The sequence below is a fragment of the Pseudomonas sp. GW821-FHT12A04 genome (genome assembly GCF_058807755.1).
The window spans coordinates 1-459519 of the sequence record NZ_JBXAQZ010000003.1 but is presented as its reverse complement, the minus strand read 5'-3'; the positions used below and the strand labels follow the sequence as shown (position 1 = coordinate 459519).

385 protein-coding genes, 1 tRNA gene and 12 pseudogenes (1 of these 398 only partly in view) are annotated in these 459519 nt (G+C 59.7%); 202 read left to right on the top strand and 196 right to left on the bottom strand.

Features of this window, described 5'->3' with window-relative positions; translation table 11 throughout:
* A protein-coding gene (locus AC1RS8_RS07400) for a FecR domain-containing protein (protein WP_489340508.1) crosses the window boundary here: on the bottom strand, window positions 1-792 show its 5' portion. 192 nt of this gene lie to the left of the window's left edge; only the first 792 of its 984 coding nucleotides appear in the window; it begins with the start codon at window positions 790-792; its stop codon lies beyond the left edge, outside the window.
* On the bottom strand, window positions 789-1313 hold the full coding sequence (locus AC1RS8_RS07395) for a sigma-70 family RNA polymerase sigma factor (protein WP_057715048.1): 525 nt from the start codon (window positions 1311-1313) through the stop codon (window positions 789-791). Before AC1RS8_RS07395 ends, AC1RS8_RS07400 begins: the two co-directional genes overlap by 4 nt.
* Before the next feature lie 291 nt (window positions 1314-1604).
* Between AC1RS8_RS07395 and AC1RS8_RS07390 the strand changes: the two genes are divergently transcribed.
* The 6 genes from AC1RS8_RS07390 to AC1RS8_RS07365 all read left to right on the top strand — a co-directional run bounded on the left by AC1RS8_RS07390 (window position 1605) and on the right by AC1RS8_RS07365 (window position 7126).
* The gene (locus AC1RS8_RS07390; RefSeq protein ID WP_150814631.1) at window positions 1605-1853 is read left to right on the top strand and encodes a transmembrane sensor/regulator PpyR; all 249 of its coding nucleotides are present in this window, start codon (window positions 1605-1607) and stop codon (window positions 1851-1853) included.
* A complete protein-coding gene (locus AC1RS8_RS07385) occupies window positions 1853-3007 on the top strand; it encodes an NnrS family protein (protein WP_489340509.1) in 1155 nt (384 codons plus the stop codon). Before AC1RS8_RS07390 ends, AC1RS8_RS07385 begins: the two co-directional genes overlap by 1 nt.
* 230 nt (window positions 3008-3237) lie before the next feature.
* Complete coding sequence (locus AC1RS8_RS07380) at window positions 3238-3693, top strand: (2Fe-2S)-binding protein (protein WP_057715045.1); 456 nt, start codon at window positions 3238-3240, stop codon at window positions 3691-3693.
* Between the two features lie 25 nt (window positions 3694-3718).
* Entirely contained in the window at window positions 3719-5887 is a 2169-nt protein-coding gene (locus tag AC1RS8_RS07375) for a xanthine dehydrogenase family protein molybdopterin-binding subunit (RefSeq protein ID WP_489340510.1), read from the top strand.
* 1 nt (window position 5888) lies between these two features.
* On the top strand, window positions 5889-6470 hold the full coding sequence (locus tag AC1RS8_RS07370; RefSeq protein WP_489340511.1) for a hypothetical protein: 582 nt from the start codon (window positions 5889-5891) through the stop codon (window positions 6468-6470).
* A gap of 74 nt (window positions 6471-6544) precedes the next feature.
* The gene (locus AC1RS8_RS07365) at window positions 6545-7126 is read left to right on the top strand and encodes a GGDEF domain-containing protein (RefSeq protein WP_489340512.1); all 582 of its coding nucleotides are present in this window, start codon (window positions 6545-6547) and stop codon (window positions 7124-7126) included.
* A 117-nt stretch (window positions 7127-7243) separates the two neighbouring features.
* On the opposite strand, the gene AC1RS8_RS07360 is transcribed toward AC1RS8_RS07365, so the two are convergent.
* Window positions 7244-7669, bottom strand: coding sequence for a VOC family protein (locus AC1RS8_RS07360; RefSeq protein ID WP_057715041.1), 426 nt, complete (start codon window positions 7667-7669; stop codon window positions 7244-7246).
* A 112-nt stretch (window positions 7670-7781) separates the two neighbouring features.
* Between AC1RS8_RS07360 and AC1RS8_RS07355 the strand changes: the two genes are divergently transcribed.
* The gene (locus AC1RS8_RS07355; RefSeq protein ID WP_218498220.1) at window positions 7782-8648 is read left to right on the top strand and encodes a LysR family transcriptional regulator; all 867 of its coding nucleotides are present in this window, start codon (window positions 7782-7784) and stop codon (window positions 8646-8648) included.
* Window positions 8649-8826: 178 nt separating this feature from the next.
* Here AC1RS8_RS07355 and fabI read toward each other — a convergent pair whose 3' ends face one another.
* From fabI to gloB, 8 genes are all read right to left on the bottom strand, one after another.
* Window positions 8827-9621, bottom strand: a complete 795-nt coding sequence (gene fabI, locus AC1RS8_RS07350) for an enoyl-ACP reductase FabI (RefSeq protein ID WP_057715039.1) — start codon at window positions 9619-9621, stop codon at window positions 8827-8829.
* A gap of 19 nt (window positions 9622-9640) precedes the next feature.
* Complete coding sequence (locus AC1RS8_RS07345; RefSeq protein WP_090455008.1) at window positions 9641-11251, bottom strand: ABC transporter ATP-binding protein; 1611 nt, start codon at window positions 11249-11251, stop codon at window positions 9641-9643.
* A gap of 1 nt (window position 11252) precedes the next feature.
* On the bottom strand, window positions 11253-12272 hold the full coding sequence (locus tag AC1RS8_RS07340) for an ABC transporter permease (RefSeq protein ID WP_007999322.1): 1020 nt from the start codon (window positions 12270-12272) through the stop codon (window positions 11253-11255).
* 1 nt (window position 12273) lies between these two features.
* The gene (locus tag AC1RS8_RS07335) at window positions 12274-13347 is read right to left on the bottom strand and encodes a microcin C ABC transporter permease YejB (protein WP_057715036.1); all 1074 of its coding nucleotides are present in this window, start codon (window positions 13345-13347) and stop codon (window positions 12274-12276) included.
* A 4-nt stretch (window positions 13348-13351) separates the two neighbouring features.
* A complete protein-coding gene (locus AC1RS8_RS07330) occupies window positions 13352-15193 on the bottom strand; it encodes an extracellular solute-binding protein (protein WP_489340513.1) in 1842 nt (613 codons plus the stop codon).
* A complete protein-coding gene (locus AC1RS8_RS07325; protein WP_408003804.1) occupies window positions 15190-17010 on the bottom strand; it encodes an extracellular solute-binding protein in 1821 nt (606 codons plus the stop codon). The genes AC1RS8_RS07330 and AC1RS8_RS07325 overlap by 4 nt, the downstream gene beginning before the upstream one ends.
* 210 nt (window positions 17011-17220) lie before the next feature.
* Entirely contained in the window at window positions 17221-18651 is a 1431-nt protein-coding gene (locus AC1RS8_RS07320) for a transglycosylase SLT domain-containing protein (protein ID WP_057715033.1), read from the bottom strand.
* 99 nt (window positions 18652-18750) lie between these two features.
* Entirely contained in the window at window positions 18751-19518 is a 768-nt protein-coding gene (gene gloB / locus AC1RS8_RS07315; protein WP_057715032.1) for a hydroxyacylglutathione hydrolase, read from the bottom strand.
* A gap of 65 nt (window positions 19519-19583) precedes the next feature.
* On the opposite strand from gloB, the gene AC1RS8_RS07310 reads away from it, so the two are divergent.
* From AC1RS8_RS07310 to AC1RS8_RS07290, 5 genes are all read left to right on the top strand, one after another.
* Entirely contained in the window at window positions 19584-20342 is a 759-nt protein-coding gene (locus tag AC1RS8_RS07310) for a class I SAM-dependent methyltransferase (RefSeq protein WP_007988453.1), read from the top strand.
* 92 nt (window positions 20343-20434) lie between these two features.
* The gene (rnhA, locus tag AC1RS8_RS07305; protein WP_007979123.1) at window positions 20435-20887 is read left to right on the top strand and encodes a ribonuclease HI; all 453 of its coding nucleotides are present in this window, start codon (window positions 20435-20437) and stop codon (window positions 20885-20887) included.
* Between the two features lie 213 nt (window positions 20888-21100).
* Window positions 21101-21859, top strand: coding sequence for a DNA polymerase III subunit epsilon (dnaQ, locus tag AC1RS8_RS07300; protein WP_046037200.1), 759 nt, complete (start codon window positions 21101-21103; stop codon window positions 21857-21859).
* A 141-nt stretch (window positions 21860-22000) separates the two neighbouring features.
* Window positions 22001-24256, top strand: a complete 2256-nt coding sequence (locus tag AC1RS8_RS07295; protein ID WP_489340514.1) for an Orn/Lys/Arg family decarboxylase — start codon at window positions 22001-22003, stop codon at window positions 24254-24256.
* A gap of 14 nt (window positions 24257-24270) precedes the next feature.
* Window positions 24271-24885, top strand: a complete 615-nt coding sequence (locus tag AC1RS8_RS07290; RefSeq protein WP_057715030.1) for a GNAT family N-acetyltransferase — start codon at window positions 24271-24273, stop codon at window positions 24883-24885.
* Here AC1RS8_RS07290 and AC1RS8_RS07285 read toward each other — a convergent pair.
* Both AC1RS8_RS07285 and AC1RS8_RS07280 read right to left on the bottom strand, forming a co-directional pair.
* Window positions 24851-25744 (bottom strand): LysR family transcriptional regulator, encoded by an 894-nt coding sequence (locus AC1RS8_RS07285; RefSeq protein WP_057715029.1) that lies wholly within the window; start codon window positions 25742-25744, stop codon window positions 24851-24853. The two genes, AC1RS8_RS07290 and AC1RS8_RS07285, sit on opposite strands and share 35 nt — an antisense overlap.
* Before the next feature lie 88 nt (window positions 25745-25832).
* Complete coding sequence (locus tag AC1RS8_RS07280) at window positions 25833-26060, bottom strand: hypothetical protein (RefSeq protein WP_057715028.1); 228 nt, start codon at window positions 26058-26060, stop codon at window positions 25833-25835.
* A 174-nt stretch (window positions 26061-26234) separates the two neighbouring features.
* Between AC1RS8_RS07280 and AC1RS8_RS07275 the strand changes: the two genes are divergently transcribed.
* Window positions 26235-26795, top strand: a complete 561-nt coding sequence (locus AC1RS8_RS07275) for an NADPH-dependent FMN reductase (RefSeq protein ID WP_057715027.1) — start codon at window positions 26235-26237, stop codon at window positions 26793-26795.
* 196 nt (window positions 26796-26991) lie between these two features.
* Here AC1RS8_RS07275 and AC1RS8_RS07270 read toward each other — a convergent pair whose 3' ends face one another.
* Window positions 26992-27942: a DUF1853 family protein gene (locus AC1RS8_RS07270; protein WP_489340515.1), complete on the bottom strand. Its 951-nt coding sequence runs from the start codon at window positions 27940-27942 to the stop codon at window positions 26992-26994.
* Between the two features lie 117 nt (window positions 27943-28059).
* On the opposite strand from AC1RS8_RS07270, the gene AC1RS8_RS07265 reads away from it, so the two are divergent.
* The 9 genes from AC1RS8_RS07265 (at window position 28060) to AC1RS8_RS07225 (ending at window position 39252) form a co-directional block, all read left to right on the top strand.
* Window positions 28060-28950: an NAD(+) kinase gene (locus AC1RS8_RS07265; protein WP_008016128.1), complete on the top strand. Its 891-nt coding sequence runs from the start codon at window positions 28060-28062 to the stop codon at window positions 28948-28950.
* Entirely contained in the window at window positions 28947-29921 is a 975-nt protein-coding gene (locus AC1RS8_RS07260; RefSeq protein WP_371319467.1) for a metallophosphoesterase, read from the top strand. Before AC1RS8_RS07265 ends, AC1RS8_RS07260 begins: the two co-directional genes overlap by 4 nt.
* Complete coding sequence (locus AC1RS8_RS07255) at window positions 29918-30787, top strand: rhomboid family intramembrane serine protease (RefSeq protein WP_090455016.1); 870 nt, start codon at window positions 29918-29920, stop codon at window positions 30785-30787. The genes AC1RS8_RS07260 and AC1RS8_RS07255 overlap by 4 nt, the downstream gene beginning before the upstream one ends.
* Before the next feature lie 32 nt (window positions 30788-30819).
* Window positions 30820-31080 (top strand): YeaC family protein, encoded by a 261-nt coding sequence (locus AC1RS8_RS07250; RefSeq protein WP_053158810.1) that lies wholly within the window; start codon window positions 30820-30822, stop codon window positions 31078-31080.
* Complete coding sequence (locus AC1RS8_RS07245; RefSeq protein WP_489340516.1) at window positions 31077-31907, top strand: DUF2797 domain-containing protein; 831 nt, start codon at window positions 31077-31079, stop codon at window positions 31905-31907. Before AC1RS8_RS07250 ends, AC1RS8_RS07245 begins: the two co-directional genes overlap by 4 nt.
* 10 nt (window positions 31908-31917) lie before the next feature.
* On the top strand, window positions 31918-34575 hold the full coding sequence (gene pepN / locus AC1RS8_RS07240; RefSeq protein ID WP_489340517.1) for an aminopeptidase N: 2658 nt from the start codon (window positions 31918-31920) through the stop codon (window positions 34573-34575).
* 463 nt (window positions 34576-35038) lie between these two features.
* Window positions 35039-35164 (top strand): hypothetical protein, encoded by a 126-nt coding sequence (locus AC1RS8_RS07235; RefSeq protein ID WP_493162481.1) that lies wholly within the window; start codon window positions 35039-35041, stop codon window positions 35162-35164.
* A gap of 622 nt (window positions 35165-35786) precedes the next feature.
* On the top strand, window positions 35787-36839 hold the full coding sequence (locus tag AC1RS8_RS07230) for a WD40/YVTN/BNR-like repeat-containing protein (protein WP_057715021.1): 1053 nt from the start codon (window positions 35787-35789) through the stop codon (window positions 36837-36839).
* Between the two features lie 28 nt (window positions 36840-36867).
* Complete coding sequence (locus tag AC1RS8_RS07225) at window positions 36868-39252, top strand: efflux RND transporter permease subunit (protein ID WP_057715020.1); 2385 nt, start codon at window positions 36868-36870, stop codon at window positions 39250-39252.
* A 177-nt stretch (window positions 39253-39429) separates the two neighbouring features.
* Here the strand turns inward: AC1RS8_RS07225 and AC1RS8_RS07220 are convergent, their stop codons facing one another.
* Both AC1RS8_RS07220 and AC1RS8_RS07215 read right to left on the bottom strand, forming a co-directional pair.
* Window positions 39430-40149, bottom strand: coding sequence for a FadR/GntR family transcriptional regulator (locus AC1RS8_RS07220; protein ID WP_032829613.1), 720 nt, complete (start codon window positions 40147-40149; stop codon window positions 39430-39432).
* A gap of 172 nt (window positions 40150-40321) precedes the next feature.
* On the bottom strand, window positions 40322-42058 hold the full coding sequence (locus tag AC1RS8_RS07215; protein WP_057715018.1) for an IlvD/Edd family dehydratase: 1737 nt from the start codon (window positions 42056-42058) through the stop codon (window positions 40322-40324).
* A 194-nt stretch (window positions 42059-42252) separates the two neighbouring features.
* Here AC1RS8_RS07215 and AC1RS8_RS07210 point away from each other — a divergent pair, with 194 nt between their 5' ends.
* The 9 genes from AC1RS8_RS07210 to AC1RS8_RS07170 all read left to right on the top strand — a co-directional run bounded on the left by AC1RS8_RS07210 (window position 42253) and on the right by AC1RS8_RS07170 (window position 49127).
* Window positions 42253-43575 (top strand): MFS transporter, encoded by a 1323-nt coding sequence (locus AC1RS8_RS07210; protein ID WP_489340519.1) that lies wholly within the window; start codon window positions 42253-42255, stop codon window positions 43573-43575.
* 160 nt (window positions 43576-43735) lie between these two features.
* Window positions 43736-44728 carry an AraD1 family protein gene (gene araD1, locus AC1RS8_RS07205; protein WP_489340520.1) on the top strand — a complete coding sequence of 331 codons (993 nt, stop codon included), beginning with the start codon at window positions 43736-43738 and terminating at the stop codon, window positions 44726-44728.
* 10 nt (window positions 44729-44738) lie between these two features.
* Complete coding sequence (locus AC1RS8_RS07200) at window positions 44739-46319, top strand: aldehyde dehydrogenase (NADP(+)) (protein WP_489340521.1); 1581 nt, start codon at window positions 44739-44741, stop codon at window positions 46317-46319.
* A 47-nt stretch (window positions 46320-46366) separates the two neighbouring features.
* A complete protein-coding gene (locus AC1RS8_RS07195; protein ID WP_407515376.1) occupies window positions 46367-46705 on the top strand; it encodes a DUF5629 family protein in 339 nt (112 codons plus the stop codon).
* A complete protein-coding gene (locus tag AC1RS8_RS07190) occupies window positions 46698-47867 on the top strand; it encodes a lactonase family protein (RefSeq protein WP_489340618.1) in 1170 nt (389 codons plus the stop codon). The genes AC1RS8_RS07195 and AC1RS8_RS07190 overlap by 8 nt, the downstream gene beginning before the upstream one ends.
* Window positions 47868-48023: 156 nt before the next feature.
* Window positions 48024-48203: a hypothetical protein gene (locus AC1RS8_RS07185; RefSeq protein WP_057715012.1), complete on the top strand. Its 180-nt coding sequence runs from the start codon at window positions 48024-48026 to the stop codon at window positions 48201-48203.
* A gap of 216 nt (window positions 48204-48419) precedes the next feature.
* Window positions 48420-48545 (top strand): hypothetical protein, encoded by a 126-nt coding sequence (locus AC1RS8_RS07180; protein WP_489340522.1) that lies wholly within the window; start codon window positions 48420-48422, stop codon window positions 48543-48545.
* A 115-nt stretch (window positions 48546-48660) separates the two neighbouring features.
* Window positions 48661-48873: a hypothetical protein gene (locus AC1RS8_RS07175; RefSeq protein WP_489340523.1), complete on the top strand. Its 213-nt coding sequence runs from the start codon at window positions 48661-48663 to the stop codon at window positions 48871-48873.
* The gene (locus AC1RS8_RS07170; protein ID WP_090455027.1) at window positions 48870-49127 is read left to right on the top strand and encodes a hypothetical protein; all 258 of its coding nucleotides are present in this window, start codon (window positions 48870-48872) and stop codon (window positions 49125-49127) included. Before AC1RS8_RS07175 ends, AC1RS8_RS07170 begins: the two co-directional genes overlap by 4 nt.
* Before the next feature lie 114 nt (window positions 49128-49241).
* Here AC1RS8_RS07170 and AC1RS8_RS07165 read toward each other — a convergent pair whose 3' ends face one another.
* The 3 genes from AC1RS8_RS07165 to AC1RS8_RS07155 are packed head-to-tail and all read right to left on the bottom strand — an operon-like array spanning window position 49242 to window position 54717.
* Window positions 49242-49838 carry a glutathione S-transferase gene (locus AC1RS8_RS07165; RefSeq protein WP_489340524.1) on the bottom strand — a complete coding sequence of 199 codons (597 nt, stop codon included), beginning with the start codon at window positions 49836-49838 and terminating at the stop codon, window positions 49242-49244.
* Window positions 49835-53476, bottom strand: a complete 3642-nt coding sequence (locus AC1RS8_RS07160; protein WP_493162480.1) for an AAA family ATPase — start codon at window positions 53474-53476, stop codon at window positions 49835-49837. The genes AC1RS8_RS07165 and AC1RS8_RS07160 overlap by 4 nt, the downstream gene beginning before the upstream one ends.
* The gene (locus AC1RS8_RS07155; protein WP_489340526.1) at window positions 53473-54717 is read right to left on the bottom strand and encodes an exonuclease SbcCD subunit D C-terminal domain-containing protein; all 1245 of its coding nucleotides are present in this window, start codon (window positions 54715-54717) and stop codon (window positions 53473-53475) included. Before AC1RS8_RS07155 ends, AC1RS8_RS07160 begins: the two co-directional genes overlap by 4 nt.
* Window positions 54718-55125: 408 nt before the next feature.
* On the opposite strand from AC1RS8_RS07155, the gene AC1RS8_RS07150 reads away from it, so the two are divergent.
* The gene (locus AC1RS8_RS07150; protein WP_489340527.1) at window positions 55126-56709 is read left to right on the top strand and encodes an ATP-binding cassette domain-containing protein; all 1584 of its coding nucleotides are present in this window, start codon (window positions 55126-55128) and stop codon (window positions 56707-56709) included.
* A 6-nt stretch (window positions 56710-56715) separates the two neighbouring features.
* On the opposite strand, the gene AC1RS8_RS07145 is transcribed toward AC1RS8_RS07150, so the two are convergent.
* From AC1RS8_RS07145 to AC1RS8_RS07115, 7 genes are all read right to left on the bottom strand, one after another.
* Window positions 56716-58365: a BatD family protein gene (locus AC1RS8_RS07145; RefSeq protein WP_489340528.1), complete on the bottom strand. Its 1650-nt coding sequence runs from the start codon at window positions 58363-58365 to the stop codon at window positions 56716-56718.
* Window positions 58362-60095: a VWA domain-containing protein gene (locus AC1RS8_RS07140; protein ID WP_489340529.1), complete on the bottom strand. Its 1734-nt coding sequence runs from the start codon at window positions 60093-60095 to the stop codon at window positions 58362-58364. Before AC1RS8_RS07140 ends, AC1RS8_RS07145 begins: the two co-directional genes overlap by 4 nt.
* On the bottom strand, window positions 60092-61174 hold the full coding sequence (locus tag AC1RS8_RS07135; protein WP_489340530.1) for a vWA domain-containing protein: 1083 nt from the start codon (window positions 61172-61174) through the stop codon (window positions 60092-60094). The genes AC1RS8_RS07140 and AC1RS8_RS07135 overlap by 4 nt, the downstream gene beginning before the upstream one ends.
* On the bottom strand, window positions 61167-61661 hold the full coding sequence (locus AC1RS8_RS07130) for a DUF4381 domain-containing protein (RefSeq protein WP_057715004.1): 495 nt from the start codon (window positions 61659-61661) through the stop codon (window positions 61167-61169). The genes AC1RS8_RS07135 and AC1RS8_RS07130 overlap by 8 nt, the downstream gene beginning before the upstream one ends.
* Window positions 61658-62602: a DUF58 domain-containing protein gene (locus AC1RS8_RS07125; protein WP_218496037.1), complete on the bottom strand. Its 945-nt coding sequence runs from the start codon at window positions 62600-62602 to the stop codon at window positions 61658-61660. Before AC1RS8_RS07125 ends, AC1RS8_RS07130 begins: the two co-directional genes overlap by 4 nt.
* 5 nt (window positions 62603-62607) lie before the next feature.
* Window positions 62608-63567, bottom strand: coding sequence for an AAA family ATPase (locus AC1RS8_RS07120; protein WP_057715002.1), 960 nt, complete (start codon window positions 63565-63567; stop codon window positions 62608-62610).
* Window positions 63568-63853: 286 nt separating this feature from the next.
* A complete protein-coding gene (locus AC1RS8_RS07115) occupies window positions 63854-64207 on the bottom strand; it encodes a hypothetical protein (RefSeq protein WP_057715001.1) in 354 nt (117 codons plus the stop codon).
* A 503-nt stretch (window positions 64208-64710) separates the two neighbouring features.
* On the opposite strand from AC1RS8_RS07115, the gene AC1RS8_RS07110 reads away from it, so the two are divergent.
* Complete coding sequence (locus AC1RS8_RS07110) at window positions 64711-69609, top strand: NAD-glutamate dehydrogenase (protein ID WP_349733943.1); 4899 nt, start codon at window positions 64711-64713, stop codon at window positions 69607-69609.
* A 90-nt stretch (window positions 69610-69699) separates the two neighbouring features.
* On the opposite strand, the gene AC1RS8_RS07105 is transcribed toward AC1RS8_RS07110, so the two are convergent.
* The 5 genes from AC1RS8_RS07105 to pdxR (AC1RS8_RS07085) form a co-directional block, all read right to left on the bottom strand.
* Window positions 69700-70275 (bottom strand): hypothetical protein, encoded by a 576-nt coding sequence (locus AC1RS8_RS07105; RefSeq protein WP_489340531.1) that lies wholly within the window; start codon window positions 70273-70275, stop codon window positions 69700-69702.
* Between the two features lie 145 nt (window positions 70276-70420).
* Window positions 70421-71134, bottom strand: a complete 714-nt coding sequence (locus AC1RS8_RS07100; RefSeq protein WP_349733946.1) for an ATPase — start codon at window positions 71132-71134, stop codon at window positions 70421-70423.
* Window positions 71135-71362: 228 nt separating this feature from the next.
* Window positions 71363-71782: a cupin domain-containing protein gene (locus tag AC1RS8_RS07095; protein ID WP_489340532.1), complete on the bottom strand. Its 420-nt coding sequence runs from the start codon at window positions 71780-71782 to the stop codon at window positions 71363-71365.
* Window positions 71783-72018: 236 nt separating this feature from the next.
* On the bottom strand, window positions 72019-72312 hold the full coding sequence (locus AC1RS8_RS07090) for a putative quinol monooxygenase (RefSeq protein ID WP_057714996.1): 294 nt from the start codon (window positions 72310-72312) through the stop codon (window positions 72019-72021).
* Between the two features lie 123 nt (window positions 72313-72435).
* Window positions 72436-73869: a MocR-like pyridoxine biosynthesis transcription factor PdxR gene (pdxR, locus tag AC1RS8_RS07085; protein ID WP_057714995.1), complete on the bottom strand. Its 1434-nt coding sequence runs from the start codon at window positions 73867-73869 to the stop codon at window positions 72436-72438.
* A 204-nt stretch (window positions 73870-74073) separates the two neighbouring features.
* Between pdxR (AC1RS8_RS07085) and AC1RS8_RS07080 the strand changes: the two genes are divergently transcribed.
* From AC1RS8_RS07080 to AC1RS8_RS07065, 4 genes are all read left to right on the top strand, one after another.
* Window positions 74074-74514, top strand: a complete 441-nt coding sequence (locus AC1RS8_RS07080; RefSeq protein WP_489340533.1) for a carboxymuconolactone decarboxylase family protein — start codon at window positions 74074-74076, stop codon at window positions 74512-74514.
* Window positions 74515-74587: 73 nt separating this feature from the next.
* Window positions 74588-75565 (top strand): LysR substrate-binding domain-containing protein, encoded by a 978-nt coding sequence (locus AC1RS8_RS07075; RefSeq protein ID WP_489340534.1) that lies wholly within the window; start codon window positions 74588-74590, stop codon window positions 75563-75565.
* Between the two features lie 232 nt (window positions 75566-75797).
* Window positions 75798-76319 carry a GNAT family N-acetyltransferase gene (locus AC1RS8_RS07070; protein ID WP_159389847.1) on the top strand — a complete coding sequence of 174 codons (522 nt, stop codon included), beginning with the start codon at window positions 75798-75800 and terminating at the stop codon, window positions 76317-76319.
* Window positions 76320-76464: 145 nt separating this feature from the next.
* Window positions 76465-76959 (top strand): hypothetical protein, encoded by a 495-nt coding sequence (locus AC1RS8_RS07065; RefSeq protein ID WP_489340535.1) that lies wholly within the window; start codon window positions 76465-76467, stop codon window positions 76957-76959.
* A gap of 57 nt (window positions 76960-77016) precedes the next feature.
* Here the strand turns inward: AC1RS8_RS07065 and AC1RS8_RS07060 are convergent, their stop codons facing one another.
* Both AC1RS8_RS07060 and ccoN read right to left on the bottom strand, forming a co-directional pair.
* Complete coding sequence (locus tag AC1RS8_RS07060) at window positions 77017-77238, bottom strand: cbb3-type cytochrome c oxidase subunit 3 (RefSeq protein ID WP_150813829.1); 222 nt, start codon at window positions 77236-77238, stop codon at window positions 77017-77019.
* On the bottom strand, window positions 77238-78665 hold the full coding sequence (gene ccoN, locus AC1RS8_RS07055; protein WP_340316323.1) for a cytochrome-c oxidase, cbb3-type subunit I: 1428 nt from the start codon (window positions 78663-78665) through the stop codon (window positions 77238-77240). Before ccoN ends, AC1RS8_RS07060 begins: the two co-directional genes overlap by 1 nt.
* A 359-nt stretch (window positions 78666-79024) precedes the next feature.
* Here ccoN and AC1RS8_RS07050 point away from each other — a divergent pair, with 359 nt between their 5' ends.
* Window positions 79025-80698: a nitrite/sulfite reductase gene (locus tag AC1RS8_RS07050; protein ID WP_090455043.1), complete on the top strand. Its 1674-nt coding sequence runs from the start codon at window positions 79025-79027 to the stop codon at window positions 80696-80698.
* A complete protein-coding gene (locus tag AC1RS8_RS07045; RefSeq protein WP_489340536.1) occupies window positions 80695-81174 on the top strand; it encodes a DUF934 domain-containing protein in 480 nt (159 codons plus the stop codon). Before AC1RS8_RS07050 ends, AC1RS8_RS07045 begins: the two co-directional genes overlap by 4 nt.
* Window positions 81175-81295: 121 nt before the next feature.
* Here the strand turns inward: AC1RS8_RS07045 and AC1RS8_RS07040 are convergent, their stop codons facing one another.
* The 15 genes from AC1RS8_RS07040 to AC1RS8_RS06970 all read right to left on the bottom strand — a co-directional run bounded on the left by AC1RS8_RS07040 (window position 81296) and on the right by AC1RS8_RS06970 (window position 101166).
* Window positions 81296-83656, bottom strand: a complete 2361-nt coding sequence (locus tag AC1RS8_RS07040) for a tetratricopeptide repeat protein (RefSeq protein WP_489340537.1) — start codon at window positions 83654-83656, stop codon at window positions 81296-81298.
* Window positions 83657-83880: 224 nt separating this feature from the next.
* On the bottom strand, window positions 83881-86394 hold the full coding sequence (locus AC1RS8_RS07035; RefSeq protein WP_489340538.1) for a spermidine synthase: 2514 nt from the start codon (window positions 86392-86394) through the stop codon (window positions 83881-83883).
* Between the two features lie 191 nt (window positions 86395-86585).
* Window positions 86586-88166, bottom strand: coding sequence for an arylsulfatase (locus AC1RS8_RS07030; protein ID WP_057714984.1), 1581 nt, complete (start codon window positions 88164-88166; stop codon window positions 86586-86588).
* A gap of 73 nt (window positions 88167-88239) precedes the next feature.
* The gene (locus tag AC1RS8_RS07025; protein WP_057714983.1) at window positions 88240-89265 is read right to left on the bottom strand and encodes an HAD family hydrolase; all 1026 of its coding nucleotides are present in this window, start codon (window positions 89263-89265) and stop codon (window positions 88240-88242) included.
* Window positions 89262-90689 (bottom strand): BatD family protein, encoded by a 1428-nt coding sequence (locus AC1RS8_RS07020; RefSeq protein ID WP_489340539.1) that lies wholly within the window; start codon window positions 90687-90689, stop codon window positions 89262-89264. The genes AC1RS8_RS07025 and AC1RS8_RS07020 overlap by 4 nt, the downstream gene beginning before the upstream one ends.
* On the bottom strand, window positions 90686-92266 hold the full coding sequence (locus tag AC1RS8_RS07015; RefSeq protein WP_489340540.1) for a VWA domain-containing protein: 1581 nt from the start codon (window positions 92264-92266) through the stop codon (window positions 90686-90688). Before AC1RS8_RS07015 ends, AC1RS8_RS07020 begins: the two co-directional genes overlap by 4 nt.
* 1 nt (window position 92267) lies before the next feature.
* Entirely contained in the window at window positions 92268-93260 is a 993-nt protein-coding gene (locus AC1RS8_RS07010; RefSeq protein ID WP_154860080.1) for a vWA domain-containing protein, read from the bottom strand.
* Window positions 93247-93813: a DUF4381 domain-containing protein gene (locus tag AC1RS8_RS07005; protein WP_090455050.1), complete on the bottom strand. Its 567-nt coding sequence runs from the start codon at window positions 93811-93813 to the stop codon at window positions 93247-93249. The genes AC1RS8_RS07010 and AC1RS8_RS07005 overlap by 14 nt, the downstream gene beginning before the upstream one ends.
* Entirely contained in the window at window positions 93810-94745 is a 936-nt protein-coding gene (locus AC1RS8_RS07000; RefSeq protein WP_057714978.1) for a DUF58 domain-containing protein, read from the bottom strand. The genes AC1RS8_RS07005 and AC1RS8_RS07000 overlap by 4 nt, the downstream gene beginning before the upstream one ends.
* Window positions 94742-95722: an AAA family ATPase gene (locus AC1RS8_RS06995; RefSeq protein WP_489340541.1), complete on the bottom strand. Its 981-nt coding sequence runs from the start codon at window positions 95720-95722 to the stop codon at window positions 94742-94744. The genes AC1RS8_RS07000 and AC1RS8_RS06995 overlap by 4 nt, the downstream gene beginning before the upstream one ends.
* An 8-nt stretch (window positions 95723-95730) precedes the next feature.
* Window positions 95731-96678 (bottom strand): SphA family protein, encoded by a 948-nt coding sequence (locus AC1RS8_RS06990; protein ID WP_090455053.1) that lies wholly within the window; start codon window positions 96676-96678, stop codon window positions 95731-95733.
* 12 nt (window positions 96679-96690) lie between these two features.
* Window positions 96691-98094 carry a DUF1254 domain-containing protein gene (locus AC1RS8_RS06985; RefSeq protein ID WP_090455054.1) on the bottom strand — a complete coding sequence of 468 codons (1404 nt, stop codon included), beginning with the start codon at window positions 98092-98094 and terminating at the stop codon, window positions 96691-96693.
* A gap of 27 nt (window positions 98095-98121) precedes the next feature.
* Window positions 98122-99573 carry a DUF1254 domain-containing protein gene (locus AC1RS8_RS06980; RefSeq protein ID WP_090455055.1) on the bottom strand — a complete coding sequence of 484 codons (1452 nt, stop codon included), beginning with the start codon at window positions 99571-99573 and terminating at the stop codon, window positions 98122-98124.
* An 11-nt stretch (window positions 99574-99584) separates the two neighbouring features.
* Window positions 99585-100376, bottom strand: coding sequence for a hypothetical protein (locus tag AC1RS8_RS06975; RefSeq protein WP_090455056.1), 792 nt, complete (start codon window positions 100374-100376; stop codon window positions 99585-99587).
* A 364-nt stretch (window positions 100377-100740) separates the two neighbouring features.
* Window positions 100741-101166, bottom strand: coding sequence for a YciI family protein (locus AC1RS8_RS06970; protein WP_057714975.1), 426 nt, complete (start codon window positions 101164-101166; stop codon window positions 100741-100743).
* A 177-nt stretch (window positions 101167-101343) separates the two neighbouring features.
* Between AC1RS8_RS06970 and AC1RS8_RS06965 the strand changes: the two are divergent.
* The 8 genes and pseudogenes from AC1RS8_RS06965 to AC1RS8_RS06930 all read left to right on the top strand — a co-directional run bounded on the left by AC1RS8_RS06965 (window position 101344) and on the right by AC1RS8_RS06930 (window position 114845).
* A pseudogene (locus tag AC1RS8_RS06965) lies at window positions 101344-101786 on the top strand (SRPBCC family protein).
* Between the two features lie 147 nt (window positions 101787-101933).
* Complete coding sequence (gene tpx, locus AC1RS8_RS06960; protein ID WP_090455058.1) at window positions 101934-102434, top strand: thiol peroxidase; 501 nt, start codon at window positions 101934-101936, stop codon at window positions 102432-102434.
* A 177-nt stretch (window positions 102435-102611) separates the two neighbouring features.
* A complete protein-coding gene (locus AC1RS8_RS06955; RefSeq protein WP_090455059.1) occupies window positions 102612-103928 on the top strand; it encodes an MdtA/MuxA family multidrug efflux RND transporter periplasmic adaptor subunit in 1317 nt (438 codons plus the stop codon).
* Window positions 103925-107029 (top strand): MdtB/MuxB family multidrug efflux RND transporter permease subunit, encoded by a 3105-nt coding sequence (locus AC1RS8_RS06950; protein ID WP_057714971.1) that lies wholly within the window; start codon window positions 103925-103927, stop codon window positions 107027-107029. The genes AC1RS8_RS06955 and AC1RS8_RS06950 overlap by 4 nt, the downstream gene beginning before the upstream one ends.
* Window positions 107026-110133, top strand: a complete 3108-nt coding sequence (locus AC1RS8_RS06945) for an efflux RND transporter permease subunit (RefSeq protein WP_489340542.1) — start codon at window positions 107026-107028, stop codon at window positions 110131-110133. The genes AC1RS8_RS06950 and AC1RS8_RS06945 overlap by 4 nt, the downstream gene beginning before the upstream one ends.
* Window positions 110130-111611, top strand: a complete 1482-nt coding sequence (locus tag AC1RS8_RS06940; RefSeq protein WP_223502207.1) for an efflux transporter outer membrane subunit — start codon at window positions 110130-110132, stop codon at window positions 111609-111611. The genes AC1RS8_RS06945 and AC1RS8_RS06940 overlap by 4 nt, the downstream gene beginning before the upstream one ends.
* A gap of 284 nt (window positions 111612-111895) precedes the next feature.
* Window positions 111896-114013, top strand: a complete 2118-nt coding sequence (locus tag AC1RS8_RS06935; RefSeq protein ID WP_489340543.1) for a putative bifunctional diguanylate cyclase/phosphodiesterase — start codon at window positions 111896-111898, stop codon at window positions 114011-114013.
* Window positions 114014-114098: 85 nt separating this feature from the next.
* Entirely contained in the window at window positions 114099-114845 is a 747-nt protein-coding gene (locus AC1RS8_RS06930) for an SDR family oxidoreductase (protein WP_218496002.1), read from the top strand.
* Between the two features lie 150 nt (window positions 114846-114995).
* Here AC1RS8_RS06930 and mapR read toward each other — a convergent pair whose 3' ends face one another.
* The 3 genes from mapR to AC1RS8_RS06915 all read right to left on the bottom strand — a co-directional run bounded on the left by mapR (window position 114996) and on the right by AC1RS8_RS06915 (window position 118323).
* Entirely contained in the window at window positions 114996-116405 is a 1410-nt protein-coding gene (gene mapR, locus AC1RS8_RS06925; protein WP_090455062.1) for a GntR family transcriptional regulator MpaR, read from the bottom strand.
* A gap of 76 nt (window positions 116406-116481) precedes the next feature.
* Entirely contained in the window at window positions 116482-117894 is a 1413-nt protein-coding gene (gene ccoG / locus AC1RS8_RS06920) for a cytochrome c oxidase accessory protein CcoG (RefSeq protein WP_223502210.1), read from the bottom strand.
* A gap of 195 nt (window positions 117895-118089) precedes the next feature.
* Entirely contained in the window at window positions 118090-118323 is a 234-nt protein-coding gene (locus AC1RS8_RS06915; RefSeq protein WP_057714965.1) for a DUF3203 family protein, read from the bottom strand.
* 121 nt (window positions 118324-118444) lie between these two features.
* Between AC1RS8_RS06915 and AC1RS8_RS06910 the strand changes: the two genes are divergently transcribed.
* Window positions 118445-118942 carry an MgtC/SapB family protein gene (locus tag AC1RS8_RS06910; protein WP_057714964.1) on the top strand — a complete coding sequence of 166 codons (498 nt, stop codon included), beginning with the start codon at window positions 118445-118447 and terminating at the stop codon, window positions 118940-118942.
* 37 nt (window positions 118943-118979) lie between these two features.
* Here the strand turns inward: AC1RS8_RS06910 and AC1RS8_RS06905 are convergent, their stop codons facing one another.
* Window positions 118980-119147, bottom strand: coding sequence for a hypothetical protein (locus AC1RS8_RS06905; RefSeq protein WP_167362862.1), 168 nt, complete (start codon window positions 119145-119147; stop codon window positions 118980-118982).
* 215 nt (window positions 119148-119362) lie between these two features.
* Between AC1RS8_RS06905 and AC1RS8_RS06900 the strand changes: the two genes are divergently transcribed.
* From AC1RS8_RS06900 to glgB, 3 genes are all read left to right on the top strand, one after another.
* Window positions 119363-121357, top strand: a complete 1995-nt coding sequence (locus tag AC1RS8_RS06900) for an alpha-1,4-glucan--maltose-1-phosphate maltosyltransferase (protein WP_489340544.1) — start codon at window positions 119363-119365, stop codon at window positions 121355-121357.
* 167 nt (window positions 121358-121524) lie between these two features.
* The gene (gene treS, locus AC1RS8_RS06895; RefSeq protein ID WP_489340545.1) at window positions 121525-124866 is read left to right on the top strand and encodes a maltose alpha-D-glucosyltransferase; all 3342 of its coding nucleotides are present in this window, start codon (window positions 121525-121527) and stop codon (window positions 124864-124866) included.
* Between the two features lie 2 nt (window positions 124867-124868).
* Complete coding sequence (gene glgB / locus AC1RS8_RS06890) at window positions 124869-127100, top strand: 1,4-alpha-glucan branching protein GlgB (protein ID WP_489340546.1); 2232 nt, start codon at window positions 124869-124871, stop codon at window positions 127098-127100.
* A gap of 159 nt (window positions 127101-127259) precedes the next feature.
* Here glgB and AC1RS8_RS06885 read toward each other — a convergent pair whose 3' ends face one another.
* From AC1RS8_RS06885 to glgA, 8 genes are all read right to left on the bottom strand, one after another.
* Window positions 127260-128024, bottom strand: coding sequence for an endonuclease/exonuclease/phosphatase family protein (locus AC1RS8_RS06885; RefSeq protein WP_090455067.1), 765 nt, complete (start codon window positions 128022-128024; stop codon window positions 127260-127262).
* A gap of 114 nt (window positions 128025-128138) precedes the next feature.
* Entirely contained in the window at window positions 128139-128897 is a 759-nt protein-coding gene (locus tag AC1RS8_RS06880) for a PIG-L deacetylase family protein (protein WP_429521156.1), read from the bottom strand.
* Between the two features lie 213 nt (window positions 128898-129110).
* Window positions 129111-131273, bottom strand: a complete 2163-nt coding sequence (glgX, locus tag AC1RS8_RS06875) for a glycogen debranching protein GlgX (protein WP_489340547.1) — start codon at window positions 131271-131273, stop codon at window positions 129111-129113.
* Between the two features lie 229 nt (window positions 131274-131502).
* Complete coding sequence (locus AC1RS8_RS06870) at window positions 131503-131820, bottom strand: DUF2934 domain-containing protein (protein ID WP_489340548.1); 318 nt, start codon at window positions 131818-131820, stop codon at window positions 131503-131505.
* 21 nt (window positions 131821-131841) lie between these two features.
* Window positions 131842-134637 (bottom strand): malto-oligosyltrehalose synthase, encoded by a 2796-nt coding sequence (locus AC1RS8_RS06865; protein WP_493162479.1) that lies wholly within the window; start codon window positions 134635-134637, stop codon window positions 131842-131844.
* Complete coding sequence (gene malQ, locus AC1RS8_RS06860) at window positions 134634-136712, bottom strand: 4-alpha-glucanotransferase (RefSeq protein WP_489340550.1); 2079 nt, start codon at window positions 136710-136712, stop codon at window positions 134634-134636. The genes AC1RS8_RS06865 and malQ overlap by 4 nt, the downstream gene beginning before the upstream one ends.
* Complete coding sequence (gene treZ, locus AC1RS8_RS06855; protein ID WP_218495978.1) at window positions 136709-138505, bottom strand: malto-oligosyltrehalose trehalohydrolase; 1797 nt, start codon at window positions 138503-138505, stop codon at window positions 136709-136711. The genes malQ and treZ overlap by 4 nt, the downstream gene beginning before the upstream one ends.
* 12 nt (window positions 138506-138517) lie before the next feature.
* Entirely contained in the window at window positions 138518-140101 is a 1584-nt protein-coding gene (gene glgA / locus AC1RS8_RS06850; protein WP_407515413.1) for a glycogen synthase GlgA, read from the bottom strand.
* 559 nt (window positions 140102-140660) lie between these two features.
* Here glgA and AC1RS8_RS06845 point away from each other — a divergent pair.
* Both AC1RS8_RS06845 and nudC read left to right on the top strand, forming a co-directional pair.
* Window positions 140661-141473 (top strand): crotonase/enoyl-CoA hydratase family protein, encoded by an 813-nt coding sequence (locus AC1RS8_RS06845; RefSeq protein WP_057714952.1) that lies wholly within the window; start codon window positions 140661-140663, stop codon window positions 141471-141473.
* 6 nt (window positions 141474-141479) lie between these two features.
* Window positions 141480-142310 carry an NAD(+) diphosphatase gene (nudC, locus tag AC1RS8_RS06840; protein WP_057714951.1) on the top strand — a complete coding sequence of 277 codons (831 nt, stop codon included), beginning with the start codon at window positions 141480-141482 and terminating at the stop codon, window positions 142308-142310.
* Here the strand turns inward: nudC and AC1RS8_RS06835 are convergent.
* The 3 genes from AC1RS8_RS06835 to AC1RS8_RS06825 form a co-directional block, all read right to left on the bottom strand.
* On the bottom strand, window positions 142278-143057 hold the full coding sequence (locus AC1RS8_RS06835; RefSeq protein ID WP_057714950.1) for a TSUP family transporter: 780 nt from the start codon (window positions 143055-143057) through the stop codon (window positions 142278-142280). The two genes, nudC and AC1RS8_RS06835, sit on opposite strands and share 33 nt — an antisense overlap.
* A 190-nt stretch (window positions 143058-143247) precedes the next feature.
* Window positions 143248-143724, bottom strand: coding sequence for a nuclear transport factor 2 family protein (locus AC1RS8_RS06830; protein ID WP_020799197.1), 477 nt, complete (start codon window positions 143722-143724; stop codon window positions 143248-143250).
* A gap of 55 nt (window positions 143725-143779) precedes the next feature.
* The gene (locus AC1RS8_RS06825; protein ID WP_090455074.1) at window positions 143780-144343 is read right to left on the bottom strand and encodes a TetR/AcrR family transcriptional regulator; all 564 of its coding nucleotides are present in this window, start codon (window positions 144341-144343) and stop codon (window positions 143780-143782) included.
* A 217-nt stretch (window positions 144344-144560) separates the two neighbouring features.
* Here AC1RS8_RS06825 and pssA point away from each other — a divergent pair, with 217 nt between their 5' ends.
* Together pssA and AC1RS8_RS06815 are read left to right on the top strand one after the other, a co-directional pair.
* Window positions 144561-145904, top strand: a complete 1344-nt coding sequence (pssA, locus tag AC1RS8_RS06820; protein WP_407515414.1) for a CDP-diacylglycerol--serine O-phosphatidyltransferase — start codon at window positions 144561-144563, stop codon at window positions 145902-145904.
* 183 nt (window positions 145905-146087) lie between these two features.
* Window positions 146088-147104, top strand: coding sequence for an AraC family transcriptional regulator (locus AC1RS8_RS06815; protein ID WP_489340619.1), 1017 nt, complete (start codon window positions 146088-146090; stop codon window positions 147102-147104).
* Window positions 147105-147139: 35 nt separating this feature from the next.
* On the opposite strand, the gene AC1RS8_RS06810 is transcribed toward AC1RS8_RS06815, so the two are convergent.
* The 6 genes from AC1RS8_RS06810 to AC1RS8_RS06785 all read right to left on the bottom strand — a co-directional run bounded on the left by AC1RS8_RS06810 (window position 147140) and on the right by AC1RS8_RS06785 (window position 153011).
* On the bottom strand, window positions 147140-147610 hold the full coding sequence (locus AC1RS8_RS06810) for an LEA/WHy family protein (RefSeq protein ID WP_057714946.1): 471 nt from the start codon (window positions 147608-147610) through the stop codon (window positions 147140-147142).
* A gap of 57 nt (window positions 147611-147667) precedes the next feature.
* The gene (locus AC1RS8_RS06805; protein ID WP_489340551.1) at window positions 147668-149140 is read right to left on the bottom strand and encodes a nucleobase:cation symporter-2 family protein; all 1473 of its coding nucleotides are present in this window, start codon (window positions 149138-149140) and stop codon (window positions 147668-147670) included.
* Between the two features lie 97 nt (window positions 149141-149237).
* On the bottom strand, window positions 149238-149945 hold the full coding sequence (locus AC1RS8_RS06800; RefSeq protein WP_057714944.1) for an HPP family protein: 708 nt from the start codon (window positions 149943-149945) through the stop codon (window positions 149238-149240).
* A gap of 159 nt (window positions 149946-150104) precedes the next feature.
* Window positions 150105-151316, bottom strand: coding sequence for an MFS transporter (locus AC1RS8_RS06795; protein WP_493162478.1), 1212 nt, complete (start codon window positions 151314-151316; stop codon window positions 150105-150107).
* Between the two features lie 182 nt (window positions 151317-151498).
* Window positions 151499-152878, bottom strand: coding sequence for a UDP-glucose dehydrogenase family protein (locus AC1RS8_RS06790; protein WP_057714943.1), 1380 nt, complete (start codon window positions 152876-152878; stop codon window positions 151499-151501).
* Window positions 152856-153011: a hypothetical protein gene (locus AC1RS8_RS06785; protein ID WP_159389879.1), complete on the bottom strand. Its 156-nt coding sequence runs from the start codon at window positions 153009-153011 to the stop codon at window positions 152856-152858. The genes AC1RS8_RS06790 and AC1RS8_RS06785 overlap by 23 nt, the downstream gene beginning before the upstream one ends.
* A 253-nt stretch (window positions 153012-153264) precedes the next feature.
* On the opposite strand from AC1RS8_RS06785, the gene AC1RS8_RS06780 reads away from it, so the two are divergent.
* Window positions 153265-154203 carry a site-specific integrase gene (locus AC1RS8_RS06780; protein ID WP_057714942.1) on the top strand — a complete coding sequence of 313 codons (939 nt, stop codon included), beginning with the start codon at window positions 153265-153267 and terminating at the stop codon, window positions 154201-154203.
* 4 nt (window positions 154204-154207) lie between these two features.
* On the opposite strand, the gene AC1RS8_RS06775 is transcribed toward AC1RS8_RS06780, so the two are convergent.
* The 10 genes from AC1RS8_RS06775 to AC1RS8_RS06730 form a co-directional block, all read right to left on the bottom strand.
* The gene (locus AC1RS8_RS06775; protein WP_057714941.1) at window positions 154208-155278 is read right to left on the bottom strand and encodes an ABC transporter ATP-binding protein; all 1071 of its coding nucleotides are present in this window, start codon (window positions 155276-155278) and stop codon (window positions 154208-154210) included.
* On the bottom strand, window positions 155275-156873 hold the full coding sequence (locus AC1RS8_RS06770) for an ABC transporter permease (RefSeq protein WP_090455080.1): 1599 nt from the start codon (window positions 156871-156873) through the stop codon (window positions 155275-155277). Before AC1RS8_RS06770 ends, AC1RS8_RS06775 begins: the two co-directional genes overlap by 4 nt.
* 3 nt (window positions 156874-156876) lie before the next feature.
* Window positions 156877-157890 carry an iron ABC transporter substrate-binding protein gene (locus tag AC1RS8_RS06765; RefSeq protein ID WP_057714939.1) on the bottom strand — a complete coding sequence of 338 codons (1014 nt, stop codon included), beginning with the start codon at window positions 157888-157890 and terminating at the stop codon, window positions 156877-156879.
* 375 nt (window positions 157891-158265) lie between these two features.
* On the bottom strand, window positions 158266-158823 hold the full coding sequence (locus AC1RS8_RS06760; RefSeq protein WP_489340552.1) for a PqiC family protein: 558 nt from the start codon (window positions 158821-158823) through the stop codon (window positions 158266-158268).
* Between the two features lie 17 nt (window positions 158824-158840).
* Window positions 158841-160517, bottom strand: coding sequence for a PqiB family protein (locus AC1RS8_RS06755; RefSeq protein ID WP_223502228.1), 1677 nt, complete (start codon window positions 160515-160517; stop codon window positions 158841-158843).
* Complete coding sequence (locus tag AC1RS8_RS06750) at window positions 160498-161154, bottom strand: paraquat-inducible protein A (protein ID WP_090455084.1); 657 nt, start codon at window positions 161152-161154, stop codon at window positions 160498-160500. The genes AC1RS8_RS06755 and AC1RS8_RS06750 overlap by 20 nt, the downstream gene beginning before the upstream one ends.
* Window positions 161151-161747: a paraquat-inducible protein A gene (locus AC1RS8_RS06745; protein ID WP_057714935.1), complete on the bottom strand. Its 597-nt coding sequence runs from the start codon at window positions 161745-161747 to the stop codon at window positions 161151-161153. Before AC1RS8_RS06745 ends, AC1RS8_RS06750 begins: the two co-directional genes overlap by 4 nt.
* Window positions 161748-161985: 238 nt before the next feature.
* A complete protein-coding gene (locus AC1RS8_RS06740; protein WP_489340553.1) occupies window positions 161986-163287 on the bottom strand; it encodes an NAD(P)/FAD-dependent oxidoreductase in 1302 nt (433 codons plus the stop codon).
* Window positions 163284-164372, bottom strand: a complete 1089-nt coding sequence (locus AC1RS8_RS06735) for a polyamine ABC transporter substrate-binding protein (RefSeq protein WP_489340554.1) — start codon at window positions 164370-164372, stop codon at window positions 163284-163286. The genes AC1RS8_RS06740 and AC1RS8_RS06735 overlap by 4 nt, the downstream gene beginning before the upstream one ends.
* 151 nt (window positions 164373-164523) lie before the next feature.
* Window positions 164524-165882, bottom strand: coding sequence for a glutamine synthetase family protein (locus AC1RS8_RS06730; protein WP_150813217.1), 1359 nt, complete (start codon window positions 165880-165882; stop codon window positions 164524-164526).
* Between the two features lie 162 nt (window positions 165883-166044).
* Here AC1RS8_RS06730 and AC1RS8_RS06725 point away from each other — a divergent pair, with 162 nt between their 5' ends.
* Window positions 166045-166977 carry a helix-turn-helix domain-containing protein gene (locus tag AC1RS8_RS06725; RefSeq protein WP_489340555.1) on the top strand — a complete coding sequence of 311 codons (933 nt, stop codon included), beginning with the start codon at window positions 166045-166047 and terminating at the stop codon, window positions 166975-166977.
* On the opposite strand, the gene AC1RS8_RS06720 is transcribed toward AC1RS8_RS06725, so the two are convergent.
* Window positions 166974-167570 (bottom strand): cupin domain-containing protein, encoded by a 597-nt coding sequence (locus tag AC1RS8_RS06720; protein WP_090455087.1) that lies wholly within the window; start codon window positions 167568-167570, stop codon window positions 166974-166976. The genes AC1RS8_RS06725 and AC1RS8_RS06720 overlap by 4 nt on opposite strands.
* A gap of 179 nt (window positions 167571-167749) precedes the next feature.
* Window positions 167750-169711 carry an oxidoreductase gene (locus tag AC1RS8_RS06715; protein ID WP_489340556.1) on the bottom strand — a complete coding sequence of 654 codons (1962 nt, stop codon included), beginning with the start codon at window positions 169709-169711 and terminating at the stop codon, window positions 167750-167752.
* 315 nt (window positions 169712-170026) lie between these two features.
* Here AC1RS8_RS06715 and AC1RS8_RS06710 point away from each other — a divergent pair, with 315 nt between their 5' ends.
* From AC1RS8_RS06710 to AC1RS8_RS06610, 21 genes are all read left to right on the top strand, one after another.
* A complete protein-coding gene (locus tag AC1RS8_RS06710) occupies window positions 170027-171076 on the top strand; it encodes an ABC transporter substrate-binding protein (RefSeq protein WP_489340557.1) in 1050 nt (349 codons plus the stop codon).
* A gap of 75 nt (window positions 171077-171151) precedes the next feature.
* The gene (locus AC1RS8_RS06705) at window positions 171152-171940 is read left to right on the top strand and encodes a class II aldolase/adducin family protein (RefSeq protein ID WP_489340558.1); all 789 of its coding nucleotides are present in this window, start codon (window positions 171152-171154) and stop codon (window positions 171938-171940) included.
* Window positions 171941-172153: 213 nt separating this feature from the next.
* Complete coding sequence (locus AC1RS8_RS06700) at window positions 172154-172801, top strand: TetR family transcriptional regulator C-terminal domain-containing protein (protein ID WP_090455090.1); 648 nt, start codon at window positions 172154-172156, stop codon at window positions 172799-172801.
* A 92-nt stretch (window positions 172802-172893) separates the two neighbouring features.
* A complete protein-coding gene (locus AC1RS8_RS06695) occupies window positions 172894-173610 on the top strand; it encodes a response regulator (RefSeq protein ID WP_057714926.1) in 717 nt (238 codons plus the stop codon).
* 5 nt (window positions 173611-173615) lie between these two features.
* Window positions 173616-174389, top strand: coding sequence for a substrate-binding periplasmic protein (locus AC1RS8_RS06690; protein ID WP_090455092.1), 774 nt, complete (start codon window positions 173616-173618; stop codon window positions 174387-174389).
* The gene (locus tag AC1RS8_RS06685; RefSeq protein WP_489340559.1) at window positions 174386-176641 is read left to right on the top strand and encodes an ATP-binding protein; all 2256 of its coding nucleotides are present in this window, start codon (window positions 174386-174388) and stop codon (window positions 176639-176641) included. The genes AC1RS8_RS06690 and AC1RS8_RS06685 overlap by 4 nt, the downstream gene beginning before the upstream one ends.
* A gap of 208 nt (window positions 176642-176849) precedes the next feature.
* Window positions 176850-178274, top strand: coding sequence for an amino acid permease (locus tag AC1RS8_RS06680; RefSeq protein ID WP_489340560.1), 1425 nt, complete (start codon window positions 176850-176852; stop codon window positions 178272-178274).
* Between the two features lie 248 nt (window positions 178275-178522).
* Window positions 178523-179008 (top strand): hypothetical protein, encoded by a 486-nt coding sequence (locus tag AC1RS8_RS06675; RefSeq protein ID WP_489340561.1) that lies wholly within the window; start codon window positions 178523-178525, stop codon window positions 179006-179008.
* 384 nt (window positions 179009-179392) lie between these two features.
* Window positions 179393-180184 (top strand): enoyl-CoA hydratase/isomerase family protein, encoded by a 792-nt coding sequence (locus tag AC1RS8_RS06670; RefSeq protein WP_150813208.1) that lies wholly within the window; start codon window positions 179393-179395, stop codon window positions 180182-180184.
* A gap of 40 nt (window positions 180185-180224) precedes the next feature.
* Window positions 180225-181385, top strand: a complete 1161-nt coding sequence (locus tag AC1RS8_RS06665; RefSeq protein ID WP_057714920.1) for an acyl-CoA dehydrogenase family protein — start codon at window positions 180225-180227, stop codon at window positions 181383-181385.
* A gap of 18 nt (window positions 181386-181403) precedes the next feature.
* The gene (locus AC1RS8_RS06660; protein ID WP_489340562.1) at window positions 181404-183503 is read left to right on the top strand and encodes an acetate--CoA ligase family protein; all 2100 of its coding nucleotides are present in this window, start codon (window positions 181404-181406) and stop codon (window positions 183501-183503) included.
* Window positions 183504-183513: 10 nt separating this feature from the next.
* The gene (locus AC1RS8_RS06655) at window positions 183514-185121 is read left to right on the top strand and encodes a 5-guanidino-2-oxopentanoate decarboxylase (RefSeq protein ID WP_489340620.1); all 1608 of its coding nucleotides are present in this window, start codon (window positions 183514-183516) and stop codon (window positions 185119-185121) included.
* Window positions 185122-185145: 24 nt separating this feature from the next.
* Window positions 185146-186336 (top strand): pyridoxal phosphate-dependent aminotransferase, encoded by a 1191-nt coding sequence (locus AC1RS8_RS06650; RefSeq protein ID WP_489340563.1) that lies wholly within the window; start codon window positions 185146-185148, stop codon window positions 186334-186336.
* Window positions 186329-187744 (top strand): aldehyde dehydrogenase family protein, encoded by a 1416-nt coding sequence (locus AC1RS8_RS06645; protein ID WP_090455100.1) that lies wholly within the window; start codon window positions 186329-186331, stop codon window positions 187742-187744. Before AC1RS8_RS06650 ends, AC1RS8_RS06645 begins: the two co-directional genes overlap by 8 nt.
* Before the next feature lie 99 nt (window positions 187745-187843).
* Window positions 187844-189445, top strand: a complete 1602-nt coding sequence (locus tag AC1RS8_RS06640; protein WP_489340564.1) for an ABC transporter substrate-binding protein — start codon at window positions 187844-187846, stop codon at window positions 189443-189445.
* 135 nt (window positions 189446-189580) lie between these two features.
* Window positions 189581-190540 (top strand): ABC transporter permease, encoded by a 960-nt coding sequence (locus AC1RS8_RS06635; RefSeq protein ID WP_057714915.1) that lies wholly within the window; start codon window positions 189581-189583, stop codon window positions 190538-190540.
* 3 nt (window positions 190541-190543) lie between these two features.
* Entirely contained in the window at window positions 190544-191371 is an 828-nt protein-coding gene (locus AC1RS8_RS06630; protein WP_057714914.1) for an ABC transporter permease, read from the top strand.
* A gap of 2 nt (window positions 191372-191373) precedes the next feature.
* Window positions 191374-193020, top strand: coding sequence for an ABC transporter ATP-binding protein (locus AC1RS8_RS06625; RefSeq protein WP_489340565.1), 1647 nt, complete (start codon window positions 191374-191376; stop codon window positions 193018-193020).
* Window positions 193021-193029: 9 nt separating this feature from the next.
* Window positions 193030-193740 carry an NAD(P)H-dependent oxidoreductase gene (locus AC1RS8_RS06620; protein WP_057714912.1) on the top strand — a complete coding sequence of 237 codons (711 nt, stop codon included), beginning with the start codon at window positions 193030-193032 and terminating at the stop codon, window positions 193738-193740.
* 766 nt (window positions 193741-194506) lie between these two features.
* Window positions 194507-194962 carry a hypothetical protein gene (locus AC1RS8_RS06615; RefSeq protein ID WP_489340566.1) on the top strand — a complete coding sequence of 152 codons (456 nt, stop codon included), beginning with the start codon at window positions 194507-194509 and terminating at the stop codon, window positions 194960-194962.
* Window positions 194963-195250: 288 nt separating this feature from the next.
* Window positions 195251-196867 (top strand): mechanosensitive ion channel family protein, encoded by a 1617-nt coding sequence (locus AC1RS8_RS06610; RefSeq protein ID WP_489340567.1) that lies wholly within the window; start codon window positions 195251-195253, stop codon window positions 196865-196867.
* Between the two features lie 86 nt (window positions 196868-196953).
* Here AC1RS8_RS06610 and AC1RS8_RS06605 read toward each other — a convergent pair whose 3' ends face one another.
* The 8 genes from AC1RS8_RS06605 to AC1RS8_RS06570 form a co-directional block, all read right to left on the bottom strand.
* Window positions 196954-197454 (bottom strand): outer membrane beta-barrel protein, encoded by a 501-nt coding sequence (locus AC1RS8_RS06605; protein WP_154909005.1) that lies wholly within the window; start codon window positions 197452-197454, stop codon window positions 196954-196956.
* A gap of 70 nt (window positions 197455-197524) precedes the next feature.
* Window positions 197525-199120 carry an EAL domain-containing protein gene (locus AC1RS8_RS06600; RefSeq protein WP_489340568.1) on the bottom strand — a complete coding sequence of 532 codons (1596 nt, stop codon included), beginning with the start codon at window positions 199118-199120 and terminating at the stop codon, window positions 197525-197527.
* Window positions 199121-199383: 263 nt separating this feature from the next.
* Window positions 199384-200397: a helix-turn-helix domain-containing protein gene (locus AC1RS8_RS06595; RefSeq protein WP_489340569.1), complete on the bottom strand. Its 1014-nt coding sequence runs from the start codon at window positions 200395-200397 to the stop codon at window positions 199384-199386.
* A 127-nt stretch (window positions 200398-200524) separates the two neighbouring features.
* On the bottom strand, window positions 200525-200857 hold the full coding sequence (locus tag AC1RS8_RS06590; protein WP_090455108.1) for a hypothetical protein: 333 nt from the start codon (window positions 200855-200857) through the stop codon (window positions 200525-200527).
* Window positions 200858-201503: 646 nt separating this feature from the next.
* A complete protein-coding gene (locus AC1RS8_RS06585) occupies window positions 201504-201986 on the bottom strand; it encodes a hypothetical protein (RefSeq protein ID WP_057714905.1) in 483 nt (160 codons plus the stop codon).
* Window positions 201983-202804 (bottom strand): winged helix-turn-helix domain-containing protein, encoded by an 822-nt coding sequence (locus AC1RS8_RS06580; protein ID WP_489340570.1) that lies wholly within the window; start codon window positions 202802-202804, stop codon window positions 201983-201985. The genes AC1RS8_RS06585 and AC1RS8_RS06580 overlap by 4 nt, the downstream gene beginning before the upstream one ends.
* 622 nt (window positions 202805-203426) lie before the next feature.
* Window positions 203427-203888: a hypothetical protein gene (locus AC1RS8_RS06575; protein ID WP_150813256.1), complete on the bottom strand. Its 462-nt coding sequence runs from the start codon at window positions 203886-203888 to the stop codon at window positions 203427-203429.
* Between the two features lie 159 nt (window positions 203889-204047).
* Window positions 204048-204728: a DUF3313 domain-containing protein gene (locus AC1RS8_RS06570; RefSeq protein ID WP_057714902.1), complete on the bottom strand. Its 681-nt coding sequence runs from the start codon at window positions 204726-204728 to the stop codon at window positions 204048-204050.
* Window positions 204729-205061: 333 nt separating this feature from the next.
* Between AC1RS8_RS06570 and AC1RS8_RS06565 the strand changes: the two genes are divergently transcribed.
* Window positions 205062-205454, top strand: coding sequence for a GFA family protein (locus AC1RS8_RS06565; RefSeq protein WP_057714901.1), 393 nt, complete (start codon window positions 205062-205064; stop codon window positions 205452-205454).
* A gap of 11 nt (window positions 205455-205465) precedes the next feature.
* On the opposite strand, the gene AC1RS8_RS06560 is transcribed toward AC1RS8_RS06565, so the two are convergent.
* Window positions 205466-205888 carry an MAPEG family protein gene (locus tag AC1RS8_RS06560; protein ID WP_090457871.1) on the bottom strand — a complete coding sequence of 141 codons (423 nt, stop codon included), beginning with the start codon at window positions 205886-205888 and terminating at the stop codon, window positions 205466-205468.
* Between the two features lie 78 nt (window positions 205889-205966).
* Entirely contained in the window at window positions 205967-206920 is a 954-nt protein-coding gene (locus tag AC1RS8_RS06555) for a diiron oxygenase (RefSeq protein ID WP_489340571.1), read from the bottom strand.
* A gap of 199 nt (window positions 206921-207119) precedes the next feature.
* On the opposite strand from AC1RS8_RS06555, the gene AC1RS8_RS06550 reads away from it, so the two are divergent.
* Window positions 207120-208076 carry an AraC family transcriptional regulator gene (locus tag AC1RS8_RS06550; protein ID WP_090455113.1) on the top strand — a complete coding sequence of 319 codons (957 nt, stop codon included), beginning with the start codon at window positions 207120-207122 and terminating at the stop codon, window positions 208074-208076.
* Between the two features lie 51 nt (window positions 208077-208127).
* On the opposite strand, the gene AC1RS8_RS06545 is transcribed toward AC1RS8_RS06550, so the two are convergent.
* Window positions 208128-208751 carry an eCIS core domain-containing protein gene (locus tag AC1RS8_RS06545; protein ID WP_489340621.1) on the bottom strand — a complete coding sequence of 208 codons (624 nt, stop codon included), beginning with the start codon at window positions 208749-208751 and terminating at the stop codon, window positions 208128-208130.
* A 110-nt stretch (window positions 208752-208861) separates the two neighbouring features.
* Window positions 208862-209740: a helix-turn-helix transcriptional regulator gene (locus AC1RS8_RS06540; protein ID WP_238786608.1), complete on the bottom strand. Its 879-nt coding sequence runs from the start codon at window positions 209738-209740 to the stop codon at window positions 208862-208864.
* Between the two features lie 96 nt (window positions 209741-209836).
* Between AC1RS8_RS06540 and AC1RS8_RS06535 the strand changes: the two genes are divergently transcribed.
* The 8 genes from AC1RS8_RS06535 to AC1RS8_RS06500 all read left to right on the top strand — a co-directional run bounded on the left by AC1RS8_RS06535 (window position 209837) and on the right by AC1RS8_RS06500 (window position 216943).
* The gene (locus AC1RS8_RS06535; protein WP_489340572.1) at window positions 209837-210793 is read left to right on the top strand and encodes a threonine dehydratase; all 957 of its coding nucleotides are present in this window, start codon (window positions 209837-209839) and stop codon (window positions 210791-210793) included.
* Window positions 210794-210904: 111 nt separating this feature from the next.
* Window positions 210905-211600 (top strand): tRNA (adenine(22)-N(1))-methyltransferase, encoded by a 696-nt coding sequence (locus AC1RS8_RS06530; RefSeq protein ID WP_489340573.1) that lies wholly within the window; start codon window positions 210905-210907, stop codon window positions 211598-211600.
* A 650-nt stretch (window positions 211601-212250) separates the two neighbouring features.
* Complete coding sequence (locus tag AC1RS8_RS06525) at window positions 212251-212871, top strand: hypothetical protein (RefSeq protein ID WP_057716608.1); 621 nt, start codon at window positions 212251-212253, stop codon at window positions 212869-212871.
* Between the two features lie 118 nt (window positions 212872-212989).
* Window positions 212990-213196: a hypothetical protein gene (locus AC1RS8_RS06520; RefSeq protein ID WP_489340574.1), complete on the top strand. Its 207-nt coding sequence runs from the start codon at window positions 212990-212992 to the stop codon at window positions 213194-213196.
* A gap of 271 nt (window positions 213197-213467) precedes the next feature.
* Complete coding sequence (locus AC1RS8_RS06515) at window positions 213468-213908, top strand: Ohr family peroxiredoxin (protein WP_090455118.1); 441 nt, start codon at window positions 213468-213470, stop codon at window positions 213906-213908.
* A 78-nt stretch (window positions 213909-213986) separates the two neighbouring features.
* Window positions 213987-214439, top strand: coding sequence for an Ohr family peroxiredoxin (locus AC1RS8_RS06510; protein ID WP_057714894.1), 453 nt, complete (start codon window positions 213987-213989; stop codon window positions 214437-214439).
* Between the two features lie 127 nt (window positions 214440-214566).
* Complete coding sequence (locus AC1RS8_RS06505) at window positions 214567-215025, top strand: MarR family winged helix-turn-helix transcriptional regulator (protein ID WP_057714893.1); 459 nt, start codon at window positions 214567-214569, stop codon at window positions 215023-215025.
* 412 nt (window positions 215026-215437) lie between these two features.
* Window positions 215438-216943: a multiheme c-type cytochrome gene (locus AC1RS8_RS06500; RefSeq protein WP_489340575.1), complete on the top strand. Its 1506-nt coding sequence runs from the start codon at window positions 215438-215440 to the stop codon at window positions 216941-216943.
* Between the two features lie 65 nt (window positions 216944-217008).
* Here AC1RS8_RS06500 and AC1RS8_RS06495 read toward each other — a convergent pair whose 3' ends face one another.
* Both AC1RS8_RS06495 and AC1RS8_RS06490 read right to left on the bottom strand, forming a co-directional pair.
* Window positions 217009-217179, bottom strand: a complete 171-nt coding sequence (locus AC1RS8_RS06495; RefSeq protein WP_489340576.1) for a hypothetical protein — start codon at window positions 217177-217179, stop codon at window positions 217009-217011.
* Between the two features lie 32 nt (window positions 217180-217211).
* Window positions 217212-220043 (bottom strand): multicopper oxidase domain-containing protein, encoded by a 2832-nt coding sequence (locus AC1RS8_RS06490; RefSeq protein ID WP_493162483.1) that lies wholly within the window; start codon window positions 220041-220043, stop codon window positions 217212-217214.
* Window positions 220044-220511: 468 nt separating this feature from the next.
* Here AC1RS8_RS06490 and AC1RS8_RS06485 point away from each other — a divergent pair.
* From AC1RS8_RS06485 to AC1RS8_RS06450, 8 genes and pseudogenes are all read left to right on the top strand, one after another.
* Window positions 220512-220703 (top strand): annotated as a pseudogene (locus AC1RS8_RS06485) (LysR substrate-binding domain-containing protein); the annotation flags it as partial.
* 206 nt (window positions 220704-220909) lie between these two features.
* On the top strand, window positions 220910-221587 hold the full coding sequence (locus tag AC1RS8_RS06480; protein ID WP_150813190.1) for a thermostable hemolysin: 678 nt from the start codon (window positions 220910-220912) through the stop codon (window positions 221585-221587).
* A complete protein-coding gene (locus tag AC1RS8_RS06475; RefSeq protein ID WP_489340578.1) occupies window positions 221577-223058 on the top strand; it encodes an AMP-binding protein in 1482 nt (493 codons plus the stop codon). The genes AC1RS8_RS06480 and AC1RS8_RS06475 overlap by 11 nt, the downstream gene beginning before the upstream one ends.
* A complete protein-coding gene (locus AC1RS8_RS06470) occupies window positions 223055-223729 on the top strand; it encodes an iron-containing redox enzyme family protein (RefSeq protein ID WP_489340579.1) in 675 nt (224 codons plus the stop codon). Before AC1RS8_RS06475 ends, AC1RS8_RS06470 begins: the two co-directional genes overlap by 4 nt.
* A complete protein-coding gene (locus AC1RS8_RS06465) occupies window positions 223716-224525 on the top strand; it encodes an SDR family oxidoreductase (RefSeq protein WP_489340580.1) in 810 nt (269 codons plus the stop codon). Before AC1RS8_RS06470 ends, AC1RS8_RS06465 begins: the two co-directional genes overlap by 14 nt.
* Complete coding sequence (locus AC1RS8_RS06460) at window positions 224522-225166, top strand: tetratricopeptide repeat protein (RefSeq protein WP_090455127.1); 645 nt, start codon at window positions 224522-224524, stop codon at window positions 225164-225166. The genes AC1RS8_RS06465 and AC1RS8_RS06460 overlap by 4 nt, the downstream gene beginning before the upstream one ends.
* Window positions 225167-225177: 11 nt before the next feature.
* A complete protein-coding gene (locus AC1RS8_RS06455) occupies window positions 225178-225840 on the top strand; it encodes a response regulator (RefSeq protein ID WP_057714885.1) in 663 nt (220 codons plus the stop codon).
* Window positions 225837-227204, top strand: a complete 1368-nt coding sequence (locus AC1RS8_RS06450) for an ATP-binding protein (protein WP_489340581.1) — start codon at window positions 225837-225839, stop codon at window positions 227202-227204. The genes AC1RS8_RS06455 and AC1RS8_RS06450 overlap by 4 nt, the downstream gene beginning before the upstream one ends.
* Window positions 227205-227295: 91 nt before the next feature.
* Here AC1RS8_RS06450 and AC1RS8_RS06445 read toward each other — a convergent pair whose 3' ends face one another.
* Entirely contained in the window at window positions 227296-228213 is a 918-nt protein-coding gene (locus AC1RS8_RS06445; protein ID WP_154909017.1) for a LysR family transcriptional regulator, read from the bottom strand.
* An 82-nt stretch (window positions 228214-228295) separates the two neighbouring features.
* Here AC1RS8_RS06445 and AC1RS8_RS06440 point away from each other — a divergent pair, with 82 nt between their 5' ends.
* On the top strand, window positions 228296-230086 hold the full coding sequence (locus AC1RS8_RS06440; protein WP_489340582.1) for an acyl-CoA dehydrogenase C-terminal domain-containing protein: 1791 nt from the start codon (window positions 228296-228298) through the stop codon (window positions 230084-230086).
* A gap of 66 nt (window positions 230087-230152) precedes the next feature.
* Here AC1RS8_RS06440 and AC1RS8_RS06435 read toward each other — a convergent pair whose 3' ends face one another.
* From AC1RS8_RS06435 to pdxR (AC1RS8_RS06425), 3 genes are all read right to left on the bottom strand, one after another.
* Window positions 230153-231418, bottom strand: a complete 1266-nt coding sequence (locus AC1RS8_RS06435; RefSeq protein ID WP_489340583.1) for an MFS transporter — start codon at window positions 231416-231418, stop codon at window positions 230153-230155.
* A 51-nt stretch (window positions 231419-231469) separates the two neighbouring features.
* On the bottom strand, window positions 231470-232540 hold the full coding sequence (locus tag AC1RS8_RS06430) for a sugar phosphate isomerase/epimerase family protein (RefSeq protein WP_489340584.1): 1071 nt from the start codon (window positions 232538-232540) through the stop codon (window positions 231470-231472).
* Between the two features lie 112 nt (window positions 232541-232652).
* Window positions 232653-234161 carry a MocR-like pyridoxine biosynthesis transcription factor PdxR gene (gene pdxR / locus AC1RS8_RS06425; protein WP_407515454.1) on the bottom strand — a complete coding sequence of 503 codons (1509 nt, stop codon included), beginning with the start codon at window positions 234159-234161 and terminating at the stop codon, window positions 232653-232655.
* A 267-nt stretch (window positions 234162-234428) separates the two neighbouring features.
* On the opposite strand from pdxR (AC1RS8_RS06425), the gene AC1RS8_RS06420 reads away from it, so the two are divergent.
* On the top strand, window positions 234429-236552 hold the full coding sequence (locus AC1RS8_RS06420) for a TonB-dependent receptor (RefSeq protein ID WP_159389902.1): 2124 nt from the start codon (window positions 234429-234431) through the stop codon (window positions 236550-236552).
* A gap of 114 nt (window positions 236553-236666) precedes the next feature.
* Here AC1RS8_RS06420 and AC1RS8_RS06415 read toward each other — a convergent pair whose 3' ends face one another.
* The 9 genes and pseudogenes from AC1RS8_RS06415 to AC1RS8_RS06375 all read right to left on the bottom strand — a co-directional run bounded on the left by AC1RS8_RS06415 (window position 236667) and on the right by AC1RS8_RS06375 (window position 243307).
* Entirely contained in the window at window positions 236667-237119 is a 453-nt protein-coding gene (locus tag AC1RS8_RS06415; protein ID WP_489340585.1) for a thiol-disulfide oxidoreductase DCC family protein, read from the bottom strand.
* Window positions 237120-237230: 111 nt separating this feature from the next.
* Window positions 237231-237437, bottom strand: coding sequence for a co-regulatory protein PtrA N-terminal domain-containing protein (locus AC1RS8_RS06410; RefSeq protein WP_057714876.1), 207 nt, complete (start codon window positions 237435-237437; stop codon window positions 237231-237233).
* 73 nt (window positions 237438-237510) lie between these two features.
* Complete coding sequence (locus AC1RS8_RS06405) at window positions 237511-238164, bottom strand: hypothetical protein (RefSeq protein ID WP_154909023.1); 654 nt, start codon at window positions 238162-238164, stop codon at window positions 237511-237513.
* Between the two features lie 277 nt (window positions 238165-238441).
* Window positions 238442-238720, bottom strand: a complete 279-nt coding sequence (locus tag AC1RS8_RS06400) for a DUF2790 domain-containing protein (RefSeq protein WP_102669614.1) — start codon at window positions 238718-238720, stop codon at window positions 238442-238444.
* Window positions 238721-239032: 312 nt separating this feature from the next.
* Entirely contained in the window at window positions 239033-239368 is a 336-nt protein-coding gene (locus AC1RS8_RS06395; protein WP_489340586.1) for a hypothetical protein, read from the bottom strand.
* Between the two features lie 169 nt (window positions 239369-239537).
* Window positions 239538-240512: pseudogene (locus tag AC1RS8_RS06390) on the bottom strand (methyl-accepting chemotaxis protein); the annotation flags it as partial.
* Between the two features lie 288 nt (window positions 240513-240800).
* A pseudogene (locus AC1RS8_RS06385) lies at window positions 240801-241103 on the bottom strand (PAS domain-containing protein); the annotation flags it as partial.
* A gap of 215 nt (window positions 241104-241318) precedes the next feature.
* The gene (locus tag AC1RS8_RS06380; protein WP_090455142.1) at window positions 241319-241855 is read right to left on the bottom strand and encodes a P-loop NTPase family protein; all 537 of its coding nucleotides are present in this window, start codon (window positions 241853-241855) and stop codon (window positions 241319-241321) included.
* 114 nt (window positions 241856-241969) lie between these two features.
* Window positions 241970-243307 carry an MFS transporter gene (locus AC1RS8_RS06375; protein ID WP_489340587.1) on the bottom strand — a complete coding sequence of 446 codons (1338 nt, stop codon included), beginning with the start codon at window positions 243305-243307 and terminating at the stop codon, window positions 241970-241972.
* 264 nt (window positions 243308-243571) lie between these two features.
* Here AC1RS8_RS06375 and AC1RS8_RS06370 point away from each other — a divergent pair, with 264 nt between their 5' ends.
* From AC1RS8_RS06370 to AC1RS8_RS06305, 14 genes are all read left to right on the top strand, one after another.
* Window positions 243572-244102 carry a nucleotidyltransferase family protein gene (locus tag AC1RS8_RS06370; RefSeq protein ID WP_493162477.1) on the top strand — a complete coding sequence of 177 codons (531 nt, stop codon included), beginning with the start codon at window positions 243572-243574 and terminating at the stop codon, window positions 244100-244102.
* A 57-nt stretch (window positions 244103-244159) separates the two neighbouring features.
* Window positions 244160-244321 (top strand): DUF2986 domain-containing protein, encoded by a 162-nt coding sequence (locus AC1RS8_RS06365; protein WP_090455146.1) that lies wholly within the window; start codon window positions 244160-244162, stop codon window positions 244319-244321.
* Between the two features lie 426 nt (window positions 244322-244747).
* Complete coding sequence (locus AC1RS8_RS06360) at window positions 244748-245434, top strand: GntR family transcriptional regulator (RefSeq protein WP_057714869.1); 687 nt, start codon at window positions 244748-244750, stop codon at window positions 245432-245434.
* Between the two features lie 194 nt (window positions 245435-245628).
* Window positions 245629-246477 (top strand): glycine betaine ABC transporter substrate-binding protein, encoded by an 849-nt coding sequence (locus AC1RS8_RS06355; RefSeq protein WP_154909029.1) that lies wholly within the window; start codon window positions 245629-245631, stop codon window positions 246475-246477.
* A 78-nt stretch (window positions 246478-246555) separates the two neighbouring features.
* On the top strand, window positions 246556-247674 hold the full coding sequence (locus AC1RS8_RS06350; RefSeq protein WP_057714867.1) for a quaternary amine ABC transporter ATP-binding protein: 1119 nt from the start codon (window positions 246556-246558) through the stop codon (window positions 247672-247674).
* The gene (locus AC1RS8_RS06345; RefSeq protein ID WP_489340589.1) at window positions 247671-248519 is read left to right on the top strand and encodes an ABC transporter permease; all 849 of its coding nucleotides are present in this window, start codon (window positions 247671-247673) and stop codon (window positions 248517-248519) included. The genes AC1RS8_RS06350 and AC1RS8_RS06345 overlap by 4 nt, the downstream gene beginning before the upstream one ends.
* The gene (locus AC1RS8_RS06340) at window positions 248516-249367 is read left to right on the top strand and encodes an ABC transporter permease (protein ID WP_057714865.1); all 852 of its coding nucleotides are present in this window, start codon (window positions 248516-248518) and stop codon (window positions 249365-249367) included. Before AC1RS8_RS06345 ends, AC1RS8_RS06340 begins: the two co-directional genes overlap by 4 nt.
* Before the next feature lie 12 nt (window positions 249368-249379).
* Complete coding sequence (locus AC1RS8_RS06335) at window positions 249380-250378, top strand: 4-hydroxyproline epimerase (protein WP_489340590.1); 999 nt, start codon at window positions 249380-249382, stop codon at window positions 250376-250378.
* Between the two features lie 112 nt (window positions 250379-250490).
* Entirely contained in the window at window positions 250491-251474 is a 984-nt protein-coding gene (locus AC1RS8_RS06330) for a GlxA family transcriptional regulator (RefSeq protein WP_489340622.1), read from the top strand.
* A 276-nt stretch (window positions 251475-251750) separates the two neighbouring features.
* Complete coding sequence (locus tag AC1RS8_RS06325; RefSeq protein ID WP_090455155.1) at window positions 251751-252473, top strand: GntR family transcriptional regulator; 723 nt, start codon at window positions 251751-251753, stop codon at window positions 252471-252473.
* A gap of 99 nt (window positions 252474-252572) precedes the next feature.
* Window positions 252573-253892 (top strand): NAD(P)/FAD-dependent oxidoreductase, encoded by a 1320-nt coding sequence (locus AC1RS8_RS06320; RefSeq protein ID WP_489340591.1) that lies wholly within the window; start codon window positions 252573-252575, stop codon window positions 253890-253892.
* A 172-nt stretch (window positions 253893-254064) separates the two neighbouring features.
* On the top strand, window positions 254065-255396 hold the full coding sequence (locus AC1RS8_RS06315) for an MFS transporter (protein ID WP_218495877.1): 1332 nt from the start codon (window positions 254065-254067) through the stop codon (window positions 255394-255396).
* 95 nt (window positions 255397-255491) lie between these two features.
* Entirely contained in the window at window positions 255492-256397 is a 906-nt protein-coding gene (locus AC1RS8_RS06310; RefSeq protein ID WP_154909035.1) for a dihydrodipicolinate synthase family protein, read from the top strand.
* Entirely contained in the window at window positions 256394-257890 is a 1497-nt protein-coding gene (locus tag AC1RS8_RS06305) for an aldehyde dehydrogenase (RefSeq protein ID WP_489338430.1), read from the top strand. Before AC1RS8_RS06310 ends, AC1RS8_RS06305 begins: the two co-directional genes overlap by 4 nt.
* Before the next feature lie 309 nt (window positions 257891-258199).
* Here the strand turns inward: AC1RS8_RS06305 and AC1RS8_RS06300 are convergent, their stop codons facing one another.
* Window positions 258200-258808, bottom strand: a complete 609-nt coding sequence (locus tag AC1RS8_RS06300; protein ID WP_218495875.1) for a trimeric intracellular cation channel family protein — start codon at window positions 258806-258808, stop codon at window positions 258200-258202.
* Window positions 258809-259271: 463 nt separating this feature from the next.
* On the opposite strand from AC1RS8_RS06300, the gene gabP reads away from it, so the two are divergent.
* The 5 genes from gabP to AC1RS8_RS06275 all read left to right on the top strand — a co-directional run bounded on the left by gabP (window position 259272) and on the right by AC1RS8_RS06275 (window position 264841).
* Entirely contained in the window at window positions 259272-260681 is a 1410-nt protein-coding gene (gene gabP, locus AC1RS8_RS06295; protein ID WP_340311887.1) for a GABA permease, read from the top strand.
* Window positions 260682-260875: 194 nt separating this feature from the next.
* Complete coding sequence (locus AC1RS8_RS06290) at window positions 260876-261640, top strand: SDR family NAD(P)-dependent oxidoreductase (protein ID WP_489338431.1); 765 nt, start codon at window positions 260876-260878, stop codon at window positions 261638-261640.
* Window positions 261641-261721: 81 nt separating this feature from the next.
* Window positions 261722-262954, top strand: coding sequence for an ethanolamine utilization protein EutH (eutH, locus tag AC1RS8_RS06285; protein WP_218495873.1), 1233 nt, complete (start codon window positions 261722-261724; stop codon window positions 262952-262954).
* A gap of 114 nt (window positions 262955-263068) precedes the next feature.
* A complete protein-coding gene (locus AC1RS8_RS06280; protein ID WP_489338432.1) occupies window positions 263069-263872 on the top strand; it encodes a response regulator transcription factor in 804 nt (267 codons plus the stop codon).
* A gap of 42 nt (window positions 263873-263914) precedes the next feature.
* Window positions 263915-264841, top strand: a complete 927-nt coding sequence (locus AC1RS8_RS06275; RefSeq protein ID WP_493162476.1) for a 2-hydroxyacid dehydrogenase — start codon at window positions 263915-263917, stop codon at window positions 264839-264841.
* Window positions 264842-264998: 157 nt separating this feature from the next.
* Here the strand turns inward: AC1RS8_RS06275 and AC1RS8_RS06270 are convergent, their stop codons facing one another.
* Complete coding sequence (locus AC1RS8_RS06270) at window positions 264999-266321, bottom strand: DUF1329 domain-containing protein (RefSeq protein ID WP_489338434.1); 1323 nt, start codon at window positions 266319-266321, stop codon at window positions 264999-265001.
* 330 nt (window positions 266322-266651) lie between these two features.
* On the opposite strand from AC1RS8_RS06270, the gene AC1RS8_RS06265 reads away from it, so the two are divergent.
* Together AC1RS8_RS06265 and AC1RS8_RS06260 are read left to right on the top strand one after the other, a co-directional pair.
* On the top strand, window positions 266652-266882 hold the full coding sequence (locus AC1RS8_RS06265) for a hypothetical protein (RefSeq protein ID WP_340311891.1): 231 nt from the start codon (window positions 266652-266654) through the stop codon (window positions 266880-266882).
* Window positions 266883-267073: 191 nt separating this feature from the next.
* Window positions 267074-267505, top strand: coding sequence for a GFA family protein (locus AC1RS8_RS06260; protein ID WP_340311892.1), 432 nt, complete (start codon window positions 267074-267076; stop codon window positions 267503-267505).
* On the opposite strand, the gene AC1RS8_RS06255 is transcribed toward AC1RS8_RS06260, so the two are convergent.
* A complete protein-coding gene (locus AC1RS8_RS06255) occupies window positions 267464-268741 on the bottom strand; it encodes an MFS transporter (RefSeq protein ID WP_489338435.1) in 1278 nt (425 codons plus the stop codon). The two genes, AC1RS8_RS06260 and AC1RS8_RS06255, sit on opposite strands and share 42 nt — an antisense overlap.
* 134 nt (window positions 268742-268875) lie before the next feature.
* On the opposite strand from AC1RS8_RS06255, the gene AC1RS8_RS06250 reads away from it, so the two are divergent.
* On the top strand, window positions 268876-269334 hold the full coding sequence (locus tag AC1RS8_RS06250) for a winged helix-turn-helix transcriptional regulator (protein ID WP_489338436.1): 459 nt from the start codon (window positions 268876-268878) through the stop codon (window positions 269332-269334).
* Between the two features lie 20 nt (window positions 269335-269354).
* Here the strand turns inward: AC1RS8_RS06250 and AC1RS8_RS06245 are convergent, their stop codons facing one another.
* The 7 genes and pseudogenes from AC1RS8_RS06245 to gfa all read right to left on the bottom strand — a co-directional run bounded on the left by AC1RS8_RS06245 (window position 269355) and on the right by gfa (window position 278897).
* Entirely contained in the window at window positions 269355-269813 is a 459-nt protein-coding gene (locus AC1RS8_RS06245) for a metallophosphoesterase family protein (RefSeq protein ID WP_489340623.1), read from the bottom strand.
* Window positions 269814-270005: 192 nt separating this feature from the next.
* On the bottom strand, window positions 270006-271082 hold the full coding sequence (locus AC1RS8_RS06240; RefSeq protein WP_489338437.1) for a threonine aldolase family protein: 1077 nt from the start codon (window positions 271080-271082) through the stop codon (window positions 270006-270008).
* A 109-nt stretch (window positions 271083-271191) separates the two neighbouring features.
* Window positions 271192-272007, bottom strand: a complete 816-nt coding sequence (locus AC1RS8_RS06235) for an AraC family transcriptional regulator (protein ID WP_489338438.1) — start codon at window positions 272005-272007, stop codon at window positions 271192-271194.
* Window positions 272008-272207: 200 nt separating this feature from the next.
* Entirely contained in the window at window positions 272208-272663 is a 456-nt protein-coding gene (locus AC1RS8_RS06230; protein WP_154946429.1) for a glycine zipper 2TM domain-containing protein, read from the bottom strand.
* Between the two features lie 270 nt (window positions 272664-272933).
* Window positions 272934-277766: a M10 family metallopeptidase C-terminal domain-containing protein gene (locus tag AC1RS8_RS06225; protein ID WP_489338439.1), complete on the bottom strand. Its 4833-nt coding sequence runs from the start codon at window positions 277764-277766 to the stop codon at window positions 272934-272936.
* 334 nt (window positions 277767-278100) lie between these two features.
* Window positions 278101-278250 (bottom strand): annotated as a pseudogene (locus tag AC1RS8_RS06220) (ornithine cyclodeaminase); the annotation flags it as partial.
* A gap of 68 nt (window positions 278251-278318) precedes the next feature.
* On the bottom strand, window positions 278319-278897 hold the full coding sequence (gene gfa / locus AC1RS8_RS06215; protein WP_057714844.1) for an S-(hydroxymethyl)glutathione synthase: 579 nt from the start codon (window positions 278895-278897) through the stop codon (window positions 278319-278321).
* A 513-nt stretch (window positions 278898-279410) separates the two neighbouring features.
* Here gfa and AC1RS8_RS06210 point away from each other — a divergent pair.
* Window positions 279411-279857: an SDR family oxidoreductase gene (locus AC1RS8_RS06210; protein WP_493162482.1), complete on the top strand. Its 447-nt coding sequence runs from the start codon at window positions 279411-279413 to the stop codon at window positions 279855-279857.
* A gap of 229 nt (window positions 279858-280086) precedes the next feature.
* On the opposite strand, the gene AC1RS8_RS06205 is transcribed toward AC1RS8_RS06210, so the two are convergent.
* Complete coding sequence (locus tag AC1RS8_RS06205) at window positions 280087-280302, bottom strand: hypothetical protein (RefSeq protein WP_057714843.1); 216 nt, start codon at window positions 280300-280302, stop codon at window positions 280087-280089.
* Window positions 280303-280425: 123 nt separating this feature from the next.
* Window positions 280426-281649 (bottom strand): patatin-like phospholipase family protein, encoded by a 1224-nt coding sequence (locus AC1RS8_RS06200; RefSeq protein ID WP_224795386.1) that lies wholly within the window; start codon window positions 281647-281649, stop codon window positions 280426-280428.
* Window positions 281650-281993: 344 nt separating this feature from the next.
* Here AC1RS8_RS06200 and AC1RS8_RS06195 point away from each other — a divergent pair.
* Together AC1RS8_RS06195 and AC1RS8_RS06190 are read left to right on the top strand one after the other, a co-directional pair.
* A pseudogene (locus tag AC1RS8_RS06195) lies at window positions 281994-282638 on the top strand (transporter substrate-binding domain-containing protein); the annotation flags it as partial.
* 169 nt (window positions 282639-282807) lie between these two features.
* Window positions 282808-283560: a transglycosylase SLT domain-containing protein gene (locus tag AC1RS8_RS06190; RefSeq protein WP_493162475.1), complete on the top strand. Its 753-nt coding sequence runs from the start codon at window positions 282808-282810 to the stop codon at window positions 283558-283560.
* A 4-nt stretch (window positions 283561-283564) separates the two neighbouring features.
* On the opposite strand, the gene AC1RS8_RS06185 is transcribed toward AC1RS8_RS06190, so the two are convergent.
* A complete protein-coding gene (locus AC1RS8_RS06185) occupies window positions 283565-283852 on the bottom strand; it encodes a hypothetical protein (protein WP_131726867.1) in 288 nt (95 codons plus the stop codon).
* Window positions 283853-284069: 217 nt separating this feature from the next.
* Here AC1RS8_RS06185 and AC1RS8_RS06180 point away from each other — a divergent pair, with 217 nt between their 5' ends.
* Entirely contained in the window at window positions 284070-284666 is a 597-nt protein-coding gene (locus tag AC1RS8_RS06180) for a flavin reductase family protein (RefSeq protein ID WP_489338441.1), read from the top strand.
* Here the strand turns inward: AC1RS8_RS06180 and AC1RS8_RS06175 are convergent.
* A complete protein-coding gene (locus AC1RS8_RS06175) occupies window positions 284650-285519 on the bottom strand; it encodes a LysR substrate-binding domain-containing protein (RefSeq protein ID WP_489338442.1) in 870 nt (289 codons plus the stop codon). The two genes, AC1RS8_RS06180 and AC1RS8_RS06175, sit on opposite strands and share 17 nt — an antisense overlap.
* Before the next feature lie 130 nt (window positions 285520-285649).
* Here AC1RS8_RS06175 and AC1RS8_RS06170 point away from each other — a divergent pair, with 130 nt between their 5' ends.
* Window positions 285650-286264 (top strand): DUF1989 domain-containing protein, encoded by a 615-nt coding sequence (locus tag AC1RS8_RS06170; RefSeq protein WP_079246752.1) that lies wholly within the window; start codon window positions 285650-285652, stop codon window positions 286262-286264.
* Window positions 286265-286350: 86 nt separating this feature from the next.
* The gene (locus AC1RS8_RS06165; RefSeq protein WP_090455223.1) at window positions 286351-287292 is read left to right on the top strand and encodes a LysR family transcriptional regulator; all 942 of its coding nucleotides are present in this window, start codon (window positions 286351-286353) and stop codon (window positions 287290-287292) included.
* A gap of 28 nt (window positions 287293-287320) precedes the next feature.
* Here AC1RS8_RS06165 and AC1RS8_RS06160 read toward each other — a convergent pair whose 3' ends face one another.
* The gene (locus AC1RS8_RS06160) at window positions 287321-288661 is read right to left on the bottom strand and encodes an amidase family protein (protein WP_489338443.1); all 1341 of its coding nucleotides are present in this window, start codon (window positions 288659-288661) and stop codon (window positions 287321-287323) included.
* Between the two features lie 33 nt (window positions 288662-288694).
* Complete coding sequence (locus AC1RS8_RS06155) at window positions 288695-289363, bottom strand: FMN-dependent NADH-azoreductase (RefSeq protein ID WP_057714838.1); 669 nt, start codon at window positions 289361-289363, stop codon at window positions 288695-288697.
* A 322-nt stretch (window positions 289364-289685) separates the two neighbouring features.
* On the opposite strand from AC1RS8_RS06155, the gene AC1RS8_RS06150 reads away from it, so the two are divergent.
* The 3 genes from AC1RS8_RS06150 (at window position 289686) to AC1RS8_RS06140 (ending at window position 292594) form a co-directional block, all read left to right on the top strand.
* Window positions 289686-291116 (top strand): purine-cytosine permease family protein, encoded by a 1431-nt coding sequence (locus tag AC1RS8_RS06150; RefSeq protein WP_057714837.1) that lies wholly within the window; start codon window positions 289686-289688, stop codon window positions 291114-291116.
* Window positions 291117-291160: 44 nt separating this feature from the next.
* Window positions 291161-291712 carry a VOC family protein gene (locus AC1RS8_RS06145; protein WP_057714836.1) on the top strand — a complete coding sequence of 184 codons (552 nt, stop codon included), beginning with the start codon at window positions 291161-291163 and terminating at the stop codon, window positions 291710-291712.
* A gap of 75 nt (window positions 291713-291787) precedes the next feature.
* Window positions 291788-292594, top strand: coding sequence for a creatininase (locus AC1RS8_RS06140; protein ID WP_090455228.1), 807 nt, complete (start codon window positions 291788-291790; stop codon window positions 292592-292594).
* 250 nt (window positions 292595-292844) lie between these two features.
* Here AC1RS8_RS06140 and AC1RS8_RS06135 read toward each other — a convergent pair.
* Window positions 292845-293003, bottom strand: a pseudogene (locus tag AC1RS8_RS06135) (site-specific integrase); the annotation flags it as partial.
* 212 nt (window positions 293004-293215) lie between these two features.
* Complete coding sequence (locus AC1RS8_RS06130; protein WP_489338514.1) at window positions 293216-293725, bottom strand: cupin domain-containing protein; 510 nt, start codon at window positions 293723-293725, stop codon at window positions 293216-293218.
* A 289-nt stretch (window positions 293726-294014) separates the two neighbouring features.
* On the opposite strand from AC1RS8_RS06130, the gene AC1RS8_RS06125 reads away from it, so the two are divergent.
* Window positions 294015-295082: an alpha/beta fold hydrolase gene (locus tag AC1RS8_RS06125; protein WP_090455232.1), complete on the top strand. Its 1068-nt coding sequence runs from the start codon at window positions 294015-294017 to the stop codon at window positions 295080-295082.
* A 110-nt stretch (window positions 295083-295192) separates the two neighbouring features.
* A complete protein-coding gene (locus AC1RS8_RS06120; RefSeq protein WP_489338515.1) occupies window positions 295193-296683 on the top strand; it encodes a DUF1254 domain-containing protein in 1491 nt (496 codons plus the stop codon).
* A gap of 343 nt (window positions 296684-297026) precedes the next feature.
* Here AC1RS8_RS06120 and AC1RS8_RS06115 read toward each other — a convergent pair whose 3' ends face one another.
* Entirely contained in the window at window positions 297027-297758 is a 732-nt protein-coding gene (locus AC1RS8_RS06115; RefSeq protein ID WP_489338516.1) for a hypothetical protein, read from the bottom strand.
* 263 nt (window positions 297759-298021) lie between these two features.
* On the opposite strand from AC1RS8_RS06115, the gene AC1RS8_RS06110 reads away from it, so the two are divergent.
* The 3 genes from AC1RS8_RS06110 (at window position 298022) to AC1RS8_RS06100 (ending at window position 300040) form a co-directional block, all read left to right on the top strand.
* On the top strand, window positions 298022-299341 hold the full coding sequence (locus AC1RS8_RS06110; RefSeq protein WP_489338517.1) for an OprD family porin: 1320 nt from the start codon (window positions 298022-298024) through the stop codon (window positions 299339-299341).
* A gap of 170 nt (window positions 299342-299511) precedes the next feature.
* Complete coding sequence (locus AC1RS8_RS06105) at window positions 299512-299757, top strand: type II toxin-antitoxin system ParD family antitoxin (protein ID WP_102670266.1); 246 nt, start codon at window positions 299512-299514, stop codon at window positions 299755-299757.
* Window positions 299750-300040, top strand: coding sequence for a type II toxin-antitoxin system RelE/ParE family toxin (locus AC1RS8_RS06100; protein WP_102670267.1), 291 nt, complete (start codon window positions 299750-299752; stop codon window positions 300038-300040). Before AC1RS8_RS06105 ends, AC1RS8_RS06100 begins: the two co-directional genes overlap by 8 nt.
* Window positions 300041-300159: 119 nt before the next feature.
* Here AC1RS8_RS06100 and AC1RS8_RS06095 read toward each other — a convergent pair.
* From AC1RS8_RS06095 to fdnG, 7 genes are all read right to left on the bottom strand, one after another.
* A tRNA-Sec gene (locus AC1RS8_RS06095) sits at window positions 300160-300255 on the bottom strand.
* A 19-nt stretch (window positions 300256-300274) separates the two neighbouring features.
* Window positions 300275-302182, bottom strand: a complete 1908-nt coding sequence (gene selB, locus AC1RS8_RS06090) for a selenocysteine-specific translation elongation factor (protein WP_489338518.1) — start codon at window positions 302180-302182, stop codon at window positions 300275-300277.
* Window positions 302179-303609: an L-seryl-tRNA(Sec) selenium transferase gene (gene selA / locus AC1RS8_RS06085; RefSeq protein WP_489338519.1), complete on the bottom strand. Its 1431-nt coding sequence runs from the start codon at window positions 303607-303609 to the stop codon at window positions 302179-302181. The genes selB and selA overlap by 4 nt, the downstream gene beginning before the upstream one ends.
* 51 nt (window positions 303610-303660) lie before the next feature.
* Complete coding sequence (gene fdhE / locus AC1RS8_RS06080; protein ID WP_057714813.1) at window positions 303661-304587, bottom strand: formate dehydrogenase accessory protein FdhE; 927 nt, start codon at window positions 304585-304587, stop codon at window positions 303661-303663.
* A gap of 3 nt (window positions 304588-304590) precedes the next feature.
* Complete coding sequence (locus tag AC1RS8_RS06075; protein ID WP_057714812.1) at window positions 304591-305256, bottom strand: formate dehydrogenase subunit gamma; 666 nt, start codon at window positions 305254-305256, stop codon at window positions 304591-304593.
* Entirely contained in the window at window positions 305253-306188 is a 936-nt protein-coding gene (fdxH, locus tag AC1RS8_RS06070) for a formate dehydrogenase subunit beta (RefSeq protein ID WP_489338520.1), read from the bottom strand. Before fdxH ends, AC1RS8_RS06075 begins: the two co-directional genes overlap by 4 nt.
* Window positions 306189-309254: a formate dehydrogenase-N subunit alpha gene (fdnG, locus tag AC1RS8_RS06065; protein ID WP_489338521.1), complete on the bottom strand. Its 3066-nt coding sequence runs from the start codon at window positions 309252-309254 to the stop codon at window positions 306189-306191. It abuts the gene before it with no gap.
* Between the two features lie 289 nt (window positions 309255-309543).
* Between fdnG and AC1RS8_RS06060 the strand changes: the two genes are divergently transcribed.
* Window positions 309544-310698: a MalY/PatB family protein gene (locus tag AC1RS8_RS06060; protein ID WP_154909072.1), complete on the top strand. Its 1155-nt coding sequence runs from the start codon at window positions 309544-309546 to the stop codon at window positions 310696-310698.
* Window positions 310699-310896: 198 nt separating this feature from the next.
* Entirely contained in the window at window positions 310897-312258 is a 1362-nt protein-coding gene (locus AC1RS8_RS06055) for a cation:proton antiporter (RefSeq protein WP_489338522.1), read from the top strand.
* On the opposite strand, the gene AC1RS8_RS06050 is transcribed toward AC1RS8_RS06055, so the two are convergent.
* The 4 genes from AC1RS8_RS06050 to AC1RS8_RS06035 all read right to left on the bottom strand — a co-directional run bounded on the left by AC1RS8_RS06050 (window position 312236) and on the right by AC1RS8_RS06035 (window position 319224).
* Window positions 312236-314152 carry a hybrid sensor histidine kinase/response regulator gene (locus AC1RS8_RS06050; RefSeq protein ID WP_489338523.1) on the bottom strand — a complete coding sequence of 639 codons (1917 nt, stop codon included), beginning with the start codon at window positions 314150-314152 and terminating at the stop codon, window positions 312236-312238. The two genes, AC1RS8_RS06055 and AC1RS8_RS06050, sit on opposite strands and share 23 nt — an antisense overlap.
* A gap of 100 nt (window positions 314153-314252) precedes the next feature.
* Window positions 314253-315155, bottom strand: a complete 903-nt coding sequence (locus AC1RS8_RS06045) for a zeta toxin family protein (protein WP_057714805.1) — start codon at window positions 315153-315155, stop codon at window positions 314253-314255.
* Window positions 315156-315280: 125 nt separating this feature from the next.
* Window positions 315281-317560, bottom strand: coding sequence for an ATP-dependent DNA helicase (locus AC1RS8_RS06040; RefSeq protein WP_489338524.1), 2280 nt, complete (start codon window positions 317558-317560; stop codon window positions 315281-315283).
* Window positions 317557-319224, bottom strand: a complete 1668-nt coding sequence (locus AC1RS8_RS06035) for a VRR-NUC domain-containing protein (RefSeq protein WP_489338525.1) — start codon at window positions 319222-319224, stop codon at window positions 317557-317559. Before AC1RS8_RS06035 ends, AC1RS8_RS06040 begins: the two co-directional genes overlap by 4 nt.
* Before the next feature lie 197 nt (window positions 319225-319421).
* Here AC1RS8_RS06035 and AC1RS8_RS06030 point away from each other — a divergent pair, with 197 nt between their 5' ends.
* The gene (locus AC1RS8_RS06030; protein ID WP_057714802.1) at window positions 319422-319646 is read left to right on the top strand and encodes a YgdI/YgdR family lipoprotein; all 225 of its coding nucleotides are present in this window, start codon (window positions 319422-319424) and stop codon (window positions 319644-319646) included.
* 122 nt (window positions 319647-319768) lie between these two features.
* Here AC1RS8_RS06030 and AC1RS8_RS06025 read toward each other — a convergent pair whose 3' ends face one another.
* The 8 genes and pseudogenes from AC1RS8_RS06025 to AC1RS8_RS05990 form a co-directional block, all read right to left on the bottom strand.
* Complete coding sequence (locus AC1RS8_RS06025) at window positions 319769-321622, bottom strand: polyurethane esterase (RefSeq protein WP_489338526.1); 1854 nt, start codon at window positions 321620-321622, stop codon at window positions 319769-319771.
* Between the two features lie 102 nt (window positions 321623-321724).
* Window positions 321725-323400, bottom strand: a pseudogene (locus tag AC1RS8_RS06020) (polyurethane esterase).
* Between the two features lie 23 nt (window positions 323401-323423).
* Window positions 323424-326471 (bottom strand): autotransporter domain-containing protein, encoded by a 3048-nt coding sequence (locus AC1RS8_RS06015; protein WP_489338527.1) that lies wholly within the window; start codon window positions 326469-326471, stop codon window positions 323424-323426.
* 154 nt (window positions 326472-326625) lie between these two features.
* The gene (locus AC1RS8_RS06010) at window positions 326626-327993 is read right to left on the bottom strand and encodes a TolC family outer membrane protein (protein WP_090455261.1); all 1368 of its coding nucleotides are present in this window, start codon (window positions 327991-327993) and stop codon (window positions 326626-326628) included.
* Window positions 327994-327995: 2 nt separating this feature from the next.
* Window positions 327996-329306 carry an HlyD family type I secretion periplasmic adaptor subunit gene (locus AC1RS8_RS06005; RefSeq protein ID WP_489340626.1) on the bottom strand — a complete coding sequence of 437 codons (1311 nt, stop codon included), beginning with the start codon at window positions 329304-329306 and terminating at the stop codon, window positions 327996-327998.
* 35 nt (window positions 329307-329341) lie between these two features.
* Complete coding sequence (locus AC1RS8_RS06000) at window positions 329342-331117, bottom strand: type I secretion system permease/ATPase (RefSeq protein ID WP_489338528.1); 1776 nt, start codon at window positions 331115-331117, stop codon at window positions 329342-329344.
* 161 nt (window positions 331118-331278) lie between these two features.
* A complete protein-coding gene (locus tag AC1RS8_RS05995; RefSeq protein WP_057714795.1) occupies window positions 331279-331692 on the bottom strand; it encodes an AprI/Inh family metalloprotease inhibitor in 414 nt (137 codons plus the stop codon).
* Between the two features lie 81 nt (window positions 331693-331773).
* Complete coding sequence (locus AC1RS8_RS05990; RefSeq protein WP_057714794.1) at window positions 331774-333231, bottom strand: serralysin family metalloprotease; 1458 nt, start codon at window positions 333229-333231, stop codon at window positions 331774-331776.
* A 573-nt stretch (window positions 333232-333804) separates the two neighbouring features.
* On the opposite strand from AC1RS8_RS05990, the gene AC1RS8_RS05985 reads away from it, so the two are divergent.
* Window positions 333805-334461, top strand: a complete 657-nt coding sequence (locus AC1RS8_RS05985; RefSeq protein ID WP_489338529.1) for a hypothetical protein — start codon at window positions 333805-333807, stop codon at window positions 334459-334461.
* A gap of 43 nt (window positions 334462-334504) precedes the next feature.
* On the opposite strand, the gene AC1RS8_RS05980 is transcribed toward AC1RS8_RS05985, so the two are convergent.
* The 4 genes from AC1RS8_RS05980 to AC1RS8_RS05965 form a co-directional block, all read right to left on the bottom strand.
* On the bottom strand, window positions 334505-335590 hold the full coding sequence (locus AC1RS8_RS05980) for a polyamine ABC transporter substrate-binding protein (protein ID WP_413422775.1): 1086 nt from the start codon (window positions 335588-335590) through the stop codon (window positions 334505-334507).
* A gap of 71 nt (window positions 335591-335661) precedes the next feature.
* On the bottom strand, window positions 335662-336003 hold the full coding sequence (locus tag AC1RS8_RS05975) for a cupin domain-containing protein (protein ID WP_090455273.1): 342 nt from the start codon (window positions 336001-336003) through the stop codon (window positions 335662-335664).
* A gap of 29 nt (window positions 336004-336032) precedes the next feature.
* Window positions 336033-337439: an NAD(P)/FAD-dependent oxidoreductase gene (locus AC1RS8_RS05970; RefSeq protein ID WP_489338530.1), complete on the bottom strand. Its 1407-nt coding sequence runs from the start codon at window positions 337437-337439 to the stop codon at window positions 336033-336035.
* A 50-nt stretch (window positions 337440-337489) separates the two neighbouring features.
* Window positions 337490-338305 (bottom strand): helix-turn-helix transcriptional regulator, encoded by an 816-nt coding sequence (locus AC1RS8_RS05965; protein WP_489338531.1) that lies wholly within the window; start codon window positions 338303-338305, stop codon window positions 337490-337492.
* A 266-nt stretch (window positions 338306-338571) separates the two neighbouring features.
* Between AC1RS8_RS05965 and AC1RS8_RS05960 the strand changes: the two genes are divergently transcribed.
* The gene (locus AC1RS8_RS05960) at window positions 338572-338844 is read left to right on the top strand and encodes a DUF1652 domain-containing protein (RefSeq protein ID WP_057716601.1); all 273 of its coding nucleotides are present in this window, start codon (window positions 338572-338574) and stop codon (window positions 338842-338844) included.
* Between the two features lie 170 nt (window positions 338845-339014).
* Here the strand turns inward: AC1RS8_RS05960 and AC1RS8_RS05955 are convergent, their stop codons facing one another.
* Window positions 339015-341489 (bottom strand): UvrD-helicase domain-containing protein, encoded by a 2475-nt coding sequence (locus tag AC1RS8_RS05955; RefSeq protein ID WP_489338532.1) that lies wholly within the window; start codon window positions 341487-341489, stop codon window positions 339015-339017.
* Between the two features lie 279 nt (window positions 341490-341768).
* On the opposite strand from AC1RS8_RS05955, the gene AC1RS8_RS05950 reads away from it, so the two are divergent.
* Complete coding sequence (locus tag AC1RS8_RS05950) at window positions 341769-342464, top strand: pirin family protein (RefSeq protein ID WP_102670283.1); 696 nt, start codon at window positions 341769-341771, stop codon at window positions 342462-342464.
* 198 nt (window positions 342465-342662) lie between these two features.
* On the opposite strand, the gene pgm is transcribed toward AC1RS8_RS05950, so the two are convergent.
* From pgm to AC1RS8_RS05930, 4 genes are all read right to left on the bottom strand, one after another.
* On the bottom strand, window positions 342663-344309 hold the full coding sequence (pgm, locus tag AC1RS8_RS05945) for a phosphoglucomutase (alpha-D-glucose-1,6-bisphosphate-dependent) (RefSeq protein ID WP_489338533.1): 1647 nt from the start codon (window positions 344307-344309) through the stop codon (window positions 342663-342665).
* Between the two features lie 112 nt (window positions 344310-344421).
* Window positions 344422-345822, bottom strand: coding sequence for an aminotransferase-like domain-containing protein (locus AC1RS8_RS05940; protein ID WP_340311950.1), 1401 nt, complete (start codon window positions 345820-345822; stop codon window positions 344422-344424).
* A gap of 40 nt (window positions 345823-345862) precedes the next feature.
* Window positions 345863-347353, bottom strand: a complete 1491-nt coding sequence (locus AC1RS8_RS05935) for a hypothetical protein (RefSeq protein ID WP_489338534.1) — start codon at window positions 347351-347353, stop codon at window positions 345863-345865.
* 548 nt (window positions 347354-347901) lie between these two features.
* Window positions 347902-348924: a zinc-dependent alcohol dehydrogenase family protein gene (locus tag AC1RS8_RS05930; RefSeq protein ID WP_090455285.1), complete on the bottom strand. Its 1023-nt coding sequence runs from the start codon at window positions 348922-348924 to the stop codon at window positions 347902-347904.
* A gap of 270 nt (window positions 348925-349194) precedes the next feature.
* Here AC1RS8_RS05930 and AC1RS8_RS05925 point away from each other — a divergent pair, with 270 nt between their 5' ends.
* The 4 genes from AC1RS8_RS05925 (at window position 349195) to AC1RS8_RS05910 (ending at window position 356298) form a co-directional block, all read left to right on the top strand.
* Entirely contained in the window at window positions 349195-350112 is a 918-nt protein-coding gene (locus tag AC1RS8_RS05925; protein WP_090455287.1) for a LysR family transcriptional regulator, read from the top strand.
* A 319-nt stretch (window positions 350113-350431) separates the two neighbouring features.
* The gene (gene mexE / locus AC1RS8_RS05920; RefSeq protein ID WP_057714781.1) at window positions 350432-351685 is read left to right on the top strand and encodes a multidrug efflux RND transporter periplasmic adaptor subunit MexE; all 1254 of its coding nucleotides are present in this window, start codon (window positions 350432-350434) and stop codon (window positions 351683-351685) included.
* A 12-nt stretch (window positions 351686-351697) separates the two neighbouring features.
* Window positions 351698-354877, top strand: a complete 3180-nt coding sequence (locus AC1RS8_RS05915; RefSeq protein ID WP_057714780.1) for an efflux RND transporter permease subunit — start codon at window positions 351698-351700, stop codon at window positions 354875-354877.
* Entirely contained in the window at window positions 354877-356298 is a 1422-nt protein-coding gene (locus AC1RS8_RS05910; protein ID WP_057714779.1) for an efflux transporter outer membrane subunit, read from the top strand. Before AC1RS8_RS05915 ends, AC1RS8_RS05910 begins: the two co-directional genes overlap by 1 nt.
* A 208-nt stretch (window positions 356299-356506) precedes the next feature.
* Here the strand turns inward: AC1RS8_RS05910 and AC1RS8_RS05905 are convergent, their stop codons facing one another.
* From AC1RS8_RS05905 to AC1RS8_RS05895, 3 genes are read right to left on the bottom strand one after another with little or no spacing between them, the layout of a single operon-like run.
* Complete coding sequence (locus AC1RS8_RS05905) at window positions 356507-357472, bottom strand: HlyD family secretion protein (protein ID WP_489338535.1); 966 nt, start codon at window positions 357470-357472, stop codon at window positions 356507-356509.
* Between the two features lie 4 nt (window positions 357473-357476).
* Window positions 357477-357677: a DUF1656 domain-containing protein gene (locus tag AC1RS8_RS05900; protein WP_032829912.1), complete on the bottom strand. Its 201-nt coding sequence runs from the start codon at window positions 357675-357677 to the stop codon at window positions 357477-357479.
* The gene (locus AC1RS8_RS05895) at window positions 357667-359802 is read right to left on the bottom strand and encodes an FUSC family protein (RefSeq protein WP_489338536.1); all 2136 of its coding nucleotides are present in this window, start codon (window positions 359800-359802) and stop codon (window positions 357667-357669) included. Before AC1RS8_RS05895 ends, AC1RS8_RS05900 begins: the two co-directional genes overlap by 11 nt.
* A gap of 215 nt (window positions 359803-360017) precedes the next feature.
* On the opposite strand from AC1RS8_RS05895, the gene AC1RS8_RS05890 reads away from it, so the two are divergent.
* The 3 genes from AC1RS8_RS05890 (at window position 360018) to AC1RS8_RS05880 (ending at window position 364359) form a co-directional block, all read left to right on the top strand.
* The gene (locus AC1RS8_RS05890; RefSeq protein WP_493162474.1) at window positions 360018-361073 is read left to right on the top strand and encodes a tetratricopeptide repeat protein; all 1056 of its coding nucleotides are present in this window, start codon (window positions 360018-360020) and stop codon (window positions 361071-361073) included.
* Window positions 361074-361189: 116 nt separating this feature from the next.
* The gene (locus tag AC1RS8_RS05885) at window positions 361190-362692 is read left to right on the top strand and encodes an ATPase domain-containing protein (protein ID WP_489338538.1); all 1503 of its coding nucleotides are present in this window, start codon (window positions 361190-361192) and stop codon (window positions 362690-362692) included.
* Entirely contained in the window at window positions 362689-364359 is a 1671-nt protein-coding gene (locus AC1RS8_RS05880; protein WP_218495745.1) for a response regulator, read from the top strand. Before AC1RS8_RS05885 ends, AC1RS8_RS05880 begins: the two co-directional genes overlap by 4 nt.
* Before the next feature lie 4 nt (window positions 364360-364363).
* On the opposite strand, the gene AC1RS8_RS05875 is transcribed toward AC1RS8_RS05880, so the two are convergent.
* The 5 genes and pseudogenes from AC1RS8_RS05875 to AC1RS8_RS05855 all read right to left on the bottom strand — a co-directional run bounded on the left by AC1RS8_RS05875 (window position 364364) and on the right by AC1RS8_RS05855 (window position 370490).
* Window positions 364364-364741 (bottom strand): response regulator, encoded by a 378-nt coding sequence (locus AC1RS8_RS05875; RefSeq protein ID WP_057714773.1) that lies wholly within the window; start codon window positions 364739-364741, stop codon window positions 364364-364366.
* Between the two features lie 76 nt (window positions 364742-364817).
* Window positions 364818-365999: a hybrid sensor histidine kinase/response regulator gene (locus tag AC1RS8_RS05870; RefSeq protein ID WP_154859904.1), complete on the bottom strand. Its 1182-nt coding sequence runs from the start codon at window positions 365997-365999 to the stop codon at window positions 364818-364820.
* A 41-nt stretch (window positions 366000-366040) separates the two neighbouring features.
* Window positions 366041-366169, bottom strand: a pseudogene (locus tag AC1RS8_RS05865) (chemotaxis protein CheB); the annotation flags it as partial.
* A complete protein-coding gene (locus tag AC1RS8_RS05860) occupies window positions 366166-366999 on the bottom strand; it encodes a CheR family methyltransferase (RefSeq protein WP_057714771.1) in 834 nt (277 codons plus the stop codon). The gene AC1RS8_RS05860 and the pseudogene AC1RS8_RS05865, both read right to left, overlap by 4 nt.
* Window positions 366999-370490, bottom strand: coding sequence for a response regulator (locus AC1RS8_RS05855; protein WP_489338539.1), 3492 nt, complete (start codon window positions 370488-370490; stop codon window positions 366999-367001). Before AC1RS8_RS05855 ends, AC1RS8_RS05860 begins: the two co-directional genes overlap by 1 nt.
* A gap of 247 nt (window positions 370491-370737) precedes the next feature.
* On the opposite strand from AC1RS8_RS05855, the gene AC1RS8_RS05850 reads away from it, so the two are divergent.
* From AC1RS8_RS05850 to AC1RS8_RS05790, 13 genes are all read left to right on the top strand, one after another.
* Window positions 370738-371100, top strand: coding sequence for a response regulator (locus AC1RS8_RS05850; protein ID WP_489338540.1), 363 nt, complete (start codon window positions 370738-370740; stop codon window positions 371098-371100).
* A gap of 74 nt (window positions 371101-371174) precedes the next feature.
* Entirely contained in the window at window positions 371175-372473 is a 1299-nt protein-coding gene (locus AC1RS8_RS05845) for a glycosyltransferase (RefSeq protein WP_489338541.1), read from the top strand.
* A 105-nt stretch (window positions 372474-372578) separates the two neighbouring features.
* Entirely contained in the window at window positions 372579-373469 is an 891-nt protein-coding gene (locus AC1RS8_RS05840) for a phosphatidylinositol-specific phospholipase C domain-containing protein (RefSeq protein ID WP_057714768.1), read from the top strand.
* Window positions 373470-373530: 61 nt separating this feature from the next.
* A complete protein-coding gene (locus AC1RS8_RS05835) occupies window positions 373531-374436 on the top strand; it encodes an AraC family transcriptional regulator (RefSeq protein WP_090455307.1) in 906 nt (301 codons plus the stop codon).
* A gap of 360 nt (window positions 374437-374796) precedes the next feature.
* A complete protein-coding gene (locus AC1RS8_RS05830; protein WP_489338542.1) occupies window positions 374797-376107 on the top strand; it encodes an ABC transporter substrate-binding protein in 1311 nt (436 codons plus the stop codon).
* A gap of 153 nt (window positions 376108-376260) precedes the next feature.
* Window positions 376261-377187, top strand: a complete 927-nt coding sequence (locus AC1RS8_RS05825; RefSeq protein WP_090455310.1) for a carbohydrate ABC transporter permease — start codon at window positions 376261-376263, stop codon at window positions 377185-377187.
* Window positions 377188-377195: 8 nt separating this feature from the next.
* Complete coding sequence (locus AC1RS8_RS05820) at window positions 377196-378026, top strand: carbohydrate ABC transporter permease (RefSeq protein WP_489338543.1); 831 nt, start codon at window positions 377196-377198, stop codon at window positions 378024-378026.
* Between the two features lie 164 nt (window positions 378027-378190).
* Window positions 378191-379294 (top strand): ABC transporter ATP-binding protein, encoded by a 1104-nt coding sequence (locus AC1RS8_RS05815; protein WP_489338544.1) that lies wholly within the window; start codon window positions 378191-378193, stop codon window positions 379292-379294.
* 16 nt (window positions 379295-379310) lie between these two features.
* Complete coding sequence (locus AC1RS8_RS05810; protein WP_489338545.1) at window positions 379311-380783, top strand: mannitol dehydrogenase family protein; 1473 nt, start codon at window positions 379311-379313, stop codon at window positions 380781-380783.
* Window positions 380784-380950: 167 nt separating this feature from the next.
* Window positions 380951-382447 carry a xylulokinase gene (gene xylB / locus AC1RS8_RS05805; RefSeq protein ID WP_489338546.1) on the top strand — a complete coding sequence of 499 codons (1497 nt, stop codon included), beginning with the start codon at window positions 380951-380953 and terminating at the stop codon, window positions 382445-382447.
* 13 nt (window positions 382448-382460) lie between these two features.
* The gene (locus tag AC1RS8_RS05800; protein ID WP_493162473.1) at window positions 382461-383405 is read left to right on the top strand and encodes a carbohydrate kinase family protein; all 945 of its coding nucleotides are present in this window, start codon (window positions 382461-382463) and stop codon (window positions 383403-383405) included.
* A 311-nt stretch (window positions 383406-383716) separates the two neighbouring features.
* On the top strand, window positions 383717-383983 hold the full coding sequence (locus tag AC1RS8_RS05795) for a DUF2790 domain-containing protein (RefSeq protein ID WP_489338548.1): 267 nt from the start codon (window positions 383717-383719) through the stop codon (window positions 383981-383983).
* A 91-nt stretch (window positions 383984-384074) separates the two neighbouring features.
* Window positions 384075-384470 (top strand): hypothetical protein, encoded by a 396-nt coding sequence (locus tag AC1RS8_RS05790; protein ID WP_223502563.1) that lies wholly within the window; start codon window positions 384075-384077, stop codon window positions 384468-384470.
* Here the strand turns inward: AC1RS8_RS05790 and AC1RS8_RS05785 are convergent.
* Complete coding sequence (locus AC1RS8_RS05785; protein WP_489338549.1) at window positions 384467-384733, bottom strand: DUF1652 domain-containing protein; 267 nt, start codon at window positions 384731-384733, stop codon at window positions 384467-384469. The two genes, AC1RS8_RS05790 and AC1RS8_RS05785, sit on opposite strands and share 4 nt — an antisense overlap.
* 278 nt (window positions 384734-385011) lie before the next feature.
* On the opposite strand from AC1RS8_RS05785, the gene eco reads away from it, so the two are divergent.
* Window positions 385012-385494 carry a serine protease inhibitor ecotin gene (eco, locus tag AC1RS8_RS05780; protein ID WP_489338550.1) on the top strand — a complete coding sequence of 161 codons (483 nt, stop codon included), beginning with the start codon at window positions 385012-385014 and terminating at the stop codon, window positions 385492-385494.
* A gap of 64 nt (window positions 385495-385558) precedes the next feature.
* On the opposite strand, the gene ilvA is transcribed toward eco, so the two are convergent.
* On the bottom strand, window positions 385559-386572 hold the full coding sequence (gene ilvA, locus AC1RS8_RS05775; RefSeq protein ID WP_489338551.1) for a threonine ammonia-lyase, biosynthetic: 1014 nt from the start codon (window positions 386570-386572) through the stop codon (window positions 385559-385561).
* A 247-nt stretch (window positions 386573-386819) separates the two neighbouring features.
* On the opposite strand from ilvA, the gene AC1RS8_RS05770 reads away from it, so the two are divergent.
* Complete coding sequence (locus tag AC1RS8_RS05770; protein WP_223502566.1) at window positions 386820-387155, top strand: DUF2834 domain-containing protein; 336 nt, start codon at window positions 386820-386822, stop codon at window positions 387153-387155.
* 140 nt (window positions 387156-387295) lie between these two features.
* Here the strand turns inward: AC1RS8_RS05770 and AC1RS8_RS05765 are convergent, their stop codons facing one another.
* Both AC1RS8_RS05765 and AC1RS8_RS05760 read right to left on the bottom strand, forming a co-directional pair.
* Window positions 387296-388447 (bottom strand): PQQ-dependent sugar dehydrogenase, encoded by a 1152-nt coding sequence (locus AC1RS8_RS05765; RefSeq protein WP_489338552.1) that lies wholly within the window; start codon window positions 388445-388447, stop codon window positions 387296-387298.
* Window positions 388448-388514: 67 nt separating this feature from the next.
* On the bottom strand, window positions 388515-388862 hold the full coding sequence (locus tag AC1RS8_RS05760) for a hypothetical protein (protein WP_090455332.1): 348 nt from the start codon (window positions 388860-388862) through the stop codon (window positions 388515-388517).
* 193 nt (window positions 388863-389055) lie between these two features.
* Here AC1RS8_RS05760 and ku point away from each other — a divergent pair, with 193 nt between their 5' ends.
* The gene (ku, locus tag AC1RS8_RS05755) at window positions 389056-389907 is read left to right on the top strand and encodes a non-homologous end joining protein Ku (RefSeq protein WP_057714753.1); all 852 of its coding nucleotides are present in this window, start codon (window positions 389056-389058) and stop codon (window positions 389905-389907) included.
* Between the two features lie 54 nt (window positions 389908-389961).
* Here the strand turns inward: ku and lpxO are convergent, their stop codons facing one another.
* Together lpxO and AC1RS8_RS05745 are read right to left on the bottom strand one after the other, a co-directional pair.
* On the bottom strand, window positions 389962-390861 hold the full coding sequence (gene lpxO / locus AC1RS8_RS05750; RefSeq protein WP_489338553.1) for a lipid A hydroxylase LpxO: 900 nt from the start codon (window positions 390859-390861) through the stop codon (window positions 389962-389964).
* Window positions 390862-391651: 790 nt separating this feature from the next.
* Window positions 391652-392599, bottom strand: coding sequence for a restriction endonuclease (locus tag AC1RS8_RS05745; RefSeq protein ID WP_493162472.1), 948 nt, complete (start codon window positions 392597-392599; stop codon window positions 391652-391654).
* A 348-nt stretch (window positions 392600-392947) separates the two neighbouring features.
* Between AC1RS8_RS05745 and AC1RS8_RS05740 the strand changes: the two genes are divergently transcribed.
* The 5 genes from AC1RS8_RS05740 (at window position 392948) to AC1RS8_RS05720 (ending at window position 398105) form a co-directional block, all read left to right on the top strand.
* A complete protein-coding gene (locus AC1RS8_RS05740; RefSeq protein ID WP_493162471.1) occupies window positions 392948-393640 on the top strand; it encodes an AbiU2 domain-containing protein in 693 nt (230 codons plus the stop codon).
* 631 nt (window positions 393641-394271) lie between these two features.
* Complete coding sequence (locus AC1RS8_RS05735) at window positions 394272-395147, top strand: nucleotidyltransferase domain-containing protein (protein ID WP_493162470.1); 876 nt, start codon at window positions 394272-394274, stop codon at window positions 395145-395147.
* Window positions 395147-395809 (top strand): Cap15 family cyclic dinucleotide receptor domain-containing protein, encoded by a 663-nt coding sequence (locus AC1RS8_RS05730; RefSeq protein WP_493162469.1) that lies wholly within the window; start codon window positions 395147-395149, stop codon window positions 395807-395809. The genes AC1RS8_RS05735 and AC1RS8_RS05730 overlap by 1 nt, the downstream gene beginning before the upstream one ends.
* A gap of 29 nt (window positions 395810-395838) precedes the next feature.
* Entirely contained in the window at window positions 395839-397428 is a 1590-nt protein-coding gene (locus AC1RS8_RS05725; RefSeq protein ID WP_493162468.1) for an AAA family ATPase, read from the top strand.
* On the top strand, window positions 397425-398105 hold the full coding sequence (locus AC1RS8_RS05720) for a hypothetical protein (protein WP_493162467.1): 681 nt from the start codon (window positions 397425-397427) through the stop codon (window positions 398103-398105). Before AC1RS8_RS05725 ends, AC1RS8_RS05720 begins: the two co-directional genes overlap by 4 nt.
* A 115-nt stretch (window positions 398106-398220) precedes the next feature.
* On the opposite strand, the pseudogene AC1RS8_RS05715 reads toward AC1RS8_RS05720, so the two are convergent.
* From AC1RS8_RS05715 to AC1RS8_RS05705, 3 genes and pseudogenes are all read right to left on the bottom strand, one after another.
* Window positions 398221-398844: pseudogene (locus tag AC1RS8_RS05715) on the bottom strand (DNA adenine methylase); the annotation flags it as partial.
* 32 nt (window positions 398845-398876) lie between these two features.
* The gene (locus tag AC1RS8_RS05710; RefSeq protein WP_493162466.1) at window positions 398877-399125 is read right to left on the bottom strand and encodes a hypothetical protein; all 249 of its coding nucleotides are present in this window, start codon (window positions 399123-399125) and stop codon (window positions 398877-398879) included.
* A 34-nt stretch (window positions 399126-399159) separates the two neighbouring features.
* A complete protein-coding gene (locus AC1RS8_RS05705) occupies window positions 399160-399414 on the bottom strand; it encodes a Mu-like prophage major head subunit gpT family protein (protein ID WP_493162465.1) in 255 nt (84 codons plus the stop codon).
* Here AC1RS8_RS05705 and AC1RS8_RS05700 point away from each other — a divergent pair.
* From AC1RS8_RS05700 to AC1RS8_RS05690, 3 genes are all read left to right on the top strand, one after another.
* Window positions 399413-400462 carry a tyrosine-type recombinase/integrase gene (locus AC1RS8_RS05700; RefSeq protein WP_489338557.1) on the top strand — a complete coding sequence of 350 codons (1050 nt, stop codon included), beginning with the start codon at window positions 399413-399415 and terminating at the stop codon, window positions 400460-400462. The genes AC1RS8_RS05705 and AC1RS8_RS05700 overlap by 2 nt on opposite strands.
* Window positions 400463-400482: 20 nt before the next feature.
* Window positions 400483-402069 (top strand): ABC-F family ATPase, encoded by a 1587-nt coding sequence (locus tag AC1RS8_RS05695; protein WP_033052720.1) that lies wholly within the window; start codon window positions 400483-400485, stop codon window positions 402067-402069.
* A 274-nt stretch (window positions 402070-402343) separates the two neighbouring features.
* Window positions 402344-403531, top strand: coding sequence for an MFS transporter (locus AC1RS8_RS05690; RefSeq protein ID WP_489338558.1), 1188 nt, complete (start codon window positions 402344-402346; stop codon window positions 403529-403531).
* Window positions 403532-403651: 120 nt separating this feature from the next.
* Here AC1RS8_RS05690 and AC1RS8_RS05685 read toward each other — a convergent pair whose 3' ends face one another.
* Together AC1RS8_RS05685 and AC1RS8_RS05680 are read right to left on the bottom strand one after the other, a co-directional pair.
* Window positions 403652-404689 (bottom strand): alpha/beta hydrolase family protein, encoded by a 1038-nt coding sequence (locus AC1RS8_RS05685; protein ID WP_090455340.1) that lies wholly within the window; start codon window positions 404687-404689, stop codon window positions 403652-403654.
* 167 nt (window positions 404690-404856) lie between these two features.
* A complete protein-coding gene (locus AC1RS8_RS05680; protein ID WP_489338559.1) occupies window positions 404857-405468 on the bottom strand; it encodes an FMN-dependent NADH-azoreductase in 612 nt (203 codons plus the stop codon).
* Between the two features lie 131 nt (window positions 405469-405599).
* On the opposite strand from AC1RS8_RS05680, the gene AC1RS8_RS05675 reads away from it, so the two are divergent.
* Both AC1RS8_RS05675 and AC1RS8_RS05670 read left to right on the top strand, forming a co-directional pair.
* Window positions 405600-406508: a LysR substrate-binding domain-containing protein gene (locus tag AC1RS8_RS05675; RefSeq protein ID WP_489338560.1), complete on the top strand. Its 909-nt coding sequence runs from the start codon at window positions 405600-405602 to the stop codon at window positions 406506-406508.
* The gene (locus AC1RS8_RS05670) at window positions 406505-406864 is read left to right on the top strand and encodes an MmcQ/YjbR family DNA-binding protein (RefSeq protein WP_489338561.1); all 360 of its coding nucleotides are present in this window, start codon (window positions 406505-406507) and stop codon (window positions 406862-406864) included. Before AC1RS8_RS05675 ends, AC1RS8_RS05670 begins: the two co-directional genes overlap by 4 nt.
* Before the next feature lie 11 nt (window positions 406865-406875).
* Here AC1RS8_RS05670 and AC1RS8_RS05665 read toward each other — a convergent pair whose 3' ends face one another.
* Window positions 406876-407304 (bottom strand): DUF1294 domain-containing protein, encoded by a 429-nt coding sequence (locus tag AC1RS8_RS05665; protein WP_489338562.1) that lies wholly within the window; start codon window positions 407302-407304, stop codon window positions 406876-406878.
* Window positions 407301-408131, bottom strand: coding sequence for an undecaprenyl-diphosphate phosphatase (locus AC1RS8_RS05660; protein WP_057714745.1), 831 nt, complete (start codon window positions 408129-408131; stop codon window positions 407301-407303). Before AC1RS8_RS05660 ends, AC1RS8_RS05665 begins: the two co-directional genes overlap by 4 nt.
* 294 nt (window positions 408132-408425) lie before the next feature.
* Here AC1RS8_RS05660 and pnuC point away from each other — a divergent pair, with 294 nt between their 5' ends.
* The 8 genes from pnuC to fapF all read left to right on the top strand — a co-directional run bounded on the left by pnuC (window position 408426) and on the right by fapF (window position 414681).
* On the top strand, window positions 408426-408989 hold the full coding sequence (gene pnuC, locus AC1RS8_RS05655; protein ID WP_429521061.1) for a nicotinamide riboside transporter PnuC: 564 nt from the start codon (window positions 408426-408428) through the stop codon (window positions 408987-408989).
* Complete coding sequence (locus AC1RS8_RS05650; protein ID WP_340311999.1) at window positions 408986-409510, top strand: AAA family ATPase; 525 nt, start codon at window positions 408986-408988, stop codon at window positions 409508-409510. The genes pnuC and AC1RS8_RS05650 overlap by 4 nt, the downstream gene beginning before the upstream one ends.
* A gap of 357 nt (window positions 409511-409867) precedes the next feature.
* Window positions 409868-410305, top strand: a complete 438-nt coding sequence (fapA, locus tag AC1RS8_RS05645; protein ID WP_057714742.1) for a functional amyloid chaperone FapA — start codon at window positions 409868-409870, stop codon at window positions 410303-410305.
* A 1-nt stretch (window position 410306) separates the two neighbouring features.
* Window positions 410307-410885, top strand: a complete 579-nt coding sequence (fapB, locus tag AC1RS8_RS05640; protein ID WP_340312001.1) for a fibril amyloid subunit FapB — start codon at window positions 410307-410309, stop codon at window positions 410883-410885.
* 63 nt (window positions 410886-410948) lie between these two features.
* Window positions 410949-411815 carry an amyloid-like fimbrin subunit FapC gene (gene fapC / locus AC1RS8_RS05635; RefSeq protein WP_057714740.1) on the top strand — a complete coding sequence of 289 codons (867 nt, stop codon included), beginning with the start codon at window positions 410949-410951 and terminating at the stop codon, window positions 411813-411815.
* A 61-nt stretch (window positions 411816-411876) separates the two neighbouring features.
* A complete protein-coding gene (gene fapD / locus AC1RS8_RS05630) occupies window positions 411877-412557 on the top strand; it encodes a fibril amyloid maturation endopeptidase FapD (RefSeq protein ID WP_057714739.1) in 681 nt (226 codons plus the stop codon).
* 26 nt (window positions 412558-412583) lie between these two features.
* On the top strand, window positions 412584-413345 hold the full coding sequence (fapE, locus tag AC1RS8_RS05625; RefSeq protein WP_079246748.1) for a fibril amyloid subunit FapE: 762 nt from the start codon (window positions 412584-412586) through the stop codon (window positions 413343-413345).
* Window positions 413346-413391: 46 nt separating this feature from the next.
* Window positions 413392-414681: a fibril amyloid transporter FapF gene (gene fapF / locus AC1RS8_RS05620; protein ID WP_489338563.1), complete on the top strand. Its 1290-nt coding sequence runs from the start codon at window positions 413392-413394 to the stop codon at window positions 414679-414681.
* A gap of 60 nt (window positions 414682-414741) precedes the next feature.
* On the opposite strand, the gene AC1RS8_RS05615 is transcribed toward fapF, so the two are convergent.
* Window positions 414742-416067, bottom strand: a complete 1326-nt coding sequence (locus tag AC1RS8_RS05615; protein WP_340312007.1) for a sigma-54 dependent transcriptional regulator — start codon at window positions 416065-416067, stop codon at window positions 414742-414744.
* 342 nt (window positions 416068-416409) lie between these two features.
* On the opposite strand from AC1RS8_RS05615, the gene AC1RS8_RS05610 reads away from it, so the two are divergent.
* The 3 genes from AC1RS8_RS05610 to nhaB all read left to right on the top strand — a co-directional run bounded on the left by AC1RS8_RS05610 (window position 416410) and on the right by nhaB (window position 419833).
* Window positions 416410-416676 carry a hypothetical protein gene (locus AC1RS8_RS05610; RefSeq protein ID WP_090455359.1) on the top strand — a complete coding sequence of 89 codons (267 nt, stop codon included), beginning with the start codon at window positions 416410-416412 and terminating at the stop codon, window positions 416674-416676.
* 286 nt (window positions 416677-416962) lie between these two features.
* Complete coding sequence (locus AC1RS8_RS05605) at window positions 416963-418252, top strand: NHL repeat-containing protein (RefSeq protein ID WP_218495584.1); 1290 nt, start codon at window positions 416963-416965, stop codon at window positions 418250-418252.
* A gap of 78 nt (window positions 418253-418330) precedes the next feature.
* Entirely contained in the window at window positions 418331-419833 is a 1503-nt protein-coding gene (nhaB, locus tag AC1RS8_RS05600; protein ID WP_218495582.1) for a sodium/proton antiporter NhaB, read from the top strand.
* 171 nt (window positions 419834-420004) lie between these two features.
* Here nhaB and zwf read toward each other — a convergent pair whose 3' ends face one another.
* Both zwf and gnd read right to left on the bottom strand, forming a co-directional pair.
* Window positions 420005-421528, bottom strand: coding sequence for a glucose-6-phosphate dehydrogenase (gene zwf / locus AC1RS8_RS05595; protein ID WP_057714732.1), 1524 nt, complete (start codon window positions 421526-421528; stop codon window positions 420005-420007).
* The gene (gene gnd, locus AC1RS8_RS05590) at window positions 421525-422505 is read right to left on the bottom strand and encodes a phosphogluconate dehydrogenase (NAD(+)-dependent, decarboxylating) (RefSeq protein ID WP_057714731.1); all 981 of its coding nucleotides are present in this window, start codon (window positions 422503-422505) and stop codon (window positions 421525-421527) included. The genes zwf and gnd overlap by 4 nt, the downstream gene beginning before the upstream one ends.
* Window positions 422506-422777: 272 nt before the next feature.
* Here gnd and AC1RS8_RS05585 point away from each other — a divergent pair, with 272 nt between their 5' ends.
* From AC1RS8_RS05585 to AC1RS8_RS05575, 3 genes are all read left to right on the top strand, one after another.
* A complete protein-coding gene (locus AC1RS8_RS05585; RefSeq protein ID WP_340312014.1) occupies window positions 422778-422960 on the top strand; it encodes a DUF6026 family protein in 183 nt (60 codons plus the stop codon).
* A gap of 198 nt (window positions 422961-423158) precedes the next feature.
* Window positions 423159-424895 carry a phosphoethanolamine transferase CptA gene (locus AC1RS8_RS05580; protein ID WP_489338564.1) on the top strand — a complete coding sequence of 579 codons (1737 nt, stop codon included), beginning with the start codon at window positions 423159-423161 and terminating at the stop codon, window positions 424893-424895.
* Window positions 424896-425063: 168 nt separating this feature from the next.
* On the top strand, window positions 425064-425273 hold the full coding sequence (locus AC1RS8_RS05575) for a hypothetical protein (RefSeq protein ID WP_057714728.1): 210 nt from the start codon (window positions 425064-425066) through the stop codon (window positions 425271-425273).
* Window positions 425274-425350: 77 nt separating this feature from the next.
* Here AC1RS8_RS05575 and AC1RS8_RS05570 read toward each other — a convergent pair whose 3' ends face one another.
* From AC1RS8_RS05570 to zapE, 3 genes are all read right to left on the bottom strand, one after another.
* Window positions 425351-425842 carry a GNAT family N-acetyltransferase gene (locus AC1RS8_RS05570; RefSeq protein ID WP_008053742.1) on the bottom strand — a complete coding sequence of 164 codons (492 nt, stop codon included), beginning with the start codon at window positions 425840-425842 and terminating at the stop codon, window positions 425351-425353.
* 115 nt (window positions 425843-425957) lie between these two features.
* Window positions 425958-426539 carry a DinB family protein gene (locus AC1RS8_RS05565; RefSeq protein WP_489338565.1) on the bottom strand — a complete coding sequence of 194 codons (582 nt, stop codon included), beginning with the start codon at window positions 426537-426539 and terminating at the stop codon, window positions 425958-425960.
* Window positions 426540-426565: 26 nt separating this feature from the next.
* Window positions 426566-427684 carry a cell division protein ZapE gene (gene zapE / locus AC1RS8_RS05560; RefSeq protein WP_090457879.1) on the bottom strand — a complete coding sequence of 373 codons (1119 nt, stop codon included), beginning with the start codon at window positions 427682-427684 and terminating at the stop codon, window positions 426566-426568.
* Between the two features lie 159 nt (window positions 427685-427843).
* Here zapE and AC1RS8_RS05555 point away from each other — a divergent pair, with 159 nt between their 5' ends.
* Window positions 427844-428896, top strand: coding sequence for an aldo/keto reductase (locus tag AC1RS8_RS05555; RefSeq protein WP_493162464.1), 1053 nt, complete (start codon window positions 427844-427846; stop codon window positions 428894-428896).
* A gap of 115 nt (window positions 428897-429011) precedes the next feature.
* On the opposite strand, the gene speB is transcribed toward AC1RS8_RS05555, so the two are convergent.
* Both speB and AC1RS8_RS05545 read right to left on the bottom strand, forming a co-directional pair.
* Complete coding sequence (gene speB, locus AC1RS8_RS05550; RefSeq protein ID WP_223502583.1) at window positions 429012-429971, bottom strand: agmatinase; 960 nt, start codon at window positions 429969-429971, stop codon at window positions 429012-429014.
* Window positions 429972-429992: 21 nt separating this feature from the next.
* Entirely contained in the window at window positions 429993-431084 is a 1092-nt protein-coding gene (locus AC1RS8_RS05545) for a polyamine ABC transporter substrate-binding protein (protein WP_489338566.1), read from the bottom strand.
* Window positions 431085-431185: 101 nt separating this feature from the next.
* Here AC1RS8_RS05545 and AC1RS8_RS05540 point away from each other — a divergent pair, with 101 nt between their 5' ends.
* The 3 genes from AC1RS8_RS05540 to AC1RS8_RS05530 all read left to right on the top strand — a co-directional run bounded on the left by AC1RS8_RS05540 (window position 431186) and on the right by AC1RS8_RS05530 (window position 434505).
* Window positions 431186-432079: a LysR family transcriptional regulator gene (locus AC1RS8_RS05540; RefSeq protein ID WP_340312027.1), complete on the top strand. Its 894-nt coding sequence runs from the start codon at window positions 431186-431188 to the stop codon at window positions 432077-432079.
* A gap of 164 nt (window positions 432080-432243) precedes the next feature.
* Window positions 432244-433350, top strand: coding sequence for an enoyl-CoA hydratase/isomerase family protein (locus tag AC1RS8_RS05535; protein ID WP_489338567.1), 1107 nt, complete (start codon window positions 432244-432246; stop codon window positions 433348-433350).
* Window positions 433351-433353: 3 nt separating this feature from the next.
* The gene (locus AC1RS8_RS05530) at window positions 433354-434505 is read left to right on the top strand and encodes an acyl-CoA dehydrogenase family protein (RefSeq protein ID WP_218495564.1); all 1152 of its coding nucleotides are present in this window, start codon (window positions 433354-433356) and stop codon (window positions 434503-434505) included.
* A 178-nt stretch (window positions 434506-434683) separates the two neighbouring features.
* Here AC1RS8_RS05530 and AC1RS8_RS05525 read toward each other — a convergent pair whose 3' ends face one another.
* From AC1RS8_RS05525 to AC1RS8_RS05500, 6 genes are all read right to left on the bottom strand, one after another.
* Window positions 434684-435457: an enoyl-CoA hydratase gene (locus AC1RS8_RS05525; RefSeq protein ID WP_057714717.1), complete on the bottom strand. Its 774-nt coding sequence runs from the start codon at window positions 435455-435457 to the stop codon at window positions 434684-434686.
* Between the two features lie 13 nt (window positions 435458-435470).
* The gene (locus tag AC1RS8_RS05520) at window positions 435471-436598 is read right to left on the bottom strand and encodes an acyl-CoA dehydrogenase (RefSeq protein WP_057714716.1); all 1128 of its coding nucleotides are present in this window, start codon (window positions 436596-436598) and stop codon (window positions 435471-435473) included.
* Window positions 436599-436738: 140 nt separating this feature from the next.
* Window positions 436739-437932 carry an acetyl-CoA C-acyltransferase gene (locus tag AC1RS8_RS05515; RefSeq protein WP_057714715.1) on the bottom strand — a complete coding sequence of 398 codons (1194 nt, stop codon included), beginning with the start codon at window positions 437930-437932 and terminating at the stop codon, window positions 436739-436741.
* Window positions 437933-437944: 12 nt separating this feature from the next.
* Entirely contained in the window at window positions 437945-438706 is a 762-nt protein-coding gene (locus tag AC1RS8_RS05510) for an SDR family NAD(P)-dependent oxidoreductase (protein ID WP_489338569.1), read from the bottom strand.
* 16 nt (window positions 438707-438722) lie between these two features.
* A complete protein-coding gene (locus AC1RS8_RS05505; protein WP_489338570.1) occupies window positions 438723-440387 on the bottom strand; it encodes an AMP-binding protein in 1665 nt (554 codons plus the stop codon).
* A gap of 137 nt (window positions 440388-440524) precedes the next feature.
* The gene (locus AC1RS8_RS05500; protein WP_489338571.1) at window positions 440525-441448 is read right to left on the bottom strand and encodes a carbon-nitrogen hydrolase family protein; all 924 of its coding nucleotides are present in this window, start codon (window positions 441446-441448) and stop codon (window positions 440525-440527) included.
* An 84-nt stretch (window positions 441449-441532) separates the two neighbouring features.
* On the opposite strand from AC1RS8_RS05500, the gene AC1RS8_RS05495 reads away from it, so the two are divergent.
* Window positions 441533-442441 (top strand): LysR family transcriptional regulator, encoded by a 909-nt coding sequence (locus AC1RS8_RS05495; RefSeq protein ID WP_090455395.1) that lies wholly within the window; start codon window positions 441533-441535, stop codon window positions 442439-442441.
* A gap of 9 nt (window positions 442442-442450) precedes the next feature.
* Here the strand turns inward: AC1RS8_RS05495 and AC1RS8_RS05490 are convergent, their stop codons facing one another.
* Window positions 442451-442705 (bottom strand): hypothetical protein, encoded by a 255-nt coding sequence (locus tag AC1RS8_RS05490; protein WP_007970091.1) that lies wholly within the window; start codon window positions 442703-442705, stop codon window positions 442451-442453.
* 163 nt (window positions 442706-442868) lie between these two features.
* On the opposite strand from AC1RS8_RS05490, the gene AC1RS8_RS05485 reads away from it, so the two are divergent.
* A complete protein-coding gene (locus AC1RS8_RS05485; protein ID WP_090455397.1) occupies window positions 442869-443186 on the top strand; it encodes an ElaB/YgaM/YqjD family protein in 318 nt (105 codons plus the stop codon).
* Between the two features lie 78 nt (window positions 443187-443264).
* Here AC1RS8_RS05485 and AC1RS8_RS05480 read toward each other — a convergent pair whose 3' ends face one another.
* Window positions 443265-444305 carry an Ldh family oxidoreductase gene (locus tag AC1RS8_RS05480; RefSeq protein WP_489338572.1) on the bottom strand — a complete coding sequence of 347 codons (1041 nt, stop codon included), beginning with the start codon at window positions 444303-444305 and terminating at the stop codon, window positions 443265-443267.
* 234 nt (window positions 444306-444539) lie between these two features.
* Here AC1RS8_RS05480 and AC1RS8_RS05475 point away from each other — a divergent pair, with 234 nt between their 5' ends.
* Together AC1RS8_RS05475 and AC1RS8_RS05470 are read left to right on the top strand one after the other, a co-directional pair.
* Complete coding sequence (locus tag AC1RS8_RS05475) at window positions 444540-449372, top strand: dermonecrotic toxin domain-containing protein (RefSeq protein ID WP_489338573.1); 4833 nt, start codon at window positions 444540-444542, stop codon at window positions 449370-449372.
* A 216-nt stretch (window positions 449373-449588) separates the two neighbouring features.
* Window positions 449589-450590, top strand: a complete 1002-nt coding sequence (locus AC1RS8_RS05470) for a FecR family protein (RefSeq protein ID WP_489338574.1) — start codon at window positions 449589-449591, stop codon at window positions 450588-450590.
* 56 nt (window positions 450591-450646) lie between these two features.
* Here AC1RS8_RS05470 and pvdQ read toward each other — a convergent pair whose 3' ends face one another.
* Window positions 450647-452995 carry a bifunctional acylase PvdQ gene (pvdQ, locus tag AC1RS8_RS05465; RefSeq protein ID WP_489338575.1) on the bottom strand — a complete coding sequence of 783 codons (2349 nt, stop codon included), beginning with the start codon at window positions 452993-452995 and terminating at the stop codon, window positions 450647-450649.
* A gap of 248 nt (window positions 452996-453243) precedes the next feature.
* Here pvdQ and AC1RS8_RS05460 point away from each other — a divergent pair, with 248 nt between their 5' ends.
* Window positions 453244-453615 (top strand): hypothetical protein, encoded by a 372-nt coding sequence (locus AC1RS8_RS05460; protein WP_057714705.1) that lies wholly within the window; start codon window positions 453244-453246, stop codon window positions 453613-453615.
* An 8-nt stretch (window positions 453616-453623) separates the two neighbouring features.
* Here AC1RS8_RS05460 and AC1RS8_RS05455 read toward each other — a convergent pair whose 3' ends face one another.
* Window positions 453624-453812, bottom strand: coding sequence for a hypothetical protein (locus AC1RS8_RS05455; protein ID WP_090455405.1), 189 nt, complete (start codon window positions 453810-453812; stop codon window positions 453624-453626).
* 156 nt (window positions 453813-453968) lie between these two features.
* Here AC1RS8_RS05455 and AC1RS8_RS05450 point away from each other — a divergent pair, with 156 nt between their 5' ends.
* Window positions 453969-454106, top strand: a complete 138-nt coding sequence (locus AC1RS8_RS05450; RefSeq protein ID WP_167362865.1) for a hypothetical protein — start codon at window positions 453969-453971, stop codon at window positions 454104-454106.
* A 7-nt stretch (window positions 454107-454113) separates the two neighbouring features.
* Here AC1RS8_RS05450 and AC1RS8_RS05445 read toward each other — a convergent pair.
* Window positions 454114-454299, bottom strand: a pseudogene (locus AC1RS8_RS05445) (LysR substrate-binding domain-containing protein); the annotation flags it as partial.
* Between AC1RS8_RS05445 and AC1RS8_RS05440 the strand changes: the two are divergent.
* Window positions 454294-455223 (top strand): annotated as a pseudogene (locus AC1RS8_RS05440) (aldo/keto reductase); the annotation flags it as partial. The pseudogenes AC1RS8_RS05445 and AC1RS8_RS05440 sit on opposite strands and share 6 nt — an antisense overlap.
* 47 nt (window positions 455224-455270) lie before the next feature.
* Here AC1RS8_RS05440 and AC1RS8_RS05435 read toward each other — a convergent pair.
* A complete protein-coding gene (locus tag AC1RS8_RS05435; RefSeq protein WP_057714702.1) occupies window positions 455271-455801 on the bottom strand; it encodes a hypothetical protein in 531 nt (176 codons plus the stop codon).
* Window positions 455802-456186: 385 nt separating this feature from the next.
* Here AC1RS8_RS05435 and AC1RS8_RS05430 point away from each other — a divergent pair, with 385 nt between their 5' ends.
* The 4 genes from AC1RS8_RS05430 to AC1RS8_RS05415 all read left to right on the top strand — a co-directional run bounded on the left by AC1RS8_RS05430 (window position 456187) and on the right by AC1RS8_RS05415 (window position 459145).
* On the top strand, window positions 456187-456633 hold the full coding sequence (locus AC1RS8_RS05430; RefSeq protein ID WP_057714701.1) for a DUF411 domain-containing protein: 447 nt from the start codon (window positions 456187-456189) through the stop codon (window positions 456631-456633).
* On the top strand, window positions 456633-457067 hold the full coding sequence (locus AC1RS8_RS05425) for a YqaA family protein (protein WP_090455409.1): 435 nt from the start codon (window positions 456633-456635) through the stop codon (window positions 457065-457067). The genes AC1RS8_RS05430 and AC1RS8_RS05425 overlap by 1 nt, the downstream gene beginning before the upstream one ends.
* An 85-nt stretch (window positions 457068-457152) precedes the next feature.
* Window positions 457153-458178, top strand: coding sequence for an alpha/beta fold hydrolase (locus tag AC1RS8_RS05420; RefSeq protein WP_489338576.1), 1026 nt, complete (start codon window positions 457153-457155; stop codon window positions 458176-458178).
* Between the two features lie 13 nt (window positions 458179-458191).
* Window positions 458192-459145 carry a D-2-hydroxyacid dehydrogenase family protein gene (locus AC1RS8_RS05415; RefSeq protein WP_489338577.1) on the top strand — a complete coding sequence of 318 codons (954 nt, stop codon included), beginning with the start codon at window positions 458192-458194 and terminating at the stop codon, window positions 459143-459145.
* Window positions 459146-459519 lie beyond the last annotated feature (374 nt).

The window sequence follows — 459519 nt, the reverse complement described above, 5'->3', positions numbered from 1 at the left end:
GCCCAACGGCAGGTTGTCTGCCAGCAGCAGGCCACGGCGCCAGGCTTCACGAGTCGCCGTGGCGGCGGTCGGTGTCGGAATGTGGTTTTCGCTGAATGCCACTTGGCGTCCCGTTTCCACCACCTGAACCTGGCCTTGGGCAGTCCGGACTTCGACGGCGCCTTCGTAGACGTTGAGCAATGTCCGCCGATCCTCCTGGCGCACACTGAAGTGCGTGCCCAGCGCGCGCATCCGGCCCTGGGCGGTGTGCACCAGCAGCGGGCGGTGGCTGTCTTTGGCGGTATCGATCAACACCTCCCCAAGCCGCAACAGCAGCAGTCGTTGTGTGCTGTCGAACCGAACATTCAGCGCGCTCAACGCATTGAGCCAGATCTGGCTGCCATCGCTGAGCCGGGTTTCGCGGGTTTCGCCGGTGCCGGTGGAGAGGTCGGCGCGCCAGCGAACCAGGGTGGGCGCCAGGGCGGTTTCCTCCCAGGCACTCCACCCAAGCAAACCTCCCGACACCAGAACCAGCAGACCCTTCACGGTGTGGCGGCGACTGATGGCGGCACGTTCGGTGTTGCGCAGTACATGGCTGACCGCTTGCGGATGATCGTTCTGCAAGGCGGCAAAGCGCTGGCCAACCCGCTCGACATAATGCCAGGCAGCCTGATGCTCGCTACTTTGCGTCAGCCAGGCTTGCCAGTGCTGGCGGTCTTGTTCCCCGGCCTGTTGGTCGTTGAGTTGGACATACCATTGCGCAGCTTGTTCGAGACTGGCATGGCTGATGGCGTTCGATGCGGTCTGTGTCATTGAATCAGCAGGCCATCGAGTTCTGCTTCGAGCATGGCGCAATGCATCAATGCCTGGGCCAGGTACTTCTTCACCATGCGCTCGCACACGCCGATTTCTTCGGCGATGGCGCGGTAGGGCAACCCCTGCAACTGGGCCAACAAGAACGCATCACGTACCCGTTGGGGCAAGCGTTGCAACATGGCGTCCACTTCATACAGGGTTTCGACGATGATCGCCCGCTGCTCTGGCGAAGGGTGAACGGCTTGGGGCTGCGCCGCGAGGGTGTCCAGCCAGGCCTGTTCAAGTTGCCGACGACGCCAGTGATCGATACACAAGCCTCGGGCGATGGTCGCCAGATACGAACGTTCGTGGGTTTCGCCGTCGAACACCTGAGGGCGCTTGAGCACACGGATGAAGGTGTCATGGGCCAGGTCGGCAGCATCAAACGCGTTGTTCAGACGCCGGCGCAGCAGCGCGTGCAACCAGCGGTGATGCGTGGCGTAGAGGGTCTGGACGCAGGAGGAATCGGCAACCGTCATCGTGAGCGCATGTCCATGGGCGGTTCGCGTCCTTGTGTAAATAAGAATTGATCGCGATTAAAGCAAATGGTCCACGCCTGTGCAAATGATATTGGTTTGCTTTTAGGTTGTTTGAATCGTGTCTGGAGGACATTGTTGTCGTAATGACTCTTGATGTTGTCATAAGGACAATGTCGGGGTTGAGTCAAATTGACTTCGTTGATCTGGAGGCGCCGGTTTACAAGGGGTCATGAGCTGGCACGGAACATGAAACATCAAACGTACAACTGAGCGGCTACAGGCGTACGGAAAATGTCCCATTTCTTCAGCAACCCTCAAAACGTTCTGCATCTCTCCAATCGTGTACTCGGCGTTGGCCTGGTCATGTTGCTCGCCGGAGTCTACGGCGCCTATCTCTACGCAGGCCACCTGTCGATTGTCGCCCTGGTGTCGATGCACGCCATGACCATCCTCGGCCCGACCCTGCTGAAAATCGGCTATGTCATGCGGCTGCTGTCGCAGTACGGGCTGAGCCAAACTCCGGCCAGGGTGGTGGCGTGATGCGTGGAATCGCTGCTGCACCTGTTTTCTCCCTCGGCTTTCGCCCGTTTTTTCTGGCGGGTGCCGGGTTCGCGGCCATCGCGGTGGCGGTCTGGGCGTTGTGGTTGTACGGTCGACTCCCCGGCGCACAACCAATGGGTGGCATGCTCGCCTGGCATCGCCATGAAATGCCGTTTGGTTTTACCGCGGCCATCATTGCCGGGTTTCTGTTGACGGCGGTACCTAACTGGACCGGCCGGCCAGGGCTCAATGGGTGGCCGCTGATCGGGCTGGTGCTGGTATGGCTGATCGCTCGGCTGGCCTGGTTGATGCCGATACCCGCCATCCTGTTGCTGGCCTTGCAAGTGCCCTTTCTGCCGCTGCTGGCGTGTGTGCTTGGACGGGATTTGATCGCCGCCGGCAAGCGGGAAAATTATCCGGTTTTACTGATGGTCACGTTGTTGGCAGGCTGTCAGGCGCTGACGTTGCTGGGTATTTTCAATGAAGACGTGAATCTGCAGCGGCATGGCGTGCTGGCCGCTTTGTGGCTGGTGGGCGCGCTGATGAGCGTGATCGGCGGGCGGGTGATTCCGTTCTTCATCCAGCGCGGCTTGAACCGTCCCGCAACGCCTGCGGCTCATCCGTTGCCGGGCAAGGTGTTGCTGATCAGCGCGATGCTGGCGGCGGTGTCTTTTGCCGCCGGTTTGAATGACGCCCCACGCGTGTGGCTGGCGCTGTTGTTTGCGTTGATCAGCGGTTTGCATCTGCTGCGATTGTGGCGCTGGCATGATCGCGGTCTGTGGCGCGTGCCGCTGCTGTGGTCGCTGTACCTGGCTTACACCTGGCTCGCGGTGGCGACGCTGGCCATGGCGCTGTGGCACCTGGGCTGGATGCCGCAGCAAAGCCTGGCCACCCATTCGCTGGCCGTCGGTGGCATCGGCGGGTTGGTTCTGGCAATGATTGCCCGGGTCAGTCTGGGTCACACCGGGCGCTTGTTGCAGCCGTCAAAGGCGATCGTTGTGGGATTTGCCCTGGTGCTGGTGGCGGGTGTGTCACGGGTGTGGCTGGTGCCATTTTCCGGGTGGGGATTGGGAATGTCGGCGCTGCTTTGGTGTATGGCATTCGGGCTGTTTCTGTCGCGTTACACCGGTATTTTGTTCAGGCCGAGGGTGTAGGAGCGAAGCTTGCTCGCGACGGACGTCAACGATAACGCGCCCTGTCTGAATGACCGCGTTGTACTGACGTTTTTCGCGAGCAAGCTCGCTCCTACAGGTGACCGGTGGTCGATGCGCCTCGGCCTGCCGGCAAATTTGCGCTTAGCTGAAGGGTAACCCGAGGCGCGCGCAGGTTTTACAAGGCCGCAGCGACGCCCCTTCAGATCACCCTGAGTCTGAGGAACCGCGCCATGCTGACCCTGAACATCAATGGCCAGGATCAGGAGCTGGATGTCCCCGCCGACATGCCGCTGCTCTGGGTCTTGCGCGATGTCGCCCACCTCACCGGCACCAAATTCGGCTGCGGCATCGCCCAATGCGGTGCCTGCACCGTGCACGTCGATGGCGCACCGCTGCGCTCGTGCATCACACCGGCCACGGCCGTGGCCCATGGGCAAAAGATTCTCACCATCGAAGGCCTTTCCGCGGATGGTTCGCACCCGGTCCAACAGGCCTGGGCGGAACTTGACGTGGTCCAGTGTGGCTACTGTCAGTCCGGGCAGATCATGTCGGCGGCCGCATTGCTGGCGAAAATTCCGAAACCGACCGACAGCGACATCGATCAGGCGCTGTCCGGGAACATCTGTCGTTGCGGCACTTACCCGAGGATCCGCGCGGCGGTCAAACGCGCCGCCGAGCTGGGTTGAGGCCGGGTTGAAGGGAGCTTGCGCCATGAACAGCATCAACGCGTTATCGCGTCGTGGTTTTCTCAAGGGCAGTGCCATGCTGGGCGGCGGGCTGGTGGTCGCGTTTGCCATACCCGGTGCCCACCGTTTCGCCATGGGCGCGGAAAACCAGGGCAACGTGTTTGCGCCCAATGCCTTCCTGCGTATTGGCAACGACAACAGTGTCACCGTATTGCTGGGGCACTCGGAAATGGGCCAGGGCATCTGGACCGGCCTGACCATGCTGATCGCCGAAGAACTGGACGCCGACTGGACGAAAATCCGCGTCGAGCATGCACCGGCTTCGGCCGCCGATTACGGCCTGCCTGGTTTTGGCGGGATGCAAATCACCGGCGGCTCGACCTCGACCTGGATGGAGTTCGACCGCTATCGCCAGGCCGGCGCGGCGGCGCGCTTGATGTTGATCGACGCAGCGGCCAAGCGTTTCAACGTCGCGCCGTCCGAGATTCATACCGAGTCGGGGGTGGTCATGGCCGGTGAGCACCGTGCCACCTACGGCGAACTGGCCGATGAGGCCGGGCAATTGCCACGGCCAGACCCGGCCTCGATCAAACTCAAGGACGCAAAGGACTGGAGGCTGATCGGCAAACCCACCCAGCGTCTGGACACTCCGGAAAAAATCACCGGCCGGGCGAAGTTCGGCATGGACGTGCAGTTTGACGGGCTGATGACTGCGATGGTCGCCCGTTCGCCCACCTTCGGCGGCAGCGTCAAATCCTTTGAAGGCGCCGAAGCGCTGGCGATTCCGGGTGTGCACAAAGTGGTGCAAGTGCCGACCGGCATCGCGGTGATTGCCGATCATTTTTGGGCGGCGAAGCTGGGGCGCGATGCGCTGAAAGTCGAGTGGAATCCGGGGCCCAACGCCGGGCTCGACAGCCAGGCGTTGCTGGAGAACTTCCGCAAACTCGCCACCACCCCCGGCCTGAACGCAGGCCAGGCGGGGGATACCCAGGCTGCGCTGGCGAAAGCGGCCAAGAAAATCGACGTTGAATACAGCGTGCCTTACCTGGCACACGCGCCGATGGAGCCACTGAACTGCACGGTGAGCATCACCAAGGACAAATGCGAAATCTGGACCGGCACCCAGTTCCAGACCCTGGACCAAATGGTCGCCGGGAAAATCACCGGGCTCAAACCCGAACAGGTGGTGATCCATACCGAGTTTCTCGGTGGCGGCTTCGGGCGCCGGGCCAATCCGACGTCGGATTTCGTCAGCGAAGCGGTGTATGTCGCCAAGGCTGCCGGTGCACCGGTGAAAACCGTGTGGGCGCGGGAGGACGACATCCGCGGCGGCTATTACCGCTCGGCGTTCCTGCACCATGCGCGTATCGGGCTCGGCGCTGACGGCCTGCCACTGGCCTGGAAGCATGTGATGGTCGGCCAGTCGATCATGGCCGGGACCTCGCTTGAAGCGAGCATGGTCAAGGACGGGATCGACAAGACCTCCGTCGAAGGCGTGGCGGACAGCCCCTACCTCGAAGGGTTGGCCAATCACCAGATTGAACTGCATTCACCGCAGACCGGCATCAGCGTGTTGTGGCTGCGTTCGGTGGGGCACACCCACACCGCGTTTGTCATGGAGTCGCTGATCGATGAACTGGCCACGGCGGCCGGCAAGGATCCGGTGGAATATCGGCGCACCTTGCTCAAGGACCATCCGCGCCATCTGGGTGTGCTGAACCTCGCGGTGGAGAAGGCCAACTGGACGGCGCCACTGCCGGACGGCCATGCCCTGGGTGTGGCGGTGCATGAGTCGTTCGGCAGCTACGTGGCCCAGGTGGCCGAGGTGTCCCAGGACAACCTCGCCATCCGCGTGCACCGGGTGGTGTGCGCGGTGGATTGCGGCATTGCGGTCAACCCGCAGAGCATCGCCGCGCAGATGGAGTCGTGCATTACCTTTGGCCTCAGCTTCGCCTTGCACAGCAAGCTGACACTCAAGGACGGGCAGGTGGTGCAGTCCAACTATCACGACTATCGGGTGCTGCGGCTCAACGAAATGCCGGTGGTCGAAGTGCATATCGTGCCCAGCAGCGACAAACCCGGTGGTATCGGCGAAGCCGGTGTGCCACCCATGGCGCCAGCGGTGGCCAACGCGGTGTTTGCCCTGACCGGGCAGCGCCTGCGGGAGCTACCCTTGCAGCTGGCGGGGGTGTGAGATGAAACGACATCACTGGTTGCTTGGGGCGGTGATCCTGGTCTGTCTCATCGCCTACGCATCGCACGTGTTCGCCGATGACCGCGAGGCCTTGCAGGCGTTCGACACCGTGCAGAAGGTCTTCCAGAGCCCCCGTTGCCAGAACTGCCATATTCCTGGGGATTCGCCGCTGCAATTCGATGCCGGCGTGCCCCACGCCATGAATGTCGTGCGTGGCATGGACGGCAAGGGTTCGGCCGGGTTGCCCTGTGCAACCTGCCATGCACAAAGCAATCCGCCGGCCAGTTACGGCCCCCACGCACCACCCGGGGCGCCGCACTGGAGTTTGCCACCGGCCGCGCACCGCATGGCCTGGATCGACCTGCCAGCCGACCGGCTGTGCGCGATGATCAAGGATCGCTCCAGCAACGGCGATCGGGATTTTGCCGCGCTGATCAAGCACGTCAGCGACGACAAGCTGGTGCTGTGGGGCTGGAACCCCGGCGGCAATCGCGCGCCGGTGCCGGTGCCCCACGATATTTTCGTCGCCCGGTTCAAGCGCTGGGCCGATGCGGGAGGACCGTGCCCGGTGGCAGGTAGCTGACCAGCGGCACGCTTACAGGGAGTCAATGTGGGTACGGGCGACTCTAACGTACATACCCGCCAAGGGAGTGAACGATGTTGATCTCAGGCAAAACAGGTAAACCGGGCCAATCAGCCAACCCGTTGCTCACGCCACAGCAAGAACGTGAACGGTTGCGCGAACTGGCTCGCCAAGCCGAACAAGAACTGGCAGGGGTGCAGATGGCGAGCATGGACGAGCTGACGCTGCTGTCCAATCGCCATGGTTTCACCGCATTGGCCCAACTCGGGCTGGACGCCTGCCGACAACTGGAGACGCCGGCGACACTGCTGTACTTCAGCCTCGATGAATTCAAGCTCATCTGCTATCTGTATGGCCGGTCCAAAGGTGACGATGCGCTCAAGACGTTCGCCGATGTCCAGCGTATCGGCTTTCGTGAAAACGATGTGGTCGGCCGACTCGACGGCGACCGGTTCGTGGCGCTGCTGACCGGATCCAGTGCCGTTGAGATTGAGGCGATCAAGGTGCGACTCAATGAGATACTCGATGAGCGCAACGCCACGGCGCATCGCAGTTATGACATTCGGTTTAGCGTTACCCAGGTCGAATATAACCCCACTGTTCATGACTCAATCGAGGAACTGCTGGAGGAGGCCGAGCGTGTGATGAGCCGTTAGGGCGGTGTTGCATTAGCGGGCCTCTTCGCGAGCAGGCTCGCTCCCACAGTGGATTTGTGGCGTTCATAAATCCTGTGGGAGCGAGCTTGCTCGCGATGGCGTCCCGACAGGCAACGCCTACTTGGCAAACAACTGCCCAATATCCTTGAACGCCTTGAACTCCAGCGCATTCCCGCAAGGATCAAACAGAAACATCGTCGCCTGTTCACCCACCAGCCCCTGAAAACGAATCCCTGGTTCGATCACGAAGCGTGTCTCCAGCGACTTCAGCCGCTCGGCCAGCGCCTCCCACTCGGCCATCCCGAGCACCACGCCAAAATGCGGCACCGGCACATCGTGGCCATCCACGGCATTGGTGTGCGCGGCTTCTTGCGTGGGGTTTTTCGGTGCCAGGTGAATCACCAATTGATGGCCGAAAAAATTGAAATCCACCCATTGATCGCTTGAGCGGCCTTCTTCCAGGCCAAACACTGAACCATAGAAATGTCGGGCAGCCGGCAAGTCGTAGACCGGAATGGCCAAGTGAAAAGGGGACAGTTGCATCAGGCGAACCTCGGTGTGGGTGGGAATGTGTCGAGTTTAGCCCTGTGCTTTTTGATTGAAAGACGATAATTTTTGCATCGAGCTCAAATTATTTCGATCAATCGAGGCCGCCATGCTGCGCGAACTGAAAACCTTTATCGCGGTGGCGCGTTACGGCACGTTCGCGGCAGCGGGCATGCACATCGGCCTGACGCAGTCGGCGGTCAGCGCGCAGATTCGCAACCTGGAACAAGCCCTTGGCATCCGTCTGTTCGACCGCACCGGCCGCCAGGCGCTGCTCAACGCGGCGGGGCAGCGTGCGTTGCCGATGGCCAGGGAAATGCTCGAGACCTTCAGCCGCATGGCCGTCAGCGACGATGTCAGCGAGTACCGGGGCGAACTGAGAATCGGCGCGGTGGCGACCGCTCAGACCGGGCTGCTGCCCCAGGCGCTGGTGCGCTTGCGCCAACAGGCGCCCTTGCTGGAGCCCAAGCTGGTGCCCGGTGTGTCACTGAACCTGCTGAGTCAGGTCGACACAGGAGAAGTGGACCTGGCGATCCTGATCAAGCCGCCGTTTGAGTTGCCCAAGGAATTGTCTGCGCAGGTCATTCGCCGGGAACCGTTCGTGTTGATCGTACCGGCGGACCTGGACGGCGATGATCCGCTGCAACTGCTCGCCGAGCACCCTCATGTGCGCTACGACCGCAATTCGTTTGGCGGGCGGCTGGTGACGCGGTTTCTGCGCGAACGGCAGATCGAGGTGCACGTGGCGCTGGAGCTGGATGAACTGGAAGCCATTGTCAAAATGGTCGAGTGTGGGTTGGGGGTTTCGTTGTTGCCGGAGGCCGGGTTATGGCTTGAGCATGGGGCCGGGGTGCGGATCGTCCCGCTGGGCGAACTGACCTTCCATCGGGAGATCGTGCTGTTGCAGCGCTATAGCCAGCGGATGCAGCCGATTCAGCAGTTGTTTGCCAAATGCCTGACGCCGATAGCTGACTGAACATGATCCCCTGTGGGAGCGAGCTTGCTCGCGATATCGGACTGACATTCACCATTGATGTCGACTGACAGGCCGTAATCGCGAGCAAGCTCGCTCCCACAGGGGGGCTGTGTTTGTCCGGGAAATCGCAGGCATAAAAAACCCGCCAAAGAGGCGGGTTTTTTTGGCTGAGCGAAGATTACTCTTCGATGCTGCCCATGGCCGTGGTGTTGAAGCCACCGTCCACGTACATGATTTCACCGCTGATGCCGGACGCCAGGTCCGAGCACAGGAACGCGCCGGCGTTGCCGACTTCTTCGATGGTGACGTTGCGGCGCAGCGGGGTTTGCGCTTCGTTGGCGGCCAGCATCTTGCGGAAGTTCTTGATGCCGGAAGCGGCGAGGGTGCGGATGGGACCTGCCGATACGCAGTTGACGCGAGTACCGTCCGGGCCCAGGGAGCCGGCCAGGTAACGTACGCCAGCTTCCAGGGAAGCCTTGGCCATGCCCATGACGTTGTAGTTCGGCATGGTGCGCTCGGCGCCCAGGTACGACAGGGTCAGCAGGCTGCCGTTGCGGCCTTTCATCATTTCGCGGCCAGCCTTGGCCAGGGCCACGAAGCTGTAGGCGCTGATGTCGTGGGAGATGCGGAAACCTTCGCGGGTGGTGGCTTCGGTGAAGTCGCCGTCCAGTTGGTCGCCCGGGGCGAAGCCGACGGAGTGCACGATGCAGTCCAGGCCGTCCCACTTCTTGCTCAGCTCTTCGAAGACCTTGGCGATTTCTTCATCGCTGGCCACATCGCACGGGAAGCACAGCTCAGGGCTCGAACCCCAGCCTTGTGCGAACTCTTCGACACGACCCTTGAGTTTGTCGTTCTGATAAGTGAAGGCAAGCTCAGCGCCCTCGCGATGCATGGCGGCAGCGATGCCGGATGCGATGGACAGCTTGCTGGCGACACCGACGATCAGTACGCGCTTACCGGCGAGAAAACCCATGTGTTGCTCCTCTTTCAGGTTATTGCGCAGTGGCCGGAGCCAAAAAAGCGGCTTCCAGCAACTGCTGTGTATACGGATGTTGGGGGGCGGCAAAAATGCTTTGCGCGTCTCCCTGTTCGACCACTTGGCCATGCTTGACCACCATCAACTGGTGGCTCAGCGCTTTCACCACAGCCAGGTCATGGCTGATAAACAGATACGTCAGGTTGTACTTGGTTTGCAGTGAACGCAAAAGCTCCACTACCTGGCGTTGTACCGTGCGGTCGAGGGCCGAAGTCGGCTCGTCCAGCAAAATCAACGCCGGTTTTAACACCAATGCCCGGGCAATGGCGATTCTCTGCCGTTGCCCGCCGGAAAATTCGTGGGGGTAGCGGTGCCGGGTTTCCGGATCCAGACCTACCTCCTTGAGTGCTGCAATGATCGCTTGTTCCTGTTCCGCCTCAGTGCCCATCTTGTGGATCCGCAGGCCTTCGCCAACGATCTGGCTCACGCACATCCGCGGGCTCAGGCTGCCGAACGGGTCCTGAAACACCACTTGCATCTCCCGTCGCAGCGGCCTGACCTGTTGCTGCGTCAGGCAGTCTAGCTGCTGGCCTTCAAAGCGGATGGCGCCCTTGCTGGCGATCAACCGCAAAATTGCCAGGCCCAGGGTCGATTTGCCGGAACCGCTTTCTCCCACTATCCCCAGGGTCTGGCCCTGGGGCAGGCTGAAATTGATGCCGTCGACCGCCTTGACGTAATCCACCGTGCGCTTGAGCAGGCCTTTCTTGATCGGAAACCAGACTTTGAGGTCCTCGACCGCCAGCAACGGCGGGCCGATCACGTTGCTTGCAGGCTTGCCGCCGGGCTCCGCTGCCAGCAGTTCCCGAGTGTACGGATGCTGCGGCGCGCGGAACAGTTCTTCGCACGATGCCTGTTCGACGATGCAACCTTGCTGCATGACACATACGCGATGCGCAATTCTTCGCACAAGGTTCAAATCATGGCTGATCAGCAGCAGGGCCATGCCCAATCGGGCCTGCAATTCCTTGAGCAATTCGAGGATTTTCAGCTGAACGGTCACGTCCAGCGCGGTGGTCGGCTCGTCGGCGATCAGCAGTTCCGGCTCGTTGGCCAGGGCCATGGCGATCATCACCCGCTGACGCTGGCCGCCGGACAATTCGTGGGGCAGGGCCTTGAGTCGCTTGTGCGGCTCGGGGATGCCGACCATCTCCAGCAGCTCCAGGGTGCGTTTGGTCGCGACCTTGCCGGTCAGGCCCTTGTGGATGCCCAGCACTTCGTTGATCTGCTTCTCGATCGAGTGCAGGGGATTGAGCGAGGTCATCGGCTCCTGGAAGATCATCGCAATCCGGTTGCCGCGAATGTGGCGGATGGTTTTTTCTTTCAGGTCCAGCAGGTTCTGCCCGGAATACAAGATGGTGCCGGACGGATGCCGGGCGAGCGGGTAGGGCAGCAGGCGCAGGATCGAGTGTGCGGTGACCGACTTGCCGGAACCGCTCTCGCCGACCAACGCCAGGGTTTCACCGCGCTTGATGTCGAAGCTGACGCCTTCGACCGCTCGCTGGCAGCGATTGCCGACGACAAAATTGACGGACAGGTCGCGCACTTCGATCAGATTGTGCTGATTCATTTCACTTCCTCGGGTCGAAGGCATCGCGAGCGGACTCGCCGATGAACACCAGCAGACTCAACATCAAGGCCAGCACCGCAAAGGCGCTGATGCCCAGCCACGGCGCCTGCAGGTTGGATTTGCCCTGGGCCACCAGTTCACCCAGGGACGGGCTGCCCGCCGGCAAGCCGAAGCCGAGGAAGTCCAGGGCGGTCAGCGTACCGATGGCGCCGGTGAGGATGAACGGCATGAAGGTCATGGTCGAGACCATCGCGTTGGGCAGGATGTGACGGAACATGATCGCGCCGTTCTGCATGCCCAGGGCGCGGGCGGCGCGTACGTATTCCAGATTGCGCCCGCGCAGGAACTCGGCGCGCACCACGTCGACCAGGCTCATCCAGGAGAACAGCAGCATGATCCCCAGCAACCACCAGAAGTTGGGCTGCACGAAACTGGCAAGGATGATCAGCAGGTACAGCACCGGCAATCCGGACCAGATTTCCAGGAACCGCTGCCCGGCCAGATCCACCCAGCCGCCGTAGAAACCCTGCAAGGCCCCGGCGATCACGCCGATGATCGAGCTGAGCACGGTCAGGGTCAGGGCGAACAGCACGGAAATGCGGAAACCGTAGATCACCCGGGCCAGCACGTCGCGGCCCTGATCGTCGGTGCCCAGCAGGTTGTCCGTCGAGGGCGGGGCCGGGGCCGGGACTTTCAGGTCGTAGTTGATGCTCTGGTAGCTGTAGGGAATCGGCGCCCACAGCACCCAGGCGTCTTTGGCCTTGAGCAGTTCACGGATGTACGGACTCTTGTAGTTGGCTTCCAGCGGAAATTCGCCGCCGAAGGTGGTTTCCGGGTAGCGTTTGAGCGCCGGGAAGTACCAGTTGTTGTCGTAGTGCACCACCAGCGGCTTGTCGTTGGCGATCAACTCGGCACCCAGGCTTGCGCCGAACAGGATCAGGAACAGCCACAGCGACCACCAGCCACGCTTGTTGGCCTTGAACAGTTCGAAGCGGCGGCGATTGAGAGGGGACAGGTTCATCTCAATGCTCCCGGCTTTCGAAGTCGATGCGTGGATCGACAAAGGTGTAGGTGAGGTCGCCGATCAGTTTCACCACCAGCCCGAGCAGGGTGAAGATGAACAGCGTGCCGAACACCACCGGGTAATCGCGGTTGATCGCCGCCTCGAAACTCATCAGGCCGAGGCCGTCGAGGGAGAAGATCACCTCCACCAGCAACGAGCCGGTGAAGAAGATGCCGATGAAGGCCGAAGGAAACCCGGCGATTACCAGCAGCATGGCGTTGCGGAACACGTGGCCGTACAGCACGCGGTGGTTGGTCAGGCCCTTGGCCCTGGCGGTGATCACGTATTGCTTGTTGATCTCGTCGAGGAAGCTGTTTTTGGTCAGCAGGGTCATGGTTGCGAAGTTGCCGATGACCAGCGCGGTCACCGGCAGCGCCAGGTGCCAGAAGTAGTCGAGGATCTTGCCGCCCATGCTCAGTTCATCGAAGTTGTTCGAAGTCAGCCCGCGCAAGGGGAACCAGTCCAGGTAACTGCCGCCGGCGAACACCACGATCAACAGGATGGCGAACAGGAACGCCGGGATCGCGTAGCCGACAATGATCGCCGAACTGGTCCAGACGTCGAAGTGGCTGCCGTGCCGCTTGGCCTTGGCGATCCCCAGCGGGATCGACACCAGGTACATGATCAGCGTGCTCCACAGCCCGAGGGAGATCGACACCGGCATCTTTTCCTTGATCAGGTCGATGACCTTGGCGTCGCGGAAGAAGCTGTCGCCGAAATCCAGGGATGCATAGTTCTTGACCATGATCCACAAGCGTTCCGGCGCCGATTTGTCGAAGCCGTACATGTGCTCGATTTCCTTGATCAGCGCCGGGTCCAGGCCTTGGGCGCCGCGATAGGCCGAGCCTGCCACCGAGACTTCGGCACCGCCGCCGGCGATGCGGCTGGTGGCGCCCTCGAAGCCTTCGAGCTTGGCGATCATCTGCTCCACCGGCCCACCGGGGGCCGCCTGGATGATCACGAAGTTGATCAGCAGAATGCCGAACAGGGTCGGAATGATGAGCAACAGTCGCCGAAAAATGTACGCCAGCATCTGATTACTCCGTGCCCGCAGGATCGGCCTGCAGTGTGGTTTCGACTTCTATTGCCGGCTTGATGTCCGGCTTGACCCACCAGGTGGCCGTGCCGATATCGTATTTAGGCGAGACCTTGGGATGGCCGATGTGGTTCCAGTAGGCCACGCGCCAGGTCTTGATGTGCCAGTTGGGTATTACGTAATAGCCCCATTGCAGAACGCGGTCCAGCGCGCGGGCGTGGGCCACCAGGCTGTTGCGCGAATCGGCGTTGATCAGTTGCTCGACCAGCTGATCGACCACCGGATCCTTCAGGCCCATGGAGTTGCGGCTGCCGGGCTTGTCGGCGGCGTCCGACATCCAGAATTCCCGTTGTTCGTTACCCGGCGAGTTGGACTGCGGGAAGCTGCCGACGATCATGTCGAAGTCCCGGGAACGCACGCGGTTGATGTACTGCGAGACGTCGACCCGGCGGATCACCAGGTCGATGCCCAGGTCGCTCAGGTTGCGTTTGAACGGCAGCAGCACCCGTTCGAATTCGGTCTGGGCCAACAGGAACTCGATGACCACCGGCTTGCCAGTGGCGTCGACCATCTTGTCATCGACGATGCGCCAGCCGGCCTCCTGCAGCAATTGATAGGCTTGCCGTTGCTGGGCGCGGATCATGCCGCTGCCGTCGGTGGTCGGGTTCTGGAAGGCTTCGTTGAACACCTGCGGCGCCAGCTTGCTACGGAACGGTTCGAGGATCGCCACCTGGTCGGTGTCAGGCAGGCCGGTGGCGGCCATTTCCGAGTTCTCGAAATAACTGCGGGTACGCGCGTAGGCACCGTTGAACAGTTGCTTGTTGGTCCATTCGAAATCCAGCAACAGCGACAGGGCCTGGCGCACCCGCACATCCTGGAACACCGGGCGGCGCATATTGAATACGAACCCTTGCATGCCGGTGGGATTGCCGTTGGGAATCTGTTCCTTGACCAGTCGACCTTCGGTGACCGCCGCAATGTTGTAGGCGTTGGCCCAGTTCTTCGCGGTCATTTCCAGCCAGTAGTCGAACTGCCCGGCCTTGAGCGCTTCCAGGGCGACGGTGTTGTCGCGGTAGTAGTCGGTGGTCATCACGTCGAAGTTGTAGAAACCGCGATTGACCGGCAGGTCCTTGCCCCAGTAGTCCTTGACCCGCTCGTATCGCACCGAGCGTCCGGCCTTCACTTCGCCGACCTTGTACGGGCCACTGCCCAGCGGAATTTCCAGGTTACCCTTGTTGAAGTCACGGTCGGCCCACCAGTGTTTGGGCAGTACCGGCAACTGGCCGAGGATCAGCGGCAGTTCGCGGTTGTTGGTGTGCTTGAACTTGAACAGTACGGTGAGCGGGTCTTCGGCGATCACTTCGGCCACATCGCTGTAGTAGCCGCGGTACATCGGCGCGCCGTCCTTGGTCAGCATCTGGAAGCTGAACACCACGTCCTCGGCGCGTACCGCATGGCCGTCATGGAAACGTGCTTCGGGGCGCAGGTAGAAGCGCACCCAGGCGTTGTCCGGGGCTTTCTCGATCAGGCGGGCGATCAAGCCGTACTCGGTGAACGGCTCGTCCAGGCCTTGCTTGGCCAGGGTGTCGTAGATGTTGCCGATATCGTCCGCCGGCACGCCTTTGCTGATGAAGGGGTTAAGGCTGTCGAAGCCGCCGAAACCGGCCTGGCGGAAAATCCCGCCCTTGGGCGCGTCCGGGTTGACGTAGTCGAAGTGTTTGAAATCGGCCGGGTATTTCGGCGGTTCGTTATACAAGGTCACGGCATGTTGCGGGGCGGCGCAGGCCAGCCCGGCGAACAGCAGACCGCTGGCCTGCAGGAGCAGGGCACGGATGGGTTTCATTGATCTTTCTCCGAAGATTTCAGCCACCACGCGTTCAGGCCCAGGGTGTAGGGCGGCGTGGTGACGAAGGCGAGCCGGTTGCGGTACCCCAGGCGGTGATAATTGAGGTACCAGTTGGGAACGATGTAGTGCTGCCACAGCAGCACGCGGTCGAGGGCCTTGCCGGCGGCGACCTGTTCATCGCGGGTCCGGGCGGCCAGCAACTGTTCGAGCAAATGGTCGACCACCGGGTTGGCAATGCCGGCGTAGTTCTTGCTGCCCTTGACCCCGGCCTGGCTGGAGTGAAAGTACTGCCATTGTTCCAGGCCCGGGCTGAGTGTCTGGTTGAGGGTCATCAGAATCATGTCGAAATCGAACTGGTCGAGGCGCTGCTTGTATTGCGCGCGATCGACCGTGCGCAGCCGCGCGTCGATGCCGATGCTGGCCAGGTTCTCGACGTAAGGTTGGAGGATGCGTTCCAGGTTCGGGTTGACCAGTAGCAGTTCCAGGCGCAGCGGCTGCCCGGCGGTGTTTTGCAGGCGCTGGCCATTGAGCTTCCAGCCGGCTTCGGCGAGCAGGCCGAGGGCTTTGCGCAGGGTCTCCCGGGGGATGCCACGGCCATCGGTCTGCGGCAGGCTGAACGGCTCGGTAAAGAGCCTGGCCGGCAGTTGCTCGCGATAGGGCTTGAGCAGCAGCCATTCATGTCCGACCGGCAAACCGCTGGCCGAGAACTCGCTGTTGGGGTAATAGCTCATGGCGCGTTGGTAGGCGCCGCCGAACAGCGAGCGGTTGGTCCATTCAAAGTTGAACATCAGCCCCAGCGCTTCACGGACCTTGGTGTCCGAGAAAGCCGGACGGCGGCTGTTCATGAACAGGCCCTGGGTCTGGGTCGGGATCTGATGGGGAATCTGCGTCTTGATCACCTCGCCGCGGCGTACGGCGGGGAAGTTGTAGCCGGTGTCCCAGTTCTTCGCCTGGTGCTCGATATAGATGTCGAATTCACCGGCCTTGAACGCCTCGAACGCCACGACGCTGTCGCGGTAGAACTCGACTTCCATGCGGTCGAAGTTGTACTTGCCGCGATTGACCGGCAGGTCCTTGCCCCAGTAATCCTTGACCCGTTCGAAGACGATCTGTCGTCCTGGCGTGACCGAGGTGATGCGATACGGCCCGCTGCCCAGCGGCGGCTCGAAAGTGGTGGCCTTGAAGTCGCGGCCTTTCCAGTAGTGCTGCGCCAGCACCGGCATTTCACCCAGGCGCAGAATCAGCAGCGGATTGCCGGCACGCTTGAACACGAAACGGATGCGCTGCGGGTTGAGGATGTCGACCCGCGACACTTCCTGAAGACTGGTGCGGTACAGCGGATGGCCTTCCTTGAGCAGCACGCGATAGGAGAACGCGACGTCGTAGGCGGTGATCGGCGTGCCGTCATGGAAGCGTGCTTCGGGACGCAGGTTGAACACCACCCAGCTGCGGTTCTCGTTGTACTCCACCGACTGGGCAATCAGGCCGTAGCTGGACGCGGGCTCGTCACCCGACGGTGCGTACTGCCCCGTGCCGACCATCAGCGGTTCGTTGAGCTCGTTGATGCCGTATTGCAGGAAACTCGGCGTGGTGACCGGGCTCGTGCCCTTGAAGGTGTAGGGGTTGAGCGTGTCGAAGGTGCCAAACGCCATCACCCGCAAAGTACCGCCCTTGGGCGCTTGCGGGTTGACCCAGTCGAAGTGGGTAAATCGGGCCGGGTACTTGAGCGTGCCGAACTGCGCATAACCATGGCTTTCGCTGATCGTCGCGCTTGCGGTGGAGCTCAAGGCCAGGCTGATCAGGAGCAGGGGCAGGGGACGCTTCAAATAGGGGATCCGATCCAGGCGGCTTGGGCTTTGTGGACCGTACAGTAACAGCTTGTATGGACAGGAAAAAGACGGGGGATCCGGGCGATCGCATTCCTGTAGGAGCGAGCTTGCTCGCGATGGTGGTCAATGATGACGCGGGGCACCTGAATCAACTCGGTGCCCTTGGGTTTTTCGCGAGCAGGCTTGCTCCTACAGTTAGTGCGGATTGGCCACCGTCAACATCTGACCAGGCTTGAGCGCCTGGCCGACACGCGGATTCCAGCGCTTGAGGTGCTGCATCTCTACGTTGAAGCGCTTGGCCACGATGTACAGCGAGTCGCCTTGCTGGACCTTGTACTTGGCCTGCTGCTTTTTGGTATTGGCCGCAATCACGGTGTTGACGCGCCCGGAGTTGCGTTTGCTGTTGTCCTGCATGACCAGGGTCTGGCCGGGCTTGAGGTTCTTGCCGCTCAGTTTGTTCCAGCGTTGCAGGTCCTTCACGTCAACGTTGTTGGCCTTGGCGATGGAACCGAGGTTGTCACCCCGCTTGACCCGATAGGAACGCTTGACGCTGGCGACCTGGCTGTCGTCGGCACCTTCGAAGACCGGCTTGAGCGATTTCTTGCTGATCAGTTCTTCAGGACGCATGGTCTGCAGGCTGCTGGTCAGCAATTGCGCCTTGGAGGTCGGCACCAGCAGATGTTGCGGGCCATCCAGGGTGGTGCGCTGCTTGAAGGCCGGGTTGAGCTGGAACAGTTCGTCTTCGTCGATGTTGGCAACTTCAGCAACCTTGGACAGGTCCATGCGCTGGTTGATTTCGACGACCTGGAAGTAGGGCTCGTTGGCGATCGGATTGAGGTTCACGCCGTAGGCTTCCGGCGCCATCACCACCTGTGACAGTGCCAGCAACTTTGGCACATAGGCCTGGGTTTCAGAGGGCAGCGGCAGGTTCCAGTAGTCGGTCGGCAGGCCGAGGCGTTCGTTGCGCTCAATGGCCCGGCTGACGGTGCCTTCGCCGGCGTTGTAGGCCGCCAGGGCCAGCATCCAGTCGCCGTTGAACATGTCGTGCAGGCGGGTCAGGTAATCCAGGGCGGCGGTGGTCGACGCGGTGATGTCGCGACGGCCATCATAGAAACGGGTTTGACGCAGGTTGAAGTAACGCCCGGTGGACGGGATGAACTGCCAAAGACCCACCGCGTTGGCCCGGGAATAGGCCATCGGGTTGTAGGCGCTTTCGATCACTGGCAGCAGGGCCAGTTCCAGCGGCATGTTGCGTTCTTCAAGGCGTTCGACGATGTAGTGAATGTAGAGGCTGCCACGTTCGCCGGCGTTTTCGAGGAAAGATGGATTGCTGGCGAACCAGAGGCGCTGTTGCTCGATGCGCGGGTTGACGCCCAGCCCGTCTTGCAGCTGGAAGCCCTGGCGCATGCGCTCCCAGACGTCCTGGGGGATTTGCGGGCTGGGTTTTTCGCTGAGCCAGATCGGCTTCTGCTTGGCGCGCGCGGCGATGTTCTGCGTGTGCGCCGCATCGGTCTGCGGCGCATGGCTGGAACAGCCCGCCAGGGTGGCGGACACAGCCACCGCAATGGCTTGAGCCAAGCGGGTCAATGCGTCTGAACTGATGGCTTTGCGAATAGGTGACGACATTGGCTGGAAGTAAGTTCCGGGCAAAAATGTCGGGCGATTCTAGGAAGCGCACCCTGCGCGGTCAACCTTTCAGAATTGTTGCAATCTTGATAGGCCCCTTTAGAACCTGTCTTTCCACGCTCGAAGCGCCGCAAAAACCATATCGGGCGCCGAGTTATCGGTGCCGGTCCGTTCGTCCGCTTTTTCTTTAACGGATGTTTCACCGGAGCGCAAAAACGGGTTTGTGAGCTTTTCCAGCGCCAGTGTCGACGGCAGCGTCATGATTCCGGATTCCCGTTGGCGGGTGACTTTGGCCAGGCGCTCGGCAGTGTGCGGGTTGTTCGGTTCGACGGCCGCGGCAAACTTCAGGTTGCCGAGGGTGTATTCGTGGGTGCAGTACACCAGCGTGTCTTCCGGCAACCCGGCCAGGCGTGTCAGCGAACTGTACATTTGCTGTGGCGTGCCTTCGAACAAGCGTCCGCAGCCGGCGGCAAACAGTGTGTCGCCGCAGAACAGCAAGCCGTGATGGTAATAGGCGATGTGCCCCAGGGTGTGGCCAGGGACCGCGAGGACGTCGAAGTCCCAGCCGAGCACGCAGACCTTGTCGTTGTCCTTTAGCGCAACGTCCCGCGCCGGGATCGTTTCGCTGGCCGGACCATAGACTTTCGCGTCCGTCGCTTTTTTCAGCTGTTCGACGCCGCCGACGTGGTCATGATGGTGATGAGTGATCAAAATATCACTCAGTACCCAGCCCGGATTGGCCGCAAGCCAGGCTTGTACGGGGCCGGCATCACCCGGGTCGACGACCGCGCAGCGCTTGCTGCCGTGGTCTTGTAACAACCAGATGTAGTTGTCGGTGAAGGCGGGCAGGGCAGTGATCTGTATCATCGTCGGATTCGCCAAGCGGAAAACATTGGCGCATCTTAGAACTTCCTGGCGCGTTGGAGAATGCAATGACTGATAAAGCGTTCGCACAAGCCGATCCTGACTGGCTGGCGTTGATCAGCGCCGCCCGCGAGTGGCTTGCCGGTCCCCTCGGGCAATTTCTGCTGGACGAAGAGCGGCGCATGCTCGAAGACGAGCTCGGGCGGTTCTTTGGTGGCTATCTGGTGCATTACGGTCCCTCGGCCCAGACTCCGCCGTCTGCCCCTCAGGTACAGCGCAATGTACGCCTTGGTGCGCCATTGCCGGGGGTCGAGATCGTTTGTGAGGAGCAGGCCTGGCCGCTGAGCGAGCATGCCGCCGATGTGGTGGTGCTGCAGCATGGCCTGGATTTCTGCCTGTCGCCCCACGGTCTGCTTCGCGAGGCGGCAAGCAGCGTACGTCCCGGCGGGCATTTGCTGATCATTGGCATCAACCCCTGGAGCAGTTGGGGCCTGCGGCATGTGTTTGCCCAGGATGCGCTGCGCAAGGCGCGCTGCATTTCGCCGTCACGGGTCGCCGACTGGCTGAACCTGCTGGGTTTCGCGCTGGAGAAACGCCGCTTCGGGTGCTATCGTCCGCCGCTTGCGTCACCGGCGTGGCAGACCCGCCTGGCCGGTTGGGAGCGCAAGGCCGGTGACTGGCAACTGTCGGGCGGCGGCTTCTATTTATTGGTGGCGCGCAAGATCGTGGTGGGCTTGCGACCGGTCCGTCAGGAGCGGCGCGAACCGATGGGCAAGCTGATCCCGTTGCCGATGGCCAAGGTCAACCGGCGCAACATCGAACCGTAATACACACTTTTCATTTGTGGCCGGGCATGTCCCGGCTTCGGGCGTCGTCGATCAGCGATCGGCGGGCCAGCGCATTTTCTGGATAGATTGGCATGAGCGATAGCGTAGAACTGTTCACCGACGGCGCCTGCAAAGGCAACCCTGGTCCTGGCGGCTGGGGCGCACTGCTGGTGTGCAAGGGCGTCGAGAAGGAACTCTGGGGCGGCGAAGCCAATACCACCAACAACCGCATGGAGCTGATGGGCGCGATCCGTGGCCTGGAGGAGCTCAAGCGTCCCTGCGAGGTGTTGTTGGTGACCGACTCGCAGTACGTGATGAAAGGCATCAACGAGTGGATGGACAACTGGAAGAAGCGCGGCTGGAAAACCGCAGCGAAGGAACCGGTGAAAAACGCTGACCTGTGGAAGTTGCTCGACGAGCAGGTCAACCGTCACAAGGTCACCTGGAAATGGGTGCGCGGACACATTGGCCATCACGGCAACGAACGGGCCGACCAGTTGGCCAACCGTGGTGTGGATGAAGTGCGTGGGTACAAGCAGGGCTGATTCGGGTACTGCCGATGCACCGCGCCGTGGCCTTCGCGAGCAAGCCCGCTCCCACACTGGATTCGTGTCGTCCACAAAGTTGTGAGCTGACGCCGATTCAATGTGGGAGCGGGCTTACTCGCGAAGGCGGCGACTCGGTGTACCTGAAAGACCCCGGCGAGCGTGTTAACATCGCCGCTTTTGCACGATTGACCGATTGAGAGCTGAGCACTGATGGCCACCAGATCCGTTGTACTCGACACCGAAACCACCGGCATGCCGGTGACCGACGGCCACCGGATTATCGAAATCGGTTGTGTCGAGTTGATCGGCCGACGCCTGACGGGCCGGCACTTCCATGTGTACCTGCAACCCGATCGCGAAAGTGACGAGGGCGCGATCGGCGTCCACGGCATCACCAACGAATTCCTCGTGGGCAAGCCGCGTTTTGCCGAGGTGGCCGAAGAGTTCTTCGAGTTCATCAAGGGCGCGCAGCTGATCATCCATAACGCGGCGTTCGACGTTGGCTTCATCAACAACGAATTCGCCCTGATGGGCCAACAGGACCGCGCGGACATCACGCAGCACTGCTCGATCCTCGACACCCTGATGATGGCCCGGGAACGTCACCCGGGGCAGCGCAACAGCCTCGACGCCCTGTGCAAACGCTATGGCGTCGACAACTCCGGTCGTGAACTGCACGGCGCCTTGCTCGACTCCGAGATTCTTGCCGACGTCTACCTGACCATGACCGGGGGGCAGACAAGTCTGTCCCTGGCCGGCAACGCCTCCGATGGCAATGGCTCGGGTGAAGGGGCGGACAATTCGGCCACCGAGATTCGCCGTTTGCCGGCGGACCGTCAGCCGACGCGCATCATCCGCGCCAGTGAAGACGACCTGGCCCGCCACGCGGCGCGCCTGGAAATCATCGGCAAATCCGCTGGTGCCCCGGCGTTGTGGGTGCAGTTGGCCGAGGCTGAAGCGCAGGCATAACACCCTATTTGGCAGATACTCGCCACAGGGAAACTCCCTCGTCGCCACAAGTTGGTGCATCCCGCTCGCCACATCCGCTGCAACACTCTAACCTGAGGTGATTGGCAGGCTCTGGTCTGCCGCCTCAGGACGCTGAGCCTCATGTACAAAGACTTGAAATTCCCGGTCCTGATCGTTCATCGCGACATCAAGGCCGACAGCGTTGCCGGTGACCGCGTGCGGGGGATTGCCCGGGAGCTGGAGCAGGAAGGGTTCAGCGTCGTTTCGGCGGTGGACTACACCGAAGGGCGACTGGTGGCGTCGACTTACCATGGCCTGTCCTGCATGTTGATTGCGTCTGAGGACGCCAGCACCCATTCGCATTTGTTGCAAAACATGGCCGAACTGATCGGTCTGGCGCGAGTGCGTGCGCCGGATCTGCCGATTTTCGCCCTGGGCGAAAAAGTGACCCTGGAAAACGCGCCCGCCGACGCCATGGCCGAGCTCAATCAGTTGCGCGGCATTCTTTATCTGTTTGAGGACACCGTGCCCTTTCTCGCCCGGCAGGTGGCCCGCGCCGCGCGCAAGTACCTCGATGGCCTGCTGCCGCCGTTTTTCAAGGCGTTGGTGCAGCACACGGCGGATTCCAACTACTCCTGGCACACCCCCGGCCACGGCGGTGGCGTGGCGTATCACAAAAGTCCGGTGGGGCAGGCGTTTCACCAGTTTTTCGGGGAAAACACCCTGCGCTCGGATCTTTCGGTGTCGGTACCGGAGCTCGGCTCCTTGCTCGATCATACCGGCCCCCTGGCTGAAGCCGAGGCCCGTGCAGCACGCAATTTCGGCGCTGATCACACCTTTTTCGTGATCAATGGCACGTCCACGGCCAACAAGATTGTCTGGCACTCGGTGGTCGCCCGCGATGACCTGGTGCTGGTGGACCGCAATTGCCACAAGTCGGTGTTGCATTCGATCATCATGACCGGCGCCATCCCACTGTACTTGTGTCCTGAGCGTAATGAACTGGGGATCATCGGCCCGATTCCCCTGAGTGAGTTCAGTCGCGAATCGATCCAGGCCAAGATCGACGCCAGTCCGCTGACCAAGGGGCGTTCACCGAAGGTCAAGCTTGCCGTGGTGACCAATTCAACCTATGACGGCCTTTGCTACAACGCTGAGCTGATCAGGCAGCAACTGGGCAATAGCGTTGAGGTGTTGCACTTCGACGAGGCCTGGTACGCCTATGCAGCGTTTCATGAGTTCTTTGCCGGGCGCTACGGCATGGGCACCTCCCGTGATGAAGACAGCCCGTTGGTGTTCACCACCCATTCGACCCACAAGTTGCTGGCGGCCTTCAGTCAGGCATCGATGATTCACGTGCGCGATGGCGGTGCGCGGCAACTGGATCGGGATCGCTTCAACGAAGCATTCATGATGCACATCTCGACCTCGCCGCAGTACGGCATCATCGCCTCGCTGGATGTGGCTTCGGCGATGATGGAAGGGCCGGCCGGGCGTTCGCTGCTGCAGGAAATGTTCGACGAAGCCCTGAGTTTTCGCCGTGCGCTGGCCAATTTGCGCCAGCACATTGCCGCCGATGACTGGTGGTTCTCGATCTGGCAACCGCCGTCGGCGGAAGGCATCGAGCGGGTCGTCACCGAGGACTGGTTGCTGCAACCCGATGCCGACTGGCACGGCTTTGGCGGCGTGACCGACGACTATGTGCTGCTCGACCCGATCAAGGTCACGCTGGTGACGCCGGGATTGACCGCCGGTGGCGCCCTCAGCGAGCGCGGGATTCCGGCGGCGGTGGTCAGCAAGTTCCTGTGGGAGCGGGGCCTGGTGGTCGAGAAGACCGGGCTGTACTCGTTCCTGGTGTTGTTCTCCATGGGCATTACCAAGGGCAAGTGGAGCACGTTGCTCACCGAACTGCTGGAGTTCAAGCGCAGCTACGACGCCAACGTCGGTCTGGCCAGTTGCCTGCCCTGTGTGGCGCAAGAGAATGTCGCACGCTATCAGGGCATGGGGCTGCGTGATCTGTGCGATCAGTTGCATGCCTGTTATCGCAGCAATGCCACCGCCAGGCACCTCAAGCGCATGTACACCGTTCTGCCGGAAGTCGCGATGAAGCCGGCGGACGCCTATGATCAATTGGTGCGGGGTGAAGTCGAAGCCGTGTCGATCGATGCGCTGGACGGGCGGATCGCTGCGGTGATGCTGGTGCCGTACCCACCCGGCATTCCGCTGATCATGCCGGGTGAGCGCTTTACCGAGTCGACCCGCTCGATCATCGATTACCTGGCGTTTGCCCGCACGTTCGATAGCAGTTTTCCGGGATTCGTTGCTGATGTGCACGGATTGCAACATGAAGATCAGGGCAGTGGACGGTGCTACACCGTCGATTGCATCAAGGAATGAGGACATTTCCCAGTATGCAGCCGGTTATAAATCCGAATTATCCAGGGTTGTCGGTACGGGTTGCCGACGAGGGTTTTGCCGCCTATATCTGGGGCAGTGATTTCAGTTTTGAAGTCGCGGCCTACGGTGCGGCACAAATAGGAGCGCCGGTGGCACAGTGGCCTGTCACCCCGATCACGCCTTATCGCAAGTGCTACGGCATCGATCCCGAGGAATTCAGCAGCTTTCGCGATTCCGCCGACAGCGCGATTTTCATGGCTTATCTGGATGACCAGCCCGTGGGGCACCTGGTGGTCAGCACCAACTGGAACGGCTTTGCCCATATCGACGAGCTGGCGGTGCACGCACCGGCCCGGCGGCATGGCGTGGCCAAGGCCCTGCTGGATGTGGCGCAGTTCTGGAGCCGCAAGAAAAAGCTGCCAGGCATCATGCTCGAAACCCAGAACAACAACCTGGGGGCCTGCAGGCTCTATGAACGCTGCGGTTACGTGATTGGTGGGATCGACCACCTGCGCTATCGCGGCATCGATCCGAACACCGCCGAAGTGGCGCTGTTCTGGTATCGATTGTTCGAAAACCCGCTGGAAAATCCGTTCAGTTCGTCAGCATCGCCGCGGCTTGTTCCGTGACGATGGTTAACAGTGTCTGAACCGCCGGTGAGGGTTCGGCGTTTTTCAGGGTCAGGGCGTAGAGGCTGATCGGGACCGCTGGCGCCAGGGGGCAGGTGTCCAGCCCCGAGGCTTTTGCGCCGAGGGCGGTGAAGGGGTCGACGATGGCCAGGCCTTCGCCGGCCTCGACCATGCTGCGCATCATCTGATGCGTCTGGACCCGGGTCTGAATCACCGGGGCAGGGCGCAAACCGTGCAGTTTGTTTTCCAGCGCCGGGCTCAACGGGTCCTGCCCCTCCAGGCCGATCATCGATTGGCCGGCCAGATCCTGCAGTGAAATGTATTTCTGTTTCGGTTGCAGCCAGCCATGGGGGGCGAGCAACTGGAGTTTGCCCTGGGCGATCACATGGCAGTCGAGGTCGGCGTGATCGGGGTCATGCAGGCTCAGGCCCAGATCGCTTTCACGCAGCAGCAGGCTTCTGACGATGTCGCGGGTGGGCTGGCTCAGTAGCGTGCAAGGCGCATCGGGCAGGCGTCGGCGCAGGGCCGCGATGCTGTGTGGCAACAATTGGTTGGCCAGGGGAGGGGTGCAGATGATGCGCAGCGGCGGCGCCAGGTATTGCCTGAGGCTGTTGGCCAGGCGCTGCACCGGTTCGAGCGCATCGTAGACCCGGGCAATTTCCACCTGCAGTTCCCGCGCTTCGCGGGTGGCCTGCAATCGTCCGCGTACGCTGGCGAACAGCATGAAACCCAACTGATCCTCGGCGTCGCGCAGCAAGCGCTCGACTTCGGCCACCGGCAACTGCAGCCATTCGGCGGCGGTGCCCAGGTGACCGGTCTGCAAGAGTGCCTGGATCACTTCGATATGGCGTAAGCGCATGCGTGAAGTCCATGTTCAGCAGGTGGAGGAGTCAGTGGCTGAATCCTACCCCAAGTCCGTGCATATGACTTCTGCTCATAACGACGGGTTATGAAGCGCTGGCGATTTGCGGTTCGCGGGTAATGGTCACGCCGGTTTGCACCAGCATGAATTCATTGTCGTCGACCTTGTTGACGCGGTCGCCAATGGCCAGTTTGTAGGTGGTGACAGGCCCTGAACCTTCTGCCGCCGGGGTGGAGTCCTGAAACTCGTGCACCGAATAAATGCGGCCTTGCGCGTCTCTTGCATGGAACTGACCGACGAGTACTGCTGCCATCTGCTTAGAACCTCTGGAGATAAATCACTCAATTTGCGGCACTGTAGACCGTGCTTGGGCGAGGTAAGTTTTCCTACGGGAAAAAAATAGTCAGGGACGGGGTTTTCGGTCGCCCGCTGTTTGAATCGTCATCTATAACTACAAGCTCTTCCTATCGGACAGTCGAGAAATCTTATGAGCAACGTCTATACGATCGCCGTCGTGGTCGGCAGCTTGAGAAAGGAATCGATCAACCGCAAGGTCGCACGGGCCCTGATAGAACTGGCACCGGCCAATCTCAAGCTCAACATCGTCGAAATTGGCGATCTGCCGCTCTATAACGAAGATATCGATGGCGCTTCACCGCCGGCAGCCTACAGCACTTTCCGACAACAGGTGAGCTCATCCGACGCGGTGTTGTTCGTGACCCCGGAATACAACCGGTCGGTGCCGGCACCGTTGAAAAACGCGATTGACGTGGGCTCGCGTCCATATGGCAAAAGCGCCTGGAGCGGTAAGCCGGGAGCCGTTATCAGTGCGTCGCCGGGGGCCGTCGGCGGGTTTGGTGCCAATCACAACCTGCGTCAATCCATGGTGTTTCTCAATGTGCCGATGATGCAGCAACCGGAGGCCTATCTGGGGAACGCCGGTTCGGCGTTCGACGAATCGGGCAAGTTGTCCGAGTCGGTAAAGCCGTTCCTGCAAAGTTTCATCAATGCTTATGGGCAATGGGTCGAGCAGCACAAGAAAGACTGATGGTCATTGGCCGGCGCTTTGTCCTGCGAAGCGTTGGACAATCGGGGATACGGTTGTCTCTTTGGACCGGGTTGACCCTATCGCGAGCAAGCTCGCTCCCACAGGGATCTTCAGTGGATACAAGGCGTGTATACGGCTGAGTTCCAATGTGGGAGCGAGCTTGCTCGCGATGGGGCCGGCTCAGACAACGCAAAACTCAGGCATTGCCCGGCACATTCGGCCAAAGATCCGCCACCAGAAACAATCGCTCGGCCTCTTCCCAATCGCCGCTGGCATTTTCCGTCAGGCGCACCAGCAGTTGTGCTGGCGCCAGCGGGTCCAGGTCATCCAGCCACGCCTGCATCTGTCCGGGGTTCCAGGTGTGCTCGGCCGAATAATGCGCCGGCGCCAGCCAGGCGTGACGGGGCAGGGGTTGCCAGCGACCGGGCGGGCTTTGGGCCAACAACGCCGGCCAATCCTTTTGATGCAACCAGCGACCCCGCAAATGCTGCGGATGGGCACCCAATGGCGGGGCGGCTTGTCCGGGCCACGGGTACAGCAAGTAACCCCCCAGCCATAAATGTGCGCTGAAGGCCTGGATATCCAGCGCCGCCAGCACTTCACGGCTCTCGGGGCGCGCGGAAATCGGCAATTGATGCTGGCTCAGGTGCGCCAGTTTGCGGTCGAGCCGGTCGTGGCAGCCCGGGCCCAGCCACTGGGCGGTGTCGTGTCCGTCGCCGGATTGCGGGCCGAGGTAGAGCTTGATCGCCAGTTCCAGGTGATGCACGCCGTCGCGGTCGCGCAGCAGCATGTCCAGTTCACCGAGGGTGTGCCCTTCACGGCGAATCGGCATGTTGGCGGCAATCAGTTCAATGCCCGGCGCATGCTGCACGGCGAATTGCCAGAGGCGTTCGTAGTACAAACCCAGGCGCCGGGTCCGGGCCTGGGCCAGCCAGTGCAGCAGGCCATAACTGTCCCGATCCAGCTGTCGCAGCCAATGCTCCAGCCGATCCGGTGCCTGCACCCAGTCGCTGCCGGCCAGCGGGTGACGCTGCGACCACGGGGTATTGTCCAGCATGGGCGGCGCGAGGATGACCCACGCCAGGTCACGCACTTCGGGATGGCGTAACTGATGGGGCAGGTGGAGCAAATCCGGAAATAGCATCATCTTGCGAGCATAGCCCGAAACCCGGGCACACCCTTGAAGCTGAAAGGATTTTGTCTACGGGCGGCTTTCGCCCATAATCGTGGTTTTCGCCGCCACGCAGATCCCCGCAGGAGCCCCATGGAGCAATTTCGCAATATCGGCATCATCGGTCGCCTGGGCAGTTCCCAGGTGCTGGATACCGTCCGCCGACTGAAACGGTTTCTGCTCGATCGTCACCTGCACGTGATCCTCGAAGACACCATCGCCGAAGTGCTGCCAGGGCACGGCTTGCAAACCTCGTCGCGCAAGATGCTCGGCGAAGTCTGCGACATGGTCATCGTGGTCGGTGGTGACGGCAGCCTGCTCGGTGCCGCCCGGGCGCTGGCCAAACACAATATCCCGGTGCTCGGCATCAACCGGGGCAGCCTGGGTTTCCTCACCGACATCCGTCCCGATGAGCTGGAAACCAAGGTCGCCGAAGTGCTGGATGGCCACTATCTGGTGGAAAACCGCTTTTTGTTGCAGGCCGAAGTCCGCCGCCACGGCGAGGCCATCGGCCAGGGCGATGCACTGAACGACGTCGTGCTGCACCCCGGCAAGTCCACGCGAATGATCGAGTTCGAGCTGTACATCGACGGCCAGTTCGTCTGCAGCCAGAAGGCCGACGGCCTGATCGTCGCGACGCCGACCGGTTCCACCGCCTATGCGTTGTCCGCCGGCGGGCCGATCATGCATCCCAAGCTCGACGCTATTGTGATTGTGCCGATGTACCCCCATACCTTGTCGGGTAGACCGATTGTGGTCGATGGCAACAGTGAGCTGAAAATCGTCGTGTCCAAGGATATGCAGATTTACCCGCAAGTCTCGTGCGACGGGCAGAACCACTTCACCTGCGCGCCGGGCGACACCATTACCGTCAGCAAGAAAGCCCAGAAACTGCGGCTGATCCATCCGCTGGACCACAATTACTATGAAGTCTGCCGGACCAAGCTTGGCTGGGGCAGCAAGTTGGGGGGTGGAGGCGACTGATGCTCGATCCCGCGCGTAGCTACGACCTGATCGGTGACGTGCACGGTTGCGCTCTGACCCTGGAGCACTTGCTCGACCGACTCGGTTATCACAAGCAGGGTGGCGTCTGGCGACATGCCTCGCGCATGGCGGTGTTCGTCGGCGATATCATCGACCGCGGCCCGCGGATTCGCGAGGCACTGCATATCGTCCACGACATGGTCGAGGCCGGTCAGGCGCTGTGCATCATGGGCAACCACGAGTTCAATGCGCTGGGCTGGAGCACGCCGGCACTGCCCGGCAGCGGCAAGCAGTTCGTGCGTGAGCACACGCCGCGCCACGCCCGCCTGCTGCACGAAACCCTGACCCAGTTCGAACACCATCCGGGCGACTGGCACGACTTCCAGCAATGGTTCTACCAGTTGCCATTGTTCGTCGATGCCGGGCGTTTTCGCGTGGTCCACGCCTGCTGGGACGCCGGGCTGATCGAGCCGCTGCGGGCGTTGTTCCCCAACGGCTGCGTCGACGAGCATTTTCTCCAGGCGTCGGCGGAGTCGGGCTCTTTTGCCTGCACCGTATTCGACCGGCTGCTGCGCGGCACGGACATGCGTTTGCCCCATGGCCTGACCATGACCAGCGGCGACGGCCTGGTGCGTTCGTTCTTCCGCACCAAGTTCTGGGAAGACGATCCGAAAACCTATGGCGACATCGTGTTCCAACCGGATGCACTGCCGGAACCCGTGGCCCGGACGCCGCTGTCGTCCACCGAAAAGAACAGTTTGCTGCGCTATGGCATCGATGAGCCGCTGTTGTTCGTCGGCCATTACTGGCGCAGCGGCAAGCCGGCACCGATCCGGCCGAACCTGGCCTGTCTGGATTACAGCGCAGTGCTGTACGGCAAACTGGTTGCCTACCGACTGGATCAGGAAACCCGCCTGGATCCGCAAAAATTCGTCTGGGTCGATGTCGAGCGGCCGGAGGTGCTGCAATGAGTGCTGTAGCGGTATTGCGTCTGCCCCTGGCGGTGGACTTGAGCGGGTTCGTCACCCTGCTCAAGCGCATGCAAGTGCCCCATCGGGTCAGCGAGGAAGCTGGCGAGCAGGTGCTGTGGGTGCCGGACAACATCAGTGAAGACGTGCGTGCGCTGTACGAGCGTTTTCCGGCGGGTGACCCCGATCAGCAACTGGACATTCCGGTGGCGCAGACCGTCAAGCGCCCGGGGTTCGTCGAGCAGTTGAAATACGCCAGGGCCACCGCGCTGGTGCTGCTGCTGAGCCTGGTTGTCGGCGCGGTGACCATGCTGGGCGACAACCTTGAAACGATGCGCTGGCTGACCTTCCTCGAGTTCCGCGTGGTCGGCGAATACATCCACTTCACGCCACTGGCCGACAGCCTGGCGGCGGGGCAGTGGTGGCGCCTGGTCACGCCGATGCTGATCCACTTCGGCATCCTGCACCTGGCGATGAACGGCATGTGGTACTGGGAGCTGGGGCGGCGCATCGAGTCGCGCCAGGGCAGTATCAACCTGATCGGCCTGACCTTGCTGTTCAGCCTGGTGTCGAACTTTGCCCAGTATTTCTTCAGCGGCCCGACCTTGTTCGGCGGTTTGTCCGGCGTACTGTACGGCCTGCTCGGGCATTGCTGGATCTTCCAGTTGCTGGCGCCGAACCCGGCCTATCGCCTGCCGCGAGGTGTGCTGGTGATGATGCTGGTGTGGTTGCTGCTGTGCCTGTCCGGGCTGGTCTCGATGATCGGCTTCGGCGAGATCGCCAACGCGGCCCACGTCAGCGGGTTACTCATCGGATGCTTCACCGGTTTGTTGGGCGGTTTGTATAACCGCCGTAAACTGGCCGCCTAATTCAGAACATGCAATAAAGAGACGGAGACCCAATGTCCTCTTTTAACGAAATGATCAAGAACATCACCCCCGATATCTACGAGAGCCTGAAACTGGCCGTGGAAATCGGCAAATGGTCGGACGGTGGCAAGCTCACCGCCGAACAACGCGAGCTGTCGCTGCAGGCGATGATCGCCTGGGAAATCCAGAACCTGCCAGAGGACCAGCGCACCGGCTACATGGGCCCGCAGGAATGCAGCTCCAAGTCGATTCAAGTGCCGAATATTCTGTTCAAGTCGGATGCCATCCATTGATCGAGATTGGCCGCGGTGCAATCAGCAAAATGTCGGCGCGCCTGGACGGGCCGAACGTGCAATACGCATTTCGTCTGGGCGAAACCGAGGTCCCGGTCAATCCGTTGATCGGCACCACGGTGCGCCTGGAATACCTGGGCGCGATCCACTGCACCCATTGCGGACGCAAGACCAAGACCAGTTTCAGCCAGGGTTACTGCTACCCGTGCATGACCAAACTGGCCCAGTGCGACGTGTGCATCATGAGCCCGGAGCGCTGCCACTTCGAGGCTGGCACCTGCCGGGAGCCTGAGTGGGGCCAGAAGTTCTGCATGACCGATCACGTGGTGTACCTGGCCAATTCGTCGGGGGTCAAAGTCGGGATTACCCGCGCCACCCAGTTGCCGACCCGCTGGCTCGACCAGGGTGCGAGCCAGGCCTTGCCGATCATGCGCGTATCGACTCGCCAGCAGTCCGGTTTCGTCGAGGATCTGTTGCGCAGCCAGGTGGCCGACAAGACCAACTGGCGCGCTTTGCTCAAGGGCGATGCGGCGGCGGTGAACCTGGCCGAGGTCCGCGATCAACTGTTCGACAGCTGTGCCGAAGGCTTGCTCGGGTTGCAGCAGCGATTTGGCTTGCAGGCGATCCAGCCGGTGACCGACGTCGAACCGCTGGAAATCCGCTACCCGGTCGAGCAGTACCCGGCGAAGATCGTCAGCTTCAACCTGGACAAGAACCCGATTGCCGAAGGCACGCTGATGGGGATCAAGGGTCAATACCTGATCTTCGACACCGGCGTGATCAACATTCGTAAATACACGGCTTACCAGCTCGCCGTGCATCAGTAAGGACTCCAGCATGCGCACCGAACAACCGAAGATGATCTACCTCAAGGACTATCAGGCGCCCGAGTACCTGATCGACGAAACGCACCTGACCTTCGAGTTGTACGAGGACCACAGCCTGGTCCATGCGCAACTGGTGATGCGCCGCAACCCCGAGCGTGGCCCGGGCCTGCCGCCGCTGGTGCTGGACGGCCAGCAGCTGGAACTGCTGTCGGTCACTCTTGCCGACCAGGAGCTTTCCGAGGCGCAGTATCAGCTGACCGAGAATCACCTGACCCTGCACCCGACCAGCACCACCTTCACGGTCGATACCAGCGTCCGGATCCACCCGGAAACCAATACCGCGCTGGAAGGCTTGTACAAGTCCGGCACGATGTTCTGCACCCAGTGCGAGGCCGAAGGTTTTCGCAAGATCACCTATTACCTCGACCGCCCGGACGTGATGAGCACCTTCACCACCACGGTCGTCGCCGAACAACACAGTTATCCGGTGCTGCTGTCCAACGGCAACCCGATCGCTTCCGGTCCCGGTGAAGAGGGCCGGCACTGGGCGACCTGGGAAGACCCGTTCAAGAAACCGGCGTACCTGTTTGCGCTGGTGGCCGGCGATCTGTGGTGCGTCGAAGACAGCTTCACCACCATGAGCGAGCGCAACGTGGCGCTGCGCATTTACGTCGAGCCGGAAAACATCGACAAGTGCCAGCACGCGATGAACAGCCTGAAGAAATCCATGCGCTGGGACGAAGAGGTCTACGGTCGCGAGTACGACCTGGACATCTTCATGATCGTCGCCGTGAATGACTTCAACATGGGCGCCATGGAAAACAAGGGCCTCAACATTTTCAACTCCAGCGCCGTGCTGGCCAAGGCCGAAACCGCCACCGATGCCGCGCACCAGCGGGTCGAGGCGATCGTCGCCCACGAATACTTCCACAACTGGTCGGGCAACCGCGTGACCTGCCGCGACTGGTTCCAGCTGTCGCTCAAGGAAGGCTTCACCGTGTTCCGCGATGCGGGTTTCTCCTCGGACATGAACTCGGCCACGGTCAAGCGCATCCAGGACGTGGCGTACCTGCGCACCCACCAGTTCGCCGAAGACGCCGGCCCCATGGCCCACGCCGTGCGCCCGGACAGCTTCATCGAGATTTCCAACTTCTACACCCTGACCGTGTACGAAAAGGGCTCGGAAGTGGTCGGCATGATCCACACCTTGCTCGGCGCCGAAGGCTTCCGTAATGGCAGCGACCTGTACTTCGAACGCCACGACGGCCAGGCCGTGACCTGCGATGACTTCATCAAGGCCATGGAAGAAGCCAATGGCGTTGACCTGACCCAGTTCAAGCGCTGGTACAGCCAGGCCGGTACACCGCGCCTGGCGGTAACTGAGTCCTACGACGCCGCTGCGAAAACCTACAGCCTGACCTTCCGTCAGAGCTGCCCGGAAACCCCGGACAAGGTGCAAAAACTGCCGTTCGTGATCCCGGTCGAACTGGGGCTGCTGGATTCCAAAGGGGCAGCGATTGCCCTGCGTCTGTCCGGTGAAGCCAATGCGCAAGGCACCTCGCGGGTCATTTCGGTGACCGAAGCCGAGCAGACTTTCACCTTCGTCGACATCGCCGAACAACCGTTGCCGTCGTTGCTGCGCGGCTTCTCGGCGCCGGTGAAATTGAGCTTCCCGTACAACCGTGATCAGCTGATGTTCCTGATGCAGCATGACAGCGACGGCTTCAACCGCTGGGATGCCGGCCAGCAACTGTCGGTGCAGGTGCTGCAAGAGCTGATCGCACAGCAGCAGAAGGGCGAAGCGCTGGTACTCGATCAGCGTCTGGTGGCGGCGTTGCGCACGGTGCTTTCGGATGAGTCGCTGGATCAGGCGATGGTCGCGGAAATGCTCTCTCTGCCAAGCGAGGCGTACCTGACCGAGATCAGCGAAGTGGCGGATGTCGAAGCGATTCACACGGCGCGTGAATTTGCCCGTAAGCAACTGGCTGACGCTTTGTTCGAAGGTTTGTGGCTGCGTTATCAGGCCAATCGCGAGTTGTCGAAGCAGACGCCGTACGTGGCCGAGGCTGAACACTTCGCCCGTCGTGCCTTGCAGAACATCGCGTTGTCCTACTTGATGCTCAGCGGCAAGCCGCAAGTCCTGGCGGCAACCCTGGAGCAGTTCGACGCGTGCGACAACATGACCGAGCGCCTGACCGCACTCGCGGTGTTGGTCAACTCACCGTTCGAAGCCGAGAAGGCCAAGGCACTGGCCAGCTTCGCCGAGCACTTCAAGGACAACCCGCTGGTCATGGACCAGTGGTTCAGCGTCCAGGCTGGCAGCGTGTTGCCTGGTGGTCTGGAGCGGGTTCGTCAGTTGATGCAGCATCCTGCGTTCAACATCAAGAATCCGAACAAGGTGCGGGCACTGGTCGGTGCGTTTGCCGGGCAGAACCTGATCAACTTCCATGCCGCTGATGGTTCCGGGTATCGCTTCCTGGCGGATTTGGTGATCGAGTTGAATGGCTTCAATCCGCAGATTGCTTCTCGGCAGTTGGCGCCTTTGACTCGCTGGCGCAAGTACGACAGTGCTCGTCAGGCTTTGATGAAGGCGGAGCTGGAGCGGATTCGGGCTTCGGGGCAGTTGTCCAGTGATGTGTTTGAAGTGGTCAGCAAGAGTTTGGCTTGATCTTGGCTTTTGAACTTGGCGGCCTTTGGGCCGACCAGGTTCTTGGTTGATTGAGTACATATCCGTTTCTTCGGTAACGGCGGCTGGCGGTTTCGCCCTTACGGCGAGTCCCTTTTGTCAAACGACACAAAAGGAACCAAAAAGTCTCGCCCCGAACGTACGGCCCCTCGCCAAGGCTCGGGGTTCCTTCGCTCCGGCATTCATCCGGGGGCATCGCCCTCCGGTTGGCTTCGCTGGCACCTACATGCGATGTGTTCGACTGCGTCGAACGGCGCTGCGCGCCAATCCCCGGATGAACACCTCCACTCAGCCTGCCGAGGGGGCGGGTGGATCAAGATCAAGAGCTGCAGGCGAGCTAACGCTCGGCCTGATGAGTGGTGAAGAGCGTGGGGGTACGCAGCCCTGCTTTTGCTCTGCTCTTCTGTTGGAGCGAGCTTGCTCGCGATGGCGGCCTGCCAGTCGCTTGAATCCTATCTGGTTGCACAAAATTTTCAGAACCCCCATCTACGGCTTTGGCTTTGGCTTTGGCTTTGGCTTTGGCTTTGGCTTTGGCTTTGGCTTTGGCTTTGGCTTTGGCTTTGGCTTTTGATCTTGATCTGGCTTTTGATCTTTCGCCCCTTCGGCAGGCCGAGCGTAGGTGTTCATCAGGGGGTTAGGCGCGTAGCGCCGTTCGACGAAGTCGAACACATCGAGAGGAGGTCGTCGCGAAGCAGACCGTAGGCGATGCCCCCTGATGGACACCGTAGCGAGGGAACACCGAGCCTTGGCGAGGTGCCGTACGCCGGGGCGAAGCCTTTTGGTTCCTTTTTGGCGTTTGAAAAAGGGACTCGCTGTAAGAGCGAAACCGCCAGCAGCCGTTACCGCAGAAATGGATATGTACGCCGATTGGAAAAGCAGCCGTTACCGCTGCAACGGATATGTACACCGAACACCGAACACCGAACACCGGTCACTACCACCCACCACCGAAACCGCAATCACCCCACCTGATACCCAACCATTCAGAACCCCACCCCCATCCCCCCGGTTAACAAAAGATAACGTGGCGTCGATTGTCAGACATTAAAAAACACCGATAGGATAGGCCAGCTTCCGAAGGGGCTCTGGATTGCGGGTTTCAGGACTATGCTCTGAAACAGCCGGTCCGGACACGCACCCTTGCGGCGCCCAGTAAGGTTGAACGACCTAACAATAATAATGGGAGAAGGTCTATGAGTGAGCCTGTCATGGGTGTGGGTATCTGCCGCCCGCCGGCATTACGCAAATTCGCGTTGCTGGCCACAGCGCTCTCGCTGTTGGGCTCTGCCATGCTGTCGGCGCCTGCGCTGGCCGCGGCGGCGCCAGCATCCGATGTTGTCTATTCCATTGAATCGGCCAAGGCCGCCAAAAGCCTGATGCTCGATGTCGTCCACGCCGGCAAGCGCCTGGTGGCGGTCGGGGATCGTGGGCACATCCTGTATTCCGATGACCAGGGCGCAACCTGGACCCAGGCCAAGGTCCCGACCCGGGCCCTGCTGACGTCGGTGTTCTTCGTCGATGACATGCACGGCTGGGCCGTCGGCCATGACGCGCAGATCCTCGCCAGCGAGGACGGCGGCGCGACCTGGACCAAGCAATTCGAAGATCTGAAACGCGAATCGCCGCTGCTCGATGTCTGGTTCAAGGACGTCGACAGCGGCTTTGCCGTGGGCGCCTACGGCTCGCTGATGGAAACCACCGACGGTGGCAAGCATTGGGAGGACGCCAGCGACCGCCTGGACAACGAAGACCAGTACCACCTGAACGCGATCGCCGCGGTCAAGGACGCCGGGCTGTTCATCGTCGGTGAGCAGGGCAGCATGTTCCGCTCCGCGGACTGGGGCCAGACCTGGGAGAAACTCGAAGGCCCGTACGAAGGCTCGCTGTTCGGCGTGATCGGTACGGCGCAGTCCAATACGTTGCTGGCCTACGGCCTGCGCGGCAATCTTTACCGTTCCACGGATTTCGGCACCACCTGGGACCAGGTCGAGCTCAAGGCTGAACGTGGCGACCTGGAGTTCGGGCTGTCCGGCGGTACGCTGCTCGACGATGGTTCCATCGTGATCGTCGGCAACGGCGGTTCGGTTATTCGCAGCAGTGACAACGGCGAAACCTTCAAGGTGGTCAACCGTCCGGACCGTATTTCCGTCTCGGCAGTGACTGCGGCAGGCAATGGCAATCTGGTTCTGGCCGGGCAGGGTGGCGTTCGCGTCACTTCGCCAAGCGGCACCGAGTCGGGCAAATGAGCCGGGTTAATAATAAGAAGGCGGAGCTATGACTTCCTTGAGTACTCATCACCAGGACAAGGCGACGTTCCTCGAGCGCCTGATCTTCAACAACCGCCCGGCAGTGATCACGATCTGCCTGCTGGTCAGTATTTTTCTGTTCTGGCAGGCGACGCTGATCCGTCCGTCCACCAGCTTCGAAAAAATGATCCCGCTGGAGCACCCCTTCATCCAGAAGATGATGGAGCACCGCAACGATCTGGCGAACCTGGGCAACACCGTGCGGATCTCGGTGGAAGCCACCGATGGCGACATCTTCTCCAAGGAGTACATGGAGACCCTGCGTCAGATCAACGACGAGGTGTTCTACATCTCCGGCGTCGACCGTTCCGGCCTCAAGTCGCTGTGGAGTCCCAGCGTTCGCTGGACCGAAGTGACGGAAGAGGGCTTCGCCGGTGGTGAAGTGATTCCGCAAAGCTACAACGGCTCCCAGGCCAGCCTCGATCTGTTGCGCAACAACGTGCTCAAGTCGGGTCAGGTCGGGCGGTTGGTGTCCAACGATTTCAAGTCGAGCATCGTCGACATTCCGTTGCTGGAGTCCTACCCGGACCCGCAGGACCAGGGCAAGCTGCTGGCGCTGGACTATCGCCAGTTCTCCCACGAGCTTGAGGACAAGATCCGCACCAAGTTCGAAGCACAGAACCCGAACGTGAAGATCCACATCGTCGGTTTCGCCAAGAAAGTCGGCGACCTCATCGATGGCCTGGTGATGGTGGTGATGTTCTTCGGCGTTGCCTTCGTCATCACTCTGATCCTCTTGCTGTGGTTCACCAACTGCCTGCGCAGTACCGTCGCCGTGTTGAGCACGACGCTGGTGGCAGTGGTCTGGCAACTGGGCTTGATGCACTTCTTCGGCTTCGGGCTCGACCCCTATTCGATGTTGGTACCGTTCCTGATCTTCGCCATCGGTATTTCCCACGGCGTGCAGAAGATCAACGGGATCGCCCTGCAATCGAGTGAGGCGGACAACGCCCTGACGGCGGCGCGTCGCACCTTCCGTCAATTGTTCCTGCCGGGGATGATCGCGATCCTCGCCGATGCCGTGGGTTTCATCACGCTGCTGATCATCGATATCGGTGTGATCCGTGAGCTGGCCATCGGCGCATCCATCGGTGTGGCGGTGATCGTGTTCACCAACCTGATCCTGTTGCCAGTGGCGATTTCCTATGTCGGCATCAGCAAGCGTGCCGTCGACCGCAGCAAAAAGGACGCGACTCGCGAGCATCCGTTCTGGCGCCTGTTGTCGAACTTTGCCAGCGCGAAAGTGGCCCCGGTTTCCATTCTGCTGGCACTGGTCGCCTTTGGTGGCGGCCTTTGGTACAGCCAGAACCTGAAAATCGGCGACCTCGACCAGGGTGCCCCGGAGCTGCGTCCGGACTCGCGCTACAACAAGGACAACAACTTCATCATCAACAACTACTCCACCAGCTCCGACGTGTTGGTGGTGATGGTCAAGACCAAGTCCGAAGGCTGTTCGCGCTACGAAGCTATGGCGCCGATTGACGAGCTGATGTGGAAGATGCAGAACACCGAGGGCGTGCAGTCGGCGATTTCCCTGGTGACCGTGTCCAAGCAAATGATCAAGGGCATGAACGAGGGCAACCTGAAATGGGAAACCCTGTCGCGTAACCCTGATGTGCTGAACAACTCCATTGCCCGCGCTGACGGCCTGTACAACAACAGCTGTTCCGTGGCGCCGGTGCTGGTGTTCCTCAACGATCACAAGGCCGAGACCCTGGATCGCGCGGTACATGCGGTGCAGGAGTTCGCCAAGGAAAACAACAAGGAAGGCCTGGAGTTCATCCTCGCTGCCGGTAACGCCGGGATCGAGGCGGCCACCAACGAGGTGATCAAGAAGTCCGAACTGACCATCCTGGTCCTCGTGTACATCTGCGTCGCGGTCATGTGCATGATCACCTTCCGTTCTTGGGCGGCGACCTTGTGCATCGTGCTGCCGCTGGTGCTGACCTCGGTACTCGGCAATGCCCTGATGGCCTTCATGGGTATCGGCGTGAAAGTGGCGACCCTGCCGGTCGTGGCGCTCGGGGTGGGGATTGGCGTGGACTACGGCATCTACATCTACAGCCGCCTGGAAAGCTTCCTGCGTGCCGGCCTGCCGCTGCAAGAGGCGTACTACCAGACACTGAAGTCCACCGGTAAGGCGGTGCTGTTCACCGGTCTGTGCCTGGCCATCGGCGTGTGCACCTGGATCTTCTCGGCCATCAAGTTCCAGGCCGACATGGGCCTGATGCTGACCTTCATGTTGCTGTGGAACATGTTCGGTGCGCTGTGGCTGTTGCCGGCACTGGCGCGGTTCCTGATCAAGCCGGAGAAACTGGCGGGGCAGAAAGGCAATTCGTTGTTCGCCCACTGATCGACAGCTGAAACAAAAAAAGCCGCAACCTTGGGTTGCGGCTTTTTTATGCCCGATGGTTTCGCCCTGGAACCTGTGGGAGCGAGCTTGCTCGCGATAGCGGAGTGTCAGCCGCATTGATATCGAACATTCGGCCGCCATCGCGAGCAAGCTCGCTCCCACAGGGTTCTTTGGTGATCAGGCGGGATCGCTGCCAAGCACCACATTCAGCGCGCTGCGGGCATCGTCCAGCTGCACCAACGTCGCATGCCGCGCGCCGAGGGCGTCGCGGTTTTCGATGGCGGTCAGGATCGCCTTGTGCCGGGGCAGCGCCAGTTCATGCAGGTTCGGCCGCTGGTTCGAATGCTTCAAGGCTTCGGCGATGGCCACCGAGAGCATGTTGCACAGGTTGGCCAGCAGGTCGTTGTGCGTGGCATCTGCGATGCGACTGTGGAAATCCAGGTCCGGCTGCAATAGCGCCTCTGGCGTCGGGGCGGCTTCCATGCGTTGGTAGGCTTCACCGATGGAGGCAATGTCCGCCTCCGTGGCGAATTGCGCGGCGAGCGCGGCAGCGGCCGGTTCGATGATGCTGCGCACGCTGGTCAGCAGGTCGAAAAACTGATTCTGCGGACTGCTCTGCATCAACCAGTGCAGCACGTCCGGATCGAGCATGTGCCAGTCCTTGCGCGGCTTGACCACGGTGCCGACCCGCGGGCGGGAATACACCAGGCCCTTGGCGACCAGTACCCGGGTGGCTTCACGCAGCACCGGCCGGCTGACCGCATATTCTTCGCACAACAGCGCTTCGGCGGGCAGTTTGTCGTCGGGCAGGAAACGTCCCGAGACGATCTGCATGCCCAGTTCCTGGACGATGCGCGAGTGCATGCTTTTGCGGTCGGAGGGTTTGCGGTAATCCATGGGAAACGGCACGGTCCTGTGCGAAGAGGTGTCGCGCATGATAGCAGGCGCGGCGAGTCGACTGTAGGAGCGAGCTCGCTCGCGATGGACGTCAACGATAACGTGGGGAACCTGACACCCCGCGGCGGTCTCGGGTCCATCGCGAGCGAGCTCGCTCCTACAAGGGGGGGTGTCAGTGGGAGTGGCGCGGCACCTCGGCCCCACGGCAACCAACCAGGAAGTCGAAGTCGCAACCCTGGTCCGCTTGCAGCACGTGGTCGATGTACAACTGACGATACCCACCGACGATCAGGTTCTGTGGCGGTTGCAGATCGGCCATGCGCGCGGCCAGCTCGGTGTCCGCAATATCCAGGTGCAAGCGGCCGCTGGCGCAATCGAGTTCGATCCAGTCGCCTTCCTTCACTGCGGCCAGCGGACCGCCAGCAGCGGCCTCCGGGGCGACATGCAGCACAACCGTGCCGTACGCCGTGCCACTCATGCGCGCATCGGAAATACGCACCATGTCCGTCACACCCTGGGCCAGCAGCTTGGCCGGCAGGCCCATGTTGCCCACTTCGGCCATGCCCGGATAACCCTTCGGTCCGCAGTTCTTCATCACCAGGATCGAGTTGGCATCCACGTCCAGTTCCGGGTCGTTGATCCGTGCCTTGTACATGTCGAAGTTCTCGAACACCACCGCACGGCCGCGATGCTGCATCAGTTCGGGCGTGGCGGCGGACGGCTTGAGCACGGCGCCCAGCGGTGCCAGGTTGCCGCGCAATACACAGATGCCGCCATCGGCGCGGATCGGGTTGTCGAGGGTGCGGATCACTTCGTCCTCGCCATAGATCGGCGCGTCCCTGGTGTTCTCGCCGATGGACTTGCCGTTGACGGTCAAGGCGTTCGGGTTCGGGATCAGGTTGGCTTCGCCGAGGCGGCGCAGTACCGCCGGCAAACCACCGGCGTAATAGAACTCTTCCATCAGGAAGCGCCCGGACGGTTGCAGGTCGACGATGGTCGGCATGCCGCGACCGATACGGGTCCAGTCATCCAGGTCCAATTCGACGCCGATGCGCCCGGCGATGGCTTTCAGGTGGATCACTGCGTTGGTCGATCCGCCGATGGCGGCATTGACGCGGATGGCGTTTTCGAAGGCTTCCTTGGTGAGGATCTTCGACAGCTTCAAGTCTTCGCGCACCATCTCCACGGCACGCATGCCGGACATGTGCGCCAGCACATAACGGCGCGCGTCCACGGCCGGAATCGCCGCGTTGTGGGGCAGGGAGGTGCCGAGCGCTTCGGCCATGCAGGCCATGGTGGAGGCGGTGCCCATGGTGTTGCAGGTACCGGCCGAGCGGGACATGCCGCCCTCGGCCGCGAGGAAATCGTCAATGCTGATGGTGCCGGCCTTGACCTGTTCGCTGAGCTGCCAGACCACGGTGCCGGAGCCAATGTCCTTGCCCTTGTGCTTGCCGTTGAGCATCGGCCCGCCGGTGACGACGATGGCCGGCACGTCGCAACTGGCGGCGCCCATCAGCAGGGCCGGGGTGGTCTTGTCGCAACCGGTCAGCAGCACTACGCCATCGATCGGGTTGCCACGAATGGCTTCTTCCACGTCCATGCTCGCCAGGTTGCGGGTGAGCATGGCGGTAGGGCGCAGGTTCGATTCGCCGTTGGAGAACACCGGAAACTCCACCGGGAAGCCCCCGGCCTCGATCACGCCGCGTTTGACGTGCTCGGCGATCTGGCGGAAATGCGCGTTGCACGGGGTCAGTTCCGACCAGGTGTTGCAGATGCCGATGATCGGCTTGCCATGGAACTGGTGGTCGGCGATGCCCTGATTCTTCATCCAGCTGCGGTACATGAAGCCGTTCTTGTCGGCGGTGCCAAACCATTGGGCGGAGCGCAGGGTGGGTTTCTTATCAGACATGATCGATTCTCTTATTGTATGACTATATTGTTCGAGCTGAGGCGTAACATAAGCGCAAATTCTGCGCTTTGGAAGTGTTGTTGAGTAAATAGTATTACTATATAGTCCGCTCAAACGGAGGGATGGCCCTGGCGAATTCTTCGCGAGAGGCGTCCCCCGAGGTTCTATAACAACAACAATCGGAGACCGTTCTCATGAGCCAGGAACTGCGGCTTATCCGCCGCATCACGCTGAAACTGATTCCCTTCCTGATCCTGCTGTACCTGATCGCCTATGTGGACCGCTCCGCGGTGGGCTTCGCCAAATTGCACATGGGCGCAGACATCGGCCTGGGCGATGCCGCCTACGGTCTTGGCGCCGGGTTGTTCTTCATCGGCTACTTCCTGCTGGAAATCCCCAGCAACCTGATGCTCGACCGCTTCGGCGCACGGCGCTGGTTCGCGCGGATCATGGTCACCTGGGGCGCCATCACCATCGGCATGGCCTTCGTCCAGGGGCCGAACAGCTTCTATGTGATGCGCTTTTTGCTCGGCGCCGCCGAAGCCGGGTTCTTCCCGGGCGTTCTGTACTACATCACCCAATGGTTCCCGGTGCGCCATCGCGGCAAGATCCTCGGGCTGTTCATCCTGTCGCAACCCATCGCAATGATGATCACCGGCCCGGTGTCCGGTGGCTTGCTGGGCATGGACGGCGTGTTGGGGCTGCACGGCTGGCAGTGGCTGTTCATCGTCATTGGCGCCCCGGCGATCCTGTTGACCTGGCCGGTGCTGCGTTACCTGCCGGACGGCCCGCAGCAAGTGAAGTGGATGGACCAGGCGGAAAAGGACTGGCTGAGTGGCGAGCTGAAAAAGGATCTGGATGCCTACGGCCAGACCCGTCACGGCAACCCGTTGCACGCCCTCAAGGACAAGCGCGTCCTGCTGCTGGCGCTGTTCTACCTGCCGGTGACCCTGAGCATCTATGGCCTGGGTTTGTGGCTGCCGACCCTGATCAAGCAGTTTGGCGGCAGCGACCTGGTGACCGGATTCGTCTCGGCGGTGCCGTACATCTTTGGCATCGTCGGTCTGCTGATCATCCCGCGCAGTTCCGACCGCTTGAACGACCGCTACGGCCACCTCGCCGTGCTTTACGTGCTGGGTGCGATTGGCCTGTTCCTCAGCGCCTGGCTGTCGGTGCCGTTGCTGCAACTGGCGGCGTTGTGCCTGGTGGCATTCGCACTGTTCTCCTGCACGGCGGTGTTCTGGACCTTGCCGGGCCGCTTCTTCGCCGGAGCCAGTGCGGCGGCGGGGATTGCGTTGATCAATTCGGTGGGCAACCTCGGCGGCTACCTCGGTCCATTCGTGATCGGCGCACTCAAGGAATACACCGGCAACCTGGCTTCGGGCCTGTACTTCCTGTCGGGGGTGATGGTGTTCGGGCTGGTGTTGACCGGTGTGGTGTATCGCTTGCTGGAACGCAAACACGTCCTGCCAGCCGATCAATTTGCAGCAAGTGCACGTGGGGCTTCGCGCACCTGACAGGAAACAGCAAATCACCACGGACCCTGTGGGAGCGGGCTTGCCCGCGATAGCAATCTGTCTGGCACATCAATGTTGAATGTGCCGCCGTCATCGCGGGCAAGCCAGCTCCCACAGGGAGTCGTGTTTGCCCAGGTTCTGGGTTAACAGGAGAAAATTCATGCGTTTGGTTCAGTTCGAATTGAGTAACGGTGAACGTCGTGTCGGCGTGGTCGAGGCGGGCCTGGTCCGAGAAGTACAGGACGCGCGCACCGTTCGCGATCTGGCATTGGCGGCGATCGAGGCGGGCGCCAGCCTTGAGCAGCAGGTGCAAAGCCTGGGGCTGGGCATCAGCCACGACTATGCCGAGTTGCTGACACAACGGCGCATCCTGCCGCCCCTGGACCATGCGGACCCGGCGCACATGCTGATCAGCGGCACGGGCCTGACGCATCTGGGCAGCGCCTCGGCCCGGGATAAGATGCACCAGCAAAGTGGCGATGAAACCGCGATGACCGACACCATGCGCATCTTCAAATGGGGCGTGGAGGGCGGTAAGCCGGCGGCGGATGAAGCGGGTGTGCAGCCAGAGTGGTTCTACAAAGGCGATGGCGGCATCGTCGTCAGGCCGGGCCAGCCGTTTCCCCTGCCGCCGTTTGCCGAAGATGCCGGCGAAGAGCCGGAGATCGCTGGCCTGTACGTGATCGGTCACGACGGCAAGCCGTATCGCCTGGGTTTTGCCGTGGGCAACGAGTTCTCCGACCACGTCATGGAGCGCAAGAACTACCTGTACCTGGCCCACTCGAAACTGCGCAGCTGCAGCTATGGCCCGGAACTGCGGGTTGGCGAACTGCCGCAGCATCTGGCGGGCACCAGCCGCATCCTGCGTGACGGCGAAGTGCTGTGGCAGAACGAGTTTCTCAGCGGCGAGGCGAACATGTGCCACAGCCTCGCCAACCTCGAATTCCATCATTTCAAGTACAGCCAGTTCCTGCGCCCGGGGGACGTGCACATTCACTTCTTCGGCACGGCGACCCTGTCCTTTGCCGACGGCATTCGCACGCAACCGGGTGACGTGTTCGAGATCACCCAGGCTGAATTCGGCGCGCCATTGATCAACGGCATCGCACCGGTCGCAGCGGCTTTCGCGCCCGGCACCGTCGGCACACTTTGAGGAGTTACCCATGACCCGGATTCTTGGTCACAACTACATCGGCGGCCAACGCAGCGCTGCCGGTAGCATCAAGTTGCAGAGTGTCGATGCAACAACGGGCGAGGCTTTGCCCCACGATTTTTATCAGGCGACAGCGCAGGAAGTCGCTGCGGCGGCCGGCGCGGCGGCGGCCGCGTATCCGGCCTATCGCAGCCTGAGCGCGGAGCGACGGGCGCAGTTTCTCGAGGCCATTGCCGATGAACTGGATGCCCTCGGTGATGATTTTGTCGCTGTGGTCTGCCGCGAGACGGCGCTGCCCACCGGCCGGATTCAAGGCGAGCGTGGACGCACCAGCGGGCAGATGCGCCTGTTTGCCAAAGTCCTGCGTCGCGGTGATTTCTACGGCGCACGGATCGACCGGGCATTGCCGGAGCGTCAACCGTTGCCGCGTCCGGACCTGCGTCAATACCGTATCGGCTTGGGGCCTGTGGCGGTGTTCGGTGCCAGCAACTTTCCGCTGGCGTTCTCCACCGCCGGCGGCGATACCGCCTCGGCGCTGGCCGCCGGGTGCCCGGTGGTGTTCAAGGCCCACAGCGGTCACATGGCCACGGCTGAATGGGTGGCTGACGCGATCATTCGAGCCGCCGAGAAAACCGGGATGCCGGCCGGCGTGTTCAACATGATCTACGGCGGTGGCGTCGGCGAGGCGCTGGTCAAGCATCCGGCGATTCAGGCCGTGGGCTTCACCGGTTCGCTCAAGGGCGGTCGAGCCTTGTGCGACATGGCGGCGGCCCGTGCACAACCGATTCCGGTGTTTGCCGAGATGTCGAGCATCAACCCGGTGATCGTCTTGCCCGAGGCGTTGCAGGCGCGGGCCGACACGGTCGCCCGGGAGCTAACGGCGTCGGTGGTTCAGGGCTGCGGCCAATTCTGCACCAATCCGGGCCTGGTGATCGGCATTTGCTCAGCGCCGTTCAGTGCCTTTGTGCAGCAAGTGGCCGGGTTGATGGGCGATCAGCCGGCGCAAACCATGCTCAATACCGGAACCCTGAGCAGCTACGGTCAGGGCTTGCAAAAACTGCTCGCGCATCCGGGGATTGAGCACCTGGCCGGCAATCCGCAACAGGGCAATCAGGCACAGCCGCAGTTGTTCAAGGCCGATGTCAGCCTGCTGCTCGATGGCGACGAAGTGCTGCAGGAGGAAGTGTTCGGTCCGACCACGGTGGTGGTTGAAGTGGCCGATCATGCGCAACTGATGGCTGCCCTGAATGGCCTGCACGGCCAGTTGACCGCCACCGTCATTGGCGAGCCGGAAGACTTCGAACAGTTCGCCGGACTGACGGCGTTGCTGGAGCAGAAGGTCGGACGCATCCTGCTCAATGGCTATCCGACGGGCGTGGAAGTCTGCGAATCGATGGTCCACGGCGGGCCTTACCCGGCAACGTCCGATGCGCGCGGTACCTCGGTGGGCACACTGGCCATCGATCGTTTCCTGCGCCCGGTGTGCTTCCAGAACTACCCGGACAGCTTGCTGCCGGATGCACTGAAGAACGGCAATCCGCTGCGCATCCAGCGACTGGTGGATGGGCAGTCGTCCAGCGAGGCACTCTAGCGGCTGACCACAATCCCACAGGTTTGTGTGAAACTTTGGTCGGGTGCATGAGCTATCATTGCGTCTTTCTCATTCAAAGATTGATTGCCATGACTTCCCCAACCGACACCTTGCTCAATGCCCTCGAACACTGCGGAATGGTGGAGATCGACGGGCTGCATGCCTTCGAATTCGCCCTCGACGAGTTCGATAACCTGCACATTGAATGCATGGATGGCCGTGCGGCCAAACACTGGGAGTTCACTCCGGCGCAGGTCCAGGCCGCGACCTTCGACTCTACGCTGCAAAGCTGGTTGATCACCGGTGACTCGGGTGAACACCGTTTGGTGTGCCTGGGCGATGTCGTCAGCGGTGACAACGAAGATGACGACCAAGACGATGCGTAACCTCTGGCCACTGTTGATGGCCGGCAGCATCGGCGCCATGGGCGTCCAGGTCGCATCCGCCGAGGACTATCAACTGCTGGTAGGCTCCTACACCGCTGGTCAAAGCCAGGGCATCTACCGCCTGGCGTTCGACAGCCGCACCGGGCAGATCGATGCCAGCCCCCTGCAAGTGATCAAGAGCGAGAACCCGTCGTGGTTGACCCTGTCGAAGGATCAGCGACAGCTGTTCGTGGTCAACGAAAACGGCCCTGGTCAGACCGATCCGGTAGGGCGCGTCAGCAGTTTCGCGATTGATCCCAAGACCCACGCGCTGAGCCTGGTCAGCCAGGTGCAAAGCCTGGGCAACGAGCCGACCCATTCCAGCCTCAGCATCGATGGCAGCCATTTGTTTGTCAGTAATTACTCGGTGGCCGAAGACCCGGGCGGCACCCTGGCGGTATTGCCGGTGACGGCCGATGGCAAGCTCAAACCGGTGGTGCAGATGAGCAGCCACCCGGCGAGCCGGGTCAATCCCGAGCGCCAGGCATCGGCCCATGTGCACTCGACGATCCCGTCGCCGGACGGCAAATACGTGTTCGCCAATGACCTGGGCGCCGACAAGGTGTTTGCCTACCGCTTCGACCCCAAGGCCAACCCGGAACTGCCGTTGACCCCGGCCACCCCGGCATTCGTGCAACTGCCGCCGGGCAGCGGGCCGCGCCACCTGCTGTTCAGCGCCGATGGCAAACACGCCTGGCTGACCATGGAAATGAGCGCGCAAGTGGCGGTGTTCGATTACCACGACGGCCAACTCGAACAGACGCAGATGGTCGATCTGGCTGCCGGGCAACCGGTATCGGACAAGGCTGCGGCGGCGTTGCATGCCTCGGCTGACGGCAAGTTCCTCTACGTCAGCAACCGTGGCACGGCCAATCAACTGCTGGTGTTTGCCATCGATCCGGCGACCGGCCACCTCAGTGAGCTGCAACGGCGGGCGGTGGAGGGCGATCATCCGCGGGAATTCAGCCTCGATCCGAGCGGCAAATTCCTGTTGATCGCCAACCAGAAGAGCAACCAGATTGTCGTCGTCGAACGCGACGTCAGGACCGGTCTGCTGGGCAAGACCGTGCAAAAACTGCCGATGGATGCCCCGAGCGACCTCAGGTTTCTGCTGCGTCAATAAGCCGCAGGCCCCGGTTGATGGGGCCTGCCTGCTTTTATCAATGACGCTGATATCTGGTACTGCTACAAAGCATTTCAAGGCACGAACCCTCGAGGGTTAAGTTTGCTTCACGGCCCCACCGGGCAAGCAAGCCAACCGAATCCGAGGAATACCGTCATGAACTTCAACATCTTCTCTGTCATCGCCGCTTCCGCCATTTCCGCCACCGTTGCGCTGCCAGCCAGTGCCAACGTTGAAATCAGCGACAAAAAAGCCCACACCCAGAGCTACACCCCGAAGTACCTGCAACAGAGCGCCAACTTCTACGCCGCGCTGGATCACAAAACCCAAGCCTGAACGTCAGCCCTGCCTTTATGCAGGAGCGAAGTCACTGATGATCGAAGAGCCTGATGTTGAAAAACAGGTGTTGAAAACGATCAGAGTGATGTCGCTCCTGCATAACGCATTTGCGACAGCATCACTTTGCCATCAATGTCGCGCTTGATATCACATTGCCATGCGTTTAGATTGACGCTGATTTTTTGACTCCTCCTCACGGCAAGGATCGACAGCATGGTGACGCGTCTGGCATTGGTTCTACTTTTTCTCTATTCCACCCCCATTCTATCGGCAGCTGACCCCGTTTCGGTTGAGCCGGATGCTGCGCGCGAACGCTTGATGAGTTTTATTGAAGACTGAAATAGTCTGGCTTAATGATCAATGAAGTTGATGGTCACTATGGATATCCCTGAGTGGTTAACCCGGCTTTTTTGATCGATTCTGTGGGCATTGAAACATGCCTGCGGAGAACATCATGGCCAGCGCAATTCTCACTTCTGCCAAGCACGGCGCCTATGTGGCGATCGGTCTTTACCTTGCCATGGTGCTGGTGGTCAGCCTTTCAGCCCAGTCGAAATCCAGCTTTGAAGCACCGATCCAGGTCGCTCATCCCGGCATCCAGTTTGAACACCGTGCGCAAAACGCCAGCGTTGATCAGGCTGAACTCGCAGGAGTCGTCGGCGCATGAAAGGGCACAGACTCTGGGTCATCGCCTTCCTGGCGTTCATGACCAATGGATCCTCCCTGTTGGGGATCGGACAGGGCTCGGCAGGCTCGGTGGCACGGGCCATCGAAGCCAACCACAACATTGCCCGCAGCATCGAAAACGCCAATGCCCAGGGCATGCTGGCCGGCAATCCGCCGATCAGGAGTGAAGGTGTGGTTTTCGGCCCGTTCCAGGTCGATTGCTCGGCCATCGGGATGTGTCAGGTTCTGGCCTGAGTCTTCGACGCACCACGGACCTTTGTAGGAGCCAGCTTGCTGGCGATGGTGTATCAGGCACCACAGCGTCAACTGACTCACCTTCGCCAGCAAGCTGGCTCCTACAGGGGATGGTTATTTCTTCATGATTGATGTGAACAGGTCCGACTCCAAAAGCCGCTGTAGCCATGCCTGCAAGCGCAGGTAAGGGGTCTGCCCGAACCAATCGCGATCGACATGGGCGAATTGCCGTACGAACGGCATCAACGCCACATCCGCCAGACTTGGATGGTCCGCCAGCAAATAGTCGCGGCCTTCCAGCAACTGATCCAGCCTGCGCAGGAACACCTCACCCTCGCTGCGATAAACCTCCATCGGCTGCTCGGGATAACGTTCTGCGTACTTGTAGCGATTCAAGTGCACCTTGAACACCTGATCGTTCTGTTCAATCAAAGGGGCGATTTGCTCCGCTGCGACAGGATCATCCTTGAGCAACCAGTCCTGCGGATCGTTCTGAGCCAGGGCCCAGCGCATGATGTCGAGGCTTTCGTCGATCACCCGGCCATCGGCGCTGAGCACCGGTACCGTGCCTTTGCCCGACAGTGCGAGCATCTCGGCGGGCTTGGCCTTCAGGCTGACTTCGACGATGTCCACGGCCACTTCCGAATAACGCAGGGCCATGCGTGCGCGCATGGCGTACGGGCAGCGGCGGAAGGAATACAGCGTGTTCATTTCACCTCCAGGGTACTCAGGCCGTTGCCCTGGCGCTGGACCTGAATCTGCACCGGAATCCGTTCATGCATTTCCTGTACGTGGGAAATCACTGCGACCTTGCGGCCCTGGGCCTGCAAGCCGTCGAGGGCATCCATGGCCAGTTGCAGGGATTCGGGATCGAGGCTGCCGAAGCCTTCGTCGATGAACAGCGACTCGATTTTCAACGTGCTCGACGCCATCGACGCCAAACCGAGGGCCAGCGCCAGCGACACCAGGAAGGTCTCGCCACCGGACAGCGAATGCACCGAACGCAGTTCGTCGCCCATTTCGGTGTCCATCACCAGCAACCCGAGCATGCTGCCGCCGCGCTTGAGGCGATAGCGGCGCACCAGTTGGCGCAATTGCACGTTGGCGTGATGCACCAGCAGGTCGAGGTTGTAGGCCTGGGCGATCTTGCGGAAGGTGTCGCCGGTGGCGGAGCCGATCAACGCATTCAGGCGTGCCCAGCGTTGATACTCGTTGTAGGCGTCGGCAATCTGCTGCGCCAGGGCCTGATTGGCGTTCTGCCGGCGCTGGTCCTCGGCTTGCTCGGCGCGCAGTTCGGCGCAGTGTTGCTCGCTGGCGGCAGCGAGGTTTTGCAGGTCGATCAGCGCACTGGCCAATTGCTCGGCACCGAGGTTGCCGTTCTGTTGTGCCTGATGATTGAGCAGGTGTTTGTTGCGCTCCTGTACCAGGACGTTGGCCTGTTCGATGGCTTTCTCGCTGTGCTGCAAGCGCTGGCGCAGTTCGCTGACCTGGGTGTCGTCGACGCTCAACAGGTTTTCCAGGCCGCCGTCATCCAGCTCGGGATGACGGGCACGCCAGTCGCCGATCTTGCCGGCGAGCTCAAGTTCTTCGCCTTCCAGTGCATGCAAGCGTTCGCGCTGGGCCTTGAGCTCGGCGGCGATTTGCACTGACTGCGTGACGACGCTTTGCAACGTCTGCGCAGTGCTGGCTTCGGCGCTGCGTGCCTGTTCCACGGTCTGTTCCAGTTGCTGCTGCCAATGCTCGGCGCTGCTGTGTTCGCCGAGTAATTGCCCGAGTGTGTGCTGGCTCGCCTGTTGCTGCTCGGCCAGCCCGGTGAACTGCTGTTCGGCGGCCTGCAATTGCTGCACGCGGCTTTGCTGGCGATCCTGTTCCTTCTCCAGGTGTTGCTGGCGCTGTTGCTGCTCGGCCAGTTCTTCCTTTTGTTGTTCGAGTTGCGCCAGGCGCTCGGCGATCTGCCGGTCGAGCTGCATGAAAGTCGCGGCCGGTTCGACGCGCAGCGCTTGCAGGGTTTCGGCTGGCAGCAGGTTGGCGAATGCCTTGAGTTCTTCGTCCAGACGCTGGCGGTCGTTGTTCAATTCGCGCTGTTGATTGCTCAGGTGCTGGGCCGCTTGCTGGTGCGCGATTTCGGCATGGCGCAGTTGCTGGGTCAGGCGTGCGGCATCCTGTTGCAGGGTGAGCAGCGCGCTCTGCCGTTGCTCGTCCTGGCTGATGCTTTGGTTGAGCTGACTGTTTTGCTGAACGAGCCAGGCATCGCGTTTGGCGGGATCCTGATTCAGCAGTTGGGCCGCCAGCGGGTGCGCTTCCAGGCTCGGTGCGAGGGCTTGCTGCTGGGTCGCCAGTTGCTCCTGCTGTTGCAGCAGTTCCTTTTGCTGGGCGATCAGCCCGCCGACTTCGGCACGCAGGTCAGTGAGTTTTTCCTTGAGCAGGTCGACGGCCTTTTGCGCGTTGGCCTGTTCGCTTTCATCAAAACGACCGAGGCTTTGCAGCAGGGCTTCGGGCTGATGATAGGGGTGCTCGTTGCTGCCGCAGACCGGACATGGCTGATCGTCCTGCAACTGCGCGCGCAGCTCTTCGACACTGGCACTGCGCGCCAGACGCTGACGCTCCAGCAGTTCGCGAGTGACGTTGAGAGTCTGTTCGGCAACGCTAAGATCAGCCTTGGCCTTGACCCCGTCCTGGGTCAGGCGTTCACGTTCCTGCTGCGCGGTGAGCTGGCGCTGTTGCAGCTCGGCGCTGCGTTTATCCAGGTCCTGCTGGCTGGCCCACAGGCGCGCAAGGTCTTCGACGGCGCGCAGTTGCTTGCGGTTGTCCTGCAACAGGCTACCCAGGATGCCGATCTGTTCGGCGACGGCATCCGGTTCGGCACCGGCCTCCTTGAACAGCACCTCCAGTTGCTGCTTCTGCGCGGTGAGCGCCTGGTCGGTGCTCGCGGCGTTTTGTTCGAGGCTGGCCAGTTCGGCCTGGCCCTGATTCAGTCGATTGCCGATCAGCATCAACTGTTGCAGCCGGTCGCGATAGGCATTCCAGGCATCGCTCAGCGGTGCCAGATGCGTGCTTTGCTCAAGCCCGGTGGCGATGCGCTGCAAGTCCCCGGCGCCTCGGGCTTGCTGATCGAGCAAGGTCTGAATCGTGCCCTGGCCCTGGGTGCAGGCCTGTTGCGCCTGTTGCCTGGCTTCGGCGCTGAGGGCGGTGTCCTTGGCCAGGCGGGCGAGGGTGCTTTGGGCTTCGAAGGCCTGACGCAGCAACGGCGCGCTGTCGGCTTGTCGCTGTTGGGTTTCGCTCAAGGCGATCCGGGCGCTGCTCAGCTGTTGCTCAAGCTGCGTCTGGTGCTCACCGAGTTCGCCATGTTGCTGCGTCTGCAAGGCAATTTGCGCCGCCAAGGGTGTCAGCAGCGCGTCGACCTCGGCTTTACGGGCGAACTGGTGCCGTTGCGGGGCCAGCTGTTCGAGACGGATGAGCCTCAAACGCTCACTGGTCAAGGCCTCCCAGTGGGTCTGCGCCGATTGCAGTTGTTCGCTGGCGGCCAGATGCTCGTCCTGCAATCGACGCAGGTCCTTGAGCCAGGTGTCCTGCAGTTCAAGTTGTTTGAGCTGCGCCTGTTGGGTCTTGAGTTGTTGCTGCGCCTGGCTGAAGCGCTCATCCAGTTCCGCGCGGGCTTCGGGTGACAGCGGCGTTACCCCGCTGGCCTGATCCTGCAGCAGCTTGTGCGCCTCGCGGGCCTCCTTGGTCTTGTCGAAGGCCCGACGACCGAGGCGGGTGTAGAGCGCGGTGTCGGTGAGTTTTTCCAGCAGTTCGCTGCGGTCGTTGTCGTCGGCCTTGAGGAACGCGCTGAACTCGCTTTGCGCCAACATCACCGCGCGGGTGAATTGTTCGAAATTCAGCCCCAGCGCGGCTTCGAGCTGAGTCTTGTATTCACCTTTCTGGCTGGCGAGCAATTGATCCTGATCGATGTCACGCAAGCTCTGGCGGCTGGCCTGCAGCTTGCCAGCGGCCTTGTCCCGGGCGCGATTGGCCTCCCAGCGGGCGCGGTAGCGGCGGCCGTCGACGCCGACGAAATCCACTTCCGCATAGCCTTCACCCGTGCCGCGACGCAACAGGGTGCGCGGGTCGCCGGTAGCGATTTCGCCGTCGGCGTCCGGCACCTTGGCGTCGCGGCCGGTGTTGTTCAGGCGCGGTACGGCGCCAAACAGCGCCAGGCACAGGGCATCGAGCAAGGTGCTTTTACCCGCGCCGGTGGGGCCGGTGATGGCGAACAGTCCGGCACTGGCCAGAGGTTCGGCGGTGAAGTCGATTTCAAATGGCCCGGCCAGGGAGGCAAGGTTTTTCAGGCGGATCGCGAGGATTTTCATGGTTGTTCGCTCTCCATCTGCACGTCCTGCAACAGCTCGGCAAAGTCCTTGAGGGTCTGCTCGTCGACCTCGCTGCCGTAGTTGTCCTGCCAGGCGCGGCTGAACAGTTCCTGAGGCGTGAGTTGGTCCAGTTCGATCAGCGTGCTGCCTTCGTCGGTACCGTCACGGCCGCCGTTGCCGGCGTACTCGGCGGCGATGCGCACCAGGCGCACGGCCTTGCCTTGCAGGGCGGTTTCCACTTGATTGCGCAGGTCGGGCTGCGGTTCATCGAGGCGTACCCGCACCTCCAGCCATGGCTGGCGCTGGATGTCGGCCAACAGGTCGATGTTCGGCAGGTCTGCCAGTTGCACCAGGATCTCGCTCAATGGCGCCGGGCCGATGCGTTGCAGGTTGACCGCGCGGGGGATCAGTTTCGGCTCGACGCTGAGCAGGGTTTCGCCATCGAGTTTGATGTCGAGGATCTGGTGCTGATAGCTGATCTCGGAGAACGACAACGGAATCGGCGAGCCGCTGTAGCGGATGCGCTCCTCGCCATTGACCTTCTGCGGCTTGTGCAAGTGGCCGAGGGCAACGTAACTGATGCTCGGTCCGAACAGGCTGGCGGGCAGGGCTTCGGCATTGCCGATGATCAGGCTGCGCTCCGAGTCTTCCGACACCGAACCGCCCGCCATGTGCGCGTGACTGATGGCGATCAGTGCCTGGCCTTTCTTGCGCTTTGCGTTCGCCGCCTCGATCAGCCATTCATGGACCTGGCCAATGCCACGCAGGTAGTTGTCGCCCAGATGCGCGCCGGTGACTTCGGCAGGGCGCAGGAACGGCAGCGCCAGGCACCAGGCGACGGTTTTGCCCTTGGCATCCGGCAGCGGCAACAGCAAACGCTCGGCATCCAGTTGCCCGTCATCCAGCCACAGCACACGACCGAGCGCATGCGTGCGCAAGCGGCGCATCAACGGCGCGGGCAGTTCGATCCGCGAGCCGGAATCGTGGTTGCCGGCAATCATCACGATGGTCAGCAACGGCTGCTGTTCGTGGGCGCTGACGATGAAGTCGTAGAGGCGCTCCTGGGCTTTGACCGGCGGATTGACCGTGTCGAAGATATCGCCGGCGATCAACAGCACATCCGGCTGGTCGAGCTTCAATTGACGCAACAGCCACTCGAGAAAACAGCCGTGTTCGAAATCGCGATCCTGGCCGTGCAGGTTCTGCCCGAGGTGCCAGTCGGAGGTGTGAAACAAGCGCAAGGCGAACTCCGCTACAAATAGGTAATGGCCGCGTGAAAAATGAAGGCGGCGAAAGGGGGAAGAGTTTACTGGCAAACGGTCGGGAATGCAGAAGGCAAAAAAAGCAGCCTGCGACAGCTCCTACAGAGTATGCGCATATCCAATGTAGGAACTGCCGCGGCTGCGCTCATTCGAACTTGTTGTTGGTAGAGGGGCGCGCCTTGTCGAGATACATTGGCCTTCGGGACGTCTGGTGTTGAGGGTGATACAAGATCTTTCGACGTCGATCAGGGCCGGCATGCTGTTCGAAGGTCATTTTCAGATGTGGGCGGGCGCCGTGTTCACAGTTATTGCCCATCCACCGGGTGCTGTTGCGCACCATCAGGGAGTGGTTCAGTGCCTATCGGGCCGATTGTATAAGGAAGCGCCATGACTCAACGGTTACTCCAACTCGATCAAGTTTCGTTCAACCTGCCCGACGGGCGCGTGCTGTTCGATCACTTGAACCACACCTTCAGTACCAGGGCCACCGGCATCGTGGGTGCCAATGGCTGCGGCAAGTCGTTGCTCGGCCGGCTGCTGACGGGGGAGCAACTGTCCACCGGCGGCATCGTCCGTCGCGAAGGGCGGGTCTACACCGTGGCGCAATTACTGGAGCCCGAGCGCTACCCCAGCGTTGCCGCGCTGGCCGGGGTCGACCATATTCTCGCGGCGCTGGATCGCATTGCCCAAGGCAGTGTCGACGATGACGACCATTCGCTGGCGGTGGACCAATGGGATTGCGCCACACGTCTTGAGGCGCAGCTTGCGCAGATCGGTCTGGGTCATTTGAAGGGCGACTCCCGAACCGACGCACTCAGTGGTGGCGAGCGACAGCGGGTGGCACTACTCGGGGCATGGCTCTCCAGAGCCGACTGGCTCATTTTCGATGAACCCAGCAACCACCTGGATATTGATCAGCAACACAAGCTCGCGCAGCAGATCGATCGCTGGCCGAACGGCTTGGTGTTGATCAGTCACGACCGAGGCCTTCTGGAACACGTGAATGAAATTGTCGAGCTGTCGCCATTGGGGCTGGCGGTTTATGGCGGCAACTACAGTCAGTATGCGGCGGCGCGCGAGCAAGAGCAGCAGTCGTTCCAGTCGGCATTGCAAGGGGAGCGGGCGCAAGCCAAGCGTGAGCAAAGTGAGATGGTCGTGCAGATGGAGCGTCAGCAACGGCGTAATGCCCGCGGCGACCGTCAGGCCCGTGATGGTAATCAGACCAAGCTGATCACCAACGCCCAGAAAGAGCGCAGTGAAAACAGTCAGGGAAAATTGCGCCTCAATCAACAGGTGGCCCGGGAGCAGCAGCAACAACGGATCGCCGAGGCCCGCGCACGGTGCGCGCCGGACATTCAACGCATGATGTTGTCCCCAGAAAGCGTAGTGCCCAATGGCAAGCTGATTGTACAACTCAACGACGTGATTCTCCCGTTCGGTTACGCGGCGCCGGTCAATTTGACGCTGACGGGACCTATGCGCGTGGCCATCCTGGGCGCCAATGGCAGCGGCAAGTCGACCCTGTTGCGAGTGATCGCTGGCCAACTGCCGGTGCACGAAGGCGAGCTCATCCGCAGTTGCCATGTCGGCTGGCTGGATCAACACGCCGGGTTGCAGTACCCCGAACGTACGGCGGTGCAATGGCTCTACGAGAGCAATCCTGCGCTGCCCGAAGCCGAGGCACGAACCCGCTTGGCGCAGACGGGGATTGATGCTGACCGTGCGATGCTCAAGACCCGCCAGTTGAGTGGCGGCGAACGCCTGAAAATAGCACTCGCTGCACAGTTGTATGCACAGCGGCCGCCGCAATTGCTGTTGCTGGATGAACCGGATAACCATTTGGATCTGCCCAGTAGAATCGCGCTGGAGCAGATGCTTAATCAATACCAAGGGGCATTGATCGTGGTTTCTCACGATTGCGCTTTTTTACACGCTATTCATCTAGATGCTGAGTTTCATCTCAAAAGCTAAAAACAATTACTTGGGATAAAGCGGCGGCAACCCACTGTCACCGACAGGGTCCTGAACCCGTTCGGCCATCGGGATCGCCTTGATCGCCCGCCACAGTTCGTCACCTTGCCAGTACTGGCCGGTTTCGCTGTACAGCGCGCCGTTCAGGCCGTCGAGGGCGTCGGACAGAGGTACGAAGCGGGCGGCCATGTCGGCCAGGGTTTCCGGCTGCTGGCGGGCCCAGGCGTCGAGGGCCTGGCGGGTGGCGTGGGAGTCGTTGGCCTGGCAGGCGCGCTTGAGGTCGTCGAGCACGGTGCGCGGGCTCGGGCCGGTTTGCGCGACACGCGCCACCGCCGGTTGCCAGCGGGCACGCCACCAAAGGCCAAAGCCGAGCAGGGTGGTGCAGGCCAGGATCAAGGTACTGAGTTTCCAGCGCCAGAGTGCTTCGCTGTCGGCGCTGGCATCGACCGGTGAGGCGCCGGCCGGGGTGTCGGCCAGCAGGCTCGGATTGGCCACCACGTGCAGCGTGCGAGCAGGCAGGCTGCTGTGTTCCAGATGATCTTCGAAGGTGTTCCACCAGATCACGTCGACGGTGGGCAGCTCGATGGCGCCGGTCCTTGTCGGCACCAGGGCCTCGCGGTCTTCACGACTGCCGACCAGGCCGCGTTCGCTGTTCTGGTTGCCGAGCACCGGTTGGTCCGGGTAGCGGCGCAGGCCGCCGACGTCGGTGCCGGGCAGCGGTGGCAGTTGGGTGCTGGACAAGCCTTCGGCCTTCACCGTCAGGCTGCGGGTCAGCGAATCGCCGACCTGAGTGTGATCCGGCTCCGGGTTCCAGATTTCGCTCAGGGTCAGGCTGCGGGCAGGCAGCCAGGGCGCGTCGGCCGGATAGGTGAGGGGCTTGGCCTTGACCGTCAATAGCAGTTCGGCCGAGGTGACGCGCATCAGCTTGCCGGCTTTTGGCCCCTGGGCTGCGTCCTGTACCGGTTGTGGGTCGACCAGCGCGGCGTTGAAAACCTGTGCCGGAATGATCAGTTCGCCGCTGTGTTGCGGGTAGATCGCGTAACGCATTTCGATCACGCCATGGCGCAGGCCGTCGATGTCCTTTTCGTAGGTGCGTGAGTCGCCCAATTGTTCGATGCGTGCGTCAGGTATCTGCAAGGGTGGCAGGCTGCTGTCGTCGTACAGCGACACCGAATGGTAGATGCGCAGGGTCAGGACCGCCTGGGCCTGCACGTACACGCTGGTTTGATCGAGGCTGGCATCGATGAACACCGCGGCCCGCTGGTTCGGGTTGTCCGGTGTTGCGCTCTCGACCACTTGCAGGGTGATCGGCTGGCTCTGCAGTTCCCCCAGTTGCAATGACGGAATCACCACGCTGCCGTTTTGCCGGGGCAGGAGGGTGACGATCCAGCGGGTGGTGGCCTGGTTTTCTCCGCTAAGGGTGTTCAGCTGGTTGACCTGGCGTGTGCCGCGCACTTCGAACAACGGCTCCAGCGCCGCCAGGTCCGGTTTGCCGAACTGAGTGACATCGCTGGATTCCAGGGTCAGCTCGACCGTCTCGCCTGAGCTCAGGCGACTGCGATCAACACTGGCGACCAGTTCTGCTGCCTGTGCCTGTACGGTGCAGAACAACAGGCCATGCAGCAGCGCGAGCAATAAAACGGTGAAGCGGGTCATCGAGTTTCTTCCTGATCCTGATGTTGTTGCTGTTCGTACCAGAATTTGCGCCTGAGCAGTTCACCGGGGTCATCCGGGATCTGTCGCAGCCATTGCTCCAGTGCCTGGCGCTGCTCACCTTCGATGCTGTCGGTGGCTGGGCGCAAGGGCGGTGTGGTGTGTTGTTCGTCACCCAGTTCGCTGCCCGGAACCTCGTTGCCCCCCGGTTCCGGCGGTGTGGTGGGTGGTTGTTCCTCACCCGGGCGGGTCGGTTGCCCCTCGGTTTTCGGTTCGCCGCTGCTCGAGGGTTGTGCGGCGGCACCGGGCGGTGGCTCCGGCGATTCGGCTTCGGGCCGGGCGTTGCTGGCGGTGTCTGGTTCAGGAGGAGTATTTTTCTCCTTGAGCAGGCGTTCGACCAGCGCCTTGTTGGTCAGTGCCGGACGCAAATCCGGTTGACGTTCCAGTGCCTGTTCGTAAGCGTCCAGGGCTGCCTCCAGCTCACCGCTTTTGGCCAGGGCATTGCCTCGATTGTAGTGGGAGTGGGCATCGTCGCCTTCGGCAAACCGCTCGGCGGCGCCTGCGTAGTCGCCGGCCTCATAGAGCGCCACGCCTTGCCACTGATGGCTTTCGAAGCGTCGGGAGGCCTCGGCGGGGCGCTTCTGCTTGAGTAAATGCAAGCCTTGTTGATCTGGTCGCAGCCAAAGGTCTGCGAGGTCGAAGGCGTAGCTCGGTTGAGGCAGCGCCAAAAGCAGCGGCAGGCACAGCAGCCAACCGCGACGCCCCGCGCAGGCCGCGAGCAGCAGCAGTGGCAGCAGCAGCCAGTACCCCTGATCGGCCCAGGTGTCCAGGCGCAAGGTCTGACCGTCGTTGCGCAAGTGGCGTGGACCGTCGAGCAGGCCAAGGGCGTGCAGGTCGCTATCGTCCAGGCGCGCCTGGCGATAGCGGCCATCCAGGTCGTTGGCGAAATTTTTCAAGCCGGGCTCGTCCAGGCGCGGCACGAGAATGGCGCCTTGTTCATCCTTGAGGAAGCTGCCGTCTTCCTGGGTGATCGGCGAGCCTTCGGCGGTGCCGATGCCGAGCATCAAAAATTGAGTCGATTTGCCGTTCAGCGCTCGACGGATGCCCAGTCGCTCCTGGTCGGTCAGGGACGATCCAATCAGCAGGATCCGGCCATCGCCCAAAGCAGCCTGTTCGAGCAACGCCAGGGCCTTGAGCACCGCCAGATCGGCGCGATGACCGGCCGCTGGCATCAACGACGGTTTCAGTGCATCCAACAGATTGCGGCTGGTGGAAAGATCATCTGACAGCGGCACCAGTGTGTGGGCACTGCCGGCGTAGACGACGATGGCGGTTTGCGCGTCGCTGCGAATCTGCAGCAGATCAAGCACCTTGCGTCGTGCCTGTTCGAGTCGGTTGGGTGTGACGTCGGTGGCGAGCATTTCCGGGGTCAGCTCGAGAATCACCACCAGCGGATCGGCGGGTTTTTGACTGGTCTGCTCGACACGCTGCCAGCCCGGACCCAGCAGGGCGAGCACGGTCAACAGCCACGCGAGACCGAGGGCGATCCAGGGCAATTTACTGTCACGTCCACTGCCACCGCTGAGCAATGTCGTGTGAAAGGCCGCAGGCAGGATCATTTGCCAGCGCCCGGCGCGCTTCTTGCGGTGCCAGAGTTGCCAGAGCAACCAGCCAAGCACCGGCAGCAACAGCAGCCACCAGGGGCGGAACCAGTACGGCCACAGTGCACTCATCGGCGCCTCCGCAGGCGCAGGCGTTTGAGGCGCTGGCGCCAGTCAGGCAGCAATTGCGTTTGCAAAAACAGATCCCTGGTAAACAGGCGTTGCAACGGGTTGTCCGGCCAGAGTACGGGGGCCAGCAGCAGCATGCTCAACCACAGCGCCAGGGCCAGCGGCCAGTGATACAACGCTTGGGCCGGGCGGGCCTGGGTCGGTTGCTGGGTCACGGGCTCCAGTTGGTCAAGGGTGTCCTTGATCGATTGCAGTTCCTTGCCATCGTGGGCGCGGAAGTACTGACCGCCGGTGACTTCGGCGATGGCCTTCAGGGACGGCTCGTCGAGGTCCAGGCTCGGGTTGACGCCGAGGAAACCCACGGAGCCGCTTTGCTCTGGATCGGCGCCAATGCCGATCGGATAGATTTTCACGCCTTCCTTGGCCGCCAGCCGGGCTGCGGTGAGCGGGTCGATTTCACCGCCATTGTTGGCGCCGTCGGTGACCAGAATCAGCACGCGGCTTGTTGCCGGACGCGAGCGCAGGCGCTTGAGGGCCAGGCCGATAGCATCGCCGATGGCGGTGTTTTTGCCGGCAATGCCGATGCGCGCTTCATCGAGCCAGACGCGCACGGTGTGGCGGTCGAAGGTCAGCGGCGCCTGCAGGTAGGCCTGGCTACCGAACAGGATCAGGCCGACCCGGTCACCTTCGCGGCTTTCGAGGAAATCGCCGAGCAGGTGCTGGACCAACGCCAGTCGGCTCACTTCTTCGTCCTGCCACTGCATGTCAGGGAAGTCCATGGAACCGGAAACGTCCACCGCCACCAGCAAGTCACGGCCACTGGCGGCAATCGGCAAGGGTTCGCCGAGCCATTGCGGGCGGGCCGCCGCGACCAGCAGCAACAGCCACAGCACTATGAACGGTGCCTGCTGGCGCCATGCTGGCAGGTTGGCCCGGGCGCGACGCCCGGCGAGGCCTTCCAGGTCGCTGAGGAAGCTGACCTTGAGCGCCGGTTCGCCACTGTCGGCCACCGGCAATATGATGCGCATCAGCCACGGCAGCGGCAGAAGGGCAAAAATCCACGGCCAGGCGAACTCAAACATGCTTGCGAATCCATGTGTCGACGGCCTGGGTCAGGCCGGCGATGGCCTTGTCGTCGAGTTTGCATTCGGGTTTGTAGGCGCCTTCGACCAGCACCATCCAGCGAGTCAGGCCGGCGGCCGGGCAGCGATTGTCGAGGAACGCCAGCCATTTTCGCCCGTTGAGGGTGTGGCTCTGGCTGTAGGGGTAGTGGTTGCGGCACAGGCGTTTGAGCAAACCGTTGAGTTGCTGCAGCCAGGCACCGGCCGGCGCACCGTCGTAGGGTTTGGGCATCAAGGCCAGCTCCGCCAGGGCGGCAAGACGCACCGGGTCAAGCGGCTGTTCTGCACGCACCACGGGACGCCTGTCCGGAATAAAACGACGCAGCTTCCACAGGCCCAAACCGATCAGCGGCACCAACAGAAGCAGCAACCACCAACCCGGTGCCGGAGGCCAGAATTCCACCGGTGGCGGGGATATCAGTGGTTGCAGTTGATCAAGGCTGCTCATCGACCTTTCCCCGGTTTCTGTGGGTTCAGGTATTCGCGCAATTGCTCGACCATTTCGCTCTGAGTGCTCAACGGCATCATCAGCACCCGCAGTTTTTGCGCGAGCAGCTCCCAGCGCGCGATACGCACTTCAGCCTGGGCCCGGTAAGCCTGGCGCAGGTCGAAATTCAGCGTATCGAGTTCCAATTGCGCTCCGCGCTCGGCGAAACGTAAAAGGCCGGCGGCGGGCAGGGCATGATCCAGCGGATCGGACACCGGCAGCAGCAACAGGTCGCAATGACGCGATAACAGGCTCAGCTGTTGCTCGGCGCTTTCCGATAGCGCGCGTTCGTCGCAAATCACAATGACAAGGCTGCCCGGACGTGACACCTCACGCGCTCGGCGCAAGGCAATGCCAAAGGCGTCGCGGTCCGGCTCGCCCTCGGTGGTCAGCGACCGGTTGACCCGCACCAGCCGGTTGAGCAACTGCAGCAGGCTTTGCTTGCTGCGCCGAGGCTTGATTTCATAGTGCTCATTGTCGCCATACACCAGCCCGCCGACCCGGTCGTTGTGGCCCAGGGCTGCCCAACCGATCAGGCTCGCGGCCTGGGCGGCGAGCACCGACTTGAACATCAGGCCCGACCCGAAAAACAGCCGGTGGCTTTGTTCGACCATGATGAATATCGGCCGCTCACGTTCTTCGTGGAACAGTTTGGTGTGAGGCTCCTGGGTGCGCGCGGTCACACGCCAGTCAATGGTGCGCACATCGTCGCCGGCCTGATAGACCCGCACCTGATCGAAGTCGACGCCCCGCCCGCGCAATTTGGAATGGTGCAGGCCGATCAGTGGGCTGCGTTGGCCAGGCGTGGAAAACAGCTGCACTTCGCGCACGCGATGGCGCATCTCGATCAGGTCGGCGAGGCTGACACGGATGCCCGGCTCGGGCGGCAGGCTGGCGTTCATCGGGGTCAAGCGACGGCTACGACGTCGAGAATCCGCTGGACCACACGGTCCTGATCGATGCCAGCGGCTTCGGCTTCAAAGGAAAGAATGATGCGATGGCGCAGCACGTCGAACAGCACGGCCTGGATGTCTTCCGGGCTGACGAAATCACGCCCGGCCAGCCAGGCGTGGGCGCGGGCGCAGCGGTCCAGGGCAATCGAGCCTCGGGGGCTGGCGCCGTAGGCGATCCACTCGGCCATTTCCGGATCGAATTTGGCCGGGGTGCGGGTGGCCATGACCAGTTGTACCAGGTACTCCTCCACGGCGTCGGCCATGTACAGACCGAGGATTTCCTTGCGCGCGACAAAAATCGTCTGTTGAGTAACCCGACGCTCAGGCTTCGCTTCGCCGTTCAGGGCTTCTCCACGGGCTTGCTGCAGAATCCGGCGCTCGACAGTGGCATCGGGAAAGCCGATTTTCACGTGCATCAGGAACCGGTCAAGTTGGGCTTCCGGCAACGGGTAGGTGCCTTCCTGCTCGATCGGGTTCTGCGTGGCCATCACCAGGAACAGCGGCGACAGCTCGTAGGTGCTGCGCCCGACACTGACTTGCCGCTCGCCCATGGCTTCGAGCAAGGCCGACTGGACCTTGGCCGGGGCGCGGTTGATTTCGTCCGCCAATACCAGGTTGTGGAAGATAGGGCCTTGCTGGAACACGAAGCTGCCGGTTTCCGGGCGGTAGATTTCCGTACCGGTAATGTCGGCCGGCAACAGGTCAGGGGTGAACTGGATGCGGTGGAACTGCGCTTCGATGCCTTCGGCAAGTTCTTTGATGGCCTTGGTCTTGGCCAGGCCAGGAGCACCCTCGACCAGCATATGGCCGTCGGCGAGCAGGGCGATGAGCAATCGCTCGATGAGTTTTTCCTGGCCGAGAATCTGCGTTGAAAGAAAGGTTCGCAGCGCTAGCAGCGCTTCACGATGTTCCATCGATGACTGTTCCTGCAAAAGGGTGGCCGAGGACGTTCGAAATGCGCCAGGGCTGGGGGCGTTACTTTAATCCATCGCGGGGGGTGGCGACTAACGGCATTTTGCGCAAAGTGCGGGAAAAGATGGGTGAAATTGTTGGAGGTTCGTTCCATTTCAGTATTGTGGCGGGCTTACTGACGCCATCGCGAGCAAGCTCGCTCCCACAGGGGACCACGCCGTCACTGAGGCATGCAATCAAATATGGGAGCGAGCTTGCTCGCGATGAGGTCGGAACAGGCGCTGATATTCAGAGCTGGCTAATGAAGGTGCCAGTGCCATCAAGAATGTTCTTCAAGGTCAGCTCAACTTCATCCATATCCACCATGTCGGCATCAAAGGTGATTTCCAATACATCGTCGCCGTTGAGCGCATCGGCATCAGCCGCGGCAATTTCGATCTTCAGCAGGGAAGGGCTTAGGGTGACTTTCACGCCGTCCAGGGTCGAAGGCTCGCCGTCCAGAGTGATTTCCAGCTCGTCTTCATCCGGGTAGCGGCTCATCAGGAACATTTCGCCCTGGTCGCTGTGGCAGCAGAGCATGGCCATGTTGTCTTCTTCGTCGTCGCAAGGGTTGACGATCAAGAGGGCGGTTTTCATTTTCATGGGAAATTCCTGGTTCGACGAGCGTGGTAAACGCAATAACGGGCGATTCTGCCAGCCCGCGCACATTTCTGCTTGTCCGAGTGTCAATGACCGGGTCGTGGACGGCCAGAGTGTTACTGGTCATTTCTGGTACGCATGTCCCGTAAAACCGGACAGAAAACCGTCATTTTCCTGTGCGAATGCTAGTGTTGTTCGATGCGCATGCGTTGAGCAGCGTACCGTTGACCGAATATGTCGCAGCACCGCAAGCACGGGCCTTGCCGCACTCGTTAAGCTGCGCAACGGATGAGCACCCGTAAAGACATTGCGCTGCACGCAGTCCAGTCGTTTTTGCAGATGCCCATTCACGGAAGGTGAATGTGACCTGAGTGTCTCGTCCAGCTTCACCCACCTGTCACCCTGTTTCCTCTGCCCGAGAATCAGGAACCGGGTGACGGACCACCCCGAAAGGGGTTTTGCACGCGACGCTTTCATCAATAACAAGCCCAAGCGGAGTACCACAGATGGCGTTCTTCACCGCAGCCAGCAAAGCCGACTTCCAGCACCAACTGCAAGCGGCACTGGCGCAGCACATCAGTGAACAGGCACTGCCACAAGTGGCGCTGTTTTCTGAACAATTCTTCGGCATCATTTCCCTTGACGAGCTGACCCAGCGTCGGTTGTCCGACCTTGCTGGCTGCACCCTTTCTGCATGGCGCATGCTTGAGCGCTTTGATCACGCGCAGCCGCAAGTGCGCGTCTACAACCCTGATTACGAACGCCACGGCTGGCAGTCGACCCATACCGCGGTCGAAGTGCTGCACCACGACCTGCCTTTCCTGGTGGACTCGGTGCGTACCGAGCTGAACCGCCGCGGCTACAGCATCCATACCCTGCAAACCACCGTGCTGAGCGTGCGTCGTGGCAGCAAGGGCGAGTTGCTGGAAATCCTGCCTAAAGGCACCCAGGGCGACGACATTCAGCAAGAGTCGCTGATGTACCTGGAGATCGACCGCTGCGCCAACACCGCCGAGCTCAATGTGCTGAGCAAAGAGCTGGAGCAGGTGCTCGGTGAAGTCCGCGTGGCCGTCGGCGATTTCGAGCCGATGAAGGCCAAGGTCCAGGACATCCTGACCAAGCTGGACAACAGCCAGTTCGCCGTCGATGGCGACGAGAAGAACGAAATCAAGAGCTTCCTGGAATGGCTGGTGGGCAACCACTTCACCTTCCTCGGCTACGAAGAGTTCGTGGTCAGCGACGAAGCCGATGGCGGCCATATCGTCTACGACAAGGACTCCTTCCTCGGCCTGACCAAGCTGCTGCGTGCCGGCCTGACCTACGATGACCTGCGCATCGAAGACTACGCCGTGAACTACCTGCGCGAACCGACCCTGCTGTCGTTCGCCAAGGCCGCGCACCCAAGCCGTGTACACCGTCCGGCTTACCCGGACTACGTGTCGATCCGCGAAATCGACGCCGACGGCAAGGTCATCAAGGAATGCCGTTTCATGGGCCTGTACACCTCGTCGGTGTATGGCGAGAGCGTGCGGGTGATCCCGTACATCCGCCGCAAGGTCGAGGAAATCGAACGCCGTTCCGGCTTCCAGGCCAAGGCTCACCTGGGCAAGGAACTGGCGCAGGTGCTCGAAGTGCTGCCGCGCGACGATCTGTTCCAGACCCCGGTGGACGAGCTGTTCAGCACCGTGATGTCGATCGTGCAGATCCAGGAACGCAACAAGATTCGCGTGTTCCTGCGCAAAGACCCGTACGGCCGTTTCTGCTACTGCCTGGCCTACGTACCGCGTGACATCTATTCCACCGAAGTGCGCCAGAAGATCCAGCAAGTGCTGATGGATCGCCTGAAAGCCTCGGACTGCGAGTTCTGGACCTTCTTCTCCGAGTCCGTGCTGGCCCGCGTGCAGTTGATTCTGCGCGTCGACCCGAAAAACCGCCTCGATATCGACCCGCTGCTGCTGGAAAAAGAAGTGGTGCAGGCCTGCCGCAGCTGGCAGGACGACTACGCCGCCCTGACCGTTGAAAGCTTCGGTGAAGCCCATGGCACCAACGTGCTGGCCGACTTCCCGAAAGGCTTCCCGGCCGGTTACCGCGAGCGTTTCGCAGCCCACTCGGCTGTGGTCGACATGCAGCACCTGCTGAGCCTCAACGAAAAAAATCCGCTGGTGATGAGCTTCTACCAGCCGCTGGGTCAGGTTTCCGGCCAGCGCATGCTGCACTGCAAGCTGTACCACGCCGATACCCCACTGGCGCTGTCCGACGTGCTGCCGATCCTGGAAAACCTCGGCCTGCGCGTGCTGGGTGAGTTCCCGTATCGCCTGCGCCACAACAGTGGCCGCGAGTTCTGGATTCACGATTTCGCGTTCACCGCCGCCGAAGGCCTGGAACTCGACATCCAGCAGTTGAACGACACGCTGCAGGACGCATTCGTCCACATCGTGCGTGGCGATGCCGAGAACGACGGGTTCAACCGTCTGGTACTGACCGCCGGCCTGCCATGGCGCGACGTGGCGCTGCTGCGTGCCTACGCCCGCTACATGAAGCAGATCCGTCTGGGCTTCGACCTGGGCTATATCGCCAGCACCCTGAACAACCACACCGACATCGCTCACGAGCTGACCCGGTTGTTCAAGACCCGTTTCTACCTGGCGCGCAAGCTGACCGGCGAAGATCTGGGAGACAAGCAGCAACGCCTGGAACACGCGATCCTCAGCGCCCTGGACGACGTCCAGGTACTGAACGAAGACCGCATCCTGCGTCGCTACCTGGACCTGATCAAGGCCACCCTGCGCACCAACTTCTACCAGACTGACGCCAACGGCCATAACAAGTCGTACTTCAGCTTCAAGTTCAACCCGCACTTGATTCCCGAACTGCCCAAGCCTGTACCGAAGTTCGAAATCTTCGTTTACTCGCCGCGCGTCGAAGGCGTGCACCTGCGCTTCGGCAACGTGGCCCGTGGTGGCCTGCGCTGGTCCGACCGTGAAGAAGACTTCCGTACCGAAGTCCTGGGCCTGGTAAAAGCCCAGCAAGTGAAGAACTCGGTGATCGTGCCGGTGGGTGCGAAGGGCGGCTTCCTGCCGCGTCGCCTGCCACTGGGCGGCAGCCGTGACGAGATCGCGGCCGAGGGCATCGCCTGCTACCGCATCTTCATTTCGGGTCTGTTGGACATCACCGACAACCTGAAGGACGGCGCCCTGGTGCCGCCGGCCAACGTCGTGCGTCATGACGATGATGACCCGTACCTGGTCGTAGCGGCGGACAAGGGCACTGCGACCTTCTCCGACATCGCCAACGGCATCGCCATCGACTACGGTTTCTGGCTGGGTGACGCGTTTGCGTCCGGTGGTTCGGCCGGTTACGACCACAAGAAAATGGGCATCACCGCCAAGGGCGCGTGGGTCGGCGTACAGCGCCACTTCCGCGAGCGCGGCATCAATGTCCAGGAAGACAGCATCACCGTGGTCGGTGTCGGCGACATGGCCGGTGACGTGTTCGGTAACGGCTTGCTGATGTCCGACAAGCTGCAACTGGTCGCAGCGTTCAACCACCTGCACATTTTCATCGATCCGAACCCTGAGCCGGCGTCGAGCTTCGCCGAGCGTCAGCGACTGTTCGACCTGCCACGTTCGGCCTGGTCGGACTACGACACCAGCCTCATGTCCGAAGGCGGCGGCATTTTCTCCCGTAGCGCGAAGAGCATTGCGATTTCCCCGCAAATGCAGGAACGCTTCGATATCCAGGCCGACAAGCTGACCCCGACCGAACTGCTCAACGCCTTGCTCAAGGCTCCAGTGGATCTGTTGTGGAACGGCGGTATAGGTACTTACGTCAAGGCCAGCAGCGAAAGCCACGCCGATGTCGGCGACAAGGCCAACGATGCACTGCGGGTGAACGGCAACGAACTGCGCTGCAAAGTCGTGGGCGAGGGCGGTAACCTGGGCATGACCCAACTGGGTCGCGTCGAGTTCGGCCTCAATGGCGGCGGTTCCAACACCGACTTCATCGACAACGCCGGTGGCGTGGACTGCTCCGACCACGAAGTGAACATCAAGATCCTGCTCAACGAAGTGGTTCAGGCCGGCGACATGACCGACAAGCAACGTAATGAGTTGCTGGCGAGCATGACCGACGAAGTCGGTGGTCTGGTGCTGGGTAACAACTACAAGCAGACTCAGGCCCTGTCGTTGGCAGCCCGCCGTGCATTGCCGCGGATTGCCGAATACAAGCGCCTGATGAACGACCTGGAAGGTCGCGGCAAGCTGGATCGCGCCATCGAGTTCCTGCCGGCCGAAGAAGCGATCAACGAGCGCATCGCAGAAGGTCATGGCCTGACCCGTGCCGAGCTGTCGGTGCTGATTTCGTACAGCAAGATCGACCTCAAGGAGCAGTTGCTGGGCTCCCTGGTGCCGGACGACGACTACCTGACCCGCGACATGGAAACCGCTTTCCCGCCAACACTGGTGAGCAAGTTCTCCGCGGCGATGCGTCGTCACCGTCTGAAGCGCGAAATCGTCAGCACCCAGATTGCCAACGATCTGGTCAACCACATGGGCATCACCTTCGTTCAACGACTCAAAGAGTCGACCGGCATGAGCCCGGCGAACGTGGCCGGTGCTTATGTGATCGTGCGTGACATTTTCCACCTCCCGCACTGGTTCCGTCAGATTGAAAACCTGGACTACAAGGTTTCCGCCGACGTACAACTGGAACTGATGGACGAGCTGATGCGCCTGGGCCGTCGCGCCACGCGCTGGTTCCTGCGTGCCCGTCGCAACGAGCAGAACGCTGCCCGTGACGTCGCGCACTTCGGTCCGCATCTGGCGGCGTTGGGCCTCAAACTCGACGAATTGCTCAGTGGCGAGATCCGTGAAACCTGGCAGACCCGTTATCAGGCGTACGTCGAAGCCGGTGTACCGGAGTTGCTGGCGCGCATGGTGGCGGGCACCACGCACCTGTATACGCTGCTGCCGATCATCGAGGCTTCCGACGTGACCGGCCAGGATCCTGCCGACGTGGCCAAGGCCTACTTCGCCGTGGGCAGTGCACTGGACATCACCTGGTACCTGCAACAGATCAGCGCTCTGCCGGTTGAAAACAACTGGCAGGCCCTGGCCCGTGAAGCGTTCCGTGATGACGTCGACTGGCAGCAACGTGCGATCACCATCTCGGTCCTGCAACAGGGCGACGGTTCCCAGGAGGTGGAAACACGCCTGGACCTGTGGATGGAGCAGCATGAAGGCATGATCGAACGCTGGCGTGCCATGCTGGTGGAAATCCGTGCCGCCAGCGGCACCGACTACGCCATGTACGCGGTGGCCAACCGTGAACTGCTGGACCTGGCGTTGAGTGGGCAAGCGGTAGTGCCTGCCGCCGTCGCCGCCGCCGAGCTGGAGCCGGCTGCCTGATCAGGCGTTGAATGAAAAAGCCCCGCATCGAGAGATGCGGGGCTTTTTTCATTCAAGGGGCAAGATAACACGCGGGCCCATGGTTGGAACTCAGCTGTAGGGTGTTGAACTTGCGGGTGAGGAGACCTGCCTTTCCAGAATTTTCAGCTCGAACTTGGCAATGTCGCCGGACTTGTCGGTGAAGCACCTGCTGTACGCCGGATCACGCCAGATTTCTTTTTTGATAATGGCGGCGTTGCGTGCTTTCAAGTGAACGGTGGCTGTGTCACCGCTCAAATCATCAAGCGTGATGATTTGCTGATTGCTGTCCAGCAAATTGAAGGAGGTGGTATCACCGCCGGCGGCCGGGAAGGCGCCCAGGACGCCATGTTCGTTCTTGCTAAAATATTTTTGATAGTAGGCTTCGCTCAAAATCTGCATGTTGTAGTAGTCGTCATAACACCTGAAGTGGATGACCATGGCCGTCCGTTTTCTGCCACCTACAGGGCGCATTGTTCGGCTTGCAGGATCATAGGCTTCAAAGGTAGACACTATATTGGGCGGGATCGGCGATTTGAGTCTCTGAGGTTCAAAATGACTCGCGCTCAATATCTGGTCAAAAAATGTCATGTTCATTCCATTGCACGTGATGCGGGCAATGAAGGATCTTTCCTGGTCTTTAGTCATGAAGACGTCCTTGTCTGTAGAAAATGGTGGTTGGCGCTGTAGCGCGGATCTGAAGATACCGCTATTTAAAAGTCGCGGTCTTGATTAATTGTGAGCAAACCCTTCCTGTACTGGTCGAGGTTTGCTCACACTATCTGTCACAGTCTTAATGCAATTTCTGCTCTGAGGTTTGGTCGATCATCGAGACGTTACTTGTCGGACTAGTCAATAAATTGCTGAGCGACTGGTCAAACTTCTGCAATGCCCTTACTTGCACGTTTTGTTGCTCGTTAATATCGGCAACAATTTCTTCACTGCGTTTATAGTCCGCCCATACCGGGCTGAGCGCTCTGGCGTCATAACCTTGTGCGGTGCCAATGTAGTTGAAGTGGCTGTCATAGAAATCGGCACTGACTTTGGACTCGACGTCCGAACTGCGCGAGGTGATCAATTGGCTGCGGCTGTCGACAATGGCTACCACATCCGGTTTCGCCGCCTTGAGGCTCTGCATGTCCGGGTACACGGTGACCGATCCGAATTGGCGTTGAAGCGAGGCTTTGACCCAATCCACCGCGAGGTCGGGTCTGGAGGTGGCGACATAGGCGTCGTGGATCTCCCGTACCAGCAGACTCTGGCCGAAACCCGTGCCGGCATTGGCCTGGTAATCCTGTAGATAGGCACGGTTAGCCTGGGTGTTTTGGCTGTACACCACACCCAAGGCCACATTGCTGCCGTTGGGAATACGAGTCGCGTTGCTGCGGCCGACCGGTTCGGTGAACACACTTTCCAGCGAAGGCCCCGCAGAGGGTGCGGTGGGAACCGAGCAGCCAGCCAAAAGCGCAGCTGATAGGGTAAGCGTACTGACAAATGCAAGTTTCATTGTGTTACTCCAGTGAAACAACATCAGTAAGGAAGTTGGAATTGCCGCAAGTGTTCGGCAGTTGCTCCAGACTAAACCGCAAAGTGAAGAATGAAATAGCCAATTGCGTGCTTATTGGCCGGCCCATAGTTTTGTTTGGTTTAAACAAGTCGGGTTAATTGCCCCGGGAATTAAAAACGCCCGAATAGCGAATTTGGGCGTGTTTATTTATGGCTATTCGATCAGCGATCAGTTTTTCAGGGGGACCAGCACCTGTTCGTCCGGCGACAACACCATGAACACCAGCAACTTGGCAGGCTCGGTAACGCTGGCGTTTTTCGATACCAGATGCTCGGAGCCGGCTGCTTCGTACCAGTATTCGCCCGCCTTGTACGTCACGGCTTTCTCGCCTTTCACGTGAGAGGTGACAGACCCTGAAAGGACGTAGGCCATGGCTGTACCGTCGTGCTTGTGGGCAATGGACGATTGGCCGGGCTTGTAGTCGACTTCGATCATCAGCGCTTTTTTGCCCGGCACGTTTTTCAGCATGTGGTCCTGCAATATCGTGACTTTTTCCGAGGGGTCACCGGCTTCATGGGCGAATGCCGGGGCACCGATGGTCAGGGTCAGGGCAACAAGGGGAGCGGCACAGAAGCGCAATACGTTCATGGTTCATTACCTGCGTTGGATAAGTGGTCAGGAACCAATCTAGTCCGCCGCGAGGGGCAATCAAACAGCCAATATTCGGGAAGGCCAGGGGACCAATGTCTGGGCAGCTCGCTCCAGCGGGGGGTAATTCTGTAGGAGCGAGCTTGCTCGCGATGGATTCAGATTCACCGCGTTTAACCAGCAAGCACGCGTTATCGTTGACGACCATCGCGAGCGAGTTCGTTCCTACAGGGGGCCTAGCGGATCGGAAAGCTGTTGAAGTCGACGGAGTTGGCCAGTTGGCAATCGATCAGGTCGATGAAACCCTGGACTTGCGGGCTGTTGAAATGCGATCGCATGGCCTCTTCCGATTGCCAGTGGGCGCTGACGGTCCAGCGATTGCTGTCCTCGGGGCAGCGGTCGACCATATAGGATTCGCAACCGGGAAGTTCACGCAGGGTTTCGACAATCTTTTGCAGTTGCTTACCCAGTTCATCCGAGCGCCCGGCGGCGGCTTGTACCTGTACGGTATTGATCACTTCATGGGACATTGCTCACACTCCTGAATCAGGCCGGACGAATCCTGCTCATTGAGGGATAACGCCTATGCAGGATAGGCCCGGCCCCCGGGACCGCCAATAGCCAATCCCCGGATAAAACCGCAGGCCAATCCGTCAGGCCACTTGCTGCAGGATGTCGCGCAAACGGTCCAGGGCGATGTCGATGTCGAGGGTTTCGATGGCGCCAAAACCGAAAAAAAGCCCGGCCCTGGGCGTTTCCTGATAGAAAAAGCTGTCGATGGCATATAGCCCGACTTCGACTTTTTTCGCCAGTTCGATCACCAATGGAATATCCATCGGCACTTTGCACATCACCACCATGTGGAAGCCGGCAGTGGACGGTACCGCCTCCAGCCAGGGCGAAAGATCGCCGGCCATGCGCGCCAGGATCCGCTCGCGGCGCCCGGCATAGATCGTATGGCAGCGCCGGATGTGCTTGAGCAGGCAACCTTCGGCGATGAACTTGGCCAGCGCCCATTGGGGCAGGGTCGAGGTGTGCAGGTCGGTGAGCTGCTTGGCGCGCACCACGGCCTCGAGGATCGCCGGCGGCAGGATCCCGTAGCCGAGCCGCAGTTCCGGTAACAGGGTTTTGGAGAACGTCCCGACGTACGCGACGATCCCCCGTTCATCCATGCTTTGCAGGGAATCGGTGGGGCGGCCTTCATAGCGGAACTCGCTGTCGTAGTCGTCCTCGATGATGATCGCACCCAACTCATGGGCCTTGGCCAGCAGTGCTTCCCGGCGCGCCTGACTCATCGGCATGCCCAGCGGGAACTGGTGCGACGGGGTGACGTAGATCAGGCGCGTGCCGCGAGGAATCTGGTCCACCACAATGCCTTCGGCGTCCACCGGTACGCCAATGACCGTGGCGCCATGGGTGCCGAACAGCAGGCGCGCCGGCGGGTAGCCGGGGTCCTCCATGGCGACCAGGCTGCCCGGACTGATCAGCACCCGGGCAATCAGGTCCAGCGCCTGCTGCGCACCGTTGCACACCACCACATCCTCATCCTGACAATTGACCCCGCGGGAGAACGCGATGTGCTGCGCAATGGCGTTACGTAGCGCCGGCAAGCCCTCGGGCTGGCTGTATAAGCCCTTGGAACCGGCAATCTGGCGCAGTGCATGAGAGGTGCAGCGCCGCCAGTCATCCTGGGGAAACTGGCCCTTGCTGGTGGCGCCACCAATGAAGTCGTAGCGCAGCGAGCCTTCCAGGGTCGGATGACGCAGAAACACCGGCAGGTTGCGCCAGTACTCGATCACCTCGAAGCCGCCGAGTTCGGTGTGGTTCTGTTTACGCTGCACCTTCGACGAGCGCGCGTTGACATAGGTGCCTTTGCCGACCACCCCGGTGAGGAAGTTTTCGTAAGTCAGTTGGGCGTAGGTGTCGGAAATGGTCTTGCGCGAAATACCCAGTTGTTCGGCCAGCAAGCGGCTGGGGGGCAGTTGTGTCCCGGCGGTCAGGCGACCGGACTCGATAGCGCTGCGCAGTTGGTTGTACAGCTGGCCGGCCAGGTCCTTGCGACCGTTGATGACAACATGTAGTTCCATACCGGCGAGGCTCCGGGGCTGTTGGGCGCGTGTGCGTCGCGCAAGATTACTCTTATCCGCTTGTGGTACAGAAGTTGTGCAGTGGAAAAACCGTCAATTGGTCTGGCGACGGTGGTCCCCGGGGAAATCGCCTGATTGGATCTGTCATGCCCCCGAGCCAGCGACTACCGTGAAGATCACATCACGCCTGCATGAGATCGCCCCATGACCCCCCGCCTGGATTACTACAGCGCGTCGCCCAAAGCGATGAAAGCCATGATCGCCATGGAGGCCCTGGCCAGCAGCCTGAGTATCGAGCAGGGCCTGCTGCACCTGATCAAGATTCGTGCTTCGCAGCTCAATGGCTGTGCCTTTTGCACCGATATGCACTCGGTGGATGCACGGCGCCTGGGCGAAAGCGACCGGCGTCTGTATTCCATTGTGGTCTGGCGCGACAGCAACTTTTTCAATCCTCGGGAAAGAGCCGCGCTGGCCTGGACCGAGGCGGTCACCTTGCTCGCCGAAAGCCATGTGCCGGACGATGTCTACGCGCAAGCCAGGGAGCAGTTCAGTGAAAGCGAAATGGTCGACCTGACCATTGCCGTTACCACCATCAACAGTTGGAATCGCCTGGCCGTGAGCTTTCGGCAGACACCCAGCGCCTGAGTCATTGTCACAGCAGGTTCATGAACGATCCGCAGGATGCACCTGTCAGTGTCAGATCGACAGGGAGTCCTCGATGTCATTCATGGAAGCCAGCGCCCACCAGGGGGCTGCGGAATATCGTGTAGCTATTGATAAAAATGCGTCCTGGCGCCAGTTGGCGGCGGCAATCGACCCCGAACTGGCGCTGTGTTTCACCGTCAGCGCCCGTTGCGGTTGCTTCATGCAGGCCGCCCGCAGTCTCAACATCAAGACCACCCGCCTGCGCAGGCAGCTGGTGCTGCTGGAAACGCAGCTCCAATGTTCGCTGTTCAACCATAGCGACAATGGTTTGAGCCTCAGCCGCGATGGCTTGCGCTTGCACGCACAATTGATCGCCCTGGCCCATGAGCGCGGTTTGCCGGTGGTCGAGCAGCCGTTGATTCGCCTGGCCGTGGCGGATTCGATCCTGCATGACATTCTCGGGCGCGACCTGGTTGCACTGCTGCGGCGCAACGCCAGCGTTCGGCTGGAGATCATGACGCTCGACAGCGAGTTGGCCTTGCAGGCAGTCAGCGCCGACGTGGTGGTGTGGCTGGGCGAGACCGGATCGCCGTTGCCGGGACCGAGCTTTGCCACCACCGAACCCCGGCGCCTGGCGCAACTCGATTACCTGCCGCACATTGCCAAGCGCTATTCGCGGGTTGCCTCCAGGCCGGAATGCCTGGATGACCTGGCCGATTTTCTCCTGGTGCAATGGCGGCAGGACGGCCAGGTTGAGAGCTTCCGGCCATGGAATACGCTGGTGGATCAGCGCCCGGCCGGGGTGGTGCAACTGCAATCCTGGGAGCTGATGCTGGAGATGATCCGTTGCAGTGCCGGCATCGGCCTGCTGCCGCACTACATGAGCCACTTCGATCGCGGGCTGATTGCCTTGCCGGGCCTGTTTGACCAGCCAATGCGGCGTCAGGTGTGGATGGCGGTCAATGCTGATTCCGGGGACGACGAGCAAGTACGGATGATCGTCGAATTGATCGAAAACACCTTCAGCGAGCGCCGGGAGTGGTTCGAATGAAGATAGCTTGAATAGACTGCAATCCTTGTGGCGAGGGGGCTTGTCGGACCGCCGCACCGCCCCGTTCGGTTGCGCAGCAGCCGTAATAACGGGCACTGCGGTTTGCAGGGTGAAAACGAGTATTGGTTTGTTGGGGGTCGCTACGCAACCCAACGGGGGCAAGCCCCCTCGCCACAGAGGTTTCGTTCGTTATAGAGTGAACGGCCATGTCTGCTTCAAGGATGATTCACCCATGCCAGCCACCGAACCCGTCATTACCCTCGAACGCTTCAACGAATCCCATATCGAAGGCGTTGCGGCGTTGTACAACGACCCGGCCATCGCCCGTCAAACCCTGCAAATGCCGTTTCAGTCCACCGAACTCTGGCGCAGTCGCCTGGCGCTGGATAACGAACGCTTGGTGAATGTGGTGGCCCTGCATCAAGGCACGGTCATCGGCAACATTGGCCTGGAGCAGTTCTCACGCATTCGTCGCAGCCATGCCGGCAGTTTCGGCATGGGCGTTGCGGTGGCGTGGCAGGGCAAGGGGGTGGGCTCGAAGCTGCTCGCGACGGCGCTGGATATCGCCGACAACTGGATGAATCTGCAGCGAATCGAGCTTTCGGTGTATGCCGACAACGAAGCGGCCATTTCCCTGTACCGCAAGTTCGGCTTCGAAACCGAGGGCCTGTACCGCGACTACGCCGTGCGTGACGGCGTGCTGGTGGACACCTTGAGCATGGCGCGTCTGCGCCGCACGCCCAAGGCCGGTTGAGTCAGCCACCCAGGGCGAACGCCACCGCCTCCTGCGCATTCGGTGCGGCGGTGGCAGTACCGCTCACGCTTTTACTCGTACGCCCACCACGCGCATCTGCCATGCTTAATATCCGCAACACCGCTTCAACCAAAGGAACACCGCTATGGACGATGTACAGCAACTGGGCGAAATGCTTCGCCACTACGCCGAAAGCGAAGCGCACAAAAAGCAAGTGTTCGAGTCGCAATCGGCCGAGTGGGCGAAGCGCATTGGTGCGCTGTTCGATCAGATCCAGCAGTGGCTGGAACCGGTCAAGGCACCTGACCTGCTCGAAGTGAACCGCGAAGTGTACGTCGCGTCGGGGCCGAGTGTTCTGGTGGAGAGCTCTCCGTTCAAGACCGAAAAGCTGAGCATCCTGATCACTGGCAAACCGGTGGAATTCGTGCCGGAGGTGATGGGTGTCGGCGGGCAGATTTCCGTGGCGGTGATGGGCTTTACAGCAGCACGTTATGGCAGCGTGTCACTGGTGTGCCTGCCGCCATCCACTGGCTGGCAGTGGCGCAAGACCAATGGCTTGAAAGACCCGGACACTTTTGAGTTCGATGCAAACTTCCTGGCGCAACAACTGCAAAGCCTGATTCCCCGGGAGCGTACCTGAAATCTCGACATACAACCCTGTGGGAGCGAGCTTGCTCCCACAGTAATCGGTGCCACATCAGATATCGAGGGTTTCCCAATCCGGGTTCGCCTCTTGCGGCGGCAGTGTTCTAACGGTTTTTCCGGTCGCCAATTCCACCCGCCGCGCCACTTCCGGGTCATCCGCAAACGGGATCAGGCTTGCATCGTCCAGGCTCTCGGCGGTCTGGTGGCGCAGACAATACTCGACGGCGAACCACAAAAATGCCACACCCAGAATGTTCAATATGACTTCAATCATCAGGCAAGCCGCGCCTCGCGTTCGGCCATCGCTACGTCCGTTACCCGCACCGTGCGCCACACGTTGTAGGCCATCAGCAGCATACCGCTGAGGAAGAACACCCCGCCGGCAAAGCGCACGACGAATCCCGGATGGCTTGCCTGCAGGGCTTCGACGAAGGAGTACGTCAGCGTGCCGTCATCGTTGATCGCGCGCCACATCAGGCCCTGAGTGATGCCGTTGACCCACATCGAGGCGATGTACAGCACGGTGCCGATGGTCGCCAGCCAAAAGTGCAGGTTGATCAGCGGCGTGCTGTGCATCTGATCGCGCCCGAATACCTTCGGCACCATGTGATAGGTCGCACCGAAGGTAATCATCGCCACCCAGCCCAGCGCCCCGGCGTGCACGTGGCCGATGGTCCAGTCCGTATAGTGGGAGAGGGCGTTGACCGTCTTGATCGCCATCATCGGCCCCTCGAAGGTCGACATGCCGTAGAAGGCCAGGGACAGCACCAGGAAACGCAGGATCGGGTCGGTGCGCAACTTATGCCAGGCACCGGACAGGGTCATCATGCCGTTGATCATTCCGCCCCAACTCGGCGCCAGCAGGATCAGCGACATGGCCATGCCCAGCGACTGCGCCCAGTCCGGCAGCGCGGTGTAGTGCAAGTGGTGCGGGCCGGCCCAGATGTACAGGGTGATCAGCGCCCAGAAGTGCACAATCGACAGGCGATAGGAATACACCGGCCGGCCCGCCTGTTTCGGCACGAAGTAATACATCATCCCCAGGAAACCGGTGGTCAGGAAAAAGCCCACGGCGTTGTGCCCGTACCACCATTGCACCATGGCGTCGGTGGCCCCGGAATACACCGGATAGGACTTGAACCAGTCGACTGGAATCGACAGGTGATTGACCACATGCAGCATGGCGATGACCACGATAAATGCACCGAAGAACCAGTTGCCGACGTAGATGTGTCTGGTCTTGCGTTGCACTACGGTAGTGAAGAACACCACGGCGTATGCAACCCAGACCACGGTCATCCACACCGCGCCGGTGAATTCGATTTCGGCGTATTCCTTGGTGGTGGTGTAGCCCAACGGCAGGGTGATCAGCATCACCACAATCACCGACTGCCAGCCCCAGAACGTGAAGGCAGCGAGTGTGTCCGAGAACAGCCGTACCTGGCAGGTACGTTGCACCGCGTAATAGCTGGCGGCGAATTGCGCGCTGCCGGCGAAACCGAAAATCACCAGGCTGGTGTGCAGCGGGCGCAAGCGGCCGAAGGTGGTCCACGGCAGGTCCAGGTTCATCTGCGGCCACACCAGTTGCGAGGCGATCCACACACCCATCGCCATCCCCACGATGCCCCAGATTACGGTCGCCACGATGAATTGGCGGACGACCTTGTAGTTATAGGCCTGTCCGATGGTTGTTGTGCTCATGGTCAATGCTTCCTCGGTTGCAATGCCGTGCACTGTAAAAACACCGGTAAAAACAAAACAGACTCAGGAAAAATTCATTTGTGCGGATCAGATTTTTCGGCACTCCTGCGGCGGTCCACCGTGATCTGATACGGTTTTTTAGAGTTCAAGTGAATCTGTAAGGTACTGCGCCGCAAGCTCATAGTCGTTACCTCGAAACGAGCCGCAGAGCCCGACTTGCGCCCCCTGTAGGAGCGAGCTTGCTCGCGATGGAGTCAAGGACGACGCGTTTATCCAGGAGGTTCGCGTTTTCGTTGACGTCCATCGCGAGCAAGCTCGCTCCTACAGGGTTCTGTGCCTAATTCTGATGAGGTAGCCAGATGTATCAGTACGACGACTACGACCGGGCATTGGTGCTCGAACGAGTTGCGCAGTTTCGTGATCAGGTCGAGCGCTTTCTGGCCGGTGAACTGAACGAAGAAGAGTTCCTGCCATTGCGCCTGCAGAACGGCCTGTACATGCAAAAGCACGCCTACATGCTGCGGGTGGCGATTCCCTACGGCACGCTGAGTGCCCGGCAGATGCGTACGTTGGCGAGCATCGCCAGGGATTACGATCGCGGTTACGGCCATTTCACCACCCGGCAGAACATGCAGTTCAACTGGATCGAACTGGCCCAGGTGCCTTCGATCCTCGAACGCCTGGCCGAGGTGGAAATGCATGCGATCCAGACCTCCGGCAACTGTGTGCGCAACATCACCACCGAAGCCTTTGCCGGGGTTGCGGCCGACGAAATGATTGACCCGCGACCGTTGGCGGAAATTCTGCGGCAGTGGTCGACCATCAACCCGGAATTCCTGTTCCTGCCGCGCAAGTTCAAGATCGCCATCTGCTCGGCCGAGCAGGACCGCGCGGCGATCATGATGCATGACATCGGCCTTTATCTTTACCCTGGCTCCGAAGGGCACATGCTCCTGCGAGTCATGGTGGGCGGCGGTCTGGGACGCACGCCGATCCTCGGCGTGCAGATCCGCGAAGGCTTGCCGTGGCAGCACCTGCTGTCTTACGTAGAGGCGGTGCTGCGGGTGTATAACCGCCATGGCCGGCGGGACAACAAGTACAAGGCGCGAATCAAGATTCTGGTCAAAGCCCTGGGCATCGAGGCCTTCGCCCGGGAAGTGGAAGAAGAGTGGCAGTTCCTCAAGGACGGCCCGGCGCAACTGACCCTTGACGAGTTCGAGCGGGTGGCCAGTGCGTTCGTCGCACCGCCCTATCGTGATCTGTCCGACACCAATCTCGATTTCGGCACGCACCTGGCCGAAAACCCGGCGTTCGCTCGTTGGGTGCAGCGTAACGTGCAGCCGCACAAAATATCGGGCTATGCCAGCGTGGTGTTGTCGACCAAGCCCGGCAGCGCTGCGCCACCGGGCGATGTCACCACCGAGCAGATGGAGGCGGTGGCCGAGTGGTCCGAGCGCTTTGGCTTCGGTGAAATCCGCATTGCCCATGAGCAGAATATCGTCCTTCCGGACGTGTCCAAGGCCGATCTGTTCACCCTGTGGCGCCTGGCCTGCGGACACAATCTGGGCAGCGCCAACGCCGGATTGCTCACCGACATCATCGCCTGCCCCGGTGGCGACTTCTGCGCGCTGGCCAACGCCAAGTCGATCCCCATCGCCAAGGCTATTGCCGCACGCTTCGAAGACCTCGACTACCTGCACGACCTGGGCGATATCAGCCTCAATATTTCCGGCTGCATGAATGCCTGCGGTCACCATCACATCGGCAACATCGGCATTCTGGGGGTCGATAAGAACGGCACCGAGTGGTACCAGATCACCCTCGGCGGCGCCCAGGGCAAGAACAGTGCGTTGGGCAAGGTCATTGGCCCGTCCTTCAGCTCCGCCGAAGTGCCCGAGGTGATCGAGCGCATCATCGACACCTTCGTGCGTTATCGCGAGAGCGAAGAACTGTTCGTCGACGCCTTCCAACGGATCGGGCTAGAGCCGTTCAAGGAGGCGGTCTATGCGAAAGTGCTGGAGGTGTCGGCATGAACAATCTGTTGCGGCTGGAAGAGGGCGTGGCGCGGATTGTCGCGGATGATCCATGGAAGCTCGTGCGCGACCCGCAAGCACCGCTGCCCGTGGGTGCAACGATTCTGCCGCTGAGCCGTTGGCTGGAAAACCCGTTGCAAAACGGCGTGTGGCTGGGGCCGGACGATGAAGTGGAAAGCCTTCAGCCATGGTTTACCCAACTGCCCTTGATCGCCCTGGATTTTCCGAGCTTTCGCGATGGCCGCGGTTACAGCCAGGCGTATCTGCTGCGTGCGCGATTGGGTTGGGCCGGTGAGTTGCGCGCCATCGGCGATGTCTTGCGCGATCAACTCAGCCACATGCGCCAATGCGGTTTCGACAGCTTTGCCGTGCGTGAAGACAAATCCGCAGAAGATGCATTGAAGGGATTGGCGGGGATGAGCGTGTTGTACGGGCGTTCGGTGATTGAGCCGCGGCCGTTGTTCAGGCGGCGCTGAATTCGGTCCCTGCAGGAGCGAGCTTGCTCGCGATGGACGTCAACGAAAACGCGATTTTTTTGGATAAACGCGTCGCCTGTAACGCCATCGCGAGCAAGCTCGCTCCTACAAGAATCTCCCGTCATTTCAACGCCGGATCCCCCATGTTCATTTTCTTCCAGCCCTGCAACAGCACTTGCGCCTTGGGCTCCTGGCCGTTGTCCAGGTAATACTGGATCAACGACAACCGGGCATTGCGATTGGCCGGCTGCACCTTCAACAGCCGTTCCAGTTCGGCGCACGCCTGGTCAATCTTGCCGCTGTCATGCAGGGCCACTGCCAGCACATAGCCGAACTGCCCGCTCTGGGGATCCAGTTGCGCGGCCTTGCGCAGGTACGGCATGGCTTGAGCGGCCTGGCCCGCACGAATCAGCGCCAGGCCCTGAGTGTGTTGCAGCAGGCCAGAGTCGGGGTGGTCCTTGAGGCTTTGCGCCAGCAGGGCATGGGCTTCCTGACTGCGACCGTTGGCCTCCAGCCATTGCACCAGGGTGACCAGCGCCGGGTAGAAGTCCGGATCGCGCTGCAGGGCGGTACGCAGCAAAGCTTCGACTTCTGCGCTGCGGCCATCGGCCTGATAGAGCATGGCCAGGTTCAGGTTGGCCTCGGCGCGCTCGGCCAGACTCTTTTGCACCGCTTCGTACTCGGCAATGGCGGCATTCCAGGCGTCCTGGGCGCTGCCCAAGCCATTGCGTGCGACGCTGAGCAGGTCCCGGGCGACGGCGATGCGTACAGCCCGCACCGGGTCGCTCAGCAACGGTGTCAGCAATGGCGCGCGCTCCGCAGGCGGCAGGAAGGCACTGACCGCCCGCACCGCGCTCTCGCGGACTTGCGGCGCCGGGTTGCCCAGGTCCCTGGTAGCCAGTTTCAACGCCTGTTCGCTCGGGTACGCCGGCAGTTCGGCCAGCAGCGTCGCGCGCTGAATCGCCGGCAGGTTGCTGCGTTGCAGTTGCTCGAACAACGCCTGCGCGGCGCCGGGCTGGCCGTTGCGAATCAGCCACAGGCTTTCGTCGTAGCGAGGGGCTTGTACCGCGCTGGCGTTGGCGGTGTTCCACAGCTTGAACTGCTCGGTGACCTTGTCGCCGGCCTTGCCTTTGTGGCAGGTCAGGCAGGCGTCAGGTGTACCGAGTTTCTTAGCTCGCTCAGGATTGGGAATGCTGAAGCTGTGGTCATGCCGCAAGTCGTTGCCCATGTAGAACTTGCCGGGCATGTGGCAATCCACGCACTGCGAACCCGGCTGGCCCATGGTGTGGCGAGTGTGTTCGATGGAATCGTAGTTTTTCGCTTGCAGGCCATTGCCGTCGACGCCTTCCACGGTGGTTTTGCCAGCGGTGTTGTGGCATTGCAGGCAAACGCCGTTGCCGGGTGCCTTCAACTGTGTGCTGTGGGGGTTGTGGCAGTTGCTGCAACGCACGCCCTTGTCGAACATTTTGCTCTGGGCAAAGGAGCCGTGCTCGAACACTTCGTCCTTGATCTTGCCGTCCAGCGCGTACAACTCGCGGGTCAGGACGCTCGGCAGGTAGTCGTCCATCAGCCGTTTGCCGACCGTGTAGCCATCGTCCAGGGGCGCGCGGCGAGAGTGGCAGCGGGCGCAGGTTTCGATTTCGACGGTGGCGTTCTTGTCCTTGAGGTCGACGGCAAAGCCTACGTGGATCAGGTCGGTTTTCTTCGCGGTCCATTCCAGGTGATTGGACGCCGGGCCATGGCAGGCCTGGCAGCCGACACCGAGGCTGTTCCAGTGACTGTCGAAGGTGTTTTTCGCCGCATCGAAATTGCGCTTGTAACCGGTGGTGTGGCACTCGACGCACATGAAATTGGCGTTCTGGCTCGGCTTGCTCCAGTGCAACGGGTTCTTGAAGGTCACGCCCTGACCCGGATAGAGGTGAAACCAGCGCTGCTTCTCGGTATCCCAGGCCACGCCGAGGGCCTGGAGCCGGCCTTCGCCGACCTCGATCAGGTATTGCTGCAAGGGGGCGATGCCAAAGGTGTAGGCGACTTTGAAATCGGCATTCTTGCCATCGATACCCGGCGTGTTGACCCAGAATTCGTCGCCTTTGCGCGAGAACACCGTGGTCTCTTTTTCGGCCTTGAAGGTGACGTTGTTGAAGTCGCCGAGCAGGGTGTCCGCGTTGGCTTGCTGCATCGCCAGTTGGTGATGGGAGCCTTGCCAGTCCTTGACCTGCTCGCCGTGGCAGCCCTGGCATTGTTGCTCATCGACCATTTTCGCAGGCTTGACAGCGACCGGTTGCGGTTTGGCCGGTTGTATGGCAGGCGCGCTGACGGGGACTGGTTTGAGCGGCGTCGGTGTACTGCCCAGCAAAAACCAGCCAATACCCGCCACAGCCAGCAGCAGGATGCCGATGGTGACAGGGAACAGATAACGGTTGATCAGGGTCGGTTGCGAATCAGGGTTTGGGGTTGCAGCTTTATTTTTATGTTTCGGCATTACGACTTCCATGGTCCAGGTGCGATTGCCTTGCGGCGCGCGATGACGCTCGATGCAGCTTTGCCGGATGACCGGCGTGTGTCAAATGGCGGATGTTGTGAAGCTGATGCCCCCATCGCGAGCAAGCTCGCTCCCACAGGTCTTGTGTCGTGCACAAATGTTGTGATCGACACCGAACCTGTGGGAGCGGGCTTGCCCGCGAAGGCGATCTGTCAGGCGCCGCATCACTCCCCGACAAACCACCGGTAATACGGATTCCCGGAATCCCCACGCATCACCTCGCGCATATCCCTGGCCCAAGCGTCACGGTTTCCGTCGTACGCATGCAGGCTCGCCCGATAGAACTGCATCAGGCGTTGCTGGTGGACGTTCATGCGCTCGATGAACCCGGCGTCGGCGTTCAACACGGCTGGCGGCTGGTGCAGGGCGAGCAGGGCGGGCAACACGCGGCTGATCTCTTTCGAGCGAACCCAGGGTGCGTACTCGATGCGCGGTTGATCGTCCGTCACCGGTTGCGCATCGCCAGCGAAGTGTTCAAGCCCCTCACGATCAGTCACCCATGTCGCGAGCAATGCTGCGGCCGAACCGACGCCGACATCCTGCAAGGTGCTGCGAACGCTGTCCTGCTGGAAGCGCGCGTTGATCTTTACCGCATCCAGTTCAATCGGCTCCATCGAACCCACCAGCAGCATCTCGTGGAATTCGCTGGTCCACAGGGTCGCGTACGGGAACACGTCGAGGAAGCTGCGCACCAGTGAGCGCGAGTCGTCGATGTTCTGCGTCGGCAGCGGCAGCCATTGGGCGACCAGGCCTTGTTTGTGCAAACGGCTGGAGGCCAGTTGGTAGAAGTCCCGGGAATACAGGTTGACCACGCCGGCAGCGGAGGGCGGTGGCGGCTCGAGAGTGATCAGGTCGTAGCGCTGCGGATTGCGCAGCAGTTCCTGGCGACCGTCACGCAAGCGCACATCGACCCCCGGATCGGCCGCGGCATTGAAATTACCCTTGAACAAGGGGGCTGACTTGACCACCGAAGGCAGCAGTTCGGCGACCACGCGATGTTCCAGGCCGGGATAGCGGGTCAGGGCGCCCGCGGTGATGCCGGTACCGAACCCGATCACCAGTGCCGAGCGCGGCTCACCGTTGTGGATCAGCAGGGGCAGCAGCGCCTGGATCCGCATGTAGCGCAGGGACGGCATGGCGTCACCGGTATTGGATACGCCCTGAATGTACAAACGCTGGAATGCCCTTTCTCCCTTGCCCTGAGTGACCACGGCGACGGTGCCGCCACGGCCTTCTTCGTAGAACGTCAGCGTGCCATTGCGCGCGCCCGGCAGCAGGCTGGCGAGCTTGTTGACCGGCGTGAACACGGCGAGCGCCAGGGACACCAGGCCGATGGCAATCACCGCCTGACGCCGGCCTTTCTTCACACCATGGCCCTTGCGCACGGCGAGGTACGCGATACCGGCGGCAATCAGCGCCAGCAGGCCCAGGGTCCGTACCAGACCCAGCATCGGGATCAGGACAAAGCCGCAGAGCATCACGCCGACAATCCCGCCAAGGGTATTGAACGCGACGACTTCGCCGACATGGCGCCCCACCTGTTCGCCGCCGACGCTCAAGCGCAGGGCCAAGGGGAACGCAGCTCCCAGCAACAGGGTCGGTACAAACACGATGCTCAAGGCAGCCACCGCAAACCGCGTGCTCATGCCAGCCAGTTCACTGCCGCCCAATGACAATACCCAGGATTCGGCCAGGGTCTGGGCGAGCACCAGCCAGCGTCCGAGCAACGCCACTTCCAGCAAGGCAATCGCGCCGGCTGCGGCAATCAGCACGCCGAACACCCCCCAGGGATCGCGCAGGCGATCGACCCGACGGGCCAGCAGCATGCTGCCCAGGAACAAGCCGGTGAGGTAAGTCGCCAGCACCACGGCAAAGGCGTAGGTGCGGGTGCTCATGAATTGCACGATCGATTGCGACCACACCACTTCGTAGCCCAGGGCTACGCCACCGGCAATGGAGTACAGCCACAGGGCCAGGCGGTCGGGGGCTTTTTCAGTGTGATGTTTCACCGGGGCATCGACGGGTACCCCGCGCTGGCGCTGGAACCACAAGGCCCCAGCGGCGGCCAGCAGGTTCAGCATGGCGGCGGCCAGCGCGCTGCCGCGCACGCCGAGGGTGGCAATCAACACGAACGCGGCGAGCAGGGTGCCGGCGATGGCCCCGGCGGTGTTCGCCGCATACAGCTGCCCGCCGGCCTTGCCCAGGTGTTGCGGGTCAGTGGCCAGGGAGCGAACCAGCACCGGCAGAGTGCCGCCCATCAACAGGGCGGGAATACCCACCAGCGCGAACGGCAGCACCCAGGCCAGCAAGCCCACGTGTGCTTCCAGCCAGGCAAACGGGCTGGCCGCCAGGCTCATGGCAAAGGTCGCAGCGACACCGAGCACGGCCACCAGCACTTCCAGCCCGGCGTACAGCACAACCGGCTGCTGCATCCGGTCCGCCCAGCGCCCGAACAGCAAGCCACCCAAGGCCAGCCCGGCAAAGAACGCGCTGATCCCGGTGGTGATGGCATAGACCTCGACGCCTACGACCAACGACAACTGCTTGATCCACAGCACCTGATACACCAGCGCCGCGGCGCCGGAGACAAACAGCAGCAGGGCGGGGATCAACAGCGCCGGGGAGGCGACTTGCGGGGCAGGTATGGCCGACGATTTGCTGGCGACACGTGAGGTCATTGCGGATTGCCTTTGCAATTCAAGAAAACTGCGACTGTGCGGGCCTCATCTCGGGCAAGCCTGCTCCCACACTGGATCTTCGGTACGACAAAATCCCTGTGGGAGCGGGCTTGCCCGCGATTGGGGCCAATACGGTCCCAACTCGGAAACAGTACCGCTCGCCAATGAAGGCGAGCGGCGGTCCAGCGGTCCTACTGTGCAGCTTTCATTTTTTCAGCGATCTTGGCGTCTACCGCAGCACGGATCTGGTCGATGCTAAAGCTGGCCGGTCTCTGGCTGGGTGGATACTCGATGAAGGTCTGCAGGAACGTTGCCGATTTTTCGACGGCTACAGCCGCCAGGTAGACGTTCTTGGTTTGCCAGTCGTAATACTGGTCAGAAACCACGTCGGCACGTTCATACGGGTCCATGCGCAGGTTGAAGATCTTCGGTACGCGCAAGCATACGAACGGTTCGCTCCAGACCTTGAAGCCGCCCGGTGCGCGCTGTTCGCAGAACACGGCTTTCCAGTTGTCGAAGCGCATCGACACCAGCACGCCGTCATCGTTGAAGTAGTAAAACTCCTTGCGCTCACCTTTGGGCGCCTGGCCGGTCAGGTAGGGCAGTTGGTTGTAACCGTCCAGATGCACCTTGAAGTTGGTGCCGCCGGAAGTCGGTGCCCAACCCTTGAGCAGCTTGGTTTTCACGTCGGCATCGCCAGCGGCGGCCAGCAAGGTCGGGAACCAGTCCATGCCCGAGAACATCTCGTTGGACACTTCGCCCGGCTTGATCTTGCCTGGCCAGCGGACCATCGCCGGAACGCGGTACGCACCTTCCCAGTTGGAGTTCTTCTCGTTGCGGAACGGCGTGGTCGCCGCGTCCGGCCAGGAGAACTGGTTCGGGCCGTTGTCGGTGGTGTAGACGACGATGGTGTTGTCGGTGATTTTCAGGTCATCGAGGGTTTTCAGCAGTTTGCCGACGTCGCCGTCGTGCTCGATCATGCCATCGGCATAATCGTTGCCGGGCATGCCGCTCTGGCCCTTCATCGATTCACGCACGTGAGTGAACAAGTGCATGCGGGTGGTGTTCATCCAGACGAAGAACGGCTTGTCCGCCTTGGCCTGTTTCTCGATGAACGCCTGCGCGGCGGCGGTGGTTTCGTCGTCGATGGTTTCCATGCGCTTGGTGTTCAGCGGGCCGGTGTCTTCGATCTTGCCATCGGCGAAGCTGTGGATCACGCCGCGCGGCGAGTAGGCCTTGACGAACGCGGGGTCGTCCTTGGGCCAGTACGGACGCTCGGGTTCTTCTTCGGCGTTGAGGTGATACAGGTTGCCGAAGAATTCGTCGAATCCGTGGTTGGTCGGCAGGTATTCATCTTTGTCGCCCAGGTGGTTCTTGCCAAACTGACCGGTGGCGTAGCCTTGGGACTTGAGGGCCTGGGCGATGGTGATGTCGCGTTTTTGCAGGCCGACCGGGGCACCCGGCATCCCGACTTTCGACAGCCCGGTACGTAGCGCCGACTGTCCGGTGATGAATGTCGACCGGCCGGCGGTGCAGCTGTTCTCCGCATAGTAGTCGGTGAACATCATGCCTTCTTTGGCAATCCGGTCGATGTTCGGAGTCTTGTAGCCGACCACGCCCATGGAGTAGGCGCTGATGTTGGTCTGGCCAATATCGTCGCCGAAGATCACGAGAATGTTGGGTTTCTCAGCGGCCCCGGCGGTTGCCGAAAACGCCATGACCGTAGTCGCCACCAAGGCGAGTTTCGGTATCCACTTACGTATGCGAGTCATCTGACTGGCTCCTTATGCTCACTTGCGTCGCGTGCTGCGACAAACGTTTATTGCGGTCCTGCGTAACGTCTTTTTATTGCACTTGCTCGGAAGTGGCGGCATCGAACGGGTAGATACGACGCCATTCGGACGCCATGTCGACGACCGTCCAGCCACGCTTGTTTGCTTCGTCCAGGGCCTTGTCCAGACGACCGATCTGCGACTGCCGGTCGTATGCCCATTCGCGTTTGGCGTCGGTGTGATGCACCAGGCCCATGAATCGTTTGCCGGGACCGTCGGCGGTCCACTGGAGCATTTGCAGGTCGCCGTCGGAGTTGCCGAAGGCGAGGATTGGCCGACGACCGATCACCGCGTCGATGCTTTCCGGTTTGCCCGGGCCATCGTCGTTGTGGGCCAGTTTCGGCGTGCGCAGGATCGACGCCTTGCCATCCTTGTATTCAAAGCTGGTAACGAAGGTCGTGCCGATAACCTGCTCGGGCGGTACCCCATAGACCTTCTCGGCGAAGGCTCTCATGAACCCGGTGTCGCCACCGGAGACGATGTAGGTCTTGAAGTCTTTGCCGCGCAGGTAGTCGAGCATCTCCAGCATCGGCTGGAAGATCATTTCGGTGTACGGCTTGCCGGTTTTCGGATGCCTGGCCTGACTCAGCCAGGTCTTGGCATAGTCATCGAACGCTTCGGTGGTCATGCCGGTGTGGGTCGCACCGAAGATCTTCAGCAGGCCCTCCATGCCGGTGGCGGCCAGCGCCTTGTGATCGTTTTCCAGCACGGCCTGGAACGGCTGGGTGGTTTTCCATTCCGGGTGCTGCGGCGCGGTGCGTTTGACTTCTTCCAGGGCGAACAGCAACTCGAAGTACATCGGTTGCTCGCTCCACAAGGTGCCGTCGTTGTCGAACACGGCAATGCGGTCCTCGGGTTTGACGAAGTCCTTGCTGTTTTGATCGGTGACCGTCTGCACGAACTCGATGATCTGTTTTTTCGACGGACCGTCGTTCCAGGAGGGCAGTGGCTCGGCTGCCTGCACCAGCAGCGGCAGGCTCAAGGCCAGGGTCAGCAAAAACTTGAAGCCCGGGTGGCGAAACGTCATCGGATTTGTCATGGGAATTCCTTCTCGTGAACCGGGTTGAGTGGGCGCAGGGCAGGTGCGACTGATTCCCTGTTACGCTCGGCCTGACTATGCAGCGTAGACAAGGATTCCCTGATTTGGCGCAGCGCCTGGTCTTTGTCCGGTTCGCGGCCATAACAGGCGCGCAGGAAGGTTTGCAGGCGCGGGCCGAGGCCGGTCAGTTTCAGGCCCCGGCGGCTGCGTCGGGTCCACAGGTACAGGGCGCTGAGTTGCGCCGGTTTGCCTTCGATCTGCGGCGGGATCTGCCGCCACGCGTAGTCGGCGGACTCCAGCCAGGCGGCATGTCGGGCGCGGCGTCGGGCTTGCCACTTGAGGTGCGTGCGGTGTACGAGCGGGCGACTGAACCAGCCGAGTGCCATTACCGCCAACACCAGTGTCAATAGTCCGAACCAGTGCCCGGAAAGGTGCAGGCGATTCTGCTGGCCGAGTTTTTTCAGATCTTCGGTGATGGAAAACACCGGCTTGTAGGCGCTGTTGGCCACCGCGTCGAAGGTCACGGCAGGCACCGTGGCCGTGCGGGTTTGCTGGCTGCTGGCATCCCACCATTTGATTTCGACGGAAGGCAGGCTGTAATGGCCTTCGGTGTCGATTCGATAAGTCACGCTGTCGATGCGCTGGCCGCCATTGAAGTTGCCGCGACCGTCATCCAGATTGCGGATCTGCGGTGCTTTCGGGTAGCGGCTCAGGCCCTTGATGACATCCTGCGTCGGTGTCGGCAGTGACATGGCCAGGGCACCGTCGGCCTGCAAGGTCAGTTCCCGGGTGATGCTGTCGCCGACCTTCAGCGGCGTGGCCGAATTGACGGTCTTCTGGGTAAACCGCAGCCCTTGAGCCACCAGCACTGTCTCACCGGGCTGGAACCCCGGTGGTTGCGCGGCATTGAAATGCAAAGGCTGGCTTTGGGCGCTGAGTTCGTGGCTGGCCTGACCCGGTGTGGCTTGTACCGTCAGCGCCGGAATGTCGTAGCCTTGGGCCAGGTTCGGGGTGATCAGGTAGCTGTAGCGCATTCCGCTGAAGGACTGGCCGTCGAAGGTCTGGTTGATGTGCTGGGCATGGCCGTCCGGTGGCATCACCAATGCGCCGGGCAGCTTCAGGTCGGGCAGGGTGGGGGCGCTGGTGAACCAGGAGTCGGTGAAGACATCGAGTTGCAACTTGACCAGGCTGCCGACCATGACGGGGTCGGCGGGTTGCAGGGTGGCCTGGACTTTCAACTGAGGGTCGGCGGCGAATGTGTTGAGGCTGATCAGGCTAATGAGCAGGGCGCAGAGTGTTGTGGTGATTGATCTGGCGCCATCGCGAGCAGGCTCGCTCCTACAGTGGATTTGTGGGGTGCTTGGATCAAATGTGGGAGCGGGCTTGCCCGCGATGGCAGCGACTCGGTCCTGAAGGTAGGTCATGGCTTGACCCCCGCCTGATCCTGCAAGCTGAATTTCTGCTTGAGGAATTTCGCCGGCGATGTGGTGAGATTCTGCAACCATTGCTCATCCGAGGCCGCTTGCTGGGTTTCCACCTTTTTGCTTTGGCCTTTACCCGGCGCCTTGTCCATCTTGATTTCGTCGGGTTTGACCTCTGGCGTGTTTTTCTCGGCGCTTTCGGTGTCTTTCTGCAAGGCAATGGCCAGGGCCAGGTTGGCCGTGGCTTCCGGAAACTGCGGTTGCAACTTCAGCGACTGGGTATAGGACGCGATGGCCTGATCGAACTTGAAGCGGCGCACGTAGATGTTGCCCAGGTAGAAATACGCCTGCGGTGTATCGAGCCGAGCGAAGCTGGCCAGTGCCAGGTCGAAATCGGCGGCGTTGTAGGCGGCCACGCCTTTCCAGTACGGATCGACAAATAGCGCCGCCGCCTGAGGGTAGTGCTCATGTTCGAAGGCCCAGCGACCTTGCTGGTCGCGGGTGAAAAAGGCATCGGTCAGCGCGTTGGCCTGTGCCGGCGCCGGTTGCAGGCCCAAGCCCACCGCCAGCAGTAGTGCAGCCATCCAGTTCAGGCTCCAGCCCCTGCGTACGCTGAAGAAGGCGAGCAACAACAGCGGCCAGCACAGCCAGTAACCGGCGTCTTTCCAGTGCAATTCGCGCTGCTCGTCACTGGCTGCCTGGAAGTGCTGCTCGGCGTGCAGTGCGATCCAGTCCAGATCGTCATCGTTGAGGGTCAGGCTGCCCAGCGGGGCGTCCAGCGTTGAGGCAAGCTGCTTGAGGGCGTCCTGATCGAAGCTGCCGAGTTGCGGGCGACCGTCGCTGTCGGTGCGTGGCTGGCCGCTGGCATCGCGGATGATCCCGCCGTCGCTGCTGCCGGCCGCCAATATCAGCACTTGCAGCGCACTGTCTGCCAGTTGCTTGTCCAGCCCGGCCAGTGCCGAGATGTCGGCGCCATCGGTGATCAACAGCAGGGTGCCGGGCGTTTTCTCGGCGGCGAGCAGGCGCTTGGCCTGATCGATGACCGCGCTGACATTTTTCCCCGGTTTGCTGATCAGGTCGGTGCTCAGGGCCTGAATGAACGTATCGAGCAGCGCCGGGTCGTCGGTGGCGGGCAACACCAGATGCGCGCTGCCGGCGTAGGCAATCAAGGCATTGCGCGAACCGGCGCGGCGCTGGATCAAGTCGTGGAGCTTGTGCTTGACCGCTTCCAGGCGACTGGGTGGAACGTCGCTGGCGTCCATGGAGGGCGACAGGTCGATGGCAATGATCAGCGGCGCACGGTTTTCCAGAAAGTCCGGCCGATCCTGTTCCCAGGTCGGCCCGGCGGCGGCGATGGCGCCCAGTACCAGCAGCGCACATACCAGGTGCACGGGACGCAGGCGTTGCCGGTCCTGCGGGGTGATCAGCAGATGCGGCAGCAGGTGCGCGGCGATGTTGCTGCGCAAGCGCCGTTGCAGGTCCTGGTTGCGCCGCCACAGCAATGGCAGCAATGCGCCGAACACCGCGAGCAACAGCCACAGTGGGCGCAGGAAATGGAAGTCGCTGAGGTTGATGTCCATGTCAGGCTTCCTGCCGTTGACGGGCGAGCATCAGCCGTGGAAGCAGCAGGGCGCCCAGGTGATAAAGCGCCAGCAGGGCAATGGCAGCGCCCAGCGGCCACCAGAACAGATCGCGTTTGGGCTGGTGGCTGAGGGTTTTCACCTGATGCGGGGTGAGTTTGTCCAGGGTGCTGTAGACCTGATCCAGGGCATTGCGGTCTTCGGCGCGGAAGAAACGCCCGCCCGTGGCTTGGGCAATGTCCTGCAAGCCTTGCAGGTTGACCCTGGCTTCGCCCTCGGCAGTCGGGTCGCCGATACCGATGGTGTGAATCACCACGCCTTTGGCCGCGGCCATGGCGGCCGCGTGATCCGGGGTGATGGCGCTGCTGGTATCATTGCCGTCAGTGAGCAGGATCAGCACTTTTTCCTGCTCGTGGGCCTGGGCCAGCAGTTTCAGGCTCAGGCCGATGGCGTCGCCGATGGCGGTGTTGGGGCCGGCCATGCCGATGCCGGTGTCGTCCAGAAGTAGCGACAGGCTGGCGTGGTCGAGGGTCAGCGGTGCCTGCGGATAGGCACCTGTGCCGAACACGATCAGTCCGATTCGATCGTCTTTACGTTTGTCGATGAACCCGTGTACCACTTCCTTGACTGCGGCCAGGCGATTGATTTTCTGGCCGTTGGCGTCGGTGAAATCGGTGGTTTCCATCGACTGGGAAATGTCGATGGCCAGCATCAGGTCTCGCACCGGCTGCTGGCGCTCGATGGGTTTTTCCACCAACACCGGCCGACTTGCCGCCACCAGCAACAGCGTCCAGACCAGCAGATTCAGGAGCAATTGCCAGCCGTTGCTGCGGGTGCCGGCCTGGCTCGGTGCCTGGCCGACGGCGCGGCTCATCGCCCCGAAAAACGGTACACGCACGGCGCTGCGCGCTTCGCGGTAGTCGGACAGGTAGCGATAGCCGAACCACGGCAGCGGCAGCAGGATCAGCAGCCAAGGGTAATCAAGCTGCCACATGATGGCGCTCCACCCAGGTTTTGCAGGTGCTGAACAGCTGTTGGCGCTGTTCATTGGGCATGGCCCGCAATGTTGCGTCGGGGGCGTAGGCCAGCAGCGACAGTTGTTGGCTGAAGTCGACGGGTAGCGGCTGTTTACTGTGCCGCTGCAAAAATGCCTGCCAGTCCTCTTTCCCCAACCCCGCTGGAGAGTCCTGTGGGAGCGAGCTTGCAATCAAAGGTGGTGGTGACTGACCGGACGCCATCGCGAGCAAGCTCGCTCCCACAGGTTTTGCGTAAGGCATAGAGATCGCGACCCGTTTGAGCAGCTCCGGAAGCTCACGCAACGCACTCAGGTCATTGCTGCGCTGCTGCAATTCCTCCAGCCGCACCAACGCCTCGCGCCGATAGCGATCGCGCCGCCATTGCCGGTAGCGCCGCGCACCGGTCACCACCAACGTAACGATCAACAACGTCAGCAACGCCCACCACCCCCAGGTTTGCGGTGCATAACTGACCGGCACCGGCAGCGCCATTTCCTTGAGCTGGTCGATGCTCGGGATAGCGGGATTCATCGGCGCCCTCCGGTAAGCTTGCCCAGTTCGGCGCGCAGTTGTTCGTGGGCTTCTGTTGCGGTGCTGAACATCATCAGTGGCACCTGGCTGCGGCGCAGCAAAGTCGCGACATCCTTGAGCCGCCCGCTGAGAAAATCCCCAAGCGGCTGGTGCACCTGTTGCCGATCCACCGCCAGCTCCACCTGCAATTGCCCCTGGGTGACCAGCACGCGGCCGTTTTTCGGCAGGTTAAGCGCCAGCGGGTCATACACCTGCATGGCAATTACATCGTTGTGCGCCGCCAGTTGCCGCATCAGTTGCAAGGTGCGTTCGCCGGCCCCGGCGAAGTCGCTGACGATGCAGATCAGGTGATCGTGACCGGCCACGGCCAGGCAATGCTGCAGGACCTTGTCGAGCCGGTCTTCGCCCTCGGCGTCCGGGTTGGCGGCATTGAGCGCCTGGTTCTGCTGGGCGATGCGGCTGCACAGCGCTTCGATCCGTTTGCGGCTGCGCAGCGGGGCGATGCTGTCGATGCGTTGATCGTTGAAGACCAGTCCACCGACGCGGTCGCCGGCGTTGAACACCATCCACGCCGCCAGGGCGCCGAGCTCGGCGGCGACCGCCGATTTGAAGCTGCGTTGCGAACCAAAGAACATCGACATACGCTGGTCGACGAGGATCAGCGCCGGGCGGTCGCGCTCTTCGGTGAATGTCCGTACCACCGGTTTGCCGGTGCGCAGGGACGCGCGCCAGTCGAGGTGACGCAAATCGTCCCCCGGTTGATAGCGCCGCAGTTCATCGAAGTTCAGGCCCCGGCCACGCAAACGCGAAGCGTGGTTGCCGGCCAGGATGCTGCCCTGGGGCTGACGCGCCAGAAAGCTCAGGTCACGGGCCTTGAACTCCAGGGCCATCAACTGCGCCAGAGAGACATACACCAGGCCGTCGGTGTTCACGCAGGAATCGCCACTTTATCGAGCAGACGGTCGAGCACCTGATCGGCGCTCACACCATCGGCCACCGCGTCGTAGCTCAGTTGCAGACGATGGCGCAGCACCGGGTGCACCACGGCGCGGACGTTGTCCGGAGAAACGAAATCCTGACCCTGCAACCAGGCGTCCGCCCGGGCGCAGCGGTCCAGACCGATGCCGCCGCGAGGGCTGGCGCCGATGCTGATCCAGCGCCCGAGGTCGGCGTCGTAATCGGCCGGGTGGCGAGTGGCGTTGATCAGGTCGATCAGGTAGCGGTCGATGGCCGGGGAGACGTGCACGGCGCTGACTTCACGGCGCGCGGCGAACACCACGTCCTGAGACAACGAGAATCCCTGCACCGCAGCGGTCCTGGCGCCGAGGGCCTGTTCTTCTTCGCGCAGCAGACGCAGCACTTGGCTTTCGTTTTCCGCGCTCGGGTAATCGAGCAACACCTTCATCAGGAAGCGGTCCATCTGCGCTTCCGGCAGCGGGTACGTGCCTTCCTGTTCGATCGGGTTCTGAGTCGCTACCACAATGAACAGTTCCGGCAGCGCATGGCTGTTGCCGGCCACGGTAATCTGGCGTTCTTCCATGGCTTCGAGCAATGCCGCCTGGACCTTGGCCGGTGCACGGTTGATTTCGTCGGCGAGAATCAGGTTGCCGAACAGCGGGCCGGGCTGGAAGCGGATTTCGTTCTTGCCTTCGACCTGATGCAGCACCTCGGCGCCGGTGATGTCCGACGGCAGCAAATCCGGGGTGAACTGAATGCGGCTCATCTTCGCGTCCAGGTGTTTGGCCAATGCTTTCACCGTGCGGGTCTTGGCCAGGCCGGGCAGGCTTTCCAGCAGCAGATGACCGTTGGCCAGCAGGCCCACAAGGATTTGTCGAATGACCTGATCCTGGCCGAGCACGGCTTCGGCGATGCTGGCTTGCAGGGCATTGAGGTCGTTGAGTGCGGTCATGGGGTCTCCTAGAAAAACGCCAGGGTCATGTTGACGCTGAAACCATTGCCTTCAGGCCGGTTCTTGGTATCGAACTCCGGGACCCAGCGAGCACTGATATTGGCCTGGGCGTCGGCGAACTTGCCGGTCCAGCCCACTGTCGGGCCAGCGCCCACGGAGCGCCCGCGAAAGCCACTGGTTGCGCCGGATCCGGAGTCATCGGTGACCTGCTGGATATAGCCTGCCACCATGCCGGCATTCCAGCCGTTGCCGAATCCATGGGTCCACAGTGCATCGAGGGTGAAAATGTTGCCGTTGCGATAATCCGTGGCGTCGTTCTCGGTGTAGAACTCCAGGCCGCTCGACAGGGTGAATTCGCCGCCCTTGCCATCCAGGTGGGTGAACGCCACGGTAGGCATGAAGGTGTAATTGTTCTGCCCGGGGTTGGCCAGGCGATCGACGTTGTAGGCGCCTGTCGGCACGTAGATCGGCAGCGAGAGCGAGATGTGGTTGAGTTCGTCGAAGTGGTAGCCGGCCGCAATCGGGGTCACCAGCATGTCGGCGAACTGGGTGCCGGTGTCCGAGGTGCCCAGGGTACGGCCACGGGGACCGGTCACGTTGGCGGTGATGTCGGTGTACTGCACTGGCACGCCTATGGCCGATGCATAGTTCCAGGGACCCTTGCCGGTGTCCCAGACATGGGTGAAGTTGGCCATGGTGTAGGAAACCTTCATGTCCAGCCCGGTACTGATGGCACCCACGATCGGCACTTGAGCGCTGCCCTTGAGTTCGCCGTCGTACCAGATGCTGGTCAGGGACATGACCCAACCCGGCTCCGGGGGCACGATCCCGGCGTTGGAAAACACTTGCTGCCCGGTGATGGGGCGACCGACACCGCCCTCGGCCGCCAGTACCAATGGACTACCGCTGACCATGCACAGCGCCAACAAGGGGCGCACTACGAGAGGCCTGAACATGCCTGACTCCGTTTATTGTTTTGGGGTGACAGGAGTCAGCAACGGCATGTGCCATTGGCCGTTGGTGACTTCCGGTTTTGGCAGATACAAACGCAAAATCCCGTAGAACGGACCACCCGGGGCTGGTAGCCAGTTGCTTTGCAGGTCTTTGGCCGGTGCCTTGTGCTGCACGTACAGGGTCAGGCCGCCATCGGCATCGAGCTTGAGGTCGGGCAGCATGCGCGAGTTGATCAGGTAGCGATTGAGCGGGTTGGCCACCAGCAATTTGTTCTTGCCGTCGTACATGGTCAGCGACCAGAACGCATCGGCCGGGGGCAGGGCGCCCTTGTCGAAGTGCAGGGTGTAGTCGGTTTTCGACGCATCGACCGGCTTGCCGTCCTTGTCGACGAAATAACCGATGTAGTTGGCCTCTTCGGCGGAGTTGCCGAAGATCCCCATGTTGGCGCCAGCATAGCGGTACAGATAATTACCCTTGAGGTGATCGCGGGTGCCGAACAGATCGTCGCTGCTGACCTCGTGGGTATCGACTTTGGTGTTCTTGAACTCGGCAAACTCAGCCTTGGCATCGCTGATGCCGTCTTCCAGCGCTTTGCGTTGCTCGGCGCTGAGGTCGGTCAGCTTGAACGGCTTGCCGGCTTCGACACCGATTTTGGCGAAGCGCGCAAGCAGGTCCTTCTCGACATCCTGGGCCGGAGCGAACGACAGCATGAAGTTCAGGTAACGGAACAGGTCCGGGGTTTCGCTCATGGTCGGCGTGGGTTTTGGCCAGTCGATCTTCGGCGCGGCAGGCGGGGTTTTGCGTTTATCGTAATGGCTCAGGCTTTCAACCTTGTAACCCTTCTGGATCTGCCTGACCTTGGCCAAATCCTTTTCATCGAATAGCTGGGTGCGATACAGCGCATAGGCAATGTTGCTTTCACTGCGTAGCAAACGGTCGATGTTCAGCGGTTGCTGGCCCTGCCAGTTCGGCCCGGCGACCATGAAGTGGCCGCCGTTGTTGCCGGTGCTGCGGGTGCCCAGGTACGCAAAGTTCTGCGTGTAGGCATCAATCAGCTGCACCGAGTAGTAGCGGTGTTCTTCGATGGCCGGCAGGGTCAGTACCACCGGCTCGGCGCGCAAATCCATCCAGACGAAGGAGTAGGGCGTGTCGGCATTCGGCGTGACGAACGCGGTGTCCCTGGCGGTGAAAGCCTTGGCCGTGTTGCCGATCTGGTTGAACGGCGCCTTGAAGTTCGGGCTCTTCCTGTCCACGGCCTGGGTGTAGAGCGTCTTGTACATCTCTACCACCGGGAAGCCGTACAGATAGGCTTCCCTGGCAATGCCCCGGGCTTCTTCCGGGGTGGCGGTGAAGTCGGCCCAGGCACTGGTACTCAGGGCAAGGGTCAGGCCGGTCAGCAGCAAATTGCGGTTATTCATCGTACTTCCTTGGTGAATGTCCGGGCGTCATTCAACGGCCGTGATGTCGTCGAGTTTCCAGCTCTTGTCGAAATAGGCTTCGGTCGGGGCATACAGGCGGAAGTAGCTGAACCAGTGTTTGCCCGGCAGGGTTTGCACCCAATTGCTCTCGAAGCCTTGTGGCGCGGTCGGACCGAAGTACAGGTCCGCCGAGCCATCGGCGTACTTTTTCAGATCTTGACGGGACGACAAATCGGCCTTGCGCTGCGGGTTGTCGATCAGGCAGCGGCTGGCGATGTCGTATACGGTCATCGACCAGAACTGCTTGGCCGGCGGGTTGGCGCCGACGTGCAGGCGATAGCTCTTGCCGCCGTCGAGCCAGTTGCCCTTGGCGTCGGTGTAGGCACCGAGGTAGGTCTGGCCCAACCCCGGGGTCTTCGAAACCATGCCTTTAGTGTTGGTCACTGCCTCGTAAAACCAGGCACTGCGTTCCCACAGCTGGTCATAGTAGGCGACGCGCTGTGATGGCTCGGCGATGTTCAGCACGGTGTCCCACTGCCGGTCCGGCCAGTACTGGGCACCGGGGAAACGCTTGGCGAAGGTATTGGCCTTGGCGATCAGCTCACCGACCTCCGCGCCTTGTTCCAGGGCATTGCGCTGGGCTTCGGTGGGATTGAACGGCTTGTCCTTCTCGATCCCAAGGCTGGCGAGCATGGCCATGTAGAAACGGTCGCGTTCGTTGACCGGTTCCTTCTGAATGATCTGGTGCAAGCGTTCCCAGTATGCGAGGCCCCGCGGCTGGGTGCCGGACCAGGCTTTGCCTGCGGGGGAGAGCAGTTTGGTCTTGGTCGGCTCGGCGCCTTTGGCGTACGGGTACATCTTGAATTGCTCGACCAGTGCCTTGCCTTTGGCCGGGTCCGGGTCGAGCACACGAAAACCTACCAGCACGTTCATGGTTTCCGACTTGGCCAGGTAATATTTACCGGCATCGGCCGGCGGCTCGGCGCCCGGTGGCAGTACCAGGTACTTGCCGCCCTTGCCTTTGTCCGGACCGGTCTGGCCCATGTCGATGATCGCCCGTTGCCAGAAATCACCAATACCGCCCGCAGTCGGGCCGGGTGGCAGTTCGATCACCAGCGGCCCGGTTTCGTTGAGGTCGACGAAGCCGAGGATGTATGGCGTGGTGGCATTGGCGGTGATCACGCCGAGCTTGTCTTCGTAACTGTTGAGCACCATCAGGTCGCCGCTGCGGGCGCCCAGCTTGTCGCGGAACTCTTCCTGCCATTGCGCGTAAGACACCAGCGGCAACGCCCAGAGGTAACTCTGAGTCGCTTGCTGGAAATCCAGTTCGGCATACAGTCTGGCAATGGATTCATGGGCCGGCATTTCGCCCTCCATGGCGATTTTGCCGATACGGGTGTCCAGGTCCTGGGCACCGACCCCGCAACTGACGAACATGGTCATCAGGCTGAAACCGGCTGCGCGAATGGCACCGTGCATAGAGAGAATCCTTATTTGCCGAAGGTCACGTTGATCCCTGCGTACAGCGTGAACTGCGGCAGGCCTTTGCCTTTGTGATCCACGGTCCATTGCGGTTCAACAAAGGCGTTAATGATATTGCTGCCGGATTTCCACGCTTTGCCGCCACCCAAACCGATGGGGATGTAGTGCGTGTCGTTCTTCAGATCGAATGTCCAGGTGCCGGTGGAACGCAGGTACCAGCCCTTTTCCAGGTTGTGGATGATGAACGGCTGGAAGGTCGCAGATTCCACGTGAGGGCGGTCGTGATCACCGGCGAACGAACTCTGGTATTGCACCAGTGCGCCGAGGAGTCCGCGCGGCGAGGAGTCGATGGCGATGGCGGACAGGCCGGCCTGCCATTTGCCAGTTCCCAGTTCATCCTGCTCGGCGGTCGGCGCAGTGATTTGCGGGCCGATGCCCAGCTGCACGCCTTCGGTCTTGAGCAGGAAAATGTCGAACACGTTCAGGTCGCCGATGCCGGTGCTGTAGCCGTTGTGCGGATCGGGTCGGGTGCTGACGGGGAGCGTGACGCGCAGCAACTGCGGGACGCCTATGACGTCATTGGCTGCCATCGGAAGGGCGCCGCGCAGCAGCGCATCATTGGTGTGAGCGTTGGTATCGAACAGCTTGGGTGTGTAGTAATCCTGCAGGTTTATACCGGGTGCCAGGTTCAGCGGGTTGTTGCTTTTGTTGGCGGTCTCGGCGTTATCCGCGTGAGCACAAAAAGCAGGTGCGAATGAAGTCACCCATACAAAGGCGTACTTCCGCAAATTCTTAGACATTAATCCCCCCGTTCCCTGGTGGCTGATTGGGCAGACGGCCCCTGAATCTGGCCGTAACTGCGTAATCCCTTTCCGATCAAGCCTGTAGGACTCGTCAGATGAACTTAGCAGTTAACTGCGGGTTAACCAGTAGGAAGGATTAATTCTTTCGTTTTATGGGCAGTTTCTCGTTAATTTCGTGTACTAAAAAGTTAATACGGATCAAGCGTTTGCCCAAACAAGTTAAGTAGCTGTCTAGCCGATGCAGGAGCGATCCTGCTCGCGAAGGCGGCCTGTCAGTCAATATATGCGTTGGATATGACGACCTCTTCGCGAGCAGGCTCGCTCCCACAGGAAACTCAAGCAATAGCCGGTTCAGTCAACCTCAGTTCTTCTTCGCCTGTTCCCAAACCCGCTGTTCCTGCTCGCGCAGTTCCGGTGTGAACTCTGCACCAAAATCTTCCGCTTCAAACACCTGGCGAATCTCGATCTCGGCCTCGGTGCCCGGCATCGGGTTGGGGCAGCGCTTGACCCATTCGATGGCTTCTTCCTTGGACTTCACTTTCCACAACCAGAAACCGGCAATCAGTTCCTTGGTTTCGATGAAGGGGCCGTCGATCACCGTGCGTTTGTCACCTGAAAACTTTATACGAGCGCCTTTGCTGCTCGGGTGCAGGCCTTCGCCCGCGAGCATGATGCCGGCCTTGACCAGTTCTTCGTTGTAGTTACCCATGGCGGTCAGCAGTTCCTGGCTGGGCATCACGCCGGCTTCGGAATCCTGGCTGGCCTTGATGATGATCATAAATCGCATGGTGATGTCTCCGTTGTATTTGAGTGACTCGCTTAATGGTCGAATGGCTGCGTTGCAAATCGACAGCCCCTCGAAAAATTGTCGTAGCAGACACTTTGGCAGGTTTCATTTCGACCGCCATTTCGCTACACCGTATTTCTGGCGCGCCTGTCCAACGATCAAAGGAATGTTTCCTGTATGCCAATTCTGGAACTCACCACACTCATCCCAGGTCGCACGCCCGAACAGGTCCTCGATTTCTGCCTGGAAGGCGTCAATTTCCCAAGGATTTTTCCCGAACGCATTACCCCGCTGGGCGATATCGATCTGAACAACTTGCGGATTGAAGCCGGGCGGCAATTCCGCTTTCGCCACTGGATGTTCAATGTGATTCCGTCGGACTGGACGGTGGTGATCCGTGAAGTCGGTGAAATGCATTTCATCGACGAGATGCTAAAGGGACCGATGCGTGCCTTTCGTCATGAACATCGGGTCGAGGCGGGAGAGGGCGGTACGCTATATACCGACCGGGTGACGTATTCGGCGATGGGGGGGCGCCATTGGAGTGGTTGCTGGTCAATGGCTACATGCGGAGGATTTTCGAGGCGCGACATCGCAATATGCTGCAGTTACTCAAGTAGCACCGCTCCCACAGGATTGTGGGTTGTATCCAGTTTTGTGCTCTGATACATGACAATTTATGTTTGACCATAGGTCGTCGGACAATTTCGTGGTTAACTTCGGCCTCGTCAAAATTCTCCACCACAACGTTCAGAAGGACTCCGTTCATGGCTCAAGTCACTCTCAAAGGCAACCCAGTTCAAGTCAACGGCCAACTGCCACAAGCCGGTTCCAAGGCGCCAGCCTTTTCCCTGGTTGCCGGCAATCTGTCCGACGTCACCCTGAAGAACTTTGCCGGCAAGCGCAAAGTGCTGAACATCTTCCCAAGCGTTGATACCCCGACCTGCGCCACCTCCGTGCGCCAGTTCAACGCCAAGGCCAGCAGCGTCGACAACACTGTCGTGCTGTGCATCTCCGCTGACCTGCCGTTCGCCCAGGCCCGTTTCTGCGGTGCCGAAGGCCTGGAAAACGTACAGAACCTGTCGACCCTGCGTGGTGCCGAGTTCATCCAGAACTACGGCGTGGCCATCGCCGACGGCCCGCTCAAAGGCTTGACCGCTCGTGCCGTCGTGGTTCTGGACGAAAACGACAACGTGCTGCACAGCGAACTGGTTGGCGAAATCGCTGACGAGCCGAACTATGACGCGGCACTTGCTGTTCTGAAATAAGCCGGGCTTTACAATGTTTAACGGCCTGGCCCTGTCCAGGCCGTTTTCATTTGTGTTTCAGTGTCTTGGATAATTCTCCTGTTACGTAAGCCGAAGGTAAATTGCCGGTAAAGGCGCTTTGCTTAAGACCCGCCAGTGCTTATCGTTCAGCCTCATGTAAAAAAGCCCACGCGCCCAATGGTTGATCACTCAATGCAATCCTCCGCTTCCCGTAGTCCTCGTCGCTGGCTGTTCGGCCTGCTTGTCCTGTTGGTCATCGCTGGCCTGTGCTGGAAATTCTGGCCCGGCAGCGCTGCACCCAAAGAGGCTACGGGGCAGAAAGCCGTCGCCGGGCATACCGGCAGGTCGGGCGGGATGCGCCCGGGATTCGGTGGCGCGTCCGGGCCGGTGCCGGTGCGAGTGGCTCCGGCAGTCACCGGTGACTTCCCGCTGTATTTCAAGGCGTTGGGCACGGTCACGGCGCTCAACACCATCAATGTCCGCAGTCGCGTTGGCGGTGAGTTGGTCAAGATCTATTTCGAAGAAGGGCAGATGGTCAAGGCCGGCGACATGCTCGTCGAAATCGACCCGCGCCCTTACCAGAATGCCTTGCTTCAGGCCGAGGGCACCTTGCTACAGAATCAGGCGCAGCTGAAAAACGCCCAGGTCGACGTCGAGCGCTATCGCGGCCTGTACCGCGAAGACAGTATTGCCAAGCAGACCCTGGACACCGCCGAAGCGCTGGTCGGTCAGTTCCAGGGCACGGTCAAGACCAATCAGGCGGCGGTCAACGACGCCAGGCTCAACCTCGAATTCACCAGGATCCGCGCCCCGATCACCGGTCGCGTCGGCCTGCGTCAACTGGACGTCGGCAACCTGGTAGCGGCCAACGACACCACCGCATTGGCGATCATCACCCAGACCCAACCGATCAGCGTGGCCTTCACCCTGCCGGAAAACAGCCTCGACACCGTGCTGGCCCGTTATCGCAGCGGCGCCAAATTGCCGGCTGAAGCCTGGGACCGCGGCGATACCAAACTGCAAGCCACTGGCGTGCTGCAGAGCCTGGACAACCAGATTGACGTCACCACCGGCACCCTGAAATTCAAGGCCCGTTACGAGAACCGCGATCAGTCGCTGTTCCCCAACCAGTTCGTCAATGTGCGCCTGTTGGCCGACACCCTCAAAGACGTGGTACTGGCGCCTTCCGCCGCGATCCAGTTCGGCACCAACGGCACGTTCGCCTATGTTCTGGACGGTGACAAGAAGGTCAAGATCCGTCAGTTGAAGGTCGGCGCCAGTGACGGCCTGAACACTGTGGTCACCGAAGGACTGTCGGCGGGCGATCGGGTCGTACTGGAAGGCACTGACCGCCTGAAAGACGGCAGCGATGTAGAGGTGGTCAACGACAGCCAGGACGTGCCGACCACGCCGACCGAACACCTGCAAGGCAAATCGGCGGTCAACGCGGCTGAGCCTGCGACCACCGACAAGGCGAAAAAGGGCGGCGCATGAATCTCTCGCGGCTGTTCATCCTTCGCCCGGTAGCCACCACGCTGAGCATGCTGGCGATTATCCTGGCCGGCGTCATCGCCTACCGGTTGCTGCCGGTGTCGGCGTTGCCCCAGGTCGATTACCCGACCATTCGCGTCATGACCTTGTACCCCGGCGCCAGTCCGGATGTCATGACCAGCGCGGTGACCGCACCACTTGAGCGACAGTTCGGGCAGATGCCCGGCCTGACGCAAATGGCGTCCACCAGTTCCGGCGGCGCGTCGGTGCTGACCCTGCGGTTCAGCCTCGACATCAACATGGACGTGGCCGAGCAGCAAGTGCAGGCGGCGATCAACGCCGCGACCAACCTGTTGCCCAAGGACCTGCCGGCACCGCCGGTGTACAACAAGGTCAACCCGGCCGATACGCCGGTGCTGACCCTGGCCATCACTTCCAAGACCATGTTGTTGCCCAAGCTCAACGATCTGGTCGATACGCGCATGGCGCAGAAGATTGCCCAGATCAGTGGCGTCGGCATGGTCAGCATTGCCGGTGGTCAACGCCAGGCCGTGCGGATCAAGGTCAATCCCGAGGCTTTGGCGGCCAACGGCCTGAACCTGTCGGATGTGCGCACGCTGATCGGCGCCTCCAACGTCAACCAGCCCAAAGGCAACTTCGACGGCCCGACCCGGGTCTCGATGCTCGATGCCAACGATCAACTGACGTCGCCCAAGGACTACGCCAACCTGATCCTGGCCTACGCCAACGGCGCGCCGTTGCGGCTCAAGGACGTGGCGGAGATTGTCGACGGCGCCGAGAACGAGCGGCTCGCCGCGTGGGCCAACGAGAACCAGGCCGTGCTGCTGAACATCCAGCGTCAGCCCGGCGCCAACGTGATCGAGGTGGTGGACCGGATCAAGGCCCTGCTGCCGAGCATCACCGACAACCTGCCGGCCGGCCTCGACGTAGTGGTGCTGACCGACCGTACCCAGACCATCCGCGCCTCGGTCAAGGACGTGCAGCACGAATTGCTGATCGCCATCGCCCTGGTGGTCATGGTCACCTTCCTGTTCCTGCGTCGCGCCAGTGCCACGATCATTCCGTCGGTGGCCGTGCCGCTGTCGCTGATCGGTACGTTCGGCGTGATGTACCTGGCTGGGTTCTCGGTCAATAACCTGACCCTGATGGCCCTGACCATCGCCACCGGTTTCGTGGTGGACGATGCGATCGTCATGCTGGAGAACATTTCGCGTTTTATCGAAGAGGGCGACAGCCCGCTGAACGCGGCGCTCAAGGGCGCCAAGCAGATCGGTTTCACCCTGATCTCCCTGACGTTGTCGCTGATCGCCGTGCTGATTCCGCTGCTGTTCATGGCGGACGTGGTCGGTCGCTTGTTCCGCGAATTTGCCATTACGCTGGCGGTAGCGATCCTGATTTCCCTGGTCGTTTCCCTGACCCTGACGCCGATGATGTGCGCGCGGTTGCTCAAGCGTGAACCCAAGGAAGCAGAGCAGGGCCGTTTTTACCGTGCCAGTGGTGCGTTCATCGACTGGATGATCGCCGCCTACGGGCGCAAGTTGCAGTGGGTGCTCAAGCACCAGCCGCTGACCTTGATGGTGGCCATTGGCACCTTGGCGCTGACGGTATTGCTGTACATGGTGGTGCCCAAGGGCTTCTTCCCGGTGCAGGACACCGGCGTCATCCAGGGCATTTCCGAGGCGCCGCAATCGATTTCCTTCGCCGCCATGAGCGAGCGCCAGCAGGAACTGGCCAAGGTCATCCTGGCCGACCCGGCGGTCGAGAGCCTGTCCTCCTACATTGGCGTGGACGGCGACAACTCGACCCTCAACAGCGGCCGGTTGCTGATCAACCTCAAGTCGCACAACGACCGCGACCTGAGCGCCATGCAAGTGATTGCCCGCCTGCAACCGGAACTGGACAAACTGGTCGGCATCCGCCTGTTCATGCAGCCGGTGCAGGACCTGACCATCGAAGACCGGGTCAGCCGCACGCAGTATCAGTTCAGCATGTCGTCGCCGGACTCGGAGCTGCTGAGCCTGTGGAGCGGGCGTCTGGTCGAGGCTTTGGCCGACCGGCCGGAATTGACCGACGTCGCCAGCGATTTGCAGGACAAGGGCTTGCAGGTCTATCTGGTGATTGACCGCGATGCGGCGTCGCGGGTCGGTGTGTCGGTGTCGAACATCACCGATGCGCTGTACGACGCCTTTGGTCAGCGGCAGATTTCCACGATCTACACCCAGGCCAGTCAGTACCGCGTGGTGCTGCAATCGCAGTCCGGCGAGAAGATCGGCCCGCAGGCGCTGGAGCAGATTCACGTCAAGACCACCGATGGCGGTCAGGTGCGCCTGTCCAGCCTGGCGCATGTCGAGGAGCGTCAGGCGCAACTGGCGATCACCCACATCGGCCAGTTCCCGGCGGTGATGATGTCCTTCAACCTCGCGCCCGGCGTGGCGCTGGGGCATGCGGTCGAGATCATCGAGCAGGTGCAGAAGGACATCGGCATGCCGATTGGCGTGCAGACCCAGTTCCAGGGCGCGGCGCAGGCGTTCCAGGCTTCGTTGTCGAGCACCTTGCTGCTGATTCTGGCGGCGGTGGTGACCATGTACATCGTGCTGGGTGTGCTCTACGAGAGCTACATCCACCCGATCACCATTCTCTCGACCTTGCCTTCGGCGGCGGTGGGCGCCTTGCTGGCGTTGATCCTCAGCGGCAACGACCTGGGCATGATCGCGATCATCGGCATCATCCTGTTGATCGGCATCGTGAAGAAGAACGCGATCATGATGATCGACTTCGCCCTTGACGCCGAACGCAACCAGGGCATGGACCCGCAAACGGCGATCTATCAGGCGGCATTGCTGCGTTTCCGGCCGATCCTGATGACCACCCTGGCGGCTTTGTTCGGCGCCGTGCCGTTGATGCTGGCCACCGGTTCCGGCGCGGAACTGCGCCAACCGCTGGGTCTGGTGATGGTCGGCGGCCTGTTGCTGAGCCAGATTCTGACGCTGTTCACCACGCCTGTGATCTACCTGTACTTCGACCGTCTCGGTCGGCGCTGGGGCCGCAAGCCTGAATCCGTGGAAGCGGTAGAGCAGCCATGAACCTTTCCGGCCCTTTCATCAAGCGCCCGGTCGCGACCATGCTGCTGAGCCTGGCGATCATGCTGCTGGGCGGCGTGAGCTTCGGTTTGCTGCCCGTGTCGCCCCTGCCGCAAATGGACTTTCCGGTGATCGTGGTCCAGGCCAGCCTGCCCGGGGCCAGCCCCGAGGTGATGGCGTCGACCGTGGCCACGCCTTTGGAGCGTTCTTTCGGCAGCATTGCCGGGGTCAACACCATGAGCAGCCGGTCCAGCCAGGGTTCGACCCGGGTGATCCTGCAATTCGACCTGGACCGCGACATCAACGGCGCGGCGCGGGAAGTGCAGGCAGCGATCAACGCCTCGCGCACCCTGCTGCCGAGCGGGATGCGCAGCATGCCGACCTACAAGAAGGTCAACCCGTCCCAGGCGCCGATCATGGTGCTGTCGCTGACGTCGGACGTGCTGGAAAAAGGCCAGCTCTATGACCTGGCATCGACCATCCTGTCTCAGAGCCTGTCCCAGGTTCAGGGTGTCGGCGAGGTGCAGATCGGCGGCAGTTCGTTGCCGGCGGTACGTATCGAGCTTGAACCGCAGTCATTGAACCAGTACGGCGTGGCCCTGGACGATGTGCGCAACACCATCGCCAATGCCAACGTGCGCCGGCCCAAGGGCTCGGTGGAAGACGATCAGCGGCTGTGGCAGGTCCAGGCCAACGATCAGCTGGAAAAAGCCAAGGACTACGAGTCGCTGATCATCCACTACAACGGTGGCGCGGCCCTGCGCCTGAAGGATGTGGCCAAGGTCAGCGATGGCGTCGAGGACCGTTACAACAGCGGTTTCTTCAACGACGACGCGGCGGTGCTGCTGGTGATCAACCGCCAGGCCGGTGCGAACATCATCGAAACGGTCAACGAGATCAAGGCCCAGCTGCCGGCGTTGCAGGCGGTGCTGCCGGCCAGCGTCAAGCTGAACCTGGCCATGGACCGCTCGCCGGTGATCAAGGCCACGCTGCACGAGGCGGAAATGACCCTGCTGATCGCCGTGGCGCTGGTGATCCTGGTGGTGTTCCTGTTCCTCGGTAACTTCCGTGCGTCGCTGATCCCGACCCTGGCGGTGCCGGTGTCGCTGGTCGGCACCTTTGCCGTGATGTACCTCTACGGTTTTTCGCTGAACAACCTGTCGCTGATGGCGCTGATCCTGGCCACCGGGCTGGTGGTGGACGATGCCATCGTGGTGCTGGAGAACATTTCCCGGCACATCGACGAAGGCGTGCGGCCGATGAGGGCCGCGTACCTTGGCGCCCAGGAAGTCGGTTTTACCTTGCTGTCGATGAACGTGTCGCTGGTGGCGGTGTTCCTGTCGATCCTGTTCATGGGCGGGATCATCGAAAGCCTGTTCCGCGAATTCTCCATCACCCTGGCGGCGGCCATCGTGGTCTCGCTGGTGGTGTCGTTGACCCTGACCCCGATGCTCTGCGCTCGCTGGCTCAAGCCGCACACGCCGGGGCAGGAGAACCGCCTGCAACGCTGGAGCCGGCGGACCAACGACTGGATGGTCGGAAAATACGCCACCAGCCTCGACTGGGTACTGCGTCACAAGCGCCTGACCTTGTTCAGCCTGTTCGTAACAATTGGTGTGAACATTGCGTTGTATATAGTTGTTCCTAAAACGTTTTTACCTCAGCAGGATACCGGTCAGCTGATCGGTTTCGTGCGCGGCGACGACGGCCTGTCGTTCAGTGTGATGCAGCCGAAGATGGAGATTTTCCGTCGGGCGGTGTTGAAGGATGAGGCGGTAGAAAGCGTCGCCGGGTTCATTGGCGGCAATAACGGCACCAACAACGCCTTCATGCTGGTGCGCCTCAAGCCGATCAAGGAGCGCAGCATTTCCGCGCAGAAAGTCATCGAACGCCTGCGCAAGGAAATGCCCAAGGTTCCCGGGGCACAACTGATGCTCATGGCGGACCAGGACCTGCAATTCGGTGGTGGCCGTGAGCAGACCACCTCGCAATACTCGTACATCCTGCAGAGCGGGGATCTGGGGGCATTGCGCGAGTGGTATCCGAAAGTCGTCACCGCGCTCAGGGCCTTGCCGGAGCTGACGGCGATCGATGCGCGGGAAGGCCGGGGCGCCCGCCAAGTGACCCTGATCGTCGACCGAGACCAGGCCAAGCGCCTGGGTGTCGACATGGACATGGTCACGGCGGTGCTGAACAACGCCTACAGTCAGCGGCAGATTTCGACCATCTACGACAGTCTTAACCAGTATCAGGTGGTGATGGAGGTCAATCCGAAATACGCCCAGGACCCGATCACCCTCACGCAAGTCCAGGTGATCACCGCTGACGGCGCGCGAATCCCGCTGTCGACCATCGCCCATTACGAAAACAGCCTGGAAAACGACCGGGTCAGCCACGAAGGCCAGTTTGCTTCGGAGAGCATTGCCTTCGACATGGCCGAAGGCGTGACCGTGGAGCAGGGCGGTGCGGCCATCGAGCGGGCGATTGCCAAGGTCGGCCTGCCGGAAGACGTGATCGCGAAAATGGCCGGCACAGCCAACGCTTTCGCGGCGACCCAAAAAAGTCAGCCGTGGATGATTCTGGGGGCGCTGGTGGCGGTGTATCTGGTCTTGGGTGTGCTGTACGAAAGCTACATTCACCCGCTGACGATTCTCTCGACCCTGCCGTCGGCCGGGGTCGGCGCGTTGCTGTCGATCTATGCGTTGGGCGGCGAGTTCAGCCTGATTTCGTTGCTGGGGCTGTTTCTGCTGATCGGCGTGGTGAAGAAAAACGCGATCCTGATGATCGACCTGGCGTTGCAACTGGAACGAAACCAGGGCTTGGCACCGCTGGAATCGATCCGCAGCGCCTGCCTGCAACGTTTGCGACCTATCCTGATGACCACCCTGGCGGCGATCCTCGGTGCCTTGCCGTTGCTGCTGAGCCGCGCCGAAGGGGCGGAAATGCGCCAGCCGCTGGGCCTGACCATCATCGGCGGGCTGATCTTCAGCCAGGTACTGACGCTTTACACCACCCCGGTGGTTTACCTCTATCTCGACAACCTGCGCCATCGCTTCAATAAATGGCGCGGGGTGCGTACTGATGTTGCTCTGGAAACTCCGCTATGACTGACCGTTCGCTTTTCAACCTGGCTGCACCGCTGATCACGGCTCGAGGCTCGCGCCTGTTGAGCCTGTCACTGTGCGTTGCGATGCTCAGTGCCTGCGCCGTCGGCCCGGATTACCAGCGCCCGCAAACCGCCGAGCCTGCGCAGTACAAGGCAGCGGAGGGCTGGCGTCAGGCCAACCCGAGCGATGCCCTGGCGCGTGGCGCGTGGTGGGAGTTGTATGGCGACCGTCAGCTCAACGACCTGATCGAAAAACTCAACAGCGCCAACCAGACCGTCGCCCAGTCCGAAGCGCAGTACCGCCAGGCCCAGGCCTTGGTGCGCAGTGCACGCGGGGCGTTTTTCCCGACGGTGGACCTGAACGTCAGCAAGAACCGTTCAAGCCAGGGCACCGGCAGCAGCAGTTCCAGCCTGAGCAGTTCGTCCAGCGGTATTCGCGACACGTACTCGGCCCAGGCGGGCGTCAGTTGGGAAGCGGACGTATGGGGCAAGCTGCGCCGAGGCCTCGAAGCCGACACTGCCAATGCCCAGGCAAGCTTTGCCGATCTGGCGGCCATGCGCCTGAGTCAACAGTCGGAGCTGGTGCAGAATTACCTGCAACTGCGCGTGATCGATGGCCAGAAACGCTTGCTCCAGGACACGGTCGAGGCATATCAGCGTTCGTTGAAGATGACCGAAAACCAGTACCGCGCAGGCGTATCGGGCAAGGACGCGGTGGCCCAGGCCCAGACACAGCTCAAAAGCACCGAAGCCGATATGATCGACCTGATCTGGCAACGCGCCCAGTTCGAGAACGCCATCGCTGTGCTGATCGGCCTGCCGCCGGCCGAGTTCAGCCTGGCGCAAAGCCAGGACATCCCGCAATTGCCGCAAGTACCGCTGGCGCTGCCTTCGCAGTTGCTGGAGCGTCGCCCGGACATCGCTTCGGCCGAGCGCTCGGTGATGGCCGCCAACGCCAACATCGGCGTGGCCAAGGCTGCCTATTACCCGGACCTGACCCTGAGCTTGAACGGTGGTTACAGCAGCAGTACCTCGAAAGACTTGTTCAGCCTGCCGAACCGCTTCTGGTCGGTCGGACCGCAATTGGCCATGACCCTGTTCGATGGTGGCCAGCGCTCGGCGGAAGTCGACCGCAGTGAAGCGGCCTATGACGAAACGGTGGCCAAGTACCGCCAGACCGTACTGGACGGATTCCGCGAAGTGGAAAACTACCTGGTGCAGCTCAAGGTGCTTGAGGATGAAGCCGTCGTGCGCCAACAGGCACTGGATGCCGCCCGTGAATCGTTGCGCCTGACCCAGAACCAGTACAAGGCCGGTTTGATCGCGTACATCGATGTGGTGGTGACCCAGGCGGCGGCGCTGAACAATGAACGCAGCAACCTGGACCTGTTGCAAAGCCGCCTGATAGCCAGTGTGCAGTTGATTGCCGCGTTGGGGGGTGGCTGGGACGGGCAGCTTGAGGTGAGCGAAAACCGATAGCGTAATCCCTGTGGGAGCGAGCTTGCTCGCGATGGCTGCGTCACATTCAGCATGGATGTTGCCTGACCCACCGCTATCGCGAGCAAGCTCGCTCCCACAGGTTTTGTCAGGTGCCGGCAGTTTGAAGCAAGTTAATGTAAAACCTTAAAACAAGCGTTTCATCGGACTGATGGCCCTTTGCTCATTTTGTGAGTGCGTTCTCATTTGGAATCAGTACAATCGCCGCATTTGCCCCCACCCGAGAATGAAAGCCATTAACAAGGGGGCTTTCGCGAGAAGTCTCCATGCTCATCGGCAGCTATTCCCCCACCCTGGTCATCATTTCGCTCTGTGTAGCGATTCTCGCCTCATACACCGCACTCGACCTGACCGGACGCATTGCCACCGCCAAAGGCCGCGCCGTGCATTTGTGGACTGCGGGCGGGGCCGTTGCCATGGGCATCGGCATCTGGTCGATGCACTTTATCGGCATGCTCGCGTTCAAGTTGCCGATCGACCTGGGGTACGACGGCACCATCACCCTTTTGTCGTTGCTGATCGGCGTGCTCTCCAGCGGTTTTGCGCTGTGGCTGGTCAGCCAGCCGCAATTGCCGGCCTGGCAACTGGCCTTTGGCGCGTTGGTCATGGGCGCCGGCATCAGCGCGATGCACTACACCGGCATGGCCGCCATGCGCATGCAACCGGGCATCGACTATGACCCGACGCTGTTCGGCGCCTCGCTGCTGATCGCTGTCGGTGCTTCGGGCGCAGCATTGTGGATCGCTTTCCATCTGCGCCAGCACACGCCTTATGTCCGTCTGATCCGTGGCGGCGCCGCCGTGATCATGGGCCTCGCCATCGTCGGCATGCACTACACCGGGATGGCCGCCGCACGCTTTGCCGACGGCAGTTTTTGTGGCGCGGCGGTCAATGGATTGAGCGGCAATGGCCTGGACAACCTGGTGCTGATCACCACGTTGGCGGTGCTGAGCATTGCCCTGCTGACCTCGATCCTCGATGCACGCCTGGAGGCTCGCACCGCGAGCCTGGCCCAGTCGCTGACCGAGGCCAACCGTGAACTGACCCAACTGGCCCTGCACGACACCCTCACCGGGTTGCCGAACCGGACGTTGCTCGCCGATCGAATCGATCAGGCCATGTCGCGGGTCCGGGAAGAAGGGGGGTGCTTTGCCCTGATGTTCATCGATCTGGACGGCTTCAAACCGGTCAACGATGCCTTCGGCCACCACATGGGTGATCTGTTGTTGCGCGAAGTGGCCCTGCGCCTGCGCGAAGACTTGCGCAGCCAGGACACCCTGGCACGGATCGGCGGCGATGAGTTCGTGTTGCTGGTGCAATTGAGCGAACAGAACGACGCCTTGAACCTGGCGGCCCGTCAGGTCGGGTTGATCGCGCGCGCGTTCCGGGTTGCCGAACATGATTTGCACATTTCCGCCAGCGTCGGCATCGCGCTCTACCCGGGTAACGGGCAGTCCGCCCACGAACTGCTGATGAACGCCGACGCGGCGATGTACCACGCCAAGGGCGCGGGTAAAAACGGCTACAGCTTTTTCGATGTCTCGATGAACAACAACGCCCGCAAGCAGCTGCAATTGCTGCAGGATCTGCGCAATGCCGTGGAACAGCAGGAATTCAGCCTGCATTACCAGCCCAAGTTCGACGCCGCCAATGGCCGGCCAGTGGGCGCCGAGGCCTTGTTGCGCTGGGAACACCCGACTCAAGGAATGCTGTTGCCGGACAAATTCATCGAGCTGGCGGAAAAAACCGGGCTGATCATTCCGATCGGCGAGTGGGTGCTCAACGAAGCCTGCCGTCAGATGCGCGAGTGGTATGTGTTGGGCTACACCGACTGGCGCATCGCGGTGAACCTTTCGGCCATTCAGTTTTGCCATGCAGGGCTGGTCCAGAGCGTCGCCAGGGCGCTGGCGACGCACCATCTGCCACCCAACAGCCTGACCCTGGAAATCACCGAAACCACCGCCATGAGCGATGCCGATGCGAGCATGACGGTGCTGCAGGAACTGTCGGAAATGGGTGTCGACCTGTCCATCGACGATTTTGGTACCGGCTATTCGAGCTTGATGTACCTCAAGCGCCTGCCGGCCAACGAGCTGAAGATCGACCGCGGTTTTGTCCGGGACCTGGAGCGCGACAGCGATGACGCCGCCATCGTTTCGGCCATCGTCGCCCTCGGGCAGGCACTGGGGTTGCGCATCGTCGCCGAAGGCGTGGAAACCGGCGTGCAGCAGGACTTCCTGACTCAGCTCGGCTGCGATTCGTTGCAGGGTTACCTGCTGGGGCATCCGCTGCCGGCCGCAGGCTTCATGGTGGAAATCCATCGAGGGGAGCAGTTGGTCGAGCAGTTGAAAGCCAGTGCCAGGCGCGAGATGTCGATGACATGACAGCTGATGTGAAGCCATGCAAAAACCGCCAATGGCGGTTATTCTTGCCCCCGACCGCTTAAGCTTTGATTGGGGGAAAGCTCGCATGGACAAAGTCATCGTCATCACCGGCGGTAGCCGCGGCATCGGTGCCGCCACCGCTCTGTTGGCCGCCGCGCAGGGCTATCGGATCTGCATCAACTATCAGGCGGACGAACGGTCTGCATTCGGCGTGCTGGAGCAAGTCCGCGCCCTCGGTGCGCAAGCCATTGCGGTACGGGCCGACGTCAGCATCGAAGACGAAGTGATCGCGCTGTTCAATCGGGTGGACAGTGAACTGGGGCGGGTCACCGCGCTGGTGAACAACGCCGGCACCGTCGGGCAGAAGTCCCGGGTCGACGAGATGTCCGAGTTCCGCATTCTCAAAATCATGAAAACCAACGTCCTGGCGCCGATGCTCTGTGCCAAGCACGCGATCCTGCGCATGTCGCCCAGGCACGGCGGGCAGGGTGGCAGCATCGTCAACGTATCGTCGGTCGCCTCGCGTTTGGGATCGCCCAACGAGTACGTGGATTACGCAGCGTCCAAAGGCGCGCTGGACACCTTCACCATCGGCCTGTCCAAGGAAGTGGCGGGTGAGGGGATTCGGGTCAACGCCGTGCGTCCGGGTTATATCTACACCGATTTCCATGCCTTGAGCGGCGATCCGGATCGGGTCAGCAAGCTGGAATCGGCGATTCCGATGGCGCGGGGCGGCCGTCCGGATGAAGTGGCGGAGGCGATTGTCTGGTTGTTGTCGGACAAGGCTTCTTATGCGACGGGGACTTTTGTTGATCTTGGTGGTGGGCGTTAGTTCCTGAGACAAGCGTTGTCTGCGCTGGCCTCATCGCGAGCAAGCTCGCTCCCACAGTGGATCTCAAGTGCTCACAAATCTTGTGTGTACAGAGAAACCTGTGGGAGCGAGCTTGCTCGCGATAGCAATTTATAAAACGACATGGCGCTGTCAGAACGACCGCACAATCCGCCCCAACGTCTCCATCGCCTTCTCCGAGTCCTCGGTCCACGGGCTGCCGTAATTCAACCGAATACAATTCCTGAAGCGCTGGGTCGGTGAAAAGATCGGCCCCGGTGCAATGCTGATGCCTTGCGCCAATGCCATCTGGAACAATTTCAACGAATCCATCTGCTGTGGTAATTCCAGCCACAGAAAGTACCCGCCGGCCGGTTGGCTGACCCGCGTCTGCGCCGGGAAATAGCGGGCGATGGCGGCGAGCATGGCGCTTTGCTGGTCTTCCAGGGCGTGGCGCAATTTACGCAGGTGCCGGTCGTAGCCGCCGTGTTGCAGGTAATCGGCGATTGCCGCCTGGGCCGGCATCGAGGCGCACAGCGAGGTCATGAGTTTCAGCCGTTCGATCTTTTGCGCAAAACGCCCGGCAGCCACCCAGCCGATGCGGTAGCCAGGGGCCAGGCTCTTGGCGAATGAACCACAGTGCATCACCAGGCCTTCGGTATCAAAGGCCTTGGCCGGTTTCGGGGCTTGCTGGCCGTAATAGAGTTCGGCGTAGACATCGTCTTCGATCAGCGGCACCTGGTGGCGCCGCAACAACTCCACAAGCTGCTGTTTCTTGGCCTCGGGCAGGGTCGCGCCCATGGGGTTCTGGAAACTGGTCATGCACCAGCAGGCCTTGATCGGATGCCGTTCCAGGGTTTGCTCGAGCACGCCGAGGTCGATGCCATCGCGCGGGTGCACGGGAATTTCCACGGCCTTGAGTTTCAGGCGTTCGAGTACTTGCAGGCAGGCGTAGAACGCCGGGGCTTCGATGGCTACCAGATCGCCAGGTTCGGTCACTGCTTGCAGGCAAAGGTTCAGGGCTTCGAGGGCGCCGTTGGTGATCAGCAGTTCCTCCATGGGCAACATCAGCCCGCCGACCATATAGCGCAGGGCGATTTGCCGGCGCAGTTGCGGGTTGCCCGGCGACATGTCGGTGACCACCATGCGCGGATCCATGTCGCGGCTGGCGCTGGCCAGGGAGCGGGACAAACGTTGCAGGGGAAACAACGTCGGGCTGGGGAACGCCGAGCCGAAGGGCACGGTGTTCGGGTCCTTGATCGAGTCGAGCACCGAAAACACCAGTTCGCTGACGTCTACTTCCGTCGACTCGTTGACCTCATTGCTGATCACCGGCTCGGAAAACGGCCGGGGTGCGTGGGCGTTGACGAAATAGCCGGAGCGCGGCCGAGCGCGGATCAGGCCGCGACGCTCCAGCAGGTAATAGGCCTGGAACACTGTCGACGGGCTGACCCCGTAGGTCTGGCTGGCGTAGCGCACCGACGGCACCCGCTGGCCGGGACCCAGGACGCCGGAGCGGATCAGTTCTGCGATGTCGTCGGCGAATTTTTCGTAGCGTTTCATCGGTGTCCCGCAATGGAGTCGGTTCGATTAATTGTGGCGAGGCGCCACAACTCACAAAGGTCAGCATCTTAAAGGCTCAGCGATTCATTGGCGCCACAAACCGGCTCTTCGCCACGCTGTAGACGCCAGGCTCATCGCTGTCGACCACCTTGAAGCCGATGCTCTGTGAACTGCTGGCCGGACGCTCCGTGAGCATCGCCACCGACACCGGCACATCGACAATTTCGCCCGGCGCCAGGCTGAATTCGGTCCTGCCCTGCAACTGGAAATCATCGGCATCCACCAGGCTCAATTGATAGTCCTGACGCTGCTGGGTTTTGTTGATCACCTTCAGACTGTAGATGTTTTCGATCTGCCCCTGGCTGTTCTCGCGGAACAGGCCCCGGTCCTTGCTGACATCAAGGGACACCATCGGTCGTTCCACCAGCGCCATCACCAGGGCTGCGATCATCACCAGCAGCACGGCGGTGTAGCCGATAAGACGAGGGCGCAGCAGGTGCGTCTTGCCACCCTGCAACTGATGCTCTGAGGTGTAGCTGATCAATCCTGGGGCGTAGCCCATTTTGTCCATGATCGAGTCACAGGCGTCGATGCACGCCGCGCAACCGATGCATTCCATCTGCAAGCCGTCGCGGATATCGATGCCGGTGGGGCAGACCTGTACGCACAGCTGGCAGTCGATGCAATCACCCAGCCCGACCTCGGCCGGTTTGACTTCGCGCTTGCGTGGGCCACGACTCTCGCCACGGGCCACGTCGTAGGAAATGGTCAGGGTGTCCTTGTCGAACATCACGCTCTGGAACCGCGCGTAGGGACACATGTGCATGCACACCGCTTCACGCAGCCAACCGGCATTGATGTACGTGGCGCCGGTGAAAAACAGCACCCAGAACAGGCTGACGCCACTCATCTGGAAGGTCAGCAGCTCTTCGGCCAACGGCCGGATCGGCGTGAAGTAGCCGACGAAGGTCAGGCCGGTCAGCAGGCTGATGGCCAACCACAAGGTGTGCTTGGCCGCGCGACGCATCAGCTTGTTCAGGCCCCACGGCGCGGCTTGCAACTTGATCCGCTGGTTGCGTTCGCCTTCGGTGATCTTCTCGCACCACATGAAGATCCAGGTCCATGAACTTTGTGGGCAGGTGTAGCCGCACCAGACCCGGCCCGCGAATACGGTGATCGCAAACAGGCCGAACGCGGCAATGATCAACAATGCCGAGAGCAGGATGAAATCCTGCGGCCAGAAGGTCGCGCCGAAGATATGGAACTTGCTTTGCGAAAGATCCCAGAGCACCGCCTGGCGGCCGCCCCAGTTCAGCCACACGGTGCCGAAAAACAGCACAAACAGAAAACCGGCGCCGCTGATGCGCAGGTTGCGGTATAGCCCGGTGAAGCTGCGGGTGTGGATCAGGTTGTCGCTGGATTTGGCCTTCATCTTGGGGCGCGAAGGCTCGAATGTTTCTACGGTTCGGACGGGGATTCTTTCGCTCATGGTCTTTCGCTCATCAGCCTCCATCAGGCATGAGCACTATGAGCGGCGATCTGTTTGCATAACAGACTCAGGTATTGCATTAAAAAGCGGATCAGATGGCCATGTTTGCACGGACTGCGACAACTTGAAGCAGCCGCCGCTGCAGGGTCCATGGAGCTTTGCAAAACAGCGGCGGCAAGTGCGGATCAAACCCGGTCAAATCACCGAACCACTGTCGGTAGCTTTCAGGTGCCGGCGTCCATCCACCGCGCCTGCGACGGTCAAGGCGTCGGCCTCGGCTTCCGTGATGTAGATGCGCTCGCCTTCGATGTCCACTGCCGACATGGCCATGGCACCGTCGGTGATGATGGTGACGTCGGGACACAGACGAATGAGTTCGCCATTTTCAGTGGTGAAAAAGCAGGTCTGGTTCTCGATGCGTACGGTCATGACGGGATCCTTTTTTCAGTGGAAACTAAAGTTTCAGGCCGCAACCGCCGGTCATCGTTCTGTGCAACTGATTAATGGTCGCTGCGGTCCACCGTCCATGGCCCCTCACAAGGACAATCCCATGAACACTTGGTGGCACGAAGTCTGGGTGACGCTGCAAGGCGAGTTCGCCGACATCGGCGATGCCTCGCAATTGACGCGAGTGACCGTGCGCCTGTTGATGGCCGCGGTGCTGGGCGGAATTCTCGGGTTCGAGCGTGAACACCAGGGCAAGGCCGCCGGCGTGCGCACCCACATGCTGGTGGCGATGGGGGCGGCGCTGTTCGTGTTGGTGCCGCAGATGTCCGGCTCACAGGCCGATGCCATGAGCCGGGTGGTGCAGGGCGTGATTGCCGGGATCGGCTTCCTGGGGGCTGGCACTATCCTGAAAAACCGCGACGGCGATGAGGGGCACGTCAAGGGCCTGACCACCGCCGCCGGCCTGTGGATGACCGCCGCCATCGGCGTCGCGGCCGGGCTGGGCCGGGAGGCGACGGCGGTGTTCAGTACGTTGTTGGCGCTGGGAGTGTTCAGTGTGATGCCGGGGATTGTGAAACTGATCGACAAGGATCACCAATGAGATCGTTCCCCGGCAGTACGGGAGCGATCAACTGTCGTCATTCAGGGGGCACAATCACCGGCGGCATCGTCGTTGGCGGTTCTTCCCTAGGTGGCGGGTTCGTGCCGGGCGGATCCTGTTCGGGCACCGGTTGCGGATCGCTGGGTGGGATCACCGGGTTGTCGATGTTGGGATCGGGGGTTTCAGCCGGGAATGGATTGTTCATTGTTCAAGCCTCCGGTGGCACATGGCGTGAGTCGTGCTTAAGTAGGTGGACTGATTGGTTGACCGCAGCGCGAAGGACTTGATTCCGGGAATTGCCGATGAAACTTTCCCGGCGGCTGTCGCTCGGAACCTAAGTGAGTGCATCCCGGGGCGGATTGCCCGGCGGGGTGGCGACCAGACACAAGCGCGTCCATGGGGCGTAAGGAGAGAGGCTCGATGACGGCTGAAAAACCGACTGAGTTGAGCTACAACCCGCACATGCCGCTGTCGCAGGCGTTGTTGCTGCCGCGTATCGTCATTGAAAACATCATGCCGATCCTTGAAGGCGGACAATTCGCCGTCAAGGCCGTGGTGGGGCAGGACGTGGTGGTGACGGCCAAGGTCTTCGCCGACGGGCATGACAAGCTGGCGGTGCGCGTGCGCTGGCGGGCCGAGGACGAGGACGCCTGGCAAAGCGCGGCCATGAACGACCTGGGCAATAACGGCTGGCAGGGGCAGTTCCGGGTCGACAGCCAGGGCCGTTATCTGTTCTGTATCGAAGCCTGGATCGATCAGTTCGCCAGTTTTTGCCATGAGCTGGAAAAGAAGCATGCGGCGGCAGTGCCCGTCAGTCTGGAATTGCAGGAAGGGCGGATTCATGTCCAGCAGGCCGCCGAACGTAGCGAAGGGCTACTCAGCGAGCAACTGGCGGCCTTGCACCATGAACTGTCAGGATTGCTCGAAACCGAGCAGGTCGCACTGTTTTTGCACCCGCGTAGCGCCGACCTCATGGCCCGCGTCAATCATCGCGCCTACCTGAGCCTGAGCCCGGAGTACCCGGTGGATGTCGAGCGCGAACTGGCGCAGTTCGCCAGCTGGTATGAATTGTTCCCGCGCTCGATCACCGACAGCCCGACGCGCCATGGCACCTTCAATGACGTGCATACGCGGCTGGCGATGATCCAGGACATGGGTTTCGATGTGCTGTATTTCCCGCCGATCCACCCGATCGGGCGCAGCTACCGCAAAGGCCCGAACAACTCGCTGACGGCGGGTCCCGATGATCCGGGCAGCCCCTATGCGATTGGTAGCGAGGAAGGCGGGCACGAGGCGATTCACTCGCAATTGGGTACCCGCGAAGACTTCCGCCGACTGGTGGCGTCCGCTGCGGCCCATGGTCTGGAAATCGCCCTGGATTTTGCCATCCAGTGTTCCCAGGACCATCCATGGCTCAAGCAACACCCCGGCTGGTTCAACTGGCGGCCGGACGGCACGATCAAGTATGCCGAGAACCCACCGAAGAAATACCAGGACATCGTCAACGTCGACTTCTATGCCCCCGAGGCGATTCCGAGCCTTTGGGTGGAACTGCGCGACATCGTGGTGGGCTGGGTCGAGGAGGGCGTGAAGATCTTTCGCGTCGATAATCCGCACACCAAGCCGTTGCCGTTCTGGCAATGGCTGATCGCCGATGTACGGGCGCTGTACCCCGAGGTGATCTTCCTCGCCGAAGCCTTTACCACCCCGGCAATGATGGCGCGCCTGGGCAAGGTCGGTTACTCCCAGAGCTATACCTATTTCACCTGGCGTAACACCAAGGCCGAACTGGCGACCTACTTCACCGAACTCAACGAATCGCCGTGGCGAGAATGCTACCGGCCGAATTTCTTCGTCAATACACCGGACATCAACCCGGCGTTCCTCCACGAATCCGGGCGTCCCGGGTTTCTCATTCGCGCCGTGCTGGCGACCATGGGCTCGGGCCTTTGGGGCATGTATTCGGGTTTTGAGTTGTGCGAGTCGGCTCCGGTACCGGGTAAGGAGGAATACCTCGATTCCGAGAAGTATGAGATCCGCCCGCGGGACTTCAACGCGCCGGGCAACATCATTGCCGAGATCGCCCAGCTCAACCGCATCCGACGGCAGAACCCGGCGTTGCACACGCATCTGGGCCTGAAGGTCTACAACGCCTGGAACGACAACATCCTGTACTTCGGCAAGCGCAGCACCGATGGAGGCAATTTCATTCTGGTGGCGGTCAGTCTCGATCCGCACAACGTGCAGGAAGCGAACTTCGAGTTGCCGTTGTGGGACATGGGCTTGCCTGACTACGCCAGCACCCAGGGCGAAGATTTAATGAATGGTCATCGCTGGACCTGGCACGGCAAGCAGCAGTTCATGCGGATCGACCCGGCGTATCAGCCGTTCGGGATTTGGAGGATAACTGTTTAAACGCAAAACCTGTGGGAGCGAGCTTGCTCGCGATAGCAATTTTGTGGGCAACCTCTTTATTGAATATTCAATTGTCATCGCGAGCAAGCTCGCTCCCACGTAGACCTCATTGCGTTTGACTCGAGTGACCAGCCCGGCGGAACTTTCGAATTCACCAGGAGTTGCACATGGCGAAGAAACCCAAGGCAGCCACGTTCATCAAGGACCCGCTCTGGTACAAGGACGCGGTGATCTATCAAGTCCACGTCAAATCGTACTTCGACTCCAACAACGATGGGATTGGCGACTTTCCCGGCCTTATCGCCAAGCTCGATTACATCGCCGACCTGGGCGTCAACACCATCTGGCTGTTGCCGTTCTATCCCTCGCCACGGCGCGATGACGGCTACGACATCGCCGAATACCGTGGCGTACACAGCGACTACGGCACCATGGCAGATGCCAGGCGTTTCATTGCCGAGGCGCACAAACGCGGCCTGCGGGTGATCACCGAACTGGTCATCAACCACACCTCCGACCAGCACCCGTGGTTCCAGCGGGCGCGCAAGGCCAAACCCGGATCGGCGGCGCGGGACTTCTACGTGTGGTCCGATGACGATCAAAAATACGATGGCACCCGCATCATCTTTCTCGATACAGAGAAGTCCAACTGGACCTGGGACCCGGTCGCCGGCCAATACTTCTGGCACCGTTTCTACTCCCACCAACCGGACCTGAACTTCGATAACCCGCAAGTCATGAAAGCGGTGCTGTCGGTGATGCGTTACTGGCTCGACATGGGCATCGACGGCTTGCGCCTGGACGCGATTCCCTACCTGATCGAGCGCGATGGCACCAACAATGAGAACTTGCCGGAAACCCACGACGTCCTGAAAAAGATCCGTGCGGAAATCGACGCCAACTACCCCGACCGCATGTTGCTGGCTGAGGCCAATCAGTGGCCGGAGGATACTCAGTTGTACTTCGGCGACACCGACAAGAAAGGCCTGAACGGCGATGAATGCCACATGGCCTTCCACTTCCCGTTGATGCCGCGCATGTATATGGCGCTGGCCCAGGAAGATCGTTTCCCGATTACCGACATTCTGCGCCAGACCCCGGATATACCCGCCAACTGCCAATGGGCGATCTTCCTGCGCAACCACGATGAGCTGACCCTGGAGATGGTCACCGACAAGGAACGCGACTACCTGTGGAATTATTACGCCGCCGACCGTCGCGCCCGGATCAACCTGGGGATTCGCCGCCGCCTGGCGCCGCTGATGGAACGCGACCGCCGTCGGGTCGAGCTGCTCAACAGCCTGCTGCTGTCCATGCCCGGCACGCCGACCCTGTATTACGGCGATGAGATCGGCATGGGCGACAACATCTACCTCGGCGACCGCGACGGTGTGCGCACGCCCATGCAATGGTCCATCGACCGCAACGGCGGTTTCTCCCGAGCCGACCCGGCGAGTCTGGTGCTGCCGCCGATCATGGACCCGCAATACGGCTACCTGTCGGTCAACGTCGAAACCCAGGCTGGCGACCCGCATTCGCTATTGAACTGGACCCGGCGCATGCTCGCCGTGCGCAAGCAATCCAAGGCCTTCGGGCGTGGTACGTTGAAGATGCTGTCGCCGAGCAACCGGCGGATTCTGGCCTACACCCGTGAATACACCGGGGCGGACGGTAAGCACGAAATCATCCTGTGCGTGGCCAACGTGTCGCGCAGCGCCCAGGCCGCCGAGCTCGATCTGTCGGCCTACGTCGGCATGGTGCCGGTGGAGATGCTCGGGGGTAACGCATTCCCCCCCATCGGCCAGCTGAACTTCCTCCTGACGCTGGCGCCTTACGGCTTCTACTGGTTCGGCCTCGCCGCGGAAAACCAGATGCCGAGCTGGCACGTGGAGCCTGCACAGAGCCTGCCGGACTTCACCACGCTGGTACTGAAAAAACGCATGGAGGAACTGCTCGAAGCGCCGTCACGCACCACGCTGGAGCAAAGCATCCTGCCCAACTGGTTGCAGAACCGCCGCTGGTTTGCGGGTAAGGACGCCGCCATCGAACAGGTCGAACTGGCCTATGGCGTGCGATTCGGCGATCCGCAGCACCCGGTACTGTTCAGCGAGATCAATGTCACCAGCGGTGACCAGAGCAGCCGCTACCAGTTGCCGTTCGGTTTTATCTCGGAAGATCAGGTCGGTACTCCCTTGCCGCAGCAATTGGCATTGTCGCGGGTACGGCGTGGGCGCCAGGTCGGCCTGATCACCGATGCCTTCAGCCTGGACACCTTTGTGCATGCCGTATTGCAGGGCATTCAGGCCGGCACCGTATTGGCCTCCAGCGATGGCGACATTCGCTTCGAGTCCACCGCCGAACTGGAAAAACTCGGCCTCAATGCCGAGTCGCCGGTGCGTTACCTGTCGGCCGAACAGTCCAACAGCTCGGTGGTGATCGGCAACAGCCTGGTGCTGAAGCTGATCCGCAAGGTCGCCTGCGGCGTGCACCCTGAGCTGGAAATGAGCGCGTACCTGACGCAAGCCGGGTTCAGCAATATTTCACCATTGCTGGGGGCCGTGGTGCGCCGGGACGGGGCGGGTGAAGATAATTTGCTGATGATCGCCCAAGGCTACCTGAGCAATCAGGGCGACGCCTGGGAATGGACCCAGAACAACCTCGAACGGGCGCTTCGTGATGAACTGGCCGACGCCGTGTCCGAGCAGGAACAGCATTACAACGCGCTCGGCGAACTGAAAGATTTCGCCGCTATGCTTGGTCAGCGTCTGGGGGAAATGCACCAGGTGCTGGCGGCGCCGAGTGCCAACCCGGACTTCTTGCCCCAGGTCACTACGCAGAAGGAGGCGCTGGCCTCGGCCAAGGATGTCGCGGCGCAAATCGAGCACGCGCTTTACTTGCTCAAGCAGCATAAAAATCAGCTTGATCCGGCGGACCAGACCCTGGTCGGCCGTTTACTGGACAACAAGAAAGCCATCCTCGGCCATGTACAGGCGTTGGGCAAAAAGACCGCGGGCGGCTTGCGCATTCGTGTGCACGGCGACCTGCACCTGGGGCAGGTGCTGGTGATCAAGGGCGATGCCTACCTGATCGACTTCGAAGGCGAACCGGCCCGGCCATTGCATGAACGACGGGGCAAACACAGCCCGTACAAGGATGTCAGCGGCGTGCTGCGGTCCTTCGACTATGCGGCGGCGATGGCGATCAACGTGCAGAGCGTCGATAACACCGCAGCGGCCGATGCCGCGCGCTTGCGGGTCACCGATCGCTACTTGAGCGAGGCGCGGCAAGCATTTGTCGACGCTTATCGGCTGGCGGCAGCTAGTCTTGCCCATGCATGGCAAGATCCCGAAGGCGAGGATGCCGCGCTGGCGTTGTTCGGTCTGGAGAAGGCGGCGTATGAAGTGGCTTATGAGGCGGAAAATCGCCCCGCCTGGTTGCCCGTGCCGTTGCACGGTTTATATGGATTATTGAGTGGGCTTAAACCCTTTTCCGATCTTGATGGAGAGTAGTCATGAGTGTCTCGAACAAGGAACAGGGTCCTCACAAAGAAGCGCTGCTGCCCAGGGCGCGGGATATCGACGCATTGGTGCGCGCCGAGCATATCGATCCTTTTGCGATTCTTGGCCCCCACGCTGATGGCGCTGGCGGGCAATTCATTCGCGCGTATCTGCCGGGTGCCTTGAGTGTGCAGGTGCTGGCCAGGGATACCGGACAAGAGCTCGGCCAACTTGAAGCCACAGAGACGCCGGGATTGTTTGTCGGGCATTTCGAACGTGCGCAAGCGTATCTGTTGCGCACCCGTTGGGCCGGCGGCGAGCAAACGGCAGAAGATCCTTACAGCTTCGGTCCGTTGTTGGGCGAAATGGATTTGTATCTGTTTGCCGAAGGCAATCACCGCGACCTCAGCGGGTGCCTGGGCGCGCAACTGAAAACCGTGGACGGCATCGACGGCGTGCGTTTCGCCGTGTGGGCGCCGAATGCCCGGCGGGTGTCGGTGGTCGGTGATTTCAACGTCTGGGATGGGCGCCGGCACCCGATGCGACTGCGTCACCCCACAGGCGTCTGGGAATTGTTCATCCCGCGCCTGCAAGCCGGGGACACCTACAAATACGAGATTCTCGGCGCCCACGGCATCCTGCCGTTGAAGGCCGATCCCGTGGCGTTGGCCACCAGCCTGCCACCGGACACCGCCTCGAAAGTCGCTTCACCCTTGAACATCGACTGGCAGGATCAGGACTGGATGATGACCCGTGGTGACCGCCAGCGGGTGACGGCGCCGTTGTCGATCTACGAATTGCACGCCGGCTCGTGGCAATGCGAGCTGGACGACCTGGGCGAAGTGGCCCGCCAGTACACTTGGCCCGAGTTGACCGAGCGGCTGATTCCCTATGTCAAAGACCTCGGTTTCACCCACATCGAACTGATGCCGATCATGGAGCACCCGTTCGGCGGCTCGTGGGGTTATCAGTTGTTGTCGCAATTCGCGCCGAGTGCGCGGTATGGCACGCCGGACGAGTTCGCCGCGTTCATCAACGCCTGCCACCAGGCCGAACTCGGGGTGATTCTCGATTGGGTGCCGGCGCATTTCCCCACCGATACCCACGGCCTGGCCCAGTTCGACGGCACGGCGCTGTACGAGTACGGCAACCCGCAGGAAGGTTTCCATCAGGACTGGGACACGCTGATCTACAACCTGGGTCGCACCGAAGTGCATGGTTACATGCTGGCGTCGGCGCTGCACTGGCTCAAGCATTTCCACGTCGACGGCCTGCGGGTCGATGCGGTGGCCTCGATGCTCTACCGCGACTACTCGCGCAAGGCCGGCGAGTGGGTGCCGAACCGCCATGGCGGGCGGGAGAACCTGGAAGCCATCGACTTCCTGCGTCACCTCAATGACGTGGTGGCCCTCGAAGCGCCCGGTGCGCTGGTGATCGCCGAGGAATCCACCGCATGGCCCGGTGTAAGCCAGGGCACGCAACAGGGCGGCCTGGGCTTTGCCTACAAATGGAACATGGGCTGGATGCACGACTCGCTGCATTACATCCAGCAGGACCCGGTGTACCGCGCCCATCACCACAACGAACTGAGTTTCGGCCTGGTGTATGCGTGGTCCGAGCGCTTCATCCTGCCGATCTCCCACGATGAAGTGGTGCACGGCAAACACTCGCTGATCGACAAGATGCCCGGCGACCGCTGGCAGAAATTCGCCAACCTGCGGGCCTACCTGAGTTTCATGTGGGCGCATCCGGGCAAGAAACTGCTGTTCATGGGCTGCGAGTTCGGCCAGTGGCGCGAGTGGAACCATGACCAGCAACTGGACTGGTACCTGCTGCAATACCCCGAGCACCAGGGGGTGCAGAAACTGGTGGCCGACCTCAACCGCTTGTACCGCGAAGAGCCGGCGCTGCATGAGCAGGACGACGTGCCGCAGGGTTTCCAATGGCTGATCGGCGATGACGCGATCAACAGCGTTTATGCGTGGTTGCGCTGGAGCAAGGACGGCGAACCGGTGCTGGTGGTGGCCAACTTCACGCCAGTGCCACGCGAGGCTTATCGCGTCGGGGTGCCGTTTGCCGGGCAGTGGAACGAGGTGCTCAACAGCGACTCGTCCATCTATGCCGGTTCCAACTACGGCAACAGTGGCGGGGCGGTGGCCGAGGAAACGCCGAGCCATGGCCAGGCGTTGTCACTGGTACTTAATTTGCCGCCGTTGGCGGTATTGATGTTGCGGCCGCAGGGCTGATCCGAAGTCGGCGGTGCTGCAATTCGCGAGCAAGCCCGCTCCCACACTGGTTTTGAGTACGTCATCAATCCAGTGTGGGAGCGGCGGTGCGACGATTCGACTTGCTCGCGAAGGGGCCGGTGCTATCGACGCCGACACCTGGCAATGAATGGCCGTGATTCAGAGATGCACTTCCACCGCCAGCGGCAAATGGTCGGACAGGTGCGTCCACGGCTTGTTTCCCAGTATTTGCGGCTCATGGCTGCTGGCATTGCGCAGGTAGACGCGGTCCAGGCGCAGCAAGGGAAACCGCGCGGGGTAGGTTTTGGCAGGACGACCCAGGTGGCGTTCGAAGGCTTCGTGCAAGTAATCGTGGCGGGCAAGGGTGGCATTGCCCTGCATCTGCCAGTCGTTGAAGTCGCCGGCAATGATCACCGGCGCATCATCCGGCAGGGACTCGAGGAGCTGACAGAGCAACTGCAATTGCAGCTGACGATGGCTTTCCAGCAGGCTGAGGTGAACGCAAATCGCATGCACTTCGCGATGCCCCGGCACGTCCAGCACGCAGTGCAGCAAGCCACGGCGTTCCGGGCCGGTAATGGAAACATCCAGGTTTCGATACTCGCGGATCGGATATTTCGACAGCAGGGCATTGCCATGGTGACCGTCGGGGTAGACGGCATTGCGCCCATAGGCGAAGTCGCTCCACATGCTGTCGGCGAGGAATTCATATTGCGAGGTTTGTGGCCAATCGTTGTAGCGGGAGGAGTGGCGGTCGTGCTCACCGACGACTTCTTGCAGGAACACCAGGTCTGCCGACGTACTGCGCACCGCTTCACGCAATTCAGGAAGGATGAAGCGCCGGTTGAGTGCGGTAAAACCCTTATGGGTGTTGACCGTCAGCACGCGAAGCCGATGAATCGCCGGGGGCGTGTTCAATGGCATTGATTCGGTTACCTGCGGTTTTGAATGACTGGCCACATGCACTCCTCTGACTCAGGGCTGCTTATGTATGCGACTGATGCGATGGCAGGCAGTTCAGTCCAATGGGCTGCGTTTTCAAACCAGCACAATTTCATAAGGCAAACGGATACGCTCCAGCAGCGGCCGGGGCAGCAACGGCGCGAGGCCGATGGCCGGTTCGCCGTCCAGTTGGCTGGCGTAGGCGTGGGTGGCGTGACTCTTGCGGGCGACGGTCCAGGTATCGAGGCGCACCTTGCGGGCACGGTGCCAGGGAATCAGCTCCCGGTCCCGTGCCGGCCAGTGCCAGGCCCAGAACGGTACGTCGTTGTAGGAGGCCCCGATATTGGCCGCCGCCCTGGCGCTCGCGCGGCCAACAGTGTCGTGGTCGACATTGCCGTCCTGGCGCCAGGTGCTGAACACCACATCACCTGGGCGCAGGTAGCGCGTGATGAATCGGGCGATCTGATCTTCCTGTTCCGCCAGCGCGTTATCGGTAAACCCGCCACGAATCCACTTCAGGCTGTGCATCGGCAACCCGAGTCGACGTATGGCTTCCACGCTTTCCTGGGGACGAAACACGCTGAGGCGTTTTTCCGACCACTGCTGTGACCCCGGATGGCTGGCGCTGCCGTCGGTGATCGAGATCAATTGCAGCGGGTGGCCCAGGTTACTGAGCAATTGCAGCAGGCCGCCGCAGGTCACGACTTCATCGCCAGGGTGCGGGGCAATGAGCACCACGCGTGCGCCGGTGGGTACCAGGGATTGGGTGTTGATGACCGGAATGCTGTCCAGTTGCGGGGCGCTGTTCCAGATCTGTGAGGGCAGGCTGACTTCGCTCAGGGAAACGGGTTTCATGGTGGATACGTCCTTGTTCTGCGTCGCCTTCAGTCGTGCATGGGACAAGCCCGGCAGACCCTTGAGGGCTGGTGGATAGCGGCGCGACAAGCCAAACCCTGGATTGCCGCAAATCGAGTATTGCTCATGTAACGCTATTCGTCGCGTCGTGAAGTTGTCCGCAATGATATTTCCGCCCTGCGGTGTCACGGCCATGAATACCTGGCGTCTCTTTTACTCTTCTTCCTCATGCTGCAATTCGAACAGCAGCAACGAACGGCCGGTGACCGAGTACTCGTGGCCAAACTCAAAGCGCTCCTGGCCGCGGATCGACGGTTGGTTGGTGTCGATCATGCATGTCCAGAAACCGCCGTCAGGCACTTCAGGCAGCCGGAAATTGACGATGTCGTGATGTGCGTTGACCACCAGCATCAATGTCGCGTCGACGCCTTTGCGGCGAATGCCGGTTTCCTGGGCGCGGCCATCGAGCAGCATGCCCAGGCATCGATTGTGCGCATCGTGCCAATGCTCGGTGGTCATTTCCGTACCGTCCGGCGCCAGCCAGGTCACATCCTTGACGCCGATGTCCTCGTTGTAATTGCCCACCAGGAAACGCCCGCGCCGCAGGACCGGGTAGGTCAGGCGCAATTTGATCAGGCGTTTGACGAACTTGAGCAGGGCCTTGCCGTCGTCGCTGAGGTCCCAGTTGACCCAGCCGGTCTCGCTGTCCTGGCAGTACGCATTGTTGTTGCCGTCCTGGGTGCGGGCGAACTCGTCGCCGGCCACCAGCATCGGCGTGCCTTGGGCCAGCAGCAGGGTGGCGAAGAAATTGCGCATCTGCCGATGGCGCAGCGCGTTGATCTCGGGATCGTCGGTGGGGCCTTCGACGCCGTGGTTCCAGGACAGGTTGTTGTTGCTGCCGTCTTGATTGTTTTCGTCGTTGGCTTCGTTGTGCTTGTCGTTGTAGGACACCAGGTCGTTGAGGGTGAAACCGTCGTGGGCGGTGACGAAATTGACCGATGAGTAAGGCCGCCGGCCACGTTGGTTGAACATTTCGCCCGAAGCGGTCAGACGGTTGGCAAAGTCCGCCAGTTGCCCGTCGTCGCCTTTCCAGAAGGCGCGCACGGTGTCGCGGAACTTGTCGTTCCACTCGACCCAGCCCGGCGGAAAATTGCCGACCTGATAACCGCCGGGGCCGCAGTCCCATGACTCGGCGATCAGTTTGACCTGGCGCAGCACCGGGTCCTGGCGGCAGGCCACCAGGAAACTGTGGCGTTCGTCGAAACCGTCGTGATAGCGCCCAAGGATGGTTGCGAGGTCAAAGCGAAAGCCGTCCACGTGCATTTCCGTGGCCCAGTAGCGCAGGGAGTCGGTGACCATTTGCAGCACGCACGGGTGGCTCAGGTCCAGGGTGTTGCCGGTGCCGGAATCGTTGATATAGAAGCGTTTGTCCTCGGGCATCAGGCGGTAGTAGGACGCATTGTCGATGCCGCGCATGGACAGGGTCGGGCCTTGTTCGTTGCCCTCGGCGGTGTGGTTGTAGACCACGTCGAGGATCACCTCCAGATTGGCTTCGTGCAGGTGCGCGACCATTTCCTTGAATTCGGCAATCTTGCCACTGGCCAGGTACCGCGGGTCGGGGGCGAAGAACGCAATGCTGTTGTAGCCCCAGTAATTGGTCATGCCCTTGTGCAGCAAATGCTGGTCGTTGACGAACGCATGGATCGGCAGCAGCTCCACGGTCGACACACCGAGTTTGCGGATGTGCTCGACCACTTCATCGACCATCAACCCGGCAAAGGTGCCGCGCAGATTCTCGGGGACGGCAGGGTGACGCATGCTGAAGCCGCGCACATGGGTTTCATAGATGATCGTCCTGTCCCACGGCACGCTGACACGATGATCGTGGCCCCAGGTGTGCGCCGGGTCGATGACCTTGCATTTGGGCACGAAGGGCGCGCTGTCCCGCTCATCGAAGCTGAGGTCGGCGTCGGGGTGGCCGATGGTGTAGCCGAACAGCGCTTCGGACCATTTCAACTTGCCCACCAGTTGTTTGGCGTAGGGGTCGATCAGCAGTTTGTTGGGGTTGAAGCGATGGCCGTTGGTCGGGTCGTACGGACCGTAGACGCGATAGCCATAAACCAACCCCGGATGGGCGTCGGGCAGGTAGCCGTGGTAAATCTCGTCGGTGTATTCGGGCAGTTCGATGCGTTCGAGTTCCACTTCGCCAGCGTCGTCGAACAGGCACAGTTCAACCTTGGTGGCGTGGGCGGAAAACAGGGCGAAGTTGACTCCCAGTCCATCCCAGGTGGCACCCAGCGGAAAGGGCAGGCCTTCGCGGATTCGTGTGGTTTCGGCACGAGGGGCTGGCGCGGCGGCTTTCTTCGGACTGGTCATGGGTACTCCTGTAAACGGGGGTTACCTGTAGGAGCGAGCTTGCTCCGGGCGGCGCTCCGACGAAAACGGTGTGTCAGGCAACATCAATGCTGGAAGTGATGGTCTCTTCGCGGGCAAGCCCGCTCCCACAGGTATTGTGAGTTGCCACAGATTGCAGCCACACCTTCAAACACTGTGGGAGCGGCGGTGCGGCGGTCCGACTTGCCCGCGAAGGGGCCTCAAGACATATTCAAACCGCTGGCGGTTTTCGCGCAGCCCGGGGTTTTTTCGCGACGGCCTTTTCCCCCGGCGGGATTACCTTCGAAGCCGCCGCCGGTTTGGCCTTGGTTTTTGGCGCGGCGACCTTGGCATCGCCAGCCTTGCCATTGGCCGTTTTGCTGACCGGGGTTTTCGGGGCAGCCTTGGCCGGTTTTTTCGGGGCCAGGGCTTCGGCGTCCGCCAGTTTGCACGCCATCTCCCAGTGGCGGGCTTCCTGGCCTTCGGGTTTTCCTTCGGATTCCCAGATCTGATAGGCAAATTCGCGGATGCGTTTTTCGTCGGTACTCATCGCAATGCTCCTGAACTGAACTCAAGTGTGGGTAGTTTGAATAATGAGATTGACCGGGAAATCCCCCAGCGCGGCGCTGATCAACAGCTCCCTGTGTTTTGTGACTGTGATGCCGGAAAAAAGTCCCTGCAGATGTTCGTCAGGGACGGCGAACGGCAGTTTGACCCGGGTTTCGCCCCACCGCGGCGCGTGGACCTGTGGTTCGGCACCGTTTTCCAGCAGATCGGCACAACGTATCGGCACAATCACAATGGCGCGTTTCCCCTCCCGTTCACGGACAAATCCCAGCACTCGATGGGCCTCGCTGCCCACCACTTCCAGGGCCTGGTAGGTGCCACGCCGAAACAGCTCGGCATGCTCGGCGCGCAGGCCCAGGGTGCGCGCAATCAAGGTTTGCTTGATGCGTCCGTCACGCCAGTTCTGCAACAAGTCCGGCAGGTCCACCGCTTGCTGCAACGCCTGCTGGCGGCTGGCGTAATCCACGGGACGACGGTTGTCCGGGTCGACCAGGCTGAAGTCCCAGAAATCGTTGCCCTGATACAAATCCGGCACGCCGGGCACGGTCATGCGCAGCAAGGTTTGCGCCAAACCATTGAGTGCGCCGGGGGCGGCAATCGAACGGGCAGCCTTGGCCAGGGCCGTACGCAACAGCTCACCTTCGGGGCTGAGCAACAGGCGCTGGATGAAGTCCTCTGTCGCTTGCTCGTAAGGGTCATTGGGCGCGCTCCAGCTGCTTTGCAGTTTGGCTTCACGCAGGGCCTTGCGTTGCCACTGCCAGATACGTTTTGCGTAGTCCTCGAGGGACGGCGGATGATCGATCCCCAACTCCAGCGGCCAACTGCCGAGAATAGTCTGGTACAGAATCATTTCATCGCCCGACGATGGCATTTGATCGTCGTTGCGCAAGGGCCGGGCAAGGGCGCGCCACAGGCCGATCTGGTCGACGTACCAGGCGCTGCGCTCGCTCAGTACCGCCAGCCGCGCCCGTGAATCTTCGCCGCGCTTGTGGTCGTGGGTGGCGCTGGCCAGCAGATTGTCCGGGAAGGTGTCGAGGCGCTCGATGCAGGCCTGATGAAAGTCGGCGGCCGGTGCGCTGAACTGTTCGGTGTTGAAGCCAACATCATTGCGCGAGAGCAGGACGGCCGATCGATAGAGCGCGGTGTCTTCCACCGATTTCGCCGCCGCCGGCGAGGTCAGTTGCTGGAAACGTACGCAGGCGTGCTTCAGACGCTTGCGTTCGCGCCCGGCCGGGCGCGAACGCCAGGGTTCACCGCCGAGCCAGCCGGCCAGGCAGTCGAGCACCGGCCAGTCCGCTTCGCCCAGGGTTTGGCGGGCACCGTCCATGGCCTTGCGGAAAAACGCCTCGTCCCGGGCTGAACGGCCAAGGGGGCCTATGTAGGTGCGGTACACCGGGAAATGCACGATCAGCGCCTGCAAGGCCCGGCGAATGGCGCCGAGGGTCAGGTCGCGGGTCATGAGGTTGTCCCGGGCCACTTGCAGCAGGGCCTGGGCGACGCTTTCGAAATCTCCGGCCAGGGAACCACCGAGGACTTGTTGACGGGCCAGTTGTGCTTCCTGGCAGAAGTCGGCGGGCCGCTCGCTGTGACGATGCCAGAGTTCGGCCAGTGTCTGCGCGCCCTGTGGATCCTGTTGCAACAGTGACAACTGGTTCATGAATTCGTAGCCGGTGGTGCCGTCCACCGACCAGTCGCGATGCAGGGTTTCCCCTTCGCCGAGGATCTTTTCCACATAGATGGGCAGGTGGCGGCCCGCTGACAGGCTGTCGACCCGGCGGCGCAGTTTTCGGCAGTAGCCCCGCGGGTCGGCGAGGCCGTCGATGTGGTCGATGCGCAACCCGTCGATCAGCCCTTGAGCCACCAATTGGAAGATCTTCGCGTGGGTGGCTTCGAACACGGCGGGACGCTCGACGCGCAGTCCGCCCAACTCATTGATATCGAAGAAGCGCCGCCAGTTGATGTCATCGGCGGCGGTGCGCCAACTGGCAAGGCGATAGCTCTGGCGTTCCAGCAGGTTGTGCAGGCGCTGGAAGCCTTCGCCGGTCAGTGAGACGTAGTTGTTCAGGTGCTGCTCAATGGCTTGGGCAATGGCCGGATCGCTGACCAGATCGCGAAGTTCTGCTTTCAATGGCAGGGCCAGGCTGTGGGCGTCGGTCTGGTAGCTCAGGGTGCTGAAGCGATCGGCCAGGTTTTTCAGTTGTTCGGCCTGTTGCGTATCGAGCGGTGCATCGGTCCTGAGCAGCTCCCCGTAATCGCTGGGGCAAATGGGGAAACGGTGTTCGTAGTGCTCGACATGGAAGGTGCCGTGCCAGGCATCGAATCGCAGGGGCAGGGTGCCGTCCTGCAACGCGACGCCGTAGTCGCTGCCCAGAAACGGCAGGAGCAACTGGCCTTCCATCAACGGGTCGGATGAGTGCCACTGGATATCGAAAAACTCTCCGTAAGGACTCAGGCGTCCCCACTCCAGCAAATCCAGCCACCAGGGATTATCGTTGCCGCCGACCGCCATGTGGTTGGAGACAACGTCGAGGATCAACCCCATGTTGTGCCCATGCAGGGCGCTGACCAGGCTGTTCAGCGCTGCCTCACCGCCCAGTTCCGGATTGACCCTGGTCGGATCCACCACGTCGTAGCCATGCATCGACCCGGCGCGGGCGCGCAACAGTGGGGAGGCGTAGACATGGCTGATGCCGAGGCGGGCGAAATACGGCACCAGTGGCACCGCATCTTCGAGCGTGAAGCCTTTGTGAAATTGCAGGCGCAAGGTGGCGCGCAGTGGTCGGGTCGGCACCTGGGTCATCGATCACGCTCGGCCGCCTGGAGCCGCGCGCAGGCGAGCAATTCCAGACGTCGTGCGGCATCCGCTCCGTCGAGCAGGGCTTCGCTGTATCCGGGCAAGCGCCGCGACCAGTTGGGGTGGGTGTCGGTGGTGCCGGGCAGGTTGGCTTGCTGTTCGACGCCAAGGGCATCTTCCAGGGGCAGCAGCACCAAGGGTGCCCGGGTATGACCGAGGAAGCGCACGCTGGCATCGAGCACCTGGTCGGTTTCGTGGGACTCTTCGCGAAAGTTCTGCGGGTCCTGGCTCAACGCTCGGCGCAGGCCTTCGCGCTCGCGTTCGCGGTGCTGGCGCCATTCGATTTCACCGCTGGCATCGACCATGCCGAGCCGGGCATTCCAGTCGATATCGCGACCATGCCACCAGCCGTTGAGGGTCGGCAGGTCATGGGTGCTGGTGGTGGCCAGGGCGTTGTCCGGCCAGTCGAGGATCGGCTTGAAGTGCGTGTTGTCCTGTTCGAACAGCAATACCCGCATGCCCAGCATCGAACGGGCGATGAGTTTTTCCCGCAGGCCGTCCGGCACGGTGCCGAGGTCTTCGCCGAGGACGATGGCCTGGTGACGATGGGATTCCAGGGTCAGCAAACGCAGCAGATCGTCCACCGGGTAGTACAGGTAAGCGCCGTCGGCCGGCGGCGATCCGTTGGGGATGACCCACAGACGCTGCAAGCCCATGACGTGATCGATGCGCAAGCCGCCGCAGTGGGCGAAGTTGGCCCGCAACATTTCGATGAAGGCCCGGAAACCATTGCGCACCAGGCCTTCAGGGGAGAACGCGGAAATCCCCCAGCCCTGGCCGGTGCGGTTGAGAATATCCGGTGGCGCGCCGACGGTGAGGGACGCGAGCAGTTCGTCCTGGCGGCTCCAGGCCTGGCTCCCGCCGCCATCGGCGCCAACGGCCAGGTCGGCGATCAGGCCGATACTCATGCCGCTGGCGCGGGCGGCGGTTTGCGCGCGCTCCAGGCAGCGCGTGATCAGCCACTGGCAGAAGGCGAAGAAGCCGATGCGCCCGGCATTCTCTTCGGCGAATGCCGCCAGTTCGGCGCTGCGCGGGTTGCGCCAGGGTTCGGGCCACTGCCGCCAGTCGAGGTGTTCACCCCGGGCGGCGCGCGCCTCCTGGATGGCTTCGAAGCGGCAGTGGTTTTCCAGCGCTTCGCCAGCGGCGTGACGAAAGCTGCTGAAGTCTTCGTGCAAGGGGTGTTCACCCTGGACGAAACCTTCGTACAGCGACTGCAACAGCCGATGCTTGGCTTCGGCGGCGGCCGGCCAGTCAATCAGCGGACGCTCATCCAGCGCCTTGAGTTCAATGGCCAGCCCGGTTGCATCGATGGCGGTACGCAGCGCGCGTTCGCCGAGAATGGTGCCGGGGGCGCAGTAAAGGCTGTTGAGAAACAAACGGCTGGACGGCGAGTACGGGCTGTAGCGTTGGGTATCACTGGAAAACATCGCATGCAGCGGGCTGATCGCCAGCGCCTCGGCACCACGCTCGCCGGCTACCCGGGCGAGGTCCTCCAGCGCCTGGGTGTCACCAAACCCGCCGTCGCCGGAGCGGCGCAGTCCATACAACTGCACGCTCAGGCCCCAGGCTCGCGGGATCGGGTTGTCCACGGCATCGGCCACGCTGTAGCAACGGGCCGGGGCCACGGCCAGGGTGAAGTTTTGTCCGTCCATGCTGATCTGTTGATAGCCGACCGGTACCAGCCCCGGCAGCACCGCGTTGGCGTCCAGTTTCAGGTTGAGCCGCGAACCGTCCTCCAGGTGGATTTCGCATGGGGTCCCGGGCTCGAAAAAGCGCGCCAGGTCCAGGCCCATCCCCGCATCGGCGGTGATCAATGGCGGCAAGTGATGGGTCTGTTGCGCCTCTTGCAGTTCCAGCAGGCTGGCGTCGATTTCCTGGGCACTGCCGGCCGGGTGGCCCAGGCCGGCCAGCACGTTGCGCAACACGGACGGCGCGACTTTTTGCGGGCGGCCGTTGGCGTCGATCCAGTCGACGGCGAGGCCGGCACGGCTGGCCAGGATTTCCAGTTGCGCATCACTCATGGACGCTCTCCAAACGAGGTAGCAAAGGGGACTGCGGCGGCGAGGCTGACGAGCGCGCAATACGGGGCAAGAGTGTTTGTAGCCGGTAGGTCGGGGTTCTGTGGCGGGTATTCGAACAAGCGCATGGCATCGGTCTGTGAGGTATGGACTACAGGCCTGGCGCTGAGGTTCAGGTCAATGCGCAGCTGGCTGCCATCGCCCAAGCGCCAGGATGCACTGACCGCGCCTTCGCCCAGCACATCGGTTCCCAGTGCCTGGGCGCCCGGCAGGCGCGGGATGATGTGCCGGTGACGGATCTGCAACAGGCGGCAATACAGGTCGTGCATCTCGCAATGGCCGGTCGATGGCAGGACCGGGCGGGACGCTGCAAACGTCTGCGGATCATTCGGGTCCGGAATGTGTTCGCGCAGGATCGGGTCGGCAAAGGCGCTGAGCGCCGCGAACTCGCTGCGCCGGCCGTCGCGAACCTGCTTGGCCAATTCACCATGATGGCTGGTGAAAAACAGGAAGGGTTGCTCGACCGCAAATTCGTCGCCCATGAACAGCAGCGGAATCATCGGCGATAACAGCAGCAGCACCGTGGCGGCCCGCAACGCTTGCGGGTGGGCGAGTTGATGCAGGCGCTCGCCGAAGGCCCGGTTGCCGATCTGGTCATGGTTCTGCAAAAACAGAATGAATGCACTGGGCGGCAGATGCCCGCTGGGTTCACCCCGCGCCACACCATGGCGGTTGAGATGGCCCTGGAACACGAAACCCTGGCTCAGGCAGCGCGCCAGTTGCTCGGTGGGGTTTTGCGCGTAATCGGCGTAATAGGCGTCGGTTTCCCCGGTCAGCAACACATGCAGGGCGTTGTGGCCGTCATCGTTCCACTGCGCGTCGTAACCCTGTTCGAGCAGGCTGGCCTGGTTGTGTTCGTTCTCCACCATCAGCCACACATGCCGCGTCGGGCCCGTCTGCTGGCGCACCCGTCGTGCCAGTTCCTGGAGGAAATCCGGGTCTTCGATGGCATGCACCGCGTCCAGGCGCAAACCGTCGAAACGGTATTCCAGCAGCCACATCAATGCGTTTTCGATGAAGAAGTCCCGTACTTCGCGACGGCGCAAGTCGATGGCCGCGCCCCACGGCGTGTGTTTGTCTTCGCGAAAGAAGCCCTTGGCATAACGATGCAGGTAATTGCCATCCGGGCCGAAGTGGTTGTAGACCACGTCGAGAATCACCGCCAGGCCGTGGCCGTGGGCGGTGTCGATCAAGTGCTTGAGCTGCTCGGGGGAGCCGTATGACGCCTGGGGCGCGTAGGGCAGGACGCCGTCATAACCCCAATTGCGCTCACCGGGAAACTGCGCGACGGGCATCAGTTCGATCGCGGTGACACCCAGTTCGACCAGCCGCGCCAAATGCTGCTCGACGGCGCTGAAGCCGCCGAGCGCACCGACATGCAGTTCGTAGATCACCGCTTCGTTCCATGGCCGTCCCAGCCAGGCACTGTGTTGCCAGGCATAGACCAGCGGATCGACCACCACACTGTGCCGGTCGATATCGCCGGCCTGAGCGCGGGAGGCCGGGTCGGGCACTTCCAGTTCGCCGTCGATGCTGTAGCGGTAACGCGTGCCCGCCGCGCATCGGATGTTGCTCACGAACCAGCCGTCGGCCTGGGGCAGCAACGGCAAGGACTGTCCATTTTCCAGTTCGACACTGACGTAGAACGCATCTGGCGCCCACAACGCGAATCGCGTGTGCTCTGCGTCCAGCATGATTGCGCCGTGGGGCCAGGTCTCAAGGGTCCGTAACGGCATCTTGAAAGCCTCTTACTGTTTGTGCGATTTCCCCAATGCCTTAGCCACAAGCTGTTCGTAGAGCTCGGCGTAGGGTTCGACCGCCTTGCACCAGTTGAACGGCGCCGCCATGGCCCGGCAGCGCATGGCGTGCAGCAGGTCGGGAAAGGCGAACACCTTGAACGCGCGGCTCAGGGCTTCCTGGTAGCTCTGCACCGTGGATTCATCGAACAGGAAACCGGTCACGCCGTTTTCGATGGTGTCGGCCAGGCCACCGGTGTTACGCGCCACCGGCAACGAACCGAAGCGCTGGGCGTACATCTGGCTCAGGCCGCATGGCTCGTAACGCGAAGGCATCAGCAGGAAGTCGCTGCCGGCGAACATGCGCCGGGCGTCGGTTTCGTTGAAGCCGATGCGTACGCCGATCTGCCCGGGGAAACGCAGGGCAAGCTGGCGCATCGACTGTTCTTCTTCCGGTTCGCCACGGCCGATGATCGCGATCTGGCCGCCGGACTTGACGATGTACTCGGACACCGCTTCGGTCAGGTCCAGGCCTTTCTGGTAGACCAGGCGCGAAACCACGGCGAACAGCGGCCCTTCGGAATCTTCCAGACCGAACAGCTCGCGGACATGGGCGGCGTTCACGGCCTTGCCATCCCAGTCGCCGATGCTGAACGGGCAGAACAGGTGCGGATCGGTCGCCGCATCCCAGCTTTCATCGATGCCGTTGGGAATGCCGCTGAGCAGGCCTTGCTGGGTCTTGGCGGCGAGGAAACCGTCCAGGCCGCAGCCGAAATCCGGGGTGGTGATTTCCTGGGCGTAGGTCGCGCTGACGGTGGTGATGTGGCTCGAATAGGCCATGCCGGCCTTGAGGAACGACATCTTGCCGTAGAACTCCATGCCTTCCTGTTGCAGCGCGTGATGGGGAATGCCCAGTTCGGGGCACGAGCCCAGGCTGGTCACGCCTTGATACGCCAGGTTGTGAATGGTGAACAGCGTCGGCGTGCGCTGCCCACGCCAGTGCATGTAGGCCGGGGCCAGGCCGGCGGGCCAGTCGTGAGCGTGCACCAGGTCCGGGCACCAATGGATCTGCGCGAGGTTGGCGGCAATATCGGCCGCCGCCAGGCCCAGACGGGCGAAACGGATATGGTTGTCCGGCCAGTCGCGGCCGTTGTTGGCGCCGTAGGGCGAACCTTCGCGCTCGTAGAGTTCGGGGCAGATCAGTACGTAAATGACCAGACCGTCGGGCATGTCCATGCGCCCGATCTTGCACGGTGGCAGCGCAGCATGACCGCCAAGCTCGCCAATGATATGGATCGGATTTTCGCTGTTCAGCACCTGCGGGTAACCCGGGATCAGTACCCGCACATCGTGCAGATGGGCCATGGCCCGTGGCAGCGCTGCAGAAACGTCGCCCAGGCCACCGGTCTTCACCAGGTCGGCAATTTCCGAGGTGACGAACAACACTTTTTTACGGTTGGGATTCTGGTTGGCTGCCGGAGTCAGCGTCCTGGTGCCAGGAACGCCGACGGGTTGGGTGTTTGCGGCAGTTACGGCGCTCGATTCGCCGACCTGATGAGCACGCTCTCCCTGTATTTCCAAAGCCGTACTGATCATATGAATCTCCCGTGTTGTTGATCTAATTCTTAGGTCTGGCAAACGGTGTTTCATGGCCAATTGCTGTGGCCGGGCGCAATCGCGCTACGCATCAGTGAGCAAGCGCTGCCCAATGCGTCGAAGCAAAAGGGGTGAATGAGCCATTGCAAGGATTGCACCAGTCGCAACGCACCTTCTTGTCAGAGGACCGATCGGGATTGGAAAAAGTTTCGACTATTTTTCCACTTTGTGACCGACTGGTTTCGCCTCAAGAAAATGAGTCTAGGCCAGAACTTAGAGCGGTAAAGGCCAGATGGCAAAATTGTTCGACAATCGGTTTGTAGCGGTACGAGCGTGCCTGATAGAGGTGCAAACGCCCCGACGAAGTGCAGGTTTTTTTGCGTTTTGGCATCAAAAAGTCACTGGGTAGTCACATAAATGTGCGACGTGATTTATCAGGAGTGCACTGTTCTGGTGCGTCGGTTTGAGTCCCGCATTTGGCCGAACCGCTGCCTTACTGCCCACCTTGATGCCTTGTTATAGTTCGGGCCTCATTTTTGCCCGCAAAAGGATCATTGGCATGTCTCAATACAGCGCGTTCAACGTCGAGCTGGTCGATAAAATCGCCCACGTACAGATCAACCGCCCGGAGAAGATCAACTCGATGAACGCGGCGTTCTGGAGCGAGATCGTCGAGATCTTCCAGTGGATCGACGACACCGATGAAGTGCGCGTGGTGGTTCTCAGCGGGGCAGGCAAGCATTTCTCCTCGGGGATCGACCTGATGATGCTGGCCGGTGTGGCCAATGAGCTGGGCAAGGACGTCGGACGCAATGCGCGCCTGTTGCGGCGCAAGATCCTCACCCTGCAAGCGTCGTTCAATGCAGTCGATAACTGCCGCAAACCGGTGCTTGCGGCCATTCAGGGTTACTGCCTGGGGGGCGCCATCGACCTGATTGCCGCCTGCGACATGCGTTATGCCGCCGAGGACGCACAGTTTTCGATCAAGGAAATCGACATCGGCATGGCCGCCGACGTTGGCACGCTGCAACGCTTGCCGCGGATCATCGGTGACGGCATGCTGCGCGAACTGGCTTACACTGGTCGCACCTTCGGCGCCGATGAAGCGCGAGGCATGGGCTTGGTCAATCGCGTCTACAGCGACAACGCCAGCCTGCTCGACGGCGTCATGGGCATTGCCTACGCAATCGCCAGCAAGTCGCCGATCGCCGTCACCGGCACCAAGGAAATGATCAGCTACATGCGCGACCATCGCATCGATGACGGCCTCGAATACATCGCCACCTGGAACGCCGCCATGCTGCAATCCACCGATCTGCGCGTGGCCATGGCCGCCCATATGAGCAAACAGAAACCCGAATTTCTGGATTGATTAACCATGATTCCTCGCTGGACCACCGCAGTACTGGACACCGATCAACCCGGCGGCTGGGCCATCGCGCGCAGCCCCGAAGGCTTTCTGTTCGATGACAACGGCGCACTGTTCGCTCGCGAATGGCTCAAGCGCCAGGACCTGTCGATTCTTGCCGAGCATGGCATCGGTCATCTCGATGGCGAGCCGGTCTATCTGCTGGAGTTGCGCAGTCACAGCGAAGTGTCGGGTTGCAACTGGAAAGGCCTGCGGGCGTTCATGCTCGAAGGCGATCACACGCTCTACAAGGTGCTCGGTTACGCCGCACAGATCGGCACCTGGGCCCGTGAACACCGCTATTGCGGTAACTGCGGTCAGGCCATGACCCAGGTGCCACGCGAACGGGCGATGTATTGTCAGCCGTGCGATCTGCGCAGCTACCCACGGATTTCGCCGAGCATGATCGTACTGGTGACCCGAGGCGATGAAGTGCTGTTGGCGCGCTCACCGCGTTTTGTCAGCGGTGTCTACAGCACCCTGGCCGGGTTTGCCGAGCCGGGCGAATCGGCCGAGGACTGCCTGATTCGCGAAGTTCGCGAAGAGGTGAGCATCGAGGTCAGGAACATCCAGTACATGGGCAGCCAGTGCTGGCCGTTCCCGCACTCGATGATGCTCGGCTTTCACGCCGAATATGCCGGTGGCGAGATCGTCTGTCAGGAAGACGAGATCGAGGACGCCCAGTGGTTCAACGTGCACGAGCTGCCGCCGTTGCCGGCGTCACGCTCGATTGCCCGTTACCTGATCGACGTCTACGTGGCGCGGCGCTTAGGCCACGCTGAACCAGTGCTGCCAGGCTAGGCGCACGGTCAGGCCAAGCACCACGGTGATGAACACCGGACGAATGAATTTCGCGCCGCCGCTGATGGCGGTGCGGGCGCCGAAGAAGGCGCCGACCATCAACGACAAGCCCATGCACAGGCCGATGATCCAGTCCACCTGACCGGAAAAGATGAAGATCGACAGCGCCGCTGCGTTGCTGACGAAGTTCATGCTGCGTGCCACACCGCTGGCTTTCACCAGATCGATGGGGTAGAGCAGCAGGCTGCTCACGGTCCAGAACGCGCCCGTGCCGGGACCCGCCACACCGTCATAGAAGCCGAGGCTGAAGCCTTGGGTCGACTGCCACTTTTTCTTGATCGGTGCCTCGCTGTCCAGTGGCGCTTTTGGCGTGCCGCCAAACAATAGATAGACACCGCAAGCGAAGACGATCACCGGCAGCATCTTGTTCAGCCATTCCGCCGGCAGGTAATGCGCGACCACGGCACCGGTCAGCGCACCGACCAGGGTGCCGACGATGGCATGAATCCATTGCGCGGGGTGGAACAGCTTGCGGCGGTAGAAGGTGAAGCTGGCGATGGCCGAGCCGAAGGTCGAGCTGAGTTTGTTGGTGCCCAGTACCAGATGCGGCGGCAGGCCGGCGGTCAACAAGGCCGGGGTGGTCAACAGCCCACCGCCACCGGCGATGGCGTCGATGAAACCGGCAACAAAAGCGACTAAGGCCAGGATGGCCAGGGTGGAGAGGTCAACGCTGAGTTCGAAAGGCATGGGATCGGCTTATTCGGCGGGTGCAGAAAGAGGCTGCGGGGAAGGGCAGCATCTTACTCATCTGTACAACACAAAACCAATGTGGGAGCGAGCTTGCTCGCGATGGCGGTGTGACAGGCAACAGATCTGTTGAATGTACAACCGCTATCGCGAGCAAGCTCGCTCCCACAGGGTTTAGCGTGAAGCTGAATTACAAGCCCAGATCCGACAAACTCGGATGATCGTCAGGTCGACGCCCCAGCGGCCAGTGGAACTTGCGCTCGCTTTCCTTGATCGGCATGTCGTTGATGCAGGCGAAGCGGCGGGCCATCAGGCCGTCCTCGTTGAACTCCCAGTTTTCGTTGCCGTAGGAGCGGAACCAGTTGCCCGAGTCGTCATGCCATTCATAGGCATAACGCACGGCAATTCGGTTGTCGGTGAACGCCCACAGCTCCTTGATCAACCGATAATCAAGCTCCTTGGCCCACTTGCGGGTCAGGAAGCCTTTGGCTTCTTCGCGGTTATAGGCGAACTCGGCGCGATTGCGCCACTTAGTGTCCAGGGTATAGGCCAGGGACACCCGCTCCGGGTCCCGGGAGTTCCAGCCGTCTTCGGCCAGGCGAACTTTTTCAATGGCCGATTCACGGGTGAAAGGGGGTAATGGCGGACGAACTTCGGCATTAGACATTTAAAGTCTCCGTATCAAGTTAAAGTTAAAACAACAGTCGAGCTTGATCAGGTTGCTACAGGTCCAATAACTTTCGCGCCATGCATTGCGCATTATCGGCGGCACTGTGATCACCCATGACAAGCGCCACGGTAATGGCACCGTCGATCAGGATCAGCAGCTGTTTGGCCAGCAACTGCGGATCCTCGGCGCCATGTTCGGTACACAGCTCGCACACGTAGTCGAGCAGCTTCTGTTTATGCTCTTTGGCGAGCAGGCGCACCGGGTCTTGCGGGTCGCCGGTTTCGCCACTGGTGTTGATGAACGCGCAGCCGCGGAAACCGTCGGAGGCGAACCACGATTTGAGTACGGTAAACAGGTTGAGCAGTCGCTCGGCCGGGGTTTGTGCCTGGCCGACTGCGCCTCTGTACCAGTGCATCCAGCGCTGGTCCCGGCGTTGCAGGGCGGCCACCACCAGTTCGTCCTTGTTGGCGAAGTAGCGGTAGATGCTTTTTCTGGAGACGCCGGCGGTTTTCACCAGAAGATCCATGCCAGTGGCGGCTATGCCACTTTTGTAGATCAACTTTTCGGTGACATCCAGAATGATGTCGCGTGTGTCGTTGCTAGTGATTTCGTTCATGTTGTCGACTGTAGAACGATCGTTCTCCTTGGTCAATCGGTTTTTTGTGGCGTTTGACAAATGGTCTTCGCGAGCAAGCCCGCTCCCACACTTTGACGCGCGCTTTTCCGTGGGAGCGAGCTTGCTCGCGATGGCGTCATTACAGACAGTAACAAGACCCGAACCCATCGATGGTGTAAGCTCTCTGGTTCTTCGGATTCGACCCATTGCGAGCCCTATGCCGTCGCTTTTCAAACGCTCCCTGCTGCCCAAGTTGCGCAGTTTTCCGCTGACGGCCGATGCCGTTGGCGTCCTTTGCGGCGCTGCCGAATTCCGTCGTTGCCTGCTGGAGAAAATCGCCAGCGCGACCCGGCGCATCTATATCGTTGCCCTGTACCTGCAACAGGATGAAGCCGGCCAGGAAATTCTCGATGCCTTGCACGCTGCCAAACTGGCGCGTCCGGAACTGGACGTGGTGGTGGTCGTCGACTGGCTGCGCGCCCAGCGCGGCCTGATCGGTGCCGGCAAGCAACCGGGCAACTCCGCCTGGTATCAGGAAATGACCCGCACCCATGCCAGCGAAGTGCCGATCTACGGCGTCCCGGTACAAACCCGCGAACTGTTCGGTGTGTTGCACCTTAAAGGCTTCGTGATCGATGACTGCGTGATCTACAGCGGTGCGAGCCTGAACAACGTCTATCTGCACAAGTTCGACAAGTACCGCTACGACCGCTATCACCTGCTGCACAATCGTGAACTGGCCGATTCGATGCAGCACCTGGTGCAGCACGGCCTGGTGGCTTCCAAAGCGGTGCACCGCCTCGACCTGCCAAACCTGCCGACCACCCGCAGCCTGCGCAATGACATCGGTGACCTGCGCAGCCGCCTCAAGCACGCGGCGTACGACACCACGCAGGGCACCACCGACAGGACCGGTTTGTCCGTCAGCCCGCTGCTTGGCGTCGGCAAGAACAATCCGCTGAACCGGGTGATCTGCGAACTGATCGCCAGCGCCCAGCAGCAACTGACCATTTGCACACCGTACTTCAACCTGCCGCTGGCGATCATCCGCGAGATCAACCGCGCGCTGGCCCGCGGGGTGAAGATCGACATCGTGGTCGGCGACAAGACGGCCAACGACTTCTACATTCCGCCGAGCGAACCGTTCCGGGTCATTTCGGCGCTGCCGTACCTGTACGAAATCAGCTTGCGCCGGTTTGCCAAGCGTCATCAGCGCAACATCGACAGCGGGCAGTTGAACCTGCATCTGTGGCGTGACGGTGACAACACCTACCACCTCAAGGGCATGTGGATCGACCGGCGCTATACCTTGCTGACCGGTAACAACCTCAACCCGCGGGCGTTTCGACTCGATCTGGAAAACGCCTTGTTGCTCGATGATCCCCATGGCGAACTGCTGGAATCGCGTGGCAAAGAGCTGGCGGAGATCTTCCAGCACACCCGGCGAATCGAGCACTTCCAGAACCTGGAAACCCTGGCCGAATACCCGGCGGGCGTGGCCAAGTTCCTCAAACGCGTGAGTCGTGTGCGGATCGAACGGTTGCTCTACCGCATTCTGTGAATTCAGAAAAGCCATCGCGAGCAAGCTCGCTCCCACAGGAATCCGGGTGTTCACAGCAATTGTGAACAACGCAGATCCAGTGTGGGAGCGAGCTTGCTCGCGATAGCGGTGGACCAATCAACAGGGATACTGTTTCAGCTAATATGCCCCCCACTCGAACAAGAACAGGGCTTGCCGCGATCCATGTCGGAAAAAGACACCATCTCCATTCAACTGGTGCGTGAAGCGCTGTTGCAAAGCTGCGCGCCAGGAATCGCCACGGACGAGGTGTTGATCAAGGTCGGCATCGCCCCGCAACTGTTGGGCAGCACCGACGCCCGCGTTCCGGCTACGGCTTATGCGCGCCTGTGGCGGTTGCTGGCACGGCGCGGGGATGATGAGTTCTTTGGCATGGACCCACGCAAACTCAAGTCCGGCAGCTTTGCGTTCCTGTGCCGCAGCGCCATGCTCCAGCCCAACGTGGCGGCGGGAGTGGCCAGCGGCCTGGCGTTTCTGTCGTTGATCCTCGAATACTTGCCGGCGCAGTTGGTGCGTCAGCAAAGCCTGGCGGAAATCGTCCTGCTGGAGGATGACAAGGACCCGCGCCGGGCCTTCACTTATTTCACTTACTGGATGATCGTGCACGGCGTTGCCTGCTGGCTGGCAGGACGGCGGATTCCGATCCTTGCCATCGAGCTGCGCTGTTCCAAACCGGATTTCTGCGATGACTATCAGGTGATGTTTTCCGAGAACCTGCGCTTCGACCGCCCACGCACCCGGATGATTTTCTCCGCCGATTGCCTGGACCTGCCCATCAAGCGCAGCCCTGAAGAACTCGAGCGATTCCTGGCCCGTGCGCCGGCGAACATTCTGGTGAAGTACCGCGATCCGCAGAGCCTGGCCAGCCGCATCAAACACGACCTGCGCCACCTGCCGGCCGAACACTGGCCGGAAACCGAAGCCCTGGCGCAACGCCTGTGCATGTCGGCTTCAACCTTGCGCCGCCGACTGGCCGAAGAAGGGCAAACCTACCAAGGCCTCAAGGACGGCGTACGCAAGGAGTTGGCGATTGTCTGGCTGGCGGAACCCACGATCAGCTTCAGCGAAATCGCCACGCGGCTCGGGTTCGCTGACGTCAGTTCGTTCTACAAGGCGTTTCGCAAATGGTCGGGGTCAAATCCGGGGCATTACCGCAGCCTGATTCTCAATGACACCGAGTGAATTCAGCGGCGCAACAGCCAATTCATCCAAGGCGTTTAACGGCTGCCAGTGGTCGGTCCAGGCAGATTGAGCGTGCCACTGTCCACGAAACGCTTCGTGTTGAACACCCCACCCGAGAGCTTGCCACGCAGGACATAAGGCATGTTGTTGAGGGTTTCCATCTGGCTGATGCCATAGGTCTGGCGGATCATCGAAAACGCCGAAACGCTGACCGGTACGCTGACGATGGTGTCGGAAAAGCGCCCGATCGTACCCCTCTCATCGGTGACGCCAGAGGCGAAGGGCTGGCCGTTGATGTCCAGGTCCAAGGCAACGCCGCTGTAGGTGAGGGTGTAGTCATTGGGGTTCTGCACGCGGATTCTCACGGCAAAGCGCACTTCCATGCCTTCGCCTTGCAGGGGTTCGACATCCACGACGTTGATTTTCAACGGGTCTCGATTGGGCAGCGAGGAACAGGCGCTCAGGCAGAGCAGGAGGGAAATCAGGACCGCGTGGAGGCTGCGCATGGACGTGTTCTCATCTGAAAAAGGCTGAACCGCCAGCGGCTCAGCCCTTGAGCCCGACTAGTGGTTCGACTGTGCAACCACCGCAGCCTTTGCGGGTTCATCCCTGGCGGTCACATCGGGGTTCTGCATCACCTGAAGCACGGAGGCTTCCGGATCGAATTCGTCCTCCTCCAGCTCGATGAACTCCTCGGGCAGGAAGATATTAAGAACGATAGCGCACAGCGCGCCGACGGTGATGGGCGATTCGAAAATGTTGTGCAGGGCCTTGGGCAGTTCACGCAAGACTTCCGGCACGGCGGCCACGCCCAGGCCCATGCCGATGGAAATCGCCACGATCAGCATGTTGCGCCGATGCAGGCCGGCCTCGGCGAGAATCTTGATCCCGGCCACGGCGACGGTGCCGAACATCACCAGTTCCGCGCCACCGAGCACCGGTTTCGGCATCAGTTGCAGTACCGCGCCGATCATCGGGAACAGGCCAAGCACCACCAGCAATCCGGCAATGAAAAACGCCACGTAGCGGCTGGCCACGCCGGTGAGCTGGATCACTCCGTTGTTCTGGGCGAAGGTCACCATCGGCATGCTGTTGAACACCGCGGCCATGGCCGAGTTGAGGCCATCGGCGAGCAGGCCGGACTTGATCCGGCGAATGTACACCGGGCCTTTGACCGGTTGCCGGGAGATCATCGAGTTGGCCGTAAGGTCACCGGCGGCCTCCAGCGGCGACACGAGGAAAATCACCGCCACCGGAATGAACGCCACCCAATCGAAGGAGAACCCGTACTTGAACGGCACCGGTACGCTCATCAGCGGCACTTCGGGCAGACTGTTGAAATCCACCTGGCCCATGAGCCATGCCACCCCGTAGCCCAGGGTCAGGCCGATGACAATCGCCCCCAGGCGCAGAAACGGCATATCCACCCGGTTCAACACTACGATGGTTCCCAGCACCAGCGCCGCCAGGGCCAGGTGACTGGCCGCTCCCAGGTCAGGGGCGCCGAAGCCGCCGGCGATGTCGGTCATCGCCACCTTGATCAGCGACAAGCCCATCAGCGTGATGATCGTGCCGGTCACCACCGGGGTGATCAGCATGCGCAATTTGCCGATGAACTGGCTCAACACCACCTCGATGAACGCGGCAAAAAAACACACGCCGAAAATGGTCGAGAGAATCTCATCGGTACCGCCACCACGAGCCTTGACCATGAAGCCGGCGCTGAGAATCACACTGATGAACGAGAAACTGGTGCCTTGCAGGCACAGCAGGCCAGAGCCCACCGGGCCGAAGCGCCGCGCCTGCACGAAGGTGCCCAGGCCGGAGACGAACAGCGCCATGCTGATCAAGTAAGGAATTTCACTTTGCAGGCCCAGGGCGCTGCCCATGATCAGCGTCGGGGTGATGATGCCGACGAAACTTGCCAGCACGTGTTGCAGGGCGGCGAAGACGGTGGCGGTCAGATGCGGGCGGTCATCGAGGCCGTAGATCAGGTCGTTGTGGCGTGGAACGGGGGCTTTTTCGGAGGCGGTCATGGTGGTTTGCGTGCCAGAAGGCGGGCCGGGTCAGAAAATGGAGGCGCAGGATGCCAGAACCGCCCGGCCACGGCAAAAGAACCTCCAGAACAGCGACTTACAGTCGTGGGGCGAGCACTTCGCCAACGCTGCGGCGTTTGGCGTGCAGTTCGCTGGCCTGGATCAACTGTTCGAGGTCTTCGGGGGTCACGTCATAGAACGCTTCCATGTCGGCCAACGCCAGTTTCAGGTCTTCGGCGGTGATGGCCTGACGGTCGACCGGCGGGTGATCGGCAGGAATCCTGGCCGCGGGCTCGCTGGCGCTCTTGGGGTAACGAACGCGGGTCAGGTTGTTGTAGGCCAGGGCGCACAGCAGCATCGTCGCCGCGCTGAGCATCACCGGTCCAATGGCTTTCCAGTCCATGGCAATGGTTGCCGGATCGGCCAGCACCAGGGTCAGGGCCAACGCACCGGCCGGTGGATGCAGGCACCGCAGCCAGCACATCAGGATCAACGCCATGCCCGCCGCCAGGCAAGCGCTACCCAGGGTCCGGCCCAACACATGGGCCACCAGCAGGGCAATCACACCGGCGCTCAAGTAACCACCGAGAATCGACCAGGGCTGGGCGAGCGCGCCCGAAGACACGGCAAACAACAGCACCGCCGACGCCCCCAGCGGGCCGATCAGGTGCTGGGCCACCTCAATGCCGAACACCTGGCTACAGAGCCACACGCTCATCAGTGTCCCCAGGGCCATGCCGATGGCGGCGCGGCTCCATTCGGTGGGGCGGGTGTTGATGGCGGCGGGCAACCAGCGAGCAAGCATTTCGAAAAGACTCCGGCAGAAAAATCGAGGCAAAAAAAAGGGCTTGGCTGGGGAACCCAGAAAGCCCTTGAAGTTGTTCCAACTGTTGGGGGAGGAACGCGCACAGTGTGCCGTCCAATCCTGCTACTGACAAATTCATATTAATGAGCTTTCAGTGCATTAATTTTGCTGTAATTTGCTCCGTCGACCGCTTGTGTAGCACAGCAAACCGCCCAGGGCCGCGAGTGCACTCAAGGCATAAAACATCGTCGGCGCCGGGGTGTGCATCAGCATGAAGCCGCAAATCACCGGGCTCAACGCACCGCCAAGGGCAGCAAGGTTTTGCGCGCCGTAGTAGCTGCCCCGCAGTTCTTCCGGTGCCAGGGTGTCGACGAAGAGAAACTCGGCCGGGTAAATGATGATTTCACCGAGGGTGAAGATGAACATCGCCACGCACCAGCTCACCAGGCTGTCCGCCAGGCTGAAACCGATCAGCCCGAGGATGAACAGGCCGGTGCCGGCCATGATCCATTGGCGCAGTTGCTCGCGCTTGAGAAAACGCCCGATCTGGTATTGCAGCAAGATCACACTGATGGCGTTGCAGGCGAGCAGGGCGGCCATGATTTCCATGGTGTGTTGGGGATTGCTGGTCACCAGCAGGTACTGCGACAGGTAAAAGGTAAATCGCCCGTGCACCACGGTACTGAGCAGGCAACCGGCGGTGAACAGGATCAGGGTGCGGTCGTTTTTCAGGGTGATCAGGGTTTTGAGGAAACTCTGCCCTTGGCCGCCGACAGTTGAGCGCGCCGGGTCCTTCGCGATCCCGGTCATCAGGAAAATACTGAAAAAAGCGATGGCCGCAGCGATCAGGAAGGGTGCACTGGCAAAGGCCCCGGCAATCAGCACGCCGAGCATCGGCCCGACAGCGTAGCCAATGTTGGTCAGCGTATAGCTCAGGGAAAATGCCTTGGCGCGTTGACCCACCGGGAGGTTGTCGCTGAGGATCGCTTTCGAACCGATGAGGAACAGCGATGAAGCGGTTTCGGTGACGATCAGGGTGATGGTCGTCAGGTAGAGGTTTTCAGCAAAGGTCAGCAGCACCAGGCCGACAGCGCTGGACGCCATCGAGAGAATCAGCAACCGGCGCTTTTCGAAGCGATCGATGATGTAGCCGCCATACAGGGAGAGCAGGGTGGCGACGAACACCGCAATGCCGAGCAGCAAGCCAACGTCCTGCTGGTTGAGCCCCAGCTTGTCGCTGACGAACAACGTGAGCAAAGGGCTGGTGATGGCGCGGCTGACGACGATGGTCAGCGAGCAGATCAACAGGCGGCGGATGAGGGGGGAGTAGCTGGTCACGGCGCGAATATCCTTATTCAATCGGGCCGGCATCAGCCCGATCGTGAGCGCTACTCTAGCAGTCAGACACGCGGTCGTTGCAACGGGATTTGCTTGAGGTGCTGCAGCACAAAATCATTCTTGTCGAACCGCCCGCCCAGCACTGGCGGCAATGCACCGACGGCCGTGCAGACCCAGCGCGGGAGACTGTTGGCGGATGTGAGGGAACGTGGTGTTCAGGCGACCACTGACTCGGCAAACCATTGCTGGTACGGAATCGGCAATTTGCTCGACTCGCCCCGACCGATCGGGAAGTAGGTGAAACCGATGCGTGCCAGACGGTCTGTGTCGTAAAGGTTGCGGCCGTCGAAGATCAGCGGTGCGTTGAGCCGCTGCCGGATCAGTTGAAAGTCTGGCGCCTTGAACTGTTGCCATTCGGTGCAGATGATCAGTGCATCGGCACCGGACAAGACCGACTCGGGTGTACCCATGAGCATCAGCTTCGATTCATCGGGATACAGCTTCTGGGTTTCCTGCATGGCTTCCGGATCGAACGCACGGACATTCGCTCCGGCGGCCCACAAGGATTCGAGCAACACCCGGCTCGGCGCATCGCGCATGTCGTCGGTGTTTGGCTTGAATGCCAGGCCCCACAAAGCAAAGGTTCTGCCACGCAAGTCGCCCTTGTAGAACGCGTTGATGCGCTCGAACAGCTTGTATTTCTGCCGCTCGTTGATGGCTTCCACCGCTTGCAGCAGGTCACTGGAGCAATGGGCCTGTTCAGCGCTGTGGATCAGGGCGCGCATGTCCTTGGGGAAACATGAGCCACCGTAGCCGCAACCGGGGTAGATGAAGTGGTAGCCGATGCGGGAGTCGGCGCCGATGCCCAGGCGTATCGATTCGATGTCGGCACCCAGGTGTTCGGCCAGTTCTGCGATCTGGTTGATGAAGCTGATCTTGGTCGCCAGCATGCAGTTGGCGGCGTACTTGGTCAGCTCGGCGCTGCGCAGGTCCATGAACATGATGCGCTCATGATTGCGGTTGAAGGGCGAGTACAGATCACGCATCACCTCACGCACTTCTTCGCGTTCACAGCCGATGACGATACGGTCAGGGCGTCGGCAGTCGGCCACGGCCGAACCTTCTTTCAAGAACTCCGGATTGGAGACAATATCGAACTGCAATACGCGCCCGACGCTGATCAGGCATTTGTCGATGTGTGCACGCAAGGCATCGCCGGTGCCGACCGGGACGGTGGATTTCTCCACCAGGATCGCCGGTTGCTCGCGATGACGGGCCACGGCGTCGCCCACCGACATCACGTAGCGCAAGTCCGCCGAGCCGTCGTCCCGGGACGGGGTGCCAACCGCGATGAACAGCACCTGCCCGTGCTGGACGGCGAATTTTTCGTCGCTGGTGAACTGCAACCGCCTGGCGTCAAGGCCTTCGCGTACCAGGCTGGCCAGCCCGGGTTCGAATATACTCACGTGGCCCTGCTGGAGCAGTTCGACTTTATTTTCGTCAACGTCCATGCAGACCACGTCGTGGCCGACTTCCGCCAATACCGCTGCCTGCACCAGGCCGACATATCCGCTACCAAATACACTGATTTTCATGGGTCACTCCTTGATTCAGGCGCACGAGCAGGTCGGGATATTGATGGTTATGACGCCGAGGATGAGCAATGCCACGCCAAGGCTTTTCCAGACGGGTCAGCAGACAGGCGACCAGCAGCAATTGCAGGCTCATGGTGCCGCCTGAGGAATAATCAAAACCGAGTCAGGATAGGCAAGGTCATATTTCAATTTGTCTATCGTGTTGAAAAAAGCCACATCCGGCCGTTTCAACCGTCAGGACAATGCCGACGCTGCCCAGTAGTGCAACGGGCGCAAGGCCTGACTCTTGGGCAGCCCTGGGGCTGTAAACGTAAATAGCCTTTACATCATTGTTTTTTTACTTATTAGTTGTTTCACTTAACTGTTTTAATTCAAGGCCGTTTCGTTTGATTGACTTACCTGTATCTGATTCACGCACACCCCTCACCAATCCACTGACCCTGTATCTGGCGCGACTGGCGCCGTCCAGCCAACTGACCATGCGTTATGTGCTGCAGGATGCCGCCGACCGCCTGGGCTTCGAAGACCACGATATCGAGGAAATTCCCTGGCACAATCTGCAGCCAGAGGACGTCATTGCGTTGGTGGCCACCTTGCGTTCGGACGGCTATGCGCCGAACACGTCTTCGCTCTATGTCAACGCGGTGCGTGGGGTGATGAACGAAGCGTGGCGCATGAGCCTGATCTCTCAGGAGCACCTGTTGAAGATGCGTACGGTGAAGGGCATGGCCGGTACACGGCTGTCCCAGGGGCGCAATCTCAGGCGTACGCTGATCCAGGAACTGATGGCGGTCTGCGCTGCCGATCCGCGGCCGCAAGGCCTGCGGGATGCCGCGATCATCGGGATTTTGTACGGTTCAGGGATGCGCAAATCCGAATCGGTGAACCTGGAGCTGAACCAGGTCGATTTCACCGAGCGCAGCCTGCGGGTGACGGCCAAGGGCAACAAGCAGTTGATCAAGTACGCACCGGCCTGGGCCTTCGCCAAGCTTGAAGCCTGGCTCGAGCTGCGCCGTTCGATGCTCAAGGACGGCGAGTCGGACGACCCGTTCCTGTTCAACCGCATTCGCCGTGGCAGCCACATCACCCGGGAGCGCATCACCAAACACGCGATTTACTACATCGCCCGGCAACGGGGCGCGCAGGTCGGGGTGAAAATCATGCCCCACGACTTCCGGCGTTCATTCATCACCCGGGTGATCGAAGAGCATGACTTGTCGATTGCGCAGAAGCTGGCGCACCACAGCAATATCCAGACCACGGCCAACTACGATGTGCGCGATGACAACGAGCGGCGTCGGGCGGTGGATCGATTCGATCTGTGAACGATCACACCTCGCTCAGTACATGGGCATGGCCGATGGTCGAGACCTGAACCGAGCTGCCGGCGGGTGGTGCATACATGCCTGAACTGCGCACCAGCAGTGATCGGCCCGACTGTGCGTTGCGGGTCAATGGCTGCAGTTCCACCGTCAGCGTGCAGGTGTTGCCGCTGAAATCCCGATCGGTGACCACGGCCCGGCAACCGCTGGCTTCCGGGTCGCTGGGGAGGATGCTGGCCAGTTGAAGTTGTTCGGGGCGCAGCATGATCTGCGCCGAACTGTTGTTGCGGTGGTTGTTGACGGGGATCCGTCCCAGGTCGCAATGGGCCCAACCGGCCTCGATGCGCGCGGGCATCACCACGGCATCCCCCAGGAACAGCGCGGTTTGCTCGTCTTCGGGATAGCGGTAAAGGTCCAGCGGATGCCCTGACTGGACCAGTCGGCCATGACGCATCACCGCCAACTGGTCGGCGAACGAAAGGGCTTCGCTCTGGTCATGGGTGACCAGAATGGTGGTGACGCCCGCGTCCTCCAGCAGCCGTGCAACCATCTTGCGCATGGCGGCGCGCAATCCGGTATCGAGCGCCGAGAACGGCTCGTCCAGCAGCATCAGTCGTGGCTGTTGCGCCAAGGCTCGGGCCAGGGCCACGCGCTGTTGCTGGCCACCGGACAATTCATGGGGCCAGCGCTCGGCCATCTTCGCGTCCAGCGCCACGCTGTCCATCAGTTCGGCAACGCGCTGCTGTTTTTCAGTGCCCTTGGTCGCCAGGCCGAAGCCGATGTTCGCTGCCACGGTCATGTGCGGGAACAGTGCGCCGTCCTGTGGCACGTAGCCGATCAGGCGTTGATGGGCCGGCACTTCGTGGGTGCCGTCGACCAGGGTCTGGCCGTTGAGCGACAGGCGTCCGGAATCGGGGAACTCGAAACCGGCAATCATCCGCAGCAACGTGGTCTTGCCCGAGCCGGAGGGGCCTACGATGACCGTGCGACTGCCGCTGGGCACCGAGAGGCTGACGTTGTCCAGGGCGCAATGGGCACCATAGGACTTGTAGAGGGCATTCAATTCAAGAGTGTTCATCGGCCAGCCGTTTTTTTCGATTGGTGATAAAGAAGTCCGGTCAACGGAAGCGACAGCACAACCATCAATAAGGCGTAGGGTGCGGCGGCTGCGTAATCGATTTCGCTGGTCAAGGCCCAGAACCCGGTCGCCAGGGTGCGCGTGCCGTTCGGGGCCAGCAGCAGTGTGGCGGTCAATTCGTTGGTGATCGCCAGGAACACCAGCGCCGCGCCGGCGGCCGCCCCCGGGGCAGCCAGGCGCAAGGTGATCAGCCACAGTGCCCGGGCTGGCGAGCGGCCAAGGCTGCGGGCAATGTTTTCCAGTTCCACCGGGGCCTGGGCAATGCCCGCGCGCAGGCTCACCAGGGCACGGGGCAAGAACATCAACAGGTACGCCAGCAGCACGGTGAAGGTGGTCTGGTATATCGGCCGGGCAAAGTGGATCGTGACGGTCACCAGTGCCAGCGCCACGATAATGCCGGGCAAGGAACTGGTGATGTAGTTGCAGCTTTCCAGCACCCGTTGCAGTCGACCGGGGTAGCGGATCGACAGCCAGGCAATCGGGATCGCCGCGCAGGTGGTCAGCGCCGCGCCCCCGATGCCCAGAAGCAGGGTTTGCTCAAGTGCGGGCAACAATTCGGCCATGTCCCAGACTTCCACGCCTCCGGCGATGAGCCACTTGCCCAGGGTGATCAAGGGCACGCCAAGGGCCAGGGCGCAGGTCATGATCTGCAGCGTCAGCGAGAGCAGGGTGGATACCGGTTTCAGGCGTACGACCCGTTGCTCCCGGGCGCTACCCGAACCGACGCGGGCGTAACGCGCAGAACCCCGGGCGGCGGATTCGGCCGTCAACATCGCCAGGCAACACAGCGCCAGCACACTGGCCAGCATGTGCGCCGCTGCGCCGTTGAAGGTCGATTTGAACTGATCGAAGATCGCGGTGGTAAAGGTGTCGAAGCGGATCATGGCGTACAGGCCATATTCGGCCAGCAGGTGCAGGCCGACCAGCAAGGCGCCGCCGCAGATCGCCAGGCGCAATTGTGGCAACACTACGCGGAAAAACACTTTCCAGGGTTTGAGTCCCATGGACTCGGCGACGTCTTCGATGGCCGGATCGAGCCGGCGCAAAGTGGCGGCTACCGGCAAATACAGGAACGGGAAGTAGGCGATGACCGAGACCAGGACACCGGCAAACAAGCCGTGAATCGGAGGCACCAGGCTGACCCAGGCGTAGCTGTGAACGAACGCAGGCACTGCCAGCGGCGCGGTGGCCAGCAACGACCACCAGCGCCGCCCCGGCAGATTCGTGCGTTCCGTGAGCCACGCCAGCGTCACCCCCAGCGCGACGCACAAGGGAATCGTCAGCAGCACCAGCAGCACGGTGTTGACCAGCAGTTCACCGACCCGAGGGCGGAACACCAGGGTCACAACGGTTGACCAGCCGGTTTGCAGGGACACACCAATAACGTAGGCGATCGGTAGCAGTGCCAGTAATGAAACCAGCACCGACAAACCGATCACCCATACACCGCCACGTCCCGCAAAGACTCCGCGGGAGCGTCGACGCAAATGTGCGGGTGTCGCCTCAGCGACCTCCGCAGGCAGGGTTTCTGGCATCAATTAGAGCAGTCCGGCCTGTGTCATCAGCTCCACGGCTTTTTTACTGTCGAGTTTTGACGCATCGACAGTCGGCGCATCGAGTTGATTCAGAGGCACCAGTTTAGGGTTGGATTCAGCGCCTTTACCCACGGCGTATTCAAACGACTTGCCGTTCTTCAGGACAGCCTGGCCATCCTTGCCGGTAATGTACTTGAGGAACGCCTGGGCTTGGTCCTGGTGTTTACTGGAAGCGAGGACGCCGCCGCCGGAGATGCTAACAAAAGCGCCCGGGTCTTTGTGCCTGAAATAGTGCAGGGCGGTGTTCTTGCTGTTTTCGCCGGTCTTGGACTGATCCACCAGGCTGTAATAGTGGTAAATCACGCCGCTGTCGATCTGCCCGGCATTCACGGCCTTGAGTACCGAGCTGTTGCCACGGTAGTTGGCATAGTTGGTTTTCATCGCCTTGAGCCAATCCAGCGTGGCGGCTTCACCCTTTTGTTGGAGGATGGCAGCGACGATGGCCTGGAAGTCAGCACCACCGGGCGATGCACCCCAGCGACCCTTCCAGCTCGGTGAAGCCAGGTCCATGATCGATTTCGGCAGGTCGGCTTCTGGCAGTTTGCTCGGGTTGTAGACGAACACCGTGGAGCGCGCGGCGATGCCTACCCATTTGCCGTGGGCCGGACGGTAGGCGGAGTCAATCTGCTCCAGCGTGGCCTTATCGACAGGCGCAAACAACCCGGCGTTGTCGACCAGGACCATGGCCGGGGAGTTCTCGGTCAGGAATACGTCCGCCGGCGAAGCCGCGCCTTCCTGCACGATCTGGTTGCCCATTTCGGTGTCATCGCCGTTGCGCAAGGTGACGGGAATACCGGTCTCCTGGGTAAAACCCTCGACCCAGGCCTTGGTCAGGCCTGCGTGTTGCGCGTTGTACACCACGATGCCGACGGAGTCGGCTGCATAGGCCTGGCCAGCGCTCAGCAAAGCGGTGGCCAGCAGGGCCTTTTTCAAGAACGAAGGGATTTTTGGAATCATTCTGTGGGCTGCTCCTGGTACATTTTTTGAAAGTCATGGGCATTGAAACGCCAGTTAACCAATGCGAATCATTTGCATGTTTTTGAAGTGCGGGAAATGTAGAGATCCAAATGAGAAAATAACGTCAAAAAAACCGTTAATACATGTAATTTTCATTCAGATTAGCAGCACTGTGCCCCCTGTGTTTCGACTCGTCGATCAAACGATGCCGCCGATCAGAATATGACGCTGCCCCGGCTGCCTTTTTGTCGTGTGCCTCGGCGTATTTGACGTTGCCAGTTGCTGCGGGCCGCCTGTCGCGGGGAATGACAGCAGGAAACAGGAAGGACGGATTAACGGCGAACTTGTCGCCGTTAATCCTGGGGATGAATACATTCAGGGCGCAGGGCAGGTTGCCTGTGGTCTGACGGCAGCCTGGCTGATCAGCGCGGCCAGGCGTTTGACGTTGTTTTGCTGGGCAAGCACCAGGTCATCGATGCTCGCACCCGAGGGCGTTTGCAGGGTGCTGCGGCAAATCAACCGTGCCGTGTCGCCGGTGCTGGCGCTGCGCAGGCGCCATTCCACGTCCATCAAGGCGTACTGGCCGGGCACCGAGTCGAAACGCTGCACATCGACCCGCACCGAGTGTCGGCCTTGTACAGGACTGTTGTTCAGTTGATCGACCAACGCACTGCGCAGTTCGTCCAACAGGGTCGCGCCCCACCATTGGGTTTCCAGGATCGCCAGGCCACTGTTGCCCTCGCGAATGACGATCTGCGCACGATCGACCTGGGGCGGCACGCTGATCGACTCGATCTGGATCACGCCGACGGTGGTCCTTGAGTGATTGCCCTCCTGGGCCGGGGTCAGGGTATGGAATTGAATCGGGTCACTGCGGCAGGCGGCGAGCAGCAACATCGCGGTGACCAGGGTGAACTTCAGCGGTAAAGCCATGGGTGTTGCTCCTGTGTTCAATTGCGCGGTGGCCCTTGCAGATCCATGGGGGCGGCATTATTCGGACGACCGCGAAGCAGCGATTCCGGATGCCGTCCCAGGTAATCCGAAAGATCACGCAAGGATCTCGACGTGCGTCCCAGTTCATCCAGGGTTAGCCCCAGTTTTTCCCGTTGCGGCGAATCCTCGGCTAAGGTCGAACTGGCCGACTGCAGGGTCGAATTGGCCGTTTCCAGCGTCTTGCTGACATCCGACAAAGTGGTTTGCACGCCAGGCAAGATCTTTCCGTTGAATTGCATCATGCCTTTGCGCAGCTCGACGAGATTGCCATCGAGATTGCCGGCAATACGCTCGATCGGCAGTTTGTTGATCTTGTCGACCATGGATTCGAGTTTTTCCTGCAATTGCTCGAGGCTGCCGGGAATGGTCGGAATCATGACCGGGCGTGCGTTTACATCGAAGGCGACCTTGTCGGTCTTGGGGTAGAAGTCCAGGGCAATGTACAACTGGCCGGTCAGGAAGTTGCCGGTGCGGGCCTGGGCACGCAGGCCGTTTTCGATAAAGGTACCGATCAAGCGTACGCCAGCGGCTTCGTTATCAGGGTCATGATTGAGCGCCTTGAGCATTTTGACATGGGCCTGGCCCAGGCGCTGCGGGTAGATCACGATACCGACGTTGACCGGGAAAGAGCGCTTTTTCTCGTCGTAATCCAGATTGACCGCCACTACCTTGCCGATTTCCACACCGAGGAACTCCACCGGGGCATCGACCTTGAGCCCGCGCAGTGCCTGGTCGAAGCGCATGGCCAGGTATTGCGGCTTGCCGTTCGGCGGGGCCAGGGCGGTTTGTTGGTCCTCGAACAATTCGTAGGCGTACTCTGCGGCAGCCGGCTTGTCGTTGGGGCTGTAGTCGGGCGCGCGGAAGGCAATGCCGCCCACCAGCAAGGAAGACAGCGACTCGGTCTTGACCGCAAAGCCATTGGCGCCGACGTTCACGTCAATGCCGCTTGCGTTCCAGAAACGGGTGTTTTCGGTGACGTACTTGTCATTGGGTGCATGGATGAACAGTTCAATGTTCACGCCCTTGCCATCCGGGTCCAGCGCGTAGGCCACCACTTGGCCCACGGGGATCTTGCGGTAGTAGACCGGAGAGCCGATGTCCAGCGACCCCAGGTCCTGGGTGAACAGAGTAAAACGCTTGCCCGGTTCGCCGTAGGTGATGGGTGGCGGATTCTCCAGTCCGATGAAGTTTTTTGCCCGGCCGTTGGCCTGGCCGATATCGGCCCCGATGTAATCGCCCGACAGCAGCGTATCGATCCCCGACACACCGCCCGCGCCAATGCGCGGCCGCACGACCCAGAACTGCGAATCTTCGCGGGTAAAGCTTTCGGCCTGCTTTTCCAGTTTGATGGTGGCGTTGACGCTTTTCTGGTCACTGCTGAGCTCCACATCGGAGACATGACCAATCACGACATTGCGGTATTTGACCTCGGTCTTGTTCGCGGTCAGGCCGTTACCGGTCTTGAACGTGACAACGATGGTCGGGCCTTGCTGCAAAATGCTGTGGACCACCAGCGAAATACCCACCAGCACCGCGACGATCGGGACGATCCAGACCAGCGAAACGCTGAAACGGCGGGTCTTGATCGGCGCCTGCCCGGGGGCTTGTGGCCCGTCAGTGGCTTGTGACTTCATCAGTGACCTCCTCATTGTGTGGGTTTTCCCGTTCTTTATCCCAGATCATGCGGGGATCGAAACTCATTGCCGAAAGCATGGTGAACACCACTACCAGACCAAAGAACAGAATGCCCGGGCGCGGTTCGATGTCGGCCAGGGCCTGGAATTTCACCAGCGAGGCCACCAGGGCGACCACGATCACATCGAGCATCGACCAGTAACCGATGACTTCGACGAAGCGGTACAGCGTCGACCGCTCCTTGCGTGCCCACTCGCTGTCGCGTTGCACGGTGACCAGCAGCAATGTGATGGCGACGAACTTGATTCCCGGCACCGCGATACTGGCAATGAATATGATCAGGGCGATATCCCAGGCCCCGGCTTCCCAGAACTCCAGCACGCCGCTCATGATCGTGCTGTCGGCGCCGTTGCCGACCATCTCGGTGTTCATCACCGGCAACAGGTTGGCCGGGATGTAGAACACCAGGGCCGCGATCATGTAGGCCCAGGTGCGGGCCAGAGAATTGGCTTTGCGCCGGTGCAGCGGTGCACCGCAACGCTCGCATTCGTGGGGCTCGCAAGTCATGTCGCAGGCCAGGCCGCAGGTGTGGCACAGGCACAGGTTGAGCTCGTCGGCGTAAGGAGGCGTGCTCATACAATGTCCCATAGTTCGCGAATGTCGCGCCCGGCGATGCGAATCATCATCAGGCTCAGCGCCGCCAGGGCAAACAACCCTATGCCGGGCAGCACATCGAGCAGTCCGGCGAGCTTGATCACCGCGACCATGGCGCCCAGCAGGCAGACTTCGAGCATGCTCCAGGGCCTGAGGGTTTCCAGCCAGCGCATGCAGAATTTGAATCCGGGCGAGCGTCGCCCGCCGAGTGCAAAGCCCAGCACCCAGATCAGCAGCAGCAACTGGAAAATCGGCGCGATGATCATGGCGATTGCCGCCACCATGGCGATGAAGGTGATAGGCCCCAGGCTCAGGGCCAGCACCGAGTCCCAGAGCGTTGCGCTGTTCTTCACGCCTTTGAGGTTGATGCTCATTACCGGATAGAAATTGGCGAATATCCAGAGCATCAACGCGGTGAAGGTCAACGCAAGACGCTGCTCCACAGTGAGGCCGTTATAGCGCTGAAGCACGCCGCCGCAGCGTGTACACAGGGTTTTTTGATGTTTGGCGAGCGTCACTTTTTGGTACACGCTGTCGCAGTGCTCGCAGATGATCAGCTGATCAGTAGTTGCCATGGGTCAAGCTCGACAGAAGGCAGGAAGTTCAGAGCACTCCCTCAATATAGAAGTGACTCGCAATTGAGCAAATCGAAAGTCGAAACAAGGGGATGGTAGAAGAGGGAATACGTAAACAGTGTGGGAGCGAGCTTGCTCGCGATAGCGGTGTGCCAGACAACCCAATCATTGGATTTCAGGTCGCTATCGCGAGCAAGCTCGCTCCCACAGTGGTTAGCAGGCGCCCGGCGGGACTACGTCAGCCCAGCATTTCCCGCATCCGATACCAGAACATGCCAAGGGCCAGCAAGGGTGAACGCAGGGCGCGTCCGCCGGGGAAGGTCATGTGCGGCACGGCGCTGAACACGTCGAAGCCTTTGCTGTGGCCGGCATGGATCGCTTCGCCCAACAACTTCGCGCACCAGTGGGTAACGTTCAGGCCATGGCCTGAGTAGCCCTGGGCGTAGAACACGTTCGGGTGCTGGCTCAGGCGCCCGACCTGGGGGAAACGGTTGGCCGAGATGCCGATCTTGCCGCCCCACTGATAGTCGATGCGCACATCGGCCAGTTGCGGGAACACCTTGAGCATCTGCGGGCGCATGTAGGCGGTGATGTCCGAAGGATCGCGCCCGGAGTAATGGCAGGCACCACCGAACAACAAGCGCCGGTCAGCCGAGAGCCGGTAGTAATCCAGGCCGACCTTCTGGTCGCACAGCGCGACGTTGTGCGGGATCAGTTTTGCAGCGGCCTCTTGCGATAAGGGTTCGGTGGCGATGATGTAGCTGCCTGCCGGGAGTACTTTGCCGCTGAGCTTCGGTTCGAGCTCTTCCAGATGGGCATTGCAAGCAAGCACCAACGTGCCTGCACTCACAGTGCCACCGGCGCAGCGCACTTGCACCGTGCTGCCATGGATCAACTCCAGCACCGGGCTCTGCTCGAAAATCCGCACCCCAAGGGACTCGGCAACTTGCGCTTCGCCAAGGACCAGGTTCAGCGGATGCAAATGCCCAGAGCCCATGTCCACCAGGCCGCCGGCGTACACACCGGAGTTCACCACCTGTTCACGGATTTGTTCTGGCGCCACCAGTCGGGTTTCAAAGGCGTAGCCGGATTCAATCAGTTGCCCCTGCTCGGCCTTGAGCGCCTTGAACTGGGCCGGGGTATTGGCCAGTTCGCAGAAGCCCCAACTCAGGTCGCAATCGATGCCGCGCTCGCGGATGCGATTGGCCACGACTTGCACCGACTCGTTCCCAGCGTGTTCCAGGTATTGCACGCCATCGGCGCCGATGTGCTTGGCGAAACCGCTGACGTCATGGCCGATACCACGAATCAACTGGCCGCCGTTGCGCCCGCTGGCGCCCCAGCCGATCCGTCGGGCCTCCAGCAGGACCACCGAGAGCCCACGCTGGGCCAGCTCGATGGCGGTGTTGATGCCGGTGAAACCCGCGCCGACCACGCAGACATCGGCCACCAGGTCCGAGGCCAGCGCGGGGCGCTGCCTCATGCCCTTGGCGGACGCTGCGTAATAGGAGTGGGTGTGTTCCTTGGTGTACTGATTCATTTGTTGGACTTCACTTTGCTCCACGAACGGGTCATCAGGCGCATGATCGACTGCGGCGGCGTGGTAGAGATGTAGAGTTTGTCGAGGACTTCCTGGGACGGATAAACCTCGGGGTTGCTGACCAGCTCAGGGTCCATGTACTGCTTGGCGGCCGGGTTCGGGTTGGCGTAGCCGACCGACTCACTGACCTTGGCGATCACTTGCGGGTCCAGCAGGTAGTTGATGAAGGCATGAGCTTCCTTCGGGTTGCTGGCGTCGGCGGGGATGGCCAGCAGGTCGAACCACAGGTTGGCGCCTTCCTTGGGAATGGCGTAGGCGATGTTCACGCCGTTGCCGGCTTCCTTGGCGCGGTTGGCGGCCTGGAACACATCACCCGAGTATCCGAACGCCACGCAGATGTCGCCGTTGGCCAGGTCCGAGACGTACTTGGAGGAATGGAAGTAGGTGATGTAGGGGCGAATGCTCAGCAGCTTGGCTTCGGCCTTCTTGAAGTCCTCGGGGTTTTCGCTGCGCGGGTCCATGCCCATGTAGTTGAGCATCGCCGGGAACACTTCGTCCGCCGAGTCCATCATCGACACGCCGCAGGCGCTGAGCTTCTTGATGTTCTCCGGTTCGAACAGCACGGCCCAGGAGTCGATCTTGTCGATGCCCAGCACAGCCTTGACCTTGTCGACGTTATAGCCGATGCCGTTGGTGCCCCACAGGTACGGCACCGAGTGTGCGTTGCCCGGATCGTTTTTCTCCAGCAGCGCCAGCAATTTCGGGTCGAGGTTCTTGAAATTTGGCAGTTGCTCGCGATCGAGCTTGAGGAACGCGCCGGCCTTCACCTGGCGGGCGAGGAAGTGGTTGGACGGCACCACCACGTCATACCCGGTACGACCGGCAAGCAGTTTGCCTTCCAGGGTTTCGTTGGAATCGAATACGTCGTAGATCACCTTGATCCCGGTCTTGGCCTGAAAGTCGGCGAGGGTGGTTTCGCCGATGTAGTCGGTCCAGTTGTAGACGCTGACCTGTGGCTGAGCCTGGGCACCGGCACTGAACAGTGCTGCCAGCGCGACCGGGACCATGGATTTCAAAAGACGCATGTCGATACCTCTTGGAATTATTGGGTTATATCGATGTTTCTTTGGTGTTCTGGCGGCCCTCATCGCGAGCAAGCTCGCTCCCACAGGGGAGCGCATTTCAAATGTGGGAGCGAGCTTGCTCGCGATGAGGCCGTTACGGACAGTGAAGATCTCAGACGCTGAGCATCAGGAACTCACGCTCCCAGGAGCTGATCACCCGTTTGAAGTTCTCGTGCTCGGCGCGTTTGACCGCGACATAGCCCCGCACGAACTTGCTGCCCAGGTAACGGCCAATGGTGTCGCACTCTTCCATCTGGGTCAGGGCGTCCTCGATGGTGATCGGCAGGCGCAGGTTGCGACGCTCATAGGCGCGGCCCTGTACTGCAGCGCTTGGCTCGATGCGTTCGACCATGCCCAGGTAACCACACAGCAGGCTGGCGGCGATGGCCAGGTACGGGTTGGCGTCAGCGCCCGGCAGACGGTTCTCGACGCGCATGGCGTCGGGGCTGGAGGTCGGCACGCGCAGGCCGACGGTGCGGTTTTCTTCGCCCCACTCGACGTTCACCGGTGCCGAGGTGTCCGGCAGGAAGCGGCGGAAGGAGTTGACGTTCGGCGCGAACATCGGCAGCACTTTCGGGATGTACTTCTGCAGGCCGCCAATGTGATGCAGGAACAGTTCGCTCATGTTGCCATCGGCATCGGCGAAGATCGGCTGGCCGGTGGCAATGTCCACCACGCTCTGGTGAAGGTGCATGGCGCTGCCAGGTTCATCGCCAACCGGCTTGGCCATGAAGGTTGCCGCCACGTTGTGCTTGAGCGCCGCTTCACGCATGGTGCGCTTGAACACGGTGATCTGGTCGGCCAGGTCCAGGGCATTGCCATGACGGAAGTTGATTTCCATCTGCGCCGGGCCGTCTTCGTGGATCAGCGTGTCGAGGTCCAGACCTTGCAGTTCGCACCAGTCGTAGACGTCTTCGAACAGCGGGTCGAATTCGTTGGCCGCGTCGATGGAGAACGACTGACGACCGCTTTCGGCACGCCCCGAACGGCCCATCGGCGCCTTGAGCGGCAGGTCCGGGTCTTCGCAGCGCTGGGTCAGGTAGAACTCCATTTCCGGCGCGACAATCGGCCGCCAGCCTTTATCGGTGTACAACTGCAGGACTTTCTTCAGCACATTGCGCGGCGACAGTTCGATCGGGTTACCGAACTTGTCGAAGGTGTCGTGGATCACGATGGCGGTCGGCTCGATGGCCCATGGCACCACGTAGACGGCGTCGGCGTCCGGCTTGCAGACCATGTCGATATCGGCCGGGTCGAGCAGGTCGTAGTAGATGTCGTCGTCGACAAAGTCCCCGGTTACCGTTTGCAAAAGGACACTTTCCGGCAGGCGCATGCCTCGCTCATGCAGGAACTTGTTGGTCGGTGCAATTTTGCCGCGTGCAATGCCGGTCAGATCGCTGACGACGCACTCGACTTCGGTAATCTTGTGATCTTTCAGCCAAGTGAACAGCTGATCGAAAGGGACATTCATAAAGACCTCGTTATTGGTTTTATTAACGCCAGGGGAGACCGGTTTCATCCGCCAGACACTTCCCCTGTAGCGCGTTGACGACTATCTTGTGCGAGCCTTGCGGTTCCATCTATCCACTTTAAGCAGCATAAAACGCACCAAAAGAGTGCGTAAGGTCGCCCCATGACAGGTTCCAGTTCCCTCCAGGTCCAAGCGTTCAACACCGCCGATGTCGCCGAGCAAATCCGCGCCACGCCGGGTTGGGTGCAGCAATACCAGCAGATGTCGCCGGGGCACTTCGCGGGTAGGGTGCGTTATCTGGATCTGCAGGGCGTGGAGATTTACGAAGAGTCGATGAACACCCGGGTCGAGCAGAATTTCAGCGCGCCCCAGGGTTCGTTATCGTTCTGTTTCGATCGCGGTGACAACGCGCTGTACGTGTTGAATGGCGAAAGCCGCAACATCTGGATCACCCCGGAGAACTACCAGGAAATCGCCGTGGTGTTCGGGCCGGAGTTTGTAAAGCGCCACCGCCTGGACATCGCCAGGCTTGAAGGGTTGTTCATGGCACCGCTCAACGCCCAGCAGAACGCGCTGTTTTGCCGTTGGCTCAGCGGAACCTTGACGCGGCTGTCGCAGACCTTCGATCCACCGAGCCGCGAAGCGCTGACCCAGCAACTGCTGGAAGATTGCCTGTTCATCCTCGACAACGCGTGTGTCGGCCTCGACCAGGGCGCCTTGCAGCGTCGGGCCGGGGAGCGTTCGATCATGAAACGGGTAGGGGAATGGGCCGCGGACACCCCGGAAGAACATCTCAATCTGCTGGAATTGTCCCAGATCGCGGGGTTTTCACTGCGTCAGTTGCAGCATGCGTTCAAGACCTACACCGGCATGTCGCCGACCCAGTGGCTGCGCCTGCGCCGACTCAACAGTGCCCACCGCGAATTGCTGAGTCGCACGCCGACGCAAACCACCGTGGCTGAAGTGGCGATGCATTGGTCGTTCTGGCATCTGGGGCGGTTTTCCAGCAGCTATCGTGCGCTGTTCAAGGAATTGCCGAGCGACACCCTCAAGCGTGCGAGTGTCACGCCGTCCCCTGGTCGCGGCCGACGTTAGAACGTCGGCGGTGTAATCACCCAGATCACCACCGCATCGACATCGCCAGGGTTGCCATAGCGGTGCGGTTCCTGGCTGGAAAAGCTGAAGCTGTCGCCTTCATTGAGCTGGAAATGGCGCTCGCCCACCCACAACTCGAAACTCCCCGAGAGCAAGTAGCCGGCTTCTTCACCGTCGTGGCTGTAGCTTTGCTGGCTGTAGGTGCCGGGCGGGAAACGCGAGTGGAGCATTTCCAGTTGGCGGTTGGCTTGCGGTGTCAGCAACTGGTCGACGATGCCGTCTTCGTAATGCACGTTCAGGCGGCTGTTCTTGCGCACCACGATGCCATCGTCTTCGGGCGCGGTGACCGCTTCACTGGCGAAGAACCACTGGATGGTGACGCCGAGGCTGCGGGCAATGTTGAACAGCGCCGGAATCGACGGGTAGGCGAGGTTGCGTTCCAGCTGGCTGATGTAGCCAGCGGTGAGTTCGCTCTGTTGCGCCAGTTCCGTCAGGGTCATGCCCCGACGCTTGCGCAGGCCGCGAATGCGCGTGCCGAGAAAGTGCGGTTCGGCGTTGCCGGGTGCGGGCTGTGTGGTGCTGCTGTTGCTCATGGTCAAATCCGAACCGGGAGGAGTGGCGCAAATCCCCGTAGGAGCGAGCTCTGCTCGCGATGGTCACCAACGATAACGCTGGAAGCCTGATACCCAGCGGTGTTCTCGGGTTCATCGCGAGCAGAGCTCGCTCCTACAGGGTTGGTGTTAGCCGTCTAAGCCCCGGAGTATAAACAGCCTTAAAGCTCCCACGCGACTTTAAGGCCTTCATAAATTGCTTCTTCGGCGGTGCGCGGCGCCAGGCAGTCACCGATCCGGCGAAACTCCACCAGCCCTTGCAACTCCGCGCCCAGGGTATCGACCGGCTGATGCCCCTGGCACAGCACCAGCGTGTCGATGTTCTCCATCAGCATCGGTTCGCCACTGGCGGTGTGTTGCAGGTAAACCGTGTTGTCATCGCAGCCATACAACCGCGCATATGGCGTGATCGGCACCCCCAGTTTATGCAGCTCGCCGGCCAGTTGATCGCGCACGTACAGCGGCAGGTTTTCCCCGCAATGGGTGCCATTGACCGCGAGTTGCACCTGATGCCCGGCGCGAACCAGGCGTTCGGCGATGCCGGGGCCGATCCAGTCGCAGCGCCAGTCCACGACCACCACGGAGCGACCAATCTTTACTTCATCGCGCAATACCTGCCAGGCGTCCACCACCTGCAACTCACCACCGCGCTCGAAGGGCGGCCAGTAGGGCTCGGCACCGGTAGCGACGATCACCATGTCCGGTTTTTCCTGCTCCACCAGTGCCCGGTCGACTCGGGTATTGCGCACTACGCGCACGCCGGCCAGTTCCATTTCCCGCTGCAGGTTGGTGCTGGCACCGCCGAATTCGCTGCGCCGTGGCAGCAATTGCGCGAGCAACACCTGACCGCCCAGTTGCGAATTGGCTTCGTACAACGTCACCTCATGCCCGCGCTGGGCCGCGACGGTGGCGGCTTTCATCCCGGCCGGGCCACCGCCGGCGATCATGATGCGTTTGCGCTGTGGCGCTTGTCGCCGTTCGCCGAAGATCAGTTCGCGTCCGGTTTCCGGGTGCTGGATACAGGAAATCGGCAAGCCCTTGTGGAAGTGGCCGATGCACGCCTGATTGCAGGCAATGCACGCCCGCACGTCTTCGACGCGGCCGGTGTCGGTCTTGTTGGGCATTTGCGGATCGCAGATCAGTGCCCGGGTCATGCCGCACACATCGGCTTGGCCACGAGCCAGAATCAGTTCGGCTTCCTGGGGTTGGTTGATGCGCCCGGTGACGAACAACGGAATGTTCAAACTGGCCTTGAACGTTCCGGCTTCCCTGGCCAGGTACGCGGCTTCGATCGCCATGGGCGGCACGATATGTACCGCGCCGCCAAGGGAAGCCGAGGTGCCGGCGACGATATGCACGTAATCGAGCTGCGCTTGCAGTGACTGCACGGCGGCCAGGGATTCGTCCTCGGTCAGGCCTTCCGGGTCGCGCTCGTCGGCGGAAATGCGCAGGCCGATTATGAACTGCTCGTCGGTCGCCGCGCGCACGGCGGCGATGACCTCGCGCAGAAAACGCAAACGCTGGTCCAGCTCACCGTTGTAGCCATCGGTACGCCGGTTGACCCGCGGATTGATGAACTGTGCCGGCAGGTAACCGTGGCTGGCCACGACCTCGACGCCATCAATGCCTGCCTGATGCAGGCGGCGGGCGGCAGCGGCATAACCGGCGACGATCTCGTCGATCATTGCCTGGTCCAGCGCGCGGGGCATCACCCGGAAACGTTCGTTGGGCACCGACGATGCGGAATAGGCCACCGCCAGCAGGCCATCGCTGGACTCCATGATCTCCCGCCCCGGATGGAACACCTGGGACAACACCAGGGTGCCGTGGGCATGGCAGGTTTGCGCCAGTTTGCGGTAGCCCTCGATGCACGCATCGTCGGTGGCCATCAGCACGTGGGAGGTGTAGCGCGCACTGTCATGCACCCCGGCCACTTGCAGCACGATCAGCCCGGCTCCGCCTTCGGCCCGCGCCCGGTGATAGGCGATCAATTGCTCATTGACCAGGTTGTCGGTGGGCATCGACGTGTCGTGACCACTGGACATGATGCGGTTCTTCAGGCGCTTGCCACGGATCTCCAGGGGTTCGAACAGGTGCGCGAAGGCGGGTGCAGAGGTCGGCATGGTGCGGGTACTCCTGGCAGGCTACCTCTGTAGGAGCGAGCTTGCTCGCGATGGACGTTAACGATAACGCGTGTTGTCTGGATGAACGCGTCGCCCTCAGGTCCATCGCGAGCAAGCTCGCTCCTACAGAGGCATAAGGTTTTCGGTGTTATTATTTTTATCTATAGAAATTTACCTTCAGTAAAAAATCAACTTGTTTTTTTACTATGCCTTGCAGTAGTTTCGTCTCGAGCCCGCTCCAGGGCCAAACCTCACAACAATAAAAAAGGGCTGCGCGGGCCTTGGGTCCCGTGGCACCTGCAAGAGGAACCACTGATGAAATCGCACACGCTCAAGCACGGTTTTTATCCCTTGGTGTTGTCCGTGGCCATGGGCCTGGGCAGCGCTCAGGCAGCATCGGACATGGTGGTGGTCGGATACGGCGGAGCCGGACAAAAAGCCCAGGACGTGGCGTTCTTTCAACCCTTCGCCGCCGTGGATCAAAGCAAAGTGATCCAGAGCGAATACAACGGCGAAATGGCCAAAATCAAAGTGATGGTCGATACCGGCAACGTCGACTGGGACGTAGTGCAGATCGAAGGCCCGGACCTGATGCGCGGTTGCGAGGAAGGCATGTACGAGCGCCTGGACTGGACCCGTCTGGGCCATGCCGACCAGTTGATCCCCGAAGCGGCACAGGAATGCGGCTCCGCTGCGCTGGTGTGGAGCGTGGCCATTGCCTACGACACCGACAAACTGGCCCAGCCCCCGACCTCGTGGGCAGACTTTTGGGACGTGAAGAAAACCCCCGGCAAGCGTGGGCTGCGTAAACGCGCGGTGTACAACCTGGAATTCGCCTTGCTGGCGGACGGGGTCAAGACCGAAGACGTCTACAAGGTACTCAGCACCCCGCAGGGTGTGGACCGGGCATTCGCCAAACTCACTGAACTCAAGCCTTACATCCAGTGGTGGGAGGCGGGCGCGCAACCGCCGCAATGGCTGACCGCCGGCGATGTGGTAATGACCTCGACCTACAGCGGGCGCATCGCCGACGCCGCGCAGAAAGGCAGCCACCTGGGTCTGGTCTGGCCCGGCAGCCTGTACGGCATGGATTACTGGGCGATCATCAAAGGGTCCAAGCATGTGGATCAGGCCAAGCGATTCATTGCCTTCGCCAATCAACCGGACGCCCAGGTCAACTACGTGCAACAGATCCCATATGGCCCGACCAACACCCAGGCCGCCGCACGGCTGGACGACAAACTGGCGCAATGGGTGCCCACTGCGCCGCAGAACCTCAAGGGCGCACTGTCGATGAACGTCGGTTTCTGGGTCGATCATGGCGAAGAGCTCGAAGAGCGCTTCAACGCCTGGGCCAGCAAATAACTGCCGATGGCTGGACGTGTCCGAGCGTCCAGCCTTACTGTCTGCCCCAGCCGATCAGCCTGGAGAACCACAAAAATGAACAACATCGCCACCCACCTGGCACCCGAACGCAGCGCCACCGAGCAGCGCCTGCGTGAGGAACTGGCGGCCTGTTACCGCTTGATTGCGCACTTTCGCATGACCGATTTGATCTTCACCCACATCTCGGTGCGCATTCCGGGGCCGGAGCATCACTTTCTGATCAACCCTTACGGGCTGATGTTCGATGAAATAACCGCGTCCAATCTGGTGAAGATCGACCTTGATGGTCACGCTGTGGAACCGTCGCCGTACCCGGTCAATCCGGCTGGCTTCGTGATCCACAGCGCTATTCATGGCGCCCGCGAAGATGCGCAATGTGTGTTGCACACCCACACCAAATCCGGTTGCGCGGTGGCGGCGTTGAAGTGCGGGCTGTTGCCGGTGAACCAGATTTCCATGGAGTTCTACGGCCGTGTTGCCTACCACGACTATGAGGGCGTGGCGCTGGATTTGAGCGAGCAAAAAAGGCTGGTGGCGGACCTGGGCGACAAATCGGTACTGATGCTGCGCAACCATGGTTTGCTGACCGTCGGTGAGACGGTGAGCCAGGCGTTCCTGCGCATGTACTACCTGGAAAAGGCCTGTGAAATCCAGTTGGCCGCCCAGGCCGCCGGTGAAGTCGTACTGCCGTCTGACGAGGTCTGCGCGCATACCGAGCGGCAGTTCAATGATCCGGGGCGGCCGTTGGAGGAGGGTGAGCTGGCTGACCCGGATGCCATGCAACTGGCCTGGGCTGCGTTGTTGAGAATGCTGGATCGAGTGGCGCCGGGTTACCGCGACTGATCCAGATCCTGTGTTGTATGGACTGACGCCATCGCGAGCAAGCTCGCTCCCACAGGGCAAACCACTGTGGGAGCGAGCTTGCTCGCGATGGGCGCGCCACGGTCCCCCTGGCTTACACCCGACTAGAGAAACTGCCCGCTCTTGCTGTACATTCGTTCAGCCCGCCGCTACCCCGCGCGGGCCTAAACGATTGAACCAAGGAGCGTGTCGCCCATGAATCAGGAAGCCCGTTTTTCCCGCATGGAACCGGAGTTGCGCAAAGCCAACCTGATCGAGGCGACGCTGGTGTGCCTCAAGCGTCATGGCTTCCAGGGCGCGTCGATCCGCAAGATTTCCGCCGAGGCCGGGGTCTCGGTGGGGCTGATCAGCCATCACTATTCCGGCAAGGATGAACTGGTGGCCGAGGCTTACATGGCGATCACCGGGCGGGTCATGACCTTGCTGCGTGACGCCATGGAGCAAGCCGCGCCGAATGCCCGGGAACGCTTGTCGGCGTTTTTCCGCGGATCGTTCTCCGCCGAGCTGCTCGATCCGCAACTGATCGATGCGTGGCTGGCGTTCTGGGGCGCGGTGAAAACCGCCGAGGCCATCAACCAGGCCCACGATCATTCCTATGGCGAGTATCGCGGCATCCTGCGCAAGGTGCTGGCGGAACTGGCTCAGGAGGAGGGCTGGGAAAGCTTCGACGCCGACCTCGCCGCCATCAGCCTCAGCGCCTTGCTCGACGGCTTGTGGCTGGAGTCCGGGCTGAACCCCGGCACCTTCACCCCGGAGCAGGGCATCCAGATTTGCGAGGCCTGGGTCGATGGTTTGCAGGCCGGCGGACGACAGCGCTTCTGCGTGCAGACGAGCGACTGTTGATCAGTCGTTCAGCAATCGATACTCTCTGGCGCCGACGCAGGAAAACACTCTAATAAGAAACTGGCCTTCGGGCCTATGCCGGACACCAAGCGATGACTCCTCGGGTATTGATCGTCGATGACGATCCGCTGATTCGCGATCTGCTACACGCCTACCTGTCCCAGGAAGGTTACGACGTCCATTGCGCCGCCACGGCGGAACTGGCGGAAACCTTCCTCGCTAGCCAGACCGTCGACCTGGTGATGCTCGACATCCGTCTGCCGGGCAAGGACGGCCTGACCCTGACCCGCGAGTTGCGAGTACGTTCGGAGGTCGGGATCATCCTGATCACCGGGCGCAACGATGAAATCGACCGCATCGTCGGCCTCGAATGCGGCGCCGATGACTACGTGATCAAACCCCTCAATCCAAGGGAGCTGGTTTCCCGGGCGAAAAACCTGATTCGCCGGGTACGTCATGCGCAAACGCCAGCGCCCGCCATCGCGGCGGCAAAACCGGTCAAGCAGTTTGCCGACTGGGCGCTGGACACCGACCGCCGTCGCCTGATCGATCCGTCCGGCAGCGAAACCCTGCTGACCCACGGCGAATACCAGTTGCTCAGCGTGTTCCTGCGCAACAGCGGCCACACCCTCAGCCGCGATCAATTGATGGACCAGATCCGCAACCGCGAATGGGTGCCCAACGACCGCTCCATCGACGTGCTGGTCGGGCGCCTGCGCCGCAAGTTGCATGACGATCCGGCCGAACCCCAGTTGATCATCACCATTCACGGCGCCGGTTACCTGTTCACCGCCAGCGTGGCGGCCTGAAGCCGATGGCGCGATGGCTTTGCCTGCTGGCGATACTGGTGGCCGGCCATGCCGTCGCGGCGGACAAGGTTCGCTATTGCGATTACCCGGTGTACCCGCCGATCTCCTGGAGTGATGGCAAGCAGGTGCGTGGCCTGGCGCCCAGCGTGGTGAAGCACTTGTTCGGTCAACTGGGGTATGAAGTCGAGATGGTCGTGCTGGGCAACTGGAAACGCTGCCTGCTGGACGCCGCCGAAGGCCGGGTCGATGTGGTACTGGCCTACAGCACCGCGCAACGGGAGCAGAGCATGCTGTTCTCGACGGTGCCGGTATTGCGTGAAGAAGTGGCGTTGTTCGTCAACCGCCAGCATCCGGTGAAATTCGAACAACTGGACGACCTGGCCCGTTACCGCGGTGGCCTGTTGTTCGGTGAGAGCTACGGCGTGGAGTTCGATCGTATGGTCGCGCGCAACAACAATATCGAATGGGTTTCCGACAGCCACCAGAACTTCGGCAAGCTGATTCGCGGGCGCATCGACTTCATCACTCAGGAGCGGCGCACCGGCCAGCTGTACGTGGAAAACCTGCCCGGCGGCCAGGACATCGTCGCCTTGCCCAAGGCGTTGAACGTGGACTACCTGCGGGTTGCCGTGTCGCGGCGCTCGCCCTTGGCCACTCGCATGCCCGAGATCAATGCGCAGTTGCAGCGCATGGTCGATGCCGGTGACATCGAGCGCTGGCTCAACGAAAGCGAAGTGACCTACCGCGACATGATCAACCTGCCGGCGGATGCGCAATGATTCGCGCCCGTCCCGGTGGACTGTTGCGACGCCTGTTGCTGTTCATTCTGTTGTTCAGCCTGTGCTTCACCGTGCTCGCCAGCAGCGTGCAACTGTACATCGAGTATCGACGGGAAATGCGCGACATCGATTCGCGCATGGAACTGATCCGCGCCGGGTACCTGGCCAGCCTGGAACGTAGCCTCTGGGACTTGAACCAGGAGCAGTTGAATGTGCAGTTGCGCGGGTTGGTGGACTTCTCCGACGTCGCGCGGGTGCACTTGACCAGCGCCGATTTCGACCTGGTACAGGGCAATCCGGCCCCTGCGGGACCGCTGCGCATCGAGCGCTTTGCCCTGGACTATCAGCCGCCGTCCGGCCCTTTGCGCAACTTGGGTGAACTGGAAGTCAGCACCGATCTGGGGGCGGTGTACCAGCGACTCTACGCCACCGGTTTGACCAGCCTGTTGTGGATGGCGGTGTTTCTCTGCGGTCTGGCCGTTGCCCTGTCGGGCTTGTTTTATCGACTGGTGACCCGACACCTGAAAGTCATGGCCGAGTTTGCCCGGCGTATCGCCGCCGGTGAATGGCAGGAACCCTTGCACCTGGACAAGCGCCGCGGCAGTGACGAAATCGACACCGTGGCCCATGCGCTGGACGACATGCGCCGGGCGATCCTGCGGGACATCGAGCGCCGGGAAACCGATCGGCTGGCCTTGCAGGACAACCGTGACGAATTGCTGAAAATGGTCGAGCGCCGAACCGCCAGCCTGATGCGCGCCAAGGACGAAGCGGAAGCGGCCAACCTTGCCAAGTCGCGGTTCCTTGCGACCATGAGCCACGAACTGCGCACACCCCTCAATGGCATTCTCGGCATGGCCGAATTGCTGCGCGGTGCTCGGCTGGATGCCCAGGACGGCAAACGCCTGGATGCCTTGCACAAGGCCGGCGAAGGCTTGCTGACAATCCTCAACGAAGTGCTGTATTTCGCCAAGCTGGAGGAGGGTGTCAGCCATCCCGAACCGGTGGATTTCTCGCTGCGCCAGTTGCTCGACGAGGTACTGACTCTGTTGGAACCGCGAGCGCTGAACAACGACACAATCCTCAGTTGCCGCGTCGATCAGCGGATTGCCGAGCATCACCACGGCGCCGAGCAGTTCCTGCGCCAAGTGCTGAGCAACCTGCTGGCCAACGCGATCAAGTTCACCGAAGGCGGCGAAGTCAGCGTCGAGGTGGCGCTGCTCAGCGAAACCGGCGAACAGTTGGGACAGCGGCTGCGGGTCTGTGTCACGGACGACGGCATCGGCATTGCCCCGCAGATGCAGGAAAAGATTTTCGAGCGCTTCACCCAGGCCAGCGAAGAAGTCGCGCAACGTTTTGGGGGCACGGGGTTGGGGTTGGCGATCTGCAAACACCTGGTGGAGCAGATGGGGGGCTGCATCGGCGTGGACAGTGAAGAGGGGCGCGGCAGTTGCTTCTGGTTCGAGTTGTCCTTGCAGCCGGCCAGCGGCGTGGCTGAGGCCCCGCCGGTTCGGGCAGCGGGGCCGGCACTGAACATCCTGGTGGTCGAAGACGTGGCGCTCAACCGCGAAGTGGTCCAGGGCTTGCTGCAACGGGACGGCCACCGGGTGTGGCTCGCCGAAGAAGCGGATCAGGCGCTGCAACACTGCGCGGCGCAGGTGTTCGACCTGATACTGCTGGACGTGCATCTGCCGGGCATTAGTGGTGTCGAGCTATGCCGCCAGATCCGCCTCAGCGACGGGCCGAACCGCCATACCCGCATTTTCGCCCTGACCGCCAGCGTGCAACCGGCACTGGTGCGCGGTTATCTGGAGGCCGGCATGGACGGTGTCCTGGCCAAGCCCTTGAAACTGGAAAACCTGCGCCAGGTGCTGGAAGGGCATGTGCCTGTGGCCGAATCGCTGCTCAGCGATGAGGCAATGGACTGGCCGCTGTTACAGACCCATCGCAGCCTGCTCGGTGCGCAAAAGGTCCAGGGTCTGCTGGCGGTTCTGCGCGACTCGATCCTGCAGCACCGCGACGCGCTGAATGAAGCCATGGCCGCCGATGACTGCACAGAGGTCGCGCAACTGGCTCACCGCCTGGCCGGTAGCTGTGATTCCCTGGGTTTTCGGGGCTTGGCCAGCACGTTAAGGGCGCTGGAGACCTTGGCGCTGGCAAACGATGAATCGGCGATCCGCCGCATGAGCCTCACGCTCGATGAGCAATTGCAGCACTCGCTCGATACCCTCAAAGGCCTGTTGCAGAGCTGACGTACAAGTTTGTTACGACTTTGTACAACTTCGATCTTTACGGTCAACGCGAACTTACATGGCTTTCCAATAATCGACGCAACCGCCGCAGCGCGGTCTTCGAAGCTTATTGGAGATAATAATAATGAATTGCCGTAAAGCTGATCCGTCCCTGCGCCGTGACGTCCTGTCGCGCGCTGCGCACCTCTCTGACTGCTGAGGTGCCGACATGAACGAAAACACTGATCGCAGCACTGATCATAAAGGCATCCAGCTGACCCGGGCCCTCAAGAGCCGGCACATTTTCATGTTGTCGTTGGGCGGCGTCATCGGCACCGGGTTGTTCATGGGCTCTGGCGTGACCATCAACCAGGGCGGTCCGGTGGGGGCGATCCTGGCTTACCTGGTCGCGGGCTTCCTGATGTACCTGGTGATGGTCTGCCTGGGTGAGCTGTCGGTGCAGATGCCGGTGTCCGGTTCGTTCCAGACCCACGCCACAAAATACATCGGCCCGGCCACCGGGTTCATGGTCGGCTGGGTGTACTGGATGAGCTGGGCCACCACCGTGGGTCTGGAGTTCACCGCCGCCGGCATGCTGATGACCCGTTGGTTCCCGGAGGTGCCAATCTGGTACTGGTCGGCGCTGTTCGTGGTGGTGCTGTTCGGTATCAATGCCATGGCGACCCGCGCCTTTGGTGAAGCCGAATACTGGTTTTCGGGGATCAAGGTCGCGGCGATTCTCGGTTTTATCGTGGTCGGCGTGCTGGTGATCTTCGGCGTGATGCCCCTGAGCAGCGGCGCACCGGCGCCGATGGCGACCAACCTGATCGGCGATTCGTTGTTCCCCAACGGCCTGTCAGCCGTGTTCGCGGTGATGATGACCGTGGTCTACGCGTTCCAGGGTTGCGAGATCATGGGCGTGGCTGCCGGTGAAACCGATCAGCCGGAAAAGAGCATTCCCCGCGCCGTGCGTAACGTGGTGTTCCGTGTGCTGATCTTCTACGTGCTGGCGATCATCGTGCTGTCGGCCATCGTGCCGTGGCAGCAGGCGGGCCTGATGGAAAGCCCGTTCGTGCAGGTGTTCGACATGGTCGGCATTCCCTATGCGGCCGACCTGATGAACTTCGTGATCCTTACCGCGATCCTGTCGGTGGGCAACTCCGGCCTGTATGCCTCGACGCGCATCCTGTGGGCGATGTCGAAAACCGGCATGGCGCCCAAAAGCCTGTCGCCCTTGAGCAAGCGTGGCGTGCCCCTGCGCGCCTTGAGCATCACCCTGTGCTTCGCGCTGGTGTCGCTGATGACCAGCTTCGTCGCCGCCGACACCTTGTTCATGGTGCTGATGGCGGTGAGCGGCATGTCCGGCACCGTGACCTGGATTGTCATCGCGCTGGCGCAGTACAAGTTCCGCAAGGCGTATTTGCGTGACGGCGGCAAACTCAGCGACCTGAAATACCGCGCGCCGTGGTTCCCGGTGCTGCCGCTGATGTGCATCACATTGTGCTGCTCGCTGTTCGTGTTCCTGGCCCTGGATGAAACCCAGCGTCCGTCGCTGTATTGGGGCTTTGGATTCATTGCGCTGTGCTATGGCGCGTACTTCCTGATCCATCGCAAGCGTCAGGGGGTATTGGCGCCGAGCTTGCCGGCTGCATAACACCTCCAGATAACCACTTCCCCCTGTGGGAGCGAGCTTGCTAGCGATGGCGGCATCAGGTCCAACATCACTGTTGACTGGTCTACCGCTATCGCGAGCAAGCTCGCTCCCACAGTTGTTTCAAGCGATTAGCCGCTGGTCGCGACTGTCAGATCTGACAGTAGATTGCATCGGAACTCCACAGCCTAATGATGCGGAATTCGTCGGTCTGCCGTGCGAGATTAAAATCAACCAGGAAGGAGCACCCAATGGACAGCAATCGGATCAGGAACGGTGACTTTACCACCGGAAACTTCGAGCATTGGACGGTGAGCGAAAATGACGGAACAGCGAAAGTCGTGAGGGATGGAAGTGGCTACAGAGCCAGAGTCACTCTGGGTAAAGGAAAGCCGGTATTGCTCGAAACAGCGCGCTTCTCAATCAGGCGGCCGAAATTCAAGCTATCCCTTGAAGTGTCCCTGCCTGAACCCGGTGATGACGGCGCTACCACCACCTTGTATTGCACGCTCTCCGGATTCGAGCCTTCCCAACCGATGCCAATCATATTGCTCATACCCTTCACGTTATCCGGAACCAGCACAGTATTTGAATACATCGGCGATATGCGATCTAGTGTCACTGAAGTGCAATTGTCTATTGCACTTGCGCCTGTATCTCAACCAACAGCGTTGGGACCGATCTACCTCAACAACGTGAAGTACACAGTGGATCTTTCGGATAAATCGGTCGGTTAAAACAATTCCATAGTCAGTTCCGACAACATCACCCTCAAACCCGGTTACATCTCCTGTGGGAGCGAGCTTGCTCGCGATTGCGGTAAGTCAGTCAACTGTGATGTTGAATTTGACGCCGTCATCGCGAGCAAGCTCGCTCCCACATTGGTTTGTGGTGGGCAAAAGATCTGCGACTGACGTCCTGTCGCCAGTTGTTCGAAGTTGTAACAGTACCAACGGCTCACGCTCGCCAATCAACAAATAACTCAATAAAAACAATAATTTAACTATCTATTGAGCTTGTTACAGCCCATTTCCCCGCCGATTGCCGCCTTACTGAACACTCGTTTAGTATGGCCTCAAGTCGCATCACCTCAGACCCATTACAATAATTCGAGGATTCCCATGACCACTCAATCGTCGCTGCTCAGTCAGGTCGAAGCAGGCGTTGCCTGGATCACCCTCAATCGCACTGCCCAGCGCAATGCGCTGGACATTCCGACGCTGAAAAACCTGCACGGCTTGCTCGACGGTTTCAACGCCGATCCAGCGGTGCGCGTGGTGGTGCTCACCGGTAGCGGCCGCAGCTTCTGCGCTGGCGCGGACCTTGATGAATGGGCCGATGCCGAAGCCCGGGGTGCGTTGGAAACCTACGGCTGGACCGAAACCGCCCACGCCCTGATGACTCGCCTGCACAGCCTGGAAAAACCGACCATCGCCGCCATCAACGGCACCGCCGTCGGCGCCGGGATGGACCTGACCCTGTGCTGCGACCTGCGCATCGCCGGGCAATCGGCACGCTTCAAGGCCGGCTACACCAGCATGGCGTACTCGCCGGACGCCGGCGCCAGTTGGCACTTGCCGCGCCTGATCGGCAGCGAACAGGCCAAGCGTCTGCTGTTCCTGGACGAATTGTGGGGCGCCGACCGTGCCCTCGACGCCGGTCTGGTCGGCGATGTCTGTGCCGACGATCAACTGCTGACGGTCACCAGCGAACTGGCCGCACGCCTGGCCGCTGGCCCGACCTTTGCCTTCGCCCAGACGAAGAAACTCATGCGTGAAGGCGCCGAACGCAGCCTGGCCGAACAACTGCAAGCCGAACTCGCCGCCGGCCTGCTCTGCGGTCGCAGCGAAGACGGCAACGAAGCCCTGCGTGCCGCCATGGAAAAACGCCCGGCACGCTTCATCGGTCGTTGATTCCTCTCCATCTCCCAGAACACGAACAACAGGTAGCACCATGAATTTCCAACTGACCCAAGAACAAGAAATGTTGGTGGACTCGGTACGCAGCTTCGTCGAGAAGGAACTGCTGCCCTATGAAGAGCAAGTCGACCGCGCCGACGAGGTTTCCCCGGAACTGGCAGCGCAGATTCGCGGCAAGGCCATCGTGGCAGGTTTCTACGCCTTCAACATGCCCGAAGAAGTGGGTGGCGGTGGCCTGGACTACCTGTCCCAGGCGCTGATCGAGCGCGAGCTGTCCAAGGTGTCCTGGGCGCTGCACGTGTTTGTCGCACGGCCGTCGAAAATCCTCATGGCTTGCAAGGGCGAACAGATCAACGACTACCTGTTGCCGTGTATCCAGGGCGAAAAAATCGACTGCTTCGCCTTGACCGAACCGGGTGCCGGCTCCGATGCCAATGCGATCAAGACCCGCGCCGTGCGTGAAGGCGACGACTTCATTCTCAACGGCAGCAAGCACTTCATCAGCCACGCCGGCCACGCCGACTTCGCCATCGTCTTCGCCGTCACCGACACCTACGAACACAACGGCAAGAAGCGCAACGCCGTGACCTCGTTCCTGGTCGACCGCAACACCCCGGGCATGACCATCCGCCGTGGGCCGAAGTGCGTGAGCAACCGTGGTTATCACACCTTCGAAATGTTCTTCGACGACTGCCGCGTGCCGGCCAGCAAAGTGCTGGGCGAAGTCGGCAAGGGTTGGGACGTGGCCAACGCCTGGCTGACCGCCGGGCGCGTGATGGTCGCGGCCAACTGTGTCGGTCAGGCCCAGCGCGCACTGGACGTGTCCTTGCAATGGGCGGCGGACCGCAAGCAATTCGGCCAGCCGATCGGCACCTATCAAGGCGTGTCTTTCAAGCTGGCGGACATGGCCACGCAAATCCGCGCCGCGGAACTGCTGACCCTGCACACCGCCTGGAAAATGGACCAGGGCACCATGACCGATGGCGAGGCCGGCATGGCCAAGCTGTTCGCCAGTGAAGTGCTCGGCCGTACCGCCGACGAAGCGGTGCAGATCTTCGGCGGCATGGGCCTGATGGACGAAGGTCCGGTGGAGCGCATCTGGCGTAACGCGCGGATCGAACGGATCTGGGAAGGCACTTCGGAAATCCAGCGCCACATCATTTCCCGCGAGCTGCTGCGGCCGCTGCTGCGCTGATCGGCCCGGAGAACTCCCATGTCCCAAACCATTCGTGACAACCTCAAACGCATGCTCGCGCCGCAACACGTGGCGTTCGTCGGCGGCCGCAGCATGGCCCGCGCCCTCAAGCGCTGTGCCGAAGGCGGCTACCAAGGGCAAATGTGGCTGGTCAACCCGCAACACGACAGCCTCGAAGGCGTTCCTTGCGTGCGCAGCGTTGCCGAGCTGCCTTGCGGCCCGGACGCGGTATTCATCGCCACCAACCGTGAGTTGACCCTGACTTGCGTGGCCGAACTGGCCGCCATCGGCGCAGGCGGCGCGATCTGCTACGCCTCCGGCTTCGCCGAGACCGGTGCCGAAGGCCAGGCCCTGCAACAGCAACTGCTCAAGGCCGCTGGCGACATGGCCTTGCTCGGCCCCAACTGCTACGGCCTGCTCGACTACCTGCACAGCTCCGCTCTGTGGCCGGTGGCCCACGGCGGCAAGGCAGTCGAGAAGGGCGTGGCGGTGCTGACCCAGAGCGGCAACTTCGCCTACAACCTGTCCATGAGCGACCGCTCGCTGCCGGTGGCCTACATGGCCTCGGTGGGCAATCAGGCGCAACTGGGCGTGGCTGAACTGATGGACGTGTTGCTCGACGAACCTCGGGTCACCGCCATCGGCCTGCACCTGGAAGGCCTGAAGAATGTGCCGGGTTTTGCCCGCGCTGCGCACAAGGCACTGGAGAAGGGCATTCCGATCATCGCCCTGAAAACCGGCGTGTCGCAGATCGGTGCCGAACTGGCCTTGAGTCACACCAGCTCGCTGTCCGGCTCCGATGCGCTGTATGACGCGCTGTTCGACCGTCTCGGGGTGATTCGCGTCAGCGGCCCGGTGAGTTTTGTCGAAACCCTCAAAGCCGCGGCCTGCGGCAATCTGCCGGCGGGCAACAGCCTGATTGCGCTGGCCTGTTCCGGTGGCGACGCCGGGCTGATTGCCGACTACGCCGAACGCAACGGCCTGGGCCTGCCGAAACTCGATCAAGGGCAGGTCGGCGAACTCGCGCAAGTGCTGCCGACCTATGCCAACCTGGTCAACCCGCTGGATTTCACCACGGCGATCTGGGGCGACGGCGAAGCCTTGAACCGTATGCTCGACAGCGCGCTGCGCACTGAAGCCGACGCGGCGATGCTGGTGCTCGACTATCCGTCGGAGTTCACCGGCGAGCGCAAGGAATGCGACCTGCTGCTGGAGTTGTACTGCGCGGCACTGCAACGTCACGGCAAGACCGGCTTTGTCACCTCGGCCTTCCCTGAATTGCTGCCGGCCCATGCCCGTGAACGTCTGCACGCCCAAGGCGTCGCAGCCTTGCAGGGCGTTGAAGACGGGTTGGCCGCATGGGGCCGCATCGCCGGTTATCAGCGCAATCGCCATGCCTTGCTGGCTTTGGGGGAATCGGCGCTGGTGCCGTTGTGCCCGCAGGCGCTGGAAGGCGAGGGACGCGTGTTCAATGAATGGGATTCCAAACAGGCGTTAAAAGCCTTTGGCCTGCCGACGCCCAACGGCGTATTGAGCACGCCGGACAAGGCCCTGAAGGACGCAGAAACCCTGGGCTATCCGCTGGTACTCAAAGCGGTCAGCGCTCAACTGCCACACAAGACCGAGGCCGGTGCCGTGGCGCTGAACCTCAAGGACGGCGCGGTATTGAGCGCTGCACTGGAGAAGATGCGCGCCAGCATTGCTGCTTACGCCCCGGGCGTCGTGTTCGATCAGCTGTTGCTCGAACCCATGGCCAAGCCGCCACTGGCTGAGCTGATTGTCGGCATCAAGCGCGAAAACGATTTCGGCCTCGCCCTGGTGATCGGTGCCGGCGGCATTCTGGTGGAGTTGCTCAAGGACAGTCGCAGTCTGTTGCTGCCGACCACCGACGGCGCGATCCGCAATGCCTTGCTCAGTCTGCGCAGCGCACCGCTACTGCAAGGTTTCCGTGGTCGTGAGTCCGCAGATCTCGACGCCCTGGTGGCCGCAATTCGCGCCGTGGCTGATTACGCCTGTGAAAACGCCGCGCAGTTGCTGGAACTCGATGTGAACCCATTGTTGGTCAGTGCCCAAGGCACGACTGCGGTCGATGCGTTGATTCGCCTCGGCCACGAGTGAGGACATGAATATGCAAAGCAAAACATTGACCGGTGGCCAGGCCCTGGTGCGCCTGTTGGCCAACTACGGCGTCGATACCGTGTTCGGCATTCCCGGCGTACACACCCTGGAGCTGTATCGCGGCTTGCCCGGCAGCGGCATCCGTCATGTGCTGACTCGTCATGAGCAGGGCGCCAGTTTCATGGCCGACGGCTACGCCCGGGTCAGCGGCAAACCCGGCGTGTGCTTCGTCATCACCGGCCCCGGCGTGACCAACGCCGCCACCGGCATCGGCCAGGCCTACGCCGACTCGATTCCGATGCTGGTGATTTCCAGCGTCAACCACAGCGCCAGCCTGGGCAAGGGTTGGGGCAGTCTGCACGAGTGCCAGGACCAGCGCGCAATGACCGCGCCGATCACTGCGTTCTCGGCCGTGGCACTGACTGCCGAAGACCTGCCGGAACTGATCGCCCGTGCCTACGCGGTGTTCGACAGCGAGCGCCCGCGCCCGGTGCACATCTCGGTGCCGCTGGACGTGTTGTCGGCGCCGATTGCCCGTGACTGGAGCAATGAGGTGGTGCGTCGTCCGGGTCGTGGCCCGGCATCGACCACCGCAATTGATCAAGCCGTGGCGAAACTCAACGCTGCCAAGCGACCAATGATCATTGCCGGTGGTGGCGCCTTGAATGCCACCTCTGAGCTGCAAGAAATCAGCACCCGACTGGCCGCGCCACTGTTCACCAGCGTTGCCGGTAAAGGCCTGCTGCCGCCGGACGCGCCGCTCAACGCCGGCTCATCCCTGTGTGTGGAGCCGGGCTGGAACCTGATCGCCGAGGCTGACGTGGTGCTGGCAGTCGGCACCGAAATGGCCGACACCGACTTCTGGCGCGAACGCCTGCCACTCAATGGCGAACTGCTGCGGGTGGACATCGACCCACGCAAATTCAACGACTTCTACCCCTGCGCGGTGGCGTTGCATGGCGATGCGCAACAAACCCTCAGTGGCTTGCTTGAGCGCCTGCCAACCGACGTGCGCGAGGCCAGCGCTGCGATTGCCTCGGTCGCCGCACTGCGTAAAGCGGTCAAGGCCAGCCATGGCCCGTTGCAATCGATTCATCAGTCGATTCTGGATCGCATTGCAGCAGAGCTGCCGGAAAACGCTTTCATCAGCACCGACATGACCCAACTGGCCTACACCGGCAACTATGCCTTCGACAGCCTCGCCATTCGCAGTTGGTTGCACCCGACCGGCTACGGCACCTTGGGATACGGCCTGCCGGCCGGGATCGGCGCCAAATTCGGTGCGCCGCAGCGGCCTGGGCTGGTGCTGGTGGGCGACGGTGGTTTCCTCTACACCGCCCAGGAACTGGCCACCGCCGTGGAAGAACTGGACAGCCCGCTGGTGGTGCTGCTGTGGAACAACGATGCGCTGGGGCAGATCCGCGACGACATGCTCGGCCTGGACATCGAGCCCATCGGCGTCTTGCCGCGCAACCCGGATTTCGCCGCCCTTGCGCGTGCCTTCGGCTGCACCGTGACCCAGCCGCAGAGCCTCGCCGAGTTGCAGACCGACTTGCGCCATGGCTTCAAGCGCAACGGCGTGACCCTGATCGAACTCAAGCATGCCTGTGCGCATTGATCTGCATTTTAAGGGGATGAAGCCATGCGCTTTTCCGATCTGACTCAACGTATCGCCGGTGACGGCGCCGCCGCGTGGGACATTCACTACCGCGCCCTGGCACTGCGCGAGCAAGGTGAAGACATTCTGCTGTTGTCCGTGGGCGACCCGGATTTCGACACGCCACAGCCCATCGTGCAGGGTGCGATCGACAGCCTGCTAAACGGCAACACGCACTATGCCGAGGTGCGCGGCAAGCGTGCCCTGCGTGAAGCCATTGCCAGGCGTCATCAACAACGCAGCGGCCAAAGCGTTTCGGCCGATCAGGTCACCGTACTGGCCGGGGCGCAATGTGCGCTGTTCAGCGTGGCCCAATGCGTACTCAATCCGGGTGACGAAGTGATCGTCGCCGAGCCCATGTACGTCACCTACGAAGCGGTATTCGGTGCTTGCGGTGCCGTGGTGGTGCCGGTGCCCGTACGCTCGGAAAACGGCTTTCGCGTGTTGCCCGAAGATGTCGCCGCGCGCATCACTCCGCGCACCCGGGCACTGGCACTGAACAGCCCGCACAACCCGTCCGGCGCCAGTTTGCCGCGCAGCACCTGGGCCGCCTTGGCTGAGTTGTGCATCGGCCATGACCTGTGGCTGATTTCCGATGAGGTCTACAGCGAACTGCTGTTCGAAGGCGAACACGTCAGCCCGGCGAGCCTGCCGGGCATGGCCGAGCGCACCGCGACCCTCAACAGCCTGTCGAAATCCCACGCCATGACCGGTTGGCGCGTCGGCTGGGTGGTGGCGCCGCCATCTTTGGCCGCGCACCTGGAAAACCTCGCCCTGTGCATGCTCTACGGCTCGCCGGATTTCATTCAGGACGCCGCCGTGGTGGCCCTGGAAAGCAACCTGCCGGAACTCGAAGCCATGCGCGAAGCCTATCGCCAGCGTCGCGATCTGGTGTGCGACTGCCTGGCCGATTGCCCCGGCGTGCGGGCGTTGAAACCCGATGGCGGGATGTTCGTGATGCTCGATATCCGCCAGACCGGGCTCAGCGCCCAGGCGTTTGCCGACCGTCTGCTGGATCGCCACGGCGTGTCGGTCCTGGCGGGCGAGGCCTTTGGTCCGAGCGCGGCGGGGCACATTCGCCTCGGTCTGGTGGTCGGTGCCGAACCGCTGCGCGATGCCTGCCAGCGCATTGCCCGTTGTGCCCAGGAATTGATGGAGGCCCAGGTTCATGCTTAATCACAAGACACTGTTCATTGATGGCCGCTGGCAAACCCCGTCGGGGCGGGGCATCGCCGAGGTGATCAACCCGGCCACCGAGGAAGTCTGCGGCAGCGTTCCGCTGGGTGATGAACTCGATGTTGAAAACGCCGTGGCGTCGGCTCGCCGGGCCTTCGCTTCATGGTCGCGCACGCCGTCCAGCGTGCGTGCCGGTTATATCCGTGCACTGGCCGATCAACTGCGCAATCGTGCCGATGAGATGGCCGCGGTCATCACAACGGAACTGGGCATGCCGGTGCAATGGTGCCGCTCGGTGCAGGTCGACGGGCCGATCACTGGCCTTGAGCAGTACGTCGAACTGGCGCATCTCATGGACGAGGTGCGCGAAGTCGGCAACTCGCTGGTGATCCGCGAGGCCGTGGGTGTCTGCGCGTTCATCAATCCGTGGAATTACCCGCTGCACCAGTTGATCGGCAAACTCGCCCCGGCACTGGCCGCCGGTTGCACGGTGGTGGTCAAGCCGAGTCAGGAAACCCCGCTGCATGCCTTCCTGCTGGCGCAGATGATCGAGGACATCGGCCTGCCTGCCGGGGTGTTCAACCTGGTCAGCGGTCCGGGCTCGAAAGTCGGCGAAGCGCTGGCCAAACACCCGGACGTGGACATGGTGTCGTTTACCGGCTCCACCGGTGCCGGGGTGCGGGTCGCGCAAGCGGCGGCACCTTCAGTCAAGCGCGTGTGCCTGGAACTGGGCGGCAAGTCGCCGTTGCTGATCGCCGAGGATGCCGATCTGGCAGCGGCGGTGCGCTACGGCGTGCAAGACGTGATGATCAACTCCGGCCAAACCTGCACCGCGCTGACCCGCATGCTGCTGCCGGCCAGCCGCTACGCGGAGGCCGTCGAACTGGCGCTGGCGGAAACGTTGAGCCTGCGCATGGGCGATCCCCTCGACCCGCAAAGCTTCCTCGGCCCGATGTGCTCGGCCGGGCAAAAACGCACTGTGCTCGATTACATCAAGGTCGGCCAACAGGAAGGCGCACGACTGCTGTGCGGCGGTGACACGCCAACGACGTTCGAGCGCGGGTTCTATGTCAGCCCGACACTGTTCGCCGATGTCGACAACCGCATGCGCATTGCCCAGGAAGAAATCTTCGGCCCGGTTCTATGCCTGATTCCCTACGCCGATGAGGCGCAAGCGATCCAGATCGCCAACGACTCGCCGTTCGGCCTGTCCAGCGGCGTCTGGGCCGGCAGTGCCGAGCGTGCCTTGCAACTGGGGCGTCAGCTACGCGCCGGTCAGTGCTTCCTCAACGGTGCCGCATTCAATTATCAGGCGCCGTTCGGTGGCTACAAACAGTCGGGTAACGGTCGCGAATGGGGTGAGGAGGGGCTGAACGAGTTCGTCGAAGTGAAGGCGATCCAGGTGTGACGGTTGGCGATTCAAACGTTGTATGCACCGGGCCATGGCCCGGTGTCTTGCGTGGTTTTGAACCGGTAATTCATTAGCTTTTTGATCAGGGGCAATGCAATGAGCGATAACAAAAACAAGATTACTCAAGCGAACCATGAATTCAGTTTCCCGCGTAGAGACTTCCTCAAGTACAGCGCCGCTGCCGCAGCGGTGGCCGGGGCGTTCTCCATGGGGCTGCCGTTTGGCGCCCTTGCCGGGGAGGCCACGCCAAAACCCGGCGGTGTACTGCGTCTGGGCCTGGCCGGAGGCAGCACCACGGACTCCAAGGATCCGGGCTCCTGGGCGGACACCTTCACCTTCGTCGGCTTCTCGGCGGTCTATAACACCCTGACCGAAATTGCCGTCGACGGCACGGCCATCCCCGAGCTGGCAGAAAGCTGGACCTCGACCCCGGACGCGCGCATCTGGACCTTCAAAATCCGTCAGGGCGTGACCTTCCACAACGGCAAGACCCTGACCGCCGACGACGTGGTCGCTTCGATCCAGCACCACCTCGGCGAGAAATCCACCTCGGCGGCCAAGACCGTGCTGGGTGACGTGGCCAAGGTCAGCGCCAACGGCAGCGACAGCGTGGTGTTCGAACTGCACTCGGGCAACGCCGACTTCTCGTATGTGGTCGCCGATTACCACCTGGCGATCATGCCGAGCAAGGATGGCGCGGCGGACTGGCAGGTCGGCGCCGGCACCGGTGGCTATCGCCTCAAGGACTTCGAGCCGGGCGTGCGCATGACCCTGGAACGCAGCCCCGATTACTGGAAACCGGGTCGGGCACACTTCGCCAGTGCCGAATTGATCGCCATCGCCGACGGCGCGGCGCGGGTCAATGCGCTGGTCACCGGGCAAGTGGATGTGATCAACAAGGTCGATCTGAAAACCGTCGCGCTGCTCAAGCGCAACCCGAACCTGGTCATCGAAGAAACCAAAGGCGCCCAGCACTACACCTTCCCGATGCTCACCGACAGCCAGGTGTTCCAGAACAACGACGTGCGCCTGGCGATGAAGCACGCGATCAACCGCGAAACCCTGCTGGCTTCGGTGCTGCATGGCTATGGCCTGGTGGGCAACGACCATCCGATCCAGCCTGGCAGCCGCTTCATCAACACTGCGCTGGAGCAGCGCACCTACGACCCGGACAAGTCGCGCTTCTACCTGAAAAAGGCCGGTCTGGATTCGCTCAAGGTTCGCCTGCAAGCCTCCGACGCTGCCTATACCGGCGCCGTGGATGCTTCGGTGCTGTTCAAGGAACAGGCTCGCGCCGCCGGGATCGACATCGACGTGGTGCGCGAACCGGCGGACGGCTTCTTCTCCAACGTATGGATGAAGCAACCGTTCACCACTTCGTTCTGGTACAGCAGCCTGACCGCCGACCGCATGTTCAGCATCGGTTACGCCAAGGGCGCGGCGTGGAACGAAACCCACTGGGACAACCCGCGCTTCAATCAACTGCTCAACGCCGCTCGCGGCGAAATGAACGACCCGCTGCGCCGCGAGATGTACAACGAAATGCAGGCGCTGTGCCGGGACGAGGGCGGGGCGATCGTGCCGTTGTTCGCCAGTTCCGTGGCGGCGCGTTCCAACCGCGTGGTTCACGGCGGGCAGACCGCGCCCTATGGCGAGCTGGATGGCCTGCGGGTGATCGAGCGGTGGTGGCAGGCGTAGGCACTGTAGGAGCGAGCTTGCTCGCGATGGAGGCCAACGGTAATGCGGGAAACCTGATTCACCTCGGTGTCTTCGGGTTTTTCGCGAGCAAGCTCGCTCCTACAGGGGCTGCTATCTGTATTGAGGAACTGCACGATGAGAAGTATTTTCAAGCTGTTGGGGCAGCGTCTGGCGCTAGGCCTGCTCTCGCTGTTCGCCGTCTCAGTGATCATTTTCCTGGCCGTCGGCATGCTCCCGGGCGATATCGCCCAGGCCATGCTGGGCCAGTCGGCCACCCCGGAAACCGTGGCCGCCTACCGCGCGCAACTGGGGCTGGACCTGCCGCCATTGTCCCGCTTTGGCCACTGGATCTGGCAGTTGCTGCACGGTGATCTCGGTGTGTCGCTGGCCAACCAGCGGCCGATCGCCGAACTGGTGGGTACGCGTTTGGGCAACACCTTCAGCCTCGCATTGCTGGCAGCGCTGGTGTCGGTGCCGCTGGCTTTGCTGCTGGGGATGCTCGCGGCGTTGTACCGCAACAGCTGGTTCGACCGTTTGCTCAACACCTCGGCGCTGAGCGCGGTGTCGTTCCCCGAGTTTTTCGTCGCCTACATCCTGATCCTGGTGTTCGCGGTGAAGCTCAACTGGTTCCCGAGCATTTCCAACCTCGCGCCGGACGCCTCATTGGGCACGGTACTGGAGCGTTCGGTGTTGCCGGTGGCGACCCTGAGCCTGGTGGTCATCGCGCAGATGATGCGCATGACCCGCGCATCCTTGATCAACCTGCTGGCCAGCCCCTACATCGAAATGGCCCGACTCAAGGGCATCAGCCAGTCGCGGATCATCTTCCGTCACGCCTTGCCCAATGCCCTGGCCCCCATCGTCAACGTGGTGGCGCTGAACCTCGCGTACCTGGTGGTTGGCGTGGTGGTGGTCGAAGTGGTGTTTGTCTATCCGGGGCTCGGCCAGTTGCTGGTGGACTCGGTGGCCAAGCGTGACATCCCGGTGGTGCAGGCCTGCAGCCTGATCTTCGCCGCGACCTACATCCTGCTCAACACCAGTGCCGATGTGCTGTCGATTGCCAGCAACCCACGCCTGATGCATCCGAAGGGGTAGACCATGAGCCTGTTAAAACAAGTGTGGCAGGCGCCCCTGAGCGCCAAGTTCGGTTTGTTGATGATCCTGCTGTACGTGCTGGTGGCGGTGTTCGCGCCGGTATTGGCACCGTTCGGCGAAACCCAGGTGGTGGGCGAGGGCTTCGCCCCCTGGGGCGGGCAGTTCCTGTTGGGCACCGATAACCTGGGGCGCGACATGTTCAGTCGCCTGGTCTATGGCGCGCGCAACACCCTGGGCATAGCCTTCCTCACCACCGTCCTGGCGTTTCTGCTCGGCGGCTTGAGCGGCCTGATCGCGGCGATCAAGGGTGGTTGGGTCGATCAGGGATTGTCCCGGGTGGTGGACATCCTGATGGCCATTCCGCAACTGATCTTTGCCTTGCTGATTCTCAGCGTGGTCGGCACCACGGCGACGTCGCTGGTGCTGGTGATTGCGCTGCTGGATGCGACCCGGGTGTTTCGGCTGTCTCGTGCTGTGGCGATGAACGTGGTGGTGCAGGATTTCGTCGAAGCCGCACGCCTGCGCGGTGAAGGCCTGTGGTGGCTGGTGACCCGCGAGGTGTTGCCGAACGCGGCGGCACCGCTGATTGCCGAGTTCGGCCTGCGTTTCTGCTTCGTGTTCCTGTTCATCAGTGCGCTGTCGTTCCTCGGCCTGGGCATCCAGCCGCCCACCGCCGACTGGGGCAGCATGGTGCGCGACAACGCGGTGCTGATCACCTTTGGCGACATCAGCCCGTTGCTGCCCGCCCTGGCCGTGGCCTTGATCACAGTCAGCGTCAATTTCGTCGTCGACTGGATGCTGCACAAATCCAGCGGCCTCAAGGAATGCTGAACATGACGACCTCAAAACCTTTGCTGGAAATCCGCAACCTGCACATCGAAGGCCACTACGAAGATGCCTGGCATCCGCTGATCAAGGGCATCGACCTGACCCTGCAACGGGGCGAGGTGCTGGGGCTGATCGGCGAGTCCGGCGCGGGCAAGTCGACCCTCGGCCTGTCGGCCATGGGCTACACCCGCGACGGCTGCCGGATCACCGGCGGCTCGGTGCACTTCGACGGCATCGACTTGCTCAACGCCAAGCCTGAGGCCCTGCGTAAACTGCGGGGGCTGCGTATTGCCTATGTGGCACAGAGCGCGGCAGCCTCGTTCAACCCGGCCCATCGCCTGATCGACCAGCACGTCGAAACCGCTGTGAAAAACGGCGGCATGAGCCGTGAGCAGGCCATGCGCGAGGCGGTGGAGTTGTACCGGGTACTGCGCTTGCCCAATCCCGAAACCATCGGCCAGCGCTATCCGCATCAGGTCTCCGGCGGCCAGTTGCAGCGGGTCATGACCGCCATGGCGATGGCCTGCCATCCGGACCTGATCATCTTCGACGAACCGACCACCGCGCTGGACGTCACCACCCAGATCGAGGTGCTGGCAGCCATTCGTGACGCAGTCGCGACCTATGGCAGCGCGGCGATCTACATCAGCCACGACCTGGCGGTGGTGGCGCAGATGGCCGACCGCATCATGGTGCTGCGTCACGGCAAGCTGGTGGAAGAGGCCGAAACCCGGCAGATGCTCGGTGACCCGCAGGAGGATTACACCAAGTCGTTGTGGGCGGTGCGCAGTTTCCGCACCGAACCCAAGGCCTGTCCGCAGCAGGAACAACCGCTGTTGGAACTGCGCAACAGTTGCGCCAGTTATGGCCAGCAACCGGTGCTGCACGACGTTTCCCTCAAGCTCTACCGTGGTCAGACCCTGGCGGTGATCGGCGAGTCTGGCAGTGGCAAAAGCTCCACCGCGCGGTTGATCACCGGTTTGCTGCCACCGACCTACGGCCAGGTGCTGTACGACGGTGAACCCTTGCCGGCGGACTTTCGCCAGCGCAGCAAGGAGCAACTGCGGCGCATCCAGATGATCTACCAGATCCCCGATACCGCGCTGAATCCGCGCCAGCGCATCGTCGACATCATCGGCCGGCCGCTGACGTTTTATCTGGGCCTCAAGGGTAAAGCCATGCGCGCCCGGGTTGCCGAACTGCTGGAGATGATCGAACTCGACCCCGCGACATTCATGGATCGTCAGCCCCGGGAGCTGTCCGGCGGGCAGAAGCAACGCATCTGCATCGCCAGAGCCCTGGCGGCCGAACCGCAACTGATCATCTGCGATGAAGTGACCTCGGCCCTCGACCAATTGGTGGCTGAAGGCGTACTGAAATTGCTCAACCGCATCCAGCAGCAACTGGGTGTCGGCTATCTGTTCATCACCCACGATGTTGCTACTGTGCGGGCGATCGCCGATGAGGTATTGGTGATGCAACGGGGCAGGGTGGTGGACCACGGCTCGCGCAGCCAGATCTTCACCCCGCCGCATCACGACTACACCGGGCTGCTGTTTTCTTCCGAACCGCAAATGGACCCCGACTGGCTCGACCGGTTGCTGGCCACGCGCGCTTCCACACCTTCAACCGATACGCTGGAACAAGTCTAAGGAACCACCATGAAAGTACTGATCGTCCACGCTCACCCGGAGCCGCAATCCTTCACCGCCGCCCTGCGCGACCAGGCTGTCGCCACGCTTGAAGCCCAGGGCCACGAAGTGCAGGTCAGCGACCTGTACAAAATGAACTGGAACCCGGTGGCCAGCGACGCGGACTTCTCGAATCGGGAAAACCCCGAATACCTGGTCTATGCCCTGGAACAACGCCTGGGCGTGAAGAGCCAGTCGCTGGCGGCGGATATCCAGGCTGAGCTGGACAAACTGCTGTGGGCCGACCTGCTGATCCTCAACTTCCCGATCTTCTGGTTCTCCACCCCGGCCATGCTCAAGGGCTGGATCGACCGGGTGCTGGTGTCGGGCATCTGCTATGGCGGCAAGCGTTTCTACGATCAGGGCGGACTGGCCGGCAAGAAAGCGCTGGTGACCGTGACCCTGGGCGGGCGTGAACACATGTTCGGCGAAGGCGCGATTCACGGTCCGCTGGAGGACATGCTGCGGCCGATCCTGCGTGGCACCCTGGCTTATGTTGGTTTTGATGTGCTGGAGCCGTTCGTGGCCTGGCATGTGCCGTACATCAGTGACGAGGCGCGCCAGCAGTTTCTGGTGGATTACGGGCAGCGACTGCAGCATCTGAGCGATGATCAGCCGCTGGTGTTTCCGAAGTTGGCGGAGTTTGATGACAAGCTCTATCCGCTGACAACCAATGCCTGACCAACACCACATACCCCCTGTGGGAGCGAGCTTGCTCGCGATGAGGACATCAGCTTCAACATCTATGTTGACTGAGCCACCGCCATCGCGAGCAAGCTCGCTCCCACAGGTTTTTTGTGAGTGTCAGATATTCTGCAGCCTGCTGTTTGAGATCTGTTTAACGGCTGTCAGCGTTACTTCCAGCAAGCTACGACGGCTTGCGTCATTGCCTACAGCTACGCCAGAATCCGCCGGCTTGTGCGTCTTGGAGCCGGGTTCTATCGTTTGCCGGTCGCTGGAAAACAACAGCGATCGGGTTTGGTAGCCCGGTTATCCAGGCGCAGAGCACCACGCTTTGCAGAGTATTTTGTCTCTGCTTAATGGTGGTCATGCGTAGGGCGTCTTCGGATGCGCCGGGTTCCTGGGCCGGTCTACCAACCTGCGTATGGCCACCACCCCTCGTTTGGTATTGGCAGTGAATCGGGCGCTGGATCGGCTCGATCCGGCTGAGTAACCGCACATCCGCAGATCACCAATAGACCTGCAGGAGCGAGCCTGCTCGCGATATCGGCCGTACATTCGACATTTATGTGCCTGATACACCGCCATCGTGAGCAGGCTCGCTCCTGCACAACGTCCACCGCTTGTTCGGAAGTCCTTCTGTGCGGGGCCGTTGAACTACACTTTTCAGTTACTCCACCCGATCGGCAGGCGACGCATGGCGCCGCTTGCCGCCCGCCAGTCGACCCAAAGGCTTGCCCGTTGTGGCAGCCTGTCGGAGGTCATCATGAAACGATTTTCACCGGTCAGCCTGTGTATCGCATTGTCGATTTTGAGTGCCCCGGGTTGGGCGCAATCGGTGGTGCCGATGAAAGGGCAAAGTTCGCAACAAACCCAGGCCGACATCAACGAATGCAACAGCATCGCCGCCAGCCAGAGCGCCTCGACGGCTTCCACGCCTTCCGGCGGGAGGATCAAGGGTGCTGCTGCCGGGGCCGCCGCCGGCGCGGTCGGGGCCCAGGTGCGCGGCAATCAGCATGACGAAGCTTATGATCGTATCGACGATGACAGGAAACAGGACTATCGCCAGAACCGCGCCAAGGAGACGGCGGCGGCCGGCGCCGTGGTCGGTGCTTCACGTCAGCGCCAGGAACGCCGGGAGCAATCGAAAACCACCCAGGCGAACACCACGACGGCCTACACCAGCTGTTTGCAGGGCAAGGGTTATCAGGTCAATCCTTGAATCAGGTATGGAACACACTGTGGGAGCGAGCTTGCTCGCGATGGCGGCGGCACATTCAACATCCCGGTGTCTGACCCACCGCTATCGCGAGCAGGCTCGCTCCCAAAGGGATCTTCAGTGTTTCAAGAATTCGGTCGAGAGCACAATTTCCGGGGCTTGAGCTCGCTGTTTCAAGAAAACAGACGGATAAGGAAACGGCCTGTAGCTCCAATCTGACAACCGTTCATCGGTGAACTACGCTGCGATACGTACTCTGGATTTGAATTTCGTGACGTAAGGATCTGACACATGCGGAGCAGGCTGCTCACTGTATTGTTTACTGTTTTCGGGATGTTTTGGTCGGTGCAACTGTGGGCTGAAGACGCCCCGAAAGTGGTCGATGCTCCCGTTGAATTGAAAGTGGCCAACCGCAGCATCATGGTGTTTCGCGCGACCATCCTCGGTGAAGCCCCGGCCTCGCGGGTCAAACGGGCGAAAGCGGTGATCGGTGAGGCGCTGGATGACGCCGACGACCTCAATGTCACCCTCGACCCGATCATGAAAAGCTACATGGTGCTGCTGGGTTCTCGCCGTGCGTTTATCGTTTCGCCCACGGATTTCGACGAGACCGAATACGACTCGGTACAGCAGGCCGCTGAAGCCGCGGCCGACAGGCTGCGCCAGGTCGTGGCCGAAACCCGGGAAGCCCGTAGCCTGCAGTTGATCCTGCGTTCCGTCGTCGCCGCGTTGCTGGCCACCGGCATTTACATCGCGCTGCTGTTCGGCATGTCGTACCTGCGGCGCAGAGTGCTGCAGAAACTGCCTGAACTGATGCATCGGCACACCCAGGCGCTGAAAGTCGGAAAGGTTCCGCTGATCGACGCCAACTTCCTTTATCCATTGGTCAGCCGCGTGCTGGAGTTGCTGCGCTGGGTCATCGTGCTGCTGCTCTCTTACGAGTGGTTGGGGTTTGTCCTGTCGCGGTTTCCCTATACCCGGCCTTGGGGTGAAAGCCTTAACAACTATCTGCTGGAAGTCGCCGACTATTTGCTGCAAGGGATTCTAGGGGCCATCCCCGGGCTCGGCGTGGCGCTGGCGATCTTTTTCATTGCCCGTGGCGCGACAGCGTTCTCTCGCCGGATACTGCGGCGCATGGCCACGCCCGGCACCTTCAACTGGCTGAACCACGAAACCCTGAAACCGACTCAGCGCCTGACTTCGCTGGCGATCTGGTTGTTTGCCCTGGCCATGGCTTATCCCTACTTGCCGGGTGCGGGTACCGATGCGTTCAAAGGCTTGTCGGTGCTGGTCGGCCTGATGATCTCCCTGGGTGCTTCCAGCGTCGTCGGGCAGGCGGCGGCCGGATTGATCCTGACGTACACCCGAACCCTGCGTCCCGGTGAGTTCGTGCGCATTGGCGAGCACGAAGGGACGGTCACTGAACTGGGCATGTTCACCACGAGCATTCGTACCGGCCTGGGCGAAGTGCTGACCCTGCCCAACTCGATGATCACCGGTACGGTCACCAAGAACTACTCACGGGTCGTACAAGGCCCCGGTTATGTGGTCGACACCGTGGTCACCATTGGCTATGACACCCCCTGGCGGCAGGTCGAAGGGATGTTGCTGGAAGCCGCCAGACGCACGCCCGGCGTCCTCGAAACCCCACCGCCGCAGGTGTTCCAGACGGCATTGTCGGACTTCTACCCGGAATACCGGCTGGTGGCCCAGGCCATACCCAGCCAGCCTCGACCGCGCGCCGTGCTGTTAAGCATGCTGCACGCCAACATCCAGGACGTGTTCAACGAGTACGGTGTGCAGATCATGTCGCCGCACTATCTGGGCGATCCGCAACAAGAGAAATGGGTGCCCAGGGACAAGTGGTACATGGCACCTGCGCAGGAATCGAAGGAGACGTTGAAGTAATGGCAGGGTGGGGTAGGTAGGGCGAGGACGAGCATTGTGCAGAGTGCGATGAGCGGCCCGGGGGAGGCCGCTCAGTTGTAGCGGTGTCAGAAAAGCATATAGGCGGATGCAGTCGTCTGATTCAGGTCGATCTCTCCGACCTCCAGAACTTCGTATTCAGCGCGCACGCCGATGTTGCGAAAGACATCGAACTCGACGCCGACACCGTAGGTCAGGTCAACCCCGGTATCGTCGTCGGTGGCATTACCGTCGGCGTCCCAGGCGTGAGCACCGACACTGCCGAATACCCGCAACCGATCGCCCAGTGGAAAGCCGACATGGGCGGCAGCCTGAGCCGATTTACCATCGAAATCGACATTCTTGTCCTTGAATTGACCCAGGTCGACGTAGGCCCCCTCGAAGGCCAGGTAGCTATTGACGCGATACCCGGCATAAACCTTGTAGCTGGTGTCGTCGTCGTCCAATCTGGATTCGTCGGTCTGTATGCTGCTTACGCCAGCTCCAAGATATAAACCTTTGTCATCAGCGAGCGCCTGAAAAGACAGCAGCGATAGCAGTGAAGCGAAGCCAAGGTTTCGAAGTAGCATGGGTGGTGGAGTCCTTGTTCAGGTTTGTCTGGTGTTAGGGTTCGGCGAGCATTTGAGGGGCCATGAAGGGTTAATAAAAATCATTGATTGATATTTTTGAGTCGTAAGGCGGGATGTTTTCCGGACATTGAAAGTAGCGTCTTGCCAATGCTTGAATTGGCAGCGCTTTGGAGAACAACCAGCCTTGCGCCAATAGAACCCCCTCCGAGACCAGATGCGGCAGTTGCTCCTGAGTCTCGACACCTTCGGCCACGACCTTGAGTCTCAGCGACCTGGCCAACTGGGCAATGTGGCGCCACAAGGCATCCTTGGCCGCGATCTTGTCGTCGGCGATGAATGAGCGATCTAATTTCAGAATGTCGAAAGGCACTGAATCGAGGAGCGAAAGGTTGGAATAGCCGATACCGAAGTCGTCCACGGCAATGCGATGTCCGCACGCACGAAGCCGTCGCAATTGCAGGGCGGCAGGCTTCTGATCGATCAGGGTCCTTTCGGTGATTTCAAAAGCCATGGCGGACACTGGCATGTTGTAGGTTGCCAGCACGCTGGCCACATAGTCTGGAAAACTTGGGTCCTGGATATCCTGGGCGCAAAGATTGACCGTAATGTAGAAGTCCTTGCACGCCCAAAGGTAGGTGCTGTAATCCTCCGCCACCTGTCGAATCACCGAACGTGTAAGTACGCGGATCAAGTCGGATTTTTCCGCCACCGCAATGAAAACATCCGCAGGCACTTGGGTGCCGTTGTCGTTCCAGCGGGAAAGTGATTCAGCGCCCACCAGATAGCCCGTCGTCAGGTTGACGATAGGCTGGTAGTGAACATCCAGCCTGTTGGCTTTCAGGGCATTGCGAAGCCGTACGGCGGTAGAGGTGTAATGCCGTTTGACACACCATGCGAGCAAAAACAGCGCTGCGAACACGCACACAAGGCCAATGAATAATTTGAATTTGAGACTCGTCAGGTAGCTCAACGGAAGAGAAATGACCGAGATCAGTTCATTTCGGTTGCCCGCAAAGGCGATGAGGACCTTGTCTGCCGAGGTAACCAGTTCTTCCAGGTGGAACGGTTTCTGCACCGTCAGCGGTTTGTGGCCCGTAGAGGCAATGGGCACTGCGCCGCCGGGGCCGATGAGGTCCAGTTGCAGGTCCTTGGGAAACTTCAAGTTGTCGAGCAGGAGCTTCTTGTTTGCCCAGACGTAGGTTGACTGTTCCGACACAATGATAAAATCGGTGTCCGCGGAAACCGTGTGGCCAGCATCCACCCAGTAGGTTCGCTTTCCAACGGAAAACTTGCGCTTGTCGCTATCGGCCAGTATCGAGGGAGGTGCTTGTCCGTTGGAGGAACAGATCTTGCCATTGGGCAACTGGATTGCCGCTTGATCAACAAATCGCAGGTTCTTGACCAGGTCAGCCAGTTGTGAGTATTGCTCTATGGAGCATTCCTGACCCGAGCGATCGAGATCGCCGAGGGTTTCCAGTACTTTGTCGATCTGCGCATTGGGCTCCACTTGAGCAGCACGCAGATCGGCATAAACATTATTCAACTTCCGTGCAACGAATTGATCCGCCAACCCTCCAGCACAGAACCATGCGGCCCAACCTGTTGCAGCAATCAGACATACAGTGACTGCGTGCCTTCCAAGTAACGCTTTATATGCGGCAACCATCGAAAAACTCCGAGGTATCATTATTTCACTGTGTTTTCTGTAGTCGCGGATTAAGCGACTTCAGTACCAGTCAATTACCCAAGCCAACAAGATGCCGCTGGCATAGACGGTAAGACACAGTGCGATTTTCTGCTTGAGTGGCAGTGTGTTTATTCGATGTTGCATGCTTATCTCCTTGAGTAGGCAAATAAGCAATTGTGGAAACTTGTGGTTAATCAAGGGAAATCATTAATCATCATTTTCGGGGCTTTGATAAACGCCTGTTAACGATAATTTCTATCCCCGACGACCTGGTTGTAAACAGATGAGGTCGTGTTCCTTGGCCTGGCCGAGTTGCGCTTGGCCGTTTCCGACGGCGTCTCTCCGTAAGCCAGTTGATAGGCCTTGGAAAACCGGCCCAGATGGTGAAAATTCCAAAACATCGCGGTTTCTGTGACGGTAGGCCACGTTTTATTGATCAGGTCGCGACGGGCGCTTGCGAGCCTCAAGTTTCTGATATAAGCGATTGGCGATATCCCGAACGTTTCAATAAAGCCGAAATGCAAAGTGCGAGTGGTGGTTTCCAGTTGCCTTACCAGCGATTTTATAGTGAGCGTTTTTTTTGTGTTTTCATGGATGTACTGTATGGCTTGTATCGCCACCTTTCTTCTTGTCGGGACTTTGCGGATGAAGCGGCCAGCGGGCGTCAACGATTGCAACAAAGAAGCGAGTACCGCACTTTCAATCGCCGAACCCTCTGTTTCGCTGCGCTGTGCTGAAGCAGCGTCGTTGATGTCGACACAGCACGCGCTGATGGCTTGAATGGCCGATTGTATGAATTGAAAGTTTTCAGCCTGGAAGCGGTGTTGTGTTCTGTTCGCAAGGATATCTATGACAGAGTGATGTTGGCGGCACCGCTCATAGTTTTCCAGTGTCGTGGTGATGGTGAAAAGTGTTTCATTCGGTTCGCAGGTGTAATGCACCGATTCGTCACTGTGCAGTACGATGACTTCGTCAGGTCGTAGTTTTTGATTGTTTACGACGGGGCGGCCAATCGGTGCCTGGGAGATGGCGAATGTCACGAATCCGGCAGGGACAGAACTGACCAGCGTCACGGATGAGTCGAACTCAAGGCGACTGCACTGCAGTTGCGGACTGTGAAAGAGTTTGTGTTGCCGAATGCGCGCTTCATGCTCGGTCGGAATAAGGCTCATTTCCCATTTGCCTATTGTTCTATTCAGTTGGCTCGGCAAGGCAGAAGACAAATGAAAGATCTCGTCGGGCGGTGCGATACTCATGAAATTGAAGGCTCATCTGTTAAATGATAAGGGTCAAGCCTGACGGGCAGTCATGGAGAAGATACGCGATTGGGCGTTCTTGTTGTCGGTGAGATCGACCCCATTGCCATTGGCTTTGAACGGGTTTTCAGAGTCCCCGGATCAGTTCCAGTTCCGCCGAAAATGCGTACTTGCTGTCCAACGGTGAGTCGTCCATGTGTTGAACGCTGCGCGGATCGATTTTCGAACTGAAGATCTGCGATTGGGGTTTCATCGGATCAATGGCTGCTGCTGTAAAGGCGTAAAAGTCGTCAATACGATAACCGTTTTTTACCTGATAGCCAGTTTTCACAGTAGTTGGGGCCTTTTTGTTGGTTTCGACACTCGTCAATTTTGCACTGTAGACACCCTTGTCGTCGGCCATGGCCTTGAGAGAAAGCAATAAACCAAACGACACGGTGACGAAGTTTTTCAGTAGCATCGAGGCGATTCCTTATTAACAGTTTATTCAGGCAGCGCAGAATGTCAGCTGCATCTCTGCCACGACTTGGGCTGCAAATAATCTCACTTCGATGGTGCCTGCCAAAGTCAATAACTCATATTTGTCAGGTCGTCAGAAGAGGCCAGTCAGCGCTTGCCCGCCCCTCATAGAAGTATGAGCGAACTGGCGTAGCTCATGCCTGTGTCACTTTGTGGTGGGGCGGGGAGAGTAGAATCACTGCTCTGCTCATCTGCATGATACTCATTCTCACTGTGAATCTTCAGATGCGATAGTTTCTGGCTGTCATCCGGGCTTGTTTCAACTTCATAATATTCAATGGTCGTGCTTTCGACGGAGTGCTCGTCGTGCGCCAACGAATAAAGTGGAATGGCAGACAGAAACAAGACCCCCAGGAATCTGAAAGTCGTCGATTTATGGGCTCGCAGGAAATGCATGGCGTTCACTTGATTCCCCCTGTAGGGCATTGTCCCGGACGAGAATCAAGCGGGCTCGATTCCAAGGATTATCGAGGAGGGATTTTTGGCGGGGGAGACGTTTGATTCAAATCAATAAGTATTATTTTTGTTTGAAAATTCTTTGATGTGAACCTTTGCCAGGCGGGTGTCGAGCCCGTTCGGGAGGCCGATTAATGGTTCATACAGCGCAAACGGCCAAGTTCATGGATGTAAAAACACACCGCGTTTTTATCCTGGGTCGGGATCAACTCGTAGTTCAGAATGGCGCCTTCTTGCAAGACGTATTGACGTCTAAAGAACAAGTCAGGGGTCTTTTCAATGGCAAAAAGTTCATTGTCCTGGCTGAGCTTGATGTTGCTGACTTTGATCTCGACGTGTTTATTGGTTTCTCCGATTATGTTCGCTGAGATGGTCGCGTTGCGGATTTTCCCATTCAGGCTTTCCAGCGTGGTCCCCGTGAGCCTGCCATGCCCGATAGTGAGGTACTCTTCGGTGTTGAGTTGGTTGAGATCTTCCAGCCATTGTCGGGATTTTGTCTGGTAACTGATATTTTCCATGTAGTGCGAAGGTGAGTAAACGAAAGAGAAAATGCACAGTGCATTGATCAAGCCTATAAGAGGCCAGTGAACCGCTTGCGAAATTTCAAATTTCATAAAGTGACTTCCAGACATTGACGAATCATCAAGGCGAGGTCCCTTTCGCTGCTGTTCAATTGTAGATTTGCAGTGCTTAGATCCTGGCGGATGCACGAAACGGAATAATTGGCTTTATACAGGTTGATCCAGACCTGGCCCTTCAGGTTTGGTGGCAGCTGTTCGGTTTGTTTGGCGGACAACTCCATCAGCGCTTGCGCCTCGGCAAGATCACTGCCCACGGCGTGTATGACCAGTCCATTCTTGTCGGTACTGGAAATTTCAATTTTTGGCGCGTCGAAGTCGAATTGAAAAATAGTAAAGGCAACGACTGCCAGCGTAACGATATAAGCGATCAGCTGGGCTTTTGTAATGCGCGCGGATTCATTGGTTTTACCTGAGGGTGCAAGCCGCCCGTCACTACCAGCCGGCGGTAGTTGTGAAGGGATGGGGGCGGGGGGCTGCGTTGTTTCCACCCGGGGTGCCGGTACATCTGCTTGTGCATCGACGACACATTGCCGGTTGAAGCAATATCCTCGTCGAGGAACAGTCATCAAGATCTCGTGATCCCGGCTGTCATTGAGAATATTGCGTAGTGAGAAAACCGTTTGATTCAAACTGCCGGAGGCAACCACGCGGTCATTCCAGGTGTAGTCGATGATTTCATCGCGGCTTTTAGTGACACCTGGCTCCATGAGCAGCAGGTCCAACAGGCGCGACTCAGCTCTACCTAACGTGGAATTCTGTACATCTCCATGGGGTGTTGTAATGGAAAGCATGGCGCTGTCCGGGTCGAACACCGCGACGGCGCCATTTTTCAACTTGAAGGTGTAACTCATAGAAATCTTCCGTTCAGGCGGTGCTGGCCTGAGTATAGGGGCCGGATTTGGCTCGGTACATTCTGGTCTGGGAAGTGAACGAAGATGAGGGCCCAGCGGAAGGTGCACTGTGTGTTGCATTTACGATGCTGGATTGGCTCGTTTCAGAGGCGTGCAGTTCGGCAAACAGCCCTGTCTGTCAGAGGTATCCGTTCAATCATACAAAGGAAAAGCATTGCTGGATGACCCATGGTTTTCGATTTGGACACCATGAATAATGCTTGGAATGGATTAACTGCGCTATCCGAAAACTGCAAGCTCGGGCAGGAGGGGGGACGCGCGGCTACACCTCAATGAACTAACCTCGCTGTTGCGCCAGGTTTCTGTATCAGCCTGAACTATCAGGATACAAATCAATGATGGTGTTCTTGTGCACTTGGCTTGTGAAAGATTATTTTTGATTCTTATTAGCTTTTAACCAGGGACGTTACCGATTTAAATGGATCTCGAGGAACGTTGCGTGTCCACGGTTTGTTTCTCGCGGCGTCAACGATCCTCACCTCTCGTTCTACGACTTTGCCCCGAGTCCTTTCATGAAGGGCCCGGGGCTTTTTTTGGTTCTTCACGCCGTTGTCGTCATCGATCAAGGCAAAACATCGTAGCCACGTTGTTGCAGGCAGCTGCTGTAGACGGAGTTGTTGGCGGTGATGCTTTGTTCGCTCTCACTCAGATTCTCCCGGCGCGCCTGACGTTGCCTGGCGCCCCCCACGACGACGCCGGCAGCCGCGGCACTGCGTGCGTGGTTCTGGCGATAGTCTTGGCGGGTATCGTCGTCGATCTGGTCATAGACGTTTTCATGTTGGCGGCCCCGAACTTCCGCCGCCGTCGCACCGGCTACCGCGGCGGTTGCGGCGCCCTTGACCCGACCACCGGAGGGCACGGTGCTTTGTACCGGATGCTGCGCGTTGGCTTGGGATTGGCAGGCACTGGTGTCCTGCTGGATGGTCTGGGAGGTCTGACCTTTGAGGGGAATCACGGTTGCCGCCAGGGCGCTGGTGCTCATCAACAGCATCAGGATCGCCAGGGTATGGGCCAGAATTTTCATCATCGAGTCTCGCGTCAGGCGTCGGCACGGCTAACGGTTTGTCAGAGGGAAAACGCGGCGTGGCGCCACGTTGAAACCCCATGCCGGTCTGCTCGCGATGCCATCCAATGCCGGTGGACGGCAGGCACTTTCACGCTTGCGATGGGGTTTGCTTGAACGTCAGTGCTTGAGGAGCAGGGCCTGCATATCGTCTGACATGCCTTTGAGTGCAACCTTGAAGTCATTGGCAACAATCGGCTGCTTGGCATTCTTGATGGTCTCGCCGAACACCTTGCGCACGATCTTCGCTACCGGCAAACCGGTTTTGGCGTCGATCAGGTTGGCTTCGATGTACATCTCGGCGGTCTGGTCCCGGTGCCCGGTGGCTGCTTGTGTCGCCCCGACAATGGCCCCGATTGGTACGACTTCATACCAGTGCATACCTTCGTTGTTGGCGCTGACGTGAGTGATCGCCGCCTGCAGGATCAGCGACCGTGAATTGGTCGGCGCCAACTGTGGATAAGGGACGATCGCATAGCGGCGGGCAAAGGCGGTCTTGACGCTGTTGCTGGCCATCAATTGCAGGTCTTGCAGGGTTTTCAGGCTGACGCGCGCGGTCGGCTGCGGCGATGGATACAGTTCCATCTGCCTGAACACCACTGTGGAATACGCGCGTGGATCGAACCCTGGCGATACCCAGCGCAATACTTTCTGCTCACTTGGCGTAGTTTGCTCCTCCAGGCCCTGGTAATTGCCCAGGAAGCCCGAGTATTGCTCTTGCTGCGCGACTTGCGAGACACAGCCGACCTGAAATACACAGCTCAAAGCAATACCCGCAATCCATTTATTCGACATGCCCATATGTTTGGTTCTCAAGTGATGAAAGTTGTCATTCGGGTTCCGACCTGGCCCCGGGCATTGGTCCGGGCGCCTTGTTTTCAGGCACTGGTATTTGCCAGTCGGTTACGCAAAGCAGGTGCTTGCACGCCGGTCAATGCGGGCCGAATGCTGCCCGTAGCGGTGGGATAATCCGAATCAATAACTCTCAAAAACTGTTAAACACTCGGTCAGGACAAATTGCACATCGATCACAGTTGCCTACGCTAACCCTTTGCAACGCCGGTTTTGGCATCGCCGTGACGTTCCTGTTTCCACGCTGATACGCCGTTTCGGACGGCCTGAAGGAGGCACCGCATGGACCGATTCACCGGCGGTTGTTTGTGCGGCAAAGTGCGTCTTGTAGCGTCGGGGCGCCCGTTCCGGGTTGGTGTTTGTCACTGTCTCGACTGCCGCAAGCACCATGGGGCGCTGTTCCACGCGTCCGCGATATTTCATCAGGATGCCGTGACAATCGAGGGCGAAACGCGTGACTACGCCGGGCGGCACTTCTGTCCGCAGTGCGGTTCGTCGGTGTTCTCACGCAGCGCAGACGAAGTCGAGGTGAACCTTGGATCTCTGGATGCCCCCGACCAGTTGACGCCAACCTACGAGAGCTGGACTGTGCGGCGCGAGGCCTGGTTGCCGGCGTTTGCACTCACCCGACACTACGAGCGCGATCGAGACGGCACGGGGCGATTTGAGGATTAGCGGGCACGTATTCATATGCCATAACAAGCGGCTATGACAATGAGCGCTAGAAAACACACCAACTGAACGCTAAAGAAGGCAAACCGAACTGCCACGAACGCATTGGTTTGCTCATGGGAGACGTGAACCAATGACTGGCACACGCGAGCGATCAGGACGAGTGTGGACAAGTAGTTCACTACGGCGCCGCTGACATCAAGGGCTGTAATCACAAACACGATGACGCCAAACACAGGCAGGTTTTCCACACAGTTGGCATGGGCCCTTGTCCCGCGGCGATACCAATCTTCGCCTTCGAGCCGATCGCTTCGGAAAGAGGCAATCGGAACACTCGAGAACAGGATTGCGACCCAGCGATAAACCCCGACGGTTGCCATCAATAGCAGCAAGGTCCAGGTCGCAAACCCAAGCAGCATCCACATCGGTATCGTCATGGCCGCCATCCTCGATGGTTCATTGTCAGCACGTCGTCCCGCAGCGCGACCGACGAGCAGTCAGTCGCGCGCTGTCGGTCAATTGCTCATGATGGGGGCCAGAGCGGTCTGAATCCTGGACATCTGTGCTGGCGTTGTCATCTGCGTCAGCAGTCGACCGAAGTGTGGATGCCGTACGCCCGAGATAATGTATTGCCAGCGGTAGGCACTCAGCACGCAGGCCTTGATTTGCGCGGTCTCATCGACTCTGAACGATCGTGAAGCATGACTGATGAAGTAGTCTGCATCGGCTGCCGATTGTGCCTGCAGGATTGCGTCGACGGCCGCTACCAGCGCAATCAGGTCATTCACTGCCTGGTCGTGCTCGGCCGACGAGAGTTTCGCGTGCTCGTCCTGCCATTCCAGCTCATCGAGTACGACGTGCCGGCTTTCATCCTTCCAGTGGAATTTGAAGACATCCTTGAACAACGGGCACAGTTCCTCGCGCGGGGCGATGCTTTGCACGTAGTGCGCCTGAACAAACAGCTCGATGTGACAGGTCAGTGCCAGCACCGCCCAGGTACTGGCCGCCAGTACCGCGCGCGCCACTTCGTTTGGATCGGCAACCTGGCGATATCCCGCTGGCAATTTCGAACTCATCATCGTCTCCATGCGCCGGAACAACTCCTGGTGCTTGATCTCGTCGTTGGAAAAACGCACCAGCGCTTCAAGGGCCAGTTGATTGTCAAATACATGGGCCCGACCCTGGTCGAGCATCTTGGCACTGATAAAACGCTCGACCAGGCCAAAGATGTACGCATAGGTCCGGCCCTGGATCTGACTGAGCAGGCGCGCCTGGGCCTCATCGAGAAAGGTCAGGCGGTCAACCTGCGACAGTCCGTCGGGAAGGAATTTGCGCGAGAAGTCGAAACTGCGGTCCTGGAGCAGATCGCGATCGATCTGCCATTCGGACTTTTTCGATGACCTGACCATTTGCGCATAACGGGCGGTGTTGCCTGACGCTGAGCCGGGTAGGGTAACGACGCTGTTCATATGGATCTCCTGCTGCCCTGGTGGCGTTGGAATGGGGCAATTTCGGTTGACGTCGGAGCCAATGACCCTGGGGGAAGCCTCTGGGGACAGTTTCGATCGCTGATTCCGCGTTGGTGCTAATCTAGGCGTCGCAGTTCAGGCGGTGAATGACTGGTGCGCCTGAAAACCTGCTCCGGACTCCGGAAAGGAGGGCGGTCAAGTGTTGGATGCGCTTTCTGATGTGTTGCGTGTGATTCGGCTGTCTGGAGGGGTCTTCCTCGAGGCGGAGCTCACTGCGCCCTGGTGCATCAACGGCAGAATCTCGGCGGATGATTGCAAGCCGTTCCTGGCGGCACCTCGACACATTATTGCGTCGCACTTTGTCGCCGCGGGGCGCATGCAAATTCAAATCGACGGTGGTGCCGCCATCGAGGTAGGGGCAGGCGAACTCGTTTTGCTTCCTCGCAACGACGCACATTCTTTTGGCAGCGACCTGAGCATTGCGCCCATGCCAGCCAGAGAAGTCATCCAGCCGCCAGAAGTCGGCGGCATATCACGGATCAAGTACGGCGGGGGCGGCGAGGCCACGCAGTTGCTGTGCGGGTTCCTCGGTTCAGAAACACCCTTCAGTCCGTTGCTTTCGTCGTTGCCTTCCTTATTGAAACTGGATTTGCGTGCGACGGCTTCGGGCACCTGGATCGAAAGCTCCTTTCGTTTTGCTGTCAGTGAAATCGCGGCGGGCCGCGTCGGCTCGACAACGGTCATCGCCAAGCTATCGGAGCTGCTATTCGTCGAAGCCGTCGGCCAGTATGTCGCCAGTCTTCCCGCTGAGCGGCGCGGGTGGCTGGCGGGGTTGCGGGATCCGCATATCGGGCGCGCACTGGCGCTATTGCATGCCCGTCCAACCGAAGGCTGGACGGCAGAAGCCCTGGCGCTTGAGGTGGGCATGTCGCGCTCGGTGTTCGCCGAGCGCTTCACGGCATTGGTCGGACAGCCACCGATGCAATACCTGACGCTGTGGCGCATGCACGTGGCGGCTCAACAGTTGCGCGAAGGTCGCGGCAATGTGGCGCAAATCGGCTTTGCCGTTGGCTACGACTCCGAAGCCGCGTTCAGTCGCGCATTCAAACGCCAATTCGGCACATCCCCCGGCACCTGGCGCAGACAATCCGCATGAGAAGGGGCGGTGCCACCTCTTCATGGTTACCTGACCAGGCTTGATCCTTGCTCAAGGATATCGAGGCGATTCTGCCCGAGCCTGACTGGTTCGTAGCGCTCTGGCTACCAGGGCTTGAATCTTGTAGGCAGGCGCCTCGACGGCTTCGTAATCACGGGTATAACGAGTGGCGAACTCGCGATCGCCCCATTGCTGGTACTGCTGCACGTGCTTCAACTCATGCGCCCACAGCGCGACATCGTTAAGTGCATCTTCGGGATTTCGAAAGACGATGATGTCGATAAGGGTGACCGCACGTACATCGGGATTCTGCAGCATGGTGTGTGCGGCGTTCAGCTCCACATCATCGCCTACCTTGTAGCGAACCGAATCGAGCACTTGAATGTCATAGTAGGGTTCGAGCTGGGCCCGGATATTCAGCGGGATTGGCCGGATATCACCGGTTGCCGCGGTGTTGCGCGATTGCACAATCCAGTTCTGCAATCCAGAGGCCGCCATCTGGTTCATGTCGTCGAAGATCGTTCCAGCTTCCTCTTCGGAACCTGGAGCACAAAAACAAGCGACCATGCAGACCTGATACTGCCCGGCCGGGCAGGCGAAAACCGAGGACGAGGTGCCAGCGCAAAAGAGCACGATCGCTAACCGGAAAACTTGACGCAAAAAAATAGCTGGCAATGGGTTCTCCCATGGGCAATGGCGGTCGGCAGGCAATACGTTGGGCGTCTCGCGCCCATTGTGCTGCCGCGTGTTGGACCGCTGCGACACCGTTCGATTCCCTGGGTTCCTCAGTTTCTTTTGGCCACGCCAAGCAGGTCAGCTTTGGCGTGGGCTTCGCTGTCAATCTGCTCTAACCCCAAAGACTGACGCAGCTGCGCCGGACTCACTCCAAGGCGTTGCTTGAAGGTGGTCGCCATGTGCGCCTGGGAATTGAAACCGCAGGCGTAGGCGATTTCCGTCAGGGTGGCGGTCGAATCGCGCATCAGGGCACGGGCCTTGGCGAGGCGTCGGTCGATCAGGTAGCTGTGCGGGCTTTTGCCGGTGGCGTTTTTGAAGGCCCGCATGAAATACCCTTCGGACAATCCAAGCAGGCCCGCCATCGCCGGTACGCTCAACGGGTCTTCGAGGCCTGCATCAATGAACTCATCGAGCAAGCGCATCCGGCTGCCGGTTATCGAGCCATGGGGTGTTGTCGACACCGCTTCGCTACCCGTCGCCCGTTCGGACAATGCCAGTGCCCAGGCCTCCCAATCATCCTCCACAGAGGACAGCAACAGCGCCGCACGCATACGCCACGCGAGAGCGGTGGCCTGCCGGTCGATGCGATTGTTGAAGGCACGATCCCCCATCAATGCCATGCCATCGGTGCGAATCACCCGCAAGTATTCGCCGCCCTGGGGGGATTCGGACAACACGTCACACCCGGCGGGGACGAACGCCAGGCCGTTGGGCACGGCATCGAAGGGGCGTATTCGGTCGCTGCCGATGGCGTGCAGGCCTCGCTGGCTGTCGAAGGCGAAGCCGATTCCCGCCTGGGTCGCGACATAGCGGGTCGCGTAGGCGCAGCCGGGGAGCAATTCGATTGCCCAAGGGCCGGCCTCGATACGACGGACCGGTTCGGACAAGCGTGGTGGCGGCGGGCGATTTCGATGACTCATGGACACCATAGTAGTGAAGAGGAGGGACAAAAGTCAGGTCAGTTTTTTGAAAGCCGGAGTACTGCGCCGTTGTTCAGACTGGGCAAAACCTCAGGGGGACCTCTCATGCACACACTGACTCGCGACGATATCGAACAAGCTGCTCGCCACGTTTATCAGGTCATGCCCGCCACAGCCCAGTACCCTTGGCCCTTGCTGGCTCAGCGGTTGGGTTGCACGGTGTGGGTCAAGCACGAAAATCACACGCCTACCGGTGCCTTCAAAGTGCGCGGCGGTATCACGTTCATGCACTGGCTCAAGCGCGAGCACCCGGGCGCGAAGGGCATTGTCAGCGCGACCCGCGGCAACCATGGCCAGAGCCTGGCACTGGCGGCTCGCACACTGGGTTTGCAGGCGTTGATCGTCGTGCCGGAAGGTAACTCGGTAGAAAAGAACAACGCCATGCGCGGCTTTGGCGCTGAAGTGGTCGAGTATGGCCGCGACTTCGATGATGCCCGTGAAGAGGCTGCCCGTCTGGCGCACGCGTATGACCTGTTCCTGGTTCCGCCGTTTCACACCGAGCTGGTCAAAGGCGTCGCCACTTATGCGCTGGAGCTGTTCAACGCAGCGCCGGACCTGGATACCGTTTATGTACCGATTGGCTGTGGATCGGGGATTTGCGGAGTGATCGCCGCTCGCGATGCGCTGGGTCTGGAAACAGAAGTGGTTGGCGTGGTTTCCACGGAGGCGGCGGCTGCACAGTTATCGTTTGACGCTGGCGCAATTCGCGAAACCGCCTCGGCCAACACCTTTGCCGACGGCCTTGCCGTACGCAAGCCGATTCCTGAAGCCTTTGCCGTCTACGCGGCAGGTGCTGCGCGGATCGTATCGGTCAGCGATGACCAGATCGCCGAAGCCATGCGCGTGTATTACACCGATACCCATAACCTTGCCGAAGGGGCCGGTGCGTCGGCGTTGGCAGCGCTCATCTCGGAGCGTGAAGTCATGTCGGGAAGAAGGGTGGGGGTGATTCTATCCGGTGGCAACGTCGACAGATCGGTGTATGCGCAAGTGATTGCGTGAAAAAGGCCATGACCCTGGTCACATAAATTTGAAATGCACGGCATTGCTCGACAGAATCACGCCCCGATCCGGCCCAAGTCGCCGGACGTTAGTGGTGAAAAGGGGCCGCAGTTGAACGAACAGACATTGTCCATGCGCCTGGAGCGCGTTGCCGCCTATGTGCCAGCCGGTGCGCGCCTGGCCGATATCGGCTCGGATCACGGCTACCTGCCGGTGGCCTTGATGCGCCGTGGCGCCATTGCGGCGGCGGTGGCCGGCGAGGTGGCGTTGACTCCGTTCCACGCGGCCAACCGCACCGTGCGCGAGAACGGCCTGGACTCGCAAATCACCGTGCGCCTGGCCAACGGCCTGGCGGCGATCGAGCCGGGAGACGGGATTACAGCGGTCAGCATCTGCGGCATGGGCGGCGAAACCATCCGTGACATCCTCGACAGTGGCAAGGCGTACCTGAGCGGTCAGGAGCGCCTGATCCTGCAGCCCAACGGCGGCGAGCAGCCACTGCGCCAATGGCTGATGGACAATGGCTATCGCATCCTCTGCGAGGAAGTGCTGCGGGAAAATCGTTTCGACTACGAAATCATCGTCGCCGAACGCGCAGGGCCGGTGATCTACACCGCCCAGGAGCTGTACTTCGGCCCGTTGCAGATGCAGACCCGCAGCCCGGCGTTCCTGGTCAAGTGGCAGCGCAAGTTGCGCCAGAAACAGAAGACCCTGAGCCACTTTGCCCAGGCGCAGCAGGCCGTGCCCGAGGAAACGGTGCAGGACATCGCTCGGCAGGCCCGGTGGATCACCCAATTGCTGGCTTGAGCAAGCCTGGGGCACCGCTCAAAAAGAACCTCGATTCAGCGTGGGTGTGGCTGAGTCGAACGAGACGCGTCGACGGCCCCTTCAGGCGACTCGAATTTGCCGGTGACCAGTAGGCAATTTTCGCCATTGGTCGGGGCTGGCGACGAAAGTTCAGCGCAATAGCGGTTTTTTTTTCGGTATGCATGGTGAAGCGATTCAGCACCGTAGCTATGCAGGTTTCAGCCAGGAAAACAGGTACCTCCAGGTGTTGGATTTAGTACCGTTTGTCGAGCGTGCTGCTCAAAAAGTGAACGATTTTGATATGCTTCGCTCTGATTTACCGGCAGGCGGATCCTTTGACAGTTCGCGCTGCACTCACTAATAAAATGGACGTATACCTCATCTGCATTGAATGGAATGCGCATGGGGATTTTTTTTACCTGAGACCTGGAGTGATAGTATGTCGTCATCACTGACTTGCTGGGCGAGTCGCTCTCTCTTGTAATACCAAATTATTTAGTCGATTCAATCAATGCGAACTTGATCGTGCAGGCGCAATTAATTAATTAATTCGCATGCCTGGGGCATGGTCAATTTGCACTGCCGCAATAAGTGGAGATGTAATCTTGGATATTAGTACAATTATCGGCCTGATCGGCCAGAAAGAATCCATGGAGTTTTTGCGTTTAGGCGTAGTGTACGTTCACCTGTTGGCTTGCTGCGTAGCTATTGGCCTGGTGTTTGCCAGCGATGCGGCAATGGTAAAGGACTTATTGAAAGGTCGCGTGTCGTCGGGGCACGATAATGAACATATGGCCAGTCTTCAGAAGTCTGTTTCCAATGCGTTGATATTCTTGTGGGTCACCGGAGCTGCGATTATAGGTATTGATTACCTTGAAAAAGGCATGACCTATTTTGCTAATCCGAAACTTCAAGCAAAAGTTATTATTGTATTGTTGCTGACGTTCAACGGCATGCTGTTGCACCGCTATGTATTGCCGGCAATGCTGAAGGCCGGTTCGCTGCTTGATCTACAGATCAATGTGCGAATGTTTGCCCTGTTCTCTGGCGCACTGTCGGGCGTGTCCTGGTTGTATGCCGCCATGCTCGGTGTCGGTCGACCGCTGGCCTGGAAGTATTCGCTCACCGAGTTGCTGATGGCCTATCCGGTGTTGATCGTGCTCGGCTTTGCGATGATGGTGGCGCTGACCCAGTGGGCGCGTAAGCGCAACGAAGCAACTCCGGTTCAAGAAACTTCGTGGTTGTTTGCGGGTATTCCTGCGCTGCGCTGAACTGACGAGACTCCAGGAAAAGACGGGGGAACCTGTCTGAACCTTTCAAACATCAGACCCCCTCCTTGTGAGGGGGTTTTTTGCGTGTGGGGCTCAGGAAATCAAAGAACCGGCTCGAATGGCCGGTTTTTTTTCGAGTGAAAAACGTCCATTTCACTTCAGCGCCAAAGCGTTGATCGTCATGGGTGAAAGCGATCCGATGCGCGTAACCAGGGGCTCCGGAGGGCCGGACGGTGAGAAGCCCATCATCCTTTCCGCAAGGGAGAGGGTAGCGAGGTTGATCTCGCGTCTACCGCTCATCGGCAAGGCACAAAATAAACTTTGACATCATTGGTGCTTTGGTTGAATATTCATTCATCGCATACGATCTAATCGGTAGCGATTAAAAGTAATGACAACCCCTGCCGTTTGGAGACTCAGCCATGAACACCGGAAGCCGCCGCACAATGTTTATCTCAACCGCTCACGCTTCCCATGGCCAAAACGGCAACAACTGGATCATTGCACACGCCAATTGATGAACGTTGTCTTTTTAAATGTCATAAATATCGCATGCGATATAATCGCACGAAAAATCAAATCCTGAGGAAGTCCCCATGAGCAAGATCGAAAAAGTACTGGCAACCGGCAAAACCCACACCACCCACAGCGGTGTCGGCGGTCACAACGGCAACCTCGATATCGAACTGTCGTCACCGGGTTCCGCCCAGCCGGCCCACGTCTTTACCGCTACACAGCCGCACCCGAAAGCCGAGCAACTGTTTGCCGGTGCCTGGTCTGCCTGCTACACCGCGGCAGTGGGGCTGGTGGCCCAGGAGCGCAATATCGTGTTGCCGGCGGATATGGCCGTCGACATCGAAGTGGACCTGGGCCAGACTGGTCTGGCCTATTTCCTTCAGGCCCGACTGACCCTGCGAGTGCCAGGGCTGGCACAGAATGTCGCGACCGAACTGGCGCACATTGCCGATTCCATCTGCCCTTACTCCAAAGCCACACGCGGCAATATCGACGTTGCCCTGAACGTTATTACGGCGTGATGCCTGGATGCGTCACTAATATCGCATGCGATAAAAGCGTGCACGAACATAACTCACTGTAATCCTGAGGGAATCATCATGAGCAAGATCGAAAAAGTACTGGCCAGCGGCAAAACCCACACCACTCATAACAGCGCGGGCAACACCTCGCGCGGTCACAACGGCAACCTCGATATCGTGCTGTCGTCCCCCGGCAGCGATACACCGGCACACGTGCTCACCGCCGTCCAGCCGCACCCGAAAGCCGAGCAACTGTTCGCCGGAGCGTGGTCGGCCTGTTACATCGCAGCGGTGGGGCTGGCCGCTCAACAGATGAAGGTGACACTGCCGACCGACACCGCCGTCGACATTGAAGTGGACCTGGGCCAGACCGGCGCGGCTTACTTCCTCCAGGCCCGACTGACCTTGCGGGTGCCGGGGCTGGACCAGGGAGTGGCAACCGAGTTGGCCCACAACGCCGATGCAATCTGCCCTTACTCCAAGGCCACACGCGGCAATATTGATGTCGACATCAACGTCCTGACGGCATAACCCACTACACGGCCAGCTCACCGGGGATTTCCCCGGTGAGCTGGCCGTCGGCGTTTATACGCACTTCCGATACCATCGCGTACGACGTATAGTTTCGGTCTCGCAAGATTGAGCCAGGAGAACGCCCATGAAAAACACCGACAAGACATCCGCCCTGGATCTCAAACTCACCGACTTCCTGTGTTTTGCGGTCTATTCCACCAACCTGGCCTTCGGCAAGGCCTACAAGCCGATGCTCGAACGGCTCGGCCTGACCTATACGCAATACATCACCCTCGTTGCGCTGTGGGAGGAAGACAACCAGACCGTTGGCAGCCTCGGCGAAAAGCTGTTTCTCGAATCCAATACCCTCACGCCGATCCTGAAGAAGTTGGAAGCGATGGGTTATTTAATGCGCCAGCGCGACCCGGAAGACGAACGCCAGGTGCGGATCAGTCTGACCAAAGAGGGGCGAAAACTGCGCGAAGGTCTCACCGAAGACGGCTTCCCGCAAACCGGTCTTGATCCCGACGACTTCGTGCAGATGCAGAAGGCCATTGTGAAGTTACGGGGCAATCTCATTCGATCGACCAAGGACAGAGAGTAAGTCGTATCGAGTAAAGTGAGTGGCCCCGGATTTGCGAGGTGCACCCCGCAAAGAAACCCTGGCCCTCCCGTCTGACACCCCCCCGATTCGGAGTGAGCCCCCCACTAATGGGGGCTATTGCTCAGCGGTATTCGCATGTTCATTAACCGGTTACTTCAATCGCTGGCCAATGTTTGCGGATCTTTCAGGTCACCACGCCTATTTTATACAACGCTGGCAGAGTAATTGCTGAGTGAGCTTGTCCCGTTCATGCAAGGTGCAGGGCCGGGATGCTGTGGAGCTGTCAGTACTCCATTGAGTGATTGCCTGTAGCCATCGGTTTGCATCACGAAGTAGCCCTGGCTTCTCAATACCGGGCCTACTCAATAGAAGTACTGCGGTCATCCTCTGCAACCGTCCAGGGGAAATGCTTATGAGCCACTCCAGACATACGTGTGCGCAGGTAGCACTGCACCGGTTGTGCTTTCTAACCTGTCTGCTGACGGTAACGCTGGTGGCGGCTGAGGAACCTCAGGGCAATGACAATCAGAACAATGAGAAGTGGCTGGAGCCGGCACGCTCCAGGCTCATGCATGTGATTGGCGCGATGCCGTTCTTTCCGCATCGGGCCAATACCACCGGCAACCTGGTCTTGAATGTGAAGGACTTCGACAATGCCCAGGTCTGTGGCGCTTGCCATACGGAGATCTACAGGCAGTGGCGCTCGTCGATGATGTCCCAGGCCTGGGATGAGCCCATCTATCGGGCCTTGCTCAAGCGTGCGAGCGCGGCCACCGAGGGCAAGGTCGATAACTTCTGCACCGGCTGCCATACCCCGATCGGTCTCACCACCGGGCAGATCACTTCGCAAGTCAACCGCTCCTCGATTGAAGACAGTGCGAAGAATCATCCGATGCCCGGGGTCGATTGCGACACCTGCCACAACATCAGTGCCCGCACGGGCCTCGATAACGGCGCCTATGTTCTGAGCCCGCGAGCGCACGGCAAACCGACCAAGTTCGGCCCGCGCAAGGATGCCGTTTCGCCTTATCACGACACCGTGTATTCCGCTCTGCACACGCGCTCGGACTTTTGCGGCACCTGCCACAACGTCACGCACCCGTTCAGCAGCGTGGCGGTGGAGCGCACTTATGACGAATGGCAGGAGAGCACGTACAGCCTTAACAATGTGACCTGCCAGAGTTGCCACATGCCGGGCTTTGCGGGCAAGGCCGCGATCATGGGGCCAGACCGTAAGGAGGTGGCCTCGCATTGGTTCAGCGGAGCCAACGCGACGATGCTCAAGCATCTTGGTCAGGAGGAGGGCGCGCAACGCGCACGCGACATGCTCGCGCGCGCGGCGCAAATAACGTTCCAGCAACTGCCGGCCGCCATCATTCCCGGACAATACGCCTCGGTAGCCGTCAAAGTGACCAACGTCGGCGCAGGGCACAAGCTGCCAACCGGCTTTCCCGAGGGGCGGGAGATGTGGATCGATTTTCGGGTGCAGGATGCCAGTGGTCGCGAGCTCTATCGCCTGGGTTCGATCAAGGACGGCAAGACTGAAGTCAACACGCGAAATTTCAAAGTGCACATAGGCGACAAGAACGGCAATCCATTGGACGTCGAGGTCTGGAATGCCACGCAGATACTCTCGGACAATCGCATTCTGCCCAAGGGCTACAATATCGGGGAGTTCTCCTTCCTGGTGCCGGCCGACGCCGTCGGACCGCTGACCCTGACAGCCGATCTGAACTACTGGCCGTTTTCCCAGAAACTGGCCGACTATCTGCTCGGCAAGGATAAGCTGCAGGTGGAAATCACCCGGATGGCCAATGTCACGCAGAGCGTACCCCTGTCGACCGGATCCGATACGGCGAAGCGGGCGGTACCCGCGAAGTTGAAACTCGACGACGCTAGCGCTTACTACAAAGAATGAACATGTCATTACCATCGTCGAACAGGTAACGCGTCACGGACAGCCACTGCATCCAGTAACTCGCGCTATAGCAAGTGGCTCTTGTGGGGCTGGTAACTGCGCAGCAAATCAACATGCAGACTGTGCCGGCCCAGTACCCGTCGGAGTCTGCCAACCATGTTCACACCGTCGACTTTCAAGCCGGCCTGACGCAGGCACACCTCAACCAGGATGTGCCCACGCGCGGTCAACTTCACCGCATTGCTCAGATAGTTGAGCAGAGACGCCGCTAGCCTTTGCCTCCGCTAACACCGCTGCCGCTACTACCGCTACCGCTACCGCTACCGCTACCGCTGCCACTGCCACTGCTATCTTCCTGGTTATTGTCGACCTCGACCTGTGGTCCCACACCATCTCCCGTACGGAATGTCGGTAACGCAACCGAGGCCACGAATCTCACGCCGTCCCAGCTTGGCAATGGAGTGGGCATCAATTGGAACTGGCCCGGGTGCTCAGAGTCCCAGCGCAGCAGCATCGACGTGTCCTCATGCTGTGTGTTGTGGCAGTGCTCCATGTAGGTACCGGCAAACTCACGGATGCGGATGGCCATTTCGACATTGTCGAGGCTCTCAGGATGACGGCCTATATTGTAGATATCTTTGCGCGCCCCTTTTTCCCATTCGGGTGGTGTCTTGCCACCTCGAGTGAGAATGATCCCTTCCTCGAAGTGCACATGCACCGGGTGACTCCAGCCATTGCCGCCGTTCTCGATCTTCCAGATTTCCAGCGTGCCTTCACCCTTGAACCCTGCCGGTGTCGGGCCAGTGGCCAGTTGTGGTGCGGCTGAAATCCGGCGCGGGTCCATGTTGAAGCCTTCGCCGCCATCGGTCTTGATCGTCCAGGGCTTGAAATCCGTGCCGTTGGAGCGGCCAAAGATAAAGGTGCGGTGCCGCGCCTGGGCAAGCCGGGCGATATCGGCAGGGTCATCACGGTGCAAGGGCAGGGGGATCATGAACTTGCCCTCGGGCTTGCCAGGCTTGGCGGGCTCGAAGTCGACCGGATTCATGCTGACATCCTGGCCGGTGTAAGGCTTGACGTTCAGTTGCATGAACACGCCCACACCCGGGTCACCGTTGACCCACTGTGGCCCGTGGCTGGTTTGCCTGACAACGGGCAGGTACTTCCCGGAGAGTACATCCGCCAATGGAATGTCACGTTCGGGACGCTTGCCGTTTTCATGCTCCTCGATGTTGACGAAGAAAATCCTGTCGCCTGGCTTGATGCCGTTTTTCGCGAAGTCGACGACGATGTCATAGCGTTCGGCAATGCCCTGTATCGGCAAAATGGCATTGTGGTCCTGTGTGTCGCCGTCGCCATCGAGGTCCAGGCTGCCATCGAACGGCACTGCGTGCTCCATGATATTGCCGTCGTTGGCAATCATGTGGAACGGCACCCGGTTGTATGAAACCCCGGAGCTTTTCGGGCCAGGAAACTCGCCACCATTACCATTGACCTGACGCACCAACGCCAGCTTGAAGTAGCGAGAAACCGATCCGTTGAGAATGCGCAAACGGTAGCGGCGGGCACGCACGTCCAGGAAGGGCTTGTACTCCCAGTTGGTCAGGACCTGATCACCGAGAAAACCGTCGGTATTGAAGGGGTTGAACCACAACTGGCCGGCCTTGTCCCAGGCCTTGTCGGCGATCGTCAGGTTGACGTCATAGTCGCGGTTACCCCACCCCAGCCCCGAACCGCTGGGCAGACGCAGGTTGACCCCGTCGTCGACCGACTCGTTGCCACGATCCACGGCGCTGTAGTAGTTCATCATCGTGGCGTTGCCCTTGTAGACATTCTGCGCGGTGAAATCGAGCATGTGGTCGTGGAACCAGTGGGTGCTCATGGTTTCGCGCCAGTCGCCACGGATCTTGATGGTGCCGCGGTCGCAGGTCTTGAAGCCGGGGTTGGCGTCGTTGACGAAAAGCTTTTCACCGGGGTCGCACGGGAACGCCGCACGCGGATCCTGAGCGCTGGTATTGATGCTGTCGTAACCGGCCAACTGGATCGGCCAGCGGTAGTCGTAGTACTGGCCCGGGAAGAAGAACGCGTTGGCAAAGCCATCGCTTTCCGCGGGCGAGTGGCCGTTATGCTCGTGGGTGGAGATGGTGTGCAGGCCAAAGCCCCGGTTGGCCGATGGGTCAATGGGCAAGGCATCGTAATGACGCATCAGCATCGCCTGGCCATAGCGTACTTGCAGCAGTTTGGGCGGAAAGGTGCCGTCGAATGTCCACAGCGCATTATGGTCCTGGACAGGGAAGTTGTCGTGAAATTGCACTTGTATGCCCTTGGTTGTGCCCTCGTTGGCCGGGTTGCCGCTGGTGTTGTGATAGAGCCCGCCTGGCGCAAATTCCCCCACGGCGTAGTTATGCCGTTGCATACGATCACGCAAGCCGCTGTTGACGTGCGCGCCTGCTTGCACAGTCTTGAAGGCGTTGCGCGGAAAAAACTCATTGAAACGCTGGTGCGACCAACCTTTTCCCGGTGGCCGGCCTTCTGCGGGCGAATCGACTCGGCGATTGAGGAAATCCTCGATCTGCGCCTTCCACGGGTTGCGGTCCAGTACATTGGAGAACTCTGTCGGGAAGGGCGTCAAAGCTGGCTGCCTGAGAAAGGCATCCAGCGCAGCCGGCGACGGGCCGCTACGCGCCACCTTCAAGGGATCCTGCGCCGGTGCGGGGCCCAGCGTCGGAACCGGAAACGGAACAGGTGATGGAGGGTCGGCCGCATCCAGTTTGTTCGAGCCGAACTCCTCGAAAAGCTCGAGCTTCTGTGTGAACGGTTGAACCCCGAACACCGGGCTGGCATTACCGTTAGTGGGGATATTGAAGCTGGGTTGCAGATCGGGTGGCAGCACATTGTCGACCAAGGGGGTCTGGCGGTTACCGGCCACACCATTGGGTAAGTCGAAGGCGCCGACGTTTGCGGGAGGCTGCTTGAGCAAGTCCCTCAATGCGGCATTGGGGTCGGCGGGCGGATTGGTGAACGCCGATGGGTCGGTAGGAGGCGGGGGATCGGTGTTGTCGAGGGGGACTGCCTGGGTCTGGGACAAGCCCAGCCCCAACATGATCGCGGCAGCAGAGATACTCAGCGCCAGCCTGGTTTTGGACAAAAGACTAGGATTCAACCTTCCGGTATCCAGTTTCATCGCAAACACCTCTGACGGGTTCCTCGGAGCGTGGCAATAGATGAGCAACGAGCCACGGCTCCTGGCCCGGCTGGCGAAATGTTTGATTTCGAGCCGGGATGGGAACGATGCAAATTTCCCGCCGAAAGTGACAGGAGGTGACTAATGGCTCTACGCCACGCCCCCCCTTGTCCGCTGGCTTCAAACTGGCGTATGAGCAGCCAGGATGAATACCCCGATGACGGGGAATATCCCCCAATAAAGGGTGCGATTGTGCGGGGTGTCTGGGCCAGGAGAAGTGGCTGTTTTCTGAATGTATCGATGACCGGTTGCTTTCATTCGTCCCGACTTCATCGGTGCCCGCTGTTGGCCGAAGTGACTAGTGCGTGAGGGCAGGGATACTGACCACTGAACCTGGGTATCGTTTTGCTGCCCGAGGGCATCGCTGAGCAAGACCTGATCAATGGAAAGCTGCTTAAGGTCTTGCCTCAATGGCACGCCACTTCGGTTTCAGTGTATGCGCTGACCGAGACGCGCCTGTTGCCGGCGAAAACCCAGCGGTTCATCGAGTTTTTGCGCGATCAACTGGAAGGGGCATAAGCATCCGCGCCACGAGTACCTGTGGCCAGCCAGTCGGGGGCACCGGTTAAACCCCCGTATTTGTTGGCCTAAGTCCGTTCCTGAAGCAGGCCATGGCATGTCATTACGGACTGTCACCCAAGGCGACAATCGTTTTTTCACCTTCAGACTTCGTTAAGAAATGCCTTTGATACTTCTCCCCAATTGATCCGGGGGAGATGTTTTCAATGTCCGATTTCAACTGGAACGTTCAGTTGCCGCTGCACTTTGGCCTGACCGAAGCGCAGCAGATGTATCTCGTCAGGGCCTTGCCGGACGCCCCGCAACGAAGCGCCTTCGAAGCCTTTATCCAGCAACGCTTTCGTAAGGCCCACGGTGCCGATATTCGCCACTTCATGCCGGAGCTGTTTGGCATGAGCGAGGCGTCCGGCGCGCTTTGCGCGGTGATTGGCGTGCGTCTGGCGCGCAGCGGACCGCTGTTCCTGGAAGGTTACCTGGACGATGCGATCGATCCGCTGATCAGTGCCGCGGCCGACCAGACCGTAAGCCGCTCAGCCATCGTAGAGGTAGGCAACCTGGCTGCCAGCGACACCGGCAGCGCACGTATGAGCATCATCGCGATGACCTACCTGCTGGCCATGGGGGGGCTGGAATGGGTTGCCTTCACCGGGAACCTGGGGCTGGTCAATAGCTTTCACCGCCTTGGCTTGAAGCCCGTGACCCTGTGTGCTGCCGACCCGGCGCGTCTGGGCGAGGACCGCCACGCATGGGGCAGTTACTACGAAAGCAAACCGTGGGTTCATTTCGGCAATGTTCGCTCCGGTTTCATTCATTTGCGCAACATTGGCCTGTTCAGTCGCCTGGGCTTGCCGACCTCTATTGAAGGTGCCTGCCATGTCGCCTGAAATGGAGCGCTTCAAACAGACCCTGCGTAATCATGCTGAGCAAAAAACCAACGCCATTGCGTTGTGGGGCGATCATCTGAAGCTGGACTACGCCACGCTGTATGCCGAGGTCATTTTTCGCCAGCAGCGCCTGCGCGATGAACGGGTCAGGGTGGTCGCCCTGGCGCTGGACAATGGCGTCGAAGCTCTGCTCTGGGACCTGGCCGCGTTGTTCGAGGGTTTGACCTGTGTAGCCTTGCCGCCTTTTTTCAGTCCGGCGCAACGCAGGCATTGCCTGGAGCAAAGCCAGGCCGAGCTCGTCATTGCCGAGCCGCAATTGCACGACGAACTGCTGGCGACCGGGTATCAGAAGTGCGGCGAGTTCTGGCACCGCACGTTCAATGGCCCGAACCGGATGCTTGAAGGCACTGCCAAGTTGACCTTCACCTCGGGCACCACAGGCACACCCAAGGGCGTGTGCTTGAGTGCCGACAGCATTCTGCGGGTCGCTCATGAGCTGCACCTGGCCAGCAAACCCACCGATCCGCAACACCACTTGGCGCTGCTGCCGCTGGCCATTTTGTTGGAGAACATCGGTTGTTACGCTGCACTGTATGCCGGCGCCACCTTGAGCCTGCCCGGCCCGAAAACCCTGGGAATTGAAGGCGCCAGCGGTGTGGATGTGCCGACATTGTTGAGTTGCCTGGCCAGCCGATCGCCCCAGAGTCTGGTTCTGGTACCGCAGTTGTTGCTGATGCTGGTCAACGCTGCCGAGCAAAAGGCTTTCGACCCACAGCACCTGCGTTTTGCCGCCGTGGGCGGCGCCCGGGTCAGCGAAGATCTACTGCATCGCGCTCAACGCGTGCGCATACCCGTCCATGAAGGTTACGGGCTGTCGGAATGCGCGTCGGTCGTGTGCCTCAATCGCCCGCAAGCACAGCGCCCCGGCAGTGTCGGACGGCCATTGCCCCATGTAGAGATTCGCTTGGCGGAGGACGGCGAAGTGCTGATCAAGGGTTCAACCTTGCTGGGCTATCTGGGAGAGGCGCCGCACACCGCCCAGTGGTGGCCCAGCGGCGATCTCGGCGAGTTCGACGCCGAGGGTTTTCTTTACCTCAAGGGACGCAAGAAACATCAGTTCGTTACCAGTTTCGGGCGCAACGTAAACCCCGAGTGGGTGGAAGCCGAATTGACCCAGCGCGGGCCTGTCGCCCAGGCCTTCGTCTATGGCGAGGCCATGCCTCACAACCATGCGCTGCTCTGGCCCCATCGCCCGGACTGCACCGACGAACAACTGGCCGCCGCCGTGGCCCAGGCCAACGAGGCTTTGCCCGAGTACGCCCAGGTCCACCACTGGAGCCGGCTCGACCAACCCTTCAATGCCACCAACGGCTTGCTCACCGCCAATGGCCGGCCCCGCCGTGACGCCATCGTCGAACGCTACCGGGGGCAATTGAGCGAATCTGCATTTTCCGAGGAATCCGCACCATGAGTTTTTTTGACACGTTGCAAAAAGCCACTGAGCAAGAACGCATTGAGTTGTTCAACCTGCCGATCATCCGTGATGCGCTGGAGGGCGACGTCAGCCTGGAAAGTTACCGGGCCTTTCTGGCTCAGGCCTATTACCACGTGCGCCATACCGTGCCGTTGATGATGGCCTGTGGTGCGCGGTTGGCATCACGTCTGGAATGGCTGCGCGAAGCGGTATGTGAATACATCGAGGACGAATACGGCCACGAACAATGGGTACTCAATGATATTGAAGCCTGCGGCGGTGACAGAGCCGCTGTACGAGATGGACGCCCGTCATTGCCGATCGAATTGATGGTCAGCTTCCTTTACGACCTGATTGCCAGGGACAATCCGGTGGGTCTGTTCGGCATGGTCAACGTACTTGAAGGCACGAGCATCGCCTTGGCCACACACGCCGCCGGCAGTATTCGCCAGCACCTGGACTTGCCGGAAAGCGCCTTCAGCTACCTCAGTTCCCACGGCTCACTGGATATCGAACATATGCAGACCTACCGTCGACTGATGAACCGTCTGGATGACCCGGGCGACCAGGCCGCCGTCATTCACGCCTCCAAAGTGGTGTACCGGCTCTACACCGATATGTTTCGTGGCTTGCCGCGTAACGGGGAGAACCTGCATGCGCCTGTCTGAAGCTCGCGTCGTGTTGACCGGTGCCAGCGGCGGCATCGGCCGGGCCATCGCCACCGCACTGTGCGCCAGTGGGGCCCAGGTGCTGGCCGTGGCTCGGCATCGGGAACCGTTGGTGCCGCTGCTTGAGCGTTATCCCGGTAACCTGAGTTGGGTCCGTGCGGACCTGACGTTGCTCTCCGACCGCCGTCAGGTGTTGGCGCAGGCCCAGGGCATCGGTGGCATCAACCTGCTGATCAATGCCGCCGGGGTCAATCATTTCGCCATGCTCGAACAGCTGGACGACAGCGAGATCAATTCGATGCTCGCGGTGAACATCAGTGCGCCCATGTGCCTGACAAAACTTTTGTTGCCGCAGCTAAAGCAAGCCGCCAGTGCCATGGTGGTAAACGTCGGTTCGACCTATGGCTCCATCGGCTACCCCGGCTACGCCAGTTACTGCGCCACCAAGTTTGCCCTGCGCGGGTTCTCTGAGGCCCTGCGCCGGGAGCTGGCCGACACTCGGGTCAGTGTGCTTTACGTCGCCCCGCGAGCGACCCGTACCAGCATGAACAGCCCGGCGGCCCAGGCGCTGAATGATGCGCTCAAGACCAATGTCGACGATCCGCAAGCCGTGGCGGCCGCAGTGATTCACGCCATTGCCGGTGACCGTCGCGACTTGTACCTGGGCTGGCCCGAACGTTTTTTTGTACGCCTGAACAGCTTTTTGCCCCATCTGGTGGACCGTGGGTTGCGCAAACAATTGCCCCTGATCCGCCGCCTGAGCCAGAAACCCGACCAGGAGAATGTCAAACCATGAGAAAGATCATCGCTTGCCTACTGCTTGGCGCAATGAGCCAGAGCGTCTGGGCGCTGGACCCCGCCGACCAGCAGCGCCTCAACGGTATCCAGCAAAGCTGGGCGCACATTCAATATGAGTTGCCCGAGGGGCAACGGACCGCGGCTTTTGAAAAGCTGGCCGCTCAGGCTTCGAGTTTCAAGCAGGAGCGCCAAACGGTGGCTGAGGCCTGGATCTGGTCTGGCATCGTCACCAGTAGCTGGGCGGGCGCACAGGGTGGGCTGGGTGCGCTGAGCAAGGTCAAGGATGCGAAAGCCGATCTGGAAACAGCCTTGACCCTGGACCCCAAGGCCCTGCAAGGCTCAGCCTATACCAGTCTGGGGGCTCTCTATGACCGCGTACCGGGCTGGCCCATCGGTTTCGGCGATTCGGACAAGGCCGAACAGTTGCTCAAGCTGGCATTGCAAATGAACCCCAACGGCATCGACAGCCTGTACTTCTGGGGCGATCACCTCTACCGTCAGAAGCGTTATGTTGAAGCCAGGGCAGCGCTGCAAAAAGCCTTGCAGGCTGCGCCTCGACCTGGCCGCGAGAGCGCTGACGTCGGGCGCCGCAAGGAGATCGAGACGCTGTTGGTGGATGTGAACAAGAAACTCGGCTGACAGGAGACCCTGTGCGCTTATTACTCATAGAGGATGACGTGGCGCTCGGCGAGGGTATTCATCAGGCCCTCAGCCGGGAAGGTTATACCGTCGACTGGTTGCAGGACGGCAACAGCGCCTTGCACTCGCTGCGCAGTGAAATCTTCGATCTGGCGGTGCTCGACCTTGGCCTGCCACGCATGGACGGTCTCGAAGTGCTCAGGCGCTTGCGTGACAGCGGTTCCAATCTGCCGGTGTTGATCCTGACCGCGCGCGATGCCACCGAAGACCGTATCGCCGGTCTGGATGCCGGCGCCGATGACTACCTGATCAAGCCTTTCGACCTGGCAGAATTGAAGGCGCGCATACGTGCGTTGCTTCGTCGCAGTGCCGGGCGTGGACAATCGCTGATCGAGCACGCAGGTATCAGCCTGAACCCCGGCACCCAGCAAGTCAGCTACAAAGGCGAGCCAGTAGCCCTGACACCTAAGGAATACCAGTTGCTCCACGAACTGCTCTCGCCACCGGGTCGGGTAATGACTCGCGATCATCTGATGCAGTTGCTGTACGGCTGGAACGAGGAGGCCGAAAGCAACACCCTGGAAGTGCACATCCATCACCTGCGCAAGAAGTTCTCCACCGATCTGATCCGCACCGTCCGTGGTATCGGCTACTTGGTGGAGGAGCGTCGATGAGCTCTATCCGGCGTCGGACCCTGGTCCTGATCATCGGCCTGATGCTCGCCGGCCTGGCCGTGATCAGTGTGTTGAATCTGCACGACAGCAACCACGAAATCGCCGAAGTCTATGATGCCCATCTGGCCCAGAACGCTCGCCTGCTACAAGGCGTCATGCGTATGCCCATGGTGAGCAAGGAACATGCGGATCTGTACAAGGCTTTCAACCAGGCCCTGAACGAGGCGACGCCCGGGGGCGAGGGACATCCGTATGAAACGAAAATTGCGTTTCAGGTCTGGAACGCCAGGAACGAAGTGCTGGTACATACGGCCAGTTCTCCGTCCTTCAGCACACCCGCGGTCACACCAGGTTTCAGCGATGTAGTCGACCTGAACAACCGGCATTGGCGTGCCTTCCTGCTTGTAGACAAGCAGAACAACCTGCGCATCTGGGTGGGCGAACGGGACGACGTGCGAATGGACTTGGTGGACCGCATCGTACGCCACACACTGTGGCCCAATATCCTGGGGAGCTTGTTGCTGGCCGCCATGATCTGGCTGGCCATCGGCTGGGGACTCAAACCACTGGTCAATATGGCTGCAACGCTGCGGGCCCGGCATCCCGGTTCACTCGAACCCTTGCAATTGACGCCGCTACCCACTGAGCTTGAGCCCATGCAGGCCGCCCTCAATCGTATGCTCGCGCAAATTCAGGACGTCATGGGGCGCGAGCGACGCTTTATCGCCGACGCCGCCCACGAAATGCGTACACCACTGGCCGTGCTCAGGATCCACGCTGAAAACCTGATGGCGGCGGGGAGTGAAGCGGATCGTCGCGCATCGCTCGAATTCTTGATTGCCGGCGTGGACCGTACCAGCCGACTGGTTAACCAATTGCTGACGATGGCTCGTATAGAACCTACAGCAGGGACTAAAGCGCCTGTGCCTATTGATCTGGCCAGCACCGTTCGCGAAAGCCTGGTTCAGTTGACGCCCTGGCTACTGAGCAAGGGGCTTGAGCTGGTTTTTGATGTCAGGGACGACATCAGTCTTGCCAGAGTCGACCCCACTGCGATCGATATTGCCTTGAACAACCTGGTGACCAATGCGGCGAATTTCTCTCCCCGGCACGGAGTGATCACCGTCAGGCTCGTAGAAAAGGAAAATAGCTACGAACTGACTGTCGAAGATGAGGGGCCGGGCATCAATGAGCAGGATCGTGAACGGCTTTTCGAGCGTTTCTACAGCAGCGGAAATCATCAGGGTGCAGGGTTGGGGCTGACTATCGTCAAGGCCATTGCCGATCGCTTTGGGGGGCAGATCAAACTGGAGAATCGCAGCCCTGGAGGGTTGCGCGCTACGTTAGAAATTCGTCGCTCTTGACGTTGTTCCTGGTGTTGTCTGGCGCAACCGAAAAATCACTTCGGCAAACCCCAGGCGTTGGCTCAGGCAAGGCGTTATACCGGGCGTCCGTTCAGGCCGGCCGCACCGCCAGGATTTGCTCGATCAGCCACGCCAGCGCCGGCTCATGTTGGCGTTGCGCCAGATACACCAGTTCGAGGTGGAACGAGCCGACGTCGAATGGCAGTTCGAACACCTGTAGCGGTAGCAACTGCGCGAATTGATTGGCCAATTGGGTCGGCAGGACGACGCTCAAGTCGGAATGGGCGACCAGGTGCGCCGCCTGCAGGTAGTTGGGCGTGGTGTAGACGATTTTGCGCGACAGGCCTTGCTTGCCCAGCCATTGGTCGACCATGCCCCGCGACTGGCCGCCACTCACCCAGAGATGACGCAGCCCCAGAAAGTCATCCAGTGTGAGTGTGTCGTGTGCCAGCGGATGCTGCTTGCGCACGGCCAGCCGCAGGGTTTCGCTGTGCCAGGTCCGGCGGGTGAAACGCGCTGGCACTTCTTCGAAGCGTCCCAGAACCATGTCCAGTTCACCCCGATCCAGCAGCTCGGCAGGAAGGCTGGGGGCCAGGTGAGCAACGTCGATACGCAGGTTTGGCGCCAGCTCTCCCAGGCGTGCCAGCAAGGGCGGCATGCACAGCTGCTCGACAAAGTCGGTCAGGGCGATGCGCACCTGCTGCTGGCTCAGGCGTGGGTCGAAGGTTTCCCCGGCATTGAGTGTCTGTTCGATCTGTTGCAAGGCCGCGCGAATCGGCCCCTCAAGCGCCAGCGCCCGGGAGGTGGGTTGCATGTGGCGGCCAACCCGCACCAGCAAGGGGTCGTCGAACAGTGAACGCAGGCGGGCGAGGGCGTTGCTGACGGTGGGCTGGCTGAGGGCCAGGCGCTCGGCCGCTCGCGACACGTTCTGTTCGCGCAGCAGCATATCGAGCACCCGGAGCAAATTCAGATCGAAGCTTTTTAAATTCAAATTACAAATACCAGGCATATGAAAATGAAATTTCAAAAATAGTAGGCGCCTGCTTAGGGTGACGGCAATCTTTTCCACTGCGCCAACCCATGAGGCCGACATGAAGTATCAAGCTCCCCTGCGCGACATGCGTTTTGTGCTGCACGAACTGTTCGATGTCAGCGGCCATTGCGCGCGGTTGAACAATGGGCTGGACCGGGAAACCATCGACGGCGTCCTCGAAGAAGCCGCCCGCTTCGCCGCCGAAGTGGTCGCGCCGCTGAACCGCAACAGTGACGAGCAGGGCTGTCAGTTGATCGACGGCCACGTCACAACGCCCCAGGGATTTCGCGACGCCTACCGGCAGTACGTTGATAACGGCTGGGCGAGCATGACCGGACCGCTGGAGTTCGCCGGCCAGGGTTTCCCGCAGCTGATTTCGGCCAGCTTCCACGAAATGCTGATGGCCGCCTCGTTGTCGTTTCGCATTTATTCCGGCCTCACCGAAGGCGCGGTGCTGGCTCTGCATCGCCATGGCAGCGAGGCGCTCAAGCAGGCTTACCTGGAGAAAATGGTCAGCGGTGAATGGTCCGGTACCATGTGCCTCACCGAGCCCCAGGCCGGTACCGACCTTGCCCTGCTGCGAACCCGTGCCCAACCTCAAGCCGACGGCAGCTATCAGGTCAGCGGCAGCAAGATTTTCATCAGTGGTGGCGAGCAGGACCTGACCGCCAACATCGTTCATCTGGTCCTTGCCCGTTTGCCGGATGCACCGGCCGGGGTGAAGGGCATCAGCCTGTTCCTGGTTCCCAAGTTCATTGCCGCTGCCGATGGAACTCCGGGGCCGCGCAATTCGCTGAGCTGTGGCGCACTGGAACACAAGATGGGCATCAAGGGCGCGTCCACCTGCGTGATGAACTTCGACGGCGCACAAGGCTGGTTGATCGGTGAAGCGAATCAGGGGCTGGCCTGTATGTTCACCATGATGAACGATGCACGCTTCCAGGTTGGCTTGCAGGGACTGGGCATCGCCGAGGCCGCCTTCCAGGGTGGCCTCGCTTATGCCCGTGAGCGCCTGCAATCGCGGGCCATCAGCGGCCCGGTGGCGCCGGACAAGAGCGCCGACCCGATCATCGTGCACCCCGATGTTCGGCGCATGCTGCTGACACAAAAAACCTTGAGCGAAGGCTGCCGCTTGCTCGCGGCGTACACCGCACTGCAACTGGACCTCGAACACGGCGACCCACAACCCGAGGCTCGCCAGAAGGCGAGTCGTCGGGCAGCGCTGCTGATTCCGATCGTCAAGGCCTTCTTTACCGACGTCGGCCAGGAAGTCGCCAGCCTGGGCGTTCAGTTGTACGGCGGCCACGGTTACATCCGCGAGTGGGGCATGGAGCAATTGATGCGTGACAGCCGCATCACTCAGCTATACGAAGGTACCAACGGTATCCAGGCGCTGGATCTGCTGCGGCGCAAGGTGCTGGGCGACGGCGCAACGGAACTGGGCGCCTTGATCGATGAGCTGGCCGTGCATGTCGACGCGGCCGGCTCGCAAGCAGCGCTGAGGCAAATGGTCGAGGCAATGCAGCAGCGTCTCGCCGAGTGGCGTGAACTGGGTACCGAGGTGGTCGAGGCGTGTCGGCGTGATGTGCAGGAAATCGGCGCCATGTCGGTGGACTTCCTGGCGTACAGCGCTTACGTGCTGGTGGGCGGACTGTGGTTGCAGGCGGCTGTGCGTGCCCAAGCGGCACTGGATGCTGGGACCGACGAACCCGGGTTCTATCGGGCCAAGCTGCAAGCGGCGGATTTCTACTGGCGCCGGGTGCTGCCCCGTGCCAGTGGCCACCGCGAAAGCCTGCGGGGCGGAGCCCATTGCCTGATGGCCATGGACGAGGCCGATTTCGCCTTTTGATGGCAGCGCAGCGCGGCGGTAACCGAGAGACTCCGGTTACCGCCGCGCTGCATGCACCGTCTATATTCAGGCTTGCGCAGCGCTGACTTTGCCAGTGATCGTGGCGTTTTTGCGGACCGCTTGATACAGCAGGCTGGACACCATGAACCCGACAATGGCCAATACGCTCATCAACGAGAACACGTAGTTGTAGCCCTGCTGACCCGGGAAGTGATCAAGGATGGCGCCATAGATGACGTAGGCGAACATGCCCGGCGCATAGCCGATCAGGCAACCGATCCCGAAGGCTGAACCGGTGATGTGCTGGGGAATGCCGACTTCACCCATGGGTGCCCAGAACACGCCGCGCATGGAAAAGACAATCAGCGCGAAGGAGAGGGTGGCCGCCATGCCTGCGTAGATGAAATCCGGGTTTTTCGGGATGAGCATGATGACACCCATCAGCGGCAACAACGCCAGGAATGCCCACTTCAGATAGCGGCTGGAACTCTTGAACTGTTTGTCGGCAATGAAGCCACCGGCAGGGCCGCCCAGGATCTTGAGGAAGTACTGGTTGATGATGCCGTAGGCGCCCACGAGGGCCACGGGCAGCTCGTACATTTCCTTGAGGTAGGGAATGAAATAGGTCAGGCCGCAGTACACGATGTAGACCATGAACACGTTGAGGCTGACCAGCCAGATGCCCGGCACCTTGATGGCCTCGAACAGGTTCGACAACCCGTTCTTCGGCTTGACGGTCGACTGGGTATTGCCGCTCTTGAGCAGCAGCCAGGTCAGGGTACCGGCAAGAATGTCGATGACCGAGTAGAACAGGATCGCCGATTTCAGACCGTTCTCACCGGAGCCCATGGCGACGAAGACGCCCAGGGCAGAGAAGGCGACCAGGGTATCGATGACGCCACGCCCGCCTTCGAGCAGGCCGAACAGGCGACCCTGTTCCTTATCGTCGCCCAGGTTGCGGATGGCTTTGAGCAGCGAAGGCCAAAAGAGGCAGTCGGCACACACGGCCAGCAGGCAGAATACCACCAGCAGATTGCTGAAGGGCGGGAAGGTCGCCAGGTACAGCCCGAGGCCGCCGGTACCGATCAAGCCAAGGGGGATCAGCTTGCGCGTGTCGTACCGGTCGGCAAGCATGCCGCCCACCACGAACAGCGCGGTGGCGATGATGGCGTTGGCGCTCAGCAGCACGCCGATTTCAGTGTGGGACAGCCCCATGAATTCTTGCATGGGGATGTAGAAGGCGTCTTTGAGATTCGCCAGCTTGTAGATGGTGCCGCCACCGAGGATGAGAATCAGGAATCTGAGCCATTTGGCCTTGTCTTGGGATGTCATTATTGTTCTCCAGGCGTTATTGGGTAGGCAGTGCCGGTCGGCACGTCAGGTTCAGGCGTTAGCGCAATGGGCCAGGGTCAACTCGGCCAGGGTGCGGAACTCGGCCAGCAGACCTCGTACGTAGGCGACCTGGTTGTTTGCCCAACGGTGCTCATCGGCCAGCATTCGCTCCAGCGAGAAGCCTTCCGGCAGCGCTGTTTCACTCATTTCCCGGTACGCAATGAACGGGTCGGCGGCTTCGTCGAGCTGGCGGAACGCCGGGGCGACGTAGTGGTTTTCCTGCTCCAGAATGAAGGCGATCACTTGCGGGGATGATTCGCCGAGCATCAGCAATTCGAACAACATGCGTGCGTTGGGCAGGTCGTCTTCGTCACAGCCTTGCAGCACACCGTAATGCCCGAAGCCGTTTTGTTCAGGCACGATGCGCACACCCTTGAGGTGGGTCTGGCGTATGTGCGGCGCCAGGGTGCGCAGTGCCGCCAGGGGCTGCTCGCAGGCATTGATCATGTTGCCGAAGTCGAACAGCGCGTGCAGGCGAGGGTGGTTCAGCCGGTTCAGCAGTTGCGCGATTTCGGCGCTCTTGAGTTCTTCATGCTGTTCGAAGTCGAAGAACAGGTCGTGCTCGTCTGCCTGTTGCGCGAGGTAGTGCAGGTCTGACTCGATCACGTCCATGACCCGGGACAGCGCCCCTTCGTAGCGTGAGTAGACACGGATGTTGCGGGTGCCCAGCGTCTTGGCAATGGCGATCACTTTATCGACGTCTTTTTTCAGCGTGCTGCTGATTTCCAGATGCACATCCAGCCCCAGCGCATTGGCCTTGGCAGCGAACGCCAGAAGCTGCGCGGTTGTCATTTGACTGAGGCTGTTTTCCTCACCGTCGAGCAGGTGCAGGCTCAGGCCCTGCAGTTCGTGGCGATAGGCAAAATCCAGCAGGTCGCCAGGGGTGACACGGCCGTGGGTCAGGTTGGTCAGCAAGGGGTAGGCATGGGCAAACAGGCGCAACTGTGCCAGTCGGTCGAGCAACCGGCGAGCCAGTGCCTCAGTCAGTACGGGGGGAGTTCCGGCCTCGACAGCCTTATGGCTGAGCAAGGCGTTGAATCGTTCCTGGATCTTATTGTTCATTCGAGTCGTTCCTGGTTCAGACACCGGGTCTACCGGCGCAGCCTTTATCGCGCCAGTCAGGAACTCTCGATAGATCCATTATCAGTTAAATCATAAGACCACTTGCCTTGGGTCAGGTGGCCGGATGCAGGTAGCCCATTTTGTCCAGGGCCTGGGCCAGTGCTTCGACGCGCGCCTGGGCCTGGTCCTCGGGGGTGCTGGCAAAGCCGATCAACAGCGCCGGTGGCAAGACATGTTCGACGCAGTAGTCACTCAGGGGATAGGTATGAATGTCATGCTGGCCGAGTTCCCTGGCCAGGGCATCGTCATCGAGATGCGCGGGTAACCAGGCGATCAGGTGCATGCCGGCTTCCACTGGCGTGATTCTGAAGAAAGAGCCCAGCCGTTTCTGCAGTTGTTCGACCAGTGCCTGCTGTCGAGCCTGGTACAGGGCTCGCATTCGACGGATATGGCCGAGAAAGTGGCCTTCGCGCATGAAGTCCGCCGTGGCGGCCTGTAGCAGCGTGGGCGGGCTGCGATCCATGACCGCCCGCAGGGTGCAGAAGGGTTCGATCAAGGCGTTCGGCAGTATCACGTAACCCAGTCGCAGCGAGGGGAAGAGCACTTTGCTGAAGGTTCCGGCGTAGATGACCCGGGCCCATTGGTCCATGGCATAGAGTGCCGGCAGGGGGCGACCGTTGTAGCGAAATTCACTGTCGCAGTCGTCCTCGATGATCCAGCTTTGATTCTGGGCAGCCCAGTCGATGAGTTCCTGGCGTCGCCCATAACTCATGGTGACGCCCAAGGGATGCTGACGGGAAGGTGTGGTAAACACCAGGCGGGCGTCAGGACACAAAGCCAGGCCTTGCCGGACATCGATCCCCTGTTCGTCGATACGCAACGGCACGACCTGACCACCTTGGGCCTGGAGCGCAATCCGCGCCGCGATATGCCCCGGATCTTCCATCCAGAAACTGTCCTGCGGATTGAGCAACAGCATGCCCAGCAGGTTGAAGGCTTGCTGGGCGCCGGACACGATGACCACCTGATCGGCAGTGCAATCGATGCCACGGGCATCGAAGACGTACTCGGCAATCGCCTCGCGCAGGGCCAGCAATCCCTGCAGTTCGCCATAACCGAGCATGGCCTTGGTCGGCTTGTGCAGGTGGCGGTTCAACAGCCGCTTCCAGACCGATTGCGGGAATGCATCGTAGGCGCTGTGGCTGGGCAGGAACGAGGTCGGGCTGCCGGTCGCCCAGTCGGCATAGGAAACGCCGCGAAAATGATCGCTGCGCAACGACAGCATGGACTGGCTCAAGTCGGACAGGCGAGGGGGCTGGCGCTTGTATTCATCGTCTTCAATACCGCGGCTTTCCCATTCATGGCCGACATAGGTCCCGGCCCCGGTCCTCGACGTCAGAAAACCTTCGGCAATCAGTTGATCGAACGCATTGAGAATGCTGATTCGCGACAGCTGCAGTTCCTTGCTCAGGGTCCGGGTGGAGGGCAGGCGCACGCCACCCTGAATCCTGCCACTGAGGATCTGTTTGCGAATCTGCAAGTAGAGTTGGCGGTACAAGGGGATGGAACTGGCACGGTCCAGCTCGATACCTGACAACAGCAAACCTGCGGAGGATTTCATTTTTGGTTCGTCTGGATGAAGTGTGGTTTGACCTGAATTGCCGTCAGGCACCCGGGGGCGAAAGGGTATCGAGGGGGGCTGGATAAGTCATCCACCACAGCGTCAGCGTCACAATAATATGGCTGCCGAGTACGGCAGTGCACTAACGCTTCTGTCGACCGCCCATGAAATTGAGACGATCGTTCTGAGTTGCATATAGGAATGATATGTATTTACTTACAAAAGATAATCGTTATTATTCGCGCGATAATTCAAACAAAGGTGTCCATGGTGGCTCGATCGCGCATTTACCCAGCCTCTCTGTCGTTGCTGGGTGTTCTGGTTGTACCTGAATTACAGGCAGAAACGGAGTCTGCTCTAACCCTACCGGCAACCGCTGTGAACAGTGAGTACAGCGAGCAGAGCTACATGTCGACCGAGAGCAGGAGCGCGCTGAAGATCGACGCCCCTCTACGAGATATCCCGCAAACCGTCAATGTGATTCCCCAGAGCGTCATCAAGGATCAGGGGGCGCGGTCGATGGAGGACGTGCTGAAGAACGTCCCTGGTATCGGCCTGTCCAATGGTGACGGTCAGCGCGATCAGGTCACCATCCGTGGTTTCAGTGCCATTGGCGACATGTATGTCGACGGCATTCGCGACGATGCGCTGTACTTCCGGGATCTGTCCAACGTCGAGCGGGTGGAAGTGATCAAGGGGCCGGCTGCGGTGCTCTATGGCCGAGGCTCTTCGGGGGGGCTGATCAACAGCATCAGCAAGACACCCAACTTCGCACCCAAGCAGGAGGTCGGCGTCAGCGTCGACAGCGAGGGCGAAAAACGCACTCAGTTCGATGCCGGCTGGGCCGATCAGCAGCAGGGCAATAAAGCCTTTCGTGTGACAGGCGCGCTGGAGAACAGTGACACCTTCCGGGATGACGGCTACACCGACCGCAAGGCCATCGCGCCTTCGGCCTACTTCAAGCTCTCGGATGATCTGGAACTGGACCTGGGTGCTACCTATCTGTATGACAAGCGCCTGATTGACTTCGGCATCCCGGCACGAGGCGACCGACCGGTCGATGTGGACCGCGACAAGCGCTTCGGTGCCGCCGACCCGGATGATGACTACACCCGTAGCGAAGTGTTCTCGTTCACGGCGGGTGTCGACTACCGGATCAACGACGATTTCAGCCTGAGCAATACCAGTCGTTACTACCACTACGACCTGGATCGCAACAACACACTCGCTGACTCCAGCCCGACACGTTTCGTCACTGCTCCCAATGGTGAACTGCTGGTAAAACTCAACCGCGGCAACGTGCAGCGCAAGGAGGACGGGTGGTTCAACCAGACCGAACTCAAGCAGCGCGCCGTGCTTGCCGGGATGAACCATAACCTGCTCTATGGTGTGGAGTTGGGGCGCCAGGTGAAGGACCAGTCCGTATTCAGCCAATCCAATGTGGCCCGGGTGCCGGTGTACCGCGATGCCTTGGTCGACGTGCCGTTCCAGGCCAACCGGCAAACCGCCAAGGGTACCAACACCCAGGACACCGCCGGCTTCTACGTACAGGACCTGATCGAACTGGCGCCACAGTGGAAGGCACTGCTGGGTGTGCGTTACGACGTGTTCGACCAGGAGTACGCCGATGACCTGACGCACAGCGAGCTGTCCCGCACCGATACGACCTGGAGCCCGCGAGTCGGTCTGGTCTACCAGCCTGATCAAGTGCAGTCCTATTACGTCTCGGTGAGCCGCTCCTACCAACCCTCCGCCGAGATGTTCGCCCTGAGTACGACGAACCAGGATCTTGAACCAGAGGAAACCACCAACTTCGAGATTGGCGGCAAGTGGGACCTGCTCGACAATCGCCTGGCGTTGACCGCGGCGCTGTTCCGCCTGGAACGCACCAATATGAAAACCAGCGATCCGGCGAACCCGACCAAACTGGTGCTTGCCGGTGAGCAGCGCACCGACGGCCTTGAGCTGACCGCCAGCGGGCAGTTGAGTGACAAATGGCAGGTCTATGCCGGTTACGCCTTTCTGGATGCCGAAATCACCAAGTCCAACAGCTTTACCAACGGGGTCGCCAACGAAGGGCAGGTGCCCACTCTGACGCCGCGCCACAGCGCCAACCTGTGGTTGGTGCGTTCGCTGACGCAAACCTGGCGTGTGGGCATGGGGGCCAACTATGTCGATGATCGCTATACCGCGCTGGATAACAATGTGGTCATGCCGGCTTACACAACCGTGGACGCCGCACTGCTGTACAACGAGCCGAAATGGGACATGGCCCTGCGTCTGCGCAACGTTTTCGACAAGGACTATTACGCTTCGGCGCATGGCTCAGTGGATCTGATCACACCCGGTGCCCCACGGACGCTGGAACTGAGCACCAACTATCGCTTCTGAGTACAGACCTGAAGAACAGACGCCCGGCATTGTCGGGCGTTTGTTTGAGGGGATTGTCTCCTGAAGCGATAGCCGGTTACTCAGGGGCGTTCCGGTTAATGCGCGTGAAGCCGTTCATAGGGGCGCTTTCAAAAAGCGCTGTTCATGATCAGGATCCGGCAACAGGCATGTGTCGTATTTCCCGAAGAGCCGATAACGATTAAGCGCAATGCGGTCGTATGCCCAATCCAGAAGCGTGCGAGGAAAGATGCGCAACAGAAGCACGGGGTGCCAGCGTGCGGGCAACTGGGCAATGACTTCGAAATATGCTTGCGAACGCTCCCAGTAGTGTCGGTCGCGGATCACCGCCATGGTGTGGAACTGATCCACGGGCAAACCTGCCCATGCGAGCAGCGCCTGCCCCTCGGGTGACTGAACCGCCGCCAACCGCACGCGCCGCTGGCGGTCATGGCGAATCAAGAATCTCACCCAGCCATTGCATAGCTTGCAGACACCGTCGAACAAAACCACCGTCTCTCCTGGTTTGAGCAACGGCGCGGGTGAGGGGCGGGTTTGCGAGGCTGGCATAAGCGTGGGTCCAAGGGATCTCGGTTAAACCGGCGCTAGCAGCACCTTGGATGCTGCTGGCGAGGCTTGAGGCTGCACATTTCTGTCAGCCGGGGGGACAGGCTACATCGATCAGCTGTTGGTGTGATTGGCAGCCTTGGCTTTGCTTTCAGCGACAGCGGCTTCAGCCTTCTGTTTCTGTGCAACCTGGAAGGCCTCCATCGAGACTTTTCGGGCCGACTCCATGCGATTGAACGTCTTGTCACCACCACCTGTGGCCATCGCCAGAGAAGAAGCGGTCAGAGCGGCGATTACGAAAAGGGCTTTCATGGATTTCATTTGGGTATCCTCAAGTGACATTTTACGAACTGCTAAAAATGGGTTTTATTGGCTAAAGCTGGACTTCCTTGTCTCACCATCCAGCCAGGGCGGCGTTTCCTGGTGACCAGGTGCCTTGCTCCCTACGCGCCTCGGTGTCTCTGCTTTTTGCCCAGGTAGTGAGCAGTACCATCGCTCCGAAACCACCGACGATGAGTACCGGATAGGCTGCCAGCAACTCCACCAGCGAATACTTCCAGGCCAGCGGACGACCAACACCCAGCATGGCGGCATAGAACCACGACACGCCAGAGAGGGCGCCGGAGAACAGCGCTAGCATGCGCAAGCTGAAGGAGAGTTTGAGTAACGAACCGGCTTTTTTCAGCGCCGGCAATACAGCGCTATGCAACAGGAAACCGTTAAAGGTCAACAGCACAACTATGCCGATTTTGGCTTGCAATTTTGGATTGAGGAAATATTCCATCCCCTTGCCGGCATAATCGATCCCGACAATACCAATGCCCGTAATCCAAAGCGCTACAAGTGCAAGCACTACGGTTTTTTGAAGGCTTTCCATGTGCGCGTCATCGTGGTGGCCTGACGCATCTCCCTTCAGGAGTTGCTTGACCATTGCAATGTCACTGGTCAAGACCAGCCCGATTGCTACGCAGCAGGCGATAAGATGAAAATATACAACGCCTAAACGCACATATTCCACGGTGGACGAAGAGAACATACTAAGTTCCATGGTGACCTCTTGGTTTCAATAGTGAATCAACTTGGCTCTATGCACGGTTTGATTGGAATTTACCGTTGCTGACTGCCATTTAGATCCAGCAATTGTTATCAATTAATCTTGCGACATTAAGCCACCAAGATAAAAGTGAGTTTCTCGAATGAACTTTTTAGTCATTCGATCATGTCCATTTTCAAGTAACAAAAAACCTCAATCGCACTGAGTGCCTGGGAGGTTTAACTTCCGCTTCTGGGGGGCGGTGAGGCCCGGAATCCGATCGACGAGCGGATCAGGCAATGCTGGTGGGGCTGGCAGGGCTTGCACCCCATTCGAGGAAACGGATCTTGTGAAGCTCACCCTGGCTGTCCAGGTAGACCACAGTCACTGGTACTACGCCGGTCTTGTCGGATGTATCGGTGCGCTGCAGTACCTGTTTCACATCGATGTCCATACCGTAGTGATAATCGACGGCTGAAACATGCGCGCCGGGTTCTTGCAGGTTGTTCTGGTCAAAGACACTGGGTGCGAGACTGGAAATCACGGCACTGACAATTGTGGCCATGCTCATAAGGCTATACCTCCACTGAAGTTCGCTTGACGGGGACCTAATGTGACACGTTGAGTAAGTGAAGTTCACCTTGCCGCGACGAACGTGCCTGCCTGAAAAGCCTGTAGTGGCTGCAAACTCCCGGCAATTCCCCACGCTTGACGCCTCTCGACCATTCGTCCTTTTAACCCCGTATTTGTTGACCAAAGTCCGTTTTTTAACGATGTCATAACATGTCATGATGGATTTTCATGCTGGGTGAATCAGTGATTTGTTGCCTGATGCCAAAGGCAAAAAAGCCCGCTCAATGGCGGGCTTCGTAATCGGCTTTTCCTATAGAGCGTCGCCAAAACCCTTACGGAATTCGTCTTCAAGCTTCTGACAAGTTTCTACGATTATGCTTTTCCCGACTGCAGGGCCGGAGTAGCTGTTTACTTCCTGGCGGCATAGTTCGACGGCATTTCGGGCCTGCATCATTTCCTTGTCTTGCGACCTGTTACTGACAGCAGAGCCGAAAGCCAGGTACAAGGTGATGGCGATAATGGCTCCGATGAGGACCTTGCTGACAGGGCCCATTCTCTTTACTGACGGTAGTGGCCGCCCAGGCGGGATTTGTATTTTCTGCCTGAGGTCGGATTGGCAGTGCTTGCATAGAATGGCTTCAGCCATGATGACTTCCGCGCAATATGGGCAACTCATTTTTCCAGCCTCCACAGATGAAACTCCTTTTTCAAAACAGGATTCTATCATTGGGACTGGGGGCGTTGAGGGACGCGTCGCTGTTTTCCACTGAGGCTGCCTGTTGTCCGGATGCAAGATGGTCAACAGGCACTGATGGCTATCGGCTGAAACGTTCGGCCAGGCTGTGCAGATAATCGGCCATGACTTCCAGATCCTGGCTGATCGCCGCGCCTTGCTTGGCCTGCCCGGCACTGTGGTCGCACAGTTGGGCAATCCGGGTGATCTGCTGATTGATATCTTCAGCCACGTGACTTTGTTCTTCAGACGCCGAGGCCATCTGCTGGCTCATGCCGGTTATCCGGGTGACGGCCTGGCTGATGCCGACCAACGCCGACTGCACCGCCTCGACACTTTGCATGCTTTCGCGGGAAATCTGCTCGCCACGATTGGCCGTTGATACGGCGCGATCGGCACCGACATACAGTGAAGCGATGATGCCGTGGATCTGTTCGGTGGAGGTGCGGGTGCGTTGTGCAAGGGAGCGCACCTCGTCGGCAACCACGGCAAAACCGCGACCTTGCTCACCTGCCCGGGCCGCCTCGATGGCCGCATTGAGCGCCAGCAGGTTGGTCTGTTCGGCAATGGAAGTGATGACATCTACGACACTGCCGATCGATTGCGTTTCGCTCGCCAATGCATCGACCGCCTGGCCAATCTCGTTGACCGCCTCATGCATGGTTTTCATGGCGCTCAGGCTTTGCCGGGCCAACTCACTACCGTCACGGGTCAACTGGTCAGCCTCCGACGCGGCATGTGCGGTGCTGATGACGTTTTGCGTGACTTCCTGAATGGTGGCGGCCATCTGTGAAATGGCGGCGGCAGACTGATCGGTTTCACTGCGCTGACGATCAAGCGACTGTGCCTGGGAACCTGAGAGTTCGGATGATTGCGCCGCCTTGGCCTTGACATTAACCCCGGCATCGACGAGCCGGCTCAGGGCTGTCTGCAGGCGCGCTTCCTCACTGACCATGGCCATGTCCAGTTGCCCCTGGGGGCCGTGGTTATCGCTGTAGGTGAGGGCGACCAACGGATCGGAAAAGGCTTTCGGATGCTCGGCCAGGGTACGCTCGATGGCCTTGCGATTTCGGGACTCGATCAAGTACCAGGCAACTCCAAGGCTCGCGATCAGGACCCCTTGTGCCGCGGTTGTCGATAGCCACTGACTACCCAGCAGTGAAACCCCGCCAGCCATCAATAATGGCCATCCCTGTCGCAGTGGCCGGAAAATCCGAGCGCTGCGCGCAATGATCGGCTTGCCGGCCCGCATCCTGGAATAGAGCGCTGATGCCCGGCGGACCTGGTCGCGGCTGGGCACCGAGCGGACCGACTCGTAACCACTCATGCGTCCGTTTTCATAGATGGGCGTGACGTAGGCACTGACCCAATAGAAATCACCATTCTTCGAGCGGTTTTTCACAATACCCATCCAGGGTTTGCCTTGCTTGATGGTGTGCCACATATGCACGAATACCCCGGGTGGCATATCGGGGTGTCGAACCAGGTTATGGGTCTGACCCACCAGTTCGTCGTAGGTGAAACCGCTGATGGCAACAAAGGCGTCGTTGCAGTAAGTGATCCGGCTATCCAGATCGGTCGTGGAGATCAATCGCTGTTCGGTGGGGAAAACTCTTTCATGCTCGGTTACGGGTAAATTCACACGCATACAATGCGACCCCTCGGATTATTATTATGTTGAGCATATAAATCAGAAATGCGCCCAGGCATTGCGCCAGCCGGGCCAGGTGTCAGATCGGGGGATTCAACGCGCGGGCCCGAAGAGAAATTTATGGACGGGGGAGGCTATCGACCATTCATTCGACGACAATTTCTTTTCATTTCATGACAAAACGGCGATATCAATGTGAAGTCATGCGCCCTCTATACAGGACAGGTGCCTGGCATTGCGGGCAAGCCATGGAGAAAGGCGGCAATCTGTTGGCTATTGCACAAATGCACCACAGGAATCCGCGGGCCTGTGGTCAGGCGCACCGCCTCGATACCGGGGCGATAACCCTGATCGAAATTCCACACAAAGTTCAGAAAGGTCAGGAACGCCCGGTCGAGCTTCTCTGGGCAACCGGCTGCAAGGTCAGGGCGAGGGCGCTTGCTGACGCTGCGCATGATCACTCGGGCGAAGCAGGTCAGGCGCGGCGTATCGAGCCAGATGATCAGGTCGGCCCGGGGCAGGCGAAGGTCAAAGGTGCGCCGGGCATAGTTGCCTTCACAAATCCAGGTATCCGCTGCGATCGCGGCGCTGACCCGCGCGCGGAATTGCTCCGCGTCGGGTTCTATCCAGCCGGGCTCCCAGAACAAGGTATCGAGGTGCACCACGGGCAGGCCCAGACGCTTGCCAAGGGCGCGGGCGAGGGTGGATTTGCCGCTACCGGCATTGCCTAGAATTACAATCCGTTGCATGAGTGACGTCCTGTCGCGAAAAAAGCCGGCAATTGTGCAGGGTTTTGACGGCCAGTCAACGGCCGCTTAGGGAAACCTCGCTCACGTGACGCCTGGCAGGCTCGTTTCGTGTTTTCAGGCGGATGCGCCCACGCCCTCGGCTTTCTCCTGCGCCGCAACATCATGCAGGGAAATCCTTGAAGTCTCCGGTAATGCCAGCCCGCCCGCCAATGCGAGCAATGCAATCGCAATCAGATAGAACGCTGGCGACAGGTTGCTGCCGGTGGTGCTGATCAGCCACGTTGCGACCAGCGGCGCGGTGCCGCCGAAAAGGGTGTACGCCATGTTGTAGGTGATCGCCGAGGCGGTGTACCGAGTGCGGGTAGGGAAGGTTTCCGAGAGCAAGGCTGCGGTTACCACGCCACACAACACCGCGCCAATCGCCAGGAGCATGACGCCGACGATGGACGCGGCGAACGAGCCGGAGCTGGCCATCAGGAACGATGGATACACGACCACGATCAACAGCGCGCATGCGGTCATCACTGTGACTCGACGTCCGACCCGGTCCGAATACAGCCCGGCCAGTGGGCAGATCGCCGTAGCGAACAGCAATGCAATCAGTGACACCAGCAAGGCTGTTGCGCGACTCAGGCCTCCGGCGACTTGCAGGTAGGTCGCGAAGTAGGTGGTGAACATATAAAACGAAAGTGCCGTGAGTGACACAAAAGCGCCCAGGCAACAGATCGCCGCACCATGGTTGCGCAAGGTTTCCTTGAGTGGAGAATGTGCGACAGCATGTTCCTGAGTCACCGCCTGGAATGCCGGTGTCTCATCGAGCTTCCAGCGCAGGTAAAGACCCACCAGGCCCAGGGGCGCGGCAATCAGGAACGGCAGGCGCCAACCCCAGCTCCCCATAGCTTCGGCCGACAATGACGCCTCGAGCGCGTAGGCCACCACGGCGGCCGCGGCGAAGGCGGAAAATGTCGACACCGGAATGAAGCTGCCGTACCAGGCGCGCTTGTCACTCGGCGCATGTTCCATCAGGTAGGCACAGGCACCTGCGTATTCTCCGCCGGCGGAAAAGCCCTGGGCGCAACGGATCAGGGACAGAAGAATCGGCGCCATGACCCCGATTGCCGCATAAGTGGGCAGCAGGCCGATCAAGGTCGTTGCTCCGGCCATCAGCAGGATGGTCATCGCGAGGGTGCGCTTGCGGCCGATCCTGTCGCCCAGCATGCCGAAGAAAATCCCTCCAAGAGGCCGAAACGCAAAGGCCACGGCGAATACCGCAAAGGTCTTGAGCAGCGCGGCACTGGCATCGCCGCTGGGGAAGAATTGCTGGGCGATGGTCGTGGCCAAAAAGCCATACACGGCAAAGTCGAACCACTCGACGAAATTGCCGATGCCGGCAGCCACAATCACTCTTCTCAGTGTTTGTGGGCTGACTTGTTCCGTAGTTGCGTTCGTCATGCTTGACCTCGACAGTTCGTCAGTAAGCTATCGATTATCGGGGCAGGCACTGAGGTGGTTCACTTCAAAAGTGTCACCCACATAGTCAGTACCGACTTCAGGCTATTGAATCAGGCATGATTCGCGCCAGATTGGCCGAGGGAGAGAAAAGGGCGACTTTTTTGCAAATTTGAACAGCGTTGAGGGTATTGTCGGTCGCAGGGATTAGATCAATCAGAAGGGATGAAGATGACATTGACTGTCGAAAGCCTGGTCAGGATCGCAATGACCAATCCGGTAAACGCAGAAATTTCCGCTCGTTTGCCGGAGCTCGGTTTGAACCAGTGCATGCTCACGGCCGGTTGTTTGTTCCAGGCCGTCTGGAATCAACAGGCACAGCGACCGCCAGAGTGGGGCGTGAAGGATTACGACGTCTTTTACTTCGATGATGACCTGTCATGGGAAGCTGAGAATGAGGTCATCGAATCAGGTCAGCGTCTGTTCCAGGACCTGGACGTGAACATTGAGATCAAGAATCAGGCCCGCGTCCACCTGTGGTACCGCCAGCGCTTTGGTGGGGATTATCCAAGGCTTCAGTCGGCTAAAGACGGGATAGATCGCTACCTGATTGCCGGCACCTGCATTGGCCTGGATATCGAAACGGGTGAGGTCTATGCGCCCAACGGCCTGGCCGACACCGAGCACGGGCTACTTCGAATCAACCCAAAGAATCTCAAGCCAGAGCTGTTCGATCAGAAGGCGAGAAGTTATCAGGCTCGCTGGCCCTGGCTCAGGATCGTGGAGCCGCAAAGTTGAATCGGCTAAATGTCTCAAGCTGATATCATTCAAGAATTACAGGCTGAGTAGAACAACATGAACCGTCAAAAGAAACTAAAGCAACTGTTCAAGGCTAAGGCCAAAAAGGCCAGTGCCAAACTGGCACCGAAGAGCAAGCCTAAATACATTTGTAAAGCGGACCGATTGAAGCTGGCGGCAGAAACCACTGACGAGTCAACGATCGCCTCTGAGAGCTGATTCAGGTCGGACCGCGTAGACGTGGTCGACCCCTTCCTTCAAGTCGAAGCCGCTTCGCGGCTTTGAATGACCAGATCCCCCTCGCTACATTTCTCGAACATTGCCCTGTTTGTCATATCGGCAGCATGTCGTTTGCGGTCTTGAAAATGGCGCCGTCGGACATCCGACCCGGCCAGGTGCCCGATCCCGAGGCCGAAGGGCCGTTCAATTTGCGACAGGTTACATTTCTGTTAACGACCCTATGATTTCGGTTTGAAATTTTATCTATTTGATTTGTAAGGAAATAATCTGTTTTCTATGCGTGTTCTTACAGTATTTTCTGTGTATACATAAAAAATACAAATCATTGACGACACCCGAAACCCGTGCGAATCTGAATTCAACAACAAGCCGTAACCGCTGATTTGACTGCCTCGGGAGGTCATTGTGAAAAACGGCAAGAGCACTCTTTATGACGACCTCAAGCGTCAGATCCTCACGATGGAGCTCGATCCTGACGAGGCGCTGGATGAGGTTGCCATCAGCGAACGGTACGGGCTTTCGAGAACCCCGGTACGGGAAGTATTTCGACGTCTTGCCGGTGAGGGGTACATCGATATCAGGGAGAACCGCGGTGCCCGGGTGATTCCCATGAACCACTCGACACTGCGAAATTTTTTCCTGGTGGCTCCCATGGTGTACGCCGCGATAGGTCGCCTGGCTGTTCAGAATTTCAAGGCTCAGCAGCTGGTTGACCTGAAGGAAACGCAACGCCGTTTCCGTGCTGCGACGGTGTCCCGTGATGCCCTGATGATGGTGGTGGAAAACAATCGATTCCACGCAATCATGGGTGAAATGTCGGGCAATCAGTACCTTGAGCCCAGCCTCGAAAGACTGCTGATTGATCACGCACGGATTGGTCATACATTTTTCCGCCCTCGCGATGAGGACATGGAACAACGGCTACAGCTTTCCGCAGAGCACCACGATTCTTTTATTGAAGCCATTGAGCGTCGTGACGAGAGCGCTGTAGTTGACCTGGTCTTTGAGCATTGGGAGCTCTCCCGCGAGAACATGGAAATGTTTATCGCGCCCAATGGAATGAAGGCAGACCTGCCAACTCCATTTAAATAATACCGGTCCTCGCTTAATTGGCATGAGGATCGATACGAGTTGATGTCGCAGAAACGGCGGCATTGAATATCAATCCGGATACGGATTGATAGGCAGCAACAACTGAAACAGATGGTGAGCTTATAGCTGTGCACCACGGGCCTCTATTGTTTAGAGACTAATATAAAAAGTATTAACGTAGATCGAGGAACGCCATGAAGAAGATTTGGAAGGCAGTCTGCGCGGTCGCGATGATGGGCATGGTAATGCTGCCTGTTCACGCGGAAGAAAAAACAATCACCATGGGCACGTTGACCTGGGAAGACTTGACCCCCATTACCGGTATTACCAAAAAGGTGCTTGAGGATTCCGGTTATAGCGTAAAAGTCATCGAGTTTTCCGAGTGGGGTATTGCTTATGCCGCTCTGACCAAAGGTGATATCCAGGTACTTGCCTCACAAACCGACTACGCGGCGAATGACTACTGGAACAAAAACAAGAACCGCCTGGAAAAACTATCCCCGGTTTCCTATGGCCTTTACCAGGCGATCGCCGTACCTAAATACGTCGACATCGACTCAATCGAACAACTCAATGACAACGCCGAGAAATTCGGCAACAAGATCATCGGTATCGAACCAGGTTCGGGCTTGATGAATGACGCGAGCAAGGCGGTCAAGGACTACGGCATCAAGTTGCAACTGCTCGAAGGCAGTACCGCTGCCATGACAGCCGCATTGAAATCGGCAGTCGATCGTAAAGAGTGGGTTGCCGTTACTGTTTGGGAGCCTTCATGGATGGCGCAGAAGTTCGACCTGAAGTTCCTCAAGGATCCAAAGGGTGTGTTCCCACCGCCACAAGGTTACTACTGGATTGGCCACAAGGATTTCTCAAAGGAAAACCCACGTGCACGTGAGGTAATGGCCAGCGTATACGTGCCGATTTCAGATATCACGGCAATAAACGGTGAAGTAAAGGACGGCAAGACCATGGAGCAAGCCATTCAAGGCTGGACTGATGGGCACGCTGACCTGTTGAAGCGCTGGGAAAACATAAAGAAATAACGAGCATCTTTTTAAACGCCACTGCCGCCCTTTGATTCATTAGAAAAACCAGAAAAACTGGTTCGACGGGTACGAAAAATGACAACGCCCAACATTGATACCAACGAAGTGCTGATAGATTGCCAGTCAGTCTGGAAAATCTTCGGGAAAGCCGCACCTGCTGCGATGAATGCCGTCGTTCAGCAGGGGCTCACCAAGACTCAGATCCTGCAAAACTACGGCTGCGTGGTCGGGGTCTCGGATGTCAGTCTCCAGGTTCGCCGGGGAGAGATCTTCTGCATCATGGGATTGTCAGGCAGTGGCAAATCTACGCTGATAAGGCTGTTGAACAAACTCATCACACCCAGCGCCGGCAAGATCGTAGTCAAGGGCAAAGAACTCTCGTCCTTGAATGCCGCACAACTGCGTGAGGTGAGGGCACGTCATATCGGGATGGTTTTTCAGAGCGTTGCGTTGCTGCCTAACCGTACGGTTCTGGAGAACACGGCGTTTGGACTGGAAGTACAAGGCGTGGGCAAGGCCGAGCGCTACAAGGTTGCCGAGCAGGCCTTGGCCAAAGTCGGGTTGAGCGACTGGATGTCGCGCTACCCCAGTGAATTGTCCGGGGGCATGCAACAACGGGTAGGGCTTGCCCGGGCAATTACCGCAGACCCGGAAGTGATCCTGATGGATGAGCCTTTCAGTGCGCTCGACCCGTTGATTCGCCGGCAGTTGCAGGATGAGTTCCGCCAACTGACCAAGGAACTGGGCAAGTCTGCTGTATTCATCACTCACGATCTGGACGAAGCGATTCGTATCGGCGACCGGATCGCGATCATGAAGGACGGCGCGATCATTCAGGTGGGAACTGCCGAGGAGATCGTCCTCAACCCCGCGGACGATTACGTCGCGGAATTTGTCGCCGGTATCTCCAGGTTGCATCTGGTCAGGGCAAATTCCGTCATGACGCCCGTGGAGTCATTCAAGGTAGCAAACCCCGGCTGCGACATCGCCCGGCTCATCAAAACCTCAGTCGATGCGGATATCAACGAGCTTATCGGCTTGACGATGAAGTCCGAGCGCGACGCACTCGCTGTGGTTGATAACGGAGTGGTAGTGGGGATCATTACGCCGCGTGATTTACTGCGTGGCGTCCAAGGTATTCCAAACGAGTTCGCGGTATCGAAGGCCGCCACTGCACTGGAGGCCTCAACATGAGCACGCCTGACTTTTCCAACCAATTCGATTCGGTCGTCGACTCGAGCCTTGAATGGCTAATGGACAATGGAGAGTCCGTGTTCGACACGACCAATGCGTTTTTGAAGGGCGTTTACGAAGGCGTGCAGTGGTGCATCGCCTACCCACCTTACTACGTCATTGCGATAGGCATTGCCCTGATCGGCTGGCGGGCTGTCGGTTGGCGTTTCGCGATCCTTACCGGGCTGGCCTTGTTGTTTTGTGATGTCATTGGTTTATGGTCAGAAACAGTCAGCACGCTTGCCCTGGTGCTGACATCTACCGTGCTCGCCTTGGTGGTGGCGATTCCATTGGGCGTGCTGGCGGGGCTCGCGCCTTCATTTGATCGGGTCGTGGATCCGTTCCTGGATCTGATCCAGACCATGCCGCCCTACATCTACTTGCTGCCGGCCATTGCGTTGCTGGGCTATGGCACCGCCACGGCACTGTTGGCGACTTTTATCGTGGCTGTGCCACCCGCCATGCGCCTGACCTCCCTGGGGATTCGCATGACGCCAAAAGAGTTCATCGAACTGGGGGACGCCAGCGGCGTCACCGGATGGCAGATGTTCTTCAAGATCCGCCTGCCGTTTGCCATACCAAGCATCATGGCCGGGGTCAATCAAAGTCTGATGATGGCCTTCGGCATGGTGGTCATCGCCGGCATCGTCGGTTCCGGCGGCCTGGGTGAATCGATCTATGGCGCTGTTCGCACGCTGGACATCGCCAAGTCGATCAATGCCGCCATTGCCATCGTGATCCTGACCATGATTCTGGATCGATTGGCGCAGAGCGCCGCACGTTCCCGGATGGGAGAATCGAAATGAGTTCAGCAGAAATCCATTTTTCACCAGGCGCATTTCTCGCACCCGCCGTCGATTGGCTCAACGCCAATTTGCATGGGCTGTTCAAAGTCATCAGCCAGGTGATCGAGGCGGTACTGGGCGGCGTTGAGGGTGCATTGCTTGCGCCGCATCCCTATGCCCTGATCGGTGGGGTAGTGGTGTTGGCATTGTTTTTTGCCAACAAGAAAGTGGCCCTGTTTGCCGGGTTGATGTTGGCATTCTGCCTGTTCTCCGGGCTGTGGGTCGCGTCCATGCAGACCATTGCCCTGGTCTCGGTTGCGGTGCTGATTTCGGTATCCATCGCCTTTCCGCTCGGCGTTCTGGCAGCACGGGTGAAGCGGGTCGACGAGGCGTTCTTGCCGATCCTCAACATCATGCAAACCGTACCGCCTTGGGTTTACCTGATCCCGGCCGTGATGCTGTTTAGCCTGGGACGGGTGCCCGCGATCATTGCGACCATCGTCTACGGCATTCCACCGATGCTCAGATTGACGACCCTTGCCTTCAAGCAACTGCCCAAGGAGTTCCTTGAACTGGGCCAGGCCATCGGTGCTTCGCCAAGGGCGATACTGTTCAAGATCGAATTGCCGACTGCCGCGCCGACGCTGTTGGTGGGACTGAACCAATGCATCCTCCTGTCGCTGGCAATGGTGGTGTTGGCAGGCCTGGTGGGGGCGGGTGGACTGGGTGCTGAAGTCACCCGAGGCCTCACAAGGATGGAGATGGGGTTGGGCCTGCGTGCCGGCCTGGCGATCGTCGCTGTCGCACTCCTTCTGGATCGGCTGTCTCGCGGCGCGTTGCAGCGTCACTCCCCGCGCAAACTCGTGTAAGAGATTTCCAGAATGAGACGTAGCTTTTTTTGTGTTGATTCCCATGCGTGCGGGAACCCGGTTCGCGTCGTCACGGGTGGCGGGCCATTGCTGCCATCCGTGTCGATGGCGGAGCGACGCGAAATATTCGTTCGCGATCATGACTGGGTGCGCACGGCGTTGATGTTTGAGCCGCGAGGGCACGACATCATGTCCGGCGTGATCATCTATCCATCCTCCCGTGAGGATTGCGACTTCGGCGCCTTGTTTATCGAGGTTAGCGGGTGCCTGCCCATGTGCGGGGCGGGCACCATCGGATTATCTACGGTCGTCATCGAAGAAGGCCTGGTCACGCCTCGCGAACCTGGTCGGCTGGCCATCGAGACACCGGCAGGTCGCGTGGATGTCGACTACACCATGAACGGTGAATATGTTGACTCCATCCGCCTGTTCAACGTGGCCAGTTATCTGCACCGCGCCGATGTGGTGGTGGATGTGCCTGGTGTTGGCGAGCTTGTGGTAGACATTGCCTACGGCGGTAATTTTTACGCAGTGGTCGAGCCGCAGGAAAACTGGCCGGGTTTGAACGGATTGACCACGGCAGACATCGTCAGCCTGAGTCAGAAGCTGCGCGCCGCCTTGGCTGAAGTCAGTGACCCCGTGCATCCAGAGAACAGCAGGATCAGTGGCGTTCACCATGTCATCTGGTGTGACGAGGAACACTCGACGGCAGCAGACGGGCGCGGTGCAGTATTCTACGGTGACAAGGCGATTGATCGCTCGCCCGGTGGCACAGGTACTTCGGCACGAATGGCGCAACTGTTTGGCAAAGGACGGTTGAAGATCGGGGACACGTACCGCAACGAAAGCCTGATCGGTACGATCTTCGAAGGAAAAGTCGAAGCGTCGGTGAAAGTGGGAACCTTTGACGGTATCAGGCCAAGTATCGGTGGCTGGGCGCAGATCACCGGACACAACACCATTTTTGTGGATGACAAAGACCCCCTTCGTCATGGCTTTCAGCTGGCTTGACGCGGCAGGAGTGGCGTCAGGATGATGGGCTTCTCAACGCTACAAATGACGCATTCTCGAACGTAATAGAGTGGATCGAAGATTGATCGAAAGACGCCAGTTTAGCGGAGGCATGAAGGGGAAGAATCTTCGCTATGTGAATGACAACCCCAACCAGCCGACGCAAATGGTTCGAGCCGGATTTCTGTTGCTCGAACATTTCTCTTTACCTGCGTTCACCCAGGCGCTGGATACGATTGTCACCGCGAATCTACTGCGTCCCAAGCTGTTCTCGTCCCAGACGTTCGGCTTGAACGACGGGGAGGTCATCAGTGACCTGGGCCTGGTCATCCGGCCAGATGCCCGTATCAATTGTTCGGTACTTCAAGACCTGGACATGCTGGTCATTTGTGGCGGTTACCGGACAGAGCTCAGGGCTACCGATGAGTTCATACAGTTACTCAAGACAGCTGCGGGCCTGGGCATCACGCTCGCCGGATTGTGGAATGGTGCATGGTTCCTGGGGCGCGCCGGATTGCTCACGGGTTACCGTTGCGCCATACATCCTGAGCACCGTCCCGCACTCGCCGAGTTCTGCAAGGCGACACAGGTCAGCAGTGAGCCTTATGTGATAGACCGAGACCGGCTTACAGCCTCCAGTCCTTCCGGGGCATTCCACATGGCGCTGGACTGGATCAAGGGGCTGCACGACAAAGCGCTGGTCGAAGGCATCGAGGACATTCTTGCTTTTGAAGAGTCTCGCTACCGGCGCATCAAGCCGACAGAAAACATCTGTTTGAGTGCGCCGCTACGGGAGGTGGTCAAGCTGATGGATGCCAACCTCGAAGAGCCCCTGGAACTGGAGCAACTGGCGGCCTACGCCGGCCGCTCACGCCGGCAACTCGAACGCCTGTTCAGGGAGCAGTTGGGCACTACACCGCAACGCTATTACCTGGAGTTGCGCATCACCGAAGCGCGTCGGCTCCTGCAGCACACGGAGCTCTCCCAGGTCGATGTGCTGGTTGCCTGTGGCTTTGTTTCACCCAGCCATTTCAGCAAGTGTTACAGCTCCTACTTTGGCTATCGCCCGTCGAAGGAAGTTCGTCTGGTCAAGTAAAGAAACCCCATTGATTTGATGCTCACGGCGCTCTCCATCCGCCATTTATGAGTCGAGTGCGCTCAGGGTATGCCTGGGCGTGCCAATGCCTGTTTTTGCCAAAATCCGGCGCCCTGATGCCACCCTAAATCCGCCTCCCAAAAACCACCCGTCGATTCGGGATGAAGGCTGTTTTGAATGTGTATTTTAATTGTAGACACAAAGAATAACGTTGTTTTATAGTGAGAATACAGGTAGTAGACAGCGTTCACTCACCCGTACAAAGGTTTCTAATAAATGGCTACCAAAGAACTCGATCTGCAAGCCACCGCGGATCTGCCCGTTGACCGTAAAGCTGTGCTGGGAGAGGCGTTGCGTCGCCGGATCCTGAGCATGGAGCTGGCACCTGGCGCAGTCGTTGACGAACTGGCCTTGTGCGACGAGTTCGGCCTTTCCCGACCACCTGTGCGCGAACTCATGCGGCAGATGGCGGCCGAGGGATACATCGATCTTGAGGCGAACCGTGCCGCCCGCGTGTCGTCGATGAGCTACCAGTCGCTCAGAAGCTTTTTCCTGGCAGCCCCGTTGATTTACATCGCCACCACCCAATTGGCGGCCGCCCATGCAACGCCATCGGAGATTGCAGAGCTCAAGCGCATCCAGGCGTTCTTCCGCACGGCCATCGAAGAGAAAGATGTAGAGAAGCGAGTGCTCTACAACGACGAGTTCCATCTGCAGATCGGCAAGATGGCTCACAACGCTTACTTGATGCCAAGCCTGCAACGCCTGCTGATCGACCATGCGCGGCTGGGGAAGATCTTCTATCGCCATCCCACGACAGTGGACATGCAAGAAGACCTGGAAGTGGCGGCGCAACAACATGACGAAATGATCAGTGCCATTGAAAACCATGATCAGGTTCTGGCGGGAGATATCGTGCGCGCGCATCTGGAATTGTCGCGACGTCGTATGTCCGAGTACGCCGCGCCGGAAGGGTTGGATGTGGCACTTACCTACTAAAAAGCAGTACCGATGCCACTTGCATGAACAGTGTGACGAGAACGTGCAGAAGGGACGCTTTTAGTAACTACAAATACAAAAGAGCCCAGGTCGCGAAAAATGGCAAAAATCAGATACACACCTGCAGATGACTCTACATGCGGCTGGTTCCACCTTAGCCAGCCGAGAGTGGCCCGTGCGCCCCACTCGGGCATCCGCTCGGCCCGTTGGGTCGTGCTGGGTGCCGGGTTTACCGGGCTTGCGGCAGCTCGGCAACTGGCGCTGAATTTTCCGGATGACGAGATTGTCCTGATCGAGGCCCAGGAGGTCGGTTACGGGGCCTCCGGCAGAAATGCCGGCTTCGCCATCGACCTGCCACACGATATCGGTGCCGATGACTATATCGGCGATATCGATACGGCAAAAATCAGTATGGCGTTGAACCTGACAGGGCAACACATTCTGAAGAGCCTCGTGGAAAAACACCGGATCGACTGTCAGTTGCGCATGTGCGGGAAGTATCAGGCGGCTATTGAAGACCGGGGTATCTCTGTTCTGGATGCTTATCGCCGTGGGCTGGACAAACTCGGTCAAGAATACGAAATGATCGAAGAGAAGGACTTGCCGGATCACATCGGCACGCCTTTCTATCGCAAGGCACTGTTCACCCCGGGCACAGCTCTCATCCAGCCGGCCGCCTTGGTAAAGGGCTTGGCCGACAGCCTGCCGGCCAACGTGACGCTTTATGAAAATACGCCGATTACCGACGTGGAGTACGGCGACAAAACCATCCTCACCCATAAGAACGGTCGTATTGTTGCGGACAAGTTACTGCTGACCAATAACGCGTTCGCCATGAGCTTCGGTTTTTTGAAAGGGCGCATGCTGCCGATCTTTACGTACGCAAGCCTGACCCGGCAGCTCACGGAAGATGAGCAGGCACGCTTGGGAGGTCGGCCTTATTGGGGTGTTATTCCTGCCGATCCTTTCGGCACTACATTGCGCCGGACAACGGATAACCGCCTGTTGGTGCGCAACAGCTTCAGCTTCAATGCCGATGGACGCAGCCATCAGAAATACCTGGAGCGGTTTATCCAGCGACACAAGGATTCGTTTGATCGCAGATTCCCCATGCTCCCCGATGTCAATTTCGAATACACCTGGGGCGGGTCGCTAGCGTTGTCGCGCAACCACATGGCGCACTTCGGGCAACTGGCCAACAACGTCTATGGTGCACTGTGCTGCAATGGACTGGGCGTGACCCGTGGCACGGTGACAGGCACCTTGCTGGCAGACTGGCTGGCAGGCAAGAAGGACCCACTGATCGATTTTCTGTTGTCGTCCCCAGGGCCTAACAGAAACCCACCGGAACCCTTACTTTCAGCAGGCGTGAATATGAACTTGCTATGGGGACAGTGCCGGGCAGGGAAAGAAAGCTGATTTCGTAACACTCTGACAGGCAAGTTAAACGTTAAGTAATTGGTTAGAAGTTTTTAGCTTATTGGTTAGTCCATTAAGGCTGATGGTTTCTTATCGAGGCGGCTTTGATTCGCCCGGATTTTGGGTTTGAGCTTCAGCCCTTTGAATGACCGAAGCGGAATAGGAGACAATAATGACAAGTCCTAATACCTCTATTGAGGATGTTCCTCTCAATAATTTCCATCGTTTACTGACCGCCCGCTCCGGGGGCGGGTCATTTGTAGACGGTTATGTACTGAGCATTATCGGTATAGCGATGATGCAAATAACATCCGCCCTGAACTTGTCGGAGTTCTGGCAAGGAATGATTGCCGCATCGGCACTCATGGGGGTGTTTTTTGGCGGTTTCATCGGTGGCTGGTTGACCGACAGGCTGGGTCGCAAAAAGGTTTATTTCGTTGGGCCTACGCTGTTCATCGTTTGCTCGTTGGCACAGTTCTGGGTTGAGTCAGCACCGGTATTGTTCGCCCTCAGATTTATCATCGGTCTGGCGGTGGGCATTGAATATCCAGTGGCCACGTCGTTGTTGGTCGAGTTCCTGCCGAAGAAACAACGCGGTCCCAGGCTCGCGGCGCTGACCATCCTGTGGTTTGCCGGTGCGGCATTTGCCTACGTTGTCGGTACATCAATCCTCAATGTGGGCGGAGATGACGCCTGGCGTTATGCGCTGGCGAGTGCCTCTGTCATCGGGCTGTTGCTGCTATTGCTGCGTGTCGGCACCCCGGAGTCCGCGCGCTGGCTCTTGAGCAAGGGGCGCGAGGCTGATGCAGAGCGCGTGATCAAGCATGTGTACGGTCAGCACTATTCGCTTCGCGATCTCCCTGAGGAGCCAGACCAGAAAAAAACGTCATTCCTGGATTTGCTTCATTCCGGATATGGGAAACGGTTGTTCTTTGTTTCCGTCTTTTGGTCATGCTCGATCATTCCTGTTTTTGCAGTCTATGCGTTCGCCCCCAAGGTTCTCCTGGCGTTGAATTTGAAAGGGGAGTGGGCCTCATACGGTTCCATGATCATCACGATGCTGTTTGTGGTCGGTTGTGTGCTCGCGACAAGGCTGATCAACACGATTGGCCGACGCTGCATGCTTATTCACAGCTTTCTATGGTCGGGCCTGGCGCTGTTGGGCTTGGCGACTTTTTCACACAGCAATGAAGTACTGGTGCTCTTCCTGTTCGGTGCCTACGCGGTATTTATCGGTGGAGCACAAGTTCTGCAGCTTGTTTATCCGAACGAGTTGTTCCCTACAGAGGTTCGCGCATTTGCCGTAGGCATCGGAACTTCCCTTTCCCGAGTGGGAGCAGCGGTTGGCACTTACCTGGTACCTGTTTCGCTACAGACCCTGGGTATCGGCAACACGATGTATGTGGCCGCCGTGGTCACCTTTATCGGGCTGATGGCAGCTTGGGCCATGGCACCTGAAACACGTTCGTTGAACTTGCGCGACGCAGCGGCGCTGAGCAGTTGAGAAGCTGCAACTGAGCCGTAAGCGATGAGTTGTCCCTGATAAATGGCGGTGGACGCCAGGTTGAATAACATTCCCTTAGTAATGGAGAGGCAATCATGAAATTCGAAGGCATTTATACCCCGGCAATTACTCCTTTGACCGCGAGCGGTGAAATCGACAAGGCCGCTTTCGCCGACGTGCTGGAGTATCTGATCGAGTCGAAAGTGCACGGCATTATCATTGGCGGTTCGACCGGCGAGTACTACGCCCACACCTCTCAAGAGCGTATCGAACTGGCGACCCAGGCTAAAGATGTGATCGGCGCACGACTGCCACTGGTGATTGGTACCGGTGCAATCCGCACTGAAGACTCCGTCGAATATGCCAAGGCCGCTCGCGAGATCAAGGCCGATGCGATTCTGGTGGGCTCTCCGCCTTATGCATTGCCTACCGAGAAAGAAAACGCCATCCATGCGCTGACCGTGGATCGTGCCGCCGGCTTGCCGATCATGCTCTACAACTACCCGGCACGCATGGGCGTCAGCATGGGGCCGGAGTATTTCGCGGCCGTTGCCGAAAGCAAAAACATCGTGGCCATCAAGGAAAGCTCCGGCGACATGGCGCAAGTCCATCGCCTGGCACGGGAATACCCGAACATCAGCCTGTCCTGCGGCTGGGATGATCAGGCGCTGGAGTTCTTCGCCTGGGGCGCACGCAGCTGGGTTTGCGCCGGATCGAACTTCATTCCCCGTGAGCACGTTGCGCTCTACGAAGCCTGTGTCGTGGAAAAAGACTTCGATAAAGGCCGCAAGATCATGAGCGCCTTCATGCCGCTGATGGACTTCCTGGAAAGCGGAAAATTCGTGCAGTCGATCAAGGTTGGCTGCGAGTTGAACGGCCTTCGCACTGGCGGTGTACGTTCGCCTCTGCAACCTCTGTACGAACACGAGAAACAGGCCTTGCAGGACATCATCACCACTCTGAAACGTGACGTCGCCCAGGTGACCGGGAGCGCAAAATGACTGGCCTTCTCAGCGCGGCAGAATATGCCGCCATCGCTCGGGACCTGAAGTTCCCGACTCAGTCGTTCGTCAACGGTGAGTCCTACACATCGGTGTCGGGCAAAACCTTTACGACAACCAACCCGGCGACCAATGACGTGCTGGCCGAGATCACGGCCTGCAACGCTCAAGACGTTGACTTCGCGGTGGCCAAGGCCAAGGAAGCCTTCGAAGATGGTCGCTGGCATAAACTGAGCCCTGGCGAGCGCAAGAAGGTGTTGCTGCGCTTTGCCGATCTGCTGGAGCAGAACTCCCACGAGCTTTCTGTCCTGGAAAGTCTGGATAGCGGGAAACCCGTTCGCGAGTGCCAACTCACGGACGTTCCGGAAACCATTCACATGATCCGCTGGCATGCGGAGTTGATCGACAAGATCTACGACAGCACCGCACCGGTCGGTTCCGGCGCGTTGAGCCTGGTGGTGCGTGAAGCCATCGGGGTCGTCGGTCTGGTGCTGCCCTGGAACTTCCCGCTGCTGATGCTGGCGTGGAAAATCGGCCCATCGCTGGCCGCGGGCTGCTCCATCATCGTCAAGCCGGCCAAGGAAACCACCTTGACGGCTCTGCGTGTCGCCGAACTGGCTCATGAAGCAGGCGTGCCCGCCGGTGTGTTCAACGTGCTGTCCGGCGGGGGCGGTGAAGTGGGCGAGCCGCTTGGCCGCCACATGGACGTGTCCATGGTCAGCTTCACTGGCTCGACAGCCACCGGGCGCCGGTTCCTTAACTACGCGGCGGATTCGAACCTCAAGCGCATTGTGCTGGAGTGTGGCGGCAAGAACCCTGCAGTGGTGATGAATGACGTTGAAGACCTGGATCTGGTCGCAAGCCACGTCGTCAATGGCGCATTCTGGAACATGGGCGAAAACTGCTCGGCTTCCTCACGCTTGATCGTGCATGCGGACATCAAGGACGAGTTGTTGAAGCGCATCGGCGTGCAGATGCGCGAATGGAAAATGGGCAATCCACTGGATCCGGACAATCGCCTTGGTGCCATGGTCAGCAAAGCGCATTTCGAGAAGGTTCGTTCCTACCTCGAGCAAGCGGCCGTCGAGAAACTGGACGTTGTGTTTGGCGGCAACACCGAGCGCGATATCTTTGTCGAGCCTACCGTTGTCGATGGCGTAGGTGTCGACAGCCGACTGTTCCAGGAAGAGATCTTTGGCCCTGTATTGGCGGTCACCACGTTCAACACCGTTGACGAAGCCATCGCTCTGGCCAATGACTCGGTGTATGGCCTGGCGGCATCGGTGTACACCGACAACCTGCGCAACGCCATCAAGCTCTCGCGCGAAATTCGCGCGGGGATTGTGACGGTCAACTGCTTCGGTGAGGGTGATGCTTCCACGCCGTTTGGTGGATACAAGGAGTCCGGGTTTGGCGGGCGCGACAAGTCAATCTGGGCCCACGATCAGTACACCGAAATCAAGACCATCTGGATCGACGTCTCTGAGCGGTAATCTACCGAACGGATGACAGCAGTATGCACACTCATCCCGAATACCACGAATGTCGGGATGAGTGCTGCATCAAGCAATGGCAAAAAAACTGATAATGGCGACACTTGGATTTTCCAGCTTTCCAGCTTTCCAGCATTCATTGCCTTATTGGATGTTGCAATATTTCGCGATCGCATCCGTTTTTCAGAATCGTTTTTGCTGATTCTCGTCACATTGGGTTTAATCCTTGTAACGCATTCATTCGGTCTCGGCAATCAGGGCACCCTAGCGCTTCTATGGGGATTAGGGGCCGGTCTTGTCTTTGCTTTGCTAGCCCTGTTTGGTGGAGAAGATCGCCGGCATCTGGAGATGCTTGTAGATGGCGAGAAACCTCAAGCCGAAGGTAAAAATCAACGCAATCCAGCCGGCGATCCAGATCGAGGGGAATACGTTGCGCAGCAGAACATAGAGCGTGCATCCCAGCAAAATTGGCGTGGCATAAATGTCACGTGACATCAGCAGTGAGACTCTTCCGGCCAGGACATCCCGCGCGATGCCGCCTCCAATACTGGTCAGCACTCCCATCATCACTGCCAATGGCGCTGCGAGATGTAATGCCAGGACTTTCTCGGTAGCGGCCAATCCGAACAGCGCTGCAGCTAACCCATCGAGATAAAGCAACAGACGGTAACGCTGTTGTAGTCTTTTGGTCAGAAAAAACGCCAGGAGTGCTGCAAGCAAAGCGGCCCAAATGTAATTGAAGTCGGCAATCCAGAAGATCGGAAGATCCAGTAACAGATCGCGCAGGGTACCGCCGCCAATAGCCGTGATGATTCCGAGCACCACAGCACCAAACAAATCGACATCGGCTTTCTTGATGGCCAGCACACCTGTGATGGAAAACACCGCAATACCCAGCATTTCCTGAAGATAAAGCATCTTGTATTCCCTTCTCAGGTGACCCGGCGGTAGAACCGCGTTGATGAGTAAGACAATGCGAATTTCGACTTCGTTACATATAACAATAACTGAACTTTTAAAGGGCGTCTTTCTAAACTAGTGCCTTAGTGCAGGAAGTTTTTTATTGATGCGCTGGCGAGGCGTTGTGTCGCAAACAGATAAGCGAATGACGTACCCAGTCGATTCGGCGACTCAGGGCAAGCCGTAGCATCGTGGCCGTCATAAGGATTTGCATTGTGATGATTCTTAAAGTTACAAGAGGTGCATTATGCATGACTATAAAACCCCAGATTTTTAAATCTCGTTCTTTCCAGCCTGACCCTCACGTTCCACAGCATTAGAAATACGCTGTTCTCAAAGTTCAGAGTTGATACTTGCAAACATATTTGCAAGTCACTGAATTGCGGCAGCTCGCCTCCAAAAAAATAACAAGGGCTCACTAATGTCAACTAACAGCAAACTAACAACGGATGACAATCTGGCCGCTGGCTTCAAACAGCGGCATGTCACCATGCTTTCCATTGCCGGCATCATCGGCGCGGGGCTTTTTATCGGCTCGGGCCACGCCATCGCGGCAGCCGGGCCATCAGCGATCGTCGCCTACGCCTTGGCGGGGCTGCTGGTGGTACTGGTGATGCGAATGCTCGGCGAGATGGCGGTCGCCAGTCCCGATACGGGCTCGTTTTCCACCTATGCCGACCGCGCCATCGGACCTTGGGCCGGCTTTACCATTGGTTGGTTGTATTGGTGGTTCTGGGTGTTGGTGATTCCGCTTGAAGCCATTGCCGCTGGCGTTGTGCTCAACAGCTGGTTCCCTCAGGTCGAAACATGGGTGTTCGCGGTAGGCGTAACCGCTTTGCTCACCCTGACGAACCTCTTCAGCGTCGCCAAATACGGCGAATTCGAGTTCTGGTTCGCCATGGTCAAGGTGATAGCCATCGTCTCCTTCATTGCGCTTGGAGCCTGTGCCATTGCTGGGGTTTTACCCGGTCGGGAAGTCAGCGGTGTCAGTCGTCTAGTGACTGAGTTCGGCGGCTTCATGCCCAACGGTTGGGAAGCCATCATCGGCGCGTTGCTGACCACCATGTTCAGTTTCGTCGGCACGGAAGCGGTCACTATCGCAGCGGCGGAATCGAAGGATCCGGCTAAAAATATCGCCCGGGCGACCAAGTCGGTCATCTGGCGAATCTGCATTTTCTACCTGCTCTCGATTTTTGTGATCATTTCCGTGGTGCCATGGAATGACCCGTTGCTGCCAGTGCAAGGGTCGTATCAGCGAGCGTTGGAGATCATGAATGTACCCTTCGCGAAAACCATCGTTGATATTGTGGTGTTGTTTGCCGTTGCCAGTTGCTTGAACTCCGCGATCTACATCTCCTCCCGAATGGTCTATTCGCTGAGCAAGCGTAATGAAGCGCCTGGCTTTCTACAGCGCACGTCATCGGCCGGCGTACCGCGGGGTGCCGTGATCGCCAGTACGGTAATCGGTATCGCCACAACAGCATTGAATTTCTTTGCACCGTCGCAGGTGTTCGCGTTCCTGCTCGCCAGTTCCGGTGCCATTGCCCTGCTGGTGTATCTGGTGATTGCGTTCTCACAATTGCGCATGCGAGCGAAGCTGGAAAAATCCAGTGCCCGGATCGAATTCAAGATGTGGTTGTTCCCTTGGCTGACGTGGCTGGTCATCGGTTTTATCGTTTTCGCCTTGGGCGTCATGGTCGCGATGCCCGCGCACCGTAGCGAGGTGCTTTCTACCGGGGCCTTGACGATCGTGATCATCGCATTGGGGCTGATGAATACTCGTCGTCACGCCCAAAAGACGGCCTGGTCGTCCGCTTCAGCAAAGTCGTAATTCATTAGAAATTGCCCCCCCTGATCGAGCAGCGACGGCAAGCCAGTCGCTGCTCGATATCTTTCAGTACTAAAAAACAAGTAAAAACAATAGGTTGAAGTCTTGTATATCGGTCGATATATGGACGTGTCCTGTCGCTGGCACTTAGCTTGAAATCGCAAACTTCACTTCGATTTCAATAAGGAAAACCAAAAATGGGTCGACTGGTAGGCAAAGTAGCGTTGATCAGTGGTGGGGCAGGGGGTTGTGGCCTGGCCGTTTCGGAATTGTTTGCCAGGGAGGGCGCGAAGGTCGCGATCCTGGATCTGCCAACCAGCCAGGGCGAAGCGGTCGCCGCGCGAATTAACGCGTCTGGCGGCGTAGCCTGTTTCCTGCCTGCGGATGTGTCGGTGGCCGATCAGGTCAATCGCGCTGTCAGGCAAGCCGAGGAGCGCTTTGGCGCCATTACGGTGTTGATGAACCATGCCGGGACGATTTCCGCCGGGCCGTTCCTGGAAACCAGCGAGGCCGACTGGGATCGCCTGATGAGCATCAACGTCAAGAGCATGTTCCTCGTCACCAAGGCTGTCCTGCCGGGGATGATCGAGTCGGGCGGTGGCAGCATCATCTGCACCTCTTCTATCTCCGGTGTGGTCGCTACGCCCATGGAAGTCTTGTACTGCACCACCAAAGGGGCCTGCCATATGTTCTCGCGGGCCATCTCGGTCGAGTACCGCGATCGAAACATTCGCAGCAATGCCATTTGCCCTGGGTTTATCAGTACCGCCCATGGCCAGCGCGAGCTTGATCTGCTTCGCCGGTTTGGCGTGGACGCTAGCGACGAGGCAATCGGGGCGATGCAGGGGCGTCTGTGTGAGCCCGGCGAGGTGGCATCTGCGGCTCTGTTCCTGGCCAGCGATGATTCAAGCTTCGTCAACGGCACGCATCTTTTCGTCGATAACGGATACACCGCGCTCTGAGCCGGAACACTGACCACCAATAATAAATTCGTTTGCACCTGAATTCTGCCAAACAAAAACTCTTAAATAGCAGAGGCAGCAATGGAACATATAGGTACGTATGTCATTTATATCATCATGGTGTGCGCCGTTATTGGCGGCATAGCCTCCATCGTCAATGCAGAGTCCGAACTCGGAAAGGAATTCAACGCAGGTATCCACAGCATTGGACCGATCTTCCTGCCTGTGGCAGGGATCATGGCCGCCATCCCCTTCATCTCCAGTTTCATAAGCCAGGTCCTGGCTCCGATGTTTCTCGCCATGGGCGCGGATGCGGGTATCGCCGGGCCGATATTCATCGCCTCTGATCTGGGTGGGTATCAATTGGCTCATGCCCTGTCCCAAAGCCCCGAAGGCTGGATCCTGGGGCTGATAACCGGGTTCCAGTCCGGCTCGACCGTGATCTTCGTCATCCCCGTTGGCCTTGCGATGCTTAACAAGGCCGATCACAAGTACATGGCGCTAGGCATCATGGCGGGCCTGCTGAGCATTCCGATCAGCATCATCATTATTGCAATGGGCATGCAGTTTCTTGGACTGGGTGTAAGGCCGGACATTGCCACGGCGGGCGAGGCCACTCAGGCATTGCATTTCAATCTTGGCATGCTGGTTCAGAACCTGATGCCGTTGATTCTGTTCTGCGGTGCACTGGCCGCCGCATTGCGCTACTTCCCGAACCTGATGGTGCTGTTGTTCTTGAGGCTTGGTCAGGTCGTATACGGTGTCGTGACCCTGGTATTGGTGGCCTCGATCGTCGAGTACTTCACCTCGTTCTTCAGTTCGGTATTCGGCACTTGGGGTTTCGCCCCCATCATTGCCGACAAGGAAGATCAATTCCGGGCGCTCGAAATCGCAGGTTATGTCGGCATCATGTTGTGCGGTGCCTTCCCGATGGTCTACCTGATCAAGCGTTTCCTTTCAAAGCCCATAGAGAAAGTGGCCGCTGTATTGGGGCTTTCTCCTATGGGCGCGGCAGGTCTGCTCGCGGCTTCGGCGAACATACTGGCGATGTTCCGCTTGGTGGCCGACATGCCGCCCAAGGACAAAGTACTGGTGATTGCCTTTTCCGTTTGTGCAGCGTTCACCTTTGGCGACCATCTGGCTTACTCCGCCAACTTCCAGCCTTCGCTCATTCTTCCCCTGATCATCGGCAAACTCAGCGGCGGCCTGATCGGCATGATGCTTGCCTATTGGCTTGCGGTGCCCAAGGCGCTGGAACTGGGCGAGAAGGACATCAAGGAGAGTGGACTCGGCGCTGCCCCTGAGTTGACCTGAGACCTGCGGTTCCCGGGTTGAGCTCGAAGTCACGCACGATGGCCTGGCATGCTGTCGTGCGTTTACATTTGCGCCATTGGGAAGTTCCATTTTTGCAGAACAAGTGTGGTCAATATGAAAGCCAGTGACGCGAAAATGCTCTCAACCCTGATCAGTGCCGTGGGCTCGGAGCGGATGGGCGCGTCCATTGATTCAGCGCTGAGAAGTATCCTGGGCTTCGATATGAGCTGCGGCTATCTGTTCCGCTTCAATCACCCGCCCATCCTGATACACAACGGGTACAACAAGTCGGTGCCGGAGAAAACGCTGAATGCCTACATTCGAGGCGGCTACCTGCTAGACCCGTTCTATGTCGCTTGCATCAATAATCATCCAGCCGGCCTCTGGCGGATGAGGGATTTGGCACCCGACACTTTCTTTTCTTCGGGGTTTTCAATCTCCAAGGATCTGCATCCCTGCGTGTCGTCCGAGCATGGCACGCTGATAGAAGAAATTGGCTTCATCATTCCCGTCCAGGCACGAGTCGCCATCGTTTATTCGATGATGAGGAACCTCAGGAATGGAGCCTTCCTGACCGGGGAAATGAATGCGCTGGAAACACTGGCACCGGTTATCAATTCGTTGCTGGAACTGCATTGCCGGCTCAAGCACAGCGATTTTTACATGGGCTCGGAAAGTACCGAGGCGAGATCCGAAGATGCGTTCGTTCACATCCTCCAGGGACAGCTTACGGAGACCCAGCGCTATATCGCGAAACTGATCCTGCAAGGCCATAGCAATACGTCGATTGCCGCCGTGCTGAACATATCGGAAGGCACCGTGAAGGTTCACAAGCACAATATTTACCAGCGCCTCGATATTTCCACGAACGCCGAGCTTTTTCGGCGGTTCATCAACTATCTGACGGGGCCACTCTGAAAAAACAGTGGTTGTTTCCCGATTGCGGACAAGGAGCTTTCAATGTGCATCCTGTACATGGCAGACCCGGCCGATGCGCAGAAGTGGCGTGATTGCCTGTCATCGATGGCGCCTGAACTGGAGTTCCGCGAATGGCCTGATGCAGGTAACCCGGCAGAGGTGCGTTACCTCCTGGCCTGGGAGCCTCTCCCCAAATTTGCTGATCAGTTTTGCAATCTTCGAGTCCTTTACGCTGCGGGGGCTGGCGTCGATCAGTTCGATCTGGCCGGTTTGGCGGCAGGGGTCTCGCTCGTCCGACTGGTTGATGACTCGATGGCCGGCATCATGGCCGAGTATGTTTTGTTTGCCGTCCTTGCCCTGCATCGAGACATCCTCGCGTATCAGCAGGATCAACGCGAAGGACGCTGGCAACCCAGGCCAATCGTGCTTGGTTCGCAGCGGCGAGTTGGCGTCATGGGGCTTGGTAATCTGGGGCGAGCTGCGCTTGGTCGTCTTCAACCATTGGGATTTCAACTCAGTGGCTGGAATCGCTCCTTGAAGGATGTTCCTGGAGGGCGTTGTTATGTCGGACCTGGGCAACTGGATGAGTTTTTAGCTCAGTGCGACATCGTTGTGAACATGTTGCCGCTGACCCCCGAAACAAAGGGCATACTCAATGCTGCAACGCTAGCTCGACTGCCTCAGGGAGCGGGGCTGATCAACGTGGGGCGTGGTGCCCACCTGGTTGAGCAAGATCTGCTTGCAGCGCTCAATGAAGGCCGCGTGGGAGGCGCAGTGCTGGACGTCCTGACACAGGAACCTGCGTCCCCGGGCAACCCTTTTTGGAAACACCCTCGAGTACTGTTGACCCCGCACATCGCGAGTGATGTGCAGATTGAAGGGGGTGTGGCAGTGATCGTCGAGAACCTTCAGAGAGAGCGAGAGGGTAGACCATTCTTGAATGAGGTTGATCGTTTCAAGGGTTATTAGAGTCCCGTTTTTCAAGGACAAACGCTAGGGTTGGCGTGTTGCAATCGCTCCTTATCTGCACGAAAACATTCACCCGAAATCTCAAGCCCCCTGGTTCTTTTGAACCTGGGGGCTTTGCTATTCATCGGTCATGCATGATCGGGAGTTCGCCGCGGACCTAACGGATACCGGCACCCGCCATGGATTCTGGCACCCACTGCGCCGTCGATAGCGGCTCGATGTAGCGGATGCCGCCATGGGGGCCCACCACGCCATTAATGTTGTAGGTGCCTTTGGACAGGTCGTAAGTCATGAAAGGGGTGGCGTCCGGGACCTGCTGGTCGTAGCTCTGGCTGAAGAACGCGAAGGAGCCGCGGTATAGCTGGCCACTGGTGTCGTACTGATCGGAGGCCACCGCGGCCCAGGTGTCTTCATCCAGGTAGAAGCGGCGCTTCTGGTAGATGTGCTTCGCCCCCGGCTTGAGGTTGCCCTCCACGACGTAGACCCGGTGCTTTTCCCAACGTACGAAGTCCGGGGAAATGAAGTCAGGCGTGGTCAGCGACTTGGCAGCGCGAGCGTAGGTGAGTTTGTAAGTGTTGTAGGGCACGATCATTTCCTGCTTGCCCACCAGCGTCCAGTCGTACAGCTCGAGTGCACGAGCGGTACCGGGGTTGGGGGTGTCGTAGGCCAGGATCGAGATCTGTTTGACGCGGCGCTGGGCAGGCATGTACTGCCAGGCGCGGCCAGGGAACTCCGCCGGGTTGGTCGCGTTCTTGAGCATGATCGATTCGCCGGCTCGGCGCGCAGGTCCGGTATAGGACAGTTTCAACTGATAGTAGATGTCGGAGCTGTTGAACGGTTTCGACAGGTTCTCGTAGATCGGGAAGGAGACGAATGCCTCGCCGGTGACCGCCAGGCTCGGTACACCCGCCGTGTCGACGCTCCAGGAGTCGTACTTGGAGTGGATGTTGACGCCTTGGTAGCGCAGCAGGAAATTCCACATCGCTTCGGCGCCGGATTGCGGAATCGGGAAAGGCACCCCAGGCATCACATTGTCGATGGCGATCCCGCCGTTGAGGGACCTGGCGTTGGTGGCATTTCTGCGGCTGTTGTCCAGTACCGCCTGTGGGAGCGATGCCGTGCGGTGGGTCGGATAGACGTCGACGCGAAAGGCGGGGTAGCGCTTGGCCAACGCTACAGTGGTGGCGGTCAGCATGCCTTTGTAAGCTTCGACGTTCTTGCCGTTGATCACCAGCAACGGTCTTTCGCCCGCGAAGGGGTCCGGGCGCATGCTGTCGCCGGTCTTGAAACCGGGCGGCGCAGTGGTCAGGCCACCGTTGTAGGGCGGAATGGAACCGTCGGCATTACCGGCCTTTTCGGCTCCCACCCACGTCAGGCTGGTGCCCAGCCGGGCGGCTTCCTGGCTCGATACATAGGCGTGGGCATCGATCGCCAGCGCCATGAGGGGTACGGCAGCCAGAAGACTTTTCACGAATGTCATATTGTTATTCTCCTGCCTGGCGTACCAGGCAACTCGTGACTCAGGCGCAGCAGTCGCTTACGTCGACTCATCACCAGAGACTTTTTCAGTACTGCCATTAGATAGCCCCCTTATCAGGGGCGCTTTTCATTCGACGACAGCCCCTTGGCTATTGATGACAGGCCTGGGCTGTCTCGGCGGGCGTTCGATGGGGGAGTGACTGTCACTTGTTTGTATTTTTCAGCGGAATCATTGGGTTACCGAATGGTCATAGCTATGTCTGAACACTGCCCGGACGAAGGTTTCGAGCAGCCATGACCCTTCCATACTTCCGACGTTTAGGACGTTCATATGAATCGCGCAGTAATCTTGATCGTGGCCATTTCCAGCGCCGTCTTGTTGGGAGGGTGCGGCCCGCACTGGGATGACGGAGAGCGGTACGGGCGATATCACGATCATGACCATCGACGTGGTTACGACCAGAGAGGGGACGATGATCAAGGTTATGACCGTGACTATGATCGTCGTGACTATGATCGCGATCACCGTCGCTACCGTGATCGTGATGACAACGACGACTGATAGGTTCAACGTCATTGAAATGCAGGGGGGCTAGTGGGGAGCTGCGTAAAATAGGGGCAGGAAAAGCCCAAGGTTATCATTTTGCCAAGCCGACGTGGCAACAGGGGGCCAGTAACAGGACAGTCCCCCTTTTCCAGTACCAACCCACTAACCGGCAAATACGGATGAAGCATTTTTCAAGGGAGATACTCATGGCATCAGGGCAATGTCTTTGCGGGGCGGTACGTTTTTCCCTGGCGGTTGAACCCCGATTTTTCTATCGCTGCCATTGCACCCTGTGCCGCAAGCAAACCGGGGTTGGCCATAATCTTGCCACGCTGGTCAACGCTCGCGACTTCCGGTGGGAGGAAGGGCAAGGGACGATCACGGGGTGGCGCAAACCCAGCGGGTACAGAAATGACTTTTGCTCACGATGTGGCTCGACCGTGCCTAATGTTCTTCGCGAAACGCCTTACTACTGGATTCCGCTTGGACTTCTCGATGGCGAGTTGAGCATGGAGTGTGTTGGAGATTTCTGCACCGATGATGCTATGTCGTGGGATGAACAACGCTCGGCAAAAAGTCATTGCGCAGCCCCGGATTCACTGGGGTTTCTTCTGCATGAGTTGCAGGTCGATGCTTGACTCAGGCGCGAGGTCGGCTTTGGGACCCGTTGACAGTTGGAAGGTGAACAACCACAGCACCAGGGCCGTGACACTGATCGAAGCGCCCAGCAAGCTGACGGCAACCCACCCCCATAGCGCATAAACCTGCGTCGCGGCGGCGGCACCCAGCGCGCTGCCCACCGAGTAAAAGCACATGTAGGCGCCTACCATGCGGCTATGGGCGTCGGGCCGTGCCGCGAAAATCAGGCTCTGGTTGGTGACGTGTACGGCCTGCACAGCGAAGTCGAGCAAGACCACTCCACAAGCCAGCGCGATCAGTGACGACTGTGCAAAGGCGATGGGCAGCCAGGACAGCGTCAGGATCGCCAGCGAAATACCGGTGACGCGTTGCCCCAAACCCTGGTCGGCCCAGCGCCCGGATCTTCTGGCCGCAAGGGCGCCGGCGACGCCCGCCAGGCCAAACAGGCCGATGACCGTGTGCGAAAGCGACAGTGGTGGGGCGCTCAACGGCAGCACCATGGATGTCCAGAGCACGGAAAAAGCGGCGAAGATCAACAAGGCCAGCAGGCCCCTGATGCGCAACACCGGTTCGGTCATGAACAGCGTGAAGAGTGAGCGGATGAGTGCCGGATAGGTGTATCGACTGCGTGGCGTCACTGCCGCAGGCAACACTTTCCAGAACACCGCCGCGAGGGTCAGCATCAATCCCGAGGAAACGAAATACACGGCGCGCCAGCCCGCCAGATCGGCGATCAGCCCGGAGGTGAAGCGCGCCAGAAGAATGCCCAGGACAATGCCACTGGTGACGGTTCCCACGGCCTGGCCACGTTGTGACGGCGTTGCCAGCGCGGCGGTGCAGGCCACCAGCACTTGAACCATCACGGCCAGCAAACCCACGGCGATCATGGCCCCCAACAGGGTCAGCCATTGCTGTGCGGCGCCGACTCCCGCCAGCGCAATCGCAGACAGCAGCATTTGCGTCAGAATCAGCCCTTTTCGGTTTAACAAGTCGCCCAGAGGGACGATGAACAGCAACCCCAGCGCGTAACCGACTTGAGTCGCCGTCACCACAAACCCGATCATTGATGGGGCAACATCAAGGCTGCGGGCCATTGAATCGAGTAAAGGTTGTGCGAAGTAGACGTTGGCGACGGCAAGCGCGCAGGTGACAGAAAATAGAAACGTGAGTTGCGCAGACAGCCCCGAAGCCTGCGCGAGGAAAGGATGGGTGGCTGAATCGGTATCTGCTTTCACGTGAGCCTCCGTGGCGCTAAACTGGTTTCAATTAGCAACTGGATTCATTGTTATCGAATCAGGTTTCATATTGCAACCACATTGCTCAAGACCGGTCGACGGACTTGGCAGTCGTTATCCAAAAGGTAAACACGATGGTCGTAGACCCTTTATCGCAAAGCAGCGAATGCCCGGTAGCACGAACACTGGAAGCCATCGGGGATCGTTGGTCGCTCATGATCATTCGCGACGCGTTTGACGACATTCGCCGATTCAGCGAATTTCAAAAAAGTCTGGGGGTGGCCAGGAACATTCTGGCATCGCGCCTGAAGACGTTGGTTGAGGTCGGTGTATTCGACGTTCAACCGGCGTCGGATGGAAGTGCCTACAAGGAATACGTCCTGACGGAGAAAGGGCGTGAGATCTTTCCTGTGGTGGTCAGTATGAGGCAGTGGGGCGAACGGTTTCTGTTCACGGGGGACGAGACGCGTTCAGTGCTGTTGGACAATGAGTACGGCCAGTCCCTGATGCCGATTGAAGTTCGCTCCTCGAGCGGCCAAAAACTCGGACCGTCCGACTGCCACAGAGTGAGGGTGGTTGCCGGCGAGTCGTGAATCGAACGGTTGAAGGCGATTCAGTCGAGCAGCGACACCAGCCTCGGTTCGATTGACTGGTCAACCACTTCAAGCAACGCCAGGGTGACAGGCAACTTGAAGCGTCGGCGGCCGGCACTGCCGGGATTCAGGAATAGCCGTTCACCGCGCCAGTCGATGCGCGGTTTGTGGGAATGACCGGTGATCACCAGCTTGATGCGGCTATCAAGATCGGCCGCCACGTCGGCGATGTCATGCACCAGCAGCACCGTCCAGCCGTTGAGCTCCAGGTGCAGACAATCGGGCAACTCCCGCGCCCAGGATGCGTCCAGGTCATTGTTGCCCCGCACCGCATCCACCGGCGCGATTGCGGCCAATTGGTCGAGGATCGCCTCGCTACCGATGTCACCCGCGTGAAGGATGCGATCACAGCCTTGCAGGGCGGCAATGGCTTCGGGGCGGAGCAAACCGTGGGTGTCGGAGATGACGCCGATTTTCATCGCGGGCGGCTCGAGATGCATTCTGCTTCCAGGCTCAAGCGGATGTCTCCTGTGCTGAGCATTGTTGAGCGAAGCAGTCAATTCAACCACATCGAAGCCGGGCCCGGGCGGTAAATGACATCGACGGCGTAAACTCCGCTTTGGCGGCTGCTCATTGAAACCAGAGCGAGCACAGCCGCCACTTGCGATCAACTAACGTTCTTGTGGCCGGTCAGCAGCTCGCCTCACCTGGTTCAACAGGTGATCGACATCCTCGGCGGTGGTGGCGAACGAGGTGACAAAGCGAACGACATTCGGTCCCCAGCGATCATGGTAGAACCCGAAGCCGGCCTTCAGCAGCGCATCGATCATTGCCGAGTCCAGCCGGCAGAACAGGATGTTCGCCTCGGTGCCGCCGAGCACCTCGACGCCACCCAGGCCCTCAAGCCCTTGCGCCAGGCGCTGGGCGGCAGCGTTGGCCTTGCGTGCATTGCGCAGCCAGAGATCGTCGGTCAGGTACGCATCGATCTGCGCCGACAGAAAACGCATCTTGGAAGAGAGATGGCCTGCACGTTTGCGGCGGTAACTCATCTCGGTGGCAAGGGAGGTGTTGAACAGGACGATCGCTTCCGCCGCCAGCACGCCGTTCTTGGTGGCACCGAACGACAGGGCATCCACGCCGGCCTTCCACGTCATCTCGGCCGGGGAGCAGCCAAGCGACACCAGGGCGTTGGCAAAACGCGATCCATCCATATGCAATCCCAGGGAAGAGGACTTGCAGATGTCACCAATGGCTGCGATTTCATCCAGGGTGTAGATGCTGCCGACTTCAGTGGCCTGAGTGATGCTGACGCAGGCGGGCTGGGTCGTGTGTACGTCGCCGACTTTTTCGCGAGTGCGCTCGCGCAATCGGACGATATCCAGCTTGGCCGCCGGGCCGTCGACGGTCATCAGCTTCGCGCCGTTGGAAAAGAACTCGGGCGCGCCGCATTCATCGTTGTTGATATGGCTGGCCGGGTGGCAGTAGATGTTGCCCCAGGGTGGTGTCATCGCACTCAGGCACAGGGCGTTGGCGGCGGTGCCGGTGGGCACGAGAAAGACCTCCACGTCGCGCTCGAAGATCTCGCAGAACTTGCGCTTGACCTGTGCCGTCAACTCGTCGGTGCCATAGGGACCCGCCTGGCCCGAGCTGTGTTTGACGAGGGCCTGTGCCACCTCCGGCGATGCACCGGCGATGTTGTCACTTGAAAAACCCAGCGCGGGCGGTCTGCTTGTTTCACCGTTCATCATCCAGTTCTCGGCTGCGCAGGCGAAGGTGTTTCGCCCGGATTGGCGCATCCTATGGAGGGGGACGGTTGTTGCGCTTGTAAAAAATTGACGCTCGCCGTTGGTCGACGGCCTAAGTCCTGTAGCGTGATGGCGCGACGCCGAATGCCTGTCGAAAGGCGCGGTTGAAATGGCTTTGATCGTAGAAGCCGACGGCGTGGGCGACATCGATGATCGGTTGCTCGCTGCCAGACAGCAGGCCACACGCCCGTTCGAGACGCAGGCGAAGCAGCCATGCGTGGGGCGTCATGCCGATGGTCCGCTTGAACTGCTTGAGAAACGGGAAACGCCCCAGCCCACATAGTCCGGCGAGATCATCGAGGGTGATTCGCTCATCGATGTGGCTGAAACAATAGTCCCTGACGCGAGACCATTGCAGGGGTGATAGCGAGCCGGTAATCGTTTCGGGCTTGATTGCCCGTGACTGGCTCAACAGCTGTTCAAGGAGGGTGAACCATTGCGTCTGCACCGCGAGGCTGCCGGGGCCAACGGCCTGCTGCATTGCATCGTGCAACCCGCGCAGCTTGCCGGCAAGCCCCGTGTCTTCGAGCAACACACCGGTCAATTCAAGCTCTTTCGGTTGACCGCTGATCTCCTCGGCCAGGCTCGCGACCAGCGCCTGGGATAGACGGAATGTCTTGAGCGTATAAGCGCCGCCGTCTTCGGATACACCGTCGTGGATTTCACCCGGCGGCATCAGGGCAACACTTCCCGGCCCCAAAAGAAACGACTCGCCTTTCGCTCGATGACGCTGGATGCCTTCGGTGACAAAACCAATGTGGAAATCGAGGTGGTAATGGCGATCGAAGCCGACATCCGCAAAACGTGCGGACCCCAGCACCAGGCCTGGTACTTCGGACACGTGATGGTACTTGGCTTGCTCAGTCATGAAACCCGTTCAACAATCGGCGAGGAGGGCGAGAGACTCAAAGTTTAAGTGCGCAAGAGGTATAGATCCATGGGTTGCCAGCAATTGGCCTGAGGTCGTGCATGAGTCATTGAGTGTCAACCGTACTCGCTCGCCATGAGGATGTTGCGCAGCCAGTGACGACGGCTCATTTGTCCGCTGCGCAACGTCCGGTAGCCATCCTAGCTTTGTGGTACCACCCGCGCTTCGTTTCCGGCACCCTCGACGTACACGTTCATGCCTTTTCTCAGCGTCGGGTTGATCGGCTGCGTTACCGAAACCAGTACGCCGCTCTGGGTGCGAACGATGATCTGCTGTGCGTCCACGGGCTGATCATATTTTTTCTTTTCGACGTAGTTGCCGCCTGCCGCCCCCGCGAGAGCTCCGGCGACCATCGCCACATCCCGGCCGGTACCCTGGCCGATCAGGCTACCCAGGCCCAGACCACCAATACCGCCCAAGATGGCACCGACGCCGCTATCGTGATTGGTCTGCATCTGGGTCTGTGTGATCTGCTCGATTTTCCCCGAGCGGATCTCCATCTCGCCAGCGCCTCCGCTCCCGGCGCCCACCGCGGCACAGCCGCCAAGCAACAGACCAAAAAGCGAAATCGTCAGCCAGGAAAAGATTGTTTTCATCGTCAAACTCCATTTTCAGAGGAAGTGGATCATGCAAACGCATCCAATGAAGTTAGACGAAAAAGTCCGGTTCATGCGCTTGTCTGGCTGTGCAAGGCGTTTGAGGTCGAGAAAGCGCGCCAGCGCCAGCGCACGACCAGGATGGCCACTGATCCGCGCAGTCGATGTAAAGGGCGCCGGGATCTCCAGCGATGCTGCCCCTTTCGAGGGAGATACGGCTGGCTTCAATCGCGCACACCCGCCCCAGGCGCACTACCGCAGGGTGTGGGCTTAACCCAAGGCTGTGAAATCGCTGGCGTGCAGCTCCTGGACGCCCACCAGTTGGATTTCGAACTCGGGGGTGGCGTCGGCGTTGACACTGCCCTGGAGAATGCCATTGGCAAAGCGCAGTTGACCGGTGGCGTTGGCAGGGTCGAAGGCATTGCTGCCGATGAAGGCGAAGGTGTCGACAGCGGTGGTCAGCGGGTTGGCGTCCAGGCCGGTGAAATCCAGAAGATCGCCCTCGGTGCTCTTGAAACCGTTGACCACATCGCGCAAAGCCCCGACGCCCATGTCCGACAACGCACTGAACGCGAAGGTATCCGCGCCAGTGCCACCGATGAGGTTGTCGGTGCCTGTACCGCCGATCAGCCGGTCATCGCCCGAACCGCCCACCAGTGAGTCGTTGCCCGCACCACCGTTCAGAACGTTCGCGGCGCTGTTGCCCGAGAGACTATCGGCGTAGGCGCTTCCCGTCAGGTTTTCGCAGAATTTCAAGGTGTCGAGCCCGGAACCCGTGGTGTTTTGTTGCGCTGACGTCGAGAGGTTTACGGTAACGCCGGACAGGGCGCGCTCAAAAGACACCGTGTCAATGCCATCGCGTCCGTCCAGCACGTTGTTGCCGGCTCCGGCGAACAGCGTGTTGTCCAACGCGTTGCCCGTGCCATTGGCGGCGCCAGTGCTATCGACATACAGATGTTCAACGTTATTGCTGAGGGTAAAGGCCGCCAGGCTGCTGTGCACACTGTCGACTCCTCCAGGCGCCGCATTGCTGTTGGTCTCGATCACTGCGTCGTGGGCGTTGTCGACATAGTAGGTATCGTTGCCATCGCCGCCGCTCATGCTGTCGGCCCCTGCGGCACCATTGAGCACGTTATTGGCGGCATTGCCGGTGATGAAGTTGTGCCGCTCATTGCCGGTGCCGTTGATGTCCGACACGCCGGTGAGCACCAGGTTCTCGAGATTGGCGCCCAGGGTCCAGCTGACCGAGGCCTGCACCGTATCGATCTGCGAGGTCGAGGTGTTGGTTTCCACCACGCGGTCGAACGCGTTATCGACCACATAGACGTCGTTGCCATTGCCACCGGTCATGGTGTCGGCGCCCAGTTTGCCATCCAGCGTGTCGTTGCCCGAGCTGCCCGCCAGGGTATCCGCCTGGTCGGTACCGGAAATCATGTTCCGGGCGTTGTCGAAAATGTCCTGCACGCTGTTGTTGTCGTTGGGGTTGCCCTGGAAGCCAAGGTCATTGGCAATGTAGTCGGCCAGGCGCTGGCCGACGATCTCCGCCGACTCCTCGTGCAGGTGCCAGACGTCGTCGGGATACGCCAGCGGATCGACTTCGTGGCGCAAGGGGAGGTCGGTGTAGTCCACCGCCAGCTTGACGTCGGCGCGCTCGGCGGCGATGGCTTCCTGGGCTGCGCGTACATAACCACCCCCCTCGACGATGGAGGCAATTTTCTCCTCCGAATAACCACGGGCACGCGCTGCGTCCTGTTCGTAGTGACCGGTTTCCATCATGTACACGCTGAAGTTGCCGAACTGGGCATGCAGGTAATCAAACACCTTCAGGGTCGCGGCCTTGTACGCCGCTGCTGCCGCTGCTTTGTCCGTGGCTCGGGCGATCTCCTGGGCTGCTTCCTCGCCCTGGCCCCAAATGATGCCCATGGTGACGTTACTGATCGATTGGAGTTCGCTGAGCTGACCCCGCAGCAGCGTCACGGCGCGCAACAACGCGGCCCCGGGCTGGTTGGTGTCGGTCAGCCACCAGCACAACTCGAGTTCCCCGGCGCTCAGCGTCGAGAGGCCGGTGACCGTGCTGCCGCCCACCGCGATGTCGATGCCGTTGCCATCGGCATCGGTGAACTGGCTGCGCACGTCATAGGGGGTGTAGCGGTCCAGGTCGTTGACCAGCATCGAGGTGCCGGACTGATTGTCGTCCTCCGTCATGCGCAGCAGGCGCGCATTGGATTGGCCGAGGGTGGGCAGATAGAGGATGTCCTGCTGGGTGCTCTCGCCGAACACGAAGTCGCTGGCGGTCAGGGTGTTGAGGTAGTTGCCGAAGAGCGCGATTTCAAAACGATTGCCATCGGCATCCGTTTCGGCGGACTTGATGTAGGTCTTGTCGCCGGCCGCGTTGAGGGTGATGTACAACGTGCCATGGTGGCCATCGCCGAGGCCGAGAAAGCCCAGGCCCGAAACATCGATCTTGTCGACGCCCGCGGTGAAGTCATAAATCGTGTCGGTGGCCGTGACACCGCCGGTGTCGTAGTCGCGGTAGCTGTCGAGCACGTTGCTGTAGCGGAAGGTGTCGGCACCGTCGCCGCCGTACAGCGAGTCGCGTCCGGCGCCGCCGTCGACGATATCCGCGCCGGTGCCGGCCTTGATCGTGTCGTTGCCACCGAGGCCGAGGATCAGGTCGGCACCCGCCGTGCCGTTGAGGGTTTCGGCATTGTTGGTGCCGGTGACGGTGTTGGCGGGCGCATCGGCCACCGCCAGGGCGAAGCTATCGCTGACCGATGCACCGGCCGGGTCCGTGGCTCTGACCAGCACGTTGTAATTACCGGACGCGGTGCTGGTCGGCGTGCCGGTGAAGGTCAGGTTGCTGGCATTGAAGCTCAGCCACGCGGGCAGGGCGCTGCCATCGGCCAGGGTGGCGGTGTAGCTGAGGCTGTCATTGTCCGGATCGGTGAAGCTGGTGGCCGGCACCACGTAGCTGAACACGGTGTTTTCGGTGGCGTTCTGATCCAGCAGCGGCGTGGTCAGCACCGGCGCCTGGTTGGTCGGTGACGAGGTGGCGAAGATGAAATTGGCGCTGGTCAGTTTGTCGAGGTGGTTGCCGTCCAGTGCCACTTCGAAGCGGTTGCCATTGGCGTCGGCGGTCAGGGACTTGATGTAAGTCTTGGTGCCGGCACTGTTGAGCACCAGGTATACGGTGTTGTTCTTGCCATCCCCCAGGCCGGTGAAACCCATGGCCGAGAGGTCGATCTTGTCGGCGGTGAAATCGAAATCGGTGATCAGGTCGCCAAGGTTGGCACCGCCGGTGTTGTAGTTGCGGTAACTGTCCAGGCGATTGGAAAACACGAACGTGTCCGACCCGGCACCGCCGGTGAGGGTGTCCATGCCGGCGCCGCCGTCGAGTTTGTCGTCGCCCGCGCCGCCACTGAGGCTGTCGTTGCCGGCCAGGCCGAACAGGGTGTCGGCCGAATCGCTGCCCAACAACGAGTCGCTGCCGCTGGTGCCGGTGATCACCCGATTAAAGATGAAGTTATTGGCCGTCAGGGTGCTGGTCAGGTTGCCCGAGAGGATCAGCTCGAAACGATTGCCACTGGCGTCGGCGTCGTAGTCCTTGATGTAGGTGCGGTCGCTGCTGGCGCTGTAGCTGACCTGCAGGGTGCCGCCACGGCCATTGCCTATGTCTGTGAAGCCGAGGCCGGCGAGGTCGATCTTGTCCTGGGTGACGTCGAAGTCGGTGATGGTGTCATCAAAGCTTGTGGTCGCGTTGCGGTAACTGTCGGACTGAGCGGCGAAACGGAACGTATCGGCGCCGGTACCGCCGGTGAGTTTGTCGATGCCTGCACCACCCACCAGAATGTCGCCACCGGCCCCGCCATTGAGGGTGTCGTTGCCGGCAACGCCGTAGAAAATCTCGCTGGCGGCGCTGCCCAGCAGGGTGTCGTTGCCAGCCGTACCTTGCACGGTGGTCATCGGCACCGTGGCGCTGACGTAGCTGCCGTCGCCATAGACCAGCGTGGCACCGTTGCTGGTGTGGCTGATGGTGTTGCCGATGATGGCGTTGCGATCAGTGCCGTCTTCATTGCGCTCTGCAACGCCATAGGTCGACAGGTTGCTGCCGGTGATGAGGTTGCCCTGGATGGTGTTATCGCTGCCGTTGAAGTACTTGCCGGACACGCCCAGGGTGTCGTCGTAGGACTGGATGATGATCTCCGGTACGGGGCTGCCCAGGGAATTGTTGTTGAGCGTGTTGTCGATGATCTCGACGTGGTTGCTGCCGTAGATGCGGATCCCGGCACTGGCGTTGTCGTGAATGTCGACGCCACTGACGGTCACCTCGCTGGACAGTTTGATCAGCACCCCTTCGGCGCCGTTGCCGTACACCTCGCCACCGGTGATGGTTATGTTGCTGGGGGAGGGGATGTCCTCGCTGCCGCGCTGCACGACGATGCCAGTGCCGCCGTTGTTGTAGGCAACGTTATTGGTGAGTGTGAAGTCGTGGGTGCTGGTGACGATGTTGAAACCGTGCCGGTCGTTGTCGTAGGCGACGTTGTTTTCGAAGGTGCTGTCGCTGAGGAAGTCGGCAACGAAACCGTCCAGGCCGTTGCCGTGGGACACGCTGTTGCTGATGACCATGTTCACGGTCTGCTCGTGGGGGTCGAAACCGTACCCGGAGCAATCCTTGATCTCGACGCTGTCGAGGGTGACGTTGGAGTCGTAGCCCGCTTCGCCGGGAATGTAGCCGTTGAACCAACCGTCGATCTTGCCCGTGGTGTTGTCACGGTTGCCGTCGATGGTGAGGTTGCTGACACCGAAGTCGTGGGTTTGCTCGCCATAGGCGGAGCGGATGACTCCGGTGATCTTGGTGTCGGAACCGTCAGCCACCTTGACGGTGGTTGCGCCCATGCCGTCGCCGTAAAGGTAGACGTTACTCTTGAGCATCAGGCAGCCGTCGGAGGGTTCCTCACCTCCCGAAACGATGTAAGTTCCGGTCGGCATGTACACCTGCCCCCCGCCTGCAGCGGCCGCCGCATCAATTGCATTTTGTATCGCCGCCGTATCGTCAGTGATGCCATCTCCTTTGGCGCCAAAATTTTGGACATTGAAAATCATGAGTTTATCTCCGTGTCAGGCGAAAACCTCGGCAGATGCCAATACTCCATCGGCAGCTACCGTGTTATGACCCACCGGAGCGCAAAAGTTGTGACCGCATATCGGGGAAGCGTCAAAAAACAGATAAAGCTGATTAGCGGTTATGAGATGTTTTGGAGAAATAACGGTTTGTTGACGATCATTCAGGTGGCGAGTCCGCACTGGACCGGGTGGCTCGCGCAGCGGATGGCGCTGAAAAAAAGCTCAAAAGACCGAGACCTTGTTCAGGGTTCCGCCTGGCAGCCGAAGGGGCCGCCAGGTGAACGCTATGGAGAGTCGAGTGGAGTCAGGCCCGAAGCCTTACATCGAGTGCCAGGGCTTGGAATTCGCTCTGCGAACCGTTGCCGATAAGTGCCATTCGGCGACTGTCCGGTCGGGCGAGGTAGCGGGCGGCAAGTGCAGAAGTGGCAGCGGTGCGAATGGCAGTAGTCAGCGTCATTTCACTGTGCGGGAAGTGGTTTTTTTGGGATGTCGGGGCCGCGGTCCGACGAAGAAACCGCGGCGGCCGATCAATCAGGCGGCGGGGAGCAGGCCTTTCTGTTTGGCGACATGAGTCGCCAGTGCGTCCATCAAGTCCGGGGACAGGCAGTCATAGGGCTCCAGGCCGATCGAGCGCAGGCGCTCACGGATGGCCTTCATTTGTGCTGGCGGTGTGCCGGTTTCGATGATGGACGACACGAACGCCGCGAAGCTCGGCGCAGCCCATCCACTTTGGGGGGAGAGCTCGGTGTGGACGAAGTCCAGACCATAAAATGCATGGTCTTTGTTCTCGATGCGCCCGAAGAGATGGGCGTGGCACTGCTTGCAGGCGTGCCGCTGAATGGTGGCGGTTTCGTCGACAATTGCCAGTTTTTCACCGTGGGCAGTGACGCTGACCTTATCCCGAGGTACTACGGCAATGACGGCGAATGTCGCGTTTTGCGGTTTCCAGCATTTGCTGCAGCCGCACGCGTGGTTATGCAGGGTTTGTGCGTCGATCTTGACCTCGACCTTGTCGGTCGCACACAAGCATTGCAGGGTGCCTCCTGTGAAATTCGCAGCGGCAGGCTGGAGACCATTGTCCAGTGCAGGGTGAAGTTTCAAGGTGTTCACGTTGGCTTCTCCGTTTCAGGGTGTCAGACGAAAGTGCCTTGGGCCGTTCACCTCATCGCATCCTGGACCATCTTCGGCAACTGGGTGCGACCCTCGACGCCTTTGGATTTATCGACCCGAAGATCGCCTGGGCCAAGCGACCACGGGGAGAAAGAGTGGCTGTCGCCTCCGGTATCCCAGAGAAAATCATAGTTCAAAGACGCCCTGAAAACCGGGTAGCAAGCGGTTTCTTATTGCTCGTGGATTCCCACTGATCCAGCGTCGATATTGCTTCGGACACATCGCAGGGTGAGCACGAAAACTTAATGTCTGAAGCATCGATGGCAAATCTACAAATCAGTTCGCGAGAATTCAAAGAGTTGGTTCAGAGAGCTAGAGCTGTGGACCTCAGAACTGAGGCGGGGATCTGCTTTAATACAGCATTTAACTTGTGGGCGATGTCATGTGTTCATAAGAGGACCGTCTCCTTGCTCTGGGGGAGTATAGGCAGAATCGTGGGGATATTGTTCATCGATTTATGTTCATAGGGGAGTACTAGCCAGCAACCTCCAGCACGACGTCACCGATGCCGATGCCGATGCCGATGCCGATGCCGATGCCGATGCCGATGCCGATGCCGATGCGACGAAATCAGTGGTGCGTAAGGCCGTCAAGCAGTTCGGGCGTCTCGACGTGGCATTTGCCAACGCCGGTATTTCCTGGCGCGGCGCGCCGGCGACCCTACGCACCTACGATGAGGACGAGTTTGAACGCATCTGCGCTGTGGACCTGAATCCACAGCCGACTTCTGTCTGTCGTGACGGGCAGCAGTCGCCCCATATCGGACATTGCAGTATCAATCAAAAACCATTGCGTGCTTGCGTGGATCTAGGAGTACTCCCGAATTTTTTACAGATCAAATCCAGGTCATTCCACGGGTTACACCGTTGTCCTGCGTACCCGCAATCTGGGGAGTGTTGAAACGCGTCAACACGATCAATCTCTTTTTGCTGGGCGTGGCAAGTTCGGCAAGACACGATGCCATTAGCAATTTGCCATCGACCATTCCAAACAATCAGATCCTCGGTCGCCGTCATAAATCACCATCTAATCTCTTTTCACCTACATTAGAATCGATCGACAAATTACAGCTGAGGTTCCCCCAAAAAAAGGGACTGCTTTTGGCGGATTGCTGTCTGTCAGGAAAAAGTCATTCAGGCGTCATGGCCATCGCTAGCGTCATGTTGATTAACTCTTCGTTCTTGCTGATTGTTGCCAACGCATTATGCACATTGCCTCCAATCTCACCCGAGCCGCGCTGCTCGATCCAAAGGGTAAGCTCCATGATCGCGGCTTCGAGGGCTAGTAAGTTATGATTGATCTTGAAGAGCAGAGAAGGGAGTAGGTCAGCGTTCGAAAACGTCATTCCTCCGTGAAAGAGATCAGCAATGAAAGACCGGCGCGTCCTCCGTGACTTCCGCTGTTTTTGTTGTACCTTTGGTTTTTTTGCTAGGAGACATTTCCACTCCTTTGCTCAACGAAATCGAGCTTATTTTCCCGTTGTTGTACCCGGAGAAGCGAATCCGGGCGGCACTTTGAGCCACGGGAAACTCTGCAGCGCCATGTCATAACCGGTGGCGTAGAGCTTGCGCATGTACTCGTTGTCGAACTCTTCCTTGTGGGGGAAGTTGAAACTCGCCGGTATGAACCCAAGATTGAAGTCCACACCGTCGCGCTGGGTGGTGGCGTAGATCCGGTAGAGGTCGCCGATGCCCTGGCTGTGGATCAACGAGGCGATCGAGCGCCCAGCGATGCTCATCGTGCTGCGCTCGACCTGCGCCCAGTCCGGATCGAGTCGCGCGTTGCGTATCACGTAGAGTTTACGCTCGCGGGTGACTCCCGCTTTTGCAGCTTCCTCGTTGATACGGATCCCGGCCGGGTAAGCGAATACCTGCGCCATGATGCCGCCGTCGACGTGCATTTCCTGATAGGGTTTACCGTCGACTTCCACATCGATCATCATCGGCGGAAATCCTCCTGGAATAGAGGCGGAAGCGATCATGATTTTCACGAAAAGGTCCAATGCCTCAGGACCACCATAGGTCGCGATTTTTCCCATGTCCCAGATAATGGGGCGACGCGCATCGAGGTCTGCGGTAGCGACCAACAGAAAGCGGCCCTTCGCGTACTCGGCGGCGACCTCCTTGAGCATGTCCTCGGTCACTGATTGGCGCGTCAGCTTCAACAGCGGCGCATTGTCCGACATTGCGTCGCTCAAAACGCCTGAGATAAAGCTGCGCGGTGCAATGACGTCTTTGGGCGATAGAGTGGTATAGACCCGCTTCAGCGTTGCGTCATACTTCGGCCCGAGAAAGGCGAAAGGCGCAATCAGTGCGCCCGTGCTGATTCCGGTAACGAGTTTGAATTCAGGGCGCTTTCCTGTAACCGTCCAGCCATTCAACAACCCCGCGGTGAACGCGCCATTGTCTCCACCGCCCGAAATTGCCAGATATGTCACTGGCGGCATGGGGCCCTTGTGCCCCAGCTTCACGAGGTAAGCCTGTTCCCGCTGCAGCGCTTCTAGCGCAACTCGGTTCAGCTCTGTCATGTCTCCGCCACCGACATAACGCACCCCGGTCATTCCCGGAATCTGCGCTCTCGCCGTCAATTCGGACGGCACCGCGGGTAGGCGAGGCGGCGTCATGGTGCAGCCTTGTAAGCCTTGTATCAGTACAAGCAGCGCGACAACCAGACTGGTGATTTTCATAGTCATGCATCACTCGAAAAGTGTTCGATCCGATTGCCCGTGGCGTCGATTCAACGATCGTCTACAGGTGTCGGCTGCTTCGAAGCGACTGGTTTTTTGACGTCGATCAGTCACTCTCTATGCATTCTGATCGCTTGCGATTGTTGGAACGATAGCATCTCTGAATCGTTCTGCTATGGCGCGACCTCCAGATCAAGCATCCGGCAACCAGGCATGGAACGGCTGTCATCACTGAACTAAGCTTTGCTGTGTTCTTCTGGATGAATGGTCTTGGCCATCTTGGCACGGCTGAACTTAGGGACGGAGCAGTTGGAACAAGTTAGGCGAAAACAACTTGTGGAGCACTGACCATGTTGGGCGCGCGCGATCTGGTAATACACCGTTCAGGTCGTCTTTTTGCACGCTTAGCTCCGATCATCTACACCGTTGCGGCGCTCACGTTTTTCGCTGGCCAGATCTATGCCGCAGTCGAGACAAAGTCGTCCCCTCAGACACCGCAACGCGAGCAACTCACCATCTCGATCGAGATCGCGAAGCCGTGGACTGGTGATCTCGACGGGATGATCGAACGACGGGTCATTCGCGTCTTGTCGGTCTACAGCAAAACTTTCTATTTTGTCGATAGGGGTGTCCAGCGCGGTCTGACTTACGACGCTTTTCGCGTATTCGAGGAGGATCTGAACAAGGAACTGGCCAAGGATAAAAAACTGAAACACAAGGCTCTGAAAGTGCGGGTGGTGTTCATTCCTGTCGCTCGGGATGAACTGCTGCCGGCGTTGATTGCCGGCAAGGGCGATATTGCGGCGTCTAACCTAACTGTGATCGAGGCGCGCAAGAACCTAGTCGATTTTTCCTCGCCTGTTTATCGCAACGTCAGCGAGGTAGTGGTATCCGGTCCCGACTCGCCCGCAGTGGCCAACGTGGACGAGTTAGCGGGACAGGTAGTCTTCGTTCGCAAGTCCTCCAGTTATTACGAGAGCCTGATAGCCCTCAATCAGCGCTTCGTCAGCGAGAACAAACCTGCGGTAATCCTCAAGGAGGCACCGGAAGCTTTGGAGGATGAGGACCTGATAGAGATGCTGAGCGCCGGCATGATTCCTTTGATCGTCGTGGATAAGCACAAGGCGGTTTTCTGGAAGAAGGTCTTCCCGAATATCACGGTGCATGATGAGATCACCTTACGCACCGGCGGCGAAATCGCCTGGGCGATCCGCAAGGGCAGTCCGCAAGGGCAGTCCGCAGCTCCAGGCTGCTGTCAATGGTTTCATTGCTCGCCACGGCCAAGGGACTACCACCGGGAACATGCTTCTGACCCGTTATTTGATCAACGAAAAATATGTGAAGGCCTCCACCGCCGAGTCCGAACGCAAGAAATTTATCGCATTGATTCAGTACTTCCAGCGGTACGGGGACAAATACTCTGTGGACTGGTTACTGATGGCAGCCCAGGGATACCAGGAGTCTCAACTGAATCAGGCAGCCAAGAGCAAGGTGGGCGCCATTGGTGTCATGCAGGTCATGCCCGCCACCGGCAAGGAACTTGGCGTCGGCAACATTGCTGAAGTCGAACCAAACATTAATGCCGGGATCAAGTACATGCGTTGGATGATCGACCAGTACTATGGCAAGGAGCCCATGACCAACTTGGACAAGGCCCTGTTCGCCTTCGCTTCCTACAATGCAGGTGCGGGCAGGATTTCCAAACTTCGTAAAGAAGCCGCCCTGCGTGGACTCGATCCGAACGTCTGGTTTCACAACGTTGAGTATGTTGCCGCCGAGAAGATCGGTGCGGAGACGGTTACCTACGTTAGCAATATCTACAAGTACTACATTGCCTACCAATTGATCATGGAAGCTAAGAAGGAGAAAGAGGAGGCTACGCAGAAGCTGAAAGACCAGAGTAAAGAGGCGCGTTGACTTATCAAAGTGCTCCAAAAAAGCGCTCGATACAGGCTTCGAACTGGATATCTGTATCACCCACGTTTCTGTGGACCGCATTGAGCGGCAATAAGAAGCAGATCGCCTGTGTTTTATTCGGCGGAATCGACAGACAGCTTTTGGCCGATTGCTGCCTGTCGTGACCGGTTGAATCCACAACCCAAAGCGGACGTTCGTCAAGGTCTGCTTTCGGCAGCACCCGGAACAGGAAGTTACCGTCGGCCCATTCGCTTCGAGGTCTGTGCCATGGATGTAAGATGATGGTAAGCAAACCTTCCGGCCTTGGGAAATGAGGTGATGTGTCACCGGATGCTTACAGCGGAGGAGTATCGATTGGTACCGAGCGTTTCCAGCGCCAGATTAACAGGCAACGCCCATCCATCTATGGTTGTATAAGATTCACTTATAGTCAGTGCAAGATTCAATATTATTTATTGACCGGCAATGGTGTTCCACTCCCGCTATCACTGAACTCGGGAGGGTATTTCATGTTTCTTGTAGTTGGCCGTAATGATGAAGAGATCAACCAGCATTGGATGAGTTGTGTGGTCCCCAGACCTGTCGGATGGATTTCCACACTCGGTAAAAACGGGGTACCGAATCTCGCGCCTTACAGCTTCTTCAATGCGCTGTCGCAGAACCCGCCGATTGTGGTGTTCGGCTCCAATGGCCGTCATGCACACGGTGCTAAAGACACAGCCAGAAACGTCCTTGAAACCGGAGAATTCGTCTGCAACATGGCCAGCTTTGATCTGCGTGTTCAGGTCCGGACGACCAGTGATGTGGAGCGGCCCGAAATCAATGAGTTTGAACGGGCGGGACTGGAGTTCGAAGCGTCCTCATTGGTGAAGCCTCCACGAGTCAAAGCATCGCCAATACACATTGAGTGCGTGTTGTTAGAAGCCGTCGAGCTTCCATCGGAGCTAGAGGAAAATCTGCTGATCATCGGGCGGGTGGTCGGCGTTCATATCAATGATGCCTGCCTCACTGACGGACGTATCGACCTCTCCAGAATCCGGCCACTCGCCCGGCTCGGTTATGGTCAATTTTCAACCATCGGCAGCATCGTTAAAGGTGTTGCTTGAGGAAATGGGCAAATTCTCGTGCCAGTTGCGAGGGCTCTTCCTGCGTGGGAAGCAACAGTGCAATTTCGTATCTGATCGCTGGCGAGAAGGGCTTGAGAACCAGATTTTTGGTGAAGGGCCAGCTGACCACTGGGTCGACGATCCCGACACCCATGCCAGCGCAAACCAATTCGCACGCCGTCGAGAAGAACTCAGTCTCGGCCACCACGTTCCAGGCTGACCCGTGCGCCGAAAAAGCCATGGCCAACTGTTGGTAGATAGGGTCGCCCTTGAACAGTGAAACGAAGGGTACGCCATCCAGATCCGACGGGGTGATCACCTCCAGTTGAGCGAGGGGATGGCCGAGCGGCACCATGCACTGACATTCATACGAGATCACTTCCATGCTGGAGGTGGGGTAGTCGAGGGGCAACTCGGCAATGGCCAGGTCGAATTGCTGCGTGTTCATTAGCTCACGGACAGACTGAGAGTTTCGGGTAATGATTTTCAGCTCAAGCCCCGGACGCTCTTTCGCGAACCCGGCCATCACCCGTGGCAACAGGTTGATCGAGATACTGGCGTAGGCGGCGATCGCCAGATGGCCTCGTTTTCCCGTTCGGATTTCCTTGGCGACCCGATTGGTTTTTTCCACCGCCTCCAGCGCCCGTTCAGCTTCAACGAAAAACAGCCGTGCTTCCGGCGTAGGTTGCAGCCGACCACCTTTGCGCACGAACAGCTTCAAGCCCGTCTCATGCTCCAGATTGGCGATGGTGCTGCTAATGGCGGGCTGGGAAATACTCAACAGCTCTGCCGCTCGGGTCATCGTGCCGTGGATCATCAAAGTTCTGAAGCACTCGAGCTGCCGGATTCGCATGGGATACCCTATAGATTTAGCTTATACCGAGGCCACTTTATATTATTGGTTTGAAGAGTTGTGCTGTGTTTTCCTTGAATTCAGATACCCGGTACGCCGGCCATCAGCCTGAAAAGAGGAGAACAAAGGCATGAACGCAGTGATGTCGATCCAACCCGGTAAACTGACCCGTCTGCCTGCACGACGGGGCGTAGCGATCCGGTTGAAACAGGGGCAATCCATCAAACTCATAAACACCCATGGCAAGCAGGTTGTGGACACTTGGGCCTTTAACCCGGCAGACCTCGCCGAAGCTATGTCGATGGAGCACAGCCGTGCGTTCTGGTTGAAGCTTAACCCAAGCGAGGGTGACAGCTTCCTCACCAACAAACGACAGAAAATCCTCACGCTCACCGAGGACACCACGCCCGGTGTGCACGACACGCTGGTCGCCGCGTGTGACCCGACCCGTTACGTGCAACTGGGGGTTGTCGGCCATCACGACAGTTGCAATGAAAACCTTTTTCTAGCCTTGGAAAACCTCGGCCTCAAGGTCCACGAAACACCTAGCCCCTTGAATCTCTTTATGAACGTTCCGGTTCATCAGGACGGATGCATCGAATTCGCCGCGCCAGTTAGTGAACCTGGGCAGTACGTCTGCCTTAAAGCTGAAATGGACGCTATTGTGGTCCTCTCTGCCTGTCCTCAGGACATTACGGCGGTTAATGGCATGCAGCCTCAGGATGTTCACTACAGCGTCAACTGATCTCAAAAAAACATGCTGGCGGGCGATGTCTGCCGGCGGGACACTGAACCCGTTGCCAGCACACAGTCAGGTGTCCGGAGAAAACCATGCGCAAAATCCCCCCACTCAATTCTGTGCGAGTGTTTGAGGCGGTAGCACGTCACCAGAGTTTTTCCGCGGCTGCCAATGAGCTTTCTGTCACGGTCGCGGCGGTAAGCCATCAGGTCCGACAACTGGAAGACGGGCTGGGGCAAAAGCTTCTGGAAAGGGGCCGTACGGTCACCCTCACGTCCGCCGGAAAAGCGATCTACCCGCTGTTACGAGACGGTTTTGACCAAATTGCCCAAGCGTTTGCCTTGATCGGTTCGCCAAAGGAGGGGGATGCCATTCAGTTGTCCACCACGCGCGCGTTCGCGGAGCGATGGTTGATGCCGCGACTGACGAAGTTCAACTCGATCTATCCAAACATAGTAGTGTCCATCCATGCCTCGGAGAAAGTCGTGGACCTGCGTTCCGAGACTGTCGATCTGGCGATTCGTTATGGCCCATTCGATGCCCATGCGATGGGGCCGGTGCTGTTCGAGGATCGATACATCGCGGTCGCGGACAAAAGTATCTGTCCGGCCAACCGTACTGCAACGATCAACGATTTTCATAATCGCTCGCTGCTGGCGTTCAAATGGAAGAATCAATCGCTCGAAGCGCCCTCGTGGTCAGCTTGGCTGGCTCAGGTGGAGCACGATTCATCGTGGGAATTTCGTATCTCCTGGTACAGCGAGGAAACCCTGGCGCTACATGCGGTTGAGCGCGGGATTGGGCCGCTGTTGTGCAGCAATGTATTGATTGACCATGAGCTTCGTTCTGGACAGATGCATCGACTGCAAGGTCCGAGTTTGCCTGGTTTCACCTACCACCTTATAGAAGACCACCACTGCAGTGCGCGCCGCAGCCTTTCGTTGTTCAGAAACTGGCTCCTGAGCGAAGCCAAATCATTCAGGGAAAATGCCCTGAATGATCTGGCAGGACAACCGTTGGCTGTCACTTCCTGAGTTAGCGCCATGGCGTGACTGATAGGCATTAGTCACAAAGGCGCGTTTCTATAGCCAGGCACGCACTGAGCAGTTGATCGTCGCGGCCTTGGGTCGTCGAAAATAAAGTCGACGTTGCAAGGCCAATGCTGTCCTTGCCGGACGGGATTGCCACACCCGGCATATCCAGCAGGCTGCCAATCATGGTGAGTGACAAGGTCTCGAGATTGACGCTCGCAAACAGTTCGTCGTCATTCGAAAGTGGCGCCATCGGCGGGGCGACGTGCTTGACCGTCGGCATGACCAGAATAGCGCCATCGAGCTCACGCTCCATGGCCGCCATCAGCTCCGTGCGCAGATGGCGGATCCTGGCTTCGCTCGCTGGATCGACCTCCTTGGCCGTGCGCAGACGATGGCGCACGCGCCTGTCCATCTGATGCCCCTGCGGACCTTCGACTATCGCTCCCAGCAGGCGCCAGGCTTCTATCGCACCCAGCCAGCCCTCGCGGGCAATGAGTTCTCTGGTGCGGGCAACCGCGAGAACCGGCCGACGCTCAACCTGTGCACCGGCTGCACGAAGCCGCTCCATCATCGAAACAAGGTTGTGCTGGACCACTGGCTGTAACGCCGGGTCAGACATCACACCGTCGTCGACCACAAAGCGAAGGCTTGAAAGGTTGGCAGCCTCGATGGCCACGTCTTTGAAGCCTCGCATCGCCGTATCCAGTGCAACGCAATCCGCCACGGTATGGGCGAAAGGGCCCAGGCTATCCAGCGTAATGGCGAGTGGGTGAAGGCCTTTCATGCTGTAACGACTCGTAGAAGCCTTGTACCCGACCAATCCATTGAATGCCGCCGGAATGCGGATCGAACCGGCAGTGTCGGTTCCGATGGCGCAGGTGACGATACCTCGTTGAACAGCGATGGCCGAGCCCGAGGAAGACCCGCCAGGAACGCGGCTCTCGCTGACCGCGACATCGCAGGTCGGTGTTCCGAAATGCGGATTCAGGCCAAGCCCGGAGTAAGCAAATTCCGTGAGGTTGGTTTTACCCAGCGGGATCATACCGAGTGCGGCGAGGGCTGCGATCACCTCCGCATCCTCGACCGCCATCGGAGCGTCGATCCGGGTGATGGAGCCGGCAGTTGTTCGACTACCGACGACATCCAGCAGATCCTTGACCGCATAGGGAATCCCGTCAAAAGGGCTCAAGGGAGCCCCTTGACGCCAACGCCTGGTTGACGCTTCCGCATCATTGAAAGCGCGCTGTTCAAGCACATCAATGAACACGTACGCCGAGTTTTTGATCGCCGCCAAGGCCGACTCGATCAACTTATCGGGTGTCGTCAGGCCTTGTCTCAATCGTTCAGCGGTTTGCATCATCGTGATCATGGTTTCTCCCATTTTGACGGCGGTACCTGGCAATCAGGCCGGCAAAAGCTGACGTTGGCGATCTTCAACCAACTGCCTGACCAGCACCGGAATTGCATCGAACGCATCGGCGATGGAGGCTTCGTGGCGGGCGTCGCCAAATTCCTGATAGTCGATGGAGATGACGTGGGTTTCGTTCACGCCCAGGTAGTGAGCACAGGTCTGGATGTGAGTGTCGAGGTGGTTCATCGCTTCGCGCACACCTCCCGGGCCAAATCCGAATTCACCCCGGGAAGATAAAATGACCAGCTTCTTGCCGTTCATGATCGGCTCCAGTGGGTAGTCGCCGCGGTCAAGATCAAAGGTGAAGGTCTTGCCAATGCGAATGACTTTGTCGAACCAGGACTTGAGGGCTGCCGGCATTCCGTAGTTGTACATCGGCGTACCCATGATGATGACGTCGGCGCGATCGATCTCATCGATCAACTCATCCGAGAGGCGGATCTCTTCGCGTTTTTCCGGCGTCATGTGCTCTTCGGGAGTAAAAACTGCGGCAATCCATGCCTCCGTCACGAACGGTGGAGGGTTGTGCCCAACGTCACGGACAATGACTTGCGTCTTGTCATCGCGATCAACCCAAGCCTCGACAAATGCCTGGGACAGTTTGCGGCTCAGGGAACGATCGGATCGTGCGCTAGCATCGATATGAAGAAGGGTGGTCATGTGGAACTTCCTTTGAACCTGAGGCGGAATTACCTCAATGGCTGCAACAAGTTGGCCACGACCATCGAGGGTGAGGCTATTGACATTAATTTGAGGTGCGTTAAATAAAACTCAATAAGCGATTTTTATTTGCGGGCGTGGATGTCAACTTCGATTTTTAAAAGGAGGATGGACTGACTGATCGCGGGTGCAATTGAGTAAAACTTAAGGCGGTAATTTTCCTAAAGGATCTTTTAGTTATTATCAATTACGTAAAAGAACAGACCTCGCTTTAATGGCTCGGGGCGATTCACGTGGTCGCCGGTCAGCGAGGAAAATAATAATGTCAACCCGTCGCAATTCTGAAAAAAGCGTAATCAACGAGGCCAATTATGATGCGCTGGGCATTGAGCCCGTGCCCGATAGCCATCGCACTTCAACGCCGCTGGACCAGTTCTGGATCTGGGCCGGGGCTAATGTCGCGCCTATAAACTGGGTGCTCGGTGCAATCGGTATCCAGCTGGGTTTGAGCCTGTGGGAAACCCTGCTGGTGATTGTCGTCGGCAACCTGTTGGGCGCGGCTCTGTTCGGCGGCATCTGCATCATGGGACACCGCACGGGCGTACCGCAAATGGTGCTTTCCCGGTTGGCGTTTGGCCGGCGCGGTGCCTACCTCCCCACCATCATGCAAGTGCTGATGCCTATGGGCTGGGTGGCCACCAACACCTGGATCGTTCTTGATCTTGCAGTGGCAGCCCTGGAAAAAATCGGTATCAGCGGTGGCATGGAACTCAAGTACGGGATCGCTTTGGCGGTCATGATTCTTCAGGTCGGCATTGCGGCATGGGGCTTTAACGCCATCAAGTGCTTCGAGCGCTACACCATGCCGGTGATTCTGTTGATCATGGTAGTAATGACCGTGCTGGCCTTCACCCATGTGGATATCCAGTGGCAGGCATCCACCACCGAGGGCTTCGGCAAGCTGTCGGCCATGAGCAGCCTGATGACGGCGATCGGGATCGGTTGGGGCATTTCATGGCTGGTATACGCCTCTGATTACACCCGCTTCACCCAGAGCAAACTGTCTGACGGCCAGGTGTTTCGGTCGACGTTCCTGGGCATGTTCCTGCCCACTGTATGGCTGGCCTTTCTGGGCGCTACCATTGCTTCCGCGGGCGGAGGTTCGGATCCTGCACAATTGATCATCGCGGTGTTCGGCACAATGGCGCTGCCGGTTCTGCTTGTGCTGTTGCATGGCCCGGTAGCCACCAACATCGTGGTCATTTATTCCGCAGCGCTGGCGACGTTGTCTCTGGATCTGCGTGTTCCACGCTGGGCGGTTTCGATGGTCTCGGGCGTGGTTGCGCTGTTCATGCTCTACCTGTTTCTGCAATCGGGCGAGTTTGTACATGCCTTTGAAAACCTGATGGTGTTCTTCGTGGTGTGGATCAGTCCTTGGGCTGGTATCACGCTGGTTGATTTTTTCCTGATTCGCCGTGGTCAGGTCGATTTGAAATCGCTGTATTGCCACCACTCCCAAAGTGCATGCGCTGATGTGAACTGGAGAGGCATATTTGCACTTGCAGTGGGAATACTTGCAGCCTGGTTATTTCAGGTCGGGACAATTAAATCACTGCAAGGCCCGCTCGCAATGGCATTGGGCGGAATTGATTTGTCCTGGCTGGCAGGATTTGGTGTGGGAGGGGGGATCTACTATTTATTGCATCGTTCACGGCGTACGGAAGTTGTCAGCTCTTCGGTGCTGGCTAAGTAAACTCATTGTGTTCAATCATTAAACGATTAAAAAGGAAACTGCGTATGTCCCATCTTGAACAAACTAATGTGCTGAAAGCATTGAATGCTGGAACCGAGGTTGATGCATTCCTGGGTAATGTTGTGGAGATTGCGATCGTTACGCGTGATCACAAGCGCACAATGGATGGCTTGCTCAAGCTGGGGATCGGCCCGTGGCGGGTGTACACCTTCAGCCCGGAAAACACTGAAAACCAGACTTACCATGGCGAACCGGCCGAGTTTGTTCTTAAAGTCTGCTTCGCACAGTCCGGCAACATGGTCTGGGAGTTGATGGAGCCGGTCTCCGGTCCGACCATCTTTGCCGACTTCCTGGAGAAACATGGCGAAGGCATCCAGCACGTTGCCTACGACTGCAACAACATTCCGTTTGAGGATCGCATTACGGAGCTGACGCGACGCGGCTTCAAATGCGTGCAGTCCGGGTCATGGATGGGAGTGAATCATTTCGCGTTCTTCGGCACCGAGGCCGATACCACCACCGTATTTGAAACCTATGCATTTCCTTCGGACTGGGACTACCCGGAGCCCGAAGCGTGGTACCCGGCGCAAGCGTAAGACAACGCGCAAACGTCTTGGCGCCGATCTGGTGCCGGGGCGTTCGCTATGACCAATCGAAATGGGAGTGCAGCCATGAACAACGTAAGGATGGATAACATCAGTTGGGTCGACTATGAGCACCGCGTGCAATCGGGCTCGGTGGTCTTCCTGCCTATCGGTGCGACCGAACAGCACGGGCCTCATTTGCCTTTGGGCACCGATGCTTTGCTGGCCAGTGCGATCAGTGAAGATGTCGCCAGGGAAATCGACGGCATCGTCGCCCCAGCGCTTTCCTACGGCTATAAATCTCAGCCGAAATGTGGAGGAGGGCAGCACTTCTGCGGAACAACCAGCGTGGATGGGGCCACGCTGATCGCCATGGTAAGGGATGCCGTACGCGAGTTTCATCGTCATGGCGTGACGCGCCTGGTGCTGGTGATCGGTCATTACGAAAACCAGTGGTTTGTCACTGAGGGTATTGAACTGGCCATGCGCGATATCGGTCCGAATGCCGGACTGGAGGTCATGCGCCTCGAACACTGGGAGTTCGTGAAATCACAGACGCTCGACAGAATCTTTCCGGACGGTTTTCCGGGGATTGCGCTGGAACATGCAGCGGTCATCGAAACATCGATGATGCTGCATTACTACCCGCAGTTGGTATTCCTTGACCAAATTCCTGATCACGGACCGGCGCAGTTCCCGGTTTACGACATGTACCCCGCGCGGACTGAATGGGTGCCAGCCAGTGGGGTACTGTCGTCTGCGCTGGACTCAAGCGCGGACAAAGGACGGTGGCTGGTGGATGATGTGATCAGTGGAATCGCCAAGGCGGTACGATTCGAGTTCGGGCTTGATTCGATTCAGGGCCAGGCGACTTTCAATGTCGCGACACCTTGATGCAATCGAGAAATCAACTGACGGGTACGACCTTGCAATTGATTGTTCAAGAGCCAGGTTTTTGGAAAGGCTCCAGCGCGACTGGTCGCGAGAGTCGGCCTTTTCTGGCTTATGGACGGCTTGGAATACTTCCACGGTTTCAACGCCGATAAGGCCACGCAGGCAGGACCAAGGAACCTCAAATAGCTGATAAGTGATGAAGGTGCTCGCGAATGCAGCCGCTATTCGGCAACGTCTGCAAATACAGCCTCGATCGCAGATGTGCCGCCGCAGTGTTGTAAGCGCGGTATCTGAGCTTGAGTTGAACGTAGATGAACGGGACAAGCATGGGCAATGGCGCCGCATCTCCGGTCTGCACGAGCAGCGGTACACGCTGACCGGAAGAGTAACGGCACTGAATCAGCTTCATCGGCAGCCACCTCATTCAATGTCTCACCATGAACACGAAGTACATGGCCCGTTGAGAGCGTGGACGTCAGAAGCAGGTTTGTCGAATCAGTGGCTTAGGCAGCTCATGAACATCTATGACATGACCTGTCGTTTAACATAATATACATTACACGTAATACGATATGGCCAGATTGGCCCAGACTCACACAGATCTTGAAGCAAGGAACCACCTCATCCTCGCGTCAGCCTTTCGATCAACGCCCAATGCTCAGGAAACTGCTGACCGAGCTTTTGCCGGTCACCCATTTCCATATCTGCGAAATCAAAGCCTGGCGTAACCGCTTCACTGATCAAGCCGAATCCTGCTGCGCCGTGCATCACCTGCGAAGCTTTCCAGATGCCACCGGGCACATGCAGTTGCAAGCATTGTCCGGCGAGAACGTCGTGACCCATCACAATGGTTTTCAATGTGCCGTCCGGAAAAATCAGCGTGTACTGAATCGGATCGCCCAGATGATAGTAATGAACGATGTCTGACCGGTTCAGATGGAAATGACCTATTGGAGCGTCCTGGGTCAGCAGATAGAAAATCGACGTCATGCAATGCCGTTGGCCAGCGGACGTCAGAATCATGTCCTGGTCGTCCGACTGGTAGGTTCTGCGAAAGAAACCACCTTCGATATGGGGCTCAAGGGCCAGGGTTTTGATCAGCTCTGCAATTTTCGTGGTGCTTGGACTCATTTTGTCTCCCTGCCTTTAAATCGCAACTTTATTGGCATAATCGAAGCATTTGCCAACATAACTCGACTAAATAGTGCTTTAGTCGAGTTAGTCTTCATACTGATCCTGCCCCCCTCCAGTGTCTGACCTGTTGTGTATCACAGTGTATCGGCGTGACACCTCGATACACAGACTTTCATCCGGCCTGCAATTGGACACAGGCCAGATACGTTGTCGCGCTTGAATGCTCGTAAGGTTTGAAGGGGTTCGGACGGAACCCCTGACCCACGGCTGGTAATGGAGACATCCCATGAAGATGGCACTGCGCAACAGCAAATCCGGCAAGACTCGCCGCCACCTGGTCGGTCCTTCGATTCTCGCGCTGACGCTGTTCGGTGTGCTCGGTGCGGCCCACGCGCAAACGGCCGCCACCGCGCAGCCAGCCGTGGCCCCTGCCGGTACCACCCAGGCGGCGCCCTCGCCCTTCGGCCCGCTCAAGCATGTCAACGCCGGGCTGCTGGACGTGGCGTACGCAGAAACAGGCCCGGCCAACGGGCCGGTGGTGATCCTGCTGCACGGCTGGCCGTACGACATTCATAGCTATGATGAGGTTGCGCCGTTGCTGGCCGCCAAGGGTTATCGGGTGCTGATGCCCTATGCCCGGGGTTATGGCGATACGCATTTCCTGTCCGACAAAACCCTGCGCAATGGCCAACCGGCTGCACTGGCCAGTGATGTCATCGACTTCATGGATGCCCTGAAGATCAAGCAAGCGGTGCTCGGTGGCTACGACTGGGGTGCGCGTTCGGCCGGCATTGTCTCGGCACTGTGGCCGGAACGGGTCAAGGCGTTGGTCTCGGTCAGCGGTTATCTGATCGGCAACCAGGCGGCCGGCAAGAACCCGCTGCCACCCAAGGCGGAATTGCAGTGGTGGTATCAGTTCTACTTCGCCACTGACCGTGGTCGCGCCGGTTACGAGAAGAACACCCATGACTTCGCCAAGCTGATCTGGCAACTGGCCTCGCCGAAATGGGCGTTCGATGACGCCACCTTCGACCGCAGTGCCAAGGCGCTGGACAACCCCGACCATGTCGACATCACTGTGTTCAACTACCGCTGGCGCCTGGGCCTGGTCCAGGGCGAAAGTCGGTACGAAGCGTTGGAGCAGAAACTGGCCACGGCGCCGTCCATCAGCGTGCCGACCATCACCCTTGAAGGCGATGCCAACGGCGCACCGCACCCGGCGCCTGAAGACTATGCCAAGCGCTTCACCGGCAAATACGAGTTCCGGTTGATCAATGGTGGCATCGGCCACAATCTGCCGCAGGAAGATCCGCAGGCGTTCGCCAAGGCGGTGATTGATGCCGATCATCTTTAAGGTCGATCTGAGGCCCTCGCGCCTGCGCTGAACAGCACCGGGGTAAAGGATGAGCTATCTTGAGAGCGAATCACCTGCATTCGGTGACTGCCGACAAGTAAGGACGCTTCATGAATCGTTTACCCCGGTGCCATGCCCTCCTCGCCTTGACTTTCGCCAGTACGGTCACAGCCGCAGCCCTGTTGAGTGCGCCGGGTTACGCAGCGCAAGCCACTGTTGCCGCTCCGGTCACGAGCCCTGTCTCAGGCCCTGTCGCCGGCACCAAAGTAACCGAACCGTATGTGCGCATGATGGCGCGCGAGGCGTATTTCTGGGCTTGGCCGATGGCCAACATCTTCAATCGTCGCCAGGCCTTCAAGAACTTGCCGGAACCCGGCTTGATGGGCGGCATCGTACCCGTGGCCCCGATCAATCGGCTGTCGATGCTCAGCGACTACATCGACCCGGCCGAGCGGCTGGTGGCCTGTCCGAACCAGGACGTGGTGTACGGCGCCGGCAGCATCGCCCTGGACATTGAGCCGGTGGTGCTGCAAGTGCCGGACTTCGACGGCCGATTCTGGGTGTATCAGGTGGTGGACCTGCGTTCGGACAGCTTCGTCGAGATGGGCAAAATGTATAACACCCAACCGGGTTTCTACCTGTTGGTCGGCCCGGACTGGAACGGCAAGGTGCCGCCCGGCATCAAGCGGGTGTACCGGGCGCGTACGAACACCGGGTTCGTGATCCCACGGGTATTCCAGGACGACACCGCCGCCGATCGTCAGGCCGTGCAGCCGGCTTTGTCGGGCATCGACATGTACCCGCTGTCGCAATACGACGGCAAGATGAAGAAGCGCAACTGGGCCAAGCTGCCGAAATTCCCGGCCCAGGCTTCTGAAGGCAATGCCGAAACCAGGTGGGTGGTGCCGGAGAAGTTCTTCGATGAACTGCCGCTCCTGCTCAAGGACGCCAAGCCATTGCCGGGGGAAGAAGCCCGCTACGCGCAAATGGCCGCCCTCGCGGCCATCGCCAAGGCCGACCCGCAACTTCGCGCTGCGATGATCGACGAGGCGAAAAAGGCCGACAGCGAAGTGATCGACCCGCTGTTGCAGTTCCGCAACTACGGTCTGCAATTGCCCAATCACTGGAGCACCGTGAGCAACGGTGCAGCGTTCGGCACCGACTATTTCACCCGTACCGCCGTCGCGCGTTCGAACATATTCGTGAACCAGCAGAAAGAGACCAAATACTTCTACCAGGACCTGGATGAGAACGGCCTGCGCCTCAACGGCCGGTACGGCTACAGCGTCACATTCGCCAAAGGCAAGCTGCCGCCAGTCAGGGGGTTCTGGTCGCTGACGCTGTACAACGAACAGCACTTCTTCTCGCCGAACGAGCTCAAGCGTTACTCCATCGGCACCAAGAACAAATCCCTGCAAACCAATCCTGACGGCTCGCTGACCATTTACGTGCAAAGTGAATCACCGGGCAAGGACAAGGAAAGCAACTGGCTGCCCTCGCCCAAAGGTGCCGAATTCTCGCTGTACATCCGCGCCTACTGGCCGCAAGCCGATGTCCTCGACGGCGACTGGACCCCACCGGCGGTGGTGAAAACCAAATGAACAGGATCTGAAAAAATGAGCGCCCTGGTGGCGCTCATTTCATTTTGGCGACATGGAAACTCCAGGGCCCAGTGCGAGCTTGCTCGCGATGGTGGAGTGTCAGCCGGCATCAATGCTGGATGTGCCGGCCTTATCGCGAGCAAGCTCGCTCCCACAGGTTTCAGTGACGCCCACTAATGCTTGTCACACCACAAAACAAGGTGGGAGCGAGCTTGCTCGCGATGGCGGAGTGTCAGCCGGCATCAATGCTGGATGTGCCGGCCTCATCGCGAGCAAGCTCGCTCCCACAGGACGCGACGGCTAGCTTCGCGCTCCGCCCGGTTACGCCAAGACACGATTTTTGCTACGAGTAATGGATTTCACTCAAGTCGATCGACACCAGCAACGCCTCCTTGTTGACCTGCCCATCGATCTTGCGTCGATAGGCTAGCCGCTTGCCCGGCATGCGCAATCCGTCGGCTTCAACGTAGTCACCAACCAGTTGGGCAGCAGGCATGCCGCCGCTCACATCGACGTTGTAGTCGTGGCGGCGCAGCAGAAAGTCATCGCCGAAATAGAAGTCCTGGATGGCGCTGTGGGTTGCGATGCTGTCGGGAAAGTGCACCCGCAAATGCCGCCAGAGTTCGGCCCCCTCTTGCAGGGGCTCGATTTCCTCGCAGGTTACGCCCGGCAAGGTGAACAGGAAGGGCATGGTCAGGTAGGACCACATCGCATAGCCGTTGAAGTAGGCCCGGTGCAACGGGTCCCACGCCGTGTGTTCCCCATGGCCCTTGAAGGATGCCCGGGGCGCATGGCGCTCGGCAATCACCTTGCCCGCGGTATTCTCGATGGCGATTCGGTTCGGCGTATAGGCCGTGAATTGCTCCGGTGCGCCGAAGGGTTTCACCGAGGCTCTTTGTTCATGCAGCCACGCGGTCATCTGGCGTGGAGCGCTGTCCTGGGTCAACCCTTTCATGCCCCAGAGCGAGCCGCCGGTGACGATCGTGGCGCAGACCTTATTGAAACTGTTCCAGCGCACCAGGCCGCCATGGGCGGCAAGCACCTGGTCCAGCAGTTCTCGATCCTGTGCAGACATGATTGCGTCCCCTCCTCGGCCGGCAGCGCTTGCCTCATTACCAGAATAATCGATAGCCGGCCGCTTGCAGGGCCGTGCCGATGGACAGCCCAATTGGGGTTCTAGCGCACTTTGCGCACCAGGCATCAAAGACAGCACACCGATTCAATATTCCCGACCCGATCTACGTAACCATGACCACCTCACTCCCCCCCGTAAGGACAGTGTCATGGCCATTGCAAAGGCAGAACCTGGCATAACCCTGCCCCTTTGGTGATCCATTGATGATCCTTTCCCTGCAAGACTTCAGGGCGCCTATTGCCCTGTTTTTCTGCCTGCTGGCCAACCACGCACCGGCCGAGGAATCGGCGCAAGGCGCAGAAGGATTTTTCGAGGGCTCGACCCTTGGCGTGCTCAGTCGAAACTTTTATCTGAACAGCGACTATCGATCCCCCTCACCGACCGGAAAAAACTACAAAGCCGAATGGGCTCAAGGTTTTATCAGCGCTTTTGAATCCGGTTTCACGCCGGGCACAGTTGGTTTCGGTCTCGATGCCCATGCCTTTGCTGGATTGAAACTCGACGGTGGCAAAGGCCATTCCGGAACCGGTCTGCTGCCCGTGGGCAGTGACGGTCGTAGCGAAAGCAATTACTCCAGCGGTGGCGGCGCGATCAAGCTCAAGGCATCGAACACCACCCTGGCGTTTGGCGAAATGGAGGTCGAATCCCCTGTGTTCGATACCGCGGACAAACGCCTGCAGCCGGAGTACGCCACAGGTTTTCTGCTCAACAACCGCGAAATCGACGGCATGAACCTGCAAGCCGGTCACTTCACGGCATTCAAGAATCAGGACAGTGCTTCAGGCAAGGGCAACTTTTTCGGTTATGGCGCCAATACCGAGGCCGGCGGCATTTCGTTTGTCGGCGCCGATCTGTTTACCCAAAGCCCGGTTGGCGGCGCCCTTTATGCCTCGGATCTGACGGACACCTGGCATCAGTACTACGGCAACCTGCACTTCAAGCAGTCCGGGGTGTTCCTCGACGCCAACCTCTATCACACCAGGGACACTGGTCAGGCGCTGGCCGGTGCCATCGACAACACGGCGTACAGCCTGTCCGGTAAATACGCGCTGGGCGCCCATGGTTTCACCCTGGCCTATCAGAAAGTCGACGGTGATACGCCATTCGATTTCGTCGGTGGCGATTCCATCTACCTGGCCAACTCGATCAAGTACGCCGACTTCAACGGCGCCCACGAACGCTCCTGGCAGGTTCGTTATGACCTGGACCTGACTGCCTTCGGGATACCCGGCCTGAAGTTCATGACCCGCTACGTCACCGGCGACCAGATCGACGGCACCCATGCACCACAAGGCGGGGCCTACAACCCGTTCGACCCGGTGACCGGCACCTACGTGCCGCAACAAGGGGATGGCGGCAAGCATTGGGAGCGGGACATTGATTTGAAGTACATCGTCCAAACGGGGGCGGCGAAGGACCTGTCGGTACAGGTGTCACACGTTTCGCATCGGGCCAATGAGGCGCAGGCGGGTGATGACATAGACCGGATATATGTAGTGATTGAGTACCCGCTGGAGTTCTGAGCAAACCACGCGGCAATGTTTGGAATGTATTCAATTGTTGGAGCGGGCTTGCCGCAAATCTGCAAATTCTGTTCGGATTGGAAGGTTAGCAATAGTGGCCAGGCTGCTCGAATCCGCACCAATAGTATGATAGCTTGCACGCAGTCGACCATCTCCGTGGAGGCCCATTCATGGGAACCGTACGAAAAACCATCACCGTGACTGACCAGCAAGACAACTGGATCAAAGCGCAGATAGAAGCGGGCCATTACACCAACGACAGCGAATACATTCGCGATCTGATCCGTCGTGAACAGGAGCGCAGCGCTGAACTCGAAACGATCCGTTCCGCCCTTCGGGAAGGTGAATCCAGCGGAAAGCCTCGCCCATTCGATCCTGTTGCATTCAAACAGAGAATGTTAACCGCGCATGGCTGAATATCGTCTGACGCCTGCCGCAGAGGGTGACCTTGAGGCAATCTGGAGTTATACCGCTCGCCAGTGGGGTCTGGATCAGGCCAATCGCTACATTGATATCCTTACCTCAGCATTTGCGCAATTGGCCGAGCACCCGAAAAAGGCGCCGGCCTGCGACGCTATCCGTCCTGGTTATCGGCGCTGTAGTGTGGAGCGGCACATGATCTATTTTCGAATCACTGCGTACGGTATTGCGATCATCAGGATCCTTCATGATCGGATGGAAGCGCAGCGCAATCTCTGACGATCCATTTTCCAACCCCCGTGTAAAAACTGGACGAATGTGTTGCTTCGACCAACTGCCATCGCGAGCAGACTCGCTCCCACAGGGGATTCGGTTGAGTCAGAACGTGTGGGGTTGATTGGCGGAAGGCAGCCGGAGTCGAACCTGCCCGGGAACGGATGCCGTCCCCAACCGGGTTTGAAGCCCGGCCGCGCCACCGGGCGCGATTGCCTTCCTTGAATTATTGCCTCTGAATCAAAGCTCATTTCGCTGGGCCAGCGCACTGTCCAGGCGAATCTGCCGACGATCGCCAAAGCGCCGGGTCAGGCCGACACGGTCAAAATACTCCAGTATCTGAATGCTGCGCTTGCGCCCCAGGCCCACCGCATCACGAAACGCCGTCACCTGAATCACCGGGTTGGCGTCCGCCAGTTGCAACAGCATAGCCGCCAATCGGCGAATCATGCTGTCGGTGTAAAACAGGTCGCGTACCACCTGGTGCATCAAGCCCAGGCGCGCCATTTTGCGCAGCAATGCACGGACGGTTGCTTCGTCATGTCCCAGGTTGCGCACCCAGGGCGGGTCGAATCCGGCCTGTTCGAATAGCGGCTGCAATTGTAGCCACAGGGTTTCGTCCTCTTCGCTCAAGCGCACCTGATGTTCGGGCAGGTGCAACCACGGGCCGCTGCTGGCGATGTCGCCGCTGGCCAACAACTCGTCGAGCAGTCTGATAAACGTTGGGCGATCCAGCGTGCTGCCGGTGAATCGACGCAGGCGATCCCGGTCCGGCCCCATCTGATCCGGTTCCAGTTGATGGAAATGCGCGAGCTGATCCACTAAGGGCGCTTTCAACGATTCCCAGCGACTTGCACTGAACAGCAATGGGCCTTGACGGGTATCGATCAGGCGCACATCAGCGGGCAACACCCAACTGCTGCGCGGTCGGTTGAACTGCCGCTCCAGGCGCTGCGGATCGAGTCCGGTGTCGCTGTGGGCCAGCAACGCCGGCAAAACATCTTCCAGCCCGGCACTGTTCGCCAGCGCACTCAGTTGCGCCAGACGTTCGGGGCTGCGGCGTTGCCGATCCGGGGCAAACGGATCGAGCACCCGGCCGCCACCCAGGGTTCGTTGGGCACTCTGGTCACGCAGGATCAGCGGATCCCCCTTCACTGCATGCACCGCTGTGTTGAGCAGCAGTTGCGCAAACATCCGTCCACCGGGCGCCAGGCTGGTGCCTTCCAGCAAGGCGACGCGCCCGGTCACGTCCTGGGTGCCGAGGTGCACGTGCACCGGTTGAAAGTGTTCGAAAGCCCGGGGTTCGCCGGCCAGCAGTTGCATGTCGATGTCCAGGCGCCGGGTGGGCGCATACAGGCCTTCGGCGAGCAACCAGTGGCCGCGATGGATGTGTTCCAGGGCCAGCCGTTCGGCACTCAGGTTCAAGGCCACGCGCTGGCCGGCGAAAGCGTGGTCGGCGGCCTGGTTTTGCGCGTGCAGGCCGCGAATGCGCACCGGTTTGCCCTGTGGTCCCAACAGCAGGGTATCGCCCACCGCGACCTGGCCGGACAGTGCCGTGCCGGTCACCACGATACCGGCCCCGGCCACGCTGAAAGCCCGATCGATCGCCAGGCGAAAACCGCCTTCAGTGCTGCGCTGCTGTACTTCACGCTGGGCTTGCAGCAATTGTTGGCGCAGGGTTTCGATGCCCTCGCCGGTCACGCTCGACAGCGCAATCAGCGGCGCATCGGCATACGCTCCGGGCGCCAGCAAGGTACGGACCTGCTCACGCACGATCTGTACCCGGGCACTGTCGACCCGGTCGCACTTACTGATCGCCACCAGTGCCCGGGGGATGCCCAGCAACTGGACAATCGCCAGGTGCTCGCGGGTCTGCGGCATCACCCCGTCATCGGCGGCCACCACCAGCAACACCAGATCGATGCCCTGCGCTCCGGCCAGCATGTTGTGGGTGAAGCGCTCATGGCCGGGAACGTCGATGAACCCGGTCAGCTGCGCATCCGCCTCCAGCTCGGCATACAGGTAGCCAAGGTCGATGGTCATGCCGCGCTCACGCTCTTCGCGGCGCCGGTCACCCGCCTGACCGGTCAGCGCCTGGAGCAGCGCTGTCTTGCCATGGTCGATATGCCCTGCGGTGCCGACAATCACCCTGCCCGGCCCTCCACGTGTAATTGTTCGAGTTGCGCCAGCCATGCCGGCTCGTCGTCCAGTTGCCGCAGGTCCAGCCACAGGGCGTCATCGTCGATGCGCCCCAGGACCGCAATCGGCAAGTCGCGAAAGGCTTCTTCCAGCGTCAACAACGAGCGCCCGCGCAAGCGCTTGGACGTCAGCGGGCGCAGACACAGCGCTGCGCTGGCCAGCCTCGCCACCGGTTGGCTGCCGCTGCCGATCATGCCCAGTGCCGGCATGGCACTGACGCTCCAGCCGTCACCCAGCACTTGGGCAAGCGCCGGCCGCAAACGCTCGGCCTGGGCGAGAATCTCGGCCTGTGGCCGGGTCAACAGGCGCAGGCTCGGCAAACGCTCGGCCAGTCGGTCCGGGTTTCGGTACAAACCCAGCACCGCTTCCAGGGCGGCCAGGGTCATTTTGTCGACCCGCAGTGCTCGCTTGAGCGGATTTTTCTTGATCCTGGCGATCAGTTCCTTGCGGCCGACAATCAACCCGGCCTGTGGTCCGCCGAGCAGTTTGTCGCCACTGAAGGTGACGATGTCCGCGCCATCGAGCAGGGCCTGACGCACCGTCGGCTCTGCCGGCAAACCCCAGCGGGTCAAGTCCAGCAGACTGCCGCTGCCGAGATCTTCGAGCAATGGCAGTCCATGTTGGTGGGCAATTTGCGCCAGTTCAGCCGTCGCCACACTCGTGGTGAAGCCTTGAATGCTGTAGTTGCTTGCATGCACGCGCATGATCAAGCCGCTGCGCGGGCCGATGGCAGTCTCGTAGTCGCGGGCATGGGTGCGGTTGGTGGTGCCGACTTCAACCAGCTTCACCCCGGCGCGGGCCATGATGTCGGGAATGCGGAAGGCACCGCCGATTTCAATGAGTTCGCCCCGGGAGATAATCCCTTCCTTGCGCGCGCCCAGGCTGTTGAGGGTCAAGAGCACCGCTGCGGCATTGTTGTTGACCACGGTCACCGCTTCGGCGCCGGTCAATTCGCGGATCAAGCCTTCGATCAGGTCGTCGCGATCTCCGCGCTTGCCGCTGCGCAGGTCGAACTCGAGGTTGAGTGGATAGCGCGCGGCCATTTGCACCGCTTCAATCGCTTCCTTGGGCAACAACGCCCGGCCGAGATTGGTATGCAAGACCGTGCCGGTGAGGTTGAACACCCGACGCACATGGCTGCGATGCTCGGTTGCCAATCGCTCGCCGACCCTGCCCGCCAGCACGTCGGCGCTGACTTCCACAGGTTCGAGCAAACCCTGCCGTACGCCTTCGCGCAGTTCCTCCAGCAATAGCCGCAAGGCACCCAGCAAGGCGTCGCGTCCATAGCGCTCGGCCAACGGCCGGCACGCGGGGTGACGCAACAAACTGTCGATGGAAGGTAGACGCAGGGGTTGGCTGGCACTGCGTGCAGACATCTGGCGCTCCTGAAAACGAATGGCCCTCGCGCCAGAGTGTAGACGCTGCGGTCATTCGTCTCCCGGCGCCAGCAACAGATTGGGTGCCAGACGCTGATAACCGTCCTGGGTCAGGCGCATGTCGAGCATCAGGCTGGACAGGTCTGCCGACAACGCTTCGGCGTCCGCATCGTTCTCCAGATAGAGCAACTTCAGATAACTGTTGCAACCGGGGCAGACTTCGGCGCGCAACGGCGCCTGGTTGGCGGCATGGCGATCATCTTCAAGGCTGAGGTATTCCAGGCCCTTGCTCTGTTCGCAATACACGCATTTGACCCGCACCACATGCCACTCGCAGGCACACAGCGAGCAGACCAGATAACGCAAGCCGTTGTGCTTGCCGCGATGACGGATGACCCCGGCCATGGCCGGCGAGCCACAGGCCGGGCACTGGCTGAGGCTGTCGCCGGGAGTTAGCGCGAGGTTCGGCGTACTCAACAGCCAGTGGCTCCAGGCTGTTTGAAGCGCCGCACCGAGAAACGGCACCAGCGCCGCTGGCACCAGCGAATACTGGCCACTGACCAGCGCCACCGCCCAGGCGCGACGTTGCCCGGCACCGACCAGGCGCAAGGTGTCCACGGCATCGGCCACGGCGGATTGTGACGGTGCGCTATAGCACTGCAGCAAGGCATCGAGGTAAGGCTGCCAATCGTCTTCGCGCGCCAGGCTGTCGGCCGCGAACGGCGGCAAGCCGTGTTGCTGGCACAACTCGATGCGTTGTCGGTCAAGGGGGTCGCTTGGCGGCGGGTCGTCCAGCACCTGTTGCTGCACCCGGCACAACCCGGCGATCAGGCGCAGGTAATCGGCCATCGGGTGCCCTTCGGCCAGCGTTTCCAGGCGCTGGCCACGCAGGCTGAACAGGTTATGCGGTGGCATGTACAGAAACGGCGGCGAACTGGCCGCCGCTTCGATTTCTCCGGGTTCAAGGATGGTTGGCAAATGTCAGCCCTTTTTGGTGATCGGTCGTTTGGGCGCTTCGCCGCGGGTCTCATCTTGAGTCACTTGGCGATACCAGAGTTCGTGGTGTTTCCTGGCCCAGCCGCGGCTGACCCTGCCGTGCAACATGGCGCTGACCGAGCCCTTGATCCAGATGCCGGCATAGATGTGCACGATGATGCTCAGGATCAGCACGAAACCGGCCAGTGCATGCAGCAACATCGCCCAGCGTATGGTGGTGATGCCGAAATACTCGCTGAAGTACGCACGCCAGATCACCAGCCCGCTGAACAACAGCACCAGCATGCACAGCAGTAAAGTCCAGAACAGCAGCTTCTGCCCGGGGTTGTATTTGCCGATGGGCGGGACGCCCTCCTCTTCATTTTTCATCACCCGGTCGATGCGCCTTAGCCACAGGCGATCATTGGCAATGAAGTAGTTGGCGCGCCAGAAGCGAAACACCAGGCCGAGGAACAGTACGAACATCAGCACGCCCATGAACGGGTGCAGGATGCGTGTCCATGGCCCGCCGCCGAACAGGTTGCTCAGCCAGAACAGCGCCGGGTGGAACAGCGCCAGCCCGGACAATCCGGCCATGAGGAACAGAATCGCCACCAGCCAGTGATTGGTGCGCTGGTTGCTGGTGTAGCGCAGGATCGTCTTGTCGCTCATGGCCTGCCCTCCCCTCGGGGATCGAAGGTGTGCACCGATGGATCGACTTCGTGCACGGCGTTGTCCGGCGGCTCCGGATGTTCATCCTCTTCGACGATTTGCGGACCGACGCGCACGTAGTGGAAGAACCCGGCCAGCACCGCCGCGCCCATGGCCAACAGTGCCAGGGGTTTGCTGATGCCCTTCCATAGCCCTACCAACGGACTGATCGCCGGGTGATCGGGCAAGCCGGCGTACAGCCTTGGCGTATCGGCGTGGTGCAACACGTACATCACGTGGGTACCGCCAACGCCTTCGGGGTCGTACAGGCCGGCGTTTTCAAAACCCCGGCTCTTGAGGTCGACGATACGCTCGGCCGCATGTTCCTTCATGTCGTCCTTGGAGCCGAACACAATGGCACCGGTCGGGCAGGTTTTCACGCAGGCCGGCTCCAGCCCTACCGCCACCCGGTCAGAGCACAAGGTGCATTTGTAGGCCTTGTGATCCTTTTGCGAGATCCGTGGAATGTTGAACGGACACCCGGTGATGCAATAGCCGCAACCGATGCAATGATCCTGATCGAAATCGACGATGCCATTGGCGTGCTTGATGATCGCCCCCGGGCTGGGGCATGCCGCCAGGCAACCGGGCTCTGCGCAGTGCATGCAGCCATCCTTGCGGATCAGCCATTCCAGGTTACCGGCTTCGGTCTCGTGCTCGGTGAAGCGCATCAATGTCCAGGTTTCTGCGGTGAGATCCTGAGGATTGTCGTAGGTGCCATAGTTATGGCCGACCTCGTCACGCAACTCGTTCCATTCCGAGCAGGCGACCTGACAGGCCTTGCAGCCGATGCATTTGGTCGTGTCGATCAGCTTGGCGACTTCCTCCATGCCGCGCACTGAGGGCGCAGGTGTGGTGGTGGCCGAGCGGGCAATGATGTCTTGGCTGGCCATTTAGACTTTCTCCACGTTGACCAGGAATGACTTGGATTCCGGGGTCTGGGTGTTGCCATCGCCGAGGAACGGCACCAGGGTGTTGGTCAGGTAACCGTGGCGCGTAAGGCCGGTGAACCCCCAGTGCAACGGAATGCCGATCTGGTGCACCACCTGATTGTTGACCTGCAGCGGACGAATCCGCTTGGTCACCACCGCCACCGCTTCGATGAAGCCACGCTTGCTGCTGACCCGCACCCGGTCGCCGGCGACGATGCCTTTTTCCTTGGCCAGCACTTCGCCGATTTCCACGAACTGCTCCGGTTGGGTAATCGAGTTGAGCTTGCAATGCTTGCTCCAGAAGTGGAAATGCTCCGTCAGCCGGTAACTGGTCGCGGCGTACGGGTAATCCTTGGCCACGCCGAGGGAATCCCACACCGAATCGAAGATCCGCGCCGCCGGGTTGCTGGTGGCTTTCTTGTTTTGCGGGTGCAGCGGATTGATGCCGATCGGCGTCTCGAACGGCTCGTAGTGCTCGGGGAACGGGCCTTCGTTCATCTTGTCGACGGCGAAGAATCGCGCCACGCCCTCGGGGTTCATGATGAACGGATTCATCCCCGCTTCCGGCGGCACGTCGGCTTTGTAGTCCGGCACATCGGTGCCGGCCCAGGCTTTGCCGTTCCACCACACCAGGCGTTTTTTCGGATCCCACGGCTTGCCTTGCAGGTCCGCCGAGGCGCGGTTGTAGAGGATCCGCCGGTTGGCCGGCCAGGCCCAGGCCCAGCCTTGATGCTGGTGCATGCCGAACGGATCGTTGTTGTCGCGCCGCGCCATCTGGTTGCCGAGTTCAGTCCAGCTGCCACAGAAAATCCAGCAACCGGACGCCGTGCTGCCATCGTCCTTGAGCTGGCCGAACCCGGCCAGTTGCGCATTGGCCTTGATCGCCGCGCCCGTCGCGTCGGCGAAGTCCGTGGTGGCGGAGCCGTTGATTTCCTTGGCCAGCTCTTCCGGCGAAGGTTCCTCGGGGATCTTGTACGGCCACGACAGTTTGAGCATCGGGTCGGGGTATTTGCCGCCATTGGCCTGATAACGCTGACGCAGACGTATGAACAGCTCGCTCATGATGCGGATATCGGTCTGCGCTTCACCCGGTCCGTCGGCGCCCTTCCAGTGCCATTGCAGCCAGCGGCTGCTGTTGACCAGCGAACCGTCCTCTTCGGCAAAGCAGGTGGTGGGCAGGCGAATGACTTCGGTCTGGATGTCGGCGCTGTTCACGTCGTTATACGGCCCGACCTTTTGCCAGAACTCCGAGGTCTCGGTGGCCAGCGGATCCATCACCACCAGCCATTTCAGCTTGGCCAGCGCCGCCATCACCCGGTTCTTGTCGGGCAATGCGGCAATGGGGTTAAAGCCCTGGCACATGTAGCCGTTGACCTTGCCCTGCCCCATCAGGTCGAACACCTTGAGGATGTCGTATTGGGGAATGTCCAGTTTCGGCAGGTAGTCGTAGGCCCAGTTGTTCTCGGCCGTGGCGTTGGCGCCGTACCAGGCTTTCATCAGGCTGACGTGGAATTTGCCGTAGTTCTGCCAGTAGGACAGTTGCCCCGGACGCAACGGCTTTTGCGTGCGCTTGACGATGTAGGCGTTGTAGTCCTGTTCGGCATCGCCGGGTAGCGTGAGGTAGCCCGGCAGTGAGTTGGACAACAGGCCCAGATCGGTCAGCCCCTGGATGTTGGAGTGCCCGCGCAAGGCGTTCACGCCGCCGCCCGGCATGCCGACGTTGCCCAGCAGCAGTTGCACCATCGCCGCGCTGCGAATCATCTGCGCGCCAATCGAGTGCTGGGTCCAGCCCAGCGCATAGAGGATGGTCATGGTCTTGCCCGGTGTCGAGCAAGTGGCGATTTCCTCCCAGATTTTTTGCATGGCATCGACGGGCATGCCACAGATCTGGCTCGCCAGTTCTTTGCTGTAGCGGCTGTAATGCTGCTTCATCAACTGATAGACGCAGCGTGGGTCCTGCAGGGTCGGGTCGACCTTGGCAAAACCGTCTTCACCGAGTTCATAGCCCCAGCCGGACTTGTCGGTGTAAAGGCGCTTGGCGGCGTCGTAGCCGCTGAAGATCCCGTCCTCGAAGCCATAGCCGGCTTTGACGATGAACGACACGTCGGTGTAGTTGCGCACGTATTCGTGCTGGATCTTGTCCTCGGTCAGCAGGTAATTGATTAACCCGCCCATGAAGGCAATGTCGGTGCCGGTGCGAATCGGCGCGTAATAGTCGGCCACCGAGGCGGTCCGGGTAAAACGCGGGTCGACCACGATCAGCCGCGCCTTGTTGTGCGCCTTGGCTTCGGTCACCCATTTGAAGCCGCACGGATGCGCTTCTGCTGCGTTGCCGCCCATCACCAGGACCAGATTCGCGTTGGCGATATCGGTCCAGGTATTGGTCATGGCACCACGGCCGTACGTCGGGGCAAGACTTGCCACCGTCGGGCCGTGTCAGACACGCGCCTGGTTATCGAACCCCAGCATGCCGAGACTGCGCACCACCTTGTGGGTGATATAGCCGGCTTCGTTGGACGCCGCCGATGCCGCGAGGAAACCGGTAGTCAGCCAGCGGTTCACCGTTTGACCTTCGGCGTTCTTTTCGATGAAGTTGGCGTCGCGGTCGGCCTTCATCAGGTCGGCGACGCGATCGAGCGCTTCATCCCAGGAGATGCGGGTCCATTCGGTGCTGCCGGGTTTGCGCACCTGCGGGTATTGCAGGCGGCCGGGGCTGTGAATGAAGTCCAGCAGGCCTGCGCCTTTAGGGCAAAGGGTGCCGCGGTTGACCGGGTGGTCGGCGTCACCTTCGATGTGGATGATGTTTTGCGCGACATTCTTCGCCGTATCGCCCTGGCTGTACATGATCAAGCCGCAACCGACCGAGCAATACGGGCAGGTGTTGCGGGTTTCATGGGTGTGGGCGAGCTTGAAGTGACGCACCTGTTCGGCAAAGGCAAGCGTTGGGGCCATGCCCAACGCACCCAGGCTAGAGCCTGCAAGGCCGATGCCGGCGACCTTGAAGAACTGACGACGGCTGAGATCCATCGTGCACTCCTGATCAGGTGGAACCCGGTACATGGCCGGGTTTTTTCGAACAACCACGGTCGCGGCAGTCTGGCTGCCGACACTACAAACTGTAGTCAATGCTGTCGAATTCACCATGACAGCCGACCGTCGGCCCTCCAGACACTACCCACTGTAGGAGCGAGCTTGCTCGCGATGGTGTATCAGCTGAGTGAGTGTCGACTGACACTCCATCGCGAGCAAGCTCGCTCCTACAGGGGGTTGGCGCTTATCATGGCGCCATAACCAACCTGCCGTTACGAGACCCCGCATGACTTTCGATTTTGATCAGGTGTTCGACCGCCACAACACCGGCAGCACCAAGTGGAGCCGCTACCCCGCCGATGTGTTGCCGATGTGGGTCGCCGACATGGATTTCGCCGCGCCGCCGATGATCATCCAGGCCCTGCAAAAACGACTGGAACACCCGATGGTCGGCTACAGCGTGGCCCAGGATGACCTGCGCGAGGCAATCGTTGCCGACCTCTGGAACAAGTACGCCTGGCGCGTCGAGCCCCAGGAGCTGATATTCCTGCCGGGCGTCGAGTCCGGCTTCAACATGGCACTGAAGGCACTGGTGCAGGCGCCACAGAATGTCGTTGTGCAGGTGCCGAACTACCCACCGCTGCGTCATGCGCCCGGGCATTGGGGGCTGAACAAGGTCGAACTGAATTTCGATGCGCAAGCCGACGGCACCTACACCACGCCGCTGGATACCCTGAGCCAATCGCTGCAAGGTGGTGGCGCACTGCTGCTGAGCAACCCGCATAACCCGCTGGGCAAGGCCTTCCCCCGGGCAGAGCTGCAAGCCATTGCCGACATTTGCCTTGAGCATGATGCCTGGATCATTTCCGACGAGATCCACGCCGAGTTGTGCTTCGACGGCCGCCAGCACATTCCGATGGCGACCCTGAGCCCACAGGTCGCCCAGCGCACCATCACCTTGATGTCGGCGAGCAAGGCCTACAACATCGCCGGCCTGAAGACCTCCTTCATGATCATCCAGGACCGCCACCTGCGCGAGAAGGTCAACCACGCCCGTTGCGGCATGGTCGACAGCGTCAATCCGCTGGGCATGGAAGCCACCCGCGTCGCCTACAGCGAAGCCGCGCCATGGCTCGCCGAGCTGAAGGTCTACCTGCAAGGCAACCGGGATTACCTGGCCGAGGCCGTACACACCCGCCTGCCGGGCATCACCATGAACCTGCCGCAAAGCACCTACCTGGCGTGGCTCGACTGCACGGCACTGGGGCTGGACGACCCGCAGCAGTTTTTCCTCGAACAGGCCAAGGTGGGTTTGAGCGCCGGCCTGGACTTCGGCAATGGCTGCAAACAGTTCGTGCGCCTGAACTTCGGCTGCCCAAGGTCGCTGCTGGAAGAAGGCATTGCGCGGATGGAGCGCAGTTTGCGCCATCTCAAGGCCTGACCCGCCCCCTCTAGCCATACCTATCCCCTTGTGAGAGTGAGCCTGCTCGCGATGGCGTCCTGTCAGTCGGCAATGTGTTGCCTGACACGGCGCTATCGCGAGCAGGCTCACTCCTGCAGGTAATAATTGAACCGATGCAGCCCTTCAATGCTCAACAGCCTATAGCCCTGCACTGACGGTTGTTTCGGGATCTGAGCCATGAGTTTCGTTGCCTGGGTGGCGGTGTTGGGCGCGGTGTTGCTGACCCTGGCACTGACTTCGTCGTACCTGCGCTGGATGCCGGTCACCACTTCGGCGGTGTGCCTGGTCCTGGGCATCGCCATCGGGCCGGCGGGCCTGGGTATGCTCAGGCTGGATATCAAGGAGGCGGCGTTCTGGATCGAGCACCTGACGGAAGTCGCGGTGCTGTTTTCATTGTTTGTCTGCGGGCTCAAGCTGCGACCTCCTCTTCGTGATCGCCGATGGCGAGTGGCGTTCGTCCTGGCGGGACCGGTGATGGTGCTGACCATTGTCGGCGTCTGCCTGCTGCTGCATTTCGCTTTCGGACTGGCGTGGGGGCCGTCGCTGCTGATCGGGGCGATATTGGCGCCGACCGATCCGGTCCTGGCCTCGCTGGTTCAGGTCAATGACGCCAAGGATGATGATCCGGTGCGGTTCGGGCTCTCGGGCGAGGCGGGACTGAACGACGGAATCGCTTTTCCGTTCGTGATTCTGGGACTGTTGTATTTGCAGCAAAACGGCAGCTTTGGCAGCGGTCTGGATGACTGGTTTTTCAAGCGCCTGTTGTGGGGCGTGCCCGCCGGACTGCTGACCGGTTACTGGATGGGGCGCGGTATTGGTCACCTGACATTAATCATGCGCATCAAGAATGCCGACAGCACGTTTTCCCCCAATGACTACCTTGCCCTGGCCTTGATCGCACTGGCCTACGTCGTGGCCGAAACCATCGGCGGCTACGGGTTCCTCTCGGTGTTTGCCGCCGGCCTGGGCTTGCGCCGGGCCGAGGTCAGGACAAGCAGTGACGCCCACACACCGGCCGAACACCTGGTTCAAGCGGTGGTCGGTCATCAGCATGTCGAACCCGAGGCGGCCGTGCTCGGCAATGTGGAGCACCTGGAAGACACGCAAGTCGCCGCCGGGATCATGATGGGCGACATGCTGTCGTTCGGCAGCCTGGTGGAACGGGCCATGGAAGTTTTTCTGGTCACCTTGCTCGGTATTGTGCTGATCGCGCACTGGGACTGGCGGGCGTTGCTGGTCGCGTTGGTGCTGTTCGGGATGATTCGCCCGCTGACGGTCTGGCTGATGCCATGGGGTTCGCTGCTCAATGGCCCGCAACGCTGGTTGATTGGCTGGTTCGGAATTCGCGGCATCGGGAGTTTCTACTACCTTTTCTATGCCTTGAACCACGGTCTGCTGCCTTCAGTGGCAACGGTGTGTGCCGACCTGACGCTCTCGGTGGTCGCCCTGAGCATTCTGGTCCACGGCATCAGCACCCAGCCGATGCTTGCCCGCTATGAACGGCATAACCGCCGCGTCACTTCATCGCCAAGGCAATGACTTCCACCAGGTTGAGCTGGGTAAAGGGTTTCGACAAACGAGGTAGACGCTCGGCAATGCCTTCCAGGCGTTCGGCAAAACCAGTGGCGAGGATGATCGGCACGCTCGGCCGAATGAGCCTGATGGCGTTGGCCAGTTGCGCGCCACTCATCTGTGGCATGGCCATGTCGGTGATCACCAGATCGATATCCGGTTCACTGCCGAACAGCTCCAGCGCCCTGGCTCCGGAAGGCGCACTGATGACCCGGTGCCCGAGGTCCTCGAGCAGCAGACTGGTGCTGGTCAACACCAGACTGTCATCGTCCACCACCAGTACGCACAGGCGGGGCACTTCCACGGTCTGCGTTTGCGCTACAGGCTCAGCCACCGAACCCCGGGTGGCAACCGGCAACCACAACTCGGCCGTCGTACCCTGATCCTTGTTGCTTTTGAGGATGAAGCGCCCACCCAGTTGCTCGATAAAACCGTGGACCATCGATAACCCCAGGCCCGTACCTTTACCGACGCCCTTGGTGGTAAAGAAGGGGTCCATCGCCGAGGCCAGCGTGGTTTCATCCATGCCCTCGCCGGTATCGGCAATGTTCAGGCACACATAACGCCCCGCGGCCAATGATGAGGCGCCGCCGGTGACCTCCTCGGTCCTGGCACTGAAGATGATGGTCCCGCCGTGGGGCATGGCGTCGCGGGCGTTGGTCGCCAGGTTCAGTACGGCCAGTTCCAGTTGATTGATGTCCGCCATCACCGGTTCAAGATCCTCGGGAAAGCGTGTTTCGACTTTCACCGAAGGCCCCAGGGAGCTGCGCAATAGCCCGGAAATGCCTTCCACCAACGCCGGTATCCGCACAGGTACCGACTTGAGCTCCTGGCGTCGGGCAAACGCCAGCATGCGCTGGGTCAGGGATACACCGCGCAAGGCACCTTGGGTGGCGTTGTCGATCAGGCGGGTTATTTTGGGGTCATCCGTCACCCGTTTGCGCACGATTTCCAGATTGCCGAGGATCACCGTCAGCAGGTTGTTGAAGTCGTGGGCGATCCCGCCGCTGAGCTGGCCGATGGCCTGCATTTTCTGCGCCTGGAACAAGGCCTCACGGGTTTGCTCCAGCGCCTGCTGCGCCTGGGTGACTTCAGTGATGTCCCGGGTGATCTTGGCAAAACCGAGCAATGTGCCGGTGTCGCCCCAGATCGGGTCGACGATGACATGGGCGAGGAACCGCGTACCATCCTTGCGCATCCTCCAGCCCTTGTTTTCAAAGCGCCCTTCACGAACGGCGATTTCCAGCGTCCGTTGTGGCTCGCGGGCATCGCGATCCTCCGGGGTGTAGAACATCGAAAAATGCTGGCCAATGACCTCTTCCGGCAAGTAACCCTTGATGCGCTGGGCGCCGGGGTTCCAGTTGCTCACCCGGCCGTCCGGAGAAAGCATGTAGATCGCATAGTCGGTAACGCTCTGCACCAGCAGGCGAAACTGCTGCTCGCTTTGCTTGAGGACTTCCTCGGCCATTTTGCGATCGGTCAGGTCCCGGGTGATTTTGGCGAAACCGAGCAACGTACCCGACGGGTCGAAGATCGGATCAATGACCACATGGCACCAAAAATGTGTGCCGTCCTTGCGTACCCGCCAGCCTTCGCCCTCGAAACGCCCTTCACGAATCGCCGTGTCCAGTGCCCGCTGGGGCAAGCCAGCACGGCGATCGTCATCGGTGTAGAAGCGCGAGAAATGCTGACCGAGGATCTCGGCTTCCTCGTAGCCCTTGAAACGCCTGGCGCCGGCGTTCCAGCTGGTAATGATGCCGTCGGGATCAATCATGTAGATCGCATAGTCGATCACTGCATCGATCAACAGGCGAAAGCGCTTGTCCTCAACGGTACTCGGCCTGTTTCGATCCTCGCTCATTGAGTTCTCGCGTCATGATTGTTTTTCTGGAGTATGAGACAAACTGCCAATTTGGAAAGCCATGACTGCGGCAGTTTGCTTCATAGCCTGCAATCCCGGCTTAGCGATACACGTATTTGGTGATATAGGAGTAAAGGTCGTTGTAGACAAAATCGGGAACCTGTTTGTCATATTTGCTGGTTTTAAGCAGCTGCAGATGACATTCCCTGACCATCTCGTCACGCTCCTCCATCGAATAGACGGACCTTCTGAGGATAGTGTCATAGGCCCTGTACGCATATGGCAGCAACGTTGAAACTTCGTTCAGATTCCCATTTGGGTCCAGGGTATAGGTGCTGTGAGCACGCAGTACCCGTTCGCTCAGCGTGCCCAGACCGCGCTCGTACAGGAAGATTTGCGAGCCACTCACTGTCTTTGCGATGAACTCGAACGCAACGAGAACCGCAGGGGCGTTACTGATGCTCGATTCGAGTCTCGAATAGCTGACAAACCGTTCCATCTCCTGCTTTTCCAGGCTGGAGAATGCTCTTTTGATGCTGGACAGATGGGCGAACGCGTGATTGCAGCCCACGACATGGACTTCGAGTTGATAACCGGGAACAAATTTTGCCAATCCGGCAAAACCGATGTCATCGAACGCGCACTCCATGATGATGTTGCATCTTTGAGAAAGCGCGTTGGCGAAGATTTTCTCACCGAGTTCCCTGGCAAACGCTTCTGTATGTTCGTAGGCGTGCAAAACGCCGAGCTTGATCATGTCGGCGTAATGCGGGTGTTTTTTTCGATATTCAGGCAGGTACAGTCGAATGTAGTTCCCGTAATTCCCGGATGGCAGCAAGCTTTTTTCCAACAAGTAAGTCTTGCCCGAGCCCTCCACTCCGGCGGTGATCAGCAACTTTGGGATGGCTTCAGCAGTTTTGCCGACGAAGAGCGCAGGGAAGATTTCGTCGAACGCCTTGATCACGTCGTCTGAGGAATAGTTGTATTTCGGTGCTTCTGACATACCTTGATTTCCTTATCAAAGAATTGGGTTGTGATATCTAGCCTCTCCAATAAAGCGTGCTGGCGTTGATTGTTCAATTCGTTGTTTTGATCAAGGTATGTATTTGTTTTTAAAGGTAAAGATTCCTACGGCGCAGAGCGAGAATTCGTTGGCGCAATCGACCACCAGCGCGGCAGTAATTGCCTGACCTTGTGCTCGCCAAAACGGTCGTCGATCAACATCACCACTCCTTGATCCTGTTGCGTACGGATGACCCGTCCAGCGGCCTGAACCACTTTCTGTACGCCGGGATAAAGGTAGGTGTAGTCATAACCGGCACCGAAAATGGCGGCCATGCGCCGTTTCAGTTGCTCATTTACCGGATTGAGTTGCGCCAGCCCCAGCGTGGCGATAAACGCGCCGATCAGCCTGGCGCCGGGCAAATCGATGCCTTCACCAAAGGCCCCGCCCAATACCGCAAAGCCGACGCCCTGGCCTTCGACGTGGAATTGATCGAGAAACTGCTGACGCTGCGCTTCGCCCATGCCTCGGGACTGCGACCACTGACTGATATTCGGATGTTTCTCGGCGAGTAACTGCGCCACCTGCTGCAAGTAATCGAAACTGCTGAAAAACGCCAGGTAATTGCCGGGGCGTTTGCAGAACTGTCTGGCGATCAAGTCCACGATCGGTTCGAGAGAGGACTGGCGATGTACGAACCGCGTGGAGATCTGGTCGACGATGTGCACTTGCAGTTGATCGGCGTGAAACGGCGACTCGACGTCGATGCACACCGTGTCCTGCGGCGCTCCCAGTAAATCGGCGTAATAGTGCCGGGGGCTGAGGGTCGCGGAAAACAGCACCGTGCTACGCGCGGCGGTCAGGCGCGGGCGGATGAAGCCGGCGGGGACTACATTGCGCAGGCACAGTTGCGAGAGGTTGCGCTGGCGCTCGAGGTCGCGCTTGCTGATGTCGAACAGGAACTGCTCATCGAACAGTTCGGCGACCCGGCAAAAGTGCAGCATGTCGAAGTAAAATCCCTGCAGTGCGCTATCCAGGCCTTGAGGGTGCTCGTTGAGGTAGTCACCGATGTTGGCGCTGCACGATGACAGCGCCTGCAGGAGCTTTTCCGGCGCTTTGTCATAGGCCTGATAGGCGCCGGTTTGCGCGTTATGCAGGGCATTCCACTCGCGGCTGACCCGTTGCATCGGTTTTTTCAGCGCTTCGGGCGCGGTTTTGCGCACGCCGTTGAAGGTCGCCTGGTCGAGGCTGGCGCTGTACATCTGCCGGCCGCGTTCCACCAGGTTGTGGGCTTCGTCGACCAGCACCGCGACCTTCCAGTTGTTGGCCTGGGCCAGACCAAACAGCAACGCGCTGAAATCGAAATAATAGTTGTAGTCGGCAACCACCACGTCGGCCCAACGCGCCATTTCCTGGCTCAGGTAATACGGGCAGACATCGTGCGCCAGGGCGACCTCGCGCAAGGCGCTCTGGTTCAACAGGCTCAGTTGACTGGCCGCCTGCCGTGCGGCGGGCAGGCGATCGTAGAACCCCCGGGCCAGTGGGCAGGACTCGCCGTGGCAGGCTTTGTCCGGATGTTCGCAGGCCTTGTCCCGGGCGATCATCTCCAGCACCCGCAACGGCGGCGCATCGGCGCTGGCAAGCATCACATGCGCGGCGTCCAGGGCCAGTTGCCGTCCCGGGGTTTTCGCCGTAAGGAAGAACACCTTGTCCAGTTGCTGCGGCGCCAGCGCCTTGATCATCGGGAACAAGGTGCCCAGGGTCTTGCCGATGCCCGTGGGCGCCTGGGCCATCAGGCAGCGCCCCGTGCTGACGGCCTTGAACACCGATTCGGCCAGATGACGCTGCCCCGGTCGAAAACCGGCATGGGGAAAGGCCAGGCCCTGCGCAGCCAGATTGCGCCCTTCTCGATGGGCGACTTCCTGTTCGGCCCATTGCAGGAACTGCGCGCAATGCCGTTCGAAGAACTGTTGCAGCTCGATGGCGTCGAAAGACTCGACCAGGCAGGTCTCCTTTTCACTGACGATGTCGAAATACACCAGTGCCAGACTGATCCGCGAGAGGTGCAGTTTCCGACACATCAACCAGCCGTAGATCCTGGCCTGGGCCCAATGCAATTGGCGGTGGTTGGCCGGTTGTTTGCTCAAGTCGCCGCGGTAGGTCTTGACCTCCTCCAGGCAGTTTTGCCCGGGGTCATAGCCATCCGCCCTGCCCTTGACCGTCAAGGTTTGATACTGGCCCTCAAGGGCAATTTCGCTTTGGTAACCCTCGCTGCGCCGCGAGGCCACCGTACGGTGCCCGACGATACCTTCCAGCGCGGTCGGTGACGGTGTGAAGCGCAGGTCGAGGTCGCCGGCCTTGGCGGTGAACTCGCACAGCGCCCGCACCGCGATGCTGTAGCTCAATCGCCCTGCTCCGCCCATTGCACGTAGCACACGGCGATGGGCATCTGGTGCTCATGACAGAACTCCAGCCAGCGCAACTGGTTGTCCTGCAGGCGATCGCCCGGGCCCTTGACCTCGATCATGCGGTAGGTCTTTTGCTGCGGCCAGAACTGGATCAGGTCCGGCATGCCGGCGCGATTGGCCTTGATGTCCAGCAAGAGGCGGTTGAACCAGTGCTTGAGGTGCTCGGCCGGGAGGCAATCGAGGGCTTGCTCCAGCAACTCTTCGCTGAGCACGCTCCAGTACACGAACGGCGACTGCACGCCCCACTTGGTGGCATAACGTTCGCGGATGGTCTGCCGGTAGCGCCCGTCGTCGAGTTCGGCCAGGCAAGCCTGAAACAGTTCGGCCCGGCGGACATGGAAGTCTTCGCTGAGCAAATCCACCGGCCCGCGCTGGAACGGGTGAAAAAACGCCCCCGGCAAAGGAGCGAAGATCGCGGGCCAACACAGCAGGCCAAACAATGAATTGACCAGGCTGTTTTCCACGTAGTGCACCGGCGCCGAATCTTGCGCCAGATGCGCCTGAACATAGAACTCGACCGATAATGCCGGGTCTGTCCTGGGCAATTGCAGGTCCAGGCGCTGCATTTCCCGAGGCGCTGCCCGCTTGATGGGCGGCCCGCCGAGCTTGCGCCGCAGACGTGGCAGGACGCGGAGCAACTGTTGGTGTTCCGCGGCGCTTTGCGGTGCCTGTTCGGCCTGCACGGCCAGGTCCATCGCCTGTTCAAACTGGCCGCTGCGTTCCAGCACGCGAATGAGCCGCGCACGCGCGCCGGGAAAAGCGCATTCGCGGTACAGGTTCAGGGCCATGGAGAAATCGGCGATGCGTTCGCAGTACTGGGCCATCTGGAACAGCAGCTTGCCGCGCCGGCGCTGCAACCACGGATTGTCCAGCGCCAGGCCCTTGATCCGCTCGGCCACCTCTTCCAGCGCTTCACCGGCCTCGAATTGTTGCTGGTATGCGTGCAGGAGGACGCAGGCATCCACGTCTTCGCGGCTGCGCAAGCCACGGGACTCGGCACAGAATTCGACTTTTTCGTAGGTGTAGATACCGAGGTCGGCCAATACGAACTCCGACCAGTCCTGATACAGGTTGCCGAAAAACATCAGGCGCAGGCGATCGCACAATTGCATGATGGTCAGGCTGAACAGACGCTCGTCCAGGCTCGGACACCAGTCGTTGAAGCTTTGCACCTGGGGAAACTGCTCGCACAGCGCCGGCAACCAATCGGCTTTCCTGCCTTTGGGTTGATCGATGACCGGGCCAAAGGCCTGGAGGATTTCTGCCTTGAGCAGCACCTCGAACAGTTCGTCGATGGCGATGGGCATTTGCCCTTCGACCCAACGCAGCTCGAGCAGCGGGCCGGCGGCGGTGCCGATATCGCCGATTTCGTCGTAATGCAGCTTGCTCGCCCTGAAATGAACGCCTTTGCGCATCACCATTCTGACCAGCAGCGCCTGCGATTCACGGGGCAACCGCTTAAACTCATGTGTGAAGCGCTGCTCTTCGACGCTCAACAAATCGCTTGAGCGCTGCTCAAGCCAATCAAGCACTTGCATGAAGTTGTTCAAGTAGTAGAACGGATCGTCGAGGGGATTTGCAGTCACAGGGAAATGGGCCATGGCGAGCGAATACTGGTTATGCGTACAGATACCAGTTCCGCCCTGCGCGGCGCAATCGGAAAAGGATAAATGGCGGCGCTGTACGGTATTTTTTCCGGGCAGTAGAACTTTCTGCCCCCGGGCGGCACCAACCGCCAGAGAGAAACGGTGACAGCCTCGAGCTGATGGTGCTGCTTCAAAACGTACGGGAGGTGATTATGGACATCAAGACATTGGGCTTGCCCTTGGCGGCGGCGGCCCTGCTGATGCTGGCCGGTTGCTCGACGCCAACGGTGGTGACCCTGCAGAACGGCACCCAGTATTTGACCAAGGACATGCCGGAAACCAAGACAAAGGATGGCTTCTTCGAGTTCGAAGATATTTCCGGGGCGAAAGTGAAAGTCAAGGCTGATGAAGTGGCCACGATTCGCAGGGAAGACTGAATTTCGCGTTATCGTTCATCGCGGGAAAGCCCGCTCCCACAGGGTATGCGCCAACCTTGCGGGAGCGGGCCTGGTCCGGGCGGCGCTCCGACGAAGAGGCCCTTACCGGCGCCAACTCACCATCAGGCGATCACAAACCCCGCACCCGACAAACTGTCCAGCCCGACCCCGACCAATGTCACTGAATCATTGCCAAACGTCAGCACGGTATCCTGCCCCACCACGGTGGCATGGTCCCGGAAGTCGTCGGCCGGCGTAACACCCTGTACCCCGAGAAACACCAGTTTGTCGTTCGACTGATAGCCCAACACCCGGTCGTGACCAAACGCGCCGTTGAACAGGAACGTATCGATCCCGCCCCCCGATTCCAGCAGGTCGTTGCCGGCCCCGCCGATCAAGACGTCGTTGCCCTTGCCTGCGATCAAATGATCGTTGCCGTCGAGACCGAACAACCAATCGCCGACCGCCTGCGCCTTGAGCGTATCGTTCCCCATGCCCCCCTTTATCGACGACTCGTACCGGGTCAGCTGGTTGCCGTCCGCCAGCCCGTTTGCGGTGACGCTGTGGGTCACGTCATCCTTGACCAGCCCCCATAAAAAGCCCGGCTCCTTGCTCATGATGCTGCCGATGTCACGGGTGATACTGATGCCGTCATTGGCATCGCGGATGTACAGGTTGCCGGCGCCGTCGTTGGCAAAGTCGAAGTTTTTCACCGACTGCTGCAAGTCGAGCACGTTGTGCCCGTTGCCGCCCAAAAGGACGTTGTAGCCACCGGCATCACGGAAGGTGTCGTTGCCGTCGCGGCCTTCCAGATAGTCGTTGCCCTTGCCGCCCTGGATCAGGTCGTTGCCGTCACTGCCGATAATGAAAGTGCTGCCTTTGTGGATGTCGGCATTGCGGTTCAGGTCCTGGACCCAGGTGTTGGCCCGCGCCGGGTCCGAGAGGTTGGCAACAACAATGGTCGAGTCTTTGCTGGTGAGGTCGTAGAACCGTGACTCCAGCACCCGGGTCATGCCGTCGCCATAACCGGTCGGCAAGTGGGAAATCCAGGTCGGAATGTTGAGGATGGAAAACGGCAGCAGATTCCATGCGGTCGACGCGTAGTGGTCATTGAAGCTGACAATGTTGTTGGTGGCCGAGGCTTGATCGGCATCGTGCACACCGACCGATGCCAGGTTGAACGCCGAACCGTCCAGCGCGCGGAACACTGGATCGTTTTCATAGCCGACGTTCAGCACTTTGTCGCTGCTGCCTTGAGTTGGCGAGGCGTACGCAATGTAGTTGGAATCCTGGAAGAAACCGCCCCATTTTTCGCGGCTCAAATCCGCCAGGCTATTGACTGCCAGCCCGCCGAGACTGTGACCACTGACCAGCACGTCATTACCGGACAACCCGTTGGCCCGGGCAAAAGCCGCGACGTCGGCGAGCAGCTTGCCGAACGCTTCACCCACATAGTTTTTCGCGTAATCCTGTGGACCCAATGCCGCCAACAGGTCATTGATGACATCGCCGATGGAGTCACTGATCTGGCTTTCACGAGGGCCACTGGTGCCGCGAAAGGCGATGCCGATTTCCGTGAGGTGCCCTTGGGCGTCGTATTTACCGAGGATTTCCACCTGGGCGCTGGTATAGCCGGCCTTTTCACCGAAGAAGGTTCCCCGTGCATCGACTTTGCCGTCATAACCCAGCTGCGCGGCGGTGATGGGTGTCCAACCGGCTTTCTGTACCGCGTCCAGTGCGGCCTTTTCCGAATCGGGGTTCCAGGGGATACCGGGAATCACCCCTTGGGAGTCGGTGCCGCCAATCAGCGCGGTCACCAACGTTGCCGGCAGGCCCACGCCGAAACCGTTGTGCTGGTAACCGGTGGCAAAGCCGTTGTCGAGGTTGTGATAGGAGTACAGCGTGATTGCCATCGCGTCGGTGAACAACGCTTTGGCGTCTTCTGTACCAAGGTTCTTGTAGTCGTACACACCCATGGGTATTGCCTCTCTCTTTGTTGGAATTGTCAGAGATAGCTCACAGCCGGGACACCTCGATCGCGAGATGCCCGGAGCCTCCAGTGCTGTTACAAAAATCTGTCAGGCAAACACAAAACCGGAAGTCGACAGGTTATCCAGCCCCACCCCGACCAGGGTCACGGAAAAGTCGCCAACCTTCAGCACCGTGTCTTGACCGGCCTGGGAGACATGCTGTCGGTAGTCATAGCCCTGCCCCGCGTCTTCAACGCCCATGAACACCAGGGTGTCACTGCCTTGGTAGCCATTGATCGCATCAAATCCGAAAGCGCCGCTGAACAGGAAGGTATTGCTGCCGTCCCCGGTGGAATGCATCACGTCGTTGCCGTTGCCGCCGACGAAGGTCACGTGGCCCTTGTCGCTGCGCAATACGTCATCGCCGCCGTTGCCGAACAGCCAGTCGCCCTGGGCGTCGGCCAACAGCGTATTACCGAGGGCATCGCCGTTGAGCGAATGACTGTAGCGGGTCAGTTCGTTGCCGTTGAGCAGGCCGTTGCCGGTGACGGTCCAGGTGATGTCCCTGGTGCTCCACCATGATCCGGACTCCTGGCTCACCAGCGCGCCGATGTCCCGGGTCATGCTGATGCCGCCATAGGCGTCACGCACGAACAGCGTGCCATCGCCATCGTTGGCGAAGCTGAAGTTCTGCAGTGGCTTGAGCAGTTCGAACGTGTTGTTGCCCTTGCCGCCCAAAAGTATGTTGAAGCCGCCGTCGTCGCGGAAACGGTCGTTGCCGTCCCGGCCTTCGATGAAGTCATTGCCGGCGCCGCCCTTGAGCCAATCGGCGCTGTCGGTGCCGATGATAAACGTGCTGCCCGTGTGCGGCTCGCCACTGCGCCCGAGGTCCTCGACCCAGGTGGCGCCGCGAGACGACGCCGACAGGTTGGAGACGATCAGGGTCGAATCCTTCCCGGTCAGGTCATAGAAGGCAGAGTCGATCACCCGGTTCAGTCCGTCGGCGTAACCCGGCGATCCATGGGCCGACCAGTTCAGCGGGTTGAGAATGCTGAAGGGCACCAGGTTCTGCGCGGTGGAGGCGTACTGGTCATTGAAGTTGACGACGTTGTTGGTCGCTGAATCCTGATGACCATCGTGCTTGCCCAGTGAGCCACTGCTGAAGGTAGTGCCGTCGAGCACCCGAAACACCGGGTCGTTCTCATAACCGATGTTGAGCACATTGTTGCCGGTGGCGCTTTGGGTTGGCGAAGCGAAGGCGATGTAGTTGGCGTCCTTGAAGAAACCGCCCCAGTCATTGCCACTCAACTCCGCCAGGCTGTTGACCCCCAAACCGCCAAGGCTATGCCCGCTGACCACAACGTCCCTGGCACTCAGGCCGTGGGCGATGGCGAATGCAGCGACGTTCTTGAGCAGGCTGTCGAAAGCGTTTTTCGCGTAGTTGCTCGCATAATCCACCGGGCCGACTGCGGCCAACAGGTTGTTTTTCATGTCGCCGAAGGTGTCGCTGTACCCCAGGCCACCGGTGCCACGGAAGGCGATGCCCAGGCCGATCAGGTTCCCGGCCCCGTCGTATTTACCGAGGATTTCGGCTTCGGCGCTGGTGAAGCCGTCCTTCTCGCCATAGAAGGTACCTTGGGTGCCAACCTTGCCCTGATAGCCCAGGCGGTCGCCGGGAGTGGCTGGCCGGTAGGCGTATACGCGTACAGCGCCAGCGCGATCGCGTCGGAGTACAACGCCTTGCCGGCCTCACTGCCGGCATTTTTGTAATCAAACAGTCCCATTTTCTTGCTTCCTTTGCGTCAAATCAGAACTGCCAGTCCAGGGTCAGGCCCACACCATGGTCTTTTTCCCGGGAGCCGAGCAGTCCGTTGTAGTCCAGGTTCAAACGGGTATCGCGTCCCAGCGCCCAGCCGGCCCGGGCACCGACCACCGCGGCATTGCGGTCCATGGACACGCTTTGCACGCTGAACGCGGTGTTGCCATTGACGAAGGCCAGGTGGTCTTCGGAACGGGTGTTGCCCAGGTTGTGCTGCCAGCCGAGCGTGCCGGACAGTTCCAGTTGTTGCTGATCGGACAGCGCAATGGCTTTGCTCACCCGCAGGCCAAGGGTCGAGAGCACCGCGTCGCGGTTGTTTTCACCGCCCTTGAGTGCGGCGGCGTCACCTTTTTCGCTGAAGCTGTCGCTGTTCAGGTGCACGTAAGCCAGGTTGACGAACGGCTCCAGTGCCAGCGGTTGCAGGTCCAGGCGATACGCCGCTTCGGTGAACAGTTGCGCGGTGGTCGCATCGCGTTTGGATTTCTGCTTGCCGCTGACGTCACCGAATTGCAGGTCGCGTTTGACGTCGATGCGATGCCAGCTGTAAGCACCGCCGACGCTCAGGCGCAGCGCGTCGATTTCGTGGCCCAGGTAGGCGCCCAAGTGGTAGCTGTCGACCGATGCCGACGAGTGCGTGCCATCGCCCATGCTCAACGAGCTGTCGCTATAACCGGTAACGAAACCCAGTCGTGTGTCTTCAGTGATCAAGCCATCGACGCCGGCCAGCAGCCCGCCGATGGAGCTGTTGGAACTGGCGTTGTCATTCCCGCCATCGCTCTTGCCCCAGGCGCCGAGCACTTTGAGCCAGGCATTGCTGCGGTCATCGGTCGGTGCGCTGGCGTCGAACAGATCACGCTCGCGCAGACGTTCGCCGACCGCATCGCGCAGGTAGCGGCTGTCGTTGATCAGCAGCGTGCCGATCGCCGGATGAATCTCACCGGACAGTTGCTGGAACGCTTGTTGCGCGACAGCGGCGGTCGGCGACAACAGCAGGGTTTCGTAGAGCCGATTGCCGGTGCCCAGTTGCTCGGCGGCAGCGGCCACGGCCCGTTGATTCGGGGTCAGGCCTACACTGGTGAAAGATGTCGCATTGCGCTCCACCGCCAGTTGAATGCTGTCCGTCGTGTAACCGAGGGTGCCACCGATAAACAGGTAGTCCGGCAACACCGCCCCGAAACGCCCTTCGATCCCGCCAGCGGCTTGCAGGATGTTGTACTGATTGCCCAGCAGGGTTTTCGCCTCGCCGGTGGTCAGCAGCGTTGGACTGTTTTCCAGGGTCAGGCTGACCGTTGCGCCTTCGATGGTGGCTGTGCCGCCGGCAATGATCTGGTCGCTGCGGGTGGGCGACACCTCTACGGCGTAGGTCGAGCCGGGCTCGAAGGTCATGTCGCCCGTCACCTGCAAGGTGCCGATGGAGTTGCCGGGCGCCACGGTACCGCCGCTTTTCGCAGTCAGTGCCGCGATACTGCCGTTACCACCGAGGATGCCATTGTCATTGACGGTGACGGCCGATAGCAGCGAACCGTTGACGGCCAATCGGCCCTGATTGACCAGGGTCTGGCCGGTGTAGGTGTTGGCTCCGGTCAGCACCAGCGTGCCGATGCCCTGCTTGGTCAGGCCGCCGTGGCCGGATATGTCGTTGCGCCAGACGTCGAGCCCGCAGTGCACGTCGTTGCACACACGCTCGGTAGGTTTGCCGGCGTCGATGATCGCGCCGATACCCGGCAAGTCCGCGACAAACTGACTGGAGCCGTAGGCGCCGTCGATGCGGAACTCTTCGGGAATGTCCTGCTCGGTGACGAGCATCGCCGGGCCGTCGATGCCTTTGCGCAGGTTGATCATGCCCCAGCCATACAGCGAATCGACGCCGGGTGCGCCGAGGTCGGTGGCGGTGGTACGCAGCACGCTGGCGACTTGTGCGCCGGTCATGTACGGGAAGCGTTCCATCAACACCGCCACCGAGCCGGCAACGTGCGGTGCCGCCATGGAGGTGCCGTTGTAATTGGCGTAGCCGGTAGTCAGGTCAGCGGCATCGGTGCCGCTGATGATCGAACTGTAGATCCGGCTGCCTGGCGCCGACACGCAGAAACTCGCGGTGTAGCCGCAGCGCGACGAGAAGGTGCTGATGTTGTAGGGGGCGGGACTGTTGGTGTCCGGGTTCTTCTGCAAGGCCGCGACGGTCATCCAGTTCGGCGCGATCTCGGGGACGAAATAACCGAGGCCGGCGATGGCGTCCGGGTTGTTGAGGTTGTAGTCGTTACCGGCGGCGAAAATCGTCACGATGCCGCTGCGGGCCGCCGCGATGGCGCCGTCGTAGGCACCGCCGGGTTTGGTCCCCAGCAAGGTCCGGATCTCGTTGAACTGCAGTTGTGCATCCTGCACGGTGAAGTGCGGATACGCCGGGTCCCGACCGCCGAGGTCGAAGCGGTCGGTGATGCCGATGCCCCAGCTATTGTTGATGATCCGCGCGCCGCTGGCGATCAGGGCGTCCCAACCGGCCTTGTACACCGCGCCGTCGTTGCCGCGTACGATACCGTCTTCCGGGCCCGGGTCGCCGTTGTCGGCGCTGATGATCTGTGCACCAAAGGCGACGCCGTGCATCGGTCCGCCATCGCGGCTGCCGGCGGCGATCCCGCCAACGTGGGTGCCGTGGGCACCGAGTTTGCCGTTGGAGCCCACCGAGGGCGAACCGTCATAGAGAAAGGCGTCCCCGACCTTGACCGGAATGTACGGGTCGGTGTACTCGCGGATGCCGCTGGTCACCAGCGTGATGACCTTATTGGCTCCGGAAAACTCCGGGTGCAAGGCGTATACCGGTTGGTCGAAGATCCCCAGCTTCACGCCTTTGCCGGTGTAACCGGCCGCATAGGCATCCTGCGCGTTGATCGCCCCCAGGCCCCAGTCAGCGCTGAACTCTGTGCTGCGCCAGCTTTCGGGATCGCCTGTCCTGCCGTTTTCCACGTAGGGTGCCGCGTGTGCGGTGCCCAGTGTGGCCAACACGCAGAGCACGGCTAGATTGTTGTACTTGTTATTCATCGAGCTACCTTCCTTAGTTGTGTTGCCAAAATCCTTGTTGTTAGAAGCCTTGCCTCAATTCCTCTTGGTTAAAACGCGCCACTACAGAGGCTGCGGTGTTCAGTTCCTCAACAGACAGGCATTTTTTGAGTCCTCTCCATACTGTTTTTAATAGCTACTGCACCCTCGGTCCCTGGCCGAAGGCCTCATCCACCTTGGCCAGGTCCTGCTCGCTCAAGGTCCCGGCGTAGAAATGCAACCGGGTCCAGGCCATCAGATAGTCGTAGCGGGCCTGGGCCAGATCCCGGCGGGTGGTAAACAGTTGTTGCTCGGCATTGAGCGCATCGAGGTTGACCCGCTCACCGCCCAGAATGCTTTGCCTGGTCGAGACCACCAGCGCTTCGGCGGAGACCAGGGCCTTCTGATAGGCACGCAGCTTGCTCACCCCTGTCAGGCAGGCGCTGAACTGCCGTCGCAATTCGATCAGGGTTTCCCGGGTTTTGCCGTCCAGTTCGTACTCGGCCTGTTCCATCGCACGGCTTGCCTGGCGGGTCGATGCAGAAACACCACCGCCGGCGTACAGCGGCACATTGATTTCGATGCCGATGGTGTTGGTGTCGTAGCGCTGGTTGTAGGTATTGCCGCTTTCCGATTCATTCTGACGCACCGTGGCGTAGGCGCTGACCTTGGGCAGGTGCCCGGCCCGGTTGCGCTCGACCTCGTAGCGCGCCACTTCAAGCGCCTGGCGCTGGGAAGCCAGGTTGGGGTTGTTGGCCACGGCCATCTCATGCCAGGTGTCGTAATTGGCCGGCTGCAGGGTGAAGGTCTGGAAGTTTTGATCCAGTGGTGCAAGGTCGGCAATGTCGATCGCCGGCACACCGATCAGCGCGCCGAGTTCGCGCAGAGATGCATCCTGTTCATTACGTGCTTCGATTTCTTCGGCGGTGGCCAGCTCATAGCGCGATTCGGCTTCGAGAATGTCCGTGCGAGTACCTTCGCCCTGGCGAAACATCTGCTCGTTCTGCTGGAACTGCTGCTCGAAAGCTTTCTTCTTGGCCAGGGCGATATCGATCTGGTCCTGGGCGAACAACGCCTTGGTGTAGTTTTCCAGCACCCGCACCAGCAATTGCTGGCTCTTGCCACGAAAATTTTCGTCGGAAAACAGCGATTGCGCGACGCCCTTGCGATAAGCCGCGTAGGCCTCGTAGTCGAGCAACGGCTGTTGCAAGGTGAGGCTGGAACCGTAACTGCTGTAGTTGCGGTCATCGCTCTGGTTTTGCCCGCGCTCGTTGAGGTAGGTAGCCTTGGAGCTGTTCCTGCCCTTGTTGTAGTTGTAACCCAGTCTTGGCAACAACCCGGCGCGGCCGATGGCACGGTTCTCAAGGCCTGCATCGCGTTCCTTGATGGCGCCGAGGAATACCGGATCATTGTGCAGTGCCTGTTCATAGATCTCGAACGGTCCCATGGCCGCCACGGCCTGGTTGCCCGCGAACAACATCAACGCCGCCCCGAGCATCGAAAGCTTTTTCATACAGCCGAACATCCTTATTCCTCGGTCAACGCGGAGCCTGCCCGGTCGAGCAGCGGTTTGAACAAATAATTGAGGAGCGAACGCTCACCGGTACGCACGAACATTTCCGCCGGCATACCGGGCTTGATCACCAGGCCATTGAGTTTCTCCATGGCCTGGTCACTGACGCTGCTGCGCAGCACGTAGTACGGTGCGCCGGTTTTCTCATCGAGCAACTGGTCGGCGGAGACCAGGCTGACTTCACCTGGTACTCGCGGGGTGCGGCTCTGGTTGAAGGCGGTGAACAGGATATCCACCGGCAGGTGCGTACCGACCTTGTCGATAAGGTTGACCGGCAGGTGCCCTTCCACTTCCAGGCGCGTGTCCTGAGGCACGATCTCCAGCAGGTTGTCGCCCTGGCGCACCACCGCGCCTACCGTGTGTACACCCAGATTGACCGCAATGCCGTCAGCCGTGGCGATGATCTCGCTGTGCTGCAGATCGAACCCGGCGGAGGTCAACTGTTCCTCCAGCGTCACGCTTTTGAGCTGCGCTTCGGCCAGTTGGGTGCGTACTTCTTTCTGGTACTCCTCGATATGCTGTTGCAACTTCAAGCGGGACTCGACAATGCCCTGCTCCACCCGACCGCTTTCGCCGAGGTTTTCGGCCAACTGCTGTTGCACTTGCGACAGTTGCCGCTGGTACTCCATCAACCGATTGCGCGGGATGTAGCCGTTTTCCGCCAGTGGCGTCAGATTGTTTAGCTGTTGTTGCAGGGAATCGGCCTGAGCGCTCAAGTCGGTACGGGCACGGCGCATGCCGGCCAGTTGCGCGCCGGCGCCTTCGATGCTGGCGCGCAACGCGGCCTGCTCGCGGGCGAAGGCATCGCGACGACTGCTGAACAACTGGCGCTGGCCTTCGAGCACCAACGCCAGACGCGGGTCGGGATCATTGCTTAGCTCGGCGGGGAAATTCACCTGCTTGAGGTTGTCCCGCTCGCTTTGCCAACGGGCAAGGCTGGCCCAGGCCATGCGGTACTGCGCTTGCAACGATTGCACGTCCGCGGCGACCTGGGTCTGGTCGAGCCGGAACAACGGCTGGCCCTGTTTCACCCGCTGGCCTTCGCTCACCAGAATCTGGCTGACCACGCCGTTGCTCATCGACTGCACGGCCTTGCGCTTGCCCGAAACCACCACTGTGCCCTGTACTGGTATGCCTTGATCGAGGGGGGCCAGGCTGGCCCAGGTGAAGAAACTGCCAGCGCCGACAATCGCCAGTATCCAACCCAGGCGAGCGAAGTAACGCGCATCGCGTTCAGGCTGTCCAGCCAGGTAGTCGTGCTCCATCGTCGCTTCGTTTTGAGGGTTTACCTGCCTGCGGCTCATACGCCCGAACTCCTTGTCGCGGGCTGAGACTTCCAGCTCATGCTGAGCCCGCCCGGCGCTTGCGCGGTTTTTTCATGTTGTGCTTGCTGAGCCCCCGAGAGTGCCTTGAGCACGTCCTGGCTCGGACCGAACGCCTGCAAGCGGCCTTCGTTGAGCACCAGCAACTTGTCCGCCTGGGCCAGCGCGGAAGAACGATGGGTCACCAGAATCACACTGGTGCCCTGGGCCTTCATTTGCGCAATCGCGCTGGCCAACGCCGCTTCACCCACGGTGTCGAGGTTGGAGTTCGGCTCATCCAGCACCACCAGGCGCGGCTGGCCGTACAGCGCACGGGCCAGGGCCACCCGTTGTTTCTGCCCGCCGGAAAGGCCACTACCGTCTTCGCCGAGCACGGTGTCGTACCCTTGCGGCAGGCGCAGGATCAGTTCATGCACCCCGGCCTGCTGTGCGGCGGCCACGACGCTCTGTGGATCGGCCTCGCGGAAACGCGCGATGTTTTGCGCGATGCTGCCGCTGAACAACTCGATGTCCTGCGGCAGGTAACCGATGTAAGGCCCGAGGTCGTCGCGGTTCCAGCGATGGATGTCCGCACCGTCGAGCCGCACCGTACCACCGAGCGTCGGCCAGACACCCACCAGTACCCGTGCCAGTGTCGATTTACCGGAACCGGAAGCACCGAGCACGCCCATAACCTCACCCGCTGCGAGGCTGAAACTGACCAGGTGCAGGGTCGCCGCCCGTTGCCCCGGAGGCGCCGCGCTAACCTGCTCAAAGGTGATCTGGCCCTTCGGCGCCGGCAGCGCCATGGCCTCGTCGCCCGACGGGAAGGCTTGCAGCAAGGCGTCGAGACGGCGGTAAGCCAGCTTGGCGCCGCTCCATTGTTTCCATACGGCGATCAACTGATCGATAGGACTCAGCACACGGCCCATCAGGATCGAACCGGCGATCATCATTCCGGCGGTCATGTCACCCTTGATCACCAGCAATGCGCCAAGGCCCAGCACCAACGATTGCAGGCACAGGCGCAGGGTTTTGCTCAAGGAACTGATGACGGCGCCCGTGTCGCTGGCCTGGTTTTGCAGGCCGAGGAACCGTGAATGCACCTGAAACCAGCGATTGCGCAACGCCCCCAGCATACCCATGGCCTGAATGGTTTCGGCGTTATGCAAATGGCTGGTGGCCAATTGGCTGGATTGCTGGGAACACGCGGCGGCTTCGCCCAACGGTTTTTTGGTCATGGACTCATTCAGCCAGGCCAGCGCAATCAGCAGCAGAGCCCCCGCCGTGGCAAAAACGCCGAGCCAGATGTTGAACAAATAAATCACCAACAGGTACACCGGGAACCACGGCGCATCGAAAAACGCGAACAACGCCGGGCCGGTGACGAACTGGCGAATATGTGTCAGATCCCCCAGCGCCTGTCCCGCATTGCCTTCGCCTTTGAACAGGTTGCGCTCGAACGCCGCCCGATAGACCCGCAGATTGAACCGTCGCTCCAACTGACTGCCAATACGGATGACGATGAAACTGCGGACAGCTTCCAGCAAACCGATAAAGGCAAAGAACCCGACAATCATCAGCGACAACATGACCAGTGTTGTTTCATTCTGCGAAGACAGTACCCGGTCATAGACTTGCAGCATGTAGATAGAGGGCGCCAACATCAGAATGTTGATCAGGGCGGTAAAACAACCGACGCTGATCAAGATGCTCTTATAGTCCCCCAGTGCCTTTATTAATGGTGCGGTGGCTGGGGCCTTCGCCATCTTCATTGGTTATTCCTGAGCTGATATTTATCGCCACGCGCGGGCGAGGTTCCAGTTAACTGTCCGCACACGGTCGAGACATTGTTTGCCCGTTATCGTTTACAAATAACGAACAATGTTTTGTGATCGATAAAGTGCCGGGGGATTGCGCTTGACTGCTTTTGCGGCTAACGCGTCGGCCGCTTGAGGGTAATGATCCGACCCGACTGCAAAGTACCTTGATAAAGCCCTTCGAACTGACGGTTGAAAAACAGGATTTTTGAGCCTTCCTTGCCGGTGATTGCAATGCCGTCCGGTTCGGGAAACCAGCCGATCACCTGCTCCCCAAGCCAGGCGGTGAAACAGTCCGCGCCAGCACCCAGGGTTTGATTTGGCTGAAAGTCGATCAAGCATTCATTCGAAGCAACGAGCGGTGATTTGTCCGTGTCTTGCGCGGCTCTTAGCGTAGCCAGCCAATTGCCAGCCAACTCTGACGGATCCGCCAGTTTCAGACTGCTTGCCATGGTTTCCTCTCCAAAAAACATCATCAACGCTGCCAGTAGCCACGCGCTTGTCTTGCGGGAAAAGACGCTGTGCGTCATAGGTTCTTGTACTCCGGGCCGCAACCCTGCTTACGGTAAGAGAGCAGCGCATCGGGCGCCGCCCTCCTTGTTCACCTCACATCAAGCCACGATGTCCGAGTACGCCGCCTGGCCCACGGTACTGACCAGGAAATCAGCCGCGCCATGCCCCGAGAAGTCGATCGACAACAAACTGTTGCCGCCCGAGGTGCTGAGCACCGCATCGCCCACCGCCCCGGTGAAGGCGCTGACAAAGTGCAGGCCCGCGCCGTTGGTGATGCCGGTCAGGTCGATCTTGTCCAGACCGCTGACAAAGTCGAGGATCTGGTCGACCGTACCTGGCCTGGAGTCACTGCTGGCCGCAAACACGAAGGTGTCCGAACCTGCGCCGCCCCACAGTTTGTCCGCGCCGCCAGCGCCGTAAAGGATGTCGTTGCCGGCACCGCCTTTGAGCTCGTTGGACACGTTGTTACCGATCAGCAAGTCGTTGCCCGAACCGCCAATGGCGTTCTCGACGGTGACACCCTTGGCGATGGAGACGTTACCCACCAAGCCGCCGACGTCCGAGAACGACGTTTCATTGAGGTTGATCTTCTGGTTCTGGGTAAACCCGGAAAAGTCCAGGGTGTCCTTGCCGCCTGCATCCCAGACCGAAAACACCACCTTGTCCGCCGAAGAAGACGCGCCAAGGAAGTCGCGACCGGCGTTGGAGTTGAAACCGTAGGTAGTGTCGCCGGTGCGAGTGGTGGTGTTGGCACCGTAGAGCTGCTGAATGGCAGCGATATCGTCAATCAGCGGGCCGGACGCGTAGGCTTCGACGCCGCCCTTGCTGAAGTTCTGACTGGTATTGCTTTCACTCCAGTAGCTCATGACGCTGTAGCCGCGGGTGTCTTGCCCATAGGACGCGTCATTGTAGGTCGGTGCACCCTCGCCGGCGTTGTAGTCGCCGGGGTGGGCCAGGCCCAGGGAGTGGCCGATTTCGTGGGTCAGGGTTTGCCGGCCATAGTTGTTCAGGTCCGGGGTCTTGTTGGGCGTGTAACTGCTGTTGATCAGGTACCAGGAAGTCCCGTCGTAACCGGCCCCGGTACCAGGCAGGTAGGCAAACGCAGCCGCACCGTCCTGACCGCCGCTGTAGTTGCCGAAGGTCATGTGGCCATCGCCGCCGCTGGCCTTGTCAGTGAAGGTAACATTGGCCACGTCGGCCCAGGATTGCATGGCGAGCACGGCCTGGGCTTTCTGCTGCGCGCTGAACTGACTGAATCCGGTAATCCCGTGCTTGTACATCGTGCTGGACGATGCCGAAGTCAGGAAGGTATAGGTCAGCTCTATTTTGCCGCTACCATCCTTGTCCTGGTAAGCAGCGCCGTCGCGCAGCAATTGGTTGGCTGCCTGATCGACGGAGAACGACGGTTTGCCATTGACCGTGAGGTTGCCGCCCCGATCATACTGATGGCTGAAACTATTGATCTGATTGAATGCAGAACTGCTTGCCGCCAATGCTGACAGTGGCAGCAGCACCTGTTCGGCGGAATCAATAGCGTGATCTTTTACTTTCGACATAAACACACTTCCTTGTTTAGCTATGGAACAGTTTTTGTCAGATAAAGACGATCCCTGGCGAGATCGTCCTATCACTCGCCCAATGAAGGCGTAGGAAAACTGACACAATTAGAAATCAAACGTCCACTACTTTTTTGACGTCAAATTTGCGCATTCAGGAATGTGCCCGTAAACAGTGGGCGTACTGAGAAAGTATTGAGTTAAAAAAATATTAGACGGGAGTTATTGTCGGACAATCGACAATTTAATTATTAAATATAGGTAAATTTCCGGGCACTCGAATCGTCGGACTATTTATGTTTAATCTGTTAAACATTTCAATGAAGTGATCACCTCTGAATACCGGGTTATCGTTCTTCGCGAGCAGGCAACGAATGACCATCAGGCAATAACCATTTCAGCTCCGCAAAGGCTGCACAACCGGCGTTGTCGCCCCACTGGAACCCTCCCCGGTGTGGCAGGTTTTGCACACTGCCTTAAACTGCGATACAGCCCATGAACGAATGACGGTGCAAGGGTTCGATGGATTGCCTTACACCACGGGCCTCACGAAATGATCCGGGTGAAGCCGACATGAAAATGGTCACGCCTCTTTTGGCCGCTCTCATCGCCGCCAGCGCGTGTGCGGTAATGAGCATTTGTGCGAATGCCGGGACGACTACGGTCCTGGCAACCAGCTTCGACTGCGCCAGGGCCAGCGCATCCGTCGAGAAGCTGATCTGTCGCGACCCACAGCTGAAGCGGATGGAGATTGAACTGACACGCCTTTATCGCCTGGCGCTCACGGACGATCATTCGGTACCGCGCCCCGACAAGGTCGAGATCGAACAGCGCTTCTGGGTCGACGCGCGAAATCAATGTGCCACCAAGGCAGAGCCCAAGGCCTGCACGATCCGCAGTTATGCCGAACGCGCACACCAGCTTCGCCAGGGTTCGGCCATTGCGAGGACCAAGGATCCAAGCAGGCTCACCGATGGCCCCGTAGCCTTTCGTTGCGCAGGATTGAACGCGTTGATTGCCGCTACTTTCTTCAATGTCGAGCCGCGTGTGGTGTACCTGAAATGGGCGAATACCTCTGCCACCCTTATCCAGGTACCGAACGATTATGCAAGCCAATACAACGGCAAGGATTTGCGGGGTAGCTACGGCTTTTGGCAAACCGGTAACGAGGCCCTGTTACAGATCCCGGGCTCGGGGCAAATGCGTTGTTCGCTCGAGCCAGTTGGCTGATGGCGCATCGGGACATCCTTTCCCGGTGGCCTGATGCAGCTTGTCAGCTGCCGGTGCGGATCTTGTTCCAGACCCGGGTACGCACCCGGTCGATGTTCAGTGGCATGGCTTCCAGCGCAAACAGCTTGCCCATCATTTCAGGACTTGGGTAAACCTTGGTGTCGTTCTTGATCGCAGGGTCGATCAGGCTGTCGGCTTTTTCGTTGCCATTGGCGTAATGCACGTAGTTGCTGACGCTGGCCATGACGTCCGGGCGCAGCAGGTAGTCCATAAAGGCGTAGCCGGCCTTGTCGTCCGGAGCGTCGGCCGGCATCGCGACCATATCGAACCAGATCGCTGCGCCTTCCTTGGGAATCGAGTAGCCGATGTCGATGCCATTGTTGGCTTCCCTGGCGCGGTTTTCCGCTTGCAGGATGTCGCCGGAGAAACCGACCGCGACGCAGATGTCGCCATTGGCCAGATCACTGGTGTACTTGGACGAGTGGAAATAGCTGACATACGGCCGCACCTTCATCAGCAGGGCTTCGGCCTTTTTGTAGTCTTCCGGGTTCTTGCTGTGATGCGGCAAACCGAGGTAGTTCAACGCGGCCGGCAGCAGTTCGGGGCCGTTGTCGAGGATGGCCACGCCGCACTTCTGCAACTTCTGCATGTTCTCGGGCTTGAAGATCAGGTCCCAGGAATCCACCGGGGCGTTGTCGCCCAGCACCGCCTTGACCTTGGCAATGTTGTAGCCGATGCCGGTGCTGCCCCACAGGTAAGGGAAGCCGTGCTCGTTGCCCGGATCGTTAGTCTGCAATGCCTTGAGCAATACCGGGTTGAGGTTTTTCCAGTTCGGCAACTGACTCTTGTCGAGCTTCTTCAGTGCGCCGCCTTCAATCTGCCGGGCCATGAAGTGGTTGGACGGAAACACCACGTCGTAACCGGATTTTCCGGTCATCAGCTTGCCATCGAGGGTTTCGTTGCTGTCGTAGACGTCGTAGGTGAAGCCGATGCCGGTTTCTTTCTGGAAGTTTTTCGTGGTGTCTGGCGCGATGTAATCCGACCAGTTATAGATTTTGACGGTTTCGGCGGCCTGGCTGATGGATGCAACCAGCATCAGCGGAGCCAGAGTCAGGGTCTTTCGGATCATGAGCCGATTCCTGTAGAGGTTGTTGTTATTGGCAGGCAATCAAAAGATCAGCTTTCAAATTTCAAAAGCATTCAAAAAATCAAAACGTAGGTCTTGCGCACGGTTTCCTGGATGTCCCAGATACCGAGGCTATTGGCTGGCAGCATCAGCGCGTCGCCGGCCTCGATGTGCAGCGGTTCGCCGCCGTCGGGCGTGAAGGTGCAGCGGCCCTGAATGAAGTGACAGAATTCCTGGGCGACGATCTGCCGCCGCCAGCGCCCGGGGGTACATTCCCAGACACCGGTCTCGACGCCGTCGTCGCGTTCGACGCTGGTGGTCGAAGCCACGGCCACGGGAGTTCCCAGGGGTACGACGACCGGATTGGACTCGTCCAGTTTCAGGGTTGCGGTGTTCTTGAATTGCGTGATGCTCATGGGGATACCTGTCGATGTAGAGACGCTGTTTAGTGCATGAAACCTTCCATGAAACCGGCCACCCCGCTGGCCAGCCTGCGCCGCCAGGGCGCTGTGGCCGGGTTGGCCAGGGTCTGGTCCTCGTGGACAAAGCTGCGGATGATCGCGTTGTAGCCGAGCCAGCGGATCGGCTCCGGCTCCCAGGCCCGCAGTGCGTCGAGGCCGCGCTGGGGGATGACCCACGGTTGGCGTACCAGATCGGTGTCGCGCCCCAGGATCAGGTCGGCCAGCGTGCGGCCTCCCAGGTTGCTGGCGCCAACGCCCTCCCCGCCATAACCGCCCGACAGGGCAATGCCGTTGGCCCGGTCGCAAAGCATGTGTGGCTGGAAATGCCGGGACATGCCCAGGTTGCCGCCCCAGGAATGGGTGATCTGCACGTTCTTCAACTGCGGGAACAGTTCGCCGAACAGATAACGCCGCAGGTGTATTTCGTCAGCGCTCAGGTCGAAGTCGTGGCGCAGCTTGCCAGCGAACTGGTACCCGCCACGGGCGCCAAAGATCAATCGGTTGTCAGCGGTGCGTTGACCGTAGGTGACCTGGCGACTGGCCTCGCTGAATGCCTGGCCGTGACTCAGGCCGATTTCGTCCCAGATGGCCGCCGACAAGGGCTCGGTCGCGACGATCAGGCTCTGCACCGGCAACTGATAACGCCCCAATGGCGGCAGCGTCACGGAGTAGCCTTCTACCGCCGGCACCACCCAGCGACTGCGCACCGAAGCTTTGGCCGTGCGCAGACTGCCGGACTGCCAATGGGTGACCGGGCTGTTTTCGTAGATTCTGACGCCCAGGCGCTCCACCGCCCGGGCCAGCCCCCGTACCAGCCTGGCCGGGTGAATGGTCGCCACGTGCGGCGCGTAGATACCGCCGTAGGGTTTGGCGACGCGGATCTGTTGCGCCAGTTGTTCCGGGGTAAGCCAGCGATAGTGGCTGTCGTTTAGGCCCTGGCGGTGGAGATCGTCCAGATAGTGACGCAGGCTGGCCTCCTGCTCCGGATAGCGTGCGGCGCAATACAGCACCCCGCCTTTACGATAATCGCAGTCGATTCCCTCGCGTTCGAGGACAATCTCCACTTCATCCGGAATGCTGTGCAGCAAATCGTAGGAGGCGCGGCGCGCTTCGGCCGACAGTTTGGCCAGCAGGCGGTCTTCTCCCAGCAAATTGCCCATCAGCCAGCCACCATTGCGCCCCGACGCGCCGAAACCGGCGGTTTGCGCTTCGACGATGGCGATGTTCAGGTCAGGTTTGTGCTGCTTGAGGTAGTACGCGGTCCAGAGTCCGGTATAACCCGCGCCGATGATCGCCACGTCGACATCCAGGTCCCGCTCCAGCGCCGGACGCGCCATTAGCGGTTCTTCGAGCTGGTCCATCCACAAACTGATAGTGCGCCACGCCGGCATGCAAGACTCCGCCACTCAAACTTCGATGGCGTCGATCCTAGTGCGTGGGCTCAGGCGCTGTCTTGCGCGCGTGCACGCAAAGAAATTTGTTTGACGTAGGCCTTGGGGGACTGGCCGGTGTGCTGGCGGAAACAGCTGTAGAACGCCGACAGCGAATTGAATCCGGCAGCGAAGGCCAGTTCGTCGATGCGCACTGGCGGCAGGGCGGCATCCAGCGCCGCAAGCAAATGTTGCAGGCGCGCCTGGTTGACGTAGCGGTAGAAGCTCTGGCCCAGCACCTGATTCAACAGGTAGGAAATCTGGTTGCGGCTGTAGCCACACTCCTTCGCCACTCGTTGCAGATCGAGCTCCGGGTCCAGATAAGGCTGTTGGCGCTGGAAATACTGCTGCAGGTCATCGGCCATGAAGCTCAGTTGGCGAGGCGACAGGCCGAGCCGGCTGACCGCCGGGCGCTGGTTGCCGGACGTTTTGCTGCCGGGTTGTTCGTGCACCAATGAAGCATATTCATTGACCCGCCAGATCAGCCCGTCCTTGACGGTGATCGCTTCGCTGGCGCGGAACGACACCAACCCTTCACCACCGCGCAAGGTGATGCGGTACTGAATGAACGCAGTGTTGCCGTCCAGTCGAATGCGGTCGGAGTGCTCCAGCGCTTCATCCGGATCCCGGGGCATGCTACTGCGCACATATTCGCGCAATTCGGCCAGGCCCATGACCCGGTTCTGGAAAAAGTCGTTGTACTGGACTTCAGGGTGATAAAGCGCCATGACGCCATCCAGATCCCGGTGCTTCCAGCGCAAGTGATAGCGCATGACCGTCTCGCCCGTGGCCTGGGTTTGCAGCGGGCCATCTTCATCGGCGTGCATTGAACATCTCGACGGGAAAAGACCGAGCTTGCCCAACTTCCGTTTTGTCTTCAACGACTAAACCGATGATGGCTTGTGCCCGCAAATGGCCGATAAGCGTGACCTGAATCAAAAAAAGCGTTGGCAATCGCCAAACGACCTGAAAACTCCACATTGTTTTCACATCCGGATGCTACTTTTAAAAACTGTCACTGGTTGAACCAATGAAGGTTCTTCCCTCCTACCATGAGCTAACGGACGCGCTCGATAATGAAGGCGGGCAACACATGAATAAAGGGTTCAGTAAGGTTACGTTTCCAAACGCCTGCCAGCTGATGCGCTGGCATTTTCATCCCATGGGTTTCGAGGCGAGCATGGACGCCCCGGGCAGCATGATTGCCCGTCTTTTTGATCGTGCCACTGGCGAGACCATGATCGCCATTGCCGGTATTCCGTGCGCCACCGTCATGAATGCCGCGGATGTAGAACGAATAATCGAAGCGGTGGAGGACGAGCTTGAAGCCTTCATCCCACCGGAGGCCTTCAAGAGTTATGCCTGAAGGCTCAGTTGTTAAAAGGCCCACTTTATGTGGGCTTTTTGTTGAACGCTTCCCTGTACCTGTAGGAGCGAGCTTGCTCGCGATGGTCGTTAACGATAACGCGTATTTACTGGCTAACCACGGCGCTCTTGAATCCATCGCGAGCAAGCTCGCTCCTACACCTACAGAAGTCAGGCGGTGATTTGGCTTTTACGATGGTCGACAAAAAACGCTTTGCCCTTGCCGATCCGGTCGGAGGCCTTGGGCATGTTCGCGGCCTGGGTGTCTTGTGCGTCGACGTACCAGTAGCAATGGCTGACAGCGCGGGTAATACCCACGTAGGCCAACCGCAGGATCTCGTCCTTCTGGGCATTGTCATAGGGCTCGCTGTCGCCGGCCTTGCCCAGGCCCGCCATCCGGTAAACCTGATTCTTGTAAGGTGAACTGGTCAGGTGCTGGCAGTCGCCCAGCAAAAACACGGCATCGGCCTGGAGGCCCTTGGCGCTGTGATACGTCAACTGCTTGAGCCTGCGAGCCTCATACGGCAAGCTGGAATCAACATTAAGTACTGATTTAATATGCTCTTCTATCAATAACTTATCGCTGCTTTTTCGATAAAGCATCAAGATCGAATCGCCCTTTCGATAATGCTCCATCAGGCGTTGGGCCATGCCCTGGTCATCTCGATCAAGGACGTTCACCGGCAGCAATGCCTTGGGTTCACCGCTGGCCTTGGCTTTCTTCCCGGCAATCGCCGGTGCTGCGCGCACGATGTGCTCGGCGGCATCGATGATGTGCTGGTGGCTGCGGTAGTTGTCGCTGAGCATGACCTTGGTGGTGCTCGGCGACGGGAACTCCTTGTTGAAATCCATGAAGTAGGTCGGCGAACTGCCGCGCCAACCATAGATGGACTGCCAGTCATCGCCCACACAGAGCAACGAGGAACGCTGGGCTCCGCGCCCGACGTGCATGGCTGGCCCGCGACTGCGGATCTCTGCCAGGCTGGCCCTGATCCAGGAGACGATCTGCGGCGAGACATCCTGGAATTCGTCGATCATCAGGTGTGACAGCGGCCGCAGCAGTTCATCGCCGAGCAGTTTGAGATTCTCCGGCGAATGTTCGCTGAACAGGGCGAACATTCGGTTGTAGGTCATGATCGGCGGCTTCTGATCCAGCAAATGATCTTCCAGCGCCCGCCAGTACAGACTCAAGGCTTCAAAGAAGAACCGGTCGGGATCGTCCTTGGCGAAACTCATCCGGGCCACGGCGCCCGGCACGTCCAGCCCGAGGTTTTCGATGAACCCGGCGGCGGCGACAAAACAATCGAGCAGTGGCGCTGAAGCGAGCTCGCCCTTGACCTTGTAATCGAAACCCGGCCCGGCGCTGGCATCACCGGCGAGCGAGGCCAGAACACGTTTTGATGATTCGTAACTATCTAGCCATATCAATGGCTTACGACAGAAAGCTTGAAACAGGGTGCGCTTTACTGCCCACTCCGCGCGCACCGACAGCTTGGCGTTTGGTCGCGTGACCTGCGGGTTCTCCCGAGGATCGAACCCCAGCACCACCCAGGCATCCAGCGACGGGATGTAGCCGTGACAATGGAATGTCGAACCGTTGATATCGAACGACTGGCGATTTGGTTCGATGCCCTTGATGGGCCAGGCACCGGCGCGAAACCACAGGTCCTCGATGGCGTCGCACAGCTCCTCGTCGCGCTTGGCCGCAAGCTCGGTAACGCCCATGCGTTTTTGCACATCCGGGTGATCGCGCTCCAGCTCCTTGAGTTGCAGGGCATGCCGGGACAATGGCTTGATCAACTCGCGAAAACGCTCATCGTCACGGTGCAGACGGTGATAGCAGGCGTTGAGCTGCTGGCGTTGGGCGTCGTTGATGCGCAGATCGAACGGATTGCTGTCGACCTCCTCGTCCCCCTGTGCAGCCCGCAGGCTGAGGTTCTCGAAAGCATGTAAACGCTCGAAACCCGGAAGGCTGCGCACCATCGGCAGGATCCGCGAGTGAAAGGTGCGCACCAGGTCCCGCGCCTCCTTGAAACTGATCCCGCGGCCCCAGAGCGCAAACAGTTCGATCAGCTTGTTGATGAAGTCCTTGCGCGACTCACGGGTGAAGGTCACCACCGTCATCGAATTCAGTTCGAAGCCCAGGTAGTGGGTCAACAATAAGATACGCAGCACCAGCGTGGTCGATTTGCCCGCACCGGCCCCCGCGATCACCGAGGTGGACGGGGTGTCGCTGAAGATCATTTTCCACTGTGCGGCACTGGGTTGGGCATGGGCCGGCAACAATCGGGCGACATCGGTCTTCATGCGCTTCTTCAGCTCGGCGCTCAACGGCAGGCGCCAGTCGTCGAACAACAGGTCATCGACATTCGGCGGTTGGTGTTCAGTGCAGCGCGAGTCGCGGATCAGCAGGACCTGCCGGCCCTCTTCCAGCCCCTCGAGCTTGCCTTCCCTGTAGCCGTAATCGACCCCGGCGCTGTGACCACTGCGAAAACCGTCGGCCTGGCCATGCAACCACGACGCCCGATGCTGTGCGTGCAGGCGGGTCAGGCTGTAGCCGAAGAATCGGGCAAGCAATCGCTTGATCAGCGGCATCTCGGCCAGTGGGCGAAGTTCGGGAGGGAGATCGGGGGTGTGTTGCGGCACGCGGACTGACTCCAGGGTGTGAGGCTGTTGAGCGCTATGGTGTCTGCATTTGCCGTTGAGTTCTAGTGAATTGCTTATGACTCATTGGCTTATGCGATGAAGTGAAGGTTGGATGAGAAACTTTCGAAGTTATTTCATATCAATCCATTCGATAGGAATGCAGCATTTTTTACGCTTTTTATCGATTGTTGCCTGTTGGATGATGGCCGTCATCACTCACCGGTCTCGCTTTGTGGCTCAGGCACCTGGCCCCATGACGAACCTTTTCTGGAGACGATCATGCTTGAACTCAGACCTTTCAACTCGCTCGGCGGTGCTCACCACGGCTGGTTGGATGCCCACCATCATTTTTCGTTCGCCGAATACTACGATCCCAAGCGTATGAACTGGGGCAACCTGCGGGTCTGGAATGACGACGTGATCGCGCCCGGCACCGGTTTCCCGCAACACCCGCACCGCGACATGGAAATCATCACCTATGTCCGCGAAGGCGCCATTACCCACCAGGACAACCTTGGCAACAAGGGTCGTACCGAAGCGGGTGACGTCCAGGTCATGAGCGCCGGCACCGGGATTGCCCACAGCGAGTACAACCTGGAAGCGACACCGACCAGGATTTTCCAGATCTGGATCATCCCGAACGAGTCCGGCCTGGCGCCGTCCTGGGGCGCCAAGCCGTTCCCGAAAGGTAACCGCGAAGGTTTTGTCACCCTGGCCAGCGGCAAGGAAGGTGACGATCAGAGCCTGCGCATCCGTGCCGATGCCCGGCTGGTGGCCGCGAACCTCAAGGCCGGCGAATCCGCCGAGTATCACCTGGACAACGGTCGTCGCGCCTACCTGGTACCGGCCACGGGTGTCATTGAGGTCAATGGCTTACGTGCACAAGCTCGAGACGGCGTAGCCGTTGCCGATGAGCAGGTGCTGCGGGTGACGGCCATCGAGGACAGCGAGATTGTTCTGGTGGATCTGGCTTGATTCGCTGAGCGCAATCGCAAATAAAAAGGGGCGACCGCATTGGTCACCCCCTTTAAGTGGCTGCAGCCAACCCCTGTGGGAGCGAGCTTGCTCGCGATGACGGCCTGGCATCCAACATTGATTTTGACTGACAGTCCGCTATCGCGAGCAAGCTCGCTCCCACAGGGTTATATGCAACTCCAGTGGGAATTACGCCGTTTATTTTGCGGAAATGGCACCATCCACCAGCGTTTGCGCCTCGGCCACCAGTTGCTTGAGGTGGTCGTCGCTGACAAAGCTTTCGGCGTAGATCTTGTAGATGTCTTCCGTGCCCGACGGACGCGCCGCAAACCAGCCGTTCTCGGTCATGACCTTGAGACCACCAATGGCCTGGTCATTGCCCGGTGCGTGGCTGAGGATGCTCTGGATCGGCTCACCGGCCAGTTGAGTCGAGGTGACCTGTTGCGGCGACAGCTTGCTCAGCAGCGCTTTCTGCTCCGGATTGGCCTTGGCGTCGACCCGTACCGAGAACGGCTCACCCAGTTCATCGGTCAAGGCGCGATACGCCTGACTCGGGTCGCGACCAGTCCGGGCCGTCATCTCGGCGGCCAGCAGGGCCGGAATCAAACCGTCCTTGTCGGTGCTCCAGACACCGCCGTCCTTGCGCAGGAACGAGGCACCGGCGCTTTCTTCGCCGCCGAAACCCAGGGAGCCATCGAACAGGCCGTCGGCAAACCATTTGAAACCCACCGGCACTTCGTACAGGCGACGCCCCAGGCGCTTGGCCACGCGATCGATCAAGCCGCTGCTGACCACGGTTTTACCCACGGCGGCATCGGCGCGCCATTGCGGACGATTCCGGAACAGGTAGTCGATGGCAACGGCGAGGTAGTTGTTCGGTGCCAGCAAGCCACCGGACGGCGTGACGATGCCATGGCGGTCGTGGTCCGGATCGCAGGCAAACGCCACGTCGAAGCGCTCTTTCAGGCCGATCAGGCCTTGCATGGCGTGGCTGGACGATGGGTCCATGCGGATCTGGCCGTCCCAGTCGACGGTCATGAAGCGGAAGGTCGGGTCGACCTCTTTGTTCACCACATCCAGGTCCAGGCGGTAATGCTCGGCAATCGCCGACCAGTAGCGCACCCCTGCTCCACCCAGTGGATCGACACCCAGGCGCAGCTTGGCATCGCGGATCGCGTCGAAGTCGATCACGTTGATCAGGTCGGCGACATAGGTGTTGAGGTAATCGTGACGATGGGTAGTGCTGGCCTTAAGTGCCTGCTCGTAGCTGATGCGCTTGACGCCAGCGAGCTTGTTGGCCAGCAGTTCGTTGGCCTTGGCTTCGATCCACTTGGTGATGTGGGTATCGGCCGGGCCACCGTTGGTTGGGTTGTACTTGTAGCCACCGCTTTGCGGCGGGTTGTGGGACGGCGTGATAACAATGCCGTCCGCCAGGCCAGTGGTGCGTCCACGGTTGTAGCAGAGAATCGCATGGGAAATGGCCGGTGTCGGCGTGTACTCGTCACCTTCGGCGATCATCACGGTCACGCCGTTGGCTGCAAGTACCTCGAGGGCACTGGCGCCGGCCGGCGTGGACAGCGCGTGGGTGTCGATACCGACAAACAGCGGGCCATCGATGCCTTGAGCTTCGCGGTACAGGCAGATCGCCTGGCTGATCGCCAGAACGTGCCATTCATTGAAACTCAAGTCGAACGAGCTGCCACGGTGCCCCGACGTGCCGAAGGCAACGCGCTGGGTGGAAATCGCGGCATCAGGCTGGCCGGTGTAATAGGCCGTTACCAGTCGCGGGATGTCGACCAACAATTGTGCCGGTGCCGGTTTACCCGCAAAAGGACTGAGTGTCATGCAAAACCTCTGGAATAGAGTGGTTCAGGAATTGGGTCGCAGTTTACTGGCAGTTTGACCGCAAGGCGATGGGATCGATCCGCACAGTGGAGGTTGTTATTTTTTGTCTCACTCACTCGATTGATTCCAGACGCAGCGCATCCCCCAGCAATCCCAGCGCGGCCGCCAGATTGTGATCGCCACCGAAGGTATGGCTCAGGCGCAGATGCTGTCCGTGCAGACCGTGGAGGCTGAACAACTCGCCTGGTGCGATGACCACCTGATGCGCCAGCAGGCGCTGGAACACACGACGGACATTGACCCGACGCAACGAGCGCATCCAGATCGTTGCACCCCCTTGCGGCTCGACGAAATGCAAGGCATCACCCAATCGCTCCTGTAACAACAGGGTCATTTGATTCTTGCGGTCATTGAGCAGCCGCCGCAGCACCAGCAGGTGTTGGTCAATGCGACCGCTGCTATACAAACGGGCAATGGCTTTCTGGCGTATCGGCGAGAGTCGGAAGGACCGCAGCAGAAAGTGCCGTTGCAACTCGGCGCTCAAATGCCTTGAAAGCAAAAAACCGTAGGGCGCTTCAGGTCCGATGACTTTCTCGAACGTGGAAAACACTATCAGCCGTTCAGGGTCCAGCAAGTCTCGAAAGCGCAGGGTGCCCAGGTCGAATCCGAGTTCGCCATAACAGTCGTTTTCCAGCACCCAACTGTCATGGGCGGCCAACAGCCGGGCAATGGCTTGTCTGTTGTGGTCAGGCGCCAGGCTGCCACGGGGCATGTTCAGGGCCGATGACAGCATCACCAGCCTTACCGGTTCGGTATCGAGCAGCATTTCAAGACGTTCCGGATCCAGACAGGCATCGGCTTGCACGGGCAACTCGATCACCCGCACGCAGGCGGCTTGAAACAAACGCAGGATCGTCCAGTCGCACGGCGATTCGACCACCACCGTGGCGTCTTTCAAGCCCAGCACGGCGATCAGGATTTCCAGTACACCGCGCAGGTCGGCGCCGATGTAGACATCATCGGCGTGCCAGTAACGCATGGGAGACGTGGTGTAGCGTGCTGCCAGGGCGGCGCGCAATTCGAGTTCGCCGCAGGGTTGCGAAGGCGACTGCGGCTGGCGGGGATACTGGCGCAGCAACTCCCGCTCCAGCAGCAACAAAGGACTGTCCAGTGGCTGCAATAACGCCGGTTCATCGGCGCTCAGGACCAGCATCCCCGGGCGCCTGGCATTGACGTAGACCGCTTCCAGCAAGTCGCTGCCGCTGTCCTGCAGGTTGATTGCGGACACTGGCAATGCGTAGTAACCGGACTTGGCCACCGAATACACCCGCCCTTCTTTCTCCAGCAGCGAATAGGCGTACTGAATGGTCGAGATCGACACATTCAGACGCTCAGCCAGGTGCCGCAGCGACGGCAGGCGGATGCGCGAATCCCCTTCAGACTCGTTGATCAGGCTGACCAGGTATCGATAAACCGCTTGATAGGCGAAATCCGTTTCTCGTGGACCTTTCATCGGCGAAGGCCATTTGCATTGACTGAAAATCCACCCACGTTCAGTGACCCGCTGACCATTCATCCACCAACGTGCTGTCAGCATCAGGATCGTCCAGCGCATTTTGCGACACGGCCCTTGGGATGATTGCTTCAGCCGCCCCGCCAGCGTCTGCGGGCGTCCACTCCATGCGGTAAAGCCGGCCAATCAGGCTGACGGGCAATCCGCTGACATCAATCATCCATTGCATGATCTGTTCGGCGACCGGATGCCCCTGCATGGCCTTGTGCAACTCGGGCATGGCCACCAGCATGCCCGGATGGCACTGACGCAGAAAACGCTCGAGCCCCGCACCTTTTTCGGTAAAGGGCGCAAACAGCAGGCACACCAGTTGTGCTTCGCTCAGGCCCAGATTCTTTTGTGCCTCGGCCGCCGCTCGGGCGCGCAGTTCGACCAGTGTCGCCGGATTGCCGAAGACCTCGATGGCCTGCTCGCACAATCGCTCGGGCAAGTGCTTGCGGCGCATCATCACCAAGGCCCGTTGCAGGTATTGCGCAACACCGGATTCGTAATTGCGATTCTGCACGAAGCACGCGTGCAACCCTCGGACGTGCGCCGTGATCGACGGGCTGACGAATTCGTTGTCGCTGATCTGCGCGGACAGTTCGTCAGGCTGGAACCCGAGAAATTCCGTCAACAATGGCCAACGCTCTTCCAGGTTGCTGACCAGCAGGTCGTGAATGTCGATGCAGGCCGTACGACGGCAGGTTTCGAAGCGCTCTTGCGGACGCCACCGGGCCTGGCCGTAATCGGCGTAGAACCCGTGATAGCAGTCGCTGCCCAGTTCATCGAGCAATGCAAACAACCCAGCATAGCCCGGCTCGCCCGCAGGCGAAGGCTCGAGCCCTGCCTTGGTGGCGGCGCGCCTCAAGCCGTCGATGAACTGCTTTTGCTGACGCGGCGTGTCACTGATGAGCAAGGCGTCGACACCGCCATCCCAGCGAGCGATTTGTCCGTAGAACTCTCCCGTGGCCAGATAACCGTCATCCCAAAGGTCGAACCCACCGCGCCACTCCCGGCGATGGCCGATCAGCAGCAGGTTCAGGCGGCTGGACTCGCGGCCGGCGTCGGAGATCGGCGCCAAGTGGTTGAACGGCAAGACTTCCCGATCATCGACCATCAGTACCTCGACCCGGGGATCGTCATAGACAAACAATGCGCTGTTGGTCCGGTGCATGTTTTCCACGGCCGCGCCGCTTGTGCCGTTCAACCGTAACGAGGCGATGCGCAACTGGAATGTCGCCGGTGTCCGCGTGGCGATGGTCAACTGTGCAGCACGCAACAAAGCCAGGGTGTAGCAGTTGTCACGAGCCCCGGACTGGATCGCCAACACCTTGTAATCGCCAATGTGCTCCATGCCCCCGGCCGCTACTGCCAGGCGCTGAATCAACAATTGCAATGCAGTGCGTTCGGCACGGGAAAAAAAACCCAGCAATCGCTGCAGCACTTGTTGATAGACATAGTTCATCGCTTGGTCATGGATGCTGGTCATCTTTATTTACCTGATACTCGTAAGTTCAATATCGTGCAGACACCAAATCCCGTTGGACTGTCGGCGCGAATGGAGTCATGGACTTTATTGCCAAATGCTAACACTTGAATTTTCTTGAAATCATTTGAAACGATCGCAGCACCCCCTCGACTTAACGACAAAGGTGGGGCTGGAACGCCCTGCTGGCAAGGGTTTGCTGATTTGAAATCGGAGTCCTAGGAAATATCCGACAAAGTCCCACAGACACTTAATACAAGAAACAAGGAAGGAAGTTGCAGCTGTCTTTTTGGCAACTAGCCAACGGCCAACTAATTTGGAGATTTGCACCGATGGCGCACATTGAAAAGTTTCAGCCTGACACCCGGCCATGACTCATTCCTTGAGATGAAAGTAATCATTCAATTATCAGGGCTTAGTGGCTGATTAGAAGCTACAGATTACGGGCAAAAACCAGTTCAGTTGCTGGACCGGCCTGCTGATCGACGGCTTTCGGGGGGCTCAAACGAAAGAGTCCGTGTGGGCACGGACTCTTGGGAGGACTGTAAGTGCTACGCCGGCTCGACCTGCAGCGCGACCCGTTCGCGACACGGGCATTCGTCCATGTAGCGGTGTGCTTCGACAAACTCGGCAAACGGGAAGACCCGAGTCTTGAGCGGCAGCAGAACGCGGTCGGCGGTCAGCTGGTTGATGTCGCGCAAGGCACGTTGCAGTGCGGCCTGGTCCTGGGTGATGCCCAGTTCCGGCTTGCCCGTGAAGTTGCCGATACAGTGCACGAAGAACTGAATGTTCTTCTGGAACGCTGCGCAGGCCGGGAAAGGTGTCTGGTTGCCACCTTGCAGGCCGTACAGCACCAGGCTGCCGCGAGGCGCCAGCACATCGCCCAGCAACGACATCTGCGGACCGCCCAAACCATCGAACACCACATCTACGCCACGGTTATCGGTGATTTTGTTGATCCGCATCAGCAGATCTTCTTCCTCGGTGACGATCACTTTCTCGGCACCCAGCGACAGCAGGTATTCACGTTCCTCCTCGGTCTTGGTCGCGGCGATCACTCGAACACCCAAGGCCTTGCCCAGTTGTACGAACGAAGGTCCGGCGCAATGACTCGCGTCAGTCACCAGAACAAATTGCCCGGGCTTGACCCGTGCCAGATCGGCATAAGCGAAATAGGCGATCAACAACGGCGTGTAGTGCACGCTCGCTTCAATCGGGGTAAGCACATCCGGATAACGGGTGACTGCCGAGCGCGGCAGAACGATCTGCTCGCCGTAGACCGGGTAGTCGTTCGGGCTTTGGGCCGGAAAGCTGGCGACCTTGTCACCGACCTCCAAGTCATCGACGCCATCACCGACAGCGGTGACGATACCGGCCATCTCCTGGCCAAGGCCTGAAGGCAGTCGTGCATGGGACGGGGCCAGGTTCTGACGCCAGAGAGTGTCATACCAACTGATGCCAATCGCCTCGACGCGCACCTGCACTTCGCCCGGTGCAGGCAGAGCCGTCGCATGCTCTTCGCATTTGAGCACCTCGGCTGGACCAAACTTGTGAAAACGTATCGTGCGGGACATCGCAAACCTCGCCAAATAAACCTCTAATGCCATGAACTCTAGCCGGGCTTTCAACCCAACACTATCTGTGGCTATTAATAGTCGACATGCCTGTCATTGATTCCGCAGCGGCGGCAACATCGTCAAATGTCGTAAGAAACCGAAGCAGCCTATGTAGGAAAAACTGAATTACCCGGTGCAGAGTACCAGTCTTTCCCCGTAATATTCCTGCTGGCCATTGTTCTCATATGGCCGCCCACGTCAAGCTTGCTGACTCTGCCAGGACTCCAGATGAATCGTAATGACCTGCGTCGTGTCGACCTGAACCTGTTGATCGTTTTCGAAACATTGATGCACGAACGCAGCGTGACCCGTGCTGCGGAAAAACTGTTCCTCGGCCAGCCAGCCATCAGTGCGGCGCTCTCGCGCCTGCGCGGCCTGTTCGATGATCCCTTGTTTGTGCGTACCGGCCGCAGCATGGAGCCGTCCGCCAGGGCGGTCGAGATCTTCGCCCTGCTCTCCCCGGCACTGGATTCGATTTCCACCGCCGTCAGCCGTGCGGCCGAGTTCGATCCTGCCACAAGTACCGCCGTGTTCCGCATCGGCCTTTCGGACGACGTCGAGTTCGCCTTGCTGCCAATGCTGCTCAAGCGCCTGCGTGCCGAATCCCCGGGGATTGTGCTGGTGGTACGTCGGGTCAACTACATCCTGATGCCGGGGTTGCTGGCATCCGGTGAGATATCCATCGGTGTCAGTTACACCACCGACCTGCCGGCCAACGCCAAACGCAAGGTACTGCGCCGCAGCCAACCGAAGCTGTTGCGCGCCGACACCGTGCCGGGGCCGTTGAGCCTGGATGATTACTGCGCTCGCCCCCATGCACTGGTGTCGTTCGCTGGCGACCTCAGCGGCTTCATCGATGAAGAGCTGGAAAAGCTCGGGCGCAAACGGCATGTGGTGCTCGCCGTTCCCCAGTTCAACGGGTTGAGTACCCTGCTCGCCGGAACCGACATCGTGGCGACGGTGCCGGACTACACAGCCGATGCACTGACTGCCGCTGGCGGAGTGCGGGCCGAAGATCCGCCGTTGCCGGTTCGCAGTTTCGAGTTGCACATGGCGTGGCGCGGGTCCCAGGATAATGATCCGGGGGAGCGCTGGTTGCGGTCGCGGATTCAGATGTTTTTCGGGGATCCGGATAGTCTGGCCTGATCCTGATTTTGCATGAGGGCTGCTGGCCTCTTCGCGGGCAAGCCCGCTCCCACAGGGATTTGGGAACAGCGAAGATCCAATGTGGGAGCGAGCTTGCTCGCGATGGCCGCAACACGGTTCCAGATCTGACTATTGCATCCAATGCAACACACAATTGTCATCAATCCAGTTGATGACGACCGAACACAAGGCGCAGGCTAGAGGGCTGGCTTGGGTCTTATATCATTCCGGATGATAGTTACCTTCGCCCCATTCGATTCGTGAGATACAAACTCGCCGCGCATCATTCGCCAATCTCAACACATTGGCGGATGCATCCATGGAACAGTCACTCAAACATTTGCGCTTCCCGTTGGCTTTGTTGGCCGTAGTGGTGATCAGCGCTTGCGGCAAGGCCCCGGAAACCGCCGCCAGCATGCCAGCGGCCAAGGTCAGCGTGGCCAAGGTGCTGGAACAGCCGGTCAACGAATGGGACGAGTTCACCGGCCGTCTCGAAGCGCCGGAAACCGTCGAGATTCGTCCGCGGGTCTCCGGCCAGATCGATGAAGTGGCGTTCACGGAAGGCGCCCTGGTCAAGAAAGGCGACCTGCTGTTCCAGATCGACCCGCGTCCGTTCCAGGCTGAGGTCCGCCGCCTCGAAGCACTGGTTGCACAATCGCGCGCCAATGCCACCCGCAGCGAAAACGAAGCCCAACGCGGTGAGCGCCTGCGCACCAGCAACGCGATTTCCGCCGAACTGGCCGACTCGCGGACCAGCGCCGCCCAGGAAGCCCGCGCCGCGGTCGGCGCCCTGCAAGCGCAGCTGGATCTGGCCAGGCTGAACCTGAGCTTTACTCGTGTGACTGCTCCAATCAGCGGCCGCGTCAGCCGTGCGGAAATCACCGCCGGTAACCTGGTGACTGCCGACACCACCCCGCTGACCAGCGTGGTCTCCACTGACAAGGTGTACGCCTACTTCGACGCGGACGAGCGTGTGTTCCTCAAGTACACCGAGCTCGCTCGCCAGGGCAAGCGCGGCGCCACCACCCCGGTCTACATGGGCCTGTCCAACGAGGACGGCAACCCGCACCAGGGCGTGATGAACTTCGTCGACAACCAGGTCAACCCGAAGACCGGCACCATTCGTGGGCGCGCCGTGTTCGACAACAGCGATGGCAGCTACACCCCGGGCCTGTATGCACGCCTGAAACTGGTGGGCAGCGGCACTTACAGCGCCATGCTGATCAATGACGAAGCGGTCGGCACCGACCTGGGCAAGAAGTTCGTGCTGGTGATGGATGCCGACAACAAGACCGCCTACCGCGCGGTGGAGCTGGGTCCGAAGATCGAAGGTCTGCGCATTGTGCGCAATGGCCTGAACAAGGACGACACCATCATCGTCAAGGGCCTGCAACGGGTGCGCCCTGGCTCACCGGTCACCCCTGAAGTGATTCCGATGGCCAGCGAACAAACCCTCGCGGCACTCGCACAACAACGCCAAGCGCTGGAAGCCAGCAACCTGCCCCAAGTCGCGCCTGCCAGGGTTGCGCCGGGCACGGCTGTGAAACTGGCCGCCACGACCCCACGCGGTTAAGGGATTTTTACGATGAATTTTTCCCAATTCTTCATTTCACGGCCGATCTTTGCAGCGGTGCTTTCGCTGCTGATCCTGATCGCCGGCGCCATCTCGCTGTTCCAGCTGCCGATCAGCGAATACCCGGAAGTGGTACCGCCGACCGTTGTGGTTCGTGCCAACTTCCCGGGTGCCAACCCAAAAGTCATCGGTGAAACCGTGGCCGCTCCACTGGAGCAAGCCATCACCGGTGTCGAGAACATGCTGTACATGTCCTCGCAGTCCACCGCTGACGGCAAGATCACCCTGACCATCACCTTTGCGCTGGGTACTGACCTGGACAACGCACAGGTGCAGGTGCAGAACCGTGTGACACGGACCGAGCCAAAACTTCCCGAGGAAGTGACGCGCATCGGTATCACCGTGGACAAGGCTTCGCCCGACCTGACCATGGTTGTGCACTTGACCTCGCCGGACAAACGCTACGACATGCTTTACCTGTCCAACTACGCCTTGCTCAACATCAAGGATGAGCTGGCGCGTCTGGGTGGTGTCGGTGATGTGCAGTTGTTTGGCATGGGCGATTACTCCCTGCGTGTCTGGCTCGACCCGAACAAGACCGCTTCGCGCAACCTGACCGCCACCGATGTGGTCACGGCGATTCGTGAGCAGAACCGTCAAGTGGCAGCCGGTGCCTTGGGTGCGCCTCCTGCACCGAATGCCACGGCCTTCCAGCTGTCGGTCAACACCCAGGGCCGTCTGGTTTCCGAGGAAGAGTTCGAGAACATCATCATTCGCTCTGGCGACAACGGTGAAATCACTCGCCTCAAAGACATCGCTCGCGTCGAGCTGGGCTCCAGCCAGTACGCCCTGCGTTCGTTGCTCAACAACCAGCCGGCGGTGGCGATCCCGATCTTCCAGCGTCCGGGTTCCAACGCCATCGAAATCTCCAACGAAGTGCGGTCGAAAATGGCCGAACTGAAGAAGAACTTCCCCGAAGGCATGGACTTCAGCATCGTCTATGACCCGACGATCTTCGTGCGCGGCTCCATCGAGGCGGTGGTTCACACCCTCTTCGAAGCACTGATCCTCGTGGTACTCGTGGTGATCCTGTTCCTGCAAACCTGGCGCGCCTCGATCATTCCGCTGGTCGCTGTGCCGGTATCGCTGATCGGTACCTTTGCCGTGATGCATCTGTTTGGCTTCTCGCTCAACGCCTTGTCACTGTTCGGCCTGGTATTGGCGATCGGTATCGTGGTGGACGACGCCATCGTGGTGGTGGAGAACGTCGAGCGGAACATCGAACTCGGATTGACCCCGGTTGAAGCGACCAAAAAAGCCATGGGCGAGGTAACCGGCCCGATCATCGCCACGGCGCTGGTGCTGTGTGCGGTATTCGTTCCGGCGGCGTTCATTTCCGGCCTGACCGGCCAGTTCTACAAACAGTTCGCCCTGACCATCGCGATTTCCACGGTGATCTCGGCCTTCAACTCCCTGACCCTGTCGCCGGCGCTGGCCGCGGTATTGCTCAAGGGCCATGACGCGCCGAAGGACCGATTCTCCAAGGTGCTGGACAAGATTTTCGGTGGCTGGTTGTTCCGTCCGTTCAACCGCTTCTTTGAAAAGGCCAGCCATGGTTATGTCGGCACCGTTGCCCGCGTGATCCGCTCAAGCGGTATCGCCCTGCTGCTGTACGCCGGCCTGATGGTCCTGACCTTCTTCGGTTTCTCCAGCACTCCGACCGGTTTCGTCCCCGGCCAGGACAAGCAATACCTGGTGGCCTTCGCGCAACTGCCGGATGCCTCGAGCCTGGACCGTACCGAAGACGTGATCAAGCGCATGTCCGAGCTGGCGCTGAAACAGCCCGGCGTGGAAAGCGCCGTGGCCTTCCCGGGCCTGTCGATCAACGGTTTCACCAACAGTCCGAACGCCGGCATCGTGTTCGTGACCCTCAAACCGTTCGACGAACGTAAAGACCCGAGCATGTCCGCCGGTGCGATTGCCGGTGCCTTGAACGGCCAGTACGCGAATATCCAGGAAGCCTACATGGCGATCTTCCCGCCGCCGCCGGTACAAGGCCTGGGCACCATCGGTGGTTTCCGCCTGCAGATCGAAGACCGGGGCAACCTGGGCTACGAAGAGCTGTACAAGGAAACCATGAACATCATCAACAAGAGCCACAACGTGCCGGAACTGGCCGGCCTGTTCACCAGCTACACCGTGAACGTGCCCCAGGTCGATGCCGCCATCGACCGGGAAAAAGCCAAGACCCACGGCGTCGCCGTCAGCGACATCTTCGACACCCTGCAGATCTATCTGGGTTCGCTGTATGCCAACGACTTCAACCGCTTTGGTCGCACCTATCAGGTCAACGTTCAGGCCGAACAACAGTTCCGCCTCGAATCCGACCAGATCGGCCAGCTGAAAGTGCGTAACAACAAGGGCGAGATGATCCCGCTGGCGACCTTCATCAAGGTCAGCGACACTTCGGGCCCGGACCGCGTGATGCACTACAACGGCTTCATCACCGCTGAAATCAACGGTGCGGCAGCCCCCGGCTATAGCTCCGGCCAGGCCGAAAAAGCCATCGAGAAACTGCTCAAGGAAGAACTGCCCAACGGCATGACCTACGAATGGACCGACCTGACCTACCAGCAGATCCTGTCCGGTAACACCGCACTGTTCGTGTTCCCGCTCTGTGTGCTGCTGGCGTTCCTGGTACTGGCGGCTCAATACGAAAGCTGGAGCCTGCCACTGGCGGTGATCCTGATCGTACCGATGACCCTGCTGTCGGCCATCACCGGTGTGATCGCCTCCGGCGGTGACAACAACATCTTTACCCAGATCGGTTTGATCGTATTGGTGGGGCTTGCCTGCAAGAACGCGATCCTGATCGTCGAGTTCGCCAAGGACAAACAGGAGGAAGGCTTGAGCCCGCTGGCGGCGGTCCTGGAAGCGTGCCGTCTGCGTCTGCGGCCGATCCTGATGACCTCCTTCGCGTTCATCATGGGTGTGGTGCCCCTGGTGTTCTCCAGCGGCGCCGGTGCCGAAATGCGCCACGCCATGGGTGTCGCGGTGTTCTCCGGGATGCTTGGGGTGACCTTCTTCGGTCTGTTGCTGACGCCGGTGTTCTACGTACTGATCCGTAACTTTGTCGAGCGCGGCCAGGCACGCAAAGCTGCCAAGGCCACCCTGAAGCTGGAGTCGCACTGATGAGTTTGAAAGCCTTCCTGCCGAGCCTGCTGGTACTGGCCCTGAGTGCCTGTGCCGTGGGCCCGGACTACAAGACGCCAACCACCGAGGCGGCCAACATCACGGCCGCCACCGATGGCGCCGCCGGCCAGAAGAACTTTGACCGTTCGCGTTTCGAAGGCATCTGGTGGCAGCAGTTCGAAGACCCGACCCTCAACCAGTTGGTGACGCAATCCCTGCAAGGCAACCGTGATCTGCGCGTCGCCTTCGCCCGCTGGAAAGCGGCGCGGGCGATCCGCGATGACGTCAGCAACGACGCCATGCCGACCATCACCAGCCGCGTCAGCAGTGACCTGGGCAAAGGCCAGATTCCGGGCCAGACCACCGACCGGGTCAACAGCGAACGCTATGACCTGGGCCTGGACATGGCCTGGGAAATCGACTTGTTCGGTCGCATCCAGCGCAACCTGGAGTCGGCCAACGCCGAGCAACAGGCATTCGAGGCCGATCTGTACCAACTGCAAGTCACCATGATTGCCGAACTGGTGGACTCCTACGGGCAACTGCGCGGCGCGCAGTTGCGGGAGAAAATTGCCCTGGCCAACCTGGAGAACCAGCAGGAGTCGCGCAAGATCACGGTCAGCCTGCGTGATGCCGGCGTCGGCGACCAGCTCGATGTGGAGCGCGCCGATGCGCGACTGGCGTCGGTTGAGGCCAGCGTGCCGCAGCTGCAGGCCGAACAGGTTCGGCAGAAAAACCGCATCGCCACCCTGCTGGGTGAACGTCCGGACAAGCTGACCGTGGACCTGAGCCCGAAAGACCTGCCGGCGATTGCCAAGGCCTTGCCGATCGGCGATCCGGGTGAACTGCTGCAACGTCGTCCGGACATTCTCAGTGCCGAACGCCAACTGGCTTCGGCCACCGCGCGTATCGGCGTGGCCAAGGCGGATCTGTTCCCGCGGGTCAGCCTCAGCGGCTTCCTCGGCTGGACTGCCGGACGTGGTTCGCAGATTGGTTCTTCGGCGGCCAACGCCTGGGCGCTGGGCCCGAGCATCACCTGGGCCGCGTTTGACCTGGGTAGCGTAAAAGCCCGCATACGTGGCGCCGACGCCGATGCCGAAGGCGCCCTGGCGACCTACGAGCAGCAAGTGTTGCTGGCCCTGGAAGAATCGGAAAACGCTTTCAGCGACTATGGCAAACGCCAACAGCGCCTGATCTCGCTGATTCGCCAGAGCGAGTCCAGCCGCTCGGCTGCCGACCTGGCGCAAATCCGCTACCGCGAAGGCACGTCCGATTTCCTCGTACTGCTTGACGCCCAGCGTGAACGCCTGGCGGCCGAAGACACCCAGGCCCAGGCCGAGGTTGACCTGTATCGCGGCATCGTCGCGATCTACAAGGCCCTCGGTGGTGGCTGGCAGCCGGAGACGGTCGCGAGCAAGTAATACGGTTTTTAAAGCGCTCCTTTGGTTGGCCGCAACCAACCAATTTCCTTGCCCTGCGTCTCATTCGGTCGCGGGGCTTTTTTTTGCCCTGAAAAAGGCAGTACACACCCCCTGTGGGAGCGAGCTTGCTCGCGATGACGCAGGCACCTTCACCAATGATGTTGACTGATCCACCGCTATCGCGAGCAAGCTCGCTCCCACAGGGGGGTTAGTGCTGGTCTTTGGATTTGCGGGTTTCCTGGACGGTCACGGTAGCCGTGGTCCCCGCCCGCAGGTTGTTTTTACCGGCATAGTCGGCATCGATCTCGATCCGCACCGGCACCCGTTGCGCCAGTTTGATCCAGGTGTAGCTGGGGTTGATGCTGGCCAGCAGACGGCCGCCCGGCAGGTTTTCCCGGTCGGCGATGGCGAAGGCAATACTCTGCACTTTGCCGGCGAACGTTTCGCCACTCATCAACTCGATCTTGACCCGGTCACCCTCGCCGATCCGCGGCAACTTGGTTTCTTCGAAGTAACCGCTGACATAGAACGACTCGCTGTCCACCAGCGCCAGCAATGGGCCACCTGCCGAGGCGTAATCACCCTCCCGGGTCAGCAGATTGGTGACATAGCCGGTCACCGGGGAGACGACATGGGTACGCTGCAAGTCGAGCTCGGACTGGGTCAATGCCGCGATGGCCAGTTGCACGTTGGCCTGGGCCAACACCAGACTGGCCTGATTACGCATCAAGTCGGCCTGGGCCACCGACACGTCGGTGCTGGCTTTCTCCCACTCTTCGCCGGAAATCGCTGAACGATCCTTGAGCGTGCGCCGGCGCTGCTCCTCGCTCTGACGTTGTTTGAGCAATGCTTCGCTGGAGATAATCGCCGCCTGGGCCTGCCCAAGCGAGGCTTTCGCCACCTCCACCGCGCGTCTGGCATGCTCCACCGCCAGGGTGTAGCGCGCCGGATCGATCTCCAGCAGCGCCTGGCCCTTGCTCACATGTTGGTTGTCCTGCACGGCCAGGCTGACGATTCGCCCCGAAACGTCGGCGGACAAGGTCACCACATCGGCACGCACCCGGGCATCCCGGGTCCAGGGTGCGCGGGTGTAATGCTCCCAGGCGAACCAGCCCAGAATGAGGGCCAGCAATACCACCGCCACCGTCGTGAGTCGGGAAAGGATGTTCTTCAAGGCTTCAGGCTCCCATGACCAGAATCAACGTGGCGCAGACGCAGGCGTACAACGCGCCTTCGAACAACGCCTCGTGCCAGACAAACTGCAGCACGCCAAGGCGCCGCAATGTCCAGTCCAGCAACAGGAAAATCGGCAAGCCCAGCAGCAGCGCCTGGGCAATCGGGGGTAGATAGGCACCACCCACTTCCAGATCAATGGGCAAGGACAGGGTCTCCTTCAAGGCCTGAGGGTTGAAAGTGGCCGCGATAGCGTTCCACGAACGACACCACGATCAGCAGCGCCACACGCATGCGGAACACCGACCACAAGTGTTCGTGAACATCGGTATGCAGGGCATCCAGGTCGTCGCCCAAGGTGTGGAGGCTATCAAGCACCTGCACCACTTCGACCCCGGGCCGACCGGCAACCAGCCTGCCCGTTTCCCGGACTGTCGAAAACAGGCGACGTTGCAGATCGGGACTCAGCAGTGCGTTGTTCTGCCCTTGCTGCCGCAGCTGATTCAAGGCGATACCCAATGCCATGCAGGCCAGGCTGACTTGAAACAGCTCGCGCGATTGTGGCTCCCGGGTCGCCGGCAGCAGCCCCAACATCATGGTCAGGCGATCAACCATACGGCTCTCGAACGCAAACTGCTGTTCATCGCTCGCCGAGGTTTTCAGCAAGGCGTACACCTGCTCGCAGCTCTCTTTGTAGAGCCGGCGCATGCGAAAATCCGGCCTGAACGGAAAGATCAGCGCATAGACACTCAAAGCCAGCACGGTCGCACAGGTATAGGCTCCGGCAAACTCGAACCACTGGCTGGCAGTGTTTTGACCAATCCCCACGTTCAACGGGCCAAGCAACAAAAACGTCGTGAGCCCCAGGCCAATCCCGGTACCTGTAGTGGGTGGACTGGCCAGCCCCACCGCTACGGCGTAGAGCAAGGGCGCCAGCAGCAAGGCAAGCATCTCGAAATTGCTGATCATCGGCACAAACATGAACTGAAGGAGCGCCGAGACCACCAGTGCCAGCCCGAACCCCCTGGCATAGCTTTGAACAGCCAGTAGCGGTCGGGGAAACGTCGACATCAGCGAGCAAAGGATGCCCACCAGCACCATCCCGGCTCGCGCACCGTCCCAGCCGGTTTCGATCCAGATCAGGCCGGCGATCAACAGCGCGCAAAAGGCACGGACGGCATTCATCGTCGCCAGGGTGAAGTCCAGATGCAGCGGATTTTCCCGCCCGCGAAACACGCTGCTGGCGGGGCGCCCGCTCTGGATGGCATCGCTCAGCTCCAGAATCTGCTCAAGCTGCTGCAACAGGCGCGCCTGCTCCCAGCGCAGCGACCAGGCCAGCGAACGCAAGGTGGCCGGCAGCGGCTCGGTCAATTGTTCGGCCCTGTAGGCCAGCTCATCAAAGCGTTGTTGCAGCGATGTGAAATGATGGCGCTTTTCACTGGACAGCGAACGCCCCTCCCGCGCCAATTCATCGAGAAAGGCCAGCTCTTCGGCACGCAGCCGTTGAATCTCTTCAGGCAACTCGCCCTCCCAGCGCTCGGTCAACAACAGCCGCTGGTGGCGCAAGGCGGTCAGCCGCGCGGTCAACAACACCAATTGGTTGCCCAGCAGTTGCACCAGGCCGTTGGCGCTGCGTAACCGGGGCGCATCGTAGTACATGTGCCGACGCACGCCCTCCAGGCCGCTGATCTGGCCCAGCAGCTGCATTTGCCGCTGCTGGAATTCGGCTTCGCTCTCTTCGGTGCGGATGACGGCGCTGGCATGGGTGGCCAGCAACCGGGTGATTTGGTCGATTTTGGCGAAGTAATCCCGGGCCACGGCTTCCGGCCTGGCGGTGAGCAGGCTGACCACGCACACGCAGGCAACCGCCAGCAAGGTTTCGGTGAGGCGGGTCACTGCCAGCAAAAAGGTGCCGTCCTGATCGGGAATCGCCAGCAACGCGATGACCACGGCGGTGTAGCCACTGAGCACGAATGCCCCGGAACTGGTGTAGCGCAACAGCGTGCCACCGGCGGTGCACAGCGCCAGCCACAGGGCCAGGGTGGTGATGAACGGCAGTGGTGCCTGGGGAAAGATCGCCATGATCAACACCGCCACGGCCGCCCCCAGCGTGGTGCCGATCACCTGGCCAAAACTGCGGGCCAGCACCATGCCAGCCAGTGGCTGGCTGATGATGACCACGGCCATGATCGACCACTTGGGCTGGTCCAGATCGAACAAAAACGCCAGGTACAGGGTCAACAACCCGGCCGCGATGGTTCGCAAGGCAAACAGCAACACCCCGGGGCCGGGGTTGAAAATCGCCTTGAAGTATTGCAACAACGCTTGCATGGGAACACTCGTCGAGACACCTCCAGCAAGCGTAGTCACTGCTGCGGTGCCTCGAGAGGTTTTGCCATCGACGCAGCTTGCCGGCCCGTGGATTGTCGGCTGAAGGGCTGTTCAACGGTTTGAATCGAGCGAGAACGGCGTCAAGGTTTGACTCAAAGCCTGGCCTGACCGAAGCTTGCGCCTTTGCAAAAGCTTGCCAGCTTCCGGATTCCTGCATGCCCAAGTCCCGCCGCCTACTGTTTATCAGCCTCTTCGCCCTGCTCGTCATCGGCGGTGTCTGGTTTTCCCTGCGCGATACCACCCCGGTGGTTCCCGAAGCCATCCAGCACGGCTACAGCGAAGCGCTGGCGGCTGCCCGGGCCGGCCAACCGGGTGCGGCGCGGGTGCTCTATCAGCAATTGGCCCGTCCGGACCTGTCCCCCAAACGTCGTATCGGGTTGCATGCCGAGCTGCCCAACTATCCAAGCTCGGTGGCCCTGAAGCTGGCGGATGCCGACCTGCAGAACGAGTCGCCGGAGGTGCGTATCGCGGCGATCAGAAGCATCAGCGGCCTGGTACCGAACGGCCAGCGCAGTCTGCTGCTGGGGCCATTGCTCGATGACAGCGAACAAAGCGTGCGGCTGGCGGCGATCAACGCGCTGCTGGGGTTGTCCCCGGATGAACTGGGTTTGTATTTCGGGCCGCTGGAGCAAGCCATCGATGCCTGGGAGCAAGTGCTCAAGAGCGCGCCGCAAAGCGCCGAAAACCAATACCAACTGGCCCGACTGCACTTGCACAACGCCGAGCTCAAGCAAGCGCAACAGGCGCTGGACAACACCCTGCGCCTGGCGCCGGACAACCTGCCGGCGCTGGTACTGCAAATCGAAGTGCTGGATAAACAGGGCCAGAACGACGCTGCCCGGCAACTGTTGGCCAGGCAACTGCAGGCACAACCCAACTCGGCCTACCTGCAACACGCGTTGGGGCTCTGGCTGCTGCATCACGAGCAAAGCGAATTCGCCCTGCTCGGCCTGTCCAAGGCCGTAGAGCTTGAGCCCAATAACCGGGACTACCGCTACGACCTGGCCACCACGTTGCACGGTGAGCGGGAGCTCGAAGCGGCGCAGAAACAGTTGCAGGAAATCGTTCAGCGCCATCCGAACGATCGCAAGGCCCGGGTGCTGCTGATCAACTACTGGAAGGAAAGCGGGCAGCTGCAAAACGTGCAGATCCTGTTGGCCCAACTCGAACAGATGAACCCCGATGATCCGGCGTTGCAACAAGGGCTTTGACCCCGACTGAAATTTCGTTGAACCGTCGTCCTGGCCAAGGGTCAAGTGAACAGGCAGCCCGTTGTGGCACTTCGCAGCAACTGCCTCGTTGAACCTGGCCATATGAGGACGCTTGTTTGTCTCTATCCAACGATTTGAACCGAGACAAGGCCGCCACCGGTATCGAAGGTCTGGACGATATCCTCGATGGCGGACTGTCCCGCGGACATGTGTTTTTGCTCGAAGGCGAGCCGGGCACCGGCAAGACCACCGTGGCGCTGCACTTCCTGTTGGCAGGCGCGCAAGCCGGCGAACGCTCCTTGTACATCACGCTCTCTGAAACCGAACGCGAGCTTCGCCAGGGCGCCTTGTCTCATGGCTGGGAGATGGACGAAAACGTCCATATCTTCGAACTGACGCCCCCGGAAAGCCTGCTCAATGTCGAACAGCAGCAGACACTGCTCTATTCCTCCGACCTGGAACTGGGCGAAGCCACCCGCCAGATCTTCGAGGTGGTCGAGCGGGTCAAGCCGACCCGCGTTGTCCTGGACAGCCTTTCCGAGATTCGCCTGCTGGCGCAAAGCTCGCTGCGCTACCGTCGGCAGATTCTGGCCATCAAGCATTATTTCGTGCGTTACGACGCCACGGTGTTGCTGCTCGATGACCTGACCGCCGAGTCCCTGGACAAAACCGTGCACAGCGTGGCCCACGGCGTGATTCGCCTGGAAGAATTGACCCCGAACTACGGCGCCGAGCGACGTCGCATCCGCGTGGTCAAGTACCGCGGCCAGAAGTACCGCGGCGGCTTCCATGACTTCACCATCACGGGCGATGGCGTGCGTGTATTCCCGCGCCTGGTGGCCGCCGAACATCGCGGTCAATACCTGCGTCAGCAATTGACCAGCGGCATCCGGGAAATGGATGCGCTGCTGGGCGGCGGTATCGAGACGGGTTCCAGCACCTTGATTCTCGGCCCGGCGGGGACCGGCAAATCGCTGATCGCCATGGTGTTCGCCGCCGCGGCCGTGGCCCGGGGCGAAAAAGCCGCGTTATTCATTTTCGATGAAGAGTTGGGGTTGTTGTTCGAGCGCATGAAGAACATCGGCATCGATTTGCAGTCAATGCAAGACAGCGGCAATTTGCTGGTCGAACAAGTGGACGCGGCCGAGCTGTCCCCCGGCGAGTTCTCCCACCGGGTCCGGCGCTGCGTGGACGAAGGCAATATAAAGACCGTGGTGATCGACAGCATCAACGGCTATCAGGCGGCGATGCCGGAAGAAAACGCCTTGGTGCTGCACATGCACGAGCTACTGCTGTACCTCAATCGCCAAGGCGCCGCGACCTTCATGACGGTCGCTCAGCACGGCCTGGTCGGCGACATGCAGGCGCCGGTCGACATCACCTACCTGGCCGACACAGTCATTCTGCTGCGTTACTTCGAAGCCCTGGGCAAGGTGCGCCGGGCCATTTCGATCATCAAGAAACGTACCGGCAGCCATGAGTCGACCATCCGTGAATACCGCATCAGCGCCCAGGGCATGACCATCGGTGAGCCCCTGGAAGCCTTTCAGGGCGTATTGCGCGGCGTACCCACGTATCTCGGCGCCAGCAATCCATTGCTCGCGGACGAAATCCCGTGACGGACATGCAAGCGACGTCCGAGCGCGCAATCATCCTTGCGCCGCGAGGGCGCGACGGCCAGATAGCCCTGATGATGCTCAACGAGGCCGGGTTTCACGGGGTGATCAGCCCCGACCTGCCCGAATTGTGCGCCGAACTTGAACAGGGTGCCGGCCTGCTGCTGATCTCTTGCGAGGCGCTGTTGGGCGCTGATCTGGAACCGCTGATCCGCCTGATCGAACAGCAGCCCGCGTGGTCGGATCTGCCGATCGTGTTGATGACACACCATGGCGGCCCGCAACAGAACCCGGCATCGCGCTTCGGCCCGCAATTGGGCAACGTGACCTTCCTCGAACGGCCATTTCACCCGGTCACACTGATCAGCCTGGTCACCACGGCCCTGCGCGGACGGCGACGACAGTACGAAGCCAGGGATCGGTTGATCGACCTGAGCCAGAGTGAGTTGCGCCTGCAGAACACCCTCGAAACCCTTGAACAGCAGGTGCAAGAGCGCACCGCGCAACTGCGTCACAACGAGGAAGCGTTGCGCCAGTCGCAGAAAATGGAAGCCGTCGGCCAACTCACCGGCGGCATCGCCCATGATTTCAACAACATGCTGACCGGTATCATCGGCAGCCTGGAGTTGTTGCGTCGACGCCTGGCCCGGGGGCGAACCGAAGACCTGGACAGCCTGATCGATCTGGGGGTGACTTCGGCCAACCGCGCAGCGGGCCTGACCCACCGCCTGCTGGCGTTTTCCCGGCGCCAGTCGCTGGATTCGAAACCCGTGGAGATGAACACCCTGGTGATCTCCATGGATGAACTGCTGCAACGCAGCATCAACGAAACCATTCGTCTGGACATGCAACTGGACGAGCACCTGTGGGTGGCGGAAGCCGACCCCAATCAACTGGAAAGCGCCCTGCTCAACCTGGTGATCAATGCCCGCGATGCCATGCCCAATGGCGGCAGTCTGGTGGTCTCGACTTCGAACCAGCACTTTGACGAGGATTTCACCCAAGGCCAGAGCAATCTCGATGCGGGTGACTATGTGGTGCTCAGCGTGACGGACACCGGCTGTGGCATGCCGCAAAGCACCATCAACCGCGCCTTCGACCCCTTCTTCACCACCAAGCCTATCGGCCAGGGCACCGGGCTGGGGTTATCAATGATCTATGGTTTCAGCAAACAATCGGGAGGTCACGTCGCCATCCAAAGCGTCGTGGGCGAGGGCACCACGGTGAGCCTGTTCCTGCCACGCTTCGGTGGAGACCTGCCTCGGGACCATCCATCGGACGTCGAACATTCACCTTTGGCCAGGAGTGGCGAGACGGTGTTGATTGTCGAGGACGATCCGGCGGTGCGGGTGCTGGTCAGCACGGTGTTGAGCGACCTGGGTTATGCCTACGTCGAGGCTTGTGATGGCGATAGCGCGGTGCCGATACTCGATTCGGCCCAGCGCATCGACCTGCTGATCAGCGATGTCGGCTTGCCCGGTATGAATGGCCGGCAACTGGCGGAAATCGGCCGGCAGTTGCGTCCCGAGCTGAGGGTGCTGTTCATCACCGGCTACGCCGAGCACGCCGCGGTGCGTGGCGGGTTCCTCGATCCGGGCATGCAGATGATCACCAAGCCGTTTACCTTCGACCTGTTGACGGCGAAGGTCAGGGAGATGATCAGGGCCTGAAGGCTTACGAAAGCATGTCCTGCATCAATTCCTGCAATTTATCCAGATCGAAAGGTTTTTCCAGGATCGGTGCCTTGTGCGTAATCGGGCTGTCGGTCTCGCGGATTTCCTGGGCATAGCCGCTGATGAAGATCACCTTGAGTTCCGGTCGCAGTTTCACGGCGGGCTCGGCGATCTGCACGCCGGAGATTCCTCCGGGCAGGCGGAAGTCGGTGATCATCATGTCCAGGTGCGGTTTGCTCGCCAGGATTTCGAAAGCCTGCTCGCCGTTTTCGGCCTGCAATACGCGGTAACCCTCGCCCGACAGATAAGCGGACAGCACCATCAGAATCGAGGGATCGTCCTCGACGACGAGTACTACATCTTGTGCATCTTCACTCATGGGAAGCCTTTGCTCGGTCAATTGCTGCTGATAGACCGTGGGGTCGACCAGAGGTTGCGTTTATCTGGTTGTTTTCCTACAGCGGCAGACAAACGCGAAACAAGGCGCCTTCGCCGATCCTGCTCTGGACGGTAATAGTACCGCCATGGGCGGCCACAATCTGCTCTGAAATAAACAATCCCAGGCCCAGCCCGGCGACGGCGTGCCTGGCCGATACCCGCTCGAACTGCTGGAAGATCCGCTTCTGGTTTTCCTCGCTGATGCCAATCCCTCGATCCTGCACGTCCACCAACGCCTGGCCACCTTCACTGTAGACCTTCACCGAGATCGGGCTCTTGGCCCCGTAGCGCAAGGCGTTGGTCAGCAGGTTGGAAATGACCTGTTCAATTCGAAACTCGTCCCAGTTTCCGATCACCGGTTGCGTGGCATCGAGCGAGACCGACGCTTCGGCGGCGTCGATCTGCTGGGAAAAGTTGTGCAACAGCTCGCCAACCAGCGTTGAAAGGTCAAAGCGCTTGGGCCGGATCGACAACTTTCCGGTGCGAATGCGCGAGACATCGAGCATGTCTTCAATCAATCGAATCAGACTTTTGATCTGCCGCTCGTCCCGGTCGACCATCGCGTGCATCTTGTCCAGAGTGAAGGCGGCGGAGTTGTCCCGGGCCAGGTGCATCTTGCGCAACTGGGTTTCAAGGATCAGGCCGTTGAGCGGCGTGCGCACTTCGTGGGCGACGATGGACATGAAGTCATCGCGCATGCGTACCGCCTGTTCCAGTTCCAGTTGAGTGCTTTGCAATCGCTTGAGCAGGGTCTCCTGTTCGCGGCGACTTTGCTCAAGGGCCAGCACTTGTTCCTTCATCGCCTTGCTCTGGCGATAGAGGTCGACGAACACATTGACCTTGCTCTTGACCGCCTGGAGGTCCAGCGGTTTGTACAGGAAGTCCACGGCACCGCTTTCATAGCCCTTGAAGGCGTAATTGAGTTCACGCCCGGCGGCGCTGACGAAAACGATCGGGATGTTCCTGGTTTTTTCCGTGCCGCGCATCAACTCGGCCAGCTCGAAGCCATTCATGCCGGGCATCTGCACATCGAGGATGGCCAAGGCGAATTCGTGTTGCAACAGCAGGGACAAGGCCTCGTCGGCGGACAGCGCCTTGTACACAATGCGGTCCTCACGCTTGATCAGCGCTTCAAGTGCCAGCAGATTCTCCGGCAGATCGTCCACGATCAGCAGTTTGGCCTGGATATTACTCAGCATGCGATTCGTTCCAGCTCGACAAGCAGACGGCCGATGCCGCGTACAGGAATGATCGGAAGTGCGAAGCCTTCGCGCAGCGGGCCGGGGATGTTCAACAGCGCCTCGACGCCACCGGCGCAGGCACCGATCACGATCGCTTCGATAGCCGGCATTTTCGTTGCACTTTTCATGATTTTCGATAGATCCGTTCTTGTTTGACCAGCGGCTCGAACTGATCGCCGAAGGCTGAGAAATCCGGGGTTTCCTTACTGCCCAGCACCAGGAAACCGCGATGGCAGAGGGACTCATGAAACAACCCGAACGCTCGACCCTGAAGACTTTTATTAAAATAAATCAGTACGTTACGGCATGAAATTAATTGAGTTTCGGAGAATACGCTGTCCGTCGCCAGGCTGTGATCGGCGAAGGTCACGTTCTCGCGCAGGGTTTTGTCGAAAATCGCGTACCCATAGGCCGCCGTATAGTAGTCGGCAAACGAACTCTGGCCACCGGCCTGCTGGTAATTAGCAGTGTAGGCGCGGACGTTCTCCATCGAGAAAATCCCTTGCCTGGCCTTTTCCAGCGAGCGCGGATTGATGTCGGTGGCGTAGATGATGGTACGGTCCAGCAGGCCTTCTTCGCGCAGCACAATGGCCATCGAATACACCTCTTCACCAGTGCTGCATCCGGCGATCCAGATCTTGATCGAAGGGTAGGTTCGCAGCAGCGGCACCACTTCCTTGCGGATGGCCAGGAAGTGCGAGGGATCGCGAAACATTTCGCTGACCGGAATGGTCAGCAACTGCAGCAGTTGCATGAACGCGGCGGGATCGTGCAGGACCTTTTCCTGCAACGCCGAGATGGTGTTGCACTCGAACTGACTCAACGCATGATCGACCCGGCGTTTGATCGAAGCGCCGGAGTAATCGCGAAAATCGTAGCTGTACTTGAGATAGATCGCCTCGATCAACAACCGCAGTTCGATTTCGCTGTTTCGATCCACCGAAAAATTGCGCTCCACTAGATACGTTCCATCTTCGGTAACCACACACGAATCAGCGAAAACAGGCGATCGAGGTCGATGGGCTTGGCCAGGTAATCGTTGGCGCCGGCCTGCAGGCAGCGCTCCTGATCGTCCTTCATGGCCTTGGCCGTCACGGCGATGATCGGCAGCTTGCGCCAGCGCAGATTCTTGCGGATTTCAACGGTGGCTTCATAACCATCCATTTGCGGCATCATCACGTCCATCAACACCAGATCGATGTCTTGCACCTCATTCAATCGTTCAATCGCTTCGCGGCCGTTGCGGCCAATGACCACGACTGCGCCCTTTTGCTCCAGCGCGCTGGTGAGGGCGAAGATGTTGCGCACATCGTCATCCACCAGCAGCACCTTGCGGCCTTCGAAGACCTTGTCGCGGCTGCGGGCGACCTTGAGCATCTTCTGCCGTTCATGGGACAACCGTGATTCGACTTTGTGCAGAAAAAGCGTCACCTCATCCAGCAACCGCTCCGGCGAGCGTGCGCCCTTGATGATGATCGAACGCGAATACTTGCGCAGTTCGGCCTCTTCATCCCGGGTCAGGTTGCGCCCGGTGTAGACGATGACGGGCGGAAAGGAACAGATGTCTTCGGTGGACATGCGCTTGAGCAGGTCATTGCCGAGCATGTCGGGCAGCTTGAGGTCGATGATCATGCAATCGAAGACGGATGAGCGCAGCAGATCCAGCGCCTCCTGCGCCAGGCCAACGGCGGTGATCTCGATGTCATCGTCGCCGATCAGGCGGGCAATGCTGTCGCGCTGCACGTCGTCGTCCTCGACCAGCAGCACGCGCTTGACCTTCTGGGTCAACTTGGCCTCAAGGCGTGCAAACACGTCCTTGAGTTCCTCGCGGGTGGTCGGCTTGACCACGTAGCCGATGGCGCCCATGTGCATCGCCGCCTCGACCCGGTCTTCGACCGAAATCACATGTACCGGGATGTGCCGGGTTTCGGCGTGTTCCTTCAAACGTTGCAGCACGCTCAGGCCGGAATGATCCGGCAGGCGCATGTCCAGCAGGATCGCATCGGGGATGAACGCCTTGGCCAGGTCGTAGCCTTCGTCGGCGCCGTGAGCCACCAGGCACTGATAACCCAGTTCATGGGCCAGGTCGTAGAGGATGTGCGCAAAGTTCGGCTCATCCTCTACCACCAGAATGCAGCGTTTGGTGAACGGCCCTTTGTTGCGGTCGTCGTCGAAGCGCGGAATGTCGACTTCGGCCACCAATGGCGACAACGTGGGCGGCGATACACTCGACACAGCCGCCACAGGAACGGCTCGCATCGGTTCGACAGGCACTTCGCCCGGTTCCACGTACTGCTGTGGCAAGACCAGGGTAAACACACTGCCCTGTCCCGGCGTGCTGGTCACGCTGATGGAGCCGCCGAGCAAGGCCGCCAGGTCACGGGAAATCGACAACCCCAGCCCGGTGCCGCCGTAACGCCGATTGGTGGTGCCGTCGGCCTGACGGAACGCTTCGAAGATGCTTTCGTGCTGATCCACCTCGATGCCGATCCCGGAATCGCGGATGCTGAACGCGATGCCGTCATTCGGCGCCGTGGCGACGGACAGGCTGACGCTGCCGCTTTGCGTGAATTTCACCGCGTTGGACAGCAGGTTCTTGAGCACTTGCTCCAGACGCTGGCGATCGGTGAACAGCATCAACGGTGCACCGTCCTGCATATCCACCCGGAAATCCAGTTGCTTGTCCGTTGCCAATGGCTGGAACAGGCCGCGCAGGCCATCCACCAGGCGCGCCACGCTGGTGTTCTCCGGACGGATTTCCAGCTTGCCGGCCTCGACTTTGGAAATATCCAGAATGTCGTTGATCAGGTTGAGCAAGTCGTTGCCGGCGGAGTAGATCGACTCGGCGAATTGGACTTGCTCGGCAGTGAGGTTCTCTTCCGGGTTTTCCGCCAGCAGCTTGGCCAGGATCAACGAGCTGTTCAGCGGCGTGCGCAGCTCATGGGACATGTTGGCGAGGAATTCGGACTTGTACTTGCTCGAGCGCTGCAATTCTACCGCGCGTTCTTCGAGCTGGATCTGGGCCTGATTGAGTTCGGTATTCTTCAGGTCCATGGCGTCGCGCTGCTCGGCCAGTACTTCTGCCTGCTCGGCGAGTTGTTCGTTGGTCTGCTCCAGCTCCACCTGCTGGGTTTCCAGGTGCGCCTGGGACTCCTTGAGAATCCGCGACTGCTCTTCGAGCTCTTCGTTGGCGGTCTTGAGTTCTTCCTGCTGAACCTGCAGTTCTTCGTTGAGTTGCTGGGTTTCGGCCAACACCTCCTGCAAACGCTGGCGATAACGTGCCGCCTCGATCGAGGTGCCGATGTTGCCGGCAATCAGCTCAAGCAATTCAACGTCACGGTCGGTCAGTGGACGCAGAAAGCCCAACTCGATCACGCCATTGACCCGCTCGTCGTCGCTGGTTGGCACCACCAGCACACTGCACGGCAAACCGTCACCGAGGCCGGAGCTGACCTTGAAGTAATCTCCCGGCACCTCGTCCAGGCGAATCAGCCGTCCCTGTTGCGCCACCTGGCCGACAATGCCTTCTTCGCTGTAGATCTGCTGTTCACGCCCTTCCTGTTCACGGGAAAAACCATAAGTGGCGATGCGCTTGAGGCCGCCATGGTCTTCGCGCACATAAATAGCCGCCACGGCGGTGCCCAGGTACTGCGCGCAGAATTGCAGGATATTGCGACCCAGCATGCTCAGGCTCAATTGTCCCAGCACCTGCTCGGCCAGCTCGGTCTGGCCGTTGCGCAGCCAGGCCTGTTGCTCCAGACGATGGGCGCTGGCCTGTTGGGCGGCGAGGTTGACGCTGTAGTTCTGCGACAGGGTCAACAAATCGCGGCGCCCGACGTACGCCAGCAACCCGCTGACCCCCGCTATGAACAACAGATAGAGGCTGATGCTCATGATGGTGGTGCCGCGCACTTCGTCATTGCGCGATGCGCGCAACTGTTGCTCGGTGTCGATCACCGCCTCGAACTGCTTGCGAATTTCATCGGTCAGGCGCTTACCGCGTCCGGCCTTGACGATGGCGCGATAATCGCCGCTGCTGCGCTGCAAATCGATCATCGATTGCGCGTAGTTGGTCCACTCCAGCTGCAAGGCCCGCAACCGTAGCAAGCGATCAGTCTGCACCGGGTTGTCGGCGGTCAGTTCAAGCAAGGTGTCGAGCGCCACGGCGATGCGCGGCTTGGCGGTTTCGTAAGGATCGAGGAAATGCTCGTCGCCACTGAGCAGGAAACCGCGCATCCCGGTTTCCAGATCCACGGTCAGCTTGACCGCTTCATTGGCGTTATTGATCACCCGGTCGGTGTGCTCCACCCACTGGATGGTCGACAGTAAATAGCTGATCAGCGACACGAAAAACACAGCGCTGATAAGACCCAGACCCAACGGCAGGCTGATGTTACGGCTCAGGAGTTTACGAAATCGTTGCTCATCAACCGAGGACGCGGAGGTCATGGGGCAGGCCTTGTCGAACTGTCAGAATGCAAGGAGTTTGCCCCAAAACTGGCAAATTGATCCAATTATCTGACATGTTTGCGCGCAAGGTCCTACATTGCGCTGCTCCCGCGTTATCCTTGCCTGGCTTGTACCGTCAATCCTTTTTCCATCGCGCAGGGAACTTGTCGGGATCCGCCACTTACTCATGCAAGAGGCCGGTGATTTCCAGCGACCGGCAATGCCAATCTTTTTCGGGAACTCGACCATGTCATCCGCCAACGGCTCCACCATCCTTGTCGTCGAAGACGATGCCATCGTGCGCATGCTGATCGTCGACGTCCTGGAAGAACTGGAATTCAAGGTGCTGGAAGCCGATGGCAGCGAACAGGCACTGGTGATGCTCAAGGACTTGAACCAACACATTGACCTGATGATGACTGATGTTGGCCTGCCGGTCATGGACGGCCGCGAGCTGGCCAATGAAGCAAGAGCTTTACGTCCAACCCTTCCGATATTGTTCGCCAGCGGTTATGCCGAAAACATTGAAGTACCTCCAGGCATGCACTTGATCGGCAAACCCTTCTCCATTGATCAGTTACGCGACAAGGTCAAAAGCATTCTCGAGTAACCCTGCGCTGCGCTGTGGTTTAATGCGCGCCTTTTTCGTCCCTGCCCTGTCTTCGCTTCAAGGAAATCCCGTACATGATTGAGCCCCGCGCAACCAAAGTCCTGGTCATTGGTTACGTCTGGCCCGAGCCCCGCTCTTCCGCGGCCAGCGGGCATGTCATGCAGATTCTCGACGTTTTCCTGGACCAGGGCTGGAACATCACGTTCAGCAGCCCGGCAGGCTTCGGCGAGCAACGTGCAGACCTGACAGCGTTAGGTATTGACGAAGTACCCATCGAGCTGAACAACAGCAGTTTCGACGCATTCATCAGCGAACTGGCGCCGGACATCGTGTTGTTCGATCAATTCATGATGGAGGAACAGTTCGGCTGGCGGGTCGAGAAGCATTGCCCCGATGCCTTGCGCGTGCTCGAAAGTTGCGACCTGCAAAGTCTCAGGCTGGGTCGGCATCAACGCCTCAAGGAGCGTTTGAAGGCCAGTGACGACAACAATGACTTCAACGAACTGTTCGCCCCGGCGGCGCGCGAAGAGTTCGAACACATGGCTGATACCGATCTGGCGAAGCGCGAGATCGCCTCATTTTATCGTTGTGATTTGACGCTGATGGTTTCCGAAGTGGAAGTCGAATTGCTGGTCGAGCAGTTCAGGTTTCCCCGCAACCTGTTGCACTGGTGCCCGTTGATGGTCGATGTTCCGTCCCGTGCATCGGTTCCGTTCGAAGACCGGGCACACTTTCTTCATATCGGTAACTTTCGCCATGCGCCCAACTGGGATGCGGTGCTCTGGTTGAAAACCGCTATCTGGCCATTGATTCGCGAGCAGATACCCGGCGCTCAATTGCATATCTATGGTGCCTACACACCACCCAAGGCGACTGCCCTGCATAACCCGGCCCAGGGTTTTCATGTGATGAACTGGGCAGAAGACGCCCTGCAAGTCATGTCGTCGGCGCGGGTCTGTATGGCACCGCTGCGTTTTGGGGCGGGAATCAAAGGCAAGATTGTCGATGCGATGCTCTGTGGCACGCCGAATGTGACGACGCCAGTGGGTGCCGAGGCGATGCATGGTCAAGAGGCATGGCCCGGTGCAGTGACCCGTTCGGCACGCGAGTTCGCCGATCATGCCGTGCAACTGCACAACGACAAGACGCGCTGGCTTGACGCCCAGGCGCACGGGACAACCCTGCTTGCCAGTCGCTACCGAAAATCCGTTCATGGCCCGGCCCTGATCCAGCGGCTGGTCGATTGCCAGCAGAATCTGGCAAACATAAGACGAGATAACTTTACCGGCAGCATGCTGCGTCATCACCAGCACAAGAGCACTCAATACATGGCGCAATGGATTGAGGCGAAGAACCGACTGAATCAGGAGTAGCCCACTTTTCTTGTGCAATACATAGTTACCGCCATTGCTGTGCCCGACCGGTTAATCTGACCGCTTCACACCCAATGGATGGGGTGATTCGCACAAGGAATGGCCATGACCAGCAATACGCGTGGTTTGCTCGACAAGCAAACCTGGATGAGCAGCACCCTCGAAATCAATCAACTCAAACTCACCGATATCGTCTGGCCTGGCGTGCATAACGCCGGAATGGACAAAAAAGCGCCCAACCACGATGCGGTGCTCGGCCATTGGACGATTTGTCAGAACGACACTTTTTCCTGGCAACTGGCCAACGGCGCCCGCGCCTTTGATATCCGTCTTGGCTACACCGCCGGTGCGGCTCGATCGGGCTTCTACTTTCACCACAACGGCTTTCGCTCGCACCGCGCCCTGGACGATCTGATCGACGCGGTACTGCTGTTCCTTGATCGAAACCCGGACGAATTTATCGTGCTGGACTTCCATCAACTGGCTGATGGCAATAAACCTTTCGATCATGAAAGGTTCAGTGACTGGCTCGTGCGACGTCTAGGGCTGCGGGCCGTCCTTCCAGGCGACAGATTCAAAACGGTTGGAGAACTCAAAAGTGCGAGCCCACATCGCCGGGTGATCATGGCGGCACCCGCCCTGTCGGCGCTCGATGGCGAGTACTTCTGGCCTCGCATCCCGCACAAATGGCGCGACAACGCGTTCTCCGCCCCCGCCGAGCTGCAACGCTACATCGCGCAAACCCTGGAAGATGCGCCCTACGAAACCTTCCTCTGGTCACTGTCCGCGACCACCTACTCGCTGCTCGGCGGGCCCGGAAATATCAAGCGGCAGATCAACGACTGGTTCGACACCACGAGAAACTGGGTCACGCGTTGCAGCATCATCAGCACCGATTTTTTCGACGAGTCCGACATCGTTCGGTATTGCTGGAGCGCCACCAGCATGAAAGCGGTTTACGGCCGTGCGTTGCACGAACAGACGCACCGGCGGTAGTAGCGCTATCCATCCGGCAAGAGGCATGATCGGGGCGGGATAACTACACAAGCGCCCTGACATGACCCGTACCGCCAGAGTCACCGATCCTTCCTATGAGTTGATGGACGACCACAACGGCTTGTCCATCATCTATCGCCAGCACGGTTTCCCCTGCCCTCTGGTGCGCTGGCATTTCCACAAGGAATACGAACTGCACCTGATCGTCGCCAGTTCCGGCAAGGTGTTCATCGGCGACTACATCGGCAACTTCTATCCCCGGACACTGTTTCTCACCGGCCCCAACCTGCCCCACAACTGGATCAGCCAGGTGGCCGAGGATGAAGTGGTGCCCAAGCGCGACATGCTGGTCAACTTCACCGATGAGTTGTTCGATAGTGGCTATCAGGTGTTCGCCGAACTCAAGGCCCTGGCACCGCTGCTGGAGCGCGCGCAGTACGGTATCGAGTTTCGCTGCAAGCACACCATCGACAAGGCGATGGACCTGATGCAGCGCATCGCCGATACCACCGGTATGACCCGGCTCGGGCACTTTTTCATTCTGCTGGAGTTGCTTGCGGCCACCGACGACTACCAATTGCTCTCTGGTGCCACAACCCCGCAACTGGCGGACGAGCACAACATTGATCGCACGAACCGCGCGGTGGATTACATTTTTGCCCACTACGCCCGGGACTTGACGCTGGAAGAGGTCGCCGAGCACCTGGGTATGAAGCCGACGTATTTCAGCCGGGTATTCAAGCAGGCCACCGGGCGCAATTTCATCGAATTCGTCAATCGCCTGCGCATCAGCAAGTCCTGCGAGTTGCTGGCCGATGGCGACAAGCCAGTGACCGATGTCTGCTTCGAATCGGGCTTCAACAATATTTCCAACTTCAACCGGCGCTTCCAGCAGCTCAAGGGCATGACGCCTTCGCATTACCGGCGGCTGGTGGTGCAGCGGTTGACCGAGCAAAACCTGGGTTGAAGACACGCCTCAAATTCCTGTGGGAGCGCGCTTGCTCGCGATGAGGCCGTGTCAGTCGACATTTATTAACCTGATACACCGCCATTGTCGGATCGCCGCCCGGACCAAGCTCGCTCCCACAGGTACAGCGTTACCCCCTGAAACCTGTACGGATTCAATACCCCTCCTTCGCTGAAAAGCCCTTCCCTGCGTCTACCCCTCAAAACTTCAGTGCAAAAAAGTATCGATTGAAGTGCGATGGATGATTTGTCTCGCCCTCGATTGAAGGATGTAATCAGCGCACATTCTTCCTGCCTTCGGAAGACACAAAAACAATAACTGTCCTTCTGTAGCCCGCCGGGTGCAGAAAAGGAGTGCACGATGCAACCTTCGGTAAAAGCCCTGCTTGCCCTCACCTGCATGACCCTCAGCAGCGTCAGCCTTGGCGCACAGACCCTGACCATCGCCACCGTCAACAACAGCGACATGATCCGCATGCAAAAGCTCTCGAAAACCTTCGAGGCCGAGCATCCGGACATCAAGCTCAATTGGGTAGTCCTCGAAGAAAACGTCCTGCGCCAGCGCCTGACCACCGACATCGCCACCCAGGGCGGGCAATTCGATGTGCTGACCATTGGCATGTACGAAGCCGCACTCTGGGGCGCCAAGGGCTGGCTGGAACCGATGAAGGATTTGCCGGCTGGTTACGCCCTCGACGATGTGTTTGCGTCGGTGCGCGAAGGCCTGTCTGTCAAAGGCCAGCTGTACGCCCTGCCGTTCTACGCCGAAAGCTCGATCACCTATTACCGCACCGACCTGTTCAAGGACGCCGGCCTGACCATGCCCGAGCGCCCGACCTGGGAGCAGATCGGTGAATTCGCCGCCAAACTGAACAAACCCGAACAGGAACAGTACGGCATCTGCCTGCGGGGCAAGGCCGGCTGGGGCGAGAACATCGCGCTGATCAGCACCGTGGCCAACGCCTATGGCGCGCGCTGGTTCGATGAAAAGTGGCAGCCGGAATTCAACGGTCCCGAATGGAAAAACGCGCTGAACTTCTATGTCGACACCATGAAGAAATCCGGCCCGCCGGGAGCGTCGAGCAACGGTTTCAATGAAAACCTGGCGCTGTTCAATAGTGGCAAATGCGCGATCTGGGTCGATGCCAGCGTCGCCGGCTCGTTCGTCACCGACAAGTCCCAGAGCAAGGTCACCGATCACGTCGGCTTCACCTATGCGCCGCATCAGGTCACTGACAAGGGCTCGGCCTGGTTGTACTCCTGGGCGCTGGCCATTCCGACCAGTTCCAAGGCCAAGGACGCAGCGAAAACCTTCAGCGCCTGGGCCACGTCCAAAGAATACAGCGCACTGGTCGCGGAAAAAGACGGCATCGCCAACGTGCCGCCGGGCACCCAGGCCTCGACCTACAGCGAGGCGTACATGAGTGCCGCGCCGTTCGCCAGGGTCACGCTGGAATCGCTCAAGGCCGCGGACCCGAGCAAGCCGGGCGCCAGACCTGTGCCGTACATCGGCATCCAGTTGGTGACCATTCCCGAGTTCCAGGGCATCGGCACCCAGGTCGGCAAATCCTTCTCGGCGGCTCTGATCGGCCAGACCACGGTCGACCAGGCGTTGGCGGCGGCCCAGCAAACCACCGAGCGCGAGATGAAGCGCGCGGGTTATCCCAAGTAACCGGCAGTAGCCTGCCCCTGTTCCCTGTGGGAGCGAGCTTGCTCGCGATGAGTCCATGACATTCAACAGTGATGTCGGCTGACAGATTGCTATCGCGAGCAAGCTCGCTCCCACAGTTGATCTTCATTGCCTGTACCCATTCGGTTTAACACCATGAATACATCAACTGCAAAAGCTCACATGGACATAGCCCAGCCGCAGCGCAAAAGCAGCGTGGCCAATCCCGGCTGGTTTCTGGTCAGCCCTTCGGTGGCATTGCTGCTGTTGTGGATGATCGTACCGCTGGGTATGACCGTCTACTTCTCGACGATTCGCTACAACTTGCTCAACCCCGGCGAGAACGAGTTCGTCGGCCTGGAAAACTTCACCTACTTCCTCACCGACTCCGGCTTTGTGCCCGGCGCCACCAACACGCTGTTGCTGGTGGGCAGCGTGCTGCTGATCAGTGTGGTATTCGGCGTGCTGATCAGTGCATTGCTGGAGGCCAGTGAGTTTTTCGGTCGCGGCATCGTACGGGTGATGCTGATCTCGCCGTTTTTCATCATGCCCACGGTGGGCGCACTGATATGGAAGAACCTGATTTTCCATCCGGTGTCGGGGATTCTCGCCTACGTCTGGAAGCTGTTCGGCGCGCAACCGGTGGACTGGCTGGCGCACTACCCGCTGCTGTCGATCATCATCATTGTCTCGTGGCAATGGCTGCCCTTCGCAATCCTGATCCTGATGACCGCCATGCAGTCCCTCGACCAGGAACAGAAAGAAGCCGCGCGCCTGGACGGTGCCGGGCCCATCGCGATTTTCTGGCACCTGACCCTGCCGCACCTGGCGCGGCCGATTGCGGTGGTGGTGATGATCGAAACCATCTTCCTGCTCTCGGTGTTCGCCGAAATCTTCACCACCACCAACGGCGGTCCCGGCTACGCCTCGACCAACCTCGCCTACCTGATCTACAACCAGGCGCTGGTGCAGTTCGATGTCGGCATGGCCTCGGCGGGCGGCCTGATCGCCGTGGTCATCGCCAACATCGCCGCGATCATCCTGGTGCGGATGATCGGCAAAAACCTGACCGACAAAGCCTGAGGCCTGCCATGACTCTTCAACAATCCCGTCGTTTGCAAAGCCTGCTGCTCGGTACGTTGGCCTGGGCCATCGCGATCCTGATCTTCTTTCCGATCTTCTGGATGGTACTGACCAGTTTCAAAACCGAAATCGATGCCTTCGCCACGCCGCCGCAGTTCATCTTCATGCCGACGCTGGAGAACTACCTGCACATCAACGAGCGCAGCGACTATTTCAGTTTCGCCTGGAACTCGGTGGTGATCTCCTTCAGCGCCACCGCGCTGTGCCTGCTGATCGCGGTGCCGGCGGCCTACTCCATGGCTTTCTACGAAACCCAACGCACCAGAGGCACGCTGCTGTGGATGCTCTCCACCAAAATGCTGCCGCCGGTGGGCGTGCTGATGCCGATCTATCTGCTGGCGAAGAGTTTCGGCCTGCTCGATACACGGATCGCGCTGATCGTCATCTACACGCTGATCAACCTGCCGATCGTGGTCTGGATGATTTACACCTACTTCAAGGACATCCCCAAGGACATCCTCGAAGCCGCGCGGCTGGACGGCGCAACGCTGGCACAGGAGATGCTCCGGGTGTTGCTGCCCATCGCCAAGGGCGGCCTGGCATCCACGGTGCTGCTGTCGTTGATCCTGTGCTGGAACGAGGCGTTCTGGTCGCTGAACCTGACCTCGTCGAAAGCCGCGCCACTGACCGCATTGATCGCCTCGTACTCAAGCCCCGAAGGGTTGTTCTGGGCCAAATTGTCGGCCGTCTCGACCCTGGCCTGTGCGCCGATCCTGATCTTCGGCTGGGTCAGCCAGAAACAACTGGTGCGCGGCCTGTCGTTCGGCGCCGTGAAATGAATACCGCTAACCGAATGCGACTCCTGTGGGAGCGAGCTTGCTCGCGATAGCGGTGGGTCAGTCAGCATCAATGCCGACGGATACACCCTCATCGCGAGCAAGCTCGCTCCCACCAAAAAGCCCACCTGGTTCAACTGAATAAAAACAAACGGAGGCCCATCACCATGGCCAACCTGAAAATCAAGAATCTGCAAAAAGGCTTCGAAGGCTTTTCCATCATCAAGGGCATCGACCTTGAAGTGAACGACAAGGAGTTCGTGGTATTCGTCGGCCCGTCGGGCTGCGGTAAATCCACGCTGCTGCGGCTGATCGCCGGGCTGGAGGAAGTCAGCGGCGGCACCATCGAACTCGACGGCCGCGACATCACCGAAGTGAGCCCGGCCAAGCGCGATCTGGCGATGGTGTTCCAGACCTACGCCCTGTACCCGCACATGAGCGTGCGCAAGAACATGTCGTTCGCCCTCGACCTGGCCGGCGTGGCGAAAGCCGAAGTAGAGAAGAAGGTCAGCGAAGCGGCGCGCATCCTCGAACTGGGGCCGATGCTGGAGCGCAAACCCAAGCAACTGTCCGGCGGCCAGCGCCAGCGCGTGGCGATTGGCCGGGCCATCGTGCGCAACCCGAAAATCTTCCTGTTCGACGAACCGTTGTCCAACCTTGATGCCGCCCTGCGGGTGCAGATGCGCCTGGAACTGTTGCGCCTGCACAAAGAACTGCAAGCCACGATGATCTACGTGACTCACGATCAGGTCGAAGCGATGACCATGGCCGACAAAGTGGTCGTACTCAATGGCGGCAAGATCGAGCAAGTCGGCTCGCCGCTGGATCTCTATCACCAGCCGGCCAACCTGTTCGTCGCCGGTTTCCTTGGCACACCGAAAATGGGCTTGCTCAAGGGCAAGGTCACCCGCGTCGACAGCCAGGGCTGTGAAGTGCAGCTCGACGCCGGAACCCGCGTCAGCCTGCCCTTGGGCGGCAGGCATCTGAGCGTCGGGAGTGCGGTGACGCTGGGTATTCGCCCAGAGCACCTGGAACTGGCCAAACCCGGCGACTGCGCCTTGCAGGTCACCGCCGATGTCAGCGAGCGCCTGGGCAGCGACACCTTCTGCCACGTCCGGACGGCATCCGGCGAAGCCCTGACCATGCGCGTTCGCGGCGATCTGGCCAGCCGCTACGGTGAAACCCTGAGCCTGCATCTGGATGCGCAACACTGCCATTTATTCGATGCCGACGGCGTGGCGTTGACCCGCCCGTTGCGCGTCGCTGCCTGATTTCAGAGAGCCTGCGATGAAATTGAACCAACTCAACCTCAACCGCCTCGCCCCTGAAGTGGTCCTGCCCGCCTACGCTCTGGGCGAGACCCGCCAAGGTATCGCGCACATCGGGGTCGGCGGTTTCCACCGTGCCCATCAGGCGTACTACACCGACGCCTTGATGAATACCGGTGAAGGCCTGGACTGGGCCATCTGCGGTGTCGGCCTGCGCGCTGAAGACCGTCGCGCCCGTGACGATCTCAAGGATCAGGATTATCTGTTCACCCTGTTCGAACTCGGCGATAGCGACGACACCGAAGTGCGGGTGATCGGCGCCCTTCGTGACATGCTGCTGGCCGAGGACAGTGCCCAGGCATTGGTCGACAAACTGGCCAGCCCCGAGATCCGCATCGTCTCGCTGACCATCACCGAAGGCGGGTACTGCATCGACGACAGCACCGGCGAGTTCATGGCGCACTTGCCGCAGATCCAGCATGACCTGGCGCACCCTGGCGCACCGAAAACCGTGTTCGGCTTCCTGTGTGCCGCACTGGCCAAGCGCCGCGCCGCTGGCACAGCGGCCTTCACCCTGATGTCCTGCGATAACCTGCCGCACAACGGCGCCGTCACCCGCAAGGCCCTGCTGGCCTTTGCCGCCTTGCACGACAGCCAGTTGCGCGACTGGATCGACGCCAACGTCAGTTTCCCCAACGCCATGGTCGACCGCATTACACCGATGACCAGCACCCTCCATCGCCTGCAACTGGCGGACCGGCATGGCGTGGACGATGCCTGGCCGGTGGTCTGCGAACCCTTCGCGCAATGGGTGCTGGAAGACAGGTTCGTCAACGGTCGCCCGGCCTGGGAAAAAGTCGGCGTGCAATTCACCGACGACGTCACGCCCTACGAAGAAATGAAGATCAAGCTGCTCAACGGCAGTCATCTGGCGCTGACGTACCTGGGATTCCTGAAGGGTTACCGCTTCGTCCACGAAACCATGAACGACCCGCTGTTCGTGCGTTACATGCGCGCCTACATGGACCTGGACGTGACGCCACAGCTGCCGGCGGTGCCGGGAATCGACCTGACCGAGTACAAGAACACCCTGGTGGCGCGGTTCTCCAATCAGGCGATTGCCGATCAGCTTGAACGGGTGTGTTCGGACGGTTCGTCGAAGTTTCCGAAATTCACCGTACCGACCATCAACCGCCTGATCGCCGATGGCTGCGATACTCGGCGCGCGGCGTTGGTGGTGGCGGCTTGGGCGCTGTATCTCAAAGGTGTGGATGAACAGGGCGAGACCTACACGATTGCGGATCCACGGGCGGCGTTCTGCCAGGCGCTGGTGGCCGATGATGTGCTGATTACCCAGCGCTTGCTGGCGATCGAGGAGATTTTTGGTACGGCCATTGCGCGCTCACCGGAGTTTGTCGCGGCGTTTGAGTGGTGCTGCAACAGTTTGCGCGAGGTTGGGGTGTCTCGGACGTTGGAACGGGTGCTGGCGTAAGTCCTGCGGTGGACCTGCTGCCGCCTTCGCGAGCAAACCCGCTCCCACAAGGAATTTTGTGAGCAACACCAAACCCTGTGGGAGCGAGCTTGCTCGCGAAGGCGGCCTGACAGGCACCGGGAATGGTGAATCCAGACTTGTATCTAGCTGACGACCAGGAATACTGCATGACAACCCGACAACTCTTCCTCGGCATCGACTGCGGAACCCAAGGCACCAAAGCCATCATCCTCGACACGGCCAATGGTGAAGTGCTCGGCCAGGGAACCGCCAGCCACAGCCTGATCAGCGGCCCCAATGGCCGCCGCGAACAGGACACCCAGCAGTGGCTGGAAGCCTTCGCCACCGCCACTCGCCGCGCATTGCTCGCGGCCAAAGCCGATGGCCAGTCGATCCTCGGCATTGGCGTGTCCGGCCAGCAACACGGCCTGGTGCTGCTCGACGATCAGGGCAAGGTGTTGCGTGCGGCTAAACTCTGGTGCGACACCGAAACCACCCCGGAGAATGACCGACTGCTGGCCCACCTGGGTGGCGAAAAGGGTTCGCTGAAACGCCTTGGCGTCGTCATCGCGCCGGGCTACACCCTGTCCAAGCTGTTATGGACCAAAGAGCAGCATCCCGACGTGTTCTCCCGGATCGCCCGCATCTTGCTGCCCCACGACTACCTCAACCATTGGCTCACTGGCCGCAGTTGCAGCGAATACGGCGATGCCTCGGGCACCGGGTATTTCAATGTGCGTACGCGCCAGTGGGATGGGCAATTGTTGCGTGACATCGACCCCAGCGGACGCCTGCAAGCGGCGCTGCCGGAACTGATCGCCCCCCATCAGGCGGTCGGCACGATTCTGCCAGACATCGCCGAACACCTGGGCATCAACCCGCGGGCAATGGTGTCCAGTGGCGGTGGCGACAACATGATGGGCGCCATCGGCACCGGCAACATCCAGCCTGGCGCAATCACCATGAGCCTCGGCTCGTCAGGCACGGTGTACGCCTACGCCGATCAGCCGAACGTCGCCACGGATGCCGCGGTTGCCACGTTCTGTTCCTCCAGTGGCGGCTGGCTGCCTTTGATCTGCACCATGAACCTGACCAATGCCACCAGCCTGATTCGCGAGCTGCTGGACCTCGACATCGATCAATTCAACGACCTCGTTGCCCAGGCGCCAATCGGTGCCGACGGTGTGTGCATGCTGCCGTTCTTCAATGGCGAACGTGTGCCCGCCCTGCCCCATGCCAGCGCCAGCCTGTCGGGCCTGACCATGACCAACCTGACCCCGGCCAACCTGTGCCGCGCGGTGGTCGAAGGCACGACGTTCGGTTTGCGTTACGGACTGGACCTGCTACGCCGCAATGGCTTACAAAGCCGCAGCATTCGGCTGATTGGGGGTGGGTCAAAAAGTGCGGTCTGGCGGCAAATCGTCGCCGACACCATGAATACGCCGGTGATCTGCACCGAACAAAGCGAGGCCGCAGCCTTGGGTGCGGCGATTCAGGCGGCCTGGTGCGTATCCCGGGCGAGCGGGCACGAAGACAGCCTGGCGCAATTGTGCGAGCGCTGCGTAAAACTCGACCTGGCCAGTGAAACCCTGCCGGTCGCCGACAATGTGCAAGCCTGTCAGCAGGCGTATGAACGCTATCAACAGCATGTCGCAACCCTTTGAAGAGTGAACAACTATGTACCTGGTGTGTGGCGAAGCGCTGTTCGATTTTTTCAGTGAAAACGACGCCAGTGGGCTGGCGTCCAAAGTGAACTTCAAGGCCATTGCCGGTGGCTCGCCGTTCAACGTGGCGGTGGGCTTGCGCCGCTTGGGTGTGGACGCGGCGCTGTTGGCCGGGTTGTCCACCGACTATTTGGGCCGGCGCCTGCTGCAAGTGCTGCAAGATGAGGGCGTGTGCCTGGACTACCTGCTGGAGTTTGCCGCGCCGACCACCCTGGCAATGGTCGCCGTGGGCGCCAATGGCTCGCCGCAGTACAGCTTCCGTGGCGAAGGTTGCGCGGATCGACAGTTGCAACCGGAGCACCTGCCGACACTCGGGCCTGAGGTACGCGGCCTGCATATCGGCTCGTTTTCCCTGGTGGTGCAGCCGATTGCCGACACGCTATTGGCATTGGTGCGCCGGGAAAGCGGCAAGCGCCTGATCAGCCTCGATCCGAACGTGCGCCTGAATCCGGAACCGGACATTGAACTGTGGCGTAAACGAGTCGCGACACTGGTAGAACTGGCCGACCTGATCAAGGTCAGCGACGAGGACCTGCATCTGCTGTACCCCGACCAGGACACGGCGCAGGTGATCGAGGGCTGGTTGCAGCACCGCTGTCAGCTGGTATTCCTGACCCGGGGCGGCGAAGGCGCGACCGTGTTCAGCCGGGCACATGGTTCGTGGTCGGCCCCCGCCTGTTCGGTAAAAATCGCCGACACCGTGGGCGCGGGCGATACCTTTCAGGCGGCGCTGATTACCTGGTTGACCGAACACCAGCTGGATTCGGTAGAGGGCGTGAAGCAACTTGGCCGCGAGCAGATCGACTGCATGCTGAAGTTCGCGGTGCGGGCGGCGGCGCTGACGTGCAGCAAGACCGGGCCGGATTTGCCTTATCGCAAGCAACTGGATTTGCGCTGAATTCGAGGGCCTCTTCGCGAGCAGGCTCGCTCCTACAGGGTTGCGGGTCGTTCACAACATTTGTGTCGACGCTCGGGCATTGTGGGAGCAAGCTTGCTCGCGATGACTTTCTATCAGGCGCCCGATGGTCTTAACTGATACACAGGATCGCGCATCCGCGACAGGCGGTGTTCAGCCGGGTTAACCCTCGCTTAACCGTGCGATCCAACACTTCACTGGACCGCACGCCCTCAGATTGTTCTGACGCCCAGTGCGGCAAGTTCGACAAGCGACACATCGAACTGACATTCCGTCCGCACCGGAGATCGCTGATGAACACTCGCACCCTGCTGGTTACCGCCGCCCTCGCCTGCACCGCATTTGCCGGCCTGGCTCAGGCCAATGAGACCACGACCTCTCAAGCCGTGCCCTATCACTACGGCATGCCATTGCATGTCAGCAAAGTGATTTCACTGACCGAGCCGGACACCCTGGAGTGCAAGGTGGTGAAGGCCGAGATGAAGTACATCGATGACACGGGAAAACCCGCAGAAATTTCCTACCGTAAACTTTCCGACGCTTGCGAGAACCAGGGCTGACCGAAAAGTCTGATTTGGTACTTGGCAGTATTCCTTTGAGGGTTGCGGCGCTATGCTCTAGCGCCTCCCTCTCTGCCCGCAAGGATTCGCCATGCAGTTGTCGTTTCGCACGCTGTCGTTGTTTACCGCCGCCCTATGTCTTTTGCTCAGTCTGGTCTGGGGTCTGACACCGCAATGGTTGTTGTCGTTCTGGGATATCGAGTTTTCATTCGCGGTGGGATTGGTCGCGCGACGCACCGCCGTGCTGTTTGGGGCGTTGAGCGTGTTCTCTTTTCTGGTTCGCAACGCCCCTCTTTGCGCAACCCGCAATGCGCTGAGCCTCGGCTTCGTCGTCGGCTGCTGGGGATTGGCCGTGCTGGGTTTTGCCGAATGGCTCAACGGCCATGTCGGGCCGGGCATTTTACTGGCGGTCGGGTTTGAACTGGCGCTGGGCCTGGCGTTCTTCCAGACCCGGCGCGTGTCCGTGGAGCTCGAAACAGCAGGCTAGAGAGTATTGCCCGGCATAGAGTGCGGTTCGACCTCGACGTGATGCTGTCTGGAACGCAGTTGGACAATCAAGTCGTTTATTTCCCGACAACCATTGAGCCCGGAGGCATCGATGCCAGTGACCAATAGATCGAGCTGATCGGTTTGCCCGTCTGCATAGACCTTGACGGTCATCGACAGGTCCGGTGACAGCGTGCACTGGCAGCGCTGGGGTAGAAAACTGCTTTCGATGATATTGCGAACTTCCAAGGCAGAAAGAAACATGGCGACTCCCTCCTTTGTGAGACTGCCGGACGATCAATGCTCGCTCATTTGCAATCCCGGCAAGCTTCAAGGGCACCTACAGCATAAAACATACCCTGAATTTCGTAGTGCAGTTCATCGGCACTTCAAGGATTTAGACGAATCACCTGTCAACCTGCCATGTGGTTTGCAATAAGCGCCCCGGGCGACCCTGCAATTTGCACGCGGGGGATCCCGGGTTTGCATTCACTGCACACGACAGTGAAAATGCCGCCCTTCACTTCAAGCAAGGAGGCATCATGAATTCTTTGACCGTTAACGCTTGCACAGCGCTGTTCGCACTGGGGCTTGCCGGCGTTGCTCACGCCGCCAAACTCGAAGACACCGCACCCTATCCGAAGGCCGAAAGCGGGTTCACCCGCCAGGTGATCCACCTCGCGCCACAGACCCGGGAAAACGACTTCCAGGTCGAGATCCTGGCCGGCAAGACGATGACCGTCGACTGCAACAACCCGCGCCTGGGCGGTATTCTCGAGGAGAAGAACCTCGAGGGTTGGGGCTATCCGTTCTATCGCCTGGAAAAAGTCATCGGGCCGATGAGCACGCTGATGGCCTGCCCGGGTGGCACGAGCAAACAGGGTTTTGTACCGGTGGTCGGTGACGGCTTCCTGCTGCGTTACAACAGCAAGCTGCCGCTCGTGCTGTACGTGCCCAAGGACATCGAAGTGCACTATCGGATCTGGTCGGCGTCGACCAAGGTCGAGAAAGCCATTCAGGAATAACCTTGCCATCGCGCGGACCCTCGCGGCGCCCGCTTGCGGCGCCCGCTGTCGACCTGCCCAGGCATCATGCCGGGACGCCACTCAACGCGGCGCGCTCGGCCACGTGCCCCAGACTGTCGAAATTGATATTGGCACCCGAGTCGATCGCCACCAGGGTCTGCCCCAAGGCTCCGGTCTGCGCGACGTACCTCTTGATCCCGGCCACGGCCAGCGCACCGGAAGGTTCGGTGATCGAGCGGGTATCGTCGTAGATATTCTTGATTGCGGCGCAAAGTTCATCGTTACTGACCGTCACCACGTCATCGACGCAAAACCGGCAGACCTCAAAACCGTAAGCGCCGATCTGCGCCACCGCCACCCCATCGGCGAAGGTGCCGACGCTCGGCAACACGACCCGTTCGCCGGCATGCATCGCCGCTTGCAGACACGCGGAATGTTCCGACTCGACGCCAATGACGCGAACTTCCGGCCGCAAGTATTTGACGTAGGCGGCGATACCCGCGATCAGCCCCCCGCCACCCACCGGCACGAAGATCGCGTCCAGAGGCCCCTGATGCTGGCGCAGGATTTCCATCGCTACCGTACCTTGCCCAGCGATCACCTCCGGATCGTCGAAGGGTGAAACAAAGGTGCGACCGGTTTCCCGGGCCAAATCCAGCGCACAGGCCAGTGCGAACGGAAAGCTTTTACCGTGCAACACCGCATCGGCGCCGCGACTGCGCACGCCGATGACCTTCAACTGCGGCGTCGTGCAGGGCATGACGATGGTAGCGTTGATCCCCAACTCCCGCGCCGCCAGTGCCACGCCCTGCGCATGATTGCCCGCAGAAGCCGTGACCACGCCACGAGCCTTTTGTGCCTCGCTCAGTTGCACCAGCTTGTTGTAGGCACCGCGGATCTTGAAGGAAAACGTCGGCTGCAAGTCTTCGCGCTTGAGCAGGATCTGGTTGCCCAAGGCTTCGGACAAGGCCGGTGCCGGTTGCAAAGGCGTGCGCACGGCCAGCTCATAGACCGGCGCGGCAAGGATTTTTTTCACGTAGCCTTCAAGCAAGGCCTGTTGATCGGTTGTGAAACTCATCGTCGTCTCCTGACATTGATGGGGGCCCGGGAGACAGAAAGTAAAAACCCGCCTCGAGGGCGGGTTGGGTGCTGCAGTCGTGAGCTAGCCCGCCAAATGAGGAATGGCGGTAATAATGCTTGGCTGGCAGCGCAATACGGTGGAAGTCATGGCTCGAAATTAGCCGGACGTTGATGGCAAGTCAATGGCAAGTTTGCGTTGGTCGCTATAGGCTACCGGTTCTATTCATTGCCCAAGGAAGGAAAACATGAAGGCCATTGCCCTGCCCCTTATCGCCTTGATCGCTTTTGCCGGCTACACGGTTTCAGTGATGCTCCAGGCCGAACAATCGCTGATCGATTTCGGCATCAGCCTGATGTCACGCCCGGATACTGCGCAAGTGGTGATCGATCTTTACCTGCTGGCGACGCTGGCGGCGATCTGGATGTACCAGGATGCGCGAAAGCGCGGGCAGTCGGCGGTTTCGGTGGTGCCTTATCTACTGATTACCGCAGTGTTCGTGTCGATTGGGCCATTGTTGTATCTGGTGGTACGTGGGTTTCAGGATCGAAAGAGTTCAGTTGCCGCGACTCGGCAGATCTGACCGACCTTCCGTAATGAGGTTTAAATTGCAATCGCGAGCAGGCTCGCTCCTACACGAGACTTGAAAAACCGATGCCCTGAAACTCAATACCCGTTCTGCAGCCGCTCACTATGGCGGCTGCAGGACAAGCCAACGGCTGGCTACTTCAACCCCACCTTGTACAACCCGCCGTTCTCCTCATCGGTCAAAACATACAAGTATCCGTCCGGTCCCTGCCGTACGTCGCGGATGCGCTTTTTCAAATCCCCGAGCAAGCGCTCCTCGTGGATCACCTTGTCGCCATCGAACTCCAGGCGGATCAGTTCCTGGCTGATCAGCGCGCCGACAAACACGTTGCGCTGCCAGACCTTGAAACGATCGGCATCGTAGAACGCCATGCCACTCAGGCCCGGGGACTTTTCCCAGACATGATTCGGGACAAGGGTGCCTTCGGCGATTTCACCCTTGGCTTCGGGAATCGGTTGACCGGAGTAGTTGATGCCATGGGTCGCCAGCGGCCAGCCGTAATTCTTGCCGCGCTCGATGATGTTGATTTCATCGCCGCCCTGAGGGCCGTGTTCGTTTTCCCACAGCGTGCCGTTCCACGGGTTGAGCGCCGCGCCTTGCGGGTTACGTTGCCCGTAGGACCAGATCTCCGGGCGCACGTTGGCCTGGCCGACAAAGGGGTTGTCCTTGGGCACAGTGCCATCCGGGTAGATTCGCACCACTTTACCTTGCAGCTTGTCGAGGTCCTGGGCGGTCGGGCGGTCGTTGTTTTCCCCCAGGGTCACGAACAGATAGCCGTCGCGATCAAACACCAGCCGCGAGCCAAAATGGTTGCCCACCGAGAGCTTGGGTTCCTGACGCAGGATCACCTGGAAATCCTTGAGCGCTGTCATATCGTCGGAGAGCCGGCCGCGGCCCACCGCCGTGCCGGCCTTGCCGCCCTGACCGCCACCTTCGGCATAGGACAGATAAACCATCCGGTCCTGCTTGAAGTCGGGCGACAGCGCCACGTCGAGCAATCCACCCTGCCCCTTGGCCCAGACCGTGGGTACGCCATTGAGTGGTGCGGACAACTTGCCTTCGGCGGTCACCAGTCGCAGGTTGCCGGGCCGTTCGGTCACCAGCATGCCTTTGCTATCCGGCAGGAATGCCAGGGCCCAGGGGTGCTCCAGCCCCGTCACGATGGGGGTGACCTCAAGGGTGCCATCTTCGCTTTTCATCGTCTGGGCCGGTGCGGCAAGCACAGGGACAGTGGCGCTGATCAATACGCCGGCACAGAGGGTTGCCAACAGGTTTTTACGCAACATGCAGGATTCCTTTTCTGATGGAAATGAGACTTGGTGAAAAGTAGCGGGCAGACGCGATGCCTGCCACTCAACGGTTGCTGCTACCGGTGTCTCGAGGAGGTGGATTGGGAATGAATTTCGGTGGGCTGGCGGGCGCTGTCCGGTCGGGGTAGCGATTACCAATGCCACCGTTGTCCAGCGTCGGCGGGCGCGGGACCGGCACGGTATTGGGGCCTCGTATGGCCGGGGTGCCGGGTTGGGTGCCTTGCATGCTGTTGGGATTGGCCCGGCGAATCGGACTGTTGTAAGGGTTGTTGTTGGTGCTGCCCGGCAGGTTCTGGGCCAACTGCAACGAAGCAGAGACGTCGGCCTGGACCAAGGAGCCAAGTACGCCACTCAAGGCCAGTGCAATGGCGCCAAACACGTATCGGTTCATGGGGGTGCCTCTCTGCGTCCGCGTGGGTAAGGACTTCGATACCACGCTACGCCCGAGGTTCGGATTTGTTAACCAAAAACTCCCCGTCACGATCTGGCACCCGGTTGATCCGGCGGGGGAACCGGCGCGCAGACCACAGAAACTTTTGCCCAGGACCGCAGGTCACCTGAACATCACTTGCGAGTAGACGACCATGGCACGGGCAATCTGGAAAGGCGCAATCAGCTTCGGACTGGTGCACATCCCCGTGGCGCTGGTCTCCGCAACGTCCTCCCGAGGCGTCGATTTCGACTGGCTCGACAGCCGCAGCATGGACCCGGTGGGCTACAAGCGTGTCAACAAGGTGACGGGCAAGGAAGTCACCAAGGAGCACATCGTCAAGGGCGTGCAATACGAAAAGGGCCGGTACGTGGTGCTCAGTGAAGAGGAGATCCGTTCCGCTCATCCGCTCTCGACCCAGACCATCGACATTTTCTCCTTTGTCGACGGCAAGCAGATTCCCTTGCAGAACATCGACACGCCTTACTACCTGGCTCCCGACAAACGTGGCGGAAAGGTCTATGCGCTGCTGCGCGAAACCCTGAGCAAAACCGGCAAGGTCGCCCTCGCCCGCGTGGTCTTGCATACCCGTCAGCACCTGGCCGCATTGATGCCGCTGGAATCGGCACTGGTCCTGGTGATGCTGCGCTGGCCGGCCGAGGTGCGAAGTCTCGATGAACTGGCGCTGGGCAGCGAAGTGACCAGCCCCGAACTGGCCAAGGGCGAACGGGACATGGCCAAACGCCTGGTGGAGGACATGAGTGCCGAGTGGACGCCGGACGACTATCGGGACGGCTTCGAAGACAAGATCATGGCCCTGGTGGACAAGAAGGCCCGTGAAGGCAAGATCGAAGACGTCGAAACCGCTTCTGGTGAAGAGGAGCGCAAAACGGCGGATGTCATTGACCTGACCGAACTGCTCAAGCGCAGCCTCGGCAGCGGTAAAGCAGCGTCCAGGCCGAAGGCGGGCAGCAAACCGGTTGCCAGGAAGAAAGTCAGCAAGTGATCCGTTGGATATCCCGGCCTGCTCGCGAAGCCTTGGTACGCTACACCGAAAAAATCAGATCAGAATGAAGACCGCCAGCAACCCGGCAAAGATCGACCATTTTTGGAGGTAGTAAAGCTTGCGGTTGCGCTTTTTCAGTTCCTTGGCGCGCAGGCGAACCTTGTAGACCTTGCTGAACAGCCGGTTGATCCCACCGGTGCGGTCTCCGTCCTCGTTCGGTGCACCTGCCGCCGACATGACAGTGCGGCTGAACCAGCGATTGAATGCCCCTGCCCAGCGATACTTCATCGGCCGCTCGACGTCGCAGAACAGGATGATGCGGTTGCGTGGCGTGGTGTTCTCTGCGTAATGAATGAAGGTCTCATCGAACATCACCGCTTCGCCATCGCGCCAATGGTAGTTCTGGCCATCGACATTGATGTAGCAACCTTCAGCGTTGGGTGTGTCCAGTCCGAGGTGATAACGGTACGAACCGGCATACGGGTCGCGGTGGCGCACCAGTCTGGAGCCCGGTGGCAACTCGGCGAACATCGCCGCCTTGATCGAGCCAATGCCCTGTACCAGTTCGGTGGTACGCGGGCAGAGCTTCATGGCCGACGGGTGGCTATCGCCATACCACTTGAGATAGAAGCGCTTCCAGCCGGTCTTGAAAAACGAGTTGAAACCGACGTCATCGTATTGGTTCGAACGTTTGATCTCGCCGGCGTGAAGCAAATTCTGGCCTTCGGCACGAATTTCTTCCCAATGCGCCTGCAGCGGGCTCAGGTCGGGAAAATCAGCCGGATCGAGATACGGTTTGTTGGGGATTTTCGAAAACAGATAAAGAAAGCAATTGATCGGCGCCAGGAATGTCGAGTGATCACTCAACTGGCGCCCCAGCTTGTGGCGCACTCGACCACGCAGGTGAACGTACGCAATAGAGACAACGTAGATAACGGCAATGATCAGTTTCACGGAAATCGTCACAGGTTGGAAATAAACAAACTGCGCCCTTTACCGGCATGCCGGTCCCCGGGTCTTGTGCAGCGACTGAATGCGAAACAGCGGCCCCGTAATGCCATCGAACCACGCCGATGGTCGGCCTTCAGCTGATGGATGGCATTTTAGCCACAGTTTGTAACCAATAGTTAACCCGCAACTGTGAAAATGTGTCCGCAAAAACCGCCAAAGCGTTGCAGAGGCCTCCATCGCCCTATCGTTTAAAGAGCCAGACCAGTACAATCGCCGCCAAACTTTACGCGCCCCCAGGTTGAGAGCGGGAAAATCCCCTTTCAGCGCACGTTGTCTCGGGCCAGGCGCACCACATGCTGCTGTCCACTTGATGCCAGATGGATCTTCCACTGCCGATCGGGATGAATGTCCCGGGGCCCAACAGTGGAAACAGGTACTGAACCGGTACTGCCGCAACCCTAGCTACTCTGAATGCCTCGCAGGAAAAACCTTTGATTTCTACAGCTAACATCACGATGCGATCCTAACGGCGCTGTGGAGTAGCTTCAAGCGTAGGAAAATCAAGGGGTTGAGCCGCACTGGATCGCATCAAAACGCGCAAGAAAACGTCGATTGGTATCAAAATTGGTATCAGAGACAACACAAAGCACCTACGGCGGCCGCAGGCGGCTCGAAACCCACCGCATGTGGCGGGGTCCTCGACTTTCTGCTTGCCCCCTGTCGCCCCCCATGGGGCTCCGTTTGCTCACAAAAGCAGCTGTCCGAAATCTAACAATAGCTCACAGCTTTGCTTTTATGCGTTATTTAGCCTTGTTAAATAATTAACTAAATCATCGTGATGCAACAAATCAACTTTTAGTTTCGCGGCAGCCTGCTTTGCTGCTGGGGTATACAGAGCATTAGAGATGACACACGCATATTGGCAGTCATAGAAGTCTTTAGCCGAATACGCTTCTTGAACTGATTTATTACCTACCGTCGAGCTATATAATTTACATTGAACTGCTATGCGCATAGATGCGCGCTCAGCAATTATATCGGCGCCATGATCGCCAGAACCTGGGGTAACCGTAGCAACCCAGCCTAGCTCTCTTATGAGTTTGGCAACATGAAATTCATATTCATGCCCCGACATCATCCGTTCATTGGTTTGCGGTATACTAGGAGCTTCTACTTGAATTATTCCATCCAGGTGATTAATCCAATATTCGAGAACATAGGGGTTGGAAATATTAGAGAACTCCACATAAATCGGTGACTGCTCAAAACCACCAGCGTCATGTTCTAAAGAATCTAGCGGGAAAATCACATTGTGTAAAAAATTCCTCAGCTCCTTAATCCAACGTGCTGAAATCTCCTCACCATATTCGCCTAAATAAACAAGCTGACCTTTTTTTCTTCGAAGCACGGAAAGGTGCAGCGTAACGCTTTGAGTAACAACGCAATGCATCAGTTGCAGTTCTAATGACCTGACTCGTGCGTCGTACTGCCCTCGCAGCGTAAAATACGCGTATTGCTCGGCAGGACTGCTTTTTCCATATAGCAGCAGCAACCGTTCAAGCTGTTGAATATTGGCGGTTCGATGTTTCAGTATAAAAAATACATAGAATAAAATCCATAACAACACTAGTAGGCAAACAAGAGCAAAAAAAATCTCTAAATGCGAAATAATAAATCCGATGGCAGTGATACCTACCATCAGCAGTATAAATGCGCTCAATAGCGCCGCGAGCGGACTCATAAACGAAGGCCTCCTACCATTCCATGCCGGCAGATTGACATCCAGGAAGGCGGATGAGCAAGCGCAATACCCTTCAAAAGCGATTCATGCGAAATAAACGCGCAAGAACAGATCAACCTATCGATGGCACTATCTGTGCACACCCCGATTGTGTTGGAGTACTAATGCAAAAAAGCCCTACAACCCCGAAAATAAAGGGCTGCGTGGCTTTTTTGACATATCGCGGTTATTGTTCATTTGGCATTAAATGGCATTGGTGGGCGTACGGTTTGCCCCATTCGTTTGCCCGAAAATCCGGATTAGCGGGTCACATCAAATAAGACCTGGCTCTCGCTAGGAGGCACAGTAATGTCATCGAGTGAACGTACAGCAGAGCAAGCCCGTGACGAAAACGTTGCAGTCATGGGGCAGGAGATCGGAGCGATCTACAGCGCCCTTTGGCAGGAGGTTGCCTTGATCTACCAGAAATGGGGACAGTTCGTGGAACTGTTCGGAACAAGCCCAGAGCGGGTTGATCTTCTGAATAAAGCGGCGCCGACATTGTTTCGAACGGTCCAAGACAGCCTTTTAGGAGATTTGCTTCTTCATCTTGCTCGCCTGACAGATCCGCCGCAGTCAGTTCGCAAGAGCAATCTCAGCCTTCGACGGCTTCAGGAGGTCGTCATCGGGTCCCCTGTTGAAGCTGGCGTGGAAGCATCGACCAGCAAGGCGGTTACTGCGACGGCTTTCGCGCGTGACTGGCGAAATCGGAGGCTCGCACACAGGGATCTGGATCTGGCACTTGGGCAGCACATTGTGCCTCTTGCATCCGCTACACGAATTGCTGTCAAAGAAGCACTGTCAGCAGTAGCGGATGTACTCAATGTGGTGGCGGGGCACTATCATGGCTCGACCACGATATTCGACTTCAGTGATGCAAACACTGATGCAGCATCCTTGTTGCATATCCTTCAAGTTGGTCTTCGCTACGAGGAAGAGCGCCGTATGCGGCTGAAGAGCGGAACGTACACGCAAGATGACCTTCACCCCGAAAGAATCTAGCCGTGATGCGCCCCCCCTTCCATCGAGCTAACGTGCCCCGGCAAGCTGGGGTGCGTAAAGGCAGCTTTGGGTCCAAATGCGGCCAATGAACATGACCTTGAGCTGTAGAGAGATGGATAGTGATTCGAACCCCTTACGCTTACCACAGGAACCGATCTAAGCAGCTAAACACATGCGATCTTAAGGGCGCCGCGGTGTAGCGTCAGGTGTAGTAAAATCAAGGGCTTGTGCCGCACAGGATCGCAGGAATACGCCCAAAAATGCATTGAATGGTATCAAAATCGGTATCGATTACCCCCTCCCTCGGCGTCCATCCCTACGCACTTCCCCTCGAAAGCTCAAACAAAAAAGCCCTACAGCCTGATCAGGCTGTAGGGCTTTTTGTTGTTTTCAGCCGCTGACCTGTAAAACCACAAAGCCAGCCAAGTCAGCCATAGACACACTGCTAACGACTTCGTAACCTACGTGTAGGTCTTGTCGCTTTTTTTCTTATGCCAATGTCGCGTCTTTAACGCGAAACTCAATTGGCAAGGGATTACGCAAGGACAAGGAACGTTATGCGACGTATGTAGCGTAAAAATTATGTTACATGTGTCGCCTACTTATAGTTAGCGTTTTCAAAGGATAAGCAATGAGCCTAGAAAATAAATTGTCCGGATGGACTGGCCCTTCGAGTGACACCGAGCAGGACAAGCAAGATAGAACGGAGCGAATGATTCGCCAAGCAATAGATTCACACGAACCATTCAACAATTGCTCGTTGAAGGTTTATGCGAAAGGATCTTACGCCAACAACACTAATGTGCGTTCAGATAGTGATGTCGATATAGCTGTGGAGTGTACGGAAGTTTTATATTGGGAGCAGCATGAAAAAGGGGATTATACGCCTGGTGAACCATATGAGGGGATTTGGACCCCAGCAAAGCTGAGAGCCGAGCTCCTTTCCGCAATGAATGCGAAGTTTCCCGGTCAAGTAGACTCCACGGGGTCTACAGCCATACAGATAAATTCTAGCACAGCGCGTGTAGATGCTGATGTCGTTCCATGTTTTAGCTTTCAATATCACTTTAGCCATGAGACGAGATATGGAACTAAAATATTCAAAACGGATGGCAGTAGTATCGTCAACTATCCAGCCCAGCAAATGGAAAACGGGATAGCTAAGAACAAGCGAACTGGTAATGCCTATAAAAAAGGGGCGCGACTTTTAAAGCGCATTGAAAATGCAATGGCAGAAGATAAAACATTTCGCGAACTGCCATCCTTCTTTATGGAATGCCTAGCCTACAACTGTCCAGACACTGTGTTTGCTCATTCAACCTGGACAGAATGCCTCAGAGCGATGCTTTTTTATATTTGGGATAATCTTCAAGGTGATGAGCCGGACTCTGGGCGCTGGGTAGAAGTAAATGAATGTTTTTACCTGTTTCATCCAAATCAAAAATGGACTCGTGAAGATGGGCGCGAGTTTTCAAAAGCAGCTTGGAACTACTTTGGATTTAAATAATGCGCAATGTAACACTTAAAAACTCGCTGTATCTGCTAGTCGGAACTTCAGCAGTTGCTTGGTTTTCGATTGCCTACTTTAGCAAACTAGACCTATCAAAGGTGCTAGATTTTTTTGGGCTTATTCCAAAAGTCGTGAGCTTTGATCTTTTGGTGATAGCAGTATTTGTTAAATGGGGATGGAAACTTAAAATATTTAGAGGATGGCTTGTTCCATTTCCGAATTTAAACGGAAGCTGGGTGGGCTTTATTCATTCAGATTGGAAAAATCCAGAGACGGGCGCAAAGCCACCTCCTATACCAGTAATGCTGACTGTGAATCAGTCATTCTTCCACATTAGCTGCATGATGCGTACGAGTGAAATGGAGAGCTCTTCGTATTCTGAGGGATTTCTTATTGAACCTGATCGGCAGATTAAAAGCATGGCGTATACCTTCACTAGCAAGCCCAGAATAAGCTTGAACGAACGGAGTATTCCCCATGATGGAACAGCAGTGTTCCAGATCATTGAGAAGCCAAAACAAAAACTAGTGGGTAAGTACTGGACGGACAGATTAACAAAAGGTGAAATAATTCTTCAATATCACTCAAAAGAACTTCTAGATGAGCTCCCAGAAGACTTGGGCGAGCATCCCGTAACAGAACATGAAAATCGACGCTAACAAGCCACTAAAAACGCATAGGGACTGCAATGATAATTAGCGAAGTAACATTCGACAATAGAACGATACTGCTTTGCGGGTACCTGCACAACAGAGAGAACAATGTTTTCACTCTAATTGTGGGTCGAAATGGGTGCGGCAAAAGCGTATTATTCAAAAAAATATGCCAAATAAGTATTCTCTCCATATTAAACAAGAGGACACCTTACAGTTACGATCCTAGCGAAAACTCTAAGTGGATCGAAAACGGGAGCATGACATACATATTCGCAAATACCACCAACAGAATTGAAATAAAGCAGGACGAATTCAACCTAAATCAATATCATTTAGGCGACATACCGGAAAACGAACGTGCCGCAATAATCGAAACTATAAAACAACATCATTTAAACGACTTTACACTAGAACGCTCTAGCGACAACAAACTCGAATCTGACAACTTTACTCACCCCAGAATTATCGCCGTTTCGTCAAGCCCATTTGACAAATTCCCCTTGGCAGATCGGACCACTAGTAGCCATCAAGAAAACCAATTAAAATCCTACTACTACTACCGTGGAGCTAGAACCGACTATAGAATGTCAAAAAGCTATTTGAAATCAAAATTTGATCAGCTAGGTGCATCATTCATAAGTTTCTTCCTCAAACATGAGGATCGAAAGAACGAAATATTACCGCTCTTCGAATATCTAGGCCTAAGCTCAAAATTCAAAATCATATTAAAAGACAACGATCACATTTCTCTTGATCAGATAATCCGCAAAGAAAACTACCGTACCCCTATCGACGCTGTACAAAGCTCACGTTTCTTTAAGGGAATAGCACGAGGGGATGACAACCTCTCAGAAGAAGATCAAAACGACATAATACGCTCCGCAAAAGTACTATATAACGATGCAACCGAAACGAACTCAGACCGAAACAAACTCTATACACTGGAACTAGACCTAGACCCAGATCACGAATCACAAAACAGCAGTCAGTCGACTTACTTAAAAGAACTTTCCACCTTGGTAAAATTCGATCTAATCGACCTGGAAAATATCGAATTCAACAAAATCGCAACTAATTCTAGATTTCTTTTGTCCGAAGCAAGCTCAGGAGAGTTGTGCATCCTCTTTAACATCCTCTCAATTGCAGCAGAAATCACAAACAATACAGTGATTCTACTAGACGAGCCAGAGTTGAGTCTTCACCCTGAGTGGCAGCAAGATTTTTTACCACTCTTATCTACGATTTTTTCCCACTACAAACAATGCCACTTCATAATCGCCACACACTCCCCTCAAATAGTATCATCCATCACCACTTCAAATTCTTACATCGTCAACTTAGAAGACAATCCAACCAAAATACTTGAAGGAAAAGAAGCCAGCTCTCAATCTCTCGACTACCAACTAGCTCAAGTATTTAAAGCTCCAGGCAACAGAAACGAATATTTGATATCGCAAGCCGTAGAAGCATTAACCGCAATACGAGACGGCCAAAAACCAGATCACTCGTTTTTAACAAAAGTTAACGAGCTCATGGAGTTTCACAACATAGTCCCCGATAACGACCCAGCACAGAAGCTTCTTTCCACTCTACAAAAAGCCCTGAGCGTTATTACAAAATGAACGAAGTTAAATTCTCAGAATCGGAAAGTAAAATAATAGCGCACTTCATTGCGTCAAGCGACAAATCCGCTAGCGATTGGTCTAAAGACGAATTCACCTCCATAAAAAAAACAATAAAAGATCATTACATAAAAGAACAAAATTACACCTGTTGCTTTTGCAAACAAAGGATAGTGGTTAGCCATAACAGAGCGTGGGATGCAGAACATATTTTATCTAGATTCTTACATCCTGCTTTCATGTTCGAGCCTAAAAACCTTTGCATAACCTGCATAGATTGCAACATTGAAAAAAGCTCAAAGCCTGTACTAGCGCGCTCTATCACAGGCGTTCGCTATCCAGTCAGTTCTAGCACATATATTATCGTGCACCCACACTTTGACCAATACGAAGATCACCTCGAAGTCATTGTAGCGGGACAACTGTATCGATGGAAAACACCAAAAGGTCGAAAAACCATAAATACATATGGGCTTGATCGTTTTCTCAAAGTGGCGGAAAGGCCTCAAGAGTCGGACTCATCCCAAGAAATAAAAAAACTGATGCAATCCGCACTATCCTCCACTTCCGACTATGCAGACCGAGAAACTGAGCTTCTTGAAACTCTCCTGCTAAAGTATTCAGATAAAATTGGAGCGGAAACAAGTATTGAGGTCATAAAAAAAATCCGACGATGACCCCACTACATACTTAATCTTCTTTACCAAGGGATCAGTCGTCCAGTAACTTCAACGGACGACTGATGCAATTCTGCAGGTGCCCCTCCGTAAATAGGTCACCTGCAATCCCCAACTAAAACAACCCTCCTAGCGCTGCTGGCTCCCAATTCAAGATCATCAGCTCACCGCTCACCTCGGTTTTTCCCTGGCGCTGATTGGCTGTGCTGTACCGGATATCCAACATCTCAAAGTGAAAGCCCTCAAACACCCGGCGGATATCCGGGTGGTCATTGATGCTGACCATCACCTTCCCCTTACAGCGACGCATAAAGTCAGCCATCCGCTCGTAGTTCTCAAACGGAAAGTCCACGCCATAGCCAGCGGTCTGCCAATAAGGCGGGTCCATGTAATGGAAGGTATGGGCACGGTCGTAGCGCTCGGCGCATTCCAGCCAGGGTAAATTTTCGACATAAGTACCGGACAGACGCTGCCAGGCGGCGGAAAGGTTTTCCTCGATCCGCAGCAGGTTGATAGCAGGACCGGTGGTCGCGGTCCCGAAAGTTTGCCCGGTGACCTTGCCGGCGAAGGCATGGTGCTGCAGGTAGAAAAATCGAGCGGCGCGCTGGATGTCAGTGAGGGTTTCGGGGCGGGTCATCTTCTGCCACTCGAACACCTGACGCGAACTGAGCGCCCATTTGAATTGGCGCACGAACTCTTCGAGGTGGTTCTGCACAACGCGGTACAGCGTCACCAGGTCCGCGAAAGGTTCCGGACACGACTGTGTAGGTCTTATTCGCCATCACTGCCCCCGGCTGCTTTCTCGACCTTACTCACACGCTGCGCCAATGCCTTGTCCGGTTCGCCTGGGATAACGATCACCTCCCCCGCCTTGAACTGAACGGCATCCAGAATGATGTAACGGCCCTTTTTGCCCTGGACCGCTTCCAGGCTGTGCGCTCGCACAGCGGCCTGAGCAGCGGTCAAGATCAACTCACCGCTGTACAGCGTGATGGGCTGATCAACTTGATACTTCGGCATATCGATGTCCTCGATGACGTGTAGGCCCGCGGGATTACACCAGTTTGTTCAGGACGGCGTACTGCCAGCGACCGAAGCCCACGTTTCGCCAGGTGTCGACACCGTACTGGTGGGCATCGTTGTCGAACTCGAACTCCGAGCCTTCGGCCTTGGCCTTCATCACCACATCGGTTTCCTGCTGACGAATGAACGCTTTCAGGCGACCGTCAGTACGCAGGGTGACGAACTGGTCCTGCCAGGCGTTGAGGCGGACGTTGCCCACCACGCGGACCACGACGTTATCCGGCATGACGATTTCGCTGATGCTGGTACCACGGGGAACGCTCAACGCAGACGCCAAGTACGCCGAGCTGTTCCCGAACTCGACCGTATCGCTCGGCGGCATCCCGACTTTTCATGAGTACGCCCAGTTATGGCTTGATGGCCGAGTCATCGCCCAAGGCACGCGGAACAATTATAAGGGTGCGCTCAACCTGTATTGGATTCCGCCGCTGGCACTGGTACGTATCGACCTGATCACCACCACCCTCCTACGCCGCATCATTGCGGCCACGGAGTGGACGTCACCAGGTGTCCGGTGCAACGCCTTGGTCAAGCTCTCAACAATCTTGGAGGCGGCCGTTGTTGAAGAGCTGATCAAGAAAAATCCGGCCAAGATGATCGATCTCCCAAAACGGGGGCGCAAGGAGATCAACCCATTTTCCCTGGACGAAGCCAACCGAATCATCGATCACCTGTACCAGACACAACATTGGCCCAGTGGAATTTATGCCGCATTCTTTGAGTTCGCGTTCTTCACCGGGCTTCGCCTGTCTGAAGTCGCCGCGCTCCGCTGGGATGCCGTTGACCAGGTGAAACGTCAGGTTCATGTCTGCCGCACAGTGGCGTTGGGTGTTGTAGAAGAGCGCACAAAAACCGGAAAGGATCGGTTCGTGCTGCTGAACGAGCGAGCGCTGCACGCGCTGGAGTTCGCCCGCCAGTACGCCGAGCGCCGCGCCAAAGGCATTGGCAAGGTCAAGACCACGCCTTACGTGTTTCCGCCGTCGAAGAACAGCGAGTTCATCAAACAGACCTCCGATCTGCACAAACAGTGGGGCCCGGCACTCAAAGCGCTGTCGGTGTTATATCGACCGCCGTACAACTGCCGTCATACTTATGCGACAATATGCTTAATGTCCAACATGAACCCCGCATTCATCGCTCAGCAGCTTGGCCACAGTGTCCAAATGTTGCTGACGACGTATGCGCGTTGGCTCAACTCAAGCTCAGACTGGGCGGAGCTGGAAAAGCTCCAGATTGGTATCAAATCGGTATCAGGCAAAAAAGACCAGCTCTAACCCATTGATAGGTAAGGTAATTGATCTCCACAGCTAACATCACGATGCAGTTCGGCGCCAAGCCGCTCTTCGAAAACGTTTCGGTCAAGTTCAACGGTGGCAACCGTTACGGCCTGATCGGCGCCAACGGTTGCGGCAAGTCGACCTTCATGAAGATTCTCGGCGGTGACCTCGAGCCGTCCGGCGGCCAGGTCATGCTGGAGCCGAACGTGCGCCTGGGTAAATTGCGCCAGGACCAGTTCGCCTACGAAGAATTCACCGTGATCGACACCGTGATCATGGGTCACGAAGAGCTGTGGAAGGTCAAGGCCGAGCGCGATCGCATCTATTCGCTGCCGGAAATGAGCGAAGCAGACGGCATGGCCGTGGCCGAGCTGGAAACCGAATTCGCCGAAATGGACGGCTACACCGCCGAATCCCGTGCCGGCGAACTGCTGCTGGGCCTGGGTATTCCCCTGGAACAGCATTTCGGCCCGATGTCCGAAGTGGCTCCAGGCTGGAAACTGCGGGTATTGCTGGCCCAGGCGCTGTTCTCCGATCCGGAAGTGCTGTTGCTCGACGAACCGACCAACCACCTGGACATCAACACCATTCGCTGGCTGGAATCGATTCTCACCGTGCGTAACAGCACCATGATCATCATTTCCCACGACCGTCACTTCCTCAACAGCGTCTGCACCCACATGGCCGACCTGGACTACGGTGAGCTGCGCCTGTTCCCGGGCAACTACGACGAGTACATGACTGCGGCGACCCAGTCCCGCGAGCAACTGCTGTCGGACAACGCCAAGAAGAAAGCCCAGATCGCCGAACTGCAAACGTTCGTCAGCCGCTTCTCGGCCAACGCCTCGAAAGCCAAGCAGGCCACTTCCCGCGCCAAGCAGATCGACAAGATCCAGTTGGCCGAAGTCAAGCCATCGAGCCGCGTGAGCCCGTTCATCCGCTTCGAACAGACCAAGAAGCTGCACCGCCAGGCCGTGACCATCGAGCAGATGTCCAAGGGCTTCGACGGCAAGACCCTGTTCAAGAACTTCAGCTTCACCGTAGAAGCCGGCGAGCGCGTGGCGATCATCGGCCCGAACGGTATCGGCAAGACCACCCTGCTGCGTACCCTGATGGGCGAACTGACCCCGGACGCCGGCTCCGTGAAGTGGACCGAAAGCGCGGAGCTGGGCTACTACGCCCAGGACCACGCCCACGACTTCGAAGACGACGTCAGCCTGTTCGACTGGATGGGCCAGTGGACTCAGGGCGAGCAGATCATCCGTGGCACCCTGGGCCGCATGCTGTTCTCCAACGACGAGATCCTCAAGTCGGTCAAGGTCATCTCCGGTGGTGAGCAAGGCCGCATGCTGTTCGGCAAGCTGATCCTGCAAAAGCCGAACGTACTGGTGATGGACGAACCGACCAACCACCTGGACATGGAATCGATCGAAGCGCTGAACCTGGCGCTGGAGAACTACCCGGGCACGCTGATCTTCGTCAGCCACGACCGTGAGTTCGTATCGTCCCTGGCCACCCGCATCATCGAGCTGAGCCCTAACGGCGTGACCGACTTCAGCGGCACCTACGACGATTACCTGCGTAGCCAGGGTGTGGTGTTCTAAAGGTAGCTACAAGCCTTTAGCTACAAGCTTCAAGTGAAAAGCCCTGTCCTGGTGACGGGGCTTTTTGCATTCCGGGCCAAGGTTTCTTGTTGGTACATGAATCATCGCGAGCAAGCTCGCTCCCACAGGGGAATGCATTTCAAAATGTGGGAGCGAGCTTGCTCGCGATGAGGAACAACGATAATGTCACGGCAAAAGTAGTTAGCCTGCTTTCTTTTATCCCAACGCCGCGCCATGATGCAGGTCTCCCACCGCCGCCCGCGAACGAGCCCTCATGTCTGTGCAGCAAGTTGCTCCGCAAAGCTCATTGGCGATCACCCTGCAGATCGTCTCCATCGTTTTCTATACCTTCATTGCCTTCCTCTGCATCGGTTTGCCGATTGCGGTATTGCCGGGTTATGTCCACGAACAACTCGGGTTCAGCGCCATCGTGGCCGGGCTGACCATCGGCTCGCAATACCTCGCCACCCTGCTCAGCCGGCCCATGGCCGGGCGGATGTCGGACAGCGTTGGTACCAAGCGCGCAATCATCTATGGCTTGGCGGGGATTGTGCTCAGCGGCGTGCTGACCTTGCTGTCGACCCTGTTGCAAGGCTTTCCCTTGCTCAGCCTGCTGATCCTGATCGCCGGGCGCCTGCTACTGGGGATCGCCCAAGGGTTGATCGGTGTCGGCACCATCAGTTGGTGCATGGGCCAGGTGGGCGCCGAGCATACCGCGCGGTCGATTTCCTGGAACGGCATCGCGTCCTATGGGGCGATTGCCATTGGTGCGCCGCTGGGTGTGGTCATGGTGCAACAATTGGGTTTCGCCAGCCTGGGTATCGCCCTGTCGCTGCTGGCCCTGGCCGCACTGCTGCTGATTCGCAACAAGCCCTCGGTGCCCGTGGTGCGCGGTGAACGTTTGCCGTTCCGGGCCGTGTTCGGACGCATTGCGCCGTTCGGCGCGAGCTTGAGCCTGGCGTCCATTGGCTACGGCACCCTGACGACCTTTATCACTCTGTACTACGTCAATCGTGGCTGGACCGGCGCGGCCTACTGCCTGACCGTGTTCGGTGTGTGTTTCATTCTGTCGCGGCTGCTGTTCATATCCGCCATCAGCCGGTTTGGCGGGTTCACGTCGGCCATTGCCTGCATGTGCATTGAGACGGTTGGCCTGGTGCTGTTGTGGCTGGCCCCTTCGACCGGGTATGCGCTCATTGGCGCCGGCCTGACTGGATTGGGCCTGTCCCTGGTGTATCCGGCGCTGGGTGTCGAGGCCATCAAACAGGTGCCCAACTCCAGCCGGGGGGCGGGCTTGAGTGCATATGCGGTGTTTTTCGATCTGGCGCTGGCGATTGCCGGCCCCTTGATGGGCGCAGTGGCGTTGAACCTGGGTTATGCGTGGATTTTCTTCAGTGCTGCGTTGTTGTCGGTGACGGGTTTGGGGCTGACGCTGCTGCTCAAGAGTCGTTCGATGACGTAAGCCTTGGCGCTGACTCTGTGGGAGCGAGCTTGCTCGCGATGGCGGAGTATCTGTCGACATCGATGTTGGATGTGATGGCCCCATCGCGAGCAAGCTCGCTCCCACAGGGTTGTATGCAAATTACTGATCGGCAGTCTGCATCCCCGCCCGGGTCGGCCTGCCCAGGGTGCGCGTGAAGAAGCGTCCGGCTTCGGAGATCAGATTGCGATGAATGTCCTGCCGGTCGACGCCATCGGCATCGGTGCACAGCGCAGGCATGATTACGATCTGCTCGTCATTGCACGGCGCCATGAAGACGAAGTGCCCTGCCCCGGCCAGTAACTTGAAGTCAGGCGCGGTCGGCAGTTTGCGCGCCAGCGCCGCGGCGTTCTTGTCGACAGCCACCAGCTTGTCGCCATCGCCGCTGTAAAGCAGCACCGGCACATGCACATCGGCCAGGGTGTGGCGGCCGAACTTCAGGCTCAACGGTGCCATCAGCATCAAGGCGTGAACGCGAGGATCGGCCACCGGTTGCAGGTCGTCGCGGTCGACAATCAATTCGCCCTGGGTGTTACAGGCATCGCGGTCATCCGGGCGCTCCTGGCAGTAACGGCGCAGGCGATCCAGGTCCGGGGTCGCGCCGGACAGGATCAATGCGGTCTCGCCACCGGCCGAATAGCCAATGACCCCCACCTGATCGGCATTGACGAACGGCGACAGCATACGGTCGCCCAAGGTCGCGGTAATGGCTTCGGAAATCTGGATCGGCCGGCCGTACAGGTTACTCAAAGTACCGAGTCGGCTGTGGTCCCTGGAGTTGTCACCGGGGTGAATCACCGCCACCACGACAAAGCCTTTGCGCGCCAGTGACGTGGCAAGGTCGTGCAGGGCCAGCGGGGTACCGGTATTTCCGTGGGACAGCATCAGCATCGGGAACCGGCCGATGGCGACCTTGGTGTCCTCCCCGGCTTCGACGGTGTAACCCTCGAGCTTGCTGGTGTGTTCCCGATCACTGGAAGGATAGAAGGCAATGGCGCGCATCGGCTGCAAGTCCAGCGGGTCGAGAAAAGTCATCTCGTGGAAGCCGACGCTCCAGTGAGGATGCGGTGCAGGCGCGGCGTGCACTGTATTCAAGCTGCTGAGCAGGCAAATCAGTAAAGTTGCACAAAGACGCATCATGGATGCCCCGCCTTGTTACCGGACTTGAGACGTACGCCCTGGACTGCATGAGTCGGGCCACAATCTGAAACGACCAGAAACAAAAAACTCCGTAACTGGTACTTGCGTAGCCAGAATACAGAGTTTTTTGGGCTTTACCTGAACGGTTGCTTACTTTTACCCAAGCCTTACGCAGCGGCGAACAACTGCTCGCTGATTTGTGCGTGGGCAGCGCTCATGGCCTTGTTGCGCACGTCGTCACCGTAAGCCAGGCCTTCGGCACGGACGATTTCGATGTCGGTGATACCGATGAAACCGAACAGCAACTTCAAATACTCTTCGTGGGCAACACCGGTTGCCTGACCGGCGTGCATGCCGCCGGAGGTCGAAACGATCACGACTTTCTTGCCGCCGCACAGGCCTTCAGGGCCGGCTTCGGTGTAACGGAAGGTCTGGCCGGCCACCGCGATGCGGTCGATCCAGGCTTTGAGTTGAGTCGGGATGGTGAAGTTGTACATCGGTGCGGCAATCACCACTGCATCGGCAGCCAGGAATTCGGCCAGGGTCGAGGTGCTCAGCTCCGCTTCGTGCTGTTGTGCGGCGTTGCGCAGTTCAGCGGTGGTGCCGGCGGCGACCAGGGTGGTGGCGGAGAAATGGCTGATGGCGTCGGCGGCCAGGTCGCGGTAAGTCACCACGGCGGTTGGCTCGGCGGCTTGCCAGGCTTTGACGACTTCACCGCTCAACTGACGGGAAGCCGAGTTGTCGCCCAGGATGCTCGAATCGATATGCAGCAGTTTCATGTGGGATCTCCAAGTGAGGATCGCCCACAAGGGCGATCTGATGGGACTAATCCTACACACGAAACCAATAGCTGATTAGACGGTAACAATGCGATAGTTCGTCCCACAGATAGGACAATTGGATTCACATCATGCAAGACCTCAACGACCTGTATTACTTCGCCAAAGTCGTGGAAGCCGGGGGGTTCGCCGCGGCCGGGCGTTTGCTGGGCATCCCCAAGTCCCGATTGTCACGGCGCATCGCCGAACTGGAAGAGCGCCTCGGCGCAAGACTGCTGCAACGCACCACCCGACAACTGAAACTGACTGCCGTCGGTGAGCGTTACCTCAGGCACTGTCAGGCGATGCTGCTGGAGGCGGAAATGGCCGACGAGGCCGTGGCCAGCATGTCCAGCGAGCCCCGCGGGCGTTTGCGGGTGTCCTGCCCGGTTGGGCTGGCCCATGAAATATTACCGGGGGTGATCAGCGACTTTCTGGAAAGGTTTCCACAAGTCCAGCTGGAGGTCATGCTGCTCAACCGCCGGGTCGACCTGGTGAACGAAGGCATTGACGTGGCCCTGCGAGTGCGGGAGCTGGGCGACGAAGACCCACTGCTGGTGACCCGCCGCCTGCGTCAGGCGCAGATGCTGATGGTCGCCAGTCCCGGTTTCCTCGTTGGCCGTAAGATCAGCCATCCCGACGATCTGAAAAACCTGCCGGTGCTCGGCGCCCTCGAGGCCGACCGCATGGTGCACATCCGCATGCTGGATCAAAAAGGCAAAAGTTGTGAACTGGCGCTCGAGGCCCGGCTGGGCATCGATGACTTTATCGTGCGCAAGGCCAGCACCCTCTCCGGCCTGGGCTTTACGATGCTGCCCATGATGTATTGCGAGCAGGAACTGGAAAACGGCGCACTGGTGCAGTTGTTGCCCGACTGGTCGTTGCCCGGTGGCTGGCTGCAAGCCGTCTATCCTCATCGACGCGGGGTCATGCCGGCGGTACGCGCCTGGATTGACCATCTAGTCGAGTCATTCAATGCCTGCGGGGAACGATTGTTATGAAAGCCGGACGGATGAGCGAAGAGGATGTCGCGAAATTCTGCCTTACCCTGCCCGGAGCGCGGGAAGACTATAAATGGGGAGGCGTGCGGGTGTTTTCGATTGCCGGGAACAAGATGTTCGCCTTGCAGGGCCTGCGGGGTGATTCCCTGGCCTTCAAGGTCGACAAGGATCTGTTTCTCGGTCATTGCGACCGCCCGGGGATTCATCCGGCGCCTTATCTGGCGCGCGCCCAGTGGATCATCATGGAAACGCCCTACCCGCTCGGCAACGAAGAACTGCAGGGCTTGTTGCAGCGCTCCCACCAGTTGGTGGTGAGCAAACTGCCCAAGCGCAATCAAGTCGGCTTGTTGCTTTAGGGCCTTGTCGATCAGAACAAGGCGAACAGGTGTGCGCCGAGGAACAGGTGGTCGATCCAGAACACCTGGTGCATGAGCACGATGATCCAGAACACCAACTGGTAGGAGATTTTGCGGGTTTTGTGCCGGAACGCTTGCTGCGCCAGCAAGGCACCGGGCCAGCCGCCGGCGAGCTCCAGCGCATGCAGGACATTCTCCGGCGTACGCCATTGCTCGCCGCGGGCCTTGCGCTTGTCGCTCCAGTACAGGAAAAACGTCACGACGCTGACGATGCCGTAGGCCGCCAGGGGAATCAGCGACACCCCGTGCAGCCATGAAGACACCGACCCCGACAGCGGCAACGCACACAGGAGTGCAAACACCAGCCACTTCAGCCGTGGATGACGGATCTGTCCCCCGGGCTGGCGCCCGGGGTTATTGCGCGAGCTTGAGTCACTCACGGCTTGACCGCGCTCCAGTCGACCCAGCCGAACTGCCAGGTCGCCAGGATGATCAGGCCGAACACAATGCGATACCAGGCAAACGCCGCATAGCTGTGGTTGGCGATGAACTTGAGCAGCCCGCGGACCGCGATCATCGCGAAGACGAACGCCGTGACGAAGCCGATCGCGAACACCGGGAAATCGGACGGGACAAACAGGTGACGGTATTTATAGCCCGAGTACACCGCTGCGCCGACCATGGTTGGCATCGCCAGGAAGAACGAAAACTCGGTAGCGGTCTTGCGCGACAGGCCGAACAGTAACCCGCCGATGATCGTCGAGCCCGAACGCGAAGTGCCCGGAATCATGGCCAAGCATTGGGCGAAGCCGACTTTCAGGGCATCTTTCCAGGTCATGTCATCCACCGTTTCGGCGTGGACTTCATGCTGCCGGCGCTCGGCCCACAACATGACGAACCCGCCCACGACCAGCGCCGCTGCCACGGTGATCGGATTGAACAGGTACTCGTGGATCATGTCGGCGAAGATCACGCCCAGCACCACGGCCGGGAAGAACGCAATCAACAGGTTCGCGGTAAACCGCCGAGCGCTCGGCTGGGTCGGCAGGCCGATGACCACATCGAAGATCTTGCGTCGAAACTCCCATACCACCGCCAGGATGGCACCCAGCTGGATAATGATGTTGAACGCCATCGCCCGCTCGCCCCCGAAGCCGAGCATGTCGGCCACAATGATCTGGTGGCCGGTGCTGGAAATGGGCAGGAACTCGGTCAGTCCTTCTACAACCCCAAGTATCAATGCCTGAAAGGCGGTCCAAAGATCCATCAATCCCCCAAAAGGCTATGCGCGCCGGCATGCCCCGTTAATATTTTTCCAAAGCTTGAATTGCGATCAGCCTAGCTGAAGCCCCGCGCATCAAGGATCACCACGGAACCGTCAAAATCCTGTGAAAAAACAATCCTGATCCGGGTTTACCCGCGCGGGGCCGAAATCCTATCAGACAAGTCCGATTGGCGCTGCCGCGTTATCGCGCACCAACGAAGCACATCCTGCTCCACGGGATTCCCGACGCCAATCCGGTTACAATCGGCCCCTCTTCGATTTCACCAAGGAACCTCCATGTCCGGGCTTGAACTGTTTGCCGCCACCCTCGGTGTCATTGCCGTCTGGCTGACGGTCAAACAGAACACCTGGTGCTGGCCCATCGGTCTGGTCATGGTGCTGCTCTATAGCTGGATCTTTTTTGAGGTGAAGCTGTATTCGGACATGTTGCTGCAAGTCGTCTATGCCGCCTTGCAGCTTTACGGCTGGTGGCAGTGGACACGGGGTGGCGAAACGACCCATGGCCGCGAAGTCAGTTGGCTCGATTTCCGTTCCGTGGCGTTGAGCCTGGCCATCGGTGCACTCGGCAGCCTGTTGCTGGGGGCGGCCATGGCCCACTGGACCGACGCCGCGCAACCCTGGCTCGATGCGGCGCTGACCGGATTCAGCCTGGTGGCGCAGGTCTGGATGGCGCAAAAACGTGTCCAGTGCTGGCCGCTATGGATCGCCCTGGATGTGATTTTCGTCGGGCTGTTCATCTATAAGGACCTGTACCTGACCGCCACCCTGTACGGGCTGTTCGCCGTTATCGCCGTGCAGGGCTGGCGCCAATGGCGCGCCGATCCGGCGTTGCGCGCATGAAAGTCCTGGTACTCACAGGCCCTGAATCCAGCGGTAAAAGCTGGCTGGCGGCCGAGTTGCAACAGCGTTTCGGCGGGATCCTGGTGGACGAGTATGTACGCTGGTTCATCGAGCACAATCCCCGGGACACCACCTTGGCCGACATTCCGGACATCGCCCGCGGTCAATTGGCATGGGAAGACGAAGCCCGTGCGCAACAACCGTCTTTGCTCATCCTCGACACGCACCTGCTGAGCAATATCCTCTGGAGCCAAACCCTGTTTGGCGACTGCCCCGCCTGGCTCGAACAAGCGCTACTGGCCCGGCATTACGACTTGCACTTGCTGCTGTCGCCGGAACACGTCGAATGGACGGATGATGGCCAGCGTTGCCAACCCCGATTGAGTGAGCGCCAGGCATTTTTCGAGCAGACCCTGGCCTGGCTTGAGCGCCACGCCCAACCGGTTCAAGTACTGCGCGGAGATTGGGCAGAACGCCGATTCCAGGCACTGAACGCCGTGACCCGATTGCTCGGCGCCTGACCGGCCTTTTGGGGCAACTTCCCCACTCCCCCCCCCTGTCCCGGGGGAAAAGTGTCCGGTCCTGAAACACCCTTCCCGCCTCAAACCGCCTGTTTAAGCGCCCTTCACCGCTGGATCATCGGATTTGTTAAGTCATTGATACAGCACCGCTGAAACCCTTGTTCCAGAGCGATTTATCCGCAAATAAGGGCTGCCTGCGCAGGGTTTCGTCTCACCTTTGAAACATTCTCGGCAAAGGCTATCCGGACAATATCCATAAGCCATTGAATCAACGAGATATTCAAAAACCGGCACAGCTTTCGCTCTCTCCTTCAAAAAGCCGACCAGAGCCAGCCCACATGAGAAGGAAAGACCGTCGTGGGGATACTCGATAAACATGCCTTGACGTGCCTGCTGCTTTTCGCGAGCGCTGCAGGCGCGGTTATCAGTTTTGACGTTCAAGCCGAAGGCAACGGCGTCATCGTGCTTGATCGCACCATTCACCCGACGCCCATCGGTCGCAGCGGCGGCAGGGATCCAAACCCCAACACCCTCAATGCCAACCCATCGGCCCGCGTCACCGGCGAACTCAGTGATGCCGACATCGCCGGGGTCACCACCGGAACCGCCCTTCGCCACAACAACGGGCAAAGCCTGGGTGGCCTGCAAGGCCTCAACGCCGTCACCAACCCCAACGGTATGCCCGGCATGTCTGTCGGTCACGGTGGTGGCAGTGGCAGCGCCATTTCCGGAACCATCAACCGCGCCATGAGCAGCGGCCTCGGTTCACTGGGCAGAATGGCGGGAGGCCAATGAGATGTGTCGATCCCTGCTGTTACTTGCCCTGCTCGGCTGCACCAGTGTGATGGCCGACTCGGGCGTCAGTTCGGTGAATAACGCCACCCTCCAGGATTCGGGTACTCAATACCGCGGCAACTTCAACGTCAACCAGGCGGCTGGCGATCAACAACAGCAGGCCAACGTCCGCGCGATCGCCATTGGCACCCAAGCCGGTGCGATCACCAGCGTCCGGCAGAAAATCACTACGCCCGCCAATCCGTCGATGGACGCGACGGCCACTATCGGCGGCTCCTCCTTCAGTAATGGCAACGGCGTACTGGGCGTCAACCAGAGCGCCGGGGCGAACAACCAGATGGCCAACGCCATGCGCATCAGCATCAGCGCCGCACCGCAAGCCATCGACGATAGTGCCCTTTCTCAACAGAACGTGGCGTTGTTACCGAACTCGGGAGCAACTGGCGCTCCAAATGGCAGTCGCCAGGTCGTGACAAGCGACCAGGCCTTCACCGGCAGCCGGGGAGTGATCCAGGTAAACCAGAGTGCCGGGGTGGGGAACCGAATGGCTAACACCTTGAGCATCCGGGTCGCTGACTGACCCGAAACAGTGCGATTAGGGAAGTACCAACACCTGACCAACTAATGAGCACGGAGAAACACCATGAACCCGACAACTGCTCTCAAACCTCTGGCTTTCGCTCTGGCAGCAGTGATGGCATTCGCAGCACAAGCAGGCAGCCTTGATGATGATCAAGGCAACGGCCAGAGCGACGGCCAGAGCAACAACCATCAGCCTAAAGGCCCGACGCTGGAACAAATTCTGCAGATTACAGCAGGCGCCGGGGCCGCCGTGCTGGACTCGCAGGAAAGCAGTGACAGCAGCGTATTGAGCCGGGACACCAGGAACGACGCTAGAGTCGATAACTCCCTGAACAACTCCAACGGCAACATGGGCGCCAACGTTGCAGCCGGTAACGGCAACCAGCAAGACAACGCCGCCGCCCTTGCTACGGCTGACGAAAGCTTCATCTTCGGCACCGCGGTCGCCGCCTCCAGCGCGACTCAGAAGAGCACCGGCAACACCGCCAGGAAACACTCCAGCACCAACAACACAACGCTCAACAACGCAGGCAACAGCGGTTCCGGCAACATCGGCATCAACGTGACCACCGGCGACTTCAACCAACAGAAAAACAACCTGGCGATTGCCGTTTCGGGCGGTCGTGTAGCGCAAGCGGCGGCGGCGGCCAACCAAAGCACGTCCGGGCTGAACGTCACCAACAACGCCAACCATGACGACAGCACCCAGACTGATTTCGCTACCGTGGGTGTACTCGGTCTGGCGGGTGTAACCACTCAACAAGTGATCACGCCAGAGGGCTGGAAAGCCCCTGTAACCAACAATGCGTCGATAACGGGCTCGATGAACAACTTCTCCGGCAACGGCGGAGCCAACGTATCGTCTGGTGTGGGCAACCAGCAAAGCAACTCGCTGTCCATCGCCGCGGGCTGCAAGTCCTGTCTGTAATCGCGATTGCAATGAAAGCCCCGGCGACGGGGATTTTCCACAGTCCCAAGGCGTATCGATCATGCGTAAGACTGTCCTTTTCGCCCTGCTCTGCCTGTCTGGCCTGACCCAGGCTGCACAGATGCCGGTTGCCGCCCTGCCGGGCGGCGTGCTGGTGTACAAGCACGTACAGAGTTTGCGCGAGCGCAAGTTCAGCGACATCGTCGAACAAAAAACCGATTTCAGCTGTGGCGCCGCCGCGCTGGCAACGATACTGCGCCAGGCCTATTGGCTCGACGTCGATGAGGAGCACATCATCAAGGGCATGCTGGTCACCGCAGACCAGGACCTTGTGCGTACCCAGGGTTTTTCAATGCTGGACATGAAGCGCTACATAGAGCGCATCGGCATGCGCGCCCGGGGCTACAGGATCCCGCCGGAAAGACTCGAATCCGTGACGATTCCGGTGGTGGTATTGATGGAAATTCGCGGCTACAAGCACTTCGTGGTGTTGCAGCGGGCGGACAAGAACTGGGTGTATATCGGCGATCCGGTACTCGGTCACAAACGCTACTCCCATGATGACTTTGTCAAAGGCTGGAATGGCATTATTTTCGCTATCGTCGGTCCCGGTTACGACAAGACCAATGCGTTACGCAGTCCACCGGAACCGCTGACAGCCAAGAACAAGATGGATAACTTCAACCCGGTCAAAGATGCCGAATTGATGGATTTTGGTTTCATACAGAGCGACTTCTTTTAATCGCCAACAAGATGATAGGGGGCAGGATGCTCCGGGAGCAGCAAATGAAAACCTCGTATTGGGTGGTCGCTGTCTGTCTGGCAGCGAACACTTCAGGTTTTGCTGATGAGTTCAGACCCATCGAAATCAAGGACCAGGAACTGGCCGAGTTGCGTGGCCGATATGTGATGCCGGGGCGGGTCATCAGCTTCGGTGTCGTCATGAGCAGTACCTGGCGCAATGCCAGTGGTGACCTGATCGGAGCCTCCACCTCGATGCAGCTTCAAGCCGCAACGGTCAAGCCCGAGTTCTATGTTTCGACCATCAAGCAATCGGGTCATGGCGGTACGTCCAGGTCAGGCAGCGGTCACGTGTCGGGGGGCGCAGCCCTGAGCACTTCCCGGGGCATAACCCAGGTCACACGGGCCGCAGGTGATGGCAACAGCGCAAACAACAACATCGCCATCAACGTCAAAGAGGCCAGCACGGCCCCTGCACTGGTGGCGGGCCAGGGCCAGGCGCTGATAGCCGGTCAAACCATCACCGGCAGTAATGCCGCAGGCAGTGTCGCGGTATCCGCGACCAGCGGCGGCGTTCAGATGGCCATTACCGCCAACAACAACCAGGGCACCAGCCTGCAACAAGTCGCCCAGGGCGGGTTGCTGCAAAACACCCGGTTGCTGGGCAGCAGCAATGTGGTCGACAACATGACTCAACTCAACGTAGTGCTCAACAATAATGGCCCGAGTGCGGGGGCATTGGACTGCAACCTCAACCAACTTGCTGCATTACGGACCATGGGCTATTGAACTACGCTGAGTCTGGACCATTGGGCACAAATGGACGGCATATTTCATGTACCGATCAGTATCACTGCGTGCAGTTGCATGCTTGAGTGCTCTACTCCCGGCGGCGATGTTGCAGGCAGCACCTGACCCGGAACTGGAGGCTCTCAAACAAGAGCTCCTGGAGTTGAAACAACGATACGAAGTACAGCAAAAAGCCCTGGCGGTTCTCGAACAACGGGTCCGCCAGGTCGAAGAGCAGCCCGCCTCGCCCGCTCCCAAACGCTTGGCCAAGTCGCCAGCGGATCTCAAGGGCAATCCAGGCGTCGGCACCGGCGCCGCAGCCGCCTCGGGGGGGAGCGGCAGCTCTTATGGACAATCGCTGGCCAATGACTCGCAACCGGCGCAAAGCGTTTCGAACCTGTATGACGAGGCCAGCGGGTTTTTCGGCGGTGGCAAGTTCAGCGTCGAAACCGGGATAACCTACTCCCGCTACGATTCTCGCCAACTGGTCCTCAACGGTTTTCTAGCCCTGGACTCGATCTTCCTGGGCGCTATCAACCTGGACCGGATCAAGGCCGACACCTGGACGCTTGACCTCACCGGTCGCTACAACTTCAACAATCGCTGGCAGTTCGACCTGAACGTACCGGTTGTCTACCGTGAGTCCACGTACCAGTCCGGTGGCGGCAATAGCGGCGCCGCAAACGTCACGACCGAAGACACCGTCAAGGAAGACCCGACCATAGGTGACGTCAACTTCGGTGTCGCCTACAAATTCCTCGACGAATCGGCCAACACGCCGGATGCCGTGGTGACCTTGCGCGTCAAGGCGCCTACCGGCAAAGACCCGTTCGGCATCAAGCTGGTTCGGGTGGCCGATAACTCAAACCTGGCCGTGCCTGAATCCTTGCCTACCGGTAACGGCGTCTGGTCGATTACGCCGGGGATCTCCCTGGTCAAGACGTTCGATCCGGCGGTGCTGTTCGGCAGCCTGTCCTACACGTACAACATGGAAGAGTCTTTCGACGACATCAGCTCCAACCCGGCGGTCAAGACGCCGGGCAAAGTCCGCATTGGCGACAGCTTCCAGATCGGCGCCGGCATTGCGTTCGCCTTGAACGAAAAGATGAGTATGTCGTTCTCGGTCTCTGACCTGGTGCAACGCAAAAGCAAGCTCAAGGAAGATGGCGGGGATTGGCAAGCGGTGGTCTCCAGCGATGCCAACGCCGGTTACTTCAACATCGGCATGACCATTGCGGCCACCGACAGCCTGACCATCGTGCCCAACCTGTCCATCGGCATGACGGACGATGCCCCGGACTTCCAGTTCAGCCTGAAACTCCCCTACTACTTCTGACCCGAACAAAAACCCCGCTGCAACTGCAATCGCAGCGGGGTTTTGGTTTGCGGCCGGGGTTCAGCGAATCTGGTGCTTGTGCAACAACCGGTAGAAGGTCGGTCGCGACACACCCAATACTTTGGCGGCGACACTCAGGTTATCGCTGTGGCGACTCAATACATCGCACAACGCCTGGCGTTCGGCCCGGGACTTGTATTCTTCGAGGGTGCCCATCGGCGCTGCCAACGTATGCTGACTGATCAACCCCAGGTCACGGGCCTCGATCTGCCGGCCTTCGGCCAACACCAGCCCGCGACGAACGCGGTTGGCCAGTTCGCGAACATTGCCTGGCCAGTCGTGTTTGCCCATGGCAATCAACGCGTCTTCGCTGAAACTGCGTGGGCGGCGCCCGGTTTCATGGCTATAGAAATGGGAGAAATGGTTGGCCAACACCGCCAGGTCGCCATGGCGCTCGCGCAGCGGAACAGTCGCCACTTGCAGTACGTTCAAGCGGTAATACAAGTCTTCGCGAAAGCGTTTCTTTTCGATGGCGGCTTCAAGGTCGGTATGCGTTGCCGCCAGAACCCGCACATCCACCGGAATCAGCTGACTGCCACCCACCCGCTCGATGTGTTTTTCCTGGAGGAACCGCAACAGGTTGGCCTGCAACTCCAGTGGCAGGTCACCGATCTCGTCGAGAAACAGGGTGCCACCGTTGGCGGCTTCTATCCGTCCGACCTTGCGTTGGTGCGCGCCGGTAAATGCGCCTTTCTCATGGCCGAACAACTCGGACTGGATCAAATGCTCGGGAATCGCACCACAATTGATCGCAATGAAGGGTTTGTTGTGACGCTGGGACTGACGATGCAGGGTTCGTGCGACCAGTTCCTTGCCAGTGCCGCTTTCACCGCGAATCAACACCGGAGAATCGGTCGGAGCCAGTTTGCTCAACAGCTTTCGCAGCTCACGAATAGGTTTGCTGTCGCCCAGCAATTCGTGCTCGGGCTGGTCGACATAGACCGTGCCCTGCCCGCGCAAGCGCGCCATGCCAAACGCCCGGCCCAGTGTTACCTGGACCCGGGACACATCGAACGGCAAGGTATGAAAGTCAAAAAACCATTCACAGACGAAGTCGCCGACATTTTGCAGCCGCAGTACATCCTGGTTGAGTACGGCTATCCACTCGGTGCCGCTGCGGCTGATCAGCTCTTTGACGGCCTCCGGGTGCTCAAGGTGAAAAGGCTGCAAGCGCAGCAAGCCCACGTCACAGGTTCGGTCAACGGCGTTCTCCAGCGTGCAGCTGTCAACGTCCCAACCGATGGCGCGCAATCCAGGGAGCAGGCGATAGCAATCGTCACAGGGGTCCACCACTAACAAACGTCGTAAGGCAGGCGCATCACTCATGACTGATCCTTGGCGCCAAATTTATGAAAATTTAATAAAAACAGTCATTTGGCAGGCCTGGCTGTAACATTAGCAAGAATTTGACAGGGCCTTGTACTGTTTGACTATAGGGATGTCACAAAACCAGTTATAAGTTGCGATTATGTTAGTCACCTAACGACTGTTTCCTTTCATTCAGCTTTCAATGTCAGGCTCTTCCTTGAATCTGTGAAATAAAGTGGAAATTTCTTTTGAATGTGTGTGACCCGAACCCCGGTTGCGGGCATCAGTACAAGTAACCAGCTGAACGGTAAGCCCAACCGTCGGCCTATCACTTGATTGGGCATACAGAGAGAAGACCCTATGAACGCCCCGCTCCGTATCAACGAAGCACTTCTGATTGCCGACTGCGCATTTAAACCATTCAAATGCGTGGCCTGGGCCCCACAAGACGGCAATGGCGAACTCAGCCTGACCGTTATCGACCGCACCAGCACCAACATTGGCCGCAAGCAGATCCCAAGCAGCGCCTATTCCGATCCCGCGCAACTCGAACGGCTGCTGGAACAGGCTCGCGCCGAATTGAGCGAGGAAGGTTACACACTGCAGTCGTGGTCGATGCCGCACTAATCGTTTTGCGGATTACTCCGGGGTAATCCGCGCCCTTTCCCTGTCTTTAGTTCGCAGTTTTTTCTGGCCGCGCACACTACGTGACACTGTTTAATTCGAACTTCACATACGCCTGATACTTTGCAGGCTCGCCATTGGTTCGAAAAGACACTGTTGTGGCACACAGCGACCCTCCGTCTGTTAGTTCTTACCGTTGTGCATCCCTTCATTCAGGGATTGAATAATCTTCCTATCAAGTCGCCACCCAAACCTCTGGATCAGGACGACTCGCAAGGAGATGCGGTGCATGTCAAGCCAGTCCGCTTTTGCCTACTCCGCAGCCCGGAAAAACGCCGGGGCCCTCGATACGACGTTTGCCGCCAACGGCAAAACCCAGGTCTATTTCGCCGACAGCCTTTTCAGCTTGGCCAATGACGTTGCGATCGATGCGCAAGGTCGCTTGCTGGTAGCCGCAAAAGTCGGCATGGCCGATGGCACCCGCTTTGGCCTGGCCCGCTTGCTGGCGGATGGTTGCGCAGACCTGACGTTCGGTAAACAAGGCAGTGTCATCGGGCAATTCGAACCGGGGTTCGAAGCCATGGGCACCAAGGTCCTGATCCTGCCCGACGGCAACATCCTGTTGGCTGGCCTGCAATACGTAAACGCGCACCGCACGCTCCCGGCCCTGGCATTGCTGGATCAAGATGGCCGCCTGGTGCAAGGCTTTGGCGATAATGGCCGCCGTGTCGTGCGATTACCTGGCGATCTGTCCCTGGGCATGCGCGATATCCGGCTGCCTCTGGGTGTGCCGGGCGCAGAAGCCTGCGATGTGGCCATACAGCAAGACGGCCGGATCCTGATCCTGGCCAACCATCACTACGAACTGGCCGATCACGTCGGCATGTTGATACGTCTGGATGTCGAAGGCTCGCTGGACTGCTCGTTCAACGACCGCGGCTTCGTGATGGTCAGGCACCTGCTGATGAATACCTGGCTCAGCAGCCTGACGGTACAACGTGATGGCCGAATCCTGGTCGGTGGATCGATCAATTTTCCCGAGGAAGGCTTGCTGGCACGCTATCACCCGGACGGGCGCCTCGACGACCGATTTGCCGTGGATGGATTCATGACCTTCAAGGCGCAAGGGCATGGCGCCCGGGTCAGCCGGGTGGTCCAGCAAAACGAAGGCGAAATCCTGTGTTTTGGCAGCAGTCGCGAGCCGATGCACTGCCTGACATTTAAAATGCACAGCAACGGGCGCCCCGACAGTCATTGCAACGGAGGACATCCGCAGCGGCGGGAAATCGGTTACAGCGGATGCCAGTGGACCGCCGCACAGCTACAACCTGATGGCAGTGTGCTCACGGCGGGCGCCACCATCGGCGGCGTCGAAGCAGACTTCATTCTCGGGCGATACCTGCCCAACGGCCTTCCCGATCGCCGTTTTGGCAAAGGCAGCGGCTATACACGTACGCGCCTGGGCCCCAGCCTGGATACCGCCACCTGTGTCGCCGCACACGCCGATGGAAATATTGTAGTGGGAGGCTATTCGCTGCACGGAAACTACAAGGCGGTCATCGCTCGTTTCCAGGGATAAACACCGGCATTTTTCTTGCGCTTGATCTTCTCGCGCGCTTGCGGCAACTTGCGCGCTTCTCAAGACAAGGAGCAGCCGATGTCCGGTTCAATGGCCCAGGCGTTCGCGCACAACTTTCTCGGGCACTCGCCCCGTTGGTACAAGGCCTGCATCGTCGGCTTTCTCATCCTCAATGCCCTGGTGCTTTGGACCGCAGGCCCGGTGGTTGCCGGCTGGCTACTGGTGCTGGAGTTCATCTTCACCCTGGCCATGGCACTCAAATGCTATCCGCTGATGCCCGGCGGCCTGCTGTTGATTGAAGCCCTGCTGCTGAAGATGACCACGCCCCAGGCGCTGTACGACGAGTTGCTGCACAACTTCCCGGTGATCCTGCTGCTGATGTTCATGGTGGCCGGTATCTATTTCATGAAGGACCTGTTGCTTTACCTGTTCTCGCGCCTGCTGCTCGGGGTCCGCTCCAAAGCCCTGCTGTCCCTGATGTTCTGCTTTCTGTCGGCCTTTCTGTCGGCGTTCCTCGATGCCTTGACTGTGACCGCCGTGATCATCAGTGCCGCCGTAGGTTTTTACTCGGTGTATCACCGCGTCGCCTCGGGCAACGATCCGCGCCAGGACAGCGAGTTCAGCGACGACCAACATCTGCCCACCCTGCATCACGGTGATCTGGAACAGTTCCGCGCCTTCCTGCGCAGCCTGCTGATGCACGGCGCCGTGGGCACCGCGCTGGGTGGTGTCTGTACGCTGGTCGGTGAACCGCAGAACCTGCTGATCGGCCATGAAATGGGCTGGCACTTCGCTGAGTTCTTCACCCGGGTTGCGCCGGTATCCCTGCCGGTACTGGTTGCCGGGCTGGTAACCTGCGTCCTCCTGGAAAAGCTGCGCTGGTTCGGATACGGCACGCTGCTGCCGGATAACGTTCGTGCGGTGCTGGCCAACTACGCCGCCGAAGACAATGCCGAGCGCACCACGCGCCAAGGTGCCGCGCTACTGGTGCAAGGCTTTGCCGCATTGATTCTGATTGCCGGGCTGGCGTTCCACATCGCCGAAGTGGGTTTGATCGGTTTGATGGTGATCGTGTTGATTACCGCCTTTACCGGCATCACCGACGAACACCGCCTGGGCACAGCGTTCAAGGACGCCATGCCGTTCACCTCATTGTTGGTGGTGTTTTTCGCCGTGGTCGCGGTGATTCACGACCAGCAACTGTTCGCCCCACTGATCCACTGGGTGCTGACGCTCCCGGCAGACCAACAACCGGGCATGCTGTTCATTGCCAACGGCCTGCTGTCCGCCATCAGCGACAACGTGTTCGTGGCAACCATTTACATCACCGAAGTGAAGCGCGCGTTCATGGCGGGAGAGATGACCCGTGAGCATTTCGAAACCCTGGCGATTGCGATCAATACCGGTACCAACCTGCCGAGCGTGGCGACGCCCAACGGTCAGGCGGCGTTTCTGTTCCTGCTGACCTCGGCGATTGCACCGCTGGTGCGTCTGTCGTACGGGCGGATGGTCTGGATGGCGCTGCCGTACACCGTGGTGATGGGGACATTGGGCTGGTATGCGGTGAGCTACTGGCTCTGACACCGCCGAGCCTTTGTGGCGAGGGGGCTTGCCCCCGTTGGCTGCGCAGCGGCCCCAAAACCTACTACTACGCTGTAGCAGGTACACCGAGTGATGAAATGGCGACTGCTTCGCAGCCGAACGGGGGCAAGCCCCCTCGCCACAAAAGCTCGCTCCTACTGGAGATAGGTGTTATCCGAGGCGGTGCCAGACGCGACCGTCACGGGTGAGCAGTTCTTCGCCGGCCTTGGGGCCGTTTTCCCCGGCAGCGTAGCTCTGCACGCTGGAATCCTGCTGCCAGGCATCCAGGAACGGCTGCACGGCGCGCCAGCCGTTTTCGATGTTGTCGGCGCGCTGGAACAGCGTCTGGTCACCCGTCAGGCAATCGTAGATCAGGGTTTCGTAGCCGGTGGACGGCTGCATCTCGAAGAAGTCCTTGTAGGCGAACCCCAGCTCGATGTTGTCCATTTTCAAGGCCTGACCGGGACGCTTGGCCAGCAGGTCGAACCACATGCCTTCGTTCGGCTGGATCTGAATGCGCAAATAGGTCGGCTGCAGCTCATCGACCTCGGTATCGCGGAACTGCGCATAGGGCGCCGGCTTGAAACAGATCACGATCTCGGTGTCACGCACACTCATGCGCTTGCCTGTTCGCAGATAGAACGGCACGCCGACCCATCGCCAGTTATCGATCATGACCTTGAGGGCCACATAGGTTTCGGTATCGCTGTCGGGTGCGACGTTGTTTTCCTGGCGATAGCCCGGCAGTGCCTTGCCGTCGATCTCACCGGAGGTGTATTGGCCGCGTACCGAGTTGGCGCGGGCTTCCTCCACCGTCCAGGGCCTGATCGCGCCAACGACCTTGGCTTTCTCGCCGCGCACCGCATCGGCGCCGAACGCGGCGGGCGGTTCCATCGCCACCATCGCCAGCAACTGGAACAGGTGATTGGGCACCATGTCCCGCAGCGCGCCGGTGTGCTCATAGAAACTGCCACGGGTTTCCACGCCCACGGTTTCGGCGGCGGTGATCTGCACGTGGTCGATGTAGTGATTGTTCCAGAACGCTTCGAACAGGCTGTTGGAGAACCGGCTGACTAGGATGTTCTGTACGGTCTCCTTGCCCAGGTAATGGTCGATGCGGTAGATCTGCTTTTCCGTCATCACCTTGAGCAGGCAAGCGTTCAAGGCTTCGGCCGTATGCAGGTCGGAACCGAAGGGTTTTTCGACCACCACCCTTCTGAAGGCCTCGGGGTTTTCTTCCAGCAAGCCGGCCGAGCCAAGACGGCGCACCACTTCACTGAAGAAACGCGGCGCGGTGGCCAGATAGAACACCGCATTGCCAGTACCGCTGTCGGCGATTTTTGCCGCCAGCGCTTGATAAGTGCTGTCGTCCAGGAAATCGCCCTGGACGTAGCTGATGCCTTTGGCGAGTTTGGCCCACAGCGCCGGGTCAAGGGCTTGATCGCCCTTGCCGGTCCTGGTGGCCACCTCGTTGCGGATGAAGTCTTCGAGTTTTTTCGCGAAGCCTTCATCGCTGATGGCGTTGTGGTCAACGCCGATGATCCGCAGTCCATTCCCGAGTAAACCGTCACGGCTGAGATTGTACAGCGCCGGCATCAGCAGGCGCTTGACCAGATCGCCGTGGGCGCCGAACAGGAACAGCGTGGTCGGCGGCGCGGGTTCAGCCTTGGATTTTCTGCGGATCGCGTGGGTCATTTTTTCGAGGTCTCCACATGGCCGCCGAAGCCGAAGCGCTGGGCCGAGAGAATCTTGTCGCCAAAGGTGCCTTGCCCACGGGAACGGTAGCGCGAGAACAGCGAGTTCGACAGCACCGGCACCGGCACCGCTTGTTCCATGGCAGCTTCGATGGTCCATTGACCTTCACCGCTGTCGGCCACGGACCCGGAGAAACCGTCGAGTTTCGGATCGCTGGCCAAGGCGTCGGCAGTCAGGTCCAGCAACCACGAGGACACCACGCTGCCACGGCGCCACACTTCGGCGATATCGGCGACGTTCAGGTCGAAACGCTGGTCTTGCGGCAGGCTCTCGCTGTTTTTGGTCTTGAGGATGTCGAAGCCTTCTGCGAACGCCTGCATCATTCCGTATTCGATGCCGTTGTGGATCATCTTCACGAAATGCCCGGAACCGGCCGGACCTGCATGAATGTAACCACGCTCGGCACGATCGTCGTCGGACTTGCGGTCCTTGGTGCGCGGGATGTCGCCCAGGCCAGGGGCCAGGGTGGCGAACAGCGGGTCGAGGCGCTTAACAGTCTCGGCATCGCCGCCGATCATCATGCAGTAACCGCGCTCCAGGCCCCAGACACCGCCGGAGGTACCGACGTCGATGTAGTGCAGGCCTTTTTCCGACAGGGTCTTCGCCCGGCGGATATCGTCTTTATAGAAGGTGTTGCCGCCGTCGATGATGGTATCACCGGCGTCGAGCAAGGTGCTCAGGGTGTCGATGGTTTCTTCGGTCGGCGCGCCAGCTGGCAGCATGACCCAGACCGCACGCGGCCTGGCCAGGCCGGCGACCAGCGCCGGCAGATCGGTGACGCCCGTGGAGCCCTCTGTAGCCAAGGCTTCGACAAAGGCGGTATTGCGATCGTAAACAACGGTGGTGTGCCCGTTGAGCATCAGGCGCCGCGCAATATTGCCGCCCATGCGGCCCAGTCCAATAATCCCGAGTTGCATGTGCTGATGCTCCCTACTACAAATTAAAGTGTGTCAAAGGTTATAGCCCAACGCGACTCATGAGGTTAGTCCAGAGCGTTGGCACGAAGTTTCCGGGCATTGTGCCCGATCCTGATGGATAACGTCGGGAATCAAACCGAAGACACAACGACCATGAAAAATAAAAAAGTTCCCTTCTGGGGCAAAAGAAATCAAAATTGGCGCCGATAGTAGGTCAGCCCCGGATTTCGAGGCGTACCTACAGTTGAGACACGCCATTTGCGAGGTGAGCAATGGGCACAGTACATACCGCACTGCCAGCACAAACCCTTTACGTCACAATCCGTCGTGACGAATTGCGCCAGTTGAAAGACGAACGCGATCAGTTGAAGCAGGAACTGGCGCAATTGCGGCTGCTGCTGCAAACCAATCAAGCGCAGCCCCTGGCTGTGGTGCAACACACCCCATTCGCCTGACCCCCTCCTTTGAAGCGGGAGCAGTCTGCACTGCTTCCGCACCGGCTCACGCCTTGCCACCCCTGGCAACTCACAAAATTTTCACAATTGTTACACGACAATTACTCGTTTAGGTCGCCCGATTCCGCGCGGCCCTCGTTCGTCGTCCGTGATATCCAAGTCGCGGCGGTGGTAGTGAACTCTCGGCTGGAGCGCTGAATGTCTTTGTTGAAACGCAGCAACACGACTGCGGCAGGTTTTGATTGGGCCGGATTTGTCTGGCTGTTTGTATTCTTCTGGTACTTTTCCGGCATCACCCAACTACTGATCCAGTTGACTGGCACCTCCGGCTTTAGCGGATTCCGCCAGGCCTTCGTCATGAGCGCCTTCTGGCTGGCGCCGATGTTGCTGTTCCCCCGGCAAACCCGCGTCATGGCTGCCGTGATCGGCGTCGTACTGTGGGCGTGTTCCATGGCGAGCCTGGGTTACTTCTTCATCTATCAGCAGGAGTTTTCCCAGAGCGTCATCTTCATCATGTTTGAGTCGAACGTGGCTGAAGCCGGCGAATACATGACCCAGTACTTTGCCTGGTGGATGGTGCCGGCGTTCCTGGCACACACCGCTTTTTCCTGGTTCCTGTGGACACGCCTGCGCCCGGTGTACCTGCCCCGCGGCAAGGCAATCGTGGCCGCGGTGGCCATTGTCGTGGCGGTCGTCGGTTATCCGCTGATCAAGCAAACCTCACGCACCGGCAGTTTCGCCGAAGGCTTCGACAAGTTCGAAACCCGCATCGAGCCGGCGGTGCCATGGCAGATGGCCGTGGCCTATCACCGCTACCTGGAAACCCTGGCCGGCATGCAGGACATGCTCAATAGCGCCAGCAAGATTCCACCGCTGCACAACCTGAAGGACGCAATGGCCAACACGCCTGCGACCCTGGTGCTGGTGATCGGTGAGTCCACCAACCGTCAGCGCATGAGCCTGTACGGCTATCCCCGGGCAACCACGCCGGAACTGGACAAGCTCAAGGATCAACTGGACGTTTTCGACAACGTCATTACGCCGCGCCCCTACACCATTGAGGCGCTGCAGCAGGTCCTGACCTTCGCTGACGAAGAAAACCCCGACCTGTACCTGTCGACGCCATCGCTGGTCAGCATGATGAAACAGGCAGGTTACAAGACCTTCTGGATCACCAACCAGCAGACCATGACCAAGCGCAACACCATGCTCACGACCTTTTCCGAACAGGCCGATGAACAGGTGTACCTGAACAACAACCGCAACCAGAACGCCGCCCAGTACGATGGCGACGTGATCGAGCCCTTCAACAAGGCCCTGGCCGACGGTGCACCGCGCAAACTCATCGTCGTGCATTTGCTCGGCACGCACATGAGCTACCAGTACCGCTACCCGTCGACCTTCGACAGGTTCCAGGACCGTGAGGGCGTGCCTGCCGGCATTCGCGATGACCAGTTGCCGACGTACAACAGCTACGACAATGCCGTGCTGTACAACGACTTCGTGGTGTCCAGCCTGATCAAGGACTACGCCAGGACCGATCCGAACGGCTTCCTGCTGTACCTGTCCGACCATGGCGAGGACGTGTTCGATTCCGTGGGCCACAACACCTTGGGGCGCAACGAGAACAAGCCGACAGCACCGATGTACACCATTCCGTTCATGGCCTGGGCATCGCCGAAATGGCGCGCAACCCATGACTGGAACCTCGTGGGTGATCTCTCGCGCCCTTACAGCAGCTCGCACCTGATTCACACTTGGGCCGACCTGGCGGGCCTGAGCTTCGACGAACTCGATCGCAGCAAAAGCCTGGTCAGTGACAGCTTCAAGGCCCGGCCATTGATGATCGGCAACCCGTATGAGCGTCAACAGCGTGCGCTGATCGACTTCAGCCTGATGAAGCCTAAAACGCCACCGACTGTCGTTCAGCAGTAATCCTTTCAGGGGCCGGTTCCGGCCCCTTTTTCATGCTCCCGTTGCAGCCATGCAGGTCGTTGGTGAAGTTGATTCCCAATTAACCGAATCGGCGGATAATGCCATTTCGACACTGCTTCATTGATTCATGGACGAAAGGCATCCGACATCTGTAGTGGGAGGCAAACCATGAAACGCACCGCAATGATTCTCGCCGGCCTGATGGCCTTGGGCTCAACCAGTGCTTTTGCCGAAGGTGGAGCCGAACGCATGCGCTATTACTACGAAAGCCTGCGACTGGCCCAGCAAGAAGCCCTGGGCCACCCCATCCAAAGCATTGAACTGCGGGTTCCGGACGATCAAACCGCACAAATGACTGAAACCTACAGACCGAAATGATCCATGGACGTCTGATTGCAGTTCTAGGTAGAAGACTGTCGGGCGTCCTGATGGACGCCCTTTTTTTGCCTGTTGAATCAGAGGCTCTTGGTCCAGAACAGCATCCGTCCATGGGCCGGGTCGAACATGCCGGCGGCGAAACCGGCTTTTTCATAGGAACCCTGGGCCACGGCATTGCCTTCCAGCACTTCCAGGGTGAGCTTGCAGCAGCCACGCTGACGGGCGATGTCTTCGACCTTTTGCAGCATCTTCTGGCTCAAGCCCAGGCCGCGAAATTTTTTCACCACCGACACATCATGCACATTGACCAGCGGCCGGCAGGCAAACGTCGAGAACCCCTCGAAGCAATTGACCAGCCCGGCCGGCTCGCCACCGACAAAGGCCAGCACACTGAAGGCGTGGGGGCGCCGGGCAAGTTCGGCCGGGAGCTGCTCCAGTACATTGGCCGGCAACGGCTGGCCGCCCCCCATCGGGTCCTCGGCGTAGTGGTTCAGCACCAGGCAAATAGCCTCGGCATGCACCGGATTGGTGTAACTGGCCTGAAGCACAAGAATTTCTGCGGAGTCCATTTCCATCCTCGATCACACATGAAGTAGCCCCCAGCATGTACTCACGCTGAAGTGCCCGCAGACCATAGCGCGAGCAACGTGCCAACGACAATCGCAACCGAGAAAATCTTTGGCCTCAAGCGCCCCAGATCAAGGCTTCCGTCCACCCCAGTTCGGCAAAATCCTCGGCCCGCAAGTGCGACTCACCGGCGCAGAAAAACTCGTCGAGTTGCGGTGGCTGGACCGAGGTGCCGCTGAGCATGGCGTGAATCTGGCCGCGGTGATGGATCTGGTGTTCAAACAAATGGGACAGCAGGCGCAAGCGACTGTCGTGTTGCGGGGTGTCGCGGGCGATGGTCACGATTTTGCCCAGGTCGGCGTCGCGCATCTGCTCGCAGTAGGCAATCAGCCGGCGGTCGACGTGGGCCTGTTCGCCAACCAGATCCATTGCCACGAGGCAGGGTTCGTCTTCCTTGAAAAACACGCGGCAATCGGGATGCGGATCGTCGCCGCGCAGTTCACGCTCCAGGGCGTCTACATAAAACCAGTCACAGGTGAGGATGTGGTTGAGGGTGGCGCGGATCGAGGGGAAGAAGCTGACCCGGGATGCGCTCAGTTCCTGCGGGCTCAACTGACGCCAGGCCTTGGCCAGTCGGTGATTGGCCCAGGCGTTCTGATAGGCCATGGTCAGCAAATGGTGTGACAGGGGCTGATTCATGTTCGCTGCTCCCGATCAAATCCCGATCAAACTTCGGCAAACCGCTGCAGTTGCATTTCCTGCAATCGACTGAGGGTGCGGCGGAACGGAAACTCCAGATAACCCTCGGTGTAAAGCGATGCCATTGGCACTTGCGCTTCAAGGTACAGCGGCACCTTGCGGTCGTAGCACTCGTCCACCAGGGCAATGAACCGTCGCACACCATCGTCATGCACCGACAACTGCGGCAACTCACGATCTCCCGCCTCCACCCGCTCGACACCGTCCTCGGTGCCGCGGGCAATGCGCCCTGCGCGTTTCTGTGCGCTGAGGTTGGGCACGTCACTCAACAGGATAGCGCCGTAGGTATCACACAGGGCGATGAAATCCATGGCCGCGAAGGGTTGCTCGCACAGCGCGGCGTAACGGGTCCAGAGCACCGTCGGGCTGGCCTTGACCACCTCAAGGGAACGGTGACCGACCTTGACCGGCTCGCTCGATACTGACTGGCCGACGCTCAACAACTGGAATACTTCACCCAGCGCGCAGGGGTTACCGGGCTCGGCCACCCAATAACGTTGCAAACCGGCCCCCGGATGCAGGCGATGGTCTTCCCCGCCATCCACCGCAATCACCTGCATGTGCTGCTTGATCGCCGCGATGGCTGGCATGAAACGGTCGCGATTGAAGCCGTCGGCGTACAACTGGTCCGGCGGCAGATTGGACGTGCAGACCACTACCACGCCCTGTTCGAACATCACCTGGAACAGGCGCCCGAGAATGATCGCGTCGCCGATGTCATTGACGAACAGTTCGTCGAAACACAGCACGCGAACCTCTTCAGCCAATTCACGGGCCAACGCCTTGAGCGGATCGGCAGTGCCGGTCAGTTGAAACGAGCGTTGGTGCACCCAGCCCATGAAGTGGTGAAAGTGCTGGCGCCGCGCCGGTACTCGCAGGCTTTGGTAGAACTGGTCCATCAACCAGGTCTTGCCCCGCCCCACCGGCCCCCACAGGTACACGCCGGAAATGGGCGCGCGGCCTGCGTGCAACGCTTCGTGGCATTTTTGCAGCGCCCACACCGCATGTTCCTGGGCCTCGTCCTGGACGAAGCCCTTTTGTTCGATGGCATGCTGCCAGGCGCTTAAGGGGGAATCGATAGTCATGGGCGGCAGTATGCCATTGCCCATGGATAACGCGACCGGTGATCGGCAGATTTGTGCAGACAGGAAAAGCACCTTGACGCCTTAGATTACCAGCATCATATTTAATAGATGTTTTAGATAATCTATTAAACCTTGTCGCCATCCCTCTGGAGTCATCCCATGCATTACAAAGTTTTCGGTCGTAAAACCGGCTTGCGTGTTTCCGAACTGGCGCTGGGCGCGGGTAATTTCGGTACCGGTTGGGGCCATGGCGCCGAGCGTGACGAAGCCAGACGGATTTTTGATGGTTATCTGGAAGCCGGTGGCAATTTCATCGATACCGCCAATGGCTATCAGGGCGGGCAGTCCGAGGCCATGCTCAGCGAATTCATCGCCGCAGAACGGGATCGCCTGGTCATCGCCACCAAATACACCCTCGGGACTACACCGGCAGCCGGCATTTCCCACACTGGCAACAGCCGCAAGAACATGGTGCGCGCCGTCGAAGAAAGCCTGAAACGGCTGAAGACCGAGCATATCGACCTGTTCTGGGCGCACATGAGCGACGGCGTCACGCCCATGGAAGAGATCCTGCGCGGCTTCGACGATCTGGTCAGTGCCGGCAAGATTCATTACGCCGGTCTGTCGAACTTCCCCGCCTGGCGCATCGCCCGCGCCGACCTGCTGGCCGAGGTACGCGGTTTTGCGCCGATTGCCGCGATCCAGGTCGAGTACAGCCTCGCCGAACGCACCGCCGAGCGCGAACAACTGCCAATGGCCGAAGCCCTGGGCCTGGCCGCGACCTTGTGGTCGCCGCTGGGTGGCGGCTTCCTGACTGGCAAATATCGCAACAGTGAGGGCGACAATCGCGCGAACAAACTCGGCGTGCTGATCCACGCCGAAAAAAGCGCCCGCGAAACCGCCCTGCTCGACACCTTGATCGATGTCGCCGCAGAACTGGACGCCAGCCCGACCCACGTGGCCATAGCCTGGCTGCGGGAAAAAGCCAGACGCTCGACCACGGCACTGATTACGATCCTCGGCTCCCGGACCCGTGAGCAGCTGGATGCCACGTTGGGCGCGCTGAATGTGCAGTTGAGCAGCGAACAACTGGCACGACTGGACGGCGTCAGTGACGTGGACAAAGGCGTGCCGCACGAATCCATTTCCGGTTCGTTCGCGCGGTTCAGTGGGGGGCAGATCCTCGACCTGCCAATCATTCCGGTGGCCTGACACAAATCAAAACTGTGGGAGCGAGCTTGCTCGCGATGAGGGCGGAACATTCAACATCCATGTCGGCTGATCGACCGCCATCGCGAGCAAGCTCGCTCCCACAGGGTCAGGCGTATTACTTATCGACCTTATGCCTTGCCGCATACAGACACAGCATCTCCATCGCCAGCGTCGCCGCCGCCAGTGAGGTGATCTCCGCGCTGTCATAGGCCGGGGCCACTTCCACCACGTCCATGCCCACCAGGTTGATCCCGCGCAAACCGCCGAGAATCTCCAGCGCCTGCACCGTGCTCAAGCCGCCACACACCGGTGTTCCAGTGCCCGGAGCGAATGCCGGATCGAGGCAGTCGATGTCGAAGGTCAGGTACACCGGGTTGTCGCCGACCCGGGCGCGAATCGCCTCGACGATTGCCTCGCAGCCACGGCGGTGCACCTGCCGTGCGTCCAGCACCTCGAAGCCCTGGTGATCATCGTTGGTGGTGCGCAAGCCGATTTGTACCGAGCGCGACGGGTCCACCAGCCCTTCCCTGGCCGCGTGCCAGAACATGGTGCCATGGTCGATGCGCTTGCCCTCTTCGTCCGGCCAGGTGTCGCTGTGGGCGTCGAAGTGGATCAGCGACAATGCCCCATGCTTGCGCGCATGGGCCTTGAGCAGCGGGTAAGTAATGAAGTGATCGCCGCCAAAGGTCAGCATCGCGCTGCCCGCATTGAGGATGTGCTCGGCGTGGGCTTCGATCATTTCGGGCGTCGATTGCGGCGAACCGTAGTCGAAATCGCAATCGCCGTAGTCGATGACTGCCAGATGATCAAACGGGTCAAACGTCCACGGCCAATGCCGTTCCCAGGCGATCCCGGCCGAGGCGGCGCGAATACCCCGTGGCCCGAAGCGCGCGCCGGGGCGGTTGCTGGTGGCGGTGTCGAATGGCACGCCGCTGACTGCCACGTCGACACCGCGCAAGTCACGACTGTAACGGCGACGCATGAAACTGGTGATACCGGCGTAGGTACTTTCAGCGGCCGTGCCGTAAAGGCTGTCACGGGTAAGGGCTTGATCGTTCTGCATCGGGACGTCCATTGAAGGCTCCTTCTTTTATAGTTATTGGCGGCTACGGAAAGTGGTCCACAAGCGCGTGCGCAGGCGCATGTCCTTGAGGTTCATGCTGCGGTCGGCGTACAGCCGTTCGCGCACGTCGGCCAGCGGGTAGATGTCCGGATCGGAGCGCACCGCTTCATCCACCAGCGGCGTGGCGGCCTGGTTCGCTGTGGCGAAGAACAAGGTGTTGGTCAGTGCCGCAACGGACTCGGGGCGCAACATGAATTCGATAAAGGTGCGGGCGGCTTCGGGGTGCGGCGCGTCCTTGGGAATCGCCAGGTTGTCCTGCCACACGAGGGTGCCTTCCCTGGGAATCCGGTAGGCAATTTCATAGGGCTTATTGGCTTTGCGTGCCTGGTCGGCGGCCATGCTGGCGTCACCGTTGTAGGTCAACGCCAGGCACACGCTGCCATTGGCCAGATCGCTGATCTGCCGCCCGGTGGCGACGTACAGCACGTTCGGCTGTAGCTGATGCAGCAACGCCTCGGCGGCTGACAGATCATTCTTGTCCGTGCTGTAGGGATCTTTACCCAGGTAATGCAGCGCCAGTCCGATCACCTCCTGGGGCGAGTCGAGAATGGCGATGCCGCAGTCCTTCAACTTGCTCGCGTACTCGGGTTTGAACAGCAGGTCCAGGCTATTGAGCGGCACGTCCGGCAAGCGCTGCTTGATCGCCTCGACGTTCATGCCCAATCCCAGCGTGCCCCAAGTATAAGGCACGCCATAGCGGTTGCCGGGATCGACAGCGGCGAGTTTTTCCAGCAAGTCCGGATCGAGGTTGGCGTAACCCTTGAGTCCTTCGTGGGAAATCGGTTTCAACGCCCCGGCTGCAAGCCCCCGGGCCAGCACACTGGAGGACGGCACCACCACGTCATAACCGCTGCCGCCGGTGAGCAGCTTGGTCTCCAGTACTTCCGAAGAATCGAAGGTGTCGTAGCGCACATGGATGCCGGTTTCCTGCTCGAACCGCTGCAGGGTTTCGGGGGCCACGTAATCGGCCCAACTGTACAGATTGACCACCTTGTCTTCGGCCTGGGCCGAAACAGCCACGGCGAGCAACAGCGCGGGTAAACACAGCTTGAACATGGGAGCCATGACGAACACCTGACCAGAGGAAGTGGTTGCAGGATGCGTCGTCGGATACATTGGTAAAATATCAAGTTAATTAACCTGACTTTATGACGGAGTAATGTTTGATGCTCGGCCAACTCCATGATCTGGACCTGCAGTTGTTGCGTCTGTTTGTCAGCGTGGTGGAGTGCGGCGGTTTCAGTGCCGCACAGGGTGAGCTGGGGTTGAGCCAGTCGAGCATCAGCCAGCAAATGGCCAAGCTGGAAACCCGCCTTGGCTATCGCCTGTGCAGTCGCGGCAAGGGCGGATTCAAGGTCACCGCCAAGGGCGAACAACTCCTCAGCGCCACCCGTGGATTGTTCGAGTCCATCGAAGCCTTCCGCCATCAATCCAACGGCGTGGCCGGGCGCTTGATCGGTGAAGTGCGCCTGGGTCTGTCCGAAGCCCTGGATCAATCGGTGCTGCAACGGGTGGCCGAGGCGATCCGGCGCTTCCGTGAGCGGGACGAGTCAGTGCGCATCGAACTGATCAGCGCCATGCCCGGCGAAATGGAGCGCTTGCTACTGCAACAGCGGCTGGACCTGGCGATCGGCTATTTCTCGCAAGTGCAAAGCGCGTTTGACTACCGCCAATTGTTCATTGAAACCCAGCATCTGTATTGCGCCCCCGGCCATCCGCTGTTCACCAACCCGGCCCCCTGCGATCAGGATCTGCAGGCCAGCGACCGGGTCGATCACCCCTACCGTTTCCTGCGCAGTGACGAACCCTTCCAGGGCAAGCTGTGTTCGGCGCGCTCGGAACAAGTCGAAGGCACCCTCGCCTTTATCCTTTCCGGCAAGCATGTCGGTTATTTGCCCAGCCACTTCGCCCATGCCTGGGAAAACAAGGGTTTGCTCAGGGCCGTGCGTCGAGGCGACATGAGTTTCGATGTCGCGTTTCATCTGGCCCGGCACCGGGCGCAAGTGGCCGGCGATGCACAAAAGGCATTCGAAGAGGATCTGCTCGCGGCGTTTGCCTGACTACGTCGTGGTCTACGCTGTAACAATGCCGGACACTATCATGCAAAAATGCACAGATAACCTGCACTTATCCGGGTTGTACAAGGCAAATTTGCACTGATACGATCCGCCATCGCTCGCGCGCGAGCATCTTGATAAAGAACAATAAAAGCAGGGAGTTAGTGATGACTGCTCAGGTTTTTTCTCCCGGGACTCAGTCCATGGATGCCATGCAAAACGAAGTGCTGGCCGAGGTTCGCAACCACATTGGTCACCTGACCCTCAACCGCCCCGCCGGCCTCAATGCCCTCACCCTGGACATGGTGCGCAACCTGCACTGCCAGCTCGACGCCTGGGCCCAGGATTCGCAAGTCCATGCCGTGGTCTTGCGCGGTGCCGGGGAAAAAGCCTTCTGCGCCGGCGGCGACATTCGCTCGCTGCATGACAGCTTCAAAAGCGGCGACACCCTGCACGAAGATTTCTTTGTCGAGGAATACGCCCTCGACCTCGCGATCCACCACTACCGCAAACCGGTGCTGGCCCTGATGGACGGTTTTGTCCTCGGCGGTGGCATGGGCCTGGTGCAAGGCGCAGACCTGCGCGTGGTCACAGAGAAAAGCCGCTTGGCCATGCCGGAAGTCGGCATCGGCTATTTCCCGGACGTCGGCGGCAGTTACTTCCTGCCGCGCATCCCCGGTGAACTGGGGATTTACCTCGGCGTCAGCGGCGTGCAGATTCGCGCCGCCGATGCGCTGTATTGCGGCCTGGCCGACTGGTACCTGGAAAGCGACAAGCTTGGCGTCCTGGACGAAAAACTCGACCAGCTCGAATGGCACGATACGCCGCTCAAGGACCTGCAAGGCCTGCTGGCGAAATTCGCCGTGCAGCAACTGCCCGATGCGCCACTGGCGACTTTGCGCCCGGCCATCGACCACTTCTTCGCCCAACCCGATGTGCCGAGTATTGTGGAACAACTACGCCAGGTAACGGTCGCCGACAGCCATGAGTGGGCCGTCACCACCGCCGACCTGCTGGAAACCCGCTCGCCGCTGGCGATGGCCGTGACCCTGGAAATGCTCCGTCGCGGACGCGAGCTGCCCCTAGAACAATGTTTCGCCCTTGAGCTGCACCTGGACCGTCAGTGGTTCGAGCGCGGCGACCTGATCGAAGGCGTGCGCGCCTTGCTGATCGACAAAGACAAGACACCGCGCTGGAACCCGCCCACCCTCCAGGCACTGGACGCCGAACACGTGGCGAGCTTCTTCAGCGAGTTTGACCGGAGCGAGAGCTGAGCCATGCACGATATCGAATTGAGTGAAGAACAAGTCATGATCCGCGACATGGCCCGGGATTTTGCCCGCGGCGAAATCGCGCCCCATGCCCAGGCCTGGGAAAAGGCCGGCTGGATCGATGACGGTCTGGTGGCGAAAATGGGCGAACTGGGCTTGCTGGGCATGGTGGTCCCCGAGGAATGGGGCGGCACCTATGTCGACTATGTGGCCTATGCACTGGCGGTAGAAGAAATTTCCGCCGGCGACGGTGCTACCGGCGCCTTCATGAGCATCCACAACTCCGTGGGCTGTGGGCCGGTGCTCAACTACGGCAGTGAAGAACAGAAGCAGACCTGGCTGGCGGACCTTGCCAGCGGCCAGGTCATCGGCTGTTTCTGCCTGACCGAACCCCAGGCCGGTTCCGAGGCGCACAACCTGCGCACCCGCGCCGAACTGCGCGACGGCCAGTGGGTGATCAATGGCGCCAAACAATTCGTCAGCAACGGCAAGCGCGCCAAACTGGCGATTGTGTTTGCCGTGACCGATCCGGACCTGGGCAAACGTGGCATTTCGGCGTTCCTGGTACCGACCGACACCGCCGGTTTTATCGTCGACCGCACCGAACACAAGATGGGCATCCGTGCTTCCGACACCTGCGCGGTGACCCTGAACAACTGCACCATCCCCGAAGCCAATTTGCTGGGCGAACGCGGCAAGGGCCTGGCCATCGCCTTGTCCAACCTCGAAGGTGGCCGCATCGGCATCGCCGCCCAGGCACTGGGCATCGCCCGCGCAGCGTTTGAGGCGGCACTGGCTTATTCCCGTGATCGTGTGCAGTTTGGCAAAACGATCAATGAACACCAGAGCATCGCCAACCTGCTGGCCGACATGCACATGCAGTTGAACGCCGCGCGACTGATGATCCTGCATGCCGCACGCCTGCGCACGGCCGGCAAGCCCTGTCTGTCGGAGGCGTCACAAGCCAAGCTGTTTGCGTCGGAAATGGCGGAAAAGGTCTGCTCGTCCGCGATTCAGATTCATGGCGGATACGGGTATCTGGAAGACTATCCGGTGGAGAAGTACTACCGGGATGCGCGGATCACGCAGATCTACGAAGGGTCGAGCGAAATTCAGCGAATGGTGATTGCCCGCGAGCTGAAGAACTACCTGGTGTAATGCCCTGTAGGAGCGAGCTCGCTCGCGATGGTGGCCAACGATAACGCGGGGTACCTGAATCAACCCGGTGCCCTCAGGTTTTTCGCGAGCAGGCTCGCTCCTACAAGAGGATCTCATAAACGCTGAGGTCCAATGTGGGAGCGAGCCTGCTCGCGATGAGGCCCGAAAGACCGCTACTTTACTTACCTTGGAACTCAGCCTCACGCTTGGCAATGAACGCCGCCATCCCTTCCTTCTGATCCTGCGTCGCAAACGCCGCATGGAACACCCGACGCTCAAAGCGCACGCCTTCGGCCAGGCTCACTTCAAAGGCACGGTTGACGCTTTCCTTGACCATCATCGCAATCGGCAACGATTTTTTAGCGATCAACGCGGCGACTTTCAGCGCTTCATCCAGCAGCTCATCGCTCGGCACGATACGCGCCACGATGCCGCAACGTTCCGCTTCCACGGCATCGATCAAGCGGCCGCTCAGGCACATTTCCATGGCCTTGGCCTTGCCCACGGCGCGGGTCAGGCGCTGGGTGCCGCCCATACCCGGCAACACGCCGAGGTTGATTTCCGGCTGGCCGAATCTGGCGTTGTCACCGGCCAGGATGAAATCGCACATCAACGCCAGCTCACAGCCGCCGCCCAGGGCGAAACCGTTGACCGCCGCGATGATCGGCTTGCGGCGGTTGGCCACGCGATCGCTGTCGCTGAACAGGTCGTCGATATAGATTTGCGGATAGGTCAGCTCCGCCATTTCCTTGATGTCGGCACCGGCGGCAAAGGCTTTTTTCGAACCGGTCAGGACGATACAGCCGATGTTCGAGTCAGCCTCGAAGCCATCAAGGGCCTGGTTCAGTTCGCTGACGATCTGCGCATTCAACGCATTCAGCGCTTGTGGACGGTTGAGGGTGATCAGGCCAACGCGGCCGTGGGTTTCCAGCAAAATCGTTTCGTAGCTCACAGGGGACTCCTTCTTATAAATTGCGCGAAATGACCATGCGTTGAATATCGCTGGTGCCTTCGTAGATCTGGCAGACCCGTACGTCGCGGTAGATCCGCTCCACCGGGAAGTCGTTGAGGTAACCGTAACCGCCCAGGGTTTGCAGCGCCGAGGAGCATACCTTCTCGGCCATTTCCGAGGCGAACAACTTGGCCATCGACGCTTCGACCAGGGCCGGTTTGCCACTGTCACGCAGAGCGGCGGCGTAGTGCACCATTTGGCGCGCCACGGCGATCTGGGTCGCCATGTCCGCCAGGCGGAAGGCCACGGCCTGGTGCTCGATGATCGGCTTGCCGAAGCTCTCGCGCTCACGGGCGTAATCGCGCGCCGCTTCGAACGCGGCACGGGCCATGCCCACCGATTGCGAAGCGATGCCGACGCGGCCGCCTTCAAGGTTGGCCAGGGCAATTCTGTAGCCTTCGCCCTCCTCGCCCAAGCGATTGGCCAGCGGCACCTTCACGTCTTCGAAGAGGATCTGGCAGGTGTCGGACGCATGCTGGCCGAGTTTGTCTTCAACCCGCGCGACTTTGTAGCCCGGCGAATCGGTCGGCACTATAAAGGCGCTGATGCCACGTTTGCCGGCACTCGGATCGGTCACCGCAAACACGATCACCACCCCGGCATTCTGCCCGGAGGTGATGAACTGCTTGCAGCCGTTGAGCACATAATGATCGCCTTCCAGGCGCGCACGGGTTTTCAGGCCGCTGGCGTCGGAACCGGCCTGGGGCTCGGTCAGCGCAAAGGCACCGAGCATCGCACCGCTGGCCAGCGGTTTGAGGAAGCGCTCTTTCTGCTCATCGGTGCCGTAGTTGAGGATCGGTACGCAACCCACGGAGTTGTGCACGCTCATGATGGTCGAGCAGGCACCATCGCCGGCGGCGATTTCTTCCAGCGCCATGGCATAGGCCAGGTAACCGGTGTCGCATCCGCCCCACTGCTCCGGCACCAGCATGCCGAAGAAGCCCAGCCCGGCCATTTCGCCGATGGCTTCCTTGGGAAAACGGTGCTCGCGGTCCCACTCGGCAGCGAAGGGCTTAAGCCGTTCCTGGGCAAAGTCCCGGGCCATGTCACGGATTTGTTGTTGGTCGTCATTGGGGATCATGGTGAATCCTTAAATCAAGCTAAATGCGAAACCCTGTGGGAGCGAGCTTGCTCGCGATGGGGCCGTGTCAGTCAACTTTATTGCTATCTGACCCACCGCTATCGCGAGCAAGCTCGCTCCCACAGGGATTGGTGTTGGCCTCAGTAGAGGCATTCCACGGCCATCGCCGTCGCTTCACCGCCGCCAATGCAGATCGCCGCAACACCACGTTTGAGGCCTTTCTGGCGCAGGGCCGAAAGCAGGGTCACCAGAATCCGCGCACCGGACGCACCGATCGGGTGCCCGAGGGCGCAAGCACCGCCGTGCACGTTGAGTTTCTCGTGAGGGATTTCCAGATGAGTCATCGCGGCCATGCCGACCACGGCGAAGGCTTCGTTGACTTCCACCAGATCCACGTCATTGAGCGACCAGCCGGTTTTCTTCATCAACTTCTTGATTGCACCAATCGGTGCCACCGGGAACAGGCCCGGAGTGTCGGCGAACGCAGCGTGGCCATGAATCACCGCCAAGGGTTTCAGGCCTTGTTTCTGTGCCTGGGACTGGCGCATCAGCACCAGCGCGGCGGCACCGTCGGAGATCGAACTGGAGTTGGCCGCCGTCACCGTACCGCCTTCGCGGAATGCCGGCTTCAGCGAAGCAATCTTGTCCAGCCTGGCTTTTGGCGGCTGCTCGTCGTTGCTGATCACCACCTGCTCTTTGCCGACCGTCACGGTCAGCGGCACGATTTCGGCCTTGAAGCTGCCGTCCTTGATCGCCTGTTGCGCGCGAGTGGTCGAGGCAATGGCAAATGCGTCCTGGGCTTCCCGGCTGAAGCCGTTGGTTTCAGCGCAATCTTCGGCGAAGGTGCCCATCAGGCGGCCCTTGTCGTAGGCGTCTTCGAGGCCGTCCAGGAACATCGAGTCCTGCACCCGACCATGGCCCATGCGGTATCCGGCACGGGCGCGATCCAGCAGGTAAGGCGCGTTGGACATGCTTTCCATGCCACCGGCAACCACCACGTCGGCACTGCCCGCCAGCAGCATGTCATGGGCCAGAATCGCCGCTTCCATGCCGGAGCCGCACATCTTGTTCAGGGTGGTGCAGCGGGTGGATTTATCCAGCCCCGCGCCCAGCGCCGCCTGACGCGCAGGGGCCTGACCAAGGCCTGCCGGCAGCACGCAGCCGAACAGCACTTCGTCGACGCTATCACTGGCAACACCGGCACGTTCGACGGCGGCCTTGATGGCGGCCGCACCGAGTTGCGGTGCGGTCAGGCTTTTCAGTTCGCCCTGGAAACCGCCCATCGGGGTGCGGACGGCGCTGACGATAACAATTGGATCGTTGGACATTGTCATGACAAATCCTCCTTACTTGGCGGCCATACGCAAGGCACCGTCGAGACGGATCACCTCGCCATTGAGCATGCTGTTTTCAATAATATGCTTGACCAGCCCGGCATACTCGCTCGGTTTGCCCAAACGCGGCGGGAATGGCACGCCAGCGGCCAGGGAATCGCGGACTTCCTGGGTCATGCCGGCCATCATCGGCGTCTCGAAGATGCCGGGGGCGATCGTCATGACACGGATGCCGAAGCGCGCCAGCTCACGGGCCGCCGGCAAGGTCAGGCTGACAATCGCGCCCTTGGACGCCGAGTAAGCCGCCTGGCCGATCTGGCCGTCGTAAGCCGCGGCAGACGCCGTGTTGATGATCACGCCGCGCTCGCCATCGGCATCCGCTTCGGTCTCGGCAATCGCCGCGGCCGCAAGGCGCAGCATGTTGAAGCTGCCGATCAGGTTGACGTTGATCACCTGGCTGAAACTGGCCAGCGCGTGTGGACCGTTCTTGCCGAGAATCTTCTCGCCACGCACGATGCCGGCGCAATTGACCAGGCCATTGAGGCCGCCAAAGGCCTTGACCGTTGCCTGCACGGCTGCTTCGGCCGCTGCTTCGTTGCTGATGTCCGCCACCACGCTTTGTGCACCAAGGCGCTGGGCCTGGGCTGCAACGGCTTCGGCGTTCATGTCCACCAGCATCACTTTGGCGCCGGCGGCAACCAGCACCTCGGCGGTGGCGGCACCGAGGCCGGAAGCGCCACCGGTGACGATAAAAATCTTGTTCTGGATCTGCATCATTAATTCCCTGGATTCAAGCTGGAAGGTTCTTCGCCGCGGCCTCTTGAGCCTTGGCGATTTCCTGGTTGCGCAAGATAAAGCGCTGCAATTTGCCGCTGGGGGTTTTCGGCAATTCGCTGACAAATTCGATTTCACGGGGATACGAGTGCGCCGCCAGACGCTTGCGCACGTGCTGGCGCAGCTCTTCGGCCAACTCGGAGGCGGCGCGGTATTGCGGGCTGAGCACGACGAACGCCTTGACCAGTTCGGTGCGCTCCGGATCGGGCTTGCCGACCACGGCGGCCTCGACCACGGCCGGGTGTTCGATCAGCGCACTTTCCACGTCGAAGGGACCTACCCGGTAGCCGGAGGTGGTGATCACGTCATCACTGCGACCGACGAAGCTGATGCTGCCGTCCGGGTTCCACTCCACGGTGTCGCCACTCAAATAGTAGTTGCCGACAAAGGCCTTGGTCGGCCCGCCTTCGTAGCCAGCGAACCAGCACATCGGCGACTGGCTGCGGTCGATGGCCAGGATGCCCGGCTGCCCAACGCCGAGTTCCTTGTAGTCGTCGTCCAGTACCACAATACGGTGGCCCGGCGAGGCGAAACCGGCGGCGCCCATGTGAATCGGGTGCTCCAGGCCGTGGTGGTTGCACAGCACCATGCCCAGTTCGGTCTGGCCGTAGTGGTCGTGGATGACCACGTCGAGGTTATCGGCGAACCAGCGGATCACTTCCGGGTTCAGCGGCTCACCGGCGCTGCTGACGATACGCAGCTTGCCCTTGATCGACTTGGCGAATTCATCGCCGCCGGCAATCAGCAAGCGGTAGGCCGTGGGCGAACCGGTGAGGTTGGTGATCCCGTATTTGTTGATCACCCGGCAGGTGCTTTCGAGGGTGAACGGGCCATCGTAAAAGGTGATCGGATGGCCCATGGACATTGGCCCCGTGACACCGAAATAAATGCCGTAGGCCCAGCCCGGGTCGGCGACGTTCCAGAAGGCGTCTTCCGGGCGCAGATCCACCGCATCGCGGGTGTAGCTCTGGAACGCTACGATGGCCTTGAGTGGCACCGACAGCGCTTTCGACGGGCCGGTGGTGCCCGAGGTGAACATCAGCAGGAACGGATCTTCGCCGGTCAGCAGCACCGGTTCACAGTCGGCGGAATAGTTGGCCAGTTCCGCCCAGAAACTGAAATCGCCATGCACCAGGCCCTGCCCTTTGGCACCGGTGACAGTCACGATGGTCGGGCAATCGGCGACTTCGGCGAGTTTCGGCCGGTTCACTGCATCGGTCACCACCACTTTGGCGCCAGAGCTGCCCAAGCGGTGCTCGATGGCCTTGGGGCCGAATGCGGTAAACAGCGGTTGATACACTGCGCCGATGCGCCAGGTGGCGAACACGGTGATCAACAGTTCGATATTGCGGGGCAACAGGCCGGCGACCTTGTCGCCTTTCTTCACGCCCTGGGCCAGCAGGTAGTTGGCGAAACGCGCGGCCTTGTCCTGCAAGTCGGTGAAGGTGTACGAAGCACCAGCGCCATCGCGTCCTTCCCAGAACAGCGCGATGCGACCCGGCAAGGCATGCCGGTCACAGCATTCGACACAGGCGTTGAGGGCCGTCAAGTCGCCCGCGAGCGCGGCATCGACGGTGTGCTGATAATTGAACTGAGAAGTAGCAGACAAGTAATCGCGCATTGCCAGAATCCCACTGTGTTTTTTATTAGGTTGGGGGGAACCGTAATCAACAGGGAAATACTCGCTCTGCGCGGGTTACCGGGCAATGGTCAAAGCTATCAAGTTGTCTGACTGCTTTGGCCAAAGCCCGCTGGGCATCAGGAGGTGAAGCGCACCCCGGGCCTGGCGCGTTCGTCCACGATCAGTTCGAACACATCCGGCCGCGCGTAGTGGCCGACCACGTCATAGTCGTAGCGGGCGCGCACCAAGTCGTCGGTGTCGATTTGCGCGGTGAGCAACCCGGCACTGTCGCGCAACGGTCCGGCGAGGATGTCGCCCATGGGACCTACGATCACACTGCCACCGGCAATCAACGGTCGATCCGCCGGCCAGTTGGCGATGTCCAGGCCCAGGGCCTGGGGCGATGCCTGGACCTGGCAGGCGCTGACCACGAAACAGCGCCCCTCATGGGCAATGTGGCGCATGCTGACTTGCCACATCTCCCGTTCGTCCACGGTCGGCGCGCACCATACCTCCACGCCTTTGGCGTACATCGCCGTGCGCAGCAGCGGCATCATGTTTTCCCAGCACACCAGCGCACCGACACGCCCGACCTGGCTGTCGATCACCGGCAAGGTCGAGCCATCGCCCTTGCCCCAGATCAGCCGTTCGGTGCCGGTGGGCATCAGTTTGCGGTGTTTGGCCACCAGCCCGGCCTGCGGATCGAAGTACAGCGCGGTGCAGTACAAGGTGCTGCCGGCGCGCTCGATCACACCGATCACCAGATTGGCCCCGGTGCGTGCGGACAGTGCCGCCAACGCCTCGGTTTCCGCACCGGGTACGTCGATGGCATTGGCAAAATAGTGGGCAAAGGCTTCGCGCCCTTGCGGCAGGCGATAACCCAATTGCGTACCAAAGCCTTCGCCTTTGGGATAACCGCCCAGCAGCGCTTCCGGCATCACCACCAACCCGGCGCCGGATTCGATGATTGCGTTTTCATAGGACAGGATCTGTTCCAGGGTTTCAGCCTTGCCGCCGGGCAAGGCGCCGATCTGCAGGGCCGCGACAATTGATTTGGCCATCTTGGAAACTCCATTCGCATCAGGTGTTGCTCATTCTCCGGCGTCAGGCAATCATCAATAAAGACCGACTCACTGCTGAATGATATGAACCAAATGAATATCACCGACGTCGACCTCAACCTGCTCAAAGTCTTCGAAGCGCTGCACGAAGAGTCCAGCGCCAGCCGTGCCGCGCTGCGCCTGGGCGTGACGCAATCGGCCGTCAGCGCGGCCTTGCGTCGCTTGCGCGAGCTGTATGGCGATCAGCTGTTCGTGCGCACCGGACGCGGCCTGGCCCCCTCGCTCAAGGCCAATCAGCTCAAACCAGTGGTCAGCGATGCCCTGAACAAATGCCGGCAGAGCCTGGCGATGGTCGATCCGACTGCGCAACAGTACGAAGGTCGCTCGGTCACGGTCGGCATGTCGGATGATTTCGAGATTGCCTACGGCCGGCGGCTGATCGAAGAGATCGCCCGTTGCGCGCCGAAACTGCGGCTGATTTTCCGCCAGACCCACAGCCAGATCGTCGCCCAGGCGTTGATGGAGCGCAGTATTGACCTGGCGATTGCCGCGGGCGGGTTTGCCGAGCGGTTGCTCAGCCGTCAGGTGCTGGGGGAAGGTGGCTATCTGTGCCTGGTGGACCCGTCGAGCCTGGTCGAGGGCCAGCAGAGCATCGGTCTCGAGGAGTTTGTGGCCCGCGAACACATTCTGGTGTCGTCCGGCGGTTTTATCGGGATTACCGATGAGGGATTGGCGGCGCTGGGGCTGAGCCGGAGGGTGTGCGCCTCGACCACGCATTTTGCCGCGTTGCCGCACTTGCTAAAAGGCAGTCGGGCGGTGGCGACCATTCCGGCCCATGCCGCCCAAAGCATCGCAACGCTCAGCGGGCTGGCGCTGCTGCCCTGCCCCCTGGCGTTGCCGCGCTACCCGATCGAACTGGGCTGGCGGACCAGCACCCAGCTCGACCCGGTGCTCTTGAAAGTGCGCGAGGCAATCGTCGCGAGTTTCGCCTGACAGCCGTTGTTACTTGTTGGCCGCCATCAGGCGATTGACTTCACTGCGCACCATGTTGGCGTATTCCGGCGGCGACATGCCGTCCAGTTCGGCGCGCACCCATTCGGCCCATTTGCCTTTGCGCTTGGCCCGTTCGCCGAACAACCGCGCAGCCTCACCCTTGGCCTTGCCCAGGTTGTTTTGCCAGAGTTCGAACAGACGGGATTTCTCGTCTTCTAGCGCTGCGCGCTCGGCGAGGGGTTTGTCGGCCAGATTGAAGCTCATGGGAATTTCCTGCTGCGTAAAATAGGCGACATCTTACACTGTAGGACGAAAGGTCCTGCGCCGGTTTTCAGCAAGATGGCCTCCCCGGGCAAAATAGCTGCAACTTTTCCGACGACGGCAGACTCCATTGTTCACTGTCCACTTACCTGCAAGGAGTACTTCAATGGCCCGCAAAACCGCCGTGCAAGCCGCCGAAGATCAAATCAAGGATCAAGCCTTCAGCGAACTTCAAACGCTGATCGAAGAATCGGAAAAGCTGCTGAAAAGCAGCGCCTCGCTGGTCGGGGAAGAAGCAGAGACCCTTCGTGGACAAATCGCCCTGAAACTCCGACAGGCAGGGGATTCGGTGAGCAGCGTACGCGACCGCACCCTGCCCGCGGTCGAGGCCACTGAAACCTATATCGGCGGGCATCCGTGGCAAACCGTGGCGATTTCAGCCGGGTTCGGCCTGGTGGTGGGGTTGCTGCTGGGTCGTCGCTAAGCACGCGATCTGTCAGCCATGAATCCCCCCTGTGGGAGCGAGCTCGCTCCCACAGGGGATTGCGGCATATCTCAGGAATCAGAGCCCTGCCAGCTCCCGCAAGTTCGCCAGCGTCCGGGCATCCAGCTCAATGCCGTTGGCCAGCGACCTGGCGCGCTGATGATGACGCCGGTCACCCGGCAAACGCTTCAGGCCGACACCGTGCATTTGCCGCACCAGTTCCTGGCTGCGCTCGGCAAAGCTTTGCCCCGCTGCCTTGTCCGGATCGATCACGATAAGCAACTGGCCAGTCCAGGGGGTCTTGGCACCAGGGTGGTTCTTCCAGTCGAACTCGAAGGAAAAGTTGCCACCGGTCAGCGCCGCCGCGAGCAACTCGACCATCATCGACAACGCCGAGCCCTTGTGCCCGCCGAAAGGCAGCAACGCGCCGCCCTCGAGAATCGCCTTCGGGTCCGTGGTCGGCTGGCCGAGGCTGTCTACGCCCATCCCTTCCGGCAAGCGTTCACCTTCGCGGGCGGCAATTTGCACATCGCCATGGGCAATGGCGCTGGTGGCCAGGTCGAAGACAATCGGCCCGCCCTCGGCCCGCGGTGCAGCGAAGGCAATCGGGTTGGTGCCGAACAGCGGCCGGTCGGCCCCGTGGGGCACCACGCAGGTCATGCTGTTGACCACGCTCAATGCCACAAGGCCCTCTTCAGCGAAGGGTTCGACATCCGGCCACAAGGCCGCGAAATGGTGCGAGTTACGGATCGCCAGCACCACGATGCCGGCACTTCGGGCCTTCTGCACCAGTAACTCGCGTGCCGCCGCCAGGGCCGGCTGCGCAAAACCGTTATTGGCGTCGACCCGCACAAACCCTGAAGCCACATCTTCGACCAGCGGAACGGCCTGGCCATTGACCCAGCCGCTTTGCAGCGTCGAAACATAACCAGGAATGCGGAATACCCCGTGACTGTGCGCGCCGTCGCGCTCGGCACAGGCGCAGTTTTGCGCCAGCACCCGGGCAACCTCGGCCGACGTGCCGTGACGCAGAAAAATCTTCTCCAGCAAAGCGCTCAGCGCTTCGAGTGACAGGTGTGACGGGACCGCGGTAGAGGCGTGATCGTGTGGCGCAGACATCTGAAGCTCCAGACTGATTATTGGAGGGAACAACAGCGTACAAAGACCCGCCGATTAACAACGCGCGGCGTGCGAACTGTCAACCTTTCGCTCAGGGTCGATGAGGTATATCCCTGTCACAAACGCCCGCGACCCGTGCGTTATCTATTTACCACCCGCGTCAACGCACCGGCTTTTAGTCTCGATGCTCAATCCACAGGCGCCATTGAGTGGCACCTAGAACGAGACTCGACGATGTCTACACCAGTAACTCCGCTGTTTTTCCCCGAGGCGCTGATGTCGCGCGGTCTCTGGAGAGAACTTGGCCAAACCCACGGACTGACGCGAAGGGACTTCGAATGGTTCAGCCATATCGAACTGGCCACCCAGGCACTGCGCGACGAGCAGACGCCGCCCATGCTGGCGAAGAAAATCCTGCTGAAAATCCCTGGACTGGAACCCGTGGTGCTGGCCGGCAGTTTTTTGCTGACTGCGACGCCCGATGACAATGGCGTGATTCTCTACACCCCGTACGCGGGAATAAAAAAGTTCGCCGACCGTACGGCCCTGACCGAACAGCTGGTGACGCAACTCAAAGCGGCCGGTGAAGACGACGACCTGCTGGCCTTCATGGCGCTGTCTCAACGCAAGGCCGTGGTGGGCGCCACCGACATCGAACTGGACTTTCAAACCATCGACGGGGACGTGTTCGAAGACCAGCGCAACACCCTCTCCACCCAGCAGCAACTTAACGACCAGGCCCTGCTCGACGAATTGAAAGCGCTGCCGTCCCTGACCTCTCTGCTCGACACATTGCTGAGTCAACGTCTGGCGGCGTCGTTTCCCGGTCTGGATCAGAGCCGGACCCAAGTGAACTTCTACCTGGCTACAACGCCAGAAAATGCGGGCGAAAGCCATCCGGCGCGACGCTGGGTCAACACCCTTTCCCTGAGTGACGCGGTACTCCTGCACTATCGCCATCAGCGTTGGCCATCCGGGCAGTCCCATGAATTTTCCCATCCGGGAAAGTCCCCGGCAAAAGCCGACCAGCCACTCTGGGAAACAGCCGTCACGACAATCTCGCGCCAACTGATCGGCCTGCTGATCGGGCAGCTCGAAGGTTTCTGGGCTGCGGCGAGCACCGAAGGTGCATCGCGTCGCCAGTTCTTCGGCCAGGCCATCGCCGACCAGACGAGGGTACAACTGCTGCTCAAGCGCGAAGCCGGGATCATCACCCCTGAGCAAAGCCAGGACTTGCATGCGTTGATCTCGACGGCCAGCCGGACGAACAAAGCTATGACGGTCGAAACCGTGCGTCTGTGGGAGTACCAGGCCAACTATGTAGAGTTGGCCGGCTCACTGATGGTCAGCGCCGGCAATGCGTTTCTCTACACGCCCACCGCAGGCCTGCAGGTGCTCGAGAACTATCAGGACTTGTGCGATACGTTACTGAGCAAGTTCAGTGCGGCCGGTCATGAGGATGAACTCTATGGTCTGCTGAGCCTGGATGAACGCCAGCGTTTCATTGGTTTTGACCGACCGAATGTGACCGGGGAAGTGATTGGCGGCGCGATCTTCCCCAAGCTCTTCGACGGGATCATCAGCAAGCAACGGCAGAACATGGAATATGCCCTGCAGGTGTTCCGTCACAGTGACGGCAGCGTGGACATCCACGCCCTGTTCGACAAGGCGCTGGATATCCGCTCGATGATCAGCGAGCGACTGCTGACGCTGGATGCCGGCGGACGCTGGAGCACACGCCCCGTGTTATCCGGCAATCAGCATCCCTCCACAGTGCTGGCCGATACGGCGGCAGCTTTCGTCAAAACCTTCTGCGACATCGAAACACTGATCAACGCGGACTTTGCAGCACAACCGGTTGCGTCTCTGGCCTTGCAACGGGTCTATCTGGAAAACATGAAACCCCGCCTGGCCCATGCACTTGCCGTTGGCCTGCGTGGCGAGGCCAGCCTGCGGGTGCTTGGTGCAACATTGCGGGATGCGGATCGGGCCATTGTCGAAACAGTCTTCAACCCGGACCAGCCCGACCGGCAAAACCGCTTGTCACTCAAGGGTTTCCGCCCCGATGCCTACTCGTTGACGCTGGAGCGCTCCGGCCAGCAGGATGTCCTGCCCCTGGCCCATTGTGTGCTGGTGACCGAGCGTGGCGGACTCGATCCCTCGCATTCCGGCCGGACGATCCTGTGGACGCCCGCCGAGGGCCTGGAAGTCTTTGACACCATCAGTCGTGCACGGCTGGAACTGAACCGCCGCCTGCTCGAGCCGCAGCAACGCCTGGCGCTGCTGGAAAACCTGACCCCGACCCAGCGCGTCTTTCACCAACGCTACTCACTGGGACCGTTGCGGCTGATTGAAGGGTCTGTGTTGGAACGGGTCGCGCAATCGTCCATCGAGCACTTTTTGGCTCGCTGCGAACACGTACGTACTTTCGACCTGAGCGACACGAAGCAGAAAAAAGCCCTTGAAGACCTGACCACAACGGTCCTCAACACCAACCTGGGAAGAGCCACGTCGATTGCCCGGGCGATCAGCCAGCAGCAGTCCCTGCCCGCCTGGCTGGGAATGGCCCCGCTGCAAGAGCAGCGACTGCACCTTGAACTGCTGGAGCAATACCGCCACAGCGTTGTTGAGGACAAAGACTATTTACACGGGACCAAACCCCTCAAGTCGTATGTGCAGGAAACACTGAAATCGTTGCTCGCCAGCCGCTTCCCCGCAACAGCGCTGGACCCTGACAATATCGAAATCACCCCGGACCTGGCCCTGGTCGGCCCCGCCCGGAGCCTCACCGAGTTCGCCTTGCAGCACATCAACATTGCGCAAGGCACAGGGTTCAAGGTCGGGTCGGCGACCACTCAAACGCTGCCCCGGAATCTGGATCAGGCGGCTGTCCGCCAACTGTTGCGATCACTGGACATCGCGCAAAACTACGCCAAACAGGTCACGGACAGCTTGTCGAATCAAGCGGCCGACGTCGAAAGCAAGATGTTGCGCTTCGTCAAGCAACTGCCCTGGCAACTGCTGCAACACGCGCACGAACTGAAACTGCAGCAACGGCTTTCCGACAGCGCTTTCGATTTGCTTCGGCAAGTATTCGACATGCCGGACGCCATCGCCCGGGCGACCGTAGAAGGTGCTCACGCCATTGCCCGACCATTGGAACTGATCAAGACAACCGGTGCCGCCGCCGTCAAGGCGCTGGGCCTGTACCTGATTGGTCCAGGCTCGGGCAAGGCAGGCCCACAAATCCTCTATGCCCCTTACCACCCGGGCGGTTCACCCTTCGTTGAATTCAACAATGAGGCCAGCGTTGTTTCGGCACTCAACACACCGGGGCCATTGCAGGACATGTTGATACGTCGCCTGCCGGACAGTGAGCAAACGGTGTTTCGCAACCTGTTGGAGTCCACCGTCGGCCAGTCGAGCGAAATCACCCTTGCGTCCAACCCCATCGGCGGCAACCTGCTCACCCATTTGTTCCATGACAACACCCAACTGTTGGTGAAGATGCTCGCCAGCCAGTCACACGCTAGCGGTCAGTCGGACTGGGAGGCCGTTAAACACCTGTTCGGCGCCGGCATCGAGCGCATTTCAAGCCTGCTGCCGGGCAAACTCGCGTACGTGCAGTTTCTTTGGAAGGCCTACAAGGATGCCCTCAATTCGGCCGAAGCCTTGCAGGACCATCATTGGATGACCGCGTTGCGCGAGTTTATTGCCGGGGCGGCGCAAATCCTGTCATTGGGCCGGCTGTCACTTGAAGGATGGGGCGAAAGCGCCCAGGAAACCGGCGAAGCCGTTGCTCCACCGGTTGTCACCCCCGTGATCGCTCAACCCTGGTCGAAGATTCGGTCGACAGCAGCAATGCGCACCCGGCTGCAACCGTTCGAAACCACGGTTGAACTCAAGGACCTGGCGAAAAACAGCACTGACGGCACCTATCTGGACGCGGGCAGCAAGAAAAACTATGCCGCCATTGCCGGAAAGGTGTACGGCGTGAACAAGACCGGAGCGGTCTGGAGAACGATCAAAGGCAAGGAAGAAGGCCCCGTGTTAACGACTACTCCTGACAAACAATTGGTCATCGACCCGGATTTCCACACCGTTCACTTCGGCAAAGTCGTCTCGAAAATGCACAATCAGTATGCCAACGCCTATGTTGCGCGGGCGGTCCTGAACATCGAGGCCCGGGGGATGGACGAAATCCGGGCAAAGCATCCCGCTAAAGCCCGCATGATCGTGCAGGCCATCGACATGGCTCGTTATTATGCGTTCAACAGCCTGCACAATCTGGTGCAACTCAGGAAACTCGTCCCGGGCACACGGCTCGATACCTTCCTCAAACAGTTCTTTGATGTTGGTCAGGTCGACAAAGCACTGCTCGAAAAAATCAAACAGGCCATCGTCCCCGTCTGCAACGCGCTGGTCGATCCCGATGAAGACTGGATGAACTCGCAACGCTTTATCGTGGGTTCAAGCCGGGACCCGAAGGACAACCTCGTCGCGTTTGTCGTGGACAAGGATCTACAGCGCAATGTGCATTTCACGGAAAAATTCTTCAATCAACAACTCGACTGGTACAAATCCAGCTTGACACAGCCCTTCGATGTCGACGGCCACAGCCAGGCCGCGACCCTGATACACGAATTCGCTCATTTGTTTTCCGGGGCCGTGGACATTGCATACCTTGAGGCCAGGCTGCCGTTCAGCGATCTGGTAGCGTCGGTCACCGGCTATGGCGCGGCAAAGAAACAGTCTCAGCTGGATTTCCAGCGAGAAGCCTTATCGATGAAAACGCCGAAAGAGGAACTGTTCGCACGCTGGAACAGTGGCCTGCAATCCTGGATCAGCCTGGATTCGATTCCGGATTCTTATCACATTGGCAAGGCCATTCTACGGCTGACGGGCAGCCAGACCATGGATAAGGCACGGGAAGCTTTTTTAAACAGGCAGGAATCGAAGTTCCGAACCGATGTCATTTTGCACAATGCCGACTCGATCGCCTTTTTGATCTGCGAATTGGGCCGGCAACTAGACCCGGTGCCGGTCACTCCGACCGCTGAAACCTGACCGCGGCGTAACAACGCGCAGATCCCCGGGTCTGCGCAGCACAACGGTGTTTGACTTGATGTTTTTTTCACGCACCCTATGGATACTGTTTATTCGACAACCGATGTTCCAAAGGCGATGCGTTGAAAAAAAACAACACATTGATGGTTAAATGCCATGACTGATGTTCTCGCAGACTTCCCCCAAGGTTAGAATGCAGGAAATCAGGAAGGGCCAATGACCGACCACACACTTTCGGAAGCCGAATACGACGCTATCACCGATGCTGCCGCGCATTGGTGCATGCGTCTGCACGCCAGTGACTGCACCGAGCAAGAACGCCAGGCGTTCGAGCAATGGCGTGATGCACATCCGCTCCATGCCTTCGAGTACGAAGCGATGCTGGAGATCTGGGATGTCGCCGGCGAGTTGCCTCGTCCCGAACCCGTCGTGCCGCTGGTTCGCCGCCAACCCGAAACCCCGTGGCGCCGCCTGGCCATTGCCGCGGCGGTATGTGCCCTGGCACTGCCTTTGGCCGGTTATGGCGGCTGGCACCTGGGCTGGGTACCGAACGCGTACCAGCATTTCGAAGCGACCGACAATGTGCGTACCGTCACGTTGAAAGACGGCAGCCAGGTGGAGCTGAACCTGGGCAGCGAGCTGACGTACAGCAACTACAAGGATCAGCGGCAAGTCACGCTGGATAAAGGCGAAGCCTTCTTCAGGGTCAGTCATGACACCCGCCACCCCTTCTTGGTCAAGGCCGCCGAAGGCCGGATTCGCGTGACCGGCACCCAATTCAACGTCTGGATGTATGAAGACCAGGTCAAAGTCAACCTGATCGAAGGATCGGTACTGGTCAGCAGCAACGCCGACCTGCAAGGCGACGGTTTGCGCCTTGGCCCGGCGATGCAGGCCAGTTATCGCCGCGGCGACTTCATTCCCCGCATCAGCCAGACCTATGACAATGACAGCTCGCTGGCCTGGCGCCAGGGCAAGCTGGTGCTCGACGATCTGGCCTTGAGCGATGCGCTGCCGTTGATCAATCGCTACCTGGACAAACCGTTGATGGTGGCTGACCACAGCACCGGCTCAATCCATATCGGCGGCATCTACAACATCAAAGAGATCAACGGCCTGGTAAAGTCCTTGCCGCGGGTCCTGCCGGTCTACCTGACCCGTAACCAGAACGGCAATCTGGTGGTCAACGCGATTCCGCAAATCTCCCCGAAAAGCTGAAAAGGCCGCCACCCTTGCGGATGCGGCCTTCAGCATTCATGCGAAACCCCACTACCTTACTGCGCGGCCACTTTTGCATCCTGCCGGCGGATCGTCTGCACCTGATAGTCCGGATCGGACAGGATCTGTTGCTCGGTGAACGGCAGCACGCTCCATTGCTTCCTGGAAAAGGCCTGCGTCTGGTCCCGTGAATACTTCGAGGCCGGGTCGCTGGACAACGAGAATGCCAGCAGCCCTTTGGCCTGCGGTCCGTTGTCGTCAAAGGTCACCACTTGCAGGTAGCTCGTGCCGCTGACCACTTCGCGCTTGCCATCGCTGCGCGGTACGCTCTGGATGGCGTTATAGACCCCCAACGTTCCCGGCCCGCCGTGGATCGGTGTCTGTTGTCCGCCGCTGCTGACCACCTGGATATCGCCCCAGCGACTGTCCGGCTTGAGTCCTGCCGCCTTGACCTGTTCAGCCGAAGCCAGCATCGCTGCCCGTAGCGCCTTCGCCACCTGCGGGTGATCGACTGCCAGACCCCGTGGGGTATGTTGCGGATCCCGCGGATCGAATGCCACACGCCATACGTCCGGCACCGACTCCAACGCCTCCATGACATTCTGGAAGTGCACAAAGCCCAAACCGCTGCCCAAGTTGGCGTTGCGGTCCCAGGCCTTGAGGCTGGCGCACAGTGGCGCGAGCGTTTTGGCATCGGTACCGAGGTCCGCCGCGCAGAATTGCAGGAGGTCCGGCATCACTAGACTGGCTTGATAAACCCGATCGTCCATGACCATGTGTTGCAAGTCCGCTGCCTCGACCTTGCCGGCCTGGGCCAGCGCGCTCAAACGGTCCAGGGCAAAGCGCGAGCGCAGCCCCAGTGGCTGACTGTCCTGGCTGATCAACGGCGAATAGCCGGTCAGCGGTTGCGCCGGGTTGGCCATCCATGCCGAGTCGTTGGAGTGCTGGACAAAGTCCTTGCGTAGCAATTGCGGCAACTTGTCCGCAGCATAGATACCCTGTTGTGCAGCCTGCGGGTCGATGTCCCAGGCACAGGCGCTGTTGGAGCCGTCGAGAATGATCATCTGCAAGCCAACGCGCGGATCACTGCATTGCGCCAGCTTGTCGACACTGACGTTGGGCACCACCGAGAGGTTCATGTACAGCGTCTGCCCCTGATCGTCCGCTGCCAGCGTATTGACCCACGGAATGCCCTGGATCTCGTGCACCGAAGCCTGGAAATCCTCGAGGTTTTCAGCGCGGTTCATCGCGTACCACTGCTGCAGAACCCGGTCGTTATCCAGATTGGCGTCGCGCAGGCTGTAGGCGTATTGATGATCCCAGTCCAGTTTTCCCGGCCATTGCACCACCGGACCGAATTTCGAGCTGTAGACCTCGTGGGAAATTGCCCGGACCTGCCCGTCCGCCTGCCTGACGTTGACGGTCACGGTCTGCTTGTCCATCGGCAAGGACTGGCCGTCGAGCAGGTAACGAGTCGAATCCTTGGGATCGAGCTGCAGGCGATACAGCGTGAAATGCCTGGACGAATCCACGGTGTGGGTCCAGGCCAGATGTTGATTGAAACCGATGTTGATCACCGGCAGGCCGGGCAACGCCGCGCCCATCACGTCCAGTTTGCCGGGAATGGTCAGGTGCATCTGATAAAAACGCATGCCGCCCACCCACGGAAAGTGCGGATTGGCCAGCAACATGCCGCGTCCGTTGAAGGAACGCTCGCTGCCGACCGCGACGGCGTTGCTGCCACGGTCCAGGGCAAAACGCTGCATCCGCGTAGCGGCCACCTGGAACGCCGCCTGTGCGCTCGACGCCCGGGCCACGGCCTGGGGCGGCGTGGCACCAGCCAGGGCTTCGGCAAACTGGCCGACGCCACCTTCGACCAACAGGCGCCGGGTCAGCTTGACCAGATCCGACGTGGTAATGTCGCGCACCCAATCTCCCTGGCACTGCGGCGGCAATCCCTGGACGCGACGCTCGCTCAAGGAGCGGTTGTACCCCGCCACATAGCCTTCGACCAACTCACGCACTGGCGGGGTCTGGGCCTGCCAGAAACCGGCGACGGCTTGCGGAGTGTTCAGCCAGGTGAAAAATACATCGCTGGCCAGGTTCTCGCGCTCTTCGACGGTGAACTGATCCGGCCCGAAGTACCGCGAACGTTCACCGTTGACCGTAGTGATTTCGTTGGCCAACAGGCACAGGTTGTCCTGGGCGTAGGCATAGCCGATGCCGTAGCCGAGCCCTCGCTCGTTGTCGGCGCGGATGTGCGGCACGCCGAAACCGGTGCGGCGGATCTCGGCGCTCGTTTGCGCAGGCGTATCGCTCGCGCTCGCCGCAAGGCTCAGCCCCAGGCTCAACCCCAGAGTCACACCCACCAGGCTCAACCTGGTTAACTGGCTGGAAATAATCACGCTCGCTCCTGATCGAAAAAACGATGGTCACGGCTGCGCATACCCACGCGCACCGGGCCTCCCTGTAGGGACGAAGCTCACTACAAAAATTTTAGAGATTACTGCGCAACGCCCCATGGTCTGACAGGTTGATCACGCGATGGCGACAAAATTTCTACATTCGAGCCTTCATGATTCGGGCTGCTCATACGTCTAATGCTGTAAGAGCGCCCATTTTTTCCTGATCAGGCTCTGAAAGGAGTTTTGCAATGTACAACTCGCAACTGCCAACGGACGGTAGCAACGCGCCAAAGGGTACTTCCATGGGAGTCGGCGTATTCGAGCCGCGTACCGATCGCCACGGCAACGAGCGGATCAGGGTCCTGCTCAAAAGCTTTGGCCTTCGAACCAGTCTGATCCGCCTGAAAGTCATCGATGCCCTGCTGACGGCCGCCGAAAACGACCGCAGCCTTGGCGTGCGTGGCGTGCACAGCCAATTGCTGGACCTGGATATTCCCCTGTCCTTTCTCAGCGTGCGTGAAGTGCTGAAGCGCTTGTGCAGCGAAGGCGTGATTGTCCTCAACCCCGACAAGAGCTACAGCCTGCATCCCCAAGCTGCTGCCATTTTGCGTAACCGATGATCGAATGATCAGGCTTTGACCTTGCGGCGCATCACGCCATTGATGACCACCACGACCACCGCCACGCCAATGGCGATGTACTGGAACAGTTTTTCGCTGATGACGCCGGTGTTCTGCAACCAGGAAAGGCCAAACATGATCCCCAGCACCACCAGGGAGATCAGAATCGAGTATTTCAAACGTTGCGACTGAGTCATTGCGGGTTCCTGAATCTGAAAATGTATCCGGTTTGTATCGACGCGCATGCCAAGCGCTTACCCTGTTTCGGGGATAAGCGGCTACAAGCGGGGTCTCATGTTACAGCCGATGAAGAGTTTTGGCTTCATTGCGGCGATAACCATGAGGACTTTCAAATGTTGCGTCGAATCACATTGCTGATTCCCCTGCTGGCCATCCTGACCCTGAGCGGATGCATTGTTTTCCCCCACGGGGGCTGGCATCACGATCACTATGCCAACCATGGCGGACCAGGTTACTACCCACATCGTTAACAGTGGCTCAACGGCCTGAATCCTTTCGGTAAAAGTCATTGCCCGGCTGGGCGCACAGTTCCACCAACCAATCGACGAACACACGCACCCGCCGGGATAACTGGCGGTGCGGCGGATAAAGCGCCGTCATCGGCATGCCCGGTGGCGGCACTTCCCTCAGCACTTCACACAAACGCCCCTCCTCCAGTTGCCGGATTTCTACACCACCGGCACCGACGCCCGCGAAGCCACGGCCACCCTGCATCGCGCGCTGGAACTGGGCGTCAACCTGCTCGATACCGCCGATATGTATGGCCCGCACACCAATGAAGAGCTGATCGGCAAGGCCATTGCCGGCAAGCGCGATCAGGTGTTCCTGGCCAGCAAGTTCGGGATCGTCCGCGATCCGGCCAACCCCACCGCCCGTGGCGTCAACGGTCGGCCGCAATACATTCGCCAGTCCATCGACGGCACGTTGAAGCGTTTGGGCGTGGACACCCTCGACCTGTATTACCAACACCGAATCGACCCGCAGGTGGCCATCGAAGAAACCGTCGGCGCCATGGCCGAACTGGTCAGTGCCGGCAAGGTGCGTTATCTGGGCTTGAGCGAGGCCTCGGCGGCGACCCTGGAACGAGCGCACAAGGTTCATCCGATCAGTGCGTTGCAAAGCGAGTACTCGTTGTGGAGCCGCGATCAGGAAGAAAACGGTTGCCTGGCGGCCTGCCAACGCCTGGGCGTCGCCTTTGTGCCTTATAGCCCATTGGGCCGAGGGTTTCTGACCGGCGCGTTGAAAAGCCCGGATGATTTCGCGGCCGACGATTACCGTCGTTTCAGCCCGCGCTTTCAGGGCGAAAACTTCGCGAAAAACCTGCTGCTGGTGCAACAGGTACAAGCGCTGGCGGCAGAAAAAGGCGTGACGGCGGGCCAACTGGCGCTGGCGTGGGTACTAGCCCAGGGTGATTACCTGATTCCGATTCCGGGCACCAAGCAACGTAAATACCTGGAAGAAAACGTGGCCGCTCTGGAGGTGACGCTGAGCGCCGAAGAACTGCACGCGCTGGAAGCGGTCTTTGCGGCGAATGCCACCGCTGGCCTGCGTTATCCGGAAGAAGTCATGAAGCTGCTCGACCGCTAAGGGTCGCCGGCCCGCTCAATGAACCGGGCGGGCCGGGCAACAGGGCGTCAGGCTTCGTCCGAGAGAACAGTGCCCGGCCTCACCATGGGGCCGTTGCTTTTGCCGTAAGTTTCCAGGTTTTGCAGCACGTAGATCGCTTTCTTGAACTCGGGAACCAAGTAATTGGCGTACTTGTTACCCTTCAAATTGTTGTTCTGGATGTTCTCCAGTTGCGTCGCGAAATATTCCAGCGCATTGAACTTCGCATCAGGGTCCTTGATGCCAAACCGGTCGAACTTGTCACCGGCATTGCTCAGCGTGACGGCCGTCACATCACTGATCAGGCCGCGTTCTTTCAGTAAGACACTGAGACTGCCCATGGACTTGACTGAAATATTAGTGGGATCAAAACCCTTCATCTGCTTGCGCAATTTCATCTTGTCCATCTTGACTGTATCCAGTTCAACTGGATTGTTGCCCACCAGGTCAAGCATCTGCCTGACCTTGACGCTCTGGGGAACAGGCTTTGATCTGCTGGCGGTATCTCGAACCAACAGGCCCGCCTTCGGGGTCCAGGCGCCGGTATAGCCGATAGTCATTGAAAACTCCTTCTTTTTGATCAAGTTAGAAGGTCAGAAGTATCGGCCGGAGCACTAACGCCACCAAACTTTAATTCAGCGCTTTAACAATTTTCATACAATTAAGATACATATTGTAAAACCTCATGTTTATTGAACTTCGGAAGATTGATGAATAGTCTTTCAGACTTTTCGTACAGGGCGGATAGTTGGTTTATATCAACACCAATACTTACCCTCCACATTTCAAGCTGACAATTTTGTAATGTCCCCCTCATCTCCCTGACAGCGTTGATCTACCATCATTGAATGGCCTATCTTGTAGCAACTGGAAACACTCCTTGAATGCCTGACCCATAAAAATGGTCAGAATGCGTTTTTTTGCCCGTTAGCTGAGACGAATCCCATGCGAAACCCTCTGCGTCTGATCGCCCTGAGTGCCCTGTTCATGTCTTCCCTGGTCCAGGCCGCCGACCTCATTCCGATCGAGGTTCATCGCGACGCCAATTGTGGTTGCTGCAAAAAATGGATCACCCACCTGGAGGCCAATGGCTTCAAGGTCGATGACCACGTAGAAGCCAGCATGAGCGAATTCAAGCAACAGCACGGCGTGCCGCCACGCCTGGCGTCGTGCCACACCGCATTGATCAATGGCAAATTCGTTGAAGGCCATGTCCCGGCCGATCAGGTCCTGGCCTTGAGCAAACGCGACGATCTGCTGGGCGTCGCGGCCCCCGGCATGCCCATGGGTTCGCCCGGCATGGAAATGGACGGCATGAGCGATGCCTATCAGGTCATCGGCCTGAAAAAGGACGGCACTGACGTGGTGGTTGCGGACTACCCCGCCCATTGATGTCCGGCGCGTACTTCGGATTGTTTTTCGCGGCATTCGGTGCCGCCACGCTGCTGCCGTTGCAATCCGAAGCCGTGCTGGTCGGACTGCTGCTCAGTGATCGCTATTGGCTCTGGGCACTGCTGGCGGTGGCAACGTTCGGCAACGTTCTGGGCTCGTTAATCAACTGGTGGCTGGGGCGTGGGATCGAGCGGTTCCACGACCGACGCTGGTTTCCGGTGAGCCCCCGGCATCTGGAAAAGGCCCGGCTTCATTACCAACGCTACGGCCATTGGTCATTGCTGCTCAGTTGGCTGCCGGTGATCGGCGATCCGCTGACGCTGGTCGCCGGGGTCATGCGCGAGCCGCTGGGGCGCTTCCTGCTGATCGTTACCCTGGCCAAAGGCGCCCGCTACAGCGTGCTGGCGTTGGCGACTTTGGGCTGGATGGGTTGAACCTTCAAGGGCGGCGATTGCCTGTGATTAATGCCGCCCTAATCGAGTCGATCCAACATAGGCGGATTTTCCATGGAGCTCTCCCATGTCGCGCCCCTTCTCCCGCTGGTTACCCAGCCTGTTACTGACCGCCGTCCTGCCCGTCATCGCCCACGCCGAAGGGCCGCAATACGGCCCCGAGTTGCAAGGTTTCGACTACCCCTACACGCTCAAGCACTTCGCCTTTGATTCCCAGGGCCAATCCCTGCAAATGGGTTACATGGACGTCGCCGCCAACGGCAAGGCCAATGGCCGCAGCGTGGTGCTGATGCACGGCAAGAATTTCTGCGGTGCCACCTGGGACAGTTCGATCAAAGCCCTCAGCGACGCCGGCTATCGGGTCATCGCCCCGGACCAGATCGGCTTCTGCACCTCCAGCAAACCGGCGCACTATCAGTACAGCTTCCAGCAACTGGCGACGAACACACAACAATTGCTCAAGGCGCTGGGCATCCAGAAAGCCACCCTGCTGGGGCATTCCACCGGCGGCATGCTCGCCACTCGCTACGCCTTGCAATACCCCGAACAGGTCGAGCAACTGGCGCTGGTCAACCCCATCGGCCTGGAAGACTGGAAAGCCCTCGGTGTGCCCTATCGCACGGTTGATCAATGGTACGAGCGCGAACTCAAACTCAGTGCCGAGGGTATCCGCAACTACGAACGCACCACCTATTACGGCGGTCGCTGGAAGCCGGAGTTCGATCGTTGGGTCGACATGCTCGCCGGCCTGAACAAAGGCCCGGGACATACGCAAGTCGCGTGGAACTCGGCACTGATCTACGACATGATCTTCACGCAACCGGTGTTTTACGAATTCCAGAACCTGAAGATGCCGACCTTGCTGTTGATCGGAACATCCGACACCACCGCCATCGGCAGTGACATCGCCCCACCCGAGGTCAAGGCGAAGATCGGGCACTACGACGTCCTCGGCAAACAGGTAGCCGGGATGATTCCCCAGTCCACACTGGTCGAATTCCCCGGCATGGGCCACGCGCCGCAGATGGAAGAACCGGCCCGATTCCACCAGGCCCTGCTCGCCTGGCTGAACAAGACCAACCCCGTGCGTTGAAGAGGAAAGGCTGATGCCTGTGCAGATTGCAGTGATCGATGATTGGCAGGATGTGGCGCGCAATGCAGTGGACTGGTCGGCACTGGACAGCGTCGGTGAGGTAAGTTTTCTCCATGACTACCCCACCGATACCTCATCCCTGGCCGAGCGCCTGGCCGGGTTCGAGGTGATCTGCGTGATGCGCGAGCGCACCCGCTTCGATGAAGACCTGCTGAGGCGCTTGCCCAAGCTCAAGCTGCTGGTGACCGGCGGTATGCGCAACGCGGCCCTGGACCTGAAAACCGCCGCCGCGCTGGGCATTCAGGTCAGCGGTACAGACAGCTACAAACACGCCGCACCGGAACTGACCTGGGCGCTGATCATGGCCGCGACCCGCAACCTGGTGGTCGAGGCCAATGCCCTGCGCGCCGGCCAATGGCAGCAAGGCCTGGGTGGCGACTTGCATGGCAAGACACTGGCCATCCTCGGTCTGGGCAGCATCGGCCAGCGAGTCGCGCAGTTCGGTCAGGTGTTCGGCATGCGCGTCATCGCCTGGAGTGAAAACCTCACCGCCGAACGCGCGGCGCAGGTCGGTGTGACCCGTGTCAGCAAACAGGAACTGTTCGAACAGGCCGACGTGCTGTCGGTGCACCTGGTGCTCAGCGAGCGCAGCCGCGGTCTGGTGGACACACAAGCCCTTGGCTGGATGAAGCCCTCGGCGCTGCTGGTGAACACCGCGCGTGGCCCCATTGTCGATGAAGCGGCGCTGATCAAGGCGCTGCAGAAACAACGGCTGGCCGGTGTCGCCCTGGACGTCTTCGAGCAGGAACCGCTGCCCGCCCACCATCCGTTCCGGACCCTGGACAATGTACTGGCGACGCCCCATGTCGGATACGTGAGCCAACAGAACTACCGGCTGTTTTTCTCGCAAATGATCGAGGACATTCAGGCCTGGTCGGCGGGTGCTCCGATTCGTTTGCTGGGTTGATACCGCGTCATCGTTCATCGCGAACAGGCTCGGTCCCACAGGACTACATTGGCGGACGCAGCAATTGTGCCCGGCACAAATCCTCTGTGGGAGCGAGCTTGCTTGCGATAGCGGAGGCTCAGTCGCCATCAACGTCGAATGACACTCCGCATCGCGAGCAAGCTCGCTCCCACAGGACTACATTGGCGGACGCAGCAATTGTGCCCGGCACAAATCCCCTGTGGGAGCAAGCTTGCTTGCGATAGCGGAGGCTCAGTCGCCATCAACGTCGAATGACACTCCGCATCGCGAGCAAGCTGAACTGGCCTAATAATTCCGGACACCTCTTAAGGGCGATATGATTTCGCCAACTTGGAGGTTCCATGAACGAAAGA

What these genes read in the sequence shown, in the direction of transcription:
- AC1RS8_RS06420 (WP_159389902.1), top strand. Translation starts at nt 234,429, where the DNA reads ATGGTGGCTCGATCGCGCATTTACCCAGCCTCTCTGTCGTTGCTGGGT.
- AC1RS8_RS07250 (WP_053158810.1), top strand. Translation starts at nt 30,820, where the DNA reads ATGTCCTCTTTTAACGAAATGATCAAGAACATCACCCCCGATATCTAC.
- AC1RS8_RS07160 (WP_493162480.1), bottom strand. Translation starts at nt 53,476, where the DNA reads ATGAAAATCCTCGCGATCCGCCTGAAAAACCTTGCCTCCCTGGCCGGG.
- AC1RS8_RS06675 (WP_489340561.1), top strand. Translation starts at nt 178,523, where the DNA reads ATGGACAGCAATCGGATCAGGAACGGTGACTTTACCACCGGAAACTTC.
- AC1RS8_RS07040 (WP_489340537.1), bottom strand. Translation starts at nt 83,656, where the DNA reads ATGCCGAAACATAAAAATAAAGCTGCAACCCCAAACCCTGATTCGCAA.
- AC1RS8_RS06340 (WP_057714865.1), top strand. Translation starts at nt 248,516, where the DNA reads ATGAGTTCAGCAGAAATCCATTTTTCACCAGGCGCATTTCTCGCACCC.
- AC1RS8_RS06205 (WP_057714843.1), bottom strand. Translation starts at nt 280,302, where the DNA reads ATGACGTTTTCGAACGCTGACCTACTCCCTTCTCTGCTCTTCAAGATC.
- AC1RS8_RS05855 (WP_489338539.1), bottom strand. Translation starts at nt 370,490, where the DNA reads ATGACCTCCGCGTCCTCGGTTGATGAGCAACGATTTCGTAAACTCCTG.
- AC1RS8_RS05690 (WP_489338558.1), top strand. Translation starts at nt 402,344, where the DNA reads ATGTCTGTGCAGCAAGTTGCTCCGCAAAGCTCATTGGCGATCACCCTG.
- AC1RS8_RS06880 (WP_429521156.1), bottom strand. Translation starts at nt 128,897, where the DNA reads ATGAAACCCGTTTCCCTGAGCGAAGTCAGCCTGCCCTCACAGATCTGG.
- AC1RS8_RS06705 (WP_489340558.1), top strand. Translation starts at nt 171,152, where the DNA reads ATGAACAACATCGCCACCCACCTGGCACCCGAACGCAGCGCCACCGAG.
- AC1RS8_RS07110 (WP_349733943.1), top strand. Translation starts at nt 64,711, where the DNA reads ATGGCGTTCTTCACCGCAGCCAGCAAAGCCGACTTCCAGCACCAACTG.
- AC1RS8_RS06720 (WP_090455087.1), bottom strand. Translation starts at nt 167,570, where the DNA reads ATGAGCAACAGCAGCACCACACAGCCCGCACCCGGCAACGCCGAACCG.
- AC1RS8_RS06110 (WP_489338517.1), top strand. Translation starts at nt 298,022, where the DNA reads ATGATCCTTTCCCTGCAAGACTTCAGGGCGCCTATTGCCCTGTTTTTC.
- AC1RS8_RS06470 (WP_489340579.1), top strand. Translation starts at nt 223,055, where the DNA reads ATGAGTTTTTTTGACACGTTGCAAAAAGCCACTGAGCAAGAACGCATT.
- AC1RS8_RS05565 (WP_489338565.1), bottom strand. Translation starts at nt 426,539, where the DNA reads ATGAATCAGCCCCTGTCACACCATTTGCTGACCATGGCCTATCAGAAC.
- AC1RS8_RS06775 (WP_057714941.1), bottom strand. Translation starts at nt 155,278, where the DNA reads ATGAACACTCTTGAATTGAATGCCCTCTACAAGTCCTATGGTGCCCAT.
- AC1RS8_RS06225 (WP_489338439.1), bottom strand. Translation starts at nt 277,766, where the DNA reads ATGATTTTCAATGTCCAAAATTTTGGCGCCAAAGGAGATGGCATCACT.
- AC1RS8_RS06315 (WP_218495877.1), top strand. Translation starts at nt 254,065, where the DNA reads ATGACAAGTCCTAATACCTCTATTGAGGATGTTCCTCTCAATAATTTC.
- AC1RS8_RS07355 (WP_218498220.1), top strand. Translation starts at nt 7,782, where the DNA reads ATGCTGCGCGAACTGAAAACCTTTATCGCGGTGGCGCGTTACGGCACG.
- AC1RS8_RS05940 (WP_340311950.1), bottom strand. Translation starts at nt 345,822, where the DNA reads ATGAAAGGTCCACGAGAAACGGATTTCGCCTATCAAGCGGTTTATCGA.
- AC1RS8_RS07265 (WP_008016128.1), top strand. Translation starts at nt 28,060, where the DNA reads ATGGAGCAATTTCGCAATATCGGCATCATCGGTCGCCTGGGCAGTTCC.
- AC1RS8_RS05815 (WP_489338544.1), top strand. Translation starts at nt 378,191, where the DNA reads ATGGCCAACCTGAAAATCAAGAATCTGCAAAAAGGCTTCGAAGGCTTT.
- AC1RS8_RS06370 (WP_493162477.1), top strand. Translation starts at nt 243,572, where the DNA reads ATGACCAATCCGGTAAACGCAGAAATTTCCGCTCGTTTGCCGGAGCTC.
- AC1RS8_RS06145 (WP_057714836.1), top strand. Translation starts at nt 291,161, where the DNA reads ATGTCCCATCTTGAACAAACTAATGTGCTGAAAGCATTGAATGCTGGA.
- AC1RS8_RS06650 (WP_489340563.1), top strand. Translation starts at nt 185,146, where the DNA reads ATGCGCTTTTCCGATCTGACTCAACGTATCGCCGGTGACGGCGCCGCC.
- AC1RS8_RS05890 (WP_493162474.1), top strand. Translation starts at nt 360,018, where the DNA reads ATGCCCAAGTCCCGCCGCCTACTGTTTATCAGCCTCTTCGCCCTGCTC.
- AC1RS8_RS06740 (WP_489340553.1), bottom strand. Translation starts at nt 163,287, where the DNA reads ATGAATCAGTACACCAAGGAACACACCCACTCCTATTACGCAGCGTCC.
- AC1RS8_RS07380 (WP_057715045.1), top strand. Translation starts at nt 3,238, where the DNA reads ATGCTGACCCTGAACATCAATGGCCAGGATCAGGAGCTGGATGTCCCC.
- AC1RS8_RS06180 (WP_489338441.1), top strand. Translation starts at nt 284,070, where the DNA reads ATGTTTCTTGTAGTTGGCCGTAATGATGAAGAGATCAACCAGCATTGG.
- AC1RS8_RS07165 (WP_489340524.1), bottom strand. Translation starts at nt 49,838, where the DNA reads ATGAACACGCTGTATTCCTTCCGCCGCTGCCCGTACGCCATGCGCGCA.
- AC1RS8_RS06990 (WP_090455053.1), bottom strand. Translation starts at nt 96,678, where the DNA reads ATGTTCAGGCCTCTCGTAGTGCGCCCCTTGTTGGCGCTGTGCATGGTC.
- AC1RS8_RS06750 (WP_090455084.1), bottom strand. Translation starts at nt 161,154, where the DNA reads ATGAGCACGCCTCCTTACGCCGACGAGCTCAACCTGTGCCTGTGCCAC.
- glgA (WP_407515413.1), bottom strand. Translation starts at nt 140,101, where the DNA reads ATGATCAGTACGGCTTTGGAAATACAGGGAGAGCGTGCTCATCAGGTC.
- AC1RS8_RS05840 (WP_057714768.1), top strand. Translation starts at nt 372,579, where the DNA reads ATGACCAGCAATACGCGTGGTTTGCTCGACAAGCAAACCTGGATGAGC.
- gloB (WP_057715032.1), bottom strand. Translation starts at nt 19,518, where the DNA reads ATGATACAGATCACTGCCCTGCCCGCCTTCACCGACAACTACATCTGG.
- AC1RS8_RS06345 (WP_489340589.1), top strand. Translation starts at nt 247,671, where the DNA reads ATGAGCACGCCTGACTTTTCCAACCAATTCGATTCGGTCGTCGACTCG.
- AC1RS8_RS06480 (WP_150813190.1), top strand. Translation starts at nt 220,910, where the DNA reads ATGTCCGATTTCAACTGGAACGTTCAGTTGCCGCTGCACTTTGGCCTG.
- AC1RS8_RS05660 (WP_057714745.1), bottom strand. Translation starts at nt 408,131, where the DNA reads ATGGATCTTTGGACCGCCTTTCAGGCATTGATACTTGGGGTTGTAGAA.
- AC1RS8_RS06170 (WP_079246752.1), top strand. Translation starts at nt 285,650, where the DNA reads ATGAACGCAGTGATGTCGATCCAACCCGGTAAACTGACCCGTCTGCCT.
- AC1RS8_RS07120 (WP_057715002.1), bottom strand. Translation starts at nt 63,567, where the DNA reads ATGGAACATCGTGAAGCGCTGCTAGCGCTGCGAACCTTTCTTTCAACG.
- AC1RS8_RS05760 (WP_090455332.1), bottom strand. Translation starts at nt 388,862, where the DNA reads ATGAACCGATACGTGTTTGGCGCCATTGCACTGGCCTTGAGTGGCGTA.
- AC1RS8_RS06025 (WP_489338526.1), bottom strand. Translation starts at nt 321,622, where the DNA reads ATGGGTGTGTACGACTACAAGAACCTTGGTACAGAAGACGCCAAAGCG.
- AC1RS8_RS07170 (WP_090455027.1), top strand. Translation starts at nt 48,870, where the DNA reads ATGAAAGGGCACAGACTCTGGGTCATCGCCTTCCTGGCGTTCATGACC.
- AC1RS8_RS06985 (WP_090455054.1), bottom strand. Translation starts at nt 98,094, where the DNA reads ATGAATAACCGCAATTTGCTGCTGACCGGCCTGACCCTTGCCCTGAGT.
- AC1RS8_RS07125 (WP_218496037.1), bottom strand. Translation starts at nt 62,602, where the DNA reads ATGAACGCCAGCCTGCCGCCCGAGCCGGGCATCCGTGTCAGCCTCGCC.
- AC1RS8_RS05500 (WP_489338571.1), bottom strand. Translation starts at nt 441,448, where the DNA reads ATGGCCAAATCAATTGTCGCGGCCCTGCAGATCGGCGCCTTGCCCGGC.
- AC1RS8_RS05745 (WP_493162472.1), bottom strand. Translation starts at nt 392,599, where the DNA reads ATGAGTCCGCTCGCGGCGCTATTGAGCGCATTTATACTGCTGATGGTA.
- AC1RS8_RS06500 (WP_489340575.1), top strand. Translation starts at nt 215,438, where the DNA reads ATGAGCCACTCCAGACATACGTGTGCGCAGGTAGCACTGCACCGGTTG.
- AC1RS8_RS05570 (WP_008053742.1), bottom strand. Translation starts at nt 425,842, where the DNA reads ATGGACTCCGCAGAAATTCTTGTGCTTCAGGCCAGTTACACCAATCCG.
- AC1RS8_RS06640 (WP_489340564.1), top strand. Translation starts at nt 187,844, where the DNA reads ATGAGCGATAACAAAAACAAGATTACTCAAGCGAACCATGAATTCAGT.
- AC1RS8_RS06575 (WP_150813256.1), bottom strand. Translation starts at nt 203,888, where the DNA reads ATGAAAATTCTGGCCCATACCCTGGCGATCCTGATGCTGTTGATGAGC.
- AC1RS8_RS06955 (WP_090455059.1), top strand. Translation starts at nt 102,612, where the DNA reads ATGGTTGATCACTCAATGCAATCCTCCGCTTCCCGTAGTCCTCGTCGC.
- malQ (WP_489340550.1), bottom strand. Translation starts at nt 136,712, where the DNA reads ATGAGTGATGCGCAACTGGAAATCCTGGCCAGCCGTGCCGGCCTCGCC.
- AC1RS8_RS06825 (WP_090455074.1), bottom strand. Translation starts at nt 144,343, where the DNA reads ATGAACGAAATCACTAGCAACGACACACGCGACATCATTCTGGATGTC.
- speB (WP_223502583.1), bottom strand. Translation starts at nt 429,971, where the DNA reads ATGGACGTCCCGATGCAGAACGATCAAGCCCTTACCCGTGACAGCCTT.
- AC1RS8_RS06190 (WP_493162475.1), top strand. Translation starts at nt 282,808, where the DNA reads ATGATGAGATCACCTTACGCACCGGCGGCGAAATCGCCTGGGCGATCC.
- AC1RS8_RS06505 (WP_057714893.1), top strand. Translation starts at nt 214,567, where the DNA reads ATGAAAAACACCGACAAGACATCCGCCCTGGATCTCAAACTCACCGAC.
- AC1RS8_RS06910 (WP_057714964.1), top strand. Translation starts at nt 118,445, where the DNA reads ATGAACACTTGGTGGCACGAAGTCTGGGTGACGCTGCAAGGCGAGTTC.
- AC1RS8_RS07035 (WP_489340538.1), bottom strand. Translation starts at nt 86,394, where the DNA reads ATGACCTCACGTGTCGCCAGCAAATCGTCGGCCATACCTGCCCCGCAA.
- AC1RS8_RS06995 (WP_489340541.1), bottom strand. Translation starts at nt 95,722, where the DNA reads ATGACCGCACTCAACGACCTCAATGCCCTGCAAGCCAGCATCGCCGAA.
- AC1RS8_RS06630 (WP_057714914.1), top strand. Translation starts at nt 190,544, where the DNA reads ATGAGCCTGTTAAAACAAGTGTGGCAGGCGCCCCTGAGCGCCAAGTTC.
- AC1RS8_RS05770 (WP_223502566.1), top strand. Translation starts at nt 386,820, where the DNA reads ATGAAGGCCATTGCCCTGCCCCTTATCGCCTTGATCGCTTTTGCCGGC.
- AC1RS8_RS06260 (WP_340311892.1), top strand. Translation starts at nt 267,074, where the DNA reads ATGGCATCAGGGCAATGTCTTTGCGGGGCGGTACGTTTTTCCCTGGCG.
- rnhA (WP_007979123.1), top strand. Translation starts at nt 20,435, where the DNA reads ATGAGCGATAGCGTAGAACTGTTCACCGACGGCGCCTGCAAAGGCAAC.
- pgm (WP_489338533.1), bottom strand. Translation starts at nt 344,309, where the DNA reads ATGACACTCAGTCCTTTTGCGGGTAAACCGGCACCGGCACAATTGTTG.
- AC1RS8_RS05575 (WP_057714728.1), top strand. Translation starts at nt 425,064, where the DNA reads ATGAAACGCACCGCAATGATTCTCGCCGGCCTGATGGCCTTGGGCTCA.
- AC1RS8_RS07020 (WP_489340539.1), bottom strand. Translation starts at nt 90,689, where the DNA reads ATGACCTACCTTCAGGACCGAGTCGCTGCCATCGCGGGCAAGCCCGCT.
- AC1RS8_RS07385 (WP_489340509.1), top strand. Translation starts at nt 1,853, where the DNA reads ATGCGTGGAATCGCTGCTGCACCTGTTTTCTCCCTCGGCTTTCGCCCG.
- AC1RS8_RS06800 (WP_057714944.1), bottom strand. Translation starts at nt 149,945, where the DNA reads ATGCTTGCTCGCTGGTTGCCCGCCGCCATCAACACCCGCCCCACCGAA.
- AC1RS8_RS06510 (WP_057714894.1), top strand. Translation starts at nt 213,987, where the DNA reads ATGAGCAAGATCGAAAAAGTACTGGCCAGCGGCAAAACCCACACCACT.
- AC1RS8_RS06815 (WP_489340619.1), top strand. Translation starts at nt 146,088, where the DNA reads ATGTCGGAAAAAGACACCATCTCCATTCAACTGGTGCGTGAAGCGCTG.
- AC1RS8_RS07030 (WP_057714984.1), bottom strand. Translation starts at nt 88,166, where the DNA reads ATGACTCGCATACGTAAGTGGATACCGAAACTCGCCTTGGTGGCGACT.
- AC1RS8_RS06790 (WP_057714943.1), bottom strand. Translation starts at nt 152,878, where the DNA reads ATGAAAATCAGTGTATTTGGTAGCGGATATGTCGGCCTGGTGCAGGCA.
- pdxR (WP_407515454.1), bottom strand. Translation starts at nt 234,161, where the DNA reads ATGAAATCCTCCGCAGGTTTGCTGTTGTCAGGTATCGAGCTGGACCGT.
- AC1RS8_RS06275 (WP_493162476.1), top strand. Translation starts at nt 263,915, where the DNA reads ATGTGCATCCTGTACATGGCAGACCCGGCCGATGCGCAGAAGTGGCGT.
- AC1RS8_RS07115 (WP_057715001.1), bottom strand. Translation starts at nt 64,207, where the DNA reads ATGAAAATGAAAACCGCCCTCTTGATCGTCAACCCTTGCGACGACGAA.
- AC1RS8_RS06540 (WP_238786608.1), bottom strand. Translation starts at nt 209,740, where the DNA reads ATGGTGTCCATGAGTCATCGAAATCGCCCGCCGCCACCACGCTTGTCC.
- AC1RS8_RS05515 (WP_057714715.1), bottom strand. Translation starts at nt 437,932, where the DNA reads ATGACAATGTCCAACGATCCAATTGTTATCGTCAGCGCCGTCCGCACC.
- AC1RS8_RS05785 (WP_489338549.1), bottom strand. Translation starts at nt 384,733, where the DNA reads ATGTTTCTTTCTGCCTTGGAAGTTCGCAATATCATCGAAAGCAGTTTT.
- AC1RS8_RS06160 (WP_489338443.1), bottom strand. Translation starts at nt 288,661, where the DNA reads ATGATCACGATGATGCAAACCGCTGAACGATTGAGACAAGGCCTGACG.
- tpx (WP_090455058.1), top strand. Translation starts at nt 101,934, where the DNA reads ATGGCTCAAGTCACTCTCAAAGGCAACCCAGTTCAAGTCAACGGCCAA.
- AC1RS8_RS07080 (WP_489340533.1), top strand. Translation starts at nt 74,074, where the DNA reads ATGACCCCCCGCCTGGATTACTACAGCGCGTCGCCCAAAGCGATGAAA.
- fapC (WP_057714740.1), top strand. Translation starts at nt 410,949, where the DNA reads ATGAACCCGACAACTGCTCTCAAACCTCTGGCTTTCGCTCTGGCAGCA.
- AC1RS8_RS05870 (WP_154859904.1), bottom strand. Translation starts at nt 365,999, where the DNA reads ATGCTGAGTAATATCCAGGCCAAACTGCTGATCGTGGACGATCTGCCG.
- glgB (WP_489340546.1), top strand. Translation starts at nt 124,869, where the DNA reads ATGAGTGTCTCGAACAAGGAACAGGGTCCTCACAAAGAAGCGCTGCTG.
- AC1RS8_RS07360 (WP_057715041.1), bottom strand. Translation starts at nt 7,669, where the DNA reads ATGCAACTGTCCCCTTTTCACTTGGCCATTCCGGTCTACGACTTGCCG.
- AC1RS8_RS06395 (WP_489340586.1), bottom strand. Translation starts at nt 239,368, where the DNA reads ATGGCTGAAGCCATTCTATGCAAGCACTGCCAATCCGACCTCAGGCAG.
- AC1RS8_RS06165 (WP_090455223.1), top strand. Translation starts at nt 286,351, where the DNA reads ATGCGCAAAATCCCCCCACTCAATTCTGTGCGAGTGTTTGAGGCGGTA.
- AC1RS8_RS06150 (WP_057714837.1), top strand. Translation starts at nt 289,686, where the DNA reads ATGTCAACCCGTCGCAATTCTGAAAAAAGCGTAATCAACGAGGCCAAT.
- AC1RS8_RS06755 (WP_223502228.1), bottom strand. Translation starts at nt 160,517, where the DNA reads ATGAAGTCACAAGCCACTGACGGGCCACAAGCCCCCGGGCAGGCGCCG.
- AC1RS8_RS07100 (WP_349733946.1), bottom strand. Translation starts at nt 71,134, where the DNA reads ATGAAACTTGCATTTGTCAGTACGCTTACCCTATCAGCTGCGCTTTTG.
- AC1RS8_RS06115 (WP_489338516.1), bottom strand. Translation starts at nt 297,758, where the DNA reads ATGTCTGCACAGGATCGAGAACTGCTGGACCAGGTGCTTGCCGCCCAT.
- AC1RS8_RS06600 (WP_489340568.1), bottom strand. Translation starts at nt 199,120, where the DNA reads ATGGTTGCCGCATATAAAGCGTTACTTGGAAGGCACGCAGTCACTGTA.
- AC1RS8_RS06585 (WP_057714905.1), bottom strand. Translation starts at nt 201,986, where the DNA reads ATGAAATTTGAAATTTCGCAAGCGGTTCACTGGCCTCTTATAGGCTTG.
- AC1RS8_RS06245 (WP_489340623.1), bottom strand. Translation starts at nt 269,813, where the DNA reads ATGAAAATCGGCGTCATCTCCGACACCCACGGTTTGCTCCGCCCCGAA.
- pdxR (WP_057714995.1), bottom strand. Translation starts at nt 73,869, where the DNA reads ATGGAACTACATGTTGTCATCAACGGTCGCAAGGACCTGGCCGGCCAG.
- AC1RS8_RS05975 (WP_090455273.1), bottom strand. Translation starts at nt 336,003, where the DNA reads ATGAGCATCACGCAATTCAAGAACACCGCAACCCTGAAACTGGACGAG.
- araD1 (WP_489340520.1), top strand. Translation starts at nt 43,736, where the DNA reads ATGCGTTTGGTTCAGTTCGAATTGAGTAACGGTGAACGTCGTGTCGGC.
- AC1RS8_RS06380 (WP_090455142.1), bottom strand. Translation starts at nt 241,855, where the DNA reads ATGCAACGGATTGTAATTCTAGGCAATGCCGGTAGCGGCAAATCCACC.
- AC1RS8_RS06010 (WP_090455261.1), bottom strand. Translation starts at nt 327,993, where the DNA reads ATGTTCGGCTGTATGAAAAAGCTTTCGATGCTCGGGGCGGCGTTGATG.
- AC1RS8_RS05415 (WP_489338577.1), top strand. Translation starts at nt 458,192, where the DNA reads ATGCCTGTGCAGATTGCAGTGATCGATGATTGGCAGGATGTGGCGCGC.
- AC1RS8_RS07210 (WP_489340519.1), top strand. Translation starts at nt 42,253, where the DNA reads ATGAGCCAGGAACTGCGGCTTATCCGCCGCATCACGCTGAAACTGATT.
- AC1RS8_RS06865 (WP_493162479.1), bottom strand. Translation starts at nt 134,637, where the DNA reads ATGACCCAGGTGCCGACCCGACCACTGCGCGCCACCTTGCGCCTGCAA.
- AC1RS8_RS06410 (WP_057714876.1), bottom strand. Translation starts at nt 237,437, where the DNA reads ATGAAATCCATGAAAGCCCTTTTCGTAATCGCCGCTCTGACCGCTTCT.
- AC1RS8_RS07375 (WP_489340510.1), top strand. Translation starts at nt 3,719, where the DNA reads ATGAACAGCATCAACGCGTTATCGCGTCGTGGTTTTCTCAAGGGCAGT.
- AC1RS8_RS06535 (WP_489340572.1), top strand. Translation starts at nt 209,837, where the DNA reads ATGCACACACTGACTCGCGACGATATCGAACAAGCTGCTCGCCACGTT.
- AC1RS8_RS06655 (WP_489340620.1), top strand. Translation starts at nt 183,514, where the DNA reads ATGCAAAGCAAAACATTGACCGGTGGCCAGGCCCTGGTGCGCCTGTTG.
- AC1RS8_RS05790 (WP_223502563.1), top strand. Translation starts at nt 384,075, where the DNA reads ATGCAGTTGTCGTTTCGCACGCTGTCGTTGTTTACCGCCGCCCTATGT.
- AC1RS8_RS05830 (WP_489338542.1), top strand. Translation starts at nt 374,797, where the DNA reads ATGCAACCTTCGGTAAAAGCCCTGCTTGCCCTCACCTGCATGACCCTC.
- AC1RS8_RS06830 (WP_020799197.1), bottom strand. Translation starts at nt 143,724, where the DNA reads ATGTCTAATGCCGAAGTTCGTCCGCCATTACCCCCTTTCACCCGTGAA.
- AC1RS8_RS06475 (WP_489340578.1), top strand. Translation starts at nt 221,577, where the DNA reads ATGTCGCCTGAAATGGAGCGCTTCAAACAGACCCTGCGTAATCATGCT.
- AC1RS8_RS06970 (WP_057714975.1), bottom strand. Translation starts at nt 101,166, where the DNA reads ATGCGATTTATGATCATCATCAAGGCCAGCCAGGATTCCGAAGCCGGC.
- AC1RS8_RS05685 (WP_090455340.1), bottom strand. Translation starts at nt 404,689, where the DNA reads ATGATGCGTCTTTGTGCAACTTTACTGATTTGCCTGCTCAGCAGCTTG.
- AC1RS8_RS06680 (WP_489340560.1), top strand. Translation starts at nt 176,850, where the DNA reads ATGAACGAAAACACTGATCGCAGCACTGATCATAAAGGCATCCAGCTG.
- ilvA (WP_489338551.1), bottom strand. Translation starts at nt 386,572, where the DNA reads ATGAGTTTCACAACCGATCAACAGGCCTTGCTTGAAGGCTACGTGAAA.
- AC1RS8_RS06595 (WP_489340569.1), bottom strand. Translation starts at nt 200,397, where the DNA reads ATGAGTATCGCACCGCCCGACGAGATCTTTCATTTGTCTTCTGCCTTG.
- AC1RS8_RS06230 (WP_154946429.1), bottom strand. Translation starts at nt 272,663, where the DNA reads ATGAAAACAATCTTTTCCTGGCTGACGATTTCGCTTTTTGGTCTGTTG.
- mapR (WP_090455062.1), bottom strand. Translation starts at nt 116,405, where the DNA reads ATGAAACGCTACGAAAAATTCGCCGACGACATCGCAGAACTGATCCGC.
- AC1RS8_RS05450 (WP_167362865.1), top strand. Translation starts at nt 453,969, where the DNA reads ATGTTGCGTCGAATCACATTGCTGATTCCCCTGCTGGCCATCCTGACC.
- fapD (WP_057714739.1), top strand. Translation starts at nt 411,877, where the DNA reads ATGCGTAAGACTGTCCTTTTCGCCCTGCTCTGCCTGTCTGGCCTGACC.
- fabI (WP_057715039.1), bottom strand. Translation starts at nt 9,621, where the DNA reads ATGGGTTTTCTCGCCGGTAAGCGCGTACTGATCGTCGGTGTCGCCAGC.
- AC1RS8_RS05485 (WP_090455397.1), top strand. Translation starts at nt 442,869, where the DNA reads ATGGCCCGCAAAACCGCCGTGCAAGCCGCCGAAGATCAAATCAAGGAT.
- fapE (WP_079246748.1), top strand. Translation starts at nt 412,584, where the DNA reads ATGCTCCGGGAGCAGCAAATGAAAACCTCGTATTGGGTGGTCGCTGTC.
- AC1RS8_RS06270 (WP_489338434.1), bottom strand. Translation starts at nt 266,321, where the DNA reads ATGACATTCGTGAAAAGTCTTCTGGCTGCCGTACCCCTCATGGCGCTG.
- nudC (WP_057714951.1), top strand. Translation starts at nt 141,480, where the DNA reads ATGATTCCTCGCTGGACCACCGCAGTACTGGACACCGATCAACCCGGC.
- AC1RS8_RS07075 (WP_489340534.1), top strand. Translation starts at nt 74,588, where the DNA reads ATGTCATTCATGGAAGCCAGCGCCCACCAGGGGGCTGCGGAATATCGT.
- AC1RS8_RS06290 (WP_489338431.1), top strand. Translation starts at nt 260,876, where the DNA reads ATGGGTCGACTGGTAGGCAAAGTAGCGTTGATCAGTGGTGGGGCAGGG.
- AC1RS8_RS06175 (WP_489338442.1), bottom strand. Translation starts at nt 285,519, where the DNA reads ATGCGAATCCGGCAGCTCGAGTGCTTCAGAACTTTGATGATCCACGGC.
- AC1RS8_RS06490 (WP_493162483.1), bottom strand. Translation starts at nt 220,043, where the DNA reads ATGTTGGGGCTGGGCTTGTCCCAGACCCAGGCAGTCCCCCTCGACAAC.
- AC1RS8_RS06935 (WP_489340543.1), top strand. Translation starts at nt 111,896, where the DNA reads ATGCTCATCGGCAGCTATTCCCCCACCCTGGTCATCATTTCGCTCTGT.
- pssA (WP_407515414.1), top strand. Translation starts at nt 144,561, where the DNA reads ATGCCGTCGCTTTTCAAACGCTCCCTGCTGCCCAAGTTGCGCAGTTTT.
- AC1RS8_RS06580 (WP_489340570.1), bottom strand. Translation starts at nt 202,804, where the DNA reads ATGAGTTACACCTTCAAGTTGAAAAATGGCGCCGTCGCGGTGTTCGAC.
- AC1RS8_RS06060 (WP_154909072.1), top strand. Translation starts at nt 309,544, where the DNA reads ATGACTTTCGATTTTGATCAGGTGTTCGACCGCCACAACACCGGCAGC.
- AC1RS8_RS06035 (WP_489338525.1), bottom strand. Translation starts at nt 319,224, where the DNA reads ATGGCCCATTTCCCTGTGACTGCAAATCCCCTCGACGATCCGTTCTAC.
- AC1RS8_RS05435 (WP_057714702.1), bottom strand. Translation starts at nt 455,801, where the DNA reads ATGACTATCGGCTATACCGGCGCCTGGACCCCGAAGGCGGGCCTGTTG.
- AC1RS8_RS06980 (WP_090455055.1), bottom strand. Translation starts at nt 99,573, where the DNA reads ATGCACGGTGCCATTCGCGCAGCCGGTTTCAGCCTGATGACCATGTTC.
- selA (WP_489338519.1), bottom strand. Translation starts at nt 303,609, where the DNA reads ATGTCTGCACGCAGTGCCAGCCAACCCCTGCGTCTACCTTCCATCGAC.
- AC1RS8_RS07280 (WP_057715028.1), bottom strand. Translation starts at nt 26,060, where the DNA reads ATGGCAGCAGTACTCGTCGGTCAGTTCCATGCAAGAGACGCGCAAGGC.
- gnd (WP_057714731.1), bottom strand. Translation starts at nt 422,505, where the DNA reads ATGCAACTCGGGATTATTGGACTGGGCCGCATGGGCGGCAATATTGCG.
- AC1RS8_RS06400 (WP_102669614.1), bottom strand. Translation starts at nt 238,720, where the DNA reads ATGAGCATGGCCACAATTGTCAGTGCCGTGATTTCCAGTCTCGCACCC.
- AC1RS8_RS05820 (WP_489338543.1), top strand. Translation starts at nt 377,196, where the DNA reads ATGACTCTTCAACAATCCCGTCGTTTGCAAAGCCTGCTGCTCGGTACG.
- AC1RS8_RS06785 (WP_159389879.1), bottom strand. Translation starts at nt 153,011, where the DNA reads ATGAGCCTGCAATTGCTGCTGGTCGCCTGTCTGCTGACCCGTCTGGAA.
- AC1RS8_RS05910 (WP_057714779.1), top strand. Translation starts at nt 354,877, where the DNA reads ATGAGTTTGAAAGCCTTCCTGCCGAGCCTGCTGGTACTGGCCCTGAGT.
- AC1RS8_RS06950 (WP_057714971.1), top strand. Translation starts at nt 103,925, where the DNA reads ATGAATCTCTCGCGGCTGTTCATCCTTCGCCCGGTAGCCACCACGCTG.
- AC1RS8_RS05915 (WP_057714780.1), top strand. Translation starts at nt 351,698, where the DNA reads ATGAATTTTTCCCAATTCTTCATTTCACGGCCGATCTTTGCAGCGGTG.
- AC1RS8_RS06105 (WP_102670266.1), top strand. Translation starts at nt 299,512, where the DNA reads ATGGGAACCGTACGAAAAACCATCACCGTGACTGACCAGCAAGACAAC.
- AC1RS8_RS06710 (WP_489340557.1), top strand. Translation starts at nt 170,027, where the DNA reads ATGAAATCGCACACGCTCAAGCACGGTTTTTATCCCTTGGTGTTGTCC.
- AC1RS8_RS05510 (WP_489338569.1), bottom strand. Translation starts at nt 438,706, where the DNA reads ATGCAGATCCAGAACAAGATTTTTATCGTCACCGGTGGCGCTTCCGGC.
- AC1RS8_RS06055 (WP_489338522.1), top strand. Translation starts at nt 310,897, where the DNA reads ATGAGTTTCGTTGCCTGGGTGGCGGTGTTGGGCGCGGTGTTGCTGACC.
- AC1RS8_RS07145 (WP_489340528.1), bottom strand. Translation starts at nt 58,365, where the DNA reads ATGACCCGCTTCACCGTTTTATTGCTCGCGCTGCTGCATGGCCTGTTG.
- AC1RS8_RS07220 (WP_032829613.1), bottom strand. Translation starts at nt 40,149, where the DNA reads ATGGATTACCGCAAACCCTCCGACCGCAAAAGCATGCACTCGCGCATC.
- AC1RS8_RS07275 (WP_057715027.1), top strand. Translation starts at nt 26,235, where the DNA reads ATGAGCAACGTCTATACGATCGCCGTCGTGGTCGGCAGCTTGAGAAAG.
- AC1RS8_RS06005 (WP_489340626.1), bottom strand. Translation starts at nt 329,306, where the DNA reads ATGGAGCACGACTACCTGGCTGGACAGCCTGAACGCGATGCGCGTTAC.
- AC1RS8_RS06415 (WP_489340585.1), bottom strand. Translation starts at nt 237,119, where the DNA reads ATGCCAGCCTCGCAAACCCGCCCCTCACCCGCGCCGTTGCTCAAACCA.
- AC1RS8_RS06405 (WP_154909023.1), bottom strand. Translation starts at nt 238,164, where the DNA reads ATGGAACTTAGTATGTTCTCTTCGTCCACCGTGGAATATGTGCGTTTA.
- AC1RS8_RS07310 (WP_007988453.1), top strand. Translation starts at nt 19,584, where the DNA reads ATGACTGATAAAGCGTTCGCACAAGCCGATCCTGACTGGCTGGCGTTG.
- AC1RS8_RS07290 (WP_057715030.1), top strand. Translation starts at nt 24,271, where the DNA reads ATGCAGCCGGTTATAAATCCGAATTATCCAGGGTTGTCGGTACGGGTT.
- AC1RS8_RS06615 (WP_489340566.1), top strand. Translation starts at nt 194,507, where the DNA reads ATGAAACGATTTTCACCGGTCAGCCTGTGTATCGCATTGTCGATTTTG.
- AC1RS8_RS05490 (WP_007970091.1), bottom strand. Translation starts at nt 442,705, where the DNA reads ATGAGCTTCAATCTGGCCGACAAACCCCTCGCCGAGCGCGCAGCGCTA.
- AC1RS8_RS05765 (WP_489338552.1), bottom strand. Translation starts at nt 388,447, where the DNA reads ATGTTGCGTAAAAACCTGTTGGCAACCCTCTGTGCCGGCGTATTGATC.
- zwf (WP_057714732.1), bottom strand. Translation starts at nt 421,528, where the DNA reads ATGACCCACGCGATCCGCAGAAAATCCAAGGCTGAACCCGCGCCGCCG.
- AC1RS8_RS06305 (WP_489338430.1), top strand. Translation starts at nt 256,394, where the DNA reads ATGACTGGCCTTCTCAGCGCGGCAGAATATGCCGCCATCGCTCGGGAC.
- gabP (WP_340311887.1), top strand. Translation starts at nt 259,272, where the DNA reads ATGTCAACTAACAGCAAACTAACAACGGATGACAATCTGGCCGCTGGC.
- AC1RS8_RS07365 (WP_489340512.1), top strand. Translation starts at nt 6,545, where the DNA reads ATGTTGATCTCAGGCAAAACAGGTAAACCGGGCCAATCAGCCAACCCG.
- AC1RS8_RS06635 (WP_057714915.1), top strand. Translation starts at nt 189,581, where the DNA reads ATGAGAAGTATTTTCAAGCTGTTGGGGCAGCGTCTGGCGCTAGGCCTG.
- AC1RS8_RS05700 (WP_489338557.1), top strand. Translation starts at nt 399,413, where the DNA reads ATGACGATTTCGCTGATGCTGGTACCACGGGGAACGCTCAACGCAGAC.
- AC1RS8_RS06735 (WP_489340554.1), bottom strand. Translation starts at nt 164,372, where the DNA reads ATGCGTCTTTTGAAATCCATGGTCCCGGTCGCGCTGGCAGCACTGTTC.
- AC1RS8_RS06280 (WP_489338432.1), top strand. Translation starts at nt 263,069, where the DNA reads ATGAAAGCCAGTGACGCGAAAATGCTCTCAACCCTGATCAGTGCCGTG.
- AC1RS8_RS05535 (WP_489338567.1), top strand. Translation starts at nt 432,244, where the DNA reads ATGACTGCTCAGGTTTTTTCTCCCGGGACTCAGTCCATGGATGCCATG.
- AC1RS8_RS05680 (WP_489338559.1), bottom strand. Translation starts at nt 405,468, where the DNA reads ATGAAACTGCTGCATATCGATTCGAGCATCCTGGGCGACAACTCGGCT.
- AC1RS8_RS06560 (WP_090457871.1), bottom strand. Translation starts at nt 205,888, where the DNA reads ATGACGATACCGATGTGGATGCTGCTTGGGTTTGCGACCTGGACCTTG.
- AC1RS8_RS06450 (WP_489340581.1), top strand. Translation starts at nt 225,837, where the DNA reads ATGAGCTCTATCCGGCGTCGGACCCTGGTCCTGATCATCGGCCTGATG.
- AC1RS8_RS05925 (WP_090455287.1), top strand. Translation starts at nt 349,195, where the DNA reads ATGAATCGTAATGACCTGCGTCGTGTCGACCTGAACCTGTTGATCGTT.
- AC1RS8_RS07090 (WP_057714996.1), bottom strand. Translation starts at nt 72,312, where the DNA reads ATGTCCCATGAAGTGATCAATACCGTACAGGTACAAGCCGCCGCCGGG.
- AC1RS8_RS05735 (WP_493162470.1), top strand. Translation starts at nt 394,272, where the DNA reads ATGAGCCTAGAAAATAAATTGTCCGGATGGACTGGCCCTTCGAGTGAC.
- AC1RS8_RS06015 (WP_489338527.1), bottom strand. Translation starts at nt 326,471, where the DNA reads ATGAATAACAAGTACAACAATCTAGCCGTGCTCTGCGTGTTGGCCACA.
- AC1RS8_RS06235 (WP_489338438.1), bottom strand. Translation starts at nt 272,007, where the DNA reads ATGACTGAGCAAGCCAAGTACCATCACGTGTCCGAAGTACCAGGCCTG.
- AC1RS8_RS05960 (WP_057716601.1), top strand. Translation starts at nt 338,572, where the DNA reads ATGAATAAAGGGTTCAGTAAGGTTACGTTTCCAAACGCCTGCCAGCTG.
- AC1RS8_RS07140 (WP_489340529.1), bottom strand. Translation starts at nt 60,095, where the DNA reads ATGAGTGCACTGTGGCCGTACTGGTTCCGCCCCTGGTGGCTGCTGTTG.
- AC1RS8_RS07060 (WP_150813829.1), bottom strand. Translation starts at nt 77,238, where the DNA reads ATGATTGAAGTCATATTGAACATTCTGGGTGTGGCATTTTTGTGGTTC.
- mexE (WP_057714781.1), top strand. Translation starts at nt 350,432, where the DNA reads ATGGAACAGTCACTCAAACATTTGCGCTTCCCGTTGGCTTTGTTGGCC.
- AC1RS8_RS07135 (WP_489340530.1), bottom strand. Translation starts at nt 61,174, where the DNA reads ATGTTTGAGTTCGCCTGGCCGTGGATTTTTGCCCTTCTGCCGCTGCCG.
- AC1RS8_RS05725 (WP_493162468.1), top strand. Translation starts at nt 395,839, where the DNA reads ATGATAATTAGCGAAGTAACATTCGACAATAGAACGATACTGCTTTGC.
- AC1RS8_RS06730 (WP_150813217.1), bottom strand. Translation starts at nt 165,882, where the DNA reads ATGAATGTCCCTTTCGATCAGCTGTTCACTTGGCTGAAAGATCACAAG.
- AC1RS8_RS06440 (WP_489340582.1), top strand. Translation starts at nt 228,296, where the DNA reads ATGAAGTATCAAGCTCCCCTGCGCGACATGCGTTTTGTGCTGCACGAA.
- AC1RS8_RS06915 (WP_057714965.1), bottom strand. Translation starts at nt 118,323, where the DNA reads ATGACCGTACGCATCGAGAACCAGACCTGCTTTTTCACCACTGAAAAT.
- AC1RS8_RS05965 (WP_489338531.1), bottom strand. Translation starts at nt 338,305, where the DNA reads ATGCACGCCGATGAAGATGGCCCGCTGCAAACCCAGGCCACGGGCGAG.
- AC1RS8_RS07105 (WP_489340531.1), bottom strand. Translation starts at nt 70,275, where the DNA reads ATGACTAAAGACCAGGAAAGATCCTTCATTGCCCGCATCACGTGCAAT.
- AC1RS8_RS06805 (WP_489340551.1), bottom strand. Translation starts at nt 149,140, where the DNA reads ATGACCGCCTCCGAAAAAGCCCCCGTTCCACGCCACAACGACCTGATC.
- AC1RS8_RS06685 (WP_489340559.1), top strand. Translation starts at nt 174,386, where the DNA reads ATGATTCGCGCCCGTCCCGGTGGACTGTTGCGACGCCTGTTGCTGTTC.
- AC1RS8_RS05845 (WP_489338541.1), top strand. Translation starts at nt 371,175, where the DNA reads ATGATTGAGCCCCGCGCAACCAAAGTCCTGGTCATTGGTTACGTCTGG.
- AC1RS8_RS05930 (WP_090455285.1), bottom strand. Translation starts at nt 348,924, where the DNA reads ATGTCCCGCACGATACGTTTTCACAAGTTTGGTCCAGCCGAGGTGCTC.
- AC1RS8_RS07395 (WP_057715048.1), bottom strand. Translation starts at nt 1,313, where the DNA reads ATGACGGTTGCCGATTCCTCCTGCGTCCAGACCCTCTACGCCACGCAT.
- AC1RS8_RS05730 (WP_493162469.1), top strand. Translation starts at nt 395,147, where the DNA reads ATGCGCAATGTAACACTTAAAAACTCGCTGTATCTGCTAGTCGGAACT.
- glgX (WP_489340547.1), bottom strand. Translation starts at nt 131,273, where the DNA reads ATGACCAGTCCGAAGAAAGCCGCCGCGCCAGCCCCTCGTGCCGAAACC.
- AC1RS8_RS07345 (WP_090455008.1), bottom strand. Translation starts at nt 11,251, where the DNA reads ATGAATCAGCACAATCTGATCGAAGTGCGCGACCTGTCCGTCAATTTT.
- AC1RS8_RS06050 (WP_489338523.1), bottom strand. Translation starts at nt 314,152, where the DNA reads ATGAGCGAGGATCGAAACAGGCCGAGTACCGTTGAGGACAAGCGCTTT.
- AC1RS8_RS05670 (WP_489338561.1), top strand. Translation starts at nt 406,505, where the DNA reads ATGAAAGCCGGACGGATGAGCGAAGAGGATGTCGCGAAATTCTGCCTT.
- AC1RS8_RS05705 (WP_493162465.1), bottom strand. Translation starts at nt 399,414, where the DNA reads ATGCCGGATAACGTCGTGGTCCGCGTGGTGGGCAACGTCCGCCTCAAC.
- AC1RS8_RS06520 (WP_489340574.1), top strand. Translation starts at nt 212,990, where the DNA reads ATGGCCGGTTTTTTTTCGAGTGAAAAACGTCCATTTCACTTCAGCGCC.
- AC1RS8_RS05825 (WP_090455310.1), top strand. Translation starts at nt 376,261, where the DNA reads ATGAATACATCAACTGCAAAAGCTCACATGGACATAGCCCAGCCGCAG.
- AC1RS8_RS05540 (WP_340312027.1), top strand. Translation starts at nt 431,186, where the DNA reads ATGCTCGGCCAACTCCATGATCTGGACCTGCAGTTGTTGCGTCTGTTT.
- AC1RS8_RS06465 (WP_489340580.1), top strand. Translation starts at nt 223,716, where the DNA reads ATGCGCCTGTCTGAAGCTCGCGTCGTGTTGACCGGTGCCAGCGGCGGC.
- AC1RS8_RS06525 (WP_057716608.1), top strand. Translation starts at nt 212,251, where the DNA reads ATGGAGTTTTTGCGTTTAGGCGTAGTGTACGTTCACCTGTTGGCTTGC.
- AC1RS8_RS06625 (WP_489340565.1), top strand. Translation starts at nt 191,374, where the DNA reads ATGACGACCTCAAAACCTTTGCTGGAAATCCGCAACCTGCACATCGAA.
- AC1RS8_RS06555 (WP_489340571.1), bottom strand. Translation starts at nt 206,920, where the DNA reads ATGAACAGCGTCGTTACCCTACCCGGCTCAGCGTCAGGCAACACCGCC.
- AC1RS8_RS06870 (WP_489340548.1), bottom strand. Translation starts at nt 131,820, where the DNA reads ATGAGTACCGACGAAAAACGCATCCGCGAATTTGCCTATCAGATCTGG.
- nhaB (WP_218495582.1), top strand. Translation starts at nt 418,331, where the DNA reads ATGTCCGGTTCAATGGCCCAGGCGTTCGCGCACAACTTTCTCGGGCAC.
- AC1RS8_RS05875 (WP_057714773.1), bottom strand. Translation starts at nt 364,741, where the DNA reads ATGAGTGAAGATGCACAAGATGTAGTACTCGTCGTCGAGGACGATCCC.
- AC1RS8_RS06565 (WP_057714901.1), top strand. Translation starts at nt 205,062, where the DNA reads ATGGACCGATTCACCGGCGGTTGTTTGTGCGGCAAAGTGCGTCTTGTA.
- AC1RS8_RS05650 (WP_340311999.1), top strand. Translation starts at nt 408,986, where the DNA reads ATGAAAGTCCTGGTACTCACAGGCCCTGAATCCAGCGGTAAAAGCTGG.
- AC1RS8_RS07130 (WP_057715004.1), bottom strand. Translation starts at nt 61,661, where the DNA reads ATGAGCAGCCTTGATCAACTGCAACCACTGATATCCCCGCCACCGGTG.
- AC1RS8_RS06365 (WP_090455146.1), top strand. Translation starts at nt 244,160, where the DNA reads ATGAACCGTCAAAAGAAACTAAAGCAACTGTTCAAGGCTAAGGCCAAA.
- AC1RS8_RS06200 (WP_224795386.1), bottom strand. Translation starts at nt 281,649, where the DNA reads ATGACTATGAAAATCACCAGTCTGGTTGTCGCGCTGCTTGTACTGATA.
- AC1RS8_RS06030 (WP_057714802.1), top strand. Translation starts at nt 319,422, where the DNA reads ATGGACATCAAGACATTGGGCTTGCCCTTGGCGGCGGCGGCCCTGCTG.
- AC1RS8_RS07045 (WP_489340536.1), top strand. Translation starts at nt 80,695, where the DNA reads ATGAACAATCTGTTGCGGCTGGAAGAGGGCGTGGCGCGGATTGTCGCG.
- AC1RS8_RS05460 (WP_057714705.1), top strand. Translation starts at nt 453,244, where the DNA reads ATGTACAACTCGCAACTGCCAACGGACGGTAGCAACGCGCCAAAGGGT.
- AC1RS8_RS06645 (WP_090455100.1), top strand. Translation starts at nt 186,329, where the DNA reads ATGCTTAATCACAAGACACTGTTCATTGATGGCCGCTGGCAAACCCCG.
- AC1RS8_RS06715 (WP_489340556.1), bottom strand. Translation starts at nt 169,711, where the DNA reads ATGCCGACCTCTGCACCCGCCTTCGCGCACCTGTTCGAACCCCTGGAG.
- AC1RS8_RS06665 (WP_057714920.1), top strand. Translation starts at nt 180,225, where the DNA reads ATGAATTTCCAACTGACCCAAGAACAAGAAATGTTGGTGGACTCGGTA.
- zapE (WP_090457879.1), bottom strand. Translation starts at nt 427,684, where the DNA reads ATGACTATCGATTCCCCCTTAAGCGCCTGGCAGCATGCCATCGAACAA.
- AC1RS8_RS06240 (WP_489338437.1), bottom strand. Translation starts at nt 271,082, where the DNA reads ATGATGAACGGTGAAACAAGCAGACCGCCCGCGCTGGGTTTTTCAAGT.
- AC1RS8_RS05740 (WP_493162471.1), top strand. Translation starts at nt 392,948, where the DNA reads ATGTCATCGAGTGAACGTACAGCAGAGCAAGCCCGTGACGAAAACGTT.
- AC1RS8_RS06620 (WP_057714912.1), top strand. Translation starts at nt 193,030, where the DNA reads ATGAAAGTACTGATCGTCCACGCTCACCCGGAGCCGCAATCCTTCACC.
- AC1RS8_RS07390 (WP_150814631.1), top strand. Translation starts at nt 1,605, where the DNA reads ATGTCCCATTTCTTCAGCAACCCTCAAAACGTTCTGCATCTCTCCAAT.
- AC1RS8_RS06835 (WP_057714950.1), bottom strand. Translation starts at nt 143,057, where the DNA reads ATGCCTTTCGAACTCAGCGTTGACCTCTCCACCCTGGCCATCCTGGCC.
- AC1RS8_RS05970 (WP_489338530.1), bottom strand. Translation starts at nt 337,439, where the DNA reads ATGCCGGCGTGGCGCACTATCAGTTTGTGGATGGACCAGCTCGAAGAA.
- AC1RS8_RS06745 (WP_057714935.1), bottom strand. Translation starts at nt 161,747, where the DNA reads ATGGCAACTACTGATCAGCTGATCATCTGCGAGCACTGCGACAGCGTG.
- AC1RS8_RS05580 (WP_489338564.1), top strand. Translation starts at nt 423,159, where the DNA reads ATGTCTTTGTTGAAACGCAGCAACACGACTGCGGCAGGTTTTGATTGG.
- AC1RS8_RS06265 (WP_340311891.1), top strand. Translation starts at nt 266,652, where the DNA reads ATGAATCGCGCAGTAATCTTGATCGTGGCCATTTCCAGCGCCGTCTTG.
- AC1RS8_RS06810 (WP_057714946.1), bottom strand. Translation starts at nt 147,610, where the DNA reads ATGCGCAGCCTCCACGCGGTCCTGATTTCCCTCCTGCTCTGCCTGAGC.
- AC1RS8_RS06435 (WP_489340583.1), bottom strand. Translation starts at nt 231,418, where the DNA reads ATGACATCCCAAGACAAGGCCAAATGGCTCAGATTCCTGATTCTCATC.
- treS (WP_489340545.1), top strand. Translation starts at nt 121,525, where the DNA reads ATGGCGAAGAAACCCAAGGCAGCCACGTTCATCAAGGACCCGCTCTGG.
- AC1RS8_RS05530 (WP_218495564.1), top strand. Translation starts at nt 433,354, where the DNA reads ATGCACGATATCGAATTGAGTGAAGAACAAGTCATGATCCGCGACATG.
- AC1RS8_RS07200 (WP_489340521.1), top strand. Translation starts at nt 44,739, where the DNA reads ATGACCCGGATTCTTGGTCACAACTACATCGGCGGCCAACGCAGCGCT.
- AC1RS8_RS05675 (WP_489338560.1), top strand. Translation starts at nt 405,600, where the DNA reads ATGCAAGACCTCAACGACCTGTATTACTTCGCCAAAGTCGTGGAAGCC.
- AC1RS8_RS07320 (WP_057715033.1), bottom strand. Translation starts at nt 18,651, where the DNA reads ATGTCGTCACCTATTCGCAAAGCCATCAGTTCAGACGCATTGACCCGC.
- AC1RS8_RS06430 (WP_489340584.1), bottom strand. Translation starts at nt 232,540, where the DNA reads ATGAACAATAAGATCCAGGAACGATTCAACGCCTTGCTCAGCCATAAG.
- AC1RS8_RS06445 (WP_154909017.1), bottom strand. Translation starts at nt 228,213, where the DNA reads ATGCCTGGTATTTGTAATTTGAATTTAAAAAGCTTCGATCTGAATTTG.
- AC1RS8_RS06590 (WP_090455108.1), bottom strand. Translation starts at nt 200,857, where the DNA reads ATGCTACTGAAAAACTTCGTCACCGTGTCGTTTGGTTTATTGCTTTCT.
- AC1RS8_RS06605 (WP_154909005.1), bottom strand. Translation starts at nt 197,454, where the DNA reads ATGCTACTTCGAAACCTTGGCTTCGCTTCACTGCTATCGCTGCTGTCT.
- AC1RS8_RS05935 (WP_489338534.1), bottom strand. Translation starts at nt 347,353, where the DNA reads ATGACCAGCATCCATGACCAAGCGATGAACTATGTCTATCAACAAGTG.
- AC1RS8_RS06945 (WP_489340542.1), top strand. Translation starts at nt 107,026, where the DNA reads ATGAACCTTTCCGGCCCTTTCATCAAGCGCCCGGTCGCGACCATGCTG.
- AC1RS8_RS07150 (WP_489340527.1), top strand. Translation starts at nt 55,126, where the DNA reads ATGACTCAACGGTTACTCCAACTCGATCAAGTTTCGTTCAACCTGCCC.
- AC1RS8_RS06610 (WP_489340567.1), top strand. Translation starts at nt 195,251, where the DNA reads ATGCGGAGCAGGCTGCTCACTGTATTGTTTACTGTTTTCGGGATGTTT.
- AC1RS8_RS07190 (WP_489340618.1), top strand. Translation starts at nt 46,698, where the DNA reads ATGCGTAACCTCTGGCCACTGTTGATGGCCGGCAGCATCGGCGCCATG.
- AC1RS8_RS05495 (WP_090455395.1), top strand. Translation starts at nt 441,533, where the DNA reads ATGAACCAAATGAATATCACCGACGTCGACCTCAACCTGCTCAAAGTC.
- AC1RS8_RS07330 (WP_489340513.1), bottom strand. Translation starts at nt 15,193, where the DNA reads ATGAAACCCATCCGTGCCCTGCTCCTGCAGGCCAGCGGTCTGCTGTTC.
- pnuC (WP_429521061.1), top strand. Translation starts at nt 408,426, where the DNA reads ATGTCCGGGCTTGAACTGTTTGCCGCCACCCTCGGTGTCATTGCCGTC.
- AC1RS8_RS07215 (WP_057715018.1), bottom strand. Translation starts at nt 42,058, where the DNA reads ATGTCTGATAAGAAACCCACCCTGCGCTCCGCCCAATGGTTTGGCACC.
- AC1RS8_RS06770 (WP_090455080.1), bottom strand. Translation starts at nt 156,873, where the DNA reads ATGCCAGAAACCCTGCCTGCGGAGGTCGCTGAGGCGACACCCGCACAT.
- AC1RS8_RS06900 (WP_489340544.1), top strand. Translation starts at nt 119,363, where the DNA reads ATGACGGCTGAAAAACCGACTGAGTTGAGCTACAACCCGCACATGCCG.
- eutH (WP_218495873.1), top strand. Translation starts at nt 261,722, where the DNA reads ATGGAACATATAGGTACGTATGTCATTTATATCATCATGGTGTGCGCC.
- AC1RS8_RS05455 (WP_090455405.1), bottom strand. Translation starts at nt 453,812, where the DNA reads ATGACTCAGTCGCAACGTTTGAAATACTCGATTCTGATCTCCCTGGTG.
- AC1RS8_RS06000 (WP_489338528.1), bottom strand. Translation starts at nt 331,117, where the DNA reads ATGAAGATGGCGAAGGCCCCAGCCACCGCACCATTAATAAAGGCACTG.
- AC1RS8_RS06845 (WP_057714952.1), top strand. Translation starts at nt 140,661, where the DNA reads ATGTCTCAATACAGCGCGTTCAACGTCGAGCTGGTCGATAAAATCGCC.
- AC1RS8_RS06310 (WP_154909035.1), top strand. Translation starts at nt 255,492, where the DNA reads ATGAAATTCGAAGGCATTTATACCCCGGCAATTACTCCTTTGACCGCG.
- AC1RS8_RS06100 (WP_102670267.1), top strand. Translation starts at nt 299,750, where the DNA reads ATGGCTGAATATCGTCTGACGCCTGCCGCAGAGGGTGACCTTGAGGCA.
- AC1RS8_RS05800 (WP_493162473.1), top strand. Translation starts at nt 382,461, where the DNA reads ATGTACCTGGTGTGTGGCGAAGCGCTGTTCGATTTTTTCAGTGAAAAC.
- AC1RS8_RS07005 (WP_090455050.1), bottom strand. Translation starts at nt 93,813, where the DNA reads ATGAATCCCGCTATCCCGAGCATCGACCAGCTCAAGGAAATGGCGCTG.
- AC1RS8_RS06325 (WP_090455155.1), top strand. Translation starts at nt 251,751, where the DNA reads ATGGCTACCAAAGAACTCGATCTGCAAGCCACCGCGGATCTGCCCGTT.
- AC1RS8_RS07340 (WP_007999322.1), bottom strand. Translation starts at nt 12,272, where the DNA reads ATGAACCTGTCCCCTCTCAATCGCCGCCGCTTCGAACTGTTCAAGGCC.
- AC1RS8_RS06690 (WP_090455092.1), top strand. Translation starts at nt 173,616, where the DNA reads ATGGCGCGATGGCTTTGCCTGCTGGCGATACTGGTGGCCGGCCATGCC.
- AC1RS8_RS07175 (WP_489340523.1), top strand. Translation starts at nt 48,661, where the DNA reads ATGGCCAGCGCAATTCTCACTTCTGCCAAGCACGGCGCCTATGTGGCG.
- AC1RS8_RS06795 (WP_493162478.1), bottom strand. Translation starts at nt 151,316, where the DNA reads ATGCCGGCCCGATTGAATAAGGATATTCGCGCCGTGACCAGCTACTCC.
- AC1RS8_RS06930 (WP_218496002.1), top strand. Translation starts at nt 114,099, where the DNA reads ATGGACAAAGTCATCGTCATCACCGGCGGTAGCCGCGGCATCGGTGCC.
- AC1RS8_RS06975 (WP_090455056.1), bottom strand. Translation starts at nt 100,376, where the DNA reads ATGTCTAAGAATTTGCGGAAGTACGCCTTTGTATGGGTGACTTCATTC.
- AC1RS8_RS06570 (WP_057714902.1), bottom strand. Translation starts at nt 204,728, where the DNA reads ATGGGCATGTCGAATAAATGGATTGCGGGTATTGCTTTGAGCTGTGTA.
- AC1RS8_RS06300 (WP_218495875.1), bottom strand. Translation starts at nt 258,808, where the DNA reads ATGCTTTATCTTCAGGAAATGCTGGGTATTGCGGTGTTTTCCATCACA.
- AC1RS8_RS07065 (WP_489340535.1), top strand. Translation starts at nt 76,465, where the DNA reads ATGGACGATGTACAGCAACTGGGCGAAATGCTTCGCCACTACGCCGAA.
- AC1RS8_RS05990 (WP_057714794.1), bottom strand. Translation starts at nt 333,231, where the DNA reads ATGTCGAAAGTAAAAGATCACGCTATTGATTCCGCCGAACAGGTGCTG.
- fapF (WP_489338563.1), top strand. Translation starts at nt 413,392, where the DNA reads ATGTACCGATCAGTATCACTGCGTGCAGTTGCATGCTTGAGTGCTCTA.
- AC1RS8_RS06155 (WP_057714838.1), bottom strand. Translation starts at nt 289,363, where the DNA reads ATGACCACCCTTCTTCATATCGATGCTAGCGCACGATCCGATCGTTCC.
- AC1RS8_RS06120 (WP_489338515.1), top strand. Translation starts at nt 295,193, where the DNA reads ATGAATCGTTTACCCCGGTGCCATGCCCTCCTCGCCTTGACTTTCGCC.
- AC1RS8_RS06700 (WP_090455090.1), top strand. Translation starts at nt 172,154, where the DNA reads ATGAATCAGGAAGCCCGTTTTTCCCGCATGGAACCGGAGTTGCGCAAA.
- fdxH (WP_489338520.1), bottom strand. Translation starts at nt 306,188, where the DNA reads ATGGCCAGCCAAGACATCATTGCCCGCTCGGCCACCACCACACCTGCG.
- AC1RS8_RS05555 (WP_493162464.1), top strand. Translation starts at nt 427,844, where the DNA reads ATGCATTACAAAGTTTTCGGTCGTAAAACCGGCTTGCGTGTTTCCGAA.
- AC1RS8_RS06375 (WP_489340587.1), bottom strand. Translation starts at nt 243,307, where the DNA reads ATGACGAACGCAACTACGGAACAAGTCAGCCCACAAACACTGAGAAGA.
- AC1RS8_RS07295 (WP_489340514.1), top strand. Translation starts at nt 22,001, where the DNA reads ATGTACAAAGACTTGAAATTCCCGGTCCTGATCGTTCATCGCGACATC.
- AC1RS8_RS05520 (WP_057714716.1), bottom strand. Translation starts at nt 436,598, where the DNA reads ATGATCCCCAATGACGACCAACAACAAATCCGTGACATGGCCCGGGAC.
- AC1RS8_RS07095 (WP_489340532.1), bottom strand. Translation starts at nt 71,782, where the DNA reads ATGAACGTATTGCGCTTCTGTGCCGCTCCCCTTGTTGCCCTGACCCTG.
- AC1RS8_RS06670 (WP_150813208.1), top strand. Translation starts at nt 179,393, where the DNA reads ATGACCACTCAATCGTCGCTGCTCAGTCAGGTCGAAGCAGGCGTTGCC.
- dnaQ (WP_046037200.1), top strand. Translation starts at nt 21,101, where the DNA reads ATGGCCACCAGATCCGTTGTACTCGACACCGAAACCACCGGCATGCCG.
- AC1RS8_RS05710 (WP_493162466.1), bottom strand. Translation starts at nt 399,125, where the DNA reads ATGCCGAAGTATCAAGTTGATCAGCCCATCACGCTGTACAGCGGTGAG.
- AC1RS8_RS06075 (WP_057714812.1), bottom strand. Translation starts at nt 305,256, where the DNA reads ATGAGCGACAAGACGATCCTGCGCTACACCAGCAACCAGCGCACCAAT.
- AC1RS8_RS06695 (WP_057714926.1), top strand. Translation starts at nt 172,894, where the DNA reads ATGACTCCTCGGGTATTGATCGTCGATGACGATCCGCTGATTCGCGAT.
- AC1RS8_RS07225 (WP_057715020.1), top strand. Translation starts at nt 36,868, where the DNA reads ATGACTTCCTTGAGTACTCATCACCAGGACAAGGCGACGTTCCTCGAG.
- AC1RS8_RS06460 (WP_090455127.1), top strand. Translation starts at nt 224,522, where the DNA reads ATGAGAAAGATCATCGCTTGCCTACTGCTTGGCGCAATGAGCCAGAGC.
- AC1RS8_RS05505 (WP_489338570.1), bottom strand. Translation starts at nt 440,387, where the DNA reads ATGCGCGATTACTTGTCTGCTACTTCTCAGTTCAATTATCAGCACACC.
- AC1RS8_RS07010 (WP_154860080.1), bottom strand. Translation starts at nt 93,260, where the DNA reads ATGTGGCAGCTTGATTACCCTTGGCTGCTGATCCTGCTGCCGCTGCCG.
- AC1RS8_RS06905 (WP_167362862.1), bottom strand. Translation starts at nt 119,147, where the DNA reads ATGAACAATCCATTCCCGGCTGAAACCCCCGATCCCAACATCGACAAC.
- treZ (WP_218495978.1), bottom strand. Translation starts at nt 138,505, where the DNA reads ATGCCGTTACGGACCCTTGAGACCTGGCCCCACGGCGCAATCATGCTG.
- ku (WP_057714753.1), top strand. Translation starts at nt 389,056, where the DNA reads ATGGCACGGGCAATCTGGAAAGGCGCAATCAGCTTCGGACTGGTGCAC.
- AC1RS8_RS05980 (WP_413422775.1), bottom strand. Translation starts at nt 335,590, where the DNA reads ATGATCCGAAAGACCCTGACTCTGGCTCCGCTGATGCTGGTTGCATCC.
- eco (WP_489338550.1), top strand. Translation starts at nt 385,012, where the DNA reads ATGAATTCTTTGACCGTTAACGCTTGCACAGCGCTGTTCGCACTGGGG.
- AC1RS8_RS05420 (WP_489338576.1), top strand. Translation starts at nt 457,153, where the DNA reads ATGTCGCGCCCCTTCTCCCGCTGGTTACCCAGCCTGTTACTGACCGCC.
- AC1RS8_RS07015 (WP_489340540.1), bottom strand. Translation starts at nt 92,266, where the DNA reads ATGGACATCAACCTCAGCGACTTCCATTTCCTGCGCCCACTGTGGCTG.
- ccoN (WP_340316323.1), bottom strand. Translation starts at nt 78,665, where the DNA reads ATGAGCACAACAACCATCGGACAGGCCTATAACTACAAGGTCGTCCGC.
- AC1RS8_RS05475 (WP_489338573.1), top strand. Translation starts at nt 444,540, where the DNA reads ATGTCTACACCAGTAACTCCGCTGTTTTTCCCCGAGGCGCTGATGTCG.
- AC1RS8_RS06760 (WP_489340552.1), bottom strand. Translation starts at nt 158,823, where the DNA reads ATGGCTTTACCGCTGAAGTTCACCCTGGTCACCGCGATGTTGCTGCTC.
- AC1RS8_RS06515 (WP_090455118.1), top strand. Translation starts at nt 213,468, where the DNA reads ATGAGCAAGATCGAAAAAGTACTGGCAACCGGCAAAACCCACACCACC.
- AC1RS8_RS05425 (WP_090455409.1), top strand. Translation starts at nt 456,633, where the DNA reads ATGTCCGGCGCGTACTTCGGATTGTTTTTCGCGGCATTCGGTGCCGCC.
- AC1RS8_RS07370 (WP_489340511.1), top strand. Translation starts at nt 5,889, where the DNA reads ATGAAACGACATCACTGGTTGCTTGGGGCGGTGATCCTGGTCTGTCTC.
- AC1RS8_RS07180 (WP_489340522.1), top strand. Translation starts at nt 48,420, where the DNA reads ATGGTGACGCGTCTGGCATTGGTTCTACTTTTTCTCTATTCCACCCCC.
- fapB (WP_340312001.1), top strand. Translation starts at nt 410,307, where the DNA reads ATGTGTCGATCCCTGCTGTTACTTGCCCTGCTCGGCTGCACCAGTGTG.
- AC1RS8_RS06725 (WP_489340555.1), top strand. Translation starts at nt 166,045, where the DNA reads ATGACAGGTTCCAGTTCCCTCCAGGTCCAAGCGTTCAACACCGCCGAT.
- AC1RS8_RS07185 (WP_057715012.1), top strand. Translation starts at nt 48,024, where the DNA reads ATGAACTTCAACATCTTCTCTGTCATCGCCGCTTCCGCCATTTCCGCC.
- AC1RS8_RS06335 (WP_489340590.1), top strand. Translation starts at nt 249,380, where the DNA reads ATGAGACGTAGCTTTTTTTGTGTTGATTCCCATGCGTGCGGGAACCCG.
- AC1RS8_RS07270 (WP_489340515.1), bottom strand. Translation starts at nt 27,942, where the DNA reads ATGATGCTATTTCCGGATTTGCTCCACCTGCCCCATCAGTTACGCCAT.
- AC1RS8_RS07255 (WP_090455016.1), top strand. Translation starts at nt 29,918, where the DNA reads ATGAGTGCTGTAGCGGTATTGCGTCTGCCCCTGGCGGTGGACTTGAGC.
- AC1RS8_RS06045 (WP_057714805.1), bottom strand. Translation starts at nt 315,155, where the DNA reads ATGTCAGAAGCACCGAAATACAACTATTCCTCAGACGACGTGATCAAG.
- AC1RS8_RS05605 (WP_218495584.1), top strand. Translation starts at nt 416,963, where the DNA reads ATGTCAAGCCAGTCCGCTTTTGCCTACTCCGCAGCCCGGAAAAACGCC.
- AC1RS8_RS05470 (WP_489338574.1), top strand. Translation starts at nt 449,589, where the DNA reads ATGACCGACCACACACTTTCGGAAGCCGAATACGACGCTATCACCGAT.
- AC1RS8_RS06765 (WP_057714939.1), bottom strand. Translation starts at nt 157,890, where the DNA reads ATGATTCCAAAAATCCCTTCGTTCTTGAAAAAGGCCCTGCTGGCCACC.
- AC1RS8_RS06660 (WP_489340562.1), top strand. Translation starts at nt 181,404, where the DNA reads ATGTCCCAAACCATTCGTGACAACCTCAAACGCATGCTCGCGCCGCAA.
- AC1RS8_RS05480 (WP_489338572.1), bottom strand. Translation starts at nt 444,305, where the DNA reads ATGTCTGCGCCACACGATCACGCCTCTACCGCGGTCCCGTCACACCTG.
- AC1RS8_RS06885 (WP_090455067.1), bottom strand. Translation starts at nt 128,024, where the DNA reads ATGCCATTGAACACGCCCCCGGCGATTCATCGGCTTCGCGTGCTGACG.
- AC1RS8_RS05950 (WP_102670283.1), top strand. Translation starts at nt 341,769, where the DNA reads ATGCTTGAACTCAGACCTTTCAACTCGCTCGGCGGTGCTCACCACGGC.
- AC1RS8_RS05615 (WP_340312007.1), bottom strand. Translation starts at nt 416,067, where the DNA reads ATGAGTGATGCGCCTGCCTTACGACGTTTGTTAGTGGTGGACCCCTGT.
- AC1RS8_RS05610 (WP_090455359.1), top strand. Translation starts at nt 416,410, where the DNA reads ATGAACGCCCCGCTCCGTATCAACGAAGCACTTCTGATTGCCGACTGC.
- AC1RS8_RS07230 (WP_057715021.1), top strand. Translation starts at nt 35,787, where the DNA reads ATGAGTGAGCCTGTCATGGGTGTGGGTATCTGCCGCCCGCCGGCATTA.
- AC1RS8_RS07070 (WP_159389847.1), top strand. Translation starts at nt 75,798, where the DNA reads ATGCCAGCCACCGAACCCGTCATTACCCTCGAACGCTTCAACGAATCC.
- AC1RS8_RS06940 (WP_223502207.1), top strand. Translation starts at nt 110,130, where the DNA reads ATGACTGACCGTTCGCTTTTCAACCTGGCTGCACCGCTGATCACGGCT.
- AC1RS8_RS05810 (WP_489338545.1), top strand. Translation starts at nt 379,311, where the DNA reads ATGAAATTGAACCAACTCAACCTCAACCGCCTCGCCCCTGAAGTGGTC.
- AC1RS8_RS05795 (WP_489338548.1), top strand. Translation starts at nt 383,717, where the DNA reads ATGAACACTCGCACCCTGCTGGTTACCGCCGCCCTCGCCTGCACCGCA.
- AC1RS8_RS06125 (WP_090455232.1), top strand. Translation starts at nt 294,015, where the DNA reads ATGAAGATGGCACTGCGCAACAGCAAATCCGGCAAGACTCGCCGCCAC.
- AC1RS8_RS06320 (WP_489340591.1), top strand. Translation starts at nt 252,573, where the DNA reads ATGGCAAAAATCAGATACACACCTGCAGATGACTCTACATGCGGCTGG.
- AC1RS8_RS05720 (WP_493162467.1), top strand. Translation starts at nt 397,425, where the DNA reads ATGAACGAAGTTAAATTCTCAGAATCGGAAAGTAAAATAATAGCGCAC.
- AC1RS8_RS06330 (WP_489340622.1), top strand. Translation starts at nt 250,491, where the DNA reads ATGAAGGGGAAGAATCTTCGCTATGTGAATGACAACCCCAACCAGCCG.
- ccoG (WP_223502210.1), bottom strand. Translation starts at nt 117,894, where the DNA reads ATGAGCGAAAGAATCCCCGTCCGAACCGTAGAAACATTCGAGCCTTCG.
- AC1RS8_RS05895 (WP_489338536.1), bottom strand. Translation starts at nt 359,802, where the DNA reads ATGCAAGCGTTGTTGCAATACTTCAAGGCGATTTTCAACCCCGGCCCC.
- AC1RS8_RS06250 (WP_489338436.1), top strand. Translation starts at nt 268,876, where the DNA reads ATGGTCGTAGACCCTTTATCGCAAAGCAGCGAATGCCCGGTAGCACGA.
- AC1RS8_RS05995 (WP_057714795.1), bottom strand. Translation starts at nt 331,692, where the DNA reads ATGACGCACAGCGTCTTTTCCCGCAAGACAAGCGCGTGGCTACTGGCA.
- xylB (WP_489338546.1), top strand. Translation starts at nt 380,951, where the DNA reads ATGACAACCCGACAACTCTTCCTCGGCATCGACTGCGGAACCCAAGGC.
- pepN (WP_489340517.1), top strand. Translation starts at nt 31,918, where the DNA reads ATGCGCACCGAACAACCGAAGATGATCTACCTCAAGGACTATCAGGCG.
- AC1RS8_RS06350 (WP_057714867.1), top strand. Translation starts at nt 246,556, where the DNA reads ATGACAACGCCCAACATTGATACCAACGAAGTGCTGATAGATTGCCAG.
- AC1RS8_RS07050 (WP_090455043.1), top strand. Translation starts at nt 79,025, where the DNA reads ATGTATCAGTACGACGACTACGACCGGGCATTGGTGCTCGAACGAGTT.
- AC1RS8_RS07335 (WP_057715036.1), bottom strand. Translation starts at nt 13,347, where the DNA reads ATGCTGGCGTACATTTTTCGGCGACTGTTGCTCATCATTCCGACCCTG.
- AC1RS8_RS06355 (WP_154909029.1), top strand. Translation starts at nt 245,629, where the DNA reads ATGAAGAAGATTTGGAAGGCAGTCTGCGCGGTCGCGATGATGGGCATG.
- AC1RS8_RS06140 (WP_090455228.1), top strand. Translation starts at nt 291,788, where the DNA reads ATGAACAACGTAAGGATGGATAACATCAGTTGGGTCGACTATGAGCAC.
- AC1RS8_RS05545 (WP_489338566.1), bottom strand. Translation starts at nt 431,084, where the DNA reads ATGGCTCCCATGTTCAAGCTGTGTTTACCCGCGCTGTTGCTCGCCGTG.
- AC1RS8_RS05430 (WP_057714701.1), top strand. Translation starts at nt 456,187, where the DNA reads ATGCGAAACCCTCTGCGTCTGATCGCCCTGAGTGCCCTGTTCATGTCT.
- AC1RS8_RS07195 (WP_407515376.1), top strand. Translation starts at nt 46,367, where the DNA reads ATGAGCTATCATTGCGTCTTTCTCATTCAAAGATTGATTGCCATGACT.
- AC1RS8_RS05850 (WP_489338540.1), top strand. Translation starts at nt 370,738, where the DNA reads ATGTCATCCGCCAACGGCTCCACCATCCTTGTCGTCGAAGACGATGCC.
- AC1RS8_RS05585 (WP_340312014.1), top strand. Translation starts at nt 422,778, where the DNA reads ATGGGCACAGTACATACCGCACTGCCAGCACAAACCCTTTACGTCACA.
- AC1RS8_RS07285 (WP_057715029.1), bottom strand. Translation starts at nt 25,744, where the DNA reads ATGCGCTTACGCCATATCGAAGTGATCCAGGCACTCTTGCAGACCGGT.
- AC1RS8_RS05835 (WP_090455307.1), top strand. Translation starts at nt 373,531, where the DNA reads ATGACCCGTACCGCCAGAGTCACCGATCCTTCCTATGAGTTGATGGAC.
- AC1RS8_RS07025 (WP_057714983.1), bottom strand. Translation starts at nt 89,265, where the DNA reads ATGACAAATCCGATGACGTTTCGCCACCCGGGCTTCAAGTTTTTGCTG.
- AC1RS8_RS06130 (WP_489338514.1), bottom strand. Translation starts at nt 293,725, where the DNA reads ATGAGTCCAAGCACCACGAAAATTGCAGAGCTGATCAAAACCCTGGCC.
- AC1RS8_RS05985 (WP_489338529.1), top strand. Translation starts at nt 333,805, where the DNA reads ATGAAAATGGTCACGCCTCTTTTGGCCGCTCTCATCGCCGCCAGCGCG.